This is a genomic window from Xanthomonas sp. NCPPB 3582, from assembly GCF_041475735.2.
Classification (GTDB): domain Bacteria; phylum Pseudomonadota; class Gammaproteobacteria; order Xanthomonadales; family Xanthomonadaceae; genus Xanthomonas; species Xanthomonas codiaei.
In genome coordinates, this window is the sequence record NZ_CM192968.1 from 547,501 (window position 1) to 1,000,490 (window position 452,990).

Here is a 452,990-nt window from a genome sequence, read left to right on the forward strand (position 1 = left end):
GTATTTAAAAGGGCCACTCCAGTGAAGACGAGTAGGGCGGGGCACGTGAAACCCTGTCTGAATATGGGGGGACCATCCTCCAAGGCTAAATACTCCTGACCGACCGATAGTGAACCAGTACCGTGAGGGAAAGGCGAAAAGAACCCCGGAGAGGGGAGTGAAATAGATCCTGAAACCGTGTGCGTACAAGCAGTAGGAGCTCGCAAGAGTGACTGCGTACCTTTTGTATAATGGGTCAGCGACTTACTGTTCGTGGCAAGCTTAACCGTATAGGGGAGGCGAAGGGAAACCGAGTCTGATAAGGGCGCATAGTCGCGGGCAGTAGACCCGAAACCGGGTGATCTAGTCATGGCCAGGGTGAAGGTGCCGTAACAGGTACTGGAGGCCCGAACCCACGTCTGTTGCAAAAGACGGGGATGAGCTGTGATTAGGAGTGAAAAGCTAATCGAACCCGGAGATAGCTGGTTCTCCTCGAAAGCTATTTAGGTAGCGCCTCATATGTATCCTCTCGGGGGTAGAGCACTGTTATGGCTAGGGGGTCATCGCGACTTACCAAACCATTGCAAACTCCGAATACCGAGACGGACTGTATGGGAGACACACGGCGGGTGCTAACGTCCGTCGTGAAAAGGGAAACAACCCAGACCCACAGCTAAGGTCCCAAATTCACTGCTAAGTGGAAAACGATGTGGAAAGGCATAGACAGCCAGGAGGTTGGCTTAGAAGCAGCCACCCTTTAAAGAAAGCGTAATAGCTCACTGGTCGAGTCGGTCTGCGCGGAAGATTTAACGGGGCTAAGCAGTGAACCGAAGCTTGGGGTGCATAAAACTTGTTTTATGCGCGGTAGAGGAGCGTTCCGTAAGCCTGCGAAGGTGGATTGAGAAGTCTGCTGGAGGTATCGGAAGTGCGAATGCTGACATGAGTAACGATAATGCGGGTGAAAAGCCCGCACGCCGAAAGCCCAAGGTTTCCTTGCGCAACGTTAATCGACGCAGGGTTAGTCGGTCCCTAAGGCGAGGGCGAAAGCCGTAGTCGATGGGAAGCAGGTTAATATTCCTGCACCTCGCGTGAGTGCGATGGAGGGACGGAGAAGGTTAGGTGTACCGGGCGTTGGTTGTCCCGGGGAAAGGCGGTAGGTTTGGATCTTTGGCAAATCCGGGATCCTTTAAGACCGAGCACCGAGACGAGCCTTTATGGCGAAGTCACTGATACCACGCTTCCAGGAAAAGCTCCTAAGCTTCAGCTCACGAAGACCGTACCGTAAACCGACACAGGTGGGTAGGATGAGAATTCTCAGGCGCTTGAGAGAACTCGGGTGAAGGAACTAGGCAACATGGCACCGTAACTTCGGGAGAAGGTGCACCCTTTTTGGTGGCTCGTGCGAGCTATAGCTGAAGAGGGTCGCAGAAACCAGGCCGCTGCGACTGTTTATCAAAAACACAGCACTCTGCAAACACGAAAGTGGACGTATAGGGTGTGACGCCTGCCCGGTGCTGGAAGGTTAATTGATGGGGTCAGCCGCAAGGCGAAGCTCTTGATCGAAGCCCCAGTAAACGGCGGCCGTAACTATAACGGTCCTAAGGTAGCGAAATTCCTTGTCGGGTAAGTTCCGACCTGCACGAATGGCGTAACGACAGCGGCGCTGTCTCCACCCGAGACTCAGTGAAATTGAAATCGCTGTGAAGATGCAGCGTTCCCGTGGCAAGACGGAAAGACCCCGTGAACCTTTACTATAGCTTTACACTGAACGTTGAGTTCGTCTGTGTAGGATAGGTGGGAGGCTATGAAACTGTGGCGCTAGCTGCAGTGGAGCCATCCTTGAAATACCACCCTGTCGTGCTTGACGTTCTAACCTAGATCCGTTATCCGGATCGGGGACCGTGTATGGTGGGTAGTTTGACTGGGGCGGTCTCCTCCTAAAGAGTAACGGAGGAGCACGAAGGTACGCTCAGCGCGGTCGGACATCGCGCACTGTGTGCAAAGGCATAAGCGTGCTTGACTGCAAGATCGACGGATCAAGCAGGTACGAAAGTAGGTCTTAGTGATCCGGTGGTTCTGTATGGAAGGGCCATCGCTCAACGGATAAAAGGTACTCCGGGGATAACAGGCTGATACCGCCCAAGAGTTCATATCGACGGCGGTGTTTGGCACCTCGATGTCGGCTCATCACATCCTGGGGCTGTAGTCGGTCCCAAGGGTATGGCTGTTCGCCATTTAAAGTGGTACGCGAGCTGGGTTCAGAACGTCGTGAGACAGTTCGGTCCCTATCTGCCATGGGCGTTGGAAGTTTGAGAGGGGCTGCTCCTAGTACGAGAGGACCGGAGTGGACGAACCTCTGGTGTTCCGGTTGTCACGCCAGTGGCATTGCCGGGTAGCTATGTTCGGAAGCGATAACCGCTGAAAGCATCTAAGCGGGAAGCGCGCCTCAAGATGAGACTTCCCGGGGCACAAGCCCCCTAAAGGAACCATGTAGACTACGTGGTTGATAGGTCAGGTGTGTAAGTACAGCAATGTATTGAGCTAACTGATACTAATGATCCGTGCGGCTTGACCATATAACCTCAAGTTGCCTTGGTCCCAACGAACGTTGGTAGATCATCAAATGCAAGCTACGTCATAAGTTACCTATGCGAGACTGGCGCTGTGAAGCGCTGCTCCAACCGTCTCCCTGGTGAAATTAGCGCTGTGGAACCACCCGATCCCATCCCGAACTCGGAAGTGAAACGCAGCTGCGCCGATGGTAGTGTGGCTCAAGCCATGCGAGAGTAGGTCATCGCCAGGGGCTTTACCCCAAACCCTCAGTCCCACTGGACTGGGGGTTTGTTTTTGCACGCGATTTGAGGGCCTCGACACGTCCAACCATCCTCGCCAAGGTGCTCTGCCCCTCGATCCTGCGGCAGCCCGGCCAGGCGGCCGGCTCATCGACTGACCACCTCCGCCAATGCGGCAGCGCGTAGGTTGCTTTTGCTACGCATACCTCCATGCTCTGCTTTGCTGTGTGGCGTGCGCTTGACAGGAGTGACTGGACGCGACGCGTGGGCTGCCGCTGCCAAGACAGGGCACGCACAGGTCCAATCCCTCCTAGGTTCTGAGGCGTTGCGAATCTTGCCGAGACGATTCCACAACATGCGGCCCTTAGTTCTTGTTCTTGAAGAACCACTCCGGCTGCGGGGAATTACGACCAGCCTTACACGGTTGTTTACCTGGGGAAAGTGACCCAGCGTGAGTCGTTACACCCACAAAAAAACCCCGCTTTTGCGGGGTTTTTTTGTGATGCGGCGAGGCCGATGCGCGTTCTCGGTGAACCGCCTTAGTCCCCCAGCGTCAGCAGCGAGGCATTGCCGCCTGCGGCAGTGGTGTTGACGGTGACGACCTTTTCGGTGGCAAAGCGCAGCAGGTAATGCGGGCCGCCGGCCTTGGGTCCGGTACCGGACAGTCCCTGGCCGCCGAACGGTTGAACCCCGACCACTGCGCCGATCTGATTGCGGTTGACGTAGACATTGCCCACCGCGACACGCGAGGTGATGCGCTCAATGGTCTCGTCGATGCGCGAATGCACGCCCAGCGTCAGACCATAGCCGGTGGCATTGATCTGCTCGATCACCGTATCGAGTTGGTCGGCCTTCCAGCGAATGACATGCAGCACGGGGCCGAACACCTCGCGCTGCAACTGCGCGAGCGAGGTCAATTCATAGGCACGTGGTGCGAAGAAGCTGCCGTGGGCGGTACCTTCATCCAGCCTGGTGGTCGCGATCAGCCGCGCTTCGCGGTCCATGCGCGCCGCGTGATCGTCCAGGATCTTGAGCGCATCGGAATCGATCACCGGACCAACGTCGGTCGACAACAGGCCCGGGTCGCCGATCTTCAACTCGCCCATGGCACCGGCCAGCATGGTCATGACCTTGTCGGCGATGTCGTCCTGGACGAACAGCACACGCGCCGCAGAGCAGCGCTGTCCGGCGGAGATGAAGGCGCTGGAGATCGCGTCCTTGACCACTGCCTCCGGCAGCGAGGACGAGTCGGCGATGAACGCGTTCTGGCCACCGGTCTCGGCGATCAAGACGCCAATGGCCGCATCGCGCGCCGCAAGGGTACGGTTGATGATGCGTGCGGTCTCGGTGGAGCCGGTGAAGGCGACACCGGCCACGCGCGGATCGTTGGTCAGTGCGGCACCGACGGTGGCGCCATCGCCCGGCAGGAACTGAACGGCCGCTTCCGGTACGCCGGATTCGTGCAGCAGCTTGACCGCTGAAAAGCCGATCAGATTGGTCTGCTCGGCTGGTTTGGCGATGACCGTGTTGCCCGCGGCCAGTGCTGCCGCGACCTGGCCGAGGAAGATCGCCAGAGGGAAGTTCCACGGACTGATGCAGACGAAGACGCCACGGCCATGCAGCTGCAGTTCGTTGGATTCGCCGGTCGGCCCGGGCAGGCGTTCGGGCGCGCCGAATTGCGCGCGTGCCTGGCCAGCGTAGTAACGCAGGAAATCGACCGCTTCGCGGACCTCGGCGACGGCATCGGGGAGGGTCTTGCCGGCTTCCTTGACGCAGATCGCCATGAACTCGGGCATGCGCGCTTCCAGCAGGTCGGCGGCGTGCTCGAGGATGGTGGCGCGGCTTGCCGCCGGCGTCCGATTCCAGGCTGGCTGCGCGGCCGCGGCGGCCGCAAGTGCCTTCTGCACGGTGGCCGGGTCGGCCGGCTGCCAATGCCCGACCGTCTCGCGACGATCTGCAGGGTTGAGCACAGGCGCGCGCGGCGTACTGACGACTGCGCCGGGCACCAGCGGCATGGCCGCCCACGGCTTGATCGCGGCGTTGAGTTGGTCGGCCAGCTGCCGCAGATCGTTGTCGTTGGCGAGATTGGCGCCCATGGAATTTTTCCTGTATTGGTTCTGGCTGCGCAACAGATCGGTCGGCAGCGGGATCTTGGGATGCGGGATAGAGGCAAACGACGACACCGCTTCGACCGGATCGCGGATCAGGTCCTCGATGGCGACATCCTCATCGGTGATGCGATTGACGAAGCTGGAATTGGCGCCGTTCTCGAGCAGCCGGCGCACAAGATAGGGCAGCAGATCCTCATGCGAGCCGACCGGCGCATACACCCGGCACGGCAAACCCAGGCGATATGCCGGAATCACTTCGGCATACAGGTCATCGCCCATGCCATGCAGCTTCTGGTGCTCGTAGACCTTGCCGCCGGAGATCGCACGCACCGCGGCAATGGTCTGCGCATTGTGGGTGGCGAACATCGGATACAGCGCATCGCTATGCGCGAATATCCGTCGTGCACAGGCCAGATACGACACGTCGGTGTTCTGCTTGCGGGTGAACACCGGGTAGCCGGGATGGCCTTCGATCTGGGCGCGCTTGATCTCCGCATCCCAGTACGCACCCTTGACCAGGCGCACCGGAATGCGGCGACCGACGCGACATGCCAGGTCGGCCAGGAAGTCGATCGTATAGGGCGTGCGCTTCTGATACGCCTGCACGGCCAGTCCATAGCCTTCCCAGCCATCCAGCGAGGGATCGGAGAACGTGGCTTCGATGATGTCCAGCGACAGTTCCAGGCGGTCGGCTTCCTCGGCGTCGACGGTGTAGCCGATGCCATAGGACTTGGCCAGCTGCGCCAACTCCAGCAAGCCCGGAACCAGCTCTGCCATCACGCGTGCGCGCTTGGCGTGCTCGTAACGCGGATACAGCGCCGACAGCTTGATCGAAATGCTGGGCGCGGCGAACACATCGGTGCCGACGAAGCTGCCGCTGCGGCCGATCGCATGGATGGCATCGCGATACGCCTGCAGGTAGCGTTGCGCGTCCTTCATGGTGAGCGCGCCTTCGCCGAGCATGTCGAACGAATAGCGGTAGTCGGCGTTGTCGCCCTTGCGCGAGCGCGACAGGGCCTCGCCGATGGTCCGGCCCATGACGAACTGGTGGCCCATGATCTTCATGGCCTGGCGCACGGCCAGGCGGATCACCGGCTCGCCGACGCGGCCGATCAGGCGCTTGAACGCACCAGGCACATCGGCGCGGGTGAGGTCGTTGAGCTGCACCAGCCTGCCGGTGAGCATCAGGCCCCACGTGGAGGCGTTGACCAGCACCGAGTCGCTGCCGCCCATGTGCTTTTTCCAATCCGCATCGCCCAGTTTGTCGCGGATCAGCTTGTCTGCAGTGTCCTGATCGGGAATGCGCAACAGCGCTTCGGCCACGCACATCAGCAACACGCCTTCCTCGCTGCCGAGGTCGTACTGGCGCATGAAGGCTTCGATTGCGCCCTGATTCTGCGCACGGGCGCGCACGCGGGTGACCAGGTCGGCGGCAAGCGCCTGCACCTTGGCCTGATCGGCAGCGGGCAGACGCGCCTGGTCGAGCAGCTCGTGCACGTGTTCGGCTTCGTCCTTGAGCCAGGCGGCGGTGATGGCGGCGCGCAATGCGCCGGGCGCTGCCGGTAATTCGGGCGCCAGCAGCATGTGGGCGGTACTGGAAGAGGCAGTTGGATCGAGCTGAGCGTTCATGCGAAAGGGGCCTTGATATCCGTGCTCATTCTAGTGAGCCACGGCGGTTGCACACTTGTGCGGATGCGGCAGCTTTCCCGCCGTTTTGTGCAGGTCGCCCGTGGTTGTGATGGCGACCCCACTCAGCGCTGCGTGCACCCCCAGGTTTTCGGGAAGTGATTGATTTGACGCGCACTTTTAGCTGCACTGCAGCAAATTGTCGATTGCCGGAAACGCTTGCCGCATGCGTCGGCGCAGGTCTACCATCGGGCTGTTCCCGCAGTGCGCTGCGTGTGGCCGATGATCGAAGTGCTGCCATTGATGTCCGAAGGGGCCGGGACGCAATTGCGGTTGCGGCCTCCGCGGGCACTGTCGTCCCGGCAGTTCGTCCTGTTGTTTGCGGTCCTGGCTGGAACGATGTGGTTGTTTGCGGGCCTGGGGTGGTGGACCGGCAATGCATTCGCGCCGGTGTTCGCCCTGTTGCACAGTGGTGTGGTGGCGCTGGCGCTGCGGCAGTTGTGGCGAAGCGGCGAGCGCGAAGAAGCGATCCGGGTTGGGGAAACCGCTGTCGAGGTATTTCCGTCCGGGCGTGCGCCACCAGCGTTTCAGGCACATCCGCATTGGGTGCGGCTGTGCATGGAACGGGATGACAGGGTGCTGTTGGTGAGCAGCGGCAGGCAGATCGAGATCGGAAGTTTTCTCGGGCCGGCCGAACGTGTGGAACTGGCAGATACGCTGAAACGCTTGCTCGCGGCCGCCAATGGCCGTCACCGATGACGTAAGGGTCTAGGCAATGACGCAACGCAGCAGCTGGAAATCGATCTATACCGGATGGGGACTGTCATTGGCGGCGCTGGCGAGCGCGCCAGCCGCCGTGGCGCAGTCTGCCGACCCCAAGGAATGGCAGCTCAACATGGGCCGCGGGGTCACCCAGACCGCGCGCATGGCCTACGAAGCGCATATGGTGGCGCTATGGGTCTGCGTGGTGATCGGCGCGCTGGTGTTCGGCGCGATGGGCTATGCCATCTTCAAGTTTCGCAAGTCCAAGGGCGCGGTGGCTGCGCAGTTCAGCCACAACACCAAGGCCGAAGTGCTGTGGACGGTGATCCCGGTGCTGGTGTTGATCGCCATGGCCTGGCCGGCGACTGCCAAGCTGATTGCGATGTACGACACCCGCGAATCGGAAATGACGGTCAAGGTCACCGGCTACCAGTGGATGTGGAAATACGAGTACCTGGGCCAGGGCGTGGAATTCACCAGTCGCCTGGCGCGCGAATCGGACCGGATCCGCCAGAGCGGCGAACGCCCGACTGCGGCGTCGCAGCCGCACTATCTGCTGGACGTCGATAACCGGCTGGTGTTGCCGGTCGACACCAAGATCCGCTTCGTGATCACCGCCGACGATGTCATCCACGCCTGGTGGGTGCCGGCGCTGGGCTGGAAGCAGGACGCGATCCCGGGCATCGTCAACGAAGCCTGGACCAATATCGAGCAACCGGGCGTGTACCGCGGGCAATGTGCCGAATTGTGCGGCAAGGACCACGGGTTCATGCCGATCGTGGTCGAAGCCTTGCCCAAGGCCGAATTCCAGCGCTGGCTGGCCTCGCGGCGCGGCGCGGCGCAAGCGGCGCCCGCAGGTGCGGCACCGGCTCCCGCGGCGCCCGCCCCTGCAACACCCACGCCGGCGCCCGCTGGCGACGCGGCGCCTGCACCCGCACCCGCGACGCCGGCTGCCGCACCGACCGCCGCTCTTTAACCGCACGCAACCGCACCGCTTCGCAGAGGTCGTTCCGTCATGGCGCATACCGCAGTCGATCACCACGGACACCACCAGCCCGGTTTCGTCGAGCGCTGGTTCTTTTCGACCAATCACAAGGACATCGGCACGCTGTATCTGCTGTTCTCCTTCGTGATGTTCATCATCGGCGCGGCGATGAGCGTGGTGATCCGCGCTGAACTGATGCAGCCCGGGCTGCAGTTCGTCAAGCCGGAATTCTTCAACCAGATGACCACCGTGCATGCGCTGGTGATGATCTTCGGCGGGGTGATGCCGGCCTTCGTCGGCCTGGCCAACTGGATGATTCCGCTGCAGATCGGCGCGCCGGACATGGCGTTGCCGCGCATGAACAACTGGTCGTTCTGGCTGCTGCCGGTGGCCTTCACTTTGCTGTTGCTGACGTTGTTCCTGCCCGGCGGTGCGCCGGCCGGTGGCTGGACGCTGTATCCGCCGCTGTCGCTGCAAGGCGGCTACAACGTGGCCTTCAGCGTGTTCGCGATCCATGTTGCCGGTGTCAGCTCGATCATGGGCGCGATCAACATCATCGCCACCGTGCTGAACATGCGCGCGCCGGGAATCGATCTGCTGAAAATGCCGATCTTCTGCTGGGCATGGCTGATCACCGCGTTCCTGCTGATCGCCGTGATGCCGGTGCTTGCCGGTGCGGTGACCATGCTGCTGACCGACAAGTTCTTCGGCACCAGCTTCTTCAATGCGGCCGGCGGCGGCGATCCGGTGATGTACCAGCACATCTTCTGGTTCTTCGGCCACCCGGAGGTGTACATCATGATCCTGCCGGCGTTCGGCGTGGTCAGTGAAATCATCCCCACCTTCAGCCGCAAGCCGCTGTTCGGATACCAGGCGATGGTGTACGCGATCGCGGCGATCGCATTCCTGAGCTTCATTGTGTGGGCGCACCACATGTTCACCGTGGGCATGCCGCTGGGTGGCGAGATCTACTTCATGTTCGCCACCATGCTGATCTCCATCCCGACCGGGGTGAAGGTGTTCAACTGGGTCAGCACGATGTGGAAGGGGTCGCTGACCTTCGAATCGCCGATGCTGTGGGCGGTGGCGTTCGTGATTCTCTTCAGCATCGGCGGATTCTCGGGCCTGATGCTGGCGATCGTGCCGGCCGACTTCCAATATCACGACACCTACTTCGTGGTGGCGCATTTCCACTACGTGCTGGTCACCGGCGCGGTGTTCGCGCTGATCGCAGCGGTGTACTACTGGTGGCCGAAGTGGACCGGGCGCATGTACAACGAGACCTGGGCCAAGTTCCATTTCTGGTGGACGATGATCTTCGTCAACCTGCTGTTCTTCCCGCAGCACTTCCTCGGCCTGGCCGGCATGCCGCGGCGTATTCCCGACTACAACGTGGTGTTCGCCGACTGGAACCTGGTCAGCTCGATCGGTGCGTTCGGCATGTTCGCCACCCCGTTCCTGATGGCCGGCATCCTGTTTGCCTCGCTGCGCGGCGGCGCCAAGGCCGATGCGCGTGCATGGGAAGGCGCCAAGGGGCTGGAGTGGACGGTGCCATCGCCGGCGCCGGCGCATACCTTCACCGTGCCGCCGGTGATCAAGCCTGGAGATCTTGCGCATGAAGACATCGGTCACTGAGTCCGCCCCGGAATCGGCAGTGACGCGCCTGTTGTCTGCGGCCGAGCGTCAGGCGCAGCAGCGTCGTGCGGTGCGACGCACGGCGATCACGGTCGGCATCATCGCGTTGCTGATCTACGCGGGATTCATCGCATCCGGAGTCATCGGGCGGTGAATGCACGTGCGCCCGCGCCTGCACCGACGGCTGGCTTGTTCAAGCTGCTTGCCGTGGTACTGGGTGTGTTCGTACTGACGTTTTCCTTGGTGCCGCTGTACCGCATCGCCTGCGAGAAGGTCTTCGGTATCCGCATGGAGCGCGCGCCCGGCAACGCGCGGGCGGGCGCGGGCACGCTCGCCGTGCCAGGCAAGCGCACGGTGCGGGTTGAGTTCGATGCCGGTGTCAATTCCAAGTTGCCGTGGACCTTCCATCCCGAGCAGATGACGATGGATGTGGTGCCGGGCGAGCTCAACGAAGCGCTGTACTTCGCGCGCAACGACAGTGCACGCGCAGTGGTTGGCAGCGCGGTACCGTCGGTCGCACCCGCGCGTGCATCGGGATATTTCAACAAGACCGAATGTTTCTGCTTCACCGCGCAGACCTTGCAGGCCGGCGAGACGCGCGACATGCCGCTGCGTTTCATCGTCGATCCGGCGCTGCCGCCGGAAGTCACCACCATCACCTTGTCCTATACGTTCTACCGCAACGATGCGCTGACCTCTGAATTGCAGGGCGCAGGCGCCTCCGGTGCGCCACGCGCCGCACCGTAAATCCATCCACCCTTACCACGACACGGAAGCAACGCCATGGCCGACCACAGTCCCAACGCCGATGCGTATTTCGTCCCGAGCCAGAGCAAATGGCCGTTCGTCGGCTCCATTGCGATGTTCGTGATGATGATCGGCGTGGCCAGCTGGCTCAATGATGCGGCCTGGGGGCGCTGGACGTTCTTCGCCGGCATGGCGATGTTGCTGGCGACCTTGTTCATGTGGTTTGGCGATGTCATTCGCGAGTCCAACGCCGGCAACTACAACCGCCAGGTGGACGGTTCGTTCCGCATGGGAATGGTGTGGTTCATTTTTTCCGAAGTGATGTTCTTCGGCGCCTTCTTCGGCGCGTTGTTCTACACGCGCGTGCTGACGCTGCCCTGGCTGGGCGGCGAAGGCGATGGCGTGATGACCAACGAACTGCTGTGGAATGGCTACTCGGCGGCCTGGCCGACCAATGGACCGGGTACGATCGGCGGGCAGTTCCAGACCATCCCGGCCTGGGGCCTGCCGCTGATCAATACCCTGATCCTGCTCAGCTCGGGCGTGACCCTGACCATTGCGCACCACGCGCTGAAGGGCGGGCGCCGCGGTGCGCTGCTGCTGTGGCTGGGGCTGACGGTGCTGCTGGGCTGCGTGTTCTTGTTCCTGCAGGCGGAGGAGTACATCCACGCCTACACCGAACTCAATCTCACCTTGGGTTCGGGCATCTACGGCTCCACCTTCTTCATGCTCACCGGTTTCCATGGCATGCACGTGCTGCTGGGCACGATCATGCTGGCGGTGATGTGGCTACGCGCGGCCAAGGGCCACTTCACCCGTGACAACCACTTCGCCTTCGAAGCGGCCGCGTGGTACTGGCACTTCGTCGACGTGGTGTGGCTTGCGCTGTTCCTGTTCGTGTATGTGCTTTGAGGGCGGGGATTCGGCAGTGGTGATTCGGGATTCGCCAGAGCAGGCGCCTGCGCGTTTGCGAATCCCCCATGTCGAATCCCCGATCCCGGCCCCTCAGCGGCCGACGCCATGTGGCTTGATCCAGCCGGTGTAGATGCCGATGATCACGATCGCGATCAAGGCGACCGATAAGCCGATGCGCCAGGTGAGTGCGTTGACGGTGCGTTTGGTCTGGCCGCGGTCGGTGAGCAGGTAGTAGAGGCCGGCGCCCAGGTTCCACAGAATCACGATCAGGAAGGCGACAATCAGCAGCGTCTTGAGCGAATCGTTCACAGCAGCCCCGGTGGTCGTCGGCGTGGTTGTCGCATTGCACGCCTTTTTGCGCCGCTTGTCATGACGCGCAAGCACACGGCGGTACTGGGCTGGACTTTGGCGGTGCTGGTGAGCGCGGGGTTTGCGTCGCTGGGGCAGTGGCAGCTGCAACGCATGCACAGCAAGGAAGCGCTGCTGGAACGCGCGGCGCATGTGCGGGAGAAGCCGTTGACCCTGGTGCAGGCCCTGGCCAGCCCGCAAGCGCTGAGCTGGGTCACCGGACGTGTGCGCTTCCTGCCGCAACAGGTCCTGCTGGATAACCAACTGCATGATGGGCGTGCCGGTGTGCGCGTGTATCAACTCGCCGCGGTGGAGGGGGCAGCGGGGACGTTGTTGGTCGATCTTGGCTGGCTGCCGTTGCCGGCGAACCGGCAGCTGCCGCACCTCGCGGCGCTCGACGGCGCGCGGGCGGTGCAGGGCCTGGTCAGTGCACCGCCGTCGGCCGGGCTGGCGATCGGCCCTGCACTGGCGCCCACCGCCACTGCGGGCACCTGGCTGGCTACGCGGCTGGACCCGCAGGCCGTGCGCGAGGCGCTGGGCAGGCGCGACATTTCGTCGCAGGTGCTGCGCCTGGATCCGGCCTTGCCGGTGGGTTACGTGCGCGATCTGGACATGCTGCCCAACACGCTGCCGCCCGCGCGGCACTTGGGTTACGCAGTGCAATGGTTCGGGCTGGCGCTTGCGGTGCTCAGTACTGCCGCGCTGCTGAGCTGGCGTGCGCGGCGGCGCATGCGCGGGCACTGACGCCTGCGGCATGAGAAAATCGCCGCTATGACCACCTCTCCATCGGCCACACCGCACGCGGTCAAACGCGGCCGCAGAATGCTGATTGCCCTGGCGGTGCTGTTCTTCGGCTCGATGTTGCTGGCCGGCGTGCTGCGCTTTGCCGGCTGGCAGCCGGCGTCGATGCGCAACAACGGCCAATTGCTCAATCCGCCTGCCGACCTGCGTGCGCTGACGCCGGTGCGCGCGGACGGGAAGCCGTATGCATGGGCACCTGGCGAGCGCGTGTGGCGGATCGCCCTGGCTCCGCCTGCAGGGTGTGCGCAGCAGTGCCTGGCATTGGCCGCGGAACTGGACAAGGTATGGCAATTGCTGGGACATCGCGCCGACAAGGTGGAGGTGCTGTGGATCGGTACACCGCCGGCCGGGCTGCCGCCGATGCCGGCCCTGCGCGTGCTGCGCGACGATGCGCAGCTGCGGGGCGCGCTGCCGCAGGTCGACGATGCAGCCGGTGTGCCGGTGTATGTGATCGATCCCAACGGCTTCGTGATCCTGCGCTATGCACCGGGCTTCGACCCGGCCGGCCTGCGCTCGGATCTGGTCAAGCTGCTGAAACTGATGTGAGCTCGTTTCGATGAATCTGTTTGCGCCACCGGCACTGTTCCGCCACTTCCACCGCATGGCCTGGCTGGCAGCGTTGTTCACTGCGAGCACGATCCTGTTCGGTTCGTTCGTGCGCCTGTCCGATGCCGGCATGAGCTGCCCGGACTGGCCGACCTGCTATGGCCGCGTGACCTGGCCGCAGACCACCGACGAAGCCAACACGCATGTGGCCAGCAAGATCCGGCCGCTGGAGTCGCACAAGGCCTGGCGTGAGCAGGTGCACCGCTTCCTGGCCGGGGCGCTGGGAGTGGAGGTGCTGGTGCTGACGCTACTGGCCGCGCGCCGCCGTCGCATGGGGATAGCCCAGGTCGTTTCGGCCGCGGTGCTGGTGGCGTTGTCGATCCCGCTGTACATGTCCGGCTGGCATGGGTTGGCGATGGGCGTGGCGCTGGCCGGCGAAGCCATCCTGCTGTTGGCGGCCTTGCGCTGGAGCAACATCGACCTGGCGCGCGCGGCGGTGCTGACGCTGGCGGTGGTGATCTTCCAGGCGCTGCTGGGCATGTGGACGGTGACGCTGCTGCTCAAGCCCATCGTGGTGATGGGCCATCTGCTCGGCGGCATGCTGATGTTCTCGCTGCTGGTGTGGATGGCCTGGCGCGCTACGCACCTGCCGATCACGCTGGCCGACGCCTCGCGGTTGAAATGGCTGCTGCGCCTGGGCGTGGCGGTGTTGGGCCTGCAGATCGCGCTCGGTGGCTGGGTCAGCGCCAACTACGCGGCGCTGGCGTGCGGCGGCGGCAGCTGGTCGGCGGACAATTTCCCGCGCTGCGTCAGCCAGTGGTGGCCGCCGCACGACTTCCGCGAAGGCTTCACGCTGTGGCGCGGTATCGGCGTGGATTACGAAGGCGGCGTGCTCGATGGTGCGGCGCGCATCGCCATCCAGATGGCGCACCGGCTATGGGCGATTGCCACTGCGCTATACCTGTGGTGGCTGGCGTGGCGGTTGTCGCGCTCGCCGGGCATGCGGGTGTGGGCAGGTGCGTTGGCATTGCTGGTGGCCGTGCAGGTGACACTGGGCATGCTCAACGTCAAGCTGGCGCTGCCGCTGGAAGTCTCGGTGCTGCATAACGGCGGCGCGGTGGCGCTGCTGTTCGTGCTGGTCTCCCTGTTGGCGCGGTTGCGCGCGCCGGAGTGAGCATGGCCGTCAGCGCACGCGATTACTGGGATCTGACCAAGCCCAAGGTGGTGGCACTGATCGTGTTCACCGCGCTGGTGGGCATGTTCCTGGCCATTCCCGGCATGCCGACCTGGGTGCAGGTGCGCACCGGCGCACTGGGCTTCCTGGGTATCTGGCTGGCCGCCTCGGCGGCGGCGGCGATCAATCAATTGCTCGATGCCAAGATCGACGCGCAGATGGCGCGTACCTCGTGGCGTCCGCTGGTGGTGGGCAAGGTGCGGCCGTGGCAGGTGCTGGTGTTCGCCGGCGCGCTGATCGTGATCTCCATGACCCTGCTGGTGGTGTGGGTGAATGTGATCACCGCAGTGCTGACCTTCGCCTCGCTGATCGGCTACGCGGTGATCTACACCGTCTACCTGAAACGCGCGACCTCGCAGAACATCGTGATCGGCGGTCTGGCCGGCGCCACGCCGCCGATGCTCGGCTGGGCTGCGGTGACCGGCTTGCCGACCACCGCGGACTGGATCAATGCCTCGTTGCTGGTGCTGATCATCTTCATCTGGACGCCGCCGCATTTCTGGGCGCTGGCGATCTTTCGCCGCGCCGATTACGCCAAGGCCGCGATCCCGATGCTGCCGGTGACCCATGGCGTGCCGCACACGCGCAAGCAGATCCTGGTGTACACGGTGCTGCTGGCGCTCGTGACGCTATTGCCGGTGGTGGTGGGCATGAGCGGAATGTTCTACCTGGGCGGTGCGCTGGTGCTCAACGTGGTGTTCCTCTGGTACGCCTGGCGCATGCTCGACCCGCCGGACGAATTGTTCTCGATGAAGATGTTCGGCTACTCCATCGTCTATCTGATGGCGCTGTTCGCGTTTTTGATGGTGGACCACCTGCTGTTGCCGTGGGTACGTTAGCGGCAGCGAATGCCCGCTGCTGCCATCACGGCGATCGATAGAGCTGCGACCCAGGCAGCCGTCAGGCGGATGCGGCCGGTGGTTGGAACCTGCCCCATCTCGCTCTTGCACACCCGTTGAGCGCGCCGTCGGGCATCCACCGCTCCATCGCCAGTGAGTCCATTTCAATTGGCGATGTAGCTGGCTGCTCGCTCCTGCCGGCTCAGCTCAGCCAGCTGGCGCAGTCGCTGGTGTTCTTGCTGTCGCAGCTGCTCTGCATCTTCTGCTGCAGTCGCGTCAGTACCGCATTGCCTTCCTGGCGATGCTGCTTGCTCCAGGTCTTCAGCGTGGCGCCCAGCGTGGCGAAGCGTTGCCGGGTGCGTTGGCGGTAGCCATCGGGTTGCCCGGCCAGCTCGCCGATCACCTGCGTGGCAGCGGCCTCGATGCCGGCGGTGTCGTCCGGGCTGAGCCGGATCAGGCCATCCACATACATCACGCCCCATTGCACGCGGGTGGCCGGTCCTTGCGCGCTTTCGTACGCCCTCCTGAGCCAGGACAGCGCGGTCTTCTTATCGCCGCGTCGTTCGGCCAGATCGGCCAGTTCGGGCATGTAGTAGTAAGGCGTCTTGCTGCGCGTCAACTCGGCCAGCAGCAGCTGTTCGGCGCCGCTGCGGTCGCCCACCTCGCCGAGCAATGCCGCAGCGGTACTGATGGTGGACTGGCGCTCCTCATCGGTCCTGGCGGTGTCGGTCGCCCATTGCACGCGTTGTTTCACGGTGTCGACCACGGTCTTGGGTAGCGGCGGTTGCGGGCCCTTTGCCTCGGTTTCAGTGGGCTGGCCTTGTGCCAGGCGTGCCAGCTGGATCCGGGCATACGCGGTGCCGAGCCGGTCGGCGATCGGCAGTGTGGTGTCGGCGTAGACCTTGTCCAGCGCCAGATTCAACGCATTGGACAAGGTGATGCGTTCGCCAGCATCGCTGCTGGCAGCGGCGACCAGCCGTGCGGGCATGTAGCTCAGCGTGCCGAGATTGGCGCGCACCTCTGCCGGATCGGCCAATACCGCTTCCAGCAATGTGCGTGACGCCGCGCTGGCGGCGGGCGGCTCCTTGGCTGCGGTAATCGCCGCCAGGGCGAAGCTGCGTTGCAGCGCCGGCTGTGGCGCCGACCTGGACAGGCGCGTGAGGACATCCACGGCCTGCTCTGGCTTGACCAGCCGATCGTCGGTGCCCCAGGCGTAGTTGCCGAGCACGGCCCAGTCGTCCGCGCTGAGTTGCTGAGGGGTCTGCAATGCAGTGTCGAGCAGTTGCCTGGCGGTGCTGGTGCTCTTGGCCGCGGCCCGCAGCACATCGGCCAGACGCGCGTTGTCGGCATCGCCGGCCAGGCGGGTGATCTCGCTGCGATCCGGGCGCAGCACGATGATGGTCGGGTAGCCCTTGATGCCGAAGCGTTCGCCCCAGGCCTGCGCGCCCTCCGAATCGCCGTCCAGATGCACTGCCACGAATTGCTGCGTGCGGGCGATGAAGGCCGGGTCCTTGAACAAGGTGGCCTTCAGCCGATTGCAGGGCGGGCACCAGGCCGCACCCCAGTACAGCAGGATCGGCTTGCCGCTTTCCCTGGCCTCGGCGAAGGCATCTTCCACATCGCCCTCGCGCCAGGCGATGCTGGACGCGGGCGCCGGCGTGGCGGCTGCCTTGGTCTGTGTCTGGGCTGGCGGCGTGGCGGGCTTGTTGCAGGCGGTGAGCGTGGCCAGCACCGCCAGCAGCGCGATCAGGGACGGGGCAGAGCGTCGGAACGATAGCGTCATGGCAATCACCGATGGGGGCGGCAGCAAGGTGGATCGAAGACTCTAGCGAGCGGCACTGTGCCAGCGTCGGAGTGCGTCATCACCGTTGTATATCTGCTTACAACCGGCACCGGCATGCAACGCGAACCGGTGTCGCGCCGGGCGTAGCGGCCTGGCGATGGCGACGCAGGCTCGTGCTGGCGGCAGCGCACGCAGTGTGGGCTGTGCCATGTGTCGTCGATCAGACCACCGCCATGCGATAGCGGTTACCTTCAATGGCCACCGGGATTGGTCTGCGGCTCGCCTGGAGCGCTGCGCGCATACCGCGCCGCCACGAATGCGCAGACGATCAGCTGCACCTGGTGATACAGCATGATCGGCAGGACGATCGCGCCCAGCCCGCCGCCGGCGAACATCACCTTGGCCATCGGCACACCGGTGGCCAGGCTTTTCTTCGAGCCGCAGAACACGATGGCGATCTCGTCGGCGCGGCTGAAGTGCAGGCGCCGCGCAAGGAAGGTGATCGAGACCATCGCCACCGCCAGCAACAGCGCCGCCACGCCGATCACCGAAAGCAGGGCAGGCAACGGGGTCTTCTGCCACAGGCCCTCGTTCACCGACGCGCTGAAGGCGGTGTAGACCACCAGCAGGATGGTGGCCTGGTCGGTGTAGCGCAGCACCGCGCGATGCCGTTCGACCCAGCCACCGATCCACGGGCGCAAGAAATGGCCGGCCAGGAACGGCACCAGCAATTGCAGCAGGATCTTGCCGATCGCCTCGGCCGGATGCGCCATCGCGCCCTGACTGCCGACCAGCGCGCCCATCAGCAGCGGAGTGAAGAACACCCCCAGCAGGCTGGAAAGCGAGGCTGCGCAGACCGCGGCCGGGACATTGCCGCGCGCCATCGAGGTGAACGCGATCGAGGACTGTACGGTGGACGGCAGCGCGCACAGGAACAGCACGCCGATGTACAGCTCCGGCGTCAACGCCACATGCGCCAGCGGCTTGAGCAGCAGCCCGAGCAGCGGAAACAGCACGAACGTGCAGGCCAGGATCACCAGATGCAGCCGCCAGTGCAGTGCACCGGCCTTGACCGCCTCGCGCGATAGCCGCGCGCCATGCAGGAAGAACAACGCAGCGATCGCCACGTCGGTGACATCGTCCATGACCGCAGCGGCGGTACCGGACACCGGCAGCAGCGAAGCGAGCGTGACCGTGCACAGCAGCGCGAGGGTGAAGGGATCGATGCGCAACCGCGCCAGCCAGTGTTTGATCATCGTATGTACTTGAGGGGAAGCGGCCCAGCGGACGGCCATTGTAGAGGTCAGTTCACTGCTGCGAGTGTGGCGCCCGCCGCGTCATTGCCGCCGGCTCCAGCATGGGCATGCCGTTGCGCCGGTCCGGAACCGGTCAGCCAGCACCGGGCGTGGCAGCATCCGGTTCGATCCGTGCGACAGATCGAAAGTGCGCTGTAACCGACATCCGCACGAATGAATCCTTGCTAGATTCTAGTGCGCATGCCGCCGCTGCGCTCGTGTTTGCTCGCGTTTTCACGCAACGCCAGGGAAAGGAGTCATTGCATGCGTTACGACCAATATCAGCAGACGTTCGCGCTCTCCACACTCGCCAACTGGGTTGGCGATCGCAGGGGCAGCCAGCCAGCGCTGCAAGCGGACTACCAGACCACGTTGTTGCAGACGCTGGCATCGGCCGACTGCCAGGCCAGGATCGGCGATTGGCAGCTGGTCTGGGGGCCTCAGGTCTGGCAAGCGCCCAATTCGTCGCTGTCGGGCAACGCGATGTATGTCGCCCATACCGACGCCATGCCCGGCATCGGCGAAGCGTATGTGGTTGCGCTGAGCGCCACCAATCCAGAGTCGCTCTACGACTGGTTTACCGAAGACTTCGACGTTTCCTCGGTGGTGGACTTTACGAGCTATGCGCCGCTGCTTGGCACCGCTCCGGTCGCCGCGAAAAAGCCAGTCAAGCCGGGGAGCGTGGTCATCTCGATGGGAGCGGCGACCGGCGTGTGGCATCTGCTCAACATGGTCAGTCCCCCCTCCGCGCTGGCGCCGAACACGGGATTGCTGGAATTCCTGCAATCGCTGGATGGCAGCAAGGCCACGGTGATCTTCGCCGGGCATAGCCTGGGTGGCGCGCTATCGCCGACCTTGGCGGCCTGGTTGAAGACCAATGGCAAGCTGGACAATTTCAACGCGGTGCACTGTTACCCCACGGCCGGCGCTACCCCCGGCAACGGTGCGTTCGCATCACTGTGCGCGCAGGCATTGCCTCCGCCAGCGGCGGGGGCCGCGCCGTATCAGAGATGGAACGTCGATCTGTGGAATACGCTCGATTGCGTGCCCCATGCCTGGGCCGTGCCGATGCTCGGCCAGATCAAGACGCTTTACCGCAACACGCCGATCAAGGAAATCGATGTGTTGGTCGATGTGGCGATCGCCAATGCGGTGGCGTCCACGGTGAGCTACCAGCAGATCAGCAACCAGCCGCTAGACGGCACCCTGACCGGCATCCCCACCACCATCGTGCAATTTCTCGAGCAGATGGCCCATCAGCACACTACCGCCTACCAGGCATTGATCGCCGAATGGCTGACGCCGGTGCCGGTGACGCCGCAGACGCAGAGTGTGGATGCCACCCAGGCACGCGATGACCTGATCGACCGGTTGGTTGCGCATGCCGGCCAGGCGGCGCTGGCCGATGCCGACAAGATCGAGGCCGTCGGCATGTCGGTCGAGTCGATGGCCAGGACCTTGTTCAAGGATGTGTGAGCGCGTCGCGGCCTTGATCGCCGCCGCCTGCGGCATGTATCGGTAACGTGATCGCGGGGCGCTGGCTGATCAGCGTGCTCCGGGACGCAGGCGGAGCAGTTCGCGCAATTCGTATTTATCCGTGTCGTCCAGGCCTTGCGCACGTTGCTTGGCCTGCAATTCTTCCAGGCGTTGCTGCAGCAGTTGCCGGTCGAGCTGGGCCATGGCGTCGTGCAACTCGATCGCCCAGCTCTGCTCGTCGCCTGGCAGCACCTGCGCGGCCAGCTTCTGCAGGGCGGCTTGTTCCTCGCGTTCGGCAAAATGCTCCAACAGCGCGCCGGTACTGATTTCGGGGCGTTGCCGCACCAGCGCCAGCAGTTCCATCAACAACTCGATTCCAGGCAGGCGCAGGCCAGCGAAGTTGTGTTGGCCCTCCAGGCTCATCGCCAGCGAGGGCTGCTGCAGCAGGATCGCGATGGAGGCGCGCACCAGGCTGCGCCGCTGCACCGGCGCACCCACGCGCGCGGGCACGCGTGCCTGCGGCGTGACGCTCTGGCCGGGCGAACTGGGCGAGGCGCCTACGCCGGTCATGCGCGCCAGTTCCTGCCGCATCAGATCGCCGAACGCGCCTTCGGGAATCTGCGCCAGCATCGGCTTGGCGCGTTCGGCCAGGCGCGCCTTGCCGTCCAGCGTGTGCAGGTTGATCTGTCGCGACATCTCGTCGAAGAAGAACTGCGACAGCGGCGTGGCCTGTTTCAGGCGGGCATCGAAGGCCTGCGCGCCTTCCTTGCGCACGATGGTGTCCGGGTCTTCGCCATCGGGCAGGAACAGGAAGAACGCCTGGCGGCCGTCCTTCATGCGTGGCAGCACCGATTCGAGCGCGCGCCAGCCGGCCTTGCGCCCGGCGTTGTCGCCGTCGAAACAGAAATAGACGTCCGGCGCGTTGCGGAACAGCAGCTCGGCATGTTCGGGCGTGGTGGCCGTGCCCAGCGTGGCCACCGCCTGGGTGACGCCGAACTGGAACAGCGAGACCACGTCCATGTAGCCTTCCACCACGATCAGCCGCTCGATCTTCTGGTTGGCCTGGCGCACCTGCCACAGGCCGTATAGCTCGCGGCCCTTGTGGAACAGCGCGGTCTCCGGCGAATTGAGGTACTTCGGTCCCGGGTCGCGGCCATCGGCCGGCGCGCCCAGGATGCGGCCGCCGAAGGCGATCACACGGCCGCGGCGGTCGAAGATCGGGAACATCACCCGGTCGCGGAACTTGTCGTACACATGGCCGCGGTCGTTCTTGGAAAACAGCCCGGCACGTTCGAGCACGCTCATGCGGCGCGCATCGGTGCCCAGGGTGTCCTTCAACGCGCTGTAGCCATCGGGCGCATAACCGATCTGGAATCGCGCACGGTTCTCCGCATCCACGCCACGCCCGTCCAGGTACTCGGTGGCGCGTGGGTTGCCTTCGAGCTGGCGCTGGAAGAACTTGGCCGCCGCCTCCAGCGCCGAATACAGCTCGCGGCTGTCGTCCTGCTGCTGCGGGGTACGTTGCTGGGTCTCGCGCGGGATCTCCATGCCGGCGCGCTTGGCCAGTTCGTCGACCGCATCGAGAAATTCCAGGCGGTCGTAATTCATCAGGAAGCTGATCGCGGTGCCATGCGCACCGCAGCCGAAGCAGTGGTAGAACTGCTTGGTCGGCGAAACCGTGAACGAGGCCGAACGTTCGTCGTGGAACGGGCAGCGCGCCGAATACTCCTTGCCCTGGCGCTTGAGCGGCACGCGGCCGCCCACGACCTCGACGATGTCGGTGCGTGCAAGCAGTTCGTCGATGAATGCGTCGGGGATGCGGGCCATCCCGCTAGGATATCCCAGCCGCTGGCGGCCGCCTTGTTTCAGGGGGGCGCCGGCCTGCGCGGCTGCAGCACCGTGCAGGCACGCCCAGCTCAGCTACGCGGTGGCGGCTCCGATGCCACAGGCGCCGCCACCGCATCGGTTGGCGGCACGATGACCGGCGGATGTTCCGGATCCACCCCGGCTTCGCGCAACTTGCGGTGCGAGCGCACCCGCTCGTCGATCACCGCGGTGATCAATGCGCCGACGAAGAACACCACCGAGGCGTAATACATCCACACCAGCAGAATCACCAAGGTGCCCATCGACCCGTAGGCGCTGCCGGGTGCTGCCGTGGCGATGTACACGCCGATGGCGTAGCGCCCCAGCGCAAACAGCAACGCGGTAATGACCCCGCCCAGAAACGCCTGCCGCCAGTCGACGGTGCGATCGGGCAGGTAGCGGTACAGAAAGGCGAACGCCAGCGAATACAGGGCCAATGTGGTGACGTAGCCCACCGCCGGCAGCACCGATGGCAGGCGCGCAAACACCACCTGCAGTGCCGTGGTGGCGATCATCGACACGATCAGCAAAAAGCCCAGGGCCAGGATCACGCCGAAGGAGAAGACGCGTTTCTTCAGCCACGCCATCAGCCCGTCCAGGCGCTGCTTGTCGGTGCGGAAAATCAGGTTCAGCGCGTTCTGCAACTGCGCAAACACCGCCGTGGCGCCGATGAACAGCAGCAGCGTGCTCCACAGGCCGGCCAGCGAGCCGACGCCGGGCTGATCGGTCGCATTGCGGATGATGGTCTGGGCAACTTCGGCAGCGCTATCGCCGGCCAGCTGCGCGATCTGCTGCACCAGCGCGTCCTGTGCGGGCGGATACAGCGAGGCGGTCAGCCACAGCAACAACACCAGCAACGGCGCCAGCGACAGCAACGCGTAGAAGGACAACGACGCGGCCTGCGTCATGACATCGATTTCGATAAAGCGGTTCAGCAGGGCCATCGGTACGCTGCGCTGCAGACGGCTCACATGCTTGTGCAGATAGGCGGTTGAAAGCGTCGTCACCGGCGGGGAATCCTGGGCGCATACCGTTGTGCGCGCAGGTGGGACAGAGCGAGGTCGGTATGCGGGAAGACCTTGCCCACGGCTGCGCTGACGCCGCTGTTCTAGCAGGGCCGCATCGAAGGACGGGTGAAAGCACGCATGCGGCGGGCAGCGTGGCGCCGCCATGGGCAGCGCGCGAGTGCAAGTGCGATACGGCTGCTGTGTCCCACCTTCGTGCATGGTGGCGCAGACGCGCAGTGCGTGGCGGTTCCGGCAGGTCGAGCAGTCGGCGCGTACCGATGCGACATTCCTGCAGGTCAACCTTCAACCGACGGCCGCCTGGTCAGCACCACGGCGGCTGTGCAGCGACGACGGTGCATCGTCCGTCGTCGTGCCACGGCCCCGGCGCAGGGTCCTGCGCCAGGGCATCGATCAACCTGCCAGGTGCTGCTTGACCAGGGTCGAGACCAGGCCCATGTCGGCCTGGCCGGCCAGCTTGGGCTTGAGCGCGCCCATCAGCTTGCCGATGTCGGCGGGGCCGCTGGCGCCGGTCTGCGCAATGGCGGCCTGGATGGCCGCCACGATCTCGGCTTCGCCCATCTTGGCCGGAAGGTAACGCTCGATCACCACGATTTCCTCGCGCTCGATCTGCGCCAGGTCCTCGCGCGCGGCCGTTTCGTACTGGGTGACCGAGTCCTTGCGCTGCTTGACCATCTTGTCGAGCACGGCGATGACGGCGGCATCGTCCATCTCGATGCGCTCGTCCACTTCCTTCTGCTTGATCGCGGCGTTGATCAGCCGGATCACGCCCAGGCTGTGCTTGTCGCCGGACTTCATCGCGGCCTTCATGTCATCGGTAAGCTGCTGCTTGAGGGGCATGGGGTAACTCCTGGGTTGCAGGTGAACGGGTGCCACGCGCCTCGGCAGGCGAAGGTGGCGGCAGGGATGTGAGGCGACACCGGATCCGGCGACGGTGTGGTGTCGCGTGGACTGCGCTGGCAGGATGGCCGCGAACCAATACAAAAAGCCGGCGACGCTCGCGCGTGCCGGCTCTTGGGTTCGATCCGGTCGGGTCGCGCCTACAGCGCAGACCCGGCGGCAAGGAACCGCGTTCGATCAGTACAAGCGCTGGCGCTTGGTGACGTCGCGCGAGGAACGACGCAGCTGACGCTTCACGGCAGCGGCAGCCTTGCGCTTACGCTCCTGGGTCGGCTTTTCATAGAACTCGCGCTTGCGGGTCTCGGCCAGCACGCCGGCTTTTTCGCAGGTGCGCTTGAAACGGCGGAGCGCAAATTCGAAGGGCTCGTTCTCGCGGACTTTAACGCTGGGCATGGGTTCTCCAGATAATGAGATTTCCGTCCGGGAGCCCCGGGCGGGTGCGAGCGGACTCGCGTGACGGAATTTCCGGGTCGCCCCGGCGAGCCGCGCATTATAACGACTTGCAGGCGGCCTGCAAGTCCCTGGCGAAAGTTGCCGGGAGCGGCCCGGCAGAGCGTGCGCCGGCGCGCATTTCCAGGCGGCGGGTACGCCAGCGCGGCCGCTGCAGGCGGGCCGATCTGCGCAGCGCAAAAGCTGCGAAAATGCCCGCACACGTTTACCAGCCGAGCTGCCGTGAAAGTCCTTGGGATCGAATCATCATGCGATGAGACCGGTGTGGCGGTCTACGACACCGCCCTGACCGGCGTGCCGGCGCTGCGCGCCCATGCGGTGTACAGCCAGATCGCGCTGCATGCCGAATACGGCGGCGTGGTGCCGGAGCTGGCCAGCCGCGACCACGTGCGCAAGCTGCTGCCGCTGATCCGCCAGACCCTGGCCGAGGCCGGCCTGCGCATCGACGAACTGGACGGAGTGGCCTACACCGCCGGTCCCGGCCTGGTGGGCGCGCTGCTGGTCGGCGCCGGGGTGGCGCGCTCGCTGGCGTGGGCGCTGGATGTGCCGGCGATTGGCGTGCACCACATGGAAGGACATCTGCTGGCGCCGCTGATGGAAGACGACCCGCCGCAGCCGCCGTTCGTGGCGCTGCTGGTGTCCGGCGGACATACCCAGCTGGTGTCGGTCAAGGCGCTGGGCAGCTACGAAGTGCTGGGCGAAACCCTGGACGATGCGGCCGGCGAAGCCTTCGACAAGACCGCCAAGATGATGGGCCTGCCGTATCCGGGCGGCCCGCAGCTGGCGGCGCTGGCCGAGACCGGCACGCCGGGGTGTTACACGTTCGCCCGGCCGATGACCGACCGGCCCGGCCTGGATTTCAGCTTCAGCGGGCTCAAGACCCAGGTGCTGCTGGCCTGGCGCGGCAGCGACCAGTCCGACACCACGCGCGCGGACATCGCGCGCGGGTTCGAGGATGCGGTGGTGGAGACGCTGGCGATCAAGTGCCTGCGCGCGCTGGACGCGGCCGGCTGCAACACGCTGGTGGTGGCCGGCGGGGTGGGTGCCAACAAGCGCCTGCGTGCGCAGCTGCAGGAGGCCGCGCGGCGCCGTGGTGGCCGGGTCTGCTTCCCGCGTCCGGCGCTGTGTACCGACAACGGCGCGATGATCGCCTTCGCCGGCGCACTGCGGCTGCAAGCCGGCGAGCACGTGGACGCTTCGGTGCATGTGACGCCGCGCTGGGATATGGCGAGCCTGCCGCCGTTGGCGGCGACGCGGGATTCGGGAGTGGGGATTGGGGATTGGTAGAAGCCGGTTCCGCAGTGCCGTTACGCTCTGACCAATCCCCAATCCCCAATCCCCAATCCCCAATCTCGGCTCCCCATGGATAAAGTGTTTATTGAAGGCCTGGAAATCGATGCGCTGATCGGCATCTACGACTGGGAGCGGCGGATTCGCCAGACGCTGCGGTTCGATCTGGAGATGGGCTTCGACAACCGCATTCCGGCGGCCAGCGACGACATTGCCGATACCCTGAACTACAAGGCGGTGAGCAAGCGGCTGATCGAGTTCGTGCAGGGCTCGGACTTCGGGCTGGTCGAGACCCTGGCCGAGCGTTGCGCGGCAATCGTGCTGGACGAATTCGGCGTGCAGTGGCTGCGGCTGAAGCTGAGCAAGCCTGGCGCGGTGCGCGGTGCGCAGGCGGTGGGCGTCATCATCGAACGGGAGCGGGCGGCCTGATTGTCGCCAACCGCCCTGGCAATTGGCTGCATGCGAGGATCTGGAGTCGCGGGCACCGAGCGCCGCTCTGGCGCACACCCTGCCTGCAACCGGCCTCTACAACTCCCGAATCCCGAATCCCGGCTTTCAAGACTTGCACCCCGGCGGGCGCAGCAGGCTAGAATTGCCGGCCATGTAAACGTTTTCTCAAGGATCTCATGGCAGCTGATCGCATCGAAACCCTGATTGCCCGGATGACCGTCGAAGAGAAGGTCGGACAGTTGGGTGTGTTCGCCGACATGGTGCGGCCGTTCGCGCCGGACGTGAATCCCGAAGCCAACGTCCGCAATGCCGACGAGGTGTTGCAGCAGGTGCGCGAGGGCCGGGTCGGCTCGCTGTTCAACGGCGTGGGCGCTGCGCTGGGCGTGCAGATCCAGAAGGTCGCGGTGGAAGAGAGTCGCCTCGGCATCCCGGTGATCCTGGCCGCCGACGTGATCCACGGCATGCGCACGGTGTTCCCGATCCCGCTGGGCGAGGCGGCCAGCTTCGAGCCGGAGCTGGCCGAGCGCACCGCGCGCGCCACCGCGATCGAGGCCACCGCCGCCGGCCTGCATTGGACCTACGCGCCGGCGGTGGACATCGCCCGCGACCAGCGTTGGGGCCGTGGCGCCGAAGGCGCCGGCGAAGACGTGGTGCTGGGCATGGCGTTCGCCGCCGCGCGCGTGCGCGGCTTCCAGGGCAGCGACCTGACCGCCGACGATTGCCTGCTGGCCACGCCCAAGCACTTCGCCGCCTATGGCGCGGTGGCTGCGGGCATGGAATACAACACCGTGGACATTGCACCGCAGACACTGCGCGATGTGCATCTGCCGCCGTTCAAGGCGGCATTCGATGCCGGTGCGCTGACGGTGATGTCCTCGTTCAACGACATCAACGGCGTGCCGGCCAGCGCCAACCACGAGTTGCTCACCGAAATCCTGCGTGGACAATGGCAGTTCCCGGGCGTGGTGATCTCCGACTACACCGCCGACATGGAGCTGATCGCGCACGGCTATGCCGCCGACGAGCGCGACGCGACCAAGAAGGCGTTCCTGGCCGGGCTGGACCTGAGCATGCAGAGCGGCTTCTATGCCGCGCACCTGCCGTCGCTGGTGGAAAGCGGCGAGGTGCCGATGGCCGCGCTGGATGCCAGCGTGCGGCGGATCCTGCAGCTGAAGGAGGCGATCGGCCTGTTCGACAACCCGTACCGTTCGCTGGACCCGGCGCGCGAAGCCGATACCGCCCATCTGCCGGCGCACGACGCGCTGTCGCGCGATGCGGCGCGGCGCTCGATCGTGTTGCTGAAGAACGACGAGGCGGTGCTGCCGTTGAAGAAGAGCGGGCAGCGCATCGCCTTGATCGGGCCGTTCGTGCAGGACCGCGACAACATCGAAGGCTGCTGGACGCTATTCGGCGACAAGGCGCGCTATGTGACCCTGGAGCAGGGCGTGCGCGCCGTGGTGGGTACCGACTATCTGAGCGTTGTGCCGGGCTGCGGCCTGGAAGAGGCATTGCCGGGTGGGATTTCCGCGGCCATCGACGCCGCACAGGCCGCCGATGTGGTGGTGCTGGCGCTGGGCGAGCCGCAGCGCTTCAGTGGCGAAGCGCAGTCGCGTACCGAGATCACCCTGCCGCCGGCGCAACAGGCGCTGGCCGAAGCCGTTGCCGCCACCGGCACGCCGGTGGTGGTGCTGCTGCGCAACGGGCGCGCGCTGGCGCTGAGCGGTGCGGTACGCGATGCGCAGGCGATTGCGGTGACCTGGTATCTGGGCACCCAGACCGGTACCGGCGTGGCCGATGTGCTGTTCGGCGACTACAACCCATCCGCACGCCTGCCGATCAGCTTTCCGCAGGTCACCGGGCAGCAGCCGTATTTCTACAATCATCTGCGTACCGGTCGTCCCGAATTGCCGACCCTGTCCGAGTACAAGGCGCGCTGGCGCGAGATGCCCAACGAGCCGCTGTATCCGTTCGGCCATGGGCTGAGCTACACCACGTTCGCGTATGCGCAGCCGCAGTTGAGCACCGCGCAGCTGGGCTGGGGCGACACACTGACCATCACCACGCGCGTGACCAATACTGGCCGGGTTGCCGGCGAAGAGGTCGTGCAGTTGTACGTGCACGATCGGGTGGCCAGCCGGGTGCGACCGGTGCGCGAACTCAAGGGGTTCCGCAAGGTGTTGCTGCAGCCCGGTGAGAGCACGGAGGTGGTGTTCACCCTCACCCGCGACGCGCTGGCATTCACCAATCCAAAGGGCGTCTCCGGCGCCGAGCCGGGTCTGTTCGATGTGTGGGTCTGCGCATCGGCCAAGAGTGGCGAGGCGGTGGCATTCGAACTGCTCAACGCCTGAGCGGCACCGCTTGACGCCTGGATGCGGCCTTGTGCGAGCGCAGGGCTCGCAGCAAGGCCGCACTTGCTCACTCACGCATGCTTACGCGTCGTTTTCGACTGCGGCCTTGCTCTTGGGTGTCAGCTTGAGCAGGCGCCCGGTGCTGCCGCTGGCTTCGTCTTCGAGCAACCACAGCGCACCATCGGGGCCTTGTTCCACCTCGCGAATGCGCGCGCCCATGTCGTAACGGGCCACTTCGCTCGGCTGATCGCCGAGCGAGACCTGCACCAGCGCCATCGACGACAGCCCGCCGATGAAGCCACTGCCGCGCCATGCCGGAAATTGCTTGCCGTTGTAGATCACAAAGCCAGCCGGCGAAATCACCGGCGTCCAGCTGATCTTGGGAGCAGCGAATTCGGGCCGGGTATTGTGGTCGGGAATCGGCCGGCCATCGTAGTGATCGCCGTTGGACACGATCGGGTAGCCATAATTGGCGCCGCGCTGGATCAGATTGAGTTCATCGCCGCCGGCCGGCCCCATCTCGTGTTCCCACAACTGGCCCTTGGCATCGAAGGCGATGCCGAGAAGGTTGCGATGGCCTAGCGACCAGACCTGCGCAGCCACGCCGCCTTGTGCGGCGAACGGGTTGTCTGCCGGGACGCTGCCGTCGTCGTTCAATCGGATCAGCTTGCCGAGGTTGGACTTCATGTCCTGGGCGGGATCGAATCGCTGGCGTTCGCTGGAGGTAATCCACAGTTTGCCGTCTTTACCGAACGCGATCCGGTGGCCGAAGTGACCATTGCCGCTCACATAGGGAACCTGCCGCCAGATGACCTGCAGGCCGGTCAACGCGCCGCCGCCGTTGGCATCGAGGGTGAGCTTGGCACGGGCGACGGCGCCGCCGCGCGTGTTGTTCTGGCCGGGTTCTGCGTAACTGATGTACACCAAGCCGTTCTCGCGGAACTTGGGATGGGGCACCACATCGCCAAAGCCACCCTGCCCGCCATAGGCGACAGTGGGCACGCCGGTGATGGCGCGTTTGCGCATGGTCTTGGTGTCCAGACGCATCAGTGCGCCGCGTTTTTCGCTGACCAGCAAGGTGCCGTCGGGCAGGAAGCTCATTGCCCAGGGTTGATCGAAGTCGGCGACAGTGGTGGCCTGGAACGGCCATTGCGCCTTGGGAATCGATGCCGCGGGGGCGGCTGCCGGTTCGGCCAGAGCGGCACCGGTGGCAAACAGAGTGGCCGAGCAGGCCAAGGCAAGCAGACGTCGGACAGACATGGGGTCCTCCAGGGGATGGGCACGGCCACGCTGCAGCCCTCCCGCAACGTGTTCCGCGTTGGGTTTTCAAGTACCTTACACGACGCGGCCGGGGCCACCCTTGTCGCAGATCACTCTCGGCAGGGCGGACGCGTCTCACATCGTCGTTCACACATCAAATATCACCATGAAAAGGAGTTTCCATGGCCATGCAAAAAACCTCGTCTGCGTTCGTCGCCGCATCCTGGGTCGCCTTGCTGCTGGGCAGCGCCGCATACCTGATCGGGCTGTGGAATGCGCAGATGTTGCTCAACGAAAAGGGCTACTACTTCACCTTGCTGTTGTTTGGCCTGTTCGCATCGGTGTCCTTGCAGAAGAGCGTGCGTGATCGCGTCGACGGCATCCCGGTCACTGGCTTGTATTACGCCATCTGCTGGTTTTCGCTGATCATTGCGCTGGTCCTGCTGACCATCGGTCTGTTCAACGCCACCTTGCTGCTGAGCGAAAAAGGCTTCTATGCGATGGCTTACGCGCTAAGCCTGTTCGGTGCGGTGGCAGTGCAGAAAAATACGCGCGATGCAATGGAAGTCTCGGCGAGCTCGCAAGCGACCCGTGCAGTGCCGCCGGCGCTGGACTGAACATCCGGGCGCGCTGCACCGACAGCAACGCCACCTCGACGGTGGCGTTGTTGTATCAGCGCTTGGGCGGGTGGTCGCCACCGACGAAATCGGCTGCGTTTTCCCAGGCGCGCTTGACCGCATGGCGCGCCTTGCTCCAACTCAATGACGATGTGCCGCGCTTGGCTTCCCAATCGCGATGCAACTCGGCCTCCACCTGGTCGTAAGCGCGTGCGTTGTCGCGGATGCGCGCCTCGTGGCCGGCCAGGTAGGCGCCTTCGTAATCCTCGTAGCGATCGCCTTCGGTGTAATACGGCTCTTCGGTAAAGCGCTCGCGCCAGTAAGTCGATACGTTCTGGCTGCGGTCTTCCTCCGGTGCGCGGCCCGGAATCTGGTACGGCACGTTCATGCGCGTCTCCGTCGTTCGAGTGTACGAATCAACTTAGGTGTCCAGGTGTTAACGGCATGGCACGCCAGGTGAGGATGTGATCAACGTCGGTGTGCGCACGCGCACGAATCGTGAAGTGTCGTACCGCCGACGAGTTACACTGACGAGGACGCGGCCTCGTAGGGCAATGGTTTGGCGCCGGCAGCCAGCAGCGCCGGTTCGGCCGATTGCAGGGCCTGTTCGTCGGCATCGATGACCACCAGCACACGACCGGCTTCGATTTCGTCTTCGAACTGGCGACGCACCGGATCGGGAACGGTGGCGCCAACCAGTGCCGAGGACCAGCTGCCGACCAACGCACCGGCCAGTGCCATCACGCCGACGCCGGCCAGGGTCAGGCCGATCGGCGGCACTGCCACGGCAACCAGACCTGCCACCAGGCCGGCGGCTCCACCGGTCGCCGCCCCGCGCGCCGCGGCAGGCACGAAATCGGTCTTGGCCTCCTTGCGTTCGTCCGGCACATCGTGCAGTTCGATATCCGAGCGTGCGATCAGCGACAACGCCTCGTTGTCGATGCCGGCGCTGCGCGCGCACTGCAATACGCGTTGTGCACTTTCGAGATTTGGTGTGCTGTAGACGCGGCGCAGTTTCATCGCAAGCTCCCGTGCAGGTGATGCACGCAGCGTTGGGCGTTCGCGGTTAGGCGTGCGTGAGCGCGACGCGAGCGCACTGCGAAACTTTCAGGCTGGCTTGCGCGGGAACAGATAGAACACGCAGCCCACCAGCAACGCCACACCGGCAGCTGCCAGGTTCTGCCAGCTGGCGCTGGCGAGCAGGCCCAGCGACAACAGCACGGCGGCAACCGGGATCACCGGGCCGCCGGGCAAGCGCAAGGTATCGGTGCGTTGCCGGTAGCGGCGTGCCAGCACGATCACCGCCGCGGCAGTGCCGATATAGGCGAACAGGCGCGTGACCATCGACAGCAATGCCAGCTGGGTAAACGAGCCCGACAACGCCAGCGCCAGCGACAACACGCCCTGGGTCAATACGGCCGCAGCGGGGGTGTGGAAGCGCGGATGCACGCGTGCCAGGAACGCCGGGCCATAGCCGTCCCTGGCCAGTGCGAACAGGAAGCGCGGCCCCAGCATCACCGTGTTGCTGGTGGTGCCCAGGATGGAGATGGTGGCACCCACGGTGAGGATCAGTGCCAGCGCTTCGCCACCGAAGCCGCTGGCGGCATCGGCCAGGGGCGTGGGCGATGCCGCCAGGTTGGGTAGCGTGCCCTGTGCCACCACCTGCACCGCGGCATAGATCAGGGTCACGGTGACGATCATGGTGATCAGTGCGAACGGCACATCGCGACGCGGGTTGCGGTATTCGCCGGCGGCGGCGGGAATGTTTTCGAAGCCCGCGTAGGCGAACAGCAGCAGCAAGGCCGCCTCCCCGAGATTGCCCAGGTCGCGCAGGTCCGGCGACGTGCCGGCAAAGGCCCACGACCAATCCACGTAGAACAGGCCGATCGCCACGAACAGCAGCAACGGCACCAGCTTGCCGATCACCAGGGCGATGCCGGTGCGCGCGGCCGACTTCACGCCGATCACGTTGATGGCGGTGAGCACACCCAGCGACCCAACCACCACCAGCAGGCGTGCCCAGGTGTCGGTGGACGCCGTTGGCCAGAAGCGTGCAACCGCATCGGCCAGACCGTTGCTCAGCGCCGCGGCCGAGCTGATGCGGGTGAGCCAGATCATCCAGCCGATCTGGAATCCGACGAACGGCCCGAACGCTTCGCGCGTGTAGAGATAGCTGCCGCCCGGCGTGTCGAAATAGCTGGCCGCCTGCGCGTAGCACACCACCAGCAGGGCCACGGCCAGGCCGGCCAGCATCACCGCCCACAGGCTCATCGGACCGAGCAGGGCGGCAGTGGCGGCGGGCAACAGATAGATGCCGCTGCCGATCACATCGTTGATCGACAGCCCGACGATCTGCCAGCGGCTGACGGCGCGGACCAGGCCGGTGGCATCGGCCGCCGGGGCGGGCGTGCTCATGGCGCGGCCTCGTCCAGGGCCGGCAGCTGCCATTGCGATTGCAGGCGCGCGTACTCGGCGCGCGGCAACAGCACGAACAAGGGATGGTCGGCGGGCTTCAACCACGCGAGCAGGCGTTGCATGTCGGCAGGATCCATCGCGGTGCAGCCGGCCGTGACCTGGCCCGGGCTGCGCCACAGATGCGCGAAGATGCAGCTGCCGCGCCCGGCGACGCCATCGGGGTTGTGCGCGATGACGAAGCCTTCGCGGTAACGTCCATCGCCCTGGGTGCGCAGGTCCAGCCGCATCGGCTCGGTGGAACCGGCCACCGCCGCTACTCCGACCTGCGCCGCATCGACGATGCGGTTGTACAGCGGCGAGGCAGGCACATCCATGCAGTAATGGGTGGCGGTCATCGCCTGGTACGGCATGGCGCTGTCGATGCGCGTGGCGTAGCCAAAGGCCGGGCCGATGGCGAACACTCCGGCCGGGCTGCGGCCGTCGCCTTCGCGCTTTTGCGGGCCTTGCGGCTGCGCCGGGTGCAGGCCGTCGCCCCAGGCACTGCCATGGCGTCCGAGTGCGACTGCAAATCCCGCTGCAGCCGGCTGCCAGCGGCCGTCCACACGGGTGAAGGTCTGCAGTCGGCCCTGCGTGCTGTTCCAGTCCGGGGTGGTCACCACGATGAGCGCGCGCGCCTGCTGCAGCGCCTGAACCGGCGCGCCTGCGACGACAGCGCCGCTGCACAGGGCCAGCGTCATCAACAGGGTGGATCGCAACAGGGTGGCCAGATGCATGCAGTCTCCGGGGCAACGATTGAGCTGAGAGGACGCCAGGCACCTTGCTGCTGTTGATAGCGCGGCTTTGGCGAGATCGTTGGCGGCGTGTAGCTCTCGCCGATGGCTACTGTACCCAGCAATGCGCGCCTGTGGCGCATTGCTGCTGCACCTGCGCAAGTCGCTGTGAAGCGAGGCGGGCCGCGAGGAGGTTCCAGGTGCGTGTGTCGACCTCCATCGGCACGCACTGCGGGGTGGGGCGGTGGCACGGTGCGCCAGGCAGCGGAATGTCGGGCGAACACTCGCCAGCTAGCACCGATGTGCTCCACACCTCACGGGCCTGAGCATCGTGCAGCGCGCCATCGCGACCAGATACCGCCATGTTCGAATGCCGGCTGCCGAGCGCCGGTGCCGGCTGCCGATTGACCGCACGGTTGAGTGATCGCTACGGCGACTGCGGCAACAGCTCCAGCCCGCGGATGCGACCGATGCCCAGGCCGGGCGCATCGTCGACGTGGATCTGCGCTTCATCGAACCGCACGCCGCCCTCGGTGGGATCGAACTGCCCCAACGCCGGCGCATCCAGATCGGCCAGGGTGATGCTGTCGGCCTTGGCCACCGCCAGATGCACGGCGGCGGCCACGCTGACGCTGGATTCGATCATGCAGCCGATCATGCATGGCACGCCGTACAGCGCGGCGATGTCGGCGATGCGGATCGCATTGGACAGCCCACCGGTCTTCATCAACTTGATGTTGACGATGTCGGCAGCGCGGCGCTGGAGCAGGTCGATCACCTGGGACGGGGAGAACACGCTTTCGTCGGCCATCACCGGGGTATCGATATGCGCGGTGACAAAGGCCAGCCCGTCGATATCGGCCGCCTTGACCGGCTGTTCGAGCAGCTCCAGCACGATGCCGGCATCTTCCAGACTGCGCATGTTGCGTACCGCCTGTTTCGGTGTCCAGCCCTGGTTGGCGTCCAGCCGTAGGGCTGCGCGCCCATCGACTGCCGCATGGATGGCCTTGACGCGTTCCACATCCGAGGCGCTGTCCTTGCCGACCTTGATCTTCAAGGCGGCATAGCCGCGTGCCAGTGCCGACTGCGCATGCGCGACCATGACCTCGATGCTGTCGGCACTGATGGTGATGTCGGTGGTGATACGCGGCGTACCGCCGCCGAGCACCCGGTAGAGCGGCGCACCGAAGGACTGGGCCCACAGGTCGTACAGCGCGATCTCCACGGCGGCCTTGGCGCTGGTGTTTCGCTCCAGCGCATGCTGGACCAGCCCGCAGAGGCGATTGAGATCGGCCACCTCCTGGCCGATCAGGCGCGGGCCGATGCAGTGGGTGATGGCGGCGATGATGCTGCCGTGCGTATCGCCGGTGATCGGCGCGGTGGCCGGCGCCGCGCCATAGCCGAGATGGCCGCCGTCGGTCTGCAGCACCACCACCACATCCTCGATCGCCTGTACGGTGCGTAGCGCAGTCTTGAATGGGGTGTTCAGCGGCACGCGCAGCATGCCCAGACGGAAGCCGGTGATCTTCATGGGGAACCGATCGGTGCGATGCGCTGGATGCGCGTGATATGGTCGATGAAGGGGCTGCCATCGGTGGCCAGCAAGGGCAGCAATGGCGTGACCGACACGCCGTTCAGTGCGGCGCGCTGCACGCGGCCATCGCTGCCGCGGTAGCTGGCACCGGACACATCGTGGATCACCCACGGGCTGCCGTGCTCCTGCCCGATCACCAGCATCACGTGACCGGGGATATGGATCAGGTCGCCGATGCGCAGCCGTGCCAGCTGCTGCAAACGCTGCGCACGCGCTGCGCGCGCGTCGAAGGCAACGGCGCGCAGCACCGGGCTGCGCGCCTGGTCGCCGGTGTTGCGCGGCAGCGCAATGCCCAGGCTGCGGTAGACATCCAGCACGAAGCCGCTGCAATCGCGCGCATCGTAATCGTTGCCCCAGCCATAGCGCTCGCCCAGGAACTTGAAGGCCTGCCGGAGCAGTACCGCAGGGGTGGCCGGCAACGCACCAAGGTGGACATCGGCGCCACGCGGCACCAGCGCCGGCACCAGTTGCAGGCGGCCATCGTCGCCGCGTATCGGAAGCTGCACCACATGCGCCGCAACCGGCAACTGTCCGTTGACCGGCTGCTGCGGCGCCCAGTCGTTGCGCAGCGGCAGGCTGCTGCCCATGTCCAGCGGCAGCGCCGAGACGGCAGGGAGCTCCGGCGTGTACGCGGTCTGCACGCGGGCACCAGTGACGACCAGGCGCGCATCGGCTTGTGCATAGTCCAGCACCTGGCTGCGGCTGCCCTCGGCAATGCGGTCGGCCGCAATCCAGGCGGCATAGTTGGATGCAAGCACGAACCGCCATGCGCCATCGGCGCTGGTATGCAACACGGCCACCGGCGTGCCGGGGTAGAGCGCCGATTCCTGGAAGCGATCGATATCGTGATCGTCCGGATCGGTGAACACGCGTTGCGTGGTGGGAAACGTACGTAATGCCGCGCGCCGGACCACCAGCGCAAAATGCGGGGCGACCTGCGGCGCAAGTGCATCCAGCGCCAATGTCTGCTGCAGCTCGGCCAGGCGGCTCGCCGCAAGGGGACGCCCCTGTACGTCGTACAGCACACGCGTTGGCGCCGCAGACAACGTCTGGATCCGCGCGCGCACCGCATCTGCCGACATGGCCGTGGGCAGCTGCGCCAGATCCTGCATCGAGGCATCCTCACGCAGCAGCTGCGCGTTGAAGGCCGCGACCTGCGCCGCGTCCAGCAGCGGCAACTGCGCCTGTGCGCTGCGCCGTATCCAGTGTTCCGGCGTCAACTGCGCATCGTCGACGGCGAAGGGCGCGTCCTGGGTAGCTGGCTCGCTGGCAGCCGAAGGCGCCGCACCGCAAGGCAGGGCAAGTGCGATCCACAGCAATGTCAGCAGGCGGCGCGGCGATGGCATCGAAAGCTCTAGCGAATGGAAAGACGACTGCGCACAGACGCGGGCGGAAGACACGGCAGCTGCCTGCGCGATGCGGTCCTGGCCACGACAGCCGCCGTTGCGATGAAGATCGTCAGTGTACGCGCAGTGCGCACGCAGGATGCCGCCGACGGCATGCAGCAAATGGCCTAGCCGCTGCGCCTTGGGCAGTGCCGGCGGTGAGGCGATCCGCAGACGTGACGAGCGTCGTGCACTTCAACGCCGCGCATCGTGCAACCCACCGCGCAGTCGACAACTCGGCGGATAATGGCCCAGCCATGGCAGTACCGTTGAAATTTAAGACAGTGCAGGCCTGGGTACCTATTGAAGGAGAGACCGGTGTCGCCAACCTTCCATCCGTCGTCATCGGCCTTGCTGCGTGCAGCGGTGTGTGCGCTCGCGCTGTCGCTCGGTGCCTGCGCGCACGCACCGCAGCGCAATCCCCTGGCGCAGTGGGTTCCCTCGCCCAACTACGATGCGCGGCGACCGATCCTGATCGTGCTGCACTTCACCGATCAGCACTCGGTGCAGCAGAGCCTGAGCACGCTGCGCGGGCGCAACGCCGGCGGGCGGGTGAGTGCGCACTACCTGATCGGTGAGGACGGGCGGCGCTATCAGCTGGTTGCCGACGGGCAGCGCGCCTGGCACGGCGGCGCCGGCCGCTGGGGCACCATCACCGACATCAATTCGGCCTCGATCGGCATCGAACTGGACAACGACGGCAGCGAGCCGTTCGCGCCCGCGCAGATCGACAGCCTGCTGATCCTGCTGGAGGACCTGTGCATGCGCCTGCGCATTCCGCGTACCCAGATCGTCGGTCACGAAGATGTCGCCCCGACCCGCAAGAACGACCCCGGCCCGCTGTTTCCGTGGAAACGGCTGGCCGATGCCGGCTTCGGCCGCTGGCCCGCCGCCGATGCACCGCCCGCGCCGCCAGGCTTCGACCCTTGGCAGGCACTGGCGCTGCTGGGCTACAGCATCGACGATCCTGCGGCCACGCTGCAGGCCTTTCATCATCACTATCGCGGCACTAGCGCTACCAGCGTGGATGCGGAAGATCTGCGCATTCTGTTTGCGTTGACCAGGCCACCCGCATCGCTGCGTCCGTCGCCGGCCGCAGATGCTGCCGTGGATTGGACCGATGCTGCTGGTTTGTAGTCAGCAAAGGCCAGGCAGCGTGCGGGCTGGCCTTGGCGAAGCAATACTCTGATGTGCAACGTGGACAGGCCCGGCTCGGGCGGAGGACAGGCAATGGGTACACCCATGCAAACCAGGATCGTGCGCGAGCTGAAGCGAGAGATCGCCTGGTGCGCGGGCATGTTGATCGCTGCGCTGTCCTGCGGCGTGCTGGCGGAAAACGTTCAATCGTCCCCGGCCACCACCACCGCACAAGCCGGGCTGGTCGATGTGCGGCAGCTTGCACCGGAGATTGCGGTGGACATGCGCTATGCGGGCACCAATAACTTCACCGGGCGCGTGGTGCCGGGATATCTGGCGCCAACCTGCTACCTGCTGCGTCCTGCCGCGCAGGCCCTGGCGCGGGTGGCGCGCACGCTCGAGGCCGATGGCTATCGTCTGCAGGTGTTCGACTGCTATCGGCCGGTGCGGGCGGTGCAGGCATTCGTGGCCTGGGCAGCGGACCTGCAGGATCAATCGACCAAGGCGCAGTACTACCCGCGCGTGGACAAGCGTGCGCTGCTGGGCGACTACATCGCCGAAACCTCCGGGCATAGCCGCGGGGCGACACTCGACCTGGGCTTGCTCGATTGCCGCCGTGGTGCGTGCCGGCCGGTGGATATGGGCACCGGCTTCGACTACTTCGATGCGCGTGCGCATACCCAGTCACCCGAGATCAGCGACACGCAGCGCCTGCATCGCCAACACCTGGTGCGCGCCATGGCCGCGGAGGGGTTTGCCAACTATCCGATGGAGTGGTGGCATTTCACCTACCGGCCCGAACCGACGCCGGAGACCGCGTACGATGTCCCGGTCGATTGAGCCCGCCGGGCAGGTGGGCGCCGAACCGACGCTGCCGGGGCTCGCATTCGGCAGGTCGTCCGTACACTGCATCGGTGCGCGGCCGTGATGTCCAGCCACCGGCTGCCCGCCACCGTTGGCCCGCCGCTTGAGGAAGTGTCATGTCCGACCCGGAACGCTTTATGGATATCGCCTGCCCGTACTGCGGGGAGTGGATCACGCTGACCCTGGACCTGAGCGGCGGCGACCAGCAGTACATCGAGGATTGCCAGGTCTGCTGCAAGCCGATCTCGGTTGCCGTGCAATGGGATGAAGAGGGCGATGCGCAAGTGACGGCGCGCGGGCAGGACGACTGAGGTTCTCCCATCCGCGTGCGCAGCTGCGACATCCTCAGGTCGGTGCGCATGCTCGGTGACCTGCGGCTCATTCGCGCGCTTGGCCACCGATTCGGCTCGCCCCAGGATCGGCCGCCCCTAGACGCTAGACTGGCAGGCCTGCTGCCTGGATCGTCGCAATGAATCTGCCCCTGCACTTTGGCCTGCTTGGTTCGCTGGAGGCCGGCCTGATCGCACTGGTGCTCGGCATCCTGATCTTCGCCGGGGTCGAATATCTCGGCCGGCGCCTGCAGTTCACGCACGGCCACACCTTGGGCATCGCCTGCCTGCTGGCAGTGGCGCTGGGTGCCGGCTACGACATCTGGCATCTCGTCTACACCAGCATCGTCCGCCTGGAGTCGCCGCTGTACGCCCGTCTGGCGTTGTCCAAGATCCACGATCCCAACGAATTGGGGTCGCGTGTGGTCCTGGAAGTGGCCGGCGCGCTGGCCGGCGTGGTGCTGGGTTGGAAACTGTTCAGTTCCGGAAGCTGGGACGATGACGCGCCGGCAGCGTGAAGCAACGCAGAAAAAAGCGGTGTGGTTCGCAGAAATTTCCGCATTGAATGCTCCGCTTCGGTTTGACTCACCGCTGCCTAACAGGCGGCTAGGCGTATCGCGCTGTGTTGTGGTTAAAAGGATGTTCTTCGGCAGATTGCAGCGGGTTGGACGTTCATTTGCGGTGGGTAGGGTGGTGCCATGTGCGGCGACACCGCGCATTCCCATGCACAAGGAGACCACCCAATGAAGCATCGCAACCGCACTTCGCTGCTCGCCGCTACTGCCGCTCTGGCCGCCGCTCTGGCGCTGCCGGCCATGGCGCAGAGCACTTCCCAGGATGCTGCGGCGCAGACCGGCAGCTCGGCCAATAGCGCGCAAGCGAGCGGCCCGAGTTCCGGCGGCGGCCAGACCTGGGCCAGCGTGGATACCGACAGCGACGGCGCAATCAGCAAGCAGGAAGCGCAGGTCAATGCGGGATTGGCGCAGATCTTTGACCAGGCCGACGGCGATACCGATGGCAAGCTGACCCCCGACGAATACAAGGCCTTCGTGGCCAAGCAACAGGGCGGCGGCAGCGCCACTGGTTCACAGGGCAACTAAGCCCACATCGTCAGCTTGATGAGCGTGCCGCACGCTATCCAGATGTCACGTGGCGCGACAGAGCACGATACCTAGCGTAGATCAGGATGGATGCACGGGAGCGACCTGCCAGGGTCGCTCCCGTTTTCTTTACGCTCCGCGCGCTACGGTCGGGTGATCCAATTGCGGTCTTGTGCCCATGTCGCTACGCATTCCCGTGTTCGCCGGCCTGTGGATTGCGTTGATCGCAGCCGCGGCGCCGCCGGAGTTGCCGCCGGTCACGCAGCAGTCGCCACCAGCCGCGCCACCTGGCGCGGTCAATCCGACGATGTCGCCCTTGCCGGTCGAGCCACCGCCGCCGGCGACTACGCCGTTGCTGCCCGCCGAACCAGCCGGCCGCTCGCGTGCCAAGGGCGGAACCGAGGCTGCGGTTGTGCCGACGGCAGGCACCCTGGCACCACGCAGCTTTCGCACCTTGGACACCGACGCCGACAGCTCGCTGACCCCGGCCGAGGCCAGTGCGGATCCGATCCTGCGCGAGAACTTCGCCAGTTTCGATGCCAATGGCGATGGACGGCTGTCGCGCGACGAGTTCGCCAGCTATCAGCCCGGGCCAGGCGACGCGACAGGCGACTGAGCGCGGTGCGCTGCTAGACTTGCGCGATGACCCCTCTTGCACAGCGCGACGGCCAGGCGATCCAACTGGTCGGCTTCGACGGCGACGATACCCTCTGGAAAAGCGAGGACTATTACCGCCGGGCCGAAGCGGATTTCGAAGCGATCCTGGCCCGCTATCTCGACCTGGGCGATAGCCGCATGCAGCAGCACCTGCTGGCGGTGGAGCGTCGCAACCTCAAGGTATTCGGCTACGGCGCCAAGGGCATGACGCTGTCGATGATCGAGACCGCCATCGAACTGACCGACATGCGCATCGATGCGCGCGATATCCAGCGCATCGTCGAGATCGGCCGTGCCACCCTGCAGCACCCCGTCGAGGTGATTGCAGGCGTGCGCGATGCGGTCAGCGCCATTGCGGCCGACTACGACGTGGTGCTGATCACCAAGGGCGACCTGTTCCATCAGGAGCAGAAGATCGAACAGTCTGGCTTGTCCGACCTGTTTGCGCGCGTCGAAGTGGTGTCGGAGAAGGATCCCAAGACCTATGCGCGCGTGCTCGCCGAATTCGACCTGCCGGCGCAGCGCTTTGTCATGATCGGCAACTCGCTGCGCTCGGACGTGGAGCCGGTACTGGCGATCGGTGGCTGGGGCATCTACACGCCCTATGCGGTGACCTGGGCGCACGAACAGGAACATGGCGTAGCCGCCGACGAGCCGCGCATGCGCGAAGTGCCCGATGCCGCAAGTTGGCCGGCCGCGGTGCAGGCGCTGGACGCATTGGCCCGGCAACACGCGCTAAGCTAGATGCTGCGGCCCGCTGCGGCGTGTGCCGGCTGGCGGACGCGACTTGCACCGGCGATCGAGAAGGACGCGGCGGACGAGGTGGTGCTAGCGATCGCCGCCACCGCCTGACACCGACGCAGGCATGCGGCATCATCGGCGGCATGCTTGTTCTGCGCCCCTTCCGATTGCGATTGCTGCCCGTGCTGACGGCCTTGCTGGTTCCGGCGCTGGCGGCTGCCCAGAGCACGCCGGCATCCGCTGCCGCGGCCGCCACGCAGGAAAGCGCGCCGGCGGTGATGCCTGGTACCGGCGATGCCTGGGTGGACCAGCATCTGGCCGACATGGGCAGCTATGCGCAGCGCTATCCGGACAGCTTCATCGACGAGGTGGCGCGCTATACCGACACCCCGCGCGGCTACGTGCGGGCGCTGCTGCAGGTGCATGGCTGGCACGCCGGCGATCTCTATTTCGCCTGTTTCTGGGCGCAGACCGTGCAGCTGTCGTGCCGCGAGAGCGTGCGCGCCTACAGCCGCGATCATCATGACGGCTGGCAGGGCGTGATCACGCGGCTGTCGGTGACGCCGGACAATGCGCACATGCGCGCGCTGCGGCATGCCATCGTTGCCAGCTACGACCGCTGGGAACGCCCGATCACCCTGGACGCGCTGCTGCGTCGCCAGCTCGGCGACCACGCGCAGCGCCTGGAGGCCGCACGCGACGCCAGCGAAGCGGCCGAGGCGGCGGCACAGGCGGGGCTGTAGCACCGCACGGTATGCAACGTGCGCGCGCCGGCTGTCTGCGCGCCAACACGCAGCGGCGATGCTGCCATGCAGCTGGTCGCCGCAGGGCGCGGTCGGCGAGAATGCAGGCAACGCCGGCATCAGCCGGCCCCTGCCAAGACCTGTCCATGCGCGATACCGTGTTTGTCTCTCCCGATCACATCCGCAGCCTGTTCGCACAGGCGATGTCGGACATGTACCGCGCCGAGGTGCCGCTGTACGGCAACCTGATGGCCCTGGTGGCGCAGGTCAATGCGCAGACGCTGGAGGCCGATCCGGCCTTGGCGGCGCGCTTGCAGCGCAACGACGAGCGCGCACGGCTGGACCTGGAGCGGCATGGCGCGATCCGGGTCGGCACCGCGCAAGAACTGGCGACCTTACGCCGCTTGTTCGCGGTGATGGGCATGCACCCGGTGGGCTATTACGACCTGTCGGTGGCCGGCGTGCCGGTGCACTCCACCGCATTCCGGCCGATCGACGAGGCCGCGCTGGCGGCCAATCCGTTCCGCGTGTTCACCTCGCTGCTGCGGCTGGAGCTGATCGAAGATGTCGCCCTGCGCGAGCAGGCCGCGCAGATCCTGCAGCAGCGGCAGATCTTCACCGCCGGCGCACTGCAGTTGATCGAGCAGTGCGAACGCGCAGGCGGGCTGGATGCGACCCAGGCGCAGCAGTTCGTGGCCCAGGCGCTGGAAACCTTCCGCTGGCACGGCGATGCGACGGTGTCGCTGCCGACCTACCGCGCGCTGAGCGATGCGCACAAGTTGATCGCCGATGTGGTCAGTTTCCACGGCCCGCACATCAACCACCTGACCCCGCGCACGCTGGATATCGATGCGGCGCAGGCGCAGATGCAGCAGGCCGGCATCGATGCCAAGGCGGTGATCGAGGGGCCGCCACGGCGGCGTGTCCCGATCCTGTTGCGCCAGACCAGTTTCAAGGCGCTGGAAGAACCGGTGCGGTTCGTCGGCGATGGCGGACAGCCCGAACACGGCACGCATACCGCGCGCTTTGGCGAGATCGAGCAGCGCGGGCTCGCGCTGACGCCCAAGGGCCGCGCGCTGTACGACGCATTGCTGGCGCAGGCACGCGAGACCGACGGTGCGGGCAGCACGGGCACCGATTACGCCACCCGCCTGCAGACCGCCTTCGTGGCCTTTCCCGATGACGAAGCGCTGCTGCGCCAGGAAGGGCTGGGCTATTTCCGTTATGCGCTGACCGAGGCCGGCCGCGCCGATCCGGCGCAGGTCGCCGCCATGCCGGCGGAAACCGCCATCGCGCTCGGCCTGGTCAGCGCCGACCCGATCGTCTACGAAGACTTCCTGCCGGTCAGTGCGGCGGGCATCTTCCAGTCCAACCTGGGCGGTGCCGAGCAGCGCGCCTATGCCGCGCACGCGAGCCAGCGCAGCTTCGAACAGGCATTGGGCGCGCCGGTGCATGACGAATTCGCGCTGTATGCGCAGCTGGAGCGCGATTCCCTGCAGGGCTTGCTGGGGTAGGCGCGGCACCTCGTTGGATGCAGCCGAGTCGCCGCGCGGCTTGGAGCGGCGACCAAAACATGGCGAGCGGTCGTCAGGTGGGTGCGGACGGCGCGCAGGAACCGGAGTGGCCGCGTGGTACATGCCGCACCGAGCAACGGCCGCGCCCGCCTGGCGGTGAGCGCAGGAGTCCTGTTGGCTGCTCTTAGCCCGGCGCGCCGCTGCTGTGGAAGACCTCCCACAGATGGCCATCCGGATCGGCAAAGCCGTGCTGGTACATGAAGCCGTAGTCCTTCGGCTCGCCGCTCACCTGACCACCGGCCGCGCGCGCCTTGCTCACCAGCGCATCCACCTCCTCGCGGCTGCCGACCGTTAGGGCGGTGATGGTTTCCGCGGCATGGGCCGTATCGCAGATGGCCTTGTGACTGAAGCCCTGGAAGAACGGTTTGACCAGCAACATCGCGAAGATGTTCTCGCCCAGGATCAGGCAGGTGGCGTTCTCGTCGGTGTAGGCAGGATTGAACGCAAAGCCCATGGCAGTGAAGAAGGCGACCGAACGCGGCAGCGATTCGACCGGCAGGTTGACGAAGATCTGGCTGATCATGCGGTGATGTCCTGTGGAGTGGAGCGGGGTGGGGATCAGACGCTGCGGTAACGGCCGTTGACCAGCCATTGGATGCCGAAGCGGTCGGTGCACATGCCAAAGCCTTCTGCCCAGAAGGTCTCGTCGAACGGCATCTGCACCTGACCGCCGTCCGCCAGTGCGGCATGCACGCGCTCGGCCTGGAGGGTGTCGTCGAAGCCGAGCGCGACCGACACCGCGCCGGTGCCCTGCACCTGTTTGCCCGGTGGCAGGTCCGAGCCCATCAGCAGCGGCGCATCAGGTCCGGCGAGGCTTACGTGCATGACCAGATCCGCGGCCGCCGCCGCATCCTCCATCGCTGCCTCGCCTTCGGCATGCGGCGGCATCTGTGCGTAGGTCATCAGCATCAGTTCGCCGCCCAGCACGTGCTGGTAGTGCGCGAAGGCCGCGCGGCAGGTGCCGGCGAAATACAGGTAGGGCGTGATGTGCATCGGACAGTCCTCGCAAGGCGGATTGACAGCATGGTCCGGTTGCTGCATCCGGAGTGTCAGGTCACGACGTCGACGACGTCGTCGGCCTTGATGACCGTGCGCAGTGTGTGATCGATGCGGTCATGGCCAGGATTGGGCATGCGCCGCACCCGTGGCAGCCTACTCGCTCGCTTGCCGACCTGCAGCAACCATCGGCCGTCATTGCCGTGCAGCCGACGAACGGACGACCGTTTGGCGGCTGAGCCCAGTATCCAGACGCGCCATGCGCGCGCTGGCGCTTGCTTGTGGAAACGCCAACGCGCCGGGCCACGCATCGCGCTGCGGATGAGGGCGTTTGCCTGGCCGACGCGAAGGCGTGCCGAAGGCCGGCATGTCCGGCGTTGCGGTCGGCTTTCGCGACGGCTCAGTGCGTCTGGGTCGCAGGGCGGCGTGCCGCAGCCCGTTCGGCCCGCTGCGCGCGCTTGCGGGCGCGCCGCGCCTTCCAGCGTTCGCTCAGGCACGAGAAGATCACATACAGCGCCGGAGTGCTGAGCAGGGTCAGGCTCTGCGAGAACACCAGCCCGCCGATCATCGCGATGCCCAGCGGGCGCCGCAGTTCCGAGCCTTCGCCCAGGCCCACTGCCAGCGGCACCGCCGCCAGGATCGCCACCATGGTGGTCATCATGATCGGACGGAAGCGCACGATCGAGGCCTCGCGCGCCGCTGCGCGCGCATCCATGCCGTGCACGCGCTGCGCCACCAGTGCGAAGTCGATCATCATGATGGCGTTCTTCTTGACGATGCCGATCAGCAGCACCAGCGCAATCATCGAGATCACCGACAGCTCGGTATTGGTGATGAACAACGCCAGCAGCGCGCCGACGCCGGCGGCCGGCAGCGTGGACAGGATGGTCACCGGGTGGATCAGGCTCTCGTAGAGCATGCCCAGCACGATGTAGACGGTGAGCACCGCCGCCAGCAACAGGATGCCCATCGAGTTGGGGCTGAGCTGCACGTTGAAGCTGTCGTCGCCGCTGAGGCGGATGCCGTCGGGCATGCGCAGCCCTTTGACCGCCGACTCGATGATCAGGTCTGCCTCGCCCGTGCTCACCCCGGGAGCCAGGTTGTAGCTCAGATCCATCGTGGTGTACTGGTTTTCGTGGATGATCTGCGGCGGCGCCAGACCGGGAGTCTGGGTGGCCACCGCAGTGATCGGCACCATCTGGCCGGCCCGGTTGGGCACGAAGATCTGGTCCAGGGCCTTGGGGGTGGCGGTCTGCGAGGGCAGCGCGTTGACCACCACACTGTACTGGTTGAGGTCGGAATAGATGGTGGAGATGGAGCGTTGGCCAAATGCGCCATACAGCGCGCCGTCGATCGCGCCGACCGAAATGCCCAGGCGCGCGGCCTTGGCGCGGTCGATCACGATGTTCTGGCGCAGGCCGGCGGTATCGACGTCGGTGCCCACATCGCGCAGGCGCGGGTTCTTCTTCAGCGCAGCCTGCAGCTTGGGCAGCCATTCCTGCAATTGCGCCAGGTCGTTGCCCTGCAGCGACACGCGGTATTGCGCGCCCTGGCTGGTGCCGCCGCCGCCATCGCTGGGCAGGTCCTGGATGGCGCGCAGGCGCAGGTCCAGGTCCGGGTAGCGGTCGGCCTTGGCGCTCAGGCGCGCGACCACCTGGGCGGTGGTATCGCGGCGTCCCTCATCGCGCGTCTTGAGCTCGATGTTGAACGAGGCGCTGGAGCCCTGGCGGCCTGAGCCCAGCCGCGCACCGACGGTCTTGACCGCCGGGTCGGCCATCAGCATGTCGGTGATGCGGCGCTGGCGGCTGACCATGTCGGCGAACGAGACCGTTGCGCTGGAATTGGCGCGGCCCCAGATCAGGCCGGTGTCCTGCGCGGGGAAGGAGCCCTTCTTGACTGCCCCGCCCAGGAACACGGTGGCGGCGATCAGCATCAGCGGTGTCAGCGACAACAGCAGCGCGTGGCGCAGCGAAAAATCCAGCGCTACCGTGTACACGCGCAGCATGCGCTCGTGCATGCGGTCCAGCCAGGCGCCGAAGCGGCCGGGTTTTTCCGGCTCGGTATGCGCAGACAGGAAGCGGCTGCACAGGGCCGGGGTCAAGGTCAGCGACACCAGCATCGACACCACGATCGCCGCCACCAGGGTCACGGTGAACTCGCGGAAGAACGCACCGATCATGCCGCTGGCGAACAGCATCGGGATGAACACCGCCACCAGCGAGGCGGTGATCGAGACGATGGTGAAGCCGATCTCGCGCGCGCCGGTCAGTGCGGCTTCCAGGCGCGGCATGCCTTCGTCCAGGTGCCGCATGATGTTCTCGATCACCACGATCGCGTCGTCGACCACGAATCCGATCGCAATGACCAACGCCAGCAGGCTGAGGTTGTTCAAGGTGAAGCCCAGCACGTACATCACCAGCGCCGAGCCAGCCAGCGACAGCGGCACGGTGACCGCGGCAATGAGCGTGGGCGCCAACCGGCGCAGGAACAACGCCATGGTCAGCACCACCATCGCCAGGCTGATCATCAGCGTGGCCTGCACCTCGTGCAGCGAGGCGCGGATGGTGGGCGTGCGGTCGAAGTAGGGCGTGAGCGTGGTGCCGGGCTGCAGATAGGCGCGCAGTTCGGGAATCTGCGCCTTCACCTGGTCCACGGTTTCGACGATGTTGGCGCCGGCGCGGGTGAAGGCATACATCACCACCGCCGGTTTGCCGTCGAACCAGGCGGCTTGATACGCGTCCTGTTGCCCGTCGTAGACGGTAGCCACATCGCCCAACCGCACGATGCGCCCGTTGGATTGGGTGGAGATCGCCAGTTGCGCGAAATCGGCGGCCTTGGCTACCGAATCGTTGGCGATCACGGCCATGGTGGTGTTGCCGTCGGACAGGAAGCCGGTCGGCGAGGTGACGTTGGCCGCGCGCACCGCGTTGCGCAGATCGTCCGGGGTCAGCCCCAGCGCGTTGAGCGCGCGCAGGTCCACGTCCACGCGCACCGCCGGGGTGGAGGCACCGGCGATGTCCACCGAGCTGATGCCGGTGATCTGGCGCAGCCGCTGCGCCAGCAGCGAGTCGGCCACGTTGTAGAGCTCATCGGCCGACTGGGTGTCCGAGGTCAACGCGATGGCGATGACCGGGTCGTCGTTCGGGTTGGCTTTCGAATAGATCGGCGTGCCGAGCCCGGAGGGCAGGTCCGATTGCGATGCGTTGATCGCGGTCTGGATGTCCTGCGCGGCCGAATCGATATTGCGATTGCTCTGGAACACCAGCACCACCAAGCTGCTGCTCTCCGAACTGGACGAGCGCATGCGGTCGATGCCGGGCAGCTGGCCCAGGTGGCGTTCCAGTGGCGCGGTGACGGTGGAGGCCATGGTGCTGGCATCGGCACCGGATTGGGTGGCGTGCACGAAGATCACCGGGATCTGGATGTTCGGCAATGCCGCCACGCCCAGCCGCAGATAGCACATCAATCCGATCACGAACAAACCGATCGCCAGCAGCGAGGTGCCGATCGGGCGCTTGATGAAGGGCGCGGAGATGTTCATCGGGGAAATTCCGGGACCGGGGACCGGGGACCGGGGACCCGGGAAAGCGGGTGCGGCTGCCATGGCGAGCGGAACGCGCGCCGCATGTCCGGGCCGATTGCCGTGCCGCTGGCGTTGCGTACTTTGCCGGCGCTCCTGGCTTCACCCCGGGTCCCCGGTCCCCGGTCCCCGGTCCCGATTTCTTCGAGCCTCATACCCGCCCCTCCACGTGCCGATGCGCCGCCGCCGCCGCCGCACGCCGCGCGCGCCAGGCGCGCAGGCGTTCGCCGGCGCGTTCCATGTACAGGTAGATCACCGGGGTGGTGTACAGCGTGACCAGCTGCGACAGCAGCAGGCCACCCACGATCGCGATGCCCAGCGGGCGGCGCAGCTCCGAGCCGATGCCGGTGCCCAGCGCCAGCGGCAAGGCGCCCAGCATGGCCGCGGCGGTCGTCATCATGATCGGACGGAAGCGCAGCAGGCAGGCGCGGCGGATCGCGTCGTGCGCGTTGGCACCTTCGCGGCGCGCTTCGATCGCGAAGTCGATCATCATGATCGCGTTCTTCTTGACGATGCCGATCAACAGCACGATACCGACGATGCCGTCCACCGACAGGCTCAGCCCGCATAGCATCAGCGCCAGCAGCGCGCCGACACCGGCCGGCGGCAGCGTGGAGATGATGGTCAGCGGGTGGATGTAGCTTTCGTACAGCACGCCCAGCACGATGTAGATCACCACGATCGAGGCCAGTAGCAGCCATACGATGTCGGTCTGGCTGCCGGTGAATTCGGCCGCCTTGCCGACGAATTGCGCATGCACCTGGGTGGGAATCTTCAGCGCTTCGCGCGCTTTCTCGATCGCCGCCACCGCCTGCGACAGCGAATGTCCCGGCGCCAGGTTGAACGAGATGGTCACCGCCGGCAGCTGTTGCTGGTGGCTCACCACCAGCGGTGTGTTGGTGACCTTGGCCTGCGCCAGCGAGGCCAGCGGAATGATGCTGCCGGCACCGACCACGATGCCGGTGTTCTGCGCGCCCACGCCGGTGGCGGTGGACGAGTTGGACGAGGTCACCTGGCCGAAGCTGGTGGCATTGGTGCCGGTCAGCGCGCCGCTGCCGTTGCTGGCCACCGCCAGCTGGTTCATCAGCGCGGTGCTGCTGCGGAACTCCGGCGCCACTTCCAGCACCACCCGGTACTGATTGAGCTCGGTGAAGATGGTGGAGATCTGGCGCTGGCCGAAGGCGTCGTACAGGGTGTCGTCGATGGTCTGCATCGGCACGCCCAGCATGCTGGCCTTGTCGCGGTCGATGGTCAGTTCCAGCGCCCGGCCCTGGTTGGCCAGGTTGTTGTCCACGTCCGCCAGTTCGGGCAGCTTGCGCATCGCCTCGGTCATGCGCCCGGCCCAGGTGGCCAGCTCGCTGCTGTCCACGTCCGACAACGAATACTGGTATTCGGTGGCGGCCACGCGGGTATCCAGGGTGACGTCCTGCACCGGCTTGAGGAACAGCGCCACCCCGGGGATGCCGGCCACCGCCTGTTGCAGGCGCGGCAGTACCTCGTCCAGGCCGTCGCGGTCGCCGCGCGTCTTCAGCACGATCGAGAGCTGGCCCTGGTTGAGCGTGGGGTTCATGGTGCCGGCGCCGATGAACGCGGCCACGCCGGTGACCGCCGGATCCTTGCGCAGCGCCGCGGCCACCGCCTGGGTGCGCTCTTCCATCTGCGGGAACGCCACGTTCTGGTCGGCCTGCACCACGCCGGTGATCAGGCCGGTGTCCTGCTCGGGCAGCAGGCCCTTGGGGATGGCCACGTACAGCAGCACCGTCAGTGCCACCGCGCCGATCGCCACCGCCAGGGTCAGCGGCTGGCGCGCCAGCACCCAGTCCAGGCTGCGCTCGTAGGCGCCCACCGTGCGCGTCCACAGATTGGTCTTGCCGGCGGCGGCCGCGCGCTCGTGCGCGTCCTCGCCCTCGGGCAGGGCATCGGGCTTGAGCAGGTAGGCGCACATCATCGGCGTCAGCGTCAGCGACACCAGCATCGAGATCACCACCGCGATCGACAGCACCCACGCAAACTCGTGGAACAACCGTCCGGTGACGCCGGGCATCAGCAGCAGCGGCAGGAACACCGCCACCAGCGACACGGTCAGCGACAGCACGGTGAAGCCGATCTGCCTGGCGCCGATCTCGGCCGCTTCCGGCCCGCTCTTGCCCTGTTCGATGTAGCGCACGATGTTTTCGATCATCACGATCGCATCGTCGACCACGAACCCGGTGGCCACCACCAGCGCCATCAGCGACAGGTTGTCCAGCGACATGCCGGCAAAGGCCATCACCCCGAAGGTACCGGCCAGCGACAACGGCACCGCCACCGAGGGAATGATGGTGGCCCACAGCCGGCGCAGGAACACGAAGATCACCGCCACCACCAGGCCGATGGTCAGCACCAGGGTGAACTTGACCTCGTGCACCGAGGCGCGGATGGTCTCGGTGCGGTCGGAGAACACCTCCAGGTGCACGTCGGCCGGCAACACCGCCTGCAGCTGCGGCAGGATGCCGCGGATCTGCTCCACCGTCTGCACGATGTTGGCGCCAGGCTGGCGGCGGATCTCCAGCAACACCGCCGGCTTGCCGTCGGCCCAGGCGGCCAGTTGGTCGTTTTCCACGCCATCGACCACCTTGGCCACATCGGCCAATCGCACCGGCCGGCCGTCGTTGAAGCTGATGATGGTCTCGCGGTACTGCGCCGCATCGGTGAGCTGATCGTTGGTGCCGATGCTGTAGGACTGGGTCTTGCCGTTGAGCGAGCCCTTGGGCGCGCTGACGTTGGTCTGGGTCAGCGCACTGCGCAGCGACTCCATGGTCAGGCCCATGTTCGACAGCTGCGCCGGGTTGACCTGGATGCGTACCGCCGGGCGCACGTTGCCGGCGATCGACACCAAGCCCACGCCCGGCACCTGCGACAGGCGCTGGGCCAGGATCGCATCGGCATAGCGGTTGACCTCGCGCAGCGGCAGCGAATCGGAGGTGAGCTTGAGGGTGAGGATGGCCGCATCGGCCGGATTGACCCGGTTGTAGACCGGCTGGTAGGGCAACGACGAGGGCAGGGTGGCCTGGCGGATCGCCGCCTGCACGTCCTGCGAGGCGATGTCGATATCGCGGTCCATCGAGAACTGCAGGATGATCGTGGACAGGCCTGCCGACGAATCGGAGGTCATCATCTGCAGCCCGGAGATCTGCCCGAACTGGCGCTCCAGCGGCGTGGTCACCAGCGAGGCCATGGTGGTGGCGTTGGCGCCGGGATATTGGGTGGTCACGACCAGGCTGGGCGCGTCGATTTCCGGCAGCGCCGACACCGGCAGTTGCCGGTAACCCAGGATGCCCAGCAGCAGGACGCCCGCCATCAACAGCGAGGTGGCGATGGGGCGGCGGATGAAGATGGTCGAAAAGCCCACGGGGGGAATCCTTGCTGGAGACGTCAATCGGTGCCGGCGCGCAGGGCGCCGACGCGCACTGGCGACGGAGTGGTCCGTCGCCAGTGGTCAGGCATTAGCGCGGACCGCCGCCACGACGGCCACCGCCGCCGCCACCCTTCTGCTTTTCCTGCGCCGCCTTGAGCTCGGCCTCGGTGGGCTCCGGCGGCGTCTCGCCCGGCTTGAGCGCGGTGACCTTGCTGCCCGGCTTGAGCCGGAACTGGCCTTCGGTCACCACGCGCTCGCCGGGCTTGAGGCCCTTGGTCACCTGCACGTGGCTGTCGTCCACCTCCACGCCCTGCACCACGGTGCGCATCTGCGCGGTGTTGTCGTTGCCCACCACGTAGACGTAATCGCCGTCCGGGCCGCGCTGCACGGCCTGGGTCGGCACTACGGTGCCGCCGGCGATGGTGCGCAACTGCAGCCGCACGTTGACGAACTGCCCCGGCCACAAGGCGTTGTCGGTGTTGTCGAAAATGGCACGCGCGCCGAAGGTGCCGCTGTCGGTGGCGATGCGGTTGTCGATCACATCCAGCTTGCCATCGCCGCTGATCACATGCGCATCGCCGCGATCCAGCGCGGCCACGGCCAGCGGTGCGGCCGCCTGGCCGCTGCGTACCGCCTGCAACTCGCGCTCGGGCAGGTTGAAGGACACGTAGATCGGGCGGATCTGGGTCAGGGTCACGATGGTGGAGGTGGTGCTGACGATGTTGCCCACGTCCACGCCGCGGATGCCGGCAATGCCGTCGATCGGTGCGGTCACCCGGGTGAACTGCAGTTGCACCTGCGCCGAGCGCATCTGCGCATCGTTGGCGGCCACCGCGGCCTCGTACTGCGCCACCTGGTTGCGCTGGGTGTCCAGATCGGTACGCGAGACGTACTGCTTGTAGGCGGGGTCGTTGGAGCGCTGGTAGTTCACCCGCGAGGTCGCCAGCAGCGCCTGGTTCTGGCGCTTGGCCGCCAGCGCCTGGTCGTAGCTGGCCTGCAGCGTGCGCGGGTCGATCTGCGCCAGCAGCTCGCCCTTCTTCACTTCCTGGCCTTCCTTGAAGTTCAGGCTCATCAGCTGGCCGCCGACCTGCGGGCTGACCGTCACCGTGTTGAGCGCGGTCACCGTGCCCAGCGCGCTGGCATACACCGGCACATCCTGGGTGGTGGCGGCCACGACCGTGACCGGCACCGGGGCGCTGTTTTCGGTGCCGTTGCCGTCCGGCGCGCCCGCCCGCTTGCCCTGACTGCCTCCACCCATCATCCGCATTGCAACGAACACCACGACGAGCACCGCTACGACCAGCAGTGTGATCTTCCAAAAACGCGACATGCGACAACTCCTGAGGACGGGCCGGGCGCTGGGAGGCGACCGTGGGGCGGCTTTGCGAAGCATATCGTTGCGAACAGGCAATTGAGCATTACTGAAGTAACGCCCCGCCTGGCGAAACGACCACACCGTTCACGGATGCGTGTAGCGGCAACGCGTCAACGCCGAAACGGTTGACCGCCGGGCTGAATCTGGTCGCACCACCGCAGCGTGCGCCTGCGGACAAGCCCGGCGACGGGTGGCCGTCGGCGGCCAGGCCAAATGTTCGCCGGCCATTCGACGCGGCCAGAGGGAGGGCGATGACGACGCCAGGCCGGCCGGCACTGCAACGCCATCGCCGCCCCTGTCCAGCGCGTGCCATGCGGTTCTGCATCGGCGCGCCAACGTCCGCTCTGCACGAAAGCACCACGATGGACGCGACCTGACCGCGCAGGTGGACTACAGTGCAGATCGTTCATTAGAGGATTGTTGATGCGCCACTCCTGCCTGCTGTCCGGCGCGCTGTTGCTCGCCCTGCCCATGCTCGCCGCCGCGCAGACCGCGCCGCGCCCCGAGGTCGCCACCGTCGCCGCCACGCTGCAGCCCAAGGTGGTGCAGTGGCGCCGCGACTTCCACCAGCATCCGGAACTGTCCAACCGCGAAGAGCGCACCGCCGCCACGGTGGCCGCGCAGCTGCGCAAGCTGGGCCTCAAGCCGCGTACCGGCATCGCCCATCACGGCGTTGTGGCCATCATCAAGGGCGGCAAGCCCGGCCCGAAGATCGCCCTGCGCGCGGACATGGACGCGCTGCCGGTGAAAGAGCAAACCGGGCTGCCGTTCGCCTCCAAGGCCACCGCCGAATACCGTGGCGAGCAGGTCGGGGTGATGCACGCCTGCGGCCACGACGCCCACACCGCCATCCTGCTCGGCGTGGCCGAAGCGCTGGTCGGTATGCGCGAGCAGCTGCCGGGCGAGGTGATGCTGATCTTCCAACCCTCCGAAGAAGGCGCGCCGGGCAACGAGGAAGGCGGTGCCTCGCTGATGCTGAAGGAAGGCCTGTTCGCCGACTTCAAGCCACAGGCGGTGTTCGGCCTGCATGTGTTCTCCAGCGTGCAGGCCGGCAAGATCGCGGTGCGCAGCGGCCCGCTGATGGCGGCCTCGGATCGGTTTGCGATCAAGATGATCGGCCGCCAGACCCATGGCTCGGCGCCGTGGAACGGCATCGACCCGATCGTGGCCAGCGCCGACATGATCTCCACCGCGCAGACGGTGATCAGCCGCCGCGCCAACCTGTCCAAGCAGCCGGCGGTGCTCAGCTTCGGTGCGATCAAGGGCGGCATCCGCTACAACATCATCCCCGACGACGTGGAAATGGTCGGCACCATCCGCACCTTCGACGAAGGCATGCGCCAGCAGATCTTTGCCGACCTGAAGAACGTGGCCGAGCACACCGCTGCCGCACATGGTGCCAAGGTGGATGCGAAGGTGCCCGACCAGGACGGCAATCCGGCCACCGTCAACGACCCGGCCCTGACCGCCAGGATGCTGCCCAGCCTGCAGGCGGTGGTGGGTGCCGACAATGTCTACGAGCCGCCGTTGCAGATGGGCGCGGAAGACTTCTCGTTCTATGCCCAGCAGGTGCCGTCGATGTTCTTCTTCGTCGGCTCCACTGCCAAGGGCATCGACCCGGCGACCGCGCCCAGCAACCACTCGCCGCAGTTCCTGCTGGACGAGTCCTCACTGGATGTGGGCTTGCGCGCGTTGTTGCAGGTGTCGCTGGATTATCTGCAGCAGGGGTGAGTTGGGAGTCGGGATTGGGGAGTGGGGATTCGCCTGCGGCTGGGCGGATCTCCTCTTCAATGGCAGGTGGGCAGGTCTGGCGTTGCAAAAAAAGCCGCGTTGCCGTTTCGTCCGTGTGTCCGCATCGCCATACACCTCACGGCCAGCCCGGGCGGCCTAAAATGGCAGCATGAATACCCCAGAAGATTCCACTCTCGGTCGTGAGGTCGCCTATCCCAGCGGCTACGACCCGTCGCTGCTGTTTCCGATTCCGCGTGCCGCCGGGCGCGAGGCGATCGGGTTGACCGGCGCGCTGCCCTTCATCGGGCGTGACCGTTGGCATGCCTACGAGCTGAGCTGGCTCGATGCGCAGGGCAAACCCTGCGTGGCCACCGCCACCTTGCACGTGCCCTGCGACTCGCCGTCGCTGATCGAATCCAAGTCGCTCAAGCTGTATCTGAATTCGCTCAATGCCACCCGCTTCAACAGCGCCGAGGCCGTGCGCACACGCATCGCCACCGACCTGTCCACGCGCGCCGGCGCGGATGTCATGGTGGAATTCGGTCTGCCGCCGATCGATGCGGTGGGCGAGGGCGACTCCATCGATGCGCTGGACGTCAGCATCGACGACTACGGCCCGCCCAACGCCGCATATCTGCACGCACTCGCCCAGCCGGCGGTGGAAGAAGTGCTGACCTCGGCATTGCTCAAATCCAACTGTCCGGTCACCGGCCAGCCGGATTGGGCCAGCGTGAGCGTGCGTTATCGCGGCGCGCCGATCGACCGCGAAGGTCTGCTGCGCTATCTGGTGAGTTTCCGCGACCATGCCGAATTCCACGAGCAGTGCGTGGAGCGCATCTTCAACGACGTCATGCAGCGATGTGCGCCCGAGTGGCTGTTGGTCGAGGCGCGCTACACCCGCCGCGGCGGGCTGGACATCAACCCGCTGCGCAGCTCGCCCGGCGTGCCCATGCCGCTGTCGATCTTCCGCGATCTGCGCCAGTAATCGCAGCTGCGTGATCGCGCCGGCTTCACGACGGCGCGATCCATGCTTAACGGCGTGCCGCGCACCCTGCCTGCACCATCTGCACAGGGCTGCCGCAATGAGTGCCGACAAGAAAGCCGATTTCTCCAACGTCACCGCCTCGGTCGACAGCACCGCCGATGTCGCGCCCGCGGCGGATTTTTCCAACGTGCGCTCCAGCGTGCAAAGCACCGCGCAACTGGTCGGTGAAACCGTCACCGTGCAGGCAGGCGACAGCCTGTCCAAGATCGCCAAGCGCCATCTCGGCGATGGCGCGCTGTGGCCGCGCATCTTCGAAGCCAACCGCGACACCTTGCAGAACCCGGACAAGATCTTTCCCGGCCAGGTGCTGCATTTGCCGCCGAAAGCGTAGGCGCACCTCACCGTAGACACGCGTACCGACATACGACACGCGTACCGACACATCGGCGCGATGCCTGAGACCTCACTCACCCGTTTGATCCATTCGCCATCCGGAGATCGATCCATGCGTACCAAAGCCGTTTCCAGCACCCTGGTTCTCGCCTTGGCGGGTGTCCTTGCCTTGTCGGGTTGCCGCAAGGAAGCCAACGACGACGCCAATGTCGCCAAGGATCCGACCTCTGGCGCGGCCACCGACGCCATGCCGGGCCCGGCGGCCACACCGCCGGCCAGCGATCAGGCTGCGCAGGGCACCGCCACTGGCGCTGCCAGCACCGATGCTGCGGCAATGGCCGGCACCAGCGTCACGGTGTCCAGCGTCGCGGTCGGCACGGTTGCCGCTGCGGACAAGACGGTGACGCCGTCGGCGAGCGTCGGCAGCAAGGACACCATCATCGTGTCGGTCAAGACCGAGGGCAGCGCAAGCAATGTGCCGATCTCGGCCAAGCTCACCTATCAAGATGGGCAGGTGGCCGGCGAGCAGAGCGCCACGCTGACCACCAGCGGCGCCGAAACCACCAACATGCGCTTCAGCAAGCCCGATGGCTGGCCGGCCGGCACCTACACCGCGCAGGTGATGGTGGACGGCAAGCCTGCAGGCACGCCGCAGACCATTACGGTCAAGTAAGCGACTGCATCGGCTGGTTATGACGTTTATCGACGCCGAAGGAAGGAAATTCGATCCATTTTCCGTCGGATCGCCAAGGTGAATCTGACACGCCGGGGTCTTCCTTATCACGCTCCTCGGCTGTTTAGATCCAAGCGCTGCGCTGCTGAGCAGCGCAGCGCCGTTCATGCGGCCCGCTGCCGTCCTGGCCGCTTGCACTCAACTAGCACTGACACTGATCCGGTTTCAGTCGGCGCATTCGTTAGGGCGCGACGTTAGGGGCCCAGACATGCGCTCTGGTCATAATTTTTCGATTCACGGCCGCGATGTCGCGACTTTTTGCAAGTGTCGGAACGGCGCCTGCAGCGAGTTTCAATCAACGGGCCCGCGAGGACGCAACTGGACCACACCCACCATGTCCGCTCGGTACGCAGAATTTCAATCCACGCGCCCGTGAGGGCGCGACTCAAACGGGTTTGCTTAGAGCAGCTAACAAAACGTAGCGAGCGGTCGTCAGGTGGGTGCGGACGGCGCGGAGGAACCGCAGTGGGAGGAACCGCAGTGTACGCGTGGTACATGCCGATTCCGAGCACCGACCGCGCCCGCCTGGCGGCCGCGCAGTAGTTTTGCTAGCTGCTCTTAGTCGTCCTTTCTTGCGAGGTTTCAATCCACGCGCCCGTGAGGGCGCGACGTGCGCTGGTTGCTCGCGTCCGAGTGCTCGGTGATGTTTCAATCCACGCGCCCGCGAGGGCGCGACGGATGCTGTCGGGCAGGTTGAAGGTGCCAAGCAAGTGTCAATCCACGCGCCCGTGAGGGCGCGACGCATCAGCCAGGACGCGTGCAAGGCGCGTTGCAGTGTTTCAATCCACGCGCCCGTGAGGGCGCGACTCGGCACCTGGTGAAACTGCTCGTAGACGAAGTTGTTTCAATCCACGCGCCCGTGAGGGCGCGACCAGTACGGGTCGCTTGCCTGCGACCAGATCTGTAACGTTTCAATCCACGCGCCCGTGAGGGCGCGACCCGCGCGCCGATGTAGGGGAACACGTCGTTCGTGTTTCAATCCACGCGCCCGTGAGGGCGCGACCAGCAAGATCGTGGCACGCCGCGTGTTGGCCAAGTTTCAATCCACGCGCCCGTGAGGGCGCGACTGACGAATGATGGTGCCTGGAGCGGATCAGTCGTGTTTCAATCCACGCGCCCGTGAGGGCGCGACCTGGCGGCACGTCGCGTCGGTACTCTTCTTGCCAGTTTCAATCCACGCGCCCGTGAGGGCGCGACGAGCAGACGAACCGCGACAAGCTGTTCGTGAACTTGTTTCAATCCACGCGCCCGTGAGGGCGCGACAAGTCGTCAACATCGACGAGGCGAACCGTTCCGTAGTTTCAATCCACGCGCCCGTGAGGGCGCGACGTGAACTGCCGGTTTGCGTCCAGGGTGATATCCAGTTTCAATCCACGCGCCCGTGAGGGCGCGACCCGGCTTTAGCTCATCTGGAACGATGCAGAACGAGTTTCAATCCACGCGCCCGTGAGGGCGCGACGCGTTTTGCCCAGCGCTAGAGCGAGGGTGTATCGGTTTCAATCCACGCGCCCGTGAGGGCGCGACCGTAGATCTCCTCCAGCAGCGGCTGCTCGTAGTCGTTTCAATCCACGCGCCCGTGAGGGCGCGACTATTTCTGGCCTTTCAATGAGGGTCAAATAACCATGTTTCAATCCACGCGCCCGTGAGGGCGCGACCATGTCTTACGGGATCGCTCCGCGCAGATTCATGGGTTTCAATCCACGCGCCCGTGAGGGCGCGACGCGATACCTGATCATGCACGCGGAGCCGGAAAAAGTTTCAATCCACGCGCCCGTGAGGGCGCGACAACTCGGCACCCACAACGCAGACCCGTTCAACGGGTTTCAATCCACGCGCCCGTGAGGGCGCGACGGTTGCGATGCTGACGCTGAATGGTTGCGTATCTGGTTTCAATCCACGCGCCCGTGAGGGCGCGACCACGCTGCCGCCGGCACGACGATGATCATGGTCGAGTTTCAATCCACGCGCCCGTGAGGGCGCGACACGTTGTGTAGAACTCAACGCTTTGCCTTCAGCTTGTTTCAATCCACGCGCCCGTGAGGGCGCGACCGCGAAGAAACGGTTGTCGGCGGTCTTGCGATTGTTTCAATCCACGCGCCCGTGAGGGCGCGACTGCTGCGCACGTGGCGCGCGAGAACTCCGAGTGCTTGTTTCAATCCACGCGCCCGTGAGGGCGCGACATTCGCGAGTGGCACAAGCCGGACAAGGCGCGAAATGTTTCAATCCACGCGCCCGTGAGGGCGCGACGAGACAGCCACCTGTTTCAGCATCGCCGCCAACGGCGTTTCAATCCACGCGCCCGTGAGGGCGCGACGGCCGGTGCGCTGCAGGTGGCCGCGTTCCTGGTGTTTCAATCCACGCGCCCGTGAGGGCGCGACACGTTGTGTAGAACTCAACGCTTTGCCTTCAGCTTGTTTCAATCCACGCGCCCGTGAGGGCGCGACCGCGAAGAAACGGTTGTCGGCGGTCTTGCGATTGTTTCAATCCACGCGCCCGTGAGGGCGCGACTGCTGCGCACGTGGCGCGCGAGAACTCCGAGTGCTTGTTTCAATCCACGCGCCCGTGAGGGCGCGACATTCGCGAGTGGCACAAGCCGGACAAGGCGCGAAATGTTTCAATCCACGCGCCCGTGAGGGCGCGACGAGACAGCCACCTGTTTCAGCATCGCCGCCAACGGCGTTTCAATCCACGCGCCCGTGAGGGCGCGACGGCCGGTGCGCTGCAGGTGGCCGCGTTCCTGGTGTTTCAATCCACGCGCCCGTGAGGGCGCGACTTCAAGGAAGTCGAGGCGGCCGAGGGCGAACTAAAGTTTCAATCCACGCGCCCGTGAGGGCGCGACTTGTTATTCGGCCGCGACTTGCGCCGCCGCCCTGGTGTTTCAATCCACGCGCCCGTGAGGGCGCGACATCCGATCGCTGCAATGCCAGCGTGTACGTCTTCGCGTTTCAATCCACGCGCCCGTGAGGGCGCGACCAGGTACAACTAAGACAAACGTAAGTAACCATGTGTTTCAATCCACGCGCCCGTGAGGGCGCGACGCAAGTCCGCCGTAAAACATCACGCCGGCAATGGGTTTCAATCCACGCGCCCGTGAGGGCGCGACGTGCGATCGCTTTGCGTGCCAGCTCGTGGGCGCGTTTCAATCCACGCGCCCGTGAGGGCGCGACGTGGGTGCGCCTTCGTGATCGGGATGGCATGCGTGTTTCAATCCACGCGCCCGTGAGGGCGCGACCAGCTGGTCACCCACGACCTCGGCGGTGACGGCCAGTTTCAATCCACGCGCCCGTGAGGGCGCGACAGCGCTCGGCCCGGAATTTATTGGGCTTGCTCCAGTTTCAATCCACGCGCCCGTGAGGGCGCGACTGCAGCATGGAGGAGATCGAGGCAGCAACCGGTTTGTTTCAATCCACGCGCCCGTGAGGGCGCGACGCCCTCGGCGTGACGGTGTAGACGGTGCTGGTGTTGTTTCAATCCACGCGCCCGTGAGGGCGCGACGTTGGCATCCAGCCCGTGCCGGCGCTGGTATTCACGTTTCAATCCACGCGCCCGTGAGGGCGCGACATCGGCCTGCTCCAACGCTCGGCCGGCAACAGCCTGTTTCAATCCACGCGCCCGTGAGGGCGCGACCCGTCGTCGTTTGCCTGGTCGGCAAGCGAGATCAGTTTCAATCCACGCGCCCGTGAGGGCGCGACCCACCCGCGACGCCGACTTCGCGGGCGATCCCGAGTTTCAATCCACGCGCCCGTGAGGGCGCGACGCCACCGAACCGCATAGCCACCGAGGATCACCATGTTTCAATCCACGCGCCCGTGAGGGCGCGACCATCCCGACCGTCAGCACGCGACGGATGATGTAGGTTTCAATCCACGCGCCCGTGAGGGCGCGACACGAACGAACCGCGACAACGGAACTCATGATCTGTTTCAATCCACGCGCCCGTGAGGGCGCGACTTGGCTAGCATAAGTGCTTGCCGACATTGCTGAAATGTCGGCAATCCCGCGAGCCTGTTGAAAAGACGCAAAAAAAGCGGCAGCGCAAACCTACAAGTCCGCTAGACATTCTTTTTTTGATTGATAATCAATGGCTTGCGCGTGGTGCGAACCTGCTGGGTGTCTGCAGGCAGCTTGGGGTTCGCGTCAGAAGATCAGTGGGCCTTTCAGGTCCAGACTGGGCTTTGCCCCAACGTGCTCGATGCGCGTTTCCCATTTCGCGCCAAGGTGGTAGAAGCGCAAGCTATCCAGCGCAGGATCGATCAGATCACACAGGCGCTGGCGCAATTGCGTCCACTGCGCTGGTTCCAGTTCTATTTCGAATACGGAAAACTGCACGCGTTGACCGAGGTCGCGGCAAGCCTTGGCGACCTTGCGCAGGCGCTTCTCGCCGCCGGGCGAGCTTGTACTGACGTCGTAACTGACCAAGATCATCATGGCGACAAAGTCGTCTCATTTCCAGAAGAATGCGGGGTAGCCATCCAGATCCCCACGCAGATACCTCGCCAGCAGCTGTGCCTGTACGAACGGCAACAGGCCGATGTCGACCTTCTCTCCCAGGAATGCATGCTGGATCTGTTCGCGTTTGCGCTCTTGGTAGGCGATCAGTACGACCTTGCGTGCATCGTCTTTAAGAAGAACCGCACCATTGTCGAAGACCTGGAAGTCGCGCTCGTTCAATTGTCGGCGATTGATCAGCGACAATGCCAGGCGCTCGCCGATTAGGGGCCTGAATTCCTCCGCCAAGTCCAGAGCCAGGCTTGGACGTCCTGGTCGGTCGCGATGAAGAAACCCGACTGCTGGGTCCAGACCAACCGTCTCAAGGGCAGAGCGGCAATCGTGGGTCAGTAAAGTGTAGAGAAACGAGAGCAGGGCGTTGAAGGCATCGCGCGGCGGGCGACGATTGCGTCCGCCAAAGCGTAGGAGGGGAGCTTCGCTGCGGACGAGCTGGCCGAACACGCCGAAATAGGACTGTGCGGCTTCACCCTCCAGGCCGCGCAACACCTCCACGCTGGTTTCGCTGAGCAACCGATGTGGAATGCGCTTGAGCCGTTTGAGGGCGTGCTGAAAAGCGGGAATGTCGGTGAGGCGGTCGCTGTGATCGCGCCAACCGCGCGCCAGTACCGCGCGCTGGTTGTAGATCTTGCCCGCCAGCAGGTGACGGACAATGGCCGCGCAACGCGGGGGATCGTCGCTGCACCTGTATTGCTCGCGACGTAACAGGACGTTGCCCGAGACCGGCCCCTCGACTCGCGCAAGAAAGCGTCCTTGCGAAGTCAGGTAGCACATGCTGATGCCTTGTTCGGCACAGAAACCCAGTAACTGAGGCGAGAGGGCGACGCGTCCGATGCAGACGATGCTCTCCAGCATATGAACGGGTAAACGGGTGCGTTCCTGCCGATCCACCTCGAGGACGATGTTGGCACCGTCCTTGCGTAACCAGCTGCCGTCGGTTGTGACATAAAGCGTGTTGAGCTGTCGGCGCATCGTCAGTCCTCCTCGACCTTGAGTTGCCGACGCAGCCAGTCCTCGACGTTGCTACGCCCGAGCAGTCGTGGCTGGCACAGGTCGATCAATGAGCACGCATCACAGCGTTTGGCGTCGTATCGCGCACTGGGAGTCATGCCACCGGACAGCAGTACGCGGGTGTCGGTGATGGTGCGATGGGTCAGCTCGCGAAGTGCCGCATCGAAGATGACATCCTTGCGGCGGCGTGTCTGCCCGTAGAACAGCGCGCCTGCCGGCACCGAGCGGCCGAGCATGTTTTCCAGGCACAATCCCTGTGCGCACAACTGCACTTCGTCTGCTCGGTGTGCCTTTGGTCGCCCCCGCTTGTACTCCACCGGAAACGCGAACTCTCCCGCGGAGTCGTGATGAAATTCGACCACATCGGCCTTGCCGGTGATACCCAGTTCCAACGCCAGGAGCGGCATCGCGGTGACCGTGCGGACTCCGTGTCTGCGCTGCGACTGCGGTGCATCCGCGCGCTCGTGCAGCAACCTGCCTTCTGCGGTCTGCCTGTTCTCTGCCCATTGCCGCTCCACATGGATCAGGGCGCATTGACGCGGGCAGTACAAGTAGTGCTGCAGGGCAGAGAGCGGGATCAGGTCTTCGTCGTCCATGGCCCCGCTCTCCTGATCGTCAGAATACTACTGTCACGCTGACGCCGGCAGGAAGCGTGCGGTCGATCACCACCCGGTAATCGGAAAAGCTGCGTGCCGGTCCCTGGTCCGCATCGTCAACGCGCTCGACCTTGACCTTGTCGAAGAGCACATGCGCCGGTGCGTTGCCCATGGGGTGTTCGTGTTCGAATACGATCAGTTTGCGTGCGGACATCTCGCCGCGTGCGGCGGAGCGGTCGTGCTCGAACAGATTGGTCAACGCGCGCCACAGCAGTTGCAGGTCTTCCTGGGAGAAACCGGTGCGCTCGGCCAGCTTGGCCGAGACGAAGCCGTGGGCGCGGTACAGGCCGTAGGGCAGGATGTGCTTGCGGCCCATGGTGCGCTCCTTCTCCAGGTCCTTCTCGTTGGTTACCGCCACGCGGGTAATCGACACTTCCAGTGGCAACACCGGTTCGACCGAGGTGGCGAAGGCCAGTTGCACCGGGCCACGTACCTGGCCGGTATTGACCTCGGTGGTCATCACCGCGCCGAAGGTGCGTACGTCGAAGAAGTTCTTACACATCCATGCGGTCAATTCGCGCGCCTTGTCGCCGTCCTTGGGCAGCTTTTTGGCTTCATGCTCGATGCCAAGCGCGGTGTAGGCCTGCTTGTGCTGGTTATTCAGTACCGATTTCTCCTGCATGTAGATCGTGTAACCCGGCGCGTTGTCTTTCTCCAGCGCTACGTAGTTGCGGATCTTGCGCTTGAGCGCCACGTCGGTGACCAGGCCGCGGTTGGTTTCCGGGTCCAGCCGCGGCAGGTTGCCGGCGTCGGGGTCGCCATTGGGGTTACCGTTGGTTACGTCGAAGAGATAGACGAATTCATAGCGGTGGGTGATGGCGCTCATGCGGGTTCTCCTTCGGAAGCGGTGTCGGGGGCGTCCTGGCCGTTGTTGCGGGCGAAGCGCGCCTGGGTCTGGTGGTAGTAGCCGATGGCGAAACGGCCTTGCTCATGGATGGGCAGGCTGCGCGGGAAACTGGCGGGAAGCGCGTCGATGATCTGGCCGACTTCTTTTTCCAGGTTCACCGCCAGGCCGGCCTTGTCCTTGCGCAGCTTGCCGAAGTGGTTCTGCGCACTGCGCAACAGCACCGGGAAGATGCTGGCCGGGGTCGCAGAGGCGGCGCCGTAGTAACGGTCGCGGATGGTGGCGTTGACATGCCCGCCCAATGCGGCGCGTTGCAGGTTTTCCAGCGATGAGAACAGCCGGCCCAGCAGGTAGCCGGGGTCGGTATTACCGGTATCGAGACTCACGGGGGGTTCTCCGTTGGTGGATGACAGTCCTTGTTGCGTGTCCAGACGTGCCTCGCGTGCCAGTACGGCCCGGCACAAGGCCACGCGCAGCGGGCTGACCTGTCCATCGGCGCGGAAGCGCATGACGATGCCGCCGAGCAGGCTGCGCGGATAGCGGGTGCCGGCGAGGATGGCGCGGGTGAGTTCGCCGGCCAGCAGCGGCGAGACGTCCTCGGCCTTGGGCTTACCGTGCTCGCCGTAGATCGGGGCGCTCTGCAGGGCGAGGAATGCCGGGGTGGGCGGGCGCTTCCAGGCCGATGGCTGCAGGGTGAGATCACGATAGTGGTCAGCCAGGCGCCGAGCGAAGCCGGCCAGCGTCTGGGTTTCCCAGAAGCGGATCGACAGGCGCGAGGCGTTGGGCGCCAGGCCCAGGACGAAGATGTGAGCGTCGTCATCCAGCGTGGCATCCATCTCTTGCAGTGGCCGCATCTGCCGCACCTGCTCCAGCGCCAGTTGCAGGCGCTGGGTGGCCTGGCCGTCGACAATGCCAGGGTCTTCTGTTTCACCACCGCGCAGGAAATCGGCGACCAGATCTTCCGCGCCCTCTGCCTGCGCGGTCGTCTTGGCCTGCGCCCAGAACACCACCGTGCTGTCGCCAATCTGCAGCCGCTGCCGGTTGCGCGGGTCGCGACGCAGCAAGTGGTTGAGCGCAGTGGTGTAGGCGAAGGTGGCTTGTTCGGAGATTGGCGCGTTGGCGCCGCTATTGTTTTCTTTCTTTGTGGATCTGATTCTTTGCAATGAACCACGATATGAAATATAGGCATCGTCGTTGAAGGAAACGATGGACATTCCTGCAGGCTGTCCACCGTTGATGCCCTTGATCGCCGGATGCAGTCGCGCCAGCGGTGCACGTTCGCCGCTGACCAGGCAGATGCCGGGCGCGCCGTCGGCGCCTTGGCCTTGCAGTCGCTCCCATGCCGCGCGCGCTGCGGCGCGGCGGTGCAGATAGTCGGTGTCGCCGTCTAGAGCGTGTTATGAACTTTGAAATAGAGACGCGGCATTTCCAAGCATGAGGATGGAGAAGACGACGAAGTGGAGTCCGGCCAGGGTTTCCGGTAGGCGTTCGTAATCACGGGCCAGGCGTCGGAACCGATTGACCCAACCGAAACTGCGCTCTACGACCCAGCGGCGCGGTAGCAATACAAAGCCTTTCTTGGCCTCCGGCAGTTTGACGACGTGCAGCTCGATGCCTTCCTCCAGCGCAGCTTCGGCCGGCCCTTCGCCGGTGTAGCCTTGATCGACGAACGCCAGTTTCACCGTCTCGCCGGTGACATACTGAACTTCCTGCGCCAGCGATCGCACCTGGGCGCGTTCCTGCTCGTTGGCTGGGGTGACCTGCACTGCCAGCAGGTGGCCGAGCGTGTCCACCGCCATGTGCACCTTGCTGCCCTTCTTGCGCTTGTAGCCGTCGTAGCCGGCACGTGGTCCGCTTTCGCATGTGGACTGCACCGTTCGGCCATCCAGGATCACAGCACTGGGCTGCCCCTGCTTGCCTTGCGCCACTCGCAAGATCGAACGCAAGTCGTTGACCATGGCCTCAAAGCAGCCGGCCTGCAACCACCGTTGGGTTTGCTGGTAGACCGCCTCCCACGGCGGAAACTCGTGGGGAATCAAGCGCCAGGGCGCTCCAGCACGCGCCATCCAGCGCAACGCGTTGAACATCAAGCGCAGGTCATACTTGCGCTGCGGTGCCTGTGGATCCATCAGCGTCAAGTAGGGTGCAGCGAAGGCCCATTCTTCATCGGAAACGTCGGTCGGATAAGGGCGTGGCGGCTTCATCCGCTTACGATAGCCGCGAAAGCCTCAAGTTCATAACACGCTCTAGGCGGAACACCAGGTTGGCATCCAGCAGTGCTTCGCTGTGCCGGGCGAACTGCGGGTGATCGGAAAATTGCGCGGGCGACCACGTGTCGAGGAACGCCAGAAGCGCCCGCAGGCCAGGGTCGTCGCTGCCTGCCAACGCGCTTCGGTGCAGTGCCTGGAACGCTGCATGTTCCTGCTCGCAGCGTTTGCTGCTGGCGCTGACGCCGAGCGCATAGCTCGTCTTGTCCCAAAGGAAATTGGACTTGACCGCGACGGTGCGCTTTTCCGGCTGCGGCACGCTCAGTATCTTGGCGATTCGCTTCTTGCCGTTATAGACATTCTCATCCTCCACGGCCACGACGCTGCCGTCGGTGGCCAGCACGATGACGTAGCCGATTTTCTCCTGGCTGTAGCCGGGTGCGGCGATGCCCGAGGCGGGATCGTCCAGCAGCCGCTGGTAGTAGTCGGCAAGTGCGGACAGGATCATGCGCGCCCCCCGCCGTTTTCCGGCGCTGGCACCTCGACCCGGCCATCGACCATATGTGCACGGAAAAAGCGCGGGGTCATGCCGTCCGCGAAGTCGATGTCGTGCAGCATCCAGCCCAGGTCGCGCTCGCCGACCAGCGCCGGGTCGGTGGATGGCATCTGAGCATCGCTTTCAATCAGCGCGAAGCTGGCCGGGAATTCGCGCGTCCCCAGGCACGGCGCCTGGAAGCACTGCCCGCGCCGCGCACGGCGGTTAAAGATATCCAGGTGCTTGCCGACGTTGTCGTCAGCGCCGGCCTTGTCGGTCAACTCGAAGTGTGCAGCGATCACGTAACCCACTTCGCGCAGGAGCGTGGCGGCGCGTTGTTGGCGGTCCTCTTCGACATAACTCACCAGCGTATCGGTGCGCCCGCCCTTGATCGCCTTGCTCACGCTGGCCGCAGACAGCTTGCCGCCCACTTCATTGCGGCGGATCGACTCGAAACGAATCGGCTTGAGCACCTGGATGCTGTCCACCACCCAGCGGATCGCCGGTTTCCAGTGGATCGCCTCCAGGATGCCGCGCGCCGCCGATGGCGTGATGATGTCGTAAGAGACGCGTTCCACCTTCATTTCCGGGCGCGTGAATAGCGCCCGCTCGCCCCAGACATGGAGCTTTACTCCGTAACTCATCCTTGCTTCCCCTATCTGGCGTTACACGGTCTAACCTGCCTGATTGATATCTCAAATGTTGAGATTTGAGTGAGGGTCGCCTAGCTCACTGGACCAGCGCCTCGGTCGCCAGGAACTGCGGGCTGTCGTCCCAGCGCAGCCCAAACCGCGGGTCGTACAGTCTTGGATTGATGAGCCTCACGAACTGTTCACCATAGCGCGCCTGTGCGACTGGGGTGATGGCATTGGCCTGCCACAGCGCGCGGTAGGCCTGCTCGGGCACCTGCACCAGCCACGGCTGCAGGCGACGGGCGGCGCCGGCCACGCCACCTTGTTCCGCGTTTTCGAGCTGGCGCAGGGTGTCGGCGACCTCAGGCACCTCTCTATCGCTGCCTGCGGCATAGGGTGCATACGGTACGATCAGCGGCCGCGTGGTGGTCTGGATCATTTTGAATTTGCGTGCCAGGGTGTCCAATGGCAAACCCCTGATGTCGGCATCGCGCAGCAGGCCGAGCACGTCCTCGCGGTCTAGCCTTCCGTCGCCCAGGCGACGATAGAGCGCAGCGAAATAGTCGGTCACCGCCGTCATCGCCAGCAAGTCGTCGCGGTGGGTGCGCTCGACGCCACGGAAGACCTCGGCAAACAGGTCCATTTCCTTCGGCGGCGCCCAGTCGGGATTGGCCGGCGCGAACACCTGTACTTCGCAGGCATCTACGTGCCGCCGGCCTTCGCGGTTGCAGCGGCCAGCAGCCTGGGCGATGGAATCCAGGCCGGCTTCGGCGCGCAGCACGGCCGGGAAGTCCACGTCCACCCCGGCCTCTATCAGACTGGTGGCGACCAGTCGGCATGGCCGGCCTGCTTTCAGGTCTTCGCGCAGTTCGGCCAGCACCGCGCCGCGGTGGCGCGCGTGCATCAGCGTGGTCAAGTGCCGTGCACCAGGTCGGTCGCCGATCGCATCGAACAGATGCCGGGCGTGGCGGCGATTGTTGACGATGCACAGCACCTGTTCGCGTTGCCGGAGGTGGTCGGTCAGTGCAGCGTCGTCGAGCGTGCCGACGTGGCGCACTTGGACGCGTCGTAGCTGTGCATACAGCGTCGCTGGGTCGTCCACCAGTTCTCGCACATTTTCCAGTCCCCCAGCGAAGCCCTGGTCCAGGCACAGGGTGGGTTGCGTGGCAGTGCACAATATCGGACTGACCCGGTAGTTACGCGCCAGTTCGTCCAGCAGCGCCACGCACGGGCGCAACAATGCGTGCGGCAGGGTCTGTGCTTCGTCCAGAATCACCACGCTGCCGGCGATGTTGTGCAGCTTGCGGCAGCGCGAAGGGCGGTCGGCGAACAGGCTCTCGAAGAACTGCACTGCGGTGGTGACGACGATCGGCGCGTCCCAGTTCTCCATGGCCAATTTACGCTTGTCGATGGACTGCGGCGCCTTGGTCGGATCGTCGAAGAAGGCGCTGTGGTGCTCCAGTACAACGTCGTCGCGCTCCTGTACGCCCAATGCTTGCCGGAATACCTGCACCGTCTGTTCGACGATGCTGGTGAAGGGGATCACATAGATCACCCGGCGCAACCCATGTGCGATGGCATGGTCCAGGGCGAATGCCAGTGAAGCCAGCGTCTTGCCGCCGCCGGTGGGTACGGTGAGCGAGAACAGGCCCGGGCGCATGCCTGCTTTGGCGCGGATATCGCGCAGGATCCGGGCGCGCAAGGGATTGATGCCGCCTTCGGTGGGCAGGTTTGCAAGATGCGCATCCAGACGCTGCCGCAACTGTGCCAGCGCTGGACGCGTACCCGCCGCCTCCGCACGTGAGGGGCGACCTTCGAGGCGACGGTAGAAGTCATCGGTGTCGGTGAAATCGGCATCGACCAGGCAGGAGAAGATCATTCGGGCCAGAACGGTGAGCTGGAACGGCCGGCGCTCCTGGCGTGGGTGGCCGCTGAAGCCTTCCGGCAACCCCAGCCTGTCCGGCAGGGCCAGTTCCCGCCCCCATTCCGACAGCAGCGGGGGTAGTTCCCGCTCGCGGTAGTCTTCGGATAGGCGCTCGTACAGCGAGGGGCGCGATTGCGCTGCGTAGCCAGACCTGCCGTCCGGTAGCCCCGTGTGATGGCCGGCGATTGCGTAGGCGATCAGGGTGCCGAGGGACCCGTAACGCTCGCGTGCAATACAGGCGCCCCAGGTTGCGTGGTCGACACGCGCAGGATCGCCAGCCAGCCGGCGCTGGAACCGATGCGTGTACTTACCCAGATCGTGCAACTGCCCTGCTGCATGGGCAAGTGCCTGGCCTCCAAACGGCGCCGCATATTCAGCGGCGCATTCGCCCACAGCGAGCAGATGCTCGGCCAGCGGTTGCCAGTCGCTGCGATCTGCCTGGCTGGCCGAATGTGCAAAGAACTCCATGACGTTTCTTTCCCTGCGGTTCTCGTGCACATAAGTAGCCTACCGCCAGCGGTTACGGACGCCGGCAAGGCAGCGCGTCCCCGATGTCATCGACATGTTCCGTTGGCGGAGCATGCAGTGCATATACCCATGTATCCAGTTTTTTTCCGCTGTGTTGCGTTTCACCCTTGCCAATCTAGCATTGCCGCCCGTCCCGACCCTAACCCCTCGGAAATGCCTCGTCCAACAACTCCATCAGCATGCGCTTGGGACGGTAGTCCTGGCGAAGGCGTGCAAGTTCGGCGTCGAATGCGGCCTGGCCGTCGCCGCCGAGCTGAAGGCGATACAGGCGCTTGAGCACCGTGAGCAGCTCGATTGCCTGCAGATAACCATGGCGCTTGGTCTGGCCGATGTGGGCATCGATCATGATCCGGCAGATCCGCACCGCGGCGTCCGGATCGCAGGTTTCGGCAAGCGGCAGCAAGTCTTCCCAGGTGCCCAGCGGAAGCGTGGCTGCCGGGTCTGCCGCCAGTGCCATTGCCAGCGCGCGCTGGTTCTGCTGCTCGGCGATCAGCAAGCGGACACGGATGTCGTGTGCCCGCGCATGCACGAAGCGCGGTACCGACGTGGTTTCCAGCGCCTGCAGTGCGCGTTCGCGCCACGGGTCCCATGCGCCCAGCAGCAGCGCGGCCTCTCGTAGTGCCAGGTAGGTGTCTTCCTGAGGGCTGAGCAGGTACGCCTTCCAGCGCAGGTCCAGTGCATCCTCGGGGAACCCTTCGCGCAAATAGGCCGCGGCCAATGCGGACAGCAGGCGATCGTCCTGCGGGGCGCGCTTGACGCCGCGCTCCAGCCAATCCAGTGCCTGGCGCTCGCGTCCGTGCTCGCTGCAGCGTCGCGCCATCTCCAGATGCTCCCAGCCGCTGGTGCAGGTGCGGGCAAACGCCTCCAGCATGGCATCCACGTTGCCGCCGCACCGTGCGGTGTCTTCGAGCAGTTGCGCGGCCAACAGGCGCTTTGTGTGGTCGCTGTCTTCGTGCTGCAGCACTTTCAGCGCCGCATGTTGAAGACGGCCGATGTCTGCCGGGCTCAGCAGAGGGGCGTAGTCCGACAATGGCCGCAGCAGGTCCCATTGGTCGAGCATCCGCAGTGCGAGCAGGCGCTCACACAGGGTGTCGGTGCCAGCCGCCTGTGCGGCCTGCAGATGCGCATGGCCCAGGGCACGCAGGCGCGCACCCAGATCGCCGCGTGAGTCGTCGACGTCTTCGTAAATCGTCAGCAGCCGCGTGAACGCGTACTCGTGCAGATCCAGCGCCGCCACCGGATCGCGCTGCCGCGCCTGTTCCAGCAGCGACGGCAATGCCGCCAGTTGCTTGCTGTAGGCGATGGTGGCGCTCCAGTCCATGAAGCGCTTGCGACCCAGCAGGGTGTAGATCGCCTTGCGCCATTGCTGCAGCGGTGCCACAGCCAATTGCGCCTGGCTCAGCAGGCGCTTGCGCAACTGGATGTCGTTGTCGGCAAGCTCCAGGATCAGCGCCTGCAAGGCTTGCTGTGTCTGTGTAGACAACCACTGCCGTAGCGTCTGCTCGGGCGAGGCGCTGTCCGGGGCGGCGGCAGCGGCAGCGCCGCGCTTACCGCGTTTGGGAGAAGGAGTCGGAGCGGTGGCGGTGGTGCGGGACCAGATGATTGCAACTGCAACCTGATGTTTGCAGAACTCCCCGCACTGACCGATGGGACAATCGCACCGTCCATGCAACGCACCATCGCGCCAGTCCAGCTCCACGGTGTACTCCTCGCTGCCGCTGACCTGCGCGCTGACGCGCATGGATTCCACTGTTTCCAGCGTCACCCGCTCCTGATCGGCGTAGGCCAAGCCGCGTGCGTAATAGGTGGGTGTGGTGATGCGCAGCAGGTAAGCCTGGTCGAGATGGGAGGCAGAGAATACGGTCGCCATGCCGCTAGTGTGCCGAAAATCGACGCGTGCCGAGAACCCGTGGGCGCTGGGGAAAACGGACTTTTGCCAGAACACGGCAGACACGCGACAATCTGCGGCCCGACGCATCGGGGTTATCCCGGTGCAGCCCGATGCCGCCTGCCACCTGTCCTGCCGGACCGTGGCTGGCTGTTTCCTTTCCCCCGAGGTCGCTCGCGCCCATGTCCAAGACACCCAAGATCCTCTACACGCTCACCGACGAAGCTCCCTTCCTGGCCACGCAGTCGCTGCTGCCGATCATCGATGCCTATACCGATACCGCCGGCATCGTGGTCGAAACGCGCGATATCTCGCTGGCAGGGCGCATTCTGGCGCTGTTTCCCGAGCATCTGAACGACACCCAGAAGATCGCCGACGACCTGGCCGAACTGGGCGAGCTGGCCACCACGCCGGAAGCCAACATCATCAAGCTGCCCAACATCAGCGCCTCGGTGCCGCAGCTCAAGGCGGCCATCAAGGAACTGCAGGGCCAGGGCTACGCGCTGCCGGCATATCCGGACGAACCCAAGGATGCAGCGGAAAAGGACATCAAGGCGCGCTACGACAAGGTCAAGGGCAGTGCAGTGAACCCGGTGCTGCGCGAAGGCAATTCCGATCGCCGCGCACCGCTGTCGGTCAAGAACTATGCCCGCAAGCACCCGCACCGCATGGGCAAGTGGAGCAGCGACTCCAAGTCGCATGTGGCGCACATGGACGCCGGCGATTTCTTCGGCAGCGAACAGTCCACCACCATCGCCGATGCCGGCGCGCTGAAGATCGAGTTCGTTGCTGCCGATGGCAGCAGCACGGTGTTGAAGGACAAGGTCGCGGTCAAGGCTGGCGAAATCGTCGATGCCGCCGTGCTGAGCAAGCGCGCGCTGGCCAGCTTCATCGATGCGCAGATCGCCGATGCCAAGGCCAAGGACGTACTGTTCTCGGTGCATCTGAAGGCCACCATGATGAAGGTGTCCGATCCGGTGCTGTTCGGCGTGGTGGTCGGTGAGTTCTACAAGGACACGCTGGGCAAGCATGCCGATGCGCTCAAGTCGGTCGGTTTCGATCCCAACAACGGCATCGGCGATCTGTACGCACGCATCGGCACGCTGCCGGACGATGTGCAGGCGCAGATCAAGGCCGATATCCAGGCCGAATACGCACAGCGCCCGGGCCTGGCGATGGTGAACTCCGACAAGGGCATCACCAATCTGCACGTGCCCAGCGACGTGATCGTCGATGCATCGATGCCGGCGATGATTCGCGACTCCGGCCAGATGTGGAATGCGCAAGGCAAACTGCAGGACACCAAGGCCGTGATCCCCGACCGTTGCTATGCCGGCGTGTACCAGGCGGTGATCGACGACTGCAAGGCGCATGGTGCGTTCGACCCGGCCACCATGGGTTCGGTGCCGAATGTGGGCCTGATGGCGCAGAAGGCCGAAGAATACGGCTCGCACGACAAGACCTTCCAGATGTCTGCCGCCGGTACCGTCAAGGTCACCGACGGCACCGGCAAGACGGTGTTCGAACATGCCGTGGAAGCCGGTGACCTGTGGCGCATGTGCCAGGTCAAGGACGCGCCGATCCAGGACTGGGTCAAGCTCGCCGTCGAGCGCGCACGCCTGAGCCAGACGCCGGCGGTGTTCTGGCTGGACAAGGCCCGCGCACACGATGTGCAGGTCATCGCCAAGGTCGAAACCTATCTGAAGGACCACGACACCAAGGGCCTGGACATCCGCATCCTGCCGCCGGTGGAGGCCACCACGTTCTCGCTGGAGCGCATCCGCAAGGGCCAGGACACCATCTCGGTCACCGGCAACGTGCTGCGCGACTACCTCACCGACCTGTTCCCGATCATGGAGCTGGGCACCAGCGCCAAGATGCTCTCCATCGTGCCGCTGATGGCCGGCGGCGGCCTGTTCGAAACCGGCGCCGGCGGCTCGGCGCCCAAGCACGTGCAGCAGTTCGTCGAAGAGAACTGCCTGCGCTGGGATTCGCTGGGCGAATTCCTGGCGCTGGCCGCCTCGCTAGAACACCTGGGCAACCGCTACGACAATCCGTCGGCCACGGTGCTGGCCAAGGCGCTGGACGTGGCCAACGGCCAGTTCCTGGACAACAACAAGTCGCCGGCGCGCAAGGTGGGCGAACTCGACAACCGCGGCAGCCATTTCTATCTGGCGATGTACTGGGCGCAGGCCCTGGCCGCCCAGACCGAAGACGCCGCGTTGCAGGCCAAGTTCGCACCGCTGGCCAAGGCGCTGACCGAGAACGAAGCCACCATCGTGGGCGAGCTCAACGGTGCGCAGGGCAAGCCGGTGGAGATCGGTGGCTACTACCACCCGGACCTGGCCAAGGTCAGCGAGGCGATGCGCCCGAGCAAGACCTTCAACGACATCCTGGCAACGTTGAAGGCCTGATCGGCGGCACCGCCTGTCGGTGCGTGAACCGTAGCGACACCCAGGGCCCGCCTCCTCCAGAGGCGGGCCTTGCCGTTTCAGCGGAAGGGCGACAGCGCCGTGATGGCGCGCAGCAGGCGGCGCGTGCGGCGCGCCACGCGTTGCTCGCGTCGGGCGCGTTGCGCCGCGTCGATGTGTCCTGCGTCGGGTGCGACGGCGGCCTCCGCGGCCTGCGGTACTGCCGGGTCCGCCACGGCCTCCGGCTCGGCCAGCTGCCGCGCAAGCGCCACGTCGGCAATGTGCCCGTGCTGGAACAGCAAGTCGGTAAAGATGCGCATGATCCTGCCTCCACTTGAGTGGAATCCACAGTGGGCGCAGGCTAGGGGCAGCAAAAGCGAGGCTTTTGCAAGGTCGGGTTGAATTTCATTCAAGGGTCTGCCCATGTCGCGTCCGCCGCTTCACGCTTTGCAAGGCTTCGTCAGCGCCGTGCGCCTGGGCAACCTGTCGCGCGCCGCCGCCGCGATGCATCTGACCGTCAGCGCGCTCAGCCACCAGATGCGTGCGCTCGAGCAGTGCCTGGGCTATCCGTTGTTGCAGCGGCATGCGCGCGGCGTCACCGCCACGCCGCAGGGTCAGCAGCTGCTGGAGCGCATCGCACCGCATCTGGATGCGATCGCCGAGGCGTTTCAGCCGTTCGGCCCGCGCCGCGAAGATATGCTCACCCTCAGCATCACTCCATCGATGGCCTCCACCTGGCTGGTGCCGCGGCTGGGCGGCTTTCTGGCCGACCACCCCACCATCGAGATCAATCTGTTTTCCAGCGAACGGCTGGTGGATTTCGAGCGCCAGCAGCAGGTCGATGGCGCCATGCGCATCGGCGCCGGGCAATGGCCGGGCGTCATCGCCGAGCCGCTGTTCGACGAATGGCTGGTCCCGATGGCAAGCCCGGCCCTGATCGCGCGCATGGGCGGCGCTGACGCACCGCCGCTGCAGCACTGGCCATTGCTGGGCGACCCGGACGACGCCTGGCTGCGCTGGTTTGCGGCATTCGGCGGGCAGGCGCCGCGGCGGTATGCCGCGGTGCTCGACGACTCCGAGGCGCATCACCGCGCTGCGCTGGATGGTGTCGGCGTCGCCCTGGGGCGGGTGACGCGCGCACGCCTGCTGCTGGCGTCCGGCCAGCTGGTGGCGTTGTCCGCGCAGCGGCTCAAGACCGGCTGGTCGCACTATCTGGTGTATCCGCCGCGCTCGGCTGCGCATGCCGGCTTTCTCGCGTTCCGCGCGTGGCTGCAGGTGCAGGCGCGCGAACATGTCGCTCACGCACAAAAGGCGACCGACGTGCCGCCGGCCGCACCTCCCGCCACACTCCGCCGCAAGCGCTCCAGGACACTGCCGGCATGAGCCAGTCACCCTTGCCGCCGCAATCCGAACGCCGCGCGTTGGCGATCGCCCACGCCGTATACGAAGCGTTCGAGGATTACCACGCGCGTTTCTCCGAAATCACTGCCCGAGCCAGGCAGCGCTTCGAAACGCGCGACTGGAGCGGCGCGCGCGAGGACGCGGTGGCGCGCATCGCGCTCTACGACCAGTACATCACCGAGTGCATGCTGCGCCTGCGTGCAGTGCTGATGGGGCAGGCGCACGATCGCGCGCTGTGGATGCGTGCGCGCAATCACTACGCTGCGCTGCTGGTCGGGTTGATCGATCAGGAGCTGTACAAGACCTTCTACAACACCCTGACCCGGCGCTACTTCGGTACCCACGGCGTGGATGCCGATATCGAATTCATTGCGCTGGATATCGAACCCACCGACGCCATCACCGTGCCGGTGGCGCGCCACACCTATGCGGTCTCGCCCGGCCGGTTGACCGACATGCTGGTGCGGGTGCTGGGCGACTACGCGTTCGCCGTGCCGTATGCGCACCGCACGCGGTGCGCGGCGGCCATTGCCGTGCGCCTGCTCGACGATCTTGCGCACTGGGGCGAGCACCCGGTGCGCAGCGTGGAATTGCTGGAGACGGTGTTCTACCGCGAACGCCGCGCCTATCTGGTCGGCCGCGTGTTCGGCGAACATCGCTTCTCGCCGTGCGTGATCGCGCTGGTCAACGACGCCGCTGGCTTGCGTGCCGAAGCGGTGTTGACCAAGCGCAGTGATGTCGCCCAACTGTTCAGCAACTCGCGCAGCTATTTTCAAGCCGACCTGTCGACTGTCGGCGATGCTGTGGTGTTCCTGCGCAGCCTGTTGACCCACAAGCCGGTGGACGAGTTGTACACCATGCTGGGCCGCGCCAAGCAGGGCAAGACCGAACGCTATCGCACGTTCTTCAGCCATTTCCAGGCCCAGCCGTCCGAGCAGTTGGTGCATGCCGATGGCACGCCCGGCATGGTCATGGTGGTGTTCACCCTGCCCAGTTACCCGCTGGTGTTCAAGCTCATCCGCGACCGCTTCGCCTATCCCAAGACCATGAGCCGTGCGCAGGTGGAGGGCAAATACGAGCTGGTCTTCCAGCTCGATCGCATCGGCCGCCTGCTCGACGCGCAGCCGTACCGCTACCTGCGCTTTCCCAAATCGCGCTTCTCGCCGGCGTTGCTGGAAGAGCTGCAGACCAGCTGCGCTACGAGCCTGAGCGAAGATGGCGAGGATGTGCTGATCGCGCTGTGCTATGTGCAACGGCGTCTGCGCCCGCTCAATCTCTACCTGCGCGAGCAGCTGCCCGAAGCCGCGCATGCGGCGGCGCTGGACTATGGCCAGGCGATCAAGGACATGGCGCGCAACAATATCTTTCCCGGCGACATGCTGCTGAAGAACTTCGGCATCACCCGGCACCAGCGTGCGGTGTTCTACGACTACGACGAGCTGTGCCTGATCACCGAATGCACCTTCCGCGACTGGCCCACACCCACCACCTACGAAGAACAGATGGCGGCCGAACCGTGGTTCCATGTCGGCCCGCGTGATGTCTTTCCCGAGCGCTTCGCCTTGTTCATGGGCCTGCCGCCCTCGCAACTGGAGGCGGTCAAGCATATCCACCCGGAACTGTTCGACCCGCAGTGGTGGCGCGACCTGCAGGCGCGCCTGCGCGAGGACGATTATCCCGATACGCCGCCATACGCAGAATCGCGGCGGCTGGCGTGAGCATGCTGGAAACAGCATGCAGCGCGGTCGCCATGCGGTGCAGCAGTCGCGGCCATAGCGTCACCCGTCGTTAGGGTCGATTTCAACCAGCCTCCAGGCAGCGATGCGGCTCGCCCATCGATAATGCGGCCAAGTGCAGCGACGATGTCTGCTCGCCTCGAACCACGCCCAAAAAAAACCCCCGCAGCACGAGGGTTTTTCGTTTCGGTGCCGCAGGCTGGGATCAGCGCTTCATCGAACTGAAGAACTCGTCGTTGGACTTGGTGGTCTTCATCTTGTCCAGCAGGAATTCCATTGCGGCGATTTCGTCCATCGGGTGCAGCAGCTTGCGCAGGATCCAGATCTTCTGCAGCAGCTCCGGCTCGATCAACAGATCTTCGCGGCGCGTGCCCGAACGGTTGATGTCGATCGCCGGATACACGCGCTTTTCGGTGATGCGACGGTTCAGATGCACTTCGCTGTTGCCGGTGCCCTTGAACTCTTCGTAGATCACCTCGTCCATCTTGCTGCCGGTTTCCACCAGCGCCGTGGCGATGATGGTCAGCGAGCCGCCTTCTTCCACGTTACGCGCCGCGCCGAAGAAGCGCTTCGGGCGGTGCAGGGCGTTGGCGTCCACACCACCGGTGAGCACCTTGCCGGAGCTGGGCACCACGTTGTTGTAGGCGCGCGCCAGTCGGGTGATCGAGTCCAGCAGGATCACCACGTCCTTCTTGTGCTCGACCAGGCGCTTGGCCCGCTCGATCACCATCTCGGCGACCTGTACGTGGCGCGCAGCCGGCTCGTCGAACGTGGAGGAGATGACCTCGCCGCGCACGGTGCGCTGCATTTCGGTCACTTCTTCCGGGCGCTCGTCGATCAGCAGCACGATCATGTGCACTTCGGGATGATTGGTGGTGATGGCGGTGGCCACCTGCTGCATCATCATCGTCTTGCCGGCCTTGGGCGGTGAGACGATCAGCGCACGCTGGCCCTTGCCCTGCGGCGCCATCAGATCCAGGATGCGGCCGGTGATGTCCTCGGTGGACCCATCGCCACGTTCCAGGCGGAAGCGGCGACGCGGGAACAGTGGGGTCAGGTTCTCGAACAGCACCTTGTTCTTGCTGGCTTCCAGCGGCTCACCGTTGATGGTGTCCACGATCGACAGCGCGAAATAGCGCTCGCCGTCCTTGGGGAAGCGGATGCGGCCGGACAGGTGATCGCCGGTACGCAGGTTGAAGCGGCGGATCTGGCTGGGCGAGATATAGGTATCGTCCGGGCCGGCCAGGTAGCTGGCTTCTGCAGCGCGCAGGAAACCGAAACCATCGGGCAGGATTTCCAGCACGCCGTCGGCGGCAACGCCTTCGCCATGGCGGGTCAGCACCTTCAGCAGGGCAAAGATCACGTCCTGCTTGCGCGCGCGCGCCACGCCTTCCTGGATGTTGAGCTGGTCGGCGATATCGAGCAGCTTCTGCGCCGGCATGCGCTTGAGGTCGCTCAGCGAATAGACCGGGAAGCCCTCCGGCACGGCCGGATGCGGACGCGCCACGAACGGCTCATTGCTGCCATCGGAGGACGGCATGCCGCCGCCGTCATTGCCGAAGCGGTCGCGCGGACCGCGGTCGCGGCGGTTGCGGAAACGGTCGCGGCGATTGCCCTGCTGGTTCTGCCCCTGGCCCTGCTGATGCTGGCCGCCGTTCTGGCCCTGACCCTGCTGCTGACCTTGACCTTGACCTTGACCTTGACCTTGGTTCTGGCCCTGGCTCTGCGCCTGATTCTGGTGCTGCTGTTGCTGCGCCTGATTGAAGCGCTGCTGCTGCGACTGGCCGCCCTCGCGCGGCTCGCCCTGGCTGTCGCCGCCCTGGGGGGCGCTGGGCGTGCTGTTGCCGGCAGCCGCGCCATCGCCGGACGTCTGCGCCGGTGCCGATTCGGCAGCGTGCGACGGTGCCTGCGGGGCGCGGGGGGCGTCGGGTGCGGGGCTGGCGGGCAAGGGCAGATTGGGTTGCTGCGTGCCGGCATCGTCATGGGCGACGGCGGTCTTGCTCGCGCGCGGCTTGCGCACGCGCTTCTCGACGGGAGCGTCGACGCTGCTCCCGGTATCGGAGGAAGGTTGATCGGACAAGTGCGTGATTCCTCGCTAAGGTGCGAGCGCCCAGCTAGGGGGCGAACTATTGGTAGATGGGAGTCTAGAAGAGTTTCTAGAGGGGTACGGCGGCGCACGAACGTGTGCCGGACCAACTGACACTATCACCGCGGTGCGTGACCGCGCAAGCGTCTGCCATGGCAGGATTTAACTGCTGGCGAACCGCGCAGGCGCCCATCGCTGGACGCCCACCCAACTCAGGCGGCCGCGCCGCCCAGGGTCTTGTCGATCATCTGGGTCAGCTGGCCCTTGCCAACCGCCCCGATCTGGCTGGCCTGGACCTCGCCGTCCTTGAACAGCAGCAGCATCGGGATCGAACGGACGTGATACTTGATGGCCAGGGCGCGGTTCTGGTCCACATTGACCTTGGCGACCTTGAGCCTGCCCTGGTAGGTATCGGCCAGATCGTCCAGCACCGGGGCGATCATCTTGCAGGGGCCGCACCATTCGGCCCAGAAATCCACCAGAACCGGTTCGCCCGATTGCAGTACGGCTGTCTCGAAATCGGCATCGCCGACATGTTGAACCTTGTCGCTCACGTTGGGTCTCCTGGAAACCAAACGGCCCACCCGATCGGGCAGGCCGCCACATTGCGTTAAACTGGGGCATTGCGCGACTGAATCAAGTGCCAGTCCTGAAGCCGCGCTGTCCGCCACAAGAGCCGCAGTTTGCGACGCTGTCGGCATCGATGCAAGCCGCGCCCGGGCTGCCCAGGGCGCCTCACGAAGACGGAATAATGAGCGACAAACCGCTGACCGATTTGACTTTTTCCTCGTTCGACCTGCATCCGGCGCTGATCGCCGGGCTGGAGAGCGCCGGGTTTACCCGGTGTACCCCGATCCAGGCGCTGACCCTGCCGGTCGCGCTGCCGGGCGGCGATGTCGCCGGCCAGGCCCAGACCGGCACCGGCAAGACCCTGGCGTTCCTGGTGGCGGTGATGAACCGCCTGCTGAGCCGCCCGGCGCTGGCCGACCGCAAGCCGGAAGACCCGCGCGCGCTGATCCTGGCCCCCACCCGCGAGCTGGCCATCCAGATCCACAAGGATGCGGTGAAGTTCGGCGCCGAGCTGGGCCTGCGCTTTGCGCTGGTCTACGGCGGGGTGGATTACGACAAGCAGCGCGAACTGTTGCAGCAGGGCGTGGACGTGATCATCGCCACCCCGGGCCGGCTGATCGACTACGTCAAGCAGCACAAGGTGGTCTCGCTGCACGCCTGCGAGATCTGCGTGCTGGACGAAGCCGACCGCATGTTCGACCTGGGCTTCATCAAGGACATCCGCTTCCTGCTGCGGCGCATGCCCGAGCGCGGTACCCGCCAGACCCTGCTGTTCTCGGCCACGCTCAGCCACCGCGTGCTGGAACTGGCCTACGAGCACATGAACGAGCCGGAAAAGCTGGTGGTCGAGACCGAGACCATCACCGCCGCACGGGTGCGCCAGCGCATCTACTTCCCCTCCGACGAAGAGAAGCAGACGCTGCTGCTGGGCCTGCTGTCGCGCAGCGAAGGCGCGCGCACCATGGTGTTCGTCAACACCAAGGCGTTCGTGGAGCGGGTGGCGCGCACCCTGGAGCGCAACGGCTACCGGGTCGGCGTGCTGTCGGGCGATGTGCCGCAGAAGAAGCGGGAGTCGCTGCTCAACCGCTTCCAGAAAGGCCAGCTCGAAATCCTGGTGGCCACCGACGTGGCCGCGCGCGGCCTGCATATCGACGGGGTCAAGTACGTCTACAACTACGACCTGCCGTTCGACGCCGAAGACTACGTGCACCGCATCGGCCGCACCGCGCGCCTGGGCGAAGAGGGCGATGCGATCAGCTTCGCCTGCGAGCGCTATGCGATGAGCCTGCCGGACATCGAGGCCTACATCGAGCAGAAGATCCCGGTCGAGCCGGTGACCTCCGAACTGCTGACCCCGCTGCCGCGCGCGCCGCGCACGCCGGTGGAAGGCGAAGACGCCGATAGCGACGGCGAAAGCGTGGGCACGATCTTCCGCGAGGCGCGCGAGCAGCGTGCCGCCGACGAGGCCCGCCGTGGTGGCGGCCGCAGCGGTCCGGGCGGTGGCGGTTCGCGCGGTGGTGGCGGTCGTCGTGAAGGCGGCAGCGGCGATGGCAAGCCGCGTCCGCGCCGCAAGCCGCGGGTGGAAGGCGAGGCGACCGCAACGCCGGCCGTGGCACCGGTGGTGCCGGCGGCGGCGGAACGGGCACCATCGACGGTCGTCGGCGACTCCGAGCGCGCACCGCGCAAGCGCCGTCGTCGTCGCAACGGCCGACCGGTCGAAGGTGGCGAGCCGGTCGTGGCATCCACGCCCGTGCCGGCACCCGCCGCACCGCGCAAGCCGACCCAGGTGATCGCCAAGCCCGTGCGCGCCGCAGCCCAGCCGGCTGGCAGCCCGTCGTTGCTGAGCCGGATCGGGCGCCGCCTGCGTTCGCTGGTGTCGGGCAGCTGACGTCCGGGCGAAGCAATCGCATCGCCGGTGTCCGGCGATGCGACGCAAGCGCTGGCGCTCCGGCATAATCGCTGAATGACCGTTCTGCGTTTCGACAACGTCAGCAAGCACTACGCCGGTGGCCACCAGGCGCTGACCGATGTCAGCTTCGAAGTGGCCGATGGCGAGATGCTGTTCGTGACCGGCCACTCCGGCGCCGGCAAAAGTACCTTGCTCAAGTTGATCCACCTCAGCGAGCGGCCAAGCCAGGGCACGGTGCTGCTGGGCGAACGCAACCTGCTCAAGGTGCGTGGCCGGCAGATTCCGCTGCATCGCCGGCAGGTGGGTGCGGTCTACCAGAACCACCGTCTGCTCAACGACCGCAGCATCGCCGAGAACGTGGCGTTGCCGTTGATCCTGCGCGGCACCCGTCGCGCCGAGATCGGCAAGCGCGTGCGCTCGGCGCTGGAACGCATCGGCCTGGCCAACCGCGAAAAGGCGCTGCCGTCGCAACTCTCCGCCGGCGAACAGCAACGCGTGGGCATCGCCCGCGCCATCGTCGGCGAACCGCGCCTGCTGGTGGCCGACGAGCCCACCGGCAACCTCGACCCGGCCCTGGCCGCGGAGATCATGCAGCTGTTCGCCGAGCTGCCTGCGCGCGGCACCAGCGTGCTGGTGGTCAGCCACGACCTGGCGCTGCTCAAGCAGATGCGCAAGCGCGTGCTGATCCTGGATCACGGCCGCCTGGTCGACGACATCTCGCCGCAGGATCTGGCCGAATGAGCAAGCTCGCCAACAGCGAAGCCGTGGCGCCCTCGCGCCTTGGCGTATGGGTCGACCACCACCTGCACAGCATCGCCTTCAGCCTGGGCCGCGCAATGCGCAAGCCATGGGCCACATTGCTGACCATCGTGGTGATGGCCTTGGCGCTGGCGCTGCCGCTGGGGCTGTCGATCGCGCTGGACAACGTCAAGCTGCTGGCCGGCAGCGTGCAGCAGTCGCGCGAGATCAATCTGTTCCTGAAGGTCGATGTCGCCGCCGATGCGGCGCAGGCGCTGGCCGAGCAGTTGCGTGGCCGCCCGGATGTGGCGCAGGTCACGCTGCGTACTCCCGAACAGGGCCTGGCCGATTTGCGCGAGAGCGCCAAGCTCGACGAGGCCGCCGATGCGCTGGGCGACAACCCGCTGCCCACGCTGCTGATCGTGACCCCGGCCGAGACCGGCGACGATGCACAGCTGGCCAGCGCGCTGCAGGCGCTGCCGCAGGCCGACCAGGTGCAGCACGACGCGCTGTGGCGCAAGCGTCTGGATGGCTGGCTGCACTTCGGCGAGCGGCTGGTGCAGGTACTGTCGACCCTGCTCGGCATCGGCGCGGTGCTGGTGGTCGGCAATACCGTACGGCTGGACATCCAGTCGCGGCGCGAGGAAATCGGTGTGCTGCAACTGCTGGGCGCCAGCGACGGCTTCATCCGTCGCCCGTTCCTGTATCTGGGCGCCTGGTACGGCCTGGGTGCCGGCGCGGTCGCGCTTGCCCTGATTGGCGCTTCCGGTTTGGCCTTGCGTACACCTTTGGCCACATTGGCCGATAGCTATGGCAGTTCCTTTACCCTGCACGGGCTGGATCTGCTGCATTCTGCAATGGTGCTTGTCGGTACCCTGGTCCTGGGTTGGCTGGGCGCCTGGCTGGTGACCGGCCACTTCCTCCGCCAGACCCGTCCCACCGAGACCTGAGACCTGCCATGCATCCACCAGATCTCAAACACCTGATCAGCGACGCGCCGCGCGTGATGGTCGTCGATGGCTCGAAGCTGGTGCGCAAGCTCATTGCCGACGTGCTCACGCGCGACCTGCCCAACGTGCAGGTGATCGGCTGCGCCAGCATCGCCGAAGCGCGCGACGCGCTGGAAGCCGGCGCCATGGATCTGGTCACCACCTCGCTGTCCTTGCCCGACGGCGATGGCCTGGCGCTGGCGCGCAGCGTGCGCGAGGCCGCCGGCCAGGCCTATGTGCCGGTGATCGTGGTCTCCGGCGACGCGCAGCAGCACCTGGTCGAACGCCGCTTCACCGAATACGTCACCGACTATTTCGACAAGGCGCTGGGCCACGAAGCCCTGGCCACCTTCATCCGCGGCTACGTGCAGCCCGAGCCGGTGGTCGGCGCCACCGTGCTGTACATCGAGGACAGCCGCGTGGTGGCCGAGGCGACCAAGCGCATGCTCGAGCGCCAGAGCCTGAAGGTGGTGCATGTGCTCACCGCCGAGGACGCGTTCGCGCTGCTCACCGCCGAATCGCTGGGCCGGACCGAGCGCCGCATCGACGTGGTGCTGACCGACGTCACCCTCAAGGGCGAGCTCAACGGGCGCGACGTGGTCGAACGCATCCGCATCGACTTCGCCTACGGCAAGCGCCGCCTGCCGGTGCTGGTGATGACCGGCGACACCAACCCGCGCAACCAGTCCGAGCTGCTGCGCGCCGGTGCCAACGATCTGGTGCAAAAGCCCATCGAAGAGCGCCTGCTGGTCACCAAGGTGCTGTTCCAGCTGCGCCTGGCACGCCTGGAAGACCAGGCCGTGATGCTATGACCGAAGGGGAAGCGCGCATCCAGCTGGAACCGTCGTGGAAGGCCAGGGTGGGCGACTGGCTGCTGCGTCCAGAGATGCAGGAGCTGTCGGCCTTCCTGCGCCAGCGCAAGGCCGCCGGTGCGCGGGTGTTCCCGCCCGGTCCGCAGATCTTCGCCGCCTTCGACGCCACTCCGTTCGAGCAGGTCAAGGTGGTCATCCTGGGCCAGGACCCGTATCACGGCGAGGGCCAGGCGCACGGGCTGTGCTTTTCGGTGTTGCCGGGTGTGCCGGTGCCGCCTTCGCTGCTCAATATCTACAAGGAAATCCAGGACGATCTGGGCATCCCGCGTCCCGATCATGGCTATCTGATGCCCTGGGCGCGCCAGGGCGTGCTGCTGCTCAACGCGGTGCTGACGGTGGAGCAGGGCCGGGCCGGCGCACACCAGAACAAGGGCTGGGAAGGCTTCACCGACCACGTGGTGGAGACCCTCAACCGCGAGCGCGAAGGGCTGGTGTTCCTGCTGTGGGGCAGCTACGCGCAGTCCAAGGGCAAGGTCATCGATCAGGCACGGCACCGGGTGTTCAAGGCTCCGCATCCCTCGCCGCTGTCGGCGCACCGCGGTTTTCTGGGGTGCAAGCATTTCTCCAGGGCCAACGAGCACCTGCAGCGCCGCGGGCTGGGCCCGATCGACTGGTCGCTGCCGCCCCGCAACGCGCTGGACACAACCTCGGCCGCCGGCTGAACAGCGCCCGCGCCAAGTCCATTGGCGGCAGTTTTGTCACGGTCTGCGCAGGGTGTCGGTGGTAGCGTAGCCACCGAGACCGGAGATCCCTGCGGTAGAACGCCGTCAGGGTCTCAATTGCGAATGTCCTATGAATGGAACGCTGGGAACTCTTCCTGTACCCGGCAGTCCAATAGTTCGACTGCTAAGATGGTGCCTATGAACCAGACGACTTCGACTGCCCTCGTGGCAAACAATCTCCCGATTCCCAGTGCGCTCGGTTCGCTGGACGCCTACATTGGTGCCGTGCACCAGATCCCGGTGCTGTCGGTCGATGAGGAGCAGGATCTGGCTCGCCGTTTCCGCGACGAGCTGGATCTGGACGCGGCGCGTGAATTGGTCCATTCCCACCTGCGCTTCGTGGTGCATGTGGCCCGCGGCTACAACGGCTACGGCCTGCCGCTGGGCGATTTGATCCAGGAAGGCAATATTGGCCTGATGAAGGCGGTCAAGCGCTTCGACCCGGATATGGGCGTGCGCCTGGTCAGCTTCGCGGTGCATTGGATCCGTGCGGAAATGCACGAGTTCATCCTGAAGAACTGGCGCATCGTCAAGGTCGCCACCACCAAGGCGCAACGCAAGCTGTTCTTCAATCTGCGCAAGTCCAAGACCCGCCTGGGCTGGCTCAACGCCTCCGAGGTGACCGCGGTGGCCAAGGACCTGAACGTCTCCGAGCGTGAAGTCATGGAGATGGAGTCGCGCCTGTCCGGTCGCGATATCGGCTTCGACGCCTCTTCGGACGAGGACGACGACCATGGTCCGCCGTCGCCGGTGAGTTACCTGGTGGCCAACGAGGAAGATCCCTCGCAGGCCTACGAGCGGCACGACAGCGAAGACAACCAGCTGCAGTTGCTGCGCGAAGGCATGGCCGGCCTAGACACCCGCTCGCGCGATATCGTCAAGCGTCGCTGGCTGGATTCGGAGTCCAAGGTGACGCTGCAGGAACTGGCCGATGAGTACGGCGTGTCGGCCGAGCGCATCCGCCAGATCGAGGCGAACGCGCTGAAGAAGATGAAGGCGTTGTTCGTCGCCTGATTCTTTCGATCAGGCGATAGCTGTTGCACGAACGGCCCGGTTTTCCGGGCCGTTTGCGTTGCAGGCCTGCAGCTTTTCCTGCTTCTCAGGGCGCTGACGCACTGCCCGGGCGATGCTGCCGGCGGCGTCGCTCTGGCCGACGACGACTATTCCGGCAGGCGCGCGACAGGCAAATGCCAGCCATAGCGGATGGCCATGAAACGCAGGCCGAAACAGACGCCGGCACCGGTCGCCAGCGACCAGGCCTGCGGCACCCCGAGCACATGCCCGATCGCCACCAGCCCACCGCCGGCGAGTGCGGCCACCGCATACAGTTCGGCCTGCAAGACCACCGGCGTGCGTGCGACCAGCAGGTCGCGCGCGATCCCGCCGCCGATACCGCTGAGCATGCCTAGCAAGGTCGCGCTGACCGGGCTGAGGTGGTAATCCAGCGCCTTGCTGGTGCCGTAGACCGCGAACAACGCCAGACCCGCCGCATCGAAGATCTGCACCGGGTTGCGCAGGCGCTCCACCGCCGCATGCCAGTAGAAGCCGGCAACCCCGGCCAGGCAGGCGGTGAGCAGGTACTGCGGCTGCACCAGCGCAGCCGGCGGGGTGGCGCCGATCAGCACATCGCGCACGATGCCGCCGGAGACCGCCGCCGCGCATGACAGCACCAGCACGCCGAACAGGTCCAGGCGATTGCGCACCGCCACCGTCGCGCCGCTCAGGGCGAACACGAAGGTGCCGAGCAGATCCAGCAGGAACAGGACAGTCGCCACGGTCAGGCCGTCGAATCGGGCCGCACAGCATCGCGTACCGCCCGCGCCGCTGTCATCCGTCCTTGCTGCTGGGGGGCGGGTCGTCGGTGGCGCCGCCGAAGATGATGCGCGCGGCGCGCTGGTAGCTCCAGTACGCCATCGCCCAGTTCACCAGCACCACGAAACGATTGCGGAAGCCGATCAGGAAATACACGTGCGCGGCCAGCCAGAACCACCAAGCCACGATGCCCGACAGCTTGAGCTTGCCCACGTGCACGATGGCCGCCATGCGGCCGATGGTGGCGAGGTTGCCATAGTCCTGGTAACGGAATGCAGGCACCGCCCGGCCGCGCTGGCGCGCACGGATCGCCTTGGCGATGTGCTTGCCCATCTGCTTGGCGGCCGGCGCCACGCCCGGGACCGGGCGGCCATCCTGCTGCAGCGCGGCCAGGTCGCCGCCGACGAAGATGTCCGGATGGCCGGGCACGCTCAGGTCCGGCTCCACCAGGACGCGGCCGGCGCGGTCCAGTGGCACGCCCAGGGTGCGCGCCAGCGGCGAGGCCGCCACGCCGGCGGCCCACACCACGGTGCGCGCGGGCACGAAGGTCTCGCCAAGCTGGTAGCCCTGCGCATCGATATGCGTCACCGGGGTGCCGGTGTGCACTTCCACGCCCAGCCGTTCCAGCTGCTTGCGCGCCTTGGCGGTGAGGTCGTCCGGGAACGAGGGCAACACGCGCGGGCCGGCTTCGACCAGGCGTACCCGCGCCTGGCGCGGGTCGATGTGGCGGAATTCGTTCTTGAGCGTGTGGCGGGCGATCTCGGCCAGGGTGCCGGCCAGTTCCACCCCGGTGGGTCCGCCACCGACCACCGCAAAGCTCAGCCATGCGGCGCGCGCGGCGGGATCGGTTTCGGCTTCGGCGCGCTCGAAGGCCAGCAGCAGCTTGCGGCGCAGCACCAGTGCGTCGTACAGGGTCTTCAAGCCGGGGGCGTGCTCGGCCCACTGGTCGTTGCCGAAGTAGGCGTGCGTGGCACCGGTGGCGAGCAGCAGCAGGTCGTAACCGACCGTCTTGCCATCGGCCAGCACCACCTGGCGGCGGCCGGGCGCGATTTCGACCACATCGCCGAGTTGCACTTCGACATTGCGCTGCTCGCGCAGGATGTGCCGCAACGGCGCGGCGATGTCCGGCGCCGAGAGGCCGGCGGTGGCCACCTGGTACAGCAGCGGCTGGAACAGGTGGTGGTTCTGACGGTCGATCAGGGTGATGCGGATGCCGGGATCGTCGAGCGCGCGGGTCGCCCACAAACCGGCGAAACCGCCACCCACCACGACCAGATGCAGCGGAGCGGGAGAGGGGGAAGAGGTCATCGTAGGAGTCCGATGGAGCGCGACGCGGGCTCGACAGCATGCCAAAGTGCCAATGAACATGATGCGTGGGCGCAGCGCGCCTGCGGCATCATGTCGCATCCATCTTCGACGGTCTTCGCATGTCTTCGTTCCCGCCGCCCTTGCCCCCGCTGCCGCCCGCACCAGCGCCCACCGCAGCACCGATCGTCCCTGCCGCCAGGAAGCCGCTCAGCGGCGTGGCCATCGGCCTGATCGGCATCCTGGCCTGCGCAAGTGCGTTCGGGGTGGTGGTGCTGGCCGCAGCCATGTGGCTGGTCAACACGGGCTGGTCGGTGTTTGCCGAGCAGGCGCGCAGCGCGCTGCAGGACGATGCGGTGGTGCAGGAACATATCGGCCAGATCCGCAGCATGCGGGTGGATCTGGTGCGCACCGGAATGGCACCGGGCGGCGAGGAGTTCGTGTTCGATGTGGAAGGCGACCGTGGCGCCGGTCGCGTCCAGGCGACCTGGATCAGCGCCGGTGCCGATCAGGAGATCCTGAGCGATGGGGTGCTGACCCTGCGCGATGGCACGCAGTACAGCTTGCCGGCTGCGCAGAGCGCAGAAGAGGCCGCGCTCGATGCAGATGCAGATGCGGATGCCGAGACAGAATCGGATCCGGAAATGGACACCGAGACCGCAACCGAAACCGTCACAGACGCTGCAGCGGAGCCTTGAGCATGACCGACCATCCCGATAAGCGGATCGCCTTGCTGATCGACGCCGACAACGCGCCCGCCGGCAAGATCGATGTGGTGCTGGCGGAAGTGGCGCGCTATGGCGTGGCCAATGTGCGCCGCGCCTATGGCAACTGGAAGAGCCCGCATCTGAAGGGCTGGGAAGCGGCGCTGCACGATTACGCGATCCGGCCGATCCAGCAGTTTGCCTACAGCTCCGGCAAGAATGCCTCGGACATGGCCATGGTGATCGATGCGATGGACCTGCTGTACGCGCGCAACCTCGACGGGTTTGCCATCGTCTCCAGCGATGCGGACTTCACCCCCTTGGTGATGCGCCTGCTCACCGATGGCATGAAGGTCTATGGTTTCGGCGAAAAGAAGACACCGGCACCGTTCGTCAATGCCTGCTCCAAATTCACCTACGTGGAAGCGCTGGGCGAGCAGGCCGCCGCAGCCAGCGACACTGCTGCCGGGCGCAAGGATGCAATCGCATTGCGCAGCGACACGCGGCTGGTGCAGATGCTGCGCAACGCCATCGTCAGCGCCTGCGAAGACGATGGCTGGGCGTTGCTGAGCGCGGTGGGCAAGCAGGTGGCCAACCAGGCCTCGTTCGATCCGCGCAACTATGGCTATCGCAAGCTCAGCGACCTGGTGCGCGCGATCGGCTTGTTCGAGATCAGGCAGGACGAGCAGGCCCTGTGGGTGCGCGACACGCCCAAGGGCAGCGGCCGCCGCGCGAAAACTGCAGCACCTGCCGCGGCGTCGACGTCACCGGCGACGTCACCGGGAAACAAGCGCGCCGCGCGCGCACCCGCCAAGCCTGCAGGGAAATGACGATGACGCATGTGGCCAGCGACCCCACTCCGCGGAGTATCACTGTGTGGGGGCGGCGCAACTCCAGCAATGTGCGCAAGGTGCTGTGGTGCGCCGAAGAAGCCGGTGTGGCCTATACCTCGATCGAGGTGGGGGGCGCATTCGGTGGCAACACTACGCCCGACTATCGCGCACTGAACCCGAACGGGCTGGTGCCGACGCTGCAGGATGGCGCACTGGTGCTGTGGGAATCCAATGCGATCGTGCGGTATCTGGCTGCGCAGTACGCACCGGCGCTGTATCCGGCATCGCCGGCCGAACGCGCGCTGGGCGAGCGCTGGATGGACTGGACCACCTCCACGTTTGCCGGTGTCTTCCGCGACCTGTTCTGGGGCGTGCTGCGCACCCCCGAGGCCGAACGCGATGGTGCGCGCATCGCCGCCGCGCTGGCACAGTCGGGCGAGCTGCTGGCACGCGTGGATGCGGCCCTGGCACAGCAGCCGTATCTGTCCGGCGAGCAGTTCGCGATGGGCGATATTCCGCTGGGAAGTTTCATCTACGCCTGGTTCGAAATGCCGATCGACCGGCCCGATCTGCCGAATTTGCACCAGTGGTATCAGCGCTTGTGCGCACGACCGGCGTACCAACGCGGCGTGATGACGGCGCTGACCTGAGGGACGTGCCTGCGCTGGGGCCTGCGCGGTTGATTGCGGGAACATGCGCGCCGCTATTGCAAATTGCCGCTACTGCAAATCGATGGACCAGCACAGCGCGCGGCCTGATAGCTCGTGTCTGCTGTAGGAGCGCACCCGGGCGCGACGGGCTTTATCGGTAACGCCCCATGGCGCCCGGGTGCGCTCCTTGTATCTGGACATGGCCGCATAACAGCGTTATGTCTTCCGACTGATCATCGGAGCAGATGCAAGAAGCCCATGCGCTCCTTAAGCCTCGAGCTTGTATCGTAGATCGGCTCTGCATCTGCAACTGCTGGCCCTCGGTGTCCGGACGGTATCAAGAGTCCGCCACAGGCGTGAACTCGCATCACAAGGCAGGACCTGGACCAGCGCTGATCGTCGTCCATCTGATTTCAGGAGGTTTCCATGTCCCCCATCGTGGGCATCGACGTCGCCAAACACAGCGTGGATCTGGCCATCGAGCTGGCCAATGGCAAGCACCGCACCAAGGCCAAGCTCGCCAACGATCCCAAGGGATTTGCTGCCCTGCACGCGTGGCTGCGCACCCACGCGCAGCCGGATAGCTGGGTGGTGATGGAGGCCACCGGCAGCTATCACGAAGCACTTGCCGAGTTCCTGCACGAGTGCGGCTATCGGGTGTGCGTGCTTAATCCGGCGCAGGTGGCGCTGTATGCGCGCAGCCAGTTGCGGCGGGTCAAGACCGACCGCAGCGATGCGAAGCTGATCGCCAGTTACGGGCTGCGCCATCGCGACCAGCTGCGCGCCTGGCAGCCCGATCCACCGGCCCTGAAGACGCTCAAGGCGCTGGTGCGTCGCCGCGATGACCTGCTGGAGATGCTGCTGATGGAGCGCAACCGGCTGGAGGTTGCCCCCGCAGACGTGCAACCCTCGATCCAGGGGCTGATCGCGCATCTACAAGCCCGGATCAACGAGATCCAGCAGGCCATCGACGATCACATCGACCAAGACCCGGACCTGCGTCAGCAGCGTCATCTGCTGACCAGTATCAACGGGATCGGCGACATCAGCGCTGCGCTGCTGTTGGCCGAGCTGGGCCCGGTAAGCCGCTTCGCCGACGCGGGCGCGGTGACGGCCTTCGCCGGCCTGAACCCGCGCCTGCACGAATCAGGCAGGTATCAGGGCAAGGTCTGCATCTCCCGCACCGGCTCGGCGCGGCTGCGCGCCGGACTGTACATGCCAGCCCTGGTCGCCATACGTCATAACCCGGTGATCACCGCGCTCAAACAGCGTCTGCATGCACGCGGCAAACACGGCAAGCAGATCGTCTGCGCCGCCATGCGCAAGCTGCTGCATCTGGTCTATGGCGTCCTCAAATCGGGCACCGCATTTGACCCACAGAAAGCCCTTGCCAGGTGAGGGGCAAGACGGTATCTACAACACCTGGGTACATCGCGCAGCGTTTGCCCGTGCGCGCTACGCACCGCATCAATACAGGTCGATCGGATCCACATCCAGCGACCAACGCACGCGCCGCGCCTGCGGCAGCGCGTGGATGGCCGGCAATTGCGCATCGAGCAGGCGGTGCAAGGCCGAGCGCTGCTGGGCCGACAACAGCAACTGGGTGCGCTGGAAGCCGGCGCGGCGCGGCATCGGTGCCGGCATCGGGCCATAACAGTCGACTGCTGCCACGGCGGGCGCGTCGTTGTCTGCGCCGGTCAGGCCGCGCACCGCCTGCAGGAACTGGTTGGCCGCCGCCACGTCCTTGGCCTCGGCGCGGAACAGTGCCAGGTGCGCGAACGGCGGGAAGCCGGCGGCCTGGCGTTGCTGCAGTTCGGCATCGGCGAACGCGTGGTACCCGCCGTTGACCAGGGTCTGCAGCAGCGGGTGCTCGGGATGGTGCGTCTGCAGCCACACCTCGCCAGGGCGATCGGCGCGCCCGGCGCGTCCTGCTACCTGGATCAGCTGCTGGGAGAGTTTTTCGGCCGCGCGGAAGTCCGCCGAGAACAGGCCCTCGTCGATGCCCACCACCACCACCATGGTCAGCCGTGGCAGGTCGTGGCCCTTGGCCAGGATCTGGGTGCCGACCAGGATGCCGGCCGCGTTGCCGAGCCGGGCGAGTTGGGTTTCCAGGGCATCGCGGCGCTGGGTGGTGCCGCGGTCGATGCGCACCACCGGCGCGTCCGGGAAGGCCTCGCTGAGGCGTTCTTCCAGCCGCTCGGTGCCGATGCCCTGCGGCTGCAGCGCCAGGCTGGCGCAGGCCGGACAGGCCAGCGGTGCGGGCTGGCGCGCGCCGCAGTGATGGCATTGCAGGCGGCGGCCGCCGGCATGCACGGTCATCGGGGTCTGGTGCAGTGGCGTGCTGCAGCGTTGGCAGGCGGCGGTCCAGCCGCAGTCGTGGCACAGCAGCACCGGCGCGTAGCCGCGGCGGTTCTTGAACACCAGCACCTGCTCGCCGCGCGCCAGGGTGGCGCCGATACCAGCCAGCACCTCCGGCGAGAGCCCGTCCTTGAGCGGGCGCTTGCGCACGTCCAGCACGCGCACGCGCGGTGGGCGCGCTTCGCCGGCACGACGCGACAGGCGCAGATGCTGGTAGCGGCCAGCGTAGGCGTTGTGCAGGCTTTCCAGCGAGGGCGTGGCGCTGCCCAGGATCACCGGCACGTCCAGCGCCTTGCCGCGGACCAGGGCGAAGTCGCGGGCGTGGTAGCGGATGCCGTCCTGCTGCTTGTAGCTGCCGTCGTGCTCCTCGTCGATCACGATCAGCCCGGCCTTGGGCAGCGGAGTGAACACCGCCGAGCGGGTGCCGACGATCAGCTGGGCTTGGCCGCGCCAGGCCGCGGCCCACACGCGGGCGCGTTCGCCATCGGACAGGCCGGAGTGCAGCGCATGCACCGGCACGCCCAGGCGCGCACGGAAGCGGCCCAGGGTCTGCGGGGTCAGGCCGATCTCCGGGACCAGCACCAGTGCCTGGCGGCCGGCGGCCAGGCAATCGGCGATCGCCTGCAGATAGACCTCGGTCTTGCCGCTGCCGGTGACGCCATCGAGCAGATAGGTGGCAAAGCCGCTGCGCGCGCGGATCGCGGCAGCGGCGGCCTGTTGTTCGTCGTTGAGCGCCGGGCCGCTGCCGGGGCGGGGCGGGAGGGCATCGGCAGCCACCGCCACGCGGTCGGCGTGGCCACGCTTGGCCAGGCTGCGCGCGGCCTGCCGCCACTGCGGCAGCAGCGGGTCCAGCTGCTCTTCGCTCAGTGCGCCGGCCTGTAGCAGGCCAGCCAGCAGGGCCGGGCGGCTGCCGGCGCGCAGGCTGCTCGCTCCGGTATGGCCGGCCTCGGTGAGCTGCCAGGCCCAGGCGTGGGTGTCGGCCAGCGGTTCGCCGCGGCGCAGCGGGCCGGGCAGGGCGCTGGCCTGGGCCTCGCCCAGCGGCGCATGCGTGTAGCGGGCCAGCCATTGCAGCGAGCGGGCCAGCTCATCCACCAGCAGCGGCGCCGCATCGCACCACGCCAGCGCCGGACGCAGCCCGTCGGCCGACGCCAGCTGGCCGATCTCTACCACCACCCCGACCAGCTCGCGCGGGCCGAACGGCACCCGCACCCGGCAACCCACCCGCCCCGGATCGGCCGGCGCGGCATCGGCGGGGGGCAGGTATTCGAACAATTGCGGCAGCGGCACCGGCAGGGCGACGCGCAGGGTGGTGACAGTCGAAGGCATCGGCCCAGTCTACCGACACTGTCCAGCGGGCCCGAGCAGGCCGGATTCTGCGCGTGAAAGCGGTGTGATCAGTTGCGGCGCCTTTCTGTGACCGAAGTGATAAATACGACGTAAACCTATGTGAGGACTGAGGAAACAGATTTATCCACACTGCCTGTGGATAAATCTGTGAATTACCGGCGTGCTCCACGCCGTGAAGGCGGATTCACTTGCCTTGGCAACCTGTTGGACATTTTTTCGCCATCCGTCTAAATTCATTTTTAATCAATAACTTAGGCGTGAAACACGAATGCAACAAAGAAAAAACAACAGTTGACAGACGGGGGCGTATCGGTATGTCTGCCGCTGTGCACAACGTGCGCGAACAGCGGTCGGGAGCGGATCGACAGCAGAACGATCTGTCAAGCGGTCGGCGCGGTCGATCTGCATGGGTATCATGCCGGCCGATGCTGGAGTTCACATGACCGTAGTCCCCGAGGCCCCCGTTACCCCCGCCGCGCTGTCGGCCTTCCTGCGGGGCGTCGAACGGCGGGGGATGGTGCTCGCACAGCTGCAGTGCGGCGATGGGGCGGCGGCCGAGCGGGCCCTGGCGGCGGCGCTGCGTGCCTTCAGCAGCCAGGCGGCCGGGCGGCCGATGGCCGGCTGGCCGATGCGCTTCTGGAGCCTGCTGGCGGCGGCTCCGCCCCTGCGGCGCGAACCCATGCCGGGCACCTGGTTGCCGCCCTTCACGTCGCTGGGCCGGATGCAGACTCCCGACCGGCTGGCCCTGCTGCTGCGCATCGTGGCCGGGCTGGAAGAGGACGTCGCCAGCGAGGTACAGGGCGTGGCCGTGGCGGACTATCGCCAGGCGCTGGCACGCGCTTGCCCGCGCGATGCGGCCGGCAACCCGGATGCCCAGGCGTGGCGGGTGCTGGCCGAGGCGGCGCAACAGGAATTACGCGACCTCAGCCCGTCCCAGCTCGGCCGGCTGGGTCAGTTGCGCGATGCGGCGCTGGCCGGCATGCCGCTGCAGCCCGCCGCCCCGGCAGCGCCGTCGCCGGCCCCGGTCCGCCAGCGTCCTGTACGCGTGCGCAGCGCCCGGCAATGGCAAGGGCCCCGGATCGATCGCCGCCAGGCCGGCATCGCGCTGGGTGTGCTGGCACTGGCACTGCTGCTGGCGGCGCTGGCCTGGTGGTGGACGCATCGCCGGCCGGCGTTGCCGCCGGAGCCGGTGTCGCAGGCCCCGGCCGGCGTGCTGCATGTGACCGATGCCGCCCCGGTCCTGGTGGAAGAACTGCCGGCCACCGATCTGCCGGATCAGCCTGCGGCCCCCGCGCTGGATGCGCGCGACCAGGCGATGCTGGCCGACCCGGACCTGGAACTGGCGCGCTCGGCCGATTTCTACGCCTGGTATGCGGCCGGGCACCCGGTGCCGGCCGACGAATCCGGTGCACACGCCACGGCGGCCGAACAGCCGTCGGCGCCACTGGAGACCGTCGATGACGAAAATTAACTGGGCAGCACTGTTGCTGTGCGCCGTCACCGTCAGCGCCGGTGCGCAGACCCTGCCGGCCGCGCTGGATGAAGGTGGCGCCCTGGCGCCCTCGTCCGCTGCGCCGCCGCCGGCCACGCCCAGCGCCGCCCAGCAACGCGCGCGCTGGGCCGCACTGACACCCGTACAGCAGGCCGACCTGCGCGCCCGCTACGCCGCCTGGAAGGCGTTGACCGCGACCGACCGGGTGGTGCTGCGCCAGGCACGCGAGCGCCTGCAGGGCCTGCCCGAGGACCAGCAGCGCGCCCTGCGCACCCAGTTCACCGCGCTGGACCGCCTGCACCGGCACGGCTGGCGCCTGGGCTCGCAGCTGGGCAACTTCTATCCGCAGCTGCAGCCGCTGGTCGGCTACGTGCCGGCGGCGCAGCGCGAGCAGTTGCTGGCCGTGCTGCGCAGCCTGGATGCCGCTCAGCTGGCGCAGCTGGCGGTACTGGCGCAACGCACGCCGCCGCAGGAGCGCGATGGTCTGCGTGAGGCACTGCTGGCACAGGCGCCGGCCACGCGCGGCAGCTGGTTGAGCCGTCAGCTGGCGCGGTGATCGCCCGCGCCGCGGCGGTGGGCAAGCGCGGACACGCCGCGCTGCGATGGCAGCTGCGCACAGTGCCCGCACGCGCGCATCCCGCATTGATGGCGCGATCCGGCCGGCAGGCCCATGCCCGGCCGGCGTGGCCGTCATGGGGGGCGCTGGCGCAGGCGGGTGGCGCTGGGCCAGCGTCTGCCGCAGCGCCGTGCGCGGCTGTCGATACGTGAAGGGCGCGAACACCGCCGCATCGCAGGCCTGTTCGCAGCCAGCGCTGCAGCAGCGCCCTGCCGGGCCTGCTCAAAGACGCGCCAGGCTGGCCACCATCAACAGCGCAGCGGCCATGGTGACGACGACCAGATAGATGCCGCCCAGGCCGAGGTACTTCAGCACCGTCAGCGGCCAGCCCTGCCCATACACGCGCCGTTGCATCCACAGCAGGTACAGCGGCATCCACAGCGCCAGCCCGAACTGGACCAGCCCGATACTCCAGGCGATCGGGCTGGCGATCTGCGCCAGCACATCGGCCAGCAGCGACAACAGCAGCATGGCCAGAAGGTTCAGGCACAGGAAGGCGTGGCTGTAGAGCGCCACCACCAGATGTTCCAGATACACCCGGCCGCCGCGCAGATAGAACACGCGCAACAGCAGCGCGAACAGCGGTACCAGCACCAGCAAGGTGGACGGCACCGCCGCGAAGAAGGCGTTGTAGAGCAACTGCGGGTTGCTGCGCAGGCGCGGCAAGTTGTCGCGGATGTGCAGGAGCTGCACGTTGAGCCAGCGATTGGCCCAGGCCGGCAATGGCGCGAAGGTCAGCGGATTGCCGACCGGATCCCAGGGCTTGCCAGCCACCGAGAAGAACGTGGCGTCATCGGCTGCGTCCACCGCCGGCGCGGCACTTTCCAGCCGCGCGCCCTGGTGCAGTTGCGCCATTCGCGTGCGCGCCTGGCTCTCGGTGCGGGCGATGCCAGCATCCACGCCGTCGCGGGCAATCCCTGCCGGCATCACCTTGCGGGTCTGCAGCAGCGCGCCGACCAGTTGCGCGCGGACCGCTTCCACCTGCGCCGGGGTGCGTGCCTGCGCAAAGTCCCTGGGTATCGACGTCTGGGTGATGTCTTCGGCACTGGCCGCGTGCGCGTCGTCTGACGCATGCACCGCCAGCCGGGCGATGAAGAAGGTCAGCAGGCTCAGCACCAGGAACAGCCGCATCGGCGCGACGTAGCGCACGCGATGGCCGCCCAGGAACCGCTGCGCCACGCGGCCTGGCACCAGCAGGTCGCGCAAGGTGCGGAAGATCCGTCCATCCAGGTGCCAGAACGATTCGAACACCTCTTCCACCGCATGCGCGACGCTGCGCACCGGGTTGTGCGCGCTCTGGCCGCAGGCGTGGCAGAACGCGCCGCGCAGTGCAGTGGCGCAGTTCTCGCAGTCCGAAGGATGCGCTGTGGGCGGGTGCAGGGACATGGCCGGATCCGGTTGGCGGTGAGGGCGCTGAGTGCCAGCAGGGCCGCCCCACGGCCGTGCTTGGCAGGCCATGCAGCGTATCGCGCGGTGCAGATCCACACCATTGGCGATGACGGCGTGTCTCCATCTCCATCTCCATCTCCATCTCCATCTCCATCGCGGTGCGATCCGGGCGCGTCAGACCCGTGTCGGGAAGTGCGCGTAAGATGGCGGCCCCGCGCGACCCGGTGCCAGCGCCTCCCGGCACGGCCGCAGTCCGCGCGGCGATCGGTTTGTCATGTCTGTCTCTGCCACACCTGCGTCCACGGCGCCGGGCTTCGCCTCGGAAGTGCGCACCACCGGCCTGCTGGCCCTGCCGCTGGTCCTCGGTCACGTCTCCACCGGCCTGATCGGCTTCGTCGACAACGTCATCGCCGGCCACCACGGCACTGCCACGCTGGCGGCGGTGACCATCGGCACCTCGCTGCTGTGGTTGCCGATGCTGGTGCCGATCGGCACCCTGATTTCGTTGACCGCCTCGGTGTCGCAACTGCTCGGCGCCGGGCGCGAGCGCGAGATCGGGCCGCTGTTCCGTCAGGCGCTGTGGTTGTCGCTGGGGCTGAGCGCGCTGATGTTCGCGTTCCTGAGCGTGGTGCCGCCGCTGCTGCCGACCTTCGGCATTGCGCCGGACATCGTGCCCGGCGCCACCGACTTTCTGCATGCGGTGCGCTGGGGCGTGCCGGCGCTGACGTTCTACTTCTGCATGCGCTATCTCAGCGAAGGCATGCACTGGACGCTGCCGACCATGCTGCTGGGCTTCGGCGGGCTGCTGGTGCTGGCGCCGCTGGGCTATGCGCTGACCTATGGCCGGTTCGGGTTCGCCGAGCACGGCGCGCAGGGGCTGGGCATGGCCTCGGCGATCACCATGTGGGTGCAGGCCAGCGTGTTTGCGCTGTACCTGTGGCGCGCGCGGCGGTTTGCGCATCTGGAGTTGTTCACCCACCTGGAAGGGCCACGCTGGGGGGCGATCGGCGATCTGCTGCGCACCGGATTGCCGATCGGCATCACCGTGCTGATGGAAGGCGGGTTGTTCATCGTCACCGCGCTGCTGATCGGCCGGCTGGGCGCGACCGAAGCGGCCGCCCACCAGATCGCCATCAATGTCGCGCAGCTGTGTTTCATGGTGCCGATGGGCGTGGCCGAGGCCACCACCGTGCGCGTGGGCCACGCGGTCGGCCGCGGCGACCCGCTGGCGATGCGTCGCGCCACTTGGGCCGGTTACGCCATCGTGCTGGGCACCCAGGCGCTGTCGGCCAGCGCGCTGTTGCTGGGGCACGACGCCATCGTGAGCGTGTATACCGACGATGTGGCGGTGGCCGCGCTGGCCTCGCTGCTGCTGCTGTTTGCCGCCACCTTCCAGTTTCCCGATGGCATCCAGGTGTTGTCGGCCGGCGCGCTGCGCGGGCTCAAGGACACGCGTGTGCCGATGTTCTTGGCCATGGTCTCGTACTGGGGCGTGGGCATGCCGATCGGCGCCGGGCTCGGGCTGGGCCTGGGCTGGGGGCCGCAAGGCATGTGGGTCGGCCTGATCCTGGGCCTGACCGTGGCGTCGGTCCTGATGGGCTTGCGCTTCCGCCACACCAGCCGGCGGCTGACCGCCACCGCGGCACCCTGACTTTCAGCGCATGCCGCCTGCACGGCGCAGCCGGTATGCTGGGCGCCACGATCTGTCCGCAACGTCTTTTCGACGGAGTTTTCCATGAACCACCCCGCGCCTCTCAGTCCCATCGCCAGCTTCTTCGTCGGCCTGTGGGATGTGATGAATTTCACCCGGCGCCTGATCTTCAACCTGGTGTTCTTCGGTTTCCTGTTCCTGCTGTTGCTGATCGTCGTGGTGGCGATGGCGCGCGGCGACGGGACCAAGCCGCTGGCCGAGCGCACCACGCTGGTGATCAATCCCGAAGGCACGCTGGTCGAGCAATTCAGTGCCGATCCGGTGAGCCGGTCGCTGGCCAAGGCGGTGGGCGACGAGAGCGCCGAGGAGGTGCAGTTGCGCGACCTGGTGCGGGTGATCGAGGCGGCCGGCAAGGACCGCAAGATCGAGCGGGTGGTGTTGAACCTGGACAAGCTGCAGCCGTCCGGCTTCGCCTCCCAGCGCGAAGTGGCCGCTGCACTGCAGAAGCTGCGCGCTTCCGGCAAGCAGATCGTGGCCTTCAGCGAGAGCATGAGCCAGGGCCAGTACCTGCTCGCCGCGCAGGCCAACGAGGTATACCTGGACCCGATGGGCAGCGTGCTGCTGGAGGGGCTTGGCCGTTATCGCCAGTACTTCCGCGAAGGCCTGCAGGACAAGCTCGGCGTGGACGTGCACCTGTTCCGCGTAGGCGAGTACAAGTCCGCCGCCGAGCCCTACATCCTGGACGCGGCGTCGGCCGACGCCAAGGAAGCGGACCTGTTCTGGATGAACGACGTGTGGCAGCGCTATCTGGCCGATGTGGGCAGCGCGCGCAAGCTCACCCCTGCGCAGCTGACCGCCGGCATCGATACCTTGCCCGAAGGCGTGGTGGCCGCCGGTGGCGACCTGGCCAAGTTCGCGCTGCAGCAGAAGCTGGTGGACGGGCTCAAGACCCGCGAGGAAGTCGATGCATTGCTGACCAAGCGCGGCGTGGCCGACAGCGATGCCGACAGCGGCTTTCGCAATATCGGCTTCAACGATTACCTGAGCCAGTTGCAGGCGCAGCGCTCGCCGATGGACAGCCGCCCGCAGGTGGCCGTGGTCGTGGCCGTCGGCGAGATCAGCGGTGGCGAGCAGCCGGCCGGCCGCATCGGTGGCGAGTCCACTGCCGCGCTGCTGCGCCAGGCGCGCGACGACGACGAGGTCAAGGCGGTGGTGCTGCGGGTCGATTCGCCCGGCGGCGAAGTGTTCGCCTCGGAGCTGATCCGGCGGGAAGTGGTCGCGCTCAAGCAGGCCGGCAAGCCGGTGGTGGTGTCGATGGGCGACCTGGCCGCGTCCGGTGGTTACTGGATCAGCATGAATGCCGACCGCATCTACGCCGACCCGTCCACGATCAGCGGCTCGATCGGCATCTTCGGCATGGTGCCGAACCTGACCCGCGCGCTGGACAAGATCGGCGTGCATACCGACGGCGTGGGCACCACGCGCTTTGCCGGTGCCTTCGACATCAGCCGTCCGCTGGACCCGGCTGCCGGCCAGGTGATCCAGTCGGTGATCAACAAGGGCTATGCCGACTTCACCGGCAAGGTGGCGCAGGCGCGGCACCAGTCGGTGGAGGCGATCGACAAGGTGGCGCGTGGCCGGGTGTGGAGCGGTGCGCAGGCCAAGCAGCACGGCCTGGTGGATGCCTTCGGCGGCATGCAGGAAGCGGTGGCCGATGCGGCCGACCGCGCCAAGCTGGGCCGCGGCAAATTCCGCGTGCGCTATGTGGAAAAGCCGGCCACCCCGTTCTCGCAGTTCATGAGCGGCTTTGCCGGCAGCCGCATGGGCGCCTGGATGCTGGGCGACTCGGGCATGGCCCGCGCCCTGCTGGCGCGCTCGCTGCCGGAAGTGGACACGCAGCTGCGCTTCGTCGAAGACGCCGTGCAGGACGGCAAGGCCGGCGGCACGCCGGTCAAGGCGCTCGCGTATTGCTTCTGCGGGTTCTGACCCGGCAGGTTCTGCCTGTGCCTATCGCGAAGACGCCGGCCGTGTGCCGGCGTCGTCGTTTCCGCGGATCGGATGGAGACTGCGCGCGCTGCGGGCAGCTGGCACGTGCCGGCTGCGCATCTGCATGATCGAGCGCACTCATGGCCTGTCGCGGTGCTACATGGGCAGAGTCGGATTACTGCGTGGCGGCATCGATGGCCTTGCGCTGATCGTCGGCCGCCTGGTCGCTGGCGGCCTGCACGGCGTGCGCCTGGTTCAGCGGCGCCTGGATGTGGTCGCGCAAGGCGGTCGCCTGCGGATCGGGCTTCTGATCGGTGGGCGCCGGTTGCGGGCGCTGGCAGGCCGCAACCGGTAACGCCAGAACGGCGGCAAGCATCCAGTGCAGTTTCATCGTCGTGACCTCGCTCGGTGTGGCGGTATCCTAACGCCGCTGCCGTGGCGCCGCGTCAACTGCGCTGCAGCGGCTGTTTCCCGCGTTTTGAAAGAGGATCACGCACGTGACAACGCACCGCTGGCGGCTGGACGGACAGACCGCGCTCATCACCGGCGCCAGCGCCGGCATCGGTCTGGCCATCGCCCGCGAGCTGCTGGGCTTCGGTGCGGATCTGCTGCTGGTGGCGCGCGATGCCGATGCCTTGGCGCAGGTGTGCGACGAACTGGCCGACGAGTTCCCGGAGCGCGAACTGCACGGCCTGGCCGCCGATGTCTCCGACGACGAGGAGCGCCGCGCGATCCTGGACTGGGTGGAAGACCACGCCGACGGCCTGCACCTGTTGATCAACAATGCCGGCGGCAACATCACCCGCGCGGCGATCGACTACACCGAAGACGAGTGGCGCGGCATCTTCGAAACCAACGTGTTTTCCGCCTTCGAACTGTCGCGTTACGCGCATCCGCTGCTGACCCGGCACGCGGCCTCGGCCATCGTCAATGTCGGCAGCGTCTCGGGCATCACCCATGTGCGCAGCGGCGCGCCCTACGGGATGACCAAGGCCGCGCTGCAGCAGATGACGCGCAACCTGGCGGTTGAATGGGCGCAGGACGGCATTCGCGTCAATGCGGTGGCGCCGTGGTACATCCGCACGCGACGCACCTCCGGGCCGTTGTCGGATCCGGACTACTACGAGCAGGTGATCGAACGCACGCCGATGCGCCGCATTGGCGAGCCCGAAGAGGTCGCTGCCGCGGTGGGTTTCCTGTGCCTGCCGGCTGCCAGCTACATCACCGGCGAATGCGTCGCGGTGGATGGCGGCTTCCTGCGTTACGGGTTCTAGAGTTGCTTGCACCGCGTAGCGGGCGGTTGCTCGCTCAAGCTTTGCACGGACGCAATATCCGTCAAGGCGTGGCCGCGGGATTGGCGCAGCGGCTTTCCTCCAGCACGCGCCGCATCTGCTCGTAGCGCTGTTTGCGCTCGGCCGATTGCGCTTCATCGGAGAAGCGCCAGCTCGATTCGGCCTGCTCGGCGCGTTTGCGCCAAGCCTCGCACAGGCTCTGGTCCGGTACCGGTGCGCAGCGGTCGGTGACCACTTCGCAGGCACTGCCGCCACCGGTTGCCGGGCCGCCGGCCAGGTTGGTGGTCTGTATCGGCAGGCAACGCGTGGCCGGTTCGCGGTCTTCGGTGAAATAGCGGCCGTTGTCGTGCGCGGTGCATTCGAACAGCGGTGGTGGAGGAAGTGTGGACGTAGATGTGATCGGTGCTGGTGCGGGGGCGGCAGGCGCGGCGGCCGGCGGCGCTGGCGCAACCGGTGCCGTCCGCACCGGCGCAGGCGCAGGCGCAGGCGGTGTGCCAGGTGCGAACGGCACGGCGACCGGTGCGGTCATCAGCTTCTTCTGTTGCTGCATGCCCTTCGGGCACGGCATGTTCTGCACCGTGAGCGCGCCGCTGGGATCGGTGCAGCGGTAGATGGCCACGTCCTGGGCATTGCCGCCCGATGACACCCAGGCCATCGCCAGCAGGGCAGCCAGGCGCATGCGGCTCATACGCCGCCGCAGTCGCGTTGCTGGCGCGCTTCGATGCCACGCTGTTCGCGGCTGAGTTCCACCCGCTCGCTCTGCAGGGCGCTGTTATAGCGACGGATCAGCTCCCAGCGGCGGTCGGCCAGGCGTGCGCACACTTCCTGCTCGGGCAGCGCATGGCATTCGTCGCGGACCTGCACATTGCCGTAGGGCACGATCACCGTGCCGCCATATCCGCCTTGATAGTTGCCCTGATAACGGCCCTGGTAAGCGTCGCTGCCGAAGCTGGCACTGCCGCGGATGCCGCCGCCGCCCCGTCCGGAGCTGCCCTGCACCGAGATCGCGGGGCGCGGGCTGACCGGAAGCGGCGGGCGCAGGGTGCCGGCAGGTGGCGGAGGCGGGGCGATGCCGTTGCCCACATAGGCCGGTCCCCAGGTCGGCACCCAGCGCGGATTGCCTTCCGGGCTGTCGCTGGTATAGCGGGTGCCGTCTTCGGTGGTGCATTCGTACATCGGCTGCGGCGGTTGCACGGTGACGATGCGGACCTCGCGCGCGGGCGGCGCGGCAACCGGTGCCGGGGCTTCCGGGCGTGGCGGGCGCGCTGGCGGATCCTGCGGGCGCTGCATGTCCAACACCTGCTGGCGCCCACTACTGCACGGCGCGTCCTGCAGGGCAACCGTGCCGGTGCTGCTGACGCAGCGATAGACCCGCACGTTCGGGTCAGGCTTGCTGGCCGTGTTCGCTGCCGACACAGGCAAGGCACAGGCCAGCAACAGAAAGATCGGGAAAGTGCGCATGGCTCTGAGTGTGCGCGCTCGGCGGCCGTGCCGCAAAGTGGGGCTGGCCGCCAGGGCGCGACGCGCGTGTGGTCTGGTAGAGAGGTGGTGCCGGGCCCGATGCGGCTTCATCCTGGCAGCGGGTACTGGTCGTCATCCGTGCACCGCAGCGTGATCCCTCATGTTGGCCAAGCCGGCGCGGCCTCAGTCGCGCAGGACCTGGCCGGTACGCGCATCGCGGATGTTGGTGGGCTGGGCTTGCCCGCCGACGTCGCCAGCCAGCACGCCGTCGATGCTGGTCAGCAGGGCCGGGTCCAGCGCGTCGCGGCTGCGCGCCGGCGGCTGCCCGGCCAGGTTGGCGCTGGTGGACACCAGCGGTGCACCCCAGGCCGCGCACAGCGCCGCCACCAGCGGATGCGCGCTGATGCGCACCGCCAACCCGTCATGCGTGCCGGTGACCCAGCGCGGCGCGCGGTCGGTGATCGGCAGGATCCAGGTGTTCGGGCCGGGCCAGCTGGCCAGCACGGCCTGCCTGCGGGCCGGTTCCAGCGCGTCCAGGTCGACCCAATCGCGCAACAGCGCCACATCCGAGGCCACCACGATCACGCCCTTGTCCACCGGACGCCGCTTGATCTCCAGCAGCCGCAACACGGCCGCTTCCCGGGCCGGGTCGCAGCCCAGCCCCCACACCGCCTCGGTGGGGTAGGCGATCACGCCGCCCTCGCGCAGCGCGGCGACGGCGCCATCCAGGCTGAGTACGCGATCCATGGCGTGGCTCAACCTGCCGCCTTGCTCGCGGTCTTCTTGACCACACGCTTGGTCGCCTTCTTGGCGGCGGCCTTCTTGGCCGGTGCCTTCTTGGCCGCCGTCTTGGTGGCAGCAGGCTTGGCCGCGGTCTTCTTGACGGCGGTCTTCTTCGGCGCCGAATCCTTCACCGCAGTCTTCTTGAGCGTGGCCTTCTTGGCGCCGAAGCCCTTGCGCACCGGCTTGCCGGTGTCGGCCAGCAGCTGCTGCACTTCCTCAAGGCTCAGCGAGGCCGGCTCGCGGTCCTTGGGGATCTTGCCATTGAGCTTGCCATCGCTGATGTACGGGCCGAAGCGGCCGTTGAGCACCTGGATGTCGCTGCCGTCGAATTCCTTGATGACGCGGTTGCGCGCGATCTCTTCCTTCTCTTCGATCAGGAACACCGCGCGTGCCAGGTCGATGGTGTACGGGTCGTCCTCCTTCTTCAGCGACGCATACACGCTGCCGCGACGCGCGAACGGGCCGAAGCGGCCGATCCCGACGCTGACGTCCTGGTCCTTGTCCTGGCCCAGGGCGCGCGGCATCTTGAACAGTTCCAGCGCATCCTCGATGGAAATCGAGTAGATGCTCTGGCCCGGGCGCAACGAGGCGAAGGTGGGCTTTTCCTCGTCTTCCACGGTGCCGATCTGCACCATCGGGCCGAAGCGGCCGATGCGCGCGCTCACTTCCTTGCCGCTGGCCGGATCGGTACCGAGTACGCGCACGCTGCCGGCATCGGTCTTGTCCAGCGAATCCTTCTTGTCCTCGACCAGTTCCTTGAACGGGCCCCAGAACTTCTCCATCAACGGGATCCACTCTTCCTCGCCACGCGAGACCGCATCCAGGTCGTCTTCGAGCTTGGCGGTGAAGTCGTAATCCACGTAGCGGGTGAAATGCCCGGACAGGAACTTGGACACGGCGCGGCCCACGTCGGTGGGACGGAAGCTGCGGCCTTCCATTTCCACGTACTTGCGGAACTGCAGGGTCTGGATGATCGAGGCGTAGGTGGACGGACGGCCGATGCCGTATTCCTCCAGCGCCTTGACCAGTGCCGCTTCGGTGTAGCGCGGCGGTGGCTGGGTGAAGTGCTGGTCGGTGACGATGCGGTCCAGCGGGATGTTGTCGCCGGCCTTCATCAACGGCAGCTTGCGGCCTTCGTCCTCGTCCTCGCTGCTCTTGGTGTCCTTGCCTTCTTCGTAGACGGCCAGAAAGCCCGGGACCACCACGGTGGTGCCGCTGGCGCGGAACACATGTTCGCTGCCGGCCGACAGATCCACGCTGACGGTGTTGAGGGTGGCCGGAATCATCTGACAGGCCACCGCGCGGCGCCAGATCAGCTCGTACAGGCGGCGCTCGTCCTCGGACAGGAAGCGCGCCACCTGTGCGGGGGTGCGCAGCGCCGAGGTCGGGCGCACGGCTTCGTGGGCTTCCTGCGCGTTCTTGGACTTGGTGGTATAGGCGTTGGGCTGGTCCGGCAACGAGGCGGTGCCGAAGTCGCGCGCGATCACGTCGCGGATTTCCGCCAGCGCGTCCTGCGACAGGTTCACCGAGTCGGTACGCATATAGCTGATCAGGCCGACCGAGCCTTCGTCGCCCAGCGCCACGCCTTCGTACAGTTTCTGCGCCACCTGCATGGTCTTGCGGGTGGTGAAGCCGAGCTTGCGCGAGGCCTCCTGCTGCAGCGTGGAGGTGGTGAACGGCGGGGCCGGGCGGCGCTTGCGCTCCTTGCTGGCCACGTCGGTGACGTGCAGCACGCCTTGCGCGGCCTGCTGGATGCGCAACCGCGCCGCCTCGGCGGTATCGCCGTCGGTGATGGTGAACTGTTCGAACTTCTGCCCGTCCAGCTTGATCAGCCGTGCATTGAAGGCCTGCGAGGGATGCCGGCACTGCGCATCGATGGACCAGTACTCGCGCGCGATGAAGGCTTCGATCTCTTCCTCGCGCTCGACGATCATGCGCAGCGCCGGCGATTGCACGCGCCCGGCCGACAGCCCGCGCTGCACCTTGCGCCACAACACCGGCGACAGGTTGAAGCCGACCAGGTAGTCGAGCGCGCGGCGCGCCTGCTGCGCATCCACCAGGTCGCCGGCGATCGCGCGCGGCTTGGCCATCGCTTCCTTGATCGCGCGCGGGGTGATCTCGGTGAATACCACCCGCTGCATCGGCTTGTCCTTGAGCAGGCCGCGCTCTTTCAGGATCTCGGCGATATGCCAGCTGATCGCCTCGCCCTCGCGGTCCGGGTCGGTCGCCAGGAAGATGTCGTCGGCGCCCTTGGCCGCGCGCGCGATGGCTTCGACGTGCTTCTCGTTCTTCTCGATCAGGTCGTAGCGCATCGCGAACCCATTGTCCGGATCGACCGCGCCCTCCTTGGGGACCAGGTCGCGCACGTGCCCATACGAGGCCAGGACGGTGAAGTCCTTACCGAGGTATTTATTGATCGTCTTGGCCTTGGCGGGCGATTCGACGATGAGCAGGTGCTTGGGCATGGTGGCGACTTCTTGGGGCAGAGCCCGGGGGGCGGGTAGCGTGGCCTAATTGGCCGGTCGAGGGAAGCAGAACGGCCGTTTCCCACACGTTAACGCCCGGGAAGTGCTCCCGGGCGTTCAGTTGTCTTTAGAAAGATCACGGCGGACGGCGCCGTGTCAAGCGGTCGGTGCCGCCAACCGCTAGCTCTGGCTCATCCCGATCGTCGCCAGCATGAGGCCGACCACCACGATGGAGACCACCAGCAGCAGCCCGTAGATGGCCAGGACCACGATCGAAACCGTGTCCAGACCCTTGGACTGCAGCTCCGGGTGGTCGGTGAAGGCCCAGCGGTCCACCACCAGGGTGTCGCAGACCTTGTCATGCGGGGCCTGCTTGCGCGCGCTCATGCCGGCCATGAAGGCCGCCACGACCACACCGATGCCCAGGGTGAGCACGCTGATCAGCATGTAGGCCAGGTAGCGCAGCAGGTTGCGCCAGAAGCCGACGCGTGCGCCATGGCTGTCGGCGCGGACCACCTTGATCCCGCAGGCGAGCTTGCCCAGGCTGGCCTGCAGCCGGCTGGACTGCATCCAGGCGAAATACAGCGTGGGGATGGCCAGCCCGATGCCGTAGGACAGCACCAGCAGCGCAATGCCGAGCGCGCTGCCATCGTCCAGCGCGGAGCCGGCATCGCTCAGCCCGGCGCCGAAGGCGAGCACGAACACCAGCGGGATCACGATCAGGTAGACCGCGAAGGTGGTGACCAGGCTGTCCAGGATGCTGGCCGCCACGCGGCGCCACAGGCCGGCGTAGACGACCGGCGCGTCGGGCGCCGCGCTGCCGGCGGCCGGTGCGGAGCTGGCTGGGGTATCCCAGGCGGTCGGCAATGGCGTGGCGGCCGGTGGCGCTTGGAGTGGGGATGCGGCCGCCGCCGAGGTGGACGGCTGCACGGTCGCGTCTGATGCACCAGGCGAACTGGACCACGCAGCATCGTTGTCCGGCGCGACCGGCCCGCTGACCGCGGTCTGGGACTGCGTCGTGGTCGGGGAAGAGGCGGTCTGCAACGGGTCTGGCGCGGACGCGCCGGGCAGCGGCGACGCGGTTGCCGGCGCTGCGGGGGTGCTGGCCGCGGCGGCAGCCGGCTCCGCCGGCGCCTGCGGCTCGGCCACGGCAGGGGCCCCCGGCCGCGACCACTCCTGCGCTGGGGCATCGGCAGCCGATGTGTCTGCTGCCGGGGAGGCCACCTTCGTCAACGCGACCGTTGGCGCATCGGCGGCCGGCGCTACTGGCGCCGGCATCGGCGCGTCCAGGCCCAGTTCGGTCGCGACGTCGCCCAGCGTCACCCACTGCGGCAGACCCTCGCGCCAGACCAGGCTGCTACGGTCGACAAGACCCTGCGACAGGCGCGCGACCAGCGTGTCCGTGTCCACCGGTCCCTGGCGTTGCCGCTGTGCGTCTGCGTAATACCACTGCGTCATTGATGTCCCCTTGGATGGTGCGATCTGCGTGCAGCGGCCACTCAGCCGCGGCACTGCTGCGGAAGTTGGTGGTCGTCGATCTCGGAACTGCAGTGCCAGCGACCGGCATCGGCATCGAAGTCCAGCCACAGCGCCTTGCCGTCGATCTTGGGCGAATCCGGCGACCGCAGCAGCGCTTCGATCCCGCAATCGGTGGTATCGAAGCGACCGATCTGCACGCTGGCCAGCACATCGGTCGCGTACTGCTCCGGCGCCTGGAAGCCGGTGTCGCCATTGACCGGGCAGCGGCCTTCGCGGGCGAGAAAGTCGGCGATCTGCGGCTTCAGGGGCGCCAGTGCGGACACCGCTTGAGTGACCTTGGCGCGGGTCAGGTAGTCCTTGTAGGCGGGCATGGCGATCGCGGCCAGAATGCCGATCACGGCCACCACGACAAGGCCGCCGATGACCGCGCCCAGCACGACCACCAGCGGCCAGCCCGGGCTCTTGGCCGGTGAGTAGGGCGGTGCAGCGACGGAGGAAGCCTGCGGAATGCCGGTTGCGGCGATCGGCAGTGGTGGCGGGAGCGGTGCCGCGTGCAGGTCGGTGGATAGCGGCGGGCCGAGTTCGTCGGCACAGGCGGAGAGCGGCCGCCATTGGGCCAGCCCTTCGCGCCAGACCAGGGTGTCCAGGGCGATCTGGCGATCGCGATACAGGCCGCGCAGGACCTCGTCGGTCACCGGGCCACGCCGCTGGCGGTTGCCTTCGGCGTAATACCAACTGCTCATCCCCGTCCCCTCGCACGCACGTCCGTGGCGGCTTCAGCCTTCAGTGTACGGGTTCAGGCTCGTCCAGGAACATCTGGGTTTCCATCCAGGCATAGGCCGCTTCTGCGCCCGGCTGGTTGAACAACACCATCAGCACCACCCACTTGAGGTCGTCCAGGTCCAGCTCGTCCTGGTCCAGCGCCATGGCGCGGTCCAGCACCAGCTCGCGCTGGTCGGCATCGAGGATGCGGTGTTGTTCGAGAAACAGCAGGAACCCACGGCAATCCACATCGAGCTTGTCCAGCTCCGGGCCATGGTAGATCCGCACCGGCCCATCGACGTGCGGACGCGCGACACTTGGCCGCTGCTCGGAGAGCGCGTCCAGCCAGTCGAAGGCCTTGCTGATTTCTGCGGGACTGAAGCCGGCCTGGATCAGGCCGTTCTGAAGCGAGTCACGGTCACGGACCAGGTCCGCGTCTTCGCTGAAATAATGTTCGAACAGGTACAGCAGTACATCGAGAATGCTCTCTTTCATTGCCCCTCGGCCTGCGTCGCGCGACGCTGTGGAGGTGAAGAAACTAGGGATTGCGGGTATAGCGACCGTGCTCGGTGACCACGTCTCCCTCCAGTTCCATGATGAGCAGCATGGAGGACAGCGCGGCGGCCGTCAATCCGGTGCGTTCAACCAGGCAATCCATAGGGGTTGGGTCGTGGCCCAGCGCCTGCCACAAGCGCTGGTAGTCGGGGTCCGAACGGGTGGGCGTGGCGCGACATGTCGTGCTGGACAGTTGAATGGGGGCGGCCAGGCGCTCGCGCAAGGCGGTGGCCAGTTCGCCCGACAGCAGTTGCAGGCCCTCGATGACCTGGGCGGGGTCCTGCGCCAGCGTGGCGCCCTGGCGGATCAGGTGATGACAGCCGCGCGCCAGCGGGTTGTGCAGCGAGCCGGGCAGGGCGAAGACCTCGCGTCCGGCCTCCGCGGCCAGGCGCGCGGTGATCAGCGCGCCCGAGCGCATCGCTGCCTCCACCACCACGGTGCCCAGGGCCAGCCCGGCGATGATGCGGTTGCGGGCCGGGAAGTGCGCCGCCACCGCGCCGGTGCCGGGCAGGTATTCGCTGACCACCGCGCCGCGTGCGGCGATGCGCTCGCGCAATGCCTGGTGATGCGCGGGGTAGGCCACGTCGGCGCCGGTGCCCACCACCGCCACCGTGATGCCGTCCGGCTGTGCGAGTGCGGCTTCGTGTGCGATCGCGTCCACGCCGGCGGCCATCCCGCTGACGATGCCCAGCCCTGCAGCCGCCAGGCTCGATGCGAAGGCACGGGTGTGATCGCGTCCGCCGGCGGTGGCGGAGCGGCTGCCGACCACGGCCACGCCCGGGTGCCACAGCGCATTGGGATCGCCGTCCACGAACAGCGCCAGCGGCGGGTTGACGATGTGGCGCAGCAGCGCCGGGTAGTCCGGCTCGTGCCAGCCGATCAGATGGTGGCCGGCGTGTTCGCACCAGCGCAGCGCTGCATCCAGCGTGTGCGGGTCGGGCGACTGCAACCGTTCCGATTGCAGCGCATCGCAGCCTGCCGCGCGCCAGGCGTCGGGCCCGGCCGCCAGGATGTCGGACGGGCTGGCGTGGGCGCTCATCAGTGCGCGGCGGGGCGGGCTGCGGCCGCCAGCCAGCAGCAGGATCAGCAATGCGCGGAGGTCGGAATCGGTCTGGGCCATGCGCACAGCCTGGTCCGCAAACGACGACGGCGCCCTCAGGCGCCGTCGCGTTACCGCATCGGAATTGACGCTTACTGCGCGTCGGGATGCTTGACGAAATACCCCAGGCCGGTCGGCTTGACGCTTTCCATCACCAGCGCATAGCTGACCTTGTCATAGGTGCGGAACACCATCGCGTGCGAGGCGTACTCGTCAGGCAGGCCGACGGTGGAGCCGGCCGGGCCGCTGAAGCCGTCGTCGGTGCGCGAGAAGCGCGAGTGCTTGACGCGGTCGCTGACCGTGCGGCCCTTGCGCCAGATCGAGAACACCGTGCCGTTGTTGATGCCTTCGCGGGCGCCGCCGGAAATGGCGATCACATCGCGGGTGCCGCCAACGATGAAGGCGTCGGAGATGGCCAGCACGCGCAGTTCGGTCTGCAGCGCCTGTTCGGAGGGCGGGTGCGGAATGAACTGCAGGTCGTAGGGCTGCGCTTCCACCGCCACGATCCGGTCGCCGGCGCGCACCTCGCGGCCGCTGTCCTGCAACAGCAGGGTCGCCGCCTTGGAGTTGCCGCCCGCCGCGCTGCGGGTGATGGTGCCCACGTTGACCTGCGCCAGTTCGTAGCCCAGCGATTCACGACGCGTGCTCGGCGCAATGAAGCTCTTCCAGATGTTGCCGGCGCCGGCGGTGGTGTTGCCGGCCGCATCCAGGTCTTCGTTGTGCTTGGGCAGGCTGAACTTCACGGTCGGGCGGACCACCGCAAAGCGCTGGCCCGGCTGTGCGTCTTCCAGGCCGACCACATAGGCCACCTGTCCGGTGGTGGCGCGCGAGCGACCGCCCTCCAGGCCGACCACGTAAGGCAGCTGATCGAAGTCCTCGACCACGCGCAGGTTCTTCAGGAACGGCTCGACGTCGGCCAGCGGAATGGCGTTGATCGGCGCTTCCTGGCGCGGGCCGGGCTGGATGGTGCCTTTGCCGACGCGGTCCAGGTAGGCCAGGCTGATCACGTCACCCGGGTAGATCAGGTGCGGATTCTGGATCTGCGGATTGGCCTGCCAGATTTCCGGCCACAGCCACGGTTTTTGCAGGAAACGCCCAGCGATGTCCCACAAGGTATCCCCCTTGCGGACCACATAGGTGTCTGGATGTTCGCCCACCGCTTGCGCGGCAGCGTAGGTCGCGACGGTCAGCATCGCCGCAGCGACGACCGTACGAAGTCGGTTCAACATGAGTGCCTTCTTGCCTGATTCCCCAACAGGTCCGCGCACTATAGTCCAGAAACCGGGGCGCCACGCAAGCATTGCGCTAGAATGACACCGTCTTGCCGGCGCCGCGCCGGTGTTCCCTGACGGGTAATCGCATGGCTCTGCTCCCTATTCTCGAATTTCCGGACCCGCGGCTGCGCACCAAGGCCGTGCCGGTCGACCCTGCCGAGGTCGTCAGCCCGGCGTTCCAGACGCTGCTCGATGACATGTTCCAGACCATGTACGAGGCGCCGGGCATCGGCCTGGCCGCCAGTCAGGTGGACGTGCACAAGCGCTTCATGGTGATCGACGTCAGCGAGGAAAAGAACGCCCCGCAGGTGTTCGTCAACCCCGAAATCGTCGCCAGGCAGGGCGAGCAGGTCTACCAGGAAGGCTGCCTGTCGGTGCCGGGCATCTTTGCCGACGTCAGCCGTGCCGACGCGATCACCGTGCGTTATCTCGACCGCCAGGGGCAGGCCCAGGAGCTGAACACCGACGGCCTGCTGGCGGTGTGCATCCAGCACGAGATGGATCACCTGGACGGCAAGCTGTTCGTGGATTACCTGTCGCCGCTCAAGCGCGAGATGGTGCGCAAGAAACTGGCCAAGATGCGCAAGCATGTGGCTTGAGGGCGGGGATTGGGGAGTCGGGACTGGGGATTGGCAGACGCGGCTCAGCTTGCGCTGTTGAATGTCTGAGCCTGGTTCCGAGCCTGTGCGGTGCGGCAGAGGCGGATGAGCGCGCAGTGGTGCTGCAGTGCTTTGCTGGTCGCAGGCCCGCGTGCAGCGGCGTTCGCCGGCGGGCACCCGGACGCGGCACTGGCCACCCCGCATGCGCCAGGACGGTTTCCCGCCGCACCGGTATCCAGGCCGCGCGTGCGCCCATGGCCGCACCGGTTTTCCGCCCTTGATCCCGACCTTCGTATCCAATCCGCACCGGCACCCCGGCCCGGCCTCCGTCCGCGACCCACGCTGTTGCCAATCCCCACTCCCGAATCCCGAATCCCCTTATGAGAATCGTCTTCGCCGGTACGCCGGAGTTCGCCGTCGCCTCGCTGCGCGCTGCCGCACAGCGGCATGAAGTGGTCGCGGTCTATACCCAGCCCGACCGTCCGGCCGGGCGCGGGCGCGGGCTGACGCCGTCGCCGGTCAAGCTGGAGGCGATCGCGCGCGGTATTCCGGTGCACCAGCCGCAGACCCTGCGTTCGCCCGAGGCGCTGGCCACGCTGCGCGGTCTCAACGCCGACCTGATGGTGGTGGTGGCCTACGGGCTGATCCTGCCCAAGGCGGTGCTGGCCGCGCCCACCCACGGCTGCTGGAACGTGCATGCTTCGCTGCTGCCGCGTTGGCGCGGCGCCGCGCCGATCCAGCGCGCGATCGAAGCCGGCGATACCGAGACCGGGGTATGCCTGATGCAGATGGAGGCCGGGCTGGACACCGGCCCGGTGCTGCTGTCGCAGCGCATCGAGATCGGCGAACAGGAAACCGGCGGCCAACTGCACGACCGCCTGGCCGCGCTGGGCGCGCAGGTGCTGTCCGACGGCCTGGGGCTGCTGCGTGCCGGCATCCGTCCGGTGGCGCAACCGCAGCCGGAACAAGGCGTGACCTACGCGCACAAGCTGGACAAGGCGCAGGCGCGGCTGGACTGGGCGCAGCCGGCGCAGGAACTGGCGCGGCGCGTGCGGGCGTTCAACCCCTGGCCGGTGGCCGAGGCGATCCTGGCCGGCGAGCGCGTGCGCCTGCATGGCGCGGTGGCACTGGAGCTGGCGCATCAACAGCCGCCGGGCACGCTGCTGGCCGCCAGCAAGCAGGGCATCGACATCGCCTGCGGGCAGGGCGCCTTGCGGGTGCGCGTCCTGCAGCGCGAGGGCGGCAAGGCGATCACCGCCGCCGACTACCTCAACGCGCGCCGCGACCTGCCGGCGCTGCGCTGATGGCGGCCGATACGGTGGCCGCCGGCGTCGCCTCGCGCCTGGTGGCGGCGCGGGTGCTGACGGCGGTGTTCGATCAGGGCCGTTCGCTGAAGGCCGAGCTGGCCACGGCGCTGCCCGGCCTGGCCGATCCGCGCGACCGCGCGTTGGTGGAGGCGATCTGTTTCGCGGTGCTGCGGCGCCGGCCGGCCTACGACGTGGCGCTGCGGCAATGGCTGGAGCGCCCGCTGCCGCCGCGCGACGCCGAACTCAAGGCCTTGCTGATGGCCGGCTTCGCCCAGCTCGATGTGCTGCAACTGCCCGCGCACGCGGCGCTGTCGGCGACCGTGGACGCCTGCCGCGCCCTGGGCCGGCCGCGCCAGGCCGGCATGGTCAACGCCATCCTGCGACGCGCGCAGCGCGAAGGGTTCCCCGCGGTGGCCGACGATGCCGGCTGGCCGTCGTGGTTGCGCAAGCAGCTGCGCGCGGACTGGGGCGAGCGCGCCGAGGCCATCTTCGTGGCGAGCGCGCAGATGGCGCCGATGTGGTTGCGCGTGCATCGCGGGCAGAGCGATCCGGCGGCCTATGCGGCGCGGCTGGCCGAGGCTGGCATCGCTGCGCACACCGACCCGGTGTTGCCGGATGCGCTGCGGCTGGAGGGCGCGGTGCCGGTGAGCCAGCTGCCGGGCTTCGCCGACGGCGTGGTCTCGGTGCAGGACGGCGCTGCGCAGCAGGTGGCCGATGCGCTGGCGCTGGACCCCTCGGCCCGCGTGCTCGATGCCTGCGCCGCGCCCGGCGGCAAGGCGGCGCATCTGCTGGAGCGGTACCCCGCGCTGCAGCTCACCGCGCTGGATGTGGATGCGCGCCGTCTGGAGCGCGTGCAGCAGACCCTGCAGCGCACCGTGCCGACGGCGCAGGTCGGCCTGCACGCGGCCGATGCCGCCGACCCGGCGGCGTGGTGGGACGGTGCGCCCTTCGACGCTGTGCTGCTGGATGCGCCGTGCTCGGCCACGGGCGTGGTGCGTCGGCAACCGGACGTGCTGCTGCATCGCCGGGCCGACGATATCGATGCGCTGTGTGCGCTGCAGACGCGCCTGCTGGATGCGACCTGGCGCACCCTGCGGCCCGGCGGGCAGCTGCTCTACACCACCTGCTCGCTGCTGGCGCGCGAAAACCAGGCGCAGATCGCCGCATTCCTGCAGCGCACGCCCGATGCCCGGGCGCAACCGCTGGGTGCGCAGTTCGGCCATGCGGCGGGCCCGGGGCGGCAACGCTTCCCCGGTGAGCAGCACTGCGACGGATTCTTCTACGCGCGTTTGCTAAAAGCCTCCTGACCGCGCTCAGCCCAGCGCTCCCACTCCTGCGTCCCGTGCCGCCCACCATGCTCAAGCCCCGCGCTTCCACCGATGTCTGGTTGCTGGCCATCACCGCGGTACTGGTGATCGGTGCCGGGCTGGGATTGCGCGACCCGTGGCCATCGGACGAGCCGCGTTTTGCGCTGGTCGCCAAGCAGATGGTGCTCAGTGGCGACTGGTTGTTCCCGCATCGCGGCAACGAGCTGTATTCGGACAAGCCGCCGATGCTGATGTGGCTGCAGGCGCTGTTCTACACGGTGTTGGGCAACTGGCGGGTGGCGTTCCTGCTGCCGTCGCTGCTGGCGGCACTGGGGACGCTGGCCTGCGTCTACGACCTGGGACGGCGGCTGTGGACCCGGCGCGTCGGCGCCTACGCGGCGTGGATGCTGCTGTTCACGCTGCACTTCACCTTCCAGGCCAAGAAGGCGCAGATCGACCCGCTGGTGGTGTTCTGGATCACCCTGGCCAACTACGGGCTGCTGCGGCATCTGTTGCTGGGCCCGGCCTGGCGCTGGTGGACGCTGGGCTGGTTCGCCGCCGGGCTGGGGGTGATCACCAAGGGCGTGGGCATCATCGCCTTGTTGATGCTGATCCCGGCCGGCATTGCCGCGGCGCGCGGCTGGCCGGGTGTGCGCGTGCATGTGCGCGACCGCCGGTTCTGGCTGGGGCCGCTGCTGTTTTTCGTCGCCATCGCGCTGTGGTTCGTGCCGATGATGGTGACGGCGCTGACCGCCGGCCAGCCCGAATACCGCGTCTACCTCAACGACATCCTGCTGCGCCAGACCGCCAAGCGCTACGCCAGCTCGTGGGATCACGCGCAGCCGGTGTGGTACCACCTGCAGAGCATGGCGACGATGTGGTTGCCGACCATCCTGCTGCTGCCGTGGGCGATTCCGGCGTGGCGCCGGCGGCTGCGACGGCGCGATGCGCGCTACCTGCTGCCGCTGGCCTGGTGGCTGCTGGTGCTGGTGTTCTTCACCATTCCCAGCGGCAAGCGCGATGTCTACATCCTGCCGGCGTTGCCGATGTTCTGCCTGGCCTTGGCGCCGCTGGCCGCAGGTCTGCTGCGCCGGGCCGGTGTGCAGCGGCTGCTGTTCGGCTTCGTGCTGCTGCTGACCGTGGCCTTCGTGGCCGGCGGGGCGGCGATGCTGATCGGGCATCCGGGCTTCGAGCAGAAGATCATGGACAGCCGCGGGGTTGGCAGCGAGGCGACCGACCCGCTCGGCTGGGTGCTGCTGGCGGTGGGCAGCTGGGGGGTGGCCAGCCTGTTGTGGCTGCGGGTGCGGCGCTCGCCGCTCGCCGTGGCCTGGCTGCTGGGCGCGTGGTGGGTGGCGTTCGGACTGATCTGCTATCCGATCTTCAACGATTCCAGCTCGGCCGGCGCGGTGATGCGCGAGGCCGGGCGCCGCATCGGCCCGGATGCCCAGCTCGGCCTGGTGGCCTGGAAGGAGCAGAACCTGCTGATGGCCGACCGGCCCGCGCAGACCTTCGGCTTCAAGGTGCCATGGGAAGAGCAACTGCGCCGTGGCGTGGCCTGGCAGGCCGCGCAGCCACAGCAGCGTTGGCTGATGGCGCAGGAGACGGCGTTGCTGGGCTGCGTGGATCGCAGCCGCAGCCAGTTGGTGGGCGTGGCCAACCGGCGGCGCTGGTGGCTGGTGCCGGCCGATGCCGTCCGGGGCGACTGCGTGGCCAGTTCCACCGAGAAGGCGGTGGAGGAAAAGGAGCAGGGCAATCTGGATGTCGAATGAGTCAGTGGCCCGCCGCCGCCGCCGCCGGTCACCGGCGCCTGCCACCAATGCATGCAGTGCCCCTCGTCTAACAAGGATTCATGCCCGGCATCGTTAGCTTGGCCGGCGTTTGAGTCCCGACCCGTTCGTTTGTCCACCCTTGACTGATGTCTCGATGAATTCCCTGCGCACCCAGCCCGCTTCGCTTCCTCACTCCGCCCCGGTGGCATCGCGGGCAGGCGTGAGCATTGCCGAACTGGGGGTGTTCTCGCTGACGGCGCTGGTGGTGAGCATGCCCAGCGGGCTGCTGCCGTTCGGCCTGTGCCTGCTGCTTGGTTCGCTGATCGGCTGGCGCAGCCTGCGCGCCGGCATCGCGCAGCGCAGCTGGTCGCTGCGCACGCTGGGCTGGCTGACGGTGGCGGTGATCGCCATGTCGCTGCTGTCGATCGCCCTGTTCGAGCACGGCCTGCGCGACGTGGACAACCGCTCGCGCTTTCTGGTGCTGCCGTGGGCGGCGTTGTGGGCCTACGCGCTGCAGCCACGCCAGGTCTGGTTATGGCGGGGCGCGCTGGTCGGCGTGTTTGCGGCGATGTTGATCGCGATGCTGCAGGTGATGAACGGTGCCGACCGCGCGGAGGGCTGGACCAATGCGATCGTGTTCGCCGATATCGCGCTGATGCTGCTGGTGGTGGTGGCGTTCTGCCGGCCGGTGGGCGCGGTGCGCTGGCTGGTGGGCGCGACGATCGCGGCGATCGTGGTGATCGTGCTCAGCGGCAGCCGCGGCGTCTGGCTGGCCCTGCTGGCTACCCTGGGCGTGCTGGTCTGGGGCGCACCCTGGCATAGCGCGCGCCTGCGCCTGCTGACCTTCGTCGGCGGCGCGGTGCTGGCGTTGGGCGTGATTGCCAGCGTACCCGCGTTGACCGACCAGATGCGCCTGGGCGAACTGCAGAGCGATCTGAAACGCTATGAGGTGGGCGACAGCGATTCGTCTGCCGGTGCCCGCATCGAGCGGCTACAGGTGGCCTGGGACACCTTGCAGGCGCATCCACTGACCGGCGTGGGCGTGGGCCGTTTCGACGATGCGATGCATGAACTGCCGGTGTGCGCGGGTGATACCTGGTTGCTGCGCTGTCACCTGGGCCACGCGCACAACGATCTGGCCGAGTGGGGCGCCACCCAGGGCGTTCCCGGGCTGTTCCTGCTGATTGCCGTGTACGGTGTGCCGCTATGGATCTTCGTGCGCCTGCACCGGCGCAGCGGGCAAGCGCAGTTTCGCGGTCCGGCCGCAGCCGGGGTGATGTTCGTGATCAGCTATGTCCTGTGCGGGCTGACCCAGTCGATGTTCGCGCACCAGGTGGCAGCCAGTTTCTATACCGCGATAGTGGGCGTGCTGGTGGGGCTGGCGGCGCGGCAGGCGCAGCAGGCGACGCCGGGGGCGGCCAGCAACCCGTAGCAGGCGCTATCGGGTTGCTGGTGCGTGGGAGCAGCGCAGGACAAACGGATCTGGTGCGTACGCGCGGGTGGCCGTCTTCGCGCCTGTGCATGCCCCGTCGAGACACCACGACGGCCACGCTTGCGAACATCGTCCATCGCTGATCGGCGGTTGCATCGCCGGCGTATCGGTTGCGCTCAGTCGCTTGGTCGATCCGGTGCGCGCGGTGGGTCCTGCACCGGCTGGTGATGCTGCAACAGCCACAGCATGATGGTCTTCTGGCGCACGTAGTTGGCGCGCACGTAGGCGTAGATCAGCCCGTGCCAGCCATCGCGAAACCCGCCACGCAGCAGATAGCCGCGCCAGAAGCGCCAGGCCGGCGCCAGCACCAGCTTGCTCCAGGTGGCGCGCTTGCCGCGTGCGTGATCGTGTTCGGCCATCATCTGCGCATAGCGCTGGGTCTTGGCCAGTTGCTGTGCCAGCGAGCGGTAGGGGTAGTGGATCAGATCGCCGGCCAGGGTGATCACCGTACCATCGACGCTGGCGGCCTCGTGGATCTCGCGCTTGCCGCGCCAGCCGCCACGGCGCCGGTCGAACAGGCGCAGTACGCGGTCCGGGTACGCATTGCCGTGGCGCAGGAAGCGACCGAAATAGTCCGACAGCCGCGCGAACCGGTAGCCGGCCGCACCGGCAAAACCGGCATCGCGTGCAGCGAGGATGGCATCGCGCAGGACGTCGCCGATGCGTTCGTCCGCATCCAGGCACAGCACCCAGTCGTGGCTGGCCTGCGCCACGCAATACGCCTTCTGGCTGCGGTAACCGTCGAAGGCGCGTTGCAGCACGCGCGCGCCATGCGCACCGGCGATGGCCGCGGTGGCGTCGGTGGAGCCGGAGTCCACCACCACGATCTCGTCGCAGAATGCCAGCGAGGTCAGGCAGTCGCGTAGGCGATCGGCCTCGTTGAACGCGATAATGCAGGCGCTGATGCGCGGCCGTTGGTCGGGTGCGGTCGAAGAGGACATGTGATGGCCGATTACCTGCTGTTCGCAACGGAACGTTACGCCTTGCCTATTCTGGCGCCATTGGCCCAGGCATTACAGGCCCGCGGCGATGCGGTGGCCGCCTGGTACGAAGGCGGCGCGCGCGGCCTGGTGCTGCCGGGCGTGCGCGAAGTCGGCCTGCGCGAGGCGCTGGCCTTGCGTCCGCGTGCGGTATTCAGCGCGGCCAACTGGGTGGCGCCGTTCGTGTCAGGCGCCAAGGTGCAGCTGTTCCACGGATTCAACGTGCAAAAGCGCGAAGACAACCGCGGCCATTTCCGCGTGCGTGGGCTGTTCGATCTGTATTGCACGCAAGGCCCGGCCACCACCGCGCCGTTCCGTGCGCTGGCCGCGCGCGAAGGGCATTTTGCGGTGGCCGAAACCGGCTGGCCCAAGCTCGACCCGGTGTTCCGCGACGATGGGGGGCACAGTGCCGCACTGCGCGCGCCAGCCAACGGACGCCCGGTGCTCCTGTTCGGTTCCACCTTCACCGAACGGTTGAGCGCAGCACCGGTGCTCTTTGACGAGATTGCCGCCGACATCGCGCGCGGCACGCATTACTGGCTGCTCACGCTGCACCCCAAGTGCGCGCCGGAATTGTTCGAGCGTTATCGCGCGCTGGCCGGTGCCAATGCGCACTTCGTCGAACCGGAACAGGTGATGGCCGCGCAGCGTGCGGCCGACGTGCTGGTGTCGGACACCTCGTCGATCGTGTCCGAGTTCGTGGTGCAGCACAAACCGGTGGTGACCTTCCGCAACCGCGTGCCGCAGCCGCATATGCTCGACTTCGAGCAGCCCGAGCAGCTGCCGCAACAGCTGGCGCGCGCGCTGGCGCCGGATGCCGAGTTGCGCAGCGCACTGGCCGCCTATGCCGATGCGATCCACCCGTATCGCGACGGGCATTCGTCGGAGCGGGTGATCGCCGCCACCGAGGACTTCATCGCCGGCAGGCTCGGTCCGCTACGGCGCAAACCGCTGGGCGCGCTGTGGCGAGGGCTACAGATCCGGCGCGAACTTGGCTACTGGGGTCCGGCGCAGCATTGAGGAGATAGCGCTGCCAACAGCTACGTCCGCACACTCCCCAATCCCCAATCCCCAATCCCCAATCCCGATTCCCGATTCCCGATTCCCGATCACCAACGCAGCTTGCGACGTGCCAGCGCAGCGCCGAGCTGCGCCTGCAGCACCTGCGCCTGCGCCAGCGGCACGAAGCGCAGCCGCAAGGCCGGGCCGGTGGCGCTGGCACCTGCGGTGTCCAGCCACAGCGTGGCGGTGCCGGTCAGCCGATCCAGCGGCGAGCGTTGTAGCTGCAGTGCCTGCAGCTTGTCCAGTTCGGCCAGCCGCCACCAGCGCCTCCACCAGCCACCGCGTACGGCCACGTAGCGCGCGTCCACGGCGTAACCCATGCGTTGTACCTGCCGATGCGCCTTGAACGCGCTCCACGGCAGCCAGAGCAGCAGCCACGCGGCTTGAGTTCCGAACTGCCACGCCAGCCCGGCCACCAGCGGCAGCAACAGCACGACCGTCGGCAGGCTCAGGCGCCACCAGCACCGCGTGGCAATGCCCTGCCATTGCGGCGGCGGCCAGGCGATACCCGGCAGCAGGCGTTGCAGCAGGGCGTCGCAGCGCTGCGGTTCGGCGATCGGCGCCAGCTCCTTCAGTGCGCTGCCGTGGGTGTCGCCGGTGCCGGCCACGGCGGTGTCCACGTGCAACTGGCGACGGCCGAACAGACGGTGCAGGCGGCTTTCGTACACCGTCCACGACTGGATGCGCCGCAACGCCACGCTGCTGCGGATGCGCGTCAGCAGGCCGCGCTCCACGGTGAGGCGGCGCTCCGATTCGCTGAGATGGAAGCGGTGATACTGCACCAGCGCCAGCGCCACCGAGAGCGCACGCATCGCCACCAGCACCGCCACGGTGGCCAGTACCGCCAGCGTGGCGGTCACTGCGGCGCCGGGATGGATCTGGCTGACGTAGCGGTACGCGATCTCGCCATTGGTCTCGATGAAGCTGGAGGCCACGCGGCGCGGAATCATCTGGTAGATCACGCCAAAGCTGGCGGCCACCACCACCATGCCGCGGTTGGAGATCAGGCCGAGCCGGATCACTTCGCCCATCGGCAGGCGCAGCAAGGTGTTGCCGTCGTCGGCCGGTGCCGGCGCGGCATCTGCAGGCTGCACGCGGCGCCGGATCAGGTCCTCCAGCGCCAGCGCCTGGTCCAGCCGCAGCACGCGCATTTCCGCCTCCGGCTTGTGCCCGCCGGCCGATTCCAGCCGCACTTCGGCCACGCCCGCCAGCCGATGCAGCAGCGATTGATGCACCACCACGTTATGGATACGGGCGAACGGAATATCGCGCCGGCTGCGTTCCAGCAGGCCGCTGCGGATCGCCACGCCATCGCTGCCGATGCGGTAGCGATAGGTGAAGTAGCGCAGCACCGAGATCGCCACCAGTACCGCCATCACCACGCCGGTGGCGATGTGGTCGGCAACGTCGCGGCTGCCATCGCGGCTGCCGAACACGATCAAGGCGACCAGCGGGACCAGGAACTGGCGGATCTGCTGCAGCAGCACGAACACCCACGACAGCGGATGCAGGCGCTGCTCGTCGTGGCCGGGCTGCTCGATCGCGCTCATAGCGCGTCGTCGTGGTGGTCGAGCTGGCGCGCGAGCCGGTCGCGCAGCTGCTCGGCATCGGTCCGATCCAGCCCGGACACCGCCACCGCATTGAGCCGGCTGCCGGCGGTATGCACTACCAGCGTGGTCAGGCCGGTGGCGCGTTCGATCGGCCCGCGGCGCAGGTCCACGTGCTGCACGCGCGAGATCGGCACCCGCGTATCGCTCTGCCACAGGTGGCCGCGTTGCAGTGCCAGACCGTGCTGGTCGAGTTTCCACAGCGTGAGCCGATGCCGTTTGACCGCCATCCACGCGCACAGCAGCGCGAGCAGCAGCGTCAGCCCCAGCACCACCGGCCAATAGCGCCAGGCGTGCAGCACGGTGACGGTCACCCCTGCGGCAATCAGACCGGCGCAGCCACCGCCGAGCGCGCCATTGATCGCCGCCACGTAGGCGCCGCGGCGAGGGAGCTGCTGCCACTGCGCATGGTCCACCGCAGGCGTCTGCGCAGCTGCAGCGGTGACCAGGATGTCGGGGTGCGGCGGTGGGGCGTCGTGCACGGTGCAGGCCTGCAGAAGCGGTTCGCAAGCATAGCCGGGCGCCCGGTCGACACGCACCCGCTGCTGCCTCGCATGGCCGGGCGTAGGGGGCCGATGAGAGCGGGTGATCGGGGGGGGGGCAGGCAGGCGCCGGGCGCGAAAGCAATGGCGATGGCAGCGCAGGTGCGTGCGCTACGACATTCGCACGTTTTTGGCAGGCCCCAATGGGGAGCCGGCGAAGGCGGGGCGATGCAGGGTAGGCCTGGTCACCAGGCACGCGCCGCCGGTGCGTGGGCCCCCTTGTCGACGCGACACGCAGGGGCCTTCCACGGCCGCGAAACGGCCTGGTCGGCTGGCTACTGCGCCGCCAGGATCAGCGCATCCACATCCAGCGCATGGCCGGCACGGCTGGCCTTGGTGCGCAGATACTGTTCGTTTTCCGCGGTGATGTCGCCGGTGACCGGAATGCGGTCTTCCACCACGATGCCGGCGGCGCGCAGGCGCTCGGCCTTGGCCGGATTGTTGGTCAGCAGGCGGATCCGGCCGATGCCCAGGCCGCGCAACATCGCCACCGCGCCGCCGTAGCGGCGCTCGTCCGGCCCGAAGCCCAGCTGCGCATCGGCATCGATGGTGTCCAGGCCGGCGTGTTGATACCCATAGGCGCGCATCTTGGCGGCGATACCGGTGCCGCGGCCCTCCTGGTCCAGATACAGCAGCACGCCGCCGCCCAGCTCCTTCAGCTTGGCCAGCCCATGCCGCAACTGGTCGCCGCAATCGCACTTGAGCGAGCCGAACAGGTCGCCGGTCAGGCACGAGGAATGCACACGCACCGGCACCGCCGCCGACAGGTCGGGCTGGCCGACCACGATCGCCACCTGGTCGCGCTGCGCCACGCCGCCGCGGAACACCACGAATTCGCTCATGCCCAGGCCGCGCAGCGGCACCGGGGTACGGGTGACCAGCTCGTAGCCGGCTGCGGCCGCCTTGGCGCAGCCGCTGCCCAGGTCGTCCAGCGCCAGCGACTGGCAGCCGGCGAAGGCGGCATGGTCGTGTACATCGCGCAGGTCCACCGCCAGCAGTGCCGGCAGCAGCAGTCCCAGCCGCGCGATCTCCACGCCGCCAGCATCCGTTGCGTCGCCCGCGGCCCACTGCGCCGGGACCGGGGTGTCGCGCAGATAGGCCAGCGCGGCCAGCTGGTCGTAGCTGTAGTCGGCCAGCGCGACGCGTGCGCCCTGCGGCGCGGTCAGCCCCAGCACCTGCGCGCGCGTGGGCGTGACGAACAGATAGTGGCGACCCTGCGCCGCACGCGCGAAGGCGGTGTACGACTGCGCGGTGCTGCTGTCCAGCGCCAGCACCGCACGCGACTGCCCGCCCGCAGCCGTCAGCAGCACCGGCCGGCCAGCACGCAACTCGGAGGCGGCGCGCTCGCAGCGGATTGCCGCCGGATCGCCGAAGGCCTGTGCGCTGGGGGAGGGAACGAGGCTGCTCATGCACGACTCCAGATGGGGATGGCCACGGCCGCTTCAAGGCGAACGCCGCCGCGCCGTTGCCGGACGCGTGACGCCATTGTCGCGTGCTTCGCAACCGACGGTTGCCACCGTCGGGTGGAACGCTGCATCCAGCGGCCGCGGATGAGTGACAGCACTGGCAGTAATTGGTTGCGCACCGGCCGCGTTGTTCAGCGCCCGGCAATGCTTTCTAATCGGCTGATCTTTCCGTTCAGCAGACCCCATGCGTCTCATCGACTGCAGCCAAGCGCGTCATGCCAGTGCGATCCTGGACATCTTCAACGAGGCGATCGCCCATTCGACTGCGCTGTACGACTACCGGCCGCGGCCGCCGGAAAGCATGGTCGGCTGGTTCGCCACCAAGCGCGCCGGCGGATTTCCGGTGATCGGCGTGGAAGATGCCGATGGCACGCTGATGGGCTTTGCCAGCTACGGCACCTTTCGCACCTGGCCGGCGTTCAAGTACAGCGTCGAGCATTCGATCTACGTGCACCGCGACCATCGCGGCAAAGGCCTGGGCCGCACCCTGCTGCAGGCCCTGATCGCCGCTGCCGAGGAGCGCGGCGTGCATGTGCTGGTCGGCGGGATCGATGCCAGCAACCAGGCCAGCATCGCCTTGCACGAGCAGTTCGGCTTCACCCATGCTGGCACCGTGCGCGAGGCCGGCTTCAAGTTCGGGCGCTGGCTGGACCTGGCATTCTATCAACGCATCCTGGCCACGCCTGCCGAGCCGCACGACGACTGAGCGTGGTGCGGCCGCGGACCGCCCGCGCTGCCAGGGCGGTGTGAAAGAAGGCCAGGAGCGGTATCGCGGTCTGCGCAGGAAAGGTGGAATGGCGCGACAGCCGCCGGCCCCAACGGCAGCGCATGGCAGTTTTGGCGGCCGTCTTGCATCTGTGGTGCAACGGTGCGATCACCGGCCCGCTGATTGCGCCTCGGCGCGGAAGGCCCAGGCCGTGCACGGCAACCTGGTGCGCGCATGCCGCGCATGCCGGCCAGGCCACGCGGGGCCTGGCTCCTTGCCTAGTGCGGGTGCCGCTCGGTGGCGTACGGGTTGGCCTCGCCGCTGCCCGGCGGGCGCAACGTGTAGCGCTTGTAGGTCCACTGGTACTGCGCCGGATCGCGCCGGGCGATCCGTTCGATGCCGGCATTGAGTGCGCTGGCCGCGCGCACCGGGTCGGGGTCGGCCACCGCCGGGTCGGCCGGCTGCACATGCAGTGCGAATTGCAGATCCTCGCCGGCACGCTCGCACCAGCCGTACAACACGGTGGCGCCGGTGCGCTCGGCCAGCCGGTTGACCAGGGTCATGGTCAGCGCCTGCCTGCCGAAGAACGGCGCGAACACGCCATCGCCCATCTTGGGCTGCTGGTCGGGCAGGATGCCGACCGCACCGCCGTCTTTGAGCACCTTGAACAACTGCCGCACTGCCGGGCCTTCGGCACGCACCTGGCGCACGTTGTCGCCGCCGCGCGCCAATTGCAGGAAACCGTCCACTGCCTCGGACTCTGGCGGCCGATAGACGATCGCGATCGGCCCGCGCTCGGACAGCCACTGATTGAGTAATTCCCAGTTGCCGAAATGCGGCGCCGCCACGATCACCCCGCGCCCGGACGCCAGCGCGGCGTCGTAGAGCTCCTGGCCGTTGCGTTGCAGGCGCGCCAGGTTTTCCGCCGGCGGGCGGGTCCAGGTGCGCAGCACTTCCAGGGTCTGGCGTGCGGTCGAGCGCAGGATCCGTGCATGCAGCTGCGCGCGTTGGGCATCGCTCAGCTCCGGATAGGCCAGTTCCAGATTGCGGCGTGCCACGCGCGCCTCGCGGGCATTGAGCTTGCGCCAGCTCCAGGCCAGCGCATCGGCCATGCGTTTGAGCAGCGGCCATGGCAGGCGGCCCATCATGGCGGCGGTGGCGTAGAGCAGGCGTGCGCGAACGTCGGATTTCATCGGCGCCATTCTAAACAGCGTAGCCGGCGACGATCCGTGGATGACAGCGCGGGCAGTGCTAGGCATGCTGCGCGGCACAGTTTGCTGCCCGAAAATGCTCATGCTTGCACTGATCCAGCGTGTCACCCGCGCCAGCGTCACGGTCGATGACCAGGTCGTCGGGCAGATCGGTCCCGGCCTGCTGGCCCTGGTCGGCGTGGAGCCCGACGACAGCGATGCGCAGATCCGGCGCCTGGCCGAGCGCCTGCTCAGCTACCGGGTATTCGGCGACGACGCCGGCAAGATGAACCGCTCACTCACCGATACCGGTGGCGGACTGCTGCTGGTCAGCCAGTTCACCCTGGCCGCGGACACCAGTTCCGGCAACCGGCCGGGCTTCAGCACCGCCGCGCCGCCCGAGCAGGCTGAACGTGCGTTCAATCAATTGGTGGCGATCTGCCGCGAAAAACACCGCGCCGGGGTGGAAACCGGGCGCTTCGGTGCCCATATGGTTGTCGACCTGGTCAACGACGGCCCGGTGACCTTCCTTCTCAGACCCTAGATACAGCACGTCCACCAGCGGTCCGGTCTTGATTCCGGCAGACCGGGCTTCACGCTGGTATAATGCTAGGTCCTCTTTCCAATCTCAAAGCCGGTGGCGCGAGCACTCATGGCCAACGAACGTCCTGCCCAGCAATCCGACATCAAGCTACTGATCAGCAAGGGCCTGGAACAGGGCTATCTGACCTACGCCGAAGTCAATGACCATCTGCCCGACGACCTTGTCGATCCGGAGCAGATCGAAGACATCATCAGCATGATCAACGGCATGGGCATCGATGTCCATGAAGTTGCACCCGATGCCGAAACCCTGTTGCTCAACGACGGCAACACCGGCAACCGCGAGGTTGACGACACTGCCGCCGAAGAAGCCGCCGCCGCGCTGACCGCGCTCGATACCGAAGGTGGCCGCACCACCGACCCGGTGCGCATGTACATGCGCGAAATGGGTACGGTGGAGCTGCTGACCCGCGAAGGCGAAATCGCCATCGCCAAGCGCATCGAAGAAGGCCTGAGCCAGGTCCAGGCCGCGCTGGGTGTGTTCCCGTTGTCCACCGAAATGCTGCTGGCCGATTACGAAGCGCACAAGGAAGGCAAGAAGCGTCTGGCCGAGATCGTGGTCGGCTTCAACGATCTGATCGAAGAGGCCGACGCCGCTGCCGCTGCGCTGGCTGCCGCCGGCCCGGTCGCCGTGTCCGACGATGAAGCGGTGGACGAAGACGACGACGAAGATGGCGATGACGACGCCGCCGAGGAAGAAGCCGGCCCGACCGGTCCGGACCCGGTGGAAGTGGCCACGCGCATGGAGAACCTGGCCAACGAATACGCCAAGTTCAAGAAGGCCTATGCCAAGAACGGCGCCGAGCACAAGCTGGTGGTCAAGGCGCGCGAAGACGTGGCGGCGATTTTCACCACCTTCAAGCTGCCGTTGCCCCTGACCGACGCGCTGGTCACCCAGCTGCGTGGCGTGGTCAACGGCATCAAGGATCACGAGCGCAAGGTGCTGCACTTGGCCACCACCGTGGCGCGCATGCCGCGCAAGGACTTCATTCGCTCCTGGGAAGGCAACCAGACCAACCTGGAATGGGTGGAAGACGCGCTCAAGCGCAAGCAGAAGTGGTCGTCGGCGCTGCGCGACGTCAAGGACCAGATCGTCTCCGAGCAGCAAGGCTCGATCGAGATGGAGAAGGCCAATTACCTGACCCTGGCCGAGATCAAGGAAATCAGCCGTGCGATGGCCTATGGCGAAGCCAAGGCGCGCAAGGCCAAGAAGGAAATGGTCGAGGCCAACCTGCGCCTGGTGATCTCCATCGCCAAGAAGTACACCAACCGCGGCCTGCAGTTCCTGGACCTGATCCAGGAAGGCAACATCGGCCTGATGAAGGCCGTGGACAAGTTCGAATACCGTCGCGGTTACAAGTTCTCCACGTATGCAACGTGGTGGATCCGCCAGGCCATTACCCGTTCGATCGCCGACCAGGCGCGCACCATCCGTATTCCGGTGCACATGATCGAGACGATCAACAAGTTGAACCGCATTTCCCGCCAGATGCTCCAGCAGTTCGGCCGCGAGGCTACGCCGGAAGAACTGGCCAAGGAAATGGACATGCCGGAAGACAAGATCCGCAAGGTGATGAAGATCGCCAAGGAGCCGATCTCGATGGAAACCCCGATCGGCGACGACGAGGATTCGCATCTGGGCGACTTCATCGAGGACACCAATGTGGAGTCCCCGATCGACAACACCACCAACATCAATCTTTCCGAGACGGTGCGTGATGTGTTGGCCGGCCTGACCCCGCGCGAAGCCAAGGTGCTGCGGATGCGTTTCGGCATCGACATGAACACCGATCACACCCTGGAAGAAGTGGGCAAGCAGTTCGACGTCACCCGCGAGCGCATTCGCCAGATAGAGGCCAAGGCGTTGCGCAAACTGCGTCACCCCAGCCGTTCGGAGCAGCTGCGCTCGTTCCTGGATATCGACTGATCCGTCAGTCGTAGCGGTCACTCGATCACACAACAGCCCCGCACATGCGGGGCTGTTGCGTTGTGGGGCTTGGTGGAGCGAGGCTTGCCGCGTGTGCTGATGGGCATAGCGCAGGCGCGGTGACGCAGCTTCACGTTGTGGCGATGAAACCGCACCGCAACGCACGATTAAGCGAATGTTTCCTTCGCTCTCACCTGACGTTCCAGCCGGATCTTCTACGTTGGTACGCGCATGGAAACGGGATCGTCCGATGACCAGGCAAAGCCGCTTCGAGACCACCACGTACCGCGCTCACGAGATCCGCGTGCATGCCGCACAGGCCTTGCCCACGGCCGGGTGGACGCTCTGGGTCGATGTCTACGCCGACAACGGCAGCATGCGGCTACCGCGCATCAGCAACCAGGACCAGAGTTGGGAGACCTACCAGGAGGCCATCGCGCAGGGCTTCCGTGCAGGCCGTCAACTCATCGACAGGCAGCAACAGAATGCCGTTGCTTGAGAACGGACCTACCCACCTGCCTGACCTGTTGCACCCAACCTGACATGCAGCAGACAAGCTCGCGGACAGACAGGTAAACTTGCCCCACTCCTGTGGGCCCGATCGCATAGATGCGGCAGCAGCGAGCGCTGTGCAGCAGGGCCTATAGCTCAACGGTTAGAGCAGAGGACTCATAATCCTTTGGTTCCAGGTTCGAATCCTGGTGGGCCCACCACGTGCATCCATGACGGATGTTGTGCACGCTTGAGGAAGAGCAGCTTCCAGAAGTGAACCTTACCCTGAGGTTTGGGAAAGAGAGACGCGAACACATGCGGAGCGCTTGAGAGCACCGGGTGTGCGCCATAGGTCCACAATCCGTGCGCGTGGGGCTGGCGCGTGGATAGGGAATCTAGGTAGTTGGCAGCGGAATCAGTGACATAGCGCAGTCTGTGCCGCACTAGGTGACGTGCGAAGCTGCGAAGGATGCCGATTGTGTGTTGTAGTGGTCGAGAGGCCCCCCAGAGGGGGGAATCGCGCGACGTTTCGGAGTCAGATACCCTCGCGGAAATCTCTAGCAAACATTTCGGAGGGACATATGGCGGACCATATGGGCGGCATGCGCCGCCAACAGCCAGAGGCCAAGGAAAAGTGATGAGCATGGGCACCTATCGCCTCAATCCGTGCGTCGTCTTTGCCGGACTGCTTTGCGTTTCTATTACAGGGTGCACATCGCCCGCACAGCCAGTTGCGTCACAGCACGAATATCGGGATCAGCGAAGTGAGCGTGCTTCGGTCGCTTGTCCCTCTACGGATTTCAGCACGTTTCTTCAGCGATACGCTGATGTTGCCAATGACGACGTACGTCGCCGTTTCACTGACGACCCGTTGGAGTACGAGGTCCCGACCCATACGGTTGAGGAAGAAACTGAGTCATCACCGATTACGCATATCTCAAAGCAAACCGGTCCTTCCCGCCTTGAATTGTTCTCTTACAGATACTTCAAGGATGCAGAAGTATTCGATCAAATGGCTGCAGGACGAAGCAAGCCTGAGCCAAAGAGCAAGGTCGGCTCTCCAGTCTCCATAGAGCTGACGGCGGGTGAAGGCCGTAGGGTAAGTTTCGGTATGGAGTATGAAGTAGATACTTACATATTCGAGAGGCGTCAGGGCTGTTGGTACCTGACGCGTGCGGTTAACCTTAGGGACTAACAAGGAGTTCGGATATGGCAACGCAGGATGTTAAACAGCAGGTCCCCTATCGCGTCATTCAACTTGAGTGGGATGTGGACAAAGGCTCGCACAACGAGGCTGTCGGGAGTTTCGATGAGCTTGTTACGCACCACCCCAAAAGCAACAGTGATGCTCATTTGGTCAACGGCAAAGTCGTTGGCGGTCAAGCGGGTCGTACACTCGGTATGATTGGCGGTGAAATCCAGGAGATTGAGGTCGCCAAGGCAGGTAAGGACTATGGTCTTCGTCCTGATCAGGTCTTGCTGAAGAAGGATTTCATGCTTGAGGACTCCAGGTTACCCTCGGGGCCGTCTTCAAGATCGCTCGATGTCCCTTCGCCGGTTGCTGGCGTTGTTGGTACGGTCAACACGTCGAGGGGGCTGGTTGATGTACTGGATCGGGAAGGCGGTGATGTCATCCTCCGCGTCCGACATATGTCGCCACTCCATGTAAAAGCTGGCGATCAGGTGGAATACGGTCAGGCATTGGGCGTATAGGGCAAGCAGGCCACAGAAGCAATTCACGTGCATATGGAAGTGGACAGTCGCTACTACCGGCACTACGAGAACTATGTCGGCGATTTAGTCAGCGGCCGCCTATCGATCGACGCAGACAGGCGGAATCGGGGCATTGAACCTAGACCATTCGTGGATGATGGAACAATCCGCATCGGCGAATCTTCAGATATGGTTCGTCGAGTGCAAAAAACGTTGAATGCCGAGGGCTACCGAGGTGCGGACAACCAACCTCTTCAGGAAGATGGTGTCTATCGCCTGTCGATGCAGGCAGCAGTGATCAACTACCAGGAAGCTCATGGCCTTTCTAAGACGGGTGACATTGATCCTGCTACGTTGCAGCAGATTGCTCCGCGCACCTTTCCGCCTGAGGTATATAGAGACGATCACGATGCAGAGCCAACGTATCGAAATATTCAGGGCGCCGCGCCGTCACAAGACCCGCTACATCGTCAAGCCGAAGATGCGGTGCGCCGCCTTGAACATGGTCTTGGCCGAGACTATGACGACAATAGCGCTCGGCTAGCCGCTAGTAGTGCGTGTCTAGCCAAGGAAAACGGACTGTCCCGGATCGATCATATTGTGTTGAGCAATCAAACAGCTTCCGTGGGGCAGGGCGAGAATGTATTCGTTGTCGAAGGAGCATTAGATAATCCTGCTCATATGAGGGCATATATGAAAACGAGCGACGCTATTGCACAGCCGGTAGATCAGTCCCTCGCACAATTGCAGGCGCTGAATGAAACGCAGCGGCAGCAACAAGCCCAGAAACAAGCCCAGCAACAGGATCAGCAGCTCGGTGGGCCTCAGCCTCCTCAAATGGTATGAGGCTGTTGAAGCCGTTGCTTCTACCGGCGTCCTACGCGCCTTCAGATGGCCCTACAGGTGCATTGTCACCGTCTTTGGGCTTGCACTCGACCCGACGTCTCCCATCCTGAGTAGCAGGCGGGTCTAGAGTCCGGGGTTGATGATATCGGTGTTGGCCAGCCGTTGGGCATACGCTGAGGGCGTCATGCCGCCGATTGCCTTCTTGGGGCGCTCCTCGTTGTATTCGCGTCGCCAGCGCTCGATATCGGTACGTGCATGCAGCAGTGTGGGGAACCAGTGCTCGTTGAGGCATTCATCGCGTAGCCGGCCGTTGAACGATTCCACGTAGGCGTTCTGGTTCGGCTTGCCGGGCTGGATGAGCCGAAGCTGCACGCCACGAGCATGCGCCCAGGCCACCATGGCCTGGCCGCAAAACTCCTTGCCGTTGTCGGTGCGGATCACCTTCGGCAGGCCGCGACTGTGTGCCAGTCGCTCCAGCACCCGCACCACGCCGTGGCCGGAGATCGCGCGTTCCACCTCGATGGCGAGCGCTTCGTGTGTCGCATCGTCCACGATCACCAGGCACTTGATCGCCCGGCCCTCGGCGGTGCGGTCGAACATGAAGTCCATCGACCACACCTGGTTGGCCTGCTCTGGTCGCAGCAGCGGCTGACGCTCGCCGATTGGCACCTTCTTGCGTTTGCGGCACCGCACTTGCAGCTGCTGCTCGCGGTACAGCCGCTCCACACGCTTGTAGTTCACGATGCGGCCTTCCTGCCGGAGTTTGAGATAGATCATCCCTACGCCATAGCGGCGATGGCGATGCGCCAATGCCAGGATGCGCTCGCGAAGTTCGACGTTGTGATCCTCGCGTGGGCAGTAGCGCAGCGCACTGGCGCTCATGCCGATCACGGCCAAGGCCCGGCGCTCGCTGGCGCCACGTCCCATCCACTCGCGCACCAGCGCACGACGTGCCGGTGCGCCGACTATTTTTTTCGCAGCGCATCCTTGATCAGGTCGTTCTCGAACACTTGCTCGGCCAGCAGCTTCTTCAGCCGCGCGTTCTCGGCCTCCAGGTCCTTGAGCCGCTTGGCGTCGGGCACGCTCATCCCGCCGAACTTGCTGCGCCACAGTTTGTACGAGGCCTCGCTGAAGCCATGTCGCCGGCACAGATCCTTGATCGCCACGCCGGCCTCGGCCTCGCGCAGAAAGCCGATGATCTGCTCGTCAGTAAAACGTTTCTTCACGTCCAATCTCCTTCGGGTAGGGAATTGGATTCCAAACTGGTGTGCTACTCAAAATCGGGGGGGCGTCGGATTTGTCACACTCGTCAAGATCGGCTTCCTGCAGTCGCGGTCTGTGAGAAAAGATCAGCTGACTATCAGCCTCTCACCTCCCCAGGCTTCCCACATTTTCGTTAGGCTCCACCGCATGGGCATCCCGCTACAACTGCAAGGATCATTCGGCGTAGGCATCTACTCCTTTGCCGAGCTCATTTGGAGAATCTCCGGCACTGCGTGTCGTGATGTGCTCGAAGTTTGTCGATGTCGCTTAAACGAGCATCGATTGCTGGGCGGAGATCGCCGCCGTTGCGCCTTGCCATGATGCAGTGGTGACCGAGGGCATTCCGGGATTGGCGAGGTCGCCTGCGGCGTAGATGCCGGGCATGTTGGTTTCGCGGCGCTCGTCGACCTTGAGGGCGATGCCGGTTGGCGTGTTGACCGTGGCCAGGCCCAGCGATTCATGCAGGCTTGCCGATGGCGTGGTGCGCGGATGCGCAAACAAGATATCGACCGCAACGTCGGAGCCGTCATTGATGCTGATGGTGGCACCGTGGTCCCCGTGACGGGCAATCCCGGTCATCCGACCATCGGCCACAGGCACGTTGCGGTTTGCCAGATCAGCCCGCAGCTCGGGTGCAATGGCATGGCCATCGGCAAGGACCGTCAGCCTGTCAGTCCAATCGTGGAACAGCCTGACCTGGTTCATCGACTGCGGGCCGGACCAGACCAGGCCCCAATGTTGCGAGGCGACTTCGAAACCATCGCAGTAAGGGCAGGGCACGATGGATGTCCCCCCAGTTTTCGGCATAGCCCGGCACCGCTGGCAATTGGTCGACGACGCCATAGCTCAGGATCAGGCGACGCGCCTTCAGGCGTTCGCGATCGTCGGTGACCACGCAGAACTCGTCGATAACGCCCGACACCCGCTCGGCCCGTGCATTGATCAGCCTGATCGTTGGGTAGCGCGCAAGCTGCTGCCGCGCCTCGGCCAGGATGTGCAGCGGTGGCTTGTGATCGTGGCCGAGCACGCCGTGCGAATGCCCGGCAAAGCGGTTACGCGGCCGACCGGTGTCCAGGACAGTCACCTTGCGGCGGGCACGGCAGAGCTTCAGGGCGGCGGCAAGACCTGCAAAGCTGCCGCCGATGATGATGACGTCATACATAGGATAGGTACCGAGTTGAAGGAGAGAGACACGTGCGTGGCGAGGCGCCGCAGCAAGGACCTGTTGAGCCCGCGGCTTGCGCTTTTTAGTACTCGTAAGTACCCTAAATACAGAATTAGGATACTGTAAAGGACTAAAATCCGAGTGACCCAGAACAGCCAAAGCCGGCGCGGCCGGCCAACCAATGCGGCGCTTGGTCAAACGATCATCGACGCTGCTTATGCGCTTTTTGTGGAACTGGGCTTCCAGGCGACCACACTGGACAAGGTCGCCCAGCGGGCGAAGATCTCCAAGCTCAGCATCTACCGGCACTTCGAGAGCAAGGAGGCACTGTTCAGCGCGACCATTGCGGACCGCTGCCATCAATTCGCCCCGCAGATGTTTTCTGAAAGCCTCGACGGGTCGGCTGAAGATCAACTGATGGCCGTTGGATCATCGCTGCTTCGCACCCTGTTGAGCCCGGATGTCCGCAGCGTCGAAGCCATGGTCATGGCCGACAAGACGAACCAGCAATCCTTGAGCAGGCTCCATTACGAAGGCGGCCCCGCCTATGTCATTGCCCACATCGAGGCGTTGCTACGTCAGCTGCATGAGCGGGCACTGCTGGATGTGCCCGATCCTCACGGGTCCGCACGCTTGTTTGCGGCGCTTTTCAAAGGAGCCGACCTGCTGATCATCGCGCGCTTCGATGCGCGGAAAGCAGAAGACAGCCATGAAATCGAGTCCTACTGCCGGTCGGCTGTCGGAATGTTCATCGCTGCCCATGGTGGCAGGAGCCACGCGGCTGGATAGTGTGGTGCTCTGCAGCGGGATGGTATCAATCCGTTTCACTCTTCCCGGGCGTACCAGCGACACGCCGCAACAGGTAATGCGCGCCTCGTTGCATCGCCTTCCTGCCGGTGATTTCGCATCCTCGCTCTGCCTTTCGCTACGGTCGGCAGTTCCGATGTCAGGTGTCGGCATACTCGACCACTGCGCCATCTCGATGACAGAGAGAGATTCATCGTGCTGCGAAAACTGCTTGGGAGTATTCCAAAGCACCATTCCGGTGCGGATCATGGCAACGTGCAGTGTACTCCGGCTCCAACGACGTCAGTGGTCCCGAGCGAACCGCCGGCACTGGGGCGAGCGCCTAGACGGCCTACGGGCACAGCAATGCGGCGCTCCGCAGCGAGCAGCGCGTCGCGCAGCCAACCAGTTGCCCCACGTCATCGGCCAGCGCCGTGCACGGTGGATAGCCTTCCGCCCACTCAACGGGGCGAGATTCACTTCCACTCATCCGATAGCCGCCCATTCATGCCGCCCGCGGTGCCGCAGCAACCGCTGGTTCCTCGCCAGACGCTGGGCGCGTTGTTGGAACAGGAGCGAAATCAGGAGGCGCGACTGCTCAGGCAGGCTCGGCGTGAGGCGCTGAAACAACTCGTGGACCTTGCGTTGCCCGACGGAGGAAAGACAATGAATCGGCTCACCGCGCGGGCGGCCAGGATGCAACCGATCACCGCGGCTGATCGATGGCAGGCGATCTGCAAAGGCGTTCCCCAGCCGATGCAAGGCAAGCGAAGGGCTGCGTTCGAGGCGCTGGTGCGCAGCGATTTGATGGCCATCGCTCGTGCCGGTCAGATCGATCCCTGGGCTGCGGTCGGCAAAATGGCCGAGGCGCTTGACGAGGGCATTCTAGGCAAAGGTGTGCTGGCCAGCGACCGGGAAATGCTTGATGAAGTATTGAATGGCTTGTCGATCGATCGCCTGTACACGCGGCTGAATCTCAAAATGACCGACGACACCATGCCCGCTTTCACCAGCGCGCAGGAACAGGCGCCGAGAGAGTTGGGAGCCGGCCGGTCCAACAGCGTGTACGAGGTCCAGGTCCGCAAGACCGATGGCGCGGCGATGAACGCGGTGTTCAAACCGCTCGACCCCGAACCACCTGATCCGGAGCACTGGAGCGTGGTTGCCAGGTTGACAGGTATTTCCAGGGAAGATCCGCAAACGGCGATGCGCAATCTCGCAACGGTGGCCTATGCAAGGAAGCTTGGGTTTGACGTGATCGTTGATACGCATGTGGCACCGATCAACCTGGGTCAAGACCCCTTCAACCCCGAGCTGGGCCTGATCATGGAGCGCGCGCCGGGAAAACCTGCCGAAGAGATCGATGCTTCCACGCTGGCCCAGGCGAAGGTCTGCGCTGAAGTGATGAAACTACAGCTGCTCGATCATTTGACGGGTGAGGCTGATCGCCACGATAAGAACTATTTCATCCATGTCGAGTCCGATGGTCGTGCCAAGGTCACGGGCATCGATAACGACAACTGCTTTGGCAAGGAGCTGACCGCCCCCGACGCGGCACAGCCGGACCTGGAAGATCCGCAACGAAGGGCGTTTCATGGCACCGCGCTGCCGCCGGTAGTGGACACCGAGATGGAGCGAGCCGTCCTTTCCCTCACCGAAGAGGATATTCGCTCACTGCTGGAAGATAAACTCGACGATGCAGAGATCGCCGCCGCAGTCCAGCGCTACCATGGCGTGCGGCGACATCTCATGGAGCTGCGAAATGCCGGCCGGATCATCGAGCCGCACGACTGGGGCCGGGCAGATGTACAGCAACTCCTGACCCCTGAGAACAGCTACCTGGGCCGCGAACGCGAATATGCATGACTCGCGGATGGACAGGCCGTGCCGTAAGGCTGCTGCTCCGCAAGAGATGGCGGGCAAGTCTTGTGTCACGCACGCAGGCGTTGCGGATCAGAATCTCCCGGTCACGGATTCGCGAACAGGCAGCTAATGACGAACGTGGCCCCATCGTGGAGCTTCGGGACATCAACGCTGGGGTGCTGTGCATTGACGGAGCAGCGTGGCGACGCCGCTCCGAGCAACGAGCGCCGAACACATCCCTGACCTCGCTCCGATAGTTCACAACGCTGCCGGGAAACGCAGCACGCTGTGGTGCGCCATCACATTCTCGACTAGCGTTGGTCATGCTGTTTCTGTACTGATGTCCGACAAACGACGTCGCACGCACACTCTGCTTTCTGCGTTTTTATCGCCAAAATAGTTCATAGGCGCACCCGGCCGATTTCGGCGGTGGCAACATTTGTGTTCGCCGCACGAGACATGCCCGTACGGCCGTATGAGCATCTACTCATATACAGACGCTTTGTCCTGCTTTGCCACTGCGAGGCCGCATACATGTCGCTCAACACGCTTTCGACTGGAAGCACCACGGCTCTGTCTCTCCTTTCACTGGATGACTCATCGTCCGCAGAGTCGACCGAATGCGATTCGTCGATGAACCAATCCGATCTGTTGCTCGCGATAGATACCCTGTTCCTGGAGCAGATCTATCGTTTGATGGCAGCCGCCTACGGCAACGCGCCGAGCACGTGTCCCAGCGGAGGCGTTTTGGGGCCGGCCACGTATTCAGACGATGATCTGCAAGCGAGCCAGCCGATCGAGAAACGTACCTCCTGGCCGTCGTTATCGACACCATTCGATGCCAAGGACATCAAGGGATCCAGGCTGCCGCCGGCGGTGGATGGTTCATCGGTGACCTGGGACGGCGGCGCGCTCACCGCATCGGAGCTTCAGATCGTTTCGACACTCAATCAGCACAAGGACAAGATGCCGCTCGAGTTCGCAAAACTCGACGACAGGATCAACGACCCGTCCACGCCTGCCGATCTGAAGAGCGCGCTGCAAGGCTTGCAGAAAGACCCGCGCCTGTTCTTTGCCATCGGCTCGCAGGGCGATGGCAAATGCGGCGGCAAGATCAAGGCCGAGGACTTGTGGGATTTTGCAGACCACCATCAACAGGTGACCGATCTGGGCGGGAAGAATGCCGAGTTCAATCCCAGGAACATCAAGGGAGCGACACCGCCGCCCGCCGCAGAAGGTTCATCGGTGACCTGGGATGGCGGCACGCTCACCCAGGACGAACTGGAGATCGTCACCACGCTCGATCGCCACAAGGACAAGCTGCCGCTCGCATGGGCCGATCTCGATGCGAAGATCAACGATCCGGCGACACCGCCGGATCTGAAGAAGGCCTTGACGGACCTGCAAAAAGACCCGCGGCTGTTCTTCGCCATCGGCTCGCAGGGCGATGGCAAATGCGGCGGAAAGATCAAGGCCGGCGATCTCGGCAAGTTCTCGGCCGGCCACGCGCAGGTAGCGGAGTACGCCACCAAGCAGGCCAAGGGCTACACGCAGAACTACGTGGCGTCCGACAGCCCGGACAAGACCGAGCCGACGGTCATGACCGAAAGCGACGCAATGCGTGAGTTCTATCGCTACTCGGACTATCTGCCGAAGGACCTGAACCAGGACGCGTTCAAGCATCTGGTCGAAGGCGACGACAAGACCCAAAAACGCCCGCCGCAGGTCATTGCCGCCGCCCAGTATTTCAGGGAGCATCCCGATCGGTGGAAGGCGCTGGCGGGAGACTCGGGTTCGATGAGTACACCGGATTTCCTGCAGACGTCCGCATCCCAGATGCACCTGACCGCGCCCGAACTGAAAACGCTGGACACCATCAACAGCCACCAGGACGCGTTCTTCGGCGACGGCAAGGAGGTGACCCGCGACAAGCTCGACACCATCGTCAAAGACGACAAGGCCGACCCCGCAGTTCGCGACGCTGCCAAGCAGCTGCTGGGCGACCCGCTGCTGTTCGGCTTGTTGAACAACTCCATCACCGGCTACAAGAAGCCCCACAGCTTCTTCGGCGGCGGCCATGTCGTCGACTCGGGCAAGATCAGCAAGAAGGACTTTCGGCAGTTCTACGATCATATGACTGCGGCCAACAAGACCGTCGACAAATCGCCGACGCATGCGGCCACGTCGCCCGACCAGAAGAAGGCTGTTTCCGACATGTTGATGGGCAAGGCCGATCAGCCCGACATCAAGAAGAAGAAAAAGGATATCGGTACCGTCGGCAAGGGATTGCACGAGTTCCTCAAGTGGGACGCCAAGATCCTGGATTGGGCCTCCGTCGGACTGAGTGCATTGAACGGCATCCCCATCATCGGCGAGTTTGCCGATGCAGCAGCGCTGGCACTGGAGAGCGAAGCGCAGGCGGCGCAGGTGCTCGACACAGCATTGCAAGGCGGCGACATGAAGCTCGCATGGGAACTGGCCGGCATCAACATGGCGGGTGCTGCGATTGGCGCTGTCGGCGGACCTACCGCCAGGCTCGCGGCCAAGGGGGCAGCCAAGGGGGTCGCCGAGGGCGCAGCCAAGACAGCAGGCGAGAGCGCGGCCAAGGGGGCGAGCAAAGGGGCAGGCGAGGGTGCAGCCAAGGAAGCGAGCAAGCGGGCGACCGAGGGTGCAGCCAAGGGCGCAGGCGAAGGCACGGCCAAGGGAACAGCGGAGGGCGCAGCCAAAGGAGGCAAGGGGACAGCCGGGCGGCAAAAGCCAACTGATGCGGTCAAAGGTTATTTAGTAGGTACCGGCATCAGCAGATCGACTGAGATGCTCAAAGTGCCCGTGTTGGCAGGTTTGCATTACGAAGAGATGCGATTGGACAAGGAGAAGAAGGAAGGCGAGATCCGCCAGAATCTGGAGAGCGCAGGTGGCGTGCCGATCGGAAAAATGAGCATTCCCAAGCCCATTGCAGACAATTTCGAGGCGGATACGAAGGAAAATCTCAGGAGCTTGAGGGCGCGCCGCAGGTAGCGAACTTTTTCGAGCGACGACTTTGTGCAATGGAGTTGCAACCAAAAGAATCGCTCGATTTGCTAGGCAAATGCGGAACGAGAATTTGCAACTTCAAAGCAACGCTCATCAATTCGCTATGTCCTGGTGCAAGATTTCGTTGGGACAGTTGCGCTGCGTTTTTAGCCTGATCAAAATAGTATCGGTTCGCTTGCGTTCGCTTTCGATATTATAGCGCTAGCAGCTTCCTCGATGCCGCCATTCGACAGCGCTGTAGATAGGTTCGCCAACCCCAGCGCCACTAGGCTGGGTTGGCGCTCTTCTCCAAACCTCGGTAACGCACTTTGGCAGGATCCGGTAACCTACTCACCGACACAAACATGTACTCCGCTCGTGCCCGCATCTTCAATGTGGTGCGGTCCCTGTTTCGTTCTACGTCCTCGACCTTGTCGCGCTTACGCCTCTACTTGTTCGTGAAGTCCCTGCGCATGCAGAGCGTATTTCCGAAGCGGGGCCCTCTAGTTGGCATAGTCGCTATTCCGGTTCGCCCGTCACTCGTCCCCGTGCAGCAGGTCATCCGGCACCTGCTTGTCGTGCGCGTTCGACGTCGTCATCGCGCCTCTATCCGCCAGCCCGGTCCGGCTAACCACGCCGAAGTGCCGCTGCTGACTCTTGCGGATCTGGTGGATCTGCGGATGGCAGGCCTTGCTCGCGCTCTTTGTCGGTCTCGGTGCTCCGACAATCGTTGCATCCACGATTATTCCATGCTCGCTTTGTACCTGACTAACGAAACCTTTGAAGCTAGACAGATCAAGGGCGCGCGCGAGCTCAAGCTTCGCCATGCGCTGGAGCACAGCAAGTCTATGGCTGGTAAAAGTTTGAATGAATACAGAGAATTTCAGTGAATTTTTTTATGGAATGATCAGGTGGTCAGTAGTGTAGATCGATTCTCACACGCCGCAAATTCGATGTGAAGTTAAAAGGGGGCGAGGTTCTCCAGCGTTATAGTAGTGAAAAGCGACTCGCTGTACCCATCTGCTGCGTGTATTCGGTCTCTATCCTTGCCCAACGACGCGTCAATGTTCTGCTTTGCAATGTATGCATTGATGAGCATCATATTTACTATATGTCGATACATTATTTGCAGTATGTGAAACGCTGCGAATTACGCTCTGATAGACGAACTGCACCAGCGCATCGCAAAAAAAATCAAGACTTCGCAGCGATCAGGCCGCTGGCAGGTAATTCGAAATAAATTGGCGGCATGAAAACCTCTAACCTCACTCAAAATGCATCCAGCACAAATTGGCCTCTCTCTCAAGAGGATCAGCCCAGGTCAGCCGGGGAGCAGGCTGCAACCAGCGCAAGCGCCAGTGACCAGCGGCTTGGAAGGCCGCCGGCCAAACGGCGAAGGGTAGAACAGGAAGAATCCGGAATGGCACCGCAACGCAGAGAACGGTTGTCGGTGAAATCGCAAAATGCTGCCGATAGCGGCGAATTGAGCAGGCGCTCCCAGCAACAGACGGCCGGTCATCTGCGTCGGCGCGATGATGCCGCCGATCGAGGCCCTAGGGTACCCGAGTCGCGCACGGATAGGGTGCCTGCCTCCGCCAGCACTTCGTCGCGTCGTATGCCACAGCAACCAACGTTTGGATTGGAACTGACGACAGAAGATATTGGCGTGGCCGAACCAGGTGCCAATCGAGGAAGCAAGCGGGCGCGAGATGGACAAGAGCCGTACCGGCCGCTACAGCGGCCAAGGAATGCGCACGGGCAAACTCTTGGTTTGGAATTGAATGTAGAAGTTCTTCAGCGGGCCGAACGAAACCTCAACCCGGCAGCGCAGCAGCGCCTGCGTCAAGAGCGGGAACTGCAACGGCAACAATTGGATGATCTCAGGCGGAGAGCTCGGTCGCATAGCGCTGACCTATGCCTGCCCATGGCACAGCGCAACGAACTGGCGCCTCGCATCGATTGCAAGCTGGCCCTGCCCTTCTTGGATGGGCGCGCCGAGGCGAACGACAATACGGGTTGGCTTAGTACGTATCTTCTGATGATTGCCAACGCAGGTCGGCTCCGAAGCGTGGCGCAAGGGGACCTGGATCGTTGTACCGCCCTGGCGGCGCAGTATCTTTACAAGACCGGGTGGTTCGATGGTGCCTCGCTAAGGGAGCTGGCTCATGTAGGTAACAAACTGAACAAGCACCTTAACCTTCCCGCGTGCATGGAGGCGATCGCGTGGATCGCAGGACAGCTGGAGCGGGCCAAGGCACCATTACGGCTAGATGGAAAATCTTATGCTCTGCTTCTGAATGCTTTTGCCAAAAACACTGACAGCCGTAGGTGTGAGCGTGCCGTGGCTCGCGTGGCTCGTCGTCTGCATGATAGCCAAGACCAGCATTACCTCACCCCTCTGGGCATCAGCCTGGCACTCAATGCGTTTAGCAAGTGGTTTGATAATCAGGACTGCCGGACCATGGCGTGGTCGCTCGCCGAGCGACTTGCCAGCAGCGATCAGTTACGCAATGCGCTAACTGAGACGCAGCTCGCGAGTACACTTAACGCACTGAGCAAATGGCCCAATGTGGCGGTCTGCGAGCAGGCTGTCAGCGTTCTGGCATTGCGGCTTGCCCAGGGTCCCGATTTACTCCAAAAGATGGATTCTCAAAGCATAGCTAACACGCTAAATGCACTGAGCAAATGGCCAGAAAAGAAGATCTGCGAGGAGATTGCTAGCGTTCTAGCCTCGCGACTATCCAAAGATCCCGTTTTGTGCAACGCGTTTGAGCCGCAAGGTACGTCCAACGTTTTGAATGCGTTGAGCAAATGGCCGAAAGCCAACTTCTGCGAAGTGGGGGCCGAAGCTCTAGCCGAGCGGCTGTCCGATGGTCACAATTTGGGCGACAGGTTTAATCCTCAGGAACTAATTCACGCGCTGAATGCCCTGAGCAAATGGTCCAAAGCGGCATTTTGCCAGCGGGGTGCCTCGATGCTGGCAAAGCGACTGGCCGGTGATGGTGGTTTGCGCAGCCAACTCAACTCTCAACACGTTGCCATTGCGCTGAATGCGTTGAGCAAGTGGCCCGACACCGAGGTCTGCGAGAAAGCCGCCCGCGCTTTGGCACGGTTGCTGGCCGACGAATCTAGGTTGCGCGACGGGCTCGACTCGCAGGCCATGTCCAACTCGCTAAACGCGCTGAGCAAGTGGCCCGACACCCCTGTCTGCGCGGAAGCCGCCAGCACTCTGGCTACACAGCTGGCCGAGGATCCTGATCTGTGTGCAGCCCTCGAACCGCAAGGCGTGGCCAACGCGTTGAACGCGCTAAGCAAATGGTCCAAAGCGCAATTCTGCTATGCAGCCGCCAGCGTTCTGGCCAAGCGGCTCGTGGATGATAGTGCTTTGCGCAATGCCCTTGACCCTCAGCATGTGGCCTTGTCGCTCAACGCGCTCAGCAAGATGCTTGGAGAGACGGTCTGTCGACAGGCGTTGTTGCTGCTCGCGAAGCGCCCAGGCTCGACCGAGCTGCCATGGCAGCAATTCGGCATGCGTGGGGTCGCCTTGGTGTCCAATGCAATGTCCCGCCTGTTGCAGGTTGAAGAAGAAGAGTTCGACGCGCTGGGGCACGCCAAGTTGCAGGCAGTGGCCGGGCATCTGGAGCTGCACCGAGAACGCTTCGAGTCTGCCTCGGCCTCGGAGATTGCACAGATATTCAAGGCCCTTTCGTCGGCGCAGCTGCACCGCCAGATGCGCCCCTTGGCGCTACCGGGACTCGAGCGGATCGCAGCGCTCATGCGCGATGATGGATTACGCGAGACGACTCTCGAGGGCCTAGGAAACCTGTGCCTGGGTCTGCTGCCACTGATCCGCAATCCGGAACTGGTGTCTCGTCATCGCAGTCGCGCTCTTGGGGTGTTCAACGCGTTGCAGCCGATCTTGGAGCGCAAGATCGACTTGTACCTCAGATCTGGCGGTTCACGTGCATCGGTGGAAACCGAACAGCACGCTACGCGATGCCCGGCGTTGACGTTCTTCCAAATGCTCAAGGCCTATGCTGTGGTGAGCCGGCAATGGAAGCCGCCGCACCTCAAAGGTACGCGAAAGGACCTGCAACGTCGCCGCGATCAGCTGGTTGAATGGGTTGGCCAGACACTCGAGCGTACACGCCATGCCATTGAGGCTGACCTTGGCGAGATGAGCTGGAACTTGATCGCGCAGATCGAGGCCGGTGATGACCTGTTCGACGCGCTTGACCGGCGCATGGCGAAGGAGGCGCCGAGGATTGCGCAGGCGCATCCACCAAGCGACTTCGATCTGGGTGCCGGGCGCCTGAGCATGCGCTCGGAGCCAGGGAAGCCCCGCGCGCCGGCGTCCGGCACCGGCAGCACGACCCACATCGTTGTCGATCTGCGTGGCAAGGAAGTTTCGACCAACGCAGCCGAGACGAACAAGCCGTATTCGCTGTTCGCACGCCTAACTGGACTGCCGTTGGTGGAAGTTGAGTTGCCGGGATCGATTTCAACGTTCATGCTGGCCCGCACATTGACATATCGGGGCGAGCCCTGGCGTTTCGACATGTTTGGCGGTAGCCGTGCTACGCGCGGCAACATGGCTCGGCCAAGACAGCTGCTTGCCGGCAAGTCCGGAAGTCCGTCGCTACTGCCGGCGATCCGTTATGCCGACACTGCTCCGGGCAGCAGGCTCATGAAGCTGGTCGCCAAGCTCGCGCCGCAGCGTGAGGACTGGTCGCGCATGCAGCGCTCACTGCTGGAGATGGTGCCAAGCGACCATGTGGTGGAGGGCACGCTGCGTTTGGGCTTCTTTGACGATGTCAGTGGTCCAGAACACCCCTTCAAACCCTTGGCACCGGACGGGCGACCTCTAGCACTTTGCCCAAACGATGGCTGCGGCTTTCTGAAGCTGGAGGTGGCCAAGCGCATTCCAGCCTTTCGTAAGTATTTCTCTGCCTGGAAAGCTGTGCAGGCTGGTCAGGCAACCCAAGAGCAGCGTGACCTCATTGCGCAGGACGAGCGCTCTGCGCGTCTGGCGCCGCAGGCTCTGCAGCACTTCCCGCGCGACGAGATGGCGTTACAGGAGGCGCACGAGGCGATGCAGCGCCGGCTTGAGGCGCTGCCGCCCGCGTTGAACAAACTCGCGCTGTTTGAGCTGGCCACCAGTGGCGGTTACCAGGGCAAGAGAGTCCGGGCGGTACCCTCCGCCGACGACAAGGTACATCTGGCGCGCGAGAGCAGCCAGGCCTTTGACACCGCAGGCGGCCCGTTGTTAATCGGCAAGCCACCCTATGACAAGGAGAATCTGCTTCCCGTGCCAGAGGAGCGGGTCGCGACGGTGGCGAAGGGTGACGCCACCGCCGAGTTCCTCTCGCGGTCTTTCGGTATCCAATACAGCTATACCGGGTTCGACGACGGGTCGGGTGACGATACCCATATGTTGCACAGCAAGGGCATGCTTATCGTGGTTCCTGAAGAGAACTGGCCGGCCGAATTCATGAACACCGACCTGGTGTGCTCCAAGGAGGATCTCAAGACGCTGTCAAGTTGGACCACCGGACGAAACCGTAGTGCGGTGCCGCGCAACATGCCCAGCACAGGCAGCCTGCGGCTCAAGGAGATCGTAGAGCCCGGACGCCTCGGCGCGCTGCCAATCGCGGAGTTGCGCAAGCGCAATATGGACACCGACGGAGATGACGCATTTGTGTACGCGGGCTACCCAAAGCTGGCGGCGTTGATTTCGCGTGAGGTGGCCAATCGTGAGGAACGGCGCGGCCAGCCGCAGTCCTTCAAGCCGCCGAAGACTGCTACGCCCAGTATCGATCCTGACAGTGGTCACTACCAGGCCGGTCGGCTGTCCGAGATCATGTCGCTGCAGCGTGGCGGCAAGATCACGGGCACCGCTAGCACCCTGGCGGCGCGCTTCATGGCGCAACCTGACGAACTGCGCGAGGCGATGGCCCGCAGCATGATGTTCGGCACCTACGATGGCATCGAGCGGGATTTGCGCAATGGCTTGCGCCAAGTGCTCGACGGCGAGCCCAGAGATCCTCGGATGTTGGAGGAGCTACGCGCCCAGGCGCATGAAGCCATCGAGCGCGCCCACATGCGCGAAGCGCGTGAAGCCGCCGAATTGCTATACGCGCAGCTGCTCGGGCTGGAGCCGGATTCGGTCGCCTCCACAGACGCGCCGCGCCTGCCCGATGCGCTTGCCGAAGCATTCCCGCGGCTTGCCGAGGCATACGCTGCCGCGCCTGATGCCGAATCACGTATCCACGCCATCCTCGACAACTATCCGGTGTGCCAGCTATCACACGCCCAATTCCCGCAAGGGCAACCGGGGCTTGTTCCCGGCGAACCGGAGCTAAGCATGCGTAACCTGTTCACCTTGGCAATCAAGGTTGGGACAGATGCGCTCAAATCCGATACCGGTACGGCGCTCTTCTCCAAAATCGTGGAGTCATGTGAACGATCGGAACGGTCGTTCGCCGACAGGGTGCGCATCGTGCCGTATAGCAAGGCGACCGCGCGAGCAATGCACGACGGGCGCTTCGACGCTGAGCAGACCAAGGTGCTCCTGCAGCGTATGCCGACGATGGCGGCAGGCGTCATGCAAGATGCGCTGAACTCGCTGCAGCAGGCACGCCTGATCAACCCGCCGCCGCCACCTGCTGAGCGTCTTCGTGCGCTACGACCTGAGGAAATCGCGCTGAAAGCCGAAGCCCTTCTGGCACGTGCCAGTGAGATGGAGCCCCGGATCACTAAGATGCTTGAGCGCCTGGCCCAAGATCATGATGGGCGACTGAGGGGAAGAAATCATCAACTGAAGTCGCTCGGCTCGCTGGTGGCAAAGCTTCAGCGGCAGATAGCTTTAAAGCAAAAGACTTTGGAAGAAGCGGTGGAAAGCGTGAACGATGCACTGCGTTATAGCGTAGTACTAGAGCCAACGCGCTTTACCGATGGCCTGCGTGGCGTGCTGGCCTCGCTGGATGATCAGGGTCATGCGCGCGTCAAGCTGACCAACCTATTCACCAAGCGCCGGCAGGCCTTCAAGGCAGTCAACGTCACGCTGCGCAGTCCTGAAGGCGCACTCTGGGAAGTCCAGTTCCACACGCCCCAAACCTTCGAGCTCAAGGAAGATTTCCACGATCAGTACAAGCGCCGCTATCAGAACGAGCTCCACGGCACTCTATCGAAAGATCAGCACGAACTGCAGGCACCCGCGCAGGAAGCCTTTAGTCGCGTGGATACGCCGCCGGGTTGTACTGAGCTTGATGACTGGGAAGAAGAAAGCGTGGCGACCTTGGCATTGACTGCCCCGATTGTGGATACCAAGCCCTAGGTATGCACCCCGAAGCCGCAAAATCCGGTGTAGGCGCACGCAGGCATCGGAATGCAAGGGTTCAAGTCACGCCAGCAGCCCCATGACAGAGAACGCCTTCCGTAGCAGGGTAAGTCGCGCTACAGTCAACCACGGTGGTGCTCTCATCAGAGGGCACCACCAAACCCGGGATCAAACATGCGTCATCCCGCCGCGAGATCTTCCTAGCCGAGATGCTTGCCCGACGAGACCAGGATTTTCGACTTTCGCCGCCTGCTGGAAACCCATGGCCTCGCCGCGCGGATGCTGGACACTGTCAACGCGCATCTGGCGCGCAAGAGTCAGAGCCTGCGGTCGGGCATGATTGTCATCGACCCATTGCAGCGACTCGGCAGCCGCCTGCCAGTGCAACTCGGCCTGTGATGGCAGATAGCCCTGCGGCCGGGCGGCGTGCAATGTGCCCAGGTAGCCGATCGAGGCAGCGCAGACGTGCTCCAGGGTCAGGTTGGCGTGTCGGCAATGCGGTGGCAGGTGCGACCTCCAGCCGCTCCGGCAAGGCATGCAGCGGATTGGGAGCACTCGCGTGTGCGCCTTCAGAATGGGGCGAGGTTGCCGTGCGCAACCTCCTCGCCAAATGCCTGCAGGTGGGCCTTTACGCGCGCGCACGGCGAGTCGGGAGCGCGCGACTCATAGCCGTTGCGCAGTGAATGGTAGGCCGCGCGTTCGTCGCTGCTGCAGGTCTGCAGCGTCTGCGCCGGGTCGGCCGCATGCAGGGCACTCTCGGCCGCGCGCCGTGCATTGCTCAGCCAGCACCGCGTGGTGGCATCGTCCACAGGCGTGGCGCGCAGCAGCGCATCGACCCGTAATGCGATGCGCGCGATGTCCTGGCGGCCAGGTTCGGCGGCACGCTAATGGCGTGCCTGGATCAACTGGCCGAGCACCTGGCGGCCGCGCGGCACGCGCGCCAGGGTCGCCAGCCAGCGCGTCTTCGCCGCCTTGATCGCTGCGCGAGGAATTCCGGTCTGCTCGCCCATCGTCGCATCCTCTCGGGCATCGTGCTGTTGCGGATCGACAGGGATCAGCGCTCTCCAGGTGCTGTTGTAGACATGGTCGAAGGTGGCAAGCAGCAGAGCGGCCGCGTCAGAGCGGTTGTCGCAGAGCACACTGGCCACTGCCGAGCGTAGCGCGCCTAGCGCGATGGCCACGATTCCCGCTGCAGGCACGGCCTGGTCTGCGAAACGCGTGGTGGACAGCCCGCTCGCCCAGGTCGACAGGCGGTTGCGCAAGGCAGTGGCAGTAGCGGCATCGGTTGCGCTGGATGCGGTCTGCGCAATCTGCGCGGCAATCAGCGCGTTCGAGGCGGCCTGCAGCGCCTGGCTGGCGCGCAGATCATCGGCCGCTGCACGGTCAACCTCCTCCCCGAGCGATTGGGTCAGATCTGCCAGCGCCGGCAGCAGTGCACGCAGATCGTCGGCGCGTGCAGCGGTCTCGAACAGGTCGTCGGCTACGATGAGTGCAGACTGCAGCGCCTGCGCCAGTGTGGTGTCGAGGCTGGCGGCGCGCACTTCCATGCGTTGCAGCATGGCCTGTTGTTTCTCGCGCAGGCTGGAGAGGTGCTGCGCGTGCTGGTGCTGCTTGCGGATGCGCTCCAGCTCGGCTTCGTGCGTGAGCAGGTCACGCAAGCGCGCTCGACGCCCGTTTGCAGCAGGCGCCGGCATGGCCGTGAGCTGGTCCAGTTGCTGCTGCAGCTGCTGCTCAGTGCGCGCCAGGCGCTCGCTGCAACCGGCAATGTGCGTGCGGAGCAATGCGCTCCAGGTGGCCAGCACCTGTTGGCGTTTGCGGGTGTCGTTGGCACGGTCGGCCAGGCGCGGTGCGCGTCTGGCATGCAGGCTGGTGTCCTGCTCCAGGCGATCGATATGCAGCAACACCAGGCGCTCCAGCGCTGCGGCCTTGCGCATGGCGATCCGGGCGTCGCTCAGCCGTTGCGAGGCGGAGAATGTCGCTGTCTGCAAAAGAGCGAGGGTATGCCAGTCGCTGTGTTCCGACCGAGCCGGCGGTGCAGGCTGCGCAGAGGTGCCCTGGTAGCGCAGCAGGCGCGTATGGTCGGGAGTGGACTGCCGCGCGATGCCCACCGCCGTACCGGCGAGTCGGGCGAGTTTCTGCAACGACTCCCGCACGCCGCGCAGCCTGGCTGTCTTGCGTGGTGCAGGCGTGCCCCGCTCGGCAGCGGCTGCGGCTGCGGTGTAGCGATGCACCCGTGCGGCCACATCCAGTTCTGCAGCGCGTGCCTCGGACTCGGCCGCTGGGCCATCCAGTTGATGCAGTCGGTGATGGGCCTGCTTGTGCGGCGACGGCGTACCCGCATGCGCTGCGCCGCGGCTGTTGCCAGGTAGCCCGAATGTCGTGGTGGAAGGGCGGATACGGGTCACGCTAGACACCTCGCGTGTGGATCTGCAGTCGTGCCCTGCCTTGCGATTGGCGAGACAGCGCGCGTACCCCAAATCCTCGCGCCATCATGCTTGAGTGCCAACCGCGCAAGACAAGAGGCCACGCCCGATGCGCCGGCGCGCGGCGATCTCGTCCCCAGCAGGCGCCGATACCCGGCAGGTGCATCAATGCAGTGCATCTGCCGGGAATCGGCGCACAGCGAACGTGCGGTGTGCACTCAGCCGCTGTAGGTCTTGTGGCCAATGCGTGTCGCCCCAACGGCCTGGGACGCGTTGGGTGCAATCACCTCTTCGGGCGCATCGGTCTTCGTGTCTCTCAGCAGCACGGTCGCGCCTGGCGAATCGGTGCGGAAGATCGCCTCCTTGACCTGATTGAAGTCGCAATTCTCAACCTGGAGGTGCGTGTCGATATCGGAATGCCCGCCATTGGTGCGGAACACCTTGCCGGCGCCGTTGACGGTGCAGCCCGACATCACCACGTCGGCGGTGCCATTGTCCTGCACGACCTTGTCTGCGGCGCCGTTGAAGGTGCAATTGATGATCTCGACCTTCGGCCGGCCGCTGACCTCCGGGCTGGAACCGGCAATGCGCGCATCATGATCGCGGTTGCCCTGGCCATCGATGGTGACCGCATCCTCGCTGACGTCTTCGTTGACGCAATTGACCATCTTGCCGCTGCCGATGAAATGCACCCCGTCGCCACCACCTTTCATATGGACATTGCACAGGCTGCCGCCGTCTTCGACGATGAAAAGAGGCTGCTGGTGCTCGTCCTGATCGCCCTTGCCCAGGCTGGGGCCGCCGATGTAGGTCTGACCCTTGCCGTCGAAGACCTCGCCTTTGTGCACCACGATGGGCTTGTTCTGCACGCCGGGGGGAGCGGTGACGACCTTGCCGGAAGGCAGCGGCGCTTGCGTGCCGCTGGGGTTGGACGTGACCGGCTGGCCATTGCCGGGCGGCGTTGTCGGTCGACCCGGGTTGCCGGGCGATGCGCCGTTGCCTGCTCCGTTTGCGCTGTTGCCACCGTTGCCCTTGTAGCCGCCGCCGTTGCCGCCGCTGCCATCGCCGTTTCCGCTGCCGTGCTGTCCGCCGGGGGTGGTCGAACAGGGCGGGCCCGAAGGCGGCATCGAGGGTGCCGGGTTAGGGTTAGGGTTGGACGGTGGCTGGCCGTCACTGGATGCTCGATCCTGTCGTTGCAGCATGTCGCTGAGCATGCGTTGCATGCAGTACGCCAGCATGCTCATGATCACAGCGGTGAGGGCTTGCTGCGACGACAGGGAGAACGAGGACGGTTGTAGACTCGCAGTGGTGTTGGAGGGGATGGCGAGATTCATTGGCGAGTGTCCTTGCGGAAGATGAATGGCGGAAGAAATCCTGCGAAGGGGATAACGGCAGGGCAGCGTGGTCATGTGACACGGCGCAGCGGATGCGCAAGCCGCAGCCGGCGTGCTGCCGAGTCATGCCGGTCTCGGTGCAAGCATCAGCACGCATGCGAGGTCTGGCATGTCATGCACGTAGCCACAGATAGTTTCCCGTCGCGATTCCTTCGAACATTTCGTCGTGTGCAATGAAGATATTGTTGTTCCAGTAACGGCCATGCTCGGCGTAGTGGGCGAGCAGATCGCAGATCCACGCGCCGTCGACGTCGTCGTCCAGCGGGACGCGCACGACCAAGACGATCACACCGGCATCGTTCAACCCGAGTTGCGCCTGGTCCTGCGCATAGACCGACAGGTTTGCTTCCAGCAACAGCCGAAACACCGTCAGGGTCCGTCCCGCAGGAGCAAGGCCGTAGGAGATGCGTAGGTAGAGCGCTTCTTCCTCCGGTGCTTGCTGTGCTTCGTCGTCGGCCTGGGCAGCGGGCATGTGCAGATAGACTTCAAACCCGTCCACCCACAGCACGCGTTTGCTGAGCACTGCCTGCACATCCGGCAGGTCCAGTGCTTCGCACATCTGCTGAACGATCGCTTCGAATCGGCCGTTGCTCATCTGTCGTACGACATGCGCAGGGCCATGCACCGGCCCTGCGTCATGTCAGGCCACTTATTGGCCAACCAGCTGCTTCGCGTTGTCGCCTGCTTTGCCGATGAACTTGTTGAGCGCCACGTTGAAATCGAGTTCGTTCTTCTTCTCGGTCAGGTAGTTGTTCATGCGCTCCTGTGCTGCGGCCGACTTGCCGATGCCGCCCATCAGACTAACCATCTGATTCTCCGAAGTCTGAGTGCTAGCGTGGTTGTCCCATCTGCTTGAAAAGTCTGATGTGATCAGGTCCCCGCCCTGGCCCAATCGCGACTTTAGTGACTGTAACTCTGACATGCGAATACTCCTTAGCTAAAGACAAGTGACGTGGAGCGCCTACCGGCGCGTTTTGCTTGACCAGTGCGGCCAAGGAACTCGATGGTCAAGGCATGCTGGCGATGTGCGCAACGATGTCGCGCGCGGCATTGAGGCCGTCATGCAAGACGGTGAAATCGTTGCGCTCGGCCTGATCGCTCGCTGCAGCCCAGTGCAAACGGAGTTGTTGGGCTGTCGTGTGCAGCGCTGCATCGATGTTGCGCAGTCGCTCGCCGGAGAGATCCTCCGCCTTGGTCTGCAAGATCTTGCTCATATCCTGGGTGACCGTGTCGGTCATGGCATCGAACATGGTGCGGTTCTCATGGCGCCGCCTGCTGCGGCAGGGAAGTCAGATGTTTGGTGCCGTCCGGGGTCTCGACGTAATGCAAGCCGTCGGCAAGCAGCGCGGCATCGTAGTTCGCTGGCGGTTTGACCGACGGGTCCTGCTGGGTGATGTCCACGTGCAGCTTGCGGATTTCCGGGCCAAGATCGCTGCGCAGGTCGGCGATCCGCCGGATCGCACGCTCCGCGTTGTCGCTGCTGCCGGCAATGGAAAAAACCCCATGGCCGTCGTAACGCACGCTCAGATCGCGGTCCGCCAAGGTATCGCGCAGGGTTGCCAATACCTCATCCACCACCACCACATCGACCGTCACCGCATGTTGATACCGATGCAGTTGCGCGCGCAGGCGTGCCGCATCCGCGCTGCTTGTCACCAGACCCTCGACCCGCACGCGCGCACCGACACGCTCCACGCGCGCTTCAGGCAAGCCCAGCTGTTTCAGCAGGAATCGAACCTGATTGAATTGATTGTCCGGGCTGTGCGGGGGAGCGGCATTGGAGAGAAATGCCGGCAGCAGGGAGGGCAACAGCGCTGCGGCGGCCAGCGCTAGCATCGCACCCACCACTGCGCGCATCGCAGTGCCCCTGGGGCTGCGTGGCGGGGGTGTTGCCGACGGCGCGGCTGGAGACAGCAAACGCTCCAGCAGCGCCACATCGTCCGGCCAATCGGCCGCAGCCTCGCCGATGCACAGCACCAACGGACCAAAGCGCACTGGATGCAGCGCAACAAACGGTGTCGGTGGCAACGCGTCGCTGCGATAACGAGCTTGACCATCTGCATCCACCTCGATAATGAGCGGGCGATCAGGCCAGTCTTCGATCCGGATCTCGGCCTGGGGATCGGCGGCTAATGTGTAGCTGCCTGGCTGCAAATCTAATCGCGCGCCGGCGTGTATTCCCGTCAGTATGCGAAGTTGCATGGTCATGCACGAATCCCCCGAGAGGTCCCGTTTCGGTGTTCCATCAGTAGCGCGTTCAGGCGCGTGATGCCGCGCGCACAATCAGCGGATTTGCGCGGCTTTCGCGCGCTGATCAGTATCAGTGGAAGCAGCAAGTTGTAGCTGCGCAACGCTGGTGTGGGCTCCGGCTGCGCGTGCACCATCTCCGCCAGGCGTTTGCGCAAGGTGTCCATGGGTTCGGACAAGGTGCTCGCTTGGCCCGATTGCAGGTGCTCGCGCATCAACATCCACACCATGGCGGTCAGCGATACGGCGCCCGGATGGGCAATGCCGATGTCACGCAACTCAACGAACGCAGCGATGAGGGCGTGTCGTCTGACCGTCTGGTCGGAAGCCTGCGTTGCCGCATAGCGGTCGATGACTGCCTGGACGCCCGCTCGCACATCCTCGTCCCCATGTACCGGCGCGGCGCTCGGCCACGTCTCTGCCTGCGGGTCGCTGGCCTGTGCGCGACCACCCGCGCTTTGCTGGTCGTCCTGGCTTTGTCCCTGCTCCTGGGGTTCAGCGGCAGTGACGCTGACGCGGCCGCGTAGCGCCGATACGCGCGCCGCTTCGGCGTCTTCCTGTTCGGTGGCGTCGAGCTCGTCGTCCATGCCATCCAGCGAGCGCATGCCGCGTCGCCGCTTGCGGGGCGGAGCAGAGCGCAGACGGGGGGCATGATGGGGCGTGTCCGCCAGTGGCTGCGCGCCAGTGGCCGGCGCATCGGCATGGTGGTGCGAGGCGCCGGGCGCAGTCGGCGAGTGCGGCAGAGACCCTGGGAAAATGCGCCGGATCATGGAAAGGCCGCCTGCATCAGCGCCTGGCCGAACTGCATGATCGCCGAGGCCCCCCAGGGTGCGGTGACCGCGATGGCGGCCACCACCACCACCAGCTTGAGCGCGAACGAAATCGACGCATCCTGCAGCGACATCACTGCCTGTATGAAGGCGATCAGCAAGCCTGCCAGCGCGGCGACGCCGACCACGGGCAACGACACCTTGAGGCATAGCAACAGGGCTTCGGAGGTCAAGCGCACCAGATCGTCATGCTCCATGGCATCACCGATAACTCAAAACCAGGCCGTGGATCAGCATCGACCAGCCATCCAGCGCCACGAACAACAGCAGCTTGAACGGGATGGCCACGTTGGTTGGCGTCACCTGCGAAAGACCCATCGCCATCAGCGCATTGGCCACCACCAGATCGATCACGATGAAGACCAGATACAGCAGAAATCCGATGCGGAACGCTTCGGTCAGCTCACTGAGCGTGAACGCCGGCGCCAGCACGAGCAGATCGTCCGGCTTTAGCGTGTCGGCCTTGTCCTTGGGCCAGATCTGCTGCGCCGATCGCATGAAAAAGGCCTTCTCGCGCTCGCGCGTGTGCTTGAGCAGGAACTGCCGAAATGGTTCGCGACAGGCGTCGAGCAGCACCACCACGCGGCTGTTGTCGGCACCGGCACTGTAGTTCTGCGCCGCCTTGAACGCCTCCATGCCCACCGGCGCCATCACAAAGCACGACACCAGCAGCGCGACGCCATTGAGCACCATGTTGGGCGGCACCTGCTGCACGCCGATGGCATTGCGCAGCAAGCCGAGCACGACCACGATCTTGGTGTAGGAGGTGACCACCATCGCTGCGAAGGGCAGCAAGCCCAGCATGATGACCACCAGCAGCAGCGAGCCGACATCAGGCATCTGCATGTGCGGTCTCCGACATACTGAGGATCTGCACGCCAAGATGTTCGCCCACCGCCAGCAGCCTGCCGATACCGATGGTCTGGCCATAGACCACCAGACGGATGTCGGCCTGATCCACCGGCACCGGCAGTTCGAGGATCTGGCCGGGCTGCAGGCCAGATAGAACCGACAGCGACAGCGCAAGTTGGTCCACTTCCAGTTGCACAGGCAGTTCCAGTGCCGCCATGTCGGTGGTGGAGGGCGAGGGATCGGGCGCGGGCGTATCGTGCTGCATGACAGGTGCGGTCTCCAGGCTCATCTGTTGCGGGTTCAGGCGTACCGAAGCGCGCAATACCGCACCTCCGGGGATGCCCCAGAGCAATTGGCCGCTGCGCAGAGGAGCCGGGCCAATCGCGTGCATCAGCACATCGCCCGGGCGCAGCGATTGCAGCAGTGTCGTCGGTGCCGTGCGCTGGCCGATGCGCAGGCGTGTGCGCAAACGCAGTTCGCTCAGCCAGGAAGGCAATGGCGACGACGTCGCCAGCGCAGCGGTTGCGCTTTGCAGGGCGGCAAGCAGCAGTGGGCTGGCGGTCTCTGCGATCGCATCGATGCCGCCCAACGTGATGCCGATATCGAGGCAATCGGCTGTGTCTGCAAAGCGCTCGAACGCAACGACCTCGGCAGCACCCAATCCCAGCGGCTCGAAGGCGTGCAGCGGATCGCTCAACAGCACACCGGCGATCGCCGTGCGCAAGGTGGCATCGCCTTCGTTCAACAGCAACGCCAGGCTGTCACGTGCAGCAATCCGCAACTCCAGGCTGCCGCTATCGAACTGCAGCTGCAGGCGCGCCGCTTCCGCTGCCCGGATGCCGCGACGGTACGGGGTGAAGCTGCAACATCGCGCGGTACGCCGGTCGCACAGCATCCTGCCGAGCTGCGCACGCGCAGCAGGGACGCGGGTCAGCGCGTGCGACAAGTCGCGTACCGGTGACGTTGGGCTTTGCTCGGTTAACAAAGCGGGGTCCCTCGATATGGCTGTTCTGCATGTGCGGCGCTAGACGACCTCGATGCTGATCGGAAGCGTGTCGCTGAGCGCAGCCTTCAATGCGGTATGCAGGCGCTTTCTTCCATTGCAAAGTACCTCGCGCGTCTCGGGCGAGCCGCTGTCGAAGCGAAGCAGTAGCTGGTCTGGCGAAAGCCTCAAGAACAGCCTGGTCTGCGGCAGGATGTCGTGGTTGATCTCCAGCCAGGCTTCCCAGATTCCTGCACCGCGCACCGGCGTGGCATTGCAGAACTCCGCCACCCGCAACGCGATGTGGTGGATGGCCATCTGCGCGCGTTGGGTGCGGATCCATTCGGCGGCGATCTGCCGCCCCAAGGTGTCGCTGTCCTTGCTTCGGGCGATCCGTCCACGATTGCCGTCGTCCAGGCAAGGGGACGCGCCTGGCGGCGCAAGGCCCTGGCTGCCGCTGGCAGCGTCGGCCGCATCGGGCAGCGGCTGAGCATCGTCCTCCTCCCCCTCTTCGTCCTCCGGCAATACCACGTCCGGCAATCCGGGAAGCACGTTGCCCAGGCGTCGGCGCAGTTGCATGAAGCCGAGACGCTGGGTCGCCTGCACCGGCGTGGGCGCTGCGTGCGGCGTCGGCAATGGCCCGGCGACTGGCAGGATACGCACGTGGCGGACCGGTGGCCTGCGCATCAGGCCACCACTCTGCCGATCGGCTGCAGCTGCACGTCTGCGCCCAGTTCCTGGAACGAATACACCTCCAGCCAGTCCAGGCGCGCCTCGATCATGCGGCGCACATAACGACGCACATCCATCGATGCGACCACTGCCAGTGGATGCCGGGCCTGGTCTGCGACGATGCGTTCCACCTGCTCGACCAGCTGACCGGCCTGCTCCGGCGGCAGGGCCAGGAAATTGCCTGCCGGTGTGGCGCGAATCGACTGCCGGATCAACTGTTCCACTGCGTGGTCGAGCATGACCGCCGGCAACTGCCCGGTGCCTGCGGTCGCCGTGTGCGCAAGATAGCGGCCGAGATCGCAGCGCACATACTCGGTCAGCATCAGCAGGTCCTTTTCCTTCGGTCCCCACACCACCAGGCTTTCCAGGATGCTCTTGATGTTGCGCACCGGGATGCGTTCTTCCAGTAGCCGCCGCAGCACGTCGGCGATGCGCTGGGCGGGCATGGCCTTGTTGACCTCTGCCACCAGCCCGGGATAGTCCGCGCTTACCTGTTCCAGCATCCACTGCGTTTCCTGGATGCCGACGAACAGATGCGCGCGTGCACGCAGCGGCGCGATCGCCTGCTGGGCCAGCGCCTTCTGCAGGTCCGCGGTATCGCTCAACGCGCTGCGGGTTTCCGGAACGTCGTGAATCAGCACTTCGTACTGCAGCTCCTGCAGGCTATCGCTTTGCCAGATCGCAATGCCCGGAAACGGCAGGCCCAGCACCTCCACCAACTGCCGGCGCTCGTTCTCGATCGCCTGATCCAGCAGCGCCGGGTCCAGCCGCGCAGCCAGTTGCGGCGACAGGCGCATCGACAGGGGCGAGGCGAAATCCGGCGCGCTCTTGCGGATGTGCGGCGCATCGCCCTTGGCGCCCTTGCGGCTGGTCGATGGCAGCGTGGGTCGATCGCTGCCGCTGACATCGCGTTGCCTGCGCCAGATCGTATAGCCGCCCGCGCCCACTGCCGCCGCCAGCAGCAGAAACAGCACCGCAGGAAATCCCGGAACGAACGCAAAGCAGGCAAGCAGCACGCTGGCGGCCATCAGGGCGCGCGCATTGCCGGTGAGCTGGCGGCCGATCTCGAGCCCGAGCGAGCTGGTCTTGGCCTCGTTCTCGTTGGCGACGCGGGTGATCATGACGCCGGCCGCCACCGAGATCAGCAGCGAGGCGATCTGCGACACCATGGCATCGCCGACCGATAGGATCGCAAAGCGGTTGGCCGCCTCGCCTGCGCTCATGCCGTGGTAGGTCACGCCCACCACGATGCCGGCCAGGATATTCACCATGGTGATCACCAGGCCGGCGATGGCATCGCCCTTGACGAATTTCATGGCGCCATCCATGCCGCCGTGCAGTTGACTCTCGATGGCCAGTCGCGCGCGTTTGCTGCGTGCTTCGTCTGCGCTCAGATTGCCGCCGCGCAGGTCGGCATCGATGCTCATCTGCTTGCCGGGCATCGCGTCCAAGGTGAAGCGTGCACCCACTTCCGCAACGCGCTCGGAGCCTTTGGCGATCACGATGAACTGCACCGTGGTGATGATCAGGAACACCACCAGGCCCACCACCAGGTTGCCGCCGACCACCAGCTCGCCAAAGCTCTCGATGATGTGGCCGGCCTCGGCATGCAGCAGGATCGATTTGGTCGAGGCGATATTCAACGACAGCCGCAGCAGCGTGGTGAACAGCAGCAACGAGGGAAACGACGACAGCGAGAGCGAGTCGGGCACATACATCGAGACCATCAGCAGCACCACACTCAAGGTGATGTTGATGCCCAGCAGGGTATCGATGAGCGGAGTGGGCAGCGGCAGGATCATCAGGCCGATGACCGCCACCACCAAAGCGGCAATCGCCACTTCACCGGTGTATGCAAAGTACCGTGTCACGCGCATACGATCTCCCTAGCAGGGCAGCGGACCGCTGCCATCATCGTTGCCGCGGCCGAGCTCATCGACCCAGCGCAGCACCACTGCCACCGTTTCGAACAGCGATTCGGGAATCGCCTCGCCCAGTTCGACCTGATGCAGCGCACGCGCCAGGGGCGGGTTCGCCACGATCGGAATGCCGTGATCGTTTGCATAGGCACGCAGTTCCAGCGCGGCATCGTCCACGCCCTTGGCAACCACTTGCGGCAGACCGAAGCCGTCCGGTTCATAGGCCAGCGCAACGGCGTAATGGGTCGGGTTGACCACCATCACCTTGGCCTTGGCGACGCGCTCGCGCGGGTCGCCGAAGACCAGTTCCTTGGCCAGTTCCTTGCGCTTTCCCTTGAGTTCCGGGTCGCCTTCGCTGTCTTTGTGTTCGCGTTTCTGCTCGTCCTTGCTCATGCGTTTGTCGCGGATGAACAGCCAGCGCTGTACGCTCCAGTCCGCCGCGCCGACCACCACGAACACCAGTACCGCCAAGGCACACAGAATGCCCAGCGCACGCCAGCCGATCTGGGCGATGTCAGGCGTTGGTTGATAGGCTAGCCCGAGGATCGTGGGCATCAGTGCGCGCAGGCCGTACCACAGCACCACACCGATCACCGCGGCCTTGATGCCCAGCTTCAGCAGATTGATGAGACTTCTCAACGAGAAGAGCTTTTTGACGCCGTTCACGGGATTGAGCGAATCGAACTTGGGCGTCACCGGTTTGAGCGATGCATTGAGCCCGGTCTGCAGAAAGCTGCCGATCAAGCCGGCAGCCAGGCACGAGACAACGAAAGGCAGGGTCAGCCACGCTGCCTGGATGCCGATGCGACCGAGCGCCCGATTCAATCCGGTGGCATCGCGCGTATTGGCGCTGAAATCCAGCCCGATCGACATCAAGGCGTGCAGATGTTCGACGAAATAGCTGCCTGCCAGCTTCATCACCAACAACGCGGCCAACAGTACGGCTGCAGCGGTGACGTCCGGACTGACCGGGACCTCCCCATCCCTGCGCGCATCCTGCAGCTTCTTTTCGGTCGGCTTTTCGGTCTTCTCATCCGACATGGCGATCTCCGGACGCGGGTGCTGCCTGGCGATTCTGGTTGATCCAGTGCCACGCGATCCACTTTCAGGGCGAATGCGTGCGTGGCTGTACGAAGCACGCTGTGTTTGTTCGCGATGGTATTCGGATATTCGCTTCTGAAAGGTCATGGCTGGCGCCGATGCGTACGTTACGCACGCATGCTGTCCACAGCCATTGAATGACGAGGTGCGGTATGGAAAAGACCAAATGTCCCGGTTCGGTCGTGACTGGGCTGATCGAACTGATCACGGTGGGGCTGACGCACGAGAAAATCGAAGAGGCCGCAGCGGTGCTGGCCGCCGTGCGGGTGCTGCGGCCGGAGCTGAAGGCGCTGGATACCTTCGATGCCTGGATCGCAATCAAGCGCGGCAGCTATCTCGAGGGTGCGCGCCTGCTGCGCGAGCTGGAGGCCGATGCCGGCTCCAGGCCGTTGTGCAAGGCCTTGTATGCGTGCTGCCTGTTTGCAGTGGGCGACCCCTCGTGGCATGGCATTGCAGACAGCCTGATCGAAGAGGACGCCGATGCCGATGCAGTTGGCCTGGTCAAGGCGCTGTCAGGACGCTACACGCCGGCGCCCATGCAGCCGGCATCGGTGAACGAATCCACCGCGCCGATGGAAGTTCCCAGCGCGCAGTATCTGCGCGCCTGATCCGAACCTCCCCCAGCCTGCGGAACATGCCATGACGCTCATCCCTCCTGTTGCACCGATCCCTGCCAGTTCCGGCGTGTCCACGTCCGTGATATCGCCGACGGCAGCGCCTAGCCAGGCGCTCGTCAACCGCTTCCAGGCGCTGATGCAGTCCTCCAGCCCGATGCCGCCTGCCGTGCAGCGCGTGGGAGAGCCCAGCATGGTGAGCCGGATGGTCGACGTGCAGAACGATGGCGTGCGCACCATCGCCGAGCATATCGATGCCTTCAGCACACAGGCGCCAACCATGGGCCTGCAGGAAATGGTCTCGCAACAAATGAAGCTGATGCATGAGCTGACCATGGTCGGCTTCAATCTCAATGTCAGCGTCGGCGTAGCGCAGTCGGGCAAGAACGCCGTGCAGACGCTGTTCAAGAACCAGTAGCATGCGAAAGCTCGGATATCTGCTGGTGTTGCTCTTCGCACTGCTGCTGTCTGGCTGCAGTCAGCAGCTCTATGCCGGGCTGACCGAGAACGACGCCAACGACATGCTTGCCGTGCTGCTGACCGCCGGTGTGGATGCGGAAAAGCTCACGCCTGACGACGGCAAGACCTGGGCGATCAACGCGCCGCACGACCAGGTGGCCTACGCGTTGCAGGTGCTGCGCGCGCATGGCATGCCGCGGGAGCGACATGCAAATCTCGGCGAGATGTTCAAGAAGGACGGCCTGATCTCCACGCCCACCGAAGAACGCGTGCGCTTCATCTACGGGGTGTCTCAGCAGCTGTCGCAGACCTTGTCCAATATCGATGGCGTGATCACGGCCGATGTGCAGATCGTGCTTCCCAACAACGACCCGCTGTCTACCTCGGTCAAACCCTCCAGCGCTGCTGTGTTCATCAAGTTTCGCGTCGGTAGCGATCTGACCAGCCTGGTGCCCAGCATCAAGACGCTGGTGATGCACAGCGTGGAAGGGCTGACATACGAAAATGTCAGCGTGACTTTGGTGCCGGGCGGGGCCGAAAGCGATGCGCAGTTCTCTGCGTCCGCGCCTCAGCGCACTTGGCCGTGGCCGTGGCTGGCCGGATGCGCGCTGTGCGTGGCGATGGGCGCGGCAGCGCTGTATTGGTGGCCGAGCGCCGATGCAAGCCGTTGGGGCGGTTGGCAGCGCCTGCGCGCGTTGTCCAGGAAACACCCTGGGTGAGGCTGGCCGATGGACGAGGCACGGATCGACAACGCGGCACTGTGGCTGCAGCAATGGACGGCGACCCTGTCCGCCCTGGCGCAATCGCTGGATGCAGACAGGGTGGCCTACTGGCTGGGCCCGGTCAGTGCGGTGAGCTGGGAACGCGCGCCTGCGCAGCACCGTGCACGTGTGATCCAGGCCTGGTCGGGATGCTCGAGCATGCAGGTCTCTGCGCTGCAGCCACTGGCCAACCGACTGGTCATGCTGGCGCCCGACCTGCTCGCCAAGGTGTTGATGAGCCGCGCGTTGTTTTCGCGCGTACTGGCGCTGCGCCGCTGCATCGAGCGCGAGCGCCTGAGCTGGTTCGAGCAGCGCCTGGGGCCGGCGGTGCTTGAGCATGTGCGCCATCGCGCGGCCACCGGCACGACAGTGCCGCTGTTGCCGCGCGACGCCGACCAGGCGGCATGGGTCGGCGATGGCTGGCGTCGGTTGGCGGCCGATGGCGCCTGGCCCGACCCCTGCATCGCCAAGGTGATAGCGCTGTCCTTGCCGTTGGGCGCCGCCCAGATGGCGCCCGTCGCTGCAGATGGCGAGAGCGATGCATTCCTGCAGGCGCTGCCCACCCTGTTGCCGGAGCTGCCATGCATCTGTGGCTGAGGTCCATCCCGGAGGCGATCGGCCTGGACTGCGATGTCATCCCGCGCGAGGCCTTGGCCTGTGTGCTGGACCTGGACGCAGCGACCGCGCAAGTGCATGCGCGTTGCGCGCAGACGCTGGCCGACGCCCAGGCACGCGCGCAGGCGCTGATCGACGATGCCCAGCAGCAGGCCGAGGCGATCCTCGACGATGCCCGGAACAAGGCCGAGCGCAGCGCACGGCTGGGCTATGCCGCCGGATTGCGCCGTCAGCTCGATGAGTGGAACGAGCGTGGTGTGCGGCATGCCTTCGAGGCGGTGGACGCCGCACGGCGCGCACGCGAGCGCCTGGCCGGGGTCGTCGCGCATGCCTGCGCACAGGTTCTCCACGGGCACGACCCCGCTGCGCTGTACGCACGCGCCGCCCACGCGCTGGACGGTGCCCTGGACGAGGCCAAGGCCCTGCGGGTAAGCGTGCATCCGGATGCACTGGACGATGCGCGGCGCGCCTTCGACGCGGCCGCGGCGGCCGCGGGCTGGCCCATGCCGGTGGAGGTGTGCGGCGACGCGCGTGTGGCCCTGGGCGCATGCGTGTGCGAATGGGATACCGGCGTGTTCGAAGCGGATCTGCGCGATCAGCTCCGCAGTATCCAGCGTGTGATTCACCGCGTCCTGGCCGCGCCACTGGGGAGGCTGGATGACTGCTGAGTTGCCGGTGCTGGAGGCAACGCTCGAGCGTGAACTGGCTGCGCTGGTCTTCGGTCGTCGCTACGGCAAGGTGGTCGAGGTGATCGGCACCATGCTCAAGGTTGCCGGGGTGCAGGTCAGCCTGGGCGAGGTGTGCGAGTTGCGCCAGCGCGATGGCATGCTGTTGCAACGCGCCGAGGTGGTGGGCTTCAGCCGCGATCTCGCGCTGCTGGCGCCATTTGGCGAACTGGTGGGCTTGTCGCGCGAGACGCGCGTGACCGGATTGGGGCGTCCGTTGGCGGTGCCGGTCGGATCGGCGTTGCTGGGACGTGTGCTCGACGGCCTGGGCGAGCCGGCGGATGGCCAGGGGCCGGTCGCTGGCGACGGTTGGGTCCAGATCCAGGCGCAGGCGCCCGACCCGATGCGTCGGCGCCTGATCGAACACCCGATGCCGACCGGGGTGCGCATCGTCGATGGCCTGATGACGCTGGGCGAAGGCCAGCGCATGGGCATTTTCGCCGCCGCCGGCGTCGGCAAGAGCACCCTGATGGGGATGTTCGCGCGCGGCACGCAGTGCGATGTCAACGTGATCGTGCTGATCGGCGAGCGCGGGCGCGAAGTGCGCGAGTTTATCGAGATGATTCTTGGCCAGGACGGTCTGGCGCGCAGCGTGGTGGTGTGCGCCACCTCCGACCGCTCCTCCATCGAGCGCGCCAAGGCCGCCTATGTCGGCACTGCCATCGCCGAATATTTTCGCGATCAGGGCCTGCGTGTTCTGCTGATGATGGACTCGCTGACGCGCTTTGCCCGTGCCCAACGCGAGATCGGCCTGGCCGCCGGCGAGCCCCCCACACGTCGCGGCTTTCCGCCGTCGGTGTTTGCCGAGCTGCCACGCCTGCTCGAACGTGCCGGCATGGGCGAGACGGGCTCGATCACCGCGTTCTACACCGTGCTGGCCGAGGACGACACCGGCAGCGATCCGATCGCCGAAGAAGTGCGCGGCATCCTGGATGGCCATCTGATCCTGTCGCGCGAGATCGCCGCCAAAAACCAATACCCGGCCATCGATGTGCTTGGGAGCCTGAGCCGGGTGATGAGCCAGATCGTGTCTGCCGAGCAACGCCAGTACGCCGGCCAGCTGCGGCGTCTGCTGGCCAAGTACAACGAAGTGGAGACCCTGCTGCAGGTGGGCGAATACCGCCAGGGCAGCGACGTGGTCGCCGACGAGGCGGTCGCCAGGATCGATGCGATTCGCGACTTCCTCAGCCAGCCCACCGACCAGCTCAGCGACTACGACACCACCCTGGAGCAGCTTGCCGGCGTGATCGACGATGCGTGAGCGTGCCAGCACCTGGGCGAGGTTGCAGCAGTTGAAGACGCGCCGTCATGAGCGGATGCAGGAGCGTCTGAGCGACTGCAGGCGTGCACTGGCGCAGTGCGAGCGCGAGCGCGCCGGTTGCAGTCAGGAGGCCAGCGCCTGCAGCACGCGTCTGGCCGCGTTCGATGCCACGCTGGCCGATCGAGCCGGCGCCGGTGAGCCGATCGGCATCGAGGCGATCCTGCAGCACCAGCGCTTTCGTGCCGTGCTGGAAGAGCGCTGCCGCACCGCAGAGCAGGCGCTGGTGGCAGCGACGCAGGCGCTGCAGAGCGAACGCGAAAAGGTCGCAGAGGTGCAGCAGGCACTGAGCAGGCTGCAGGCGCAGGCGCAGGTGTATGCGGAGAAAGCCGCCAGCGCGCAGCGTGCCTGGCACGCCCAACGCGAGGCGGCCGAGGAGGAAGACGCGATCGAAGCGTTGGTCGGCCTGCGTCTGCATCGCGCCGCGCGTGGAGCGGGGCGATGAACGACACCGCCAACGCGCTGCTGGCGCTGTCATCCCAGGGCGTGTCGCTGCTGACCCTGCTGGCACTGTGCGGGGTGCGCGTGTTCGTGATGTTCTTCGTGCTGCCAGCCACGGCACAGGACAGCCTTCCCGGAATCGCGCGCAATGGCGTGATCTATGTGCTCAGTTCGTTCATTGCCTACGGGCAACCGGCCGATGCACTGGCAAGGATCGCAGCGACCGGCCTGGTGGGGCTGGTGTTCAAGGAAGCCTTCATCGGCCTGCTGATCGGCTTTGCCGCATCCACGGTGTTCTGGGTTGCCGAGAGCGTGGGCCTGCTCATCGACGATGTGTCCGGCTACAACAACGTGCAGATGACCAACCCGTTGAGCGGTGAGCAGAGCACGCCGGTGTCCACGGTGTTGATGCAGCTGGCGATCGTGTCCTTCTACGCGCTGGGCGGTATGCTGATGCTGCTCGGTGCGCTGTTCGAATCGTTTCGCTGGTGGCCGCTGAGCCAGCTCACGCCGGATATGGGCGCGGTCGCCGAGTCCTTCGTCATCCAGCAGACAGACGGCATGATGGCCGCCATCGTCAAACTGGCCGCACCTTTGATGTTGGTGCTGGTACTGGTGGATCTGGCCATCGGCTTTGTAGCCCGCGCTGCCGACAAGCTGGAGCCATCGAACCTGAGTCAGCCGATCCGTGGAGTGCTGGCATTGCTGCTGCTCGCATTGCTGACCAGCGTGTTCATTGCGCAGTCCGGCGATGCACTCGGCTTCCTCCACTTCCAGCAACAATTGCACGATGCCGCCAACATCGGCGGAAAAGGGGGTGCAGCGAATTGATGATTGTTGAGACATCCACTGCCGTGCGCTGCCTACACTGACCGCACGCGCCAGCGATGCGTTGCCCGACGCCGTGTCTGCAGGCCGGCTGCACGCGGCACGCAACTCCTGGCTGGCGCCTGTCTGCCGGGCGCCACTCCGTTGACTTCTTTCATTTGCTTTGCAGAGGGAACGCCATGGCATCTGCCTGTCCTCCAGTTCACCGCCATCGACGCGCGCCATTGGCCGCCGCGTTGTTGCTCAGCCTGCTGCCGTTGCTGCCGCCGCATGCCAATGCCGCGCAGGTGCCGTGGCATTCGCGCAGCTTCAAATACGTCGCCGACCACAAGGATCTCAAGGAAGTGCTGCGCGACCTGTCCGCCAGCCAATCCATCACCACCTGGATTTCACCGGAAGTGACCGGCACGCTCAGTGGCAAGTTCGAGGCCAGCCCACAGAAGTTCCTCGACGATTTGTCTGCGACGTTCGGCTTCGTCTGGTATTACGACGGCGCCGTGCTGAGGATCTGGGGTGCCAACGAAACCAAGAGTGCGACCCTGAATCTGGGTGCCGCCTCGACGAGTGCACTGCGCGATGCGCTCGCGCGCATGCGGCTGGACGATCCGCGCTTCCCCGTCCGCTATGACGAGGCCGCGCACGTGGCGGTGGTGTCCGGCCCGCCGGGTTACGTGGATACCGTCACCGCGATCGCAAAGCAGGTCGAGCAGGGCGCACGCCAACGCGACGCCACCGAAGTGCAGGTGTTCCAGCTGCATTATGCGCAGGCCGCCGATCACAGCACCCGCATCGCTGGCCAGGACGTCCAGGTGCCGGGCATGGCCAGTCTGTTGCGCAGCATCTACGGCGTGCGTGGCGCATCAACCGCAGCGCTGCCCGGGCCGGGCGCCAATTTCGGGCGGGTACAACCGATCGGCGGTAGCTCGTCCAATACTTTCGGTAACAGTGCTCAGGGCCAGGCCGGCGGAGGCAACGGTAACAGCGGCATCCTCGGCTTGCCGGCGTCGTGGTTCGGCGGTGGCTCGCCGTCCGATCGGGTGCCGGTCAGCCCGCCGCTGCCGGGCACCGGCGCCAATGCGCCGGCCAGTGTGTGGCCAGAGCTGAGTCAGGCCAGACGCGACACGCCCTTGGCTGTGGATGCAGGCAGCAACGGCGAGTTGGCGTCCGATGCGCCGGTGATCGAAGCCGACCCGCGCAGCAACGCGATTCTGATTCGCGACCGCCCGGAGCGGATGGCCGCCTATGGCGCGTTGATCCAGCAGCTCGACAACCGTCCCAAGCTGCTGCAGATCGACGCCACTATCATCGAAATCCGCGATGGCGCCATGCAGGATCTCGGCGTGGACTGGCGTTTCCACAGTCGACGTGTCGATGTGCAGACCGGCGACGGGCGGGGCGGTCAGCTTGGCTATGATGGCAGCTTGAGCAGTGCGGCCGCGGCAGGCGCCACGGCTCCGTTGGGCGGCACCCTGACGGCGGTCCTGGGAGATGCGGGACGTTATCTGATGACGCGTGTGTCGGCGCTGGAGCAGACCAACAAGGCCAAGATCGTCTCCACCCCGCAGGTGGCGACGCTGGACAACGTGGAAGCGGTGATGGATCACAAGCAGCAGGCATTCGTGCGTGTCAGCGGCTATGCATCCGCCGACCTCTACAACCTGTCCGCCGGTGTGTCGCTACGCGTTCTGCCGAGCGTGGTGCCGGGCTCGACCAACGGACAGATGCGCCTGGATGTGCGGATCGAAGACGGACAGTTGGGCGCCAATACCGTCGATGGCATTCCCGTCATTACTTCCAGCGAGATCACCACGCAGGCGTTCGTCAACGAGGGGCAGAGCCTGCTGATCGCCGGTTATGCTTCCGATAGCGACCAGACCGATCTGAACAAGGTGCCCGGGCTGTCCAAGATTCCACTGGTCGGCAATCTATTCAAGCATCGCCAGCAGAGCGGGTCGCGGCTGCAGCGGTTGTTCCTGCTGACCCCGCATATCGTCTCGCCCTGAGCAGCGTCTCAAGGGGCTGCCAATGCTGTTGGAACGTGCAGGCTGCCGCGCGGGTCGGCAGCCTGCACGCAGTGCCCATCAGGCCTGGCCAGAAATGCCTGACAGGTTGGGATTGAAACCGCCACCCAGATCGTTTCCGCCCAGGCTGCTGCCAAACGAACCGCCACCGCCCATGCCGCCGGCGCCCTGGTTCTGCATCAGCTGCATCACGATCTGCATCAGCATCAGCGTCAACGGACTCAGGCCCTGCTGACCATCCTGTGGCTGGTCGTCTCCGCACTCCTGATTCGCATCGCTGCCCTGGCTCTGCTGGAGCATCATCATGATGAACATGGCAAGCAATTGATCCAGCTGCTGCTCGGAGCCAGCCGAGGATGCATGCTGACCGGAGTCCTGAGTTCGCTGGGGCCCGATGCCCATCGTATGAAGATTGCTGAAGTTCGAAAAGTTGGTTCCGATAGATGAGTCCATGGTGATTCCCGTCTCATGTGGTTGACTGGGTGCATTGCGATTGCCGGATAACTGCAACGGCAAGCTAACCTCGGGGGACGCTACGCTGCCCCGCCCGCAAGGTAGAAGAGGCAACGGCGATGCATCCGCCAGGACGCGAAAGCACGCATTTGCTTGCGAACGTGAGGGCATGTGAATCTAGGGAAATGCCAGGAAAAATCTGCATTGCAACGCAGCACGCGGTGATTTCGCTTATTTCATGGACGCTTCGTACACAACGTATCGGAGTGCGAACAGCAACGTTATGTTTGCGCGATGAAGCGGGGAAGTTGGATCGAACGAGGATGCGTGTCCACTCCGTCGCGTTGCTGGAATCAACGAAGACCAGGTGACAGAAATGGCAGAGACCAATACGCCGACCACGTGCGCATCTGCACACGGCACACAGATGTGGCATCCACGGCATTGGGCCAGGCTCTCCAGGGACATTCGCGTTGACGAGCGATGGTGCGCACTCCAGTCCCGCCATCCCGACGCGCCTCGGCGACGCGTGTGGCTTGCGGTGGCGTTGTTATGCGCCGCACCGCTCGCACGCGCAGACTGTTTTGAAGAAGCCGCCGGTTATCAACACGTCAATCCCTGGGTGTTACGCGCCATTGCGTGGCAGGAATCCCGTGGGCGTGCCGACGCGATCCACCGCAACAACAACGGCACGATCGATTATGGAAAAATGCAGATCAATTCGATCCATCTGCGGCGCCTTTCCAGCTACGGCATCTCCAGGGATGCGTTGATGCAGCCGTGCGTCAGCGTGTATGTCGCCGCGTGGCGTCTGCGCGAGATGACGAACAAATACGGCAATACCTGGGCTGCCGTAGGCGCCTATCATTCCGAGACGCCCGCGGAGCGCGATAAATATGCGCATGCGATCCACTCGATCCTGATCAAGCGCGGGGTAGTCGTCGAATGATGCTGTTCAGACGGTAAATCCCCAACCCCTAGCGGTCGCCAAAAGTATGGGATTACACCCACACTGACTTGCACATATGCATAGACATCGGTCTGTGCGCCCACCGAGGCACCCACACCGACTTTGAAGCCGGCATGCTGCCCTTGCGCTACTCGGTGCTGCTGGAGTTGCAGGCTTCCAGCACCAGATCGCGAGCCGAATCCAGGCGCAGCGTGTCGCCGGCCTTGAGGTTGCCTTGCACGATGTGCAGGTCGCCTTCGGTGGTCTTCAGACTCACATTGCCACCGCCGGTGATAGTGGAGCCCTGCGAGAGTTGGCTGGCGCTGTTGAAGCTGCTCTCGCTGGTCGCAAAGCCGACGCCGGCCTCGATACTCAGGAGCGTTCCACTCTTGGCCGCCTTGACACCTTGGTAGGCATTGGCCGCTGCCGCCATCCCCTGCATCGCACCCAAGCGTCCATCGGACTTGCGCGCATCGTCCACGTTGTTGATCAGGTCGATCAGCGGGGACTTGATGCGCGCGAAGGCGCCGATCTTGAGGTCGTCGTCCTGCTGCGAGGCGGAGCTGCTGGTGTTGGCGGTCAGCAACTGGATCGAGGCAGCGGTGATGTCGACATCTTTCGCTGCGACCACATTGCTGGCCGACTGCGTGTACGCACCACCGGCCGTCAGGCTGACATTGCCACCCAGGCTGCCGACGTTGCTGGCCACCTGCGTGACCTGGGCGTTGTCGTCGGTGTGGTTCTTCTTGTTGTAGCCGGCAAAGCGCTCGGTGTCGGAGATGACCACCGTACCGATGCCCTTGCTGGTGGACTGGTTGGCATTGCCGAGAATGTCCTGCCCGCTCTGGATGGTCAGGTCGCCGGCCGCACGCAGGCTGACATTGCCCTGGGCCGCGATGTTGCTCGCCGTCAGGCTGATATCGCCCTGCGTGGTGGTCAGGCTGGCGTTGCCGCCCACCGACAACTGGGTACCGGTGATGGTGTCCGTCTGCCCGTTACCGGTGCCTTGCTGGTTGTAGTTGCCATACGGCAGGCCGGCGGCATTGTTGAAGCCCCAGCCCTTGCCGGTGCTGGCATTGCCGCTGGACTGGGCGTTGTGCGCGACATCGAACACGATGTCCTTGCTGGCGAGCAGCAGCGCATTGCCCTCAGCGGACATCTGCGTGCCCTGGCTGGTGATCGAGCCATCGCTGGCGAGCAGTGTGAGATTGCCGCCGGCCGCAAGTTGGCTGACGCGCGCATCGCTGGTGCTTTCGGTCTGCGACGCGTTGGAGCGATGGCTGCTGGCCTGGATGACCACCGGGGTGATCGCGGCCATGGTACCGGCTGCGGCGCCTTCGGCATCGCGGCTGATCTTGCTCATGGTCGAACCGGTATCGACCATGTTCTTGGTGGTCGAGTCGCGGGCGCTGCGGTACGAGGCGCCCGGGTCGTAGGTCACGCCCACCGAGAAGCCGCTGGACTTGCTCGATTGGCTGGCCTGGTGATCGACCGTGTCCTGCCGCGCAAGCAGGGCGATGTCCTTGGCCGCCAGGGTCAGGTCCTTGCCCGCCCCAATATCCGATGCCGCAATGGTCAACTGGTTGCCCGCGCTGACGACCAGATTGCCTTCGGTCGAGCCCACCGACGAGGCGACCTGGGTGACGGTACGTGTGGACTGCTGGTTGTCGCTACTGGACTTGGAATAGCCAACGCTCGCCACACCGCCGCCACTTGCACCGGTCAGGCCGGACTTCTTCTGGCGAACACTGTGCGCTTCGCTGCTGGTGTCCTGTGCGGATTCGATGGTGACATTGTTGCCTGCGGCAAGACGGACATTGTCCTCAGCAAGCACTGTTGAGCCGACGACAGCCAACGCACATCAGCCTTGTCTCGTACTACGGTGTCCTCGCAAAGTAACAATAAAATAAATCTGATTTAAGTGCTTAAGTATTAATTTTGCCAAAATTAGAAATAAATCCGCTTGCAATGTTCAAAGCCTCGTCCTTGGATAAATAGACTTCATGAATAGTTGTGGGAATTACTTCCTCCCACTGCAGCACACCTTCTGCATCAGGCTTTTGACGGCTCACTTGCGCACCTAGTACTCTGACTCGATCTCCCCAGCAAACAACAAAAACATAAGACCCGCCATCTTCTAAATTATAAGTCGATGCCTTATATCGTTCGTCCGGAGGTGGGTAATTGCCATGCGGGTCAAGTTCCTGTGGAAGTATTAGCTCCATTATATTTTTAAACGCAATTGCTGGAGGTTCGTTGAATAGAACTTCATTCTCTGGGAAAGATATGAGTGGGTGATTATCATCGAAACAAAATGCATCGCCACTTAAAGTGGCGACCCTCGTTTTCTCTGGCAAAAAATTGCCATCAATGATGAAATGAAAAATACCATTCACGTAGCTCTCTGGATCAGTCCACTTATCTACAGGGGCAGCAAGAATAGCGAATTTATGGGGGTCTCCAAAAACCATTTCGTTACCATCCTTTACCAGGTATGCCAAGGGATTTTCTTACATCATTAGGTATTCTGGATTTCGCAAGCGGTGATGACTTGTCGCCAGTGCTCCCCGCCCAGTGCCACGAGCCATCATTAGCGTTAGTGAATTGGTGTACGTTACCCTGATCATCTTTAGCGTATCTCTTTTTCCCTGAAATTACAGAATTTCCAAAAAGATCAAGCGAATTCTTTGGCTCAGTTCCTGCTGAGTAGTTATAGCCTGGCTGTCCCGGTGTGTGTTTTCCATTTGATCTGTAAATGAGCTGATTGGCCGCGGTCGTATTGACTGCAACTGGTAAAGGACTGCTCCGTCCCAGACTGTTTCCCGAAAGAGCCGCTTGCGATATCGAGTTGGAATTCTCATCTCCGTTAGAGCGCGGCGCAACACGAAATCCCTCATTCGTATTTGCCGTATTTAAAATTGCGCGTATCTTTGCGGAGGCTATTTCGGCAAGCCCAAACCCTATCGTGAGCGCAGTTTCTTTAGACCAGAGGCCATTTCTCTCAACTGAATTATAAGTGGATTCAGCCCGCTCACCAGTTGTTGCTACAAATCCCTCGATAGGCGTAAGGTAAATGGGCTCAAGGCCGTTTCCTTCAAAAACGTACCGCCTGAAAGGTGCTCCCTGCACTGTATTTACATAAGAATTTAGCGATTGTGCGCTCCTGAGCCAATCTTTCTGGAGTCCAAGCGATTCTGCTGTGTAATAGTCCTCCTTGTAGCCGATCGCCTGTGTCATTTGCCATGTGCATGCCTCGCTGGACGGTGCAAGCGTACAGGCGAACTGCATCTGCGCATCTTGAAGCTGTGACTTGGCGCTGGCACGGGCGATCACTCCTTCTCTACATTTGGCGTCGCCCTTGCAACTATCTAGTAAGCCTTCAATGATAGAAAGTTGCTCGTGGCTCAGATAGTTGTTGGCGACTTCATTCATTGCTGTCGTACCGCCAGCCGTACCACCGACGGTTGCACCGACCGTCGTCGATGCCAGCGCAGTCAATGAATCTATCAGTACGTCACCTACACCTGCGTTCTTCAAGGCGTTTGCAACTGCAGGCGCGGTGAGTGTACCCGCAGCAGAGCCTGCAGCGCCTTGTATGCCGCCTGTCAGTCCGCCAATTGCTGCGTGGGCAAGCACTCGCAACGTACCATTGGCACCCCATTGACCTTCGAGTTGCTCTGCCTGACCTAATAGCGCGGCACGCTGTTCCGGGTCGGTGGTTGTTTCTGCCTGAAGGCGTAGCAGCGACGCTTCCTTGGTCTTCTTTTCAGCATAGTCACCGATTTCCTTACTCGCCTGCTGCCCAAACGTCGCCGTAATCTCCGCTCCGGCGCGCACTTGCTGCTGCAGCTTCTGCCCGTCCCAGCCCTTCACCAGGCCGTTGGCACCGTCACCGGTGAGCACGTCGCGATTCAAGGCCGCCAGCACGTCGCTGACGCTTTGGCCGGTCTTTGCTTGTTGTCCGGCCTGGTCGGTGATGACCAGCGTGCCGCCGCTGATGCCGCTGGTAGTCAGCGAGGTCTCGCTGCCGCTCTTGCTGGAGTAACCGGCTGCCGCACCTTGTGCACCGCTGCCCTGGTTTTGCCAGGACCAGTTGCTGCCGTTGTTGGTCGTCGGCGGCGTCTGGGTCTCGGTCTTGGCCCCCTCCTTGCCGTTGCTGCCGCCGGCGGCGTAACCGCCCGAGAGGCTGATGCCCTTGGCTTCATAGCTGCTGGTGTTGGTGATGTCGCTCACTGTCAGCGTGCCGGTCTGCAGGCGATTGGCGCCGGCATCCACCGCCGCCTGGGTGCTGGCGATCACGCCGCCCTTCAGGTCGGTGTTGCCGCCCACGCGGATATTGAAGCCGCCATCGCCGGCCTGGATACCGCTCTGCTCAGTGACGCTGGCGAAGTCGCCGTTGACCTTGTTACTGCTGTAGCTGGCGCTGGCACTGAAGCCCACCCCGAAGGTCACGCTGCCGCCCACCGCCTTGTCCTTGCTGGCGTAGGTGCTGGTGTCCTGCAGGCTCTCGATGGTGAGGTCGCCGCCAATGTCGGCCAGCACGGTGTTGGCCGAGAGCACTGCGCCCTTCAGCGTAGTGTCGTTGCCGCTGATGATCGTGGCGGTGTTGCCGGCCGACAGGTGGCTATTGCGCTGGGTGACGTCCTTGCCATCGGCCTTGCCACGCGAGCCGCTGGCACTGGCGGTCACACCGGCGGCGAAGCCGTCTGCGCCATAGGTGACTGCCACGCCGATCGCTGCACTCTTGCTCTTGCTGGTGCTGTGCTGTTCGAACGTGTCCTGTGCGGACTCCAACGTGATGTTGTTGTCGGCCGCCAATAGCAGATTGTTGCCGGCTTTGATGTCGCTGCCGCGCACCAGGATGTTGCTGTCTTCGCGGCCGCCGGTAGCGATCAGGTTGACGTTGCCGCCGGCCTGCAACGTGGAGCCCTTGGAGGTGGAGCTGCGCTGCTTGGTCTCGCTCTCGCTCTGGCTGCCGCCCACGGTGACCGAGATGCTCACATTGGCCGCCTGCGCCGCACCCTTGGCGGTGTCTGCGTTCATGACGCTACTGGCGGCTTGGCCTGCACCGTAGGCGCTGTAAGCGGCAGACGCACCGGCCAGGGCCTGCATGCGCGTGTCGCCCTCAGCCTTCTTGCCGGCCTCGCCACTGTTCACCGCCGCCTGGGCAAGGTTGAGGGCGGCTGCGCTCAACGTCACCGACAAGCCGCCTTGCTTGAACTCGGTCCGCTGCTCGCCGCTTGAGGTGTCATGCACTTCGGTAATGGCGATGTCCTTGGCCTTGGCGGTGATGTCGCCCTGCAAAGCCATCACGTCGCTGCCGGTGATCGCCAGCTTATTGCCGGCGACCAGGGTGACGTTGCCCTCCAGGCTACCGAGCGTGGTGCCGGTGTGGCTGACATCGGCGATATCGGCCTCGGTCTTGACCGTCTGCTTGCCAATGGTGAAACCGATGCCGCCGCTGCCGAACAGCCCGGTTTTGACCGTCTTCTTGTCGTGCGCCTCGCTGTGCGTGCTCTGTGCTGTCTCCAGGGTCAGGTTGTTGCCCGCTGCCAGCACGACATCACCGGTGCCGACAATCTGCGTGCCTTGGGAGAGCAGGTCGTTGCCAGCGGCGATACGCACGCTCTCGCCACTGAGCGAACTGGTGATCGCCAGGCTGTCGTGGGTTTCGTCGTGGGTGGTGACGGTCTTGCCGGACAGTGCTTCCTTCTTGCGGATTTCCTTATCCACCACCGCATCATGCTGCTCCTGGGTGGCCAGCAACTTGATGTCGTTGCCGGCCGCAAGTGCGATACCGCCCTTTTCGCTGGCGACTGCGGTCGAGGCCAGGGTGAGGTCGCGGCCGGCCTGCATGACGATGGTGTCGCCGGCACCGAGCTGGGTGCCGCGTACGCTCTCGTCGTAGTTCGATGTCGCCAGCGAATTGCTCTTGGTGACGGTGCTGCGCTCCTGCGAGCTGCTGTCCACGGCGGCGACGCTGTTGATGTCGCGCCCGGCCTGCAAGGCCATGGCCTTGCCTGCGCCCACCTGCGCGGCGGTTAGATTCAGATCGTTGCCCGCTGCCAGCACCACGTCGCCGGCGCCCTGGATGGTCGTGCCGGCGTGGGTGGTCTCGCTGCTGCGCTGGAAATTGCGGTCGTTGGCGGTGGTATCGGTGCTGCGCGAGAGCGTCTGGGTGCCGACGTTGAGATTGTTGCCGGCCACCAGCTGGGTGAGGCCATCGGTGCCGGCGTTGCGTATCTGCGCAGCCTGCAGGTTGACGTCGCGGCCAGCTACCACCGACAGCACACCGTTTCCATGGGCGCCGGTGACGTACAGGCCGGCCACGCGCTCGAGCTGGGTGGTGCTGTACTGGTGGAAGCCGCCGCCTTGCAGGGTTTCCACGGTGGAGGCCAGCGTGACATCGCCGACCGCCTGCACGCTCAGCGCATCCACGGCAGTGACGCTGGCGCCTTCGATGCGGATGTCGCTGGCCGAGCGCAGCCCCACCTGGTTGCCGCTGATGCTGCCGCCCAGGTGCGCGATGCGCCCGGCGTCGATGGACACCAGCTGGCGGCCGGCGATGCTGCCGGTGTTCTTCAGGCCGCCGGTCAGCGCGATGTCGACATTGGCGCCGGCCAGCAGTGCGCCGCCGGATTCCAGATCGCCGGGGCGTAGGCGCAGATAGACCTGCGGCACCAAGGCGGTGGTGGTGCTGCCGTCGGGCAGGGTGACGGTCTGCTCCACCAGCCAGACGATGTCGCTGGTGAGCTGGGCCATCTGCGCATCGGTCAGCGCAACCCCCGGACGCAGGTTCCAGGCCTTGCCCACGGTGGCGCCGGCATCCAGCAATGCCTGGTATTGCGCTTCGTCGCTCTTGTAGCCGTCTAGGAAGCGGCGGCCGGTGAGCTGGCCGATCTGCTCGCGCACCAGCTTCTGCTCGTAGTAGCCATCGCCCAGGCGCTTTTGCAGGCTGTCGGCGGAGTAGCCCATCTGGTTGAGCAGATAGTCCGAGCCCAACCAGCTGCGGTAGTCGGAGAACTGCGGGTCGGTCTCGACCAGGTAGGTGCTGCTGGCGGGCCGCAGCGTGAACAGGCTGCCGGTGGGGGCGCGTGTATCGGGCGTGCCCATGGCGATGCGGTCCGGCGAACCGCCGGCCGCATCGACCACCCGCGAGCCGCCGACCGGGCCGGTGTTGGCCACGGTGTTCACGCTGCCACCGGCGTTGCCGCTGGCGGCCTGCGTCACGGTTGCGATGACGCGGCCGGCCGCATCGATGGACACACTGGCCGGGCCACCGACGCTGCCATGGCCAGGTCCGGTGGGGGCCGCCTGCGACCCACGGATGTTGAGGTTGGCCACCGCCGCACCATCGCGCACGTTGGGTGCATCGCGGCCCTGATTGAGGTTGCTCAGGTCGCCGACATCGATGCTCAGCGTGCCGCCGCTGGTGATGGCACTGCCGATCTGGCCGATCTGCTCGGAGATCGCCGGATTGCTCCAGCTGCGCGTGGTGCCGTTGTAGGCCGTGGTGACGTTGTTGAAGCTGTGGGTGCGGAACAGCGTGTAGGCCAGGTTGGTCACGTCGGCGTTCTGAGTGAGCCCGGCGATGGACAGGTCGCCGCCTGCAGCGATGCGGGCGTATTCATTACGCAAGGTATCGGTACCGACGCGCATCGTGCCGCCGGCATGGATGACCGCTTCTGGTCCCGCGCCGGGTTGCAGCACGTCTTCGACCACCGTGCGCGTCGCCATGCGATAGCGCTCGTTGTCGCCGAGCCTGCCGCCGCCGGTACCCTGGGGGTTCATCAGGATGTGGTCGGGATCGGTGTAGGCGAACTGCGCCCACAGCTGCACGCAATCGGTGGTACAGGTGCCGTAGGCGTTGGAGTAGCGCAGCGTGTCGCTGGCATAACGGAATGCCGGCGAGCCGGGCTGGATCTGCGACAGCTCGCGGAATGGATCGTCCGCGCCCGCCGACACCTGGTCCGGATTGACCTGGTTGTCCTGCCGGCCGGTGTAGTAGATGGTCAGCGTGCCCGATTGGGGATCCATGCGCGATCGCTCGCCGGTGGCCTGATACATGCCGCCGCGCGCGAAGAAGTAGGCGCTGGTCTGCGGCGTGACGCGGATGACCGCACGCCGCACCTGATAGCCATCCGGGGTGATGTAGGGGGTGTCTTCCAGGATGTCTTGCGGGTTGAGGTAGTAGATCTCCAGCGCAGCGTAGTTGCTGGTGGAGCGGATGTTGGAGGTGTCGTTTTCGCCATTGTTGCGCCAGGTCGGCTGATCCAGACGCACCGGGGCCAAGGTGGTGGTGGTCTGGGTCACCACCACGTTCTGGCGGATGTTGTTGATGGTGGTGGCCTGCAGATCGAGATCGCCGGCCACCTCGATGGTGGAGCCGAGATTGTCGACCTGACGTGCGGCGCCGATGGCGAGGCGATTGCCATCCAGCGCGCCGCCGATGGCGGCATCGCCATCGCTGTAGATCAGGCCGCGATCGGTATTGGTCAGTTGGCCGACACCCAGGTCCAGGCGCTCACGCGCGGCAATCGTGGCCACCCGGGTGACGCCGGCAACGGTCTCGGCGTGGTTCTGCACGACACCGGCGGAAATGGCGAGGTGATCGCCATACAGACGCCCGGTGCCCAGGTTGTCCAGCGCGCCGGCTTCCAGGTGCGTGAGCGCGCCATCGATCAGGCCGCGGTTGATCAGCTGGCCACCGGTCTTGACATGGGTTGTGCCCTGGCTGGTGATCTGCCCATTGGCAGCGTTGTCGACGTTGCGCGCAGCCAGCTCGATGTTACCGGCGCGCAGAACGCCCTGGTTGGAGAGGTCGCCATCGGTTTGAACGGTCAGGGTGCCGTTGGCGATCATCTCGCCGGTATTGGTCAGGCCTTCGCGCAGGCTGAGGGTGAGATTGCTCTGCGATTGCAGCTGACCGTCGCCGCTGAGATTGCGCGCGGTCACGCTCTGGCTGCCGTCCGAACGCAGCATGCCCGCGCTGTTGGTCACTGCATCGGCACGCATGTCCAGGCTGCCACCTGCAGAGATCTGGCCGCCGGCGTTGTCGAGTGCCGAGGTCAGCTGCAGGTTGCCTGCGGCATTGGTGATGATCTGGCCCTGCCGGTTGTCCAGCGATTGGGCCTGCATGTGCAGCTGCCCTGCCTGCAGGCCGAGGGTGCCGCCCGCATCGCGGGTATTGCGGTTGTCCACCGAGGAGGCATTCAAGGTGAGCAAGCCATTCGCGGCGACCAGACCGGCCTGGTTGTTCAGGCCAGCTGTTGCGGTGAGGTCGAGGTTCTGACCGCCTTGGACCCGGCCGCCAGCATTGTTCATCGTGGTCGTGGCAAGCGTGAAGTTGCCGGCCGCGCTCAATGCGCCGGCGGCGCTATTGTCGACACTGGCCACAGTCAGCCGGGTATCGCCTTGCGAGAACACCGCGCCGGCGCGGTTGTCCAGGGCGCCGCCATCCACCTGCAAACGCCCGGCGGCGAGAATGCCACCATTGGCGCCGGAGCCGGTGTTGGTGATGGATTGACCATTGGTCTGCAGCAGCAGCGCTGCCTGCGATTGCAGGCGCCCGCCGGCGTTGTCCAGCGCGCCGCTGCGGATGTCCAGCGTGCCGACCTGGCTGCCGATGGTGCCGCCGGCATTGTCCAGCCGCTGAGCGCGCGTATCGATCACGGCGCTGCCGCCGATGACCGTGCCGGCACGGTTGGAAAGACCCGCGCCTTCAAGGCGCAGTGCGGTCGTGGCCTGGATGGCTCCGCCGGTGTTGACCACGGCGTTGTCGGTGACAACCGCAAGGTCGGTACCGGCAACGAGCGTGCCTGCCGTGTTGTCGAGCGTGCCCGCATCCAGATTGAGTTGCCCCGCGCTGGACGCCAGGCCCTGGGAGCGGTTGTCGAGCAGACCGTCGATATCCAGGTGCAGTGCGTTGCCGGCCGCGTGCACGGTGCCGGCCTGGTTATCGAGGCTGGCAGCGGTCACCCGCCCATCGCCGGCCAGCAGGATCCTGCCCTGCTGGTTCTGCAGTGCCTGGCCGATGCTCAGGACCGATTGCCCAGCGCCCGCGGCCTGCAGCGTTCCCTGGCGATTGATGAGCGTCTGCGCGCCAAGCGCCAATACGCCGTTGCCGCCGATGGTACCCGCGGTGTTGTCCAGCGTCGCGGCAACGGCGAGTCTCAGTTGCTGGCTGCCGCTTGCCGACAGCTGGCCGCCTGCGGTCGTCAGGTTGTCGGTGTCCACGGCGATGGTGTGCGCGGACGTGGTGGCGTTGCGCAGATCGGTGGTCCGACCGGTGATGTGCAGGGTGCCGTTGCTGACCAGCTTGCCCGCGTTTCCGCTCAAGGTCAGCGCGTTGATCTGCAACTGGCCGCTGCCGGCATGCTGGATCGTGCCTTGCGTGTTGGTCAGCACATCGCTGTCCACGGTCAGGTCGCCATTGCTGGCGAGGGTGCCGCTGGTGTTGTTCAAGACCTGTGCGTGGATGGTGCTCGCAGCGCTGCCGCTGGCGACGATACGCCCACCCTGGTTGTCCAGCGCCTGCGCGCGCAGATCCACCCGATCGGCGCCGATGGTTGCCTCGCGGTGATCGACGTCGGTTGCCGTGATCGACAGGGCGCCGCTGCTCACGATCGTGCCCTTGTTGCCGTCCACGCGCGTTGCCGCGATCTCAAGCCCGACCGTGCCGGAGTGGCTGAGCGTGCCTTCTGCATTGACCAGGTGCGCCGTATGTACCTGTAGCGCGTTGCCGTTGCTGGCGATGCGGCCTTGCGTGTTGTCCAGCTGCCCGGCGAGGTCCAGCCGGCTGTCGGCGCTGCCGGCGGCCATCAGGGTGCCGGAGCGGTTGGACAGGGCGGCAGCCTGCAATGCGAGCGCCCCATTGCTGGCAATGCTGCCTCCTGCATTGTCGAGCGTGCCGGACAGGGTCAGGCGCAGCGCGTCGGTGCCGGTGGCGCTCAGGTGGCCGCCGGCCGTGCCGAGGTTGGCGGCGTCTACCGCGATCCGCTCTGCCTGGGTGGTGCTGCCGGTGCCCAGGTCGATGTCGCCACCATCCAGCTGCAGCGTTCCCAGGCTGAGCAATTTGCCGCCTTCGCCCTGGAGTGCATTGGCATCAACGTTCAAGGTGCCGGTACCGGCGTGTTCGATCGCGCCGGCACGGTTATCCAACGTGGACGCGCGCGCAGCGATATCGCCGCTGGCCGCAAGACGGCCACCCTGGCTGTTGTCCAGCAGGTTGGTCGCGTTGACCTGCAATGCAGCGCCATTGGCCGCAACCACAGTGCCGCCGCGGTTGACGATGCTGCCGGCCTGCAGTGCGACATCGCCATTGCCCGAGATCGTGCCGGCGCTGTTATCCAGCGTGCCGCTCACCGTCAGCGAGGCATCGTCGCGGCCTGCGGCCAGGATGGCGCCGCCCTGGTTATCGATGGCACCGGCAGCGATACCGATACCGGCGTTGCTGGCCAAGGTGCCGTCGCGATTGTCCAGGCCATCGCGTACCGTCACTTGCAGCGCCTGATCGCCAAGCGAGGCAATGCGCCCACCGGCGTTACTGAGCGAGGTTGCAGCAAGGTGGATCTGCTGTGCGGACGTGGTGCCTTGGGCAAGATCGATGCGCCCGCCATCGATGGTCAGCCCGCCATTGCTGATCAGGCGACCGCCGCGACCGTCCAGCGCCGTTGTCTCGATCGTCAGCAGTCCGGTACCGGCCTGTTGGATCTGGCCGCCCGCATTGCCCAGTGTGCCGGCACGTATGCCCACGGTGCCATTGCCGGCGATGGTGCCGCCATCGCCGTTGTCCAGGCGGTCGCGTACCTGCAGGGTGGCCGGTTGCGCACTGGTGGAAACCAGGCTGCCGCCGCGGTTGTCGAGGCTGGCCGCCTGCAGCGTGAGCTGCGTGGCGCTGAGGCTTGCATTGCGGTGGTCCACGCTGGCGGCGCGCCAACTGAGTACGCCCGGCGTGACGATACTGCCGCCGGCACCGGACCAGTCCTGCGCAGACAACGTCAGCCCTTGCGTGCCTGCGTGTTCGAGTCTGCCCTGCGCATTGACGACGTTCTGGGCGTCGAGCTGCCACGCAGATGCATTGCTGGACAGAATGCCGCCTTGGTTGTCCAGCAGTCCGCGAATCTGCCAGGAGGCAGCGCCACTGCCGGCATGGCGCACTTCGCCGCCGCGGTTGCTCAGCGATTGCGTCTGCAGGCCCAGCGTATCGGCCACCGTCAGGCGCCCTTGGTCATTGACCAGTGCCCCCAGCTGCAAATCGGCGTCGCCGTAGACGGCGAGCGTGCCGGCGCGATTGCTCAGATCGCCGTGCACGCGCAGCGCCGACACGCCGAGCTGGCCGGCGCTGTTATCCAGCCCGTCTGCCACCGACACTGTGGTCGCGCCGCCGGCGTTGATCTGGCCGCCGTCGTTGTCGAGCAGGCCGGTGACGGTTACCGCGCCGGCAGCCATTGGCGCAAGGCCGGGTGTCGGGCCGCTGACAGGAGGCAGGGTGCCTCCGCTGCCGCCATCGCTGCTGCCGGTATTCGGGTTGCCAGTGTTGCCGTCGCCGCCGGTTCCGGGCGTTGCCCCATTGCTGGGCGGCACAGCGGCAATCGCGCCAATGCTGCCTGCAGCGCGATTGTGCAGGCCGCCGGCCTCCAGCACGAGGGCCTGCAGACCGGTTTGTTCGATCGTGCCGGCCTGATTGCGTAACGTGGCCGCATCGAGTTGCAGTCGCTGCGCGTTGAGGGTGCCGCCGCGGTTATCGAGATCTGCGGCCGTGGAGGCCTGCAACTGGCGGGCAGCGCTGATGGTGCCGGCGTTGGTCAGGCCGCCGGTGGCCGCGACGCGGGTGTCCTGGCGCGACTGCAGCGTGCCGGTGTTCTCCAGGCGGCCGTCTACCGTGACGACCAGTTCGCCCGCCTGTGCGCCGATGTTGCCGGCGTTGCGCACGCCCACGCCTTGTTCGTTGCCGACCAGCCAGATCTTGTTGGCGAACATGCCGCCCAGCGCGCCCACGTCGAGTGCGAAGCTCGGTGCCTGGCCGCTGGCGGCCTGCGGCGCGACGCTGGCATGGTCGGCGCTGACCACGTTGGTGCCAAGGCTGGCCTGCAGCTGGTTGGCCCAGATGCCGGCATTGACCTGCAACGAACGGGTGATCAGGTCGGTGTAGTCGGCACCGCTGGTATCCAGCCCTGCGCCGCCCACGCCGATGGCACCGCCGGTGACCCGATAGCCGTCCAGGGCGCCGTTGGACAGGATCGGCGCGCCGGTGGTCAGCGTCACCCGGCTGGCGTTGAGAAATCCGCCGCCATCGATCTGGATGCCGGCCGGGTTCGCGATCACCACCTCCGCGCGCGGCCCGGCCACTTCCACATATCCGCTGAGTCGGCTGGCAGGCCCATTGACCTCGTTGAGGATGACCTTGGCGCTGCCGGTGGCCAGCCAGGGATTGCCCTGCACCCAGCCGCCCAACTGGGTCTGGGTCTGGCCACGGGCATTGTTGAGAATTGCACCCTCACGGCCCACATCGAATTGCGAATAACGGTTGCGCGAGACGCCTGCCGCCGAAGGCGTGGTGATGTTGACCAGCGGTACGCCGTTGGGCGCGGTCAGCACGGTGGGCCGCTCGCTGCCGGGTGCGGCGGGTTCGCCCACGATACGGCCGGCGGACTGTGCGGTTGCGACGCCGACGCCAGCGACAAGACCCAGGGCGCACAGCAGCGCAAACTGCAGCGGTGCGACGGTGAGCTGGCCTGTGCGTGCTGCACCGACGCAGCTGCCTGCACCAGGTGCCCGCACCAGCTCCGAAGCGACCTGCCACACACGCAAGGTACGGTTGAACACCAGACGGTAGACGCGATTCATATCACTGATCCTTGTGGAAGGTTTTAGTAGCGCCAGGACAGGCTGAAACCGAAGGTGGTGTAGTCGGTCGGGAAATTCGCGGGCTTCTCCACTGCAGAGCCGACGAAGCCATCCAGCGACACGTGCTGCCAACCGCCGCGCAGGCCCAGGCTCATGCCGGCCAGATGGTCGCCGGGCTGGAAGCGAGCCGACTGGCCGCCGATGCGGCCGTAATCGGCACCCAGATACGCTTCCAGTCCACCGCCCAGCGCCAGCCCCAGGTCGTTGCGGAGCGACCAGCCGCGATCGCCGCTGAGCGTCAGCTCGCCATCGAAGCCGCGCACGGTAAAGCGTCCGCCGATCGCAAAACGGTCCTGCGGCGCCAGCGGGGTGCGGTTCCACTGCGCGCGCCAGGACGCGCTGTAGCGCAAACGTTGCGCGCCGAACTGGAAGGGCACCACCACCTGTGCATCGGCCACGATGAGTTTCAGGCGCGATGTGCCTTCCAGCGGAATGGAGGGATCGAATGCGTAGGCCAGCTCCTCCGGGGCACGCAAGGCATCGAAGGCACCAGTGCCGCGGCGATAGGCGACGCTGGCGTCCAGGGTGACCTTGCCGAGGAACTGGCGATGATTCAGGCCCAACTCCCAGCCGGCGGTGCGTCGCCGCTGCACCTCGATCTCGGTATCGTCGATGGCGCTGGTGGCCTGTCGCCACCAACCGCGTCCATAGGCGCCGAACTTGATCGACGCGTTGCGGAACAGCAAGCGATCCACGCGCGCTTCGGCGTTGCGACTGCGCCCGCTGTACTCGTAGGTTTCGATCGCGCCGGCCACGGTCTGGCTGTAGTCGTAGGCGCTTGCGGTCACCCCGAATAGCCAATAGTCCAGTGGCACGTCGTAGTGCACGGTCCAGCTATCGGTCTGCTTGCCGGCGCCATTGAACACGCCCTTGCCCAGGCTGACATAGAACAACTCGTTGAGACCAAGCGGGTTGTCCAACGACAGCGTGCCATTGGCCTGCAGCTTGCCGGTGGCCTCGCTGCCTGCATCGTCCAGGCTCAGATTTGCGCGAACGCGCGAGCGTTGCTGCCAGGCGACGACCAGATCGCTATCGCCAGGTCCCGCGCCCTGGCCTTGTGCCGGCGAAATCTGGATATCGGCGGTGACGGTAGGCACGCGCTGGAAATTTTCCAGGCCTTGTTCGATGTCCCGCAGATTGAGCAGGTCACCACTGCGTGCGGGCACGGCATTGGCGATGGCCGCGTGCGCAGAGGCGGGTTCGCTGAAGCGGGCAGCGTTCACACGGCCGGGAACCAGCGACAGGGTCAAGGTGCCGCTGGTGAGATCCTGCGGGGCGGCCAGCACGCGTGTGGTCACATAGCCACGCGCGATCACCGCGTTCTGCATCCGTTTCATCACCAGGTTGATGCCGTCGGTTCCCAGGCAACGACCGGTTGCCGGGTCCTGGGCGGGATCGGCGGCCTTGATGGCCCAGCGAAACCTTTCCGCGGCCGGGCCATCGAGTACGATGCGCTCGATCCTGAAACAGGGCGATTCAGTGGCGGGCAGGCGCACAATCCCGTCTTCAGGCGTGCGCTCCAGACGCACATCCGGCCGCGCTTCCTGTTGTTCGCGCAGTGCACGCTCGCGTTCCTGTTGCCGCAACAGCTCCTGCGCGGCAGGATCGACCGCCTGCTGTGCGGACACCTGGACCGCCATGCCCGCAAAACACGCAATACACCATGAGGCGCGCATGCGCACCTGTCCTTTCCTGCCTGAATCCATGTCCGGATGACCGCCCTACGCAATGCAATTCGCTCGACGCGCCCGCGCCGCCCCTAACGATATTTTAATGCATGCGGCAGAGCTTGCCTGTAGGAAAAATCCTGACCTGCTATTGCGTTGGGTGATACGGGCGCTAGGGAAATACCAAAGCCGGGGCTGAGCGATGGATAAGATGATTGGCGATCAACAGGACAGTATTGAATTATTTTGTAAAACGATTCTATCGAGCTGGGTGCGGCTATAAGAAGCCCCCATTTCGAATAACACGCCAGCTTGGAATCCAATTCCCAAAGGAGATTGGACGCGAAACAATATCTTTCTGGCGAGCAGGTCATCGGTTTTCTGGGCGACGCTAAGAGCAGCTAGCAAAACGACTGCGCGGCCGCCAAGCGGGCGCGGTCGGTGCTCGGTGCGGCATGTACCACGCGTACACTGCGGTTCCTCCACGCCGTCCGCACTCACCTGACGACCGCTCGCTACGTTTTGTTGGCCGCTCTGAGCGCGGCGTGCTTGGGCGTTTGTGCGTGATGCGACATCTCCGCCGATGGGGAATGACCTAGCTGCGAGGCGTGAGATCTGTTCGCTCTTCGACTTCAATATCTGGGCCGCACACTCCCGTTGACAGATACGCATCCCTTGAATCAAAGCGGACGCACCAGCAGCGCAACGCCAAGGGCGGCCATGAACAGGGCGATCAGTGCATCGAGCACGCGCCAGGCGGTGGGGTTGCGGAAGATGGGTTGCAGCAGGCGGGCGCCGAATCCGAGCGTGGTGAACCAGGTGACGCTGGCCAGGCAGGCGCCGAGGGCGAATATCCAGCGCAGCTGGCCGGGGTAGCGGGTGGAGAGGCTGCCCAGCAGCACCATGGTGTCCAGGTAGACATGCGGATTCAAGAACGTAAAGGCGGCGCAGGTCAGCATGACGCGCGCCAGCCCCGTCTGATCGCGACCGCTCTCCGACAGCCCCGGCGTTCCCTGCCAGGCGCGTCGGGCAGCCAGCAGACTGTAGAACAGCAGGAAGCCGGCGCCACCGAAGCGCAGGACATCGAGCAAGCCGCTGTAGCGTTGCACCAGGACACCGATGCCGGCCACGCCGAGCAGGATCAGCGTGATGTCGCCCAGGGCGCACAGGGCGACGACCTGCGCGACATGGCGACGCTTGACACCCTGGCGCAGGACGAAGGCATTCTGCGCGCCAACGGCCACGATCAGGCCGGCACCCGAGAGAAACCCGGAGATCAGGGGCGCGATGGACATCGTTCGGTTCCATTCCACTTGGCTGCGGACAGAATGGGTTGGATCATGCCATTAGACAAACGCGTAATCTTGCTTGACCATTAGAAAAACTGATTCGAGGGCGCGTGATGATCCTGATGCATCCGCAGCTGGCGGCGTTCCTGGCGGTGCTGGATGAGGGCACCTTCGAGTCTGCCGCGCGGCGGCTGTCGATCACGCAGTCAGCCGTGTCCCAGCGCATCAAGGCGCTGGAGGACCGCCTGGGTCAGCTGCTGATCGTCCGACGCGCGCCCTGCAGCCCTACCGCGGCCGGCCAACAGCTGTTGCGGCGCGTGCGCCCCCTGCAGGCGCTGGAGTCGGAAGTGGCCGATGAATTCATGCCGGCAGGACGGCAGGGCCAGGCGCATGCGGTGGCGATCGCCGTCAACGACGACTCGCTTGCGACCTGGGTGATCGCGGCGCTGGCCAGCCTGCACAGCGAGCATGGCTATGTGCTCGACGTGCGCGTGGATGACCAGGATCACACGCTGGAGTTGTTGCGCAATGGCAGTGTGCTTGGCGCGGTGACATCCGAACCCCGGCCGTTGCAGGGCTGCAATGTGCATCGGCTGGGTGCGATGCGTTACGTCGCCATCGCAGCGCCAGGATTCGTACAGCAGTACTTCGGCGATGGGGTGTCCGCTGCATCGCTGGCGGCCGCGCCGATGCTGGCCTTCAACCGCAAGGACGATCTGCAGGCACGCTACATGCGGAAGATCACCCGGGCGAAGCTGTCGCCCCGGGTGCATTACCTGCCCACCTCGATGGGCTTTGTCAGTGCAGCTGCGATGGGGATGGGCTGGTGCCTGGCGCCCGATACGCTGGCGGCGTCTGCGGTGGAGCGCGGTGCGGTGGTGTTGATGGACCCGGCACGGCACGTGGATGTGCCGCTGTACTGGCAGTACTCGGCGGTGAGATCCAGCACGCTGCAGCACATCACCCAGGCGATCAGGGCGGCCTCTGCTGCGGCGATGCACGGATGATGGGGCGCTGCACTGCGTAGATCGGCTAAGAGCAGCTAGCAAAACGACTGCGCGGCCGCCAGGCGGGCGCGGTCGGTGCTCGGTGCGGCATGTACCACGCGTACACTGCGGTTCCTCCACGCCGTCCGCACCCACCTGACGACCGCTCGCTACGTTTTTTTGGCCGCTCTAACAGTCTGATGGTGTTGCGGCCAAGCGTGCGTGGCCACCACTTTCGGTCAACACTGGCATTCGTCTTGCCGAAAACATTCGGTCAGCCGCTATTGGCGCTTTCCATCCGTCGCACTGAGGAGAATCCGGCTATCGATCCGGCTGCAATGTCTGTCGTCGTCATCGCAAGGACGCGCCATCACCATCAGGCGTGCGCATCTTCGTCAGAACTGATTCTTGCCCGGATCCACCGCACTGCAATGGCCTTCAAATTTTTCGATTCCCGTCAGGGTCAAGCGACCACTGCGTCGATCGATATCCACCGTGGGGGAGTTCATTCCATTGAGCTTGTACGAGGCCTGGATACGATCGGCGCCCACGCGCAAATCATGTAATGGCCACCAGCCGTCGTGTCCGCCGGATTTGAGTGGCGGCAGCAGGCGCTTGGGCGGATGGATGCGCCCCTGGCCGTCGTGGATCTCGATCTGAACCGATCCTTCCATCTGCGTCTGACTGTAATCCACGCCGGTCCGCTCGACATACTTGTGCCGCTTCGGGTCCCACTGGTAACCGGCATTGTCATGCGCCTGCACCCGCTCGCCGATACCGATGCAAACCAGGTCAAGATCGGTCTTGCCCGAGGACTGGGCGAATGCCGGCATGCAATGGAGCAGTCCCAGGCAAAGACTGGTCGCGGCAGCAATGGCGACCGGGCGTGGTGCATGACGCATATAGACCTCCGTAGCGATCAAGGGCGGCGGCGTGCGCGACGCACATGCCGGTGACGATCATGCACCACGCGCCCTCGATCACAAATGCTCGTGGCTGCTTGTCGCCATGGCGGCGCGACCCGGTGGCACTGTGCTGGCAGGAATTATATGATTCGCATATGAATTATATATTCGTTATCCGGAGTGCCCATGGGTATCGTCAACATCGATGACGAGCTGCACGACCAGCTGCGGCGCGCCTGCACGGTGACCAGCCGGTCGATCAACGCGCAGGCCAATTTCTGGATCAAGGTCGGCATGTTGTGCGAGCTGCGTCCGGAGTCGTCGTTTCAGGACATCGTGGCGCAGGAACTGCGCGCAGCCGGTGTCAGGGCCCCGGCATTGAAGCCGGGGCGGGCGTGATCAAACGGCCCGAAGAGATCGCCTTGATGGCCACGTCCGGCCAGCTGCTGGCGCAGGTGTTCCATGCGCTGGACCAGCTGCCGCTGGAAGGCCGCAGTACGCTGGAGCTCAATGACTTCGTCGAGCACATGATTGTCGATGAGCTCGCCGCACGGCCCGCGAGCAAGGGCCAGTACGGATTCGCCTTCGTGCTCAACGCCTCGATCGACGATGTGGTCTGCCACGGTGTGCCCTCGGCCGACGACGTGTTGCGCAGCGGGCAGATCGTCAATCTGGACATCACCCTGGAAAAGAACGGGTTTATCGCCGATTCCAGTACGACGTATCTGGTGGGCGAGGTTGCCTATCCGGCGTGCCGGCTGGTGCACACCGCGTATCAGGCAATGTGGAAAGGCATTGCCGCAGTACGGCCGGGCGCGCGGCTGGGCGATATCGGACATGCGATTGCGCGGCATGCGCGCGACCATGGCTACAGCGTGGTCAAGGAATACTGCGGCCACGGTATCGGCCGTGAGATGCACGAAGATCCGCAGATCCTGCACTACGGCCATGCAGGCACCGGCCTGGCGCTGCAGGAAGGCATGGTGTTCACCATCGAGCCGATGATCAACCAGGGGCGCGCGGCGATCCGCTCGGATCCGGAGCAGTGGCCGGTCCATACCCGCGATGGCAAGTTGTCGGCGCAGTTCGAACACACGGTGGCGGTGACGCGCAGCGGTGTGCGGGTGCTGACGCTGCGGCCGGGCGAGACGCCGTTGTGTCCGGTGGAGTGAGCCAGGCCGCATTGCGCTGCGCACAGGCGCTGCAGCACTACGGGCGCGCTCGCCCGGCTCCGGCAGGCGGGCGCGGGACCAGCGGGACGGTGTTGGTCTGCAGCAGCCTCCGCACCGTGGTTTCGACGTTGCCGAATCGCCGGCGCTGTACGGCGTAGGCCAGCCCGAGGCCGGCGAGAAACATCGCCGCCATCGCCGGCTTGATGGTAGCCGCCGGGAGCAGGATGGCGGCCACCACGTACACCACCGTCCAATTGCACAAGTCGGTGATCACGATGCTGCGTTGCCTGCGATCGATCTCGATGCGCCCGCGCATGATCATCGGGTAGACGGGGCCGACAAAGACCAGGAACGTCTCGCGAAATCCGTAGACATGCTCGGACAACCGATGCAAGCGCAGGTCCGGCAAGCGCGACTGATCCAATGCAGGCTCGATCTGTGCCAGCGAAAAACAGGCCAGCGCATCGCGGCTGAGCGGAATGTGCCGCATGAAAAGTGGCAGTCCCCAGCCGAAATACGGGCGGTTCCAGCTGATCAGCAAGATGCCTTCGATCACAATCACTATCAGCAGCAGATAGACCATCGCGCCGCCCTGGTCGAGCGAGCGAACTATCGCATGCGCGCTGCCTGCCGACGGCATGCGGCGGCACGGCGTCGCAGCCGATTCTGATCTGTGCGCCCAGGTGAGGCCTGCCGTGCGGCTGCCACGTCATCACCACGCCGGATTGGCCCAGGTCAGCAGCGCTCATGCACACTGGGCACCCCAGCAGATGCCGGCTCCGCCGGCGTGCTGATCCAGCGATCACTGGTGCCATGCAGCCACTTTCCCTCAACACGCCGGCCTTGCACGCCACGGCTGCGCAGCTGCGCCGGCCGCTGGACTGGCTGCGCCGGCAGCTGCGCGCCAACGACCTGTGGTTCATCGGCCTTGCTGCGGTGGTCGGCCTGATCGCCGCAGCGTTGATGGTGGTGCAGGCGGGAATCGCACACGCGCTACAGGCCTGGTTGTATGGGCTTGGCCCGGAGGCGCGGCTCAGTACGGCCAGCACGATCACCCCCACGCAGCTGCTGGTCCTGCCGCTGGGCGGCTTGCTGGTTGGGCTGGTGGCGTTGATGGCGCGGCGGCGCAAGCGCGCGCTGGTGGATGCGGTGGAAGCCAACGCACTGCATGGCGGGCGCATGTCGATGCGCGACAACCTGATCGTTGCGGTGCAGACCTTGTTGTCTAACGGCTTCGGCGCCTCGGTGGGGCTGGAGGCGACGTACACGCAGATGGGGTCCGGAGCGGGCTCGCAGCTTGGCCGGATCTTGCGGGTGCGTCGCGCCGACATGCGCACCCTGATGGGTGCCGGTGCGGCGGGCGCGATCGCCGGGGCTTTTGGCGCGCCGCTGGCCGGAGCATTCTATGCGTTCGAGATCGTGATCGGCGCCTACACGCCGTCGGCGCTGGCACCGGTGGCGGCGGCGGCATTGGCCGGCGCGTTCATGGCCGATGCGCTCGGCGCGGCGCCGTACTCGTTGCCGGCGGCGGTGGCGTACCAGTTGCAGCCGCGCGACTACGCGATCTATATCGCGCTCGGTCTGGTGTGCGCGTTGATCGGCATCGCGGTGATGCGCCTGGTGGCCGGGATCGAGCGCGGCGTAGGACGGATCAACTTGCCGATGTGGGGCCGGCCGGTCATCGGCGGCCTGTTGCTGATTCCGCTGGCGCTGTATTCGCCACAGGTGCTGTCGTCGGGCCACGGCGCGCTGCATCTGGATCTGACCAGCAGCAGTAGCCTGCAGGTACTGGCCACGCTCTTGGTGCTCAAGTGCATTGCGTCGGGTATCTCGCTGGGGTTCGGGTTCCGCGGCGGGCTGTTCTTCGCCTCCTTGTTCATGGGCTCGCTGGTGGGCAGCCTGTTCGCGGTGGCGTTGAACCTGTTGCTGGGTGGCGCAGCCGTGGATGCAACCAGCGCATCGCTGGTGGGCATGGCGGCGCTGGCGGCGGCGATCGTCGGGGCGCCGATGACCATGGCGATGCTGATCCTGGAGGGTACCCACGACTTCGTGCTGGCCAGCGCGGTGATGGCGGCGGTCTTGGTGGCCAACACCGTGGTGCGCCAGGTGTTTGGGTATTCGTTCTCCACCTGGCGGCTGCATCTGCGCGGCGAAAACATCCGCAGCGCCCGCGACGTGGGCTGGGTGCGCAATCTGTCGGCCGGCAAGATGATGCGCAAGGATGCCAACCACACCGCGCACGACATCAGCGTTGCCGAGTTCCGGCGCCGCTTCCCGCTGGGGTCGACCCAGCGCGTGGTGCTGGAGGATGCCAACGGCCAGTACGCTGGCGTGGTGCCGCTGGCGGTGCTGTATGCCGACAACGTGCAGCTGGACGCGCCGGTCAGCGACTACGCCCGGCATCGCGATGCGGCGCTGCTGGCGCAGACCGATATCGTGGCGATCATGAAGGTGTTCGATGCCACCCAGGCCGACGAACTGGCGGTGATCGATGCTGACCGCCACGTGCTGGGCGTGCTGTCGGAAAGCTTTGTCCGCAAACGCTATGCCGAGGAACTGGAACGGCGCGAACGCGAGTTGATGGGCGAGCGGACCAGCGGCGACGACTGAGTCCCGGATGCGGTGGGGACAGGATGAGGCGCAGGTCGGGTGCTACGGGATCTACCGGGCCATGTGTGCACCCATGCGGCCGGCGCAATGCCGTCAGGAGCCACTATCAGCATGCGCAGCCGCCAGGCAGGCGCGTCCGGTAATCGAAGGTGGCGCGTGGCACTCGTACGTTTCGGTTTTCGAGCGCGCCGTCCACGACCACCCGACGATCGCGCGCGACGTTCTGTTCGCAGCTGCAGAGCCTGCTCGTGCTTGGTAGGCGGCCGTGTTTGGTCACGGCACTCGCACATGGCTACAGCGTGATCGCGGAGGTGCCGTGCGTGCCGGCGACGGGTTGGCTGCAGTCAGCCGGCGTTTGCACGGTATGCGCACTCAGCAGCTCTGACAGGCGACGGTGACAGGTTCGCAGGGCAAGCGCCGAGGCCGGCATGTCGCAGGCATCGAAGGTGCGGGCTTCCGCGCTCCACGCGGCGAGGAGGTCTTCCAGATCACAGTGCAAGCTCGGCATGGTGGCGTCTCCCCAGGGCATGCGTTTGTGTACGGTGACAGCTGGCGGCCGGATGCAGGCCATCCAAGCGCCGGCGCCCGTGTTCGCGCCACCCGGTACGTGGGTCGGTCCGCTGGGCAAGGCGCTGACTGCGACGGCGGCATGGCGAACCCGTGCCAGGCCCTCCATGCCGATGCCGGCCGAGGCAGTCGCATCTGCGGCCGGCCTGGTGATGGGCAGTAGGATGGCGGCGCTGCTGTCGCGCACGCTGGCGACGCATGCATCACACGGCCGGGAGGAGGGTAGGCAGGCGGCCTTCTGCCGCAGGAGCTGAGCATGCGCACCCACCACACCGGCGCCCCACGCATCGAGGAGCCGGGCCAGGCGAACGGAGTCCGGGCACCCGGCAAGCAGGAAGAGCCGCTGCCGGACGGCCCGGACGAGAATACCGAAATCGACGACGATGGTGACGACCCCGAGATCGAGGAGGATGCGTAAGCAGATCGATCGGGTGTGGCGATGGGGCTGCAGGAGGGGGTGGACAGCCGGCGCCGCGACATCCTCTGCCGCACTGCGCATGCGGGGCCCGGGCTTGCCACTGTCCGCTGACAGAGCCGACGTTCTGATCGATGCGCGCGGGCTTGCCGGCCTGCCGGCGTGCGGTCGGTCAAGCTGCTGGAACCCAGCTGGTCGACACCGCCGCAGCGTGGGTCATGAAGTCGCGCGTGAGCCGCCAGCCGCGTGCTTGGTCCACCGGCCATCGTCCGTGCGTGTCTTCTACAAAGCTGTGGCCCCCGATCTGCCCGTCATCGTCCCGCCCAGACAGACATGCTTGCCGCTTCGACTGCCGCTTGCTGCTTCGTTGAAGCGCCTGGCGTTGGATGTTGCCAGGGCAGCGTTTCACTCAAGCTCCCTGTCGCCGAGCCGCTCGCACCGCGACGGCTCGCGAGCCATTGCTGCGCAAGCACCTACACTACAGGGCCTGCCCGATCGGACCCATTGCCATGGACACGCTGCCGCCACTGCCGACGCTTGCACTGGGCCACTATCGGCACTTCAAGGGTGGCCGCTACGAAGTGCTCGGCCTGGTGCGCAGCAGCGAGACCCTGGAACCGCTGGTGCTGTATCGGCCGCTCGATAGCGAGATCGGGCTATGGGTGCGGCCATATGCGATGTTCGTCGAGCAGGTGGATGTGGACGGTGTCCTGCAGCCACGCTTTGCACGCGAGGGGTGAGCGCGGCTGTGGCGATCCTCCCATGCGCGGTGCGCAGATCTTGATCCACGGCAGCACAGCGCGATGACTGCATCGCCTGCTGCCCTCACCACGCCGGACGGCCGCTACCTGGTCGTGCGGGGCCGGCTATGGCGTACCGCCAATCCGCACCTGAGCGTGCAGGTGCGTGCCCGCCTGGTCGCCGAACTGATGGAGGCGCGACGTGCGGTCAAGGCGGCACTGGCTGCGAAGAACGCCGCCCAGCTGGCGACCGCGCGTGGCGCAGTGAACGCCGCCAAGGTGGCGTTGGGAGAGCGCGGCCCGGTGTGGTGGACCGATGGCGCGAAGGACCTCAATCGGCACCTGGTCAAGAACACGCCCTATGCCGCGTGGTTTGCCGCATATGCGCCCACGCCCTGATCGGGAGCAATGCCACCGTGGAGTCGCCCCGGCGCTGGCTACATGCATGACCTGCATCCGGCCCTTGCGGGGTGCGTGAGTGGCCTGATCGCTGCGTGCTGCGTGCCGGCCCATCACGGCGTCGTCGATGACCACGCCCGGTCCATGCAATCGGCTGCAGACAGAATCGCGTCGGGATCGAGCGACCTGGCGCGATCATCGCTGACGCTTTTCCTGGCATCGGCAACGCGCGCACGTTGCGCAGCATTGCGTCGGCGGGAAGCAACATCGCCCGCCTGATCCAGGCGGGCGATGGACTGCGATGGGTAGAACCACTCAGCCCAGGTCGCAATTGCTCGGCTGCGGCCAGGTGGTGGCAGGCAGCATCGCCTTGACCGCCGCCGGTGCGGTGATGCCGATGGTGCTGGCGCCGTACAGGTCTTCGAGTTCGTCGATGCTGACGATGTAGCTGTCGAGCGAACCCAGGTTGGCGCTATTGGGAATCAACCAGCTGATGGCGCGGGTGCCGCCGCCCGGGTTGGCAGTGATGATGGTCTTCCAGAAGAAGTCCGGTGTGCGGATCCTGTGGCTGGTCAGGAAATAGTCGTTGCTGGTATCGCTGTAGATCACGCCGCCGTAGACCTGCACGCTGGCGATGTCGCGATAGCACTCGGCCACGTTCTCGGCACGCACCCAGATGCCCTGATTGAAGCTGGACACCTGCGGCACGATGTTGGACATCAGGTTGGCGCGGCGGATATAGGTCGCGTTGTAGTCCATGTGGTTGGAGGTCACCAGATGGCCGCGGTCGTAGCCGGAGCGCACGCTGGCATACGAGGCGGTGGAGGTCTGCCCGGCGCAGCCGCTTGGCAATTCGGTATCGAGGTTGAAGCTGGACGGACGGGCGGCCGAGCCGGTGTCGGCCTGCAGCACGTACTCATAACGCAGCGCGGTGCGATTGGTGCAGTCGTAGCGCAAGGTGTAACCCCCCTTGTTGAGGGTGACGACCTGGGCATTTGCAGTGGCACTGACAGCGGCAAGTAGCAGAACGACAAACAGGGTCCGTAAGCGCATGGGAGTGAATCTCCTTGGAATCAATCGGACGCACGAAGCCACCGCCGACTGCGGGTGGGCAGATCGACGCTCAGCGGACGCGCGCTGGAAGGGGACGACAGTGGGCTCGCTGTCTAGCGAGCACGACAGCTATCGCATGCGGATATTGCTTGTTGGTGACGTATGCGTGAAGAATGTGCGGTCGCACCAGTTTCTTCGATAAAAATGTGATTTGAGTCGCTTATTTTCCCGCCGTGGCAGGTGCGCAATAAGCGTCTGGTAATGCCTTGCGCGCGCTGACGCGGCTGCCGATCACGCTGTGCGGTGTTGCGTTGCCGCGCCCGCGGGCAATGCGCCCGTCGCTGCGCCCGGGTTTCCACGCCCGGGTCTCCACGCCGCTCGCGGCCAGAGACATGCCGGCATCCGAATGACGACGGACCATGCCAGGGCGAGGCGGACACGCCATAGAAATGGGTGTCCATGCCGCACGCACGCACGCCCGACGCAGCAGATATCGCTGCGGATCGGCCGTGTGGTCGATGCCAGTGGATAGATGAGCCCTCCATCCGCAACCGTGCGCAAGGAGGGCAGCGACGCATCCGACGATGGTCGGTTTCAACGACTAGGCGACGTCTCTTTCCAGGTGCTGCGCGCTTGCAGCTTCCAGCTGGAACAACGAGACCAGCTGGGTCAGGGTGCTGGACTGCTTTTCCATCGCGCGTGCGGCGGCCATGGCTTCTTCCACCAAGGCGGCGTTCTGCTGGGTGGTCTCGTCCATCTGGATGACGGTCTGGTTGACCTGCTCGATGCCGGCCGACTGCTCGCTGGATGCCGCGGTGATCTGCCCCATGATGTCGGTGACACTGTTCACGCTGGCCACGATCTCGGTCATGGTGGCACCGGCGGTATGCACCAGCGCCGAGCCTTCGGCCACCTTGCCCACCGAGGCGTCGATCAATTCCTTGATTTCCTTGGCGGCACCGGACGAGCGTTGTGCCAGGCTACGTACCTCGCTTGCCACCACCGCGAAGCCGCGGCCCTGCTCGCCGGCTCGTGCGGCTTCCACCGCGGCATTCAAGGCCAGGATATTGGTCTGGAAGGCGATGCCGTCGATGACGCTGATGATCTCGGCGATCTTCTTCGACGAGGCCTCGATGCCGGTCATGGTGCCCACCACCTGATTGACCACCTCGCCACCCTTGGCGGCCACGCCGGCGGCGTTGCGTGCCAGTTCGTTGGCTTGATGCGCGTGTTCGGCGTTCTGCCTGACGGTGGAGGTGAGTTCTTCCATCGAGGCAGCGGTTTCTTCCAGGTTGGCGGCCTGTTGCTCGGTACGCCGCGACAGGTCCTGGTTGCCCGCCGCGATCTCGCCGGCCGCCGTGTCGATCTCCGCCGACGAATGCTGGATGCGCCCGACGATATCGGTCAGGCGCTCCACCGTGGTGTTGGCATCGTCGCGCATGCGCGCGAACACGCCGGCGAAGCTGCCCTGCATGCGCGTGGTCAGGTCGCCGCCGGCAATGGCCTGCAGCACCCGCGACAACTCGCCCAGGCTCTTGTCCGAGGTGCTCATCAGGTGATTGAGGTCGATCACGATCTGGCGGAAATCGTGCTCGAAGGCGGTTTCGTCGCCGCGCGCGCTGAAGTCGCCGGCGGCCGCGGCGGCGGCCAGCCGCTTGATCTCGCCGTTGATCGACAGCAGGCTGGCGCGCACGTCGTTGATCGATTGGCTGATCACCGCCTTCTCGCCAGGCAATGCCTCCAGCTGCTGCGACAGGTCTCCGGCGGCATAGCGCTCGGTCAGTGCCACGATCTGCATGGTGACCGCGATATGGCTGGACACCAGCAGGTTGCTGGCGCGCACCATGCTGCCGAATTCGCCGGGAAATTCCTGCTCGGCGATGCGGTGGCTGACGATGCCGGCCTCGTGCTTGTGGCCCATTTCCGTCTGCGCCTGAATCACCCGGCGCAGCTGGCGCTGCATGCTGTCCATGGCCTGCAGTAGCTGGCCGACTTCATCGTTGCGGTCGATCGAGATGGTGTTGTCCAACTTGCCCGAGGACACCGCATGCGCAATGCCCACCGCGCGGTTGAGCGGCTGGGTGATGGCGCGGGCGACGATCCAGCCAAACCCAATGCACACCAAGGCGCCGACCAGGCCCAGCACCAGACCGCCGATACTGGCCGTCACCGAGCTGTCCACGGCCTCCTGCACCGTTCCGCGAAAGCGCGCATCGGCGCGCTTCTGCATGGCGGTGAGGGTGGTGCGGTAGGTCTCCAGCGCCGGGGCCATGGCGCTCATCTGCTGCGCATCGGGCTCGCGTTGTTCCACGAATGCGGCAGCCACGCCATGGGCCAGGCTGTAGTAGTCGTCGAACTGCTTGCCCAGCTGGGCAAGCTCCTTGGCGTTGGCCGGATCGGCCTTCTGCAGTTTCAGGTAGGACGCGTGGATATCGTCGGCCACCGGCTTGGTGGCCGCCAACATGTCCGCATCGCCTGCGGCAGCCGCACCGTTGAGCCCGTTGATGAGCTTGTCCAGCGCGGCCACGTTGCGGGTCATCGCGTCGAGCATCGGGAAATGCACGTCGCGCACCGCCTCCAGGCGGACGTTGTTGCGTTGAAACACCAGCGTGCTGAAAGCCACATAGCCCGACAGGCAAACGATTGCCACCGCTGCCGGCATCAGGATTTTCCAGAACAACGGTAACGACAGAATGCGGCGCATGATGTGGCTCTCGAGCAGGTGGCGGATCACGGCTTCAGGACGACCTTGACGCTGGCGTCGACAGCACTGGCGCTGATGTAACCGATCGCCCCCGGCGTGGCGGCGACCGCCTTCTTGACCGCATCGTCGCCGCTGACGCGCTTGGGACGCTGGGCCTTGCCGGTGAACATCAGCTGCGACCAGTACGACTTCAGCTGCGCCGCATCGCGCGAGGCGACCTTCTTGTAGAACTCATCGCGCGTGGCGGCGCCTTCTTCCTGGTCGATCGGCACCGCCGCACCGCCGCCGGGCAGGCTGTTGGACTTGGCCAGGAAGATCTGCGAGACCTGCGCGGCGCTCAGGCTGTCCGGCCCACCCTTGGCCGCCATCACCACCACCACATCGGCGCTGGCCGAGAACGCCACACTCGACAACACGGCAAGCACGCAACCTGCCAGGGATTTGGAAAGATTCATGGGCGCTCTCTTAGAACACGAAGTCGACGGACGCCGACAGCAGGTTGTAGCTGCCGCCCGGACGGAAGCCCGGCTGGATGTTGTTCAACGACCCGAACGAGCCGGCGTTGTTGTTGATGTGGCTGGCCTGCAGCTTGACCGCCATGCTTTCGCGCACGTCCCAGCGCAACGAGGCGGTGAAGCTGTGGCGGCCGCTTTCGGCCTGTGCCACGGCGCGACGCATCACGCCGACCGGGTCCTGGCCCGCAGTGACGGTGGGGCCCTTGCGGTCGACGTTGGCGTAGGTGATCGACGGAGTCAGCGTGCCGAAGCGGCCACCGACGCTCAGATATCCGGCAGTGGTCTTGCCGTTGAGCGAAGGCGAGTAATCGGCCTGGATCACTTCGCTGCGCAGGAACCAGCTGCCCGGGTCATACGCATAGCCCACGCTGGCGAAGCTGCCGTCCACGCCATAGGTGGAGATGCGGTCGGCCAGGGCCGGGTTGATGCGCTGGTACACCGAGAACAGCCGTTCCAGCTGTGGCGTATCGAAATCGGTGGTGCCCACGATGTAGGCGGCGCGGAAGGTGGACGCGCCCGACTCCAGCCCCAGGGCAAGCCCGCGCATGGCGTACACGTCGGCCTTCTTGGAATTGATGCGGCCGTAGAAACCCTGCACGCTGACCACGCTTTCGCCGGCGTTGACGGTGTACACGCCTTCGACGCCGTCCATCGGCAGCAGGTAGTTGTAGACCTCGTACGGCGGACGTACCCATGGGGTGGCATAGCCCACGCGCTGGTATTCGGACAGCATGTACAGCGGTGCGGTGATGCGGCCCAGGCGGGCAGCGAACTGCGGGCCGAACTGGTACTTGACGTGTGCCAGGGTCACCTTCGGATCGTAATCGCCGCGCTCGGCGTATTCGCTGGTCACCTGCAACACGCCGGTGAACTTGTCGGTGAAGTTGGCATTGACCTGGCCGGCGATGCGCGAGTCCGGGCGGGCCGAGGTGGAGTGGCTGGCGCCGGCGCCTTCCACCGTCTGGATATCCGGCGTGAAGTCGGCCTGATCTTCCGTCGAATGCACCACGCCCAGCGTGCCGAAGCCGCTGAAGGTAAACATGGAATCCTCCTGCGCATGGGCGCAGGTCGACGCGGCCAGGGCAATCGCACCGCTGAGCAGTTTGACGGTCAATTTCATTGCAATCTCGGCTGAAGAGTGACGGACGCGGCGTCGTAAACGCACGCGGCATGACGGTGATGAGCGTCTCAACGCTCGTGTCACCGGTAGCGGCCGTCTGCCGTCTTGCTTTAGCGGGTTTTTTACAACTCCGCCCAACAGTTAAGACTGATGAAAAATCCAGGAATGAACGATAGTCGGCTGCTATCGACGCGATACATTCGGTCTTGTCTGGTGCCTGGTGCCTGGTGTCCCGGCCGGTGGCTCGGACGTGATCGTCCACGTGTCGATTCAGCCGCATGCGCTGCCAGCGCGGCAAAGGCATGCCAGCGTCGCCGCGTCGGTGGCATCGCCGCCGGGCGGCAGACGTGTACCGTGTTCGGTAGGGTGCAACGGCAACCGCTGCAGTGCCGTGCCACGCGCTGGCGCTGCGCGCGTGGCGATCATGGCGCAGCAACCGGCAAGCGCAATAGCGGTCTTCCACTGGCAGCGGCGAGCAGGGCCATGCAATGGCCCGGCTCGCTGCCCCGCGCAGTTACCGATCGGCCTTCGGCAATTTGACGATCACCTTGATCTCGAAGCGGAAGCCGGCCAGCCAGGTCACGCCCACCGCCGTCACGGTGGGGTAGGGCGCCGGACCCCAATAATCGGCCCAGCGCCCCCAGGCAGCCTCGAAGACCACCTCGGGGTTGACCATGAACAAGGTGACATCCACCACGTCCTGCGAGGTGCAGCCGGCGGCACGGAGTACGGCATCGAGATTGTCGAACGCCCGTGCGATCTCCGCATCCAGGTCCGGCTCGGGCGAGCCGTCTTCGCGGCTACCGACCTGGCCGGCAACGAACATCAAGCCATCGGCACGCACCGCCGGCGAATACCGGTGGCGTTCGTACAGTGCATGGCGGCCCTGCGGAAAAACAACGTCACGTGTTGCCATGGAACTCTCCCTGGACGACATCAAGAATGGAAGTCCACCCTAAACGCCTGGAGGCGCGCGATAAATGCGCGGTCTCGACCAACACTGTTTGTAGAATCCAAACAATCTTGGTGCAGGAGCGTTGATGGACCGGTTCGATGCGATGCAGGCGTTTGCGCGTGTGGTTGAGACCGGCAGCTTCACCAAGGCCGCCGACACCCTGCAGATGAGCCGCGCCAGCGTCACCCAACTGGTGCAGCAACTGGAGGCGCGCCTGCGGGTGACCTTGCTCAACCGCACGACACGTCGGGTGGCGGTCACTGCCGACGGCGCGGCCTACTACGAGCGGGTGGTGCGCTTGTTGGCCGACATGGACGATGCAGAAACCAGTTTGTCCGATGCCTCGCGCGTGCCACGCGGGCGGCTGCGGGTGGATGTGCCCAGTCCGCTGGCCCGGCTGATCCTGATGCCGGCGCTGCCCGCCTTCCATGCGCGCTATCCCGACATCCAGTTGCACATGGGAGCCAGCGACCGGCAGATCGATCTGATCGGCGAACGTGTCGACTGCGTGGTGCGCGGTGGTACCGGCATCGACCCGTCGCTGGTGGCGCGCCATGTGGGCGACCTGCAGGCCGGCGTCTACGCGGCGCCGAGCTATCTGGCACGCCTGGGCACACCGACGCATCCACGCGAGCTGGAAACCACCGCGCACCGCACGGTGGGTTTCATGCGCTGGGACGATGGTGTGCCGTGGCCGCTGGTCATGCAGCGCGATGGCGAGCAGGTAAAGGTGCAAGGCCGCTATGCGGTGGCCTGCGACGACGGCAATGCCTATCTCGCCGCCGGGTTGGCCGGCATGGGCGTGCTGTGGTTGCCGCAGTACATGGCGCTTGCGCCGCTGAGCCGTGGCGAGCTCGTGCCGGTATTCACCGACTGGTCTTTGGAGCCGATGCCGTTGTCGATCGTGTTTCCACCCAACCGGCACGTGAGTACGAAGGTGCGTGCCTTCATCGACTGGGTGATTGCGCTGATGCAGGAGCATGCGCCGGTGATTACACCGGCGATGCGATGACAGTAGAGTCGCACCCTCGACGTCCTGCGTGCGCCCATGTGCCCGCTGCAGGCGGGAGTGGGCAGCGTATCGGCCCAGCTGCGCAAACCGGGCGTGCGACGACCGCTTGAGGCGAAGTGCTTGCAGCGACGCGCGCGGCCCCGCGCAGATCCGGGTGCTTGCCACTGATGCGGCGCCGTCTTGCCACCTGCCAGGCATGCAGTGGGTGATTGCGACTGTTCCTGCAACGGCGTCACGGACACTGCCGCCGCAGGGCAATGCCGCCCTCAGCTGCGCCGCTTCGCAGCGCCGCTGCGGCTGCGCTTTCTTGCCGGCGTGCCGACCGGCGCCGCGGTTTCGTCGGCCAGCACCCCGCCGGTATGCATCTGTTCGAGCCAGGACAAGGCGTCCACATAGCCGAGGAAATGCTGCAGATATCCCGGCGAGCGTTCGCGCATCAGGCTGATGCAGCGATGCACCAGCACGCTGGAATTGAGCGGGCCGGCGTCCTTGGGCGCGTCCTGCAGCGATTGCCGCACCTGGCTGGCGGTGCGTACGGTGGTCCAGGTGCGACGGAAATCGTCCAGTGCCGGCAGCTCGGGAAACTGCAGTGCATCGGCGGCGGCGGTCTTGCGGCTGTCCACTTCCATCAGCGCCGCGTGGCCGGCGAGCTGGTCGCTCAGTGCAGCCAACCGGCTGCGTTGGGGCGCGGGCGAAACGGCGCGCGACTTTGCGCGTGCAGCATCTGCCTGCTTGATCACTGCGGCGTACCGATCCACCAGCACGGCCAGCCTGTCTTCCAGCACCGCACGCACCGCCGCGTCGTCCTGCGCCTCGGCGCGCGCTGCCAGGGTCTGCAGCAGGTGGAAGCGCACCGGATCCACCTGGCCGGCACCTTCGGCGTGCCAGCGTTGCAGGCGCGCGCGCGCGGTTGCTGCCTGCCTGCTCATCGTGACGATGCGGCCGGCGCCGGCACCGGCGCGTCGTGGCGCCTGGTGGCTGGACGCGCGATCGGTGCGATCTCCACCCGGCGGTTCTTTGCCCGGCGCGCTTCGTCGGCGTTGGAATCCACCGGTTGCTGCGAGCCGAAGGCGGCGGCGAACACCGAGGCGGCGGGCACGCCTTCGGCGATCAAGGCGCGGGTCACGGTGAGCGCGCGTTGCGCCGACAGCTCCCAGTTGTCGGCGTAGCGACGATTGCCGCCCAGCACCGGGCGGTCGTCGGTGAATCCGCTCACCATCAGGATCTCCTGGCGCGCGGCCAGGTACTGCGCCAACGGTGCGGCCAGCGACTTCAACACCTCGCGGCCTTCCGGCTGCAGTTCGTCGGAGTTGAAGGCGAACAGCACATTGCCGCGGATGCCGATGCGGCCATCGACCAGGGTCACGCGGCCGGCCGCCAGCGGCGCGGCCAGCGCCTGCTCCAGCGTCTTGCGGCGCTGCGCCTCGGCCTGCTGCTGCTTGACCGCCTCGTCCAGGCGGCTGGACAGCTGCAGCTGCACGCCGATCACGCCGACCAGGATCAGCACGAAGGCGCCCAGCAGCACCGACATCAGGTCGCCGAACGCGGCCCAGATTGGGGTGCCCGATTCGCCGTCGATTTCGATCTCGTCGCTCATGCCGGCTCCGCGGCGCCGTCATCGCCGCGGCCACGATCGAGCTGGCGCAGTTCCTCGATGATCTGCTTTTGCGACAGCATGCTCAGGTCCACCACCTCGCGCGCCTGCGCCACGTAATAGGCCAGCTGGTCGTCGCTGCGTGTCAGCGAGGCATCCAGCGCAGTGGCGACGTGCTGCAGGCGCTCGTTGAGTTCGCCAGTGGCGCTGCTGAACAGCTGCACCGCCATGCCGAAGGCTTCGCCCAGGCTGGCCACCTCCACTGCGCTGCCGCTGACATGCGCAGCCACCGCGCCGAGCTTGCCGGTTTCGCTGCCGATCTGCTCGGTGAGCTGGTTGCCCACGCGCTGCAGCAGATCGGCCGAGGTGGTGACCAGCGCGTCCACCGCCTCGCGTTGTTCGGTGGAGGCGTGATTGACCGCGTTGAGCAAGGTATCCAGCGTGGCCAGCAGGCGGCTGCGTTCTTCCAGCATGGCGGTGTCGCGCACCATGCTCTCGGACAGGCTCTGGCGCAGTTCGGCCACCACGTCGGCGGCGGCCTTGGGCGCTTCGGAGGCGATCTGCATCAGGCGCGAGACTTCGCCGATGGTGGCGCTGGCCTGCGCCTGCGCCTGCGTGGACAACTCGCTCGCCGTGCTGGCCAGGGTGTCGCAGATGGCCTGCTGCTGCTGCGCCACGCGCGCGCCAGTCTGTTCCCACTGGCTGCTCAGCGCCGCGCTCATGCTGGTGAAGCGCTCGCTCCACAGCGCCAGGCGCTGGGTGTCGCGTGCTTCCAAGGCGGCCTGCAACTCGCCATGCGACTGCTGCAGGCTGCCGACCAGGGCGGCGGCCTGCGCCTGGAAACTGGCACTTGCCGCGGCCAGTGCGCGCTGATGCTCGTTGGCCAATGCCGCGCCGGCCTGCTGCTGCTGCGCCAGTGCCTGGGTCCAGGCAGTGGTCGCCTCGTTGCTGGACTGGTCCAGGCGCGCGGACACCGCATCGACCAATGCGCTGGAGCGTGTATCGAAGGTGCTGGCGAATGCGCTCAGGCTGCGCTGCAGGTCCTGGGTGAGTGCGTGGTTGGCACGCTGCTGTTCGGCAACCGCCGAGGTCCAGCCTGCCGCGGCGGCGGCGGTGCTTGCCTCGAAGCCGGTGGTCAGGCCTTCCAGCTGCTGCTGCACGGCCTGCCGGACGCCGTCCTGCAATGCGGTGGATTGCAGGGCCAGTTGTTCCAGCGTGGCCTGCACCTGCGTGCCGATCGATTGGGTGGCGCTGCGTTGTTCGGCCAGCAGTGCCGTCCAGTGCTCGGCGGTGGTGGCGTTGCTGCGTGCAATGCCGGCATCGAGCGCATGCAACTGCTGTTGCACGGCCACGCCAACGCTGTCCTGCAGCGCGGCGCTGCGCTGGTCGGCCCGGGCCAGGGCCGTTTGCAGATGCTCGCCGAGCGCATGCTGCGTGCGCTCCTGCGCAGCCAGTGCGGCCTGCCAGTGCTCGGCCGCGGTGCGCGCGCTGTCTTCGAAGCCGGCACTGAGCCCGAGCAATTGCTGTTGCACGGCCGTGGCCACACCCTCCTGCAATGCGGTGGCCTGCAGGGTGACCTGCTCCAGCGCGGCCTGCACCTGTGCGTTGAGGGCGGCTTGCGCCTGCTCCTGTGCGGCCAGCGCGCTGGCCCAGTGCGTGGCGGTACTGCCGGCACTGCGTTCGAAGCCGCTGCTGATGCCGTCCAGTTGCTGCTGCACCGCCTGGGCCAGCCGCTCGTGCAAGCTGGCGGTGTCGCGCGCGATGCTGGCCATGGTCGTATCCATCGCCGGCTGCAGGGCCGCGCCGACCGCACGTGCGCTGGCGGCGACGCCCGCCTGCAACGACTGCTCCATCGAGGTCGCCAGCCGCGCATACGCCGCTTCGGTCCTGGCATGGAACTCGGCCTGCTGCGCGGCCAGGCGCTGATCTGCGGCGATGCTTTGCTGCTCGATGCTGCCCATCAACGCCTGCAGCCGATCGATCAGCGCGGGCATCAGGGCGCTCTGTTGCTGCTGCAGCTTGAACGCCTCGCCACGCTGATGCGCTTCGGAATGCGGATGCAATTCGGCTGCGATCTTCAGGTCCAGCCGCTGCACCGCCTGCAGGCGCTCGCGCCGGCACAGCGCCGACAGCAGTCCGAGCATGGCCGAGCTGGCAACGCCGGCGATGGAGGTCCCGAAGGCGAAGGCCAGGCCCTCCACCGGGGCGGCCAGCGAGCCGCGAATGGCCTGCAGGTCGGTGGCGCTCTGCAGCGCAAAACCGGTGCCCTTGAGCGTGGCCATCATGCCGAGCAGGGTGCCGAGCATGCCCAGCAGCACCAGCAGGCCCACCAGGTAGGGCGTGAGCACCGGCGCCGGCAAGGCCACGCGTGCGCCCTGGATGCGCAGGCGCACCGCGTTGCGCAGGCTGGGGTGCAGTTGCTGCAGCCACGCATCCAGCGCGGTGGGGGCCGTGGTCACCCCGGCAAGCGCGGTGTCCAGCGTGCTCGTGGCCTGGCGATAGCGATACAGCTCCAACGCGCCGGCCACATAGCAGGCGCCGATCACCGCCGCGACGCAGGCACCCAGCGGATTGGAGCCCAGATAGCCGATACCGACCCAGCAAACCGCCAGCAGGCCGACGAGAAACACACACACGTGTACGAGAGTTCTGAACATGACGTCCCAGTTAGCGGGTACGAAGCGCTGCAAGCAGGCCTTCGATCGGGTGAAAACGAACATCCAGTTCGGCGAGCAACACGCTCTGCATGTCCTTGCGGAAGATATCCAGCCAGCCATCGGACACCGCGCGCGGCGCGGCCTCGCTATCGGCTGGCGAGCCAGGCGCAAGCGCGGCGTCGCGCAGGCGTTCGAAATGCGTCCCGAGCAGGCCCGGCACGGTATTCAACAAGGTCTGTTCGCGGGGACTCAAGGTCAGTTCCATCACCGCGTCCACTTCGGCCAGCCGTGCCATCTCGCTGGAGACCAGCGCCAGCAGGTCGCGTAGCCGTCCACGCAGGTCGCCGGTGGCGGTGCGCATGCCGCGTTGCATGGCCAGATAGTGCTGCCGGAACGGGGCGTAGTCGGGCGGGGGGGGCGTTTCCTGCGAGTCGGCAGCATTGCGCGCGCTGGCCCGCAGCCGAGCGACCAGTGCCTCCAGATCGGCCACGCTGCTGGTGGCCAGCTCCGCCCGCACGCGCGCGCAGGCGTCGGCATCCAGCGGGCGTGGCTCAGGCAGGTCGTCGGTGTCGGGCAGCCTGCCGTCCAGCGCCCTGGACACGGCCACCGCGCGCGTCCAGTCGATCCACTGGCTCAGCCGGTCGGCCAGCGCATGGTTGGACTGGGCGATGCGGACATCGCTCAGGCGTGCCAGCAGGCGAATGAATGCCGGGCCCGAGAGGGGCGCCGGTGGAGCAGCTTTCGCCATTGTTCCGGTCAAAGACCGCGCATTTTACACGGGAATGTGCGCCGTTCGGCGCTTTGCACCGCCGTTGCGGACAGGTCGCGCCGGCGCAGGTGGGCTGACGCCTCCGAAGCCGCCGATGGGAGGCGCCTGCCTCTTGACGCCGGCTCGTCTGCGCGCTGTTTAACCAATTCAGGTTTGCCGGAGCTGTCGCACGACTGCCGCGGTTTTGTAAGCTGAACAGGTATAAGCTGCGGGCCGGGGAATGCCCCATCGAGGTAACACAATGGACCACTCCGACATGCAAGTGTCCGATCTGCTGGTCTTGGAGCTGCAAGGATTCCACGAGGCCTATGGCCGTGGACCGGACTTCTGGGACGCGTATCAACGCATCATGGGCATCGCGGCGCAGGCCGGCGGCAACATGATCCAACTGGCCAATGAAATGGCCTCACTGGCGCAACGGCTCGGCGCGATCGATCGCGCACAACTGCTGTAACTGGCGTTGCGCACTTCCCCCTGGCGTGTCGCTGCTGGCGGCGGCCAGCTGCAGCGCGCAGGCAAGCCGCACGCTCGCCAACGCATGGCTACCACGTCGCTGCAGCGCAGATGTGGGTGGCTGGCGTCTTACTCGGTGCCGGCGGCGGGTTTTGCAGCCACCGCGGTGGCAACGCCTTCGCTGGCGCCGCGCTTCTTGTCGCGGCGCAACGGCGTATCGCCCAGGCGTTCGATCGCACCGCCGGATTGCTGAAACGCTTCGAGGTCGGCGGCCAGGCGCTGTTCGGACAGGCGCGGCTTGCCTGGCTGGTTGCTTACGGTCATCGACTGGCGGCGGGAGTTATTCATCGCGAATCCTCATGCGTTGTACAGCGTCAAGGGAATGCCCCGCCGGCGTTGATCGTCGTAGGTGGCACGCACGTCGCGGCAATAGGGGCCGGACATGACGAAACGCCGGCAGATTGCCGGGCGCGTGTCGTAGATCGAACAACACATGCGTGCCGCATCGATGGCCACGCACCAGCCTTCCTCGTCGCGCGCCATCACGTGCCAGCCCTCCGGCGTCACGCTGGTCAGATGGTGTGGGATGCGGTCGGAGGGATCGACCATGACGGTGAGCCGGCAACAGACGGCATCGCAGCGTTCGCAGAGAGTCTTGATGGGAAGGCCAGGTAGAGGGAGGGCACGCCGGGGCCGGGGTGCCTTTGCACCATACACCCCGGATGCGTCGCGATGTGAAGCGGCGCTGGCGCCAAGGCGTGCAGTTGCGTCGCATTTGCCCTTGCGTCAGCACGATGCGCAGGTTCGTCGATGGTGATCGCCGTCGCGCGTGTGGGGCGGATCATCAAGAGCTGACCGGCGCGCAATCAGCAAAAAGTGCGGCACGCGGTGAACCGGCGATCGGCAGGCAACCGTTGAAGTGCCTGCCTGTATGCGTTGGCTTTGTCGTATCGATGCGAAGGCAGGATTCACCTCTGCCGTCGTTTCTGCGCCGTAGCGTGTGATGCATCGGCACCATCCAGGAGATCGCCATGACCACGTATCGCACCGACACCCGTGTACCCCACGGCGCGCAGGAGCAAACCCAGGACGACCACGCCAAGCAGGATGCATTGCAGGACGAGGCGGTGGAAGAAACGTTTCCGGCCAGCGATCCTGTCTCACCGTTCGTGCCCGCCAAACCGCTGGACTGACGATGGGAATGCGTACAGCGAGATCGTGCGTGCGCCGATGACTGTTGCGGGGCAGCGGGCGGCGACAATGCCCGCCTGCATCTCGCCGCCGCAGCGGGAGGACTTCTTACGGTCGGCAACTGCGTAAGACTGGAGGCCAACAGGCCAGGACACCTCATGGCCGCTACTGCACCGACGCCAGCTTCCGCGCGCGATGCAGTAGCGCAGGGCCTTACGGCGTCAGCACCACCTTGCGGCAATCGTCCTGCTTCTTGTCGAAAATGTCGTAGCCGCGCGCTGCGTCGGACAACGACATGCGGTGCGAAATGATGGCACTGGGTTTGAGTTCTCCATTGCCGATACGCTCCAGCAGATACGGCATGTGCTTCTGCACGTGGGTCTGACCCATCTTGAAGCTCAGGCCCTTGTCGAACGCATCGCCGAACATGAAGGCATGGATGAAGCCTGCATAGACGCCCGGCACGCTGACCACGCCACAGCGGCGGGTGGCCGCGATGCACTGGCGAATGGCCACGCCGCTGCTGCCTTCCAGCTTCAGGTTGGTTAGCGCAGTTTCGATCGTGCTGCCCTCGGCTTCGAATCCGACCGCCTCGATACTGACATCCACTCCGCGGCCATCGGTCTGCGAACCGATCACGTCGGCCGGATCGTCGATCTCGTCGAAGTTGATGGGGATGACGCCGTATGCCTTGGACGCGAAGTCCAGCCGATACGCGTGGCGATCAACCATGAAGATGCGCTCGGCACCCAGCATCCTGCAGCACGCCGCGGCCATCAGGCCAACCGGTCCCGCGCCAAAGATAGCCACCGTCGACCCCTGCTTGACGCCGCCATCGATCACCGCCTGATATCCGGTCGGCAAAATGTCCGACAGGAACAGCACCTGCTCATCGTGTAGCGCGTCGGGCACCACCAATGGCCCGACATTGGCCTTGGGAACGCGGACGTACTCTGCCTGGCCGCCGGAGAGGCCGCCGTACAGGTGACTGAAGCCGAACAGGGCTGCGGGCGGGCGGATGTCCTTGTGGTTCAACGCGGCGCCCTTGCCGGTGTTGGTGGTTTCGCAGGCAGAGAACTCCTGCAGCATGCAATGGAAGCATTGTCCGCACGCCACCACGAACGGAATCACCACACGGTCGCCACGCCTGACCGCGGTGACATCCGGGCCGACGTCTTCGACGATGCCCATGAACTCGTGGCCGAGAATATCGCCTTGCCGTAGATCCGGAATCTTGCCGCGATACAGATGCAGGTCCGAGCCACAGATGGCGGTGGCAGTCACGCGCAGGATCACATCGTCACGTTCGACCAGCACGGGGTCGGGGACGGTCTCGACCCGTACGTCGCGTGAGCCGTGGTAGTTGAGGGCAAGCATGGCGAACTCCGAGAAGCCGTTGCAGTCACGGCGATGTCGGGCAGTGTTCGCAGCTATGCGTTAAGCCGAGCGATGGGCGGCGTGCGTGCGATGTGCACGCGGTGGCCGTAGCGACGCAGCGTTGATGTCCAGGTCACGTCTGGATAACTCCTGCACTCGCACCCTCGCAAGGCGCGTCGCTGTTGCCGGCAACGCACTTCCAACCACTCACATTCGACGCCTCGGGGCGATCAGACAGGAGACAACGATGGGACTTCTCAGAATGGTGACTGCAGGTGCCGTGGGCTACGTGGCCTATAAAGCGTGGCAGCGTCGTCAGGACCAGACCAGCCAGGTGCCGAACACCCAGGCTGTCCTGCAGGATCATCAGGCCGTCACTGCCCGTGGCACCACGCCGCCGCATGGCGACCCGCTGCGTACCACCGGTGGTGCAGGCAGCGACCGTCAGCAGGCACTCGGTGTGCTGTCGATCTTCAACGAGCAGGAACGCACCCTGGCCCAATTGGCGGTAGGCAAGGGCGTGGATGGGCCGCTGCTGGAATTCGCCCGCAAAATGGATGAGGCGCACAGTGCGGCATTGACCGACCTCAGCCGATTCGCACCCGATCGCGCTGGCACACAGGCCCAGGCTGCGGCAGCACGTTCGGAAGGCACGCGCAAACAGCTCGAACAGCTGCATGGCCAGGCCTTCCAGACCCAGTATCTGCAGACCAGCGTCGCCAGTCACGAGCGCGCGCTGTCCCTGCTGGATACGCAGCTTAGCAGCGAACCCGGCTCCAGCGATCTCGGCAAGGAACTGCAGCGTATGCGCACCACCATTGCCGAGCATCTGGAGCACGCCAAGGCACTGCGCGCGAAGCAAACCCAGCCGCATTGATCAGCTGCAGCATCCAGGTCGTCGAGAGAGCTCGGGTGGGGAGGGGCGATCGTACCGATGACCCCTCCCGCAGCGTTGGCGATTCACTTTCACCAATTCACTTTCACCAATCGCCGTCCATCTTGCACTGTTTGTCCAGGTGACCCGGTCCAGGCGATGCGTGAGTGAAACGCGTCGCGTTGGAAGATGCAAAGGCCCGCTGCGCCTGAAGGCGAAGCGGGCCTCGTCGAGGCGATGCGCGTTGGACGCGACCTACAACGTCACTGCGCCGCCGGCAATGGTCAACAAGGTTCCGGAGGTATAGCTGGCGGTATCGGCTGCCAACATGACGTAGGCCGACGCCAGTTCCACCGGCTGGCCCGGACGTCCCATCGGGGTCTGCTCACCGAAGTTCTGTACCGACTCTTCGTCCATGCCCGCCGGAATGAAGGGCGTCCAGATCGGGCCGGGCAGCACCGCGTTGACCCGGATGTGCTTGTCGGCCAGCACACCGGCCAGGCCGATGGTCAGGTTGGCCAGTGCCCCCTTGGTGGCCGCATAAGGCAGGATATTCGGCGTCGGTTTCTTGGACTGCACCGACGCGGTGTTGATGATGGAGCCGCCATCGGTCATCAGCGGCACCGATAACCGCACCAGGTTGAAGGCTGCGTGGACATTGGTGTCGAAGGTCTTGCGCCACTCGTCCAGCGTGATGTCCTCAAAGCTCTGGTAATAAGCCTGGTACGCAGCGTTGTTGACCAGGATGTCGAGGCCGCCAAAGGCAGCTTGCACCTGATCGATCAGCGACTGGGCCTGATGCTCGTCGCTGATGTCGCAGCCCACCAGCAGCGCCTTGACGCCAGCCTTCTCGATCAGTGCGCCAATCTTGGCGGCGTCCTCCTGCTCGGCAGGAAGGTAGGCGATGGCCACGTCCGCGCCCTCGCGCGCGTACGCGATCGCCACAGCCGCACCGATGCCGCTGTCGCCGCCGGTGATCAATGCACGCTTGCCCTTCAACTGGCCATGCCCGACATAGCTGTCCTCGCCATGGTCCGGGCGCGGGTCCATGCGTTCGGTCTTGCCGGGGAAGCTTTGCTGTTGCGGCTTGAAGGGTGGGCGCGGGTAGTTGGGTACGGGCATGGTCGTCTCCTGGGGTGTGAAGCGCGGGAATGGGCTCGAGTGTGCGCATGCATACGTCAACGTCCGGGCTAGGTCGTGTCGCCGGCATGTGTGCTGCGCGCCAGATGGCCAACTCTCTCCGCACGCAGGCACGAGGCGCATGCGGTCGATACCTGCGAATTTCATGCGGCCGCCGCCGGCGACGTTCGATACTGCCCTTCCTGTCCGGAGAGGGCCTGCCATGTTCCTGCGTCGCAATGGGCTGTCGTTGTGCCTGCTCGCGCTGACCCTGCTGTTGATCGGGGCGCAGATCTACGCCGGGCTGCATGCCTATAACCAGGAGCTCGCCGAGCAGGGGCTGCCTGCGCTGCACCTGGCAGCGTATCTGCATAGCCCGCATTTCATGTCCGCTCTGTTCGAGAACTGGGAGAGCGAATTCCTGCAGATGGGGATGTATGTACTGCTGACGGTCAAGCTGCGTCAGGCCGGTTCGGCAGAGTCGCGCCCGCTCGATGCCGGGGAAGAGCAAGAGCGGATTCGTCCGGGCGCGGTCCCTTGGCCGGTGCGCGCCGGCGGCTGGTGGTTGCGCCTCTACGAGCACTCGCTGGCGATCGCCTTCGGCGCGCTGTTCCTGATGAGCTTTGTGCTGCACCTGATCGGAAGCTGGCGCCTGGAGCTGCTGGAGCGCATGCACAAAGGGCTGCCCCCGATCAGCGTGCTCGACCACGTCACCGATGCCGGCTTCTGGTTCGAATCGATGCAGAACTGGCAGAGCGAGTTTCTGGCGGTGTTGTCGCTGGTCGTGCTGACCATCTGGCTGCGGCAGAAGGGCTCGCCGCAGTCCAAGCCGGTGCAGGCTCCGCATACGCAGACCGGCAGTTGAGCGATCGCGGTGCGTGCGGCATTCACGCCATCGCACGGCATCGTTCACCGCCGTGCAATGCGCGCCGGCCTAGCGTGGGGCATCGACAGCACAGGAGAACGCAATGGGAAGCGAACCGAAGAAGCCATGGGGTCCCGAATCCGATCAGGACAAGCCGTTCATTCCGCAGGAGCAGCGCAACGAACGCGCCGACTGGAAGGTGCACGACATGCCCGACGAGGACCGCGGCGTCAACAAGGCCGATCCAGAGAACGACTACGAACGGCCGGATGGCTCCGAGAAGCGCTGAGGCGATCGGCCAACTTGCAGGGGAAGCCTACGAACGCGGGCGCTCCCCCAGCTGCAGAGGTCGAGACAAGGTCATGCACAGAGCTTGGGCATGCGATGGATGCGATTGAGCGATCGGCGTTAGTTCGGCCAGTGCCGTGTGTCTGTCTGCAGGCAGGCCGTCCACGCCGCCGCCCGCAGCATTGCCGGCCATTGCCGTCATCGCAGGTTGCATTCAATGATGATGGTGGTACCCGACGTCGGCGGCGATCTTGCCGCGGAACACGCGGTATGACCAGACGGTGTAACCAAGCACCAGCGGCAATAACACGATCAGCCCCACCATCGGGAAGACCTGCGATGAAGGCGGCGAAGCGGCCTGCCAGATCGTGAAGCTCGGTGGCACCAGATACGGCCACATGCCCAGGACCAGGCCGATGAAGCCCAGCACGAAGATCGCCAACGTCAACAAGAACGGCGAGGCGTCGCTGCGCGAGCGATCGCTGCTGCGCCACAATGCAAGGGCCACCGCGGCGGTGATCAGCGGTATCGGCGACAGCCACCAGAAGTTGCCGCGCTCGAACCAGCGTGCCATCACGTGCGAGCTCAGAAACGGCAACCAGGCGCTGACCAGGACAAGGAAGGTCACCACCACGCCAACCAGCGGCTTGGTCAGCTGCCGCGCCAGCGCATGGGTGCGGCCGTCGGTCTTGAGGATCAACCAGGTGCTGCCAAGCAACGCATAGCCGAATACCAGCGCCGCACCGGTGAGAATGGTGAACGGGCTGAACCAGCCGAACACGCCGCCGGTATAGCGGCCATTTTCCAGCGGCATTCCTTCCACCAGGGCGCCCAGGATGATGCCTTGCGCGAATGCGGTCAGGATCGACCCGCCGATGAAGGAAAGCGTCCACAGCCGCCGCGACCGATGCGCCTTGAAGCGGAATTCGAACGCCACGCCGCGAAACACCAGCGCCATCACCATCAGCAACACCGGCAAGTACAGCCCCGACAGGATCACCGCATAGGCGGCCGGGAAGGCGGCGAACAGGCCTGCGCCGCCAAGGACCAGCCAGGTCTCGTTACCGTCCCAGATCGGCGCGGCCGTGTTCATCATCAGGTCCACTTCCTGCTCGTCGCGGGCAAACGGCGCCAGCATGCCCAGCCCGAGCACGAAGCCATCCAGCACCACGTACATCAGCACGCCGAAGCCGATCACCCCGAACCACACCACCGGCAACCAGTAGCTCAGTTCCATGGTGGATTCTCCTGTTCCAGGGAAGTATCGGCGGCCGACAACGGACGTGCCGGCGTATGTTCGCCGCCGGCCACGTCCGGCCCCTCGCGGCTGGCCTGCGGGCCGGTGCGGACCAGTTTGGTCAGATACCAGATGCCGAAACCGAACACGAAGGCATAGCCCAGCACATACACCAGCAGGGACACCGCAACGGTCACCGTCGATTGCGGGCCCACCGCATCGGCCGTGCGCAGCAAGCCGTAGATCACCCACGGCTGGCGGCCGATCTCGGTGACGAACCAGCCGGCCACCAGCGCAATAAAGCCGGCCGGCAGCATGGCATTCCAGGCCAGAACCAGCATTCGCGCATGCAATCGGCCCCGCCACCACGCCAGGGCAGACAGCCAGGCCAGCAGCAACATCGCCATGCCCAGGCCGACCATGATGCGGAATGCAAAGAACACTGGCGCCACCGGAGGCCGCCGATCGCGCGGCACCGAGGTCAACGGGGTGATGTCGCCGTCGATGCTGTGGGTCAGGATCAGGCTGCCCAGGCGCGGGATGGCCACCTCGTAGTCGTTGCGCTCGGCCTCGGCATTGGGCAGCGCAAAGACCACCAGCGGCACGCCGGTACCGGCAGCGGCGCCATGCCAATGCGCTTCCATCGCCGCCACCTTGAGCGGCTGATGTTGGAGCGTGTTCAAACCGTGCTGGTCGCCCGCCAGGATCTGGATCGGCAGCACGATGGCTGCAAAGGCCACCGCCAGCCGCAACATGCGCCCGGCCGCATCCACATGCACGCCCTTGCGCAGGTAGTAGGCACCGACGCCACCGATCACAAAGCAGGTGGTGATGAACGAGCCCAGCGCCATATGCACCAGGCGATACGGAAACGAGGGATTGAAGACGATCTGTGCCCAGCTCACCGGCTGCACGATCCCCTCGACCATGGTGTAGCCCTGCGGCGTATGCAGCCAGCTGTTGGACGACAGGATCCAGAAGGTGGACACCAGGGTGCCGATCGCCACCATGCAGGTGGCGAAGAAGTGCAGCCGTTCCGAGACCCGGCCCCAGCCGAACAGCATCACGCCCAGGAAGCTGGCTTCCAGGAAGAACGCGGTGAGCACTTCGTAGCTCAGCAGCGGCCCGATCACGCTGCCGGCGATGCGGCTGAGCTCCGGCCAGTTCGCGCCGAACTGGAACGCCATCACGATGCCGCTGACCACGCCCATGCCGAATGACACGGCGAAGATCCGCAGCCAGAAGAAGTACAGCCGCTTCCAGGCCTCATCGTGTGTGCGCAGCCACCGCCATTCCAGAAAGCCCAGGAAGTTCGCCAGCCCGATGGTGAAGGCCGGGAACAGCACATGAAACGAGATGACGAAGGCGAACTGGATGCGGGACAGCAGCAGCGCTTCCACGTGGATCTCCCGGGGAGTGAGTGCGCGTACGGTGGCGAAGGCTGCGTCGGTGCCGCAGCGACCAAGCGGTACTGGCAACCCCAATGGTCAGGTCGCCTGCGCCCAGGCGCGCAGGACAGGCGGCCCTCGCTCGCCCTGGCGGCTTCAAGCGTGCGCGCAGACCGCGCACAAAAGCGTGACCCGATACACCGTCCCAGCTGCAGACCCATGCATTTCGGCTCGCATGCCTGCCAGGCACTGGCATGCGCCGCATCGGCGCCATGCCAAGCTAGACCGCACGCAGATGCCGCAGGCAACGCGGGGCCAGCCAGTCGGCAAGCTGCGCGTGCATCGTGCCAGGGGTCAGGCACAGCGACCGGCGCACCCGTTGGATGGCGTCCTGCTCGCTGAGTTGCGGGTGCGCGTTGAAGGCCTCGCATGCGGCGCGCACCGTTTGCTCCGGAATCCCCTCGAATTTGTGATAGCCCAGCTGGCCGCGTCGATGCTCCTGACGCCAGTAGTCCAGCTCGTCCTGTACATCGGCCTGACGATAAACGGTCACTGCTTGCATGGGGCACCGCGCTCGGTCGCTTTTTCGCGAGTGTCGGCCCACCGGAAGAACGACGCCGTGAGCGCGATGTGCACGCGCTCTGCACATTCGGCACGTAGGCTGTTGGCACCGCTCCGATATCGGGTTGCCCTGCGATATCGCGCCGCTGGCCCGACGCCTGGCCAACGACATCGTGGTTGCAACGCAGCAGTACAGCGAGCTGGTCCGTTGGTGCCGGTACAACCGGGTTCACCGAAAAAAACCGGACCGAAAACACGCAAAACCTTGCGCTGTTTGGCGTTTCGACAGTCCCGATACGGTTGCCGAGCCCGACCATGACGCTTGGCACTGGCAAATTGCAGGCCGGCCGTGCGTACTGCGAGCACCGTCCACACGGCGAGCTCGACTAGGGGGTAGAGCGCCGTCCCAATCCTCGGCACGATGCGTGCGCATCCATACTTGTGGTGACATGTCAGCGCGCTTTCGCGCGGCCGTCACAATTCTCAACTGAACATGTACTAGTCATTGCGGACAGAAGCGCTCATGGACCGTCTTTCCTGCGCCATCATCGACGACGACGTGGAGTTCTGCGATCAGGTGGTGGAACTGGCCACCGATAGCGGCTTCCGCGCCAAGGGCATCCACACCCTGGGCGAAGCCAGCCGTTGGCTGGACAGCAACTTCCCGGATTTGCTGGTGGTGGATGTCGGTCTGCCCGATGGCAGCGGCTTCGACCTGATCGAACGGCTGGACCCGGATCACACCCCGCAGATCGTGGTGGTGTCGGGCGACTATGCCTATGAAACCCAGGGGCGCGCGCAGCAGTTCGGCGTCAGCGAGTTCCTGACCAAGCCCTTCGCACCGGAGCGCCTGGAGCGTGTGCTCGGCGGCCTGCGCGAAGCGCAGCAGGGCAACCTGGGCATCATCGGCAATAGCGACAGCATCGCGCTCCTGCGCAAGGACATCGTCCGCGTGGCGCCAACCGACCTGAATGTGCTGGTGACCGGCGAAACCGGGACCGGCAAGGACCTGGTCGCGCGTGCCATCCATCGGGTGTCCGGCCGTCGCGGCCGTTTCGTGCCGGTCAATTGCGGTGCGATTCCGGAAGAATTGCTGGCCAGCCAGCTGTTCGGCCATGAGCGTGGCAGCTTCACCGGCGCCGATCGCCGGCATGCCGGATTTCTGGAACAGGCAGCCGGCGGCACGCTGTTCCTGGACGAAATCGGCGAGATGCCCAAGCGCCTGCAGGTCTACCTGCTGCGTGCGATCGAGTCGCGCAGCTTCATGCGGGTTGGTGGCAACGAAGAAATCCCGCTGGACGCGCGCGTGGTCGCCGCCACCCATCAGCATGTGCAACGCGAGCAGGCCGTACTGCGCGAGGATCTGTTCTACCGCCTCAACGAGTACCCGATCCAGGTGCCGCCGCTGCGCGAACGCCGCGGCGATGCACGCGTGCTGGGCCTGCGCGCCATCGACGAACTCAACGTCAAGTACGGCAAGCGCAAGCTGCCGACCAAATCGCTGCTGCGCTACCTGGCCTATCACGCATGGCCGGGCAACGTGCGCGAGCTGCGCTCGTTCATCCATTATCTGTATCTGCGTTCGGATGGCGATCTGCTGAGCGCACCGGATGTGGAGCAGACCGTGCCTCAGGCCGCCGAAGACGGCTTGCTGATTCCTGCCGGCTGGACCATGCGCCAGGCCGAGGACGCCATGATCGAATCGGCATTGGCACGGACGCGCTTCAACAAGAAGGCGGCCGCGCGCGAGTTGGGCATCAGCGTGCGTACGCTGCACAACCGGCTCAGCGACAAGGATGCGTAGTGGCTGACGCACCGACCGAGCGGCACGAACTGCTGCATCAGCTGCGCAACCGGCTCAATGTGATGGGCTTTGCGCTGTATGCCCTGCGCGGCGACAGCTCCAAACCCATGGAAACGCTGCGCAATGCGCATCAATCGGCAACGGCTCTGCTCAACCAGCTGGGTGAGCAAGAGCGCGCCTTGGAGCAAGCCATGCACACGCCCGCAGACACCGCGCCAAAGGACGCCATCGGCAGCTGAGGCCAGGTGCCGACGCCGGCGTGGTTCGACCACGCCCGGGCGGCTGAGAAGTGGTACCGGTGCCTGCGCAAGGTGGACGCCGAGGCGTCCAACTCGAGTCAGCGCTGGATATCGCCGGTGGTGGAACCGGCGCCCGGTCCTGCGCCCAGATCCGCGCCAGTGACACGGTCCAGCTCCGGGTTGGACAGCAGCCGCTGCGACATGGCCGCGACGGCCTTGGCCTGCGATGCATCGAGCTTGACCGATGCCGTTCCATCCCCGCCATCCACGGCTGCCTGTGCATCGCGATCGGCCACCATCTCCCACTGCTCGCCGGTATTCCAGGGGCCGACCGCATCGCCTTCCCCTTGCGACATGTTGTAGTACGTATCGGTGAAGCGCGGGTCGCCCGGCAACTTGCCCGGCGGGAAGTTCGGCTCGATCGCGTACAACGCCTTTTCGAAGGATTTTTGATGCGCCACTTCGCGTGTCATCAAGAAACGCAGCGCATCGACGATGCCGGGATCGTTGGTCACCGTGATCAGGCGCTCGTACACGAGCTTGGCGCGCGCTTCGGCGGCGATGTTGGAGCGCATGTCGGCAGTCGGGCAGCCAATCGAATCCACATACGCGGCCGTCCACGGCGCTCCGGAAGAGTTCACCAACGCCGGGCCACCGCCGTGGAGAATCTGCTGGGTGTGGCTGGTGCTGTTCTGGGTCATGCGACGCATGTCCATCGCTTCTTCCATGCCTTCGGACAGCACCGCCTTGGGACCCTGATTGAGCATGGCGATGATGGAACCGATGATCTCCAGGTGGCTGAGTTCCTCGGTGGCGATATCGAACAACAGGTCCTTGCGGCCTGGATCGCTTTCGCCCAGCGCCTGGGTGAAATAGCGCATGGCGGCGGCGAGTTCGCCCTGTGGCCCACCGAACTGCTCCAGCATCAACGTGGCCAGCTCCGGATTGGGCTCGGCAACACGCACGGTGTACATCAAACGCTTGTTATGCATGAACATGAAGATGTTCCTTGGCTGGCGCCCGGCAACTACGACGACTCGGTGAGCGTGCAGACACATGGGGGCATTGGCTGAGAGACCCGCACGGAGTGCGGGCCAGTGCAGGGCGTTGCGCCCTGCGGGATGCATCAGGCCGCCTTGCGGGCCTTGGCGGCTTTCTGGTTGCCGCCCTGTTCGGCGAGCAGGGTCAGCTTTTCGTCGGTGGCTTTTTCTTCTTCCAGCGTGGCCAGCAACAGCGGCAGCGCATCGGCATAGCCCAGCTGCTTGGCCATGGCGGCGATGGTGCCGTAGGAGGCGATCTCGTAGTGCTCCACCTTTTGTGCGCCGCCGATCAGCGCCGCATCGCGTACCGGGCCGGCCTCGATTTCATCGATGACTTCGCGGCTTTCTTCCACCAGGCCTTCCATCGCCGCACACTTGATGCGTTTGAGCTTGATGCCGAGCAGCTCCACCACCTGGTCGATGCGTTCGATCTGGCCCTGGGTCTCTTCCAGATGGGTTTCGAATGCGTCCTTCAACTTCGGCTCGGTGGCGGCGCGGGCCAGGCGCGGCAGCGACTTGGTGAGCTGTTTCTCGGCGCTGTAGATATCCGACAGCTCGTGAATGAATAATTCTTCGACGGTCTTGATCGCCATGGGTGGCTCCTGGAATGGGCAGAGAGGTTGGTGGTAATGGCGTCCCCACAGGCGCGGGGGCACCGTTTTGCCGATCGCGTTGCAACCAACGCGTACGTAATTGCCGGCGGCACTGCGATGTGGACGCAACTGTCGCGGTCTGCTGCGACGGAGCGGCGCGCCTGCAAGGCGGTGCTGCGTGATCGCCAAGCTAGCGTCGCAGGTGTTAGCGGGATCGGTGCATCGGGTGATCCCGACGCGACAACGGCCTGTGCCGTAGCGCAGCCGCACTCGCGTGTCGTCCAACGAACGCAAGCGGTGACGATTCGATATGCCGCCAGGTAACGCGCATGCCAACGGCCGCGCAGCTGCATTGCAACGAGTGGCTGCATGCCAACGCGCGGATGCGTTACAACACCGCATCACCGGCAGACGCGAGACACTGCATGACACCCTTGGATAAACCGTTACGCCGCGCACTTCATCTCGGCGAGCAGGTCTACACGCTGGTCATCGATCCGCATGGCCTGAAACTCGTGGAAAAAGGCAGACGCAAGGGCGTGAGCCTGCGCTGGGACGAGCTGGTCAGCGGCGATGCGGCAGTGGCCCGCGCGCTGCAGGCCTCGCTGGAAGACCGCTAGGGGCGCGGCGACTCAGCTGGCCGGGAACAGACGCGCCAGTTCGCGCACGGCCGCTTCGCTGGCGGCGCGGTCGGGCATGGCATCGGCATTGTCGAAATCGTGGGCACCTTGCGATTGCACCAGCAATCCATCGCGACGCGGCACCACGTTGAGGTTGTGGCCGCGCCAGACCAGCCCATAGGTGACCTCCGGTTGCGGGATCAGGCGTGCGGTCTGCCCGCGCACCGGGATCACGCTCGTATCGCCGAGCAGGGCGCGCGCGCCGTAGCCGGTGGCATTGACCAGGATCTTTTCGTGCAACTGACCGAACTGGCGCGGGTGTTCGAAACTGCGCGTGTACAGTTCGCCGCCGGCCTGCAGGAAGTCCTGCAGCAGCAGGCGCGCGTAGGCGCTGATGTTGAAGGTCAGCTGGCCATAGCGGCGCACGAACGGCACCGGGAATGGATGGCTGCCGGCTGCCAGTGGCTGCGAACGGGGGCCAAGATCGCGCAGCAGCGTGCGTTCCAGCGGTGGGTAGTCCGGTTCGTGCGCTTCGGCCGATGCGATCGGTTGATCGAACGGCAGGTCCGACAACACGTAGCCATCGCGCCATTCGATCGGCTCGCCGGGCAGGCCGAGCAGGGTCTGGTAGCGGCGAAAGGAGATCCGCGCCATCTCTTCCCAGCGTGTCTTGAAATCGGCGTCGGCGTACGCGCTGGTGCACACGCGCGAATCCGGCGACCACACCCCGGTGGCGTAGAACGAGCGCACGTCCGGCAGGCGCTCGCGCGCATAGATACGCACGCGCAGGCCGGCGCGTTGCGCCACCACCGCCGTGGTCAGGCCGATCGCGCCGCAGCCGATCACCGCCAGCTCGCGGGCGTCGGCATCGGCGGCGCGCACCAGCCGCAGTGCATGTTCTGCGGCGCCCCACGACAGCGACCAGCCGCTGCCGCCGTGCCCGTAGTTGTGCACCACCGTCTTGCGGCCGATGCGTTCGGCCTCGATGCGCGGGCCTTGCGCGTGGAACGGCCGGGTGCAGCCGTCGATGGCGATGATGCGATCGACCGACGCACGCATCGGCACCAGCGGCGGCGCTGCGGCGAAGCGAGCGGACAACGCATCCGGCGGCGAAGACGCGGGCAAGGCTGTGGACGCTGCGGTGCCGGTCTTGCCGGCGGCGGCCCAGCTGGCGGTCGAAGCAGCCGCGAGCGCAAGCCCGGCGCTGTGCAGGAAATGACGTCGGTGCATGCGATTCCCGGGATGGTGGATGGATGGCCAGGCTGTCGTCGGGTGACTGCGCGCTCATGGCGGACGCCGATGGTACTGCCATCACTGGCGACATGGTCGCGCTGGCCAGGGACGATGGCCAGCGCGACGCCGCAACCGCAACTGCTGCCAGGTCTGGCCGGGTTCGTCCGTCGAATCCGGCATTTGGGGTCGTGTCGGCGGCCATTCGTCGCCTGGGGCTGTCGTCGCCACGCGCGGCGGCTATGCTCGCTCCCGTCCACTCAACGAGCGCCTTGTCCGTGTCTGCCAGCGTCTTTCTGATCGTGCGTCTCGTGTTCGCCTGGGCTGGCGCATTGGTGGTGGCGGCGATCATGTGGGCGCAGCTGTTCGGCTCGACCGGTGCGTTCTTCGGGCTGGTGTGCATCGTGCTGCTGACGCTGGCCCTGATGAGCGCGATCACCCATGTGCGGCGCGTGCGCCTGATCGCCGGGCGGTTGGATCACGACACCTTGTCTACCCGCCAGCGGCGTCAGATCGAAGTGCCGCTGGAAGCGCGGGCCAGTTTCGCGGTGGTGGAAGAGGCGGTGCGTGCGCTGCCGCGCGTGCAGGACATCGAGTGCGCGCCGGGCAGCCTGCTGATCCGCGCACGGGTGCGTCGCATCGACCCATACGAAGGCCGCAAGCCCTCGCGCTGGAATCTGTTCGCGCGCTTTGCCATCACCCACAACCAGGTGCTGGCGACGATCACCCCGGGGCAGGGCACCAGCAGCGTCACCGTGTTGTGCGAGCCCGATGCCGGTGCGTGGGTGGATCTGTTTGCGGTCGACGAAGGCAGCAACTACGAGAACGCCGAGGCGATCAACCGCGCAGTGGTACGCCGGGTTGGCGAACAACGCCGCGACGAGCAGGCGGCGGTGGAGCAATCGGTGATGGAGAAGGAGCTGGCGGTGGCGCGGCTGAACCTTCTGCATGCCCAGGTGGAGCCGCATTTCCTCTACAACACGCTGGCCAGCGCGCAGGTGCTGGCGCGGACCGATCCGCCGCGTGCCGACATCATGATCGGGCACTTGATCCAGTACCTGCGCCGCTCGCTGCCCAGCGCCGACGATGCCACCTCCACCCTGGGCGAGGAACTCGAACGCACCCAGGCCTACCTGGAGATCCTGCGCATCCGCATGGGCGCGCGGTTGGCGCTGCAGGTGGAAGTGCCCTACGAACTGCGCGGCCTGACCCTGCCGTCGATGATGCTGCAGACCCTGGTGGAAAACGCCATCAAGCACGGACTGGAACCCAAACCCGGCGGCGGCACCGTGTGGATCCTGGCTCGCCGTCTCGACGACCAGGCCACGCTCACCGTGGCCGATGACGGCCAGGGCTTCAACACGCACAGCCATGGTACCGGCATCGGCCTGAAGAATCTGCGCGAGCGCCTGCAGCTGATCTACGCCGGCCAGGCGAGCTTTGCCATCGTCTCCAATTTCCCCAGCGGCGTGGCGGCCACCATCACCCTGCCGCTGCCGGCGCCGCTTGCCAACCCGCTGCGGCAACCGCCGCCGTTGCCCGAGGCTGCGGTTTCCATCGCAAAGGGGCAGGCATGAGCGCGCTGCGTGCGGTGATCGCCGAAGACGAGGCGCTGCTGCGGCAGTCGTTGCTGGCACTGCTGGCCGAGGTCTGCCCGCAGCTGCAGGTGGTGGGCGAGTGCGAAGACGGCGCCGCCGCGCTGGAGGCCATCGCCAGCCAGCAACCGGATGTGGTGTTCCTGGATATCCGCATGCCCGGGCTGACCGGCATCGAGGTGGCGCGTGCGATGCGCGAGGTCAGTCCGCGCACCCAGGTGGTGTTCGTCACCGCCTACGACCAGTACGCCATCGATGCCTTCGAACACGGCGCGGTGGACTATCTGCTCAAACCGATCAGCCGGCAGCGGCTGCAGGCCACCTGGCAGCGCGTGCAGCAACGCGCCGCCGCCGGCCAGGCCGATGGCGGCCTGCTGGAGGCCTTGCTACAGCGCCTGTCCGCACGCCCGGCCGCCGCCAATGCGCCGGCGCCGCTGGCCTGGCTGACCGCCAGCAGCGGCCGCGAGACGCGCCTGATCGCCCTGGACGAGGTGGCGTATTTCCAGGCCGATCAGAAATACACCACGGTGATGACCGCCGCCGGCGAAGCGGTGCTGCGCACCCCGCTGCGCGAGTTGCTCGACGCGCTCGACCCCCAGGTGTTCAAGCAGATCCACCGCTCGACCATCGTCAACATGAAGGCGGTGGCCTCGGTGGTCCGCGACGACACCGGCAAGGGCCGGCTGCACCTGCGTGGCCGCAGCGAGACGCTCACCGTCAGCCAGCCCTTCATGAGCCTGTTCCGCGGCATGTAATCCCCCGTTCGCATCGACTGAAAGGACTGCCCTCATGCGCCTGCTCGCCTCCCTGATCTATTGCCTGCTGGCCCTGGCCGGCTGCCACGAACGCACCGGCACCACCTCGATCACCCGCGCCATCAGCGATGGGCGCGATGTGATCTTCAGCAAGACCCTGGTCACCGACACCGAGACCAACGTGCATTGCCTGGCCAGCAGCAGCGGCCAGTGCCACTACCTGGTGTACGAAGAGCAATGCCCCGCTGCTGCTGTCGGCAGCAGGGCGCCGGCTGCGGGCTGCGCACGCCGCACGCTGGACCAGTTCGCGCTGCTGCCGGGCCAGATCCGTGCCTTGCGCGGCATGACCAAGGCCGCGCACACCTGCGTGGATGCCACCGCGCCTGGCGCCGACTGCCACGGCTAGGACGTGTCCATCGTGCGGCGACAGGCGACAGGCAACAGTGCTTGCACCTGCACTGCCGCGATCGTGGGAAGCTGCCACGTCCGGCTGGTGCTGTCCGCCTGCGCGCAAGCCTGGGCTGCCGAGGCGATCGACGTCCCCGCTGCGCAGATATGGGCCTGAATACGCACTGACGGCAAGCGGCCGCTTCTGCGATGATTGCCGGCTTGTGCCGATTCACGGCGCCATCACTGTCAGGCTTCTTCATGTCCGAACATTCGTTGCGCCGCGACGTCGGCCCCTTTGCGCTCATGCTCACCGGCCTGGGCTCGATCATCGGTTCTGGCTGGCTGTTCGGCGCCTGGCGCGCGGCCGGGCTGGCCGGTCCGGGTGCGATCTGGGCCTGGGTGCTGGGCGCGGCGATCATCACCACCATCGCGCTGTCCTATGCCGAACTTGGCGCCATGTTTCCCGAGTCCGGCGGCATGGTGCGCTACAGCCATTACTCGCACGGCTCGCTGGTGGGCTTCATCGCCGGCTGGGCCAACTGGATCGCCATCGTCTCGGTCATCCCGGTCGAAGCCGAGGCCTCGGTGCAGTACATGGCCTCCTGGCCCTGGGCCTGGGCGCAAGGGCTGTACGTGCAGGCGCCTGGCGGGGCCGGCGAACTGTCGGTGCCGGGCCTGCTGATTTCGGCGGTGCTGGTGTTGGTTTACTTCTTCCTGAACTTCTGGAGCGTCAAGCTGTTCGCGCGCTCCAATACCTTGATCACCGTGTTCAAGCTGGTGGTGCCGGCCGCCACCGGCGTGGCCTTGATCGCCAGCGGCTTCCATAGCGAAAACTTCAGCGTCGGCATCCACGGCGATGCGCACGTGATCGACCTGGCCGCGGTGCTGACCGCGGTGGCCACCGCCGGCATCGTCTTCAGCTTCAATGGCTTCCAGAGCCCGGTGAACCTGGCCGGCGAGGCGCGCAATCCCGGGCGCAGCATCCCGTTCGCGGTGCTGGGCTCGATCGCGCTGGCCACGCTGGTCTACGTGATCCTGCAGGTGGCCTACATCGGCGCGGTGCCGCCGGACCTGCTGGCCAAGGCCGGCTGGCACGGCATCGACTTCCGCTCGCCGTTCGCCGAGCTGGCCATCATCGTCAACCTGCACTGGCTGGCGATGCTGCTGTACATCGATGCGTTCGTCAGCCCCAGCGGCACCGGCATCACCTATACCGCGACCACCGCGCGTATGGTCTACGGCATGGAGAAGAACGGCACCATGCCGGCCGTGCTGGGCAAGCTGCACCCGGTCTGGGGCGTGCCGCGCATGGCGATGTTCTTCAACCTGGCGGTGTCGTTCGTGTTCCTGTTCTTCTTCCGCGGCTGGGGCACGCTGGCGGCGGTGATCTCGGTGGCGACCATCATTTCCTACCTTACCGGCCCGATCAGCGCGATGGCGCTGCGTCGCCACGCACCGGAACTGCATCGCCCGTTGCGCATCGCCGCGTTGCCGGTGCTGGCCGGCGTGGCCTTCGTGATGGCCACCGAGCTGCTGTACTGGGCGCGCTGGCCGCTGACCGGCGAGATCATCCTGCTGATGGTGGTGGCGCTGCCGGTGTACTGCTACTACCAGGCCAAGCAGGGCTGGCCGGACCTGCGCCGCAACCTCAAGGGCGCGGCCTGGATGATCTGCTACCTGCCCACCATCGCATTGGTGTCGTGGGCCGGCAGCACCGACTTCGGCGGCCATGGCTACCTGAGCTACGGTACCGACCTGGCGGTGGTCGCGGCAGTCGGCGCGGTGTTCTACATCTGGGGCGTGCGCAGCGGCTGGCGTACCCCGTCGGTGGAACAGGCGGTGGCGCGGGCCTGAGTGGCTTGGGCGTCCCTGTCTGCGGGCGTGCAGTTGTGCCGTGCGCGCCTGATGCGACGCTGCATCCACTGGCCTGGGGAGTTCGGATGTAGCGACAGCGGCCTCTCCAGGCTCTGATCAAGACGCGAACACGAACGGCCGGTGCGTGTGCACCGGCCGTTCGTGTATCTGACCCGCTGTTCAACGCACATCCCGCCTGACTGCAGACCTTGGGGGTGGTGCGTCGTCTACCCCGCGTTGGCCACCAGCCGTGGCGCGCCATCGAAGCGGTCCAGGTCGCGCAGTAATTCCGTATAGCGACGCAGCCGGCCCATCTCGCGCATGTTGACGATGTCCTCGTGGCGCAGTTCGCGCTTGGAAGTCACTTCCTGCTTGTAGCGCAGGACCTCGGGGTAGCGACGGGCCATGTCCAGGGCGTCGGCAACGCACTCGACCGAGTCGGCATCCGGCGCGACGCGTGCGCGGCTGTTGAAGGCGCGCAGCCAGCGCTCGAAGCCTGCGCTGTGATCGAACAGGTCGGCGATGTACCACATGATGAACAGGATCGAGACCCAGGAGGTGAAGATGATCACCACGCGACTGAAGGTCAGGTGGTAATCGTTCTGCCATAGCTGATGGGTGATGACACCCAGCAGGACCAGCGAGATCGCCTGCCAGCCGATGATCGAGGCGATGACCCACTGCTTCTTGGCCACCTTGAGCAGATCGAGCTCTGCATCGAGCTGCTCATCGGTCTTGTCGCGCCAGAAGGCGACCTGCTCGTCGAAGGAGCGCCGATGGAGTGCGTTGTCCTGCAATAGCAGGCCCAAACCCTGGAACAAAGCGATCATGACAAGCTCCTGACGGATGGCTGGTACGAGCGGCTTGCTGCACCGGTGGTGGCTGGTGCCCTGGAGCGACCGACGCGCCGTCGTACGATGCGGGGCGGATGTCGGACGACCCTAGTTCTAGCACTTTCGCTGTGCATGGCAATGCCTGGAGCGAACCGATGGCCGCGCAATCCTGCGCAGCCGCGCACAAAACGCTGAATTCAGGCGGTTTGGCGGCCATGGTGCACAACCGGGCCAGCCGTGCGCGGGCGATCTTGTTGCACTGCACACCGAGCCACGCGGCAGGCGCGCCATCTCGGCCGCGCCTGCCAGGGGCGATCGGCCGCCACATCCATGGGGTTGGATCATCGGCGGGCCGGTATGATCGCCGCATGTCTTCGGTTTTACGCACGCTCACCGCCCCCGCCGCCGAACAGATCCGCCGCTGGGTGCTGGGCGCGTTTCCGCGTGGCCAGAGCAGCATCGAATACGACCAGCCGCTGGGCGACCCCGGCCTCTTCGGGCCCGACAGCGTCACCTGGCGCGTGCATTCGGAGTTTCCGGGCATGTTGTCCGGTGGGCTATGTGCCTTGATGTTGCAACTGCTGCACCCGCGCGCGCTGGCCGGTGTCTACGACCACTCCAACTTCCGCTCCGACCTGATCGGGCGGCTGCGCCGTACCACCAACTTCGTGGCCGGCACCACCTACGCGCCGCAGGCCGAGGCCGAACAGCTCATCGCGCGCGTGCGGCGCATCCATGCGCAGATCCGCGGCCACACCGCCGACGGCGTGCCTTACCAGGCCAACGATCCTGCGTTGCTGACCTGGGTGCATGTGACCGAGGCCTACGGGTTCCTGCAGGGCTGCCGTCGCTATTGCCGCGACGTGCCGGTGGCCATTGCCGACCGCTACTACGATGAGGCACGGCGCGTGGCCGAAGCGCTGGGCGCCAGCGAGGTGCCTGCCAGCGAGGCTCAGGTGGAGGCCTACTTCGCCTCGGTGCGCGGCGAACTGCGCATGGACGCGCGTTCGCGCGAGGTACTCGACATCCTGACCAGCATCCAGTTGCCGGTGCCGGCGGCCGGATTGTCGCGCGGCGTCTTCCTCGGCGCCGGCACCGCATTGCTACCGGCCTGGGCCAGCGACATGCTCGGCCGCACCACGACCCAGCGCGCACGGGCGCGCGCGTCGGCGCGCGTGTTGCGCAGCCTGTCGCCGCTGTTTCGCACGGCCTTGCGCGATGGCCTGTCGGCGCGCGCCTGCCGCCGCATGCAGCTGCCTCCGGCTATGTTGCTGGAGTGGCCCGCACCTGCGCGAGTGTGACCGGTCGCGAACGGCCTGCGTGGTCAGCCCCGCAGACCGCGACGCATCGCTACCAGATCCTGACCCGTTGCTCGGGTGCCAGATAGAGCTGCTGGCCTTGCTTCACATCGAAGGCCGGATACCAGGCGTCCAGGTTGCGCACGGTCTGCGCGCGGAAGCGGCCGGGTGCGTGCACGTCGGTGAGCACGGCGTTGCGCAGCGCCGCATCGCGGTACTTGCCGCGCCAAGCCTGGGCGAATCCCAGGAAAAAGCGCTGATCCGGGCTGAAGCCGTCGATGGTCCGTGGCTGCTTGCCCTGCAGCGACAGCTGGTAGGCGTCGTAGGCGGTGGCCAGGCCGGCGACATCGGCGATGTTTTCGCCCAGGGTCAGCTTGCCGTTGACCGAGAGATCGTCGAATGGCTTGTAGGCGCCGAACTGCGCGGCAAGCGCGTTGCCGGCGGTTTCGAACTTCTTCAGATCCTGTGGCGTCCACCAGTTGTGGAGTTCGCCGTGCTCGTCGAACAGGGCGCCCATGTTGTCGAAGCTGTGGCTGATCTCGTGGCCGATCACCGCGCCGATGGCGCCGTAGTTCACGGCATCGTCGGCGGCCGGGTCGAAGAACGGCGGTTGCAGGATCGCGGCGGGGAAGATCAGGCGATTTTCCAGCGGCACGTTCAGCGCGTTGACCTCCTGCGGCAGCATGTACCACTCGCGGTGATCGACGGCCTTGCCGAGCTTGGCCAGATTGCGGCGGTACTCGAACAGGCCGGCGCGTTCCACGTTGCCCAGCGCATCGTCGCGCCGCACCTCGAGGGCGCTGTAGTCGCGCCAGCTGTCCGGGTAGCCCACCGCCACCGTCAATCCGGCGATCTTGGCCTTGGCGTGCTGCTTGGTCTGCGGTGTCATCCACGCCAGCGCATCGATGCGCTTGTCGAACGCGGCGATCAGGTTCTTGACCATCTCTTCGGCGCGCGCCTTGGTCTGCGCGCTGACGTATTTCTGCACATAGCGCTTGCCCACCGCTTCGCCCAAGGCGGCGTTGGTGGCGTCGATGCCGCGCTTCCAGCGCTGGCGCTGCTGCGGCGTGCCTTCCAGGGTGCTGCCGTAGAACGCGAAGCGCTCATCGGCGAACGCCTTGGACAGATACGGCGAGGCGCGATCGAGCGCGCGAAAACTCAGGTAATCCTTCCAGGTCTGCAGCGGTTCGGAGTGCACCAGCGCCGACAGCCCGCTGATCGCCTGTGGCTGCCAGACGATGAAATCCTGCTGTGCCTTGAGACCTGCGGCATCGAAGAACACGCCCCAGTCCAGGCCCGGTGCGCGATGGACAAAATCGGCCTGTTTCCAGGCGTTCGCACCGGCCTGGACGTTGTTGGTCTGCTCGGGGCTGGCATGCACGCGCGCCATCGCCGTTTCAAGCGCCAGGATGCGCTCGGCCCTGGCCTGTGCATCGTCGATGCCGGCCAGCTCCAGCAACTTGACGATATGCGCGCGGTAGGCCTCGCGCAGCTGCGCCATGCGCCCGCCGTCCAGGTAGAAGCTGCGCTCGGGCATGCCCAGGCCGCCCTGCACCAGATACGGCACGTAGCGGCCGGGGTGGTGCAGATCCTGCGAGACCCACAGGCCGAACAGACGGTCGGTATGGAAATTGGTCGCGTTGAGCAGATCCACGTCAGCGCGCAATTGCCCGCCCAGGGTCCGCGCCAGCGCCTGCTTGTCGTCCAGTTGCGCAATCGCCTCCAGCTCCGGTTGTACCGGATGCACGCCCTTGGCCTCGATGCTGGCCTCGTCCATGTAGGCGGCGTAGTAATCACCGATCTGCTTGTCTTCGCCGGTGACGCGGTCGTTGGCGGCGGCGCCTTCGATGATGTCGCGGCTGTGGCGTTCGGTGTCGATGGCGATGCCGACGAAGCTGTTGAAACTTGCGCGGTCCTCGGGAATCTGCGTGTGCCTGACCCAGCTCCCATTGGCATGGCCGAAGAAGTCGTCGCCAGCGGCCACGCTGCGGTCCATGCCTGCGGTATCGAACCCGAACTGGCCCAGCTTGGGGGCGCTGGGCGGCGGGGTGGCATGCGTATCGCCGGCGGGCGCGGCGCCCTCGCGGTGGCAGGCTGCAGTGGTCAGGGACGCGGCAGCCATGGCAGCGATCAGGACAGGGCGATGCAAAGAAGCCATGCGGTGCAACTCGAAACCGGAACAAGAACGGCAGTGTAAGTGGCCTGCGCTGCCACGTCCCGATTCGAGGGCAGGTGCCGGTGCGTGATCGCCGGCCATGGACACGCCCGGTTCAGCGCCGCCGCTGGTACCAGAAGCCCAGCGCGTCGCGGGTCTGCAGCATGCGCCGCCCGCGCCACAGAAAGCGCAGCAGCAGGCCCAGGTGTTCGCGCTTGGAAAAACTGCGCAATTTGCGGTCGGAGGTATGCACGGTCTGGCGCAGGATCACGAAGCGTCCGCGGCGCGCCAGCGCGCGACTCAGGGCGACATCCTCGCCAGCGTAATACCGCGTATCGAAGCCGCCCGCGCTGATGAAGGCCACGCGCGTGCAGAACAGAAAACACCCTGGCGCGATGCCGGCAATGCGGAACAGCCAGCCGAAGATGGCCTGGGCAGTGCGTTCGACCCATACCCGCTTGCCATGCAGATGCACCTGCGCGCCTCCGCCCACCGCGCCGGCATCCAGTGCCTGCAGCGCTGCGCCAACCACCTGCGGGTTGACCTGGGTGTCGGCATCCAGAAACAGCAGGCGCTCGCCATGTGTGGCCTGCGCGCCTGCGTTGCGGGTGGCGGCGATGTGCTGCAGCTGCACTTCCAGTACCCGTGCACCGTTGGCGCGTGCGATGGCGGCGGTATCGTCGTCGCAGGCATCGGCCACCACGACCACTTCGTAGTCCAGCTGCATTGCCTGCGCGCAGGCATGCAGGCAGTGCAAGGTTTCGCCGATCAGTGCGGCCTCGTTGTGGGCGGGGATCACGAAGGACAGCATGGGTGCGGCCCGTGCAAAGACGGCGGTCAGTGTGCGGGCAGCGGCGATGCGGTGGTGTGAGCGCGCGTCCACCGCGCCGATCCGCTACCGCGAAGCAGGCGGGATCCGGATGCAGAGTCCGGGTGGAGCTTGCAACGCCTGCCCTGTGTAGACCGGTTGCAAGGCCTGGCGTTTGGGTTCTGGCAAATCACTGCCTGCAAATCATCGCATGAGCCCGGCTGCAAGGCCGCCGCGACGAGACGGCCATGCGGCAGTGCTCAGCGATGCACCGAGCCCATGGTCGCTTCCGGATACCGGGTGCCGGCCGCGGCCTGGGGCGGAAAGATCGCATCGATGCGCGCCAGTTCGTCCGGCATCAACGCCACATCGAGCGCGGCGAGGTTTTCCTCCAGGTAGGCCAGGCGCTTGGTGCCGGGGATGGGGATCAGGTCCTGGCCCTGTGCCAGCACCCAGGCCAGGGCCAGTTGCCCGGGGGTGATGCCCTTGTCGGCGGCAATCGCCTTGACCTGCTCCACCAGCTGCAGGTTGCGGGTGAAGTTCTCGCCCTGGAAACGCGGCGAATGGCGGCGGTAATCGTCGGCATCGAAGTCGTCGGGCGAGGAGAACGCACCGGTGAGGAAGCCGCGCCCCAGCGGCGAGTACGGCACGAAGCCGATGCCCAGTTCACGCACGGTGGCGAACACGCCGTTGTGTTCCGGCTCGCGCGACCACAGCGAATATTCGGTCTGCACCGCAGTGATGGGATGCACCGCATGCGCACGGCGGATGGTGGTGTCGGCCGCCTCGGACAATCCGAGGAAGCGCACCTTGCCCTGTTCGACCAGGCGCGACATCGCCCCGACGGTGTCTTCGATCGGCACGTTGGGGTCCACGCGATGCTGGTAGTACAGGTCGATGTGCTCCACGCCCAGGCGACGCAGGCTGGCCTCGCAGGCCGATTGCACATACGCCGGGCTGCCATCGACGCCGCGCGCCTGCGGATTGTCCGGATCGAGCTTGATGCCGAACTTGCTGGCCAGGAAGACTTCGTGCCGGCGCGTGGCAATCGCCTTGCCGACCAGCACTTCGTTGGTGTGCGGGCCGTACATGTCGGCGGTATCGAGCAGGCTGACGCCACGGTCGAGCGCGCGATGGATCACCGCGATCGATGCCGCTTCATCGCTGCGATCGCCATAGAACGCGCTCATGCCCATGCAACCCAGGCCAAGTGCGGAAACGGTGGGGCCGGAACGGCCAAGCGTACGGGTTTGCATGTGGGGGAGGCTCCGTGCAGCGGGGTAGGCGGGCAGGGTGGTGTGGTGGGCGTTAGCGCGATGTGGGTCGAGCGCGAAGGTCTGGATGCCCAGGGCCGGTGGTCATCGGCCGCAGCAGGCGTCCAGACCGATCGCCACATCAACCGCGACAACACGTGCGCCCGACCGCAGGCGCCGTCGATCATCGATCATCAGCACATCGCCTGCGGCCCGCAGGCTGCCAAGGCGGCAAGGCCATCGATGCAGCGGCACTGGCGCGGCCGTCCCACGCACGCATCCGGCATGCGTTGCCACCGGCGCGCATCCACCTGCGCCAGGCAGGCAGACGCGCGCCGATGCCGGTGGCTCAGCCGCTGAGCTTGTTGGCGAAGTCGGCAACGCGCTTGCCGAACAGCCGGGCGGTCTCCAGGTCGCCAGCGCGCGGCGCCTCGTCCGGCGAGGCGTCCGATGGCGAGATGGCCAGCGCGCCGCCCCAGCCGCCGGTCCAGTTCACGTCCTGCGGCCCGTGCGCCTTGGTGTTGGACGGCGGCAGGCCGGTGCCGACCCAGACCTGCCCGTGCTGCTGCGACAGGGTCCACAGGTACTGGATGGTGGCGTACTTGTCGCCATTGGCCGAGGCGGAGTTGGTGAAGCCGGCCGCGATCTTGTCCTTCCATGCCTGCGCAAACCACGGCTTGGAACTGTCGTCGGCAAATTTCTTGAACTGCCACGCCGGGCCGCCCATGTAGGTGGGGCTGCCATAGATGATGGCATCGGCGGCGGCGATCGCGTCCCAGGCACCGTCGGGCAGGTTGCCGTCCTGGCCGATCCGGTACAGCGTGGCTTCGGCCACGCTGGCGGCTCCTGCATGCACGGCTTCGGCCTGTTTTGCGGTATGACCGTAGCCGCTGAAGTACACGATGGCGATCTTGCTCATGGACGCTCCTGCCGGATGAAGGGGCCCGATTGTGCGCACACCAGGCGCGACAGGAACATGACCACGCACGGGACGAACTGTTGTCGTGGCCGTTCAGCCGGGCGCCGGCTCGGCCAGGCACTGGACCAGGTAATCGATGAAGCTGCGCACCTTCGGCGCCAGGTGGCTGCGGCTGGTGTAGACGGCGAAGATGCCGATGTCGCCGAGTTCGTACTCGGGAAGGATGCGTACCAGGCGGCCGCTGGCCAGATGTGCGGCGGCCAGGAAATCCGGTTGCATCACGATGCCCTGGCCGGCCAGCGCCGCCGCATTGAGGACATGGCCGTTGTTGGCGCGCAGCCCGCCGTGGACGCGCACGGCGACATCGCCGTCCGGCCCGTGAAAGCGCACCTCATCGCCGCTCGGCGAGTAGTGGTAGAGCAGGCATTCGTGGCCGGCCAGATCGGACGGATGCGTGGGGGTACCGGCGCGTGCCAGATACTCCGGCGCCGCACAGGGCAGCAGCCGAACCGTGCCCAGTTGTCGCGCGATCAGCATCGGGGCCGGCTGGCGGGTGATGCGGATGGCGACATCGAAGCCCTCTTCGACCATGTCCACCAGCCGATCGGACAGCGACAGGTCCAGGTCCACCTGCGGATAACGCGCCCGAAACCCCGGCAGCAGCGCGCCCAGGCGCTCGATCCCGTAGCTTACCGGCGCATTGACCCGCAGCACGCCGGCCGGCTCCAGCGCCTGCGCGCCAATGGTGGCCTCCAGGTCGTCCAGGTCGGCCAGCAGCTGCAGGCAGCGCTGGTAGTAGGCGGTGCCGGCGCTGGTCAGGCTGACCCGGCGCGTGGTGCGATTGAGCAGGCGGGTGCCCAGGCGTTGTTCCAGCGCGGCGACCTGCCGGGTGACGCTGGCCGTGGAGCGGTCCAGCGCCTCGGCGGCGGCGCTGAAGCCGCTGCGCTCGGCGACGGCGGTAAACACGCGCATCGCATCCAGGGTGTCCATGAGCGTTCGATTATTGCTGTGGTCGCAATAAATTATCCGAATTTGATGCGTTTATCAGAAATTTGCAGGTAATACCCTGTCGAGGTTCTTGAGCGAGCGCCTGTCCTGCCCGCCAACTCGGCGGTGGTTGGAAATACCTGGCGCTGTGGGCGTGCCGATCGTGCAGCCGCCGCCGGGCGATGGCACGTTGCGCCGAGCCGGCGCGTCGAACCCTGTTGTCTTTTCGAGGAGTCACTCATGCATCGCATGCCATCGCTGTATATCTCGCACGGATCGCCGATGACCGCCCTGCGGCCGGGCCAGGTGGGGCAACGGCTGCAGGAACTGCGGCAGCGGCTGCCGCGGCCGCGCGCCATCGTCGTGGCCAGTGCGCACTGGCTGGGGCGCCGCCCGCTGGTCAGCGATGCGGCGCGGCCAGCCACCATCCATGATTTCGGCGGCTTCCCTGCGCCGCTGTACGAGTTGAGCTATCCGGCGCCTGGCGAGCCAGCGCTGGCGCAACAGGTTGCGCGGCGGCTGGAGCAGGCCGGGCTGCATCCGCAACTGGACCCGCAGCGTGGTTTCGACCACGGCGTGTGGGTGCCGCTGCGGCTGCTGTACCCGGCGGCGGATATCCCGGTGGTGTCGGTGTCGATCCAGCCGGAACTTGGCCCGGCGCACCAGTTCGCGCTGGGGCGCGCGCTGGCGCCGCTGCGCGAGGAGGGGGTGCTGGTGATCGGTTCCGGCAGCATCACCCACAACCTGCACGATTTCCGCCAGGGCTATAGCGCCGAGCGCGAAGCGCCGTACGTGCGGCCCTTCATCGACTGGACCGAGCGCAAGCTGCTGGACAACGATATCCCGGCCTTGCTCGATTACCGCCGCCAGGCACCGTATGCCGAGCGTGCGCATCCCAGCGACGAGCACCTGTTGCCGCTGTACGTGGCGATGGGCGCGGCCGGGAGCGACCAACTCGGCGCACAGCGCATCGATGCCGGTATCGACCAGGGTTTCCTGGCCATGGACCTGTATCGCTTCGACGGCCACACCGCGCTTGCCGCCTGAGCAGGCACGCATCGAGTGCAGCCATGGCAGTGGCTGCATCCGCATGCTCTGAAGCATTCACGATGAACCGGGCCGCAGTCTCATAGGCTGAGACGCCCAGGTTGCATGCTGCCCGCGTGAAAATCCTCGACAAGCTTGCCGTCCTCGCCGACGCCGCCAAATACGACGCGTCCTGCGCCTCCAGTGGCGCCAACAAGCGCAACTCGCTGGGCACCGGCGGCATCGGCAGTACCGAGGGCATGGGCATCTGCCATTCGTACACGCCCGATGGCCGCTGCGTGTCGCTGTTGAAGATCCTGCTGACCAATTTCTGCGTGTTCGATTGCGCATACTGCGTCAATCGCGTGTCCAGCAACGTGCGCCGCGCGCGCTTCACGCCGGAAGAAGTGGTCACGCTGACGCTGGATTTCTACAAGCGCAACTACATCGAAGGCCTGTTCCTGTCCAGCGGCATCATCCGCAACTCCGACTACACGATGGAGCAGCTGGTGGAAGTGGCGCGGCAGCTGCGCGAAGAGCATCATTTCGCCGGCTACATCCATCTCAAGACCATTCCCGATGCCGCGCCCGACCTGTTGGCTGCGGCCGGGCGCTATGCGGACCGGCTGAGCATCAATGTGGAGCTGCCCACCGAGCAGGGCCTGACGCAACTGGCGCCGGAAAAAAGCGTCGGCGGCATCCGCTCGGCAATGGGCGAGCTGCGCTGGCGCATCGAGGAAAATCAGCTCGAACGCAAGGCCGAAACCGCGCGGCGCGCCAAGCCGCCGCGGTTTGCGCCGGCCGGGCAGAGCACGCAGATGATCATCGGCGCCGACGATGCCAACGACCGCAGCATCCTGGACACCAGCCACAATCTCTATGGCAATTACCGCATGCGCCGGGTGTATTACTCGGCCTTCAGTCCGATTCCGGACGCTTCGTCCAAGCTGCCGCTGCAGGCGCCGCCGCTGCAGCGCGAGCATCGGCTCTACCAGGCCGACTGGTTGCTGCGGTTCTACGAATTCAGTGTGGAGGAGATCGCGCCGGCGCAGTCCAGCGGCATGCTGGATCTGGACGTGGATCCGAAGCTGGCCTGGGCATTGCGCAATCCCGAGCGGTTTCCGGTGGATCTGAATGCGGCACCACGCGAAATGCTGCTGCGGGTGCCGGGTCTGGGCACGCGCAATGTGGAACGGCTGCTGTTGTCGCGCCGGCATGCGCGCCTGCGCGTGTGCGATCTGGCGCGGTTGCGGGTGCCGATGAAGAAGCTGCTGCCGTTCGTGAGCGTGCTGGATCATCATCCGCGCCAGCGCCTGGACGATCCGGTGCGGTTACGGGCGCAATTGGCGCCTGCGCCTCGGCAGGCGAGTCTGTTCGATTGATGCCTGTCCCTTCTCCCGTCGGGAGAAGGTGCCTAAAGGGCGGATGAGGGTACGGCCGCATGCAGCAGCGGAAAGTCCTGGGTGCCGCCCGTAAAGCGAAGGCGATGGCGAGAATCGAGAGGCCAGGTGTAGACGATGTTCAGCGCTGAGGTGGAACCTGCGTGGAGTTTCGAGGCGTGGCGTGCGTTGGCGCGGGCGGGCTGGTGTGCGCAGGTGGAGCCTGACCATGTGGCGTGGAATGGGGGCGCGCAGGGTGGGTTGCTGATGGGCCAGGGGCTGTTGGAATTGCCGGTGCTGGCCGCACCGCCGCGGGTGTCGGCGGATTTCATGCAGCTGGCCGCATCGGTGCTGTGCCATCGCGATCCGCAGCGGCATGCGGTGTTGTATCGGTTGTTGTGGCGGATTGCCTCGGGCGAGAAGGCGCTGCTGGAGCGCGCCACCGATGTGGACGTGCATCGCTTGCGGCAATGGCAGAAGGCGGTGCAGCGCGATACCCACAAGATGAAGGCGTTCGTGCGCTTCCGCCGGCTGCCGGGCGAAGAAGAAGACTTCGTGGCCTGGTTCGAGCCGGAACATCACATCGTGGACCGCGTTGCCCCGTTCTTTGCACGGCGCTTCGCCGGCATGCGCTGGGCGATCCTGACCCCGTATCGCAGCGTGCGCTGGGATGGCCATGCCCTGGCATTCGGCGAGGGGGCCGTGCGTACACAGGTGCCGGCCGACGACGCGCAGGAGACCCTATGGCGCACCTACTATGCGCATATCTTCAATCCGGCGCGGCTCAATCCCACCATGATGCGGCAGGAAATGCCGCAGAAATACTGGAAGAACCTGCCCGAGGCGGCGCTGCTGCCGGAGCTGATCCGCGAGGCCGGTGTGCGCGTGCGCGAGATGGCCGAGCGCGCACCCGAGCCGGTACGCCGCCGGGTGCCGGCGGCGCCGGTACCCGCTGCCGTCGAGGCGACGCAGAGCATCGCCCAGCTGCGCGCGGCCGCGCGCGATTGCCGACGCTGCGAGTTGTGGCGGCCGGCCACCCAGACCGTCTTCGGCGAAGGGCCGGAGGATGCGGCCGTCATGGTGATCGGCGAGCAGCCCGGCGATGAAGAGGATCTGAGCGGGCGTCCCTTCGTCGGGCCTGCCGGGCGCCTGTTCAACATGGCCTTGGGCGAGTTGGGCGTGGATCGCAGTGGGTTCTACGTGACCAACGCGGTCAAGCACTTCCGCTTCGAGCAACGCGGCAAGCGCCGCCTGCATCGCAACCCCGAGCGCACGCATGTGCAGGCCTGCAGCGGCTGGTTGCAGGCCGAGCGTGCCCAATTGCGTCCCGCGCAGATCGTCTGCCTGGGCGCTACCGCGGCACAGGCGGTGCTGGGCAGCAGGTTTCGGCTGATGCAGGAGCGCGGGCAGTGGCTGCGCCTGGACGATGGCACGCCGGTACTGACGACCGTGCATCCGTCCTGGGTGCTGCGGCAGGGATCGGAGGCGGCGCGGGAGGAGGGCTATCGCGGCTTCGTGGAGGATCTGCGCCAATTGCTTTCGGCGCCCGGCGCAGCGCCAGCGCGTGGCGCCCACACCGCTTAGACGAGGACCAACGGCGCGTGGAGGCGCTCCGAGGACGCCTGGCGACACAAGAACGCCTGGTCAAAAAGATGCGCGTGCATGCGCACGCGCACGGTGTCGCTGCTCGATTGACACCAAGGGGACGCGCGGCACGCCGCGTGTTCCGTCACCGCCGCGTTGCGGTGATGTGCAGCCTGCGCTGGCGGGGCCTTGCGCAAGGCAAGCAACCGCATGAGGCAGGTGCCGCTGAGGTGCAGGGGCGTCCAGGCACGCGAGAAGGCATCCCAATGACGCTTTGCGCGGGCCCGGGCGCCCCTGCATGACACGTTGCTCGATTGCCGCCAAGGGCGATCGCCCGGTCGCACTGACCGGGCGACTGCATGCGGGGTTTACGGCATCAAGACCTTGTCGATCACGTGGATCACGCCATTGCTCTGCATGACGTCGGCAGTGGTGACGGTGGCGGTATTGCCCTTGGCATCGGTCAGGGTGACCTTCTTGCCGTTGAGCTTTGCGGTAAGCGATTCGCCCTGCACGGTGGTGAGCATGGCGCTGCCGCCGCCGGCCTTGATCTTGGCGATCAGCGAGGCCGCATCCACCTTGCCCGGCACCACGTGGTAGGTGAGTACCTTGGTCAGGGTGGGCTTGGATTCGGGCTTCAACAGCGTATCGACAGTGCCGGCCGGCAATGCGGCAAAGGCGGCATTGGTGGGAGCGAAGACGGTGAACGGGCCTGGGCCTTTCAGGGTCTCGACCAGGCCGGCGGCCTTGACCGCGGCGACCAGGGTGGTGTGATCCTTGGAGTTGGCCGCGTTGTCGACGATGTCCTTGGTGGCCAGCATCGGCGCACCGCCCACCATCGGGTTGGAGGCGGCGTACACCGGTGCCGTTGCGCTGGTGAGGGCAATGGCGGCGGCAATGGCAAGCGACTTCAATGAGGTCTTCATGAGGCAGCGATCCTTTGGGTAGGCGGGCGCCGGCTGGCGACCGTAGACCCTGATACGCCGCAAGATGCGCGCCGGATGCATCACGCGATCTTTACTTTATCGAGTTTCTGTCTGGGCTCGCTGCCGGCCATGGCATGGCGTCAGGTCGGCCTTGGGCCACGTGCGTTCGGGGGGATGCAGCGTCACGGCTGTTCACATGGGCCTTATGTTGCACTGCACCTGGCGCGCTGCTCTGCACGTGCATATGGCAAACCGCTGCGCTGTGGCCCGTTCGACCAGATGCCACGTGCAATGCGGTGGATCTTCTCAAGCAATGCGCTGGCGTCTGGTTGCAGGCATGCCGGCGGACCCCGGAAGTCGTACCGATGTTCGCTTCCATGCAAATGCGGTCATCACGTCGAACGTAATCTCGTTCACCCCACATGTCTCATCGAACGAGGCTCGTCTGAAATGACCTCGACACCACCGCATCGCACCACACCCGTTCTCGCCGCCTGTCTGGCCGCAGCTTGCCTGGTGCTGTCAGGTGCTGCGCGGGCCGCGATGGGATCGCAGGAGCCAACCGCTGCTGCACAGGCGCCCGCCGCTGCTAGCTATCGGCCGCACCAGCAATGGCGCGTTCCGGGGGAATGGGAATTCACTGTCGATTCGGTGCGCGTTGCCAACGTCAGGCTGCGCGACGATGGTGGCGGCGCCTGGATGCCCAGGCAGGTGGTGATATTGACGTACCGCTACAGGAATCTGGGCTTCGACGACAGCGCCAACTTCACCAATGGCGAGCCGTCGACGCTGGCGTTTTCAAAGGCCCATCTCGGCATGGTCGATGCGAACGATTCGGAGAATGTCGGCTCAGGCAGCTATCCGGTGCGCAGCGCGCTGGTGGAGGACGTCGATGGCCGCAAGGTCGGGCAGGAGATGATCAAGGCGCGGTGGCCGTTCGCCTTTGCGAAGAAGGTCAGGACGGTCAAGGTCACGGTGGAGCATTACGATTCCAGGCTGGTCCTGCATGAGGCCAGCTTTGTGGTCCCGGTACAGGCTGCGCTGCCTGCGAAGCAGAGCAGGCACACGCCTGCCCGGCACACCTGATCCCGCCATGCACATGCCTTGCGAAGGCGGTGCTGGTGCCGGTCGGCGCTGGCGTGCGTGAGTCCCATGTTGGTGGTGTGGTCCTGTCTGCAACGGCGGCTGGTCACGCGCGCGCTCGGCGTACCGGGTTCTGCAGCGAGCGCGTGCCCCTCGAGCAGGTGCTGCCCTGAAGCAGGTCCATCGCGCAGTGATCGGTCAATCACGGTGAGCCGCGCGCAGCCGTGCGAACCGGCGAGACCACGCGGCGCGATAGCGCCGGGTGAACGCAGACATGGCGGCTTGCGCTGCACGGCGATCCGATCGCTTGATCGGACCTTGCAACTGCGCTGGTTGCTCACGCCAGCGTCGCCGACGCTGGCGGCGAAGACGACGCGTGCATGGCACCGCACGACCCGGGGCGCGCGCGCAATCAGGCCAGTGTCCAGTGGCGCCCACTCAAAGCCATGGGATCCGATGCCAGCCACGGCATGCAGGTGACGCCCGGTGCCCGCTTGCAACGCAGCCCCAGGCGCAGCGCGTGCGGCAGCGGCGGTTTCATCACCGGTTGCAAACCGGTATGTTCCCGTAGGTGCGTTGCCTGGCGTCGCCATGGACGGTGCGACGCGCGGCCATCTTTATCTTCCGGGTTTTGCATGCATTCGATCGATGTCGTCCTCGCCATGTTGCTGGCGGTCGCGGCCAGCGGTTATCTGATCCGCATCCTGCCGTTCTCGCTGCCGTTGCCCTTGGTGCAGATCGCGCTGGGCGCGGTGGTCTCCGGCGTGTTCGATGCAGGGCACGAGCTGGAACCGGAACTGTTCTTCCTGCTGTTCCTGCCGCCGCTGCTGTTTCTCGATGGCTGGCGCATTCCCAAGCAGGGCCTGTTTCGCGACAAGGGCGCGATCCTGGAGTTGGCGCTGGGGCTGGTGATCTTCACCGTCATCGGTGCCGGCTTCCTGATTCACTGGCTGATCCCGGCCATGCCGCTGGCGGTGGCCTTCGCGCTGGCGGCGATCATTTCGCCGACCGATCCCGTTGCGGTGTCGTCGATCGCCTCCAAGGTGCCGATTCCCAAGCGGCTGATGCACATCCTGGAGGGCGAGTCGCTGCTCAACGACGCCTCCGGCCTGGTGTGTTTCCAGTTCGCCGTGGCCGCGGTGCTCACCGGCACCTTCTCGGTGGCGACCGCTTCGCTGACCTTCCTTTGGGTAGCGCTGGCCGGGCTGGGACTGGGTGTGGCGACGACGTTCGGCCTGAGCCGGGTGCAGGGCTGGATCTGGCGGCATTTCGGCGAAGAGCCCGGCTCGGCGATCCTGGTCAACCTGCTCACGCCCTTCGCCGCCTACCTGCTGGCCGAAGCCTTTCATGCCTCCGGCATCCTGGCCGCGGTGGCCGCCGGCATCACCATGAGCTACGTGGAAATGGCCGGCAACGCGCCGGGCAACATGCGCCTGCAGCGCTCGGCGGTGTGGGACACGGTGCAGTTCACCTTCAACGGCATCATCTTCGTGCTGCTGGGCGAGCAGCTGCCGGGCATCCTGGATGGTGCGGTGCGCAGCGTGCAGGAGGCCGGTCATCTCAATCCGTGGTGGCTGGCGGTGTACGTGGCCACCATCAGCACCAGCCTGATGGCATTGCGCTTCGTCTGGGTGTGGCTGTCGCTGCGCTGGAACATCTTCAAGGCGCAACGCCGCGGCGAGCAGCATGTGAGCCCGCCGTGGCGGATCGTGGTGGCGGTGTCGCTGGCCGGCGTGCGCGGCGCCATCACCCTGGCCGGCGTGCTGACCCTGCCGCTGGTCCTGCAGGACGGTTCGCCGTTTCCGGCCCGCCAGCTGGCGATCTTCCTGGCGGCCTCGGTGATCCTGGTGTCGTTGTTGGTGGCCAGTGTCGCGCTGCCGCGCCTGCTGCGCGGGCTGGAATTGCCGGAAGAAGAAGACGAGCAACAGAAGGAAGACCTGGCGATCAAGGCGGCCTCGCAAGCGGCGCTGGAGGCGGTGGAAAAGCTGCGCCAGCGGCTGGTGGAAGACAGTGCGCATGCCGAGCGCTACAACGCCGCCGCCAACCAGGTCAGCCAGCGCTACCAGCGCAAGCTGGGCGCGGTGGACATGGCCGAGACCGATCCGGAAGAGGCCGGTGCCTTCGATCAGGCCTTGCGTCAGTTCCGCCACACCGCGCTGGTGGCCGAGCGCAACGAACTGTTCAAGCTGGCCCGGCGGCGCGAGATTTCCGACGACCTGTCGCGGCGGCTGGTGCGGAACCTGGATCTGATCGAGTCGCGCAAGCGCGCTTGAGCGCGCTGACGCGCGGGATTCGGGATTCGGGAATCGGGATTCGTAAAAGCAAAAGCAAAAGCCCGGGCAATGACCTTATTGCCGTAGGAGCGCACCCGGGCGCGACAGGGCTGTCCCGATACACCTCTGGACGTGCCGGCTAGAGAAATCGGAAATCGCAGCGGCCATGGCGATGACCACGGCTGCGGTAGGAGGCGAGACGCATTCTCTGGACAGCCCGTCGCGCCCGGGTGCGCTTCTACGACAGCGTGCGCCACCAGGAGTTGAGCATCGTAGCCCTCGAGCGGACGCGACGCGCAGCCTGTGGGTCTTGTTGTCCACCAGACACAAAGCACCAGGCAACAGGCAAATCCCGGCGCGGGAGACACCATCCCACCAGACCCCCTCCCATCGTCACGGCACGCGGCCTACCCTGTGGCGCTCATCGTTGCCGTGCACAGCCCATGACGCCCATCGTGTCCATCCAGGGAGTGAGCAAGACCTACGCCGGGGGGTTCCAGGCGCTCAAGCAGGTGGATCTGCAGATCCAGCGCGGGGAGATCTTCGCGCTGCTCGGCCCCAACGGTGCCGGCAAGACCACCTTGATCAGCATCGTCTGCGGGCTGATCAACCCCAGCACCGGTACCGTGCTGGCCGACGGCCACGACATCGTGCGCGACTACCGCGCCGCGCGCGCCAGCATCGGGCTGGTGCCGCAGGAGCTGGCCACCGATGCGTTCGAAACGGTGTGGGCCACGGTACGTTTCAGCCGCGGGCTGTTCGGCAAGCCGGCCAACCCGCAGTACCTGGAAACCATCCTGCGCGAGCTGTCGCTGTGGGAAAAACGCAACAGCAAGATCTCCACGCTCTCCGGCGGCATGAAGCGGCGCGTGCTGATCGCCAAGGCGCTGGCGCACGAGCCGCGCATCCTGTTCCTGGATGAGCCCACCGCCGGGGTGGACGTGGAACTGCGCCACGACATGTGGCAGATGGTGCGCCGCCTGCGCGAGCAGGGCACCACCATCATCCTGACCACCCATTACATCGAAGAGGCCGAAGACATGGCCGACCGCGTCGGGGTGATCAATCGCGGCGAGCTGGTGCTGGTGGAAGACAAGCACACCCTGATGCGCAAGCTCGGCAAGAAACAGCTGACCTTGAGCCTGCAATCGCCGCTGCAGGCAGTGCCCGCCACGCTGGCGGACCTGCCGCTGGAACTGACGGCCGATGGCAACAGCCTGATCTACACCTTCGATACGCAGGCCGAGCAGACCGGCATCGGCGCGTTGCTGCGACGGCTCAACGAGCACGGAATCGATTTCAAGGACCTGCATTCCAGCGAGAGTTCACTGGAAGAGATCTTCGTCAATCTCGTGCATGGCGCACGCAATGCGCAGGTGCGCGCATGAACCTGCATGCGATCGCTGCGATCTATCGTTTCGAAATGGCGCGCGCGTTCCGCACGCTCACCCAGTCGATCGCCTCGCCGGTGTTGTCGACCTCGTTGTACTTCGTGGTGTTCGGTGCGGCGATCGGCTCGCGCATGGGCGATATCGACGGCATCAGCTACGGTGCCTACATCATCCCCGGCCTGGTGATGCTGTCGCTGCTCAACGAAAGCATCTCCAACGCCTCGTTCGGCATCTACATGCCGCGCTGGGCCGGCACGATCTACGAGGTGCTGTCCGCGCCGGTGGCATGGTGGGAGATCGTGATCGGCTACGTGGGTGCGGCGGCGACCAAGTCGGTGATGCTGGGGTTGTTGATCCTGCTCACCGCGCGGCTGTTCGTGCCCTACGAGATCGCCCACCCGGTGTGGATGCTGGGCTTTCTGGTGCTCACCGCGCTGACCTTCAGCCTGTTCGGTTTCATCATCGGCATCTGGGCCGATGGCTTCGAGAAGCTGCAGGTGATTCCGCTGATGGTGGTGACGCCGCTGACCTTCCTGGGTGGCAGCTTCTATTCGATCAACATGCTGCCGCCGCTGTGGCAGAAGGTCACCCTGTTCAATCCGGTGGTGTACCTGATCAGCGGGTTCCGCTGGAGTTTCTACGGCAAGGCCGACGTGCATATCGCGGTGAGTACCGGCATGACGTTCCTGTTCCTGCTGGTGTGCCTGGGCGTGGTGGCGGCGATCTTTCGCAGCGGCTATCGGCTCAAGGCTTGAGTGGTGAAGGCAGTGTTTTTTGTCGGCCGCAGTTTGATGGATGCGGCCAGAGGTCCAGGTTGAACGTTGAGCGGGTCGACGGCGCCGCGCTGGAAAGTTGGTCGATTGCTTTGCCTGAGCCCTGCGGACCGACACTCTCGACAGGTGCTTGCCCGCCTACCGTCGCGGGACCTTACGCGGCATGGATACCGCGTAAGAGCTTGCAAGGACGTACTCGCAGCGTGGCCCGCGATGGTGGGCGGGCAAGTACCCTGCAGCAAACTCGCCGCTCAGCAGCTCTGCAATGGAACAGTGTGAAGTCGTTTGGTCAGCCGCTCTTACGCGTCAGCAGGCTTGGCGTCGTGCTTGGTGTCCAGGAAGTAGGCCACCACCTCGCCCTTGACCTTCATCGTCATCGGGTTGCCCCGGCGGTCGCGGGCCTTGCCGACCTGCACCTTGATCCAGCCTTCGCTGACCGAGTATTCCTCCACGTTGTCGCGTTCGACACCGTTGAAGCGCACGCCGACGCCGCGGTTGAGGGCATCGGCATCGTGGAACGGGCTGCGGGCATCGATGGCCAGGTGATCGGGAGGGGTATCGCTCATGGGAAAGGCGTCATGACCGGCCGGGATGGCGGTCTTCGGCCGCACAGGATACGGGCCTGCGCCGGGAAGACCAGCCCTGCGCGCGCGAGGGAGGGCGGCGGCCGGTTTGCTTGCGCCGCGTCAGGCCTCACACTGCGCATCTGCAATTCTCGATCGAGACCGTGATGCCCGACAACAGTGCCGACTACGAAGACGACGAAGGCCTGCCGCCGGAAGGCGACGAAGACGATGTCGACGACCATCCGGCGCGGATCTGGAACCTGCTGGTACTGATCAACCCCGGCGACGAAGACACCGCCTTGGGTCAGTTCGATGCCTGGCGCGAAGCGCAGGCCGAGGCAGACGACGACGGCGACGACGCCTGGCTGTGGACGCTGAAGGACGTCATCGACTGGCGCTCGGGCTTCTACGTCGACTGGAAGGATGCCGATTCGTTCGTCGCCGCCATCGACGAACTGGGCGCGCGCTGGAACCTGCGCATCGACTGGGGCGGCGACCTGGACGACGAAGACTTCGCCAGCAATCTCGACGTGCCCGACCTGATGGCGGTAGCCTTCGATCGCCTGCGCGAACACGGGTACTCGCTGTGGAACTGGAACACCGGCGGCGACGCGTATGCCGGCTGGATCGCACTCAGCCGCGACGACGATGCGATGCTGGCACTGACCTCGTTGCTCGGGGTCGAAGTACGGCTGGGCAACGAGGCGTTCTGACGAACGACCGGCCGACGGCATCGCCTGCCGCCGGCCGGCCTGTTGCCGTTATTGACGCGCCATCAACGAGATGTTGTTGAAGCCACCCGCGCCGCCGATCAGGGTGATGTAGTAGGTGCCCGCCTGCGGCGCCGCCAATCGGATCGTCTGCGCACTGCCGGTGCGCACCGACCGCAGGTCGTAACTGGCGGCGGTGGGTTGCTCGCCGAACTTCACGTACATGGCGACATTGCCGCCGCCGCCGAAGCTGAGCAGGTTCAACGCGCTGCCGGCGGTGGCGGTGTAGCTGTAGACCAACTGGTCGCCTTCGCCCACGCTTTGCGCGGTCAGGGGCTGGCGGTTGCTCAGCGGCTGGGTGACGGGCGGGCAGCCCGTGCCGATGCAGTTGTTCTGCACATAGTCCAGCGCCGCGGCGGCATCCACGATGCCGCTGCCGATCGGTGTGCTGATCGGCGGGGCGACCGGGAAGCGGCGGGCGGTCTGCCGCAGCAGGGTTTCCAGTTGCGCCGGGGTCAAGGGCGCCTTGCCGGCGCCGGCCAGATAGCTCTGCACCAGGGCCGCGACGGCGGCCACATGCGGCGTGGCCATCGAGGTGCCGGCCTGGCCGACATAGGTGTAGTCGCCGGACGTCGGCGTGGTCTTGCCGCTGTAGCCGGCTGACAGCACGAAGCCGTCCCACTGATTGTTGCCCGGGTCTTCGGGTCCGCCGCCGCCCGGGCCGGCCAGATCCACGCTGGTGCCGAAATTGGAGTAGAAGGCGATCCCGCCGGTGATGCGGGTGGCGCCCACGTTGATGACATTGCGGCAGCTCGCCGGACTGAATTGCGCGGCATTGCTGGTGTCGTTGCCGGCTGCGACCACCACCACGCTGCCGTTGGCCACGGCGCCGTCGATCGCCCGTTGGGTATTGGGATCGCAACTGCCTGGGCCGCCCAGGCTCAGGCTGATCACTTCGGCGGGGTGGGTATTGTCGGGCACGCCGTCGATATGCCCGCCGGACGCCCACAGGATGGCATCGGCGATGTCCGAGCCCGAGCCGCCGCAATGCCCCAGGACACGGATCGGCAGGATCTGCGCGTCATGGGCGACACCGGCGCCGCCGATGCCGTTGTTGGTCAGTTCGCCGATGGTGCCGGCGGTGTGGGTGCCGTGCCAGGAGCTGTCTCTGGGTGGCTGGAAGCAGGCGTTGTTCTCTTCCAGCCAGTCGCCCATGTCCAGTGCGCCGGGGACGCGTTCGTCGGTCGGGCGGCGCGAGATGAAGGCGCTGCTGATGAAGTCGTAGCCGGGCAGGATGTGATCGTCGTGCTTGAGATCCGGATGATCGGGCAGGATACCGGTATCCAGCACCGCCACCACCGTGCCTGCCCCGGTGGAGGCCGGCCACGCCTGCGGTGCGCGGATGCCGCCAGGACCGTCCTGCAGATGCCACTGGAAGTTGGCATAGCGGGGATCGTTGGGCGGGGTGGTTGCCGCAGGGGCGGCGGCGACAGGGCCGGCCAGGTTGTCCACCGCGTACATCATCCGATCGAACTGCGCGTAGTCCACTGCCGGATCGGCACGCAGCTCGCGCAACAGGTTGTCCTGTTCGGCTGGACTCAAGGTGTCGGCGATCCGCAGCAGGCTCGCGCCGGTACCGGTACGCCGCAGCACGCGTGCGTTGACCGGAGCAGCGCGGCTGGCGCCGGCGGCGGTGCGCAGCACATTGGCGCGCCGCGCGGCCGTGGACACGATCGCCAGCCGCGCGTTGTCGGAGCCGACCGTGTCGCGGTATCTGACGATCAGGCGGCCGGTGAAACGTGTGGCGGTGGGGACATCCGCGCCGGACACACCGCGTAGTTGCAGATCGTTGTTGGCGGCGTGCGATTGAAAGGGCGCGGTGGCGAGTACGGCGCTCAGGAGCAGGGTCCGGAGCGGCAGCGAAGCATCGTTCATGAGGAAATCTCGAGAAGGGAATCGATCGAAGGAGGGAGCGCAGCGAGCGGCGGGCCTACAGGTCCACGCCGAAGCCCAGGCCTGCGGAGGCGTCGCTGCCGCTGAAGGCGCCGCCGAGGCTGAACGAGCCGCGCTCGCCGACCTTGCGGGCATAGCCGATCGACAACGCACGCTCGCTGCTCTGGAAGCCGGCGCCCACCGCGATGCGTCCGCGTGCGCTCTGCGTGCCGGCCGCGTTGACGGCCATGTTGAGCATGGCCGAGCTCATCGCCCCCATCCGATCGATGCGCCGGTCCATGCTCTGGAAGCGGCGCAGGTTGTCGTCGTGCAGTTGGGTGAAGCTGTCGCTCAACGCAGAGACGCGGCTGTCGGTATAGCTGTTGGCCGAACTCAGGGTACGCGCGTCGCCGGCAGAGACCTGGGCCACATTGGCGGCGTCGGTATCGGCGCGGCCGGCAGCGAGGTTGCTGATCTGCCGCTCCGCGCCGGCGCTGCCCACCGAGACCGTGTTGGCACGGTCGGCGACGGCACCACGGCCGATCGCCACGGCATTGTCGGCCGCGACCTGCGCGCCCTGACCCAGCGCTGTGCCGGAGGCGGCCTGCACACTGGCACTCTCGCCCACCGCGACCGCGTTGGTGGCAGCCGTCGCGATGTTGCTGTTGGCGCCCACCGCCGTGCTGCCGTCCGCATTGACCTTGGCATTGGCCCCCAGTGCGGTGTCCTGCGGACCATAAGCCAGTGCCGCAGCGCCTACGGCCAGGCCGTTTTCGCCATTGGCAACGGCTGCCGACCCGATCGCCACCGCATTGGTGCCGCTACCCACCACCGGGGCCTGACGGTCGCCGCCGACCGCCACGTTGCCGGCGGTGCCTGCCTGCTGGCCGCTGAGGCGTCCGTCGAAGGCGCTCAGGGCGGTATCGACGGCGCCCATCGCACCGCCGATGTCGGTGTAGCTGCGGCCCTGGATCAGATAGCTGCCGCTCAACAGGTTGCCGTTGCCATCGAACACGCCATCGCTGCCCAGTGCGGACGCCACGCTGCGCAACTGCGCCAGCGTGACCGCGTCGTTGTCCTCGGTGCCGGCCGCAACGCTGGTGATCTGGCGGGTCAGCCCGGCGGCGACATCGCCAACCGAAACGGTATTGCTGCGCGTGGCGTGCGAGTAGGCACCGAGCGCGACCGCGCTGCTGGGTGCGCGGTTCCATGCGTCGTCGACCCAGTCGCCGACCTTGGCGCCGTAGCCGATGGCGGTGGCGTCCACGCCATCGGTACGCGTATCGGCGCCGAGGGCGGTGCTGTTGGGATTGAACCAGGAGCTCTCGGCGCGCGCGCCCAGCACGACACTGTTGACGGTATGGCTCACCGCGCTGTGACCCAGCGCGATCGCGTCCACCTCCGCGCTCAGGGCAAAGGCGCCCAGGGCAACGGTATTGGCCGCGAAGGTCCCGGCACTGTGGCCGATTGCCACCGCATTGGTGTTGCCGGGCTGGTTGGGGAACACGTTGGCGTTGTAGCCGATCGCCACCGCGTAGTCGGACTGGGTCTGGGCACCGGCGCCCAGCGCGATCGCGCCAGTGCCGGTGGCGGCGGCGATGCCGCTGCTGTTGCCGGCTTCGGCCGCCGCCGTGCTGACTCCGCCGATCGCCACGCTGTCGGTGCCGCTGGCGAGCGCGTTGATGCCGATCGCCACCGTGCTGTCGCCGGTCGCGCGCGCAAAGTAGCCCAGCGAGGTGCTCAGCATGCCTGAGGCCACCGACAAGCCGCCGACGGCGGTGCCGCCTTCGGCAAATGCGCGTGCGCGGTAGCCCAGCGCGGTGCTCTGCACCGCCCGCGCCTCGCTGCCGCTTCCCAGCGCAGTCGACAGCGCCTCGCTCGCCTTGGCGCCGCCACCGAGCGCGATGGCGCCAAAGCCGTTCGCCTCGGTGGACTCGTCGTGGCTGCCGATGATCTCGCCCGCCTCGTTGTAGTCGAAGACCTGGGTGGTACCGCCGATGGCGACCGCGGACTGGCCGGTCGCCGTGGCCGCATAGCCGGCGGCCAATGCGAACTGCCCGGTCACCGTGGCGCCGGCACCCAGGGCCACGCCGCCTTCGGCCAGGGCATTGCTGGCTTCGCCGATCGCCACGGCATACGGGTCGCTGGCAAATGCCCCGACATCCTCGGCCGGGTCGCTGCCGCCGACGATGTGCACCTGCTTGCCGCTGTCGGCGTCGACGGTCTCGGCGGCGGCCTCGTCGCTGGGCACCTCCTGGAGCGAGACGACGGCGGTAGGCTGCGTCGCCGTGGCCGGCGCCTGGGCGGTTGCAATGGCCTGTGCCTGGGCGGCGGAAACGCCACCGGACAGCAGCATGGCGGTCAGCAGGGCGCGGTGCAGCATGCATTGGGGCCCGGTACCACGAACGCTGGCGCCGGGAAGGGAAGACTGGGCCGGACGCAGGCCCGGACGATTGTCCATCAGGTAGCTCATCGATATCCCCTGAAACGGTTGGGAGGAAAGACGGTTGCAACCCGAGTCCGATGCATCCCCGTGTTGTGCCGGGTCTCTGGAAGCTGCCTGTCGCGTGCGTCAAAAAGTTGTCACGTGCGATCCGACGTGTCACCAAACGACGATTGCATCCACTCACCGCGAATGTGAGGATGGGCAGCCGTAGAGGCCGCCTTTTCCGGATCCCGTGAAGTTCCTCACCGCAACGCAGTGGCTGACCGCACCGGCGGGGGACGATCCGGGCGATCGCCGCCACGCGGCGTTCCTGCAGGTGCTGCTGGCGGCCACGGTGGTCTACGTCGCCGGCGATATCGGGCTGTTCTTCTACGTGGCCGGGGTGGAGCGGCTGTTGAGCCGGACCGACCTGTTGCTGGCGGTCGTGGGCGCCTTGTCCAGCGCCGCTGGCGCGCTGGTGGGCATGTGGCGAATCCGGCGTGGCGACACGGCGATGGCGGTGCGGATCTATGTGGCGGCCACCCTGGCCGGCGTGCTGGTTACTTACGTCCGTGCCGACCTGTACGACCTGTTGACCAACCCGATGCCGTTGCTGGCGCTGGTGCTGACCGGCATGGTGCTCGGGCGGCGCGACCTATGGCGCGTATTCCTGTTGCTGGCAGCGGTGTGCACGCTGGGCGGGCTGGCACAGGCGATCTGGCCGGTGCCCTGGCGCTCGGTGCGCGGCAACATCGCACTGGCCGCCATCACCCTCGGCGCGTATCTGCTGATCACCCTGATCCTGGACCGCACCATCGCCGCCTTGCGCGAGAGCCTGCGCGAATCGGAACAGCGGCGGCGCAAGCTGGAGCAGCTCAACCGCCGGCTGCTGGAAGAGATGGCCGAACGCGAGCGCGTGCAGGAGCAGCTGATCCATACCCAGAAGATGGAAGCGCTCGGGCGACTGGCGGCCGGCGTCGCCCACGACTTCGACAACCTGATCAACGTGATCATCGGCTATGCGCAGCAGCGCGAGGCCCTGGAGGGTTATGGCGAAGCGCCCTTGCTCAAGACCTTGGAGAGTATCGAGGCCGCCTCGCGGCGTGCGCTGACGGTCAGCCGCCGGATCCTCAATTTCGGGCGTGCCGAACCCGGCGTGCCGACGCTGTTCGACGCGCGCGCGGCCTTGCGCGAGTCCGAGCCGACCCTGCGCCAACTGTTCGGCCACGAGATCCGCCTGCTCGGCATCGACGACGGGCCGCCGCTCTGGGTGCGCATGGATCGCGACGATCTGGAACTGGTCCTGCTCAACATCGCCGCCAACGCACGCGATGCCATGGACGGGCAGGGCGTGTTCCGCATCGAGGGCGAACAACGTCAGCAGATGGTGTGGCTGCGCCTGTGCGACTCCGGCCCGGGGATCGCCGCGCACCTGCTGGAACGCGTACTCGAACCGTTCTACACCACCAAGCCGTTGGGCAAGGGCACCGGTCTGGGCCTGTCGGTGGTCCAGGGCATTCTGGCGGCTGCCGGCGGGCAGGTGACGGCGGGCAACGCGGCGCAGGGCGGTGCCTGCCTGTGCCTGCAGTTGCCGCTGGCACAGCCGCCGCAGGCGCTTCAATCGGCCAGCAGGTAGCCCATTCCACGCGAGGACAACAACGGCAGTGCCGGCCCCTGCTCGGCGGTGATGCGCGTGGCCTTGCGCCGCAGGCGGTGGATCAGCATCTCCAGACGGTGCAGATCGAACTCGCCGGTGTCCGCTTCCAGTGCCGACACCAGGGCCTCGCGCTCCACCGCCTGGCCGCGCTGTGCATCCAGGCAACGCATCAGGCGGCGCTCCAGCGCGGTGAGCACCATGATGCGCCCGTCCGGCGCCAGCAGGCACCAGCCGTCCGACTCCAGTCGCCAGGCCGGTCTGGGCGGCGAGACGCTGGCAACCGGCTGCAGACGCCTGGCCAGGTTGCGCAGGGTCAGCGCGAGGATTTCCGGATCGGCCGGCTTGCGCAGGAAGGCATCGGCACCGCCATGCAGGGCGCGCACGTGGTCGCCGCGGCCACGGTTGCCGGTCAGCACCACGATCCCCAGGCCGGCGAACAACGCGCGCAGATGCGTGATCACGCTCAATCCGCTTTCGTCAGGAAGACCCAGGTCGAGCACGACCAGATCGAAGGCCTGCTCCAGCATCAGTCGATACAGCTCGCCGGCGGTACCGGCGCCGCTGACCCGGAAGCCGAACGCGCGTAGTCCAGGCATGAGGATGTCCTCACGCAACAAAGCATCGTCTTCCAGCACGGCGACGGACACCAACGGCAACGTTTCGGGGGCAGGGGCACGAACAGGCACGACGACTCTCCACAGCTGCATCGCAATAGTGACAGGCCCAGGTATCGGCAGGAACCGTCTACCTGGTTCTTTCGCAGTGCTAGCGATGCGACAGCGTCTCAAACGACGGTATCGGTGGGCTGGCGATGTCTTTGGGCGCGCTTTGTGACGGACACGGGATCCGGCCACATCGCGCGCTCAGGGGCGCTCGCCACGGGCCTGCGCGCGAGCGTTGGCGATCAATGCCTTGAGCCGTGCGCGGTCGGTGTGGCGGGAAATGGCGATGGCGCCCAGGGCGATCGCCTTGGCGCGCAGCGGGGCGGGCACGTCGTAGTGCGCGCCGCTGAGCTTGTTCTGGAAGGCGCGGCGGGGAATGCCCAACCGCGCCGCCATGGCATGCAGCTCGTCCAGGGTGTCGCCGAGCAGGTGCGCCCAGCGCTGCTCGCGCCACAGGTGCACCGCATCGTCGACGTAGACGGCCATCGGCCGGGTCAGGCCTTCTTCTTGGAGGTCTTGGGCTTCTTGCCGGCGCTGTCGTCGCTGGCCTCGTCCGTCGCTTCGTCGGCGGCGTTGTCGCCGGCGTCTTCGGCGTCGCTGCCTGCGTGCTCGCCAGCGGTGGCGTCGGCCACGGCCTCGCTGCCGTCGTCGCCTGCCTCGCCTTCGGCGTCTTCGTCGCCGTCCTCATCGGCCTCGGCGTTCTGGAACTCGGACACCAGCTTGCTCAGGTATTCCTCGGCGGTCTGGCCTTCGTCGGCGGCCAGGTCGTCGATCATCTGCTGCAGCTGGGTCGAATAGTCCAGCGAGATGGTCTTGCCTTCGGCTTCCTGCAGGTTGGCCAGGTGCTTGAGCATGGCCAGCATCGGCACCGGGTTGTCGGCGCTGCCCATGGTCTGGCTGCCGATCGACAGCATCCACTCGCTGCCGCCCTGCAGGCCGATGGCGGCCACGACGCGCCCTTCGGCGTCCTGCAGCACGGCATGGTTGACGACCTGGGGCGCCTGGCCCAGACGGACGAAGGGGCGCTTGGGCTGCTGCTTCTTGCGCTTGTCGCGCTTGGCCTTGGAATTGCGGGACACGGTGTTCTCGACGCTGGGAATGGCCGGCCATTCTAGAGCGTGCGCCGCACGATGCGATGAGGGGGTGCGTGCGCGCGCAGCAGCGCCCGGATCGAGGCAGCACCGGCGCGGCCGATCATCGCGACCGCGGCACCGGTTCGGTCTGGATCCGATGTGGTCGCCAACCGGGTGTGCCCGGCTGGCATCTGCCGCCAGCCACGGCCGACGGGCGATGCAGGCGACTCAATAGCTGCACCAGCCGCCGCGCCGAAGGCTTACTGTGCCGACGGTGAGCCTTCCACCGCCACCCGCGGCGCGGCCACGGCCGCTTCGGCGGCCCTGGCAAGCGCGGCGGCCGAGGCCACCTGGGCGCTGGTGGATACCTGCGGGGCGGCAGGACGCGGCGTGGCGGCGGCCGTCGCCGCCGGGGCCGGGGCGGTTGCGGTCGGCACGGCGTCGTCTGCGGGCTTGCCCACGGTTGCGGTGCCGGTGGCCGCCGCGCCGCTGAGGTCGGGCACATGGGTGTCCGCATCCGGAATCGGCTTGCCCAGCGCCACGCCCTGGCCGGCGCCGGCCAGCGCGGCCTGCTCGGCGTCCTGGGTCATCACCACGATGCTGATGCGGCGGTTCACCGGATTCTGCGGGTTGCTCTTGTCGAACAGGACCGACGAGGACAGGCCCACCACGCGGGTGACCTTGGCATCGGACATGCCGCCGCCCACCAGCGCGCGCCGTGCGGAATTGGCGCGGTCGGCGCTGAGTTCCCAGTTGGTGTAGCCGGCATCGCTGCTGTAGGCGGTGGTGTCGGTATGGCCGGTGATGCTGATGTGGTTGGGCACCTGGTTGATGAAGCTGGCCAGCTCACGCAGGATGTCCACCGTGTACGGCTTGAGCTGATCGCGGCCGATATCGAACATCGGGCGGTTCTGCTTGTCTACGATCTGGATGCGCAGGCCGTCGGGGGTGAGGTCCAGCAGCAACTGGTCCTTGAACGGCTCCAGCGCCTGGCTCTTGTCGATGGCTTCCTTCAGGTCCTGCATCAGCGCTTCCAGGCGCTTCTTGTCCTTGGCGCGGCTGTCCACGTCGGTGTCGGCCGCGTTGTCGCGCTTGCGGCCCATCTCGTCCTTCTGCCCCTTGGCCATGTCGGCAGTGCCGCCGAGCTTGATCATCGAGGTGCTGGCGCCGCCGGGCCCGTTCATGCCGGGCGAGGGCGCCGGCGATTTGCCGGACAAGGGGCTGGGGTTGCGGAAGTATTCGGAGATCGCCGCACGCTGTTCCTTGGTGGTGGCCGCCATCAGCCATAGCACCAGGAAGAAGGCCATCATCGCGGTCACGAAGTCGGCAAAGGCCACCTTCCAGGCGCCGCCGTGATGGCCGCCGCCCTGCACCTTCTTGACCCGTCGGATGATGACGGTGGATTTGCCCTCGGCCATGACCGCGGTCCTACTTGATCGTCTTCAGGTGCGTTTCGAAATCGCCGAAGCTCGGACGCACATTGGAGGGCAGGGTCTTGCGGGCGAATTCCAGCGCGATCTTCGGGTTGTAGCCACGCAGGCAGGCCAGCAGCGCGGTCTTGACCGCCTCGTAGATGCGCCCGTCCTGCTCGGCACGCGCTTCCATCGCCGCCGACAACGGCGACACGAAGCCATACGCCAGCAGGATGCCGAGGAAGGTGCCGACCAGCGCGGCGCCGACGTGGTGGCCGATCTCCTCGATCGGGCCGCCGATCGAGCCCATGGTGATCACGATGCCGAGCACCGCAGCCACGATGCCGAAGCCGGGCAGGCCGTCGGACACCTTGCTCAGCGCATGCGACGGCGCCAGGGCTTCGTGGTGGTGTTTTTCCAGTTCCAGTTCGAGCAGCGGCTCCAGCTCGTGCGGCTCGATGTTGCTGCCGATCATCAGGCGCAGGCAGTCGGTGATGAAGTCCAGCAGGTGATGGTCGGCCACGACCTTGGGATAGTTGCCGAAGATGGTGCTGTCCTGCGGCTTTTCGACATGGTCTTCCAGTGCCATGAAGCCGTCGCGGCGGGCCTTGTTCAACAGCTCGTAGATCAGGCTCAGGGTGTCCTTGTAGTCCTCGGACTTGTACTGCGGGCCCTTGAACACGCCCATGATGCCGCTGAGCGTTTCCTTGACGATCTTGCCCGGCGTGCTGACCAGGAACGCGCCCAGCGCCGCGCCACCGATGATCATCAGCTCGTAGGGCTGCCACAACGCGCCCAGCTTTCCATGCGACAGCACGTAGCCGCCGAGGACGCTGACGATGACAACAATGAAGCCAACGATGATGAGCATGGCGCAGCCGGGAGCAAACTTGGGTTGCTAGTGGTTTCGGCTTGCGCGGCCGATTCTTGAAGCGCACGGCGTGAAGATGTGCGCTGTAGCTGAACACTCAGCCGATTGTCGTGGCGGCCTCATGCACGCACTTGACCGCCTCGCCGCCGGCCAGCGACAGCGTCGCTTCGCCGGCATGTTCCCAGAACTGGTTGCCCTGGGCATCGGCAAACCGCGCGCCGGAGGCCGCCTGCGCACTGAGCAGTATCAGCGTGCGGTCTTCCAGGGTCAGCTGGATGGCATCGGTGGCCGGATCGAAACGGGTGGTGACCGTGCGCTGGTCGCAGCGCCAGGCCACCGCCTGGGCGGGAAGGGACGGGCCTGCGGACGCGGCCGGTGCCGGCGTCTGGCCGGGGTGCGGCAGCGGGCCGGTCACGCTGGCGTCGGTGCCGGCCGGAGGCAGGCGGGTGGAGCCGCTGTCGGAGGCGGCGGACGGCGCGTCCGCGGGGCCGGGCGTCTGCGCCGCAGGCGGCGGGCCGCCTGCGCTGCAACCGGCGAGGGCAGCGGCCAGCAGGCCGGCGAGCATCAGGGGTGAGGACGTGTGCATCTGCGTACTCCTGCCTGGATGTGACCGCCGCCAGGGTGGCGGCGATCGGAACGGGACATGGCATCCGACGGGCCGGCGTGCCGGCCTGATACTGCCTGCGCCAGCGACCATCCTGCCGGCGCTGCGCCACCCGGGCCAGCCCGTGCACTGCGCCTGGACGCCTTCGCGCCCGGCTCCGCGCCGTCCCAGGCCGGGCAGCCGCGCCGATGTCAGGCCGGTTGCGCCTCGGCACCGTTGCGCTGCAGCGGGTTGGGCAGCGGCTGGCCGTGTTCGGTGAAGCCCAGCGACACCGAGTTGAGGCAATGGCGCTCGCCGGTCGGCGGCGGGCCATCCTGGAACACATGGCCCAGATGGCTGTCGCAGCGCGCGCAGACGATCTCGGTGCGGATCATGCCGTAGCTGGTATCGCGGATCTCGCGCACGTGCGCGGCAGCGTAGGGCGCGAAGAAGCTCGGCCAGCCGGTGCCGGAGTCGAACTTGGCGCTGGAGCGGAACAGCGGCAACCCGCACAGGCGGCAGGTGTAGACGCCCTCCAGCTTGTTGTCCAGGAACACCCCGCAAAACGGCGCCTCGGTGCCATGCTGCAGCAGCACGCGTCGTTCCTCGGCGCTGAGCCCGGCAATCAGGGCCTCGCGCTGGGCGGGGGAGGGCGGAGTGAGGTCGAACTGGCTCATAGGGCTCTCGCATACGCGCGCTGGCGGCGTGCCGGCGTCTGCCCCAGTGATGTGGGCGCGGGGTGGGTGGTTCAACCGCTTCGACGTGTTCAGGACCTCACGCCTGCGACCGGAGAGCCAGAGGCTTCGCACGCACCCTCATCGGGCGCTGCGCGCCCCCTTCTCCCCTATGAAGGGGCACTGTCCCAAGGGAAGAAGGAGGGACCGGTTCATTCGTGCAACGACGGCACCCGGACTGCAGCCTCGTCCATCGCAGCACGCAACAGAGCTTCTCTCCTCGCGAGGCGAGAAGGCACAGCTTGCGCGCCACTGGCGCGCGTGCCTTGCAGCGCCCGCGCCGCAAGCGCGGGCCGGGGCGCGGAGCGGGGTTTGGGGTGAGGGCACGGGGCGAAACCACCATGCCTAACGAAAGCGTTCATCCGTCGGTGGGTCGCCTGCATTGCCGCCGCCTGGCTGCGCCCCCATCCATCAACCACACACGATCACTCACGGTGCCTGTCATGGCGATCCATTCCTCGATACGCGGCGTGTTGCTGTGCGGCCTGCTCGGCGTGGCTGGCGCGGCGCCGGCGCAGTCGGCCACCAGCACGCGCTCGTCCAATACCTTGCAGCCCATCGCCACCCCGGCACCGTCGCAACCCAAGGTGGCGCCCCCGCGTGCGCTGCAGCCGTCCAATGCCTTGAGCCCGGTGCCTTCCCAACTGAGCCAGCGCCCGGCCGCACCCAGCATTCCCGCACGCGGCCCGGCGGCAACGCCGCTTGCCCCGGCCGGCAGCCAGGTGCCCACGGCCACGCCGATGGTCTACGACCGCAATGGCCGGCTGCTGCAGGGCATGCAGCCAGCCGGTCCCAACCGGGTGCTGGATACCAAGACCGGGCGCTACTACGACGCAGTGCCGGCCGGCGATGGCATGCGCGTGGTGCGCTGACCGCTGCGCTGCCAGCCACACGCAACCGTCCGCCACGCTACCGCGCGTCGGTGCAGCGTCCAGGGCATTCAGTGGGCGACTTGCCCGCGCGGCGCAATGGTGACTGCCGGTCTCCCGACAACGATCAGGCGTCGCCAAACGCTGCTGGTTCCAGCCACCCCCTGCCTCCAGCGCTCTCCCAGCAGGCATCGCAACCGCTGCGACCTGCAACGCACCATCCGCCAATCCCCAATCTCCAATCCCGAATCTCAGCCCTCGATCGGCAACGCCAACGTCTCCTTGACCTCTTCCATCACGATGTAGCTCTTGGATTCGCGCACATGCGGCAAGGTCAGCAAGGTGCTGCCGAGCAGCTTGCGGTAGGAGGCCATCTCGCTGATGCGCGCCTTGAGCAGGTAGTCGAAATCGCCGGAGACAAGGTGGCACTCCAGCACGTTGGGCAGCTTCAGGGCGGCGCGGCGGAATTCCTCGAAGATGTCGCCGGACTTGTAGGCCAGGCTGATCTCCACGAACACCAGCAGGCTGGCCTTGAGATAGTGCGGGTCCAGTCGCGCGTAGTAGCCGGTGATGGCGCCATCGCGCTCCAGCCGGCGTACGCGTTCGGTGCACGGCGTGGTCGAAAGACCGACGCGTTCGCCGAGTTCGGTGAAGGAAATTCGCCCTTCCTGCTGCAGGATGCGCAGGATCTTGCGGTCGATCTTGTCCAGTTCGCGCGCGCGGGTGGCCATGGGCTTCGTCTCCACAAGGTTTGGCAGGAAGTTTCACTGCAACGGCGGCCCGATTCCAGAAATCGCACTGCCTGGATCGCAATATACTGCGGCTAACTGTCTCCCACCGCGTCTGGTTGTGGGGGAATACCCTTTCAGGAGAGCGACATGCGGGTGCTCATTCTCGGTAGTGGCGTCATCGGCACCACCAGCGCCTGGTATCTGGCCCAGGCCGGCTGCGAGGTCACCGTCATCGACCGCCAACCGGCGGCGGCGCTGGAGACCAGCTACGCCAACGCCGGCCAGCTGTCGTTCGGCTACACCTCGCCGTGGGCCGCGCCCGGCGTGCCCGGCAAGGCGGTGAAGTGGCTGTTCGAACAGCACGCGCCGTTGTCGATCCGCCCCACCCGCGACCTGCGCCAGCTGGCGTGGCTGAGCCAGATGCTGCGCAACTGCACCGCCGAACGGTATGCGGTGAACAAGGCGCGCATGGTGCGCATGTCCGACTACAGCCGCGACTGCCTCAATGCATTGCGTGCCGAAACCGGCATCGAATTCGAAGGCCGCCAGCTTGGCACCACCCAGCTGTTCCGCACCCAGCAGCAGCTGGACGCCGCCGCACAGGACATCGAGGTGCTGGCGCAATACGGGGTGCCGTACGAGCTGCTGAGCCCGGCGCAGATCGCCCAGTACGAACCCGGCCTGGCCGGTGGCGGTGCGCAGATGGCCGGCGCGCTGCGCCTGCCCGAGGACCAGACCGGCGACTGCCGGCTGTTCACCCAGCGCCTGGCCGGGCTGGCCGCGCAGGCCGGGGTGCAGTTCCGCTATGGGCAGCAGATCGAGCGGTTGCAGCATGCCGGCGGTGAGATCACCGGTGTGCAGATCGATGGCCGCATCGAGACCGCCGACCGCTACGTGCTGGCGCTGGGCAGCTATTCGGCCGACATGCTGCTCTCGCTCGGCCTGCACCTGCCGGTCTACCCGCTGAAGGGCTATTCGCTGACGATTCCGATCCGCGATGCGCAGCGCGCACCGACCTCCACGGTGCTGGACGAGAGCTACAAGATCGCGCTGACCCGCTTCGACGACCGCATCCGCGTGGGCGGCATGGCCGAGGTAGCCGGGTTCGACCTGTCGCTGAATCCGCGCCGGCGCGCCACCCTGGAAATGGTCGTCAACGACCTGTATCCGGGCGGCGGCGACCTGGCCAATGCCGAATTCTGGACCGGCCTGCGCCCGGCCACGCCGGACGGCACCCCGGTGGTGGGGGCCACCCCGTTCGCCAACCTGTTCCTCAATACCGGCCACGGCACGCTGGGCTGGACCATGGCCTGCGGCTCCGGACGTTACCTGGCTGACCTGATGCAGGGCCGCACGCCGGAGATCGATACCGAGGGGCTGGACGTGTTCCGCTACCTGTCCCCGCGCAGCGCGCGCCCGCAGCGGGAGGCCGCGTAGTGCGTCCTGCGCAAGCGTTGATCGACCTGGACGCGTTGCGTCACAACTATCGACTGGCCAAACGGCTGGGTGGCAGCAAGGCGCTGGCGGTGGTCAAGGCCGATGCCTATGGCCACGGTGCGGTGCGCTGCGCGCAGGCGCTGGAGCCGGAAGCCGACGGCTTTGCGGTGGCCTGCATCGAAGAAGCACTGGAACTGCGCCAAGCCGGCATCCGTGCGCCGATCCTGCTGCTGGAAGGTTTCTTCGAGCAGGACGAGCTGGCCCTGATCGCCGAGCACGATCTTTGGACGGTGGTGTCCACCCCGCAGCAGGTGCGCGCGCTGGCCGACTTCCAGAGCCCGCGGCCGCTGCGCATCTGGCTGAAGCTGGACAGCGGCATGCACCGGCTCGGCCTGTCGCCGGAGGATTTCCGCGCCGCCTGGCTGCGCCTGTACGGACTGCCGCAGATCGCCTCGGTGGTGTTGATGACCCACCTGGCGCGCGCCGACGAACTGGAGTGCAGCCGCACCGACGAACAGGCGGTGGCCTTCGCGCTCACCGCCGGCGGCATGCGCGCGGAAACCAGCATCCGCAATTCGCCCGGCCTGCTCGGCTGGCCGGCGCTGCGCAACGACTGGTCGCGCCCGGGACTGATGCTGTACGGCGCCAACCCATTCCCGCACGACACCGAGCTGACGGCGCAGCTGCGCCCGGTGATGACGCTGCGCTCGCGGATCATCTCGGTGCGCGACCTGCCGGCCGGCGAACCGGTGGGCTACGGGGCCCGCTTCGTGGCGCAGCGGCCAACCCGCGTGGGCGTGGTGGCGATGGGCTATGCCGACGGCTATCCGCAGTTCGCGCCCAATGGCACGCCAGTGCTGGTGGACGGCCAGGTCTGCCCGCTGATCGGGCGGGTTTCCATGGACATGCTCACGGTGGACCTGACCGATCATCCGCAAGCGGATATCGGGACGCCGGTGCAGCTGTGGGGCGACGCCCCACGGCCTGGCACCCTGGCCGCGCACTGCAACGTCAGCGCGTATCAGCTGCTGTGTGGCCTGAAGCGGGTGCCGCGCGTCTATGTGGACGGAGCGGCGCCGGATGAGGGTGCGTGCGCAGCCTCATGCGGTTGGACGTAGCGAGGGCTTCGCCCCGTGCCCTCACCCCAACCCCTCTCCCGCAGGAGAGGGGCGTTGTCCTTTCCCGCCTCGCGCTTGCGGCCCGGTAGCTCAAAGGAACGCACGCCCGCGGCGCGCAGGAGCTGGGCGTTGTCCTTCTCCCGCGTGCGGGAGAAGGTGGCGCGCAGCGCCGGATGAGGGTGCGTGCGTAGCCTCATGCGGTTGGACGTAGCGAGGGCTTCGCCCCGCACCCTCACCCCAACCCCGCTCCGCGCCCCGGCCCGCGCTTGCGGCGCGGGCGCTCCAAGGCACGCGCGCCAGTGGCGCGCAAGCTGTGCCTTCTCGCCCCGCGGGGAGAGGGGCTTTAGCGCCACTTACAACCCCGCGGTACTGCGGTCGCCACGGAACTGCTTGCGCACCCAGTCGTCGATCATCGCCTTTTCATAGCGCAACGGATCGGTATCGGTCAGGCGTGGGCCGTTCATCAGGAACGCCGCGTCCACCAGCCTGCGTTCGCCCTGGTCGATCACCCGGCCATCGGCCGCGGTGAGCGTATAGGTGAAACTCAGGCGCGGTGGGTAGATGTCCTTGACCACGCGCACGTCCTGCAGGCGCGGGCCATGCCAGGGCTCGTACTGGCCGGCGCGGCGGATATCGGTGATGGTCACGCTCAGATGCTGGCCTTCGGGCAGCTGACGCGCGGCGCTTTGCTGGAAGTGGGTAGCCAACTGAGCGACCCAATCGCCACGCTGGGCTTCCCATCGATTGCCGCTGAAGCGGAGATCGGAAAACGCGGCCGGGTCGGTCCAGCGCACATCCACCTTGCCATCGCTGGCCAGCGCGCGTGGCGCCTGCGGGTCGGTGACGTTGCGTACGCGGGCCTGGACGCCGGTGGCGGCAAGCAACCCTGCCAGCAACAGGCCGGCGCCGGAAACACTGGAACGTTTCATGGAAAGCCTCCAGGCGTGAGGTACGTCGCGTACCGTGTGTCACTGCAGTGTGGGGGCGCGTCGGCATGCCCGCAACGCGGGTGGCGACCAGGCCGGCACAGCGTTGCCGCCCGGTTAATTCGCGCCGGTGGACGCCGTGACGGCGGGTTCACTGCGCCTGCGCCTGCGCTTCACGGGATAGCCCGGAAGATCAACGACATGGACACCCACTCTTACCGCACAAAGTCAGCTTCTTCGGCGCCGGCGCACATGCCGGCGGACGTGCGCCTGCAGTTCATCGACTGGGCAAAGCAGCATGGCCACAATCCCGTGACCGGAGCCGCCGCCTTTGTCGCCCTGCAGAGCGAGGTGGACCTGGATCTGGCCACCCGCACGCTGCGGCTGGACCCGAGCAGCGACCCGCGGGACGCCTTGCGCGACCATCTGGCGGCACTGGCACGCCAGGTCGATGTGGCGGTGCAATTCCCGCCAGTCTATGCCTACACCGCCGCCACCGGCCTGGACTATCGCTATTCGCTGATGCTGGTCATCGCCGAGGACTGCGTCGAATGGACCGGGCGGGTCTGGCAGGACCTGGACTACCAGGGGATGCTCACCGGCCGCGGGCAGGGACCGCGTGCCAATTACACCCAACTGGCGCGCATGGCGCTGGAACACGAGCTTGATCAGGAGCGCCCCCGTTATGTCCAGGCATGAACTCGAGCTGGAGTTGCCCCTCGCTGCCCAGGTCGCCACCACCGCGGATGGTTTCAGCCAGCGGTGCCGTAGCGAATGCGCCGAACTGGGCTTGTCGCGGGTTCGCCTGCTGTTGCTGGATGCCGACTACGCGCGTTCCACCGCCTGGCGCGAGGAGGCCCAGCGCTGGATGGACGAGCAGCTGCGCCGCGAAGGGGAGTGGGTGTTTCGCGGGGTGGTCGCCGGCATCGTGGTGCTGGGGAGCTGCATCGCCCTGGCCGCCGCGACCTTGTGGTGATGCTTCGGACACAGGGCGGTTCCAGGCCGCAAGTGACCGATCCGTGATCGCTGTCGTCTGCCCGTGCACCCGCTGACGACATCGGGCATGGTTTCATCTGCCCGTCATCCGCTCCGGCAGTATCCGTGGTAACCGATTTGAGCACTCCCAGCCCCAGTCCCGATCTGGCTGCCGCATTGCCGGCCGCCATCGCCGAGCCCTTCCTCGACCCGGGGATGTACCACGAGATCTTTCACAATATCGATGCCGGTTTCTGCGTCATCGATCTGGTGTTCGACGGCGACCATGCGGTCGACTACATCATCCGGACGACCAACGGCGCCTTCGAGCGCTACACCGGGCTGTCGAACGCACTGAATGTGTCCATCCGCGACATGCTGCCCGAGCATGAGCAGGAATGGTTCGACCGCTACGGGCAGGTGGCCCGCACCGGCAACCGCATCCATTTCGAAATGCAGGCCAAGGCGCTGCGCCGCTGGTATTCGGTGGATGCGTTTCGGGTCGGGCAGCCGGAACAGGCGCGGGTGGCGGTGCTGTTCATGGACATCACCGAGCGCAAGCGGGTGGAGCGCGAGCTGGCCGAAAGCGAAGCGCGCTTCAGCGCGCTGGCCGACGGCCTGCCGATGCCGGTGTGGGTGCTGGATGCGCAGGGCGTGGTGCGCTTCGTCAACAGCGCCTACGGCGAATTCTTCGGCCTGGATATCTCCAGCGGCACGGTGTCGGCGTGGAGCGAGCTATTGCATCCGGACGACCTGCCGATCTTCCAGTTCGAGCTGTCCGCCGCGCTGGAAGAGCAGCGCGGGCTGCGTGCGCTGGTGCGGGCGCGTCGCCACGATGGCCAGTGGCGCTGGATCGAGATGACCGCCACGCCGCGCTATTCGGCCGACGGGCGCTTCATCGGCCTGGCCGGCAGCAGCCCGGACGTGACCGAGCAGCGCGAGATCGAACTGGCGCGCGAGCAGCTGCTCGAATCCGAGCGCAGCGCGCGCAACGAAGCCGAGAGCATGGCGCGGCTGAAGGACGAGTTCCTGGCCACCTTGTCGCACGAGTTGCGCACCCCGCTGACCACGATCCTGGGCTGGAGCGAGTTGTTGCTGCAGCGGGTCGAGGAAGGGCATGCCAACTACAAGGGCCTGTCGGTGATCGCCAGCAGCGCACGCGCGCAGAAGCGGCTGATCTCGGACATGCTCGATCTGAGCAGCATGTTGCTGGGCAAGGTGCAGCTGGAAGTCGAATCGCTGGATCTGGCCGAGCAGGTGCGCGAAGCGCTCAATACCCAGGAACTGGCCGCCGAAGGCAAGGACCAGATCCTGCAGCTGCACGCGCCGTCCACGCCGTGCCTGGTGCTGGGCGATGCCACGCGACTGCAGCAGGTGTTGTGGAATCTGCTCTCCAACGCGATCAAGTTCACCCCGGCGCATGGCCGCATCGACGTCAGCATCGAGCGCGACGACGGCCATCTGCTGGTGGCCGTGCGCGATTCCGGCGATGGCATCGCTGCCGAATTCCTGCCGCACCTGTTCGGTCGCTTCCGCCAGGCCGACGGCACCACCACGCGCCAGCATGGCGGGCTGGGCCTGGGCCTGGCGATCGTGCAGCAGCTGGTGGAGATGCATGGCGGCCAGGTCGGCGCCACCAGCGGCGGCCGCGGCAAGGGCGCCACCTTCACCGTGCGCCTGCCCGAGCACATGCCCGACCAGGGCAAGCGTCCGCGGCGCGAGCTGCGCCGCCGCCTGATGTCCGAGCAGATCGTCGAAGCGCGTGCGCTCATGGGCCTGCGCCTGCTGGCGGTGGAAGATCAGCCGGACATGCTCGATTACCTGCGCCGTCTGCTCGAAGAACAGGGCGCTGAGGTGGTGACTGCCGGCAGTGCTACCGATGCGCTGGCCTTGATCGATCATCGTGGTCATGCACGTTTCGACGTGATGCTGACCGACATCGGCATGCCCGGCATGGATGGCTACGGTTTGATCCGCACCGTGCGCGACAACCTGGGCCTGGATGCGCGTGTACTACCGGCCGTGGCAGTCACCGCACTGGCGCGCGATGACGACCGCAAGCGCGCGCTGGATTCCGGTTTCCAGGAACATCTGGCCAAGCCGTACAGCGTGGCGCAGCTGGTCACCGCCGTGCGCGCGGCACGCGAAGCCGCCGAGTAAGCAAGCTCATGGCAGGGCATGAGGTGGGCGCGACAGCGCTGCCGTCACGCGTCGGCCCTGTGGCGGTGGCAATGCATGGCCCCAGGATGGCCGGGCGCGTACGGCATGACGCCTTGCGCTGAAGCGATGGCAGGTGGTTCCGGTATCGGCCAGGTTTGCTGTGTCGTTCACGCTCGCTGGCCTAGCGTGAGGCACCGCGCCGATGGAGTCCTCCGATGCCCAAGTATGCCCCCCACGTGTATACCGAGCGGGTGCAGATCGCCACCCTGGAGCATTGGGTGTCCCTGCTCGGCGGTCAGGAGCGGGTGCGGGTGGAGCTCGACGACGGCAGCCTGCTGAGCGGCACCGTCGCGGTGCGCCCCAGCATCCAGACCTATCTCGACGATAGCGACAACGAAGGCCTCAATGGCCAGCTGCGGCTGGATCAACTGGATGCTTCGCAAGAGCCGCATTGGATCTGGATGGACCGCATCGTGGCCGTGCATCCGCTGCCACCGGGCGCAGATCCGCACCCGGTTGCCTGACCCAAGCGTCTTGACGACACGTTTACTTCTTCCCAATCCGTTGTCGGCATGATGACCGACTGTCGAAACGGTTCAGGAACTTTCCGCAATGAATGCACCCGTGTCCACGTTCGCTCGCTGGCCGTTGTCGCTGATGGTCATCGCTTTGCTGGGCGGTTGCGGCGATACCGCCACCTTGGCCATCGAACAGGGAACCGGACCGAATCCGCAGCTGCCCGAGCCGGTGAAGCGCTTGATCCCTACGGTCAAGATCGCGCCGGTCAAGCGCTGGGCGGACAACGCAAAGCCGATGGCCGCCGACGATCTGCAGGTCGGCGCATTCGCGCGCGACCTGGACCACCCGCGCTGGCTGTACGTGCTGCCCAATGGCGATGTGCTGGTGGCCGAAACCGCCGAGCCGCCCAAGCCTGAAAATGCCGACAGCGGCGGTGGTTTGCGCAAGAAAGTACAGGGCGCGGTGATGAAGAAGGCCGGCGCGGCGGTGCCCAGCGCCAATCGCATCACCTTGCTGCGCGATGCCGATGGCGACGGCGTGGCCGAAGTGCGCACGCAATTCGTCACTGGGCTGTATTCGCCGTTCGGCATGGCCTTGGTGGGCGACCGGTTCTACGTGGCCAATGCCGATGCGCTGGTGAGCTTCCCGTACACGCCTGGCGATACCCACATCACCGCCAAGCCCACCTTCGTGGCCAATCTGCCCGGCGGCTTGAACCATCACTGGACCAAGTCGCTGCTGGCCAGCGCCGATGGCAGCAAGCTGTATGTCGGCGTGGGGTCCAACAGCAACGTGGCCGAAAACGGCATGGAAGCCGAGCTCAATCGCGCCGCCATCCTGGAGATCGACCCGGCCACCGGCAGCAGCCGTGTCTTCGCCAGCGGCCTGCGCAACCCGGTGGGCACCGCATGGGAGCCGCAGAGCAAGTCGTTGTGGGTGGTGGTCAACGAACGCGACGAGATCGGCAGCGATCTGGTACCGGACTACCTGACCTCGGTACGCGATGGCGGCTTCTATGGCTGGCCCTACAGCTATTACGGGCAGCACGTGGACGAGCGGGTCCAGCCGCAGAATGCCGAGCTGGTGGCCAAGGCCATCAAGCCGGACTATGCGCTGGGCCCGCATACCGCCTCGCTGGGGCTGAGCTTTGCCAGCGGTACGCTGCTGCCGGAGCGCTTCCGCCAGGGCGCCTTCATCGGCCAGCACGGCTCGTGGAATCGCGACCCGCCCAGCGGCTACAAGGTGCTGTTCGTGCCGTTCGCCGGCGGCAAGCCCAATGGAACGCCGATCACCGTGCTGGATGGGTTTCTGGATGCCGAAGGCAATGCGCAGGGGCGTCCGGTGGGCGTGACCTTCGACAACATCGGCGCCTTGCTGGTGGCCGACGATGTGGGCAATGTGATCTGGCGGGTGACGCCGAAGACGCGCTGAACCTGCGGGCAGTTGGCCGTACAGGCAGCAGTCGCAGTCGCCATGGAGCAAATCCTTCTCCCACCAGGACACTGTCCTCCTTCATGGGGAGCAGGTGCGCTGCATGGGCGGATGAGGGGCCGCGCGCAGGCTGGAAACCTTCAGCAGGATGAGCCTTGCTGGACCTGACCCCTCATGCAGCACGCGCGATCTCCAGCAACACAGGCGTGCATTGGGCGTATCCGCCCATCGTCCTGATGGTGCATCTGACGGAATCGTCCGTGCCAAGAGAGCCTGCGTGACGCCCACGAAAAACCGGGCCTATGCCCGGTCTTCGTTGACGTCGGCATGCCGGCGATCGCTCAGACACACGCTGGCGAGTTTCTAGGCTGCCGTTACATCGACACCCTTGATGTCAGACGCTTCAAGGCTTGCGTCCAACAGCGCATCTGCTCAGCGCAGTGCCTCCGGTGACGCGCTGAACCGGCGCGCATAGCCACGTTCTTCGGTGATGCGGCTGATGTCGTCGTCGGCCATCTCCGGCGCACCGTAGACCGCATAGGCCACGCTGCTATCTTCGCGTTCGCCAACCTGGTGCAGGCGATAGCGAGGTCGACCGGCGCCGGTGTTTTCGGGGTAATGCAGCGGGGGCGGGGTGTCGTCCAGATCCATCTCGCTGTTGTCGACGACTCCACCTACGAACAGGGCTCGCATCGCGTATCTCCGGTGTGGGCGTGATTCCAGCCTAGGCGGGCAGATGTTGCGTGGGCATCAATAGTCCGTATACGCCTTGGAAGGGCTGCCGCGGGCGGCCGGCAGCGGTCCCTTACAATGGCGGCCCGTTTCCGACCCGACGATCCGATGGCTGGCCCGCACGATGCCCCGCTTCAAGCCCTGTTCCTGCCGTTCGCCCGAGGCGCGCTGCCATGGCCGCAAGGTCCGGTGCTGTTCCTGCGTGCCCGCGACGGCGTTGCGCTGCGCGAACATGCCGCCGCCGACACGCTGATCTGCGAACAGAGCTTTCGCCCGTTTGCGCAGGCGCTGGAGCACAGCGGCTGGCAGGTGCGCGAAGAGCGCGAGATCGAGGCCGACAGTACCCGCTACGCGCTGGTACTGGTATTGCCGCCGCGGCAGCGCGACGAGGCGCGCGCGCTGTTTGCGCGCGCAGTGGCATTGACCGCGCCGGGCGGACGCGTGGTGGCCTGCCAGTCAAACAACGAGGGCGCGCGCTCCGGCGAGACCGATCTGCGCCAGCTCAGCGGTCTGGCCGGCAGCCTGACCAAGTACCACTGCCGTACCTACTGGACCGCACCGCTGCCGGCCGCCACCGATGCCGCGCTGCAGGCGCGCTGGGCGGCGCTGGATGCGCCGCGCAAGATCCTCGATGGCCGCTTCCTGAGCCGCCCCGGTGTGTTCGCCTGGGATCGCATCGATCCGGCATCGGCGCTGCTGGTCGAGCACCTGCCGCCCACGCTGGCAGGGCATGGCGCCGACCTGGGGGCGGGCTTCGGTTATTTGTCGGCCGAAGTGCTGGCGCGTTGCCCCAAGGTCACCGCATTGGACCTGTACGAAGCGGAGGCGCGCGCGCTGGAGTTGGCGCGGCGCAACCTGCAGGACACTCCGCACCCGGCGCAGCTGCACTACCACTGGCGCGACGTCACCGCCGGGCTGGCGGCGCAGTACGATTTCATCGTCAGCAACCCGCCCTTCCACACGCCGTCGCGTGCCGATCGCCCCGACATCGGGCAGCGCTTCATCGCCGTGGCCGCGCAGGCGCTGCGTGCGGGTGGGCAGCTGTTGCTGGTGGCCAACCGGCATCTGCCCTACGAGCAGATCCTCAACGAGAGTTTCGGCCAGGTGCGCGTGGCCGCCGAGCGCGACGGCTTCAAGCTGATCGCCGCCACCCGTGGCCGTGGAGCGCGCGCATGAAGCTGGTCAAGCACATCGCCAACCTGGGCTACGGCAGCCGCAAGCAGGTGACCCAGCTGTTCCGCCAGGGCGCCATCACCGATGCGCAGGGCGAGGTGCTGTATGCCGACGATCAGGTGGAGCACGACGCCATCCGCATCGATGGCGAACCGCTCGATCCGCCGCCGGGCTTCAGCCTGTTGCTGCATAAACCCGGCGGCTACACCTGTTCGACCAAGGACACCGGCCGGCTGATCTACGAGCTGCTGCCGCCGCGCTTCCGCCTGCGCGCACCGGTGCTGGCGCCGGTGGGCCGGCTGGACCGCGAGACCAGCGGCATGTTGCTGATGACCGACGATGGCGCACTGCTGCACCGGATCATTTCGCCCAAGTCCGCGCTGGACAAGGTCTACGAGGTCACGCTGGCCGAGGACCTGCGCGGCGACGAGGCGGCGCTGTTTTCCAGCGGCACGCTGTTGCTGGAAGGCGAGACCAAGCCGCTGTTGCCTGCCGAACTGGAGGTGCTTGGTCCACGCCAGGCGCGGCTGACCCTGCACGAAGGCCGCTACCATCAGGTGCGTCGCATGTTCGCTGCCGCCGGCAATCACGTGGTCGCCCTGCATCGCAGCCGCGTCGGCGGGTTGGCGCTGGACGCGCTGCCGTGCGGGCACTGGCGCGCGCTGGAGGCGGCCGATCTGGAGGCGCTGTTCGGCCGCGGAACTGCCGCATGACGCAGATCCCGCCGTTGCCGTTCCGCCCGCAGGCGGTGATCTTCGACATGGATGGCCTGATGCTCGACAGCGAGCGCGCCATCACCACCTGCCTGGCGCAGGCCGCCGACGACCAGGGCCTGCAGATCGAGCCGGCGTTCTGGCTACGCATGGTCGGTACCGGCGATGCGGCCTGCCGCCGGTTGCTGGGCGAGCGGGTCGGCGATACGGCTGCCGACAGCATGCTGGCGCATGCGCAAGCGCTTTACGCCGCTGTGGTCGAACGCGGTATCCCGCACCGGCCCGGCATCATCGCTTTGCTGGACTACCTGGCCGCGCAGGGCATGCCACGTGCGGTGGCCACCTCCACCCAGCGCCCGCTGGCACTGCGCAAGCTGGAGGCGGCCGATCTGCTGTGGCGCTTCGCGGCAGTGTGCACGGCCAGCGACGTGCAGCATCCCAAGCCCGCACCGGACATCTACCTGCTGGCTGCGCGCACGCTGGCGGTGGACCCTGCGCACTGCCTGGTGCTGGAGGACTCGCCCACCGGCGTGCGCGCCGCACTGGCGGCCGGCATGACGCCGATCCAGATCCCGGACCTGCTCGAGCCCGATGCCGCAGTGCGCGCGCTCGGCCATCGCATCCTGCCTTCGCTGGGCGATGTGCAGCGCCTGCTGGAAGCGCAATTGGCTGGCTGATGTGAAAGCGTGAGTCCGCGTAAAGCGCAATCGTGAAAAGCGGCGCTCGGACCAACCCACTTGACCTGCCAAGCGCAGCAACCCGCACTGGCGACCGGAGCACGACCAAAAAGCCCCTCTCCCCTCGGGGCGAGAAGGCACAGCTTGCGCGCCACTGGCGCGCGTGCCTTTGAGCGCCCTCGCCGCAAGCGCGGGCCGGGGCGCGGGGGTTGGGGTGAGGGTACGAGCAAACCGACGCAACCAACGCCTGCACAACGCAGTACGAGCAACCGACGCCTGCACAACGCGGAAAGCGTAGCGATACCGACATGGCTGCAGCACACGCCGCCAACATCCCGGCTTCCGCCTCACCGATGCAGTGCATGGCAAGCACCACAGATCGCCAAGAGTGCGTGTCTCTGCCGCGCATCAGCACGCTGCGCGGCGCATCACACCAACACCAACACCACCCGCATCAACAGCATGCCCTCACGCGTACTGCATCCTGCGCGACATGCCACCATCGACAATGAAGTCCTGCCCGGTGACGAAGCCGGACAGCTGTGGTGCCAGCAGATAGACCGCCAACTGCGCGATGTCTTCCGGGGTGCCCACCCGCCCGGCCGGATGCTGCGCATGATCGCGCCGCGAGAGTCTGGGTGCACGCCGACGTTGCGGGGCGCGCCAGGCATCGGTGCTGATCCAGCCCGGACTGATGCTGTTGACGCGGATCTGCGGGCCTTCGCTCACCGCCAGCGCATGGGTGAAGGCGACCAGGCCGCCTTTGGCGGCCGCATAGGCTTCGCTGTGCGGCTCCGATTGCCAGGCGCGGGTGGAGGCGATGTTGATGATCGCGCCACCACCGGGCGCCTGCGTCAGCGCAGGCAGCGCGTGTTTGCTGCATAGGAAGGCGCCGTGCAGGCTGGACAGCCGGCGGTTCCAGTTGTCCCAATCCAGCTGCGGCAGCGCGGCGATATGCGGATCGGGCACGCCGGCATTGTTGACCAGGCCATCGATGCGGCCGAAGCGTTTGAGCGCGGTGGCGATCAGACGCGCGGCGTGGGCTTCGCGCGCCGCATCGCAACGCACGAAGGCGCTGCGACGCGGCAGCGCCCATTCCTGCAGGCAGGCCTTACCGGCGGCCGCGTCCAGATCGCCGATCACCGCGTTGCCGCCGGCCCCCAGCACCGCCTGCGCAATGCCGCGGCCGATGCCTTGTGCGCCGCCGGTGATGATCACCACGCGGTCCTGCAGCGGTGACGGGTTCCATGCGGGAACAGCGGGAATCAGCGACATTTGGGCATTACCGGCAATGAAGTCGCCAGCACTGTAACGCGCTGTCTGTCGTTGTCGCAGCAAGGCGCGTGCGCTAGCGGCTGTTATCGCGCTGCGCGGATGTCATCAACATTTCATACGAATTTCCTTTCATGTCGCGCGCCGACACGACAGCAGCTGCGCAGTCCGGCTCCCCCACTACCCGGAAACCTCATGACCTCTTTTCCCGTGCATCCCGCGCGTCGCCCTCGCCATGCCGCGCTGATGCTCGCCGTCACTGCCGCGCTCATTTCCGTCGCCGCGCAGGCACAGCAGGTACCTGCCGCCGCCACGCAACCTACCGAGTTGGACAGCGTGCAGGTGCTCGGCAGCTACGCCTCCAGCCTGGAACGCGCGCTCAACGACAAGCGCTATGCGCCGAGCGTGATCGATTCGATCGAAGCCGAGGACATCGGCAAGCTGCCTGCGCAGAACGTGGCCGAAGCCTTGCAGCGCCTGCCGGGCGTGACCATCGAGCGCGATCGCGGCGAAGGCGTGTATGTGCGCGTGCGCGGGCTGGGGCCGAGTTTCCAGGTCACCACGCTCAATGGCCAGACCATGGCGGTCAACGAGAACGTGCGCAATTCCGGCCAGACCGGCCGTCAATTCCGCTTCGATACGCTGCCCGCCGAACTGGTATCCGGGCTGGAGGTGATCAAGAGCCCCACCGCTGTGCTGGATGAAGGCGCCATTGGCGGCGTGGTCAACGTCAAGACGTTTCGCCCGCTGCAGTTGGGCAATGCCGAGACGCATCTGTCGGCCGAGCTCAGCCACCCGCAACTGGCCGATGAAAACGACCCGCGCGTTTCGGGCCTGTACAACTGGGTCAACGCCGACAAGACCCTGGGCGTGTTGTTCGCCGCCGCCTATGCCGAGCGCAGCCTGCGCCAGGACCGCGTCAACGAGACCTATTGGGAGCGCTACGCCGAGGGCATCGACAGCAACGGCGACGGCCGCGCCGATACCGGTGCGATCTGGGCGCCTTCGGCGATCCGTCCGACACTGGAACTGGAGCATCGCAAGCGCATCGGCGTGGCCAGCTCGGTGCAGTTCACACCCAGCGACGCGCTGGAGTTCAACCTGGATCTGTTCTACGCACGCCAGCAGGTGGACTACGACGAATTTGCAATCGGCACCGGCTGGGAGCCGGGCAACATGCGCAACCTCACCATCGCAGGCGATACGCTCACCGCGTTCGACTACCGCAACGGCCAGGTGCAGCTCTCGCGCGAAACCTCGGGCATGACCGACGAGAACCGCAGCCTGCGGCTCAGCGGCGCCTGGCAGGGCGATGCATGGAAGGTGCAGGGCACCGGCTTCCTCTCGCGTGCGCATAGCTGGAACGACGACCCGATTCGCCGCACCCGCCTGCGCACCGGCGCCACGGTCGACCAGCGTGTCTCGTTTCCGCGCGCCTCCGGCGACAACGTGCCGAACTGGGCCTTCACCGACGGCTACGACCCCACCGATCCGGCGCAGACGCCCGGCCGCCGCCTGGAGTGGCGCATCATCGATGCGGTGGACCGCGAACGTGCCCTGCAATTCGACGCAGACCGCATGCTGGACGGCAGCTTCTTCAGTGCGCTCAAGCTGGGCGCCAAGTACCGCAGCCGCGAGCGCCGCTACGACCGTACCGACCTGATCAACAACAGCATCGCCGGCAGGCGCTTCGATGCCAGCTATTTCTCTCCCTCGCTGCCGGTGAGCGACATGCTGGCAGGCGGCAATGGCCAGCTGCCGCGGCAATGGCTGGCACCACGCGAAGCGCCGTTCTGGGGCGACTGGCCCACCAGCGCGGATCTGGCCAACAGCCCCAGCAGCGATGACCTGCAAAATTCCTACCGCGTGCTCGAGGACATCAGCTCGGCGTACGTGATGGGCGAATTCGCCACGCCGCTTGCCGGCCACGAGCTGCGCGGCAATCTCGGCGTGCGCGGCGTGCACACCCAGCAGCGCACCGAAGGCCACGCCAACCTGGATGGCAGCGCGCAGCCGGTGGTGTTCGAACGCAGCTACAACGACGTGCTGCCGTCGCTGAACGTGGCGCTGGACCTGAGCCAGAGCATGGTGCTGCGTGGTGCGGCCGCCAAGGTGATCACGCGCCCGGACCTCACCGATCTGTCGTCCAAGCTCACCTTCAATTCCAGCGGCGAAACGCTCACCGCCAGCGGCGGCAATCCGAATCTGGAGCCATTCGAAGCGCTGCAGTACGACCTCACCTTCGAGTGGTACACCTCGCCCTCCTCGGCCCTGGTGGCCGGGGTGTTCTACAAGGACATCAGCCGGTTCGTGCAGACCCAGTTCTCCAACCTGGACTACCAGGGGCGCAGCTATCTGCTCTCGTCCAAGGTCAATGGCGGCAAGGCCAGGGTGCAGGGCGTGGAGCTGGCCTGGCAGCAGGTGTTCAGCGGCCTGCCGGCGCCGTTCGACGGGCTGGGCATGCAGGCCAACTACACCTGGACCGATAGCCAGGCCAACTACGTCGATGGCACGCAGCACTTCCAGGATGCGCTGGAAGGTGTGGCCAAGAACAGCTACAACCTGGTCGGCTTCTACGAGAAGGGGCCGTTGTCGATGCGGTTGAGCTACAGCTGGCGCGACGACATCGTCAACTCGGTGGGCACCGCCGATGTGGCGACCAACAACACGCGCGCCTTCGGCACCCTGGATGGCAACCTCTCCTGGCAGATCAATCCCACCGTGGCGGTGTTCGTCAACGCCATCAACCTCACCGGGCAGGTCCAGCACATGTATGTGGGCGAGCATCTGTTTTCCGGCTACACCGACTACGGGCGCACCTATTCGCTGGGCCTGCGGGCGAGCTTCTGATGCGCGCGCCTGGCAAACCGATGGCGGCGCTGGCGATTGCGTTCGCCTGCGCCGGCGGCGCACATGCAGCGCAACCGCCCGGCAGCGACGATCAACCGCACTGGCTGGCAGGCGATCACCACGTGCACAGCGAATGGAGCGTGATCTGGGACCGCTCCACCACGCCGCCCACGCCGATCCGTGGCGGCGATTCGCCGTATACGCGTGAGCGCAATGCGCAGCAGGCGCTGGCCAATGGCCTGAGCTGGATCGTGCACACCGATCATGGCGGGCCGGGCCATTCGGTGGTGACGCGCGAGCAGGCCTGGCCGGCGCTGCAGCGTGCCCGGCGTGCGGTGCCGCAGTTGATCCAGTTCCATGGCATGGAATTCGATGTGCCGGCGGCCGAACACGCCTCGTTGATCATCGCGCCCGGGCCGCACGAACAGGCGCAACTGCAAGGCCTGGAACGCGACTACAACCGTGCCGAGCTGCTCGATGGCAGCACGCGCGACACCGAGCAGGCGATGCTGGACGCAGTGCGTGCGATGCAGGCGCTGCGCCCGCAGCCGGTGCTGATCGTCAACCACCCCTCGCGCACCGCCACCGCGCTGGGGAGCTGGGGCAAGGTGAGTCCCGTCGAACTGCGTGCCTGGCAGGATGCCGCGCCGCAGGTGGTGATCGGCATGGAAGGCGCACCCGGCCACCAGGCCGACACCCAGCACCGCGGCCTGTATCGCAACGCGGCCGCGCCAACGCTGGGCGGCTTCGACCAGATGACCGCGCAGGTGGGTGGCGTGTGGGACGGCATGCTGGCCGAGGGCCGGCATTTCTGGATCACCGCCACCTCCGATTCGCACCGCAACTGGCGCGATGGCGGTGCCGAGTTCGATCCGGGCGAATACAGCAAGACCTATGTCCTGGCCCGGCGCGATCCGGCCGATATCCTGCGTGCGCTGCGCGCCGGCAAGAGCTTTGCGGTGACCGGCGATCTGATCGATGCGATGGACCTGCAACTGCAGTCCACCGCCGCCGATGGCCGCATCGGCGGCACCGCCGGCCTGGGCGAGACCTTGCGCATGGCAACCGGTGCATCGGCGCAGATTGTCCTGCGTCTGCACGAGCCGCCGCAGGCCAACCGCCACGGGCAACGCCCGCAACTGCAGCATGTCGATGTCATCGTCGGCACCACCGGTGATGACGGCGCGCTGCAGATGCAGGTGCAACGCATCGAGCGCAACGCGTTGCAGCGACGCGATGGCTGGCTGGTCGCATCGCTGCCCTTGCCGGATCTGTCGCGCGGCGGCTTCGTGCGCGTGCGCGGCAGCAACACCGATCAGCAGGCGCCACTAGCGGATACCGCCGGCGAAGATCCGTGGCAGGACCTGTGGTTCTATTCCAACCCGGTGTTCGTGGCGCCGGCGCGTTGACAGGCGGCTGGCTCACAACGCGCAACGCGTGGTGCCACGTGCTGCCGGTGTGCCGGTTCTGGCGTGGAGCAGATGCCAACGGCGACAGCAGGTGCTGCGCTGCGTGCGCCGCCCTCAGTGCTCGGCCCCGTTCAACGCCCGCTCCCAGCCGGCCTGGCCCAGCCGTTGCAGCGTGGCGATATTGCGTTCGACGATCACATCCGGATCCGGGAACGCGGCCACCGCACGCTCCACGCTGTCTTCGCGCAGCAGGTGCAGGGTAGGGAAGGGCGAGCGGTTGGTGAAGTTGGCCACATCCTCCGGCGCGGCGCCGGCGAACTGGTAATCGGGATGGAAGCTGGCCACCTGCAGCACGCCCTGCAGATCCAGCGCTTCCACCGCGGCATCGGCGTTGTCGAGAAAGTCGTTGTAGTCCAGGAAATCGGTCAGCACGTCCGGGTGCACGATCAGCGTGGTATCGATCTGCTCGGCCGGGGTGTCGCGCAACAGGACGAGTTCTTCGGCCAGTTGCTCCAGCAGCGCCTCCGGCGTGCTGGCATCGCTGAGCACCAGGCGCACCTGGTCCTTGACGTACACCGCCTTGGCGAACGGGCACAGGTTCAGCCCGATCACCGCGCGCTCGATCCAGGTGCGGGTGGCGGCCAGGGGATCGGGCAGGGTGGGCGTGGTGGTCATCGTGGCGGCGGCGTGATGGCGCGCCAGTGTATGCGATCGCTGTCGGCAGGGTGGCCGATGCCACTGGCAACGCGCATCGCCGCAACCACGCCTGCGCGGTGGCGCAGGCGCATGGTGCCAGATCAGTCGCGGCTATCGGCACTGCCAGCCAGGTCGGCGTAGCCGTCACTGCCAAGCTGTTGACGCAGGAACTGCACCGACGTTTGCGCCACCTGCTCGGCGATCGGGGACTTGTGCGGCGAGCCGATGGCATGCGCGCCGCTGGCAAAGGCGATCGCCTGCCTGCGCGCTGGCGCCGTGCCCAGCGCCTGGAACATGGCCAGCATCGCCGGCACCGAGGAGATCGGGTCCTGCTCGCCATTGGGCGCGCGGTAGTAGCCCAACATGACCGGGCAGCGCACCTGCGGCCACGGCGGGGAGGCCGCAAACAGCTCGAACAGGCCACGCAGGGTGCGAAAGCCATCGGGATGGATGGTGTCCGACCAGTAGGCCCGGACTGCCTCGGTGCGCGGGTACGGGTCGGTGACCGGCAGCTGCGCCTGGCAGAGCCGATCCAGCAGGCCGGCATTGACGGGCCGGATGCCGGGCGACCACGCCACCACCGCGGCGACCTGCTCGGGGCGCTGTGCGGCCAGCCATAGCGCCAAGGTGCCGCCCAGCGAGGAACCGACAATGGCCACGCGCTCGCCCATGCGCTGCGCCTGGTCCAGCGCCTGAAGTGCCGAGGCCTGCATCGCGGCCGGGGTGAGCCCGGCCATGGCATCGGCTGCGCGCTGTCCATGGCCCGGCCATCGGTGTACGTAGCCATTGGCGTCCAGCGCATCGGCCATCTGTTCGGGCAGCGCGCCGGCCTCGCCCGGGCTTGCGGAGAACCCATGCAGGTACAGCAACGCCAGCTCGCGGCGTGCCGGCGTTGCGGTACGCCAGTGCCAGCGCGCCGCGTTGCCCGGTTTCAGGTCGGGGCTATCGCTGTGCGGCATGCTGGGCAAGCAGCGCAAGCAGTTCGTGCGCGTTGATCGGCTTGGACAGATAGCCGGCCACGCCGGCAGCGGCGGCCTCGCGCATCGAATCGGTGCGCGTGTCGGCGGTCAGCACGATGATCGGCGGCAACCGGTCGATCGCATCGCGCGCCTGTCCCAGCGCGTCCCAGCCGGAGGTGCCGGGCATGTGCAGATCGAGAAAGACGATATCCGGGCCGGCCTGGGCGATGCGCTGCACCGCGTCGGTGCCGTCGGCATGGAAGCTCACCCGGTGCCCGGCACGGGTCAGCAGGTTGCCGATCACCAGGCGATTGGTATCCATGTCCTCGAACACCAGGCAGTGCAGCGGCGGCACCGTCCGTGCGTGCTCGGCCAGCGCATCGCGCACATCGCGCGTGCGGCTGCTGTTGGCGGCGGCGGCCGGCAACTCGAAGATCCAGCGGAAGATGCTGCCGCCGGCAGGGTTGTCGCTCACCGTCAGGCTGCCGCCCATCGCATCGGAGACCGACAAGGCGATGTACAGGCCCAGGCCGACACCGCCTTCGGCACGGCCGAAGCCGGTGCTGAGCTGGGTGAACGGGGTGAAGATGTAGGCCTTGCTGTCGTCGGGCACGCCGATGCCGGTATCGGTGACGGTCGCCTCCAGCGTCCAGCGCCCATCGGCCTGGGTGGCCTCGATCAACAAATCCACTGCGCCGCCGGCCGGGGTGAACTTGATCGCATTGATGACCAGGTTGGTGATCACCTGCTCGATGCGGCCTTCGTCGCCAAGCAGGTAGGGCGTCTGTGCCGCTTCCATGCGCACGCCCAGCGACACGCCCTTGGTGGATGCGGCGGTCGCGCACACCGCTTTGACGGTGGTCAGCACGTCCAGCATGCTCAAGGGCTTGCTGTGCAATTGCAGGCGCCCGCCGTCGATGCTGGCCACGTCCAGTACCTCGTTGACGCGGTGGCGCAGGGCGGTGGCGTTGACCGTCACCGCCTGGATCAGGTCGCGCTGTTGCGCCGGCATGGCGTCGGTATCGATCAGCTGCGCGCAGTTGATGACGGCATTCAACGGCGTGCGCAATTCGTGGTTCATGGTGCTGATGAAGCGGCTTTGTGCATCGCGCGAGGCAAGCGCCTGCAGCGCCACTTCCTGCATCGCGATCACGATGCGCGACACCAGCAGTGGCAATACCACGCTCAACGCCACCGCGTAGACGAAATACGCCGGCCGCGACAGCCAGTAGCCGGCCGGTGCGGTCACCAGCATCAGCACGAAGGTGCTGAACAGCACCGGCACGGTGGCGCGTTGCCCATAGCGCGCCACCGCGGCGATGGTGATGAACGGCAGGAACGCGTTCAACGACATCAGCAGGATGAAGGCCAGGGAGGTCTGGATACCGATGAACAGCAGGCTCATCGCAAAGCCCACCGCATCTAGCCATTCCCTCTGCGCGATGGTCTTGCGCCGCACCAGCACCATCCAGACCACCGAGACGACCCACAAGGTCACCGCAGTCGGAAACACCGCATGCGCATCCTTGACCAGCACCGGTTGCGGCCCGTACAGCCAGCCAAGGCACCACAGCATCACGATGGTCTGCACCACCACGCGGCCGACGCAGGCGCGGTATTCCAAAAACGACTCGAGCAGCCGCACCAGTCTGTCGTTGCGCAACTGCCTGGCCGCCGGAATCAGGCCGGGCGTTGCGCGTTGGGAAGGGCTAGGCATGAGGCTCCGCGTTATCCTGATGAAGGGTGCGCCGGTACTGCCTGACCAGTAGACCAGCGGCGGTGGCTACCGCGGTGAAGCGGTGCGCAAGCGTGTCGCTGACGGCGTTGCGCTCCACCTCGCTGCGCAGCTGGTCGCAGGCCCTGAGCAACTCCTGCGATCCGGTCAGCGAGACGGTGTTCTTCAGCGAATGGATCTGTTCCAGCGCCTGCGCCTGGCTGCTGTCAGCATCGCCCAGTGTGCATTGCGCAATGGCGCGGTCGATTTCCGCGGCAAAGGCATCGGCGAAGGCGGCCGCCTCGATCGGGTCCAGGCACGCCATGGTGTGCAGCGTCGATCCGGCTTCGATCCGCGGCTGTGCATACGCCCGCGCGGCAGGCATGGCGCCCGCAGCACGCGTGCCTGCCCGCCGGAACGCATGCAGGCGATGCAACAGGCTGGCGAACAGCGCACGCATCGCGGCCCGCTACACCCGCTGCCCGGTACGACGATCGGCGCTGGCGGCTGCATACCGCCAGCGCAAGCCGCTGCAGTGCGCATCCCCACGGCATGCGGCTGAGTGCTGCATCGCCGGATCGATCACCGCCCACACCGCCATCGTTGGGTTGCGCTCAATCGCGGAAGTTGTCGAACTGCAGCGGCAACTCGAAGTCGGCCTTTTTCAGCAGCGCGATCGCATCCTGCAGGTCGTCGCGCTTCTTGCCGGTCACGCGCAGCTTGTCGCCGTTGATCTGCGCTTCCACCTTGAGCTTGGCTTCCTTGAGCTTGGCCACCAGCTGCTTGGCCTGCTTCTGCTCGATGCCCTGCTTGACGGTGACCTTCTGCCGCGCGCCGGCCAGGTTGGTGTCCACCTCGCCGAACTCCAGGCAGCGCACATCGATGCCGCGCGCCAGCAGCCGCGCGCGCAGGATGTCGGTCATCTGCTTGAGCTGGAAGTCGCTGGGAGCGGACTGGTGGATCACCTTGCCGTCTTCCAGCTCGAACTTCGCCTCCACACCCTTGAAGTCGAAACGCGTGTCCAGTTCACGGTTGGCCTGGTCCACCGCATTGGTCAATTCGTGCTTGTCGACTTCGGACACCACGTCGAAGGAAGGCATGCAAGGCTCCTGCTGTCTGAATACAGCCGTCATTCTATGGCATCGCGCCGGGCTACCCATCACCGGCGCGTGGCGATCGATGGGGCGCGGCAGCGATAATGCGCCATGCCCGGCACCCGCTCTCCGTTGCCCGCCATCGCCTGGATGATGGCCGCCGTGGCCTGCTTCTCGCTGATGGATGCGGGAATGAAGCTGCTGTCGGCGCATTACCCGCCGCTGCAGGTGACCTTGCTGCGCGGTGCGGCATCGCTGCCGTTCGTGCTGGTGTGGGTGCTGGCCACGGCCGGGCCGCGCTCCATCGTGCCGGTGCGCTGGGGCCTGCATCTGCTGCGCGGGGCGTTGGGCATGGCGATGATCGGGTGCTTCGTCTACGGCCTGAAGCGGATGCCGCTATCGACCGCCTACACGCTGTACTTCGTGGCGCCGTTGCTGGTGGCGGCCCTGTCGGTGCCGCTGCTGGGCGAGCACGTCGGGCCGCGCCGCTGGACCGCGATAGGCATTGGCCTGGTCGGGGTCATCTTGGTGCTGCGCCCCGGCGTGGACGGGCTGATCTCGCTGCCCGGCCTGATGGTGCTGCTGGCGGCCACGGCCTATGCGGTGGCCGCGGTCACGGTGAGCCTGTTGACCCGCACCGACACCCCGCAGGCGATGGTGGTGTGGTTCCTGCTGTTCATGGCGATCGGCGCCGGCGTGCTGGCCATCCCCGGCTGGGTGCCGCTGCAGGGTCGCCACGCCTGGCTGATCGCCGGCATGGGCCTGGCCGGCGCGCTGGGCCAGATCGCGCTGACCCAGGCCTTCCTGCGCGGCGAGGCCTCGATGATCGCCCCGCTGGAATACAGCGGCCTGGTCTGGGTGATCGGCTGGGACTGGCTGCTGTGGCAGACCCTGCCCGATAGCTGGACCTGGACCGGCGCCGGCATCATCGTCGCCAGCGGCCTGTATTTGTTGCGCCGGGAGCGGATACGGCGGGCTGACAGGCTGCCGCCGTTGGACAGGCCGTGATTGGGGATTCGGCATTCGGGATTCGGGATTGGCAACAGCGGGGCGCCGGTTGCTTTTGCGAATCCCCAATCCCCAGCGGCCGTGATTGGGGATTCGGCATTTGGGATTGGCAACAGCGGGGGGCAGCCGTGGCCTTTGCGAATCCCGGGCGGCCATGATTCGGGATTCGCGATTCGGGATTGGCAACAGCAGAGTCGCCGTGGCCTTTGCCAATCCCGAATCCCGAATCCCGACTCCCGGTGGTAGGCTTCACGACCCCCCAACCGGCCACGCGCGGTGATCCAGTTTCAGCGCCTGCACAAGTCCTACTCCGTTGACGGTCGTCAGATCGTGGCGCTGCACCCGCTTGATCTGCGGATCGGCCCCGGCGAGGTGTTCGGCATCATTGGCCATTCCGGGGCCGGCAAGTCCACGCTGATCCGGCTGATCAACCGGCTGGAAGAGCCCAGTGGCGGGCGCCTGCTGATCGGCGAGGAAGACGTGACCGCGCTGGACAGCCAGGGCCTGCGCGCCCTGCGCCGGCGCATCGGCATGATCTTCCAGCACTTCAACCTGCTGTCTTCGCGCACCGTGGCCGGCAATGTGGCCTTCCCGCTGGAACTGGCCGGCACCGCGCGCGCCGAAATCGATGCGCGGGTGGCCGAGCTGCTGGCCCGGGTCGGGCTGCAGGAGCACGCCAACAAGTATCCGGCGCAACTGTCCGGTGGGCAGAAGCAGCGCGTGGGCATTGCGCGCGCGCTGGCCACCCGGCCGCAGATCCTGCTGTGCGACGAGGCCACCAGCGCGCTGGATCCGCAGACCACCGCCTCGGTGCTGCAGCTGCTGGCGCAGATCAACCGCGAGCTGGGCCTGACCATCGTGCTGATCACCCACGAGATGGACGTGATCCGCCGCGTCTGCGACCGCGTGGCGGTGCTGGATGCCGGCAAGCTGGTGGAAACCGGCCCGGTCACCGAGGTCTTCCTGCATCCCAAGCACGCCACCACGCGGCGCTTCGTCTCCGAAGCCGAGCACGTGGACGAAGCCGAACTGCACCGTGATTTCGCCGCCGTCGGCGGGCGCATCGTGCGGCTGACCTTTCTGGGCAACGGCACCTACGAGCCGGTGCTGGGCCGCATCGCCCGCGAGACCGGCGTGGACTACAACATCCTGTCCGGGCGCGTGGACCGCATCAAGGACACTCCGTACGGCCAGCTGATCGTCGCCCTGACCGGCGGCGACCAGAACGCCTCGCTTGCCGGCTTCGTGGCGGCCGGCGTGCAGGTGGAGGATCTGCGCGTATGACTCCGATCACTGCCGCCGCCGGCGGCTTCTTCCGCAATCTCGATGCCGCCAAATGGGGCGATATCGGCCAGGCCACCCTGGATACCTTGCTGATGCTGGCCGGGGCGCTGCCGCTGACCCTGCTGATCGGCCTGCCGCTGGGCGTGGCGCTGTTCCTGTGCGGCACGCCGCAGCTGCGTCGCCGTCCGCTGCTGTATGGCGCGCTGGCGCTGGTGATCAACCTGCTGCGTTCGGTGCCCTTCATCATCCTGATGATCGCGATGATTCCGCTCACGCTGATGCTGATGGGCACCTCGCTCGGCGTGCGCGGGGCGATCCTGCCGTTGGTGGTGGGGGCCGCACCGTTCTACGCGCGCCTGGTGGAAACCGCGTTGCGCGAAGTCGATCGCGGCATCATCGAAGCCAGCCAGGCGATGGGCGCCACCACCCGGCAGCTGGTGCTGCGGGTGCTGCTGCCCGAAGCGCGGCCGGGCCTGATCGCCGGCGCCACCGTCACCACCATCGCGCTGATCGGCTTCACCGCGATGGGCGGGGCGATCGGTTCCGGCGGGCTGGGCGATGTGGCCTACCGCGAGGGTTACATGCGCTCGCATGCCGATGTCGCGCTGATCACCGTCATCGCCCTGCTGGTACTGGTGCAGCTGCTGCAGATGCTGGGCGACCGGCTGGTGGCGCACTACAGCCGGCGTTGAGCCGGCGCAGGGCAGGGGCGCGCCGGCGGACGCGGAGCGTGCGCCCTGGCACCAGCCGTGCTGGCCGTGCTGGCGCATCCCGCACGCCTGTCCGCACGGCGCCGCGCGCCGTGGGTTGCCGCGGCGCTGCATCGCCGCCGCCGCCGCGGTCTGCTAGGTTTGACGTCTGCGGCCTTCCCGCACTCCTCCTCCCACGGATCCCCACATGAGCACTTTTGCGTTTCGTTCCCTTCTGGCTGCCGCCACGCTGGCGCTGGCGTCCTGCGGCGGCAGCGCTGGCGGCAGTGGTGGCGACACCCTCACCGTCGCCGCCACGGCGGTGCCGCATGCCGAGATCCTGGAAGTGGTCGAACCGCTGCTGGCCAAGCAGGGCGTGAAGCTGGACGTGCGCGTGTTCAACGACTACGTGCAGCCCAACGACCAGGTCGTGCAGAAGCAGATCGACGTCAATTATTTCCAGACCGAGCCCTACCTGGACGCGTACAACCGCGACCGCAAGAGCCAGCTGGTGACCGTGGTCGGCGTACATATCGAGCCGTTCGGTGCGTATTCGCGCCGCTTCAAGGCGCTGGCCGACCTGCCTACGGGCGCCGATGTGGTCATTCCCAACGATCCGAGCAACAACAGCCGCGCGCTGATCCTGCTCGACAAGGCCGGAGTCATCAAGCTCAAGGACCCCGGCAATGCGCTGTCCACCCAACGCGATATCGTCGACAACCCAAAGCAGCTGAAATTCCGCGAGCTCGACTCGGCGATGCTGCCGCGCGTGCTGGACCAGGTCGACCTGGCCTTGATCAACACCAACTATGCGCTCGATGCCGGGCTCAATCCCACCCGCGACGCACTGGCGATCGAAAGCAAGGACTCGCCGTACGTGAACTTCCTGGTGGCCCGTGCGGACAACAAGGACGATGCGCGCGTGCAGAAGCTCGCCAAGGCATTGACCAGCCCGGAAGTGAAGGCCTTTATCGAGCAGAAGTACAAGGGCGCGGTGTTGCCGGCGTTCTGAGTGCGGCAACACCGCGCCCGGCCGCTGGGCCGAACCGGCAGATAGCCCCTGCCGCATGTGGCATCGACGGGCTGCACATGCCACAGCGTCGGCAGTGCGCTGCAGACCCTGCGCCTGCCTATCGGACGGCACAGCCGCAGGCCAGAACGCTGCGCGGCATGACGGACACGCCCCGCTGACGCGCACGTAGTAGCGTTGGCGGTCATCCATTCCGGCGACCTGCGTCCCATGCCTCTGCTGCTTGCCATCCCGCTGGCCGTGATCATTGCCCTGGCGGTGTTCGCGGTGCTGTTTCCGTTGTCGTTGCTGCAGCGCTTTCGGGTCGGCACCGCGCGTCGCCAGGCGCGTGGCTGGTTGCTGATGATCAACCTGGCGTCGGCGGTGGTGTCCAGCGTGTTGTTTGTCGTCTTCACCCTGATTGCCGCGGCGTTCTGGCCAGGTGCGATCAGCCATGCCGCCTTCGGCTGGGCCTGCGGGCTGGTGCTGGGGGTCGTCGCTGTGCGCCTGACTCGCTTCGAGCGCACCGCGCAGGGCCTGTTCTACCGCCCCAACCTGTGGCTGGTGCTGGCACTGACGGTGCTGGTGGTGGTGCGGGTGATCGCCGGCATGGTGCAGGGCTGGCGCAGTACATGGCAGGGCGTGGCGTGGCCTGTCGAGGGCTGGCTGAGCCATGCCAGCCTGTTGGGCGCGGCGGGCGTGTTGCTCGGTTATGCACTCGCCTATGCCACCTTGCTGTGGTGGCGCTGGCGCAACGCACGCCTGCGCGGCAGCGTCTACTGGCGTTGAGTCATCGAGCCATCGAACCGCAGCGCATGCAGGCAAAAGTGCCCGCAATATCAGTTCGTCAGCGCGCCTGGCGTACAAAAAAAACGGGCCTTGCGGCCCGTTTTTCCATCACACACCGGTTGCTGGACGACGATCGCTTAGAAGCGGGCGCCGATACCGAAGCCGACGGTCCACGGATCCAGTTCCAGCTCGCTGCCGGTGCCCTGGCCGCCGACGCGCAGCTCCGGACGCGAACGCATGTAGCGGGCGTCGGCGCGTGCGAACCAGGTGGAGTTGATGTTCATGTCCACGCCAACGGTGCCGATCACGCCCTTGGCTGTATCCAGGCCAACGTGCTGGCCGTTCGGCGAGGCCGCGTCGATCTTCTCGTTGCTGAAGTTCGATTCGTAGTAACCCACGCCCACGAACGGACGGAACACGTTGTCGGCCTGGCCGAAGTGGTACTGGCCGCTGATGGCGATCGGCTGCTGCTCGACGGTCCCCACCTTGCCCACGCCATCGGCGTTGACGCGGTGATTGAACTTGTCGGCTGCGCCCCACACTTCGACGGCCCAGTTGTCATTGATGTAGTAGCTGGCGCTCAACGTCGGTGCCGGGCCGCCATCGACGTCCAGGCCCGGAGCGGGATCGTTCTTGGGATCCAGCAGTGCCACGCCACCGACCACGGCCCAATGCTTGCCGGACGCGGTGTCGCCGCTGCTGGAAGAAGTCGAGGAGGTATCACCGGTATAGGTGGTGTCCTGCGCGAACGCGGACGGTGCAATCGCAAGTGCGGATACAGCAGCCAGGCTCAGGATGGAAATGGAACGCATGAGGGTCTCCTCGTCTTGTTGTTGGGCCCGTGGAGTGGGCCGCGCCAAAACTATTCCCAAAAATCTGAATCCACGCCTACCTGCGGCCCGCTAAAATTCCGTTTGTTCAGGAACGCTCCGAAGAAGGCCGTGGTTGCGCGATGCAGGCTGAAAAACACATTCACGCAGATGCGATCGCCGTGACGAAAAACGACGCATGCGAAGGCTTGCCAGCGCATATTCGCCGCGATTGCCGTGTGCTCGTAGTGGGTTCGATGCCAGGCGTCGCCTCGCTGCATGCAGGCCAGTACTACGCGCATCCACGCAATCGTTTCTGGCCCTTGATGCATGCCCTGTTGGGCATTGATACAGCAACAAGCTATCCGGCCCGCCTGCAGGAATTGAATGCGTGCGGTGTTGGCGTGTGGGACGTGATCGGCCAGTGCGAACGACGCGGCAGCCTGGATGCGTCCATCGTCGCGGACAGCATCGTGGTCAATCCATTGCCCGCCGTGCTGGCCACGCTGCCGCGGCTGCGCCTTGTGGCCTGCAATGGCGCTGCGGCCGCGCAGGCCTGGCGCCGGCATGTGCACCCGCTACTGTCGGCCGACGCGCGCGCGGTGGCGATGATGGCCTTGCCGTCCACCAGCCCGGCCAATGCCGCCTGGTCCCTGCCTCGCCTGTCCCAGGCGTGGCAGCCGCTACGCGATGCCGTACAGGACTGATGCGGCGCGCGCCTGCGGGCACATCATCGGCCATGCAGGGCCTGCAGCCGCGCCTATCGCCATGTCATCGGCGATGCTCCGGCCGCCAGAAGTCATGCCAGCCTCCGGCACATGGTGATGTGCGGCGCCCGCGCCCATGCTGCACCCGGCATCCAAGGGAGTGGCGACATGACGATCGGGCGTACGCTGGCGGGAGCAACGGCCGTGTTGCTGGGCATGGCCGGTGCGATGCCGGTGGCAATGGCCGACGAGTTGCACTGCAATGTCAGCAGCGACTACGACCTCACCCTGTCTGCGCGCAGCGTCATTTTCATCCGCGACGCGGATGCGCCGCGGCGGCTGGTGCTGCGCCAGGGCGCTTTGTTCGTCGACGATGCCTGGGTGGCGCTGAGCGCGGACGATCGCGATCGGCTGATCCGTTTCGAACGGCAGACCCGCGAGGTGGTGCCGTTGGCGCAGCAGGTCGGGCGCGAGGCTGCCGATATCGCGATCACCGCACTGGGCGAGGTGGCCGCCGGCTTCAGTCGTGATCCGGAGGCGACGCGCACGCAGCTGACCGGCGTGCGCGAGAAGATCGATCTGCGTTTGCAGCAGAGTTTTGCCAACAGTCAGCTCACTGCCATCGACGTCGATGACGACATCGGTGCACTGGTCGCCGAACTCTTGCCGCAGCTGATCGGCGATGTGGTTGCCGGCGCAGTGCAATCGGCGCTGACCGGAAACGCGGAGCGGCTGCGCTCGCTCGATGGCCTGGAACAGCGCATCGAGCGCCTGGTCGAGCCGCAGGCACGCGCATTGCGGCCGCGCGCGCAGCAGCTGTGCACCCAGGTCGAGGCGCTGGATGCGCTGGACAATGCGCTGGCGTATCGTCTGCCATCGGGTGCGCCATTGCAGCTGTTGCAGGTGGATCGACGCGCGTCGAAATGATCCTGCAACCGCGTATGCAGACACTGCATTCCGCCCGGCAAGCGATCTTTTCATCGGCAATGGTTGGCGCTGCGGCCCGTGGCCGGCCACAATAGGGGTTTCCCCATCTGTTGCCGGAGTTCCCCGTATGGCCGAAATCAAGGAAGCACTTGTCCCCGATATCGGTGACTACAGCGACGTCCCGGTAATCGAGGTGCTGGTGTCGGTCGGCGATACGGTCAGCAAGGACCAGAGCCTGGTCACGCTGGAATCGGACAAGGCCACCATGGAAGTGCCGTCGTCGGTGGCCGGCGTGGTCAAGGAACTCAAGGTCAAGGTCGGCGATTCGCTGTCGCAGGGCGCCCTGGTGGCATTGATCGAAGTGGCCGATGCTGGCGCCGACACTGCCGCCAAGCCAGCGCCTGCCGCTGCGCCGGCCAAGGCCGCCCCTGCTGCCGCCCCGGCGCCGGCCGCCAAGGCCGAACCGGCCGCCGCCAAGCCCGCCGCATCCGACGGTGGCCTGGTCGAGGCGCGCGTGCCCGATATCGGCGACTACACCGACATCCCGGTGATCGAAGTGCTGGTGGCCGTGGGCGATACCGTTGCCAAGGACCAGAGCCTGGTCACGCTGGAATCGGACAAGGCCACGATGGAAGTGCCGTCCTCGGCCGCCGGCGTGGTCAAGGAACTCAAGGTCAAGGTCGGCGACACCCTCTCGCAGGGCAACGTGGTGGCGATCATCGCCGCCAGCGATGGCGGCGCCGGCGCAGCGCAAGCGCCGGCCAAGGCCAGCACCGAAACCGCCGAAACCGCCGACAAGGTGGAACCGGTCGCCGTGCCGGCCGAGCCGGACAAGCTGGCCCAGCGCGAGATCGCGCAGGTGCAGGGCGGCCGCTCCGGCGCCGTGACGCAAGGTGGCCAGCCGTCGGCCGGCAGCCCGTCCAGCCCGCCGGTGACCTTCGATGCCGACAGCGTGCTGCCGTCCAAGGTGGCCTATGCCAGCCCGGTGGTGCGCGTGTTCGCGCGCGAGCTGGGCGTGGACCTGAACCAGCTCAAGGGCAGCGAAAAGGGCGGCCGCATCACCCGCGAAGACGTGCAGCGCTACGTCAAGGCCGCCCTGACTGGCGGCGCACCGGCCGCAGCCGGCGGTGCAGCAGCCGGCGGTGGCAATGGCCTGAACCTGCTGGCCTGGCCGAAGGTGGACTTCAGCAAGTTCGGCGAGACCGAAACCCAGCCGCTGTCGCGCATCAAGAAGATTTCCGGCGCCAACCTGGCGCGCAACTGGGCGATGATTCCGCACGTCACCCAGTTCGAACAGGCCGACATCACCGACCTAGAAGCGCTGCGCGTGGCGCTGAACAAGGAGAACGAGAAGGCGGGCATCAAGCTCACCATGCTCGCCTTCCTGGTCAAGGCCAGCGCCGCGGCGCTGAAGAAGTTCCCCGAGTTCAATGCCTCGCTCGATGCGGCCGGTGAAAACCTCACCCTGAAGAAGTACTTCCACATCGGCTTCGCCGCCGACACCCCGAACGGCCTGGTCGTGCCGGTGATCCGCGACGTCGACAAGAAGGGCGTGTTGCAGATCGCCCAGGAAAGCGGTGAGCTGGCCAAGAAGGCGCGCGACGGCAAGCTGGGCCCGGCCGACATGAGCGGTGGCTGCTTCTCGATCAGCTCGCTGGGCGGCATCGGCGGCACTGCGTTCACCCCGATCATCAATGCGCCGGAAGTGGCGATCCTGGGCGTGTCCAAGTCGGCGATCCAGCCGGTGTGGAACGGCAAGGAATTCGCGCCCAAGCTGATGCTGCCGCTGTCGCTGAGCTACGACCACCGCGTCATCGACGGCGCGCTGGCGGCCCGCTTCACCACCTACCTCAGCCAGGTGCTGGCCGACATGCGTCGCGTCCTGCTGTGAGGCGCACATTGCTGACGATCGCCGTGCTCGGCGTGCTGCCATGGGCCGGCGCGGTCGCACGCGAGTGCGACAGCACCCTGGGGCGCGGCTGGCCGCCGGCGGTGGGCAATTACGGCACCGCCGTCACCACCCTGCTCGATGGCGGCAGCAAGCCGGCGCTTGCGCTGTTGACGCTGCCCGTGCGCGGCGTGGAAAGCGGCGTGTCGCTGGTACCGGGCAAGGAAGGCGCCGACTGGACCCTGCGGCATAGCCGCGCCGACGAGCGCGTCTACAGCTGGCTCAGCGAGGCTGGCCGCGGCAGCGTGCAGTTCCGCACCGAACAGACGCCGGAAACGGTCGAGATCCCCATTCCGGCCGCCCTGGCCAGGCGCCTGGTCAGCAACTGGACCACTGCCTTGACCCAGCTGGCTCCCACTGGCCGCACCGCACCGGTCACCGAAGGCGAGGTGATCTCGTTCCAGGTCGAAGGCGTGCGCTACAGCGGCGCCCGCCCGAGCTGCGGTGCCGGCGAGCTGCTATTGCAGCAGGCCGCGCTGCTGATCGAGGCCAGCGAAGGCAAGGAAAAGAAGCGCGACAAGCGCTGGACCCAAATCGAATCGTCGCTGGATGAACTCCAGCAGGCGCTTGCCGGCACGGCCGGTTGAGCTACAGGAGAAGCAAATGGCGGTCATTGAAATCAAGGTTCCCGACATCGGCGATTACAGCGATGTCCCCGTCATCGAAGTGCTGGTCGCCGTCGGCGACAGCGTGGCCAAGGACCAGGGCCTGGTGACGCTGGAGTCGGACAAGGCCACGCTGGAAGTGCCGTCCTCGGCTGCCGGCGTGGTCAAGGAACTCAAGGTCAAGATTGGCGACACCCTGTCCGAAGGGGCGGTGGTGCTGCTGCTGGAAACCGAAGGCGAGGCCGCTGCGCCGGCCAAGGCCGAGACCAAGGCCGCTGCGCCTGCTGCGGCCCCCGCGACCGCCGCACCCGGCAGCAAGCCGCCAGTGACCCCATCGCACCGCGCTCCGGCCGAACCGGCCGCGCCCAAGCCGGCGCTGGCCAGCGGCAAGGCCGCCGATATCGAATGCAAGATGGTGGTGCTCGGCGCCGGCCCCGGTGGCTACACCGCTGCCTTCCGCGCCGCCGACCTGGGCCTGGACACGGTGCTGATCGAGCGCTACGCCAGCCTGGGCGGGGTCTGCCTCAACGTCGGCTGCATTCCGTCCAAGGCGCTGCTGCATGCCGCTGCGGTGATCGATGAAGTGGCCCATGCCGGCGACTTCGGCGTGGACTTCGGCCAGCCCAAGATCACCCTGGACAAGCTGCGCGAGTACAAGGAAAAAGTGGTCGGCAAGCTGACCGGCGGGCTGGCCAGCATGGCCAAGCAGCGCAAGGTGCGCACCGTCACCGGCGTGGCAACGTTCGTCTCGCCCAACGAACTGGAGATCGTCGGCGACGACGGCAAGACCCAGTTGCTGCGCTTCGAGCACTGCATCATCGCCGCCGGCTCGCAGGCGGTGAAGCTGCCCAACTTCCCGTGGGACGACAAGCGCGTGATGGATTCCACCGACGCGCTGGAACTGCAAGACATCCCCAAGAGCCTGCTGGTGGTCGGCGGCGGCATCATCGGCCTGGAAATGGCCACGGTGTACAGCGCGCTGGGCAGCAAGGTCACCGTGGTCGAGTTCATGGATCAACTGATGCCGGGCGCCGACAAGGACCTGGTCAAGCCGTTGGCCGATCGTTTGAAGAAGCAGGGCGTCGAGGTCCATCTCAAGACCAAGGCCACCGACGTCAAGGCCGACAAGAAGGGCATCACCGTTGGTTTCGAAGCAGCCGCCGAGGGCGAGAAGCCGGCGTTGGATGCGACCACCTATGATCGCGTGCTGGTCGCCGTGGGCCGCTCGCCCAACGGCAAGAAGATCGGTGCGGACAAGGCCGGTGTCACCGTCACCGAACGTGGCTTCATTCCGGTGGATCGGCAGATGCGCACCAATGTGCCGCACATCTTCGCCATCGGCGACATCGTCGGTAACCCGATGCTGGCGCACAAGGCCACCCACGAAGGCAAGCTGGCCGCCGAAGTGGCTGCCGGCGAGAAGAAGGAATGGGTGGCGCGGGTGATCCCGTCGGTGGCGTACACCAACCCGGAAATCGCCTGGGTCGGCGTCACCGAGACCGAAGCCAAGTCCAAGGGCCTGAAGGTCGGCGTGGCCAAGTTCCCGTGGGCCGCCAGCGGCCGCGCGATCGGCATCGGCCGCACCGAAGGCTTCACCAAGCTGATCTTCGACGAGGACACCCATCGCGTCATCGGTGGTGCGATCGTCGGCGTGCATGCCGGTGACCTGCTGGCCGAGATTGGTCTTGCCATCGAGATGGGCGCCGAGGCCGAAGACATCGGCCACACCATCCATGCGCACCCGACCCTGAGCGAGTCGGTCGGTATGGCGGCCGAGGTCTACGACGGCACCATCACCGACCTGTACATTCCGAAGAAGAAGTAGGCACCGCACACGCGGCGCTGCCAACCACGCCCCGCCTCGCGCGGGGCGTCGTCGTTATGGGCGCAGGGGCGCGTTATCGCCGCGGCCATGGACAGTGTCGTGCGGTTCGCGCCGTGGGCGACGCCTGGGCGCACGCGGTGTGTCTGCGTGCGCGGATTTTTTCCGGTACTCGTGCGCGGTACGCAGTGCCATGTGGCCACGTGGACTGGCGGCTGCGCTTGATGGCATGCGTCGACAGGGCGATCCGCGGCAGGCCGATTCCGCAGCGCATCTGGCAGGCGGGGCAGACTGGTGCGTGGCGACATCGCATCGCTCGCGCGTTCGACAGGGGCGCCGCCACCGCGCAAGGCGACGCCCTCGTGCGAGATCGCGCATCTGGCGCTTGCGCAGCCCGCAGCGCGCTTGCACCATCGGTGCGCGGACACCCCGTTCGCACCTCAGGGACGACCCAGATGTCGAAGATGCGTTTGCCGGCGTTGCTCGCCGTTGCCAGCTGCCTGTGTGCGTCGTGGGCTGCGCAGGCACAGACCACCGTGATCACCGCCGCGCGCCTGCTGGACGTGCAGGCCGGCCGCTATGTGCAGGCGCCGCAGATCGAAGTGGTCGCCGGCCGCATCACCCGCGTCGGTCGGCAGGGCGATCCGCTGCCGGCGCAGGCGCAGCGCATCGATCTGGGCACGTGCACGCTGTTGCCGGGCCTGATCGACATGCATGTGCATCTCACCGTGGATCCCACCCTGGGCGGCTACAAGGGCCTGGAATTCACCGACAACTTCTGGACCGTGGTCGGCGTGGCCAATGCGGCAAAGACGCTGCGCGCCGGCTTCACCACCGTGCGCAACGTCGGCTCGCTCCACTATGATGATGTCGCGCTCAAGCAGGCGATCGAACGCGGCACCGTGCCCGGCCCGCGCATCGTGCCGGCCACCTACGGCATCGGCGCGACCGGTGGGCATTGCGACGCCACCGAGTTTCCGCCGTCGGTCACCGTCACCGGCCCCGGCGTTGCCGACGGGCCGGACGCGATCCGCGCCGCGGTGCGCACGCTGCGCAAGTACGGCGCCGAAGTGATCAAGTTCTGCGGCACCGGTGGCGTGTTGTCCAAGACCGACAGCGTGGGCGGGCAGCAATACAGCCTGGAGGAAATGCGTGCGCTGGTGGACGAGGCGCACCGGCTGGGCCTGAAGGTCGCCGTGCATGCGCACGGCAGGTCTGGCATCAACGATGCGATCCGTGCCGGTGCCGACACCATCGAACACGCCAGCCTGGCCGACGCCGAGTCGTTCAAGCTCGCCAAGGCGCATGGTACCTGGTTCTCGATGGACATCTACAAAGACGACTACATCCTGGCCGAAGGCGAGAAGAACGGATTGTTCGCCGAGTCACTGGAGAAGGAACGGCAGGTCGGCCGCAAGCAACGCGAGACCTTTCGCGCCGCGCATGCGGCCGGCGTCAAGCTGGTGTTCGGCAGCGATGGCGGGGTGTACCCCAATGGCGACAACGCACGCCAGTTCGCCAAGATGGTGGAGTGGGGCATGACCCCGCTGGAGGCGATTCGCGCCGCCACGGTGGACGCTGCCGACGCGCTGGGACGCAGCGCCGATGTCGGCGCCGTGGTGCCGGGACGCTACGCAGACCTGATCGCGGTCGATGGCGATCCATTGCAGGATGTGAGCGTGTTGACGCGCGTGCAGGACGTGATCAAGGGTGGCCAGCGCGTGGCGGAGTGAGCCCGCTGCCTCCCACGCTGCAGGCGACGCTACCGCCGTTGGCACCCGCGCAGCGACACATTCGGCGGGAAATGCTGCGGCCATTGCCGAAGCGGCGCCTGCCTCGGCGTCCCGGCATGCAACGGCTGCTGGCGTCAGTCGCTGCACCTGCCCCTGACGTGATGCCTGCAGCGCTCAAACGACAACGCCCCGCGCGAGGCGGGGCGTCGTTGGTACAACGTGGATGCGTGGATCAGAACGCGAAGGTCACGCCTGCCACCGGGCCCTTGAATTCCTGCTTCAGGCCGATCAGGCCGTCGCTGCCGCGCTGGTCGACGTCGAGCTTGAACCAGTCGTAGCCGGCGAAGATGCCGAAGTTCTTGGTGAAGCGGTATTCGGCCATCGCGTTGGCACGGCTCAGATCGCCTTCGTAATCGCCGAAATCGCCCCAGCTGGTGTTGAGGTACTGGCCCTGCACATTGAACAGCCAGTGCTCGCTCGGACGCGCGGTGAAGCGGATGCCCACCACCGGCGCAGCGCCGTCTTCGCTTTCGTCCACCACGTCGCCGCTGAACACGCTGCCCAGGTCGGCGTAGGCATTGGCCTCGACCTTGGCGTATTCGGCGCCGATCTGCAGGCCCAGGCTGAATTCCGGCGAATCGATCACCGAGTAGTCGTACACCAGAGTGGCCACCTGATACTTCAGCTCGCCCTTGATGAAGCTACCGGACGGCACGGTGACGCCACCGGCGCTCAGGTCCTGGGTCAGGGTCTCGCGGCGATCCTTGTCGTACTTGAAGTAGTCGAAGATCAGGCGCTGACGGGTGCTGATGCGGAACACGCCATCCACGCGCGGCTCCCATTCCTTGCCGCCCAGCTTGAAGTCTTCGTTGACCGAAACGTTGTTGCCGGCCAGCAGCGTGTTGCCGCGGATGGTGTTGTCGTTGTCGACATTCATTGCACCGAGGCGGAGCTGGAAGCGGTCATCGGTGTCTTCGGCGTGTACGGGCGCGACATAGGCGACGGCCAGCACGCACGGGATCGCCAGTGCGAGGAGGTGTTTCATGGGAGCTCCGAATTCTTGGAATGGTCAGGCCGTTGAGCCAGTGGCGCGCACTATCGATAAGCCGGCGTCTTCCAAAAGTGAAGGCCTCGTCGCACACCCGTGAAGGCAGACATAGCAATCGGACAAAACGGTCCGCATCGTCAACAGGCATGGGCATCGCACACCGATGACCCTGTTTCTGACGCGCCGTCTGGCACCTGCAAAGTGTGCGTCAGCGCATACCGCGCAGTACGGTCAATCATGCAGATTGCGCAACCTGGTCGGCTGAATGCGCGCGGCCAGAACGGGTGCACGGCACCTGCGGAGCGCAAACGATCATGCGCTGCAGCGGATTGGCCCGTCGGTGGGAAGGTCGCGGCGCGCGACATTGCGTAAAAAGCAGGAGCCCCGGTCTCCCAGGGCTCCCAGACGCGGCCTGCGGTGCCACCTTTCGACGAGGATGTGCAGGCCTCGCGGGTTACGACCGCCGGTTTGTGGCAAAGTTCCCGCCGGTTGCTGCGACGTCCACTTGGTGCGCCGCAGCAAGTTATGACTTCCCCCGGTTGTCTCGCAATTTGTCCCATTGCTATACTTTCGCGGCTCGACGAGGCGCAACTGCGCTTCCCACTCATTCACACCTAAGGTAACCGTAGTGCTGAACTCCGTTGACGCGGGTCGGCGGTTGATGCTGCGCGCTGCGGTATATCCGCTTGCCGCCGTAGCTATAACCAGTCTGGGGTTGCTGCTGGTCGGTCCCGGTTACTCTGCCGGTCTGGCACTGACCGGGTTTGCGACGGTACTGGGTGGTTGGGTTGCGGCACGTACCGCGCTCGGGGGCGGTATCCAGGCGGCCGGCATTGCCATGGTCCGGCTGATCCTGGCGATGGTGTTGAAGTGGGTGTTGGTTTTCGTGGCGCTGGCGCTTGGCTTCGGCCTGTGGCGGCTGCCCCCTCTGGCTCTGTTGGCAGGTATCGCCATCGGGCTGATTTTTCAGGTTCTGGCTCTGGCCAGGCGTTGATCCGAACTAAAAGGGCTACGTACACATGGCGGGCGAGGCAGCAACACCTACCTCCTATATCCAGCACCACCTGCAGAACCTGATCTATCCGGTTCGCGAGGGTGGCGGTACGTTCTGGACCATCCACCTCGATACGCTGATCATGGCCGTGCTGATGGGCCTGGTCATGGTGCTGGCGTTCTGGACCGCGACCCGCAAGGCCACCGCCGGTGTTCCGGGCAAGTGGCAGGCCTTCGTGGAGATCTGCCTGGAGTTCGTCGACCGGCAGGCCAAGGACACCTATCACGGCACCAGCAAGCTGGTGACCCCCATCGCGATCACCATCTTCTTCTGGATCCTGTTGATGAACCTCATCAAGATGATCCCGGCCGACTTCATCGCCATCCCGCTGGGCTGGGCAGGCATCCACGCCTGGAAGCCGGTGCCGACCGCCGACGTCAATGCCACCTTGGGCATGTCGATCAGCGTGTTCTTCCTGATGATCTTCTTCTCGCTGCGCTCCAAGGGCGTGGGCGGCATGACCAAGGAATTCCTGACGGCGCCGTTCGGCAAGTGGATGATGCCGTTCAACCTGCTCCTGAACATCGTCGAATGGCTGAGCAAGCCGATTTCGTTGGCGATGCGACTGTTCGGCAACATGTTCGGCGGCGAGATCGTCTTCCTGCTGATCTGGGTGCTGGGCGGTGCGGGCATCGCCGGCATGGTCGCTGGCGGCGTATTCGGCCTTGGCTGGATGCTGTTCCACCTGTTGGTGATTCCGTTGCAGGCCTTCATTTTCATGATGCTGTCGATCGTGTACCTGAGCCTGTCGGAAGACAGTCACTGAGTTTCGTTGCACCCTTCATACGCTTCATCCCGGTTCATCCATCACCCTTAGAAACTTTCGTTCGGAGATCACCATGTACCTCGCCGTCCTGACCAACCTCGCTCAAGTCCAGAGCTCCACCGTCCTCGCCGTCGGCATCATGATCGGCCTGGCCGCGCTGGGTGCCGGCCTCGGTCTGGCCATCATGGCTGGCAAGTTCCTGGAATCGGCTGCACGCCAGCCGGAACTGATCCCGGTGCTGCAGGTGCGCATGTTCATCACCGCCGGCCTGATCGACGCCGCGTTCATCATCAGCGTCGCTGTCGGCCTGCTGTTCGCCTTCGCCAACCCGCTGGCCCAGGTGTTCATCGAGCGTCTGTCGCAGGCCGCCGGCTGATCCAGCGGTTGCAGGATGTGGAGGCAGCCGTTGCGGTTGCCTCCGCGGATGAAGGTCGGAAAGCGTTGCCCGTGCGGCGGCGCTTTCACCCCTAAACAGCGATTGAGCGACCCATGGATATCACCCTTACCATCTTTGCCCAGGCGCTGGCCTTCGCCGGTCTGATCTGGATCGTCGCGACCAAGATCTGGCCGCCGCTGCTGCAGGCGATCGAAGAGCGTCAGCAAAAGATCGCCGAAGGTCTGGCTGCTGCCGATCGTAGTCAGAAGGATCTGGCGCAGGCGCAGGAAAAGGTCAACGAAGCATTGAAGGACGCACGCACCAAGGCCAACGAGATCATCGATCAGGCCCACGCGCGCGCCAACCAGATCATCGAAGCGGCCAAGCTGGAGGCAATTGCCGAAGCCAACCGTCAGAAGGAGCTGGCCCAGACCGAAATCGACGCCTCTGCCACCCGTGCCCGCGAAGAACTGCGCAAGCAGGTCTCGGTGCTGGCGGTGAGCGGCGCCGAGAAGCTGCTCAAGCGCGAAATCGACGCCAACGCCCACAAGGCGCTGCTCGACGAGCTGGCGGCGGAGATTTGATCGATGAGTCAGGCCCTCACACTTGCCCGTCCCTACGGCCGTGCCGCGTTTGCGATCGCGCGTGAGGGCGGCAGCTTCGCGCCCTGGTCCGATGCGCTGGCGTTCTCGGCGCAGGTGGCCGGCGACCCGCGCGTGGCCGCGCTGCTGCTCAACCCGGCGCTGCGCCCGGACCAGGCGGTGACGTTGCTGGCGCCGCCGCAGGCCGGCGAAGACTATCTGCGTTTCCTCGGCCTGCTGGCCGATGCGCAGCGGCTGTCGCTGCTGCCGGAAGTGGCTGGGCTGTACGAACAGCTGCGCGCCGAAGCCGAACACGTGGTCAAGGCCACGGTGACCTCGGCCAGCGAGATGAGCCCGGCCGAGCTGGACACGATTGCGGTAGCACTGAAGAAACGCTTTGGCCGCGAGGTGGACATCACCACCGCGGTGGATGCTTCGCTGATCGGCGGCGCGGTGATCGACACCGGCGACGTGGTCATCGACGGCTCGCTGAAGGGCAAGCTTGCGCGTCTGCAAAGCTCGCTCGCCCACTGAATTCACATAAACGCACGGCCCTCGCGGCCGGCACCTAGGACTGAACGATGGCAACCACGCTCAACCCCTCCGAAATCAGCGACCTGATCAAGACCCGCATCGAGACGGTGAAGCTGTCCGCGGAGTCGCGCAACGAAGGCTCCGTGACCAGCGTGTCCGACGGCATCGTGCGCATCTTCGGCCTGGCCGACGTGATGCAGGGCGAAATGATCGAACTGCCCAACAACACCTTCGCCCTGGCGTTGAACCTGGAGCGCGATTCGGTTGGCGCGGTGGTGCTGGGCGACTACGAGAACCTGCGCGAAGGCGACGTGGCCAAGACCACCGGTCGCATCCTGGAAGTGCCGGTGGGTCCAGAGCTGCTGGGTCGCGTGGTCAACGCACTGGGCGAGCCGATCGACGGCAAGGGCCCGCTGGGCGCGACCCAGACCGCACCGGTGGAGCGTGTTGCGCCGGGCGTGATCTGGCGCAAGTCGGTCGACCAGCCGGTGCAGACCGGCTACAAGTCGGTCGATGCGATGATCCCGATCGGCCGTGGCCAGCGCGAGCTGGTCATCGGCGACCGCCAGACCGGCAAGACCGCGCTGGCGATCGATGCGGTGATCAACCAGAAGGGCACCGGCATCAAGTGCGTGTACGTGGCGATCGGGCAGAAGGCCTCGACCGTTGCCAACATCGTGCGCAAGCTCGAAGAGAACGGCGCGCTGGCGCACACCGTGGTGGTGGCCGCGACCGCGTCCGAGTCGGCTGCGATGCAGTACATCAGCCCGTACGCCGGCTGCACCATGGGCGAATACTTCATGGACCGCGGCGAAGACGCGCTGATCGTGTACGACGATCTGTCCAAGCAGGCCGTGGCCTACCGCCAGATCTCGCTGCTGCTCAAGCGTCCGCCGGGCCGCGAAGCCTATCCGGGCGACGTGTTCTACCTGCACTCCCGCCTGCTGGAGCGCGCCGCGCGCGTGTCCGAGGAGTACGTGGAGAAGTTCACCAACGGTGCGGTGACCGGCAAGACCGGCTCGCTGACCGCGCTGCCGATCATCGAAACGCAGGCCGGCGACGTGTCCGCGTTCGTGCCGACCAACGTGATCTCGATCACCGACGGCCAGATCTTCCTGGAAACCGACCTGTTCAACGCCGGTATCCGTCCGGCCGTCAACGCCGGTATCTCGGTCTCGCGCGTCGGTGGTGCGGCCCAGACCAAGATCATCAAGAAGCTGTCCGGCGGCATCCGTATCTCGCTGGCGCAGTACCGCGAGCTGGCGGCATTCGCGCAGTTCGCCTCGGACCTGGACGAAGCCACCCGCAAGCAGCTCGAGCGCGGTCAGCGCGTCACCGAGCTGATGAAGCAGAAGCAGTACGCGCCGATGTCCATCGCCAACCAGGCGCTGTCGATCTATGCCGTCAACGAGGGCTACCTCGACGACGTGCCGGTCAACAAGCTGCTGGCGTTCGAAGAAGGCCTGCACGCCCACTTCGCCAACACCCAGGGCGAGTTGGTCAACAAGATCAACAGCACCGGCGGTTGGGACAACGACATCGAGGCCGCGTTCAAGAAGGGCATCGCAGAGTTCAAGACCACGGGCAGCTGGTAAGGGCGCCGGGATTTGGGATTGGGCATTCGGGATTCGTAGGAGCGGTGGTTCGGGGCGTTGGCTGATACCGAGTCCTCGCCTTTCATTCCCAGAAGTTAGGCATCCGGGGTTCTCGGAAGCGGTGAGGTAGGGAGGCGTTAGCCAATCCCGAATCCCGATTCCCGAATCCCACTAAGCGAGCGAAGCGAGCGAGTATGGCAGGCGGACGCGAAATCAAAACCAAGATCAAGAGCGTGCAGAACACCCGCAAGGTGACGCGCGCGCTCGAAATGGTCTCGGCCTCCAAGATCCGCAAGGCGCAGGACCGCATGAAGACCTCGCGTCCCTATGCGCAGGCGATGAAGCAGGTGATCGGACATCTGGCGCAGGCCAGCACCGATTTCCAGCACCCGTTCCTGGTCGAGCGCGAGCAGGTCAAGCGGGTCGGCTACATCGTGATCTCGTCCGACCGCGGCCTGGCCGGCGGTCTGAACAACAACCTGTTCCGCAGGATGCTGGGCGAAGTGCGTCCGTGGCAGGAAAAGGGCGCCGAGATCGACGTGGTGACCATCGGGCAGAAGGCCTCGGCGTTCTTCCGTCGCGTCAAGGTCAACATGGTCGGCAGCGTGACCCACCTGGGCGACAGCCCGCAGGTCGAGCAGCTGATCGGCGTGATCAAGGTGATGATCGATGCCTACATCGAGGGCAAGGTGGACCGCGTGTATCTGGTCTACAACCGCTTCGTGAACACCATGACCCAGAAGGCCAGCTTCGACCAGCTGCTGCCGCTGCCGGCCGCCGAGCACAAGGTGGCGCACCACGATTGGGACTACCTGTACGAACCCGATGCCGCGACCGTGCTGGAGCACGTGATGACGCGCTACATCGAGTCGCTGGTGTACCAGGCGGTGCTGGAAAACGTGGCCTCCGAACACGCTGCACGCATGGTGGCGATGAAGGCCGCCAGCGACAATGCCAACAAGATGATCGGCACCTTGCAACTGGTCTACAACAAGGCGCGCCAGGCGGCGATCACCCAGGAAATTTCGGAAATCGTCAGCGGCGCGGCCGCGGTGTAAGCACGGCCGGGATTGGGGATTCGGGATTGGTTGGAGCGCAGCGAGTTGCGCCTTGGCGAATCCCCAATCACGAATCCCAAATCACAAAATTCAACGAGATGGCATCGGCCACTCGGACAGAACAAAGCTAACCGGAGCAGCAAAATGAGTCAGGGCAAGATCGTTCAGATCATCGGCGCGGTCGTCGACGTCGAATTCCCGCGCAATGAAGTGCCGAAGGTGTATCACGCGCTCAAGGTCGATGGCACCGAAATCACCCTGGAAGTGCAGCAGCAGCTGGGCGACGGCGTCGTGCGCACGATCGCGCTGGGCTCCACCGACGGCCTGAAGCGCAACCTGGTCGCCACCAACACCGAACGCGCCATCTCGGTGCCGGTCGGCGCCGGCACGCTGGGCCGCATCATGGACGTATTGGGCCGCCCGATCGACGAGGCCGGCGACGTGCAGGCATCAGATCATTGGGAAATCCACCGCGGCGCGCCGTCGTATGAAGACCAGTCTTCCAGCACCGAGCTGCTGGAAACCGGCATCAAGGTGATCGACCTGATGTGCCCGTTCGCCAAGGGGGGCAAGGTCGGCCTGTTCGGCGGCGCCGGCGTCGGCAAGACCGTCAACATGATGGAATTGATCAACAACATCGCCAAGGCGCACTCGGGTCTGTCCGTGTTCGCCGGCGTGGGCGAGCGTACCCGCGAGGGCAACGACTTCTACCACGAGATGAAGGACTCCAACGTCCTGGACAAGGTCGCGATGGTGTACGGCCAGATGAACGAGCCGCCGGGCAACCGTCTGCGCGTGGCGCTGACCGGCCTGACCATGGCCGAGTACTTCCGCGACGAGAAGGACGCCAGCGGCAAGGGCAAGGACGTGCTGCTGTTCGTGGACAACATCTACCGCTACACGCTGGCCGGTACCGAAGTGTCCGCGCTGCTTGGCCGTATGCCCTCGGCAGTGGGCTACCAGCCGACCCTGGCCGAAGAAATGGGCGTGCTGCAGGAACGCATCACCTCGACCAAGAGCGGCTCGATCACCTCGATCCAGGCGGTGTACGTGCCTGCGGACGACCTGACCGACCCGTCGCCGGCGACTACCTTCGCCCACCTGGACTCGACGGTGACGCTGAGCCGTAACATCGCCTCGCTGGGTATCTACCCGGCGGTGGATCCGCTGGACTCCACCAGCCGCCAGATGGACCCGCTGGTGATCGGCCACGAGCATTACGACACCGCCCAGCGCGTCCAGCAGACCTTGCAGAAGTACAAGGAACTGAAGGACATCATCGCGATCCTGGGCATGGACGAGCTGAGCGAAGAAGACAAGCAGTCGGTGTCGCGCGCCCGCAAGATCGAGCGCTTCTTCAGCCAGCCCTTCCACGTGGCCGAAGTGTTCACCGGCTCGCCGGGCAAGTACGTCTCGCTGAAGGACACCATCCGCGGCTTCAAGGCGATCTGCGATGGCGAGTACGACCACTTGCCGGAGCAGGCGTTCTACATGGTCGGCAGCATCGAAGAAGCCGTCGAGAAAGCCAACAAGATGAGCGCCAAGGCGTAACAGCCGGGATTTGGCATTCGGGATTCGGGATTAGGTAAGGCGGTGAGCGGGTGCGGAAACGAGATGAGTGACCATGGTGAAAACCGCGGTTGCCAATCCCGAATCCCCAATCCCCAATCCCCGCCTCACAACGTGAGGCATCCACCATGAGCACTATCCGTTGCGACATCGTCAGCGCCGAGAAGGAAATCTTCCACGGTGAGGCGACGCTGGTCGTGGCCACCGGCGAGTTGGGCGAGCTGGGCATTGCGCCCAAGCACGCGCCGCTGATCACCCGCCTGAAGCCGGGCAAGGTGGTGGTGACCACCGCCAACGGCGAACAGCTGGACTTCGCCATCTCCGGCGGCATTCTCGAAGTGCAGCCGCAGGTGGTGACCGTGCTGGTCGACACCGCGGTGCGCGCGCAGGACATCGACGAAGCCGCCGTGCGCAAGGTCAAGGAAGAGGCCGAGCGCCTGCTGGCCAACCGTGGCGAGACCGTGGACGTGGCCCAGGCGCAGCGTCAGCTGGCCGAGGCGACGGTGCAGCTGCAGGCGCTGGAGCGCCTGCGCCGCACGCTCAAGCACTGATCGAGCGCATGCCCGCTGCCGGGCATGCGATGCGATTGAGCGGTACTGCCACACCCAGGTGTGGATCCAAAACGTCGGCCTTCGTGCCGACGTTTTCGTTTTTGGGGAGTCCGTTGCGCGGCCGGCCGCATCGGGCGGACGGGAGCGCGCACACTGCCTGCCACCGCGCCGTGCCGCGCATCGGGCGCGCCATGGCAAACAACATCTGTGAGTCGAGGAGCACTGCATGACCCGGTTGACCGAAGGCCTTCGCGGTTACGCAATCACCGCCACGCTTGCCGTGACGCTGCTGGGCTGCGCGTTGCCGGCACGCAGCCAGCCGTCATTGGATCCGCTGCTGGACCGCATCGTGCAGCGCAATGCCATCGGCGATGCGGTGGCATTGAGCAAATGGGATAGCGGCAAGCCGGTACTGGATCAGACGCGCGAGGCGGCGGTATTGCTGAGCGTGCGCGATCAGGCCTCCGCGCATGGGCTGGAACCCGATGACGCGGTGCGCTTCTTTGCCGCGCAGATCGAGGCCAACAAGGCGGTGCAATACGCACTGCTGAATCATTGGCACGAGCGCGGCCGCGCTCCGGAGACCGCGCGGCCGGATCTGGCTACCTTGCGCACGCGGCTGGATCAACTGCAAGGCGAGCTGCTCGATGCACTGGCCGCCGCAGGTCCTGCACGGGCGGCGCCCGAGTGCCCGACCAGCACCGCACGTGCGGCTGCGCGCTACGCCGCGCAATGGCAACTGGACGCGCTGCATCGCGCAGCACTGGTGCGCAGCCTGGGCGACTTCTGCCAGCAGGCGGGTAACCAGATCTAACCGGCGGCGATCGACCGGCTGTGGGCGATGTGCCCGGGCCGGCGATGCAGCGACGCGTACCGGTCTGCGTGCGGCCGGCTGGCCTGGGTTGGTAGACCAGTCTCCGGTCACGGCCGCCTGGCCCTTCCGTTCGTGGTGCCATCTCCTTCCCGCACCGCCGACACGGCAAACCCCGCTTCGTGCAGGGGCGTCGGACCGGACGTCGGCAGGCGCGCAGCTGCAAGGCCGCCGGCGACCGGGCGTTGGACATGGCCTGAGGACATTGCCCGCGCCTAGCGTCCTCTTAGGCTGCGTTCCATGTCGAAAGCGGGGGCACGCGGCAGGCTAAGAGGTCAGTGCGCGCCGGGTGTGCCCTGCGGCCGGTCGCCGCGATCGCTGGCCTGGCCTCAGCGATACACCACATGCCGGCCCAGAAAGAACGACACAATCGCCAGCCCGCCCTCCACCAGCGGTTTGGCCAGCCAGGCCTGACGCAGGCCGAGCAGATCGACCGTGGCCGACAGCAACCAGGTGCTGATGATGGTCAAGGTCAGCCACATCACCGCAAAGCGGCGGAAGCGCTGCCAGCCAAGACGTGCGCCATCCTGATGGGCAAAGGTGTAGCGGCCGTTGAGCCAGAATCCGAGCACTGCACCGCTGACACGTCCGAGCAGGTTGGCAGGCACCGCAGGCATGCCGGCGGCAGTGGCGGCAATGAAAATGCCGCAATCCACGGCCAGCTGCAGCGCGCCGATCAGGGTGAACTGGCTGCCTTGGCGGAACAGGCTCATGCGTGCCGGACAAGATGAAAGGGCGCCCATCCTAGCGGGCGCGACGCTTAAAAACGTGTCGTGGCGTGTTGATGGCATGCAGCGACCACGCCGCGTTGCGGCACTGCGACTAGAATTCGGGTCTTTCTTGCAATCGGAACGTAGTGATGACTTTGCCCCTGCACGTTGTGATCCTGGCCGCGGGCGAGGGCAAGCGCATGCGCTCGGCGCTGCCCAAGGTGCTGCAGCCGCTGGCGGGCCAGCCGATGCTGGCGCACGTGATCGCCACTGCACGGCAATTGCAGCCGGCGGCCATCCATATCGTGTACGGGCACGGCGGCGATCAGGTACGTGCGGCCTTCGCCGCGCAGGAGGATCTGCGCTGGGCCGAGCAGCGGCAGCAACTGGGCACCGGCCACGCGGTCCAGCAGGCGATGGATGCGGTACCCGACGCGGCCACGGTGCTGGTGTTGTACGGCGACGTGCCACTGATTCGCAGCGAAAGCCTGTTGCAGTTGCTGCATGCGCCTGGCCGCATGGCGGTGTTGGTCGCCGAACTGGCCAACCCCACCGGCTACGGACGCATCCTGCGCGATGCCGAAGGCAAGGTGGCCGCGATCGTCGAGCAGAAGGATGCCAACGACGAGCAGCGGCGCATCCGCACCATCAATACCGGCATCGTGACCGCCGAATCCACCGCGCTGCGCCGCTGGTTGAGCGGCCTGTCCAACGACAATGCGCAGGGCGAGTTCTATCTGACCGACATCTTCGCCAGCGCCGCTATCGATTTCACCCCGGCCGAGATGGTGCATGTGGCCGATCCGCAGGAGGTCGAAGGCGCCAACGACCCGTGGCAGCTTGCCCAGCTCGAGCGCGCCTGGCAGCTACGCGCGGCGCGCGCGCTGTGCCTGGAGGGCGTGCGCATGGCCGACCCGGCGCGCGTGGAGCAGCGCGGCAGCGTCAAGGTGGGCCGGGATGTGCAGCTGGATATCGATGTGATCCTGGAAGGCGATGTGACGCTGGGCGACGGCGTGGTGATCGGCCCGTTCGTGCGCCTGCGCGACGTCAACCTCGGCCCCGGCACGCAGGTGCGTGCGCATTGCGATCTGGAGGGCGTGGTTACCGAAGGCGCGGCGCTGGTCGGGCCGTTCGCACGCCTGCGCCCGGGCACGGTGCTGGCCGACGGCGTGCATATCGGTAATTTCGTCGAGACCAAGAAGGTCACCATGGGCGTGGGCAGCAAGGCCAACCATCTGACCTACCTGGGCGATGCGGTCATCGGCAGCAAGGTCAACATCGGTGCCGGCACCATCACCTGCAACTACGATGGCGTGAACAAGTCGCAGACCACCATCGGCGATGGCGCCTTTGTCGGCTCCAACAGCGCGTTGGTGGCGCCGGTCGAGATCGGCGCCATGTCCACCATCGGCGCCGGCTCGGTCATCACCCGCGATGCACCCGCAGGCCAGCTCAGCGTGACACGCGCGCGCCAGACCGTCATCGAAGGCTGGGAGCGGCCCACCAAGAAGTAGGCTGCGCTGGCGGTGGACGATGCAGTGCGCTGCAGCCCCATCGATGGCGAAGGCGTGCATTCGCGCGTCACTGTCGTTGTCGGGAAAGCCCGCCGCGCCCGCGGCGCGTCCCCTACCGGATACATGGCGGCGTTTGCTGTGCAAGGTCTGCTGCGACCAATGACGCGTGTCGATCCCACCCGCTCTGCAGGCGCGTGTGGGGTGCTGCTTTCATGCGGCCGATGGCAACAGCAAGGTCACGCACAGGCCGCCGTGCTCGCGGTTGTGGAGCGAAATGCGTCCGCCGTGCGCTTCGGCGATTTCGCGTGTCAGTGCCAGCCCTAAGCCGGTGCCGTTGCGCTTGGTCGAGTAGAACGGCATCAGCGCGTTGTGCAGCACCGCCTCGTTCATGCCATTGCCGCGGTCGAGCACTTCGATGCGCAGCCACTGCGGCACGCGCGTGACCCGCACCGCGACGTCGCTGTTGGGCGGCTGGGCCTCGCTGCAGGCTTCGTGCGCATTCTTGAGAAGATTGAGCAGCGCCTGTTCGATCTGCGCGGCATCGATGCGGCTGGCGACATCGCTCAGCTCGCCCTGCAACTGGAACGGGATCTGCTGCCGCAGGCGCTCCAGGAAGGGCGCCCACGCGATGGTCTGCAATTGCGGCTGCGGCAACTTGGCAAATCGCGCATAGCCGCGGATGAAGCCTTCCAGGTGGCGCGCGCGTTCTTCGATGGTTTCGAAGACCGTGCCCAGGCGATCGGTGCGTTCGCGCCGCAACAACTCCGCGCCCGAATGCGCCAGCGAGGCGATCGGCGCCAGCGAATTGTTCAACTCGTGGCTGATCACGCGGATGACCTTCTTCCAGGTCTGCACTTCCTGGCGGCGCAACTCGGTGGTGAGGGTGCGGATCAGCAGCAACTCGTGGCCGCGGCCGTTGAGGTGAAAGCTGCGCCGTGACAGGTGGTAGATCTGCTCGTCGTCTTCGTCATCGCCGTCTTCGCGCACCGCGAACAGGCAATCGCCGCCGCGCGCCAGGGCATCGCGCAGTTCGCCGGGCATGCGTTGGAGCACATCGTCCAGATGCTGGCCTTCGAGCTTGCGCCCGTCGTGCAGCAGCTTGCGCGCGGCGTTGTTGGAAAAGCCGATCCGGCGCAGGCCGTCGCCGCCGGCAATGACGAGCAGCATCGCCACCGGCGTGTTCTGCAGCATGGTGTCCAGCATCAATTCGCGCTGCACCAGGTCGCGCCGTTGCGCCCGTAGGACCTCGCCCAGCTCCGCATGCGCCTGGACCAGTTGCGCCAGTTCATCGTTGCCGCGCCAATACACGCCGAAGTTGTACTCGCCGTCGCGATAACTGCTGGTGGTGCCGGCCAGGGCGCGGAACAGCGAGCGCATCGGCGCGGTGGCGCGGGTGAGACTGAACCACATCGCGGCCAGCAGCACGACGACCGAAATGGCAGCTACCTGCCAGCCGTGATCCAGCCAGTACGCCATGAACCAGGGCAGGGCGGCAGCCAGTGCCAGCACCGGCAATAGCCGTAAAAATAGCGCGAGCGTGAAGGAGCGATGCCACATATGCACACTCATTCCGACTTGATGCCGTAGCGGTCCATGCGCCGGTACAGCGCCTGTCGGCTCAGTCCCAGGTCGGCAGCGGCCTGTGCGATGACACCTTGCGCGCGCGCCAGTGCCTGCTCGATGCGTGCACGATCCGGCTCGCCCGCCGCAGGCGCCAACGGCCGCGGCGCTGCGGTGCGTGGCAGGTTCAGGTCCGCAGCTTCGATGCGTGCGCCCTGCGCCAGCAGCGCTGCGCGTTGCAGCACATTGCGCAGCTCGCGCACGTTGCCAGGCCACGCGTGCCGCTCCAGCGCATCGCGCGCCTGCGCCGACAGCGGTTTGCCGCCGGCCAGGAAATGCTCGGCCAGGGGAACGATGTCGCCCGGGCGCTCGGCCAGTGCAGGCAGGGCGATTTCCACGGTGTTGAGGCGGTAGTACAGATCCTCGCGAAAGCTGCCGTCGCGAATCATCGCTGGCAGATCGGCGTTGGTGGCGCTGATGACGCGCACCTTGGCATGGCGCTCGCGGTTGGAACCCAGCCGCTCGTAGCGGCCGGTTTCCAGCACGCGCAGCAGTTTCATCTGGCCCGCCAGCGGCAGGTTGCCGATCTCGTCCAGGAACAGCGTGCCGCCATCGGCGGCTTCGAACTTGCCTTCGCGCGCCTTGTTGGCACCGGTATAGGCACCGGCCTCGGCGCCGAACAGTTCCGCCTCGATCAACTCCCCGGGCAGCGCGCCGCAGTTGAGCGCGATGAACGGACCGTGCCTGACAGCGGAATTGGCCTGGATGATTTCGGCGATCTTCTCCTTGCCGCTGCCGTTGGGGCCGGTGATCAGCACCGGCAAGTCCGAGCGCGCCACCTGGCAGGCCAGCGCAATCGCGCGCTCGCTGGCAGGATCGGCGAACACCGCGCCGCGCAGGTCGTAGCGCTGGGTGAGTTGCTCGCGGCCGCGATGCTCGCGCTCGCGGCGACGCTGCAGCTCGCGCCGCGCCTCGGACAGTTCCAGCAGGTTGTTGACCGTGGTCAGCAGTTTGGTGTCGTCCCAGGGCTTGGCGATGTAATCGGCCGCACCGGCCTTGACCAGGCCGACGGCGCTGCCCAGATGCGTCCAGGCCGTGAGCAGGATGACCGGCAGGTCCGGGTGGCGCTGGCGGATCTGGGTGAACAAGGCTTCGCCTTCTTCGCCGGAGGTGGTGTCGGCGGTGAAGTTCATGTCCTGGATCACCAGATCGAAGGCCTGCGCATCCAGTAGCGACAATCCGGCCTGCGGCGATGACGCATGCATCGATTCGATGTCATGCAGCGAGAACAGCACGTCCAGCGCGGTAGCGACCGCTGTGTTGTCGTCGATGATCAGGATCTGCGGCATCGCGTTGCTCAAGAAGGCGCGGAAGGGGGATCGGCACAGAATACTGTGCAGAGCGGAGCTGCAATGCGTCGCCGGCCAGCGCGGCGGTACGTTGCCAGCCGATATCGCGGGCGGACTCCAGGCGCCGCGGCAGCGGCCCCTGGACCAGGCTAGCGTGGCGCGGGCGGCAGTGGCACGGTGGGCGGCAGCAAGGGCGCGTAGCTTGCCGCTGTCCATGTCAGGCGCAGCTGGACACCATCGCGCAGGACCTCCACGGTGATGGGGTTGCCGGCAGCGGCACGCAGCGCGTCCAGCAAGTGCGCCAACGCGGTGATCTGGGTCCGCCCTGCCGTGCGCACGCGGTCACCGCGCTGCAACTGCAGGTCCAGCGCGGCGCTGGCCTGGGTGACCAGCAAGCCATCGCCGGTGGTGACGAGCTCCAGGAACTGATCGTTGTGGCGCCAGTTGAGCCTGGTGTCCTCGACGACGAGGGCGTCATGGGTCGAGCCGCCAGGCGTGGAGGTTGCCGCTTGCGCCTGTGTTGCGGCCTTGGCGTGGCTGGCCGGGATCACACACAGGGCTGCCAGGACGATCAGTGCCGGTGTCGCAAACAAGGTGACCATGTGGATATCCGGTCCGTAACGGTGGCTGCAAGATGCCGATAGTGGCAAACCCCGCCCCTTCCCGGCCACCAGGGCACGGGAAGGGGCGCAGCCCCTCATGCACTGCGCGTGGCAACGGCCGGTGGCACCGCGGCCGCGCGGCGGGCCGGCCAGAACACCGCCAGCTGGCCGAGCATCCATAGCAGCAGCGCACCGATCGGCAGGTAGATCGCCGGCAGTCGCGGCAATTCATAGCGTGCCATCAGCCAGACGTTGATCGAGTAGGCCATCAGCATGCCGAGCACGATGCCGACCGAGGCGAGCAGGAAATTCTCGATCTGGAAATAGCGCAGGATCTGGCTGCGCGTTGCACCCAGTGCACGGCGGATGCCGATCTGCTTGGTGCGTTGCTGCACCCAGAAACTCGCCAGGCCGACGATACCCAGGGCGGTCACGATCAGCAGGGCGATGCACACCGCTCCAAGCAGCCAGATCATGGCGCGATCATTGCGGAAGTACTTGTCGCGGATTTCGGTATAGGTCTCTTGCTTGAGCACCAGCCGGCTGTTGTCCACTTTCATCAAGGCCGCTACTGCCGCCTTCAGCACTTCCGCCCGACGCAAAGGATCGGTGACACGTACCATGTATTGCCCACCGGTATACGGTGGACGGATAGGCAGCAGCATCGCATAGTCCTTTGCTGCCAGCCCATTGATATTGTTCGGCCGCGCCAGGGTGCGCACGATTCCGACGATACGCAACGGGACATCGCCGGAGTAGATGGTCTTGCCGAGCGCACTGTGGTCGGGGAACATCTTGTCCGCCGCCCCCTGCGTCAGAATGACCGCCGCGCCCTTCTTGCGGACTTCATCGTCGTTATCGGCTTTTTCCTGGCTGATGTATTCCTCGGGGCTGAAGTCGCGACCGGCATTCAACTGCACTCCGAGTGTATCCAGGCTGCCTTCGCTGACCAGATACTGCGCGGCATTGAGCGTGGGGCGTTCCTGCTCTGGCGTTAGTGTCAATGAGGTATTGGAAGAGTAATTGACGAAGGGAATCTGATTGGTGATGACCGCATTGCGCACGCCGGGCACCGCGCGCAGCGCCGCCAGATCCTCCCGGGTACGGGCATCGGCATTGGCCTGCGGACCGATGCCGTCCAGCTGGATGCTGAGCAGCTCCGCTTCGGCGATGCCACTGGGAGTCTGCAGCGTCTCCAGGCGATTGCCGATCAGGAACAGCGAATTGCAGATGATGGCGCAAGCCAGTGCGATCTCCAGCACGATCAATGCGGCCGCAGTCTTGTGGCGGCGCAAGGTGGAGATGATGGGGCGGATGTCCATGGGCTGACCTTGAATTTGGGGAGCGTGGCCCGCCGCGGCGCGGCGGGCAGGAGAGTCAGGACGACTTCAACTGCAGCGCCGGTGCGACCTGGATGGCGCGCCAGGACGGCAGAATGCCGGCGAGCAGGCTCGCGGCGATCGCAATGGCGAACGTCAGCAGCAGCATCGTGATATCCAGGTGCGCCAGCGCGGCATAATCCACCGGTTGCTGACGCACGGCCCACAGCCCCAGCCACGCCAGCACAAGTCCGCCGATGCCGCCGGCCAGGCCGATGGTTCCTGCCTCCACCAGACACTGCGCAAAGATTGCGCCGCGCGATGCTCCAAGCGCACGCCGCACGCCGATCTCCCCGCTGCGGCGCAGGAATTTCGCCAGCAACAGGCCTACCGTGTTGAGCAGGCACACCAGCAGAAAGCCCATGGCCAGCCACAGCTGCAGGCGGACGTCGCTGGGAACCACCTTGTTATGGTCCAGCCACTGCATCACGTTGCGCAGGCGCACATTGTTGGGTCGGGTAAAGCGCCCGGCGGCACGTTGCTGATCGGAATAGTTCTCGAGGTAGGCCTTGTAGTCGCTCGCCTGCTTGGCGTTCTCCAGCTCCACCCAATACTGCACCCAGCTGCAGGGTGCATTGAGCGCGCTGAAGTCGCCAGCTTCGACCTTGCCGTAGCAGTTGGTCCCACCGGAGTGGCTCAACTTCAGATCCATCGCCGTACTGAACGGCACGTACAGCTGTTCGTTCGAGCCGTAGGTTTCGGTGATGTCGTAGAAGCGTGGGTCGATCTTCCAGGTATCCAGGACGCCGACGATACGGAAGGTGTTCTTGTCGACGCGCACCTCGCGCCCGACGCTGTTGCCACCGTCGAACAGTTTTTCGTTCAGCGACTTGCTGATCACCGCGACACGTTCGTGCCGCTCGTCGCTTGTGCTGGACCACGCTTGGCCGTAGAGCAAGGGCACGTCGAACATCGCAAAGAAATCGGCCGAAGTGAAACGAGCGTTCAACTTGAAAGGACTCAATCCACTGCGCTGCGGCTCGATCGCGACACTTCCGCCTGACATCATCGCCTGACGCATGGCGCGCTTCTCACGCAGCAGCGCTTCGGCGTCGAAGCGTGTGGACTGGTAATCGGGCTCGTCTCCCGGCTGATAGCCGGACTTCGGTTCTGCATCGACCTGCACGTAGAACAACCGGTCGCTCTTGTGCGGGATCGGATCGCCCGACAACACATAGAACACCGTCAACGTCGTCATGCTGGCGCCGATGCCCAGCGCGATGGCCAGCACCATCAATGCGGTGAGGACCTTGTTGCGGCGGAAACTGCGCAGCGCGAGAGTGAAGTAGTAGCCGAACATGGGCAGGTTCCTCAGTCGGCCAGGCTTGCAGCGGCGCTAGGCGCGCGCATCAGGCTGGGATTGCGTTCCAGATCGGTGGCCTGGCCATCGACGATATGCACGTTGCGCTGCGCGCGTGCGGCCAGTTCCGGGTCGTGGGTGACCATGACGATGGTGGTGCCCTGGCTGTTGATCTCCTCCAGCAACTCCATGACCCCGCGCGCCATCTGCGAGTCGAGGTTGCCGGTGGGTTCGTCGGCCAGCAGCAGGCGCGGGCTGCCGGCCAATGCGCGTGCGATGGCCGCGCGCTGCTGCTGGCCGCCGGACAGTTCCGTGGGGTAATGGCGCAGGCGCGACCCCAGCCCCACCTTGGTCAGCGCCTCTTCGATGCGCTGCTTGCGCTCGGCGGCCGGCATGCCGCGATAGCGCAGCGGCACATCGACGTTGTCGAACAGGTTGAGGTCGGGGATCAGGTTGAAGCCCTGGAAGATGAAGCCGATCTTCTGGTTGCGCAGCCGCGAACGTGCATCGTCGGACAGATGGCTGACGTCTTCGCCATCGAGCAGGTATTGCCCGCTGGTGAAGGTTTCCAGCAGTCCGGCGATGTTGAGGAAGGTGGTCTTGCCCGAGCCGGACGGCCCGGTCACCGCGACGAACTCGCCTTCGCGCACATGCAGGTCCAGCGACCGCAGCGCGTGGGTTTCCACCTGTTCGGTGCGGAACACCTTGGAGACCGCTTGCATCTTGAGCATTGCCGATTCCTTTGCGAAAAATGGGATGTGAACAGGATTAGTGGACGGTGACGCGCGGTGCGTCGCCAAAGTTGTCTGCGCCGGACACCACCACGCGGTCGCCTGCCTGCAGGCCGGACAGCACCTGCACTTCGCCGAGGCTGCTGACACCGAGCTTGACCGGGCGGCGCGCGGCGGTGTTGCCGTCCATCACGTAGGCATAGCTGCCGCCAGACTGCTCGACGAAGGGCCCGCGCTCGACCTTGAGCACGTTGCGGCGGGTGTCCATCAGCACGCGCGCGCTCATGCGCTGGCTCTGGCGCAGGCCGGGCGGTTGTTTGTCGGTGAAGCGGATGCGTGCGGTGACTTCGCCGTTGACCACCTCCGGCGATACCGCCGAGATGGCGCCGGGGAAGGGTTCGCCGTTGCCGCTGGTGAGCTGGGCCGGCATGCCGATCGCCAGATCGCGCGCGAAGCTTTCCGGCACCTTGATCTCGACCTCGAACTTGGACAGATCCACCACGCCCAGGATCGGGGCATTGGCGGCCACCTGGGTGTGCTGCACCGCCTGCACCTGGCCGACCTGGCCATCGAAGGGCGCCAGCAGCGTGAGCGCGTCCACCTGGCGCTGCACTTCGGCCACCACCGCGCGCTGGCGATCGGCCAGCAGGCGCTTGTTGCGCGAATCCAGATCCGCGCCCTGGCTCTTCAACGCCGCATCGCGCTGGGCGTGCTGCAGGTCGATATCGGTCTTCTTCAAGGTGTCCTGGGCCTTGGCCAGTTCCACCTGCGGCACCGCGCCACCATCGAAGCCACGCTGGTAACGCTCCAGGTCGCGCGCGGCGGCCTGCCGGTCGATCTTGGCCTGGTCGGTGAGCTTGTTGGCGTTGGCGCGCGCCAGGGTGGCATCCAGGGCAGCGCGGCTGGATTCGGCTTCCAGGCCGGCCAGGGTGGCCTGCTCCTGTGCCAGCTTGCTGCGCAGTTCCGGGCTGTCGACGCGCGCCAACTCCTGGCCCTGCTTGACCACGTCGCCGGCCACCACGCTCAGCGTCACCGTGCCGGCGGAGATGGCGTACAGCACCGGGCTGTTGGCGGCGATCACCCGGCCATCGGCGGCGATGTCGCGGACCAGGTCACCCTGGGTGACGGTGGCAATGCGCACCCGGCTGGCATCGAACGAGCGGCTGCCGGCGCTCCACGCAGTGATCGCCCAGCCGATGCCGGCCAGCACGGCCACCGCACCGACGCCGGGCCACAGCCAGCGACGCCATGGTGCGGTGTGAGCGGGCGTGCGGATGAGCTGGTCCTGGGCGGAGGTGTCACGAATCATGGCGGGCGTGCTCGGTGGCGTCACGGTGACAAAGCAGGCGCCGTGCCAACTTGCAAGCAACTGAAATGAATGGGATTTATGGCGAAGCTGGGAGTGTCCGCAGTGTCCGCGGACACCCGGGCGGACACGCTGTCCGGTCGCAGTCATGCAGTGGACAAGAGCGGACACGCTAAAATGCCGCTCTTCTTTCCCAATGAGCTGTCCCTATGTGCGGCATTGTCGGCGCGATCGCCGGGCGCGACGTGGTCCCGGTCCTGATCGAAGGACTCAAGCGGCTGGAATATCGCGGCTACGACTCTTCCGGCATTGCGGTGCTCGATGGCGACCAGGTGCGCCGGGTGCGTCGTACCGGGCGGGTGGCTGAAATGGCCCAGGCCGCACAGGCCGAACGCTTCGGCGCCACGCTGGGCATCGGCCATACCCGCTGGGCCACGCATGGCGGCGTGACCGAAGCCAATGCGCACCCGCACATCAGTGCCGGCATCGCACTGGTGCACAACGGCATCATCGAAAACCACGAAGAACAGCGCGAGAAACTGCGCGCGCTCGGCTATGCCTTCGAGTCGCAGACCGATACCGAAGTCATCGCGCATCTGATCCATCACCATCTGGCCGACGCCGGCGATCTGCTCGGCGCGCTGCAGCGCACGGTCAAGGAACTGACCGGCGCCTACGCGCTGGCGGTGATGAGCCAGGCCGAGCCGGAACGCTTCGTCTGCGCGCGCATGGGCTGCCCATTGCTGATCGGCGTGGGCGAGGGCGAGACCTTCGTCGCCTCCGATGTCTCGGCCATCGTGCAGGCCACCCGCCAGGTGATCTTCCTGGAAGAGGGCGATACCGCCGAGCTGCGCCGCGATGGCGTGCGCATCTTCGATGGCGACAATGCAGTGGTCGAGCGCCCGCTGCATCTGTCGGACGTGTCGCTGGCCTCGCTGGAACTGGGCCCGTTCCGCCACTTCATGCAGAAGGAAATCCACGAACAGCCGCGCGCGCTGGCCGATACCATCGAGGCGGCGATCGATGCCAAGGGCTTCCCGGCCTCGCTGTTCGGTGCCAATGCAGAAGCGGTGTTGCGCGACATCGAAGGCGTGCAGATCCTGGCCTGCGGCACCAGTTACTACGCCGGCATGACCGCGCGCTACTGGATCGAAGCCATCGCCGGGCTGCCGTGCAGCGTGGAGATCGCCAGCGAATACCGTTACCGCGCCGCCCATGCCAATCCCAAGCACCTGATCGTGACGATCTCCCAGTCCGGCGAAACGCTGGACACGATGGAAGCGCTGAAGTACGCCAAATCGCTGGGGCATCTGCACACGCTATCGATCTGCAACGTGCCCGAGAGCGCCATCCCGCGCGCTAGCGAGCTGGTGTGCTACACGCGTGCCGGTGCCGAGATCGGCGTGGCCTCGACCAAGGCCTTCACCACGCAGCTGGCGGTGCTGTTCCAGCTGACCGTGGTGCTGGGCAAGTTGCACGGGCGGGTCAGCGACGCAGAAGAAGCCGACTATCTGGAACAGCTGCGCTTTTTGCCCGGCAGCGTGCAGCACGCCTTGAATTTGGAGCCGCAGATCATGGCCTGGGCCGAGCGGTTCTCGCCGAAGGAGAACGCCTTGTTCCTGGGGCGTGGCCTGCATTACCCGATCGCCCTGGAAGGCGCGCTCAAGCTCAAGGAAATCTCCTACATCCACGCCGAGGCGTATCCAGCCGGCGAGTTGAAGCACGGCCCGCTGGCGCTGGTGGATGCGGCCATGCCGGTAGTGGTGATCGCACCGAACGACCGCTTGCTGGAGAAGGTCAAATCCAACATGCAGGAAGTGCGCGCGCGCGGCGGCGAATTGTTCGTCTTCGCCGACCAGGACAGCCACTTCAGCGAGTCCGAAGGCGTGCACGTGATCCGTACGCCACGCCATGCCGGCGTGCTGTCGCCGGTGATCCACACCATCCCGGTGCAGCTGCTGGCCTACCACACCGCCCTGGCACGCGGCACCGACGTGGACAAGCCGCGTAACCTGGCCAAGTCGGTGACGGTGGAGTAGCAAGGTGCCCCGAGAGCGCAGCCGGGGAGCGATCGCACACATGGCGAAGCATGCGGCGGTCGGGCGCCGAACCGTCGTGCGGCGGTGGAGCCAGGGGGCATTGCCCGATATGCCAGCGGATCGGGCAGCGGGAGCATCCCGCCGGCCAATGCCTATGAGCGCGCGCGTGTCGTAGCCAGCGAACAAGGCGTGGCGAGTGTCTTGCCTGGCTTGGGGCATCGTCGAGGTCCAGGCTCAACGGCGCCGCACCGCGCCAAGGGTGCCGCGCAAGTGCACCGGATTTTCGTCGCGCAGTGCATGGGTCTTGGCGAAAGACCGCTACCCGCCTGGCAGCGAACTGCGTCGCATTGGCAGACCGGCCCACAGGCTGCCAGCAGTTTGGCCCAGCTTATGCATACGCTTTCTGCGAGGGTCACCACCACGCAGGAGGACGTATGCACGAGTCTTTCAAACAGGGGGCGCCGGCCGAGCTGTGGCAGGCGTTGGTGCGCGAGGCAGGCGAGCGGACTGCACGTCCGCTGGACGAATCGCGCGAACACTATCTGGTCTTCGTGTTGCTGCGCTTCCAGCGCGATGCGCATCTGCTCTCGCGCACCCAGGCGCTGGCCTGGCTGCATGCGCAGGAGCAGGTGGGCAGCCTGCGTGCAGACCTGCTGCGCGATGTCGGTGACGGGTGTCTGCTGATCGCCGGCCTGTTTCCCGGTGTCGCGCAGCGCCGTCGCCTCAGCGTGGACTACTTCATCGATCTGGGACGCGGTGCGTATTCCGAGGTGGCCGACACACGCTGCAGCGACGCCGGTCTGTTTGCCCAGCTGGCCGACAGTTATCGCGAACTGGTCCGCATCCTGGCTGCGTTGCGCACGCCGCGCTGCTGGCAGCCCGGTGCCGGAGGGATCCTGCATGCCTGATTCTTGAGGTCAGGCAAGGGAGGTCCCCACATACGCGTCGGGTCCGTCCCGACTGCGATCGCCGATGTCCTCGCGCACACTATCCCGGCAGGCCGATCTGCCGGGTGGTGTGCCATTACCCGGCAGATGACGGCACTGCGCAGTTGATGACCATCGCGTCGATGCGCTGCATGGGGGACATGCAGCGCATCGCCATCATCCATATGGACGGGAACACATGAAGACGTATATCGCGGCGGTGCTGTTGGCACTGCCCGGGCTTGTTGTTGCACAGGACGTGCCACCGGGCTATGCCGGCCAGGGTGGAATGACGCTGCAGGAGATCGATCCTGCCATCTATGCGTATCACTACGACCACGGCTTCGTGGGCGAGGATGCGATGGGTTGGGACCCCGCACTGCAATTTGCCTGGTCGCGCATCGCTGCCGCCAAGGTCTGTGCGCAGCAGTCGCCTTTCGATGCACTGATCGCCAAGCTGGTGGAGCAGTACGGCAAGGATGCGGTGGTGCATCAGATCAACGGTATCGGCTTCCATGAAGCGCAGATGCGCGCCGCCAGCACGTTCTGCACGCCGACGCGTAGCGCAGAGGCCACTGCGGTGGTGCCTGCGTTTGCGGGCGGAGATTTTTCCACGGCAACCGCCTATGCGGCGGCGGCCGAGGCGGGGACGGTTTCGCTTGCTGCAGCAGAAGGGCAGCCATCCTCACAGGCGCACGCCGATGCAGGCGCCGTCATTGCACCGTCGGCAGATTGGGCGTTACGGTTGCCGTTGCATACCGTCATGCGTGTGGGTTCCAACGGTCAGCCCAATGGCGATGAAATGCTGCGCGTGGTACGTCGCGGGCATACCGGAGCGGTCGTGGGATTGCAGATCGCGACCAGCTTGTTCGCTCGCGGCATCGCTGTGTCGACCTTCAACAAGGGGCAGTTGAAAGGCGAGAAGATGGAAGGCGTGGGCAATCCTGGTTATCAATTGCAGCGCGATGCAGTCAACGCACACCTGAAAACCTACTTTACCGGGCATCCAACAGCGCTTCCGGTGGATCCGTTTCCGCTGCATGTGCTGATTTCAGATTGGCTGCTGGTGTACCAGAGCCTGGCCGACGCCAAGTCGCCTTACGAACTGCGCTATGCAACGACGATCGGCGGCGAGCGCAGTGGCTTTCTGAAGCGCAAGGCAAACCCGGTCTCGCTGGATTGCGTGCCGACACCGCGCACTGCCTCGCTGGAAGAGTGGGAAGCGAACGACTACGCGCTGGTCAAAGAAGCCGCACAAGCCTATAGCGACGAGTGTGCAGCGAAATTCGCCGAGCGCTTGCCGCAATGGTTCCCGGACAGGGAGGCTGTTGCGGCCTCCAATTGAGCGCCGGAACGGTCAACGACGGACATCCGATCCCTGTGGCGAACTGAAAACTCTCGCTCCTCGCGCATGCTTGGAGCGGCTACCAAAACGTAGCGAGCGCTCGTCAGGTGGGTGCGGACGGCGCGGAGGAACCGCAGTGTACGCGTGGTACATGTCGCACCGAGCACCGACCGCGCCCGCCTGGCGGCCGCGCAGTCGTTTTGCTAGCTGCTCTTGAACCAAAACGGGCACCGATCGATCCATCGATCGGTGCCCGTCTGTTCTGGTCTGCAGATGTATCAGGCGATGCTGCGTGCCTGGCTGCGTTGCTGCTCTTGCTGATCCTGGACCTGTGTGTGCGTTTGCGACTGCGCATCCTGCCGGACGGCATTGCTGCTTTGCTCCAACGGGCGTTCTGCAGCCGATGCCTTGTCCGTATAGATCCGCTGGTGCGCGGGGTCGCTTGGCTGACCCTGTACCGCGAACAATCCGGTGCCGTCCTTGCTCTGCATCACCGCATCGATGCGCTGCAGACCGCCGACCTTGGCTTCGAACGCCAATGAACCCGCTGCATTCTCAAGTGCACGACGGTTGGCGAATGCAGTCGGACCCAGCTGTTCCAGCTTGCTCACGGCCTGGTTGTACAACGGATTGTCGGGATTGGTCTTTTCCGACAGCAGGGGCGTCTTCTCGGCCTGCTTCAAGGCCTTGAGCGTATCGCTGCCCACTACGCCGTCATCCTGCAGTCCGTGCGCGCGCTGGAATGCCTTGACCGCTTCACCTGTCCGCTGACCATAGGCACTGTCGGCCTTGAGTTCGTTGCCATTGGCGTCTTTGTAGCCCAGCTGCTGCAAGGTCTGCTGCAGTTTCTGCACCTCTGCGCCATGCGCTTTTTCGCGCAGCACCCCGGGGGTCTCCGCCGTCGCCTGCGCATGCACGGGCTTGTGCGCGTTGCCGTCGTGAGACTGCTGCCTGCTCTGGCTGCGGTCCTGCAGCAACTCGCGCGCCTCGGAAAGCGGGTCGCTGGCATAGAGCTTCACGCCCCTGGCATGCTTGCGCTCAAGGTAGGCATCCAGCGAGCTGAGCTCGACCCCCTCACCGCCGCGCGACTGGCTGATCTTGAGCTCGCCATTCTTGGGATCGCGTACCACCATGGTGATATGGTCGATACCCTTGTAGCGTCCTTTGTCCCAACTCTGCGGGCCATTGTCCTCGCCGATGATCATGCCTTCTTTGAGGTTCTGGGCAGTGACATCTTTGCCTTCGATCAGCACGCCCGAGCGCTGTTCGGCCTTGCGCAGCAGTTCGGAGGCACTGTCGAAACCAGGGCTGAACTTTTCGTTCTTGCTGAAAATGGCTTTGCCGGCGCCCTTGTTGATCTCGTCCATGGTCGCGTTCTGCATCTCGACCACCCAGCCAGAACAATCGACTCTGCCTTGGTCAGGATCTTTTGCGCCCAGACCGTATTTGACGTGATCGTACTGATGGGTCAAGTCGTAGGCGGCGTGGAGCGCGATGCCGTGTGCTGCGGCTTTTTCCGGCTGGGCAGGTGCGGACTGCGTTGGCGCAGGTTGCGACCCTGACTGCTGTCTGTCCGAGACGGGCTCGATTCCTTTTTCAGGAATACGGATACGGTCCATCTTCGTATCCCAGTACTGCACGAACGTCTGCGCCATGTCCTTGTCGGACATGCGCCGGAACGTTGCCGAATCGACACCCGTCAGGGACTTCAATTCTTTTTCGCCCACATTGTTGAGGATGTTGGCGCGCGTGCTTTCGAGGCCAAAAGATCCCGTGGCGATTGCGGTCTGGAGAGAGCGGTAACCACCGGCGCCCTGCTGATGCGCCAGATACATGTCCAGGCCATCAGGCGCAGGTTTGCCCGACAGGTAGGGCCGGCCATCGCGTGCGTGCCGGTCAACCAGGCTCGTCCGGTTATCCAGATACAGCCGCGCGGCTGCATCGGTGTTGGCCACCGCATCCAACTCGCGTCCGGCGATACCGTATTGTGCGGCGGTCGGAGGCGTGAACTGAAACAGCCCTTTTGCACCACCGGCTCCGCGGCTGGCCAACTCGTCGAAGGCGCCGCCAGTCTCTACGTGGGCAAAACGCAGGAAGTCGTCACGCGGGATATTCCGCTCGGCCGCTTCGCGTTCGATGATGTCGAGCACTTGGGCTCGTGAGTAATTCGTCGGCATCGCTCAAGGTCCTTGATTGAGTGCTGCAGCCACGTGGCTGCAGCGGTACGCCGCCCGAACCAATTCCTTTGGCTCTGTATTAAGGGGTCGGCAAATACGATTTCTGGGCCGCATCGTAACGGTATACAACGGTTTCGTCACCCCCGTTCGTCGGCGGGTTGGCCGAAACCGTTACCCGCAACGCGGGCAGGCCGGCCTGCGGAACAAACTCAAGCGTGCTGGTGTTCTTGATGCAGGGGATCTTGCCGGGCGCGTCCTCGCCACAACTGGCGCCATTGTCTTCACCGGCCGGGATATTGCCGATGTAGGTCCAATGCGTGTCGTTGACGTCCTCGGTTTCCTTCGGGTTGAACACGAGTGCGTCGTAGGAAAGGATCCGTACGCCCGACTGCAGGCTCCAGGTCGGCACGGCCAGCACCAACCGACTATCGTCGGTGACGAAGGTCTGTGGTTTACGCGTCGTGTCGACCGTGTTGGCCTGTTCCATACCGCCGAACTCGCCAATGTAGGGTTCTGCCCCAAGCAGCTTCCAGGGCGTTTTGCTTCCCGGTTCGCTGGTCACGAAGGTGGCGTGGGCCAAGGTCACCTTGGTGCCTGGCGCGGGGTAGTGATTCTCGCGCTCGGCGCCATAAAGCTCGGGCGTTTCCCAGGCGAAGCCGGTGTAATAACGCGTACCGCCGAGTTCGAATTGAAAGCCGTACCAGTAATTGATCCAGCTGCCATTGGCGACTTCGTAGGAGGTTGCGCCGTCGCCATCGACGTTGCTGATGAAGTACAGCACGCTGTCCGGGCGGGGCGGCTGCAGCTGTTGGGTTGAACCCTGGGTCGCGTCCTGCATGGGGGAGGCATCCTTGTCTGAAGGTCGTGCGGCAGTACTGGCCGCGGGGGGAGTCACCTTTGAAGCCGCGGCATCCGGTGGCGCCGGCTTGCACGCGGCGATCGTTGCTAGCGCAAGGATCAGTGGAATCTTCCTGACGAGCATTCGGGTGCATCCATTGCGGAGGGCGGCGAAAGTCTACTCCAGCGCGGCGTTGTGTCCAGTCGTCGCGCCAGGCATCGCGCAACCGGGGCGCCAGTCGGGCGGGTGGCATCCTGGCAGGGCCGCGCGAGGTTTTCAGCGCGGCGCTGCGGCGGTTGAATTGCCTGCCCGTTGCACGGTGAGGGTTGGCGGGTGTGGCTTGCGTGATTACGCCAACGGGGTATTGGAAATGATCTCCACCCAATAGCCGTCCGGGTCCTTGATAAAGGCCAGGTGCTTCATGCGGCCATCTTCCAGGCGCTTCTGATAGGGCACCTCCAGGCGGTCGAAGCGTGCGCAGGCGGCGTGGATGTCCGGCACCGAGACGCAGATATGACCGAAGCCGCGCGGGTCGCTGTTGCCGTCGTGATAGACCGGCCCGTCCTGGGTTTCGGTGCCGTGGTTGTGGGTGAGCTCCAGCACGCCGGGGATGCCGGCCATCCACAGCCGCCGCTGGTCGTCCTGATCGGGAATGGCGGTGGTGTCGGGCACCAGGGCCAGAAAATACAGGCTGAATTTTGCATCGGCGAAGTGGCGGGCATCGAGTAGGCGGAAGCCGAGCACGCGGGTGTAGAAATCCAGCGAACGCTGGGCGTCCTTGACGCGCAGCATGGTGTGGTTGAACACGAAGCCACGCGTGTCGGCGGGGGCGGCGCTGGCGCCGGGTACCTGTTGCAGGTCGCTCAAAGGCATGGTGGTCTCCTCAGGTGGAACGGGTGCGCGGGCCATGCGCGCAGGACGGGCAGTTTAGCGGGGTGCGGGTGGGCGCCATGTCTGCGGTGCGCCATGGCGTGTTGGGCCATGGCGTGTGTGGATGTGCGGCGTGCCGGACATGCGGTTGCACGGCAGATTGCCAGTTCGCTGGAACGATTGCGGCTCACGCCTGCCTGCACAAACGAGCGTGAGGCAGCGTGGTGCCGCCGCGATGACGCAGCCGTGCATCGCGGGTCAGAACCAGAGACGGATGCCGGCAACGAACTGGCCTTCGCGTGGGCGCTCGCCTTCCAGCGCGGCGCGTCTGGCGGCATCGCCGAAGCTGCGGGTATGCACCCAGCCGATGTAAGGCGCGAAGCGGCGGGTAAACTCGTACCTCAGTCGCAGGCCGGCTTCCACCTGTTCCAGACCGCTGGAGATGCCACGGCGATCATCGTCGGTGAGGGCGATGTCCGCTTCCACGCGCGGCTGCAGGATCAACCGATTGGTGAGCAGAATGTCGTACTCGCCTTCCAGGCGCAGCGCGGCGCGGCCGGCGCTGCCCAGGTACAGCGTGGCTTCGGTTTCGAACTTGTAGGGCGCCAGGCCCTGCAGGCCGACGGCGGCCCAGCTGCGGCGATCACCCGGGGCAAGGTCCTGGCGTGCGCCGACCAGCAGGTCCCACCACGGCGAGATGGCGTGGCCGTAGAAGGCCTCCAGCGACGCGGATCGGGTGCGGCCGCTGTCCCGCTCGCCCTCGCTGCGCAGCCACAGGCGGTCGATGTCGCCGCCGATCCAGGCACGCGCCTCCCAGTCCTGGCCGGTGCCGCGATCTGTATCGACCGCTTCCAGGCGATCGAGCAGGACGTAGTGGTTGATGCCTGCGCCGTGCATCGTGTGTGCCTGCAGTGGCGCAAAGGCCGCGGCGATCTCTTCGGCGGTCGGTGCTGGAATCGGTTCGCGTGGCAGCACCATGCCAACCGGCGATGCAGGCGTGGGTGCGGCGTGTGCATGATGGTCCATCGAATGATGCTGCATGCCGTCATGCGCGCTCGAGCCGTGCTGCATCATGTGGTGGGTCATCGGAGCAGGCTGCGTTGCGCGGTGATCCGTCACCTCGTGATGCACCTCGCTCTTCATCGACCCCTGTGTCGCCGCGCCGTGCTCCAGCGCCTGCGGATTCGCAGCAGCCTGGTCGGCGGAATCGTGGCCCATCGCCTCCATCGCACCGTGGTCCATCCCGGCGTGATGCATGGCGCCATGGTCCATGCCGGCATGCGACATCTGCGAATGATCCATCGGCGCTACAGCGTTCTGGCCTATCGGCTGACTGTGCTGATGCCGGGGGTGTGCAGGCCCCGTCGCTGGCGGCGCCGCCGACGGCGCAGCAGCATCGTTCGCGGGAATGCCCGAGGTCTCCGGTACCGCCTGCGTTCCACCAGGATGCTGGCCATGCACAGGCGTCATCGCAGGCATGGTTGCCTGTGGGGAGGCCGGCGCAGCAGCCGTCGCTGCCTGCGAGTCTTGTGCGGCCGGCGCGCCTGCCGTGCCGTCGGTCTGCAGCGCTGCTGCAGGCTCGCCATGCGCAGCGGCGTTCATCGCATGATGCGTGTGGTCCTGCGCGGCCAGCGTTGCGCTGAACAACCAGGTGCCCACCACCAGCGGGCGTAGCGCGCGCATGTTCATGCCTCCACCCGCACTTCGCGCATCATGCCCGCTTCCATGTGGTACAGCAGATGGCAGTGATAGGCCCAGCGGCCCAGCGCGTCGGCGCGGACGCGATAGCTGCGGCGCGTGCCCGGCGGCATGTCGATGGTGTGCTTGCGCACCTGGAAATTGCCATCGGCATCTTCCAGGTCGCTCCACATGCCGTGCAGGTGGATGGGGTGCTGCATCATGGTGTCGTTGACCAGCACGATGCGTAGCCGCTCACCGTAGCGCAGCCGCAAGGGCTCGGCCGAGGCGAACGCCACGCCGTCGAACGACCAGGCGAATTTTTCCATATGCCCGGTCAGATGCAGTTCGATCTCGCGCCCGGGGTCGCGGCCATCCGGGTCCTCGAACAGGCTATGCAGGTCGCCGTAGCGCAGCACGCGGCGACCGTTGTCGCGCAGGCCGATACCCGGGTCGTCCAGACGCGGTGCGATGGCATTGCTGCGCATGTCGATCAGCGGGTTGCCGTCTTCGCTGGCGGCGTGGTGCGGTGCGGTGTCGTGCGCCTGGGCGTGATCATGCGAGTGCATGGTGTGCATCCCGTGCGCGGCCTGCATGCCGGGTGCGCCATGCATTGCCGGAAGCGCGTGCTGCATGCCATCGCCATGACCCATGTCCTGCATGGTCAGGATCGCGCGTGGGTCCAGCGCCGGGATCGGTGCCTGCAGGCCGTGGCGTACCGCCAGCGTGCCGCAGGCGAAGCCGGTGCGACCCATGTCCTGCGCGAACAGGGTGAAGGCATCCTGGCCGGTGGGCTCGACGAGCACGTCGAAGGTTTCGGCCGCAGCAATGCGCAGCTCGTCCACACTGACCGGGTGCACGTATTGGCCATCGGCGGCCACCACGGTCATGCGCAGGCCGGGGATGCGGAGGTCGAAGTAGGTCATCGACGAGCCGTTGATGAAACGCAGCAACACCTTTTCGCCCGGCGCGAACAGGCCGGTCCAGTTGCCGGCCGGCGCCACGCCGTTGAGCAGGTAGGTATAGGTGTTGGCGTTGACGTCGGACAGGTCGGTCGGGGTCATGCGCATGCGCCCCCACATGCCGCGGTCGGCCAGCGTTGCCCGCAGACCGTCCTCGCGCGCATCGCGCAGGAAATCGCCCACCGTGCGCTGGGCGTAGTTGTCGTGGCTGGGCATCTGCTTGAGCCGGCGGAACAGCGCGGCCGGGTCCAGGTCGGTCCAGTCCGAGAGCAGCACCACGTGCTCGCGATCGTAGCGATACGGCGGCGGTACCAGCGGGTCGATCACGATGGCGCCATACAGGCCCGCCTGTTCCTGGAACATGGAATGGCTGTGGTACCAGTAGGTGCCGGATTGACGCAGCGCGAAGCGGTAGTGGTACTCCTGGCCCGGCGCGATGCCGTCGAAGCTCATGCCCGGCACGCCGTCCATGTTGGCCGGCAGCAGCAGCCCGTGCCAATGCACCGAGGTGGGCTGATCGGGCAGGGCGTTGCGTACGCGCACGCTGACCGTGTCGCCCTCGCGCCAGCGCAGGATCGGTGCCGGCAGGCTCTGGTTGACGGTGATGGCCGGGCGCGTGCGCCCGGTGAAATTGACCGGCTGTTGGCCGATCTGCAGCGACTGGTTGCCGCCGCGCAGCACCGGCGTGGCCATCGCGCCGGCAGCGCGGGCATCGCCGCGCCACAGGCCGCTGGCGGCAACGCCGCCCAGGGCCAGGCCCTGTACGAAACGGCGCCGGCTGATTCCGTGATTGGCGGTTGGGGTGAAGACAGGAGTTTCGGACGACATGACACCTCCGGTGCGTCCACCGGACCGGCAGACGCAACGCATCGCTGAGAAATCCCGCATCCATCGATGCAGGGCCAAGCGCGATCAGGACAGCCAACACATCCGCGCGGAACAGCAGGAGGCATCGACGAGGTGGGGAGCGGGCGTGAGCACGCCGGGGCGCGAAATCACCGCGACCGTTGCACATACCCGACGCCGAGCGTCGCCGTGGTGTCGGCTGCGCTCAGCCGATGGGAGGTCGAACCGGCTGTTCGGGCAGCGGGCTGCCGCGCCCGTCGGCTGGAATCGCAGGCAGCGCAGGACGCCCCGGCAGGCCGGCAGGTACCGCGGGCAGGGTCAGCAATGCCAGGCTGCAGTGTTGCAGGCAGTCGCAGCTGCCGAGCTTGCAGCAGTCGGCTGCGTGCGCGTGGCTGGAGGTATCGTCCGGCTGGGTCGGTGCCGGCGGCGCCATGTCCTCATGACAGGGCATGGCCTCGGTGCCTGTCGCGTGCCCCGCCGCATGCGCGGCCATCCCCGCAGTCGGCTGCGGCATGGCCATTTCCGGCATGGCCATGCCCACCGACGCCCACGCGCCGGTGGCCGTGTTGGCGACCAGGCACAGGCACAGCAGCAGGCGGAGCAGGCAATGCAGCACGGGCGCTCTTGGCGGAAACAGGTGCAGCCAGCATACCATCGGCTCCCGACTGTTCGCCCGATGACCGCCCGCCGCGGGTATGCGCCCGGCGGCGGTAGAATTGGCGCCTCCTTCGTCGCACAGTCCTGCCATGTCGCAGCGCCAGTGGGTGGCCGCCGCCATCCAGAAGATCGAGGCCGATTTCAATCGTTCGGCCGATACCCATCTGATTCCCATGGACCTGCCGGGCTATCCGGGCATCGACCTGTACTTCAAGGACGAGTCCAGCCACCCCACCGGCAGCCTCAAGCACCGGCTGGCGCGCTCGCTGTTCCTGTACGCGCTGACCAATGGCTGGCTACGCGAAGGCCGCCCGGTGATCGAAGCCTCCAGTGGCTCCACGGCGGTGTCGGAGGCGTATTTCGCGCGCCTGCTGGGGCTGCCCTTCATCGCGGTGATGCCGGCCTCCACCTCGCCGGAAAAGATCGCCGCGATCGAGTTCCAGGGCGGGCGCTGCCACCTGGTGGAGCGCGCCTGCGACCTGGACAGCGCCTCGCACCAGCTCGCACGCGAGACCGGCGGGCACTTCATGGACCAGTTCACCTACGCCGAGCGCGCCACCGACTGGCGCGCCAACAACAACATCGCCGAATCGATCTTCAAGCAGTTGGCCGAAGAGCCGCACCCGATTCCCGAATGGATCGTCTGCAGCCCGGGCACCGGCGGTACCAGCGCCACCCTGGGGCGCTATGTGCGCTACCGGCGCCACGCCACCCGCATCCTGTGCGCCGACCCGGAAGTGTCGGTGTTCTTCGACGGCTACTGCCGCGCGGTGGACGGGCAGTGCCCCAAGGAGCTGGCCATCACCGGTGGCTCGCGCATCGAAGGCATTGGCCGGCCGCGAGTGGAGTCCAGCTTCATCGCCACCTGCGTGGACGCGATGGTGAAAGTACCCGACGCGCTGAGCCTGGCGGCGATGCGCCACGTCAGCGCCACGCTGGGCCGCCGCGTGGGCGGTTCCACCGGTACCAACTTCGTCGGCGTGCTGCAGGCCGCCCAGCGCATGCGCGAGGAAGGCCGCCAGGGCTCCATCGTCACCATTCTGTGCGATGCCGGCGAGCGCTACGCGCACAGCTACTACGACCCGGCCTGGTATGTGGCGCGCGCCATCGACACCGCCGACAGCGACGCGGCCATTGCCAGCGCAGTCAACGGCGGCGCGTTGCCGCCGCTGCCTTGTGCTGCGCTGGAATGACCGCCATATCGTGGCATTAGAGGGCGCCCGCGCCCGCGTGCCGCTCGTCCACTCCCCCTGATCCAGTCCACCGCCGGAGCGCTCCATGACCAACCCCTTGCTCGACCTGTCCGGACTGCCGTCCTTCGATGCGATCGGCCCCGAGCATGTGAGCCCGGCGATCGACCAGCTGCTGGCGCAGGCCGAGGCGGCAGTGAAGGCTGCCGAACAGGTCAGCCCGGTCAGCTGGGACAGCTTCGTGGTGCCGCTGGACGATGCCACCGAGCGGCTCTGGCGCGCCTGGGGGCAGGTGGGCCATCTGCAGGCAGTGATGAACACCCCCGAGCTGCGCGAGGCCTACAACAGCAACCTGCCCAAGGTGAGCCGCTTCGGCAGCGCGCTGGGCCAGAATCTGGCGCTGTACGCGCAGTACAAGGCGCTGGCGCAGTCTCCGGAAGCTGCGCACTACGATGAAGCCCGGCGCAAGGTGCTGGACAACGCGCTGCGCGATTTCCGGCTCGGCGGTGCCGAACTGGACGACGCCGCCAAGGCGCGCTTTGCGCAGATCCAGGAAGAATTGTCGGCACTGGCGGCGAAGTTTTCGCAGAACGTGCTCGATGCCACCGATGCCTGGTCGTACGTGACCGAAGACGACACCCAGCTGTCGGGTCTGCCGGCCGAAGTGATCGCCGCCGCGCGCGCCGCTGCAGAAAAGGATGGCGTACCAGGCTGGAAATTCACCCTGCAGATGCCGTGCTACCTGCCGGTGCAGACCGATGCCGACAACCGCGAACTGCGCGCAATGCTCTATCGCGCCAACGCTGAGCGCGCGTCCGAATTCGGCGATGCGGCGCTGGACAACAGCGCCAACATCGATCGCATTCTTGCGCTGCGCGCAGAGCTGGCGCAGCTGCTCGGTTTTGCCAGCTACGCGGACTATTCCATCGCCACCAAGATGGCGCAGAGCCCGGATGAAGTGATGGGATTCCTGCGCGATCTGGCGGTGCGTGCCAAGCCATACGCGCAACGCGACCGCGCCGAACTGGAAGCCTTCGCCCGCGACGAGCTGGGCCTGGACGAACTGCAGGCCTGGGATCTGGCCTACGCCAGCGAAAAGCTCAAGCAGGCGCGCTACAGCTTCTCCGAACAGGAAGTGAAGCAATACTTCACCGAGCCCAAGGTGCTGGCCGGCCTGTTCGAGGTGATCCACAGCCTGTACGGGCTCACGGTCAAGCCGGACAGCGCGCCGGTGTGGCATCCGGATGTGCGCTTCTATCGGCTGGAAGATGCGCAAGGCACGCTGGTGGGCCAGTTCTATCTCGATTTGTACGCGCGCGAAGGCAAGCGCGGCGGTGCCTGGATGGACGACTGCCGCAATCGCCGCGACACCGCCAACGGCGTGCAGACGCCGCTGGTGTATCTGGTGTGCAATTTCGGCCGCGGCAACGGCGATGCACCGGCCACATTCCGGCATGGCGAAGTCACCACGCTGTTCCATGAAATGGGCCACGGCCTGCACCAGTTGCTCACCCGTATCGGCGAGCTGGGCGTGGCCGGCATCAACGGCGTGGAGTGGGACGCGGTGGAGCTGCCCAGCCAGTTCATGGAGAACTTCTGCTGGGAATGGGAGCGCGTGCAGGCGATGACCGCGCATGTGCAGACCGGCGAGCCGTTGCCGCGCAACCTGTTCGACCGTCTGCTGGCTGCGCGCAATTTCCAGAGCGGCATGTTCACCGTGCGTCAGTTGGAATTTGCGTTGTTCGACATGCAGCTGCATAGCCGCTTCGACCCGGTGCAGGACAGCGTGCTGCAGCTGATCGAGCGCGTGCGCGACGAGGTGGCGGTCAATCGCCCGCCGGCATGGAATCGCTTCCCGCATCAGTTCAGCCACATCTTCGCCGGCGGCTACGCGGCCGGTTACTACAGCTACAAATGGGCCGAAGTGCTCAGTGCCGATGCCTACGCCGCGTTCGAAGAGGCGCCCGACCAAGTGGCCGACACCGGTGCCCGTTTCCGCGCCGAGGTGCTGTCGCGGGGCGGCAGCCGTAGCGCCGCAGACAACTTCCGCGCCTTCCGCGGCCGCGCGCCGACCATCGATGCGCTGTTGCGGCATAACGGCATGGCGGGCTGAGTCCGTCTACCGCGCAGCTGCCGTCGCTGGCAGGCGCTGCATTCCCATCGCATGTGTGCGCAGTGCGGTGAGGTGAGTTGCCGTGCAAGCGCAGCGGCATGGTCACGCCGGTGGCCGATGCGCGAATGGGTAAGCACATCAAGGAGAGTGCAATGCAGCGACGCTTGTCCTGGAGTTTGGGGCTGTTGATTGCAGCGGCGGTACCGGCCGCTGCGCAGCACACCGGTCACGCCAGTCGCCTGGCCGGCCTGCGCGCAGGCCCCGGCGAGGAATACCGGCGCGTGGGCGAAGTCAGCGCCGGCAACACGCTCAGCGTTTACGGGTGCCTGAAGAACGGCAGATGGTGCGATGTGCGTGCGCCCGATGCGCGCGGCTGGATGCCTGCGCAAGCGATCACGCTGGAGCGCGGCGATCTCGCGCGCGTGGTCCCTAAGATCGCGTTTTCGCTGGATCGCTATTGGGACGCGCATTATCGCGGCCGCGAATGGACCGTGGAGAGCGAACGCGCGCTGTGGCGTGACCATGCACCGGAGAGAGCGCCGGACCTGGAAGTGCTTGCGCCCGGGGAGGGCGTGCCGCCAACCGGCGCCTCTTCCATCGCAAGACGCATCAAGCAGGAGACACGCGCAAACACCGAACGGACCAACCGCGAGCGGGCCGAGATCGATGCGGCCATGACCGCGCAGCGCAAGCGGGAGCGAGCGCGGATGGAGTGTCGCAGCAGGCAGCGCGCTGCCGAGCAGCAGGCGGCCAGGGAGTCGAAGGGCCAACTCAGCATCGGGGCCTCGAGGGAGGATTGCGATCGGCTGCAGGAGTAGAGCGGAAACAGAATGTTGCGAGCAGTCGTGAGGTGTGGGTGGGCAGCGCACTCGGAACCGGAATGTACGAGTGGTCCATACGATTGCGAGTACCGCCTTCGCCGCCGCTTGTCGGCTGCGCAGTCGTGTGGTTGGCCGCCCCTCGGCAGCACGCTCAGGCGATGCCGCGCGGCGGCATCCGCTCACCTGTCCGTCTATCGCGACTGCAGACGGAATTCGGCGCAGATGGCGCCAGCGCAGGATGGTGCACGTGCACACCGGGCCGGTGTTGGCGCGTGCTCACGGTCGGCCGACTCAGGTGGCCTGCGCGTCGAATGGGTTCGGTATGTTGCTTTGTCGGACCTGGCGTTCTCCCACCTGTGACAGCTCGCCGGGAAATCCACAGGCGTACCCGTCTACGTCGAGCCACAGCGGATTCAATGCATCAACCAGCCTCCGTTGCCACGCATGCGTCCAACGGCGGATCTCATTCGCGCGTGCTCGCGCAGTTGCGGGGGCGTTATGCACTTCGAACCACACCAGCAGCAGCGGCATCACCTGGGGCCGGGGCAGGGTCGCTTCCTGTTGTTCGACGAGATGCCGGCACTGCTTGGCGACAGCGTTCAAGTCGCTGGCCACATCGATGTAGAAGGCGTCTCGCCGGGCATGTGCCAGCAGGTACACCACGGAAGGGCCATGCAGCAGTCCATGCCAGTCGGCATGTCCGAAAGCAGCAAATGCCGCGTTGGCCAGAGCGATCGTGTCCGTCATTTCCACCGCCTATCTCGCGCCGGCATGCGGGTCGATACTGGCGCCAAAATGTGGCGCATTACCCTCATATGATCGGCCCCGACGGGGATGGCTGATCTCGGCTGGCGTGCGCAATCGCCTCCTGCTGCCGCGCGGCTTCGAGTGTATGCGCCTGCACCTGCTGCATCGATTCCTGCACCGAGGGTGCCGTACCGGTCAGTGACATATTCACGCGCTTGGTGATGTCGTCGTAGTTCTGTGCAAAGAAGTTTCCGTTGACCACATCCACCCGTCCGCTCCAGCCGGGTCGGAAGCCGTCGATGTAGACAGCTGCGGTGACCTGGGTCAGGCGGTCCTCCGATAGCGGCGTGCCCTTGGTATCCAACCGATTCTTGACGTCTGCGTATAACGCATGGCCTGGATGCGCAGGGTCGCTGAAGGGAATCAGCCCCGGCGCTTGTCGTGCGTGGTCGCTTCCCACGGTGGCCTGCTCGTGCTGCGTGTCGGCCTTTTCCTGCCCTGCCAGCCGCTCGCGCTCCTGCTGCAGCGTCTGCTCCATGTGCAGTTGCCAATGGCGTTGCTGTTCCAGCGCCTGTTGCGGCTGCGCGGCGAGGTCCGGCTGCGTGCGCTCGGCGGCGCTTGCAACCGATGCGGCCACAGGTAGCGCCTGCACCGCGGTGCCGCGGTCGCCCGGTCCGGGCGCAGCGCCTTGCGCCTGAGCCTGATCCGGCGCGGCCTGCGCGCGCGCCTTGCGTTCGACATCCTGGATGAGCGCGTCCATGCTGGGCACCACCGTCTCGGTCATCAGATGCCTTTCTTTGGCCTCGTCCAGGCTCTGCCCCAGGTTGCCGGCGAACTCGCCCGTCTTGACCAGATTGAACAGGCCTTGCGGAGTGGTCGGGTTGTGCGTGGCGTAGGTGGCAACCGCAGCGGTGGCCACACCGGCCTGCTTGGCGTAGATCTCGGGCGCCAACGCCGATGCCGCCCCGGCATACCGCCCCGTTGTGTCCAGCAGCGCGTTCGCCTGGGCGCCTGCCGCAGTCCAGCTGGCATGCTCGGCCTGCCCAACCTGGCTGGCGGCGGTGCCGAGTGCCTGGCCTGTGTCCTGGCCACGCTGCCGGATCTGCCGGGCGTCATCGGCCGCGTCATTCAAACGCTGTGTGGCCTCGTTCTGCCCGCGTTGTTCCGCGGCCGCACCGGCCTGCGCCAGGCGCTCGGCTTGCGCATTGAGCTGCGCGTACAACGCCTGCGGCAGTATCCCGCCCAGCTCACGCAGCGCCGCCGCGCCCAGCGAGGCCGCTTCGCCCTGCACCTGCCCCTGCAGCCGCTCTGCGCCGGCCTGCACCTGGCCCAGGGCCTGACGCCCTTGCGCGGCGAATGCACCGGCCTGCTCCACGCCTTCTCCCGCGGCGGCCCCCAGCCGCTGGGCGGTACCCTGCCGGACCTGCGCTGCGGCCTGCGCCGCGTGCTGGGCCAGGTCGCCCGCGGCATCCAGCGCCTGGCCTGCCACCTGGCCCGACTCCGCGACCACCCCGCCCAGGCCGCGCCCCACCCGCACACCTTGCGAGGTGGCATGCAGCGCATCCAGCGCGGGGCCGGCGAAGTTGGAGACATCGCGCAGCGACAGCCGCGCAGGGCGATCGACGATGCCGTGGCCATCGGTGGCATGCTGCTTGGCCGCCAGCAGCGGTTGCATCTGGCCAGCGGCCAGCGGCAGCTCCTGCAAGAGCTGCGCGGTGTTGCCGTGTTGCAGCCGGTCCAGGAACGCGTGGGCGGCCGGTTGCGCATGCGCCGGCAACGTCGCATCGAGCTGACTGGCCAGCAAGGCCTTGGCTTGCGGCAACTCATCGAGCACGGTGCAGGTTTCCTTCAGCACCGCGCCGAGTTCTGCGCGCCGGAACGCATCCAGGCGATGGATATTCTGCTGGATGCCGTCGTTGAGGACCTCGCCGGTGACCTGGTAAGCGATGACGCTTTGTTTGGGGTCGTAGACCGGCAGCCCGTTTTCCTGGGCAAACCGCTGGGGGGTGAGCGGATGCAGGCCGGCGGCATTGAAGGTGGTGGTGCGCATACCTGTCACCGCCGCCGCCGCCGAGGCCATGCCGCCACCGAGGGAGTGGCCGGTGATTTCGAAGTCGAGCTGATCGCGCTTCAGAATGGATGCAAGACGCATCGCACGATCGTAGTAATCAGTCCTCAAGCCCACCGACTGCGGGAAGTTGTTGGCGACAAAATCTTCGCTGCCGGTGGGGCGTAGCCCATCCGGCGTCAGAACCTCGCCGGCCGAACCCTTGTATGCCACGGTGGGTTTGTAGCCGGGGCCAAGGACGGCAGGGTCGGGGAGGTAGATTTCGGCGCGGAAGCCTGAACGGTCAGGCTTCAGCAAGTCCCTTATCTGATCATCGGTTATGTTCAGCTCTGGCGCGAACTCGCGCAGCTTGTCCAGATGCTCGCTGGCGCGCATCCATCCGGGACCCGGCTGTCCTTCGCCTCTGGCCGAGTCGTAGACGTCGTCGGCAAGCCCGGCCATCTCACGGTCGTGATAAAGCGTTTGCAGTTTTTCGGCTTGCTGCCGGGCCTGCGGATCGCTGCTGGCCCGTAGTTGCTCGAGTGCGGCACGCTGCTGCTGGTGATCTGCGAGAGTTGGCATCTGAAAACTCCTTCTTCAGTGATCGATCAAAGTAACGGAATGTCTTTTTCTTCGGATGGGAAGCCGAAAGCTTTGCGCATGCTGCGGTAGTTCTCTGGCAACGGCGGTCGTCGAATGCCACGCTGCAGCAAAAATTGCTGGCACTTGCGTTGCCAGGTTGGGTCAGTTGGATTGCCGGGGTGCCAGAAGATCGCTGAAATTACACGTTCGTCGCTGAAACTAGCTCCGTGGTTGATGAGCCAATATGACTGTTCAAAGCCACCTCTGGCTGCATAGTCAAGCAGAATGGAACTCCCCTGGCTTTCCGCATTCACATCTGCTCCACGTTCCACCAAGAGCTTCACGTTCTCCCACTTATTTTGGGTAAGGAATGCCTGCAAAAGAAGGGTTTCGCCGTTAGAGTTACGGGCGTTAGGGTCGCCGCCATGATCGAGCAGTAATTTCAGATAGACCGGATCTTCCTGTTTGGCGGCCCAGACCATCGCATTGTCTTCGTAGCGGCCTTTGAATCGCGTCGTATCCTGCTGCGGGTGTAGCTTACGTGCATTCGGGTCTGCCCCATTCTCCAGCATCGCCCGTAACCCCTCGGGGTTCTGCGTGAGGATCGGCCACATCAGCAGCGGGTAGCCATCCTTGGAAAAGATCACATCAGGATCGACGTGCTCCTCTTTCATCAACCGTCGCACTTCCTTGACGTTGCCATGTTCTGCGGCCAGTGCCAGCGCCTGTGCCTTGGGATCGGGGAAATACGAGCGCAGTGGATACGCCGATTGCTGCGCAGGCGCAGGCAACGACACGCCGCCGCAGCCGGCACAGACCAATAACAACGACAGTACGACGATTCGTAGCAATCTGGACACAGCGCATCCTCATGAAGCGGTAGAAGCGACCAGCGCTCTGTGCCGGCCATGTATGGCCTTAGCCTAGACCTTGCACGCGGCGTGGGCAAAGCGTCTCGCGGTCGTCATAAGGCGTTTGCAGCTTGCCGGCTTGCTGCCGGGTCTGGGATTACTGCTGGTCCGCAGTTGCTCGAGTAAGGCGCGTTGGTGCTGGTGATCTGCGAGAGTCGGCATCTGAAAACTCCTTCTTCAGTGGTCGATCAGAGTAATGGAATATCTTTTTCTTCTGACGGGAGGCCGAAGGCTTTGCGCATGCTTCGGAAACTTTCAGGTAAAGGGGGGCGTTGGTAGCCGCGCTGCAACAACCATTGCTGGCACTTGCGCTGCCAGGTTGGATCATTTGGATTGCCAGGGTGCCAAAAAATACTTTCTACAATGGAAAGGTTTTTTGGGAGCGGAGGCGGGCTTCCTTCCCCCGGATCTGCGCCGTGTTCAAGTAGCCAGTAGGCCTGCTCAAAACCACCACGAGCAGCATAATTGAACAGGATAGGAACACCTTGACTCGTGGCATTCAAATCAGCCCCGCGTTCCACCAGCAGCTTCACGTTCTCCCATTTGTTTTGCGAAAGGAATGCTTGCAAAAGCAGCGTTTCATTGTTTGCATTTCTCGTGTTCGGATCGCCGCCATGGTCCAGAAGCAACTTCAGGTAGATCGGATCATTTTGCTTGGCAGCCCACACCATGGCATTGGCATGATTCGTTGGAGTGCTGCTACTCCCGGGCTCGGGTGGATACGGCTTTGCAACGTTGGGGTCTGCCCCATTCTCCAGCATCGCCCGCAACCCCTCGGGGTTCTGCGTGAGGATCGGCCACATCAGCAACGGGTAGCCATCCTTGGAAAAGATCACATCAGGATCGACGTGCTCCTCTTTCATCAACCGTCGCACTTCCTTGACGTTGCCATGTTCGGCGGCCAGCGCCAGCGCCTGTGCCTTGGGATCGGGGAAGTACGAGCGCAGCGGATACGCCGACTGCTGCGCAGGCGCAGGCAACGACACGCCGCCGCAGCTGGCACAGACCAATAACAACGACAGCACGACGATTCTTAGCAGGGTAGACACAGCACATCCTTATGAACGGCAAGAGCGACTGGCGCGTCCTCGCTGGACGAGCGTTGGTTAGATAAGCTAACACAGCGCGGCCGAGAGGCAGCTGTGTTAGAGGATCTAATCCTGGGCTTTGCGGGTCGCCCATGCAAAGGCGGCGCCTAGACCGCCTGCTCATCCTGCAAGGTGGGATGGCAAATATCCGCCTCAAGGTTTATGAGAGTGGAGATTCCGCGCAACGACGGCTACGCGAGCTTTGCGACGATCTTATCGGCCTTGTCAGCGTGGCCGCTGGCAACGGCTGCCTCTTGCCAGACGCCAGCGTCGGCTCACGCGGGCGACTGGTCGGGGCAACAGGATCCATATCAAGGATCGACAGTAAAAGGTCTCGACCACCGACCAGCGCGGCCGTCGAAGTGCTTACTCGACTGATGGGCAGATATCGAACAGGCAACCATATGCCTGCCCGACATCCACGTCTGCCATCACACCCGCCCGAACACCAATGTGCCGTTGGTGCCGCCGAAGCCGAAGCTGTTGGACATCACTGTGTTCAAGCTCGCCTGCTGCGTCTGCCGCAGGATGGGGAAGCCTTCGGCGCGCGGGTCGAGTTCGTCGATATGCGCCGAGCCGGCCATGAAGCCGTCGCGCAGCATCAGCAGGCAGAAGATCGCCTCGTGCACGCTGGCCGATCCCAGCGAATGGCCCGACAGCGCCTTGGTCGAGGACAGCGGTGGCACGGTGTCGCCGAACACCTCGCGCACTGCGCCCAGTTCGGTGACATCGCCCAGTGGCGTGGAGGTGCCGTGGGTGTTGAGGTAATCGATCGGGCGATCCAGCCCCTGCAAGGCCATGCGCATGCAGCGCACCGCGCCTTCGCCACTGGGCGCGACCATGTCCGCGCCATCGGAGGTCACGCCGTAACCGAGCAACTCGGCATGGATGCGCGCGCCGCGCGCGATGGCGTGGTCATAGTCCTCCAGCACCAGCATGCCGCCGCCGCTGCCGATCACGAATCCGTCGCGCTGCGCGTCATACGGGCGCGAGGCCACCGTGGGGCGATCGTTGAAGCCGGTGGACAGCGCACCCATCGCATCGAACATCACGCTCATGGTCCAGTGCAGTTCTTCGCCGGCACCGGCGAACATCACGTCCTGCGCGCCGTGGCGGATCAGGTCGGCGGCCGCGCCGATGCAATGCGCCGAGGTCGCGCACGCGGCCGACAACGAGTAGCTCAGGCCACGGATCTTGAATGCAGTGGCCAGCGAGGCAGACACCGCAGAGCACATCGTGCGCGGCACCATATACGGGCCGACCTTGCGCACGCCGCGCGCGCGCAGCAGATCTGCCGTTTCCACCTGCCATTGGCTGGACCCGCCGCCGGAACCTGCGATCACGCCGGTGCGCAGGTCGCTGACCTGTTCAGCGCTCAGGCCGGCATCGGCGATCGCATCGCGCATGGCCAGATACGCATACGCAGAGGCGTCGCCCATGAAGCGTTTGAGCTTGCGGTCGATCAATGCCTCCAGATCCAGCGCCACCGCGCCGCCAACCTGGCTGCGCAGACCCGCCTCGGCATGATCGGGCAGGGCGGTGATGCCGGAGCGGCTCTCGCGCAGTGCGGTGGAAACGGTGTCCAGGTCATTGCCCAGGCACGAATTGATGCCCATTCCGGTGACGACAACGCGGCGCATCAGAAGCTCTCCGTCGAAGTGAACATGCCTACGCGCAGATCCTTGGCGGTGTAGATCTCGCGCCCATCCACCAGCATGCGTGCATCGGTCTGCGCCATCACCAGCTTGCGGTTGATCACGCGGCTGACATCGATCTCGTAGCTCACCAGTTTGGCGCTGGGCAGCACCTGGCCGGTGAACTTGACCTCTCCGCAGCCCAGGGCGCGGCCACGGCCGGGCGCACCGATCCAGGTCAGGAAGAAGCCGGTCAGCTGCCACATCGCATCCAGCCCCAGGCAGCCGGGCATCACCGGGTCGCCGATGAAGTGGCAGCCGAAGAACCACAGGTCCGGGCGTACGTCGAGTTCTGCGCGGATCACGCCCTTGCCATGCGCGCCGCCGGTGTCGCTGATCTCGGTGATGCGGTCGAACATCAGCATCGGGTCGTTCGGCAACCGGCCGCTGTCGGGTCCAAACAATTCCCCACGCGCGCTGGCCAACAATTGGTCGCGCGAGTACGCACTTTGACGAGTCATGACGAACGTTTCCTGCAAGAAGCGAAAGGCAAGGGCGGCAAGGGTGCATGAGGCCATACGGTTCAATCAAACGTTTTATCCGTACGCATGCGTGCTGTTTTCAGGCGATTGCGCCGCGCCGCACGCGGCTGCGGCGGTGCGTGGCCGCAGCCGCGCACCGCCGCAAAGGACTGACCGGAAAGTCGCGATCGGCCAGCGTCGCAAGGGACTCGCGCGGCCCAAACCTGCCCGATCGTTGGCGGTAGCGCTCGTTTTGCAAGCGCAGCCGCAGCCTGCGCATGCGCAAGGCGTGAGACGCAGCTGATCTATCATGGGCCACTACCTGTGGAGAGACGCCAGCTTGATGCGCAAGATCGTGCACGTGGACATGGATGCGTTCTACGCGTCCGTGGAGCAGCGTGACGATCCGGGCCTGCGTGGCAAGCCGGTGGTGGTGGCCTGGCGCGGGGCGCGTTCGGTGGTGTGCGCAGCGTCCTACGAAGCGCGCATCTTCGGCATCCGCTCGGCCATGCCGGCCCTGCGCGCCGAGCGTCTCTGCCCGGATGCGGTGTTCGTGCCGCCGGATTTCGCGCGCTACAAGGCGGTGTCGCGACAGGTGCGCGAGATCTTCCATCGGCATACCGATCTGGTCGAACCACTGTCATTGGACGAGGCGTATCTGGACGTCACCGAAGCCAAGACCGGCATGCAGCTGGCCACCGAGATCGCGCAGCTGATCCGCAGCCAGATCCGCGAGGAAACCCAGCTCACCGCGTCGGCTGGCATCGCGCCCAACAAGTTCCTGGCCAAGATCGCGTCGGACTGGCGCAAGCCCGATGGCCAGTTCGTCATCGCGCCCAGCCGGGTGGATGCCTTCCTGCTGCCGCTCAAGGTCAACCGCATTCCCGGCGTGGGCAAGGTGATGGATGCCAAGCTGGCGGCACTGGGCATCGTGACCGTCGCCGATCTGCGCCTGCGTCCGCTGGAGGAATTGCAGGCGCATTTCGGCAGCTTCGGGCACAGCCTGTATCGCCGCGCGCGCGGCATCGACGAACGTCCGGTAGAGCCGGACCAGGAAGTGCAGTCGGTGTCTTCGGAAGACACCTTCAGCGAAGACCTGGCGTTGGAGGCGCTGGATCCGCACATCCTGCGCCTGGCCGAGAAAACCTGGCTGGCGACGCGTCGCACCGAACGCATCGGCCGCACGGTGGTGTTGAAGTTGAAGACTTCGAACTTTCGCATCCTCACGCGCTCGCACACACCGGAGCAACCACCTGCTTCACTCGATGCGTTGGCGCAGATCGCCTTGGCGCTGACGCGGCGCGTGGAACTGCCGGCCGAGACGCGTTTCCGCCTGGTCGGCGTGGGATTGAGCGGTTTCAGCGATGTCCAGGAAGGCGCGGTACAGGGCCAGTTGTTTGGCGAGGTGCCGCAGGCATAGGCCGATGGAACGTGTGGACGTTGCATCAGGCTCATGCTTTTTGTTCGACCAGCACAGCCCCCCTGCGCTGACGTGCTCTAAATCCCGCACTGCGTACACTGGCACGCTCCCCCGTACGAGGCCTTCTGCATGTTTGCGTACCCGCTGGTGATTTTCGATCTGGACGGCACCCTGGTGGACAGCGCGCCCAACATCGCCGAGGCGCTCAACGCCACCTTGCAGGAACTGGGATTGCAACAGTTCAGTGAATCCACCATTCGCAGCTGGATCGGCGAGGGCGTGCAGGTGCTGCTCGCCACCGCACTGCGCGAAGCCGGCGGCACCCACGATGCCGAGACGGAAATGCCGGTGATGATGCGGCACTACGCCGCCAGCCTGCTGCACGATCCGCAGCTGTATCCCGGTGTTGCCGAGGCATTGCATGGCCTGCGCGATGCCGGTGCAACATTGGCGCTGTGCACCAACAAGCCCTCGCGCTTCATCGCGCCCCTGCTGGAGCACCTGGACATCGCCACGCTGTTCGGTGCCGTGCTCGGCGGCGATTCCTTGCCGCAGCGCAAGCCCGATCCGGCACCCTTGCTGCATCTGGCCAGGCAGTTCCAGCTCACCCCGCAGCACTGCCTGATGGTCGGCGATTCTGGCACCGACGCGGCAGCGGCAAACGCCGCCGGCATGCCGCTGGCGATGGTGCGTTACGGCTACCTGCGCGGCTTCGATCCGCAGACGTCCGGTGCGGTTGTCCTGATCGACGATATGCGCGAACTGCTTGCATTGCGCAGTGCGGGCTGACGTCTCTACGCAATCCCGTGCCGCAGGAGGCGGGCGCTCTTGGGCAAGTACTGACTGCTCTAACGCGCTGTCGCCGTGCCGTGCCGGCATCAGTACCTGTGCATCGAATCCTTAGCTGTGTAAACCCACCACGTTGTTCAGCGGGATGTAGATCCGGGAGATGGGAGGTCGGTGTCCGATGCTGGCATGGGGCCGATGCCAGTTGTAGTGATGGAGCCAGTGCCCCAGAGAGGCGCCACATGCCGGCAACTCACTCCTCGTGCGTTGCGTCCATGCGCGCATCGTCATCGGGCGTGTCGTCGGCATCGGCGTGCGACGCGCCGTTGTCGGCGCGCGTGTAGTGCACGGTTTCCACCGGCCCACCGACGGCGCGTCCGCGCACCGGCAACAGCGCGCTGGCCGCTTCGTATTCGGCCAGCAAGGCATGCCGGCGCGCTTCCGGCACCTCTTGCCAATGACAATCCGCCAAGGCGCCCTCCAGCGAATACAGCAGGTTGAGGCTGGGCTTGAAGCCGGCGCGGCGCACCTTGACGAAGGCAGCCACCGCACCGACCGCCTGCAGATCCTGCTGCGTGCGCAAACCGACCTGGCGCAGCCAGGCGGCGCTTTTGGGGCCGATATTGCGAAGTCGCTCGGTGGTCACCTCAATGCGCCGACGAAGACCTGCGCAATCGCTTCCAGGCCGCGCTGGTCGTCCGCATCGAAGCGGTCCAGCTCCGGGCTGTCCAGGTCCAGCACGCCGATCAGCGCATCGCCCTTGACCAGCGGAATCACCAGCTCCGAACGCGAGGCCGAATCGCAGGCGATATGCCCGGGGAATGCATCGACGTCGGCAATGCGCTGGGTCTGCCGGGTGCTGGCGGCCGCGCCGCACACGCCCTTGTCCAGCGGGATGCGCACGCATGCCGGCAAACCCTGGAACGGCCCCACCACCAGCTCGCGTCCGTCGTAGAAATAGAAGCCGGCCCAGTTCAGCGACGGCAGCGCGTGGAAGATCAGCGCTGCCAGGTTGGCGGCATTGGCGATCCGGTCCGGCTCGCCGTGCACCAGGGCCTGGGCCTGGGCAGTGAGCTGGGCATATTGTTCCGGCTTGCTGCCGGTCAGCGATGAGGTGGCGAACATGCGCGAAGTTTAGCAGCGGCGGTCTGCCGCGGCATTGCGACAGGTACGGCGGCTCTGCGCGGCAGCGGCGGACACTGTTTTCCAGCAACATCGCCACCCGAACATGCATGTCGCAGGCCGAATCCCCAATCCCCAATCCCCAATCCCCAATCCCCAATTTCCAATTTCCAATTTCCAATTTCCAATTTCCAATTTCCAACCAGCCGCCCGCGCTATCCTGCGCGCCCTCACGGCAACGCGGCGCGGCCGCAGGACCAGGCACATGCAGTACCCGGCGTTCTACGTCACCGGCACCGATACCGGCATCGGCAAGACCATGGGCAGCACCGCCCTGCTGCATGCCCTGCGCACACGCGGCCACACCGCAGTGGGAATGAAGCCGGTCGCCAGCGGCTGCGAGAACACGCCGCAGGGCTGGCGCAACGAAGACGCGCTGGCATTGCAGGCCGCCAGCGATCCGCAGCCGGACTACGCCACGCTCAATCCCTATGCCTTGCCCGCGCCACTGGCGCCGGAACTGGCCGCCGCCGAGGTGGGCGTGACCTTGTCGCTGGAGCCGATCGTTCGCGCATTCGCGCAGTTGCGCGCGCAGGCGCAGGCGGTGGTGGTCGAAGGCGTAGGCGGCTGGGCAGCGCCGCTGAGCGCCGAGCTGGATCAGGCCGATCTGGTGCGCGCGCTGCAGCTGCCGGTGGTGCTGGTGGTGGGGGTGCGGCTGGGATGCATCAATCATGCGCGCCTGACCGCGGCAGCCATCGCGGCCGATGGGCTGGCGTGCGTGGGCTGGATCGCCAACGAGGTAGATCCGCAGATGGAGCGGGTCGAAGAGAACATCGCCATGCTGGGCCAGCGGCTGGCGATGCCGTGCTGGGGGCGAATCCCCTGGCGGCCGGGCGCCGCTGCCGCCAGCCAGGCGCACGGGCTGCAGCTGCCGGGCTAGGGCAGCTCACAAGACTGCCGCGCAGCCACCAGACGGGCGCGGCCGGGCACGTCCCCCTCTCACACTGCGGCTGCTCTGCGCCGTCCACAGTCGCCAGGTTGTGTCGACCGCGCCGGGTCAGGGCCGGGATGGCGTGCAGCCCGCTGCTCCCAGGGGGCGGTTCTCTCCGGGTCGTCTGCGGTCGGCATGCTGGCATCGCGGCCAACGTCACGTCGCCGCTGCACTACGCATGCAGCGAGCGTGTGCGCCGCCGCTTCTGTGCGCCAGGCTGGGGTCATCGTCTCGGCGGCCCACGTGGGCAGGAGGTGCATCGCCGTGGCGTTGGCCACGCCGAGAAACGCTTGGCAACGCAGCAATAAAAAAGCCCGACAGAGGGAGGGATCTGTCGGGCCGGATTGCACGGGGGGAGGGACCCATGCAAAGACGCTGAATTTTTGGTGGCCGTTACTTGCGCCGGGTCTTGCCTGTTGCGCCGGCCGTCTCGCTGCCGGTGTCGAATTGCTGCTTGGCAAACTGCCCAAGCTCGCTGGACATCTTCAATCCCATCCCGACCACTTCCTGGTTGACCGATGCCAGCCGTTCCAGGTTGTCGCGGGCCAGCTGCAGGCCCTTGGGCCAGAGCGTCTGGTAGGCACCCAGGTCGCGGGCCTTCGCGCACTCACCGAAGAAGCTGGTGGTCGCGTTGACGTTCTGTTCCAGCGTGTCCAACGCCAACTGGTTGGCACGTGCTGCGGCAGAGGCGAACTGGCTGGTGAAGCTGTTTTCGAACTGCGCCGACATTGCGAACCCCTTGGGGAAGGCCGTGACCGTTTGTTGCGTTGCAGCATACGCCGATGTTGCTGCGATGCAACACGTTTCCTGAAGTTTTTCCAAACGCCTGTCGGAATCCTTCTGATTCAATGAGTTGGAGAGAGTCCAGAAACGCCGAAGCCGCCTGGAAGGCGGCTTCAGGTCTTACCAGTGCGCAGGGATCAACCGCGGTAGCGGCAGCCGGAGGTGCAGGTCTCGTGCACCACGATCTCGCTCAGCTGCGGCAGGGCCGGCTTGAGCTGGTTCCAGATCCAGATCGCCAGCTGCTCGCTGGTCGGGTTCTCCAGCCCCTCGATGTCGTTGAGGTAGTGATGGTCCAGGCGGTCGTAGATCGGCTGGAAGGCGGCCTTGATATCGCCGAAGTCCATGATCCAGCCGGTCTCGGCGCCCGGTTCGCCGCTGACATGCAGCTCGACCCGGAACGAATGTCCATGCAATCGGGCGCATTTGTGGCCGGGCGGCACGTTGGGAAGCCGGTGCGCGGCTTCCAGGGTGAAGACCTTGAAGATGTCCATGATGATTCGGCAAGCAGTGGGAAGGAAGGGCGCGTGCCGGCGCGAGGCCGATCACGCAAAGGCGCGGGCGGGCCGTGGCGGACAGCACAAGGGCCGCGTCGCGGCCCCTGTGCTCAACCAAGGCTCGCCGCTCAGGCGCCGCGATTGGCCGGGCGACCGTTGCCGCCACGTCCACCATCGCGCCGGCCGGCGCCCGCACCGGCATTGGCCTGACGCGGCCCGTTGCTGCGCTGGCCACCCGGCTTCTTCGGGCCGGCATGTGCGTGTGCCTGGCGCGGTGCATCGCCGTGCGGACGCCGTGCGTGGCTCTTGCGCGGCGCGCGATCGCCACCCGGCTGCTCGGCACGACCCGGGGCGCTGTTGCCCCAGCGGATCGGGGTCTGCGGCTCGTAGCCCGGCACGTCGCGGATTTCCACGTCGCGGCCCAGCATGCGCACGATCTGGCGCAGCAGCTTGGCTTCGTCCTGCGCCACCAGCGAGATCGCCTCGCCGGTGGAACCGTTACGGCCGGTGCGGCCGATGCGGTGCACGTAGTCCTCGGCCACCATCGGCAGGTCGTAGTTGATGACCTTGGGCAGCTGGTCGATATCGATACCGCGCGCGGCGATGTCGGTGGCCACCAGCACGGTCACGCGGCCGGCCTTGAAGTCGCTCAGGGCGCGCATGCGCTGGCCCTGGCTCTTGTTGCCGTGGATCGCGGCGGTCTTGATGCCGGACTTCTCCAGGAACAGCGCCAGCTTGTCGCTGCCGTGCTTGGTGCGCGCAAACACCAGGGTCTGCTCGCGGCTGTCCTGCGCCAGCAGGTGCAGCAGCAGGTCGCGCTTGCGCGCGCCATCGACCGGGTGCACGCGGTGGGTGATGCTCTCGGCCACGGTGTTGCTCGGGGTGACCTGGATCTGCATCGGGTTGCGCATGAACTCCAGCGCCAGCTGCTTGATGTTCTCTTCGAAGGTCGCCGAGAACAGCAGGGTCTGGCGGTTCTGGCGCGGCAGCTTGGTCAGGATGCGCTTGATCGACGGCAGAAAGCCCATGTCGAGCATGCGGTCGGCTTCGTCCAGGACCAGCACCTCGATACCGGACAGGTCCACGCTGCGGCGCTCGATATGGTCGATCAGCCGGCCCGGGCAGGCGATCAGCAGGTCCACGCCACGGCGCAGCGCATCGAGCTGGTTGCCCATGCCCACGCCGCCGTAGATCACTGCGCTGGGGATGCGCAGGTACTTGCTGTAGCCGCGCAGGCTGTCGTGGACCTGGGTAGCCAGTTCCCGGGTGGGGGTCAGGATCAGCGCGCGCGGCTTGCGCGGGCCATTGACCGGCTGCGGCGAGGTGCCCAGGTGCTGCAGCAGCGGCAGGCCGAACGCGGCGGTCTTGCCGGTGCCGGTCTGTGCGCCGGCCAGCAGGTCGTGGCCTTCCAGCACCAGCGGGATCGCCTGCTGCTGGATCGGAGTGGGGGTTTCATAGCCCTGCTCGGCCAACGCGCGCAGCAGGAAGGGCGCCAGGCCCAGGGATTCGAAAGACATCAGGAAGCTCCAAGTAAAGCGCCGCCACCAGGCTGGGCCCGGAGCGCAAACGCATTGCAGATGCAAAAGGTGAGGCTCGGAGCGTTCCCGTGAACCGCGCTGCGAGATGGTGGATCAACCCAATCAAGACGCGATGGGTTTGTCGGCACCACGAAAGGCGTCGGGTGGGGCGGGCGAGCGGATCGATCGATCCTGGCCTCGCCGGCGGTCCCAAAGGGAAACGGACGGCCGCATGCAGACCGGGTAAGTGTACGCGCGATTGGCGCGCTGCACAAAAAATCTTGACCGCGGTTGGGGTGCGGGTCAGTTGTTGCAGGTGTAACTGATGGCGCGGCAGGTCGTACAATCGGCCGATCCGTCACTGCGCAGGAAGGTCATGAAGCTAGGTTCCCTGAAGGAAGGCGGCCGCGACGGCAGCCTGATCGTGGTCTCCCGCGACTTGGGCAAGGCCGTCCGTGCCACCGGCATCGCGCCTACCCTGCAGCGCGCGCTGGAGGACTGGAGCAATAGCGCGCCGCGTCTGAACGCGCTGGCCGACGCGCTGGAAGATGGCAGTGCCGATGGCGTATTCGATCTCGACATGCAGGCGCTGGCCGCACCGCTGCCGCGCGCCTACGAATTCGTCGACGGCAGCGCCTACCTGCCGCATGTGGAGCGCGTGCGCCGCGCCCGCAATGCCGAGGTGCCGGAAAGCTTCTACACCGACCCACTGATGTACCAGGCCACCAGTGCCGGGTTCTACGGCCCGCGCGATGCCATCAAGGTCATCAGCGAAGACCACGGCATCGACCTGGAGGCCGAACTGGTCGTCATCACCGACGACGTGCCGATGGGCGCCTCGGCCGAGCAGGCGGCCGCGCACATCCAGCTGATCGGCCTGGTCAACGATGTTTCGTTGCGCAATCTGATCCCTGCCGAGCTCGCCAAGGGCTTCGGCTTCGTGCAGTCCAAGCCGCGCTCGGCGTTGTCGCCGGTGTTCGTCACCCCCGACGAGCTGGGCGATGCCTGGCGCGGCAACAAGGTGCACCTGCCGCTGGTGACGCACGTCAACGGCGCCTGGTTCGGTGCGCCGGAAGCCGGCAACGACATGCAGTTCGACTTCGCCCAGCTGGTGGCGCATGCGGCCAAGACCCGGCCGCTGTCGGCCGGCACCATCGTGGGCTCGGGCACCATCGCCAACCAGGACACCACGCTGGGCGCTTCGTGTTTCGCCGAGCAGCGCGTGGTGGAGACCTTGCGCGACGGCGCGCCGAGCACGCCGTTCATGTCCTTCGGTGACGAGGTGCGCATCGAGATGTTCGCCGCCGACGGCAGCAGCATCTTCGGCGCGATCGAACAGCGCGTCGAACGGCAGCCGCTGCCGTGATGAGAGGCACCGCCCTCCCGGGCTGCACTGGCGGCGGTGCCGCATGAGCGCCGGCCTGGAGCTGTTTTCGTACTGGCGCTCCAGCGCGGCCTACCGCGTGCGCATCGGCCTGCAGCTGAAGGCGCTGGATCATGTCATCCATCCGGTGCATCTGGTGCGCGATGGCGGCGAGCAGCATGCGCCGGCCTACGCGCAGCTCAATCCGCAGGAGCTGGTGCCCACGTTGCGCCATGGCAGCGTGGTGATCGCGCAATCGCTGGCGATTCTGGAGTATCTGGAAGAGGCGTTCGCAGACACTGCTGCCCTGCTGCCATCTGCGCCCGCCGAGCGGGCTCGCGTGCGCGCGCTGGCCCAGCTCATCGCCTGCGATGTGCATCCGCTCAACAACCTGCGTGTCACCCAGCTGCTGGAGCGCGAGTTCGCGCTGGACGCTGCGCAACGCCTGCAGTGGACCCGGCACTGGATGCAGCGCGGGTTTGCTGCATTGGAGACTCAGCTGGCGCGCGACGCGCATACCGGGCGTTTCTGCCATGGCGATACACCGGGCCTGGCCGATTGCGTGTTGATTCCGCAGCTCTACAACGCGCACCGGTTCGACGTCGACCTGGCGCCGTATCCCACCTTGCGACGCATCGAGCAGGCTTGTCTGGCACTGCCGGCCTTCGATGCTGCCCGGCCCGAAATGCAGGTGGATGCGGTGGTGTGAGGACGGTGCTGTGGCCCTCATCCGCCCTTCGGGCACCTTCTCCCGTAGCACGGGAGAAGGGTAAGCCAGGCATCTGACCCTATCCGGGTCGTTGCGGTGCTGGCCGATGCCGCGATGCAACGCCGGACGGTTCGAAGGCACCATCCCCAATCCACTGCCCGCACACCGCCGTCCCTTCTCCCGCAAGCGGGAGAAGGTGGCGCGCAGCGCCGGATGAGGGGGCTTGCCGCAATGACGTCGCGATGAAAGTCTTTCCGCAGAGGCCCGCGCCGCCAAAGTGCTCAGGAGTCAGCAGCCCTGAGCACCACAAGATGGCCGCTCGTCGCCATCCAGACCGCTCAGATAAACCCGTGGCTGATCTTCGGTGCCGATGCCGCCTCATAGTCGGCATAGGGGTCGTGCTCCCCGGAACCGCCTTCGGACAGGCGGAACTTCAGCGCCAGCCCGTCGCGCGAATCGGCAGCACGCAGCGCTTCCTCCTGCTCGATCTCGCCGCTCTTGACCATGCGGAACAGGCACTGGTCGAAGGTCTGCATGCCCTCTTCCAGCGACTCTTCCATCGCCGCCTTGACCTCGTGCACCTGGCCGCGGCGCAGCAGGTCGCGGATCATCGGCGTGTTGAGCAGTACTTCGGTCGCCGGCCGACGGCGCCCGTCCATTCCCTTGACCAGGCGCTGGGAGATCACCGCGCGTAGGTTGAGCGCCAGGTTCATCAGTACGTTCTTGTGCGCGCTTTCCGGGAAGAAGTTGAGGATGCGCTCGATGGTCTGGTCGGCGTTGTTGGAGTGCAGCGTCGCCAGGCACAGATGGCCGGTCTCGGCGAAGGCGATGGCGGCCTCCATGGTCTCGGCATCCAGGATCTCGCCGATCAGGATCACGTCCGGCGCCTCGCGCATCGCGTTCTTCAGCGCGCTCTGGAAGGCATGCGTGTCCAGGCCCACCTCGCGCTGGTTCACGATCGACATCTTGTGCTTGTGCAGGTATTCGATCGGGTCCTCGATGGTGAGGATGTGCCCGGTGGTGGTGCTGTTGCGGTGGTCGATCATCGAGGCCAGCGAGGTCGACTTGCCCGAGCCGGTCGAGCCCACCACCAGCACCAGCCCGCGTGGGGTCATGATGACGTCCTTGAGCACCTGCGGCAGGTTCAGCTCCTCGATGCTTGGGATCCGGCTACGAATGGCACGGATCACCATGCCCACCTCGCCGCGCTGTTTGAACACGTTCACGCGGAAGCGGCCGGCGTCGGGCAGGGCGATGGCCATGTTGAGCTCGAGCTCGCGCTCGAACTGCGGCACCTGGCCTTCGTCCATCAATGAATAAGCGATTTTCTTGACCATTCCCGGCGGCAACCCCGTATTGCCGAGCGGGTAGAGCTTGCCTTCGATCTTGATGTACACCGGCGCGCCGGTGGTCAAGAACATGTCCGAGGCATTCTTTTCGGTCATCAGCTTCAGGAAGTAGCCGATATCCATGCGCAATGGTTCCCCAACAAACAGCAGCGTCTCGTTGCAAGTCCGCCGCAGGCTTCCGACAATGGCCGTGCTCGAGACTTCTCGCTACGGCTCCCCTAATGACGGCTAGCTTCGCATACTTGCGGCGATCCCTGTATGGCATCGCCTGTTTCATGGTTCTTTCCTCTCCGGCCGCTGCCCAGGTGGCACCGGAGCTCACCGCCGCCGAACAGGCCGTGCAACGCGCCACCCAGGCCGATGCCGACCAGTACGCCCCGGACCTGGTCAACCTGGCCCGCCAGGAGCTGATGCAGGCCCAGCAGGCGCAACTGGACAAGCGCCAGCGCAAGCAGGTGCCGCAGCTGGCCCTGCGCGCCGCCGCCGATGCCGATCTGGCCAAGGCCCGCAGCGAGGAGGCCGTGGTCAGCGCCCAGCTGGAGCAACGCCGCAAGGAAGTGGCGCAGCTGCAGGCCACCCTCAACACCGGGGAGGGTGCCCGATGAACCTGCGCCCCTTGCTGTATCTGGGTGTGTTGAGCCTGGCGACGCTGCCGCCGCTGGCCTTCGCGGCCAAGGACGACCCGCAGGCCGATGCGCTGAACCGGCGCCTGGCCGTGCTGCAGAGCGATCCGCAGACCAGCGACCTGGCCCGCTACGAGCGCCTGCAGGCGCAGCAGACCGTGGCCGCGCTGGCCGAGGCCAAGCGCCGCGACCGCGACGAATTGCTGTTCCTGGCCGACCGCCGGGTCGAGATCGCCGAACTCACTGCGCGCACCGCGCTGGCCCGGCGCGAGCTGGACCGGCTGGAAGGCACCCGCAACGACCTGCTGATCGAAGCCAGCCGCCGCGACGCCTCGCGTGCGCGGCAGGAGGCCGAGCGCCTGCGCGTGCAGGCGCAGATCCAGGCCGAGGCCGCCGAGCAGGCCCGCCTGGCGGCGGAACAGGAAGCGCTGGCGCGCCAGGACGCCGAACTGGCCTTGAGCAGCGTGGCCGGCAAGCAGACCGCCAAGCTCAACGCCGCGCAACAGAAAGCCGTGCAGCTGGCGCACGAGGAGGCCGAACTGGTGGCCGGGGCCAAGCTGCCGCCCGCCAAGTTCGACGCCCGGGGCGAGGTCTTCTCGCTGGGCAGTGCTGCCTTCGGTGGCAAGGCGGCGTTGTCCGGCGATGCGGCCGGGCAGGCCAAGGCGCTGGCCGAGTACCTGAACATCGGCAAGAAGGGCCGGGTCAGCATCGTCGGCTTCGACAGCGATGCGGCCACCGCCAAGAAGCGTGCCGAAGCGCTGCGCGACGCCCTGGTGGCAGGCGGCGTGGCGGCCTCGCGGCTGCAGGTCACCGGCACCAAGGGCGCTGCCAGCAAGACACGGGCGGCTGAGGTCGTTGTCGCGCCCTGATGGCAAGTGGTTGGAAGTTAAGGTCTTTTAACCCGGGCATGACGCCCGGTTGAACCGCGGTCACTGATTGATGCGGGGAACGCCCAAAGCGGTCGTTTCGGCCTTGAACCCCCTCCGCGACCGGCGTAGGGTCGTACCTCCGGGCAGCAACTCCGCCGCCCGGGAAGTACGGAGGGCCGGGCCAGTGACGCAGAGGCACGCAACGACGCAAATGGGTGGAAGGGTTGGTGGTGGTTTCGCCCATGTGTTGGCCTGTGCAACGCGTTGGTCTTCCATCCCCAAGCTGCGCCCCGTGCCGTTGCTGGCCGGGGCGTTCTTGTTTTAAGTGAAGGAGGTAACGCCATGTTCGAAGGGCAACCGCAGACCGAAATCGACGCATTGATGAAGTCCGATCCCGAGTTCAAGCAGCTCTACCAACGCCACAAGCTATTGAACAAGAAATGCATGGATGCCGAACTCGGGGTGCTCCCGATCGACGACGTGACCTTGGGCCAGATGAAGCGCGAGAAGTTGCAGGCCAAAGAAAAGCTCACCCGGATGTACGACCAGCTGACGCACTGATCCTTCCCCATCGTTAGAACAAGTTCACCGTCGCGGGCGGTGGCGGCCTCCTCGTCGGCTTGCCACCGTCCGCGTCTTTCGTTGTAGCGGCGGCTACCTGGCGGGCGCGCGGCTCCAGTCAGGGCGGTTGAGCACGCTTGTTCATCGGCGCACCACACCGCTTCACGCCTGAATGAGCATTCTCCGGCCGTTCGTCGGATAATGCCCGGTCTAGCCCGCGTGGCGCAGCGACGATATCCCGATGGCGATCCATTCCTCCGTACTCGAACTGATTGGCAACACGCCGATCGTCAAGGCCCAGCGCCTGGACACCGGCGTCTGCGAGCTGTTCCTCAAGCTGGAGGCGAACAATCCCGGCGGATCGATCAAGGACCGCATCGGCCTGTCGATGATCGAAGCGGCCGAGCAGCGCGGCGACCTGAAGCCCGGTGCCACCCTGGTGGAGGGCACCGCCGGCAATACCGGCCTGGGCCTGGCCCTGGTGGCGCAGCAGAAGGGCTACCAGCTGATCCTGGTGGTGCCGGACAAGATGAGTCGCGAGAAGATCTTCAATCTCAAGGCCATGGGCGCCAACGTGGTGCTGACCCGCTCGGACGTGGCCAAGGGCCACCCGGAGTACTACCAGGACCTGGCCGCCAGGATCGCTGCGGAAACGCCCGGGGCCTACTTCATCAACCAGTTCGGCAACCCGGACAACCCGGCCGCGCACGAATTCGGCACCGGTCCGGAGATCCTGGCCCAGATGGACGGCCAGCTGGACGCCATCGTGTTCGGCTGCGGCAGCTCCGGCACCATGACCGGCCTGTCGCGCGCCTTCGCCAGCGCTTCGCCGCACACCGAACTGGTGCTGGCCGACCCGGTCGGCTCGATCCTCACTCAGTACATCGAGGAGGGCACGGTCAGCGAAAAGTCCGGCAGCTGGCTGGTCGAAGGCATCGGCGAGGATTTCCTGCCGGATATCTCCGACTTCACCCGCGTCAAGAAGGCGTATTCGATCAGCGACGCGGAGAGCTTCCACACCGCGCGCGAGCTGCTGGCCAAGGAGGGCATCCTCGGCGGCTCGTCCACCGGTACCTTGCTGGCCGCGGCGCTGAAGTACTGCCGCGAGCAGACCACGCCCAAGCGCGTGCTGGTGTTCGTCTGCGATACCGGCAACAAGTACCTGTCCAAGATGTACAACGACTACTGGATGCTAGACAACGGCTTCCTGGAGCGCCCGCAGCACGGCGACCTGCGCGACCTGATCCTGCGCCCGTACAACAAGCGCGACACCGTCGTGGTCGGCCCCAAGGACCTGCTGACCACCGCCTACCAGCGCATGAAGCTGTACGACGTCTCGCAGCTGCCGGTCATCGATGACGGCGAGCTGGTCGGCATCGTCGACGAGAGCGACGTGCTGCTGCATGTGTATGGCGACGAGGCGCGCTTTCGCGACCCGATCTCCACCGCCATGGTCAGCAAGCTCGATCGCCTGGATGTGGCCTCGCCGATCGAAGCGCTGCTGCCGGTATTCGACCGTGGCCAGGTCGCTATCGTCATGGACGGCAAGCAGTTCCTGGGCCTGATCACCCGTATCGACCTGCTCAATTACCTGCGCCGCCGCGTGCAGTGACCCCGTGACGCCGCGCGTTTCGATGAGACGTGCGGCACGGGCCATTCAGACCCGCTTGTTACAATCGCCCACTTTTTCCGGGAACCTCCATGTCCAACCGCACCACTCATAGCCAAGACGGCGAGCGCGCGCTGTCGCTTGCAACGCTGGCGATCCATGGAGGGCAGTCGCCGGATCCTAGCACCGGCGCGGTGATGCCGCCGATCTACGCCACGTCCACGTATGCGCAATCCAGCCCCGGCGAACACCAGGGCTTTGAGTATTCGCGCACGCACAACCCGACGCGTTTCGCCTACGAACGCTGCGTGGCCGCGCTGGAAGGCGGCACGCGCGCGTTCGCGTTCGCCTCCGGCATGGCCGCCACCTCCACCGTGATGGAACTGCTGGATGCCGGCAGCCACGTGGTGGCGATGGACGACCTGTACGGCGGCACCTTCCGCCTGTTCGAACGCGTGCGCCGCCGCACCGCCGGCCTGGATTTCAGCTTCGTCGACCTGACCGACCCGGCCGCCTTCGAAGCGGCGATCCGCCCCGACACCAAGATGGTGTGGATCGAAACCCCGACCAACCCGATGCTCAAGCTGGTCGATATCGCCGCCATTGCGACGATCGCACGCAAGCATGAACTGCTGATCGTGGTCGACAACACCTTTGCCTCGCCGATGCTGCAGCGCCCGCTGAGCCTAGGCGCAGACATCGTCGTGCATTCGGCCACCAAGTACCTCAACGGCCACTCGGACATGGTGGGCGGCATCGCTGTGGTTGGCGACAACGCCGAACTTGCCGAGCAGATGGCCTTCCTGCAGAACTCCATCGGTGGCGTGCAGGGCCCGTTCGACAGTTTCCTCGCGTTACGTGGATTGAAGACCTTGCCGCTGCGCATGCGCGCCCATTGCGAGAACGCCCTGGCGCTGGCGCAGTGGCTGGAAACCCACCCCGCGATCGAAAAGGTGATCTACCCCGGCCTGGCCTCGCACCCGCAACACGCACTGGCCCAGCGGCAGATGTCCGGCTTCGGCGGCATCGTCTCGATCGTCCTCAAGGGCGGCTTCGAGGCAGCGAAGCGCTTTTGCGAGAAGACCGAACTGTTCACCCTGGCCGAATCGCTCGGCGGCGTGGAGAGCCTGGTCAACCATCCCGCCGTCATGACCCACGCCTCCATCCCGGTGGCCCGCCGCGACCAGCTGGGCATCAGCGATGCGCTGGTGCGGTTGAGTGTGGGAGTGGAGGATGTGGGGGATTTGCGCGGAGATCTGGAGCGGGCGCTTGCACGCTAAACAATGCATCGACGTGTCGAAAACCTGTCGCCTATCGCGCGAATCGGCAGTGGTTAAATGAAGGCGTACATGTCGCGACTTTTGCCGAGCCCTGGGTTTCTACGCGCGGTCTTGGCTGGAGCAATCCGCTACGTCCTTGTGCGACCGTCGCTGAAACGCCTGTTGATGCGTGCATTGTCGGCGACACCGGGCTCACTTATGGCGATCAAACGCCTCGGGGTACGTTTCGGGTTGGGCGGCCTGATGGGGCACGGTCACCTAGCGATCAACGGGAGGGCAAACGGTCTGGCGCCCCAAGAACGCATGACTGCGCGTGCCGCCCGGATCTACGAAGATTTGCGTCGGGCGATGGCCGCCAGGGATCATTGAGTCGTGCGCATCGCCATCGATCTACAGGCAGCCCAGACCGCCAGCAGGCATAGGGGAATCGGGCGATATTCGCTCGCGCTGGCTGAGGCGATGCTGCGTGAGCCGCGCGCGCATGAGTTCTGGTTGGTTATCAATGGCGACATTGCTAGCGACGCGATCGATTCGCTTGCCGCTCTGTTGCCACGCGAGCGCGTAGTGGCGTTCCGCACCGCCCAGCCCGTGCATTGGCGCGATCCGGCAAACGCGTGGCGGCGAACCGCCTCCGAGCATATGCGTGAGTCATTCCTGCAGGCCTTGCAGCCGGATATCGTCCACGTCACCAGCGTGATCGAGGGTGCCAGCGATGGAGCGGTGACCTCCATCGGTCGCAGGGCGGGGGGGGCGTGCACTGCTGCAACCTTGTACGACCTCATCCCGCTACACGATCCGCGATACATCGCCAGCCCATGGGCTGCAGAATGGTACGCAGACAAGGTTGCCTCGCTGCAGCGTGCCGACGTATTGCTCTCGATCTCCGATTACGTGCGGAACGATGCGATCGAACGGTTGTCGGTTGCGCCGGAGCGTGTCGTCAATATCTCATCTGCGGCCTCGCAGATCTTTAGGCCGATTCATGTAGATGACACGCTGCGCGGAAGATTTGCGCACGAGCATGGGATTGTCGGCAGGTACTTGATGTACAGCGGGGCAATGGATCCTCGCAAGAATCTGGAGGCCCTGATCGCAGCCTATGCGCTGCTGGGTCAACAGAAGCAGGAACATTATCAACTGGTGGTCACCGGTCACCTGGACGAGTTGGAGCGCGCGCGGCTTGCGCTAGTTGCGCGTCGATTGAAGTTGTCGGCGGACCGGATCGTCTGTACGGGACACGTGACTGATCAGTCGCTGGTCGAACTGTATTGCGGTGCTGAGCTGTTTGTCCTGCCTTCTTTGCAGGAAGGATTCGGCCTGCCGATGCTTGAGGCGATGGCCTGTGGAACTGCCGTGATTGGTGCACGGGCCAGTAGCATTCCGGAGGTGATCGGGCGCGACGATGCCTTGTTCGATCCGACCGATCCTGCGGCTATCGCTGAAGCGATGCGGCGCGTTCTGGAAGACACAGACTTTGCGCGCAGCCTCCGCCACCATGGGCCACAACGCGCCCGTGCATTCTCATGGGCAGGCAGTGCGTCGCGCGCGCTAGATGCGTTCGAGGCCTGCGGCCAGTTACATCCGGCCGCCAAGTGGGGCTGGCGAGAGACGAGCGAGGCGTTGCAGAAAACGCGTGCTGCGCTCGTCACGGACTTGGCGCACGCATGCGGCGGCCGCGTGCCAGTTGCGGATACGGACCTGGTGCAAGTGGCCGTCGCCATGGATGCAAACGAAGATCTGGTGCGCGACGTGTTGCGAAGGCAACATCCACTCCCCCAGCTCCCCTCGTGGCGTGTCGAAGGGCCGTTCGACAGCAGTTATAGCCTCGCCCTGGTGAACCGTGAACTGGCGCGTGCGCTTGATGCGCAGGGGCTGGATGTGCTCCTGCATTCGACCGATGGCTCGGGAGACTTCGACGCCGACCCAGAATTCCTCGCTTCCGATCAGCAGATTGCGCGGCTTCATTCGCGCGCTTCTGGAAGCGTGCCGGTTGCGGCCGATGTATGCAGCAGGCTGCTGTATCCGCCTCGCATTGCCGACATGGAATCCCGCTTCAACCTGCTGCATGCCTATGCCTGGGAAGAATCGGCCGTTCCTGAGGCTTGGGTTGCCGATTTCAACGAGTTCGTCCAAGGCATCTCCGCGCTGTCCACACATGTGGTCAAGACGTTGGTGGACAGTGGGGTCGCGATCCCGCTCGGCGTCTGTGGCGCCGGGGTGGATCACTGGGAATCAATTGCTGCTGCAGAGGGTCATTCGTTGCAGCGGCGTGGTTTCAGTTTTCTCCATGTGTCTTCCTGCCTTCCTCGCAAGGGTGTGGACGTCCTGTTGCACTCCTACGGCGATGCCTTCAGCGATCGTGACGACGTGTCGCTGATCATCAAGACCTTCGCCAACCCTCAGAACGAGGTTCGTCGCTTGCTGCATGAAGCACGTCGCGCCCGGGCCGACTTTCCTCATGTGGTTCTGATCGAGGAAGATATCGACAGTGCCAGCTTGAAACGTCTTTACTCGCAGTGCGACGTGATGGTTGCTCCCAGCCGGGCCGAGGGCTTCGGGCTGCCGTTGGCAGAGGCTATGTTGTCTGGTCTGGCTGTCATCACCACTGCGTGGGGTGGTCAATGCGATTTTTGCAACGACCAGACCGCCTGGTTAATTGATTACACGTTCGCGCCTGCCGAAACGGTATTTGGTCTCCCCCACTCGGTCTGGGCTGAACCCTCCCGGTCGGGGCTAAGCCGGCTCTTGCGCGAAGTGCATCGCCTCCCCGCCGAGCAGCGCCACGAGCGAACCCGTCGTGGTCAACAGCTCCTGCAGCGCCACTTCCGATGGGCGGATGTGGCGCACCGGCTCTTGGCGTTTGTTCGCGATCTGTGGGCTCGGCCTATTCGCACTGCCACGCCTCTCATCGCCTGGGTTGCGCCCTCCTCGCCGGACCACAGCTCGGGTGGCGTTTTCGCTGAGCTCAGTCGGGGCCTAGCTGGCGATTTAGCGCTATTTGAGATCGACGCATCGATCGTATCTTCAGACTCGACGATGCCCGCAGGCTTGGAATCTCCGTCTGAGCCGCGCCCTTGCGCAATCCGATCCCTTCCTGACATCGGCCATCAGCTGACCAATGCGGTGGTAATCGATTATCCTGACATCCTGCATCGTCAGCATTGGTTCGCTGGCCTGTTGGAGGATCAGCTCGATCAAGGCCGGATTGTCGTTGTGCTGTTGCGTAAGGTTGCCGTATCGGATCCTTGGGAGCCAGTGCTGATTCGTGCGCTCAGGCGATGCGATCGCGTCCTGGTTGCGGGGGTTGCCGACCTCAATCTGCTCAAGAGCCAGGGAGTCAGTGCGAACACGGCGATCCTGCCGACCCTGGGGGGCGATGTGGAGATTCAGCAATCTGCGCTGCGCTTATTGAGTATCGTCCGTGCACTGTTGTGGCAGCGGCAGGCTGATCCATCGATTTTCTCGCCACGGCCAGGAGAGGTGGTTTGCCCGTGACGGTCATCCTTTTCGGCCTCCCTCTTGCGGTTTTTGTGATCGTGGCAATCCTGACCCCGCTCTCTTCGGTAAGCTTAATTTCATGAAAGACCTGCTGCGACCCCTATGGGTATACCGATACTTCATCTTCTCTTCCATCAAGAACGAGTTGAGGATGCGCTTTATTCAAAGCAAGCTTGGTGCGATGTGGATGATTATTCATCCACTGATGCAGGTGCTGATCTTCGCTACGATCCTCTCAGAGGTACTGTCAGCCAAACTGCCTGGAATCGACAATAAATATGCTTATGCGTTGTACCTGATGTCTGGAACGCTATGCTGGAGCATGTTTAACGAGACCATAAATAAATGCGTCTCGCTGTTCGTGGAGAATGGGAATCTGATGAAAAAAATGGCTTTCCCAAGGATATGTCTTCCTTTCATCGCCGCAGGAGCAATGCTGGTGAATAACCTTTTGCTGCTGCTCGCAATCTTCATCGTGTTTGCGATACTTGGGCATTATCCGGGGCAGCAGGTCCTTTGGTTGCCGTTCCTGTTGGTGCTGACATTGACCTTTGCAATGTCGGTGGGTTTGTTGCTGGGGGTGTTCAATGTATTCATGCGCGACATCGCCCAGGTCGTGCCAGTGGTGCTGCAAGCGCTTTTCTGGCTGACCCCTATCGTCTACAACATCAGCATTCTTCCCGAGGATGTCGCCAAGGTCTTCAAACTCAATCCTCTGTTTCCGCTAGTGACTGCGTATCAGCAGGTACTGCTTTACGGCACAACTCCGGATTGGCGCTCGTTGATGCCGCTGTGTGCGGCCACTGCGATATTGGGACTGATGTCGCTGGTGGTGTTCCGACGTGCCAGTCAGGAAATGGTGGATGCGCTATGAGCGATGTCGTGATGCGTGTCGAGGGCGTCGGCAAGGCCTATAGGGTCTGGAGCAGTCAATGGTTGCGAGCTGCCAGTTGGTTCGGTGCTCCAGTGCATGCGCGTGAAGAGCATTGGATCCTGCGCAATGTGTCGTTTTCGATCAAGGCGGGAGAATCCGTTGGCGTGGTGGGGCGCAATGGTGCGGGGAAAAGTACGCTACTGAAGCTGATCACGGGAACCGTGCAGCCTACTGAAGGAGTCATTGACCGGGCGGGGCGAATCGCGGCGATCCTGGAGCTGGGTATGGGATTTAATCCGGACCTGACAGGCAGGCAGAATGCCTACCATTCAGCAGGTTTGATGGGGTACTCCCAACAGCAAATCGATGTGGCCATGCCCGGCATCGAGGGGTTTGCCGAGGTTGGCGAGTACTTCGATGCGCCAGTGCGGACCTACTCTAGCGGAATGCAGGTTCGGGTCGCGTTCGCCGTGGCGACGGCGTTCCGTCCCGACGTGCTGATCGTCGATGAGGCGCTCTCTGTGGGAGACGCCTATTTTCAGGCGAAGTGCTTCAAGCGCGTGCAGGAATTCAAGGAGCAGGGGACCACGTTGATCCTGGTGAGCCACGCAGTAGGTGACATCGTCAAGCACTGCGAGCGCGTGCTATTCATCAAGGATGGCGGCGTCTATGCCGACGGCCCGGCGCGTGAAGTTTCCAATCTGTATCTGGACGAGCTTTTTGGTCGAAAGAGCAGTTCGGATCCTGCGCGTGCGGACGTTCCGATCGAAGCGATCCCAGGCGAAAGCATCGATGACGTATTCCACACTCGCCCTGGGTACAACCGAAACGAGCACCGCTGGGGGCAGGGCGGAGCGAAGATCGTCGATTATGCGGTGACGAGTAGTGGTGAGCGTTTTCCCGCGCGTATCGACAGCGGTGCGATCACGAAATTCCACATGAAGATTGTTTTCGAGCGTGACTTCGACAACGTGGTCCCAGGTCTGCTGTTGAAGACGCTCGAAGGGCTGTTCCTCTATGGGACCAACTCATTTTTGGCGAGCGACGGGCGGAAGACGCTTTCTCCACGGGCAGGCGATGTGGTTACCTGCCATTTCGCATTGCCGCTGAGCGTCAATGAGGGGCACTACATGGTGTCATTGGGGATATCGAGCGGCGATCCGCTCGGCGAGTTGGTGCCCCTGGATAGGCGCTATGATGCCATCTTGCTGGATGTCAGTCGTCCCATGCAGTTCTGGGGCATCGTTGATTTGAAGGCCGAATTTTCCGCCGACGTTGCTTGACGGCCGCCTCTGTCCGCACCATCGGCGCTCCGCTAATCTTAGGTCCCATTGATGACGCATTCCGTTTCCCCGGGCAACAGTTCTATCACCGATCTTGTTGCTGCTTTACCCGAAAAGTATCAGCCGATCTTTGGCCATCCAGAAATCTCCGACGGCAGCTCCCGTGGTTGCGAGGACCGCTTGGAGGTCATCCTAGATGTGGTCAACCATCTGCGGACGGCATTGGGACGTCCGATTCGGGTGCTCGATCTTGGATGCGCACAAGGCTATTTCTCCCTAAACCTGGCGGCGCAGGGGGCCATTGTCCATGGTGCGGATTTTCTCGACCGCAACGTGGCGGTATGTCGAGCGTTGGCGGAAGAGCAGGGCTTTGTGGCCGCTACCTTCGAGTGTGCCCGGATCGAGGACATCGTAAGGGGGCTTGAGATTGGTAGATATGATCTCGTCCTTGGGCTGAGCGTCTTTCATCACCTCATCCATGAGCATGGCCTGGAGCCTGTTGTCGAATTGATTGGGCAGATCGACGCTTGCATTGCGGCTGGTGTATACGAGCTTGCTGTGCGGGAAGAGCCGCTGTATTGGGGGGCGTCGCAGCCCGGAGACCCAGCAGAATTGCTGCAGCGCTATGCGTATCTCCGAGTGTTGTCCCATCAGGGAACGCATCTGTCAGGTATCGTCAGGCCGTTGTATTTCGCAAGCAGTCGTTACTGGCTGATTGGCGATGATTTCCGTGAATTTCTATCGTGGCGCACGGAATCACACGCTCATGCGATGAATAGTCACGCAGGGACGCGACGCTACTACTTTGCCGATGGCGTGATTCTCAAGCAGATGTCCTTGGTTGAGGCGTCGAGGAGGAAGATCAACCTCGCAGAATATGAAAACGAAGTGAGCTTCTTGCGTGATCCGCCTCCTGGGGTGGTTGTTCCGGCTCTGATGCATAACCTGCAGGACAGTCGCGACGTATGGATTCTGCGAGAACAGCTGCCAGGGCGCCTGCTTTCGGAGATGATCCAAGACAAGGCGCCGTATTCTTACGAGGAGATAGCCGATTCCATCATTGCGCAACTTGTTGCGCTGGAGGCGGCTGGGCTTTACCACAACGATCTGCGCTGTTGGAACCTGCTTGTCAATGACAACGGGACTGCCACGTTTATCGATTATGGTGCCGTCTCGACTAGTTCAGTTGATTGCGTCTGGCCAGACGACCTACTTCTTTCGCTCTTGATAACGCTGCGGGAATTGGTGCAGGGACAGATCGCGCCGCCATTGCCCGTTCGCCGCCCGCTCCTCGATATCTCCATGCTACCGACTCGCTATCGGGTCGCGTTCTATACGATATTCAATCGCCCACGTGGGGAATGGACGTTTCGCGCTTTGAGGGAGGCGATCGGCCAGAAGGATGATGAGGCAGAGCGAGCCGGCTGGATATGGCCGCTGCGAAAGCAGGAGCACGCACTGCTCATCTATGAGCGCTACATCCGGGCGGTCGAAGCACGCTCGGCCGAATTTGAGACCAAGCTCGGTGAGTCGCTGAGTAACGCCCATCATTGGTATCTGCGCGCAAATGATCGCGAAGAAGCCATCGACAAGCTCAACAGGGAGATCGATGGGCTGAAAGATACTATCGGCGAGTTGCATCATCTGCAGCTGTCGGGCACCTCGAACATGCATGATCTCCGCCGGAGATTGGAGACTTCCGGTGCCAGCTTCACGGTCGTCCGTGAGCAGTTGGATGAACTCCGCATGCAGCTCGATTCTTCACTTCAAAATGCCCATCATTGGTACCTGCGTGCCAGCACTGCCGAGCAAAATCTGCACGATATCCAGGTTAGTGCGTCATGGCGCCTGACGCGTCCTTTACGAGGGATGGCGCGTTTGGTGAGGTGGCCTCGCGCATCGCTGAAGCGGATCCTGCTTGCTCTGGTTCGTCGTGTTCTCAAGCGCCCGGCGCTTGCCCGTGTGCTGAATAACTGGTTGCGTATGGCGCCTTCCGTCCATGGCAGGATCAGGGGCGCCGTCGCGGCGGATATGGGGATTGATAGCGTGATTCAGCCAGTGGTGGAGGATCGGCCGCGTCCCGGCCAGGTCGTGGATGTCACCGTGGTTGCCGAGCCGGTCGCGGCAGCGAAGCTGTCTGCCCGTGGTCATAAGATCTATGAGCGCATGTTGGCCATACGCAATGGGGAGTCTGCTTGATGCGCATCGTAATGGATCTGCAGGGAGCGCAGTCGGAGAGTCGTTTCCGGGGTATCGGGCGCTATAGCCTGGCATTGGCGCTTGCAGTAGCCCGCGACGCACGGGGGCACGATATCCATGTTGCATTGAACGGTGCTTTTCCGGAGGCCGTGAAGGATATTCGGGCTGCGTTCAAGGGGCTCATTCCGCAGAGCAGTATCCACGTATGGTATGTGCCTCTTCCCGTGCATGCCTGCGATACTGGAAATAGCACGCGGTGCAGTCATGCCGAGATCGTGAGGGAGGCAGCGCTGGCTTCATTGAAGCCGGATATCGTGCATGTATCCAGTCTGTTTGAGGGCTACGGCGACAACGCATTGACCAGCATCGGTCGTCTCTTCCAGATCCCGACCGTGGTGACGATGTATGACTTGATTCCGATGATGAACCCAGAGGTTTATCTCAATCACGACCCGGTCTATGCCAAAGCTTACGCGGAGAAGTTTTCTTTCTTACAGCGGGCGGATGCGGTCTTAGCGATATCGGGAAGTTCAGCTGACGAGGCGCGTCGGGTTGGAAAATTTGGCAGCGATAAGGTCTTCAACATCTCTGCAGGATGCGATGCTGTGTTCTCACAGTTGGAAATCCAGCATCCGGCGCGTCGTTTGGTCCGCGCGAAATTCGGGATCGAAGGTGAGTTTTTTCTCTATACCGGTGGAGCGGATCGGCGTAAGAATTTGAACCGCTTGATCGATGCATATGCGGCACTGCCCGTTGCAACGCGCAAGATTGCCCGCCTGGTCATGGCCGGACGCATGCCTTCGCCGTTGGTGGACGATCTCAAGCGCGTCGCGTTGGAACGAGGGCTGCAAGCGGACGAGGTCATCTTTACCGGTTATGTTTCAGACGAAGAGCTGGTTGCGCTGTATAACGAATGCCGCTTCTTCGTGTTTCCGTCCTGGCACGAGGGATTTGGTTTGCCGGTATTGGAAGCAATGGCATGTGGTGCAGCGGTCATTGCAGCCAACGCTTCAAGTGTTCCGGAGATTGCCACGGAGCCGGCCATGCTGTTTGATCCTTATGACACTGCCGAGATGTCCGAGCGGATTCGCTGGATGCTTGAGGATGATGCAGCCGTAGCGAAAGCTCGCGCTTTTTCGGAGCATCGGGCTACTGCGTTCTCTTGGGAAAGAAGCGCAACAGCGTTTCTCGACGCTTGCGAGAGCGTGCATATGCGATCCCTGCCGCGCACCGATGCTGGTCAGGCACTCAATATAGCCATGGCCGCACTTGGCCGGAAAAGTACGCAAACGCTCGCACTGGTTGCAGCAGCAGATGCGTTGGACCGCAGCATAGCGCCAGAGGAGCGCATGCTCATGCTCGACGTTACCGAGCTGGCCGTGCACGATCGTGGGACGGGTATCCAGCGCGTGACGCGCGCCATCTCGAATGAATGGCTGCGCCGGCCGCCGCATGGCTACCGCATCCAGCTCGTCAGGTTGGATCGCGAGTCACGTCGCTATGTGTGCGCCAATGCCTACGCCGGCCACCTTTTAGGTCAGGATCTCGGTGAGGATACGGCACTGGTGTGTCACGCGGGCGACGTCTTCGTCGGCCTGGATCTGGTGGGGCACGCTGTTGACCTGGCCTCCGATTGGTTCGATTACTTTCATGTTGCGGGAGTAGTGATCAATTTCGTGGTCTATGACATCCTGCCTGTGCGGAATCCACAATGGTGGCCCGGGCCCGGCGGGCAGCACCATGAGCGCTGGCTGCGAGGTATCGTTTCCGTATCGGACCGGTTGATCTGTATTTCGCAGGCCGTTGCAGATGATGTGACTGCATGGATGCTGGAGAATGGAATCGGCAAGCAGCCGGACGTCGCGTGGTTCCACCTTGGCGCTGATCTTGAAGGAAGTGCTCCCAGTCGGGGCATGCCGGATCATGCCGACGCGCTTCTCTCTCGCCTGCAGCAGGTGAGGAGTTTCTTGATGGTGGGTACGCTCGAACCTCGCAAGGGGTATGCCGGCGTGTTGGCCGCATTTGAGCATCTATGGTCTGCAGGGCAGGAGATTGCCTTGGTGATCGTCGGCAAGAAGGGCTGGATGGTGGACGAGCTTTGCGAAAAGTTGGAAACGCATCCGCAGCTTCATCGCAATCTTTTTTGGCTCAGCTCCGCCAGCGACGAACTCTTGGAAAAGCTCTACCAGGCCTGCACCTGCCTCATCGCCGCCTCTGAGGGCGAAGGTTTTGGCTTGCCACTGATCGAGGCGGGGCAGCGACGACTGCCAATTCTGGCCCGCGATATCCCGGTGTTCCGCGAGGTTGCTGGCGAGCACGCCGCATACTTCGCAGGAAACACGTCGGCGGATATAGCGAGCGCCATCGAAAAATGGCTAGAGCTGCATACACAGAACGTGCATCCGCGGACTGACGAGCTGCCTTGGTTGACCTGGGCGCAGAGCGCCGACCAGCTTGCCGCCGCACTTCTGAAGCCGGCCGCCAGTCTGGTATCCGATCCAGGAGGCTGATTGAGGTCAGGCAAGCTATGATGGCGCCGTTGCTTTCCTGCACGGCGATGCTCCGGACGCGTATGGGCGTGATCCAGAGCGGGGCTGTTTTCACCAATTTCCGAAGAGAATGTAGATGACTAACAAGATTGCAATCATTACCGGCGTCACCGGGCAGGATGGTGCCTACCTGACCGAGCTGTTGCTTGGCAAGGGTTACAAGGTGTATGGCACATACCGACGGACCAGTTCAGTTAACTTCTGGCGCCTTGAGGAGGTTGGCGTCGCGAAGCATCCGAATTTGGAATTGGTGGAGTACGACCTCACGGATCTGGGGACGACGATCGCGATGGTCCAGAAGATCCAGCCCGACGAGATCTACAATCTCGCTGCCCAGAGCTTCGTCGGAGTCAGTTTCGATCAGCCGACCACGACGGCGCAAATCACCGGTATCGGCGCGCTGCACCTGCTTGAGGCGATTCGTCTGGTGAACCCGAAGATCCGGTTCTACCAGGCATCGACTTCGGAGATGTTCGGTAAGGTCCAGGCGGTTCCTCAAAAGGAAGACACGCCGTTTTGGCCACGTAGCCCATACGGCGTTGCCAAGCTTTACGCCCACTGGATTACGGTAAATTACCGGGAGAGTTACGATATCTTCGGATCCAGCGGAATTCTGTTCAACCATGAAAGTCCATTGCGCGGACGTGAATTCGTGACGCGCAAGATCACCGACTCGGTGGCCAAGATAAAGCTCGGGCTGCTGGACTGCATGGAGTTGGGCAATCTGGACGCCAAGCGTGACTGGGGCTTCGCGCGCGAGTATGTGGAAGGTATGTGGCGGATGCTGCAGGCCGAGGAGCCGGATACTTTCGTGCTCGCGACCAATCGCACCGAGACCGTGCGCGATTTCGTGAGCATGGCGTTCAAGGGAGCGGGCATCGACGTCGAGTTCCGCGGAAAGGACGCTGAAGAGACTGCGGTGGACACTGCCACCGGCAAGGCGGTCATGCGCATCAATCCGAAGTTCCACCGCCCTGCAGAAGTGGAGCTACTGATCGGCGACCCCGAAAAGGCGGCCCGTATCCTCGGCTGGAAGCCTGAGACCACGCTGGAGCAGCTGTGCCAGATGATGGTCGAGGCCGATCTGAAGAGGAACGAGCGTGGCTTCTCATTCTGACCTGACGGGCAAGCGGGTTCTGATCAGCGGAGCGTCCGGATTCACCGGGCGCTACATGACTCGGCAGCTCAAGGAACAGGGCTGCACGGTCATTGGCGTCGGGACGCGTTCGGACGCTTCCGGCACGGGCAGCACCGACGAGTTCTGGCCGATGGATCTGCGCGACGCTGCCGATGTCGCTCGCGCCGTTGCGCAGGCCCAAGCTGACTACGTTGTGCATCTGGCGGCAGTGGCCTTTGTCGGTCATGGGGATGCCGACGATTTTTACCGCGTCAATCTGCTAGGCACGCGTAACCTGCTGCAGGCGTTGGCTGCAACCCAACACCGCCCGGAGAGGGTGTTGATCGCGAGCAGTGCCAATGTCTACGGCAATGCCACCGAGGGCGTGATCGACGAGTCGGTCACGCCCTCGCCCGCGAACGACTACGCGGTGAGCAAGCTCGCCATGGAATATGTCGCCGGCTTGTGGCACGAGCGCCTGCCCCTGGTGATTGCCCGCCCCTTCAACTATACCGGGGTTGGTCAGGCGACCAACTTCCTGATCCCCAAGATCGTTTCCCATTTCGCATCGCGTGCCTCTTCCATTGAGTTGGGCAACACCGAAGTGTGGCGCGATTTTGGCGATGTCAGGTCGGTCGTGCTGGCTTATCGCAAGCTTCTGCAGGCGTCAGCGGCCGAAGGGCAGATCGTTAATGTGTGCTCGGGTGTCGCCAGTTCGCTAGGGGACATCATCAGGATCTGCTCGAGAATCACCGGCCATGACATCGACGTCCAGGTAAACCCCGCGTTCGTTCGGGAGAATGAAGTTAAGAAGTTGCTTGGCAGCAATGCCAGGTTGCAGGAGCTGATCGGCGATTGGCAGAGTCTCGCGCTGGAGGAGACGCTGCGCTGGATGCTTGAAGCTGCCAGCGCCGAACTGTGAGCCCAATCGAAGGGCGGCGAGATAAATCGAACTTTGGTCTGAGAATTCGGCCGAGGTCCCGCCTTGCGAATGCCTGGTATTTGGACTCGGCGTCATCGTAAACGCTGATGCACCTGCGGCCCGTTAAAGGTGCGCCAGTTGGAAACGACCGGGGTGGCACTGGCGATCGTTCAGCCCCGGAAGCAGCTTATCTGTTGCAATCGGTCTTGCAGATTTCAAGACTTGTCAGCCCGAAGGCAAGCAGCCGCTGGTCTGCAGATATGCCGATCTGGGCGGGAGAGACCGGTGTTTCGTAGTTCAAGACGATATCTACCACCTCACCCGGCTGGTGGGTCGTGACGGGAATCCGCAGTGCTATCGGCATGGCTTGTGCTGCGGTGACGCGGGTGTCGAGCGCTTGAACGCCGTTGACCGTGGCATGGATACGCAGCACTTGCTGGGGGCCGGCTAGAAATGGGTTGCCACGCAGGATTACTGTTGTCCTGCCGACCGTTATTGGGGTGACACGATAGCTCAGCGATGAGCTTGTACCTGCGGACCACACGCCCCATGCCTCGTCGGATGACCAGCCTTGTGTGAGCAGGCTGCGCAGCGAGGGGAGGGTGATGCTGGTATCTGCCGCAGGCTCGGTGACTGCTGCGTCCCTGGCGGCCCTGATGTTTGCAGGCTTTGCACCCCCTGGTAGGCGAAAGAGCACAACCGCGCCGTCTTCGCGCGTCATTGCCGGCGGTGCGCCAATGGCATGTGTCCATTCAGCAATGACCTGCGCTCCTTGGTCGGCATAGCCGCGCTTGTCGATGTAGACAGCGTCGAAGCCGAAACGACCGATCGCCTGGAGCTGTGCTGCGGCGGGTTGGGTTTCCAGCTTCCGGTAGAACAGGTCGCCTTCACGGCCCTTCATTCCCGCATAGCTCCACTTCAGGTGCTGCGAGTGTACGAATCCCACCGCAAGGTCATATGTGTGCAAGGCGTTCTTAGGTGGCACTTCCGGAAACGGCATGTAGGGCAACTGGTAAACCGCTGCACCGACAGGGAGGGCAGCCTCAATGCCGCGGATGAAACGCTTGTCCTGCTCGTACGCATTGCGCGCGCTGGACTGACACCGGCCGCACGCAACCGAGGTCTGATCCCAGGTGCCGAAGACCAGCATGCCGGCGGCAGCGAAAGAGGCGATGGTCATGTGGTGTCGACGCCCCACCTTGTCTGACAGTATCTGCACTGCGATGGCCACCGCAGCCAGCGTGCTGAACATGATGAAGATGCTGGCCCGGTTCCAGCCGCGGATGGAGGGAGATACGACGTGTGCGAAGAGTGAGCCAAGCCCGCCGATGGTCATGAATGTCAGAAGGACGCCGGACAGAATCGCCAACAGGACAATGCGTTCTTCAACGCGCCGATCGGCAAGGCGTGCGAACGTGACCAGCGCCAGGATGGCAAGACCGATGGAACCGATCAGGCCCAGGGAGGCGGTCGTGTTCTCGTTGATCAACGGTGTGTTGGCCATGTACTGGGCCGTGGCATTAGCCAGCTTGGGTAGCCTGTGGTCGGGGCGCGGTAGAATCAACTGCATCAACTTCACGCCGTAGATCTCGGACTCTGCTGGCGCGCGGGCAGCCACTTCCGGATTGTGGCCGTTGATCTGCTCGTTGATCACGTTGGGTGCAACATTTGCCAGCGTGCCGAGCGTGACGAAGAAAATGACGGGTGCTGCGATGCGGGTGATGGAAGTCCAGTTCTTCTGGAACAGCGCCATGAGGCAAGCCGTTCCAATCAGGATCAGGCCGAATGCCGTGTAGTAAACGCCGAAACAGCTCAGGACTAGGTACAGCGCAGCAAGCGCCATCTTGCGTGCGGGCCGGGCGCTCCAGAAATCCAGAGATACGTCGGCGCGCGCAATTCGGATCGCAAGCATGAAGTAGATCGGGATGCCGAAATACCAGGTGTAGAAGATGTGCTGCAACCGCAGGAAATGGAACGGTGCCAGGGTAAAAAGCATGGCAGTGGTAAAGGACAGCGAACGACCGACGCGTAGCCAGCGCATGACCCAATATGCCGTCAGAAAGTTCGCGGCAAAACCCAGCAGGAAGAATAGATTGATTGCCGCGGCACTACTGCCGGTCAGCATGCCGGCAAGCTTCAGGAACAGGAAGCTGCCGGAATCTGCTCCAGGGTAATCCAGGAAGGAGGAGCCAAATGGGAAGCCACTACGGGCGTTCTCGAAGATCCATCCTTCCATCGCTCGCTGCGTCAGCCAGAGGCTGCTCAAGGCGTCGCCTCTATACGAGAAAGGATAGTCCAGCACGGGCAGTAGGCTCGCTCGCCAGCCGACGAGCAGGACGCTACCCGCCACGACTGACAGAGCGGCGCCTAACAGGAGGGGCAGCCATTCGGCCTTGATCGTGGGGCGGGCCGGCGTGGTAAGAGGAAGTAGGGTGCTCATGTAATCCACAGTTCAAGAATGGACGCGCTGCGCCATTTAGAGCTGCAGGCAGGCGTGAGGTGGGGTGACGTTTTGCGCCTCTATTGGCTCAGCCCCGGGGGGAGCCGGGCATGGGAGCCTGCAACAACAACTTGCTCAGGATGAACGACACTGGCAGCGTGACAACGATAGAGATCAGCGGGCCGACCGTCGCCGGCACGCCTAGATGCCCTACGCTGAGTTCCAGCGCCAGGGACCCAAGTGCATAGGTCACCAGATAGATGAGCGGAAACGCCGCAAACTTCAGCCAGCTGTGTTGTGCGCGAAAAACGTAACGAGTGTTGATCAGGTAACTGCACAATATGCCTGCACAGAAACTCGCAAAATAAGCCCACTGATAGTGCATAAAGCGGAGGAGCGCCCAGTACAGCACCAGGGTAAGGCCCGTGTTGAGTGCCCCGCCCAGCAGGAAGCGCAGCGCCACGGAGACCAATGGCCGATGCCGCCCAAACAGGGCATCGGCTTGTGGGGACTCATCCGGCTGCATTCGCCAGACTCTTGAAGTCAGCGTAGTCGCGAATGTATTCGTCTGAGTCGTAGGGCTCGGAAGCAAATACCAGAAGAACAGCGTCCTTCGAGTACTTGTATTGGGTTCCCCAGATCATCGGCGGCAGATGGATGCCCTGGTTCGGCGAGTTGAGTTCGACGTCAATGCGGCGGGTGCCGTCATCCGCAAGGACTCTGACCGAGCCGGAGACACAGATCAGAAACTGATGGCAGCGCTTGTGCGCGTGTTCGCCACGGGTCTCCTGGGTGGGGACGCCATAAACCAGGAAATACCGTCTTGCATTGAAAGGCAGGAAACTATCGAAATCTCCCACGGAGAGCGAGCCACGCATGTCGGCGAAACTGGGCATCCGGTACAGCTTGACGCCCGGAACGGCAGTGTCAGTGATTCCCTGATCAACTGGCGATGCGGCAGGCTGGTTTGCGCCCTTGTCGGAAACGTAGCCGACAATGCGTGCGGGATTACCAACCACAATGGCATTGGGCGGTACAGAACGCGTAACGACTGCACCAGCGCCGATCATGGCACCACTGCCGATGGTAGTGCCGGCCAGGATGGTTGCATTGGCGCCAATCGAGGCGCCCGACTCGACCACGGTGCCGAGGAATTTCTCGGGATACACCCTGCTGCGCGGGAACAGGTCGTTGGTGAATGTTGCATTCGGCCCAACGAAAACGTCGTCGCCCAAACGTACGCCGTCCCACAGTTGCACGCCGCATTTGACGGTCACTCGATCCCCGACGACAACATCAGATTCGATGAATACGCCGTCGCAGATATTGCAGTCGCGACCAAGGCGGGCGCCGGGCAGCACGTGGGCAAATGCCCAGACGCGGGTGCCGTCGCCGATGGTGTCGCTCTCGCAAAGAGCATTAGGGTGCACGAAATGACTCACAGGTTATCCTTTTCGAAGTTTTCGACCGACTGCATGATCGACAGCGGACGTGCCTTGGTATTTTCGAACGCATGCCAGGCGTACGTGCCCACGATACCCAGGCCCAATGAATTGAGTGCGCCGAAGAAGAGAATGGTCAAGATGGTTAGCGTGTAGCCCGGCACTGCGACGAGTCCGGAAAACTTCGCGGCTAGCACCAATGCCCCGAGCAACGTGGTGAATGCCAGCGCGATAAGGCCAAGCGCCGTCAGCATGCGGACCGGAAGGTCAGTGAAAGCAAAAACGCTATCGGACAGATACCGCAATTTCTTGCTCAAGGTCCAGGCGCTCTTGCCGTGCTGCCGCTCGCGCCGCTGATAACTGACAAATTCGCGCTTGCCGCCCAGCCAGAACAGTTGCGCAAGCAGGCTGGAATGGGCTTCGTTCAACAGCAACAGCCGTTCGAGAAAACCACGGCTGACAGCGAAGATATCCACGCCCCCCTTGGGAATATCCTTGATGACCATGCGCCGATAGATCGCCCAGAACAAGGTTGACGCCAGCTTCGAGGCGGCCGGGTCGCTCCGCGCTTCGCGCACGCCGAAGGCGACGTCGTACCGCTCGCTGGCGTAGTGCTGCCAGAAGTCGATGACCAACTGGGGCGGTTCCTGCAGGTCGGCCGCCATTACCGCGGTCAATTCGCCGCGGCTGAGCTGCAAGCCGGTGCGGATTGCCGGGAACGCGCCGAAATTTCTGGTCAAGGTCGCCAGCTGCGAACTAAAGGCGCAACTAGGCAACTTATCGCGCAGCAAGGCATAGCTGCGATCGGGACTGCCATCCACCACGAAAACGGCTTCAAATGTCCCCCCGACGCTACGAGCGATCAAATCGACAGCCTGCAAGAGATCATCGATCGAGCCTTCATTGCCGTAGATCGGAACAACCAAGCTGAGGGAAGGCGACTGCACCTCGCTCAGAACCGGTTGCATGCTTCGATAACCCGGTCGACTTCTTCATCGGTCAGCTCCGGGAAGCATGGCAGCGTGGTTACGCGCGCCGCATCGGCTTCCGTGTTCGGTAGTACCACGGAATCAAATGCACCCTCATGGCATGGCTGGCGGTGGTCGCACAACGGGTAATGGACCTCGGTCTGCACGCCGGCGGCCTGGAGGTGCGCACGCAATTGCTCACGGTCATCTGAACGCACGACGTACAAATGCGCCACATTTTCGGCGCCCACCACGCCGCCCACTTCGATCTTCGGGTTGGACAAGCCCTGAGCGTAGCGGTTGGCGATATCCCGGCGACGCTGGTTCCAGCCGTCCAGCAGGGGAAGCATGTGGCGCAGCATGGCGGCCTGTAATTCGTCGAGGCGGCTGTTGCGGCCTCCGCGCAGAGTATTGGTGTACTTGGCCGTCCATCCGTACTGGCGGAGTTGCGCGGCACGGGCGGCCAACTGGTCATCGTTTGTCACGATCGCGCCGCCATCGCCCAAGGCGCCCAGATTCTTGGTGGGATAAAAACTGAAGGAAGCAATATCGCCGAAACTACCGGCGCGGTGGCCATTCCGTTCCGCGCCGTGTGCCTGTGCGCAGTCTTCCACGACCTTGATGCCACGTGGTTGACACAGCGCTACGATCGCTTCGATGTCAGCCAGTTGGCCATAGAGATGGGTCACGATCACGGCTGCCGGTGCGCTGTCGCCGGCGAGCACCGCTTCCAGCGCAGGTACGGACATTAGCCCCGTCCCCGCGCCTGTATCGACAAAAACCGGTGAAGCGCCGCAGGCCAGGACCGCGCTGGTGCCGTACATTGCCGCATTGGCAACAACGGCCACAGTATCCCCCGAGCCGACGCCCAGTGCCTTCAGGGAGAGCTCAAGAGCGTCGGTCCCATTGGCAACGCTGACGCAGTGACAGCTTCCACAGTAGCTAGCGAACTCCTGCTCAAAAGCCTTCATGTTCGGACCGAGCACATAGTAACCGCTTGCGACGATCGTGCTTGCAATCTGAGACAGTGCATCCTGCACGGGCGCAATGTGGCGGGACAACGAGTTGACGGGAATCAGGGCGTCCATGGAATCCGAGGTACCAAGTGATGTGCGGGTGGATTTGAATGCTGCAGCATTTGTGCGCCGTCGTAGAGATCTTTGACCGGAAGGATATCGCGTTCGGCCGGTGGTCAGTGGGCGGGTCTGACTTGGACCTGCGAGTGGAAGCGCCGACTCGACCTGCCTGGTATCGCGCCAGCCATACAGCGCGGGGAAGCTCAAGCGAGCATAAGCGGCAGCCCTGGGATGACTGAAGCAGTGCATAGGCTGTGCTGGCCGGCAGATACTGCCTCCTCGCAAAGCGGGCCATTGCATAGCCGTCTTGATCCACAGTCTCCGGCTCTGCCGAATCATCTGTTCCGGGCACAAGAGCGGCGACACAGCCATGAGGGACGTTCAACCGCCATACGCCCGGGACCTCGAAGCTCTGCGACGGCATCTACTACGGTATCCCGCGAAGTGATTGCGAATTATAAACGCACGTGCGGACGTGGCGGACAGATTGTCCACCACCCCAAGCAATCCTGACGTGCGCAGCGTGACCGATGGCCTGCGGCATATATCTCTGCGCTCAGCCCAGCGCCGTTTCCAGTTCCGGCAACAAAGTGAACAAATCCCCCACCAACCCAATATCGGCAATCTCGAAGATCGGTGACTCCGGATCCTTGTTGATCGCCACGATGGTGCCGGCATCCTTGATGCCGGTCAGATGCTGGATCGCGCCGCTGATGCCGATCGCCACATACAGTTCCGGGGCGATGATCTTGCCGGTCTGGCCGACCTGCAGCTCGTTGGGCACATAGCCGGCATCGACGGCAGCGCGCGAGGCGCCCACGGCGGCGCCGAGTTTGTCGGCCAGGCTATAGATGTGCTTGAAGTTCTCTGCCGAGCCGACACCGCGGCCGCCGGAGACCACGCGCTTGGCGCTCTGCAGGTCTGGGCGATCGGAGCTGCCGGCCGCCAGGCCGATGAAGCGGCTATGCGTCGGCAGGACGGCATCGACTGTAACGGGCTCGACCGCCGCGCTGCCGCCTTTGGCCGCCTCCGGCCAGGAGGCGCTGCGCACGGTGGCGACCACGATCTGGTCGGCCGGCGCCTGCACGGTGATGATCGCGTTGCCGGCGTAGATCGGGCGCTTGAAGGTATGGGCGTCCTCCACTGCCATCAGGTCGGAGATCTGGTTGACGCCAAGCAGCGCCGCAACCACCGGCATCAGGTCCTTGCCGAAGGTGGTGGAGGGGCCGAATACATGGGTATAACCCTGGCCGGCGAGCTGGGCGATCTGCGGCCCCAGCACCTGGGCAATGGCATGTTCGTTGGCGGCGTTGGCCACGGTCAGCACGCGGGCGACGCCGGCCAACTGTGCGGCCTGCGCTGCAACGGCGGCCGGGTCCGCTGCCAGCACAACCACGTCGATGGACTCAGCAGAGATCGCCTGCGCAGCGCTCAGCGTCTTGGCGGTGGCCGCATTGAGCTGGCCGTTGAGATGTTCGGCAACAACGAGAATCTTGGCCATTACAGCAACCCCTTCTGCTTGAGTGCGGCTACCAGTTCGGCAGCGTCCTTGACCATGACGCCACGGCTGCGCTTGGACGGCGCGGCATAGTGGGTGGTAGTCAGGCTGTCATGCGCATCGACACCGAGATCGGCAAATGCCAGCGTTTCCAGCGGCTTGCTCTTGGCCTTCATGATGTCCGGCAGTTTGATGAAGCGCGGCTCGTTCAGGCGCAGATCGGTGGTGATCACCGCCGGGAGGTCGACTTCCAGGGTTTCCAGGCCGGCATCGACTTCGCGGGTGACCGTGGCCTTGCCGTCGGCCACCACCAGCTTGCCGGCGAAGGTCGCCTGCGGGCGACCCCACAGCGTGGCCAGCATCTGGCCGGTCTGGTTGGCGTCGTCGTCGATGGCCTGCTTGCCCAGAATCACCAGATCCGGCTGTTCCTTCTCGACCAGCTTGAGCAGGGTGCGGGCAGCGGTCAGCGGCTGAATGGCGGCATCGGTGACCACATGGATGGCGCGGTTGGCGCCCATGGCCAGGCCATTGCGCAGGTGCGCGGCCGCGTCGGCCGGGGCAAGCGTGGCGACCACCACCTCGGTCGCAGTGCCGGCATCGCGCAGGCGCAGCGCCTCTTCCAGGGCGATTTCATCGAACGGGTTGGGCGAGAGCTTGACGCCCTCGGTGACCACGCCGGAGCCATCCGGCTTGACCTGAATGCGGACGTTGTAGTCCACCACGCGCTTGTAGGCGACGAGGATTTTCATCGTGTACGAGATCCTTCAGCTATTGCGGGAAGGCCCGGCCGCGGCGGCAGGCTCGGGAGTGCGGCCATTCTAACCGGGCAGGGCGCACCATGCGATGGCGTATGGATGGTGCAGTGCGGGATTGGATCCTGCGAGAGACGACTACGGCCGATGTGGCGTGCAACGTATATCCTGTCGGGCTTGGAATTGAGCGCGGCGTACGCGCGACAGGAGATGGGTAGTGGCAACTTGGTTAGTGACCGGCGGAGCGGGCTTCATTGGCGGTAATTTTGTCTTGGAGGCAGTTGCGCGTGGCGTGCGCGTCATCAATCTGGATGCGCTTACTTACGCAGGCAACCTGAAGACCTTGGCCTCATTGGAGGGCAATCCAAATCACGTCTTCATCAAGGGAAATATCGGCGATGGAGCCCTGGTGGCGCGTCTGCTGGCAGAGCACCAACCTGACGCAGTTCTGAACTTTGCCGCCGAGAGCCACGTAGACCGCTCGATCGATGGCCCGGGTGCGTTCATCCAGACCAATGTCGTCGGCACCCTGGCCCTGCTTGAATCCGTGCGGGATTACTGGAAGGTGTTGCCGCAAGGCACCAGGGAGGCGTTCCGCTTTCTGCACGTATCGACCGACGAGGTATACGGCACCCTGGGAGAAACCGGCAAGTTCACCGAAACGACGCCTTACGCCCCGAATTCCCCTTATTCCGCATCCAAGGCTGCATCGGACCATCTTGTGCGTGCTTTTCATCACACGTACGGCCTGCCAGTGCTAACGACCAATTGCTCGAACAACTACGGTCCCTACCACTTCCCTGAGAAGTTGATCCCATTGGTCATCGCAAAGGCTTTGGCGGGAGAGCCGCTGCCTGTGTACGGGGATGGAAAGCAAGTGCGCGACTGGCTGTTCGTCAGCGACCACTGCGACGCCATTCGCACCGTGCTTGCGAAGGGACGTGTGGGTGAAACCTACAACGTAGGCGGTAATGCCGAACGGCAGAATATCGAGGTTGTGCGTACCATTTGCGCGCTGCTGGATCAGCAGCTTCCGCGAGCCGATGGTCAAATGCGCGCCATTCAGATCACTCACGTGGCGGACCGCCCTGGTCACGATCGCCGCTACGCCATCGATGCCAGCAAACTGCGAACGGAATTAGGTTGGCAGCCGGCATACACCTTCGAGCAAGGGATCGCCTTGACAGTGCAGTGGTATCTGGACAACCAACCCTGGGTGCAAGGGGTGTTGGACGGCAGCTATCGGCTGGAACGTATCGGGGTCGCGGCATAACGCGGTCATCGTCAGAGTCCGCATATGTGGCGGTCGCCAAGGGACATACCATGACACAACGCAAAGGCATCATTCTTGCTGGCGGATCGGGAACACGCCTATATCCGATTACCAAGGGCGTCAGCAAGCAGCTGCTGCCCGTCTATGACAAGCCGATGATCTATTACCCGCTCAGCGTGCTGATGCTGGGAGGTATCCGTGAAGTACTGATCATCAATACGCCACATGAACAGCCATTGTTTCAGGCGTTGCTAGGCGACGGTGAACAGTGGGGGATGCATATCCGCTACGCCGTGCAGCCCAGCCCTGATGGGCTGGCTCAAGCCTACTTGATCGGGCGCGACTTCATTGAGGGCAAGCCCAGCTGCCTGGTGTTGGGGGACAACATTTTTCACGGGCATGGCCTGACGGACACGCTGCGACGTGCCGATGCGCGTCAACAAGGGGCTACCGTATTCGGCTACTGGGTCAACGATCCTGAGCGCTATGGGGTAGCCGAGTTCGATGCTCAGGGCAAGGTGATCGATATCGAGGAAAAGCCCCAGCAGCCACGCTCGAACTATGCAGTCACCGGGCTCTATTTCTACGATGGCAGGGCTTGCGATTACGCCGCGCAGTTAAAGCCCTCCAGCCGGGGAGAGCTGGAGATTACCGACCTAAATCGGCGCTACCTGGAGGCAGGAGACCTGCACCTGGAGCCGCTGGGACGTGGGTACGCCTGGCTGGATACGGGAACGCATCAATCTCTGCACGAGGCATCCAACTTCATCGAGACGATCCAGATGCGGCAAGGGCTGCAGGTGTGTTGCCCGGAAGAGATCGCCTTCGCGAAAGGATGGATCGATGCTTCCCAGTTGGAGCAACTGGCCGCCCCCTTGCGCAAGAATGCTTATGGTCAATATCTGCATTCTCTCGCACAACGTGGAGTGGTTCCTTGAAAGTCATCGAGACGTCCTTGCCTGGTTGCTTCGTCATCGAGCCAAGAGTCCTGGGCGACGAGCGGGGTCAATTCTTCGAAGCCTGGAATGCCGAACGCTTCGACCAGCACGGCTTTCCCGCGCGGTTCCTGCAGAGCAACATCTCCACCTCCATCAAGGGCGTGCTGCGCGGTCTGCACTACCAATGGCCGCGCCCACAGGGGAAGCTGGTCAGCGTGCTGGAGGGCGAGGTCTACGATGTGGCGGTGGATATCCGGCGCGGATCACCGTACTTCGGTCAGTGGACTGCCGCCATCCTGAGCGCCGAGAACAATCGGCAGTTCTGGATTCCGCAAGGCTTTGCGCATGGGTTCGCGGTCCTGTCCGAACGTGCGGTCTTCAGTTACCTGTGCACCGACATCTACGTCCATGACGCCGACGCAAGTGTTCGCTGGGACGACGCCACCATCGGCGTCGATTGGCCGATCAGCTCGCCGATCCTGTCTGCGAAGGATCGGGTTGCGCCGTTTCTGGAAGACATCGACGACGCGCGTCTGCCTGTCTATCAACCATGAAGTTGTTGGTGATCGGCGCCAATGGGCAGGTCGGCACCGAGCTGCTGCGTGCCTTCGTACAGGAAGGTGAAGTGCTGGCAAGCACGCGCTCCGGGCAGTTGGCTGACGGGCGTGCCTGCGAGCGGCTCGATCTGGACGCGCCGATGTTGCTCGAACGCACGCTGGACCGCCTGCGGCCCACGACCGTCGTCAACGCAGCCGCCTATACCGCCGTCGATCGTGCCGAGCAGGAGCGCGATGCGGCTTTCCGCGCAAACGCCGAGGCGCCGGCGGTCATTGCGCAATGGTGCGCGCGCGCCGGTGTGCCCTTGGTCCATTATTCGACCGACTATGTCTTCGATGGGCAGGGCGCTCGCCCCTATCGCCCCGACGACGCCACTGCGCCGCTCGGCGTGTACGGGCAGAGCAAGCTGGCCGGCGAACAGGCGGTGCAGGCGGCCGGCGGCCGTCATCTGATCTTCCGCACCGCCTGGGTCTATGCGGCGCACGGGCACAATTTCCTGCGCACGATGCTGCGCGTGGGAGCCGAGCGCGACGTGCTGCGCGTGGTCGCCGACCAGATCGGCACGCCGACGCCGGCCGCGCTGATCGCCGATATCACCGCGCACGCGCTACGCCAGCCCGGTGAACCCTCCGGCCTGTGGCATCTGACCGCTGCGGGGCAGACCACCTGGCACGGATTCGCCGAAGCTATCTTTGCCCAGGCGCATGCACGCGGTCTGCTCGCCCGCGCCCCGCACGTGGAAGCGATCAGTACCGCCGACTATCCAACGCCGGCCATGCGGCCTGCCTATTCGCGGCTGGATACCCACAGCCTGCAGGACACCTTCGGTGTGCACCTGCCCGCCTGGCAGGACGGACTGAGCCGGGTGCTGGACACGCTCGCCAACGATTGAGCCTCTTCAGTGCGTGATTGGCCGGTGCGGCTTCAGCACTGACTCATAGCTTGCACCTCGCTTCGGCTACCATCTGGGACTGGTTCGCGCCATGCCGACGAGCTGCTCCGTGCAGGTCGCGGCTGGCGTGGATGTGCCGCTGGAGCGGGTGCGACGTGCGATGCACGGGCTTGACGCGCGCGCGCTGCATCGCATCGGTCGGCACCGTGCAGGTTTTCGCGTGTCCCCCAGCGGGCGCGCCGGCCCAAGGCGGGCGCGGCCGCACCGTCATCACGCCATGGCCTGCGTGCAGCGCGCTGCATCCTCCCCCATCCAAAATCGCAAGGAATTCCAATGAAGATCGCTGTCGCGGGTACCGGCTATGTCGGTCTGTCCAATGGCGTGTTGCTCGCCAAGCGCCATGAAGTGGTGGCGCTGGACATCGTCGAGGCCAAGGTCAAGCTGATCAACGAAGGCCGCTCGCCGATCGTCGACAAGGAACTCGAGGCCGCGTTGGCCGAGGGTGGCCTGAACTTCAAGGCCACGCTGGACGCCAACGAGGCGTTTGCCGGCGCCGAGTTCGTGATCATCGCCACGCCCACCGACTACGATCCGGACACCAATTACTTCAACACCAGCTCGATCGAGGTGGTGATCGCCAAGGTGCTGGAGATCAATCCGCAGGCGACGATGGTGATCAAGTCGACCATTCCGGTCGGCTATGTGGCCAAGCTGCGCGCGCAGTTCGGCACCGACAACATCATCTTCTCGCCCGAGTTCCTGCGCGAAGGCCGGGCGTTGTACGACAACCTGTACCCATCCCGCATCATCGTCGGCGAACGCTCGGCGCGCGCGGAAACCTTCGCGCGGCTGCTGCAGGAAGGCGCGCTCAAGCCCGACGTGCCGGTGTTGTTCACCGAGCCTACCGAGGCCGAGGCGATCAAGCTGTTCGCCAACACCTACCTGGCGATGCGGGTGTCCTACTTCAACGAACTGGACACCTACGCGCTCACCCATGGGCTGGACAGTCGTCAGATCATCGAGGGCATCTGCCTGGATCCGCGCATCGGCAGCCACTACAACAATCCATCCTTCGGCTATGGCGGGTATTGCCTGCCCAAGGATACCAAGCAGTTGCTGGCCAACTACCAGAGCGTTCCGCAGAACATCATCCGGGCGATCGTCGATTCCAACACCACCCGCAAGGACTTCATTGCCGCCGACGTGCTGCGGCGCAATCCCAAGGTGGTCGGGATCTATCGCCTGATCATGAAAGCCGGCTCGGACAACTTCCGTTCGTCCAGCATCCAGGGAGTGATGAAGCGCCTCAAGGCCAAGGGCGTGGAGATCATCGTGTACGAACCGACGCTGAGCGATCCGGAATTCTTCCGCTCGCGCGTGGTCAACGATCTGGAGACCTTCAAGCGCGAGGCCGACGTCATCATCAGCAACCGCATGGCCGACGCGCTGCATGACGTGCAGGACAAGGTCTACACGCGCGATCTGTTCGGCGACAATTGAGCAGGGCAGGCGACGCTTGGCTGTCCTGACGGTACCCAAGTGCGGGCGATGCAGCCGCGTCGCCCGCACGCACGGGTGTGCAATGCAGCCTGCGACCTTTGATCTGCCACGCGTAGCGCGTTGCAATCGAAAGTGAGTCGCGGATAACGCAAGACGGCGGCCATGGGCCGCCGTCGATCTTGCCGTCTACGTCGAGCGCGTGATCAGGCCCGGCCGTAGGTATCCTCGAAGCGCACGATGTCGTCCTCGCCCAGATAGCTGCCGGACTGTACTTCGATCAGTTCCAGAGGCAGCTTGCCCGGATTGCGCAGGCGGTGGGTCACGCCGAGCGGGATGTAGGTGCTCTGGTTTTCGGTCAGCAGCAGCACTTCTTCGCCACGCGTCACTTCTGCAGTGCCACTGACCACGATCCAGTGTTCGGCGCGGTGGTGATGCATCTGCAGGCTGAGCACGGCACCGGGCTTGACGGTGATGCGCTTGACCTGGTGACGCTGGCCCATGTCGATCGAGTCGTACGCGCCCCACGGGCGGTACACCTTGCGATGCCAGGTCGCCTCCGAACGGCCGTCGGTCTTGATCCGGCCGACCACCTCCTTTACTTCCTGGATGCGATCGCGGTGTCCGACCAGCACGGCATCCGGCGTCTCGACGACCACCACGTCTTCCAGGCCGACCATGGCGATCAGGCGCGAGCCGTAGGCATAGGTATTGCGACAATCCAGCTGGATCACGTCGCCATGATGCGCGTTGCCCTGGCCATCCTGCTCGGACACATCCAGCAGCGACGACCACGATCCGACATCGTTCCAGCCGGCATCCAGCGGCACGACGACCGCATCGGCGGTCTTTTCCATCACCGCGTAGTCGATCGAATCCGACGGGCTGGCCGCGAACGCGTCCTTGTCCAGGCGGGTGAAGTCCGCATCGCGCTTGCCGTTCTGCCACGCGGTCTGGCACGCATCGGCGATGGCGGGATGGAACTTGCGCAGTTCTTCCAGGTAACGCGAGGCGCGGAACAGGAACATGCCGCTGTTCCAGTAGTACTCGCCGCTGGCGAGATAGCTCTGTGCAGTGGCGAGGTCGGGTTTTTCGACGAAGCGCTCCACCGCGCTGACCCCATTGCCCGCGCCGGCCTTGATGTAGCCGTAGCCGGTTTCAGGTGCGGTTGGCTTGATGCCGAAGGTGACCAGCTTGCCCTGAGATGCCGCTTCAGCTGCAACTTTCACCCCAGCCTGGAACGCGGCCTCGTCACCGATCACATGGTCCGACGGCAGCACCAGCAGCAGCGGGTCGGCGCCATCGCGCGTGGCCTCCAGCGCAGCAACTGCAATCGCCGGCGCGGTATTACGGCCCTTGGGCTCCAGCAGGATGGCAGAGGGCTTGACGCCCAACTGCTGCAGCTGCTCGGCGGCCATGAAGCGATGCTCCTCGTTAGCCACGACGATGGGTGCGTGCCCTGCGACGGGCGCCGCACGCAGCCAGGTGGCCTGCAGCATGCTCTTGTCGCCGACCAGCGGCAGGAACTGCTTGGGGTAGGACTCGCGGGACAGCGGCCACAGGCGCGTGCCGGAGCCGCCGGACAAGATAATCGGAAGGACGTCGCTCATGAGCGGGGGAAACTCCAGTGCGTCAAAGGTGGGGGAGAATGGTAGATCAGTCGCGCAGCAAGTCGGAAATCTCTTGCGTGCGGCTTTCCAGCAATGCGGCATCGCCGCGCGTTTCCACGTTCAGACGCAGCAGCGGCTCGGTGTTGGAGCTGCGCAGGTTGAAACGCCATTGACCGAAATCGGCACTGATGCCGTCGGTGTAGTCCAGCTCCGGCGACAGGTCGGCGTAATGCGCCATCACGCGGGCAACAGAGGCCTTGGCATCGGCGACCTTGAAGTTGATCTCGCCGCTGCAGGGGAATTTCTGCATGCGCGCTTCGACCAGATCGGCCAGCGAGCGGCCGGATTGCGATACCAGCTCGGCAATCAGCAACCACGGGATCATGCCGGAGTCGGCGTAGGCGAACTCGCGGAAATAGTGGTGCGCGCTCATCTCGCCGCCATACACGGCGTTCTCGCTGCGCATCTTTTCCTTGATGAAGGCGTGGCCGCTCTTGCACAGCACCGGGATGCCGCCGGCCTCTTCGACCTGCTCGACCGTGTTCCAGGTCAGGCGCGGGTCGTGCACGACCTTGCCGCCCGGCTGCTTGGCCAGGATCGCCTGCGCCAGCAGGCCGACCAGGTAATAGCCCTCGATGAAGCGGCCGTTATGGTCGAAGAAGAAGCAGCGATCGAAGTCGCCATCCCAGGCAATGCCGAAGTCCGCACCGTGATCCTTGACCGCCTTGGCGGTGGCATCGCGGTTCTCCGGCAGCAGCGGGTTGGGGATGCCGTTGGGGAAGTTGCCATCGGGCTCGTGGAAAACGCGCACGAACTCGAACGGCAGGTGCGGGGCGAGCAGGTCCACGATCAGGCCGGCGCCACCGTTGCCGGCGTTCACCACCAGCTTGAGCGGCTTGAGCGTGCTGCGGTCCACATAGCTGAGCAGGTGCTCCAGGTACGCGGTCTTGTCGGTGCGGCTGTGCTCGTTTGCGGTGGGCTCGCCGGGTGCGGCGGTATCGGACGCGACCGTGTCGCGGATCGCGAACAGGCCGGTGTCCGAACTGATCGGACGCGCCTGCTCGCGCACCAGCTTCATGCCGTTGTAGTCCATCGGGTTGTGGCTGGCGGTCACCATCACGCCGCCGGCAGCCTTGAGGTAATCGGTCTGGAAATACACCTCTTCAGTGCCGCACAGGCCGATGTCGATGACCTCGCGGCCGCTGGCACGCAGGCCGGCTGAAAGCGCTTCCTGCAACGCCGGGCTCGCCAGGCGCACGTCGTGGCCCAGGACCACAGGCCCCTGATCCAGCTGCGCCGCCAGCGCCACGCCGATGCGGCGGGCCAAGTCCTCGTTCAGTTCATCCGGCACGCGGCCGCGAATATCGTAGGCCTTGAAGGCGGGTAGCGTCATGGGCAAATCCTGGTGTGGGGGACACCCGAGTTTAGCGGGTGCGCCGTGTCTTGGGTGTGGCGGAATTGCGACCGGGGACAGGGAACAGTCAGCGGCTAGAATGGCCGCTTCACATCAGCGAGGTGAGGGCGGTGATGCGCGACGATGGACGTGGTGCGGCAGGCGGCAAACGCCATGCCGATGCCAAGGCGGCGCTGGACGGGGTGTTGGCCGATGGCCAGACCCTGGCGGTGGGCGGCTTTGGATTGTGCGGAATCCCCGAGGCGCTGATTGCGGCCGTACGCGATAGCGGGGTGAGCGGGTTGACGGTGATCTCCAACAACGCCGGCGTGGATGGATTCGGGCTGGGCCAGCTATTGGCCACCCGCCAGATCCGCAAGATGATTTCGTCCTATGTCGGCGAGAACAAGGAATTCGAGCGCCAGTATCTGGCGGGCGAACTGGAGCTGGAATTCAACCCGCAAGGCACCCTGGCCGAGCGCCTGCGCGCCGGCGGTGCGGGAATTCCCGCGTTCTACACGGCCACCGGCTACGGCACCATCGTGGCGCAGGGCAAGGAAACCCGCGAGTTCGCCGGCAAGCACTACGTGCTGGAGACCGCATTGCAGGCCGACGTCGCCCTGGTCAAGGCGTGGCGCGCCGACACCGCCGGCAACCTGGTGTTCCGCAAGACCGCGCGCAATTTCAACCCGGCCTGCGCGATGGCCGGGCGCATCTGCATTGCCGAGGTCGAGCAGATCGTGGAGCTGGGCGCAATCGATCCGGATCAGGTGCATCTGCCAGGCATCTATGTCGATCGGCTGGTGCTCAACCCCGCGCCGGAAAAACGCATCGAACAGCGCACCGTGCGCAAGGGAGACAACTGATGGCCTGGACCCGCGATCAGATGGCCGCGCGTGCCGCACGCGAGCTTACCGACGGCGCCTACGTCAACCTGGGGATCGGTCTTCCCACGCTGGTAGCCAATCACATCCCCGAAGGTGTGGATGTGTGGCTGCAATCGGAAAATGGCCTGCTCGGCATCGGCCCGTTTCCGACTGAAGACGAAGTCGATGCGGACCTGATCAATGCCGGCAAGCAGACAGTGACCGCGCGCGACGGTGCCAGTTACTTCGGCAGCCATGATTCGTTCGCGATGATCCGGGGTGGCCATATCGACCTGGCGATCCTGGGTGCGATGCAGGTCACCGACCGCGGCGATCTGGCCAACTGGATGGTGCCCGGCAAGATGGTCAAGGGCATGGGCGGGGCGATGGACCTGGTGGCCGGGGTCAAGCGCGTGGTGGTGCTGATGGAGCACGTCGCCAAGGACGGCAGCCACAAGATCCTGCGCGAATGCGACCTGCCGCTGACCGGCGTCGGTGTGGTGGATCGCATCATCACCGACCTGGCGGTGTTCGATGTCACTGCCGACGGCTTGGTGCTGGTGGAGGCTGCAGACGGAGTGGAGATTTCAGAATTGCGCAGCAAGACCGGCGTGTCGTTCAAACTTGCATAAACGATCAGGGGCCTTGCGGCCCTGATTTCTAGAGATTCTGGTAGTTCGGTCCCGAACCACCCTCCGGTGTGACCCAGGTGATGATCTCGTAGGGGTCCTTGATGTCGCAGGTCTTGCAGTGCACGCAGTTGGCAGCATTGATCTGCAGGCGCTTGCCAGAGGGGCTGGTGGTATCTGCGACCATTTCATAGACATTGGCGGGGCAGAAGCGGGTGCAGGGGTTGTCGTACTCCTCCACGCAGCGGGTGGCGCAGACGTCGGTGTCCAGCACCTGCAGATGCACAGGTTGGTCTTCGTCGTGCTCGGTGGCGGCGAAGTACACCGCCTGCAGGCGGTCGCGTGGCGCGAGTTCGCGGCTGACGTAGTCGCGCTTGGGTTGTTCGTACTCGCCGATCTTGCGCAGTGCCGACCAGTCCGGCTTGTTCTTCAACGTCCACGGCGAGGCGCCCTTGAGCGCGGTTTCCCAGGCGGCATTGAGCAGGCCGAACCACAGGCCCTTCTTGAAGCCGGGCTTGATGTTGCGCACCTGCTTCAGCTCGGCCATCGCATCGGAGGCGCGTAGCTTGGCGTCGAAGCCCTGCGGGACCAGCTGCGACTGCGCCAGGTGTTCGGCGGCCAGCATGCCGCTGCGGATCGCCTGGTGGGTCCCCTTGATCTTGGGCACGTTGAGCAGGCCGGCGGTATCGCCGATCAGCAGGGCGCCGGGCATTTCCGTCTTCGGCAGCGACTGCCATCCGCCGGTGACGATGGCGCGCGCGCCGGCCGACAGGATGCTGCCGCCTTCCAGCAGCGGCTTGATCAGGGAGTGGTTCTTCCATTGCTGGAAGGCTTCCCACGGCTGGTAGCCCGGATCGCTGTAATCCAGTCCGCTGACATAGCCGAGTGCGATCTGGTTGTTGTCCAGGTGATACAGGAAGCTGCCGCCGTAGGTGCGGTTGTCGGCTGGCCAGCCCAGCGTATGCACGATCTTGCCGGGGCTGACGCGCCCTTCGGGCACCTGCCACAGTTCCTTGATGCCGATCGAATACCCCTGCGGGTCGCTGTCGGCGGTGAGGTCGAAGCGCTTGAGCAACTGTTTGGTCAGATGGCCACGCGCGCCTTCGGCGAGCACGGTGACCTTGGCACGGATGTCGATGCCGGCGGTGTAACCAGGCTTGTGCGTGCCGTCCTTGGCCACACCCATGTCGCCGATGCGCACGCCGATCACCTGGCCACTGTCGTCGTGCAGGGTTTGAGCAGCGGCAAAGCCGGGGTAGATCTCCACGCCCAGCGCTTCGGCCTGCGGCGCCAGCCAGGCGCACATCGCGCCCAGGCTGACGATGAAATTGCCGTGGTTGCGCATGCCCGGCGGCACCACCGGGAACTTGCGCGCGCTGTCCTTGCCAAGGAACCAGAATTCGTCGTCGGTGGCGGCCACGCAGATCGGCGGCGGGTTGTCGCGCCAGCCCGGCAGCAGTGCGTCCAGCGGGCCGGGTTCGATCACCGCGCCGGAGAGGATGTGCGCGCCGATGGTGCTGGATTTTTCGATCACGCACACGCTCAACTCGGGGTTGAGCTGCTTGAGCCGGATCGCGAACGACAGCCCGGCCGGGCCGGCACCGACGGTGACGACGTCGTATTCCATGACGTCACGTTCGACCGCCTCTGGCGCCTGTGCGCCGACTCCCGTTACCGACATTGCTCCGCTCCCGTTGGCTCGATGGCTGGAGCGCATTTTCCGGGATTGCATGTGACGGCGGCAAATCGGCGCGATTCATCCGCTGCCGACGGCGCGGTGCGGGCATGCGTGCTAGCGTCTGGGCGATGAAGATCGAGGTGGCATTGCCGGGGGCGCAGATCAGCTGGCAGCGCGGATGGCTGGACGCGACGCAAGCCGACGCGCTGCTGCAGGCCCTGTTGGCGCAGGTGCGGTGGGAGGTGCACCGCATCCGCCTGTTCGGGCGGGTGGTGGATTCGCCGCGCCTGAGCAGCTGGATCGGCGATGCGGATGCCAGTTATCGCTATTCCGGTACGCAGTTCGCGCCGCAGCCGTGGCTGGAGGTGTTGCAGCCGCTGCGTGCGCGGCTGCAGGCCGAGACCGGGCACCCATTCAACAGCGTGCTGGTCAACCGTTACCGCAGCGGGGCCGATGCGATGGGCTGGCATAGCGACGACGAGCCGGAGCTGGGCGCGCAGCCGTTGATCGCGTCGGTGAGCCTGGGCGCGACGCGGCGCTTTGCATTCAAGCATCGCGACGATGCGGCGCTGAAGCAGACGCTGGCGCTGGGGCATGGCGATCTGCTGCTGATGGGCGGGCAGACGCAGCGTCACTACAGGCATGCCTTGCCTCGCACGGCACGGCCGGTGGGGGAGCGGATCAATCTGACCTTTCGGCAGATTGCGTCGTCTGCGGCAGGATGAGGCCGGCGCCGGGTGGCCGGCTGGCGTGTGCGACGGCCAGCTTGCCGAGGGACGGTGTGTGCCCTCATCCGGCGCTGCGCGCCAGCTTCTCCCGCGCGCGGGAGAAGGCAGACAGGCTGGAGACGTGTGCCGGTGTCGGTGCCGGGTGGGATGCGTTCCGGTTACGGGGCGATGCGTCGGGTTATGGCGTACGTGGCAGACGGTGTGTGCCCTCATCCGGCGCTGCGCGCCACCTTCTCCCGCGCGCGGGAGAAGGGAGAACAGGCTACGCACCTGCGGGCCTGTGCCGGGTAGGATGCGTTCCGGCTGCAAGGCGATGCGTCGGGTTATGGCGTGCGTGGCAGACTGTGTGTGCCCTCATCCGGCGCTGCGCGCCACCTTCTCCCGCGCGCGGGAGAAGGCAAACAGGCTGGCGATGTGTGCCGGTGTCGGTGCCGGATGGATGTGTTCCGGCTGCAGGGCGACGCGTCGGCTTACGGCGTGCGCGGCAGCGCGGCGCTGTCCTGCTGCCCGGTGGTCAGCGTCCAGCCCACCAGCTCGGTGGTCACCTGGGTCAGGGCTTGCTCGAAAGCAACCGCGACGGCGGCGGTATCGGTGCCGCTGGAAGGCCGTGCAACCAGGAAGGTGCGCGAGGCGACCACGCGTTGGTCGGCCGAGTGCAGCAGCTTGGCGTTGAGCTCGATCGTGGCCGACGGCAGCGATTGGCCGGCGTAATCGGATTCGAACCGGCGCACATCGATCGCCAGTTTGTAATCGGAACGGATGCCGGTGCCGACATGGGCCACCGCGGCGATCTTGCCGGAGTCCTCGAAGCCGCGCACCACGCTGTCTTCCAGCATGTCCGTGGCCGGTTGTGCCCAGCCGGCGCCGTGATAGACCTGCAGCTCGCCGGGGGTCGGGCGCACATTGATGCGCGGGCTGTCGATGACGCGTGCGGCGCTGGGTTTGGCCACCACCAGCTGCCAGGTCACCTGCGGCCACGCCGGATTGGGCGTCACCCGCACGCTGGGGGCATAGATGGTGGCCGGCTTCTTGTCGCCGCCGGTCAGCACCGAGCAGCCGCCCAGCGCCAGCAACGACATGCACAACAGGGGACGCAACAGGCGCATGGCAGTCATTTCGGTTCGAACTCCTTGGGTGCGTCGCGGCCGAGCAGGTAGCGCGCAGGGTTGTTGTCCAGTTTGTCGCTGACCCGGCGCAGGTCGCGGATCAGGCCGCGCAACTCGGTCAGTGTCGGGCCGAGCTGGCCCAGGCCGTCGTTGGCGAAGCTGTTGATGGCCGCGCGGTTCTCGCCAAGGATGGTGTCGGCGTTGCCGGCAGCAGAATCCAGCTTGGCCAGGGTGGCATCGAGTTTTTCCAGGATGCCCGGCAGCTGCTGCACCAGGTTCTGGTCCAGCCGCTTGATGGTGCCGTTGGTGGTGGTCAGGGTGGTGTCGAGATTGCGCGCGGCATCGCGCGCGCTGACGATCAGCGCCTGCATGCCTTCGTCGCGATCGGCGATGCCGCCGCTGATCTTCTCCAGGTTCTGCAACGTGGCCGAGATGCTGGCCACGTTCTTGTCCGACAGCATCTGGTCCATGCGTTCGACGATGCGGTTGGCGGTGTCGGTGATGTTCTGCAGCGCCGAGGGCGTGGTCTGGATGATCGGCGCATCGCTCTTGTCGATGGTGGTCAGCGACGGTGCCTCGGGCGTGCCGCCGGAGAGCTGGATGATGGACGGGCCGGTGAGGCTGGTGATGGCCAGCTTGGCGCGGGTGTCGCTCTTGATCGGCGTGGTGGAGTTGACGCGGACGTGCGCGACCACCTGGCGCGGGTCGTTCGGCGCCAGGGTCAGCTCGGTGATCGAGCCCACCGCGATGCCGTTGTATTGCACCGGGCTGCCGACCGACAGGCCGGTCACCGCCTCGCGGAACACCACCCGGTATTGCTGCCAGGTGCGGTCGGAGGAGTACTTGGCAGCCCACAGGCCGAACAGCAGCAAGGCCAGGCCGGCCACGATGGTGAAGGCGCCGATCAGGACGTAATTGGCTTTGGTTTCCATGCTCAGGCGGTCTCGGTGGAGTCGGTCTTGGCCGCGCGCGCGGCGCGGGCGCGCGGACCGTGGAAATAGTCCTGGATCCAGGGGTGGTCGATCTGCTCGACCTCGGCCAGCGGTGCGTTGGCGATCACCTTGCGATCGGCCAGCACCGCGATGCGGTCGCAGATGGCGTACAGCGTATCCAGGTCATGGGTGATCAGGAACACGGTCAAGCCCAATGCCTGCTGCAGGGTGCGGATCAGGCGGTCGAAGGCGGCCGCGCCGATCGGGTCCAGCCCGGCGGTGGGTTCGTCCAGGAATAACAAGGGCGGGTCCAGCGCCAGTGCACGCGCCAGGCCGGCGCGCTTGCGCATGCCGCCGGACAACTGCGAGGGCAGCTTGTCCAGCGCATCGGCCGGCAGGCCGGCCAGCTTGATCTTCAGCAGCGCCAGCTCGAAATACCAGCGTTCCGGAAACTCGCCGTGGTGTTCCTTCAGCGGCACCTGCACGTTCTCGCCCACGGTCATCGACGAGAACAGCGCGCCATCCTGGAACAGCACGCCGGTGTTGCGGGTGATGAGCTGGCGGTCGGCGTAGCGGCCCGAGCGCGCGTCCGCGCCCAGTACCTGGATGCTGCCGGCATCGGGTTCGCGCAGGCCCAGGATGCTGCGCATCAGCACCGATTTGCCGGTGCCCGAGCCGCCGACCACGCCCAGGATCTCGCCGCGGCGCACGTCCAGGTCCAGGTCCTCGTGCACGGTCTGGCTACCGAAACGGTTGGTCAGCCCGCGCACGGAAATCGCCAGCTCATCGTCGTCGCCGTCGGCCTCTGGGCCGGGGGGGGGGAGTGGGGATTGGGGATTGGTCACAGCACGGCTCTCCCGCTCGTCACGCCAGCCACGCTTCTGCTCTGCACCAATCCCGAATCCCGAATGTCCAATCCCATCCTCATCACCACCCCATCTTCATGAACCACAACGCCGCGACGGCGTCGAGGATGATCACCAGGGAAATCGTCTGCACCACCGAGGACGTCGTGCGCTCGCCGACCGACTGCGCGGTACCGCTGACCTTCAGGCCTTCCAGGCAGCCGATCAGGCCGATCACCAACGCGAACAACGGGGCTTTCGACAGGCCCACCAGGAAATGCCGCAGCTGGATCGTTTCGTGCATGCGCGCCAGATACATCTGCGGCGGGATGTCCAGATCGAACGCGCCCACGGTGACGCCACCGGCCAGGCCGGCGAGCATGGCGATGAAGGTCAGCAGCGGCAGGGTGAACAGCAGCGCCAGCAGACGCGGGATCACCAGCAGGTCGATCGGATCCAGGCCCAGGGTGCGGATGGCATCGACTTCTTCGCGCGACTTCATCGCCCCGATCTGCGCGGTGAACGCGCTGGCGGTGCGGCCGGCCAGCACGATGGCGGTCAGCAGCACGGCGAACTCGCGCAGGAAGGCGATGCTGACCAGCTCCACCACGTAAATTTCCGCGCCGAAGTCGCGCAGGATGGTCGAGCCCAGGAACGCGATGACCGCGCCCACCAGATACGACAACAGCACCACCAGCGGCACCGCATCCAGGCCCACCTGCTCCATGTGGTGCACGGTGGAGGTCAGGCGGAAGCGGCGCGGCTCGTGGATCAGCCGCATGATCTTGACCAGGTTCTCGCCCAGGAAGCTGTTCAACTCCAGGATGCCCTGGCCGACGCCATGGGTGGTGCGGCCCAGGCGATCGAGCGCGGCCACGAAGCCGTAGTCGCGCTTGGGCTTGGGGCGTTCGTCGTTGAGGTCCTCGATGGTGCACACCAGCGCCTGGTGCTCGTCGCGAAAATCGATCGCGTCTTCCTTCAACCCCATGCGGCCGGCGAAGCGCAGCAACTGCAGCACGCCGGCCGAATCCAGTTGCCCGATGCCGCGCGCGTCGATGCGGCGCACCCCGTCGGGCACGGCTTGCAGCAATTCTGCCTGGGGCAGGGCGGTTGCCAGCACCCAACTGCCGGCGAGGCGGACCTGGGTCTGATCCTGCGGGTCTTGGTCGATGCGGGGAGGTTGCGGTTTGATCATGAGTGGCCTGTCCGTGGCGCCAGCATACAGGGCCGGCGTGAGCGAAAGATGGGGATGCGCCAGGTGCCATGGCGTGCGGCTGGCGATGAGGCCGCCGGCCGGCCGCGCTGCGGCATACACTGGCCGCCTCGCCGCACGGCGTTTCTCCGATCCGACCCGCCACGCATGTCCGCTGCCACCGTCGTCCTACCGTCCGCCAGCGCCACCTACGCCCAGCGCGTCGCCTTCGTATCGGAAATCGCTGGGCGCCTGCATTCTTATGGCACCACCGCGCAGCGGCTGGAGGCGGCGGTGGTGGGGCTGTCGCAGAAACTGGGCCTGGACTGCGAACCCTGGTCCAATCCCACCGGCATCATCCTGAGCTTCAGCGATCCCACCAAGGCGATCGGCTCCAGCGACATCACCCGGGTGATCCGCCTGGCCCCGGGCGAAAACGACCTCTACAAGCTCAGCGTGGCCGATTACGTGGCCGACAGCGTCGCCAACGGGCGCATGAGCATCGCGCAAGGCCATACCGCGCTGCGCCGGCTGGACCGCGAGGTGGACCGGCGTGGCAAGACCTTGCAGGTGCTGGCGTTCGGGCTGGCCGCCGCCGGCGTGGCCGGGCTGTGGAAGCTGCCGTGGCTGGATATCGCCACCGCCGGCGCCATCGGCATGTCGATCGGCCTGCTCACCCAGTACACCGACAGGCGGCCGGCCACCAAGGAAGCCGGAGAAGCCCTGGCCGGGCTGCTGGCTGGCGTGGTGGCTGCCGTGGTGGCTTCGGTGATCGGGCCGTTGAACCTCAACACGGTGATCATCGCGTCGCTGGTGGTGCTGCTGCCCGGCATGTCGCTGACCAATGCCTTCAACGAGCTGGCCAGCCAGCACTGGGTCTCCGGCACGACGCGGCTGGCGGGCGCGGTGACCACGGTGCTCAAGCTCACCGTCGGTGCGGTGATTGCAGTGACCCTGACCCAGTTGATGGGCCTGCATCCGCAGGTGGCCGCATTGCGCCCGCAGGCCGGTTGGGTGGAATGGGCCTCGCTGCTGGTGGCCGCTTATGCGTTTGCGGTGTTGTTCAAGGCCAATCGACGCGATTATTTATGGATCATGGCCGCTGCGATGTCCGGTTATGTCATTGCGCGTTATGCCGGCCATGCCTGGGGCGGACCGGCCGGTGTATTTGCCTCGGCCATGGCATTGACCGCTGCCGGAAACCTGTTCGGGCGGGTGGTCCAGAAACCCGGCGCGTTGATCCGCTTGCCCGGCATCATCATGCTGGTTCCCGGCAGCGTCAGCTTGCGGGGTTTCCTGACCCTGGTACAGCAACAGGACGTCAGCGTCGGACAAGCCGCGCTATTGGCGGTCACCAATATCGTGATGGCCTTGATGGCCGGATTGCTATTCGGGAATCTGCTGATTCCGGCCCGCAAGAACTTATGAGCGGGTGGAAATGCGCACAATAAAAACGCCGGCAATGCCGGCGGTTTTATTGGTCTAGATCACGCGGCCTTCGACTTCTTGGCAGCGCGCTTGGTTGCCGTTTTACGCGGCGAGGCCTTCTTGGCCGATGCCTTCTTGACGCCACCACCCACCTTGCTGATCAGAAAGTCTTCCACTTTCTTGCCAGCGGCGGTCAATTCGGCCAGCCAGCGCGGCTGCTTGCCACGGCCGGTCCAGGTGTCCTGCGGGTTGGCCGGATTGCGATACTTCGGCGGAACCTTGCCCAGCTTGCGGCCGGCACGCGGACCCGGCTTGCCGGCAGCGGCCGGGCGACCCGGGCCGGCGGCGGCGCCGAACAATTCTTCGATGGAATACCCCTGTGCCTTGGCAGCGCGGGTCAGCTGCGTGCGGACCTTGGCGATCGGGGCGCGCTTGGCAACCACGGTCTGCTGCTTCTTTGCGTTTTTGATCAGTGCGCTCAGCTGCTTGGCCGACAGGCCGGTGAGATCGATCGACATCACTACTCCGGAAGATGAGAGAGAAAAGAATGCCGGTCCGTGGCAGCGGCGGCCATCATAATGTCAGAAAACCGGTATGACAAATGCGCCGAAATAATTCGGCGCCTTGTGTTCATCTGATTGCGGGGTGCTGGCGTTGTTTGATCAATGGCCCAGTCGGGAGAATAATCCGGCCTTATCCAGGTTTTCTGCCGATTCGGCGGTGCGGGCGCGATATTCAAAAGTGCCGGCGGCCAATCCACGTTCCGAGACCACCACCCGATGCGGAATGCCCAATAGTTCCATATCGGCAAACATCGCACCCGGACGTAAACCGCGGTCATCCAAAGCCGCATCGATACCAGCTGCAATCAATTCGTCCAGCAAGGCCTGGGCGGCGGCGAGCACGCTGGCGTCCTGCTTGGGATTGATCACGCAGACCACCACCTGCCAGGGCGCCATCGGTGCCGGCCAGATGATGCCGGCCTGGTCATGGTTCTGTTCGATCGCCGCGGCCACGATGCGCGAAATACCGATGCCGTAGCAGCCCATCTTCATCACCGCGACCTTGCCGCCTTCGTCGATGACGGTGGCCTGCAAGGCCTGGGCGTACTGGCTGCCGAGCTGGAACACGTGGCCCACTTCGATGCCGCGGGCCAGGCGCAGTTCGCCGCCATCGGCCGCGCGCTCGCCTTCGACCACATTGCGCACGTCGGCCACGGTCTGCGGTTCGGGCAGGTCACGGCCCCAGTTGACGCCGGCCAGATGGGCGCCGGCCACATTGGCACCGACCACGAAGTCGGCCATGGCCGCGACGTCGCGGTCGGCCACCACGCGGATCGGGCGGGCGGTGTTGACCGGGCCCAGGAAGCCCGGCTCGCAACCGAGGTGGTCGCGAATCTCGGTGTCGTTGGCCATGCGGTAGTCGGCCAGGCCGGCCACCTTGGCCAGCTTGATCTCGTTGACGGCATGGTCGCCGCGCACCAGCACCAGCACGAAGCCGGCCTGGGTCATCACCGCCACCGACTTGACCGTGCGCTGCAGTGGGATGCCCAGCAACTGGGCCACGTCCTCGCAGGTCTTCTGGGTGGGCGTTGCGACCTGATGCATGGCCTGCCCGGCCTCCGGGCGCGGGCCGGGCAGGGCCGCGCTGGCGGTTTCCACATTGGCCGCGTAATCGGACCCGGTGGAAAACGCCAGCGAGTCTTCGCCGGAGGCGGCGATGACGTGGAATTCCTGCGAGGCATCGCCGCCGATGGCGCCGGAATCGGCCTGCACCGCGCGGAACTCCAGTCCCAGGCGGGTGAAGATGCGGGTGTAGGCCGCCTTCATGTTGTCGTACTCGCGCGCCATGTCCTCATCGGTGAGATGGAAGGAATAGGCGTCCTTCATCAGGAATTCGCGCGCGCGCATCACGCCGAAGCGCGGGCGGATCTCGTCGCGGAACTTGGTCTGGATCTGGTAGAAGTTCAGCGGCAGCTGCTTGTAGCTGTTGATCTCCTGGCGCGCGAATTCGGCGGCGGCCTCTTCGGCGGTGGGGCTGTAGCAGAACTCCTGCTCCTTGCGGTCCTTGATCTTGAGCAGCTGCCCGCCGAACTTTTCCCAGCGCCCGGTGGCATCCCACAGCTCGCGCGGCTGGATGGTGGGGAACAGCACTTCCACCGCGCCGGCGCGGTTCATTTCCTCGCGCACGATCGCCTCGACCTTGCGCAGCACGCGCAGGCCCAGCGGCGACCAGGTGTACAGCCCGGAGGCCAGCTTGCGGATCATGCCCGCGCGCAGCATCAGCCGGTGGCTGACCAGCTCGGCGTCGGCCGGGGTTTCCTTGGTGGTGTGCAGGTGGAACTGGGAAAGACGCATCGGGCTTCGCTTGGGCGGAAAACCCGTAGTTTGCCAGTGTGCGCCCTGGCGGTCATTGTCGGGCGCGCCTGGCGCGGTCACCGGACCGGTGGGTGGCAGCCCTGGAGTGGCGGCCCGCTGCGGCGTGGATGTCGTCAGGGGCGGGGGGCGCACGCCGGGGCAGGGACGGCCGGGCACCGCGATGGCGGGGCGGGCAGCATGCCTGCGCGCCCGACGGCACTGCGATGCAGCCAGTCTCGTGCGACTGGCGTCATACCGTCTGTCCTGGCGGGCGACGTTGCAGCCGCCTGCTCGATCCGGCACCCGGTCGGGCGCTGCGCGCGCGGCGGCGACGTGCTGGATGGCATCGCGACGACACCCATCCGGTCCCGGGGACGTTATCCGGGAGCCGGGACGAGGCCCATCGCCAAGCGATACGCAGTGGCCGGGCTCAGGAGGCTGGAACTGCGCTGGCGGCCGGCTTGCAATACGCCTTGACGGCGGCGTCGGCCAGGTTGCGCTGGGCAGCGCGGGCGTCCGGGTCGAGGACGGCGCCAGGCTTGCCATCGGTGCCGGCGGCCATGGAGACCTCGCCCTTGCCGCTGAGCAGTTCCAGGTTGCGGCGCGCGGTCAGGCAGTCGGCCGACTCGGGCGTGGCGGTCTCCGGCGCAGCGATGGCGGCGGTGCCGCTGCGCGCATCGATCCGGCGCGCTTCGTAGCGCTGGCCGGTCGGTGGCGGGGTTTCGGTGTAGTGGGTCACGCCCTTGGCGTCCTTCCACTTGTATAGATCGGCGGCGCCGGCGGTGGCGCTGACCAGCATCAACAGGGCGCAAAGCCCCAACGGCAGGTGCATGTGGCTTCCCCTGGATGATTCCCGCCGCGATTGCAGCATCCATGGCCCGCGCTGGCAAGCGATCGCGCGATGGGCGTGGGCGCGCTACCGTCGGACGGACCTCAGGCCCTACACTTGGCGCATGGATGAAATGAGACCGCCTCCGCGCTCGCGCACGATCTACCTGCTGCCGAACCTGTTCACCACCGCCGGACTGTTTTCCGGCTTCTACGCCATCATCGCCGCCGCCAACGGGCAGTTCGTCCAGGCTGCCATGGCGGTGTTCGTGGCCGCGGTGATGGACGGGCTGGACGGCCGGGTGGCGCGCCTGACCAATACCAGCAGCGAATTCGGCGTGCAGTACGACTCGCTGGCCGACCTGGTCAGCTTCGGCATGGCCCCGGCGCTGGTGATGTACCACTGGTCGTTGTCGGCGCTGAAATACGACAGCAGCGTGATGGGCCGGGTCGGCTGGTCGGCGGCGTTTCTGTATGCGGCCTGCGCGGCGCTGCGGCTGGCCCGCTTCAACACCCAGGTCGGGGTGGTGGACAAGCGCTGGTTCATCGGCCTGGCCAGCCCCGCGGCGGCCGGGCTGATGATGTCGTTCGTGTGGGCCTTCGCCGACGACAGCCTGGGCTTCGATGGCGAACAGCTGCGCTATGTGGCGCTCGCGGTCACCGTGGTGTCGGCGCTGTTGATGGTCAGCCGGATCCGCTTCTGGAGCTTCAAGGGCGGGGCGCGCGGTGCGCGTGCCGACCGCGTGCCGTTCCTGGCCCTGGCGATCGCCACGGTGGTGATCGCCCTGCTGGTGATCGACCTGGCGCGCTCGCTGCTGGTGATCGGCGTGCTGTATGCCTTGTCCGGCCCGGCGATGTGGCTATGGCGACGCTGGCGCCGCACGCCCGAGCTTCCGTGAGCCGCCGTCGATGAACGTGTTGGCGAACGAGCCGGTGTGGTCGGACCTGCAGGTGTCGTGCCTGCAGGCGATGGGGCACATCGTCTATCTGGACCGTGCAACGGCCGATCCGCTGCCCGCGCCGGTCGACGTGCCCGACACTGCGCCGGTGTCGGCCCCGCTGCGCGAGCAGCGCGTCCCGGTCGAGGCGGCGGCTGCATCTGCACCGCGTCGGACGGCACCCGCTGCGCCGGCCGAGCCGCCGCGCGCGCCCGGCACCGCGCCCGCGTCCGCGCCGCAACGGCGCAGCCGGGTCGGGTTGCCGGACCGGTTGCAGATGGCCTTGCTGCGTGCCTCCGGCTGCAACCCCGGCGATCCCAGCACCCAGGCCTTGATGGCGTCCTGGCCGCTGGCCGAACTGCGAGGCAATCCCGCTGCCAAGCGCGCCCTGTGGCCGCAGTTGCGCGCGCTGCGGCGTCGTCGGGACCCGGCGTGAGCGCAATGAATGCGCCGTTGCCCGCCACGCTGCGTGCCATGCGCGAGAGCGATCTGGATGTGGTGATGGAGATCGAACTGCGCGCCTATCCATTCCCATGGACGCGCAGCATCTTTCGCGATTGCCTGCAGGCAGGGTATCCGGGCTGGGTGATGGAACGGGCAGGGCAGGTGATTGGTTATGGCGTCATCAGCATTGCTGCCGACGAGGCGCATGTACTCAACGTCTGCATCGCGCCGGAAGCGCAATCGCAAGGGTACGGGCGCGTGCTGTTGCGCGCGTTGATCAAGGGCGCCTGCGATCGCGGCGCGCGACGCGCGTTCCTGGAAGTGCGCCCATCCAATCCGTCGGCGATTGCGCTCTATCACTCCGAAGGCTTCAACGAGATCGGGCGGCGTCCGCGCTACTACCCCTCCCACACCGGCCGCGAGGATGCGCTGGTGATGGCGATCGAACTGTTCTTCGAAGGCTTTTCCTGAGCTGCGCTGCGCGCCTGACCGGGCTGCATCGTCGACTGACGAGTTGATTGCACATCACCGCTGCGCATCCAGGCCGATGCGCGCTCGTGTACGCGCACGTCTTGCACAAGAGGGAGCGCTGCCGAAGGCGCACGCCACCGTCGTTGCGGCCGGATGCAGCGTCTTGCGCCTGGCGCGCGTGTGCTCGGCCAGCGCTTGGCTTGCACGCCAAGAGCGTCAAACGCTAAGAGCAGCTGGCAAAACGACTGCGCGGCCTCCAGGCGGGCGCGCGGTCGGTGCTCGGTGCGGCATGTACCAATCGCACACTGCGGTTCCTCCGCGCCGTCTGCACCCACCTGACGATCGCTCGCTACGTTCTGTTAGCCGCTCTTAGCCATCGACGATGGCGTGGGTCGATCGCCGTAGCTGCCCCGTACCTGCTCGCGATGCCGCAGCAAGACCGTACGTCCCTGAGCTCATGCATCGACGCGTCTGTGGCGGGCGTATTGCCACGCTCTTTCGGCGATGCGGCGGTTGCGCTGCGCGTGGCTGCGTTTGCCAGTCGTCGTGATGCATCTGCGAGCGCCGCATTGCAGGGCGCCGATCACTGCAATCCTTAGTGCTGTGCGTGTACGACTCGGATGCTGCATTTCGTAGGACATATCACGTCGAAATCAGTCGCGTGTGACCGCCTCAACATCGCATGGTCGATGCGTGTCCAGCTGCTGTGCGACCTCCGTCATGCTGCGCTGCAGTGTCCTTGGCGCTGTCTCCGCGTGTCTTGATCGCAGCCTTTTGTCTTCTCGCAACTGTCTCGCAACCGTTTGCGTGACTGTGCGTGCACAACGGCAATTTGCCTAGATACAAGCGATTGCGATGCTCTTAGTATCCCCTCTCGCGGAACTGAACATTACATAGATGAAAAGTACGTTCCGTAGTCGATAGACGAGGGGTGTACCGCTGCGCGGTGCATCGAATTCATTCGAGGGAGACATCCAGATGAAGCCGAAATTCTCAACGGCGGCCGCCGCGTCGCTGTTTGTCGGATCGTTGCTGCTTACCGGCGTTGCCAGCGCCGATCCTGCGCTGGAAGTGGCGACCACCGGTTGGGCGACGCAGAACGGTGGCACCAAAGGCGGATCGAAGGCTGCTGCAGCCAATATCTACACGGTCAAGAATGCCGCCGAATTGAAGAATGCGTTGAAGGCCAGCGTGGGCAGCAACGGACGCATCATCAAGATCAGCGGCATCATCGATATCAGCGAAGGCAAGCCCTACACCAAGACGTCGGACATGAAGTCGCGTGCGCGCCTGGATATCCCGACCAAGACCACCTTGATCGGCATCACCAGCAACGCCGAGATCCGCGAAGGCTACCTGTACGTCAAGGCCAACGACGTCATCATCCGCAACCTCACCATCGAAAATCCGTGGGATCCGGAGCCGGTCTGGGATCCGGACGACGGTAGTGCCGGCAACTGGAACGCGGAGTACGACGGGTTGACCGTGGAAGGCGCCACCAACGTGTGGGTGGACCATGTCACCTTCACCGATGGTCGCCGCACCGACGACCAGAACGGCACCGCCAACGGCCGCCCCAAGCAACACCACGACGGCGCGCTGGACATCAAGCGAGGCGCCAATTTCGTCACCGTTTCCTACTCGGCGTTCAAATCGCACGAGAAGAACGGCCTGATCGGCTCCAGCGACAGTCACTCGAGCCTGGATAGCGGCAAGCTCAAGGTCACCATCCACAACACCTTGTTCGAAAACATCTCCGCGCGCGCGCCGCGGGTGCGCTTCGGCCAGGTGCATCTGTACAACAACTACCATGTGGGTAGCACCAGCAACAAGGTGTACACGTTCTCGCACGCACATGGCGTGGGCAAGGAATCGAAGATCTTCTCCGAGCGCAACGTGTTCGATATCAGCGGCGTGAGCAGCTGCGACAAGATCGCCGCCGACTACGGTGGCAGCGTGTACCGCGATCAGGGCTCGTTGCTCAACGGCAAGGCCCTGTCGTGCTCCTGGAACAGCAACATCGGCTGGACCCCGCCGTATAGCTACAACCTGCTCTCGGCCGACAAGGTCGCTGCAGACGTCAAGGCCAAGGCCGGCGCCGGGAAGCTGTAAGCAGCAGCGCGTAACTGGAAGCGTTACCACGGGCAGCGCGCCACACCGTGCGCTGCCCGTGACGCGCCGGCATTCCAAAAACGCAGGTGCAACATGTTGAAAATGTACTTTTCAACTATGTACAGAAAGATTAGGATCGGTCGGGTCTGCTAGGGGACTGGCCTGTTGGCCTGGGCGGACGCAAAGGGGAGCACGTCGCGCAGCGGCGTGTCACGCATCACTCATCACAAGAGACTTCATCGACCATGTCGAAGACATCGACAGTTGTGGGACGTACCGTTGTGGGCGTTGTACTGGGCGCCGCATTGTTGTCGGGCGCTGCATACGCAGCCGACCCCGCATTGGAAGTGGCAAGCACGGGCTGGGCCACCCAGAACGGCGGCACGAAGGGCGGTTCCAAGGCGGCAGCGGCAGACATCTACACCGTCAGCACGGCAGCGCAACTGAAGGCTGCGCTGAAGGCCAAAGCGGGTAGCAACGGCCGCATCATCAAGGTCAAGGGCATCATCGACATCAGCGAAGGCAAGGCCTACACCAAGACGTCGGACATGAAGTCGCGTGCGCGCCTGGATATCCCGACCAAGACCACCTTGATCGGTATCACCAGCAATGCCGAGATCCGCGAAGGCTACATGTACGTCAAGGCCAACGACGTCATCATTCGCAACCTCGTCATCGAAAATCCCTGGGATCCGGAACCGGTGTGGGATGCCGATGACGGCGACAAGGGCAACTGGAATTCCGAGTACGACGGCCTGACCGTGGAAGGCGCCACCAATGTGTGGGTGGACCATGTCACCTTCACCGACGGTCGCCGCACCGACGACCAGAACGGCACCGCCAACGGCCGCCCCAAGCAGCACCATGACGGCGCGATGGATGTCAAGAAGGGCGCCAACTACGTGACCATCTCGTATTCGGCGTTCAAGTCGCACGAGAAGAACGACCTGATCGGCTCCAGCGACAGCGCGTCCGGCACCGATAGCGGCAAGCTCAAGGTCACCATCCACAACACCTTGTTCGAAAACATCTCCGCGCGCGCGCCGCGGGTGCGCTTCGGCCAGGTGCACCTGTACAACAACTACCACGTGGGCAGCACCAGCCATAAGGTCTACCCGTTCTCGCATGCGCATGGCGTGGGCAAGGAGTCGAAGATCTTCTCCGAGAACAACGCCTTCGACATCAGCGGCGTGAGCAGTTGCGACAAGATCGCCGCCAACTACAAGGGCAGCGTGTATCGCGACCAGGGTTCGCTGCTCAACGGCAAGGCGCTGAGCTGCTCGTGGAACAGCAACATCGGTTGGAAGCCGCCGTACACCTACAACCTGCTGCCGGCCAACAAGGTGGCTGCAGACGTCAAGGCCAAGTCCGGCGCCGGCAAGCTGTAATCGCCGCCCTGCGGTGCGTGGCAATGGCTGCGGCGCTACCGACACATCACACGACGCCCGCAGCGATGCGGGCGTCGTGCGTTCTTGGTGCCACTGTCGCGTGCTTGTGGCGCGCCGTCGCCATGCAAGGGTCCGTGCTTCGGATCGGCTGTGTTTCGCGCACGCACGCTCGTCTGATCATCAGGGGACGGGCGGTTCGTACCGATGCCGAACACTTCCTGCACCGCTCGCGACGCAGTGCGTGGAGTCGCACCCTTGCAAAGCGGCCGAGCCGATCGGCCGCTTTCTGCTCAGTCCTGCGCCGCGCTGCCGGTGCTCTGGCCCGGCGTGCACACCGGCTTCTGGCGCTTGTCCACCAGTTTGCCCATCAACCGGTCGCTCAGCGGCAACATGTCGCCGTTGAGGCGCCAGTCGTAGATCACGCTGAAGGCCAGTACGCGCGCGACGTAGTCGCGGGTTTCCTTGTAGCTGATGGTTTCGATCCAGAAATCCGGTTCGAAGTTCGGCCGCTGCGATTGCCAGCGGCCGGTCGGGCCAGGGCCGGCATTGTAGGCGGCGATGGTGAGATACGGCAGCCCGTAGGTGTTGAGCAACTGGCGCAGGTAGGCCGTGCCGATGGCGATATTGATGTCTGGCTCATACAGGCTGGCGGCGCCGGCGTAGCCGGGCAGGGCAATGCCCTTGGCCACGGCCGCGCCGGTGCCGGGCAGCACCTGCATCAGCCCCATGGCGTTGGCGGGCGAACGCGCGCGCGGGTTGAAGATGCTTTCGGCGCGGATCTCCGCGGCCACCCAGGCTGGGTCGATCGCATTCCTGGCGGCTTCGCGGCGGATGCTGTCGTCGTGATGCAGCGGGAAGCGCAGTGCATACAGGCGCTGTTCGTCCGGTTGCTTGCCGAGCGCGAACACCGCGCGGTCGAACCAGCCATTGTCGCTGGCGACCTCCACGGCAAGGCGGCGCTGGGTATCGTCGAAGCGACTGGCGGCATCGTTCCATTCGGCCACGGCCCAGCCGGGGCGATCGATCTGGAACAGCGCAATGGCGCGCCCCAATGCCGGATCGCGCGCCACCGCGGCCTTGGCCTGCGGGCCGTCCTTGGGTTCCCACGGACAGATCCGGTACGGCTGCTGCAGACGGTCGGCGGCAAGGAAACCGTGGAAGGTGGGCGACTGCGCAGCGGCGCGATACAGCGATTGTGCCGCTGCCGCCGAGCCGGTCTTTTCGGTCAGGCGCGCCTCGAAATACTGCCAGCGCGAATCGGCCCGCTGGCTTGCCGGCATCTTGCGGATCGCCACCAGGGCCGCCGGCCAATCGCCGCGCGACATCGCTTCACGTGCGCGCCATTCGTGCAGGCGTTCGTCGTATGAGGCATCAGGCACCGCGTTGAGCCGGCGCGCCGACTCCGGCAGATACGAGGCCACCGTCCACAGCGCGATCTGATACAGCACCTGTCCACGCTGCGCATCGCTCAAGCCCAGTGTGCTGGCCAGCTGCGGCAACTGTTGTTCGGCCGCGTCCGGGTCGCTCTTGGCAAGCTTGGCCAGGCCATCGACGGCAATGCGACGGCTGCGTTCGGTCTTGGGCCACCCCGACGCACGCGGGTGGACCTTGTCGAGAAAGGCAGCGTAATCGGTTGCCAGTGCCAGATCGGCTGCCGGCAAGCCGCGTGCCGCGGTACGCATCACCGCAGGCTGCTGCGCATCGGCAGCCGCCTCCACCCGCTCCCAGCGCAGCGCAGGCGTCAGCTCGCCGCGCGATTCGAGCGTGGCGACCACCGGATCGCAGGCATCGGGCAGTGCCTTGCCGCTGCGCCACAGGCTGAGTGCATCGCGGCTCCACTGCGCATCCAGCTTGCCGGTGGCCTGGCGTGCGGTGAGCTGCGCGCAGCGCAGGCCGAGGTTGTCGGTGCTCTTCCAGTTGGCCAGCAGGGTGGCCCAGTCCTGCCGACGCGCCAGCGCCGGCAGCCAGGTGTTGCGGAAGCTCTCGGCCACCGGCTGGCCGGCATAGCGTTGCAAAAAGCCCTGTGCCTGCGCGTTGGACACGTTGTCGATACTGCGCTTGAGCGTGGCAAATTCCAGCCAGCCGTACAGCGGGTGACGGCTCAAGGCGGCCAGTTGCGCGGGGTCGGATTGGCCACGCTCGGCAGCGGCGATCGCATCGCGCATGGCCGTCAGCTGCGGGTCGAGGCTTTGCGCATGCAGGGCGGTGCCTGTAAGGCAAAGTATGCTAATAAAAGTTGAAGCAAGAAGGCGAGGATGAGTCATCGAACGATGATACCCAAATCGGTGACATGCTGGGATGCGGTATCTAAATTCGTGTCAATTGATGCTGAAACATTAGAACTAATTTAATTAATTCATTTTATGACTCGATCACGCTACATTTCGATGTGACGGTTTGCTATCAAAAATTTGTATATGAGGGGTGCGGGTTCAATTAAACTGGCCTTGCGAGAATTTGTGTTGAAATTTCTTGGTTACTGCTCCCGGTTATCTGTTGCGGCTGCTTTAGGTGGCTGCATAGTGCGCGTGGCGACGGAAACCTCTGGATCGAAATTTTCGACCCAGAGGTTGTTCTTATCGAATAAGTGGCCTTTTACAAAGTGGTTTGTGGAAAAGGTTCGCTTTATTTTGCCTTGCAGGTTAAGTTCGCTCCGTCCCAACCACATGACATGCCTGTAGTAGATGAGGAGCCGTTTGATACAGGCACTCCATAAATTCCTGCGCTTCCTTGCCAACTACTAAATGTGCCTCCGCTCGAAAATCTATACTCGCCTGCATACCCTCCTGCTGTATCGGGGTTGGCAATATTTGCATCGGGGATCGGATTGCCAACATCATCTCTGCTTTCCCCATTTACATACTTCGCTTCGGTGACTGTGTCGGCGTCAATGGTGTAAACACTTTTGGTGCCATTGGACCAAATAATGACTAATCTGTAAGAGCCGATGCCAATTGTTGAGTCTGCAATGCTCAATAAAATAGACTGTACTTGAAAGGCCAGACTGTCCCAAGTATCACTTCCTGTAGTAGCTCCTGCTAGTTCGCGAGCCAGGGCCTGCCCTAAAAGCGATCGGACTGAAGCGGAGTTTACAACCTCGTAAGCGTTCGAGTTTCTAAAGGCATCAGGAAACCTGATGGGATTTGGGTAATTCGGGTCGCCTGCACGTAGAGTATAACTGGAACTGCCGGAGCTTTTTGCCCCTGCGTCCTCAGGTTTAACTTTGACATCTTTTGCAGTTATTGACGACGGTCCTGCAATGCTTAGGCCTCTCTGGAAGGCCTGCACGATAGAACCGGGGACTTGGTTAGTTACTGCTCTATATCGCCTCAACTCTCTGTCGTATTCGACTTCATAAGCATAGAGCTTCTGACCGTCATAATCCATTACAATGGTATATCCGACGCCTGAGTTGATGGCTGCATCCTTAGGTGAAAAGCAGTTGTTGCAGACTACAACACCTGCAGCCTCTGCATTGCTAATGAAGCAAGACGTGACTAGCATCGCAGCTATAGCTATGGCTTTCATAAAAAATCCTTTTATTGATACCCCTGCAGCCCTCATTAATGCAAATATAACGCAATATTTTTTGACGCAATTCACATATCTTGAAAGAGCGGTTTGGATTTCAGTCTTGCTATGTCATTTAGATAATCTAAGGCCTGATCTAAGGCCTGAACGAAACGTCCTGCGTCATGGACCGGCAATCCGCTGGCCGACAACATCCGGATTTCGGCGCTCAATCCTTTCAATCCGTTCGGCTTCGATCTCGACTCGGCCACCAACCTGATCCAGATCGGCCGGCGTCCGGTGGAGGGCGGGCCACGCCGCTACGAGCAGCAGGTGGACACGCAGTATGTCGGTACCGGGCTGGTGGGCACCTTCGAGGGCGGTGCGCGTACCTGGTACTGGGACGTCAACGGCATGTACAGCAAGAACAAGGCCGAACAGACCAACTACGGCAGCTACAACATCTACAACATCAATCTGGCGCTGGGCGATCCGGCCGCCTGCGCGGCGGTGGCCGGCTGCGTGCCATTGGATATCTTCAGCGGCGCCGGCAGCATCACGCCGGAGATGCTGCGCTGGATCCAGCCGGTGGTGCGCGACCGCAGCCAGAACGAACTGAGCCTGTTCACCGCCAACCTCAGCAGCGAGCTGTTCCAGCTGCCCGGCGGCGCCGTATCGTTCGCCACCGGCTACGAATACCGCAAATACGAAGGCTCCTATCAGCCCGATCCGCTCACCGTGGCCGGGCGCTACAACGGTGTGCCATCGTTGCCGACCTCCGGCAGCTACGACGTCAACGAGGCCTATCTCGAACTCAATATTCCGATCTTCGCCAACTCCTCGCTGGGCGACAAACTCGATCTGAACATCGCTGGCCGCTATTCGGATTACTCCACCTTCGGCGGCGAGTTCACGCCCAAGTACGGCTTGCGCTGGCAGGTCACCGACGAGCTGGTGTTGCGCACCAGCTACGCCGAGGGCTTCCGCGCACCGACCATCGGCGAGCTGTTCGGTTCGGCCGCGCGCGCCGACCTGCAATTGTCCGATCCCTGTTCGATCGGCCTGGGCGGCACCGCACCGCGCGGCAGTGCGACCAATTGCGCGGCACTGGGCGTGCCGGCCGGCTACCAGCAGGCCAACCAGCAGATCTCGGTCACCACCGGCGGCAACGAGCAACTGGATCCGGAACGTTCGCGCAGCTTCAGTGCCGGCCTGGTGTTCAGCCCGGGCTTTGCCAGTAATGCGAGTTGGTCGGATCGGCTCGACATGGAAGTGACCTTCTACCGTCACCATGTGGATGGCGCGATCCAGGCGATCAATGCGCAGACCCAGCTGGATCTGTGCGTGGACACGCTGGATGCGCTGTACTGCGATGGCATCGGGCGTGCGTCCACCGGCGGCATCAATGCGTTCAACAATCGGCTGACCAATCTGGGGTCGATCAAGACCGATGGCTGGGACGTGGACCTGTTCTGGACCTTGCCGGAAAGCGCGCTAGGCCGCTTCAAATTGTCGTGGCAGAACACGTTCGTTGGCCGTTACGAGGCGCTGGGCGCGGCCGGGCAACGGCAGCCGCAGGGGCCGGGCATCGAAGTGGTCGACAGTGCCATTCCCGAGTGGACCAGCAATGCGGTGCTGGATTGGTCGCTGGGCAACTGGACCGCATCGTGGACGGCACGCCACATCTCCGAGCTCACCGAGCAGTGCGGCGATGCGGTGGAGTTTGCGGTGTGCTCCAATCCGAGCGAGGGCACCAACCGACTGGATGCGATCACCTACCACGATGCACAGGTGGGCTACCGCTTCGATTGGCTCAAAGGCCTGCAGCTCACCGCGGGGTTGAACAACGTGTTCGACAAGGACCCGCCGATCTGCCTGTCGTGCTCGCTCAATGGCTATGACGCCTCCACCTACGACATTCCCGGTGGGCGCTTCTGGTATGTGCGTGCGGACCTGAAGTTCTAGGGCATCCGGACGCTGCGTGGTTCTTCAGTGAGAACCACGCAGGCTGACTGGGTAACCGCGGTGCTGCGCAGGTGTGGTTGTCGCATCGGGCATGGCCGTGGCAAGGGATGCGCCGCCGCCGGTTGCCTGCGTATCGCACTGGTGCGCTGTAGCGCGGGCGCATTGTCGTCCAGTCGTTGTCGTCGATCGGCGACAACGACGGTGTCAGCGCGGTACCACCGGCCGATAGTCCGGCAAGGCGATGGTGTTGGAATCGCGCGCAAAGCCGTTGTTGATGACGCGCCGGACAAGCGGCGTACCTGCCAGGCGCATCGCGCCGCGCAGCAGCCTCAGCCCGACAGCGGAGTGCGGCCAGAGCAGCCGAGGGACGATCTTGGGCACGTTCTGCCCCTCTTTGACGAACGGACGCATGATCCGTTCGTAGTGCGTAAACGCCTGCGCCGGTGTGCTGGCCTGCGCAAGTTCGCCTGCCAGTACGTAGCTGCCAACCATGGCCAGGGTCGTGCCGATGCCCGACAGCGATGTGGGGCACCATGCGGCGTCGCCGGTCAACACCACTCGGCCGGCGGACCATCGAGGCATGCGCACCTGCCGCAGCACCTCGAAGTAAAAATCCTCGACATCCTTCATCGCCTCGAGAATGCGTGGGAATTCCCAGCCGTCGTTGGCAAATTGCGCTTGCATATAGCGCCGTTGCCGCTCCAGGCTCCATGCGTTCTCGCCCTCGGGCCGCTTCTGCAGGCCCAGATAAGCGCCCAACTTGCCGTCCAGCGCTGGCTTCAACGTCGCGCCACGCCCACCCACCGTGTTGTATTGCCGGGCATAGGCACTGTCGTGCGGGAGTTTGGGGATGCTGAAGTACGCGATGGTCATGTCCATCCAGTACGGCACGTTCTCGCCGGGGAACACCAGCTCACGTGTGTATGCACCCACGCCTTCGGCGATCACGACAGCGTCGTAGCGTGCGGACCGGCCGCTGTGAAAGGTGACGTCGACGCCGTCCTGGTCCTGGGCAACCTCGCAGATGCTGTCGCCGAAGCGATAGGGCACGCGTTCGCGGGTGGCGTCGTACAGGATGCGCGCGAGGTCGCCGCGACGGATTTCCAGGTCGGCGGTGGGCCCACTGTCGGTGTCGGAGTCGTCTGCCTTGAAGCGCGCAATGACGCGATTGTCTTCGCCCACCCAATCGGTGCCGAGCTCCCTGGTGCTGCGTTCGAATGCGCGTGCTTCCAATCCCATGCGGCGCAGCACCTCGCGGGCATTGCCGCGCACGTCGACGTTCTGGCCGCCATCGCGAAACGCCGGCGCGCGTTCGACGACCTCGACGTCGACCCCATAGGCGTCGAGCCACCATGCTGCAGTGGTCCCGGCAACGCTTGCGCCACTGATGAGAATCCGCGGGGACATGATGCCGCTCCTCTAGCGATTTATATCACGCATGATACATAAATATCACGCGTGATGCTATTCGCCTGCGGCGGATTCCAGGTTGGCGATCAGTCGGCCAAGCAGAACCGTCAGCAGCCTGGCTTCTTCGCTGGAAAATCCCGAGACGCCGACTGCATTGAAGTGGAGCAGCGCACTGCGCCCGGCGGCGGCGGCGTCCTTGCCAGCGTCGGTCAGCCGCACAGTGGCGGCGCGTTTGTCGTTGGACATCGCCTCGCGCGCAATCAGCGCCATCGCTTCGAGCTTGTCCAGCAGCGCGGCCATCGCAGGCTGTTTCACTGCGGAGTGGCGCACCAGGTCCCGCTGCAGCATCGGGCCTTTCCACGACAGCAGCAGCAACGGCGCAATCAGCGCAAGCGTCAGCCCGTGTTCGCGCAGGCGGGCGTCGACACTGCGATTGAACACGCGCGCGGCATGGTTGGCCAGATAACCGGGCGCGATGGCGGCTTCCGGGTGGATGTCTGAGTTCATGCTCAAAGCATATCCCACGCGTATGGGCGCTGGCGCCGCGCGACTGGGCTATCGAGCGGCGGAGCAGTTTGGTTGGCGCGTAACGGCAAGGCGCATCTTTCTCATACGGCACAGCGCCCTGCGATGGGCTGCGACGGATGCGCGACGGGTCAGTGCGTCGCGCATCCGCAGGCCTGCCGCGTTACCGGCGCACCGGCGCATCGCCGGCGATGTAGTAATCGGCGCTGCTGCGCGGCAGCGGTGTGCGCCCACGCATGCGGTCGGCGATCTTCTCGGCGATCATGATGGTGGTGGCATTGAGGTTGCCGGTGATGATGCGCGGCATGATCGAGGCATCGATGACACGCAGGCCTTCCATGCCGTGCACGCGGCCTTGCCCGTCCACCACCGCCATGTCGTCGGTGCCCATCGCACAGGAACACGAGGGGTGGTAGGCGGTTTCCGCGCGCGAGCGTACGAACGCGTCCAGCTCGGCGTCGGTCTTGCAGTCGGCGCTGGGGCTGATCTCGCGCCCGCGGTATTGGTCGAGTGCGGGCTGGGCGATGATTTCGCGGGTGATGCGGATCGCGTCGCGGAATTCCTGCCAGTCCTGGTCGGTGGACTGGTAGTTGAACAGGATCGACGGATGCTGGCGCGGGTCGCGCGACTTGGCGTGCACGCGGCCGCGGCTGGGCGTGCGCATCGAGCCCACATGCGCCTGAAAGCCATGCTCCTTCACCGCATTGCTGCCGTTGTAATTGATCGCCACCGGCAGGAAGTGGTACTGGATGTTGGGCCAGTCGAACTCCTCGCGCGTGCGGATGAAACCGCCGGCTTCGAACTGATTGCTGGCGCCGATGCCGGTGCCGGCAAACAGCCACTGCGCGCCGATGGCCGGCTGGTTCCACCACTGCAGGGCCGGATACAGCGACACCGGTTTGGTGCAGGCGTACTGGATATAGACCTCGAGATGATCCTGCAGGTTCTGGCCAACGCCGGGCAGGTCGTGCACCAGTTGCACATCCAGCGCACGCAGCAGATCCGGCGCGCCAACACCGGAGCGTTGCAACAGTTGCGGCGAGGCGATCGCACCGGCGCACACCAGCACTTCGCGACGTGCGTGCGCGTCGATGCCTTCGCTACTGTTGCCGACCAGATAATGCACACCAATGGCGCGCTTGCCGGAGAACAGGATGCGGTCGGTGGTGGCATGGGTGACGATATGCAGGCCATCGCGCGGCCTGGCCATGTCCAGGTAGCCGCGCGCGGTGCTGGCGCGGCGCCCGCGCGGCGTGACCGTGCGGTCCATCGGCCCGAAGCCTTCCTGCTGGTAGCCATTGAGATCGTCGGTGCGCGGGTAGCCGGCCTGCACTCCGGCTTCGACCATGGCATGGAACAGCACGTTGTTGTCGTTCTTCGGCGTGGCCACGCTCACCGGGCCGTCGCCGCCGTGGTAGTCGTTGGCGCCGATGTCGCGCGTCTCGGCCTTGCGGAAGTACGGCAGGACGTCGCGGTAGCTCCAGTCCTCCAGGCCCGGCCGCTTGGCCCAGTGGTCGAAATCGAGCGCGTTCCCGCGGATGTAGCACATGCCATTGATCAGCGACGAGCCACCCAGGCCCTTGCCGCGCCCGCACTCCATGCGGCGATTATCCATGTAGGGCTCCGGCTCGGTTTCGTAGGCCCAGTTGTAGCGGCGCCCTTGCAGCGGGTAGGCCAGCGCGGCCGGCATCTGGGTGCGGAAATCCAGCCGGTAATCCGGCCCGCCCGCTTCCAGCAAGAGCACGGTCACGCCTGGGTCTTCGGTCAGGCGCGCGGCCAGTACGTTACCTGCCGAGCCGGCGCCGATGATGATGTAGTCGTATTCGCGTTGCATGCTGTTCTCCTGATACGGTGACGTTGCGGTGGCCAGCAAGGCACGTGGCGGGTGCAAGAGTGGATGCCCGGTGAGGTGGCGGCGCGTATCGTCTCGCCACTGTCGTCTTGCCCGGGTTTGTCCATCCGGCGGCTGCCTGCGCCGACGAGCCGCCGTCAGAACACCGACGCGTAGCGTTCCAGTTCGACCTGGATCGATTTGGTCCGCGTATAGGCCTGCAGGGTGGCCAGCCCGTTCTCACGACCCACGCCCGATTGCTTGTAGCCACCCACCGGCATCGGCGCGGGCGACTCGCCCCAGGTGTTGATCCAGCAGATGCCCGCTTCCAGGCGATGGATCAGCCGGTGCGCGCGCGCCAGATCCGGCGTGACCACGCCGGCGGCCAATCCGTAGGTGGTCGCGTTGGCCCGCGTCACCGCCTCGTCCTCGTCGTCGTAGGTGAGCAGGCTCAGCACCGGCCCGAAGATTTCTTCGCGCACGATGGTCATCACATCGGTGCAATCGCTGAAGATCGTCGGCGCCACGTAATAACCCTGTGCGAGCGCGCCATCGCGCAGCCGCTGCCCGCCACACAACAGGCGCGCGCCCTCGGCCTTGCCCTGTTCGATATGCTCCAGCACGCGCTGCATGTGCGTAGCGCTGACCAGCGGGCCGAAGCTGGTGCGCTCATCCAGCGGGTCGCCGATATGGATGCGCTGCACGCGCGCCAGCAGGCGCGCTTCGAAGGCGGTACGCAGTGCGCGCGGCACGAACACACGGGTACCGTTGGTGCACACCTGACCGGAGCTGTAGAAGTTGGCCATCATCGCGATGTCCGCGGCCAGGTCCAGATCCGCATCGGCGCAGACGATCAACGGCGACTTGCCGCCCAGCTCCATGGTGACGTCCTTCAGCGACGAGCTCGATGCGCTGGCCATCACCTTGCGCCCGGTGGCGGTGCCGCCGGTGAAGCTGATCTTCTCGATCTGCGGGTGTTCGGTGAGCGCAGTGCCCACGCTGGCGCCGTCGCCGGGCAGCACGTTGAACACCCCATCGGGCAGGCCGGCTTCGGTGAACAGTTCGGCCAGTTTGAGCGCGGTGAGCGGCGTCACCTCGCTGGGCTTGAAGATCCTCGCATTGCCGGCAGCCAAGGCAGGCGCCGCCTTCCACAAGGCGATCTGGATCGGGTAGTTCCATGCCCCGATCGCGCCCACCACACCCAGCGGCTCGTGCCGGGTGTAGAAGAAGCTGCTTTCGCGCAGCGGGACCTGCACGCCCTGCAATGCCTGCGCGACGCCTGCGTAGTACTCCAGCACGTCGGCACCGGTCACCACGTCCACGCTGCGGGTTTCGCTCAGCGGCTTGCCGGTGTTGAGCGTTTCCAGCTCGGCCAGCGCATCGTTGCGTTCGCGCAGCAGCGCCACCGCACGCAGCAGGATGCGCGAGCGCTCCACCGTGGTCAGTGCCGCCCATTGCCGTTGGCCGGCCTTGGCGCTGTCGACCGCCGCCTCCAGATCGTCGGCGCCAGCGTTGTGCACATTGGCCAGCACCTCGCCGGTGGCCGGGTTGGTCACTTCGAAGGTGTGGCCGCCGCGGGCGGGAACGTAACGGCCGCCGATGTACAGCAGCTGGTCGGGAAAACGTGGCATGACAAACCTCCTGTGGAATGCTCGCCGCAGATGCACCTTCAACGGGTGAGGTGCAGGAACTGCAGGTGACGCTCGTATTGATCGATGATGTCGTTGATGATCTGTTCGCGGCTATAGCCGACCAGGTCGTAGTCCTGGCTGCCTTCGTACAGATAGACTTCGGCGCGGTAGTAGCGCTGGTTGCGGAAGCGCTGCGCGGCGAAGGACGGGGTGAGATAGCCGCGCATCACTACCTGGTAACGGAAGCCTTGCTGCTCGCCGTGGTCGACGCTGATCTCCATGTCGCCATCGTCGATCCGGCTGCTGACCTTCCAGCCTTCTTCCTGCAGCTGGGCGGCGACCGCTTCGATGGCCGGGCGCACCTGGTCGTGCATGAAGCGATACACCTCGTCGCGCGCCGGGAAGTGCATCGCCTGGCCCAGGCGCTGACGCCAGCCACCGTGATGACGCGATTGCCCGATCAACGGGCTGGGGCTGTACAGCTGCGCGCGTTTGCGTTGCGATTCCTCGCTGAGCGCACGCGACAAGCCCCAGGCCATCAGCAGCAGCACGGCAGAAAACGGCAGCGAGGCCAGCACCACGGCCGATTTCAATGCGTCCATGCTGCCGGCCAGCAGCAGACCGGCGGTGACCACGGCGGTGAGCACGCCCCAGAACACGCGCAGCCAGCGCGGGCCGTCGTCGTGCGGTTCGCCGCCATGCGAGGATAGCGTGGACAGCACGACGGTACCGGAGTCGGCCGAGGTCACGAAGAACACGAAGCTGATCGCCACTGTCACGGTGATCACCGTGCGGCTCCACGGGTAGCTCTGCAACAGCGAATACAACACGGTTTGTGGCGTATCGATGGCCTGTTGCGCCCAGGCGCCGTGGCCGTAGTGCAGCACCTGGTCCAGCGCGCTGTTGCCGAAGATCGACAGCCAGGCCAGGGTAAATCCCAGCGGGATCAGCAACACGCCCAGCACGAATTCGCGGATGGTGCGCCCGCGCGAGATGCGCGCGATGAACAGGCCCACGAACGGGGCCCAGCCGATCCACCACGCCCAATAGAACACGGTCCAGTTGCCCAGCCAGTCGGCGCGTCCGCCATAGGCATAGACATCGAAGCTCTTGCCGACCACGCTGCCCAGGTAGTCGCCCAGGTTCTGCATCAAGGCGTTGAGCAGGTATTGGGTTGGGCCGGCGAACAGCATGAACAACAGCAGCGCGATCGCCAGCAGCATGTTGATGTCCGACATCCAGCGCACGCCTTTTTCCACGCCGGACACCGCCACCACGATCGCCGCGCCCATCATCGCCACGATCAGTGCGACCTGCACCCAGTGCGTATGCGGCACCTCGAACAAGGTGCTCAGCCCGGCGTTGAGATGCAGCACGCCAAAGCCCATGTCCGCACCGATGCCGAACACGGTCGCCACGATGCCCAGCGCGTCCACGGTGTAACCGATCGGCCCGTTGATGCGCTTGCCGATCAGCGGGTACAGCGCCGAGCGCAGGGCCAGCGGCAGGTTGTGCCGGAACGCGAAGTACGCCAGCGCCATCGCCGCCAGCGCGAACACGCCCCAGCCATGCAGGCCCCAATGCAGGAACAGCAGCTGCATCGCCTGGCGTGCGGACGCCTCGCCGTTGCCGGTGCCGCCCTGCGGCGGCTGCAGATAATGGGTCAGCGGTTCGGAGACGCAGAAGAAGAACAGCGTGATGCTGATGCCGGCGGCGAACAGCATGCCGGCCCAGGAGAGGTAGCTGAATTCCGGCTCGTCGTGGTCGGCGCCGAGCTTGATGTTGCCGTAGCTGGACAGCGCGGTGCCCAGTACGAACAGCAGATACAGCGTCATCGCCAGCAGGTAGTACCAGCCCACGTTGCGTGAGGCCCAGGTCTGCGCATCCAGCAGCACGCTGCCTGCCTGCAGCGGGAACAGCGACACCAGCAACGCAAACGTGCAGACGACGGCTGCCGCCAGCAAGAACACCGGTCGCAGCGTGCGTACCGGCGACGACGTCGGTTCGACCGCACTCATGCCGACGCACTCATACGCTGCGTGTCACGTGCTGTGCTCCCACCAAAAACCGCCTGCGTTATCGCATGGGCGGTGTCGAGGGGGTGTCATCGGTCGAGTTCGCCGGTGCGACCCGGTCGGCAGTTTGCGTGCGTCAGCGCAGCAACTGCAGTGGAACGCGCACATCCATGCCGACCGCCAGGTGGTCGGAAAAGGCGGCAGGAATGGCCTCGGTATGTTCGATCACCAGACTGTCGCTGACCAGGATGTGGTCGATGGCGCGATCCGGTCGCCAGCTGGGAAAGGTGTGCACCACGCAACCGGGAGGCTGCAATCGGGTGTGGCGATACAGGGCCTGCATTTCCGGGCGGTCGGCCACGCAGTTGAAGTCGCCCATCAACATCACGTTGGGATGCTCGGACAACAGTTCGGCGATGAAGGCCAGCTGCGCCATGCGCGAGTTGGCGCCGAGCGACAGATGCGCCACCGCTACCGCCAGCCCGTCGCGGCCCTGCCCGAACTTGGCCAGCAGGATGCCGCGCCCGCCGATGCGGCCGGGCAGGGCATGGTCCTGCACTTCCAGCGGTTCCAGCTTGCTGAGCAAGCCGTTCGCGCTGGAGGCCACCCCGCCCATGCGGCGGTTGGGCTGGTGGCTCCAGTAATGGAAGCCGGCGCGCTCGGCCAGATAGTGGGTCTGGTTGGTGAAGCCCGAGCGCAGGCTCCCCGGGTCGGCTTCCTGCAGGCCGACGATGTCGCGGTCGCCGGCCAGCTTGGCGATGCTGTCCAGGCTGCTGCGCTTGCGGCCCAGCGGCAGGGCATGCGACCAGCTGCGGGTCACGTAATCGCTGTAACGGCGGGTGCTGGAGCCGGCCTGGATATTGGCGGTCAGCACCCGCAGGGTGCGCGAATCCGGTGCGTTCACGGGATGGCGAACGCCCGGCTCACTTGGCCAGCGTGGCGCGTTCGCGCGCGATCAGGTGATCGGCGATGCGCAGCATGTCCGGGAAGCTCTGGCCCTTGACCAGATACTTGCCGTTGACGATCAGCGACGGCGTGCCGGTGATCTTGCTGCGGGTGGCGAACTGCTTGGCGCGATTGGTCTTGGCCGACACACCGAAGCTGGCCATGGTGTCGATGAATGTCTTGGCGTCCACGCCGTACTTGGCGTAGAACGCGGCGATGTCCTGCACCGAATCCTTGCCGCGCTCGCCTTTGAGGGTCTGTTCGACGTGGATGGCCTTGTACAGCGCCTCGTGGGTCTTTTCCTGCACGCCCAGGGTTTCGGCGGCATAGAAGGCGCGGCCATAGTCATCCCACGGGCCGCCGAACATGGCCGGTACGTAGACGAAATGCACGTCCGACGGCAGGCCGGCCTTCCACGGCCCGATCAGCGGCTGGAACGCATTGCAGGCAGGGCAGACATAGCCAAACACTTCGGCCACTTCGATCTTGCCGGCGGCCTGCTGGTAAGGCTGGCCATTTTCGATATCCACATAGTCGGTGCCGGCGACCGGCTCCGGGCCATTGGGTGCGCGCGGGGCGGCGGCGGCCGCGGCCGGGGTGGTGGCGCTGTCGCCAGCCGCGGGCGTGGCCGCCGGCTCGGCCGCCGGCGTCGCAGCGGCTGGAGCGGGCGCCGGCTCGGCCGCAGGCGTGGTGGCGGCAGGTGCGGTGTCGGACGAGCCGTCCTGGGCCTTGCAGGCGACCAGGATCGGGAGCAGCGCCATCAGCGTCAGGGCGAAGCGGGTCTTCATCGGATGGAATCTCCAGCGTGGGGCGAGGAAAGGGCCGGGCGGCCGCGGGGCGCATGATGCCACGGGCGGCCGTCGGTGACGGTTACGTGGTTCAGCGCTTGGCCGGCGCGGCGTGTTCGCGGGCGATCAGATAGTCGGCAATCTTCAGCATGTCCGGGTAATTGCGCGCGCCGATCAGGTAGCGGCCGTTGACGATCAGCGCCGGGGTGCCGGACAGCTTGCTGCGCAGCGCGAACTCGCGGGCGGCCTTGAGCCTGGCATCCACCGCCTCGCTCTTGAAAGTGTCCACGAAGCGCTGCTGCGGCACGCCGTAGTCGGCATAGAACACCGCCAGTTCGTCCGGGGAGACGTTCTGGGTCGGCACGCTCTGTTTTTCGTGGATGGCGTCGAACATGGCGCGATGGCTGCGCTTGGCCACGCCAAGGATGTCGGCGGTGAAGTAGGCGCGCGCGAACGCATCCCAGAAGCCGCCGAACGCCGCCGGCACCGGAGTGAAGCGCACGTAGGACGGCTGCCTGGCCGCCCAGGCTTCCAGCACCGGTTCGAAATGCGCGCAGTGCGGGCAGGTGTAGCCGAAGACTTCCACCACTTCGACCTTGCCGGCCAGTGGCGCATACGGCTGGCCGCCGTCGATCAGGGTGTAGTCCTCGCCTTCGACCGGCGCCGCCTTCTTGTCGGCGGCACAGGCCGCCAGCGGCACCAGGATCAACAACAGCAGGGACAAACGGGAAAACAGGTTCATGCAGGCTCCGTGGGGATGCGAGGGAAGGCGGGAAACGACGACGCCGGTCGCGGGACCGGCGTCGTGACACGGTAAGGCAGTGGCGCAGCCTAGCTCACGAGCATGCCGGCCTCATGAGCGCGCCGGCGCCGCGGCAGGCAGCTGTGCGGCCGCCGCATCGTCGGCGCGGTCGTGCAGGCCTTGCAGGTAGCTGGACAGCGCCTGGATCTCCTGCTCGGTGAGCGGGCGCGCCACCTGCGCCATGATATTGAACAGCGCCGGATCGCGCTGCTGGGTGGTGCCAGCCTGGTATTCCTTCAGGCGCCGCGCCACGTAGTCGGCATGCTGGCCGCCCAGGCGCGGGTAGGCCGGGCCCGGATTGCCGCCGCCGGACGGACCATGGCAGGCCATGCAGGCCGGCACGCCACGCGCAATGTCGCCGCTCCGGTAGAGCTTTTCGCCGACCTCGTAGAACTTCATGCCCTGGTACGGGCCCTCGGCGATCATCGCGTCGTCGGCCACGCCGGCGGCGGACTTCTGGGTGGCGAAGTAGGCGCCCAGGTCGCGCATGTCCTGCGCGGTGAGGTCCTTGACGAAGGGCACCATCACCGCCGACATCCCGGTATTGCGCTCGCCGCTGGCGATCAGCGCCACCTGATGCGCCACGTAGCGCTCGGTCTGCCCGGCGATGCGCGGATACATGGCCACCGCCGGATTGCCGTCCGGCCCATGGCAGGCCGCACACGCGGCGGCCTTGGTCTGGCCAGCCTTGGCGTCGCCCCAGGTGGTCTTGGCCAGGTCCACCTCCAGCGGCGCAACGCGCACGGGTGGCGGATCGGGGATCGGCGTGACCGCCGATTGCGCGAACGCCACGGCCGCAATGACCGGCACGGCGAGGGCGGCGAGGACTAGCACACGAGCATGGCGCATCAGCTAAAGCTCCGTATGGACCCGGCCCGCGCGCATTGGGTACTGGCAGTGGCAGGCGTGCCCGGATTATCGACACGCCTTTGCGCCAGGGTCAACGAACAGTGCAGCAAAACCGGCGGACGCCGAACGTGCGATCCTAGGGGGATGTCGCTCCTTATCGAACAAGCCCGCTACCACCTGTCCGCCCACAACGCCCGGCAACTGCCTGACGATGGCGGCCACGAGGTGGCCTTCGCCGGCCGCTCCAATGCCGGAAAATCCAGCGCGCTCAATGCGCTGACCCGCCAGAACTCGCTGGCGCGCGTGTCCAAGACCCCCGGCCGCACCCAGCAGCTGGTGTTCTTCCAGATCCAGCCCGAGCGCTATCTGGTGGATCTGCCCGGTTACGGCTATGCCAAGGTGCCGCAGGACCTGCAGGCGCACTGGCAGGCCTTCATCGACCGCTATTTCCGCACCCGCGAGGCGCTGCGCGGGCTGGTGGTGGTGATGGACATCCGCCACCCGCTCAAGGACTACGACCTGCAGATGCTCGGTTACGCCGCCGAACGCGGCCTGCCTGCGCACGGCCTGCTGACCAAGGCCGACAAGCTCGGCCGTGGCCAGCAGATGCAGACCCTGCAGAAGGTCAAGAAGGAAGTGGCCTCGCGCTTTGGCGACAGCGTGACCGTGCAGACCTATTCGGGCGAATCGCGCCAGGGCGTGGACGAACTGCGCGGCATCGTCGGCGGCTGGCTGGGCCTGGACGTGGAAACGCCCGCCACCGAATGATGCCGGCGGCGGTCCTGGCCGCGGCGCTTTGGTGCAATGCACGACGGCGAACGGGTGTTCGCCGGTTGTTCTCACCGTTTGTATCCACCTCATCCGGGCATGGACGCATGGCCTGAGCCCCGTTTGCTGGCGGTGACCGCTGTGCGCCGGTGCGGTCGGCGGCGCGTTCCCACTGCGGCCGTTGCGATGGGTCCGCGCGGGCCATGGGCGGAGCGCACCATGCGCATGGATGGAAATCTCAGACCCGGCCGGTAGCGGCAATTGTTCCAGGCCCTGCGGGTATAGTGCGGGCCTTGCGGTGGCTGGGGAGTATCCCCACATCGTCCCACCCCTTTCGTTTGCGAGCCTGCCCTTGTCGAGTCCCAGCCACGTTGCCGAAACGCCGATCACCGAACGCGCGGAACTGGTCCAGGTGCTGGCCTCCGGCGAGAAGCCCCGCACGGACTGGCGCATCGGTACCGAGCACGAAAAGTTCGGCTTCCAGCTGGACGACCTGCGTGCGCCAGCGTTCGATGGCCCGCGTGGCATCGAGGCCTTGCTGACCGGGCTGACCCGCTTCGGCTGGGAGCCGGTGCAGGAAAACGGCCGCACCATCGCGTTGCTGCGCGACGGGGCCTCGGTGACCCTGGAGCCGGCCGGCCAGCTGGAACTCTCCGGCGCGGCGGTGGAAACGCTGCACCACACCTGCGTGGAAACCGGCACCCATCTGGACGAAGTGGCGCAGGTCGCCGGCGAGTTGCAGCTCGGCTTCCTGGGCATGGGCTTCCAGCCGAAGTGGCGCCGCGACCAGATGCCGTGGATGCCCAAGGGCCGCTACCAGATCATGAAGAACTACATGCCCAAGGTCGGCTCGCTCGGCCTGGACATGATGACGCGCACCTGCACGGTGCAGGTCAACCTGGACTACGCCACCGAAGCGGACATGGCCAAGAAGTTCCGCGTCTCGCTGGCGCTGCAGCCGATCGCCACCGCGCTGTTCGCCGACTCGCCGTTCACCGAGGGCAAGCCCAACGGTTACCTGAGCTACCGCTCGCATATCTGGACCGACACCGACGCCGACCGCACCGGCATGCTGGATTTCGTGTTCGAAGACGGCTTCGGCTACGAGCGTTACGTCGACTATCTGCTGGATGTGCCGATGTATTTTTCGTACCGCAATGGCGTCTATCACGATGCCAGCGGGCAGAGCTTCCGCGACTTCATGCAAGGCAAGCTGCCGGCCCTACCGGGCGCGTTGCCGACGCTGCGCGACTGGTCCGACCACATGACCACCGCCTTCCCGGAAGTGCGCCTGAAGAAATATCTGGAAATGCGCGGCGCAGACGCCGGCCCATGGAATCGCCTGTGCGCGCTGTCGGCGTTCTGGGTGGGCCTGCTCTACGACGACACCGCGCTGGATGCGGCCTGGGACCTGGTCAAGGAGTTCAGCACCGCCGAACGCCACGCGCTGCGCGACGGCGTGCCCCGGCATGCCCTGGGGCTGCCGTTCCGTAATGGCACCGTGCGCGACCTGGCGGTGGAGGCGGTCAACATCGCCCGCGAGGGGCTGCGCCGACGCGCGCGCCTGAACCGCGATGGCCAGGACGAGACCGGCTTTCTGGATGTGATCGCCGAGATCGCCGAGAGCGGCGTCACTGCCGCCGAGCGCAAGCTGGCGCTGTATCACGGCGCATGGAAGGGCGATATCGATCGCGTGTTCCGCGAGTTCGCGTACTGAGCATCCAGGCAGGCAGTGCCGGACGTGCTGGCATTGCCGCGCCTCTGGCCGGGTCTTGACGTGGAACACGCCGGGGGCGGCGCAGCGCGCTTGCAACTGTTTCCACTGAAGACAGCGAACAGAACGGCTGCACAGCCGCCAGGCGGGCGCGGGCGTTGTCCGGAATCGGCATGGGCTCTTCGTCAGTCCCGGTTTCGAGCGCGCCGTCCCCCGCATCTGACGACTGCTCGCCACGTGGTGTCAGCTGTCTGAGTCGTCATCGCAAGGGCTGCCGACTCGCGGGCAGGGCTGAAGCCGGGTGCTGATCCTCACGGTCCACCCGAGGTGATCGGTCTGAGCCCCCAGTGAGCGACCGGCTTTGGCGAGGTCAGCGCCGCTCCGGCATGCACGGCAGGCGCACGGTCACGCGCAGGCCGCCGCGGGCGCGATTGTCCAGGCGCAGGTCGCCGCCATGGGCCAGCACGATGCTGTGCGCCACCGACAGTCCCAGGCCGATGCCGCCGGTGCCGCGGTTGCGCGAGGATTCCCCGCGCACGAACGGCAGCAGCAGTTGTTCGCGCTGGGTGGGATCGATGCCAGGGCCGTCATCGTCGATCCAGAGCACCCCATCCTCGCCGTCGCGCTGCAACTGCAGGCGTGCGCTCCTGCCGTATTTCAAGGCGTTTTCGAGCAGATTCATCACCGCCCGGCGCAACGCCAGCGGATCGCCTTCCAGGGTGATCGCCGGGCCGGGCAGCAGTGCGGCGTCGGCGCCGATATCGGCGGCGTTGTCGACCACGCTTTCCACCAGCAGGCGCAGATCCAGCGGTGCGCGTTCGCCGCGATGGCGATCGTTCTGGATGAAATCCAGCGCCGCGGAAATCATCGCCTTCATCTCGTCGATATCGGCCAGCGCCTTGTCGCGCAGCGGCGGTTGCAGGTCGTCCAGGCGAAACGACAACCGTGCCAGCGGCGTGCGCAGGTCGTGCGCGATCGCCGCGACCATGTGGGTGCGCTCGTTGATCAGGCGATTCAGGCGGCCCTGCATCGCGTTGAACGAATCGGCCGCACGCACGATCTCCGGCGGACCGCTGCGCTGCAGGGCGGCAGCGTGGGGATTGCGGCCCAGCCGGTCGGCGGCTTCGGCAAAGCGCTTGATCGGCGCCGACAACGCGCGCGAGAACCACCAGGCCAGCGGCACATTGGCGAGCAGGCCGGCAAGGAACAGCAGCACGATATGGGTCTTGAACTCGGCCGACAGCTGCCGGCGCGGCGATTCCACCGTGCGCCAGCGGCCATCGGGCTGCTGCAGGGCGGCGGTGAAGCCATCGAGCAGCGGTACGCCGGGGGTCAGTCGTTCGCTTTCCCAGTCCTCGGGCGCCTGGTCCGGGTGCGGCGCGTTGCCGACGGGGGCTGCGTCGGCCGCGCGGTCGGGGGGCCATCGGGGCGCCATCGACGGCGCGCTCTCGCGGCTTTCGGCCTCGGTGCCGCGGTGCGGCGCCGGCATACGCGGAAGCTGGCCACCGTCGGCGAACGGGCCGTCGCGATCCTCTGCGCTGCGGTAGAACCGCACGTGACGTTTGTCGACATCCAGCCAATGGGCAAGCAGCATTTCCGCGAACGGGTCGCGGACCTGGTCCGCAGGCGGTGTCGGCGCCTGCGCGCCATCGCGGACCTTCAGGGTCTGGGTGCCGGCCGGCATGCGCGTGGACAGCAGCGCCACCACCTCCGGCGGATGCACCGGAGGCTCGTACACCGGGGTCCGCATCACCAGCAGGGCGATACCGATGATCTGGGCGGTAAGCAGGGCCACCGCCAGCAGCACGAAGGTACGGGCAAAGATCGACAGCCCGCGCCGTGCCGGCTTGCTCACAGGCGCGAGACGCTCGGCAGCAGCATATAGCCCTCGTTACGTACGGTGCGGATCAACTCGGTATGGACGCGCTCATTGATCTTGCGGCGCAGACGGCTGATCTGGCTGTCGATGGCGCGGTCGTAGACGTCGGTGTCGCGGCCACGGGCATAGTCCAGCAGCTGGTCGCGGCTGAGTACCCGCTGCGGGTGCTCGACGAAGGTGCGCAGCAGGGCGAATTCGCCGTCGGACAGATTGATGAAGATGCCGGTGGGGTCGCGCAGGTCGCGCCGCACCACGTCCAGCCGCCAGCCGGCGAATTCGTAGACGTTGCCGCATTGATCGGACTGTTCGCTGCTGGCCTGGCTGCGGCGCAGCAGCGCACGCACGCGGGCCAGCAATTCGCGCGGATTGCAGGGTTTGGCGAGGTAGTCGTCGGCGCCCACTTCCAGGCCGATGATGCGGTCGGTATCGTTGCCCAGCGCGCTGAGCATGATGACCGCCGGTGAACCGCGCTCGCTGGCCAGGGCGCGGGCCGCGCTCAGCCCATCTTCTCCAGGCATCATCACGTCGAGTACGATGAGATCCGGGCGCTGCCGCACCATGCTGGTGCGCATGTCCGCCACGTTCTCGGCCACGTCCACCTGGTAGCCATGGGCGCTCAGAAACTCGCCGATCAGCTTGCGCAGGTCGGGGTCGTCGTCGACCACGAGAACACGGGGTTGTTGCGGGTCCATGGAAGTCGTCATCGGTGGCAGGGACGCTGGCCCGCGCAGGGTGGAGGCTGAGGCTGCCGGATACATGATGCTCGCAGGAACATGGCTGGAACAGCCATCATAATGATCGAATTTGTCAACCATTGGCACACGTGCAAAGCGACATGACGGGACGAGACATCACGCAGGACATCATCGCTTCGGCACTGTGCCATCCCGGTGATGAGCGTGCGCATGACAAGGCATTTCCGATGATGCGGGTGATCAGCCGCGACAATGGCGTGGGCCTGACCCGCGACATGGTGCTGATGGCACAGACTCTGCGCGCCGGCGGCGTGCCGGTGCAGGAGGTCGGGTTCACCAGCCAGCGGCTGCAGGACACCGGACGCGAGGCGCGGTTGTGGGCCAGCCGCGCCCTGTTCGGTCGGGTGCCGCTGCAGATCTTTTCCGAGCGCGTCTATGCGCGCTGCCTGCCGTTGGGGCAGCGCAACCTGCTGGTGCCCAACCCGGAATGGCTGCTGCCCAAGTGGTTGCCGTTGTTGCCGAAGTTCGATGCGGTGCTGTGCAAGACCCACCACGCCGAGCGGATCTTCCAGACCCTGGGCTGCGCCACGCGCTACATCGGCTTCACCAGCCCGGACCGCTTCGATGCGCAAGTGCCGCGCCAGCGCGCGTTTTTCCATCTGGCCGGGCGCAGTACCGCCAAGGGCACCCGGGTATTGCTGGAGACCTGGAAGCAGCATCCGGAGTGGCCGTTGCTGACCGTGGTGCAGAACCCGCGCACCGCCGGCAAACCGGTGGTCGCGCCCAATATCGATCACCGGGTCCGTTACCTGGACGACGCCGAACTGCGCCGGTTGCAGAACGCCCATCTGTTCCATATCTGCCCCTCGGAAGCGGAAGGCTTCGGGCATTACCTGATGGAAGCGTTGAGCGTGGGGGCAGTCACCCTGGCCACCGATGGCGAGCCGATGAACGAGCTGGTCAGGCCCGGGCATGGCGTGCTGATCCCGGTCGCCGAGGTGCGCCAGCGGCGCCTGGCGTCGTATTACTACGTCGATGGGGCCGGCATTGCGCACGCCGTGGAAGCTGCGCTGGCCCTGTCCCAGACAGCGCTCGATCAGCTGTCGGCCAATGCCCGCGCGTTCTACCAGGCCAATGACGGCGCCTTTCCGGCGCGATTCCGCGCTGCGGTTCTGGCCTCGCTACCCGAGCACGCCGCCGAGGCGGCGGCCGGTGCGGCACCGGTGGTCGTCGAACGTTGATGGACCGCGGCAGTCGGCTGGGTGAGCGTCTGCCATCGCAGTTGTACGCGTCGGGCAGCGGCTGGCGAATCGCCTGCCACTGGCAACGACATGGCGCACGGCGCAGCGGTATCTCGCTGCGCATCGGCTGGACAAGGCGAGGTGAACCGGTCGCCGCGAGACGCGCCCGGCGCTGTCCTGTTCGCCGCAACCGCCCATAGCGCCGCCATCGCCACGGCCAGCACCGTGCCGAGGGAGTCGGGGAACGCCAGCTAGCGGGCGGTGCCGGGTATCAGGCCGGCTGCCGCGTGCACGCCCGAAAGCCCGACCAGCCGAGATTGAACGGCACCTCGGCGCGGAAACAACGGGTCGTGATCACTACCGCCAGCCACCACCACCACGCGCTCGCGCCCCAGAACGGCAGCGCGCCGATCCCGCCGAGACCACCGGCGGTGGCTCCGATGTCGGCCTGGCCCTGCGCAGCGAAGATGGCGGGGGCATGCCGGCCGATCGACGGCATGCCCAAGGCAGCAGTGCCCAGCGTCCAGGGCGACAGCCAGATCGAAGCCTCAATGTTGGCCGGAGGACGCCCCTGCAGTGCGGGCTGCCGCGGCTGGACCGGCGTTTGCTCCTGCTGTGGTAGCGCGCCAACTTGTTTGCCTTACCTGCAGCGCTTGCGCGATGTCTGCAGGCCGTTCAAGCGGGGCGCGAGGTGTTCCTCAGTGGCTAGAGTTCGCTGCATGACGCGCTGCGCAGGCGCGTGCGGCAATGCAGTAGCGGGGTGCCTCGACAGGGAGGGTCAATGCAAGGTGGCGCTGCAGGGAACGCCATCGCCGTTCATCGCTCGATCTCTGCAGACGGAAACATTGCACGCATCCACATCGCTTTTTCTCCGGATTTCTCTATACTGCCCCCCAGTATCCTGGATCGAGGGCCGGCATGCCGCATTCGCCGCTGGAAAAGAAACGCGCACTGGCGCGGGTACGGCGCTTGCGTGGACAGTGCGACGCGCTTGAGCGCGCGCTGCAGTCGGGCGCAGACTGCGCTCCGGTGCTACAGCAGATCGCCGCGATCCGGGGGGCCGTCAATGGGCTGATGTCGCAGGTGCTCGAAGCGCATATCCGTGAAGACTTCGGGCATGCCGCCGCGTCCGATGCGCAACGTGCCGAGCGGGTGCAGGACCTGCTCGGTCTGGTCCGGTCCTACCTCAAGTGAACTCCCACCGGGCCGGCATCGCCGCGCCCGTCCCGAACATCCCTGTCAGGAGCGTTAATCCATGAAATCCCGTGCAGCAGTCGCATTCGGGCCCGGCAAGCCGCTGGAAATCGTCGAGATCGACGTCGCACCGCCGAAGGCCGGCGAAGTGCTGGTCCGCATCACCCATACCGGCGTGTGCCACACCGATGCCTTCACCCTGTCCGGTGACGACCCGGAAGGCATCTTTCCCTCCGTGCTGGGCCACGAAGGCGGCGGCATCGTCGAGCAGGTGGGCGAAGGCGTCACCAGCGTCAAGGTCGGCGACCACGTCATTCCGCTCTACACGGCCGAATGCCGCAAGTGCAAGTTCTGCCTGTCCGGCAAGACCAACCTGTGTCAGGCGGTGCGCGCCACCCAGGGCAAGGGCCTGATGCCGGACGGCACCACCCGTTTCTCCTATAACGGCGAGCCGATCTACCACTACATGGGCTGCAGCACCTTCAGCGAATACACCGTGGTACCGGAGATCTCGCTGGCGGTGGTCAACCCGGACGCGCCGCTGGAAAAGGTGTGCCTGCTCGGTTGCGGTGTCACCACCGGCATCGGTGCGGTGCACAACACCGCCAAGGTCAAGCCGGGCGAAAGCGTGGCGGTATTCGGTTTGGGCGGCATCGGGCTGGCGGTGATCCAGGGCGCGGTGCAGGCCAAGGCCGGGCGCATCCTGGCCATCGATACCAATCCGGGCAAGTTCGAGCTGGCGCGCAGCATGGGCGCCACCGACTGCATCAACCCGAAGGATTACGACAAGCCGATCCAGGAGGTGATCGTCGAGCTGACCGATGGCGGGGTGGATTTCAGCTTCGAGTGCATCGGCAACGTCAACGTGATGCGTTCGGCGCTGGAGTGCTGCCACAAGGGGTGGGGCGAGAGCGTGATCATCGGCGTGGCCGGTGCCGGCCAGGAAATCAGCACCCGTCCGTTCCAGCTGGTGACCGGGCGCGTATGGCGCGGCTCCGCATTCGGTGGGGTCAAGGGCCGCACGCAATTGCCGGGCATGGTGGAGCAGTCGATGAAGGGCGAGATCGACCTGGATCCGTTCATCACCCACACCCTGCCGCTGGACGAGATCAACCACGCCTTCGACCTGATGCATGAAGGCAAGTCGATCCGCACCGTGATTCATTTCTGACCGAATGGCCAGGAGCGGCGCGCGGCCGCTTCCGCGCACGTGGTACCCGAGACTCCGGGAGGGGCGTAATGACGACTGTGTCGATTCATCCTTCGGTAGATGGTGGTGTTGCGCGAGGCGGTGCAGAGAACTTTCAGGGGGGAACCCTGGAGTGCCACTGCGCCACGGACAAGGTGACGGTGGAAGTGGGTGCGCAGACTGCGCACAACCATGCATGCGGCTGCAGTAAATGCTGGAAACCCGAGGGCGCGACCTTTTCGGTGATCGCGGTGGCGCCGCGGGACAAGGTCAAGGTGACCGCGCACGAAGAAAAGCTGAAGATCGTCGACGAAAGCGCGGCGATCCAGCGCCATGCCTGCACCGGTTGCGGTGTGCACCTGTTCGGCCGCATCGAGAACAAGGAGCATGCGTTCTACGGGCTGGATTTCGTGCACACCGAGTTGTCCAGGCAGCAGGGGTGGTCGGCGCCGGGCTTTGCGGCCTTCGTCTCGTCCATCATCGAAACCGGCACGCCGCCGGAGCAGATGGATGGGGTGCGCGCACGTTTGACCGAGTTGGGCTTGCCGCCCTACGACTGCCTGTCGCCGGCGTTGATGGATGCCTTGTCGGCCCACGTGGCACGCAGGAAGGGTTTGCTGCATTGATGGTCCAACCCTGCGGCCGGCGATCCGGCTGCAGGGTCTTCTCTTCGTAAGGAATCTTCATGGAACGTATCGAACATCGCGCCTGTTTCGGCGGCTGGCAGGATGTATATCGGCATCAGTCGCAGAGCCTGGCGTGCAGCATGCAGGTTGGTGTCTACCTGCCGCCGCAGGCGGCCGATGGCCCATTGCCGGTGCTGTACTGGCTCAGCGGTTTGACCTGCACCGAACAGAATTTCATCAGCAAGGCTGGCGCGCAGCGCTATGCCGCCGAGCACGGCGTGATCCTGGTGGCGCCGGACACCAGTCCGCGCGGCGACGATGTGGCCGATGCGGAAGGCTACGACATCGGCAAGGGCGCCGGCTTCTACGTCGATGCCACGCAGCAGCCGTGGGTGGCGCACTACCGCATGTACGACTATGTGGTGAATGAATTGCCGGCGCTGATCGAGGCCCATTTCGCCACCACCGGTGCGCGCGCCATCAGCGGCCACTCGATGGGCGGGCATGGCGCGCTGGCCATTGCATTGAAGAACCCGGGGCGCTATCGCAGCGTGTCGGCGTTTTCGCCGATCGTGGCGCCGAGCCAGGTGCCCTGGGGCGAAAAAGCGTTTGCGCAGTATCTGGGCGAGGATCGCGACAGTTGGAAGGCGTATGACGCCACCGCATTGATCGCACAGGCGCAGGAGCGCTTGCCACTGTTGATCGATCAGGGTGACGCAGATGAGTTTCTTGAGACTCAGCTGAAAACCGCGCTATTTGAAGAAGCGGCCAAGGCTGCGGGTTATCCGGTGACAGTGCGGCTGCAGCCTGGTTACGACCACAGCTATTACTTCATCTCGAGCTTTATCGGCGAGCATATTGCGCATCATGCTGCGGTGTTGCGTGGTTGATTGTTTCATTGCGTGCCTAGCTGCTGGTTGAGTGAGTGGTGAGCATGTGCGATGGAGCGGCGCACGATAGTGTGTGTGGCGTTGCTGCGTGGTGTGGTCTGCTGCCACGAATAAAGCGGCGACCTGGTTTTTCTTCTTCCCTCTGGGGAAGATGCCCGACAGGGGCGGACGAGCTGCTGGCGGAGCCTCGTGCAGTCTGAAAGTGACGATGGTTTCGCCTCGTATCCTCACCCAAGCCCCTCTCTCAGCGGAAGAGGGGCAGCGTTCTTGCGCTCGAGCGTTCGCATTGAACGCCGTCATGCGCGATGGCACTGGCCTGCATTGCAGCGTGCGTGTACCGCACGCATGCTGCGTGTCCATGCCACTACCTGGCTCGCACGGCAACGTGATGCAGCGCCTTGCGCGCGTGTCCTGGAGCAGCTAACAAAACGACTGCTCCCACCGCCAGGCGGGCGCGGCCGGTGCTCGGTGCGGCATGTACCACACCTACACTGCGGTTCCTCCGCGCCGCCCGCACCCACCTGACGACCGCTCGCAACGTGTTGTCAGCCACAGTTGGTCGAGCAACTATCGCGTCCAGACGACGCCGGCCGCCTGTCTGATACCGCCAGCCAGGCTCCGTCGCTGAAGCAGCGCGATCCTGCAAGAAGTCGTCTGCAATGCTTGACATGGCTGCACCTGTCAGATATTTCTTACGCATGAAAAGTGGGGAGGCAACAGCAGGAGATCGACTGCTGGAGATTCTTTCGGCGCTGGATAATCCGCATCGGCTGAGGATCATCGCGGCGCTGGAAACCGGTGGGCGTAACTACATCAGCAGCCTGGCGCGCGTAGTGGGGATCAGCCGTCCGCTATTGCATCTGCATCTGAACAAGCTCGAGGCCGCAGGTCTGGTGACCAGCCAACTCGAGGTATCGCACGACGGGAAGGCGCTCAACTACTTCGAGGTCAGCGCTTTCCGATTGGAACTTTCACCTTCGGTCATTGCGGACGCAGCGATCTCGCTGACCGACAAGACGGAAAAATAGGAGACGGCCTTGTCGGAGCACTTGTATCTTTTGACGATCTGCCTGCCACTGGGTACGGTCTTGTTGATCTTCGGCATGCGGTATCTTGCGGTGATCCGCCAGGCCAAGGCGCAACTCGATCACGACCAGGCCTACCGCGAGCTGGCCGAAAAAACGCAGGCCGCATTGAACGACATGCGTATTCGCCTCGACGGCATCGAGAAAATACTCAAGGATGTCGAATGATGGCGCCCGAGATCGCTGCCAGTGGCGCTGCAGGGTCCAGCGCACTGGGGAACACTGCGGGCGAGGTGCCGCTCTGGCGGCTCTATGGCCTGCGCGCCGGCTATCTGCTGCTCGTGGTCGGCCTGGGTGTGCAGGTCTGGCCGGGCATCGTGCTGCGGCACGACAGCTGGGAACTGATGGAGGGCGTGGTGCAGTGCATGCTGGGAGCGATGGGCGTGCTGGCCCTGCTCGGGCTTGCCCATCCGTTGAAAATGCTGCCGTTGCTGCTGTTCGAGATCGCATGGAAGCTGATCTGGCTCGGGATGGTCGCCGCACCTCGGTTACTGCACGATAGGATGGACGCCGGCACTTGGTCCACGCTGTCCGCCTGCCTGCTGGTCGTGGTGTTTCCGATCGTGATTCCATGGCGCTACGTCGTTTCGATGTTCATCAGCGTGCCCGGCGACCGCTGGCGGTGACTGCGCGCTGGCCTGGCTCACAACTTGGAAAGACGGATCACTCCATGGCGTACGACATTCAAGCTCGCCCGCAGTTCTATGCGCGCCTCGCTGGCGCGCTGTATCTGGCCGTCATCGTTCTGGGCGGTCTGGCAGAGGGCTATGTGGCGAACGCCTTGACTGTGCCCGGCGATGCTCACGCCACGATCCACGCCATCGTCCAGCATGCGCAGTTGTGGACGTTGGGGCTGGCTGCAAATCTGCTGGTGCCGCTGATCGCGCTGGTGCAATTATGGATCGAATACATGCTGCTGCGGCCTGCGGGAAAAGGCTTGGCGCTGCTGTTTGTCCTTTTGAATCTCGCATCGCTTGCGGTGGAAGCCGTGAGCAAGGTGTTCCAGCTGATGGTGCTGCCACTGGCTTCCGGCGGCGTGTCTGCGGCCGAAGCGAAGCATGCTTCTTCGCTCGCTGCACTGGCGTTGCTCGGCCATGACATCGGCTTCAATATCGCGCTGCTCTTCTTCGGCGCTGCCTGCCTGGTCAGCGGCACGCTGATCTGGCGATCGCGCTATTTGCCCAGGTTCGTCGGCGGATTGATGCTGCTGGCTGCACTCAGCTATCTGGTGGCCTCGTTCAGCGCGCTGCTGGCGCCTGCCTTCGCCAAGCTGATCAATCCCGGCATCTTGTTGCCGGTGCTGGTGGGCGAGACGACGTTTTGCCTGTGGCTGTTGATTCGCGCTGTCGATCGGCAGCAGTGGGACGTCAGGGCCGCCGCGATGTAGAGGTATCGACCAGTGATGACGTCATTGCCAATTTTAAAGTGGATGCCGATAACAAGCTAACGCACCACCTGTACGGCAAGCTTGGCCAATCGACGCAACGCGCGTTCCAGCATGTCGCTCCACGGCTGGCCACAGGTCAGGCGGAGATGATCAACGTAGTCGCCACGGCTGGAATACAGATGGCCTGGGGAGGTGCCGATACCTTCGGCCAGTGCGGCTTCGAACAAGGCTTGTCCACTGCCACCATCGGGCAATTGCAGCCACAGCGAGAGTCCGCCGGCTGGGTCGCCCAGCCGCGTGCCCTCGGGCCAATGGCGCATGATCGCATCGCGCAGGCGTTGGCCGTTGTCGGCCAGGGTACGGCGTAGCTTGCGCAGATGCCGTTCCAAATCGTGTCGCGCCAGATAATCGGCCAGGGCCAATTGCGGCAGGCTGGCGCTGCCGACGGTGGAGAAGTATTTGGCGCGCACCAGGGCGTCGGTCCAGTCGCCGCCGAGCAACCAGCCCACGCGCAGGCCGGGCGACAGTACCTTGGAGAACGAGCCGCAGGTGATCACGTTGGCATGCGTGTCGAAGTGACGCAGTGGGCGTGGTCGCTGGCCCGACCAATCCAGTTCGCCGTAGATATCGTCTTCGATCACCACGGTGCCGTGACGCGCGCAGCTATCCAGTAGCGCGCGTTTGGCACTGTCGGGCGTGAGGCTGCCATTGGGATTGTTGAAGTTGGGCACCAGCACGGCGGCTCGCACCGGCGTGCGTTGCAGCAGCGCGTCCAGGCGCGCCACATCGATGCCACGGCCGGCGCGGTTGGGAACTTCCAGCACCTTGAGTCGTAACGCGGCCACCGCCTGCAGGATGCCGTGGTAGGTGGGCGTTTCCACCAGCACCACATCGCCCGGTGCGGTAAGCGTGCGCAGTGCCAGGCTGATGGCTTCCATCGCCCCGGCGGTGATCACAACTTCTTCCGATGGCACGGTGGTTGCGCAGTGTGCGTAACGTTGTGCGATCTGCCGGCGCAGGGCGAGGTGACCTTGTGGCGGTGCGTAGTCCAGTGCGGCGGTGCGTTGGCGGCGCAACTGACGCGACAGGGCGGCAGCCACCTGTGCAGCCGGCAATAGCGCCGGCGCGGGAGTGGCGGTGTGCAACGGCACCAGGTCGTTGCGCGCCAGGGTGTCGAGTACACGCTGCAAGGCCGGGCTGTCGACCATGCCGGGTTTGCGCCGACGCGCGGCGGGAGCCGATACAGGCGGTGCAGAGGCGGTGGCGCGCACGAAGTATCCGGAGCGCGACCGCGCCTGCACGCGTCCTTCGCGCTCCAGCTGCAGGCAGGCCTGCACTGCCGTCGCGGTGCTGATGCCGTGATTGGCGGCCAGTTGCCGGATCGAGGGCAGGCGCTCGCCCGCACGCAGGGTGCCCGCTTCGATCTGCTGTCGCAGCTGCATGGCCAGCGATTCGTACAGAAGCATGTGGCGGTGCATTCCATCTGTATTGGTCGATTTGCAGCGTATCTGAATCTGTCATGGTCGTGTGGCGCATTGCAGACTGGCTGTGCCCGGCGGGTGCGCCAGGGGTGTTCTTTTCTGCGAGGTTGGCCGTGCTGCTTTCAGTGTTCATCGTCGATGCGTTCACCACGGTGCGCTTCAAGGGCAATCCTGCGGCTGTCGTGCCGCTGCAGGAATGGTTGCCGGAATCGCTGATGCAGGCGATTGCCAGCGAGCACAATCTGTCGGAGACCGCATTTTTCGTACGCGACGAAAGCGGGGTCTTCGACATTCGCTGGTTTTCTCCGCGCAAGGAAGTCGGCTTCTGTGGGCATGCGACCCTGGCCAGCGCGTTGGTGATTGCGACGCATCAGGAGGTTGCATTCCCGTTGCGACTGCGTGCGCCGGCCGTTGGCGAGATCGCGGTGACGCGGGTGGCCGAGCAGACCTTCGAGCTGCGCTTCCCTAGAGCGTGTTATGAACTTGAGGCTTTCGCGGCTATCGTAAGCGGATGAAGCCACCACGCCCTTATCCGACCGACGTTTCCGATGAAGAATGGGCCTTCGCTGCACCCTACTTGACGCTGATGGATCCACAGGCACCGCAGCGCAAGTATGACCTGCGCTTGATGTTCAACGCGTTGCGCTGGATGGCGCGTGCTGGAGCGCCCTGGCGCTTGATTCCCCACGAGTTTCCGCCGTGGGAGGCGGTCTACCAGCAAACCCAACGGTGGTTGCAGGCCGGCTGCTTTGAGGCCATGGTCAACGACTTGCGTTCGATCTTGCGAGTGGCGCAAGGCAAGCAGGGGCAGCCCAGTGCTGTGATCCTGGATGGCCGAACGGTGCAGTCCACATGCGAAAGCGGACCACGTGCCGGCTACGACGGCTACAAGCGCAAGAAGGGCAGCAAGGTGCACATGGCGGTGGACACGCTCGGCCACTTGCTGGCAGTGCAGGTCACCCCAGCCAACGAGCAGGAACGCGCCCAGGTGCGATCGCTGGCGCAGGAAGTTCAGTATGTCACCGGCGAGACGGTGAAACTGGCGTTCGTCGATCAAGGCTACACCGGCGAAGGGCCGGCCGAAGCTGCGCTGGAGGAAGGCATCGAGCTGCACGTCGTAAAACTGCCGGAGGCCAAGAAGGGCTTTGTATTGCTACCGCGCCGCTGGGTCGTAGAGCGTAGTTTCGGTTGGGTCAATCGGTTCCGACGCCTGGCCCGTGATTACGAACGCCTACCGGAAACCCTGGCCGGACTCCACTTCGTCGTCTTCTCCATCCTCATGCTTGGAAATGCCGCGTCTCTATTTCAAAGTTCATAACACGCTCTAATCAGATGCCGGTATTGCTGCCGGTGATGCCGCAAGCCTTGTTGGCGTCGTTGTCGATCGCGCCACAGGCTGTCTATGCAAACGCGCAGGCGTATATCGCCGTCTATGCCGATGAAAATCAGGTGCGGGAGGTGGTGCCGGACCTGAGCCGGATGCTGGCGCTGGCGCCGCGCGATGTGGCAGTCACCGCGCCAGGGACCGGGCATGACTTTGTCTCGCGCTACTTCTGGCCAGCCAATGGCGGTAGCGAGGACCCGGTGACCGGGTCGATCCATGCCGCGCTGGCGCCGCTATGGGCGGGCAGGCTGGGCAAGACGCAGTTGACCGCGCTGCAGGCATCTGCGCGCGGTGGCGAGCTGGCATGCCGCATCGAGCCGCAGCATGTGCATGTGCGCGGCAGCGCTGTGCAGTATCTGCAGGGAACGATTGCGCTATGAGCATCGCCTTGTCTGTTCGGGCGACAGCGGCCGGCACTGCGCGAGGTGCGATCTGGCAGTTGCTGATTGCAGAGGTGTTGATCGGCTCGGTCGGCGTGTTCGTCCACGAGAGCGGGCAGGATCCGGTGACGGCGGTGTTCTATCGCTGCCTGTTTGGTGCGTTGTTTCTCACCGTCTGCGGCCTGATCGGCGGGCAGTTGCGCGGGCTGTGGCGTGAAGGTGTGCTGCTGCGCAACGCAGTCGTCAGCGGCGTCTTGCTGGTGCTGAACTGGGTGGCCTTGTTCGCGGGCATGGCGCGCTCGTCGATCGGCGTGGCGACCATGGTCTATCACGTGTTTCCGTTCGTGATGCTGCTGCTGGCGGCGCTGCTGCAGGGCGAGCGCACCCGCCGTGCCGACCTGGGCTGGACGGTGCTGGCGTTCGTCGGGGTGGCGTGTTCGGCCGATCCGGGGCGGCTCTGGCAGGCCGCCGATCGCGGCTACCTGCTGGGCATCGCCCTGACCCTGCTGGCAGCGTTGCTTTGCGGTGCCTCGCTGTTGATGTCGCGCCGCATCAGCCGTGAGCGGCCGTTGGCGGTGGTGACGGTGCAATGCTGGGTCGGTGCGTTGTTGCTGGCCGGGTTTTCCAGCCGCGCCGCGCTGCACCCGGGCCTGCACTGGGTCTGGCTAGCGGGCTTGGGCGTGATACACAGCGGTGTGGTGTACGTGCTGTTCTATTCGGCGTACCGGCATCTGCAGGTGGCCACGATCGCCGTGCTGGCGTTCGTGTATCCGCTGGTGACGCTGCTGCTGGACTATCTGCTGTACGGCCACGCCCTGGTGCCGGTGCAGTGGCTGGGCCTGGCGCTGATCGTGGTCGGCACGCTGGCGGTCAACCTGAAATGGCGCTGGCGGCGCCATGCACTGGTTCAAGAGTGAGCGCGTCGCCACGCAGGCAGCGTGGCGGCATCGCCCTGATGGTCGTGCGTCAACGCACGTCGCGCATTTCCCAGTGACCGCCGGCCAGCGCCTGCATGCGCTGCTTGAACAGATCGCCGGGGATGCTGGTGGTGGCCACCAGGTCCACGCGTAGATCGTGCTGTTTGCCGGTGACCGTGGCGGCCGGGTCGGTGATGCCCAGCGCCGGGTCCACCTCGTCCGGGTCGGCCTGCAGCTGGCGCCAGCGATCGAACCAGGCCGGGTCGCGCAAGGCCGCCTGCAACTGCTCGGCGAACGCCTCCGCGCCATTGGCGGTGAAGCTCACCGACGGTGCGCTGCCGCGGGCGAGCTTGGGGTCGGGCAGGCTGATCGAGTAGCTGACAGGCATGGGCGGGCTTCCGTTGAATGACGGCGGCACGTTAGCCAAGACCGGGTGAGAACGCCGTCGAGGACGCAGGCGCCCGCGCGCCGTTGCGTCAGGCGGAGAAGCTGTGCGGCTCGGCGGCGAATGCCACTGCCAGCGCGCCCTTGCCCACGTTGACCATGCCGGTCAGGCTCATCACGCTTTCGAACATTTCCACGCCATGGGTCTGGCAGGCAGCCTGCAGCGCGGTGTAGCCGGGCAGCGCATGCAGCTCGGACAGCTCGCCGCCGTAACCCACGCACACCGTGGGCGTCATCAGGCCTTCGCGGATCTTGCGCACGGTGAAGCCGAACAACTTCTCGGCCGACGGCTCGAAGCCCTTGAGCTTGGCCACCGGCTCGGTGACGCCGCGGTAGGCGCGCAGCACCGGCTTGATGTCCAGCGCACTGCCCAGCGCGGCGCCGATCAGGCCCACGCTGCGATCGCCCTTGGTGCGGGCGCGCGCGCGCAGGTAGTACAGATCGCGCGGAATCATGTACCCATAAGTGTGTTCGGCCAGCTGTTCCAGGCGGGTGCGGATCGCCGCCACGCCCTGGCCCTGCTCGCGCAGGCGTACCGCTTCCACCGCGGTGATGCCTTGCCCGGCGAACAGGTTGAGCGTGTCGATCACACGCAGCGCGAACGGCGAGCTATGGCCGGCAGCCTGGCGGATCGGCTTGTAGTCGTTGAGGATCGCGAAGCTGGCCTGCATCGCGTTGTCGTGGATCTGACTGCGCAGCTTGGAGATGGTCAGGCAGAACACATGGTCGTAGTCGATCACCAACTGCTGCAGGAACAGGTCGCGGATCTGGTTGACCGAAAACGGCGTGGTCTCGGCCTCGTGCCCGCGCTCGGCGACATGCGCCTGCAGAAAGCTCAGCGTGGCTTCCTCGTCGCGGTGATCGGCCAGCACGGCTTCGCCGATCCGTACGCTGATCGGCAGCACGATCACGTTGTTGCGTTGGATGAAGTCCTGCGGCAGGTCGCACGCACTGTCCACCACGATTCCGATGCGCATCGTCGCCCCCTCCGGCTATTGCGTCGTCTCCAAGTGCGAACGCTATCGCAAAACCGGTCCCAGGCGTAGACCCATGCACTGAATGCCTGGGCCGGCGGGCCTGCAATCGCGGACCTGGCGCGCCGTCGCCGCCCTGCCGTCGCGGCAGGGGCGGCGCCAGCTTCCGCGCCGGCTGCATCCCTGTCCCCCGACCGTCCCGGCCCTCCCCAATCGGACGACGGGTGCATGTGGCTGTGCAGCATTGGTGCACCCGGCAGGGCTGGGCAGCTGAGCGGAACATGACGCCCTGCCTGCGCAAGGGGCGGGAATTGAGGACCAGGGCACGCTCGAGGTGGCAGGTGGCGCCCGCTATCGCGCTTGGCGCGCCCGCCTTGCCGGAATCGGTATAGCTCCTCCCGCGCAGGCGCTGCTAGGGTCGGTCGCGACCGCTACAGGGCAGGTCTCGGTGACGCCGTACCGGTGTCGCCGCGCCGAACACAATGGAGAGTCCAATGCACACCACCCCATCCAACTCCCTCGCTCAGACCGGCGCGCTGACGCCCAGCCCCCGGCGGCGCGCCTCGCGCTGGTGGAAGGCGGCGCTGGCCATCGGCCTGGTGGCCCTGGCACCGGCGGCGCTGGCCGGGCCGTACAAGATCTTTGGCAACCACTATGCCTGGGTCAATAACTTCAACGATCCCAACAACATCATCCAGGGCACCTTCGGGACCGGCAGCACCCCCGAGCTGACCGTCACCTTCAACTTCGCCGACTACAACCTCTACGGCTACCCGGCGATCGTGCGCGGCTGGCACTACGACTGGAATCCGACCAGCGACAAGCTGTTTCCCAAGCAGGTCTCCTCGATCACTTCGTTACCCTTCAAGTTCAAGTACAGCGCCGGCGGCAGCAACCTGGCGGGCGATTTCGCCTACGACATCTTCTTCCGCTGGGATACCAGCAAAGGCAACCCGCAGCTGGAAGTGATGATCTGGGGCGACCACAATTCCTGGCCGATCGGCACCGTGACCGCGACCAACGTGATCACCGCCGGCGGGCGCACCTTCGATCTGTGGGAAGGCTTCAACTCCGGCGCCGGTTATTACGTCTACACCTTCATCCCGAGCGGTACCGCCGGCCAGCCCACGCTCAAGACCAGCGGCAGTCTCAATATCGATGCCAAGCCGTTCCTGACCTGGCTGCAGAACAACCGCTCCAAGGATGGCCGCTACAACAACAGCATGTATCTGCATGCGGCCGAAGCGGGTTTCGAAGTGGTGCGCGGCAACGGCTGGGCCAAGGTCAGCGCCACGCTGGATGCGAAGTAACACCCGACACGGATGACAGTTCCTGGACCGCCGCCGAGGCGGTTCAGGTCCGCTGGACGCGATGAACAGCAGACCGCATCGATGGTTGGCGCAGGCTGTGGCTGCCGCGAACGTCAGCGGCGTGGAAGCAATGACATGGTCGTGTGCGCGACGCCTGCAGCGCAGGCGCCGTACTTCGGACGAGACCATGGTGACCGGTTTGCATGGAGACGCCATCCGCGCCCCGGGAGTGCGTGGAGTTCGGTGCACGACGAACCGTTGTCGCACTGGATGAAGCAACCCTTGTTCGCCCACTGCGCGGCGTGTTGCCGGGGACGTGAGCGCGTTCTTCCCATGCATCATTGGAGTCCACCCCCTCCAATGCGATCACCTCCGGTGGCATCAGCTACGACCTGCGGGAGGGCAACGCCGCCGCCGCGGGCTACTACGTGTCCACCTTCATTCCGCATGGCACGGCCGGCAACAGCAATCCGCTTTCGGCCAAGGGCAACCTCAATGCGGACGTCAAGGAGTTCCTGACCAAACTGCAGGCCTTGCGTGGCAGCGATGGTCGCTACAGCAGCGACCTGTACCTGCAGGTGGTGGAGGCTGGCTTCGAGGTCACCGGCGGGATGGGCACGGTGTCGTTGAGCGGCTCGATCGCTGCGACGTGATCCGGTGCTTGCTGCATCGTGGGTTACCGCGGCGCATGGTCAGCGAGGTTTTCGAACCATGGGCCAGGCATCGCGGTGAGCCGCAGCTGCCCGGCAGCATGGCCGATAGCTGCCTGCTCGCGCGCAGGGCTGTTGCTGAATCCATGTCCTCCACCGCGGCGGCTGCGCGCGGTGGAGGACATGCCGGTCGCGCTACAGCACCACCAGCTGCACGCTGTCCAGCACAAAGGCTGGGCTCAGGTAGCCGTTGTCCGGCGATCCCGAGGCAATGCCGATCTCGATGCGGTTGGTGCCCGTCTGCAGTGCGGATGCCGGAATGTCCACCTCGTACAGCGTGTTGTTGCCGCGCGTGGTGCCGCGGGTGATGCCACGCGTCCTGGGCTGCGTAGGCGCGGCAGGCACCGGCCCGTTCCAGCGTGCATTCACGCTGACCTGCGGGCGCCCACCGGCCTGTGCCAGCGGAACGAAGATGCGCAGGCGATAAGCGCGCACCGCGTTGGCTGCCAGCGTGAAGTCGATACGGGTGGGCGTGTTGATGCCGCGCCACTGCACTGCCGGAAAACTGCCCGCATTGCTGGAACCTACGGTATAGGTGAGCGGGGCCCAGCGCATGCGCGTGTCGGAAGGATGCGCGCGTGGCAGCAGGTCGGCATGCCGGAATCCACCCGGCGTGCCATCGGCAACGCCGATCTGCCACTTCACCGCGCCCGGCAGGACCGTCGCCTGCAAGGCGGCCTGTGCGGTGGCATTGGCGAAGACTTCGACATCGCGTTGCGCCACCTCCAGCTCGTGTTGATACAGCGTCATGCGGTAGCGGCCCGGGCGTACCCCGGCAATCTGGTAATCGCCGCTGCCATTGGCGGTAGCCCAGTACTGCGCCTGCGCGTTGCGCAGTCCGATCACCGCCGGTTGGCCGGCCGGCACGCCGCTCACCCGCCCGCTGACGCCGCCGCGCCCGCTACCGGCCAGGTAGCCGCTGAGCCCCAGGGTGGCATCGATGAAATCGGTGCTGCGTTGTGCGCTGGATGGCGCACCGCCATCGGTGAACAGCAGGCCATAGACGCCATGCAGGCCACCGCGAAACGCCTCGGTCTGGGTATGGTCGGAGTACATGTAGTTGTAGAGCTCATGCGTCACGCGGGTTTTCTGCGTGGCGATGTCCTTGAAGAACGGTCCGCCCGAGCTGTGCTCGCGATTGCCCATCAGCATGAACACCGCAACGCCGGAGCCGCTGACGCCATGCTCCTGGTCGTCCATCATCCGTCGTGCGGAGTAGAACTTGGAGCTGGTGCGCCCATCCGGCAGCAGGAACACGTCTTCGCCTTCGATGACCGTACCGACGCTGGAATCCGGTTCCTGCTGCGCAGCGGGCAGCTTGCCGACATTCAGCCGCGCAATGAAGCGTAGTTCGCCCACCGGTAGCAGGGTTGGCGCATAGGTGGCCATGTAGATCGCATTGCGGCCCTTGCGGACGATGTAGTACTGGATCAGATCGCCGGCCTTGGCCGACACCACGATCGCCCCACCCACCACGCGTGCGTCCACGCTGGCGCTGCCTAGTCCGGAAGCGATATGCGAGCCCTTGGATTCGGTGGTCTGCAGCTCGTTGCCGCGATAACGCATCGAGACGATATCGCCATTGCTGGCGTTGACCGAAAACACCAACTCCGCGCCGGTGTCCACCACCACGCGCTCGCCGCTGCGGGTGAAGCCGAATGCGGCCATCGCCGGTGCGCTGACGCCGGCGGACAACAACAGTGCGCAGGCGAGGGTGTACAAACGATGGCGGGCCATGCTGGTCTCCGTTCGGAAGCAGGGCATCGTTGCGATGCATGCATGCGATCCTAGGCGGGCGCGACAGCGGCGGCGAGCGCCGGAGGCACAGAACGTGCGCACTGTTCGATATTCCAGTAATGAAGTTTGGAGTGGTTGGCAGAGTGCAGGCGTCGCCGATCGATCGGCACGCTGGGCGAGCGCAACAGGCAGCAGCAGCGCGCGCCGCCGCAGCGGCTAGGATGCGCAGCGGGGCGCTGCCAGACCGAGCAGCGTCGCGCATGGCGATGGGGTAGTCGAATTGGTTCGCTGCCCTTACGACACGCCGACGTCATTCACGGCTCAGCGCAATGCTTCGCGCACCGAGGCGATCGTGGCCATCCATTGCTCGCGCTTGCCGATCACGAAGCGGTAGGCGTTTCCATCACTCACGTGCACCGCCAACGCTGTGGGCGCGATCGGCACCAGGCCGAGCAGGCGCGTCCAGCAGGGCTGCATCGCCACGATCTGCCGCAACGGTATGCTCAGCGACCGTGTCCGCACATCGAAGGCCTGTGGTTGAAACAGCAGCGCGTCGGCGGTGAGGATCAGGCGCCCGCCTACCGCCTCCATCCCGCACTGCAGATTGGCTGGGGCTTGGCGCAACACGTTGCGCTCGATCGAACGCAATCCGCCGCCCTGAAACAGCGAACTCACGGTCGTGCAGCGGCAATGCGGGAACACGGCATCTGCCAGGGCGGGACGCCACGGCTGTCGAGCGGTGCCAGGAGTAAAACCGAAAACATGCGATAGGCCTGCTGGGCTGCGTCACTGCAGTGGAGGCTGCCGGCCGGAGGCGGCAGCACGCCATGACAGCACATCGCCCATGTACGCCAGACCACCGCCGATCAGGTACATGAGCAGATCGTGCGCGGTGGCGGTATTGCCGAGCGCGATATAGGCGACGCTGCCAGGGCGCAGCCCCAGGCGGTCGGCCAGGTGGATCGCCTGCAGGCTTTCGATCAGGCACCCGCTGGCCACTGCCAGCACGCAGGCCCAGCGTGGTGCGGGCGCCAGCACGCCGCGTAGTCCGCAGTAGATCAGGATCACCGCCAGCACGTCGCCCAGGCTGCCGCGCACCCACGGCCCGCCGAGCCTGCCGGCGCCAATCGCGACTTCGATGGCAAACACGGCGCCGGCGAGCAGCAGGTAGAGGGCGCGTACGCGCAGCGACAGGCGGCTCATCGTGTCGTCGCGCGCCTGCGTTGGCGGCCCTGCGTATAGGTGGTGCCGAGCGGGATGCTGATGCCACGCTGGCGGTCGGTGAGGGTGACCTGCAGCTGCCACCGGCCCGGCAGGTCGCCGGCCTCGGCGCGGATGGTCAGGCCGAGGTTTGCGAGAAAGACGTTGCGCGGATCGCCGCTTATCTTTCCCTGCAGGCATGGCGCATCGATCACTTTCTGTTCGGCATGTCCGGCCGGGTCGATCACCCGGATGCTGCACACCACATCGGCGCGATGCTGCGCATCCAGGCCCGGGTTGGAGAGAAAGATCAGCAGGAACAGCGAATCGCCGGTGCCGACATGGTCCACTTCGTTGAAGTGCGGCGTGGTGTCGCTGGGCGTGTTCCATTTCGCCGCCCAGTCCGTATCGGCGGTCAGCAACAGGCTGGCGCCGAGGCCCTGGACCGTTTTCCGACTGGGCGATTCGGGAAGCGCCTCGCCCTGCCGATTGATCCATCCCGATTGGGCCAGCGCCGGCAGCGGCAGCAACGGCAGCGATAACGCGAACAGCGACGACAGCAGGGCAGGTGGCAGGCGCATGAGCAATCCTTGGCGAGCGCATCGCGCTGAAATGGCAGCGGAGCCGTGAAGCAGTGCGCCGGTACGCACTGCGCCAGCACAACGGGAATCGGCGCGATGCGTGCGCGGCGCGCACAGGGCACGCCGCAGGCCACAGGCAATCACTTCAGATAGGCACGCGGCAACGGGCCGGCCTGCGGCATGTAGCGGTCGCGCAGCTCGGTCTGGCGCGAGCGCATCGGCATTTCGCGCCCGCCCAGCCACACCTGCTCGGCGTAGTGCGCCACGTCCAGCGGGTCGCCTTCCCACAACACCAGGTCGGCCTGCCTGCCCACCGCGATGCTGCCGATGCGATCGGCCACGCCGAAGATCTCCGCCGGTACGCGGGTCAGCCCGGCCAGGCCCGATTCCCACGGCAGGCCGTTGGCCACCGCATTGCCGGCCAGCTGGCGCAGCTTGCGCGCGTTGTGCGAGGCATCGCCGCTCTGGCTGAAGCTGACCTCCACCCCGGCCGCACGCAGGCGTGCGGCGTTCTCCAGCGTGGCGCCGATCTGGTCGAAGGTGGCCGGCAGATCCGCCAGGGCATTCACCAGCACCGGCACCCTGGCCTGGGCCAGTTGCGGCGCCAGCTTCCAGGCTTCGGCGCCACCGGCGATGGCGATGCGCACCTTCTCGCGCTGCGCCCAGCGCAACAACTGGCGGATATCGGCGGCGCGTTCCACCTGCACCACGATGCGGCCTTGCCCGGCCAGATACTTGGCCAGCACGCTGCGCCCGACCGGGGTCAGCAAGGCATGCGGCGAATCGGCCGGCACGCGGCCGCGCGCTTCGGCCACCAGTTGATCGAGCAGCATCCACTGCGCGGCGCGCGAGCTGCCGGTCAGGTCGGAGGCGGCCGCGCCGATGCGCAGAAACAAGGCATGCGGGCCCACCGGATCCGGGCTGCCATCCAGCCGCACGATGCCGCCCTGGCCGGCGATGAAGGCGCCACTGGTGGTCGCCCCCAGTGCGGTGAAGCCGATGCCTTCCACGCGCGCCACCGGCACCAGCACCGACTCGGGGTTGTAGGCCAGGGTGACGTCGAACTCCGGGCGCATCGGTTGATCGGCCAGCTTGACGCCGCTGTCCACGGTGCTGTCCTCGCCGGAGATCTCCTCGATGCCGATCTCGGTGATGCCGCCGAACAAGGCAGGGGTCAGCGGCCGGCCACGGGCATCGATCACGCGGCCATCGGCCGGCGCTGCGAGGTTGCTGCCGATGGCGCGGATCACGCCGCCCTGCACCAGCACGTCGGTGTTCTGCAGCGTGCCCTGCGCGGTGGCGGTGTGCACGGTGGCGCCGCGGATCAGTAACTGCTGGGCGGCGGCGGGCAGCGCCAGGGCCGCAAGCAGCAGGGCCGACAATGCGCGCAAACGCGGGCGATCAATGCGGGTGCGGCTCATCGTGCCACCTCCTGGCCGAGCATGAAGTCCGAGACCGGCTGCAATGCGCGGTTATGGCGGTCGTAGACCTGCGCGCCGTCGATGTACACCTGTTCGGCCAGCGCGTAGGAGCTGAAGGGGTTGCCGTTCCACACCACCAGATCGCCCATCTTGCCCGGCTCCAAGGTACCGGTCTGCTGCTCGATGCCCAGCGCCTTGGCGGCATTGCTGGTGAGCCAGCGGATCGCACGTTCGGGCGCAATCTCCATGCCGCTGCGGCGCGCGTTGGCAATCACCTTGGCGGCCTCCTGGTTGAGCCGCTGGATGCCTTCTTCCGAATCCGAATGCACGATGGCGCAGCTGTTGGCCGGGCGGTCGACCAGCGCGATGTTCTCCTGGATGCCATCGAAGGCTTCCATCTTGAAGCCCCACCAATCGGCCCACAGCGCGCCGCAGACGTTGTCCTGGGCCAGGCGGTCGGCCAGCTTGTAGGCCTCCACGCCATGGTGAAAGGCGGCGATGTGGAAGCCGAATTCTTTCGAGAGATCCAGCATGGTGGCCATTTCGTCGGCGCGGTAGCAGTGGATGTGCACGCGGATGTCGCCGTTGATGGCGCCGGCCAGGGTGTCGAGCTTGAGGTCACGCTTGCCGCCGGCATCGCCGCTGCTGTCGTTGTCGCCGCCGCGGCTCCACCAACGGCGCTTCTTTTCGGAATTCTTCTTCGGTGCGTTCTTCTGTAGGTATTCGGCCGCATCGATGAAGGCGGCGCGGTAGCCGGCCACGTTGCCCATGCGGGTGCCGGGGCCGCCCTTCTCGCCGTACACGCGCTTGGGGTTCTCGCCGCAGGCCATCTTCAGGCCCCACGGCGCGCCCGGGAATTTCATGCCCTGGTAGGTGGTGGAGGCCACGTTCTTGAGCGTGACGCCGCGTCCGCCGATCAGGTTGGCCGAGCCGGGCAGGATCTGCAGCGAGGTGATGCCGCCGGCCAGCGCCGTGCCGAAGCCCGGGTCCTGCGGCCAGATCGAATGTTCGGCCCACACGTTGGGCGTGACCGGCGCGGTCATCTCGTTGCCGTCGCTGTGCGCGCTGACGCCGGGGCTGGGATATACGCCCAGATGCGAGTGCACGTCGATGATGCCGGGCGTCACCCACTTGCCGGTGCCATCGATGCGACGCGCATCGGCCGGCGCCTCGAGCGCGCGGCCGACGGCGGCCACCTTGCCGTCGCGCAGCAGCACGTCGGCATCGTCCAGCCGCTCGCCGGTGCCGGTCAGGACCGTGGCGTGCTGGATCAGCACCGGACCGGACGCCAGCGCGCGGTAGGTGCTGGGGTAGGGGTCTTGCACGAAACGCGATGCCGCAGACGCGGGCCCGCACAGCAGCGCCGCGCCAAGGGCGGCGAACAGGATGGAACGCATGGATTTCCCCGGTGACACGAAAGCACAGGCCGCAAACCTAGCCGTCGGCGCGGTACTTGCCAAGTGCTGAAGGTTGCGGTCGCGGCTGCCTCGTCACGTGCAAGAGCGCATGCTGTGCCGTATTCCTCAGGGGGAGCGTCGATGATTGCCAAAACAGAACGCAACAAACAGGCCGATGTGGTGCTGGCTTTTTGGGAGCTGGCCGGGGCGGCGCGTTGGTTCACGCACAACGATGCGTTCGATGCCAACTTCCGCCAGCATTTCAGCGAGCAGCATTTCGCTGCCTCGCGCGGGGAGTATGCGCACTGGATGGAGCGTGCCGAAGACGCGCTGGCCTTGCTGATCCTGCTGGACCAGTTTCCGCGCAATGCCTTTCGTGGCAGCGCGCATGCCTACGCTACCGACGGACTGGCACTGCAGTGCGCCCGGCAGTCGCTGGAACGCGGTTTCGATCAACAGGTGTCGGCGCAATTGCGGCTGTTCTTCTATCTGCCGTTCGAGCATGCCGAGGATCTGCAGGAACAGGCGCGCGCAGTGCAGCTGATCGGCGCATTGGACGATGCGGAAACCACGCGATGGGCGCTGGAGCACCAGCAGATCATCCAGCGCTTTGGCCGCTTTCCGCATCGCAATGCGGTGCTGGGGCGTGCGACCACGGCCGAGGAGCGGCAGTTTCTGGATGATGGCGGGTTTGCTGGCTGACGCTGGCATCGGCATCGGCATCGGCATCGGCAGATCCGGGCCGCCTCCCGGTGCGCGGCTGCATCGTTCACGCCATGCGGCGGCCGCAGTCACGCGACGGGCGAGCCGGTCGCCTGCAGTTGGCGCAGGTGATCGCTGACTGACATCGGTCCATACCAAAACGGGCGCCCCGTGGGGCGCCCGTTTGGGTCAGCGGTGCCTGGCCAGGCTCAGTACTTGGCCACGCCGTTGTCCACCTCGTCCGACCACGCGTCGATACCGCCGGTGACGTTGTAGACATTGGTGAAGCCCAGGCCGCGGAAATGCTCGGCCGCCTGCAGGCTGCGCCCGCCGCGGTGGCACAGGAACGCCAGCGGGGTGTCCTTGGGCAACTGTTCGATCGCCTGGCGCTCGTGCGCATCCAGGGTGCGGAACGGTGCGGCCACCGTGGCCAGTGCACGTTCGTCGGCCGGGCGCACGTCCACCAGGGTCAGGCTGCCGGCCTTGAGGCGGTCGTCGGCATCGCGCACCGACAGCTCCTGCACCGGCTTGGGCGCATTCGGATTGTCGATGGCCAGGCCGCGGCCGCGGATGTCGTCGACCCAGTCGATGGTGATGCCGTCGGCGCGGCGCGCGCTGGCCAGGTCGAACTGCACGCGCAGCCCGTTGGATTCGGCCGCGATGGCGTTCGGGTTGGTCGGCGCTAGCTGGAAGTTGGGCTGGAAGTTGGCGTCGATGGCCAGCGTCAGCGAAGCATCCGGCGCGTCGGCCAGCGCGCCCTTGAGCATGTCCACCGCCGCCGGGGTGATGGTGATCTTGGGCGGGCTGCGGTCCGGCGCCTGCAGGCCGAGCATGCTGCTCAACTCGCCGCTGTCGGCCATCTGCACGATGATGTCGCTGCCGCCGACCAGCTCGCCGTCCACGTACAGCTGCGGAATGGTCGGCCAGTCGCCATAGGCCTTGATGCCCTCGCGGATCTCTTGGTCGGCCAGCACGTTGACGTGGGCATAGTCGATGCCCAGGCCGTCCAGCACGCCCACCGCCTTGGCCGAAAAACCGCACTGCGGCATGCCGGGCTGGCCTTTCATGAAGAGCACCACGCGGCTGGATTGCAGCAGCGTATCGATACGGGAACGCAGGGCGGGATCGAGGGACATGGCAGCACTTCGGTCGGGTCGTGGAGACCGTCCATTCTACGCCGCATGGCATCATGCGGCATGACCACGCCGGAAACGCTGTATCGCACCCCCTCGCGCCCCTACCGCTGGGTGGGCCTGTTCGCCCTCTCGCAGGCGGCGGTGGCGCTGCTGTGGTGGCACCTGGGCTGGGCCTGGGGCCTGCCTGCGCTGTTGCTGTCGCATGCGCTGTTCGTGGTGCCGGTGTTCCTGCCGCGTGCACGGCTGTACGCGCCGGTGCTGGCGCGGCTGCCCGGGCGGGCGCCGCAGGTGTGGCTGACCATCGACGACGGCCCCTCCGACGACACCCCGGCCATTCTCGATCTGCTCGACGCCTATGACGCCCAGGCGACATTCTTCGTGGTCGGTGCACGCGCCGAGCAGCGGCCGGAGCTGGTGCGCGAGATCGTGCGGCGCGGGCACGGCATCGGCAATCACAGCCATACCCATCCGCAGGCCTGGTTCTGGGCGCTGGGACCGCGCCGCATGGCGCAGGAGATCGGCCGGGCGCAGCGCACGCTGGCGGCCATCACCGGGCAGGCGCCGCGGCTGTACCGCTCGGTGGTGGGCATGACCAATCCCTTCGTCGCCTCGCCGCTGCGCGCGCACGGGCTGACCCGGGTGGCCTGGAGCGCGCGAGGCTTCGACGGCGTGCGTTGCGAGCCGGACGCCACCGTGGCGCGCATCGTGCGCGACCTGCAGCCCGGCGCGATCGTGTTGCTGCACGAGGGCGCCGCGCACGGCCACAACCTCACCATCCTGCGCGGCGTGCTGGAGGCGATGCAGGCGCGCGGACTGGCGGGGCGGCGGCCGGATTGAGATCGGCGCGGGCGGTGGGCGCTGCCAGCGCACGCGGCGCCGTGGCTCAGCGCGTCGGCGCCTGCGGCTGACGCAGTGGGTGCGCCGCGTTGCATCGGGAGTGCGGCGATACGCCAGCGTGCACGGTCAGGCCGCTGCTGCCGGTAGCGCCTGTGGTCGCCGCCGATCGGTGCGCGCGCTGCCTGTTGCCTTGGCTGGGCTGGCGCGGCAGCCAGGTGCCGGGGCAGGGAGCCAGACGCGGCAATACAACGAACGCAGAGGTGGCAGTGCGTATGGATGTGTAACGCGGAAGTTTCCATCGCGTCGCATGCGAGTGGTGTGCCGTCAGGTCACACCGGTGCGTGCCGCAGGGTCAGTTCCGCGCGGCTGGGTTCTATTGACAGCAGTTTCAAGCAGATCGAACATGCGCGCCCCAGCCAGCTTTCGGATCGTGCTGTATCGCGCTGCGATCCGCGCCAGCCTCCATGGCCGTCGTCGACGGCAGTTTTCGATCATGAGGCTGACCCCATGTTTCATCGCAGTGTCTCCGCGCGCGCCGCCGTGTGTGCGGATTTGCGTTTCTCGCGCGTCGGTTTGACGCAGTGCCTGCTGGCCGTGGCCTGTGCGTGGCCGTGGATGGTTGCCGCGCAGTCGGGCACGCGCGATCCGGTCGATCTGGATGGCCTGCAGGTCCAGGCGCATCGCGGTGCCGCCACCGAGGGGCGCGATTCCTACACTGCCGATATCGCCCGCAGTTCGACCAAGCTGGAGCTGTCGCCGCGCGATACGCCGCAGTCGGTGGTGGTGGTGACGCGCCAGCAGATCGTCGATCGCAACCTGCAATCGCTGCAGGACGTCACCGACACCGTGGCCGGCTTCAATTCGCCGACCTGGGATACCGAGCGCACCTACATCACCGCGCGCGGCTTCGAGGTGGATTACTACCGCATCGACGGCATTCCCACCGACTACAGCGGCGATGTGCAGCAGAACATGGCGATCTACGATCGGGTGGAAATCGTCCGCGGCGCCAACGGCCTGACCTCCGGTGCGGGCAGCCCGGCCGCCTCCATCGACCTGTTGCGCAAGCACGCCGACAGCGGTGTGGCCACCGGCCGCGTGGATCTGTCGGCCGGTCGCTGGGATCGCTATCGCGGCACTGCCGATCTGCAGTCGCCCCTAAATGCCGCCGGCAGCGTGCGCGGCCGCGTGGTGGCCAGCTACGAAGACAAGCAGTCGTTCCGCGATTACTACAGCAAGCAATCCATGTTGTTCTACGGCATTGTCGACGCCGATTTCAGCGCGTCCACCAGCGGCTATATCGGCGTCAACAAGCAGCGCAACGACGGGCGCGGCACCACCTGGGGCGGGGTGCCGGCGTATTTCAGCGATGGCAGCCGCACCGACTTCGCTCGCTCGGATGCGTTCACGCCGCGCTGGGCGCGTGGCGTGGCCGATACCACCAACGCCTTCGCCGGGCTGACCCATCGCTTCGACAACGGCGCGCAGCTGCACATGGAGTATTCGCATCAGCGTTTTGAAACCGACTGGAAGTCGGTGCTGTTCGGCTATCTGGATTATCCGGACAAGGACACCGGCCTGGGCCTGGCCAGCACCTTCGGCGGCAGCTACCCCACGCTCAGCGCGCAAAACAGTCTGGATGCCTATGTCAGCCTGCCGCTGGGGCTGTGGGGCCGCGAGCACGAGATCGTGGCCGGCGCCACCTGGATGAACCGCACCATCCGCAGCTGGTCCAACTTGCCATTGCAACCGCTGGTGGCCGAAAGCGTCTACGCCTGGACCGGCAGCATGGCGCAGCCGGCGTGGTCGCCGCTGAGCAAGGGCGAAGAGCGCCAGGTGCGCCAGGTGGCCGCCTATGCGGCCGGGCGCTTCCAGCTGAGCGATGCGCTGAAGGCGATCGTGGGCGCGCGCGTCACCGACTGGAAAAGCACAGATCAGCTGCAGCCGGCCAATTCCTACGCGCGCCGAGGCCGCACCACGCCGTATGCCGGCCTGATCTTCGATGTGGACGAGCATCATTCGCTGTATGCCAGCTACACCGGCATCTTCAAGCCGCAGAACAATCGCGACCGCGGCGGGCGCTATCTGGATCCGCTGGAAGGCAACAGCTACGAGGTCGGCGCCAAGGGCGCCTATTTCGGTGGCCAGCTCAACGCTGCACTGGCGCTGTTCCGTATCGAGCAGGACAACCTGGCCGTCAACGACCCGGGGCAGCTGGTGCCGGGCACCACCACCCAGGCCTATCTGGCCGCCAAGGGCACGGTCAGCCAGGGCGTGGAGTTTCAGCTCGATGGGCAGCTGTCCGAGCAATGGCGCATCGCGTTCGGGTTTGCCCAGTTCGATGCCAACGACGCCAGCGGCGTGGACGTCAACCCGGCCAGCCCGCGTCGCGAAGCGACGTTGTTTACCAGGTGGCAGACCGGGCCATGGCGGCTCGGTGGCGGGCTGAGCTGGCAATCGCCGATCCACGAATTGATGGCCGGTCCGCTGGGCACCACGCAGCGGCTCAGCCAGGGCAGCGTGGTGCTGGCCAATGCGATGGCGCGTTACGACATCACCCAGGCATGGTCGGCGCAACTCAATGTGCGCAATCTGTTCGATCGCCGCTACTACGCCAACATCGTCTACCAGAGCCAGCTGATCTACGGCGACCCGCGCGATGTGGAGCTGACGTTATCCTGGAAGTTCTAAGAGCGCTGACAAACCGCAGCGAGCGATCGTCAGGCAGCTGCGGACGGCGCGGAGGAACCGGAGTGTACGAGCGGTACATACCGATTCCGAGCGCCGGCCGCACCCGCCTGGCGGCCGCGCAGGAATTGTGTGAGTTGCTTTAAGGGGTAGCGCGGCGCGCGTCGGCTGCGCAGGTCAGCAATGGAGACGGTGCATGCAGCCACCGGGTCTGCTTGCACTGGTCTTGCCAAGACCGCCGCGCTCAGCGCGGCTCGGCCACGATCAGCCAGTTGTTGAACGGCGTATTGCCGTACAGCGGCGCAAACGTGGCGCGCAGGCCTGCGGCATCCAGCTGCGCCTGCAGGCTGTCGCGGGTTGGGTAGCTGCGCGGCATGCGTTGCATCCAGCCGCTCAGGTGCGCCAGCACGTCGGTGACGCGGCTGGTGCGGCCGCGCCGGCTGTCGTCGCCCAGGGCGCTGCGGATCACCAGCTTGGCACCGGGGGTCAGCATCTGCGCCACGCTGCGCAGCAAGCCAGCCTGCATGTCCGTCTGCAGGTACTGCAGCACATCCAGGATGGTCACACTGCCCTGGTGCTGCGGCCATGCCAGGCTCAGGTCGACCACTTCGAATCGGGTGTCGCCCAGCGCCGAGCGCTGCGCGATGTGCTGCGCGCGGCGGATCTTGGAGGCATCCACATCCACGCCGTAGTACGCCAGCACCTGGCCATCGGCGCGCAGGGCATGGGCAAGCAGGCCCAGCCCGCAGCCCAGGTCCAGCACCGGCGCGGTGGTGCTGCGCAGTTGCGCCAGCACGCCCGGATACAGCGGGTCGGTGCGCAGCTTGGCCTGGGTGTAGTAGTAGTCGTAGCGGTTGCCGAGCGGATGCGGGGGCAGGAAGGCGCGTGCAATGGCCAGCGCCTGTGCGCGGCTCATCGGTTGGGTAGCGGGGCTATGCAATGTCGTTCCTTGGCAATCAGGCGTGCTGCGCGGGTAGCTTAGGGCCTGGCGCCGCGATTGGGCTAGGCCGGGTTTGGCGTTTCTGCCACTCGCCTGGACAGGCCAGGACGTGCTGGCAGCAGCGCTGGAGAGCATCGGCAGACACAAGTCTCGCGCTGCGTACGAGAGCGGCAGAGCCGTGGCCGAATGAGTCTTCCGCCTCGCGCGCGAGCGCCGGGTGCGGCGGCTGGCTAGACCGGCAGAGAGCCGATGGAGTCCACCGAACCGACTGCGCCCAGTGCATCGCGCGCCGCAGGCAAGGCCAACGCGGCCCAGCGCGCATACATTGCAGCCGAGGGGTGCAGGCCATCTCCGACCAGCATCTCCACCGCATCGCCGCCGTCGCGGCTGGTCGGTGTGATATCGACGAAGCGGACTGCGCGCTCGGCACAGCGCTCCGCCGCCACAGCGTTGAACGCATCGATCTGCGCCGCAATCAGGCCGGCATCGCGGCCTTGCGCACGTGCGAACGGCGTCAGCCCCCAATCGGGAATGGACAGCACCAGCACGCGTGCGGCGTGGCCGCCGGCAAGTTCGATCGCGCGCTGCAACAGTGCATCGAACTGGCTGCGGTACTCGTACAGTGACCGCTCGCGGTACTGGTTGTTGACCCCGATCAACAGGCTTGCCAGATCGAACGGACCCTGCGGCGCGGCCGCATCGAGACAGGCCTGCAGCTCGTCGGTGGTCCAGCCGGTGGTGGCGATGATCTGCGGCGGCGCCACGTTCCAACCGTAGGCACGCAACCCATCGACCAGCTGTACCGGCCACCGCTGCGCTGGGGCAACGCCTTCGCCGATGGTGTAGGAATCGCCGAGCGCCAGATAGCGTAGCGGCGCAGCAGACGCCGCCATCAGGCGACGCTGCGCGACTTGAGTGGCACGACCTTGGTCACGGCTTCCGCACGGCGTGTCAATGCCCGGTCGATGCGTGCGAACACGTCGCGCATCACGCTGGCTTCCGGCATCAGGGTCACGCGGAAGTGATGGCGATACGGCACGTTGAAGCTGGAACCGGGCACCACCAGCACGCCTTCCTCGTTCATCAGATCGAGTGCGAACGCGTGATCGTCGAAGTTGCGCGCGGCCGCGCCCACCACCGCCGGGAATGCATACAACGCACCGGCCGGTGCCACCAGCTGCAGATGCGCGCTGGCCGCACAGGCCTCGATCACCGCACGGCGGGTTTCATACAGGCGGCCGCCCGGCGCGCACAGCGCCGAAATGGTGTCCGGCCCGTTGACGGCCGCATCGATGGCGTACTGGCCCGGCACGTTGGCGCACAGGCGCAAGGCGCCGAGCAGGTCCATTGCGTTGCGCAGGTCGTTGATGCGCGATTGCTCGCCGGACAGCAGCGCCCAGCCCACCCGCCAGCCGCAGGCGCGGTGCACCTTGCTCAGGCCGCTGAAGGTGATGCACGGATGCGCACCGGCCAGCGGTGCCACCGGCACGAATGCCGCACCGTCGTAAAGCACCTGGTCGTAGATCTCATCGACCATCAGCAGCAGGTTGTGCTTGGTCGCGATCGCCACGATGCGCTCCAGCAACTCACGCGAGTAGCTGGCGCCGCTGGGGTTGTTCGGGTTGATCAGCACGATGGCGCGGGTGCGCGAGGACACCAGCGTCTCGATCTCCACCGGATCCGGCTGGAAGCCGTTCTCCGGCGCGCAGCGGTAGTACACCGGGCGGCCGTCGTTGAGGATGGTGGCCGCCGACCACAGCGGGTAGTCGGGCGAGGGCACCAGCACTTCGTCGCCGGGGTTTAGCAGGGCGCGCAGCGAAAGGTCGATCAGCTCGCTGACGCCGTTGCCGACGAAGATCCGGTCGGGGTGCGCATCGGGGTGCTGGCGGCGCGAATACGCGGTGGCGATGGCTTCGCGCGCTTCCGGCAGGCCCTGCTGATGGGTGTAGGGATCGGTGCGACCCATGTCGTCGGCGATCGCGCGCTGCAGATGCTCCGGCGCACGGAACCCGAATGCGCCCGGATTACCGATATTGAGCTTGATCAGCTTGCGGCCCTGGGCCTCCAGCTCCCGCGCTCGCCGCGCCAGTTCGCCCCGGATTTCGTAGCGGACTTCGGACAGACGCTCGCGGATGGCGAGCGGCTTTTGCGGGGCAGTGGACATACGGCGGGCCGGTTGTAGGCGTGAGGCTTGGCATGGTAGCGGAAATATGACAGGCGGACATGCTTGCATCGGCAACGATGTCAAGGGGCGCCGCAGACCCGCTTGCGTGCTCAGTGCACAGGCTGCCTCGGCCAGCCAGCTAGAATCCCCCCATGAGCACGCCTTCCCCCGACTACCCCACCCTCCAATCCATCGGCTGGCCCTGGCCCGGGCCGCCGGAGGAGGCGGCCTGGCAGGCGGTGTTCGCTGCGCATCCGCAGGCGCTGCCAGCGCGGGTGGTGGAGCAGCACCGCACCGGTTATGTGGTGGCCGATACGCCCGAAGCCAGCCTGAAGGCCGAGTCGTTGCCGGAGTGGCAGCGGCCGCGCTTTCCCAGCCATGAGCGGGCGGCGGTGGGCGATTGGGTGCTGATGGAGGGCAAGCGCATCGTGGCGCTGCTGCCGCGGCGCACGTCGATCAAGCGCGGGGCGGCCGGTGAGCATTACCACCAGCAGGTGATCGCGGCCAATATCGATACGGTGTTCATCGTGTGCGGGCTGGATGCGGACTTCAATCCGCGGCGCATCGAGCGCTACCTGCTGCTGGTGGGGGGCGGCGGTGCGCAGCCGGTGGTGGTGCTGACCAAGGCCGACCAGACCGAGTACGCCGAGGATGCCTTGGCGGTACTGGAGGAGTTGGAGGCGCAGAACATCCCGCTGCGTGCGGTCAACGCCAAGGACCCGGAGAGCGTGGCCGCACTGCGGCCCTGGCTAGGCGATGGGCGCACCGCGGTGCTGGTGGGCTCGTCCGGTGCGGGCAAGTCCACCTTGACCAACACCTTGCTGGGCACCGAGAAAATGAAGACCAACGCGGTGCGCGAAAACGATTCGCGTGGCCGGCATACCACCACGCATCGTGCGCTGATTCCGTTGCCCACCGGTGCGTGCCTGATCGATACGCCCGGCATGCGCGAGCTCAAGCCCACCGGTGAGGAAGATCTGGCCGAAGGCGGTTTCTCCGATGTGGAGGCGCTGGCGGCGCAGTGCCGTTTCAACGACTGCGCGCATATTGCCGAGCCGGGATGCGCGGTGCAGGCGGCGATCGCAGCCGGCGACCTGGATCCGGAGCGTGTTGCCAACTACATGAAGCTGCGTGTGGAAGTGGCCAGCGCGGCCGAAAAACTCGCCACCCGCGTGGCGCAGAACACGCGCGGCAAGGGCTCGGGCAAGCGGCCGGCCAGCGTCGACCGTCCCGGGCGGCGCTGATGCCATCGCGCAAGGGCCCGCCGGACATCGTCCATCACGCGGCGCTGGATGCGCGTCTGGTCAAGGCCGTTCGCGGTGTGCGCCTGCTCGCCCTGGCGAGCTGGCCACGCGCATTGCAGGAGCCGTTTCTGCAGAGCGTGGCGCGCGGGCAACCGGCGCTGCCGCAGGTGGCGTATCCGGTACTGGATTTTGGCGATACCCGGCGCGAGCTCTCGGCGATTGCGAAGGCGGCCGATCCGCATCATCCGATCGGCGCCTACCTGATCGATTCGACCCATAGCTGGGATCTGGCCGCCGGCCTGCTGGAGTCGCTGGGCACCGCGGCGGTCAGCGATTATTCGGCGCAGCTGTTCGGCGTGCCCGACGACCCGATGCCGGGCAATGGCCCGAGCACGCG

General features: G+C 65.5%; 390 protein-coding genes, 1 tRNA gene, 2 rRNA genes, 10 other RNA genes, 10 pseudogenes and 1 CRISPR repeat array (2 of these 414 only partly in view). Of the genes and pseudogenes, 208 read left to right on the forward strand and 205 right to left on the reverse strand.

Features of this window, described 5'->3' with window-relative positions; translation table 11 throughout:
* Positions 1 to 2,555: ribosomal RNA gene (locus tag ACCQ05_RS02275) — 23S ribosomal RNA — on the forward strand (it extends 326 nt beyond the left edge of the window).
* Between the two features lie 112 nt (positions 2,556 to 2,667).
* Positions 2,668 to 2,782, forward strand: a 5S ribosomal RNA gene (gene rrf, locus ACCQ05_RS02280).
* Between the two features lie 528 nt (positions 2,783 to 3,310).
* Here rrf and putA read toward each other — a convergent pair.
* Positions 3,311 to 6,511, reverse strand: coding sequence for a bifunctional proline dehydrogenase/L-glutamate gamma-semialdehyde dehydrogenase PutA (gene putA, locus ACCQ05_RS02285; RefSeq protein WP_372392807.1), 3,201 nt, complete (start codon positions 6,509 to 6,511; stop codon positions 3,311 to 3,313).
* A 279-nt stretch (positions 6,512 to 6,790) separates the two neighbouring features.
* Between putA and ACCQ05_RS02290 the strand changes: the two genes are divergently transcribed.
* From ACCQ05_RS02290 to ACCQ05_RS02315, 6 genes are read left to right on the forward strand one after another with little or no spacing between them, the layout of a single operon-like run.
* Positions 6,791 to 7,267 (forward strand): DUF2244 domain-containing protein, encoded by a 477-nt coding sequence (locus tag ACCQ05_RS02290; RefSeq protein ID WP_228964389.1) that lies wholly within the window; start codon positions 6,791 to 6,793, stop codon positions 7,265 to 7,267.
* Between the two features lie 16 nt (positions 7,268 to 7,283).
* Complete coding sequence (gene coxB, locus ACCQ05_RS02295) at positions 7,284 to 8,246, forward strand: cytochrome c oxidase subunit II (RefSeq protein WP_372392808.1); 963 nt, start codon at positions 7,284 to 7,286, stop codon at positions 8,244 to 8,246.
* 39 nt (positions 8,247 to 8,285) lie between these two features.
* Positions 8,286 to 9,890, forward strand: coding sequence for a cytochrome c oxidase subunit I (gene ctaD, locus ACCQ05_RS02300; protein WP_372392809.1), 1,605 nt, complete (start codon positions 8,286 to 8,288; stop codon positions 9,888 to 9,890).
* Between the two features lie 19 nt (positions 9,891 to 9,909).
* Positions 9,910 to 10,044 (forward strand): hypothetical protein, encoded by a 135-nt coding sequence (locus ACCQ05_RS02305; protein WP_008577456.1) that lies wholly within the window; start codon positions 9,910 to 9,912, stop codon positions 10,042 to 10,044.
* Positions 10,041 to 10,637, forward strand: a complete 597-nt coding sequence (locus tag ACCQ05_RS02310; protein ID WP_228964391.1) for a cytochrome c oxidase assembly protein — start codon at positions 10,041 to 10,043, stop codon at positions 10,635 to 10,637. Before ACCQ05_RS02305 ends, ACCQ05_RS02310 begins: the two co-directional genes overlap by 4 nt.
* A 36-nt stretch (positions 10,638 to 10,673) precedes the next feature.
* Positions 10,674 to 11,549: a cytochrome c oxidase subunit 3 gene (locus tag ACCQ05_RS02315; RefSeq protein WP_029221429.1), complete on the forward strand. Its 876-nt coding sequence runs from the start codon at positions 10,674 to 10,676 to the stop codon at positions 11,547 to 11,549.
* Between the two features lie 93 nt (positions 11,550 to 11,642).
* On the opposite strand, the gene ACCQ05_RS02320 is transcribed toward ACCQ05_RS02315, so the two are convergent.
* Complete coding sequence (locus ACCQ05_RS02320; RefSeq protein ID WP_104543860.1) at positions 11,643 to 11,861, reverse strand: twin transmembrane helix small protein; 219 nt, start codon at positions 11,859 to 11,861, stop codon at positions 11,643 to 11,645.
* Positions 11,862 to 11,921: 60 nt separating this feature from the next.
* On the opposite strand from ACCQ05_RS02320, the gene ACCQ05_RS02325 reads away from it, so the two are divergent.
* Genes ACCQ05_RS02325 through cyoE form a run of 4 tightly spaced genes read left to right on the forward strand, consistent with a single transcriptional unit; the run spans position 11,922 to position 15,320 of the window.
* Positions 11,922 to 12,644: an SURF1 family protein gene (locus ACCQ05_RS02325; protein ID WP_228964392.1), complete on the forward strand. Its 723-nt coding sequence runs from the start codon at positions 11,922 to 11,924 to the stop codon at positions 12,642 to 12,644.
* A gap of 27 nt (positions 12,645 to 12,671) precedes the next feature.
* Complete coding sequence (locus ACCQ05_RS02330; RefSeq protein WP_104543864.1) at positions 12,672 to 13,247, forward strand: redox-active disulfide-containing membrane protein; 576 nt, start codon at positions 12,672 to 12,674, stop codon at positions 13,245 to 13,247.
* A 10-nt stretch (positions 13,248 to 13,257) separates the two neighbouring features.
* Positions 13,258 to 14,421 (forward strand): COX15/CtaA family protein, encoded by a 1,164-nt coding sequence (locus ACCQ05_RS02335; RefSeq protein WP_064508200.1) that lies wholly within the window; start codon positions 13,258 to 13,260, stop codon positions 14,419 to 14,421.
* Positions 14,422 to 14,423: 2 nt separating this feature from the next.
* The gene (gene cyoE / locus ACCQ05_RS02340) at positions 14,424 to 15,320 is read left to right on the forward strand and encodes a heme o synthase (protein ID WP_104543866.1); all 897 of its coding nucleotides are present in this window, start codon (positions 14,424 to 14,426) and stop codon (positions 15,318 to 15,320) included.
* Between the two features lie 202 nt (positions 15,321 to 15,522).
* On the opposite strand, the gene ACCQ05_RS02345 is transcribed toward cyoE, so the two are convergent.
* On the reverse strand, positions 15,523 to 17,103 hold the full coding sequence (locus tag ACCQ05_RS02345) for a thioredoxin family protein (protein ID WP_372392810.1): 1,581 nt from the start codon (positions 17,101 to 17,103) through the stop codon (positions 15,523 to 15,525).
* 251 nt (positions 17,104 to 17,354) lie between these two features.
* The gene (locus tag ACCQ05_RS02350; protein WP_372392811.1) at positions 17,355 to 18,359 is read right to left on the reverse strand and encodes a bile acid:sodium symporter family protein; all 1,005 of its coding nucleotides are present in this window, start codon (positions 18,357 to 18,359) and stop codon (positions 17,355 to 17,357) included.
* 303 nt (positions 18,360 to 18,662) lie between these two features.
* Between ACCQ05_RS02350 and ACCQ05_RS02355 the strand changes: the two genes are divergently transcribed.
* Entirely contained in the window at positions 18,663 to 19,874 is a 1,212-nt protein-coding gene (locus ACCQ05_RS02355; RefSeq protein ID WP_228964395.1) for a lipase family protein, read from the forward strand.
* A 69-nt stretch (positions 19,875 to 19,943) separates the two neighbouring features.
* On the opposite strand, the gene dnaG is transcribed toward ACCQ05_RS02355, so the two are convergent.
* The 4 genes from dnaG to rpsU form a co-directional block, all read right to left on the reverse strand.
* On the reverse strand, positions 19,944 to 21,701 hold the full coding sequence (gene dnaG, locus ACCQ05_RS02360) for a DNA primase (protein WP_228964396.1): 1,758 nt from the start codon (positions 21,699 to 21,701) through the stop codon (positions 19,944 to 19,946).
* A gap of 89 nt (positions 21,702 to 21,790) precedes the next feature.
* Positions 21,791 to 22,747 carry a YihY/virulence factor BrkB family protein gene (locus tag ACCQ05_RS02365; protein ID WP_104543874.1) on the reverse strand — a complete coding sequence of 319 codons (957 nt, stop codon included), beginning with the start codon at positions 22,745 to 22,747 and terminating at the stop codon, positions 21,791 to 21,793.
* Positions 22,748 to 23,158: 411 nt separating this feature from the next.
* A complete protein-coding gene (locus ACCQ05_RS02370; RefSeq protein WP_104543876.1) occupies positions 23,159 to 23,605 on the reverse strand; it encodes a GatB/YqeY domain-containing protein in 447 nt (148 codons plus the stop codon).
* 237 nt (positions 23,606 to 23,842) lie between these two features.
* A complete protein-coding gene (gene rpsU / locus ACCQ05_RS02375; protein ID WP_002808376.1) occupies positions 23,843 to 24,058 on the reverse strand; it encodes a 30S ribosomal protein S21 in 216 nt (71 codons plus the stop codon).
* 279 nt (positions 24,059 to 24,337) lie between these two features.
* On the opposite strand from rpsU, the gene tsaD reads away from it, so the two are divergent.
* From tsaD to ACCQ05_RS02390, 3 genes are all read left to right on the forward strand, one after another.
* Positions 24,338 to 25,402, forward strand: a complete 1,065-nt coding sequence (gene tsaD / locus ACCQ05_RS02380; RefSeq protein WP_228964397.1) for a tRNA (adenosine(37)-N6)-threonylcarbamoyltransferase complex transferase subunit TsaD — start codon at positions 24,338 to 24,340, stop codon at positions 25,400 to 25,402.
* A 75-nt stretch (positions 25,403 to 25,477) separates the two neighbouring features.
* Positions 25,478 to 25,834: a dihydroneopterin aldolase gene (folB, locus tag ACCQ05_RS02385; RefSeq protein ID WP_228964398.1), complete on the forward strand. Its 357-nt coding sequence runs from the start codon at positions 25,478 to 25,480 to the stop codon at positions 25,832 to 25,834.
* A 197-nt stretch (positions 25,835 to 26,031) separates the two neighbouring features.
* Complete coding sequence (locus ACCQ05_RS02390; protein ID WP_372392812.1) at positions 26,032 to 28,203, forward strand: glycoside hydrolase family 3 N-terminal domain-containing protein; 2,172 nt, start codon at positions 26,032 to 26,034, stop codon at positions 28,201 to 28,203.
* A gap of 81 nt (positions 28,204 to 28,284) precedes the next feature.
* Here ACCQ05_RS02390 and ACCQ05_RS02395 read toward each other — a convergent pair whose 3' ends face one another.
* On the reverse strand, positions 28,285 to 29,463 hold the full coding sequence (locus ACCQ05_RS02395; RefSeq protein ID WP_372392813.1) for a PQQ-dependent sugar dehydrogenase: 1,179 nt from the start codon (positions 29,461 to 29,463) through the stop codon (positions 28,285 to 28,287).
* 182 nt (positions 29,464 to 29,645) lie between these two features.
* On the opposite strand from ACCQ05_RS02395, the gene yiaA reads away from it, so the two are divergent.
* The gene (yiaA, locus tag ACCQ05_RS02400) at positions 29,646 to 30,080 is read left to right on the forward strand and encodes an inner membrane protein YiaA (protein WP_228964400.1); all 435 of its coding nucleotides are present in this window, start codon (positions 29,646 to 29,648) and stop codon (positions 30,078 to 30,080) included.
* 55 nt (positions 30,081 to 30,135) lie between these two features.
* On the opposite strand, the gene ACCQ05_RS02405 is transcribed toward yiaA, so the two are convergent.
* The 6 genes from ACCQ05_RS02405 to ACCQ05_RS02430 form a co-directional block, all read right to left on the reverse strand.
* Entirely contained in the window at positions 30,136 to 30,468 is a 333-nt protein-coding gene (locus tag ACCQ05_RS02405) for a hypothetical protein (RefSeq protein WP_104543886.1), read from the reverse strand.
* 134 nt (positions 30,469 to 30,602) lie between these two features.
* Positions 30,603 to 31,100 carry a hypothetical protein gene (locus ACCQ05_RS02410; RefSeq protein WP_228964402.1) on the reverse strand — a complete coding sequence of 166 codons (498 nt, stop codon included), beginning with the start codon at positions 31,098 to 31,100 and terminating at the stop codon, positions 30,603 to 30,605.
* An 87-nt stretch (positions 31,101 to 31,187) separates the two neighbouring features.
* Positions 31,188 to 32,495 (reverse strand): APC family permease, encoded by a 1,308-nt coding sequence (locus ACCQ05_RS02415; RefSeq protein WP_228964403.1) that lies wholly within the window; start codon positions 32,493 to 32,495, stop codon positions 31,188 to 31,190.
* Positions 32,492 to 33,268: a L,D-transpeptidase family protein gene (locus ACCQ05_RS02420; protein WP_372392814.1), complete on the reverse strand. Its 777-nt coding sequence runs from the start codon at positions 33,266 to 33,268 to the stop codon at positions 32,492 to 32,494. The genes ACCQ05_RS02415 and ACCQ05_RS02420 overlap by 4 nt, the downstream gene beginning before the upstream one ends.
* A gap of 424 nt (positions 33,269 to 33,692) precedes the next feature.
* Complete coding sequence (locus ACCQ05_RS02425) at positions 33,693 to 34,796, reverse strand: dipeptide epimerase (protein WP_372392815.1); 1,104 nt, start codon at positions 34,794 to 34,796, stop codon at positions 33,693 to 33,695.
* A complete protein-coding gene (locus ACCQ05_RS02430) occupies positions 34,793 to 36,205 on the reverse strand; it encodes a C40 family peptidase (RefSeq protein ID WP_372392816.1) in 1,413 nt (470 codons plus the stop codon). The genes ACCQ05_RS02425 and ACCQ05_RS02430 overlap by 4 nt, the downstream gene beginning before the upstream one ends.
* A gap of 357 nt (positions 36,206 to 36,562) precedes the next feature.
* Between ACCQ05_RS02430 and ACCQ05_RS02435 the strand changes: the two genes are divergently transcribed.
* The 9 genes from ACCQ05_RS02435 to hglS all read left to right on the forward strand — a co-directional run bounded on the left by ACCQ05_RS02435 (position 36,563) and on the right by hglS (position 43,329).
* On the forward strand, positions 36,563 to 37,381 hold the full coding sequence (locus ACCQ05_RS02435; RefSeq protein ID WP_372392817.1) for an N-acetylmuramoyl-L-alanine amidase: 819 nt from the start codon (positions 36,563 to 36,565) through the stop codon (positions 37,379 to 37,381).
* 159 nt (positions 37,382 to 37,540) lie between these two features.
* The gene (locus ACCQ05_RS02440; RefSeq protein ID WP_372393887.1) at positions 37,541 to 38,221 is read left to right on the forward strand and encodes a M15 family metallopeptidase; all 681 of its coding nucleotides are present in this window, start codon (positions 37,541 to 37,543) and stop codon (positions 38,219 to 38,221) included.
* A gap of 140 nt (positions 38,222 to 38,361) precedes the next feature.
* A complete protein-coding gene (locus ACCQ05_RS02445) occupies positions 38,362 to 38,556 on the forward strand; it encodes a CPXCG motif-containing cysteine-rich protein (protein WP_104543902.1) in 195 nt (64 codons plus the stop codon).
* A 158-nt stretch (positions 38,557 to 38,714) separates the two neighbouring features.
* A complete protein-coding gene (locus ACCQ05_RS02450; RefSeq protein ID WP_228964409.1) occupies positions 38,715 to 39,092 on the forward strand; it encodes a hypothetical protein in 378 nt (125 codons plus the stop codon).
* Positions 39,093 to 39,317: 225 nt separating this feature from the next.
* Complete coding sequence (locus ACCQ05_RS02455; RefSeq protein ID WP_228964410.1) at positions 39,318 to 39,674, forward strand: EF-hand domain-containing protein; 357 nt, start codon at positions 39,318 to 39,320, stop codon at positions 39,672 to 39,674.
* Between the two features lie 178 nt (positions 39,675 to 39,852).
* The gene (locus tag ACCQ05_RS02460) at positions 39,853 to 40,290 is read left to right on the forward strand and encodes an EF-hand domain-containing protein (protein ID WP_372392818.1); all 438 of its coding nucleotides are present in this window, start codon (positions 39,853 to 39,855) and stop codon (positions 40,288 to 40,290) included.
* Between the two features lie 26 nt (positions 40,291 to 40,316).
* Positions 40,317 to 41,075: an HAD family hydrolase gene (locus ACCQ05_RS02465; RefSeq protein WP_372392819.1), complete on the forward strand. Its 759-nt coding sequence runs from the start codon at positions 40,317 to 40,319 to the stop codon at positions 41,073 to 41,075.
* A 140-nt stretch (positions 41,076 to 41,215) separates the two neighbouring features.
* On the forward strand, positions 41,216 to 41,815 hold the full coding sequence (locus ACCQ05_RS02470; RefSeq protein WP_372392820.1) for a hypothetical protein: 600 nt from the start codon (positions 41,216 to 41,218) through the stop codon (positions 41,813 to 41,815).
* Positions 41,816 to 41,961: 146 nt separating this feature from the next.
* Positions 41,962 to 43,329, forward strand: a complete 1,368-nt coding sequence (gene hglS, locus ACCQ05_RS02475; RefSeq protein WP_372392821.1) for a 2-oxoadipate dioxygenase/decarboxylase HglS — start codon at positions 41,962 to 41,964, stop codon at positions 43,327 to 43,329.
* Positions 43,330 to 43,376: 47 nt separating this feature from the next.
* Here the strand turns inward: hglS and ACCQ05_RS02480 are convergent.
* From ACCQ05_RS02480 to ACCQ05_RS02505, 6 genes are all read right to left on the reverse strand, one after another.
* A non-coding RNA gene (locus tag ACCQ05_RS02480) (sX9 sRNA) lies at positions 43,377 to 43,452 on the reverse strand.
* A gap of 61 nt (positions 43,453 to 43,513) precedes the next feature.
* Positions 43,514 to 43,912 (reverse strand): VOC family protein, encoded by a 399-nt coding sequence (locus tag ACCQ05_RS02485; protein ID WP_372392822.1) that lies wholly within the window; start codon positions 43,910 to 43,912, stop codon positions 43,514 to 43,516.
* Positions 43,913 to 43,947: 35 nt separating this feature from the next.
* The gene (locus ACCQ05_RS02490) at positions 43,948 to 44,382 is read right to left on the reverse strand and encodes a VOC family protein (RefSeq protein ID WP_372392823.1); all 435 of its coding nucleotides are present in this window, start codon (positions 44,380 to 44,382) and stop codon (positions 43,948 to 43,950) included.
* A 403-nt stretch (positions 44,383 to 44,785) separates the two neighbouring features.
* Positions 44,786 to 47,926 (reverse strand): efflux RND transporter permease subunit, encoded by a 3,141-nt coding sequence (locus tag ACCQ05_RS02495; protein WP_372392824.1) that lies wholly within the window; start codon positions 47,924 to 47,926, stop codon positions 44,786 to 44,788.
* Positions 47,927 to 48,116: 190 nt separating this feature from the next.
* Complete coding sequence (locus tag ACCQ05_RS02500) at positions 48,117 to 51,356, reverse strand: efflux RND transporter permease subunit (RefSeq protein ID WP_372392825.1); 3,240 nt, start codon at positions 51,354 to 51,356, stop codon at positions 48,117 to 48,119.
* Positions 51,357 to 51,450: 94 nt separating this feature from the next.
* Positions 51,451 to 52,692, reverse strand: coding sequence for an efflux RND transporter periplasmic adaptor subunit (locus ACCQ05_RS02505; RefSeq protein WP_228964416.1), 1,242 nt, complete (start codon positions 52,690 to 52,692; stop codon positions 51,451 to 51,453).
* 468 nt (positions 52,693 to 53,160) lie between these two features.
* Between ACCQ05_RS02505 and ACCQ05_RS02510 the strand changes: the two genes are divergently transcribed.
* The 4 genes from ACCQ05_RS02510 to ACCQ05_RS02525 all read left to right on the forward strand — a co-directional run bounded on the left by ACCQ05_RS02510 (position 53,161) and on the right by ACCQ05_RS02525 (position 56,519).
* Positions 53,161 to 54,468, forward strand: a complete 1,308-nt coding sequence (locus ACCQ05_RS02510) for a M20 family metallopeptidase (protein ID WP_372392826.1) — start codon at positions 53,161 to 53,163, stop codon at positions 54,466 to 54,468.
* A gap of 169 nt (positions 54,469 to 54,637) precedes the next feature.
* Entirely contained in the window at positions 54,638 to 55,453 is an 816-nt protein-coding gene (gene queF, locus ACCQ05_RS02515; protein ID WP_228964418.1) for an NADPH-dependent 7-cyano-7-deazaguanine reductase QueF, read from the forward strand.
* A 97-nt stretch (positions 55,454 to 55,550) separates the two neighbouring features.
* Positions 55,551 to 55,844 carry a LysM peptidoglycan-binding domain-containing protein gene (locus ACCQ05_RS02520; protein ID WP_372392827.1) on the forward strand — a complete coding sequence of 98 codons (294 nt, stop codon included), beginning with the start codon at positions 55,551 to 55,553 and terminating at the stop codon, positions 55,842 to 55,844.
* A gap of 114 nt (positions 55,845 to 55,958) precedes the next feature.
* Positions 55,959 to 56,519, forward strand: coding sequence for a hypothetical protein (locus ACCQ05_RS02525; RefSeq protein ID WP_372392828.1), 561 nt, complete (start codon positions 55,959 to 55,961; stop codon positions 56,517 to 56,519).
* 466 nt (positions 56,520 to 56,985) lie between these two features.
* Here ACCQ05_RS02525 and ACCQ05_RS02530 read toward each other — a convergent pair.
* From ACCQ05_RS02530 to ACCQ05_RS02580, 11 genes and pseudogenes are all read right to left on the reverse strand, one after another.
* Positions 56,986 to 57,076, reverse strand: a non-coding RNA gene (locus tag ACCQ05_RS02530) — sX9 sRNA.
* 82 nt (positions 57,077 to 57,158) lie between these two features.
* Positions 57,159 to 60,530: direct repeats of the CRISPR family, unit length 31 nt; unit sequence GTTTCAATCCACGCGCCCGTGAGGGCGCGAC.
* A gap of 186 nt (positions 60,531 to 60,716) precedes the next feature.
* Positions 60,717 to 61,007: a CRISPR-associated endonuclease Cas2 gene (gene cas2, locus ACCQ05_RS02535; protein ID WP_228964421.1), complete on the reverse strand. Its 291-nt coding sequence runs from the start codon at positions 61,005 to 61,007 to the stop codon at positions 60,717 to 60,719.
* 15 nt (positions 61,008 to 61,022) lie between these two features.
* A complete protein-coding gene (gene cas1c, locus ACCQ05_RS02540) occupies positions 61,023 to 62,057 on the reverse strand; it encodes a type I-C CRISPR-associated endonuclease Cas1c (RefSeq protein WP_228964422.1) in 1,035 nt (344 codons plus the stop codon).
* A 2-nt stretch (positions 62,058 to 62,059) separates the two neighbouring features.
* Complete coding sequence (gene cas4, locus ACCQ05_RS02545; RefSeq protein ID WP_228964423.1) at positions 62,060 to 62,692, reverse strand: CRISPR-associated protein Cas4; 633 nt, start codon at positions 62,690 to 62,692, stop codon at positions 62,060 to 62,062.
* Positions 62,693 to 62,711: 19 nt separating this feature from the next.
* Positions 62,712 to 63,578 carry a type I-C CRISPR-associated protein Cas7/Csd2 gene (gene cas7c / locus ACCQ05_RS02550; protein WP_228964424.1) on the reverse strand — a complete coding sequence of 289 codons (867 nt, stop codon included), beginning with the start codon at positions 63,576 to 63,578 and terminating at the stop codon, positions 62,712 to 62,714.
* Positions 63,575 to 64,987 (reverse strand): annotated as a pseudogene (gene cas8c / locus ACCQ05_RS02555) (type I-C CRISPR-associated protein Cas8c/Csd1); the annotation flags it as partial. The gene cas7c and the pseudogene cas8c, both read right to left, overlap by 4 nt.
* 6 nt (positions 64,988 to 64,993) lie before the next feature.
* Positions 64,994 to 65,800, reverse strand: coding sequence for an IS5 family transposase (locus tag ACCQ05_RS02560; protein ID WP_372360436.1), 807 nt, complete (start codon positions 65,798 to 65,800; stop codon positions 64,994 to 64,996).
* 43 nt (positions 65,801 to 65,843) lie between these two features.
* Positions 65,844 to 66,311: pseudogene (locus ACCQ05_RS02565) on the reverse strand (type I-C CRISPR-associated protein Cas8c/Csd1); the annotation flags it as partial.
* Positions 66,308 to 66,982, reverse strand: coding sequence for a type I-C CRISPR-associated protein Cas5c (gene cas5c, locus ACCQ05_RS02570; protein ID WP_267475873.1), 675 nt, complete (start codon positions 66,980 to 66,982; stop codon positions 66,308 to 66,310). The gene cas5c and the pseudogene ACCQ05_RS02565, both read right to left, overlap by 4 nt.
* Before the next feature lie 85 nt (positions 66,983 to 67,067).
* The gene (locus ACCQ05_RS02575) at positions 67,068 to 69,362 is read right to left on the reverse strand and encodes a CRISPR-associated endonuclease Cas3'' (protein ID WP_372392829.1); all 2,295 of its coding nucleotides are present in this window, start codon (positions 69,360 to 69,362) and stop codon (positions 67,068 to 67,070) included.
* Between the two features lie 199 nt (positions 69,363 to 69,561).
* Positions 69,562 to 71,292: an SWIM zinc finger family protein gene (locus ACCQ05_RS02580; RefSeq protein ID WP_228964426.1), complete on the reverse strand. Its 1,731-nt coding sequence runs from the start codon at positions 71,290 to 71,292 to the stop codon at positions 69,562 to 69,564.
* 200 nt (positions 71,293 to 71,492) lie between these two features.
* Here ACCQ05_RS02580 and ACCQ05_RS02585 point away from each other — a divergent pair, with 200 nt between their 5' ends.
* Complete coding sequence (locus ACCQ05_RS02585) at positions 71,493 to 73,724, forward strand: NADP-dependent isocitrate dehydrogenase (RefSeq protein ID WP_372392830.1); 2,232 nt, start codon at positions 71,493 to 71,495, stop codon at positions 73,722 to 73,724.
* Positions 73,725 to 73,801: 77 nt separating this feature from the next.
* On the opposite strand, the gene ACCQ05_RS02590 is transcribed toward ACCQ05_RS02585, so the two are convergent.
* Entirely contained in the window at positions 73,802 to 74,041 is a 240-nt protein-coding gene (locus tag ACCQ05_RS02590) for a hypothetical protein (protein WP_372392831.1), read from the reverse strand.
* Between the two features lie 103 nt (positions 74,042 to 74,144).
* On the opposite strand from ACCQ05_RS02590, the gene ACCQ05_RS02595 reads away from it, so the two are divergent.
* Entirely contained in the window at positions 74,145 to 75,104 is a 960-nt protein-coding gene (locus ACCQ05_RS02595) for a LysR substrate-binding domain-containing protein (RefSeq protein WP_372392832.1), read from the forward strand.
* The gene (aceK, locus tag ACCQ05_RS02600; RefSeq protein ID WP_372392833.1) at positions 75,101 to 76,840 is read left to right on the forward strand and encodes a bifunctional isocitrate dehydrogenase kinase/phosphatase; all 1,740 of its coding nucleotides are present in this window, start codon (positions 75,101 to 75,103) and stop codon (positions 76,838 to 76,840) included. The genes ACCQ05_RS02595 and aceK overlap by 4 nt, the downstream gene beginning before the upstream one ends.
* A 223-nt stretch (positions 76,841 to 77,063) precedes the next feature.
* Here aceK and rho read toward each other — a convergent pair whose 3' ends face one another.
* The gene (gene rho, locus ACCQ05_RS02605; RefSeq protein WP_372392834.1) at positions 77,064 to 78,938 is read right to left on the reverse strand and encodes a transcription termination factor Rho; all 1,875 of its coding nucleotides are present in this window, start codon (positions 78,936 to 78,938) and stop codon (positions 77,064 to 77,066) included.
* Positions 78,939 to 79,156: 218 nt separating this feature from the next.
* Complete coding sequence (gene trxA / locus ACCQ05_RS02610; protein ID WP_039405310.1) at positions 79,157 to 79,498, reverse strand: thioredoxin TrxA; 342 nt, start codon at positions 79,496 to 79,498, stop codon at positions 79,157 to 79,159.
* Positions 79,499 to 79,695: 197 nt separating this feature from the next.
* Here trxA and rhlB point away from each other — a divergent pair, with 197 nt between their 5' ends.
* The 6 genes from rhlB (at position 79,696) to rpoH (ending at position 85,758) form a co-directional block, all read left to right on the forward strand.
* Entirely contained in the window at positions 79,696 to 81,402 is a 1,707-nt protein-coding gene (gene rhlB / locus ACCQ05_RS02615; RefSeq protein WP_228964432.1) for an ATP-dependent RNA helicase RhlB, read from the forward strand.
* A gap of 75 nt (positions 81,403 to 81,477) precedes the next feature.
* Positions 81,478 to 82,164 carry a cell division ATP-binding protein FtsE gene (ftsE, locus tag ACCQ05_RS02620; RefSeq protein WP_372392836.1) on the forward strand — a complete coding sequence of 229 codons (687 nt, stop codon included), beginning with the start codon at positions 81,478 to 81,480 and terminating at the stop codon, positions 82,162 to 82,164.
* Positions 82,161 to 83,111 carry a permease-like cell division protein FtsX gene (gene ftsX / locus ACCQ05_RS02625; protein WP_104542319.1) on the forward strand — a complete coding sequence of 317 codons (951 nt, stop codon included), beginning with the start codon at positions 82,161 to 82,163 and terminating at the stop codon, positions 83,109 to 83,111. The genes ftsE and ftsX overlap by 4 nt, the downstream gene beginning before the upstream one ends.
* An 8-nt stretch (positions 83,112 to 83,119) precedes the next feature.
* Positions 83,120 to 83,962 carry a response regulator gene (locus ACCQ05_RS02630; RefSeq protein ID WP_167394663.1) on the forward strand — a complete coding sequence of 281 codons (843 nt, stop codon included), beginning with the start codon at positions 83,120 to 83,122 and terminating at the stop codon, positions 83,960 to 83,962.
* On the forward strand, positions 83,959 to 84,684 hold the full coding sequence (ung, locus tag ACCQ05_RS02635) for a uracil-DNA glycosylase (RefSeq protein WP_228964435.1): 726 nt from the start codon (positions 83,959 to 83,961) through the stop codon (positions 84,682 to 84,684). Before ACCQ05_RS02630 ends, ung begins: the two co-directional genes overlap by 4 nt.
* Positions 84,685 to 84,882: 198 nt before the next feature.
* Positions 84,883 to 85,758, forward strand: coding sequence for an RNA polymerase sigma factor RpoH (gene rpoH / locus ACCQ05_RS02640; protein WP_104542315.1), 876 nt, complete (start codon positions 84,883 to 84,885; stop codon positions 85,756 to 85,758).
* A gap of 146 nt (positions 85,759 to 85,904) precedes the next feature.
* Here rpoH and ACCQ05_RS02645 read toward each other — a convergent pair whose 3' ends face one another.
* Together ACCQ05_RS02645 and ACCQ05_RS02650 are read right to left on the reverse strand one after the other, a co-directional pair.
* Positions 85,905 to 86,519 carry a trimeric intracellular cation channel family protein gene (locus ACCQ05_RS02645; protein WP_372392837.1) on the reverse strand — a complete coding sequence of 205 codons (615 nt, stop codon included), beginning with the start codon at positions 86,517 to 86,519 and terminating at the stop codon, positions 85,905 to 85,907.
* A 52-nt stretch (positions 86,520 to 86,571) separates the two neighbouring features.
* Entirely contained in the window at positions 86,572 to 87,864 is a 1,293-nt protein-coding gene (locus ACCQ05_RS02650; protein WP_372392839.1) for an NAD(P)/FAD-dependent oxidoreductase, read from the reverse strand.
* 119 nt (positions 87,865 to 87,983) lie between these two features.
* On the opposite strand from ACCQ05_RS02650, the gene ACCQ05_RS02655 reads away from it, so the two are divergent.
* The 4 genes from ACCQ05_RS02655 (at position 87,984) to ACCQ05_RS02670 (ending at position 91,446) form a co-directional block, all read left to right on the forward strand.
* Positions 87,984 to 88,559: a hypothetical protein gene (locus ACCQ05_RS02655; RefSeq protein WP_228964438.1), complete on the forward strand. Its 576-nt coding sequence runs from the start codon at positions 87,984 to 87,986 to the stop codon at positions 88,557 to 88,559.
* Entirely contained in the window at positions 88,556 to 89,395 is an 840-nt protein-coding gene (locus ACCQ05_RS02660; RefSeq protein WP_228964439.1) for an NYN domain-containing protein, read from the forward strand. Before ACCQ05_RS02655 ends, ACCQ05_RS02660 begins: the two co-directional genes overlap by 4 nt.
* Entirely contained in the window at positions 89,392 to 90,048 is a 657-nt protein-coding gene (locus tag ACCQ05_RS02665; protein WP_228964440.1) for a glutathione S-transferase family protein, read from the forward strand. Before ACCQ05_RS02660 ends, ACCQ05_RS02665 begins: the two co-directional genes overlap by 4 nt.
* A 426-nt stretch (positions 90,049 to 90,474) precedes the next feature.
* Positions 90,475 to 91,446: an IS110 family RNA-guided transposase gene (locus ACCQ05_RS02670; RefSeq protein ID WP_104544391.1), complete on the forward strand. Its 972-nt coding sequence runs from the start codon at positions 90,475 to 90,477 to the stop codon at positions 91,444 to 91,446.
* Between the two features lie 69 nt (positions 91,447 to 91,515).
* Here the strand turns inward: ACCQ05_RS02670 and ACCQ05_RS02675 are convergent, their stop codons facing one another.
* On the reverse strand, positions 91,516 to 93,732 hold the full coding sequence (locus ACCQ05_RS02675; protein WP_228964441.1) for a primosomal protein N': 2,217 nt from the start codon (positions 93,730 to 93,732) through the stop codon (positions 91,516 to 91,518).
* Between the two features lie 460 nt (positions 93,733 to 94,192).
* On the opposite strand from ACCQ05_RS02675, the gene ACCQ05_RS02680 reads away from it, so the two are divergent.
* Together ACCQ05_RS02680 and ACCQ05_RS02685 are read left to right on the forward strand one after the other, a co-directional pair.
* Positions 94,193 to 95,224, forward strand: coding sequence for a hypothetical protein (locus ACCQ05_RS02680; protein ID WP_372392840.1), 1,032 nt, complete (start codon positions 94,193 to 94,195; stop codon positions 95,222 to 95,224).
* Positions 95,211 to 95,801, forward strand: a complete 591-nt coding sequence (locus tag ACCQ05_RS02685) for a DUF3106 domain-containing protein (protein WP_372392841.1) — start codon at positions 95,211 to 95,213, stop codon at positions 95,799 to 95,801. Before ACCQ05_RS02680 ends, ACCQ05_RS02685 begins: the two co-directional genes overlap by 14 nt.
* A gap of 282 nt (positions 95,802 to 96,083) precedes the next feature.
* Here ACCQ05_RS02685 and ACCQ05_RS02690 read toward each other — a convergent pair whose 3' ends face one another.
* Positions 96,084 to 97,247 (reverse strand): DUF3667 domain-containing protein, encoded by a 1,164-nt coding sequence (locus ACCQ05_RS02690; RefSeq protein WP_372392842.1) that lies wholly within the window; start codon positions 97,245 to 97,247, stop codon positions 96,084 to 96,086.
* Positions 97,248 to 97,524: 277 nt separating this feature from the next.
* Here ACCQ05_RS02690 and ACCQ05_RS02695 point away from each other — a divergent pair, with 277 nt between their 5' ends.
* On the forward strand, positions 97,525 to 98,901 hold the full coding sequence (locus ACCQ05_RS02695; protein ID WP_372392843.1) for an MATE family efflux transporter: 1,377 nt from the start codon (positions 97,525 to 97,527) through the stop codon (positions 98,899 to 98,901).
* Positions 98,902 to 98,985: 84 nt separating this feature from the next.
* Positions 98,986 to 100,887: a signal peptide peptidase SppA gene (sppA, locus tag ACCQ05_RS02700; protein ID WP_372392844.1), complete on the forward strand. Its 1,902-nt coding sequence runs from the start codon at positions 98,986 to 98,988 to the stop codon at positions 100,885 to 100,887.
* Positions 100,888 to 101,062: 175 nt separating this feature from the next.
* On the opposite strand, the gene ACCQ05_RS02705 is transcribed toward sppA, so the two are convergent.
* Entirely contained in the window at positions 101,063 to 101,278 is a 216-nt protein-coding gene (locus tag ACCQ05_RS02705) for a hypothetical protein (RefSeq protein WP_104542295.1), read from the reverse strand.
* Positions 101,279 to 101,384: 106 nt separating this feature from the next.
* Here ACCQ05_RS02705 and ACCQ05_RS02710 point away from each other — a divergent pair, with 106 nt between their 5' ends.
* The gene (locus ACCQ05_RS02710; protein WP_372392845.1) at positions 101,385 to 102,161 is read left to right on the forward strand and encodes an SDR family oxidoreductase; all 777 of its coding nucleotides are present in this window, start codon (positions 101,385 to 101,387) and stop codon (positions 102,159 to 102,161) included.
* A 61-nt stretch (positions 102,162 to 102,222) separates the two neighbouring features.
* Here the strand turns inward: ACCQ05_RS02710 and ACCQ05_RS02715 are convergent, their stop codons facing one another.
* The 9 genes from ACCQ05_RS02715 to ACCQ05_RS02755 all read right to left on the reverse strand — a co-directional run bounded on the left by ACCQ05_RS02715 (position 102,223) and on the right by ACCQ05_RS02755 (position 112,012).
* Positions 102,223 to 102,867, reverse strand: coding sequence for a DUF4124 domain-containing protein (locus ACCQ05_RS02715; RefSeq protein ID WP_372392847.1), 645 nt, complete (start codon positions 102,865 to 102,867; stop codon positions 102,223 to 102,225).
* Complete coding sequence (locus ACCQ05_RS02720) at positions 102,864 to 103,640, reverse strand: DUF4124 domain-containing protein (protein WP_228964450.1); 777 nt, start codon at positions 103,638 to 103,640, stop codon at positions 102,864 to 102,866. Before ACCQ05_RS02720 ends, ACCQ05_RS02715 begins: the two co-directional genes overlap by 4 nt.
* Before the next feature lie 183 nt (positions 103,641 to 103,823).
* Positions 103,824 to 104,387: an L-threonylcarbamoyladenylate synthase type 1 TsaC gene (tsaC, locus tag ACCQ05_RS02725; RefSeq protein WP_228964451.1), complete on the reverse strand. Its 564-nt coding sequence runs from the start codon at positions 104,385 to 104,387 to the stop codon at positions 103,824 to 103,826.
* Between the two features lie 8 nt (positions 104,388 to 104,395).
* The gene (locus tag ACCQ05_RS02730) at positions 104,396 to 106,888 is read right to left on the reverse strand and encodes a DNA topoisomerase I (protein WP_228964452.1); all 2,493 of its coding nucleotides are present in this window, start codon (positions 106,886 to 106,888) and stop codon (positions 104,396 to 104,398) included.
* A gap of 180 nt (positions 106,889 to 107,068) precedes the next feature.
* The gene (locus ACCQ05_RS02735) at positions 107,069 to 108,346 is read right to left on the reverse strand and encodes an RDD family protein (RefSeq protein WP_372392848.1); all 1,278 of its coding nucleotides are present in this window, start codon (positions 108,344 to 108,346) and stop codon (positions 107,069 to 107,071) included.
* A gap of 41 nt (positions 108,347 to 108,387) precedes the next feature.
* Positions 108,388 to 109,110 (reverse strand): pilin, encoded by a 723-nt coding sequence (locus ACCQ05_RS02740; protein WP_372392849.1) that lies wholly within the window; start codon positions 109,108 to 109,110, stop codon positions 108,388 to 108,390.
* A gap of 40 nt (positions 109,111 to 109,150) precedes the next feature.
* Positions 109,151 to 109,624, reverse strand: coding sequence for a DUF494 family protein (locus ACCQ05_RS02745; protein WP_003484452.1), 474 nt, complete (start codon positions 109,622 to 109,624; stop codon positions 109,151 to 109,153).
* A gap of 43 nt (positions 109,625 to 109,667) precedes the next feature.
* Complete coding sequence (gene dprA, locus ACCQ05_RS02750; RefSeq protein WP_228964455.1) at positions 109,668 to 110,804, reverse strand: DNA-processing protein DprA; 1,137 nt, start codon at positions 110,802 to 110,804, stop codon at positions 109,668 to 109,670.
* A gap of 71 nt (positions 110,805 to 110,875) precedes the next feature.
* The gene (locus ACCQ05_RS02755) at positions 110,876 to 112,012 is read right to left on the reverse strand and encodes a LysM peptidoglycan-binding domain-containing protein (protein ID WP_228964456.1); all 1,137 of its coding nucleotides are present in this window, start codon (positions 112,010 to 112,012) and stop codon (positions 110,876 to 110,878) included.
* A gap of 131 nt (positions 112,013 to 112,143) precedes the next feature.
* Here ACCQ05_RS02755 and def point away from each other — a divergent pair, with 131 nt between their 5' ends.
* The 5 genes from def (at position 112,144) to ACCQ05_RS02780 (ending at position 118,471) form a co-directional block, all read left to right on the forward strand.
* Complete coding sequence (gene def / locus ACCQ05_RS02760) at positions 112,144 to 112,656, forward strand: peptide deformylase (protein ID WP_228964457.1); 513 nt, start codon at positions 112,144 to 112,146, stop codon at positions 112,654 to 112,656.
* A 380-nt stretch (positions 112,657 to 113,036) separates the two neighbouring features.
* Positions 113,037 to 113,960: a methionyl-tRNA formyltransferase gene (gene fmt / locus ACCQ05_RS02765; RefSeq protein WP_104542274.1), complete on the forward strand. Its 924-nt coding sequence runs from the start codon at positions 113,037 to 113,039 to the stop codon at positions 113,958 to 113,960.
* The gene (gene rsmB, locus ACCQ05_RS02770; protein ID WP_228964458.1) at positions 113,960 to 115,270 is read left to right on the forward strand and encodes a 16S rRNA (cytosine(967)-C(5))-methyltransferase RsmB; all 1,311 of its coding nucleotides are present in this window, start codon (positions 113,960 to 113,962) and stop codon (positions 115,268 to 115,270) included. Before fmt ends, rsmB begins: the two co-directional genes overlap by 1 nt.
* Before the next feature lie 47 nt (positions 115,271 to 115,317).
* Positions 115,318 to 117,039, forward strand: a complete 1,722-nt coding sequence (locus tag ACCQ05_RS02775; protein ID WP_372392850.1) for an ArnT family glycosyltransferase — start codon at positions 115,318 to 115,320, stop codon at positions 117,037 to 117,039.
* Positions 117,040 to 117,193: 154 nt separating this feature from the next.
* Positions 117,194 to 118,471, forward strand: coding sequence for an O-antigen ligase family protein (locus tag ACCQ05_RS02780; protein ID WP_372392851.1), 1,278 nt, complete (start codon positions 117,194 to 117,196; stop codon positions 118,469 to 118,471).
* 176 nt (positions 118,472 to 118,647) lie between these two features.
* Here ACCQ05_RS02780 and ACCQ05_RS02785 read toward each other — a convergent pair whose 3' ends face one another.
* Positions 118,648 to 119,472 (reverse strand): glycosyltransferase family 2 protein, encoded by an 825-nt coding sequence (locus ACCQ05_RS02785; protein WP_228964461.1) that lies wholly within the window; start codon positions 119,470 to 119,472, stop codon positions 118,648 to 118,650.
* On the opposite strand from ACCQ05_RS02785, the gene ACCQ05_RS02790 reads away from it, so the two are divergent.
* On the forward strand, positions 119,473 to 120,531 hold the full coding sequence (locus ACCQ05_RS02790) for a CDP-glycerol glycerophosphotransferase family protein (protein WP_228964462.1): 1,059 nt from the start codon (positions 119,473 to 119,475) through the stop codon (positions 120,529 to 120,531).
* A gap of 89 nt (positions 120,532 to 120,620) precedes the next feature.
* Here the strand turns inward: ACCQ05_RS02790 and ACCQ05_RS02795 are convergent, their stop codons facing one another.
* The 3 genes from ACCQ05_RS02795 to ribA form a co-directional block, all read right to left on the reverse strand.
* A complete protein-coding gene (locus ACCQ05_RS02795; RefSeq protein WP_372392852.1) occupies positions 120,621 to 122,123 on the reverse strand; it encodes a PH domain-containing protein in 1,503 nt (500 codons plus the stop codon).
* Complete coding sequence (locus ACCQ05_RS02800) at positions 122,120 to 122,596, reverse strand: PH domain-containing protein (protein ID WP_104542369.1); 477 nt, start codon at positions 122,594 to 122,596, stop codon at positions 122,120 to 122,122. Before ACCQ05_RS02800 ends, ACCQ05_RS02795 begins: the two co-directional genes overlap by 4 nt.
* A gap of 401 nt (positions 122,597 to 122,997) precedes the next feature.
* Positions 122,998 to 124,131, reverse strand: coding sequence for a GTP cyclohydrolase II RibA (gene ribA / locus ACCQ05_RS02805; RefSeq protein WP_372392853.1), 1,134 nt, complete (start codon positions 124,129 to 124,131; stop codon positions 122,998 to 123,000).
* Positions 124,132 to 124,372: 241 nt separating this feature from the next.
* Here ribA and ACCQ05_RS02810 point away from each other — a divergent pair, with 241 nt between their 5' ends.
* Complete coding sequence (locus ACCQ05_RS02810) at positions 124,373 to 124,894, forward strand: GNAT family N-acetyltransferase (protein ID WP_372392854.1); 522 nt, start codon at positions 124,373 to 124,375, stop codon at positions 124,892 to 124,894.
* A 278-nt stretch (positions 124,895 to 125,172) separates the two neighbouring features.
* Here the strand turns inward: ACCQ05_RS02810 and ACCQ05_RS02815 are convergent, their stop codons facing one another.
* Entirely contained in the window at positions 125,173 to 126,189 is a 1,017-nt protein-coding gene (locus ACCQ05_RS02815) for a lauroyl acyltransferase (protein ID WP_372392855.1), read from the reverse strand.
* Here ACCQ05_RS02815 and dtd point away from each other — a divergent pair.
* The 7 genes from dtd to ACCQ05_RS02850 all read left to right on the forward strand — a co-directional run bounded on the left by dtd (position 126,188) and on the right by ACCQ05_RS02850 (position 131,665).
* The gene (gene dtd, locus ACCQ05_RS02820; RefSeq protein WP_372392856.1) at positions 126,188 to 126,628 is read left to right on the forward strand and encodes a D-aminoacyl-tRNA deacylase; all 441 of its coding nucleotides are present in this window, start codon (positions 126,188 to 126,190) and stop codon (positions 126,626 to 126,628) included. The two genes, ACCQ05_RS02815 and dtd, sit on opposite strands and share 2 nt — an antisense overlap.
* A 108-nt stretch (positions 126,629 to 126,736) precedes the next feature.
* Positions 126,737 to 128,614, forward strand: a complete 1,878-nt coding sequence (rpoD, locus tag ACCQ05_RS02825; RefSeq protein ID WP_104542252.1) for an RNA polymerase sigma factor RpoD — start codon at positions 126,737 to 126,739, stop codon at positions 128,612 to 128,614.
* Positions 128,615 to 128,789: 175 nt separating this feature from the next.
* Positions 128,790 to 129,113: a DUF6566 family protein gene (locus ACCQ05_RS02830; RefSeq protein ID WP_228964466.1), complete on the forward strand. Its 324-nt coding sequence runs from the start codon at positions 128,790 to 128,792 to the stop codon at positions 129,111 to 129,113.
* Positions 129,114 to 129,251: 138 nt separating this feature from the next.
* A tRNA-Ile gene (locus ACCQ05_RS02835) sits at positions 129,252 to 129,327 on the forward strand.
* Between the two features lie 416 nt (positions 129,328 to 129,743).
* Positions 129,744 to 130,301 (forward strand): hypothetical protein, encoded by a 558-nt coding sequence (locus ACCQ05_RS02840; protein WP_372392857.1) that lies wholly within the window; start codon positions 129,744 to 129,746, stop codon positions 130,299 to 130,301.
* 14 nt (positions 130,302 to 130,315) lie between these two features.
* Positions 130,316 to 130,819, forward strand: a complete 504-nt coding sequence (locus ACCQ05_RS02845; protein ID WP_372392858.1) for a hypothetical protein — start codon at positions 130,316 to 130,318, stop codon at positions 130,817 to 130,819.
* A 33-nt stretch (positions 130,820 to 130,852) separates the two neighbouring features.
* Positions 130,853 to 131,665 carry an XVIPCD domain-containing protein gene (locus ACCQ05_RS02850; RefSeq protein WP_372393892.1) on the forward strand — a complete coding sequence of 271 codons (813 nt, stop codon included), beginning with the start codon at positions 130,853 to 130,855 and terminating at the stop codon, positions 131,663 to 131,665.
* Positions 131,666 to 131,788: 123 nt separating this feature from the next.
* On the opposite strand, the gene ACCQ05_RS02855 is transcribed toward ACCQ05_RS02850, so the two are convergent.
* From ACCQ05_RS02855 to ACCQ05_RS02865, 3 genes are all read right to left on the reverse strand, one after another.
* Positions 131,789 to 132,891 (reverse strand): IS3 family transposase gene (locus ACCQ05_RS02855; protein WP_372392859.1). Its coding sequence is split into 2 segments (ribosomal slippage): positions 131,789 to 132,633 and positions 132,633 to 132,891, totalling 1,104 coding nucleotides; the frame shifts between segments, so codons are not numbered across the junction.
* 304 nt (positions 132,892 to 133,195) lie between these two features.
* On the reverse strand, positions 133,196 to 133,633 hold the full coding sequence (locus ACCQ05_RS02860; RefSeq protein WP_372392860.1) for an FAD-dependent oxidoreductase: 438 nt from the start codon (positions 133,631 to 133,633) through the stop codon (positions 133,196 to 133,198).
* Entirely contained in the window at positions 133,599 to 134,090 is a 492-nt protein-coding gene (locus ACCQ05_RS02865; RefSeq protein ID WP_372392861.1) for an FAD-dependent oxidoreductase, read from the reverse strand. The genes ACCQ05_RS02860 and ACCQ05_RS02865 overlap by 35 nt, the downstream gene beginning before the upstream one ends.
* 144 nt (positions 134,091 to 134,234) lie before the next feature.
* On the opposite strand from ACCQ05_RS02865, the gene ACCQ05_RS02870 reads away from it, so the two are divergent.
* From ACCQ05_RS02870 to ACCQ05_RS02880, 3 genes are all read left to right on the forward strand, one after another.
* Complete coding sequence (locus ACCQ05_RS02870; protein WP_372392862.1) at positions 134,235 to 134,882, forward strand: TetR/AcrR family transcriptional regulator; 648 nt, start codon at positions 134,235 to 134,237, stop codon at positions 134,880 to 134,882.
* A 504-nt stretch (positions 134,883 to 135,386) separates the two neighbouring features.
* Entirely contained in the window at positions 135,387 to 136,745 is a 1,359-nt protein-coding gene (locus ACCQ05_RS02875; protein WP_372392863.1) for a hypothetical protein, read from the forward strand.
* A gap of 531 nt (positions 136,746 to 137,276) precedes the next feature.
* Complete coding sequence (locus ACCQ05_RS02880) at positions 137,277 to 139,760, forward strand: HrpF/NolX family T3SS translocon protein (protein ID WP_372392864.1); 2,484 nt, start codon at positions 137,277 to 137,279, stop codon at positions 139,758 to 139,760.
* A 530-nt stretch (positions 139,761 to 140,290) separates the two neighbouring features.
* Here the strand turns inward: ACCQ05_RS02880 and ACCQ05_RS02885 are convergent.
* Positions 140,291 to 140,494 carry a hypothetical protein gene (locus ACCQ05_RS02885; RefSeq protein ID WP_372392865.1) on the reverse strand — a complete coding sequence of 68 codons (204 nt, stop codon included), beginning with the start codon at positions 140,492 to 140,494 and terminating at the stop codon, positions 140,291 to 140,293.
* A 9-nt stretch (positions 140,495 to 140,503) separates the two neighbouring features.
* On the opposite strand from ACCQ05_RS02885, the gene ACCQ05_RS02890 reads away from it, so the two are divergent.
* From ACCQ05_RS02890 to ACCQ05_RS02900, 3 genes and pseudogenes are all read left to right on the forward strand, one after another.
* On the forward strand, positions 140,504 to 140,644 hold the full coding sequence (locus ACCQ05_RS02890) for a hypothetical protein (RefSeq protein ID WP_372392866.1): 141 nt from the start codon (positions 140,504 to 140,506) through the stop codon (positions 140,642 to 140,644).
* 359 nt (positions 140,645 to 141,003) lie between these two features.
* A complete protein-coding gene (xopAD, locus tag ACCQ05_RS02895; RefSeq protein ID WP_506191535.1) occupies positions 141,004 to 147,090 on the forward strand; it encodes a XopAD/skwp family type III secretion system effector in 6,087 nt (2,028 codons plus the stop codon).
* Between the two features lie 216 nt (positions 147,091 to 147,306).
* A pseudogene (locus tag ACCQ05_RS02900) lies at positions 147,307 to 147,438 on the forward strand (IS5/IS1182 family transposase); the annotation flags it as partial.
* A 224-nt stretch (positions 147,439 to 147,662) separates the two neighbouring features.
* Here ACCQ05_RS02900 and ACCQ05_RS02905 read toward each other — a convergent pair.
* The 14 genes from ACCQ05_RS02905 to sctU form a co-directional block, all read right to left on the reverse strand.
* Complete coding sequence (locus ACCQ05_RS02905) at positions 147,663 to 147,902, reverse strand: hypothetical protein (protein WP_372392867.1); 240 nt, start codon at positions 147,900 to 147,902, stop codon at positions 147,663 to 147,665.
* Between the two features lie 75 nt (positions 147,903 to 147,977).
* Entirely contained in the window at positions 147,978 to 149,498 is a 1,521-nt protein-coding gene (locus ACCQ05_RS02910; protein ID WP_372392868.1) for a hypothetical protein, read from the reverse strand.
* Between the two features lie 236 nt (positions 149,499 to 149,734).
* A complete protein-coding gene (locus tag ACCQ05_RS02915; RefSeq protein ID WP_228963162.1) occupies positions 149,735 to 150,850 on the reverse strand; it encodes a pectate lyase in 1,116 nt (371 codons plus the stop codon).
* Between the two features lie 172 nt (positions 150,851 to 151,022).
* Complete coding sequence (locus ACCQ05_RS02920) at positions 151,023 to 151,505, reverse strand: CesT family type III secretion system chaperone (RefSeq protein ID WP_104542078.1); 483 nt, start codon at positions 151,503 to 151,505, stop codon at positions 151,023 to 151,025.
* 54 nt (positions 151,506 to 151,559) lie between these two features.
* Complete coding sequence (gene hrpE, locus ACCQ05_RS02925; protein WP_228963163.1) at positions 151,560 to 151,832, reverse strand: HrpE family protein; 273 nt, start codon at positions 151,830 to 151,832, stop codon at positions 151,560 to 151,562.
* Positions 151,833 to 151,917: 85 nt separating this feature from the next.
* Positions 151,918 to 152,160 carry an Hrp regulator HrpD6 gene (hrpD6, locus tag ACCQ05_RS02930; RefSeq protein ID WP_104542074.1) on the reverse strand — a complete coding sequence of 81 codons (243 nt, stop codon included), beginning with the start codon at positions 152,158 to 152,160 and terminating at the stop codon, positions 151,918 to 151,920.
* Between the two features lie 10 nt (positions 152,161 to 152,170).
* The gene (gene hrpD5, locus ACCQ05_RS02935; protein WP_372393896.1) at positions 152,171 to 153,118 is read right to left on the reverse strand and encodes an HrpD5 family protein; all 948 of its coding nucleotides are present in this window, start codon (positions 153,116 to 153,118) and stop codon (positions 152,171 to 152,173) included.
* Positions 153,115 to 153,927: a 4-hydroxyphenylacetate catabolism regulator HpaA gene (locus tag ACCQ05_RS02940; protein ID WP_372392869.1), complete on the reverse strand. Its 813-nt coding sequence runs from the start codon at positions 153,925 to 153,927 to the stop codon at positions 153,115 to 153,117. The genes hrpD5 and ACCQ05_RS02940 overlap by 4 nt, the downstream gene beginning before the upstream one ends.
* Complete coding sequence (gene sctS, locus ACCQ05_RS02945; protein WP_228963165.1) at positions 153,924 to 154,184, reverse strand: type III secretion system export apparatus subunit SctS; 261 nt, start codon at positions 154,182 to 154,184, stop codon at positions 153,924 to 153,926. Before sctS ends, ACCQ05_RS02940 begins: the two co-directional genes overlap by 4 nt.
* A gap of 4 nt (positions 154,185 to 154,188) precedes the next feature.
* Positions 154,189 to 154,833 carry a type III secretion system export apparatus subunit SctR gene (gene sctR, locus ACCQ05_RS02950; RefSeq protein ID WP_104542066.1) on the reverse strand — a complete coding sequence of 215 codons (645 nt, stop codon included), beginning with the start codon at positions 154,831 to 154,833 and terminating at the stop codon, positions 154,189 to 154,191.
* On the reverse strand, positions 154,820 to 155,773 hold the full coding sequence (gene sctQ, locus ACCQ05_RS02955; protein ID WP_372393898.1) for a type III secretion system cytoplasmic ring protein SctQ: 954 nt from the start codon (positions 155,771 to 155,773) through the stop codon (positions 154,820 to 154,822). The genes sctR and sctQ overlap by 14 nt, the downstream gene beginning before the upstream one ends.
* 90 nt (positions 155,774 to 155,863) lie before the next feature.
* A complete protein-coding gene (sctP, locus tag ACCQ05_RS02960) occupies positions 155,864 to 156,508 on the reverse strand; it encodes a type III secretion system protein SctP (RefSeq protein ID WP_372392870.1) in 645 nt (214 codons plus the stop codon).
* Complete coding sequence (locus ACCQ05_RS02965; RefSeq protein ID WP_372392871.1) at positions 156,508 to 158,430, reverse strand: FHIPEP family type III secretion protein; 1,923 nt, start codon at positions 158,428 to 158,430, stop codon at positions 156,508 to 156,510. The genes sctP and ACCQ05_RS02965 overlap by 1 nt, the downstream gene beginning before the upstream one ends.
* A 9-nt stretch (positions 158,431 to 158,439) precedes the next feature.
* Positions 158,440 to 159,513, reverse strand: coding sequence for a type III secretion system export apparatus subunit SctU (gene sctU, locus ACCQ05_RS02970; RefSeq protein WP_372393900.1), 1,074 nt, complete (start codon positions 159,511 to 159,513; stop codon positions 158,440 to 158,442).
* A gap of 212 nt (positions 159,514 to 159,725) precedes the next feature.
* On the opposite strand from sctU, the gene ACCQ05_RS02975 reads away from it, so the two are divergent.
* The 9 genes from ACCQ05_RS02975 (at position 159,726) to sctC (ending at position 167,337) form a co-directional block, all read left to right on the forward strand.
* Complete coding sequence (locus ACCQ05_RS02975) at positions 159,726 to 160,181, forward strand: HrpB1 family type III secretion system apparatus protein (protein ID WP_372392872.1); 456 nt, start codon at positions 159,726 to 159,728, stop codon at positions 160,179 to 160,181.
* Positions 160,182 to 160,212: 31 nt separating this feature from the next.
* A complete protein-coding gene (locus tag ACCQ05_RS02980; protein ID WP_372392873.1) occupies positions 160,213 to 160,605 on the forward strand; it encodes a type III secretion protein HrpB2 in 393 nt (130 codons plus the stop codon).
* Position 160,606: 1 nt separating this feature from the next.
* The gene (gene sctJ, locus ACCQ05_RS02985; RefSeq protein ID WP_372392874.1) at positions 160,607 to 161,365 is read left to right on the forward strand and encodes a type III secretion system inner membrane ring lipoprotein SctJ; all 759 of its coding nucleotides are present in this window, start codon (positions 160,607 to 160,609) and stop codon (positions 161,363 to 161,365) included.
* A 9-nt stretch (positions 161,366 to 161,374) separates the two neighbouring features.
* Positions 161,375 to 162,004: a type III secretion protein HrpB4 gene (locus ACCQ05_RS02990; RefSeq protein ID WP_372392875.1), complete on the forward strand. Its 630-nt coding sequence runs from the start codon at positions 161,375 to 161,377 to the stop codon at positions 162,002 to 162,004.
* Positions 161,989 to 162,690 carry a type III secretion system stator protein SctL gene (gene sctL, locus ACCQ05_RS02995; protein ID WP_372392876.1) on the forward strand — a complete coding sequence of 234 codons (702 nt, stop codon included), beginning with the start codon at positions 161,989 to 161,991 and terminating at the stop codon, positions 162,688 to 162,690. Before ACCQ05_RS02990 ends, sctL begins: the two co-directional genes overlap by 16 nt.
* On the forward strand, positions 162,680 to 164,008 hold the full coding sequence (sctN, locus tag ACCQ05_RS03000) for a type III secretion system ATPase SctN (RefSeq protein WP_372392877.1): 1,329 nt from the start codon (positions 162,680 to 162,682) through the stop codon (positions 164,006 to 164,008). The genes sctL and sctN overlap by 11 nt, the downstream gene beginning before the upstream one ends.
* The gene (locus ACCQ05_RS03005) at positions 164,001 to 164,510 is read left to right on the forward strand and encodes a type III secretion protein HrpB7 (RefSeq protein ID WP_372392878.1); all 510 of its coding nucleotides are present in this window, start codon (positions 164,001 to 164,003) and stop codon (positions 164,508 to 164,510) included. The genes sctN and ACCQ05_RS03005 overlap by 8 nt, the downstream gene beginning before the upstream one ends.
* Complete coding sequence (sctT, locus tag ACCQ05_RS03010; protein ID WP_228963174.1) at positions 164,507 to 165,337, forward strand: type III secretion system export apparatus subunit SctT; 831 nt, start codon at positions 164,507 to 164,509, stop codon at positions 165,335 to 165,337. Before ACCQ05_RS03005 ends, sctT begins: the two co-directional genes overlap by 4 nt.
* 176 nt (positions 165,338 to 165,513) lie before the next feature.
* Positions 165,514 to 167,337 carry a type III secretion system outer membrane ring subunit SctC gene (gene sctC, locus ACCQ05_RS03015; RefSeq protein ID WP_372392879.1) on the forward strand — a complete coding sequence of 608 codons (1,824 nt, stop codon included), beginning with the start codon at positions 165,514 to 165,516 and terminating at the stop codon, positions 167,335 to 167,337.
* Between the two features lie 78 nt (positions 167,338 to 167,415).
* Here sctC and xopA read toward each other — a convergent pair whose 3' ends face one another.
* Positions 167,416 to 167,808, reverse strand: a complete 393-nt coding sequence (gene xopA, locus ACCQ05_RS03020; protein ID WP_104542040.1) for a XopA/Hpa1 family type III secretion system protein — start codon at positions 167,806 to 167,808, stop codon at positions 167,416 to 167,418.
* Between the two features lie 427 nt (positions 167,809 to 168,235).
* Here xopA and ACCQ05_RS03025 point away from each other — a divergent pair, with 427 nt between their 5' ends.
* Positions 168,236 to 168,757: a lytic transglycosylase domain-containing protein gene (locus tag ACCQ05_RS03025; protein ID WP_372360531.1), complete on the forward strand. Its 522-nt coding sequence runs from the start codon at positions 168,236 to 168,238 to the stop codon at positions 168,755 to 168,757.
* A gap of 148 nt (positions 168,758 to 168,905) precedes the next feature.
* Here the strand turns inward: ACCQ05_RS03025 and ACCQ05_RS03030 are convergent, their stop codons facing one another.
* The 4 genes from ACCQ05_RS03030 to ACCQ05_RS03045 all read right to left on the reverse strand — a co-directional run bounded on the left by ACCQ05_RS03030 (position 168,906) and on the right by ACCQ05_RS03045 (position 184,371).
* Complete coding sequence (locus ACCQ05_RS03030; protein ID WP_372392880.1) at positions 168,906 to 170,591, reverse strand: hemagglutinin repeat-containing protein; 1,686 nt, start codon at positions 170,589 to 170,591, stop codon at positions 168,906 to 168,908.
* 91 nt (positions 170,592 to 170,682) lie between these two features.
* On the reverse strand, positions 170,683 to 171,258 hold the full coding sequence (locus tag ACCQ05_RS03035) for an Imm42 family immunity protein (protein WP_372392882.1): 576 nt from the start codon (positions 171,256 to 171,258) through the stop codon (positions 170,683 to 170,685).
* Entirely contained in the window at positions 171,233 to 182,605 is an 11,373-nt protein-coding gene (locus ACCQ05_RS03040) for a hemagglutinin repeat-containing protein (RefSeq protein WP_372392883.1), read from the reverse strand. Before ACCQ05_RS03040 ends, ACCQ05_RS03035 begins: the two co-directional genes overlap by 26 nt.
* A gap of 23 nt (positions 182,606 to 182,628) precedes the next feature.
* Positions 182,629 to 184,371 (reverse strand): ShlB/FhaC/HecB family hemolysin secretion/activation protein, encoded by a 1,743-nt coding sequence (locus tag ACCQ05_RS03045; RefSeq protein WP_372392884.1) that lies wholly within the window; start codon positions 184,369 to 184,371, stop codon positions 182,629 to 182,631.
* Positions 184,372 to 184,787: 416 nt separating this feature from the next.
* Between ACCQ05_RS03045 and ACCQ05_RS03050 the strand changes: the two genes are divergently transcribed.
* A non-coding RNA gene (locus tag ACCQ05_RS03050) (sX9 sRNA) lies at positions 184,788 to 184,863 on the forward strand.
* Between the two features lie 149 nt (positions 184,864 to 185,012).
* Here the strand turns inward: ACCQ05_RS03050 and ACCQ05_RS03055 are convergent.
* Positions 185,013 to 185,627: a LysE/ArgO family amino acid transporter gene (locus tag ACCQ05_RS03055; protein ID WP_372392885.1), complete on the reverse strand. Its 615-nt coding sequence runs from the start codon at positions 185,625 to 185,627 to the stop codon at positions 185,013 to 185,015.
* A gap of 107 nt (positions 185,628 to 185,734) precedes the next feature.
* Here ACCQ05_RS03055 and ACCQ05_RS03060 point away from each other — a divergent pair, with 107 nt between their 5' ends.
* Positions 185,735 to 186,628, forward strand: coding sequence for a LysR family transcriptional regulator ArgP (locus ACCQ05_RS03060; protein ID WP_372393903.1), 894 nt, complete (start codon positions 185,735 to 185,737; stop codon positions 186,626 to 186,628).
* Positions 186,629 to 186,717: 89 nt separating this feature from the next.
* Positions 186,718 to 186,793: non-coding RNA, sX9 sRNA (locus ACCQ05_RS03065), on the forward strand.
* A gap of 209 nt (positions 186,794 to 187,002) precedes the next feature.
* On the opposite strand, the gene ACCQ05_RS03070 is transcribed toward ACCQ05_RS03065, so the two are convergent.
* Positions 187,003 to 187,509, reverse strand: a complete 507-nt coding sequence (locus ACCQ05_RS03070) for a hypothetical protein (protein WP_372392886.1) — start codon at positions 187,507 to 187,509, stop codon at positions 187,003 to 187,005.
* Between the two features lie 189 nt (positions 187,510 to 187,698).
* Between ACCQ05_RS03070 and ACCQ05_RS03075 the strand changes: the two genes are divergently transcribed.
* Positions 187,699 to 187,911 (forward strand): ParD-like family protein, encoded by a 213-nt coding sequence (locus tag ACCQ05_RS03075; protein WP_372392887.1) that lies wholly within the window; start codon positions 187,699 to 187,701, stop codon positions 187,909 to 187,911.
* A complete protein-coding gene (map, locus tag ACCQ05_RS03080) occupies positions 187,908 to 188,684 on the forward strand; it encodes a type I methionyl aminopeptidase (RefSeq protein WP_372392888.1) in 777 nt (258 codons plus the stop codon). The genes ACCQ05_RS03075 and map overlap by 4 nt, the downstream gene beginning before the upstream one ends.
* Before the next feature lie 37 nt (positions 188,685 to 188,721).
* Here map and ACCQ05_RS03085 read toward each other — a convergent pair whose 3' ends face one another.
* On the reverse strand, positions 188,722 to 189,267 hold the full coding sequence (locus ACCQ05_RS03085) for a hypothetical protein (RefSeq protein ID WP_372393905.1): 546 nt from the start codon (positions 189,265 to 189,267) through the stop codon (positions 188,722 to 188,724).
* Positions 189,268 to 189,497: 230 nt separating this feature from the next.
* Here ACCQ05_RS03085 and ACCQ05_RS03090 point away from each other — a divergent pair, with 230 nt between their 5' ends.
* On the forward strand, positions 189,498 to 191,294 hold the full coding sequence (locus tag ACCQ05_RS03090; protein WP_372392889.1) for a chloride channel protein: 1,797 nt from the start codon (positions 189,498 to 189,500) through the stop codon (positions 191,292 to 191,294).
* A 292-nt stretch (positions 191,295 to 191,586) separates the two neighbouring features.
* Here the strand turns inward: ACCQ05_RS03090 and ACCQ05_RS03095 are convergent, their stop codons facing one another.
* The gene (locus ACCQ05_RS03095; protein WP_372393907.1) at positions 191,587 to 191,802 is read right to left on the reverse strand and encodes a hypothetical protein; all 216 of its coding nucleotides are present in this window, start codon (positions 191,800 to 191,802) and stop codon (positions 191,587 to 191,589) included.
* 315 nt (positions 191,803 to 192,117) lie between these two features.
* Between ACCQ05_RS03095 and ACCQ05_RS03100 the strand changes: the two genes are divergently transcribed.
* The 3 genes from ACCQ05_RS03100 to ACCQ05_RS03110 all read left to right on the forward strand — a co-directional run bounded on the left by ACCQ05_RS03100 (position 192,118) and on the right by ACCQ05_RS03110 (position 193,415).
* Positions 192,118 to 192,279, forward strand: a complete 162-nt coding sequence (locus ACCQ05_RS03100; RefSeq protein ID WP_372392890.1) for a hypothetical protein — start codon at positions 192,118 to 192,120, stop codon at positions 192,277 to 192,279.
* Positions 192,280 to 192,785: 506 nt separating this feature from the next.
* Positions 192,786 to 193,016, forward strand: coding sequence for a DUF1653 domain-containing protein (locus ACCQ05_RS03105; RefSeq protein ID WP_104542024.1), 231 nt, complete (start codon positions 192,786 to 192,788; stop codon positions 193,014 to 193,016).
* A 63-nt stretch (positions 193,017 to 193,079) separates the two neighbouring features.
* Positions 193,080 to 193,415, forward strand: coding sequence for a hypothetical protein (locus ACCQ05_RS03110; protein ID WP_372392891.1), 336 nt, complete (start codon positions 193,080 to 193,082; stop codon positions 193,413 to 193,415).
* 315 nt (positions 193,416 to 193,730) lie between these two features.
* Here ACCQ05_RS03110 and ACCQ05_RS03115 read toward each other — a convergent pair whose 3' ends face one another.
* The 5 genes from ACCQ05_RS03115 to ACCQ05_RS03135 all read right to left on the reverse strand — a co-directional run bounded on the left by ACCQ05_RS03115 (position 193,731) and on the right by ACCQ05_RS03135 (position 199,723).
* Positions 193,731 to 194,468 carry a DNA/RNA non-specific endonuclease gene (locus tag ACCQ05_RS03115; protein ID WP_372392892.1) on the reverse strand — a complete coding sequence of 246 codons (738 nt, stop codon included), beginning with the start codon at positions 194,466 to 194,468 and terminating at the stop codon, positions 193,731 to 193,733.
* Between the two features lie 601 nt (positions 194,469 to 195,069).
* Positions 195,070 to 197,202: a methyl-accepting chemotaxis protein gene (locus ACCQ05_RS03120; RefSeq protein WP_372392893.1), complete on the reverse strand. Its 2,133-nt coding sequence runs from the start codon at positions 197,200 to 197,202 to the stop codon at positions 195,070 to 195,072.
* Positions 197,199 to 197,627, reverse strand: coding sequence for a type 2 periplasmic-binding domain-containing protein (locus ACCQ05_RS03125; RefSeq protein ID WP_372392895.1), 429 nt, complete (start codon positions 197,625 to 197,627; stop codon positions 197,199 to 197,201). The genes ACCQ05_RS03120 and ACCQ05_RS03125 overlap by 4 nt, the downstream gene beginning before the upstream one ends.
* Before the next feature lie 10 nt (positions 197,628 to 197,637).
* A complete protein-coding gene (locus tag ACCQ05_RS03130; RefSeq protein ID WP_104542016.1) occupies positions 197,638 to 198,807 on the reverse strand; it encodes a hypothetical protein in 1,170 nt (389 codons plus the stop codon).
* A gap of 514 nt (positions 198,808 to 199,321) precedes the next feature.
* The gene (locus ACCQ05_RS03135) at positions 199,322 to 199,723 is read right to left on the reverse strand and encodes a Rid family hydrolase (RefSeq protein ID WP_104542014.1); all 402 of its coding nucleotides are present in this window, start codon (positions 199,721 to 199,723) and stop codon (positions 199,322 to 199,324) included.
* A gap of 124 nt (positions 199,724 to 199,847) precedes the next feature.
* Here ACCQ05_RS03135 and ACCQ05_RS03140 point away from each other — a divergent pair, with 124 nt between their 5' ends.
* A complete protein-coding gene (locus ACCQ05_RS03140) occupies positions 199,848 to 200,774 on the forward strand; it encodes a LysR family transcriptional regulator (RefSeq protein WP_104542012.1) in 927 nt (308 codons plus the stop codon).
* A 266-nt stretch (positions 200,775 to 201,040) separates the two neighbouring features.
* Here ACCQ05_RS03140 and ACCQ05_RS03145 read toward each other — a convergent pair whose 3' ends face one another.
* The 4 genes from ACCQ05_RS03145 to ACCQ05_RS03160 are packed head-to-tail and all read right to left on the reverse strand — an operon-like array spanning position 201,041 to position 205,773.
* A complete protein-coding gene (locus tag ACCQ05_RS03145; protein ID WP_372392896.1) occupies positions 201,041 to 201,703 on the reverse strand; it encodes a DUF2894 domain-containing protein in 663 nt (220 codons plus the stop codon).
* A complete protein-coding gene (locus ACCQ05_RS03150; protein ID WP_372392897.1) occupies positions 201,700 to 202,371 on the reverse strand; it encodes an OmpA family protein in 672 nt (223 codons plus the stop codon). The genes ACCQ05_RS03145 and ACCQ05_RS03150 overlap by 4 nt, the downstream gene beginning before the upstream one ends.
* A complete protein-coding gene (locus tag ACCQ05_RS03155) occupies positions 202,368 to 205,025 on the reverse strand; it encodes a DUF802 domain-containing protein (RefSeq protein WP_372392898.1) in 2,658 nt (885 codons plus the stop codon). Before ACCQ05_RS03155 ends, ACCQ05_RS03150 begins: the two co-directional genes overlap by 4 nt.
* 10 nt (positions 205,026 to 205,035) lie before the next feature.
* Positions 205,036 to 205,773 (reverse strand): DUF3348 domain-containing protein, encoded by a 738-nt coding sequence (locus tag ACCQ05_RS03160; protein WP_372392899.1) that lies wholly within the window; start codon positions 205,771 to 205,773, stop codon positions 205,036 to 205,038.
* 262 nt (positions 205,774 to 206,035) lie between these two features.
* Between ACCQ05_RS03160 and ACCQ05_RS03165 the strand changes: the two genes are divergently transcribed.
* Complete coding sequence (locus ACCQ05_RS03165) at positions 206,036 to 206,248, forward strand: hypothetical protein (protein ID WP_372392901.1); 213 nt, start codon at positions 206,036 to 206,038, stop codon at positions 206,246 to 206,248.
* A gap of 128 nt (positions 206,249 to 206,376) precedes the next feature.
* On the opposite strand, the gene ACCQ05_RS03170 is transcribed toward ACCQ05_RS03165, so the two are convergent.
* Positions 206,377 to 206,595 (reverse strand): hypothetical protein, encoded by a 219-nt coding sequence (locus ACCQ05_RS03170; protein ID WP_228962709.1) that lies wholly within the window; start codon positions 206,593 to 206,595, stop codon positions 206,377 to 206,379.
* Between the two features lie 9 nt (positions 206,596 to 206,604).
* Positions 206,605 to 206,964 (reverse strand): YkgJ family cysteine cluster protein, encoded by a 360-nt coding sequence (locus tag ACCQ05_RS03175; RefSeq protein ID WP_372392902.1) that lies wholly within the window; start codon positions 206,962 to 206,964, stop codon positions 206,605 to 206,607.
* A gap of 314 nt (positions 206,965 to 207,278) precedes the next feature.
* Here ACCQ05_RS03175 and ACCQ05_RS03180 point away from each other — a divergent pair, with 314 nt between their 5' ends.
* Entirely contained in the window at positions 207,279 to 207,440 is a 162-nt protein-coding gene (locus ACCQ05_RS03180) for a hypothetical protein (protein ID WP_372392903.1), read from the forward strand.
* Positions 207,441 to 207,651: 211 nt separating this feature from the next.
* On the opposite strand, the gene ACCQ05_RS03185 is transcribed toward ACCQ05_RS03180, so the two are convergent.
* Positions 207,652 to 208,815, reverse strand: coding sequence for a zinc-dependent alcohol dehydrogenase (locus ACCQ05_RS03185; protein ID WP_372392904.1), 1,164 nt, complete (start codon positions 208,813 to 208,815; stop codon positions 207,652 to 207,654).
* Positions 208,816 to 209,062: 247 nt separating this feature from the next.
* Between ACCQ05_RS03185 and ACCQ05_RS03190 the strand changes: the two genes are divergently transcribed.
* Positions 209,063 to 209,692, forward strand: a complete 630-nt coding sequence (locus ACCQ05_RS03190) for a DUF4142 domain-containing protein (RefSeq protein WP_372392905.1) — start codon at positions 209,063 to 209,065, stop codon at positions 209,690 to 209,692.
* Positions 209,693 to 209,944: 252 nt separating this feature from the next.
* Here the strand turns inward: ACCQ05_RS03190 and ACCQ05_RS03195 are convergent, their stop codons facing one another.
* Positions 209,945 to 210,811: an SDR family oxidoreductase gene (locus ACCQ05_RS03195; protein WP_372392906.1), complete on the reverse strand. Its 867-nt coding sequence runs from the start codon at positions 210,809 to 210,811 to the stop codon at positions 209,945 to 209,947.
* Positions 210,812 to 211,031: 220 nt separating this feature from the next.
* On the opposite strand from ACCQ05_RS03195, the gene ACCQ05_RS03200 reads away from it, so the two are divergent.
* Positions 211,032 to 211,673, forward strand: a complete 642-nt coding sequence (locus ACCQ05_RS03200) for a DUF6766 family protein (RefSeq protein WP_372392907.1) — start codon at positions 211,032 to 211,034, stop codon at positions 211,671 to 211,673.
* Between the two features lie 103 nt (positions 211,674 to 211,776).
* Entirely contained in the window at positions 211,777 to 211,962 is a 186-nt protein-coding gene (locus tag ACCQ05_RS03205; protein ID WP_372392908.1) for a hypothetical protein, read from the forward strand.
* 213 nt (positions 211,963 to 212,175) lie between these two features.
* Here the strand turns inward: ACCQ05_RS03205 and cydB are convergent, their stop codons facing one another.
* The 3 genes from cydB to ACCQ05_RS03220 all read right to left on the reverse strand — a co-directional run bounded on the left by cydB (position 212,176) and on the right by ACCQ05_RS03220 (position 215,148).
* On the reverse strand, positions 212,176 to 213,198 hold the full coding sequence (cydB, locus tag ACCQ05_RS03210; RefSeq protein ID WP_372392909.1) for a cytochrome d ubiquinol oxidase subunit II: 1,023 nt from the start codon (positions 213,196 to 213,198) through the stop codon (positions 212,176 to 212,178).
* Positions 213,189 to 214,598 (reverse strand): cytochrome ubiquinol oxidase subunit I, encoded by a 1,410-nt coding sequence (locus ACCQ05_RS03215; protein ID WP_372392910.1) that lies wholly within the window; start codon positions 214,596 to 214,598, stop codon positions 213,189 to 213,191. Before ACCQ05_RS03215 ends, cydB begins: the two co-directional genes overlap by 10 nt.
* A 268-nt stretch (positions 214,599 to 214,866) precedes the next feature.
* A complete protein-coding gene (locus ACCQ05_RS03220) occupies positions 214,867 to 215,148 on the reverse strand; it encodes a hypothetical protein (RefSeq protein WP_372392911.1) in 282 nt (93 codons plus the stop codon).
* 522 nt (positions 215,149 to 215,670) lie between these two features.
* Between ACCQ05_RS03220 and ACCQ05_RS03225 the strand changes: the two genes are divergently transcribed.
* Together ACCQ05_RS03225 and ACCQ05_RS03230 are read left to right on the forward strand one after the other, a co-directional pair.
* Positions 215,671 to 216,951: a sigma-54-dependent transcriptional regulator gene (locus tag ACCQ05_RS03225; protein WP_372392912.1), complete on the forward strand. Its 1,281-nt coding sequence runs from the start codon at positions 215,671 to 215,673 to the stop codon at positions 216,949 to 216,951.
* Positions 216,951 to 217,190: a hypothetical protein gene (locus tag ACCQ05_RS03230; protein ID WP_372392913.1), complete on the forward strand. Its 240-nt coding sequence runs from the start codon at positions 216,951 to 216,953 to the stop codon at positions 217,188 to 217,190. Before ACCQ05_RS03225 ends, ACCQ05_RS03230 begins: the two co-directional genes overlap by 1 nt.
* Before the next feature lie 98 nt (positions 217,191 to 217,288).
* Here the strand turns inward: ACCQ05_RS03230 and ACCQ05_RS03235 are convergent, their stop codons facing one another.
* Together ACCQ05_RS03235 and ACCQ05_RS03240 are read right to left on the reverse strand one after the other, a co-directional pair.
* On the reverse strand, positions 217,289 to 218,188 hold the full coding sequence (locus ACCQ05_RS03235; protein WP_372392914.1) for a manganese catalase family protein: 900 nt from the start codon (positions 218,186 to 218,188) through the stop codon (positions 217,289 to 217,291).
* A 128-nt stretch (positions 218,189 to 218,316) separates the two neighbouring features.
* Complete coding sequence (locus ACCQ05_RS03240; protein ID WP_104541974.1) at positions 218,317 to 218,823, reverse strand: YciE/YciF ferroxidase family protein; 507 nt, start codon at positions 218,821 to 218,823, stop codon at positions 218,317 to 218,319.
* A gap of 425 nt (positions 218,824 to 219,248) precedes the next feature.
* Between ACCQ05_RS03240 and ACCQ05_RS03245 the strand changes: the two genes are divergently transcribed.
* The gene (locus ACCQ05_RS03245) at positions 219,249 to 219,443 is read left to right on the forward strand and encodes a hypothetical protein (protein ID WP_372392915.1); all 195 of its coding nucleotides are present in this window, start codon (positions 219,249 to 219,251) and stop codon (positions 219,441 to 219,443) included.
* A 12-nt stretch (positions 219,444 to 219,455) separates the two neighbouring features.
* Here the strand turns inward: ACCQ05_RS03245 and ACCQ05_RS03250 are convergent, their stop codons facing one another.
* Positions 219,456 to 220,673, reverse strand: a complete 1,218-nt coding sequence (locus ACCQ05_RS03250; protein ID WP_372392916.1) for an FAD-dependent oxidoreductase — start codon at positions 220,671 to 220,673, stop codon at positions 219,456 to 219,458.
* A gap of 278 nt (positions 220,674 to 220,951) precedes the next feature.
* Between ACCQ05_RS03250 and ACCQ05_RS03255 the strand changes: the two genes are divergently transcribed.
* The 4 genes from ACCQ05_RS03255 (at position 220,952) to ACCQ05_RS03270 (ending at position 225,267) form a co-directional block, all read left to right on the forward strand.
* Positions 220,952 to 222,250 (forward strand): sensor histidine kinase, encoded by a 1,299-nt coding sequence (locus tag ACCQ05_RS03255; RefSeq protein ID WP_372392917.1) that lies wholly within the window; start codon positions 220,952 to 220,954, stop codon positions 222,248 to 222,250.
* Positions 222,247 to 223,023, forward strand: coding sequence for a LytR/AlgR family response regulator transcription factor (locus ACCQ05_RS03260; protein ID WP_372392918.1), 777 nt, complete (start codon positions 222,247 to 222,249; stop codon positions 223,021 to 223,023). The genes ACCQ05_RS03255 and ACCQ05_RS03260 overlap by 4 nt, the downstream gene beginning before the upstream one ends.
* Positions 223,024 to 223,057: 34 nt before the next feature.
* Positions 223,058 to 223,429, forward strand: a complete 372-nt coding sequence (locus tag ACCQ05_RS03265; protein ID WP_228964656.1) for a hypothetical protein — start codon at positions 223,058 to 223,060, stop codon at positions 223,427 to 223,429.
* 242 nt (positions 223,430 to 223,671) lie between these two features.
* Positions 223,672 to 225,267: an APC family permease gene (locus ACCQ05_RS03270; RefSeq protein WP_372392920.1), complete on the forward strand. Its 1,596-nt coding sequence runs from the start codon at positions 223,672 to 223,674 to the stop codon at positions 225,265 to 225,267.
* 227 nt (positions 225,268 to 225,494) lie between these two features.
* On the opposite strand, the gene ACCQ05_RS03275 is transcribed toward ACCQ05_RS03270, so the two are convergent.
* Positions 225,495 to 226,097 carry a hypothetical protein gene (locus tag ACCQ05_RS03275; protein WP_372392921.1) on the reverse strand — a complete coding sequence of 201 codons (603 nt, stop codon included), beginning with the start codon at positions 226,095 to 226,097 and terminating at the stop codon, positions 225,495 to 225,497.
* 371 nt (positions 226,098 to 226,468) lie between these two features.
* Here ACCQ05_RS03275 and ACCQ05_RS03280 point away from each other — a divergent pair, with 371 nt between their 5' ends.
* The gene (locus tag ACCQ05_RS03280; RefSeq protein WP_372392922.1) at positions 226,469 to 227,401 is read left to right on the forward strand and encodes an oxygenase MpaB family protein; all 933 of its coding nucleotides are present in this window, start codon (positions 226,469 to 226,471) and stop codon (positions 227,399 to 227,401) included.
* A 49-nt stretch (positions 227,402 to 227,450) separates the two neighbouring features.
* On the opposite strand, the gene ACCQ05_RS03285 is transcribed toward ACCQ05_RS03280, so the two are convergent.
* The 5 genes from ACCQ05_RS03285 to ACCQ05_RS03305 form a co-directional block, all read right to left on the reverse strand.
* Positions 227,451 to 229,520 carry a M13 family metallopeptidase gene (locus tag ACCQ05_RS03285; RefSeq protein ID WP_372392924.1) on the reverse strand — a complete coding sequence of 690 codons (2,070 nt, stop codon included), beginning with the start codon at positions 229,518 to 229,520 and terminating at the stop codon, positions 227,451 to 227,453.
* Between the two features lie 148 nt (positions 229,521 to 229,668).
* Positions 229,669 to 230,364, reverse strand: coding sequence for a glycosyltransferase (locus tag ACCQ05_RS03290; RefSeq protein WP_372392925.1), 696 nt, complete (start codon positions 230,362 to 230,364; stop codon positions 229,669 to 229,671).
* Between the two features lie 257 nt (positions 230,365 to 230,621).
* Positions 230,622 to 231,617 (reverse strand): aldo/keto reductase, encoded by a 996-nt coding sequence (locus tag ACCQ05_RS03295; protein ID WP_372392926.1) that lies wholly within the window; start codon positions 231,615 to 231,617, stop codon positions 230,622 to 230,624.
* Positions 231,618 to 231,963: 346 nt separating this feature from the next.
* Complete coding sequence (locus tag ACCQ05_RS03300; RefSeq protein WP_372392927.1) at positions 231,964 to 232,533, reverse strand: flavodoxin family protein; 570 nt, start codon at positions 232,531 to 232,533, stop codon at positions 231,964 to 231,966.
* Positions 232,534 to 232,626: 93 nt separating this feature from the next.
* Positions 232,627 to 233,523, reverse strand: coding sequence for a LysR family transcriptional regulator (locus ACCQ05_RS03305; RefSeq protein WP_228964648.1), 897 nt, complete (start codon positions 233,521 to 233,523; stop codon positions 232,627 to 232,629).
* 237 nt (positions 233,524 to 233,760) lie between these two features.
* Here ACCQ05_RS03305 and ACCQ05_RS03310 point away from each other — a divergent pair, with 237 nt between their 5' ends.
* The 3 genes from ACCQ05_RS03310 (at position 233,761) to ACCQ05_RS03320 (ending at position 237,509) form a co-directional block, all read left to right on the forward strand.
* Entirely contained in the window at positions 233,761 to 234,567 is an 807-nt protein-coding gene (locus tag ACCQ05_RS03310; protein WP_372392929.1) for a dioxygenase family protein, read from the forward strand.
* A 116-nt stretch (positions 234,568 to 234,683) separates the two neighbouring features.
* Complete coding sequence (locus ACCQ05_RS03315) at positions 234,684 to 235,928, forward strand: putative DNA modification/repair radical SAM protein (protein ID WP_372392931.1); 1,245 nt, start codon at positions 234,684 to 234,686, stop codon at positions 235,926 to 235,928.
* Positions 235,929 to 236,063: 135 nt separating this feature from the next.
* Positions 236,064 to 237,509 carry a UdgX family uracil-DNA binding protein gene (locus ACCQ05_RS03320; RefSeq protein WP_372392932.1) on the forward strand — a complete coding sequence of 482 codons (1,446 nt, stop codon included), beginning with the start codon at positions 236,064 to 236,066 and terminating at the stop codon, positions 237,507 to 237,509.
* A 368-nt stretch (positions 237,510 to 237,877) separates the two neighbouring features.
* On the opposite strand, the gene ACCQ05_RS03325 is transcribed toward ACCQ05_RS03320, so the two are convergent.
* Entirely contained in the window at positions 237,878 to 238,435 is a 558-nt protein-coding gene (locus tag ACCQ05_RS03325; RefSeq protein ID WP_167394637.1) for a fasciclin domain-containing protein, read from the reverse strand.
* Between the two features lie 75 nt (positions 238,436 to 238,510).
* Here ACCQ05_RS03325 and ACCQ05_RS03330 point away from each other — a divergent pair, with 75 nt between their 5' ends.
* The 4 genes from ACCQ05_RS03330 to ACCQ05_RS03345 all read left to right on the forward strand — a co-directional run bounded on the left by ACCQ05_RS03330 (position 238,511) and on the right by ACCQ05_RS03345 (position 243,937).
* Positions 238,511 to 239,521, forward strand: coding sequence for a hypothetical protein (locus ACCQ05_RS03330; protein ID WP_506191536.1), 1,011 nt, complete (start codon positions 238,511 to 238,513; stop codon positions 239,519 to 239,521).
* A gap of 632 nt (positions 239,522 to 240,153) precedes the next feature.
* Entirely contained in the window at positions 240,154 to 241,791 is a 1,638-nt protein-coding gene (locus ACCQ05_RS03335) for a Na+/H+ antiporter (protein ID WP_104541942.1), read from the forward strand.
* 443 nt (positions 241,792 to 242,234) lie between these two features.
* On the forward strand, positions 242,235 to 243,179 hold the full coding sequence (locus tag ACCQ05_RS03340) for an ABC transporter ATP-binding protein (RefSeq protein WP_372392934.1): 945 nt from the start codon (positions 242,235 to 242,237) through the stop codon (positions 243,177 to 243,179).
* Positions 243,176 to 243,937: an ABC transporter permease gene (locus tag ACCQ05_RS03345; RefSeq protein ID WP_372392935.1), complete on the forward strand. Its 762-nt coding sequence runs from the start codon at positions 243,176 to 243,178 to the stop codon at positions 243,935 to 243,937. Before ACCQ05_RS03340 ends, ACCQ05_RS03345 begins: the two co-directional genes overlap by 4 nt.
* 317 nt (positions 243,938 to 244,254) lie before the next feature.
* Here the strand turns inward: ACCQ05_RS03345 and ACCQ05_RS03350 are convergent, their stop codons facing one another.
* Positions 244,255 to 244,521: a DUF3297 family protein gene (locus ACCQ05_RS03350; RefSeq protein WP_228964640.1), complete on the reverse strand. Its 267-nt coding sequence runs from the start codon at positions 244,519 to 244,521 to the stop codon at positions 244,255 to 244,257.
* A 164-nt stretch (positions 244,522 to 244,685) separates the two neighbouring features.
* Between ACCQ05_RS03350 and ACCQ05_RS03355 the strand changes: the two genes are divergently transcribed.
* A complete protein-coding gene (locus ACCQ05_RS03355; protein ID WP_372392936.1) occupies positions 244,686 to 245,234 on the forward strand; it encodes a DUF6630 family protein in 549 nt (182 codons plus the stop codon).
* 48 nt (positions 245,235 to 245,282) lie between these two features.
* On the opposite strand, the gene ACCQ05_RS03360 is transcribed toward ACCQ05_RS03355, so the two are convergent.
* Together ACCQ05_RS03360 and ACCQ05_RS03365 are read right to left on the reverse strand one after the other, a co-directional pair.
* A complete protein-coding gene (locus ACCQ05_RS03360) occupies positions 245,283 to 247,166 on the reverse strand; it encodes a S8 family peptidase (RefSeq protein WP_372392937.1) in 1,884 nt (627 codons plus the stop codon).
* A 55-nt stretch (positions 247,167 to 247,221) separates the two neighbouring features.
* Entirely contained in the window at positions 247,222 to 249,546 is a 2,325-nt protein-coding gene (locus ACCQ05_RS03365) for a YadA family autotransporter adhesin (RefSeq protein WP_506191550.1), read from the reverse strand.
* A 295-nt stretch (positions 249,547 to 249,841) separates the two neighbouring features.
* Between ACCQ05_RS03365 and ACCQ05_RS03370 the strand changes: the two genes are divergently transcribed.
* Positions 249,842 to 251,224 carry a sensor histidine kinase gene (locus ACCQ05_RS03370; RefSeq protein WP_372392939.1) on the forward strand — a complete coding sequence of 461 codons (1,383 nt, stop codon included), beginning with the start codon at positions 249,842 to 249,844 and terminating at the stop codon, positions 251,222 to 251,224.
* Here the strand turns inward: ACCQ05_RS03370 and ACCQ05_RS03375 are convergent.
* From ACCQ05_RS03375 to msrB, 7 genes are all read right to left on the reverse strand, one after another.
* Positions 251,206 to 251,892, reverse strand: a complete 687-nt coding sequence (locus ACCQ05_RS03375; protein ID WP_372393909.1) for a response regulator transcription factor — start codon at positions 251,890 to 251,892, stop codon at positions 251,206 to 251,208. The two genes, ACCQ05_RS03370 and ACCQ05_RS03375, sit on opposite strands and share 19 nt — an antisense overlap.
* A gap of 216 nt (positions 251,893 to 252,108) precedes the next feature.
* Positions 252,109 to 252,393, reverse strand: a complete 285-nt coding sequence (locus tag ACCQ05_RS03380; RefSeq protein WP_372392940.1) for a DUF4031 domain-containing protein — start codon at positions 252,391 to 252,393, stop codon at positions 252,109 to 252,111.
* A gap of 8 nt (positions 252,394 to 252,401) precedes the next feature.
* Positions 252,402 to 252,986, reverse strand: a complete 585-nt coding sequence (locus ACCQ05_RS03385) for a hypothetical protein (RefSeq protein WP_372392941.1) — start codon at positions 252,984 to 252,986, stop codon at positions 252,402 to 252,404.
* Positions 252,987 to 253,240: 254 nt separating this feature from the next.
* Positions 253,241 to 254,398: a flagellar motor protein MotB gene (gene motB, locus ACCQ05_RS03390; RefSeq protein ID WP_372392942.1), complete on the reverse strand. Its 1,158-nt coding sequence runs from the start codon at positions 254,396 to 254,398 to the stop codon at positions 253,241 to 253,243.
* A 10-nt stretch (positions 254,399 to 254,408) separates the two neighbouring features.
* On the reverse strand, positions 254,409 to 255,263 hold the full coding sequence (motA, locus tag ACCQ05_RS03395) for a flagellar motor stator protein MotA (protein ID WP_008573335.1): 855 nt from the start codon (positions 255,261 to 255,263) through the stop codon (positions 254,409 to 254,411).
* Between the two features lie 97 nt (positions 255,264 to 255,360).
* Positions 255,361 to 255,828, reverse strand: coding sequence for an MliC family protein (locus ACCQ05_RS03400; protein WP_372393911.1), 468 nt, complete (start codon positions 255,826 to 255,828; stop codon positions 255,361 to 255,363).
* A 230-nt stretch (positions 255,829 to 256,058) separates the two neighbouring features.
* On the reverse strand, positions 256,059 to 256,523 hold the full coding sequence (gene msrB / locus ACCQ05_RS03405; protein ID WP_372392943.1) for a peptide-methionine (R)-S-oxide reductase MsrB: 465 nt from the start codon (positions 256,521 to 256,523) through the stop codon (positions 256,059 to 256,061).
* A gap of 500 nt (positions 256,524 to 257,023) precedes the next feature.
* Here msrB and ACCQ05_RS03410 point away from each other — a divergent pair, with 500 nt between their 5' ends.
* Positions 257,024 to 257,452, forward strand: a complete 429-nt coding sequence (locus tag ACCQ05_RS03410; protein ID WP_372392944.1) for a hypothetical protein — start codon at positions 257,024 to 257,026, stop codon at positions 257,450 to 257,452.
* Positions 257,453 to 257,700: 248 nt separating this feature from the next.
* Here ACCQ05_RS03410 and ACCQ05_RS03415 read toward each other — a convergent pair whose 3' ends face one another.
* Positions 257,701 to 258,180 (reverse strand): Lrp/AsnC ligand binding domain-containing protein, encoded by a 480-nt coding sequence (locus ACCQ05_RS03415; protein ID WP_005992148.1) that lies wholly within the window; start codon positions 258,178 to 258,180, stop codon positions 257,701 to 257,703.
* Positions 258,181 to 258,327: 147 nt separating this feature from the next.
* Here ACCQ05_RS03415 and ACCQ05_RS03420 point away from each other — a divergent pair, with 147 nt between their 5' ends.
* A complete protein-coding gene (locus ACCQ05_RS03420) occupies positions 258,328 to 259,617 on the forward strand; it encodes a D-amino acid dehydrogenase (RefSeq protein ID WP_104544148.1) in 1,290 nt (429 codons plus the stop codon).
* Entirely contained in the window at positions 259,617 to 260,735 is a 1,119-nt protein-coding gene (gene alr / locus ACCQ05_RS03425; RefSeq protein WP_372392945.1) for an alanine racemase, read from the forward strand. The genes ACCQ05_RS03420 and alr overlap by 1 nt, the downstream gene beginning before the upstream one ends.
* A gap of 353 nt (positions 260,736 to 261,088) precedes the next feature.
* Here alr and ACCQ05_RS03430 read toward each other — a convergent pair whose 3' ends face one another.
* The gene (locus tag ACCQ05_RS03430; RefSeq protein ID WP_372392946.1) at positions 261,089 to 261,664 is read right to left on the reverse strand and encodes a DUF3016 domain-containing protein; all 576 of its coding nucleotides are present in this window, start codon (positions 261,662 to 261,664) and stop codon (positions 261,089 to 261,091) included.
* A gap of 249 nt (positions 261,665 to 261,913) precedes the next feature.
* On the opposite strand from ACCQ05_RS03430, the gene ACCQ05_RS03435 reads away from it, so the two are divergent.
* From ACCQ05_RS03435 to ACCQ05_RS03455, 5 genes are all read left to right on the forward strand, one after another.
* On the forward strand, positions 261,914 to 262,360 hold the full coding sequence (locus tag ACCQ05_RS03435; protein WP_372393913.1) for a hypothetical protein: 447 nt from the start codon (positions 261,914 to 261,916) through the stop codon (positions 262,358 to 262,360).
* Positions 262,347 to 262,637 (forward strand): hypothetical protein, encoded by a 291-nt coding sequence (locus tag ACCQ05_RS03440; protein ID WP_104544156.1) that lies wholly within the window; start codon positions 262,347 to 262,349, stop codon positions 262,635 to 262,637. The genes ACCQ05_RS03435 and ACCQ05_RS03440 overlap by 14 nt, the downstream gene beginning before the upstream one ends.
* Positions 262,638 to 262,762: 125 nt before the next feature.
* On the forward strand, positions 262,763 to 264,796 hold the full coding sequence (locus ACCQ05_RS03445) for a hybrid sensor histidine kinase/response regulator (RefSeq protein WP_372392947.1): 2,034 nt from the start codon (positions 262,763 to 262,765) through the stop codon (positions 264,794 to 264,796).
* A gap of 215 nt (positions 264,797 to 265,011) precedes the next feature.
* Positions 265,012 to 265,320 (forward strand): DUF3247 family protein, encoded by a 309-nt coding sequence (locus ACCQ05_RS03450; protein WP_228964631.1) that lies wholly within the window; start codon positions 265,012 to 265,014, stop codon positions 265,318 to 265,320.
* Positions 265,321 to 265,408: 88 nt separating this feature from the next.
* Positions 265,409 to 266,746 (forward strand): PQQ-dependent sugar dehydrogenase, encoded by a 1,338-nt coding sequence (locus tag ACCQ05_RS03455; protein ID WP_228964630.1) that lies wholly within the window; start codon positions 265,409 to 265,411, stop codon positions 266,744 to 266,746.
* A 432-nt stretch (positions 266,747 to 267,178) separates the two neighbouring features.
* Here the strand turns inward: ACCQ05_RS03455 and ACCQ05_RS03460 are convergent, their stop codons facing one another.
* Positions 267,179 to 267,439: a hypothetical protein gene (locus ACCQ05_RS03460; RefSeq protein WP_372392948.1), complete on the reverse strand. Its 261-nt coding sequence runs from the start codon at positions 267,437 to 267,439 to the stop codon at positions 267,179 to 267,181.
* Between the two features lie 147 nt (positions 267,440 to 267,586).
* Between ACCQ05_RS03460 and ACCQ05_RS03465 the strand changes: the two genes are divergently transcribed.
* Genes ACCQ05_RS03465 through ACCQ05_RS03475 form a run of 3 tightly spaced genes read left to right on the forward strand, consistent with a single transcriptional unit; the run spans position 267,587 to position 270,041 of the window.
* Entirely contained in the window at positions 267,587 to 268,654 is a 1,068-nt protein-coding gene (locus ACCQ05_RS03465; RefSeq protein WP_228964629.1) for a methyltransferase, read from the forward strand.
* The gene (locus tag ACCQ05_RS03470) at positions 268,651 to 269,364 is read left to right on the forward strand and encodes a pseudouridine synthase (RefSeq protein ID WP_372392949.1); all 714 of its coding nucleotides are present in this window, start codon (positions 268,651 to 268,653) and stop codon (positions 269,362 to 269,364) included. Before ACCQ05_RS03465 ends, ACCQ05_RS03470 begins: the two co-directional genes overlap by 4 nt.
* Positions 269,361 to 270,041, forward strand: a complete 681-nt coding sequence (locus ACCQ05_RS03475) for an HAD family hydrolase (RefSeq protein ID WP_228964627.1) — start codon at positions 269,361 to 269,363, stop codon at positions 270,039 to 270,041. Before ACCQ05_RS03470 ends, ACCQ05_RS03475 begins: the two co-directional genes overlap by 4 nt.
* 468 nt (positions 270,042 to 270,509) lie before the next feature.
* Here ACCQ05_RS03475 and ACCQ05_RS03480 read toward each other — a convergent pair whose 3' ends face one another.
* Positions 270,510 to 271,316: an SDR family oxidoreductase gene (locus tag ACCQ05_RS03480; RefSeq protein WP_228964626.1), complete on the reverse strand. Its 807-nt coding sequence runs from the start codon at positions 271,314 to 271,316 to the stop codon at positions 270,510 to 270,512.
* 243 nt (positions 271,317 to 271,559) lie between these two features.
* Between ACCQ05_RS03480 and ACCQ05_RS03485 the strand changes: the two genes are divergently transcribed.
* Together ACCQ05_RS03485 and ACCQ05_RS03490 are read left to right on the forward strand one after the other, a co-directional pair.
* A complete protein-coding gene (locus ACCQ05_RS03485) occupies positions 271,560 to 274,163 on the forward strand; it encodes a TonB-dependent receptor (protein ID WP_228964658.1) in 2,604 nt (867 codons plus the stop codon).
* Entirely contained in the window at positions 274,163 to 275,572 is a 1,410-nt protein-coding gene (locus ACCQ05_RS03490; protein WP_372392950.1) for a CehA/McbA family metallohydrolase domain-containing protein, read from the forward strand. Before ACCQ05_RS03485 ends, ACCQ05_RS03490 begins: the two co-directional genes overlap by 1 nt.
* Before the next feature lie 114 nt (positions 275,573 to 275,686).
* On the opposite strand, the gene ACCQ05_RS03495 is transcribed toward ACCQ05_RS03490, so the two are convergent.
* From ACCQ05_RS03495 to ACCQ05_RS03515, 5 genes are all read right to left on the reverse strand, one after another.
* Entirely contained in the window at positions 275,687 to 276,247 is a 561-nt protein-coding gene (locus ACCQ05_RS03495) for a DUF1415 domain-containing protein (protein ID WP_372392951.1), read from the reverse strand.
* Between the two features lie 122 nt (positions 276,248 to 276,369).
* Complete coding sequence (locus ACCQ05_RS03500) at positions 276,370 to 277,227, reverse strand: alpha/beta hydrolase (RefSeq protein ID WP_228964623.1); 858 nt, start codon at positions 277,225 to 277,227, stop codon at positions 276,370 to 276,372.
* Positions 277,211 to 278,944, reverse strand: a complete 1,734-nt coding sequence (locus ACCQ05_RS03505) for an ATP-binding response regulator (protein ID WP_228964622.1) — start codon at positions 278,942 to 278,944, stop codon at positions 277,211 to 277,213. The genes ACCQ05_RS03500 and ACCQ05_RS03505 overlap by 17 nt, the downstream gene beginning before the upstream one ends.
* Positions 278,937 to 279,401: a hypothetical protein gene (locus ACCQ05_RS03510; protein ID WP_228964621.1), complete on the reverse strand. Its 465-nt coding sequence runs from the start codon at positions 279,399 to 279,401 to the stop codon at positions 278,937 to 278,939. Before ACCQ05_RS03510 ends, ACCQ05_RS03505 begins: the two co-directional genes overlap by 8 nt.
* Before the next feature lie 154 nt (positions 279,402 to 279,555).
* Complete coding sequence (locus ACCQ05_RS03515) at positions 279,556 to 280,041, reverse strand: YajQ family cyclic di-GMP-binding protein (RefSeq protein ID WP_228964620.1); 486 nt, start codon at positions 280,039 to 280,041, stop codon at positions 279,556 to 279,558.
* Positions 280,042 to 280,146: 105 nt separating this feature from the next.
* On the opposite strand from ACCQ05_RS03515, the gene ACCQ05_RS03520 reads away from it, so the two are divergent.
* The 5 genes from ACCQ05_RS03520 (at position 280,147) to ACCQ05_RS03540 (ending at position 284,814) form a co-directional block, all read left to right on the forward strand.
* Positions 280,147 to 281,043, forward strand: a complete 897-nt coding sequence (locus ACCQ05_RS03520; protein WP_372392952.1) for a DMT family transporter — start codon at positions 280,147 to 280,149, stop codon at positions 281,041 to 281,043.
* 276 nt (positions 281,044 to 281,319) lie between these two features.
* Entirely contained in the window at positions 281,320 to 282,327 is a 1,008-nt protein-coding gene (locus tag ACCQ05_RS03525; RefSeq protein WP_372392953.1) for a methionine ABC transporter ATP-binding protein, read from the forward strand.
* Positions 282,324 to 283,019, forward strand: a complete 696-nt coding sequence (locus ACCQ05_RS03530; RefSeq protein ID WP_104540762.1) for a methionine ABC transporter permease — start codon at positions 282,324 to 282,326, stop codon at positions 283,017 to 283,019. The genes ACCQ05_RS03525 and ACCQ05_RS03530 overlap by 4 nt, the downstream gene beginning before the upstream one ends.
* Positions 283,020 to 283,224: 205 nt before the next feature.
* Complete coding sequence (locus tag ACCQ05_RS03535; RefSeq protein ID WP_228330927.1) at positions 283,225 to 284,028, forward strand: MetQ/NlpA family ABC transporter substrate-binding protein; 804 nt, start codon at positions 283,225 to 283,227, stop codon at positions 284,026 to 284,028.
* 228 nt (positions 284,029 to 284,256) lie between these two features.
* Complete coding sequence (locus ACCQ05_RS03540) at positions 284,257 to 284,814, forward strand: CcdC protein domain-containing protein (protein ID WP_228963015.1); 558 nt, start codon at positions 284,257 to 284,259, stop codon at positions 284,812 to 284,814.
* A gap of 137 nt (positions 284,815 to 284,951) precedes the next feature.
* Here ACCQ05_RS03540 and ACCQ05_RS03545 read toward each other — a convergent pair whose 3' ends face one another.
* Complete coding sequence (locus ACCQ05_RS03545) at positions 284,952 to 285,626, reverse strand: OmpW/AlkL family protein (protein ID WP_228963016.1); 675 nt, start codon at positions 285,624 to 285,626, stop codon at positions 284,952 to 284,954.
* A gap of 50 nt (positions 285,627 to 285,676) precedes the next feature.
* Positions 285,677 to 285,925 (reverse strand): hypothetical protein, encoded by a 249-nt coding sequence (locus ACCQ05_RS03550; RefSeq protein ID WP_228963036.1) that lies wholly within the window; start codon positions 285,923 to 285,925, stop codon positions 285,677 to 285,679.
* Between ACCQ05_RS03550 and ACCQ05_RS03555 the strand changes: the two genes are divergently transcribed.
* The 6 genes from ACCQ05_RS03555 to ACCQ05_RS03580 all read left to right on the forward strand — a co-directional run bounded on the left by ACCQ05_RS03555 (position 285,863) and on the right by ACCQ05_RS03580 (position 293,365).
* The gene (locus ACCQ05_RS03555) at positions 285,863 to 286,330 is read left to right on the forward strand and encodes a DNA-deoxyinosine glycosylase (RefSeq protein ID WP_228963017.1); all 468 of its coding nucleotides are present in this window, start codon (positions 285,863 to 285,865) and stop codon (positions 286,328 to 286,330) included. The two genes, ACCQ05_RS03550 and ACCQ05_RS03555, sit on opposite strands and share 63 nt — an antisense overlap.
* Before the next feature lie 168 nt (positions 286,331 to 286,498).
* On the forward strand, positions 286,499 to 287,257 hold the full coding sequence (locus ACCQ05_RS03560) for a DUF2884 family protein (RefSeq protein WP_372360310.1): 759 nt from the start codon (positions 286,499 to 286,501) through the stop codon (positions 287,255 to 287,257).
* Positions 287,258 to 287,384: 127 nt separating this feature from the next.
* Complete coding sequence (locus ACCQ05_RS03565) at positions 287,385 to 289,148, forward strand: dihydrolipoyllysine-residue acetyltransferase (protein WP_228963018.1); 1,764 nt, start codon at positions 287,385 to 287,387, stop codon at positions 289,146 to 289,148.
* Entirely contained in the window at positions 289,145 to 289,792 is a 648-nt protein-coding gene (locus tag ACCQ05_RS03570) for a hypothetical protein (protein WP_372392954.1), read from the forward strand. Before ACCQ05_RS03565 ends, ACCQ05_RS03570 begins: the two co-directional genes overlap by 4 nt.
* Positions 289,793 to 289,808: 16 nt before the next feature.
* Positions 289,809 to 291,635, forward strand: coding sequence for a dihydrolipoyl dehydrogenase (lpdA, locus tag ACCQ05_RS03575; protein WP_372392955.1), 1,827 nt, complete (start codon positions 289,809 to 289,811; stop codon positions 291,633 to 291,635).
* 452 nt (positions 291,636 to 292,087) lie between these two features.
* The gene (locus ACCQ05_RS03580; protein WP_372392956.1) at positions 292,088 to 293,365 is read left to right on the forward strand and encodes a Xaa-Pro dipeptidase; all 1,278 of its coding nucleotides are present in this window, start codon (positions 292,088 to 292,090) and stop codon (positions 293,363 to 293,365) included.
* A gap of 232 nt (positions 293,366 to 293,597) precedes the next feature.
* Here ACCQ05_RS03580 and ACCQ05_RS03585 read toward each other — a convergent pair whose 3' ends face one another.
* The gene (locus ACCQ05_RS03585) at positions 293,598 to 294,410 is read right to left on the reverse strand and encodes a hypothetical protein (protein ID WP_228963022.1); all 813 of its coding nucleotides are present in this window, start codon (positions 294,408 to 294,410) and stop codon (positions 293,598 to 293,600) included.
* 631 nt (positions 294,411 to 295,041) lie between these two features.
* On the opposite strand from ACCQ05_RS03585, the gene ACCQ05_RS03590 reads away from it, so the two are divergent.
* The 10 genes from ACCQ05_RS03590 to ACCQ05_RS03635 all read left to right on the forward strand — a co-directional run bounded on the left by ACCQ05_RS03590 (position 295,042) and on the right by ACCQ05_RS03635 (position 303,311).
* Complete coding sequence (locus ACCQ05_RS03590; RefSeq protein ID WP_104535274.1) at positions 295,042 to 295,407, forward strand: hypothetical protein; 366 nt, start codon at positions 295,042 to 295,044, stop codon at positions 295,405 to 295,407.
* 25 nt (positions 295,408 to 295,432) lie between these two features.
* A complete protein-coding gene (atpB, locus tag ACCQ05_RS03595; protein ID WP_104540770.1) occupies positions 295,433 to 296,233 on the forward strand; it encodes a F0F1 ATP synthase subunit A in 801 nt (266 codons plus the stop codon).
* 73 nt (positions 296,234 to 296,306) lie between these two features.
* Positions 296,307 to 296,609, forward strand: coding sequence for a F0F1 ATP synthase subunit C (atpE, locus tag ACCQ05_RS03600; protein WP_002814105.1), 303 nt, complete (start codon positions 296,307 to 296,309; stop codon positions 296,607 to 296,609).
* 113 nt (positions 296,610 to 296,722) lie between these two features.
* On the forward strand, positions 296,723 to 297,193 hold the full coding sequence (locus tag ACCQ05_RS03605; RefSeq protein ID WP_053502091.1) for a F0F1 ATP synthase subunit B: 471 nt from the start codon (positions 296,723 to 296,725) through the stop codon (positions 297,191 to 297,193).
* 3 nt (positions 297,194 to 297,196) lie between these two features.
* Complete coding sequence (locus ACCQ05_RS03610) at positions 297,197 to 297,724, forward strand: F0F1 ATP synthase subunit delta (protein WP_228330935.1); 528 nt, start codon at positions 297,197 to 297,199, stop codon at positions 297,722 to 297,724.
* 47 nt (positions 297,725 to 297,771) lie between these two features.
* The gene (atpA, locus tag ACCQ05_RS03615) at positions 297,772 to 299,319 is read left to right on the forward strand and encodes a F0F1 ATP synthase subunit alpha (RefSeq protein ID WP_228330936.1); all 1,548 of its coding nucleotides are present in this window, start codon (positions 297,772 to 297,774) and stop codon (positions 299,317 to 299,319) included.
* A gap of 194 nt (positions 299,320 to 299,513) precedes the next feature.
* Positions 299,514 to 300,377 (forward strand): F0F1 ATP synthase subunit gamma, encoded by an 864-nt coding sequence (gene atpG, locus ACCQ05_RS03620; protein ID WP_228963026.1) that lies wholly within the window; start codon positions 299,514 to 299,516, stop codon positions 300,375 to 300,377.
* 144 nt (positions 300,378 to 300,521) lie between these two features.
* Positions 300,522 to 301,928, forward strand: coding sequence for a F0F1 ATP synthase subunit beta (atpD, locus tag ACCQ05_RS03625; RefSeq protein ID WP_003484008.1), 1,407 nt, complete (start codon positions 300,522 to 300,524; stop codon positions 301,926 to 301,928).
* Positions 301,929 to 302,074: 146 nt separating this feature from the next.
* Positions 302,075 to 302,497, forward strand: coding sequence for a F0F1 ATP synthase subunit epsilon (locus ACCQ05_RS03630; RefSeq protein WP_372392957.1), 423 nt, complete (start codon positions 302,075 to 302,077; stop codon positions 302,495 to 302,497).
* A 226-nt stretch (positions 302,498 to 302,723) separates the two neighbouring features.
* Positions 302,724 to 303,311, forward strand: a complete 588-nt coding sequence (locus ACCQ05_RS03635; RefSeq protein ID WP_372392958.1) for a chorismate mutase — start codon at positions 302,724 to 302,726, stop codon at positions 303,309 to 303,311.
* Positions 303,312 to 303,697: 386 nt separating this feature from the next.
* Here ACCQ05_RS03635 and ACCQ05_RS03640 read toward each other — a convergent pair whose 3' ends face one another.
* A complete protein-coding gene (locus ACCQ05_RS03640; RefSeq protein ID WP_104540777.1) occupies positions 303,698 to 304,081 on the reverse strand; it encodes a GtrA family protein in 384 nt (127 codons plus the stop codon).
* 146 nt (positions 304,082 to 304,227) lie between these two features.
* On the opposite strand from ACCQ05_RS03640, the gene glmU reads away from it, so the two are divergent.
* Complete coding sequence (gene glmU, locus ACCQ05_RS03645) at positions 304,228 to 305,592, forward strand: bifunctional UDP-N-acetylglucosamine diphosphorylase/glucosamine-1-phosphate N-acetyltransferase GlmU (RefSeq protein ID WP_228963029.1); 1,365 nt, start codon at positions 304,228 to 304,230, stop codon at positions 305,590 to 305,592.
* A gap of 210 nt (positions 305,593 to 305,802) precedes the next feature.
* On the opposite strand, the gene ACCQ05_RS03650 is transcribed toward glmU, so the two are convergent.
* From ACCQ05_RS03650 to ACCQ05_RS03680, 7 genes are all read right to left on the reverse strand, one after another.
* Positions 305,803 to 307,149, reverse strand: a complete 1,347-nt coding sequence (locus ACCQ05_RS03650) for a sensor histidine kinase (RefSeq protein ID WP_228963030.1) — start codon at positions 307,147 to 307,149, stop codon at positions 305,803 to 305,805.
* Positions 307,150 to 307,157: 8 nt separating this feature from the next.
* The gene (locus ACCQ05_RS03655; RefSeq protein ID WP_228963031.1) at positions 307,158 to 308,501 is read right to left on the reverse strand and encodes a sigma-54-dependent transcriptional regulator; all 1,344 of its coding nucleotides are present in this window, start codon (positions 308,499 to 308,501) and stop codon (positions 307,158 to 307,160) included.
* Between the two features lie 149 nt (positions 308,502 to 308,650).
* Positions 308,651 to 308,923 carry a hypothetical protein gene (locus ACCQ05_RS03660; protein WP_372393915.1) on the reverse strand — a complete coding sequence of 91 codons (273 nt, stop codon included), beginning with the start codon at positions 308,921 to 308,923 and terminating at the stop codon, positions 308,651 to 308,653.
* A gap of 275 nt (positions 308,924 to 309,198) precedes the next feature.
* Positions 309,199 to 310,425, reverse strand: a complete 1,227-nt coding sequence (locus tag ACCQ05_RS03665) for an ABC transporter permease (protein ID WP_372392959.1) — start codon at positions 310,423 to 310,425, stop codon at positions 309,199 to 309,201.
* A gap of 55 nt (positions 310,426 to 310,480) precedes the next feature.
* Complete coding sequence (locus ACCQ05_RS03670; RefSeq protein ID WP_372392960.1) at positions 310,481 to 311,782, reverse strand: ABC transporter permease; 1,302 nt, start codon at positions 311,780 to 311,782, stop codon at positions 310,481 to 310,483.
* Between the two features lie 11 nt (positions 311,783 to 311,793).
* Positions 311,794 to 312,513, reverse strand: coding sequence for an ABC transporter ATP-binding protein (locus ACCQ05_RS03675; RefSeq protein WP_372360311.1), 720 nt, complete (start codon positions 312,511 to 312,513; stop codon positions 311,794 to 311,796).
* 37 nt (positions 312,514 to 312,550) lie between these two features.
* Complete coding sequence (locus ACCQ05_RS03680; protein WP_372392961.1) at positions 312,551 to 313,822, reverse strand: efflux RND transporter periplasmic adaptor subunit; 1,272 nt, start codon at positions 313,820 to 313,822, stop codon at positions 312,551 to 312,553.
* 206 nt (positions 313,823 to 314,028) lie between these two features.
* Between ACCQ05_RS03680 and glmS the strand changes: the two genes are divergently transcribed.
* The 3 genes from glmS (at position 314,029) to ACCQ05_RS03695 (ending at position 318,129) form a co-directional block, all read left to right on the forward strand.
* Positions 314,029 to 315,858, forward strand: coding sequence for a glutamine--fructose-6-phosphate transaminase (isomerizing) (gene glmS / locus ACCQ05_RS03685; protein ID WP_372392962.1), 1,830 nt, complete (start codon positions 314,029 to 314,031; stop codon positions 315,856 to 315,858).
* Between the two features lie 434 nt (positions 315,859 to 316,292).
* A complete protein-coding gene (locus tag ACCQ05_RS03690) occupies positions 316,293 to 316,766 on the forward strand; it encodes a hypothetical protein (RefSeq protein WP_228964661.1) in 474 nt (157 codons plus the stop codon).
* A 217-nt stretch (positions 316,767 to 316,983) separates the two neighbouring features.
* Positions 316,984 to 318,129, forward strand: a complete 1,146-nt coding sequence (locus tag ACCQ05_RS03695; protein WP_372392963.1) for a hypothetical protein — start codon at positions 316,984 to 316,986, stop codon at positions 318,127 to 318,129.
* A 77-nt stretch (positions 318,130 to 318,206) separates the two neighbouring features.
* Here the strand turns inward: ACCQ05_RS03695 and ACCQ05_RS03700 are convergent.
* The 7 genes from ACCQ05_RS03700 to ACCQ05_RS03730 all read right to left on the reverse strand — a co-directional run bounded on the left by ACCQ05_RS03700 (position 318,207) and on the right by ACCQ05_RS03730 (position 326,154).
* Positions 318,207 to 318,282: non-coding RNA, sX9 sRNA (locus ACCQ05_RS03700), on the reverse strand.
* Positions 318,283 to 318,407: 125 nt separating this feature from the next.
* On the reverse strand, positions 318,408 to 320,279 hold the full coding sequence (locus ACCQ05_RS03705) for an XVIPCD domain-containing protein (protein WP_372392964.1): 1,872 nt from the start codon (positions 320,277 to 320,279) through the stop codon (positions 318,408 to 318,410).
* 106 nt (positions 320,280 to 320,385) lie between these two features.
* Entirely contained in the window at positions 320,386 to 321,144 is a 759-nt protein-coding gene (locus ACCQ05_RS03710; protein WP_372392965.1) for a hypothetical protein, read from the reverse strand.
* Positions 321,145 to 321,492: 348 nt separating this feature from the next.
* The gene (gene gloA, locus ACCQ05_RS03715) at positions 321,493 to 322,017 is read right to left on the reverse strand and encodes a lactoylglutathione lyase (RefSeq protein WP_372392966.1); all 525 of its coding nucleotides are present in this window, start codon (positions 322,015 to 322,017) and stop codon (positions 321,493 to 321,495) included.
* A gap of 255 nt (positions 322,018 to 322,272) precedes the next feature.
* Positions 322,273 to 323,697: a copper resistance protein B gene (locus tag ACCQ05_RS03720; RefSeq protein ID WP_372392967.1), complete on the reverse strand. Its 1,425-nt coding sequence runs from the start codon at positions 323,695 to 323,697 to the stop codon at positions 322,273 to 322,275.
* A gap of 2 nt (positions 323,698 to 323,699) precedes the next feature.
* The gene (locus ACCQ05_RS03725) at positions 323,700 to 325,481 is read right to left on the reverse strand and encodes a copper resistance system multicopper oxidase (RefSeq protein ID WP_372392968.1); all 1,782 of its coding nucleotides are present in this window, start codon (positions 325,479 to 325,481) and stop codon (positions 323,700 to 323,702) included.
* Between the two features lie 223 nt (positions 325,482 to 325,704).
* Positions 325,705 to 326,154, reverse strand: coding sequence for a CopL family metal-binding regulatory protein (locus ACCQ05_RS03730; protein WP_372393917.1), 450 nt, complete (start codon positions 326,152 to 326,154; stop codon positions 325,705 to 325,707).
* A 91-nt stretch (positions 326,155 to 326,245) separates the two neighbouring features.
* Between ACCQ05_RS03730 and ACCQ05_RS03735 the strand changes: the two genes are divergently transcribed.
* From ACCQ05_RS03735 to ACCQ05_RS03745, 3 genes are all read left to right on the forward strand, one after another.
* Positions 326,246 to 327,349, forward strand: coding sequence for a PLP-dependent cysteine synthase family protein (locus ACCQ05_RS03735; protein WP_372392969.1), 1,104 nt, complete (start codon positions 326,246 to 326,248; stop codon positions 327,347 to 327,349).
* Positions 327,350 to 327,434: 85 nt separating this feature from the next.
* Positions 327,435 to 329,459 carry a M3 family metallopeptidase gene (locus tag ACCQ05_RS03740; RefSeq protein WP_372392970.1) on the forward strand — a complete coding sequence of 675 codons (2,025 nt, stop codon included), beginning with the start codon at positions 327,435 to 327,437 and terminating at the stop codon, positions 329,457 to 329,459.
* 281 nt (positions 329,460 to 329,740) lie between these two features.
* Positions 329,741 to 330,277: an SH3 domain-containing protein gene (locus ACCQ05_RS03745; protein WP_372392971.1), complete on the forward strand. Its 537-nt coding sequence runs from the start codon at positions 329,741 to 329,743 to the stop codon at positions 330,275 to 330,277.
* A gap of 3 nt (positions 330,278 to 330,280) precedes the next feature.
* Here ACCQ05_RS03745 and ACCQ05_RS03750 read toward each other — a convergent pair.
* The 7 genes from ACCQ05_RS03750 to fabA all read right to left on the reverse strand — a co-directional run bounded on the left by ACCQ05_RS03750 (position 330,281) and on the right by fabA (position 337,810).
* Positions 330,281 to 330,356: non-coding RNA, sX9 sRNA (locus ACCQ05_RS03750), on the reverse strand.
* A 215-nt stretch (positions 330,357 to 330,571) separates the two neighbouring features.
* The gene (locus ACCQ05_RS03755) at positions 330,572 to 331,027 is read right to left on the reverse strand and encodes a GIY-YIG nuclease family protein (protein WP_372392972.1); all 456 of its coding nucleotides are present in this window, start codon (positions 331,025 to 331,027) and stop codon (positions 330,572 to 330,574) included.
* Between the two features lie 64 nt (positions 331,028 to 331,091).
* A complete protein-coding gene (locus ACCQ05_RS03760) occupies positions 331,092 to 333,656 on the reverse strand; it encodes a Tle-like phospholipase domain-containing protein (protein ID WP_372392973.1) in 2,565 nt (854 codons plus the stop codon).
* A gap of 26 nt (positions 333,657 to 333,682) precedes the next feature.
* A complete protein-coding gene (locus ACCQ05_RS03765; RefSeq protein WP_372392974.1) occupies positions 333,683 to 334,516 on the reverse strand; it encodes an ankyrin repeat domain-containing protein in 834 nt (277 codons plus the stop codon).
* 239 nt (positions 334,517 to 334,755) lie between these two features.
* Positions 334,756 to 335,616, reverse strand: coding sequence for an ankyrin repeat domain-containing protein (locus ACCQ05_RS03770; RefSeq protein ID WP_372392975.1), 861 nt, complete (start codon positions 335,614 to 335,616; stop codon positions 334,756 to 334,758).
* A 470-nt stretch (positions 335,617 to 336,086) separates the two neighbouring features.
* A complete protein-coding gene (gene fabB / locus ACCQ05_RS03775) occupies positions 336,087 to 337,295 on the reverse strand; it encodes a beta-ketoacyl-ACP synthase I (RefSeq protein WP_372392976.1) in 1,209 nt (402 codons plus the stop codon).
* Positions 337,295 to 337,810 (reverse strand): 3-hydroxyacyl-[acyl-carrier-protein] dehydratase FabA, encoded by a 516-nt coding sequence (gene fabA / locus ACCQ05_RS03780; RefSeq protein ID WP_104540796.1) that lies wholly within the window; start codon positions 337,808 to 337,810, stop codon positions 337,295 to 337,297. The genes fabB and fabA overlap by 1 nt, the downstream gene beginning before the upstream one ends.
* Before the next feature lie 343 nt (positions 337,811 to 338,153).
* On the opposite strand from fabA, the gene dinB reads away from it, so the two are divergent.
* On the forward strand, positions 338,154 to 339,230 hold the full coding sequence (gene dinB, locus ACCQ05_RS03785; protein WP_104540797.1) for a DNA polymerase IV: 1,077 nt from the start codon (positions 338,154 to 338,156) through the stop codon (positions 339,228 to 339,230).
* Between the two features lie 129 nt (positions 339,231 to 339,359).
* Entirely contained in the window at positions 339,360 to 340,019 is a 660-nt protein-coding gene (gene gph / locus ACCQ05_RS03790) for a phosphoglycolate phosphatase (protein ID WP_104540798.1), read from the forward strand.
* A gap of 111 nt (positions 340,020 to 340,130) precedes the next feature.
* On the opposite strand, the pseudogene ACCQ05_RS03795 reads toward gph, so the two are convergent.
* The 3 genes and pseudogenes from ACCQ05_RS03795 to msrC all read right to left on the reverse strand — a co-directional run.
* A pseudogene (locus ACCQ05_RS03795) lies at positions 340,131 to 340,247 on the reverse strand (IS481 family transposase); the annotation flags it as partial.
* A 22-nt stretch (positions 340,248 to 340,269) separates the two neighbouring features.
* On the reverse strand, positions 340,270 to 340,662 hold the full coding sequence (locus ACCQ05_RS03800; protein ID WP_104540799.1) for a TfoX/Sxy family protein: 393 nt from the start codon (positions 340,660 to 340,662) through the stop codon (positions 340,270 to 340,272).
* Positions 340,659 to 341,141 carry a free L-methionine (R)-S-oxide reductase MsrC gene (gene msrC / locus ACCQ05_RS03805; protein WP_104540800.1) on the reverse strand — a complete coding sequence of 161 codons (483 nt, stop codon included), beginning with the start codon at positions 341,139 to 341,141 and terminating at the stop codon, positions 340,659 to 340,661. Before msrC ends, ACCQ05_RS03800 begins: the two co-directional genes overlap by 4 nt.
* Positions 341,142 to 341,403: 262 nt before the next feature.
* On the opposite strand from msrC, the gene bioD reads away from it, so the two are divergent.
* On the forward strand, positions 341,404 to 342,078 hold the full coding sequence (gene bioD, locus ACCQ05_RS03810; protein WP_372392977.1) for a dethiobiotin synthase: 675 nt from the start codon (positions 341,404 to 341,406) through the stop codon (positions 342,076 to 342,078).
* Positions 342,079 to 342,522: 444 nt separating this feature from the next.
* Here the strand turns inward: bioD and ACCQ05_RS03815 are convergent, their stop codons facing one another.
* The 3 genes from ACCQ05_RS03815 to ACCQ05_RS03825 form a co-directional block, all read right to left on the reverse strand.
* A complete protein-coding gene (locus ACCQ05_RS03815) occupies positions 342,523 to 342,858 on the reverse strand; it encodes a phasin family protein (RefSeq protein WP_372392978.1) in 336 nt (111 codons plus the stop codon).
* A 191-nt stretch (positions 342,859 to 343,049) separates the two neighbouring features.
* On the reverse strand, positions 343,050 to 343,403 hold the full coding sequence (queD, locus tag ACCQ05_RS03820; protein ID WP_245103354.1) for a 6-carboxytetrahydropterin synthase QueD: 354 nt from the start codon (positions 343,401 to 343,403) through the stop codon (positions 343,050 to 343,052).
* Between the two features lie 131 nt (positions 343,404 to 343,534).
* Positions 343,535 to 344,923: a DEAD/DEAH box helicase gene (locus ACCQ05_RS03825; protein ID WP_104540804.1), complete on the reverse strand. Its 1,389-nt coding sequence runs from the start codon at positions 344,921 to 344,923 to the stop codon at positions 343,535 to 343,537.
* A gap of 376 nt (positions 344,924 to 345,299) precedes the next feature.
* Between ACCQ05_RS03825 and ACCQ05_RS03830 the strand changes: the two genes are divergently transcribed.
* Entirely contained in the window at positions 345,300 to 346,289 is a 990-nt protein-coding gene (locus tag ACCQ05_RS03830; RefSeq protein WP_324250799.1) for a fumarylacetoacetate hydrolase family protein, read from the forward strand.
* A gap of 43 nt (positions 346,290 to 346,332) precedes the next feature.
* Positions 346,333 to 346,995, forward strand: coding sequence for a maleylacetoacetate isomerase (maiA, locus tag ACCQ05_RS03835; RefSeq protein WP_372392979.1), 663 nt, complete (start codon positions 346,333 to 346,335; stop codon positions 346,993 to 346,995).
* Between the two features lie 338 nt (positions 346,996 to 347,333).
* On the opposite strand, the gene ACCQ05_RS03840 is transcribed toward maiA, so the two are convergent.
* On the reverse strand, positions 347,334 to 348,467 hold the full coding sequence (locus tag ACCQ05_RS03840; RefSeq protein ID WP_372392980.1) for a PilT/PilU family type 4a pilus ATPase: 1,134 nt from the start codon (positions 348,465 to 348,467) through the stop codon (positions 347,334 to 347,336).
* A 98-nt stretch (positions 348,468 to 348,565) separates the two neighbouring features.
* Between ACCQ05_RS03840 and ACCQ05_RS03845 the strand changes: the two genes are divergently transcribed.
* The 12 genes from ACCQ05_RS03845 to ACCQ05_RS03900 all read left to right on the forward strand — a co-directional run bounded on the left by ACCQ05_RS03845 (position 348,566) and on the right by ACCQ05_RS03900 (position 365,728).
* Positions 348,566 to 348,949, forward strand: coding sequence for a DUF4398 domain-containing protein (locus ACCQ05_RS03845; RefSeq protein ID WP_372392981.1), 384 nt, complete (start codon positions 348,566 to 348,568; stop codon positions 348,947 to 348,949).
* Positions 348,946 to 349,836 (forward strand): coiled-coil domain-containing protein, encoded by an 891-nt coding sequence (locus tag ACCQ05_RS03850; RefSeq protein WP_372392982.1) that lies wholly within the window; start codon positions 348,946 to 348,948, stop codon positions 349,834 to 349,836. The genes ACCQ05_RS03845 and ACCQ05_RS03850 overlap by 4 nt, the downstream gene beginning before the upstream one ends.
* A gap of 342 nt (positions 349,837 to 350,178) precedes the next feature.
* Entirely contained in the window at positions 350,179 to 350,397 is a 219-nt protein-coding gene (locus ACCQ05_RS03855; RefSeq protein WP_019237985.1) for an HP1242/YdcH family protein, read from the forward strand.
* 241 nt (positions 350,398 to 350,638) lie between these two features.
* On the forward strand, positions 350,639 to 352,009 hold the full coding sequence (locus ACCQ05_RS03860) for a pyridoxal-phosphate dependent enzyme (RefSeq protein ID WP_104540811.1): 1,371 nt from the start codon (positions 350,639 to 350,641) through the stop codon (positions 352,007 to 352,009).
* A gap of 89 nt (positions 352,010 to 352,098) precedes the next feature.
* Entirely contained in the window at positions 352,099 to 353,286 is a 1,188-nt protein-coding gene (locus ACCQ05_RS03865; protein ID WP_372392983.1) for a cystathionine gamma-synthase, read from the forward strand.
* Positions 353,287 to 353,658: 372 nt separating this feature from the next.
* Entirely contained in the window at positions 353,659 to 356,781 is a 3,123-nt protein-coding gene (locus ACCQ05_RS03870; RefSeq protein WP_372392984.1) for a glycosyltransferase, read from the forward strand.
* Positions 356,782 to 356,863: 82 nt separating this feature from the next.
* Positions 356,864 to 357,658, forward strand: a complete 795-nt coding sequence (locus ACCQ05_RS03875; RefSeq protein WP_228961790.1) for an ABC transporter permease — start codon at positions 356,864 to 356,866, stop codon at positions 357,656 to 357,658.
* Positions 357,655 to 358,941, forward strand: a complete 1,287-nt coding sequence (locus ACCQ05_RS03880; protein ID WP_372392985.1) for an ABC transporter ATP-binding protein — start codon at positions 357,655 to 357,657, stop codon at positions 358,939 to 358,941. The genes ACCQ05_RS03875 and ACCQ05_RS03880 overlap by 4 nt, the downstream gene beginning before the upstream one ends.
* A gap of 51 nt (positions 358,942 to 358,992) precedes the next feature.
* Positions 358,993 to 361,140: a methyltransferase domain-containing protein gene (locus ACCQ05_RS03885; RefSeq protein WP_228961792.1), complete on the forward strand. Its 2,148-nt coding sequence runs from the start codon at positions 358,993 to 358,995 to the stop codon at positions 361,138 to 361,140.
* The gene (locus tag ACCQ05_RS03890) at positions 361,140 to 363,650 is read left to right on the forward strand and encodes a glycosyltransferase family 4 protein (protein ID WP_228961793.1); all 2,511 of its coding nucleotides are present in this window, start codon (positions 361,140 to 361,142) and stop codon (positions 363,648 to 363,650) included. The genes ACCQ05_RS03885 and ACCQ05_RS03890 overlap by 1 nt, the downstream gene beginning before the upstream one ends.
* Before the next feature lie 115 nt (positions 363,651 to 363,765).
* Entirely contained in the window at positions 363,766 to 364,806 is a 1,041-nt protein-coding gene (gmd, locus tag ACCQ05_RS03895) for a GDP-mannose 4,6-dehydratase (RefSeq protein WP_228961794.1), read from the forward strand.
* A complete protein-coding gene (locus tag ACCQ05_RS03900) occupies positions 364,790 to 365,728 on the forward strand; it encodes an NAD-dependent epimerase/dehydratase family protein (protein ID WP_228961795.1) in 939 nt (312 codons plus the stop codon). The genes gmd and ACCQ05_RS03900 overlap by 17 nt, the downstream gene beginning before the upstream one ends.
* A gap of 187 nt (positions 365,729 to 365,915) precedes the next feature.
* Here ACCQ05_RS03900 and ACCQ05_RS03905 read toward each other — a convergent pair whose 3' ends face one another.
* The 9 genes and pseudogenes from ACCQ05_RS03905 to ACCQ05_RS03945 form a co-directional block, all read right to left on the reverse strand.
* Positions 365,916 to 368,168: a sugar translocase gene (locus ACCQ05_RS03905; RefSeq protein ID WP_228961796.1), complete on the reverse strand. Its 2,253-nt coding sequence runs from the start codon at positions 368,166 to 368,168 to the stop codon at positions 365,916 to 365,918.
* 88 nt (positions 368,169 to 368,256) lie between these two features.
* Complete coding sequence (locus ACCQ05_RS03910; RefSeq protein WP_228961797.1) at positions 368,257 to 368,694, reverse strand: GtrA family protein; 438 nt, start codon at positions 368,692 to 368,694, stop codon at positions 368,257 to 368,259.
* Positions 368,681 to 369,064, reverse strand: coding sequence for a sugar 3,4-ketoisomerase (locus ACCQ05_RS03915; RefSeq protein ID WP_372393919.1), 384 nt, complete (start codon positions 369,062 to 369,064; stop codon positions 368,681 to 368,683). The genes ACCQ05_RS03910 and ACCQ05_RS03915 overlap by 14 nt, the downstream gene beginning before the upstream one ends.
* Before the next feature lie 90 nt (positions 369,065 to 369,154).
* Positions 369,155 to 369,295: pseudogene (locus ACCQ05_RS03920) on the reverse strand (DapH/DapD/GlmU-related protein); the annotation flags it as partial.
* Positions 369,296 to 369,409: 114 nt separating this feature from the next.
* Positions 369,410 to 369,610 (reverse strand): annotated as a pseudogene (locus ACCQ05_RS03925) (WxcM-like domain-containing protein); the annotation flags it as partial.
* Complete coding sequence (locus tag ACCQ05_RS03930; protein WP_372392986.1) at positions 369,607 to 370,578, reverse strand: glycosyltransferase family 2 protein; 972 nt, start codon at positions 370,576 to 370,578, stop codon at positions 369,607 to 369,609. The gene ACCQ05_RS03930 and the pseudogene ACCQ05_RS03925, both read right to left, overlap by 4 nt.
* The gene (locus ACCQ05_RS03935; protein ID WP_228961800.1) at positions 370,563 to 371,666 is read right to left on the reverse strand and encodes a DegT/DnrJ/EryC1/StrS family aminotransferase; all 1,104 of its coding nucleotides are present in this window, start codon (positions 371,664 to 371,666) and stop codon (positions 370,563 to 370,565) included. Before ACCQ05_RS03935 ends, ACCQ05_RS03930 begins: the two co-directional genes overlap by 16 nt.
* A 544-nt stretch (positions 371,667 to 372,210) precedes the next feature.
* The gene (locus ACCQ05_RS03940) at positions 372,211 to 373,155 is read right to left on the reverse strand and encodes an electron transfer flavoprotein subunit alpha/FixB family protein (RefSeq protein WP_372392987.1); all 945 of its coding nucleotides are present in this window, start codon (positions 373,153 to 373,155) and stop codon (positions 372,211 to 372,213) included.
* On the reverse strand, positions 373,155 to 373,901 hold the full coding sequence (locus ACCQ05_RS03945; protein ID WP_228961802.1) for an electron transfer flavoprotein subunit beta/FixA family protein: 747 nt from the start codon (positions 373,899 to 373,901) through the stop codon (positions 373,155 to 373,157). The genes ACCQ05_RS03940 and ACCQ05_RS03945 overlap by 1 nt, the downstream gene beginning before the upstream one ends.
* Positions 373,902 to 374,121: 220 nt before the next feature.
* On the opposite strand from ACCQ05_RS03945, the gene rfbB reads away from it, so the two are divergent.
* The 5 genes from rfbB (at position 374,122) to ACCQ05_RS03970 (ending at position 379,065) form a co-directional block, all read left to right on the forward strand.
* Complete coding sequence (gene rfbB / locus ACCQ05_RS03950) at positions 374,122 to 375,177, forward strand: dTDP-glucose 4,6-dehydratase (protein WP_372392988.1); 1,056 nt, start codon at positions 374,122 to 374,124, stop codon at positions 375,175 to 375,177.
* Positions 375,178 to 375,227: 50 nt separating this feature from the next.
* Positions 375,228 to 376,115: a glucose-1-phosphate thymidylyltransferase RfbA gene (gene rfbA, locus ACCQ05_RS03955; RefSeq protein ID WP_228961804.1), complete on the forward strand. Its 888-nt coding sequence runs from the start codon at positions 375,228 to 375,230 to the stop codon at positions 376,113 to 376,115.
* Positions 376,112 to 376,669 carry a dTDP-4-dehydrorhamnose 3,5-epimerase gene (gene rfbC, locus ACCQ05_RS03960; RefSeq protein WP_372392989.1) on the forward strand — a complete coding sequence of 186 codons (558 nt, stop codon included), beginning with the start codon at positions 376,112 to 376,114 and terminating at the stop codon, positions 376,667 to 376,669. Before rfbA ends, rfbC begins: the two co-directional genes overlap by 4 nt.
* On the forward strand, positions 376,666 to 377,565 hold the full coding sequence (rfbD, locus tag ACCQ05_RS03965; RefSeq protein ID WP_372392990.1) for a dTDP-4-dehydrorhamnose reductase: 900 nt from the start codon (positions 376,666 to 376,668) through the stop codon (positions 377,563 to 377,565). The genes rfbC and rfbD overlap by 4 nt, the downstream gene beginning before the upstream one ends.
* A 333-nt stretch (positions 377,566 to 377,898) precedes the next feature.
* Entirely contained in the window at positions 377,899 to 379,065 is a 1,167-nt protein-coding gene (locus ACCQ05_RS03970) for a nucleotide sugar dehydrogenase (protein WP_228961807.1), read from the forward strand.
* Between the two features lie 203 nt (positions 379,066 to 379,268).
* Here ACCQ05_RS03970 and ACCQ05_RS03975 read toward each other — a convergent pair whose 3' ends face one another.
* On the reverse strand, positions 379,269 to 380,672 hold the full coding sequence (locus ACCQ05_RS03975) for a mannose-1-phosphate guanylyltransferase/mannose-6-phosphate isomerase (protein WP_228961808.1): 1,404 nt from the start codon (positions 380,670 to 380,672) through the stop codon (positions 379,269 to 379,271).
* Between the two features lie 46 nt (positions 380,673 to 380,718).
* Positions 380,719 to 382,065 carry a phosphohexomutase domain-containing protein gene (locus ACCQ05_RS03980; protein ID WP_372392991.1) on the reverse strand — a complete coding sequence of 449 codons (1,347 nt, stop codon included), beginning with the start codon at positions 382,063 to 382,065 and terminating at the stop codon, positions 380,719 to 380,721.
* A gap of 134 nt (positions 382,066 to 382,199) precedes the next feature.
* Here ACCQ05_RS03980 and ACCQ05_RS03985 point away from each other — a divergent pair, with 134 nt between their 5' ends.
* Positions 382,200 to 382,931 (forward strand): CoA transferase subunit A, encoded by a 732-nt coding sequence (locus tag ACCQ05_RS03985; RefSeq protein ID WP_104540840.1) that lies wholly within the window; start codon positions 382,200 to 382,202, stop codon positions 382,929 to 382,931.
* Positions 382,931 to 383,563, forward strand: coding sequence for a CoA transferase subunit B (locus ACCQ05_RS03990; protein ID WP_228961810.1), 633 nt, complete (start codon positions 382,931 to 382,933; stop codon positions 383,561 to 383,563). The genes ACCQ05_RS03985 and ACCQ05_RS03990 overlap by 1 nt, the downstream gene beginning before the upstream one ends.
* 28 nt (positions 383,564 to 383,591) lie before the next feature.
* Here the strand turns inward: ACCQ05_RS03990 and ACCQ05_RS03995 are convergent, their stop codons facing one another.
* On the reverse strand, positions 383,592 to 385,241 hold the full coding sequence (locus ACCQ05_RS03995) for an electron transfer flavoprotein-ubiquinone oxidoreductase (RefSeq protein ID WP_372392992.1): 1,650 nt from the start codon (positions 385,239 to 385,241) through the stop codon (positions 383,592 to 383,594).
* Between the two features lie 125 nt (positions 385,242 to 385,366).
* Between ACCQ05_RS03995 and ACCQ05_RS04000 the strand changes: the two genes are divergently transcribed.
* Positions 385,367 to 385,963 carry an alpha-ketoglutarate-dependent dioxygenase AlkB family protein gene (locus tag ACCQ05_RS04000; protein ID WP_104540844.1) on the forward strand — a complete coding sequence of 199 codons (597 nt, stop codon included), beginning with the start codon at positions 385,367 to 385,369 and terminating at the stop codon, positions 385,961 to 385,963.
* A 473-nt stretch (positions 385,964 to 386,436) separates the two neighbouring features.
* On the opposite strand, the gene ACCQ05_RS04005 is transcribed toward ACCQ05_RS04000, so the two are convergent.
* From ACCQ05_RS04005 to ACCQ05_RS04020, 4 genes are all read right to left on the reverse strand, one after another.
* Positions 386,437 to 387,081 (reverse strand): ABC-type transport auxiliary lipoprotein family protein, encoded by a 645-nt coding sequence (locus ACCQ05_RS04005; protein WP_372392993.1) that lies wholly within the window; start codon positions 387,079 to 387,081, stop codon positions 386,437 to 386,439.
* On the reverse strand, positions 387,078 to 388,004 hold the full coding sequence (locus ACCQ05_RS04010; protein WP_228964298.1) for an MlaD family protein: 927 nt from the start codon (positions 388,002 to 388,004) through the stop codon (positions 387,078 to 387,080). Before ACCQ05_RS04010 ends, ACCQ05_RS04005 begins: the two co-directional genes overlap by 4 nt.
* Positions 388,005 to 388,006: 2 nt before the next feature.
* A complete protein-coding gene (locus tag ACCQ05_RS04015) occupies positions 388,007 to 388,849 on the reverse strand; it encodes an ABC transporter ATP-binding protein (RefSeq protein WP_228964297.1) in 843 nt (280 codons plus the stop codon).
* An 82-nt stretch (positions 388,850 to 388,931) separates the two neighbouring features.
* On the reverse strand, positions 388,932 to 390,044 hold the full coding sequence (locus ACCQ05_RS04020; RefSeq protein ID WP_228964296.1) for an MlaE family ABC transporter permease: 1,113 nt from the start codon (positions 390,042 to 390,044) through the stop codon (positions 388,932 to 388,934).
* A 165-nt stretch (positions 390,045 to 390,209) separates the two neighbouring features.
* On the opposite strand from ACCQ05_RS04020, the gene ACCQ05_RS04025 reads away from it, so the two are divergent.
* Positions 390,210 to 391,469, forward strand: a complete 1,260-nt coding sequence (locus ACCQ05_RS04025; RefSeq protein ID WP_372392994.1) for a threonine/serine exporter family protein — start codon at positions 390,210 to 390,212, stop codon at positions 391,467 to 391,469.
* Between the two features lie 59 nt (positions 391,470 to 391,528).
* Here the strand turns inward: ACCQ05_RS04025 and ACCQ05_RS04030 are convergent, their stop codons facing one another.
* The 3 genes from ACCQ05_RS04030 to ACCQ05_RS04040 form a co-directional block, all read right to left on the reverse strand.
* Positions 391,529 to 391,987: an H-NS histone family protein gene (locus tag ACCQ05_RS04030; protein ID WP_228964294.1), complete on the reverse strand. Its 459-nt coding sequence runs from the start codon at positions 391,985 to 391,987 to the stop codon at positions 391,529 to 391,531.
* Positions 391,988 to 392,131: 144 nt separating this feature from the next.
* On the reverse strand, positions 392,132 to 393,826 hold the full coding sequence (locus ACCQ05_RS04035) for a proline--tRNA ligase (RefSeq protein WP_104540850.1): 1,695 nt from the start codon (positions 393,824 to 393,826) through the stop codon (positions 392,132 to 392,134).
* A 430-nt stretch (positions 393,827 to 394,256) separates the two neighbouring features.
* A complete protein-coding gene (locus ACCQ05_RS04040; RefSeq protein ID WP_228964292.1) occupies positions 394,257 to 394,658 on the reverse strand; it encodes a DUF4124 domain-containing protein in 402 nt (133 codons plus the stop codon).
* A 121-nt stretch (positions 394,659 to 394,779) separates the two neighbouring features.
* On the opposite strand from ACCQ05_RS04040, the gene pssA reads away from it, so the two are divergent.
* The 6 genes from pssA (at position 394,780) to ACCQ05_RS04070 (ending at position 400,007) form a co-directional block, all read left to right on the forward strand.
* A complete protein-coding gene (gene pssA, locus ACCQ05_RS04045; RefSeq protein ID WP_104540851.1) occupies positions 394,780 to 395,553 on the forward strand; it encodes a CDP-diacylglycerol--serine O-phosphatidyltransferase in 774 nt (257 codons plus the stop codon).
* Between the two features lie 10 nt (positions 395,554 to 395,563).
* Positions 395,564 to 396,028 carry an alanine acetyltransferase gene (locus ACCQ05_RS04050; RefSeq protein WP_372392995.1) on the forward strand — a complete coding sequence of 155 codons (465 nt, stop codon included), beginning with the start codon at positions 395,564 to 395,566 and terminating at the stop codon, positions 396,026 to 396,028.
* Positions 396,025 to 396,507 carry a ribosomal protein S18-alanine N-acetyltransferase gene (gene rimI / locus ACCQ05_RS04055; protein ID WP_167394556.1) on the forward strand — a complete coding sequence of 161 codons (483 nt, stop codon included), beginning with the start codon at positions 396,025 to 396,027 and terminating at the stop codon, positions 396,505 to 396,507. The genes ACCQ05_RS04050 and rimI overlap by 4 nt, the downstream gene beginning before the upstream one ends.
* Positions 396,508 to 396,796: 289 nt before the next feature.
* Positions 396,797 to 396,872, forward strand: a non-coding RNA gene (locus ACCQ05_RS04060) — sX9 sRNA.
* A gap of 613 nt (positions 396,873 to 397,485) precedes the next feature.
* Positions 397,486 to 398,619, forward strand: a complete 1,134-nt coding sequence (locus ACCQ05_RS04065) for a pectate lyase family protein (protein WP_104540854.1) — start codon at positions 397,486 to 397,488, stop codon at positions 398,617 to 398,619.
* Between the two features lie 245 nt (positions 398,620 to 398,864).
* Positions 398,865 to 400,007 carry a pectate lyase family protein gene (locus ACCQ05_RS04070; protein WP_372392996.1) on the forward strand — a complete coding sequence of 381 codons (1,143 nt, stop codon included), beginning with the start codon at positions 398,865 to 398,867 and terminating at the stop codon, positions 400,005 to 400,007.
* Between the two features lie 290 nt (positions 400,008 to 400,297).
* Here the strand turns inward: ACCQ05_RS04070 and ACCQ05_RS04075 are convergent, their stop codons facing one another.
* Both ACCQ05_RS04075 and ACCQ05_RS04080 read right to left on the reverse strand, forming a co-directional pair.
* Complete coding sequence (locus ACCQ05_RS04075) at positions 400,298 to 402,271, reverse strand: transglycosylase SLT domain-containing protein (protein ID WP_372392997.1); 1,974 nt, start codon at positions 402,269 to 402,271, stop codon at positions 400,298 to 400,300.
* Positions 402,272 to 402,632: 361 nt separating this feature from the next.
* Positions 402,633 to 403,535, reverse strand: a complete 903-nt coding sequence (locus tag ACCQ05_RS04080; RefSeq protein ID WP_372392998.1) for a hypothetical protein — start codon at positions 403,533 to 403,535, stop codon at positions 402,633 to 402,635.
* Between the two features lie 159 nt (positions 403,536 to 403,694).
* On the opposite strand from ACCQ05_RS04080, the pseudogene ACCQ05_RS04085 reads away from it, so the two are divergent.
* Positions 403,695 to 405,482 (forward strand): annotated as a pseudogene (locus ACCQ05_RS04085) (TonB-dependent receptor domain-containing protein); the annotation flags it as partial.
* Between the two features lie 204 nt (positions 405,483 to 405,686).
* Here the strand turns inward: ACCQ05_RS04085 and ACCQ05_RS04090 are convergent.
* The 9 genes from ACCQ05_RS04090 to ACCQ05_RS04130 form a co-directional block, all read right to left on the reverse strand.
* Positions 405,687 to 406,889 (reverse strand): FAD-dependent monooxygenase, encoded by a 1,203-nt coding sequence (locus tag ACCQ05_RS04090; RefSeq protein ID WP_372392999.1) that lies wholly within the window; start codon positions 406,887 to 406,889, stop codon positions 405,687 to 405,689.
* A gap of 57 nt (positions 406,890 to 406,946) precedes the next feature.
* Entirely contained in the window at positions 406,947 to 407,399 is a 453-nt protein-coding gene (locus ACCQ05_RS04095; RefSeq protein ID WP_104543327.1) for a MarR family winged helix-turn-helix transcriptional regulator, read from the reverse strand.
* A 181-nt stretch (positions 407,400 to 407,580) separates the two neighbouring features.
* On the reverse strand, positions 407,581 to 409,251 hold the full coding sequence (gene betA / locus ACCQ05_RS04100) for a choline dehydrogenase (protein ID WP_372393000.1): 1,671 nt from the start codon (positions 409,249 to 409,251) through the stop codon (positions 407,581 to 407,583).
* A 155-nt stretch (positions 409,252 to 409,406) separates the two neighbouring features.
* A complete protein-coding gene (gene betB / locus ACCQ05_RS04105; RefSeq protein WP_372393001.1) occupies positions 409,407 to 410,879 on the reverse strand; it encodes a betaine-aldehyde dehydrogenase in 1,473 nt (490 codons plus the stop codon).
* 38 nt (positions 410,880 to 410,917) lie between these two features.
* Complete coding sequence (gene betT, locus ACCQ05_RS04110; protein ID WP_372393002.1) at positions 410,918 to 412,897, reverse strand: choline BCCT transporter BetT; 1,980 nt, start codon at positions 412,895 to 412,897, stop codon at positions 410,918 to 410,920.
* A gap of 133 nt (positions 412,898 to 413,030) precedes the next feature.
* Positions 413,031 to 413,768: an endonuclease/exonuclease/phosphatase family protein gene (locus ACCQ05_RS04115; RefSeq protein ID WP_104543401.1), complete on the reverse strand. Its 738-nt coding sequence runs from the start codon at positions 413,766 to 413,768 to the stop codon at positions 413,031 to 413,033.
* 49 nt (positions 413,769 to 413,817) lie between these two features.
* Positions 413,818 to 414,627, reverse strand: coding sequence for a thiol:disulfide interchange protein DsbA/DsbL (locus ACCQ05_RS04120; protein ID WP_372393003.1), 810 nt, complete (start codon positions 414,625 to 414,627; stop codon positions 413,818 to 413,820).
* 91 nt (positions 414,628 to 414,718) lie between these two features.
* Entirely contained in the window at positions 414,719 to 415,369 is a 651-nt protein-coding gene (locus tag ACCQ05_RS04125; protein ID WP_372393004.1) for a thiol:disulfide interchange protein DsbA/DsbL, read from the reverse strand.
* Between the two features lie 111 nt (positions 415,370 to 415,480).
* Complete coding sequence (locus ACCQ05_RS04130) at positions 415,481 to 416,278, reverse strand: c-type cytochrome (protein ID WP_167394702.1); 798 nt, start codon at positions 416,276 to 416,278, stop codon at positions 415,481 to 415,483.
* 144 nt (positions 416,279 to 416,422) lie between these two features.
* Between ACCQ05_RS04130 and yihA the strand changes: the two genes are divergently transcribed.
* The 3 genes from yihA to ACCQ05_RS04145 all read left to right on the forward strand — a co-directional run bounded on the left by yihA (position 416,423) and on the right by ACCQ05_RS04145 (position 419,009).
* Positions 416,423 to 417,046, forward strand: a complete 624-nt coding sequence (yihA, locus tag ACCQ05_RS04135; RefSeq protein ID WP_228961230.1) for a ribosome biogenesis GTP-binding protein YihA/YsxC — start codon at positions 416,423 to 416,425, stop codon at positions 417,044 to 417,046.
* A 352-nt stretch (positions 417,047 to 417,398) separates the two neighbouring features.
* A complete protein-coding gene (locus ACCQ05_RS04140) occupies positions 417,399 to 418,763 on the forward strand; it encodes a glutamate--cysteine ligase (RefSeq protein ID WP_104543339.1) in 1,365 nt (454 codons plus the stop codon).
* Positions 418,764 to 418,933: 170 nt separating this feature from the next.
* A non-coding RNA gene (locus ACCQ05_RS04145) (sX9 sRNA) lies at positions 418,934 to 419,009 on the forward strand.
* A gap of 121 nt (positions 419,010 to 419,130) precedes the next feature.
* Here ACCQ05_RS04145 and ACCQ05_RS04150 read toward each other — a convergent pair.
* Together ACCQ05_RS04150 and ACCQ05_RS04155 are read right to left on the reverse strand one after the other, a co-directional pair.
* Positions 419,131 to 420,615, reverse strand: a complete 1,485-nt coding sequence (locus tag ACCQ05_RS04150) for an ATP-binding protein (RefSeq protein WP_372393005.1) — start codon at positions 420,613 to 420,615, stop codon at positions 419,131 to 419,133.
* Positions 420,612 to 421,331: a response regulator gene (locus tag ACCQ05_RS04155; protein ID WP_372393921.1), complete on the reverse strand. Its 720-nt coding sequence runs from the start codon at positions 421,329 to 421,331 to the stop codon at positions 420,612 to 420,614. Before ACCQ05_RS04155 ends, ACCQ05_RS04150 begins: the two co-directional genes overlap by 4 nt.
* A 143-nt stretch (positions 421,332 to 421,474) precedes the next feature.
* Between ACCQ05_RS04155 and ACCQ05_RS04160 the strand changes: the two genes are divergently transcribed.
* The gene (locus ACCQ05_RS04160; protein WP_372393006.1) at positions 421,475 to 422,575 is read left to right on the forward strand and encodes a glycosyltransferase; all 1,101 of its coding nucleotides are present in this window, start codon (positions 421,475 to 421,477) and stop codon (positions 422,573 to 422,575) included.
* A gap of 271 nt (positions 422,576 to 422,846) precedes the next feature.
* On the opposite strand, the gene ACCQ05_RS04165 is transcribed toward ACCQ05_RS04160, so the two are convergent.
* Entirely contained in the window at positions 422,847 to 423,152 is a 306-nt protein-coding gene (locus ACCQ05_RS04165) for an SLAC1 family transporter (protein ID WP_324250789.1), read from the reverse strand.
* Between the two features lie 341 nt (positions 423,153 to 423,493).
* Between ACCQ05_RS04165 and ACCQ05_RS04170 the strand changes: the two genes are divergently transcribed.
* The 9 genes from ACCQ05_RS04170 (at position 423,494) to ACCQ05_RS04210 (ending at position 428,946) form a co-directional block, all read left to right on the forward strand.
* Positions 423,494 to 423,769, forward strand: a complete 276-nt coding sequence (locus ACCQ05_RS04170) for a metal/formaldehyde-sensitive transcriptional repressor (RefSeq protein ID WP_046963271.1) — start codon at positions 423,494 to 423,496, stop codon at positions 423,767 to 423,769.
* A gap of 61 nt (positions 423,770 to 423,830) precedes the next feature.
* The gene (locus ACCQ05_RS04175) at positions 423,831 to 424,940 is read left to right on the forward strand and encodes an S-(hydroxymethyl)glutathione dehydrogenase/class III alcohol dehydrogenase (protein WP_372393007.1); all 1,110 of its coding nucleotides are present in this window, start codon (positions 423,831 to 423,833) and stop codon (positions 424,938 to 424,940) included.
* Between the two features lie 68 nt (positions 424,941 to 425,008).
* Entirely contained in the window at positions 425,009 to 425,584 is a 576-nt protein-coding gene (gene gfa, locus ACCQ05_RS04180; protein WP_228961224.1) for an S-(hydroxymethyl)glutathione synthase, read from the forward strand.
* A gap of 59 nt (positions 425,585 to 425,643) precedes the next feature.
* Entirely contained in the window at positions 425,644 to 426,474 is an 831-nt protein-coding gene (fghA, locus tag ACCQ05_RS04185; RefSeq protein WP_372393008.1) for an S-formylglutathione hydrolase, read from the forward strand.
* 475 nt (positions 426,475 to 426,949) lie between these two features.
* Positions 426,950 to 427,025, forward strand: a non-coding RNA gene (locus ACCQ05_RS04190) — sX9 sRNA.
* Between the two features lie 108 nt (positions 427,026 to 427,133).
* Entirely contained in the window at positions 427,134 to 427,502 is a 369-nt protein-coding gene (locus ACCQ05_RS04195) for an ArsR/SmtB family transcription factor (protein ID WP_372393009.1), read from the forward strand.
* A 9-nt stretch (positions 427,503 to 427,511) separates the two neighbouring features.
* A complete protein-coding gene (locus ACCQ05_RS04200; protein ID WP_372393010.1) occupies positions 427,512 to 427,727 on the forward strand; it encodes a hypothetical protein in 216 nt (71 codons plus the stop codon).
* A complete protein-coding gene (locus tag ACCQ05_RS04205; RefSeq protein ID WP_372393011.1) occupies positions 427,727 to 428,185 on the forward strand; it encodes a hypothetical protein in 459 nt (152 codons plus the stop codon). The genes ACCQ05_RS04200 and ACCQ05_RS04205 overlap by 1 nt, the downstream gene beginning before the upstream one ends.
* A gap of 44 nt (positions 428,186 to 428,229) precedes the next feature.
* Positions 428,230 to 428,946, forward strand: coding sequence for a DUF4386 domain-containing protein (locus ACCQ05_RS04210; RefSeq protein ID WP_372393012.1), 717 nt, complete (start codon positions 428,230 to 428,232; stop codon positions 428,944 to 428,946).
* Positions 428,947 to 429,002: 56 nt separating this feature from the next.
* Here ACCQ05_RS04210 and ACCQ05_RS04215 read toward each other — a convergent pair whose 3' ends face one another.
* On the reverse strand, positions 429,003 to 430,412 hold the full coding sequence (locus ACCQ05_RS04215) for an aminotransferase-like domain-containing protein (protein ID WP_372393013.1): 1,410 nt from the start codon (positions 430,410 to 430,412) through the stop codon (positions 429,003 to 429,005).
* A 128-nt stretch (positions 430,413 to 430,540) separates the two neighbouring features.
* On the opposite strand from ACCQ05_RS04215, the pseudogene ACCQ05_RS04220 reads away from it, so the two are divergent.
* The 4 genes and pseudogenes from ACCQ05_RS04220 to ACCQ05_RS04235 form a co-directional block, all read left to right on the forward strand.
* Positions 430,541 to 430,894: pseudogene (locus ACCQ05_RS04220) on the forward strand (PhzF family phenazine biosynthesis protein); the annotation flags it as partial.
* A gap of 44 nt (positions 430,895 to 430,938) precedes the next feature.
* Positions 430,939 to 431,745, forward strand: a complete 807-nt coding sequence (locus ACCQ05_RS04225; RefSeq protein ID WP_372360436.1) for an IS5 family transposase — start codon at positions 430,939 to 430,941, stop codon at positions 431,743 to 431,745.
* A gap of 8 nt (positions 431,746 to 431,753) precedes the next feature.
* A pseudogene (locus tag ACCQ05_RS04230) lies at positions 431,754 to 432,191 on the forward strand (PhzF family phenazine biosynthesis protein); the annotation flags it as partial.
* Complete coding sequence (locus ACCQ05_RS04235) at positions 432,188 to 433,108, forward strand: DMT family transporter (protein ID WP_372393014.1); 921 nt, start codon at positions 432,188 to 432,190, stop codon at positions 433,106 to 433,108. The pseudogene ACCQ05_RS04230 and the gene ACCQ05_RS04235, both read left to right, overlap by 4 nt.
* A gap of 49 nt (positions 433,109 to 433,157) precedes the next feature.
* Here the strand turns inward: ACCQ05_RS04235 and ACCQ05_RS04240 are convergent, their stop codons facing one another.
* Together ACCQ05_RS04240 and ACCQ05_RS04245 are read right to left on the reverse strand one after the other, a co-directional pair.
* Positions 433,158 to 433,496 carry a hypothetical protein gene (locus tag ACCQ05_RS04240; RefSeq protein ID WP_104543363.1) on the reverse strand — a complete coding sequence of 113 codons (339 nt, stop codon included), beginning with the start codon at positions 433,494 to 433,496 and terminating at the stop codon, positions 433,158 to 433,160.
* A gap of 88 nt (positions 433,497 to 433,584) precedes the next feature.
* A complete protein-coding gene (locus tag ACCQ05_RS04245; protein WP_372393015.1) occupies positions 433,585 to 434,529 on the reverse strand; it encodes a DegV family protein in 945 nt (314 codons plus the stop codon).
* A 491-nt stretch (positions 434,530 to 435,020) separates the two neighbouring features.
* Between ACCQ05_RS04245 and ACCQ05_RS04250 the strand changes: the two genes are divergently transcribed.
* Both ACCQ05_RS04250 and ACCQ05_RS04255 read left to right on the forward strand, forming a co-directional pair.
* Entirely contained in the window at positions 435,021 to 435,836 is an 816-nt protein-coding gene (locus ACCQ05_RS04250) for a GH12 family glycosyl hydrolase domain-containing protein (protein WP_228962450.1), read from the forward strand.
* Positions 435,837 to 436,186: 350 nt separating this feature from the next.
* Positions 436,187 to 436,489: pseudogene (locus ACCQ05_RS04255) on the forward strand (cellulase); the annotation flags it as partial.
* 192 nt (positions 436,490 to 436,681) lie between these two features.
* On the opposite strand, the gene ACCQ05_RS04260 reads toward ACCQ05_RS04255, so the two are convergent.
* From ACCQ05_RS04260 to ACCQ05_RS04285, 6 genes are all read right to left on the reverse strand, one after another.
* Positions 436,682 to 438,283: a rhamnogalacturonan lyase B N-terminal domain-containing protein gene (locus ACCQ05_RS04260; protein WP_372393016.1), complete on the reverse strand. Its 1,602-nt coding sequence runs from the start codon at positions 438,281 to 438,283 to the stop codon at positions 436,682 to 436,684.
* A 321-nt stretch (positions 438,284 to 438,604) separates the two neighbouring features.
* On the reverse strand, positions 438,605 to 438,931 hold the full coding sequence (locus ACCQ05_RS04265) for a hypothetical protein (RefSeq protein WP_372393923.1): 327 nt from the start codon (positions 438,929 to 438,931) through the stop codon (positions 438,605 to 438,607).
* 138 nt (positions 438,932 to 439,069) lie between these two features.
* The gene (locus ACCQ05_RS04270; protein ID WP_372393017.1) at positions 439,070 to 439,486 is read right to left on the reverse strand and encodes a ribosomal maturation YjgA family protein; all 417 of its coding nucleotides are present in this window, start codon (positions 439,484 to 439,486) and stop codon (positions 439,070 to 439,072) included.
* The gene (locus ACCQ05_RS04275; RefSeq protein WP_372393018.1) at positions 439,483 to 440,064 is read right to left on the reverse strand and encodes a hypothetical protein; all 582 of its coding nucleotides are present in this window, start codon (positions 440,062 to 440,064) and stop codon (positions 439,483 to 439,485) included. Before ACCQ05_RS04275 ends, ACCQ05_RS04270 begins: the two co-directional genes overlap by 4 nt.
* Positions 440,065 to 440,204: 140 nt before the next feature.
* Entirely contained in the window at positions 440,205 to 441,485 is a 1,281-nt protein-coding gene (locus ACCQ05_RS04280) for an amidohydrolase family protein (RefSeq protein WP_372393019.1), read from the reverse strand.
* Entirely contained in the window at positions 441,482 to 442,882 is a 1,401-nt protein-coding gene (locus tag ACCQ05_RS04285) for an amidohydrolase (RefSeq protein WP_372393020.1), read from the reverse strand. Before ACCQ05_RS04285 ends, ACCQ05_RS04280 begins: the two co-directional genes overlap by 4 nt.
* Positions 442,883 to 443,023: 141 nt before the next feature.
* Between ACCQ05_RS04285 and ACCQ05_RS04290 the strand changes: the two genes are divergently transcribed.
* A complete protein-coding gene (locus tag ACCQ05_RS04290) occupies positions 443,024 to 443,584 on the forward strand; it encodes a DUF924 family protein (RefSeq protein WP_372393021.1) in 561 nt (186 codons plus the stop codon).
* A gap of 209 nt (positions 443,585 to 443,793) precedes the next feature.
* Here the strand turns inward: ACCQ05_RS04290 and grxD are convergent, their stop codons facing one another.
* Complete coding sequence (gene grxD / locus ACCQ05_RS04295) at positions 443,794 to 444,720, reverse strand: Grx4 family monothiol glutaredoxin (protein WP_228962462.1); 927 nt, start codon at positions 444,718 to 444,720, stop codon at positions 443,794 to 443,796.
* 45 nt (positions 444,721 to 444,765) lie between these two features.
* On the opposite strand from grxD, the gene ACCQ05_RS04300 reads away from it, so the two are divergent.
* A complete protein-coding gene (locus tag ACCQ05_RS04300; RefSeq protein ID WP_228962463.1) occupies positions 444,766 to 445,557 on the forward strand; it encodes a polysaccharide deacetylase family protein in 792 nt (263 codons plus the stop codon).
* Positions 445,558 to 446,064: 507 nt separating this feature from the next.
* Positions 446,065 to 448,248 carry a TonB-dependent siderophore receptor gene (locus ACCQ05_RS04305; protein WP_372393022.1) on the forward strand — a complete coding sequence of 728 codons (2,184 nt, stop codon included), beginning with the start codon at positions 446,065 to 446,067 and terminating at the stop codon, positions 448,246 to 448,248.
* A 3-nt stretch (positions 448,249 to 448,251) separates the two neighbouring features.
* On the opposite strand, the gene ACCQ05_RS04310 is transcribed toward ACCQ05_RS04305, so the two are convergent.
* The 4 genes from ACCQ05_RS04310 to ACCQ05_RS04325 form a co-directional block, all read right to left on the reverse strand.
* Positions 448,252 to 448,327: non-coding RNA, sX9 sRNA (locus ACCQ05_RS04310), on the reverse strand.
* A gap of 162 nt (positions 448,328 to 448,489) precedes the next feature.
* Positions 448,490 to 449,161 carry a methyltransferase domain-containing protein gene (locus tag ACCQ05_RS04315; protein ID WP_372393925.1) on the reverse strand — a complete coding sequence of 224 codons (672 nt, stop codon included), beginning with the start codon at positions 449,159 to 449,161 and terminating at the stop codon, positions 448,490 to 448,492.
* Positions 449,162 to 449,415: 254 nt separating this feature from the next.
* A complete protein-coding gene (locus tag ACCQ05_RS04320; protein WP_372393023.1) occupies positions 449,416 to 450,078 on the reverse strand; it encodes an SGNH/GDSL hydrolase family protein in 663 nt (220 codons plus the stop codon).
* Positions 450,078 to 451,349 carry a pyridoxal phosphate-dependent aminotransferase gene (locus tag ACCQ05_RS04325; protein WP_372393024.1) on the reverse strand — a complete coding sequence of 424 codons (1,272 nt, stop codon included), beginning with the start codon at positions 451,347 to 451,349 and terminating at the stop codon, positions 450,078 to 450,080. Before ACCQ05_RS04325 ends, ACCQ05_RS04320 begins: the two co-directional genes overlap by 1 nt.
* A gap of 152 nt (positions 451,350 to 451,501) precedes the next feature.
* Between ACCQ05_RS04325 and rsgA the strand changes: the two genes are divergently transcribed.
* Positions 451,502 to 452,593, forward strand: a complete 1,092-nt coding sequence (gene rsgA, locus ACCQ05_RS04330) for a ribosome small subunit-dependent GTPase A (protein WP_372393025.1) — start codon at positions 451,502 to 451,504, stop codon at positions 452,591 to 452,593.
* Positions 452,593 to 452,990, forward strand: the start of a protein-coding gene (locus ACCQ05_RS04335; protein WP_228962470.1) for a flavohemoglobin expression-modulating QEGLA motif protein. It continues 865 nt past the right edge of the window; 398 of the gene's 1,263 nt are visible here — the first part of the coding sequence; the start codon lies at positions 452,593 to 452,595; the stop codon falls past the right edge of the window. Before rsgA ends, ACCQ05_RS04335 begins: the two co-directional genes overlap by 1 nt.

Excerpts from the sequence above, each read along its gene's own strand:
- putA (WP_372392807.1), bottom strand. The coding sequence starts at position 6,511 with ATGAACGCTCAGCTCGATCCAACTGCCTCTTCCAGTACCGCCCACATG.
- ACCQ05_RS02290 (WP_228964389.1), top strand. The coding sequence starts at position 6,791 with ATGATCGAAGTGCTGCCATTGATGTCCGAAGGGGCCGGGACGCAATTG.
- coxB (WP_372392808.1), top strand. The coding sequence starts at position 7,284 with ATGACGCAACGCAGCAGCTGGAAATCGATCTATACCGGATGGGGACTG.
- ctaD (WP_372392809.1), top strand. The coding sequence starts at position 8,286 with ATGGCGCATACCGCAGTCGATCACCACGGACACCACCAGCCCGGTTTC.
- ACCQ05_RS02315 (WP_029221429.1), top strand. The coding sequence starts at position 10,674 with ATGGCCGACCACAGTCCCAACGCCGATGCGTATTTCGTCCCGAGCCAG.
- ACCQ05_RS02325 (WP_228964392.1), top strand. The coding sequence starts at position 11,922 with ATGACGCGCAAGCACACGGCGGTACTGGGCTGGACTTTGGCGGTGCTG.
- ACCQ05_RS02330 (WP_104543864.1), top strand. The coding sequence starts at position 12,672 with ATGACCACCTCTCCATCGGCCACACCGCACGCGGTCAAACGCGGCCGC.
- ACCQ05_RS02335 (WP_064508200.1), top strand. The coding sequence starts at position 13,258 with ATGAATCTGTTTGCGCCACCGGCACTGTTCCGCCACTTCCACCGCATG.
- cyoE (WP_104543866.1), top strand. The coding sequence starts at position 14,424 with ATGGCCGTCAGCGCACGCGATTACTGGGATCTGACCAAGCCCAAGGTG.
- ACCQ05_RS02345 (WP_372392810.1), bottom strand. The coding sequence starts at position 17,103 with ATGACGCTATCGTTCCGACGCTCTGCCCCGTCCCTGATCGCGCTGCTG.
- ACCQ05_RS02350 (WP_372392811.1), bottom strand. The coding sequence starts at position 18,359 with ATGATCAAACACTGGCTGGCGCGGTTGCGCATCGATCCCTTCACCCTC.
- ACCQ05_RS02355 (WP_228964395.1), top strand. The coding sequence starts at position 18,663 with ATGCGTTACGACCAATATCAGCAGACGTTCGCGCTCTCCACACTCGCC.
- dnaG (WP_228964396.1), bottom strand. The coding sequence starts at position 21,701 with ATGGCCCGCATCCCCGACGCATTCATCGACGAACTGCTTGCACGCACC.
- ACCQ05_RS02370 (WP_104543876.1), bottom strand. The coding sequence starts at position 23,605 with ATGCCCCTCAAGCAGCAGCTTACCGATGACATGAAGGCCGCGATGAAG.
- rpsU (WP_002808376.1), bottom strand. The coding sequence starts at position 24,058 with ATGCCCAGCGTTAAAGTCCGCGAGAACGAGCCCTTCGAATTTGCGCTC.
- folB (WP_228964398.1), top strand. The coding sequence starts at position 25,478 with ATGGATAAAGTGTTTATTGAAGGCCTGGAAATCGATGCGCTGATCGGC.
- ACCQ05_RS02390 (WP_372392812.1), top strand. The coding sequence starts at position 26,032 with ATGGCAGCTGATCGCATCGAAACCCTGATTGCCCGGATGACCGTCGAA.
- ACCQ05_RS02395 (WP_372392813.1), bottom strand. The coding sequence starts at position 29,463 with ATGTCTGTCCGACGTCTGCTTGCCTTGGCCTGCTCGGCCACTCTGTTT.
- yiaA (WP_228964400.1), top strand. The coding sequence starts at position 29,646 with ATGGCCATGCAAAAAACCTCGTCTGCGTTCGTCGCCGCATCCTGGGTC.
- ACCQ05_RS02405 (WP_104543886.1), bottom strand. The coding sequence starts at position 30,468 with ATGAACGTGCCGTACCAGATTCCGGGCCGCGCACCGGAGGAAGACCGC.
- ACCQ05_RS02410 (WP_228964402.1), bottom strand. The coding sequence starts at position 31,100 with ATGAAACTGCGCCGCGTCTACAGCACACCAAATCTCGAAAGTGCACAA.
- ACCQ05_RS02415 (WP_228964403.1), bottom strand. The coding sequence starts at position 32,495 with ATGAGCACGCCCGCCCCGGCGGCCGATGCCACCGGCCTGGTCCGCGCC.
- ACCQ05_RS02420 (WP_372392814.1), bottom strand. The coding sequence starts at position 33,268 with ATGCATCTGGCCACCCTGTTGCGATCCACCCTGTTGATGACGCTGGCC.
- ACCQ05_RS02425 (WP_372392815.1), bottom strand. The coding sequence starts at position 34,796 with ATGAAGATCACCGGCTTCCGTCTGGGCATGCTGCGCGTGCCGCTGAAC.
- ACCQ05_RS02430 (WP_372392816.1), bottom strand. The coding sequence starts at position 36,205 with ATGCCATCGCCGCGCCGCCTGCTGACATTGCTGTGGATCGCACTTGCC.
- ACCQ05_RS02440 (WP_372393887.1), top strand. The coding sequence starts at position 37,541 with ATGTTGATCGCTGCGCTGTCCTGCGGCGTGCTGGCGGAAAACGTTCAA.
- ACCQ05_RS02445 (WP_104543902.1), top strand. The coding sequence starts at position 38,362 with ATGTCCGACCCGGAACGCTTTATGGATATCGCCTGCCCGTACTGCGGG.
- ACCQ05_RS02450 (WP_228964409.1), top strand. The coding sequence starts at position 38,715 with ATGAATCTGCCCCTGCACTTTGGCCTGCTTGGTTCGCTGGAGGCCGGC.
- ACCQ05_RS02455 (WP_228964410.1), top strand. The coding sequence starts at position 39,318 with ATGAAGCATCGCAACCGCACTTCGCTGCTCGCCGCTACTGCCGCTCTG.
- ACCQ05_RS02460 (WP_372392818.1), top strand. The coding sequence starts at position 39,853 with ATGTCGCTACGCATTCCCGTGTTCGCCGGCCTGTGGATTGCGTTGATC.
- ACCQ05_RS02465 (WP_372392819.1), top strand. The coding sequence starts at position 40,317 with ATGACCCCTCTTGCACAGCGCGACGGCCAGGCGATCCAACTGGTCGGC.
- ACCQ05_RS02470 (WP_372392820.1), top strand. The coding sequence starts at position 41,216 with ATGCTTGTTCTGCGCCCCTTCCGATTGCGATTGCTGCCCGTGCTGACG.
- hglS (WP_372392821.1), top strand. The coding sequence starts at position 41,962 with ATGCGCGATACCGTGTTTGTCTCTCCCGATCACATCCGCAGCCTGTTC.
- ACCQ05_RS02485 (WP_372392822.1), bottom strand. The coding sequence starts at position 43,912 with ATGATCAGCCAGATCTTCGTCAACCTGCCGGTCGAATCGCTGCCGCGT.
- ACCQ05_RS02490 (WP_372392823.1), bottom strand. The coding sequence starts at position 44,382 with ATGCACATCACGCCCTACCTGTATTTCGCCGGCACCTGCCGCGCGGCC.
- ACCQ05_RS02495 (WP_372392824.1), bottom strand. The coding sequence starts at position 47,926 with ATGAACATCTCCGCGCCCTTCATCAAGCGCCCGATCGGCACCTCGCTG.
- ACCQ05_RS02505 (WP_228964416.1), bottom strand. The coding sequence starts at position 52,692 with ATGTCGCGTTTTTGGAAGATCACACTGCTGGTCGTAGCGGTGCTCGTC.
- ACCQ05_RS02510 (WP_372392826.1), top strand. The coding sequence starts at position 53,161 with ATGCGCCACTCCTGCCTGCTGTCCGGCGCGCTGTTGCTCGCCCTGCCC.
- queF (WP_228964418.1), top strand. The coding sequence starts at position 54,638 with ATGAATACCCCAGAAGATTCCACTCTCGGTCGTGAGGTCGCCTATCCC.
- ACCQ05_RS02520 (WP_372392827.1), top strand. The coding sequence starts at position 55,551 with ATGAGTGCCGACAAGAAAGCCGATTTCTCCAACGTCACCGCCTCGGTC.
- ACCQ05_RS02525 (WP_372392828.1), top strand. The coding sequence starts at position 55,959 with ATGCGTACCAAAGCCGTTTCCAGCACCCTGGTTCTCGCCTTGGCGGGT.
- cas2 (WP_228964421.1), bottom strand. The coding sequence starts at position 61,007 with ATGATGATCTTGGTCAGTTACGACGTCAGTACAAGCTCGCCCGGCGGC.
- cas1c (WP_228964422.1), bottom strand. The coding sequence starts at position 62,057 with ATGCGCCGACAGCTCAACACGCTTTATGTCACAACCGACGGCAGCTGG.
- cas4 (WP_228964423.1), bottom strand. The coding sequence starts at position 62,692 with ATGGACGACGAAGACCTGATCCCGCTCTCTGCCCTGCAGCACTACTTG.
- cas7c (WP_228964424.1), bottom strand. The coding sequence starts at position 63,578 with ATGAGCGCCATCACCCACCGCTATGAATTCGTCTATCTCTTCGACGTA.
- ACCQ05_RS02560 (WP_372360436.1), bottom strand. The coding sequence starts at position 65,800 with ATGAAGCCGCCACGCCCTTATCCGACCGACGTTTCCGATGAAGAATGG.
- cas5c (WP_267475873.1), bottom strand. The coding sequence starts at position 66,982 with ATGAGTTACGGAGTAAAGCTCCATGTCTGGGGCGAGCGGGCGCTATTC.
- ACCQ05_RS02575 (WP_372392829.1), bottom strand. The coding sequence starts at position 69,362 with ATGGAGTTCTTTGCACATTCGGCCAGCCAGGCAGATCGCAGCGACTGG.
- ACCQ05_RS02580 (WP_228964426.1), bottom strand. The coding sequence starts at position 71,292 with ATGGCGACCGTATTCTCTGCCTCCCATCTCGACCAGGCTTACCTGCTG.
- ACCQ05_RS02585 (WP_372392830.1), top strand. The coding sequence starts at position 71,493 with ATGTCCAAGACACCCAAGATCCTCTACACGCTCACCGACGAAGCTCCC.
- ACCQ05_RS02590 (WP_372392831.1), bottom strand. The coding sequence starts at position 74,041 with ATGCGCATCTTTACCGACTTGCTGTTCCAGCACGGGCACATTGCCGAC.
- ACCQ05_RS02595 (WP_372392832.1), top strand. The coding sequence starts at position 74,145 with ATGTCGCGTCCGCCGCTTCACGCTTTGCAAGGCTTCGTCAGCGCCGTG.
- aceK (WP_372392833.1), top strand. The coding sequence starts at position 75,101 with ATGAGCCAGTCACCCTTGCCGCCGCAATCCGAACGCCGCGCGTTGGCG.
- rhlB (WP_228964432.1), top strand. The coding sequence starts at position 79,696 with ATGAGCGACAAACCGCTGACCGATTTGACTTTTTCCTCGTTCGACCTG.
- ftsE (WP_372392836.1), top strand. The coding sequence starts at position 81,478 with ATGACCGTTCTGCGTTTCGACAACGTCAGCAAGCACTACGCCGGTGGC.
- ftsX (WP_104542319.1), top strand. The coding sequence starts at position 82,161 with ATGAGCAAGCTCGCCAACAGCGAAGCCGTGGCGCCCTCGCGCCTTGGC.
- ACCQ05_RS02630 (WP_167394663.1), top strand. The coding sequence starts at position 83,120 with ATGCATCCACCAGATCTCAAACACCTGATCAGCGACGCGCCGCGCGTG.
- ung (WP_228964435.1), top strand. The coding sequence starts at position 83,959 with ATGACCGAAGGGGAAGCGCGCATCCAGCTGGAACCGTCGTGGAAGGCC.
- rpoH (WP_104542315.1), top strand. The coding sequence starts at position 84,883 with ATGAACCAGACGACTTCGACTGCCCTCGTGGCAAACAATCTCCCGATT.
- ACCQ05_RS02650 (WP_372392839.1), bottom strand. The coding sequence starts at position 87,864 with ATGACCTCTTCCCCCTCTCCCGCTCCGCTGCATCTGGTCGTGGTGGGT.
- ACCQ05_RS02655 (WP_228964438.1), top strand. The coding sequence starts at position 87,984 with ATGTCTTCGTTCCCGCCGCCCTTGCCCCCGCTGCCGCCCGCACCAGCG.
- ACCQ05_RS02665 (WP_228964440.1), top strand. The coding sequence starts at position 89,392 with ATGACGATGACGCATGTGGCCAGCGACCCCACTCCGCGGAGTATCACT.
- ACCQ05_RS02670 (WP_104544391.1), top strand. The coding sequence starts at position 90,475 with ATGTCCCCCATCGTGGGCATCGACGTCGCCAAACACAGCGTGGATCTG.
- ACCQ05_RS02675 (WP_228964441.1), bottom strand. The coding sequence starts at position 93,732 with ATGCCTTCGACTGTCACCACCCTGCGCGTCGCCCTGCCGGTGCCGCTG.
- ACCQ05_RS02680 (WP_372392840.1), top strand. The coding sequence starts at position 94,193 with ATGACCGTAGTCCCCGAGGCCCCCGTTACCCCCGCCGCGCTGTCGGCC.
- ACCQ05_RS02685 (WP_372392841.1), top strand. The coding sequence starts at position 95,211 with ATGACGAAAATTAACTGGGCAGCACTGTTGCTGTGCGCCGTCACCGTC.
- ACCQ05_RS02690 (WP_372392842.1), bottom strand. The coding sequence starts at position 97,247 with ATGTCCCTGCACCCGCCCACAGCGCATCCTTCGGACTGCGAGAACTGC.
- ACCQ05_RS02695 (WP_372392843.1), top strand. The coding sequence starts at position 97,525 with ATGTCTGTCTCTGCCACACCTGCGTCCACGGCGCCGGGCTTCGCCTCG.
- sppA (WP_372392844.1), top strand. The coding sequence starts at position 98,986 with ATGAACCACCCCGCGCCTCTCAGTCCCATCGCCAGCTTCTTCGTCGGC.
- ACCQ05_RS02705 (WP_104542295.1), bottom strand. The coding sequence starts at position 101,278 with ATGAAACTGCACTGGATGCTTGCCGCCGTTCTGGCGTTACCGGTTGCG.
- ACCQ05_RS02715 (WP_372392847.1), bottom strand. The coding sequence starts at position 102,867 with ATGAGCCGCATGCGCCTGGCTGCCCTGCTGGCGATGGCCTGGGTGTCA.
- ACCQ05_RS02720 (WP_228964450.1), bottom strand. The coding sequence starts at position 103,640 with ATGCGCACTTTCCCGATCTTTCTGTTGCTGGCCTGTGCCTTGCCTGTG.
- tsaC (WP_228964451.1), bottom strand. The coding sequence starts at position 104,387 with ATGGATCGCGTACTCAGCCTGGATGGCGCCGTCGCCGCGCTGCGCGAG.
- ACCQ05_RS02730 (WP_228964452.1), bottom strand. The coding sequence starts at position 106,888 with ATGCCCAAGCACCTGCTCATCGTCGAATCGCCCGCCAAGGCCAAGACG.
- ACCQ05_RS02735 (WP_372392848.1), bottom strand. The coding sequence starts at position 108,346 with ATGACGCAGTGGTATTACGCAGACGCACAGCGGCAACGCCAGGGACCG.
- ACCQ05_RS02740 (WP_372392849.1), bottom strand. The coding sequence starts at position 109,110 with ATGAGCAGTTGGTATTACGCCGAAGGCAACCGCCAGCGGCGTGGCCCG.
- ACCQ05_RS02745 (WP_003484452.1), bottom strand. The coding sequence starts at position 109,624 with ATGAAAGAGAGCATTCTCGATGTACTGCTGTACCTGTTCGAACATTAT.
- dprA (WP_228964455.1), bottom strand. The coding sequence starts at position 110,804 with ATGGCCCAGACCGATTCCGACCTCCGCGCATTGCTGATCCTGCTGCTG.
- ACCQ05_RS02755 (WP_228964456.1), bottom strand. The coding sequence starts at position 112,012 with ATGTTGAACCGACTTCGTACGGTCGTCGCTGCGGCGATGCTGACCGTC.
- def (WP_228964457.1), top strand. The coding sequence starts at position 112,144 with ATGGCTCTGCTCCCTATTCTCGAATTTCCGGACCCGCGGCTGCGCACC.
- fmt (WP_104542274.1), top strand. The coding sequence starts at position 113,037 with ATGAGAATCGTCTTCGCCGGTACGCCGGAGTTCGCCGTCGCCTCGCTG.
- rsmB (WP_228964458.1), top strand. The coding sequence starts at position 113,960 with ATGGCGGCCGATACGGTGGCCGCCGGCGTCGCCTCGCGCCTGGTGGCG.
- ACCQ05_RS02775 (WP_372392850.1), top strand. The coding sequence starts at position 115,318 with ATGCTCAAGCCCCGCGCTTCCACCGATGTCTGGTTGCTGGCCATCACC.
- ACCQ05_RS02780 (WP_372392851.1), top strand. The coding sequence starts at position 117,194 with ATGAATTCCCTGCGCACCCAGCCCGCTTCGCTTCCTCACTCCGCCCCG.
- ACCQ05_RS02785 (WP_228964461.1), bottom strand. The coding sequence starts at position 119,472 with ATGTCCTCTTCGACCGCACCCGACCAACGGCCGCGCATCAGCGCCTGC.
- ACCQ05_RS02795 (WP_372392852.1), bottom strand. The coding sequence starts at position 122,123 with ATGAGCGCGATCGAGCAGCCCGGCCACGACGAGCAGCGCCTGCATCCG.
- ribA (WP_372392853.1), bottom strand. The coding sequence starts at position 124,131 with ATGAGCAGCCTCGTTCCCTCCCCCAGCGCACAGGCCTTCGGCGATCCG.
- ACCQ05_RS02810 (WP_372392854.1), top strand. The coding sequence starts at position 124,373 with ATGCGTCTCATCGACTGCAGCCAAGCGCGTCATGCCAGTGCGATCCTG.
- dtd (WP_372392856.1), top strand. The coding sequence starts at position 126,188 with ATGCTTGCACTGATCCAGCGTGTCACCCGCGCCAGCGTCACGGTCGAT.
- ACCQ05_RS02815 (WP_372392855.1), bottom strand. The coding sequence starts at position 126,189 with ATGAGCATTTTCGGGCAGCAAACTGTGCCGCGCAGCATGCCTAGCACT.
- rpoD (WP_104542252.1), top strand. The coding sequence starts at position 126,737 with ATGGCCAACGAACGTCCTGCCCAGCAATCCGACATCAAGCTACTGATC.
- ACCQ05_RS02830 (WP_228964466.1), top strand. The coding sequence starts at position 128,790 with ATGTTTCCTTCGCTCTCACCTGACGTTCCAGCCGGATCTTCTACGTTG.
- ACCQ05_RS02840 (WP_372392857.1), top strand. The coding sequence starts at position 129,744 with ATGAGCATGGGCACCTATCGCCTCAATCCGTGCGTCGTCTTTGCCGGA.
- ACCQ05_RS02845 (WP_372392858.1), top strand. The coding sequence starts at position 130,316 with ATGGCAACGCAGGATGTTAAACAGCAGGTCCCCTATCGCGTCATTCAA.
- ACCQ05_RS02850 (WP_372393892.1), top strand. The coding sequence starts at position 130,853 with ATGGAAGTGGACAGTCGCTACTACCGGCACTACGAGAACTATGTCGGC.
- ACCQ05_RS02860 (WP_372392860.1), bottom strand. The coding sequence starts at position 133,633 with ATGAACCAGGTCAGGCTGTTCCACGATTGGACTGACAGGCTGACGGTC.
- ACCQ05_RS02865 (WP_372392861.1), bottom strand. The coding sequence starts at position 134,090 with ATGTATGACGTCATCATCATCGGCGGCAGCTTTGCAGGTCTTGCCGCC.
- ACCQ05_RS02875 (WP_372392863.1), top strand. The coding sequence starts at position 135,387 with ATGCCGCCCGCGGTGCCGCAGCAACCGCTGGTTCCTCGCCAGACGCTG.
- ACCQ05_RS02880 (WP_372392864.1), top strand. The coding sequence starts at position 137,277 with ATGTCGCTCAACACGCTTTCGACTGGAAGCACCACGGCTCTGTCTCTC.
- ACCQ05_RS02890 (WP_372392866.1), top strand. The coding sequence starts at position 140,504 with ATGCTCGCTTTGTACCTGACTAACGAAACCTTTGAAGCTAGACAGATC.
- xopAD (WP_506191535.1), top strand. The coding sequence starts at position 141,004 with ATGAAAACCTCTAACCTCACTCAAAATGCATCCAGCACAAATTGGCCT.
- ACCQ05_RS02915 (WP_228963162.1), bottom strand. The coding sequence starts at position 150,850 with ATGAATCTCGCCATCCCCTCCAACACCACTGCGAGTCTACAACCGTCC.
- ACCQ05_RS02920 (WP_104542078.1), bottom strand. The coding sequence starts at position 151,505 with ATGAGCAACGGCCGATTCGAAGCGATCGTTCAGCAGATGTGCGAAGCA.
- hrpE (WP_228963163.1), bottom strand. The coding sequence starts at position 151,832 with ATGTCAGAGTTACAGTCACTAAAGTCGCGATTGGGCCAGGGCGGGGAC.
- hrpD6 (WP_104542074.1), bottom strand. The coding sequence starts at position 152,160 with ATGTTCGATGCCATGACCGACACGGTCACCCAGGATATGAGCAAGATC.
- hrpD5 (WP_372393896.1), bottom strand. The coding sequence starts at position 153,118 with ATGACCATGCAACTTCGCATACTGACGGGAATACACGCCGGCGCGCGA.
- ACCQ05_RS02940 (WP_372392869.1), bottom strand. The coding sequence starts at position 153,927 with ATGATCCGGCGCATTTTCCCAGGGTCTCTGCCGCACTCGCCGACTGCG.
- sctS (WP_228963165.1), bottom strand. The coding sequence starts at position 154,184 with ATGGAGCATGACGATCTGGTGCGCTTGACCTCCGAAGCCCTGTTGCTA.
- sctR (WP_104542066.1), bottom strand. The coding sequence starts at position 154,833 with ATGCAGATGCCTGATGTCGGCTCGCTGCTGCTGGTGGTCATCATGCTG.
- sctP (WP_372392870.1), bottom strand. The coding sequence starts at position 156,508 with ATGCGCAGGCCACCGGTCCGCCACGTGCGTATCCTGCCAGTCGCCGGG.
- ACCQ05_RS02965 (WP_372392871.1), bottom strand. The coding sequence starts at position 158,430 with ATGCGCGTGACACGGTACTTTGCATACACCGGTGAAGTGGCGATTGCC.
- sctU (WP_372393900.1), bottom strand. The coding sequence starts at position 159,513 with ATGTCGGATGAGAAGACCGAAAAGCCGACCGAAAAGAAGCTGCAGGAT.
- ACCQ05_RS02975 (WP_372392872.1), top strand. The coding sequence starts at position 159,726 with ATGGAAAAGACCAAATGTCCCGGTTCGGTCGTGACTGGGCTGATCGAA.
- ACCQ05_RS02980 (WP_372392873.1), top strand. The coding sequence starts at position 160,213 with ATGACGCTCATCCCTCCTGTTGCACCGATCCCTGCCAGTTCCGGCGTG.
- sctJ (WP_372392874.1), top strand. The coding sequence starts at position 160,607 with ATGCGAAAGCTCGGATATCTGCTGGTGTTGCTCTTCGCACTGCTGCTG.
- ACCQ05_RS02990 (WP_372392875.1), top strand. The coding sequence starts at position 161,375 with ATGGACGAGGCACGGATCGACAACGCGGCACTGTGGCTGCAGCAATGG.
- sctL (WP_372392876.1), top strand. The coding sequence starts at position 161,989 with ATGCATCTGTGGCTGAGGTCCATCCCGGAGGCGATCGGCCTGGACTGC.
- sctN (WP_372392877.1), top strand. The coding sequence starts at position 162,680 with ATGACTGCTGAGTTGCCGGTGCTGGAGGCAACGCTCGAGCGTGAACTG.
- ACCQ05_RS03005 (WP_372392878.1), top strand. The coding sequence starts at position 164,001 with ATGCGTGAGCGTGCCAGCACCTGGGCGAGGTTGCAGCAGTTGAAGACG.
- sctT (WP_228963174.1), top strand. The coding sequence starts at position 164,507 with ATGAACGACACCGCCAACGCGCTGCTGGCGCTGTCATCCCAGGGCGTG.
- sctC (WP_372392879.1), top strand. The coding sequence starts at position 165,514 with ATGGCATCTGCCTGTCCTCCAGTTCACCGCCATCGACGCGCGCCATTG.
- xopA (WP_104542040.1), bottom strand. The coding sequence starts at position 167,808 with ATGGACTCATCTATCGGAACCAACTTTTCGAACTTCAGCAATCTTCAT.
- ACCQ05_RS03025 (WP_372360531.1), top strand. The coding sequence starts at position 168,236 with ATGTGGCATCCACGGCATTGGGCCAGGCTCTCCAGGGACATTCGCGTT.
- ACCQ05_RS03040 (WP_372392883.1), bottom strand. The coding sequence starts at position 182,605 with ATGAATCGCGTCTACCGTCTGGTGTTCAACCGTACCTTGCGTGTGTGG.
- ACCQ05_RS03045 (WP_372392884.1), bottom strand. The coding sequence starts at position 184,371 with ATGGATTCAGGCAGGAAAGGACAGGTGCGCATGCGCGCCTCATGGTGT.
- ACCQ05_RS03055 (WP_372392885.1), bottom strand. The coding sequence starts at position 185,627 with ATGTCCATCGCGCCCCTGATCTCCGGGTTTCTCTCGGGTGCCGGCCTG.
- ACCQ05_RS03060 (WP_372393903.1), top strand. The coding sequence starts at position 185,735 with ATGATCCTGATGCATCCGCAGCTGGCGGCGTTCCTGGCGGTGCTGGAT.
- ACCQ05_RS03070 (WP_372392886.1), bottom strand. The coding sequence starts at position 187,509 with ATGCGTCATGCACCACGCCCGGTCGCCATTGCTGCCGCGACCAGTCTT.
- ACCQ05_RS03075 (WP_372392887.1), top strand. The coding sequence starts at position 187,699 with ATGGGTATCGTCAACATCGATGACGAGCTGCACGACCAGCTGCGGCGC.
- ACCQ05_RS03085 (WP_372393905.1), bottom strand. The coding sequence starts at position 189,267 with ATGGTCTATCTGCTGCTGATAGTGATTGTGATCGAAGGCATCTTGCTG.
- ACCQ05_RS03090 (WP_372392889.1), top strand. The coding sequence starts at position 189,498 with ATGCAGCCACTTTCCCTCAACACGCCGGCCTTGCACGCCACGGCTGCG.
- ACCQ05_RS03095 (WP_372393907.1), bottom strand. The coding sequence starts at position 191,802 with ATGCCGAGCTTGCACTGTGATCTGGAAGACCTCCTCGCCGCGTGGAGC.
- ACCQ05_RS03100 (WP_372392890.1), top strand. The coding sequence starts at position 192,118 with ATGCGCACCCACCACACCGGCGCCCCACGCATCGAGGAGCCGGGCCAG.
- ACCQ05_RS03105 (WP_104542024.1), top strand. The coding sequence starts at position 192,786 with ATGGACACGCTGCCGCCACTGCCGACGCTTGCACTGGGCCACTATCGG.
- ACCQ05_RS03110 (WP_372392891.1), top strand. The coding sequence starts at position 193,080 with ATGACTGCATCGCCTGCTGCCCTCACCACGCCGGACGGCCGCTACCTG.
- ACCQ05_RS03115 (WP_372392892.1), bottom strand. The coding sequence starts at position 194,468 with ATGCGCTTACGGACCCTGTTTGTCGTTCTGCTACTTGCCGCTGTCAGT.
- ACCQ05_RS03125 (WP_372392895.1), bottom strand. The coding sequence starts at position 197,627 with ATGAATCTTTCCAAATCCCTGGCAGGTTGCGTGCTTGCCGTGTTGTCG.
- ACCQ05_RS03130 (WP_104542016.1), bottom strand. The coding sequence starts at position 198,807 with ATGAAATTGACCGTCAAACTGCTCAGCGGTGCGATTGCCCTGGCCGCG.
- ACCQ05_RS03135 (WP_104542014.1), bottom strand. The coding sequence starts at position 199,723 with ATGGCAACACGTGACGTTGTTTTTCCGCAGGGCCGCCATGCACTGTAC.
- ACCQ05_RS03140 (WP_104542012.1), top strand. The coding sequence starts at position 199,848 with ATGGACCGGTTCGATGCGATGCAGGCGTTTGCGCGTGTGGTTGAGACC.
- ACCQ05_RS03145 (WP_372392896.1), bottom strand. The coding sequence starts at position 201,703 with ATGAGCAGGCAGGCAGCAACCGCGCGCGCGCGCCTGCAACGCTGGCAC.
- ACCQ05_RS03150 (WP_372392897.1), bottom strand. The coding sequence starts at position 202,371 with ATGAGCGACGAGATCGAAATCGACGGCGAATCGGGCACCCCAATCTGG.
- ACCQ05_RS03155 (WP_372392898.1), bottom strand. The coding sequence starts at position 205,025 with ATGTTCAGAACTCTCGTACACGTGTGTGTGTTTCTCGTCGGCCTGCTG.
- ACCQ05_RS03160 (WP_372392899.1), bottom strand. The coding sequence starts at position 205,773 with ATGGCGAAAGCTGCTCCACCGGCGCCCCTCTCGGGCCCGGCATTCATT.
- ACCQ05_RS03165 (WP_372392901.1), top strand. The coding sequence starts at position 206,036 with ATGGACCACTCCGACATGCAAGTGTCCGATCTGCTGGTCTTGGAGCTG.
- ACCQ05_RS03170 (WP_228962709.1), bottom strand. The coding sequence starts at position 206,595 with ATGAATAACTCCCGCCGCCAGTCGATGACCGTAAGCAACCAGCCAGGC.
- ACCQ05_RS03180 (WP_372392903.1), top strand. The coding sequence starts at position 207,279 with ATGACCACGTATCGCACCGACACCCGTGTACCCCACGGCGCGCAGGAG.
- ACCQ05_RS03185 (WP_372392904.1), bottom strand. The coding sequence starts at position 208,815 with ATGCTTGCCCTCAACTACCACGGCTCACGCGACGTACGGGTCGAGACC.
- ACCQ05_RS03190 (WP_372392905.1), top strand. The coding sequence starts at position 209,063 with ATGGGACTTCTCAGAATGGTGACTGCAGGTGCCGTGGGCTACGTGGCC.
- ACCQ05_RS03195 (WP_372392906.1), bottom strand. The coding sequence starts at position 210,811 with ATGCCCGTACCCAACTACCCGCGCCCACCCTTCAAGCCGCAACAGCAA.
- ACCQ05_RS03200 (WP_372392907.1), top strand. The coding sequence starts at position 211,032 with ATGTTCCTGCGTCGCAATGGGCTGTCGTTGTGCCTGCTCGCGCTGACC.
- ACCQ05_RS03205 (WP_372392908.1), top strand. The coding sequence starts at position 211,777 with ATGGGAAGCGAACCGAAGAAGCCATGGGGTCCCGAATCCGATCAGGAC.
- cydB (WP_372392909.1), bottom strand. The coding sequence starts at position 213,198 with ATGGAACTGAGCTACTGGTTGCCGGTGGTGTGGTTCGGGGTGATCGGC.
- ACCQ05_RS03220 (WP_372392911.1), bottom strand. The coding sequence starts at position 215,148 with ATGCAAGCAGTGACCGTTTATCGTCAGGCCGATGTACAGGACGAGCTG.
- ACCQ05_RS03225 (WP_372392912.1), top strand. The coding sequence starts at position 215,671 with ATGGACCGTCTTTCCTGCGCCATCATCGACGACGACGTGGAGTTCTGC.
- ACCQ05_RS03235 (WP_372392914.1), bottom strand. The coding sequence starts at position 218,188 with ATGTTCATGCATAACAAGCGTTTGATGTACACCGTGCGTGTTGCCGAG.
- ACCQ05_RS03240 (WP_104541974.1), bottom strand. The coding sequence starts at position 218,823 with ATGGCGATCAAGACCGTCGAAGAATTATTCATTCACGAGCTGTCGGAT.
- ACCQ05_RS03245 (WP_372392915.1), top strand. The coding sequence starts at position 219,249 with ATGACACCCTTGGATAAACCGTTACGCCGCGCACTTCATCTCGGCGAG.
- ACCQ05_RS03250 (WP_372392916.1), bottom strand. The coding sequence starts at position 220,673 with ATGCACCGACGTCATTTCCTGCACAGCGCCGGGCTTGCGCTCGCGGCT.
- ACCQ05_RS03260 (WP_372392918.1), top strand. The coding sequence starts at position 222,247 with ATGAGCGCGCTGCGTGCGGTGATCGCCGAAGACGAGGCGCTGCTGCGG.
- ACCQ05_RS03265 (WP_228964656.1), top strand. The coding sequence starts at position 223,058 with ATGCGCCTGCTCGCCTCCCTGATCTATTGCCTGCTGGCCCTGGCCGGC.
- ACCQ05_RS03270 (WP_372392920.1), top strand. The coding sequence starts at position 223,672 with ATGTCCGAACATTCGTTGCGCCGCGACGTCGGCCCCTTTGCGCTCATG.
- ACCQ05_RS03275 (WP_372392921.1), bottom strand. The coding sequence starts at position 226,097 with ATGATCGCTTTGTTCCAGGGTTTGGGCCTGCTATTGCAGGACAACGCA.
- ACCQ05_RS03280 (WP_372392922.1), top strand. The coding sequence starts at position 226,469 with ATGTCTTCGGTTTTACGCACGCTCACCGCCCCCGCCGCCGAACAGATC.
- ACCQ05_RS03285 (WP_372392924.1), bottom strand. The coding sequence starts at position 229,520 with ATGGCTGCCGCGTCCCTGACCACTGCAGCCTGCCACCGCGAGGGCGCC.
- ACCQ05_RS03290 (WP_372392925.1), bottom strand. The coding sequence starts at position 230,364 with ATGCTGTCCTTCGTGATCCCCGCCCACAACGAGGCCGCACTGATCGGC.
- ACCQ05_RS03295 (WP_372392926.1), bottom strand. The coding sequence starts at position 231,617 with ATGCAAACCCGTACGCTTGGCCGTTCCGGCCCCACCGTTTCCGCACTT.
- ACCQ05_RS03300 (WP_372392927.1), bottom strand. The coding sequence starts at position 232,533 with ATGAGCAAGATCGCCATCGTGTACTTCAGCGGCTACGGTCATACCGCA.
- ACCQ05_RS03305 (WP_228964648.1), bottom strand. The coding sequence starts at position 233,523 with ATGGACACCCTGGATGCGATGCGCGTGTTTACCGCCGTCGCCGAGCGC.
- ACCQ05_RS03310 (WP_372392929.1), top strand. The coding sequence starts at position 233,761 with ATGCATCGCATGCCATCGCTGTATATCTCGCACGGATCGCCGATGACC.
- ACCQ05_RS03320 (WP_372392932.1), top strand. The coding sequence starts at position 236,064 with ATGTTCAGCGCTGAGGTGGAACCTGCGTGGAGTTTCGAGGCGTGGCGT.
- ACCQ05_RS03325 (WP_167394637.1), bottom strand. The coding sequence starts at position 238,435 with ATGAAGACCTCATTGAAGTCGCTTGCCATTGCCGCCGCCATTGCCCTC.
- ACCQ05_RS03330 (WP_506191536.1), top strand. The coding sequence starts at position 238,511 with ATGCATCACGCGATCTTTACTTTATCGAGTTTCTGTCTGGGCTCGCTG.
- ACCQ05_RS03335 (WP_104541942.1), top strand. The coding sequence starts at position 240,154 with ATGCATTCGATCGATGTCGTCCTCGCCATGTTGCTGGCGGTCGCGGCC.
- ACCQ05_RS03340 (WP_372392934.1), top strand. The coding sequence starts at position 242,235 with ATGACGCCCATCGTGTCCATCCAGGGAGTGAGCAAGACCTACGCCGGG.
- ACCQ05_RS03345 (WP_372392935.1), top strand. The coding sequence starts at position 243,176 with ATGAACCTGCATGCGATCGCTGCGATCTATCGTTTCGAAATGGCGCGC.
- ACCQ05_RS03350 (WP_228964640.1), bottom strand. The coding sequence starts at position 244,521 with ATGAGCGATACCCCTCCCGATCACCTGGCCATCGATGCCCGCAGCCCG.
- ACCQ05_RS03355 (WP_372392936.1), top strand. The coding sequence starts at position 244,686 with ATGCCCGACAACAGTGCCGACTACGAAGACGACGAAGGCCTGCCGCCG.
- ACCQ05_RS03360 (WP_372392937.1), bottom strand. The coding sequence starts at position 247,166 with ATGAACGATGCTTCGCTGCCGCTCCGGACCCTGCTCCTGAGCGCCGTA.
- ACCQ05_RS03365 (WP_506191550.1), bottom strand. The coding sequence starts at position 249,546 with ATGCTGCACCGCGCCCTGCTGACCGCCATGCTGCTGTCCGGTGGCGTT.
- ACCQ05_RS03380 (WP_372392940.1), bottom strand. The coding sequence starts at position 252,393 with ATGGCCGTCTACGTCGACGATGCGGTGCACCTGTGGCGCGAGCAGCGC.
- motB (WP_372392942.1), bottom strand. The coding sequence starts at position 254,398 with ATGGCCGAGGGCAAATCCACCGTCATCATCCGACGGGTCAAGAAGGTG.
- motA (WP_008573335.1), bottom strand. The coding sequence starts at position 255,263 with ATGCTCATCATCGTTGGCTTCATTGTTGTCATCGTCAGCGTCCTCGGC.
- ACCQ05_RS03400 (WP_372393911.1), bottom strand. The coding sequence starts at position 255,828 with ATGCTCGCCGGCCTGCTGGCCGCTGCCCTCGCCGGTTGCAGCGCAGGC.
- msrB (WP_372392943.1), bottom strand. The coding sequence starts at position 256,523 with ATGAGCCAGTTCGACCTCACTCCGCCCTCCCCCGCCCAGCGCGAGGCC.
- ACCQ05_RS03410 (WP_372392944.1), top strand. The coding sequence starts at position 257,024 with ATGGCGATCCATTCCTCGATACGCGGCGTGTTGCTGTGCGGCCTGCTC.
- ACCQ05_RS03415 (WP_005992148.1), bottom strand. The coding sequence starts at position 258,180 with ATGGCCACCCGCGCGCGCGAACTGGACAAGATCGACCGCAAGATCCTG.
- ACCQ05_RS03420 (WP_104544148.1), top strand. The coding sequence starts at position 258,328 with ATGCGGGTGCTCATTCTCGGTAGTGGCGTCATCGGCACCACCAGCGCC.
- ACCQ05_RS03430 (WP_372392946.1), bottom strand. The coding sequence starts at position 261,664 with ATGAAACGTTCCAGTGTTTCCGGCGCCGGCCTGTTGCTGGCAGGGTTG.
- ACCQ05_RS03435 (WP_372393913.1), top strand. The coding sequence starts at position 261,914 with ATGCCGGCGGACGTGCGCCTGCAGTTCATCGACTGGGCAAAGCAGCAT.
- ACCQ05_RS03440 (WP_104544156.1), top strand. The coding sequence starts at position 262,347 with ATGTCCAGGCATGAACTCGAGCTGGAGTTGCCCCTCGCTGCCCAGGTC.
- ACCQ05_RS03450 (WP_228964631.1), top strand. The coding sequence starts at position 265,012 with ATGCCCAAGTATGCCCCCCACGTGTATACCGAGCGGGTGCAGATCGCC.
- ACCQ05_RS03455 (WP_228964630.1), top strand. The coding sequence starts at position 265,409 with ATGAATGCACCCGTGTCCACGTTCGCTCGCTGGCCGTTGTCGCTGATG.
- ACCQ05_RS03460 (WP_372392948.1), bottom strand. The coding sequence starts at position 267,439 with ATGCGAGCCCTGTTCGTAGGTGGAGTCGTCGACAACAGCGAGATGGAT.
- ACCQ05_RS03465 (WP_228964629.1), top strand. The coding sequence starts at position 267,587 with ATGGCTGGCCCGCACGATGCCCCGCTTCAAGCCCTGTTCCTGCCGTTC.
- ACCQ05_RS03470 (WP_372392949.1), top strand. The coding sequence starts at position 268,651 with ATGAAGCTGGTCAAGCACATCGCCAACCTGGGCTACGGCAGCCGCAAG.
- ACCQ05_RS03475 (WP_228964627.1), top strand. The coding sequence starts at position 269,361 with ATGACGCAGATCCCGCCGTTGCCGTTCCGCCCGCAGGCGGTGATCTTC.
- ACCQ05_RS03480 (WP_228964626.1), bottom strand. The coding sequence starts at position 271,316 with ATGTCGCTGATTCCCGCTGTTCCCGCATGGAACCCGTCACCGCTGCAG.
- ACCQ05_RS03485 (WP_228964658.1), top strand. The coding sequence starts at position 271,560 with ATGCTCGCCGTCACTGCCGCGCTCATTTCCGTCGCCGCGCAGGCACAG.
- ACCQ05_RS03490 (WP_372392950.1), top strand. The coding sequence starts at position 274,163 with ATGCGCGCGCCTGGCAAACCGATGGCGGCGCTGGCGATTGCGTTCGCC.
- ACCQ05_RS03495 (WP_372392951.1), bottom strand. The coding sequence starts at position 276,247 with ATGACCACCACGCCCACCCTGCCCGATCCCCTGGCCGCCACCCGCACC.
- ACCQ05_RS03500 (WP_228964623.1), bottom strand. The coding sequence starts at position 277,227 with ATGCCGCACAGCGATAGCCCCGACCTGAAACCGGGCAACGCGGCGCGC.
- ACCQ05_RS03505 (WP_228964622.1), bottom strand. The coding sequence starts at position 278,944 with ATGCCTAGCCCTTCCCAACGCGCAACGCCCGGCCTGATTCCGGCGGCC.
- ACCQ05_RS03510 (WP_228964621.1), bottom strand. The coding sequence starts at position 279,401 with ATGCGTGCGCTGTTCGCCAGCCTGTTGCATCGCCTGCATGCGTTCCGG.
- ACCQ05_RS03515 (WP_228964620.1), bottom strand. The coding sequence starts at position 280,041 with ATGCCTTCCTTCGACGTGGTGTCCGAAGTCGACAAGCACGAATTGACC.
- ACCQ05_RS03520 (WP_372392952.1), top strand. The coding sequence starts at position 280,147 with ATGCCCGGCACCCGCTCTCCGTTGCCCGCCATCGCCTGGATGATGGCC.
- ACCQ05_RS03530 (WP_104540762.1), top strand. The coding sequence starts at position 282,324 with ATGACTCCGATCACTGCCGCCGCCGGCGGCTTCTTCCGCAATCTCGAT.
- ACCQ05_RS03535 (WP_228330927.1), top strand. The coding sequence starts at position 283,225 with ATGAGCACTTTTGCGTTTCGTTCCCTTCTGGCTGCCGCCACGCTGGCG.
- ACCQ05_RS03540 (WP_228963015.1), top strand. The coding sequence starts at position 284,257 with ATGCCTCTGCTGCTTGCCATCCCGCTGGCCGTGATCATTGCCCTGGCG.
- ACCQ05_RS03545 (WP_228963016.1), bottom strand. The coding sequence starts at position 285,626 with ATGCGTTCCATTTCCATCCTGAGCCTGGCTGCTGTATCCGCACTTGCG.
- ACCQ05_RS03550 (WP_228963036.1), bottom strand. The coding sequence starts at position 285,925 with ATGCGCGTAGTACTGGCCTGCATGCAGCGAGGCGACGCCTGGCATCGA.
- ACCQ05_RS03560 (WP_372360310.1), top strand. The coding sequence starts at position 286,499 with ATGACGATCGGGCGTACGCTGGCGGGAGCAACGGCCGTGTTGCTGGGC.
- ACCQ05_RS03565 (WP_228963018.1), top strand. The coding sequence starts at position 287,385 with ATGGCCGAAATCAAGGAAGCACTTGTCCCCGATATCGGTGACTACAGC.
- lpdA (WP_372392955.1), top strand. The coding sequence starts at position 289,809 with ATGGCGGTCATTGAAATCAAGGTTCCCGACATCGGCGATTACAGCGAT.
- ACCQ05_RS03580 (WP_372392956.1), top strand. The coding sequence starts at position 292,088 with ATGTCGAAGATGCGTTTGCCGGCGTTGCTCGCCGTTGCCAGCTGCCTG.
- ACCQ05_RS03585 (WP_228963022.1), bottom strand. The coding sequence starts at position 294,410 with ATGAAACACCTCCTCGCACTGGCGATCCCGTGCGTGCTGGCCGTCGCC.
- atpB (WP_104540770.1), top strand. The coding sequence starts at position 295,433 with ATGGCGGGCGAGGCAGCAACACCTACCTCCTATATCCAGCACCACCTG.
- atpE (WP_002814105.1), top strand. The coding sequence starts at position 296,307 with ATGTACCTCGCCGTCCTGACCAACCTCGCTCAAGTCCAGAGCTCCACC.
- ACCQ05_RS03605 (WP_053502091.1), top strand. The coding sequence starts at position 296,723 with ATGGATATCACCCTTACCATCTTTGCCCAGGCGCTGGCCTTCGCCGGT.
- ACCQ05_RS03610 (WP_228330935.1), top strand. The coding sequence starts at position 297,197 with ATGAGTCAGGCCCTCACACTTGCCCGTCCCTACGGCCGTGCCGCGTTT.
- atpA (WP_228330936.1), top strand. The coding sequence starts at position 297,772 with ATGGCAACCACGCTCAACCCCTCCGAAATCAGCGACCTGATCAAGACC.
- atpG (WP_228963026.1), top strand. The coding sequence starts at position 299,514 with ATGGCAGGCGGACGCGAAATCAAAACCAAGATCAAGAGCGTGCAGAAC.
- atpD (WP_003484008.1), top strand. The coding sequence starts at position 300,522 with ATGAGTCAGGGCAAGATCGTTCAGATCATCGGCGCGGTCGTCGACGTC.
- ACCQ05_RS03630 (WP_372392957.1), top strand. The coding sequence starts at position 302,075 with ATGAGCACTATCCGTTGCGACATCGTCAGCGCCGAGAAGGAAATCTTC.
- ACCQ05_RS03635 (WP_372392958.1), top strand. The coding sequence starts at position 302,724 with ATGACCCGGTTGACCGAAGGCCTTCGCGGTTACGCAATCACCGCCACG.
- ACCQ05_RS03640 (WP_104540777.1), bottom strand. The coding sequence starts at position 304,081 with ATGAGCCTGTTCCGCCAAGGCAGCCAGTTCACCCTGATCGGCGCGCTG.
- glmU (WP_228963029.1), top strand. The coding sequence starts at position 304,228 with ATGACTTTGCCCCTGCACGTTGTGATCCTGGCCGCGGGCGAGGGCAAG.
- ACCQ05_RS03650 (WP_228963030.1), bottom strand. The coding sequence starts at position 307,149 with ATGTGGCATCGCTCCTTCACGCTCGCGCTATTTTTACGGCTATTGCCG.
- ACCQ05_RS03655 (WP_228963031.1), bottom strand. The coding sequence starts at position 308,501 with ATGCCGCAGATCCTGATCATCGACGACAACACAGCGGTCGCTACCGCG.
- ACCQ05_RS03665 (WP_372392959.1), bottom strand. The coding sequence starts at position 310,425 with ATGGACATCCGCCCCATCATCTCCACCTTGCGCCGCCACAAGACTGCG.
- ACCQ05_RS03670 (WP_372392960.1), bottom strand. The coding sequence starts at position 311,782 with ATGTTCGGCTACTACTTCACTCTCGCGCTGCGCAGTTTCCGCCGCAAC.
- ACCQ05_RS03675 (WP_372360311.1), bottom strand. The coding sequence starts at position 312,513 with ATGCTCAAGATGCAAGCGGTCTCCAAGGTGTTCCGCACCGAACAGGTG.
- ACCQ05_RS03680 (WP_372392961.1), bottom strand. The coding sequence starts at position 313,822 with ATGATTCGTGACACCTCCGCCCAGGACCAGCTCATCCGCACGCCCGCT.
- glmS (WP_372392962.1), top strand. The coding sequence starts at position 314,029 with ATGTGCGGCATTGTCGGCGCGATCGCCGGGCGCGACGTGGTCCCGGTC.
- ACCQ05_RS03690 (WP_228964661.1), top strand. The coding sequence starts at position 316,293 with ATGCACGAGTCTTTCAAACAGGGGGCGCCGGCCGAGCTGTGGCAGGCG.
- ACCQ05_RS03695 (WP_372392963.1), top strand. The coding sequence starts at position 316,984 with ATGAAGACGTATATCGCGGCGGTGCTGTTGGCACTGCCCGGGCTTGTT.
- ACCQ05_RS03710 (WP_372392965.1), bottom strand. The coding sequence starts at position 321,144 with ATGCAGGACGCGACCCAGGGTTCAACCCAACAGCTGCAGCCGCCCCGC.
- gloA (WP_372392966.1), bottom strand. The coding sequence starts at position 322,017 with ATGCCTTTGAGCGACCTGCAACAGGTACCCGGCGCCAGCGCCGCCCCC.
- ACCQ05_RS03720 (WP_372392967.1), bottom strand. The coding sequence starts at position 323,697 with ATGCGCGCGCTACGCCCGCTGGTGGTGGGCACCTGGTTGTTCAGCGCA.
- ACCQ05_RS03725 (WP_372392968.1), bottom strand. The coding sequence starts at position 325,481 with ATGTCGTCCGAAACTCCTGTCTTCACCCCAACCGCCAATCACGGAATC.
- ACCQ05_RS03730 (WP_372393917.1), bottom strand. The coding sequence starts at position 326,154 with ATGGTATGCTGGCTGCACCTGTTTCCGCCAAGAGCGCCCGTGCTGCAT.
- ACCQ05_RS03735 (WP_372392969.1), top strand. The coding sequence starts at position 326,246 with ATGTCGCAGCGCCAGTGGGTGGCCGCCGCCATCCAGAAGATCGAGGCC.
- ACCQ05_RS03740 (WP_372392970.1), top strand. The coding sequence starts at position 327,435 with ATGACCAACCCCTTGCTCGACCTGTCCGGACTGCCGTCCTTCGATGCG.
- ACCQ05_RS03755 (WP_372392972.1), bottom strand. The coding sequence starts at position 331,027 with ATGACGGACACGATCGCTCTGGCCAACGCGGCATTTGCTGCTTTCGGA.
- ACCQ05_RS03760 (WP_372392973.1), bottom strand. The coding sequence starts at position 333,656 with ATGCCAACTCTCGCAGATCACCAGCAGCAGCGTGCCGCACTCGAGCAA.
- fabB (WP_372392976.1), bottom strand. The coding sequence starts at position 337,295 with ATGCGCCGCGTTGTCGTCACCGGAATGGGCATCAATTCGTGCCTGGGC.
- fabA (WP_104540796.1), bottom strand. The coding sequence starts at position 337,810 with ATGACTCGTCAAAGTGCGTACTCGCGCGACCAATTGTTGGCCAGCGCG.
- dinB (WP_104540797.1), top strand. The coding sequence starts at position 338,154 with ATGCGCAAGATCGTGCACGTGGACATGGATGCGTTCTACGCGTCCGTG.
- gph (WP_104540798.1), top strand. The coding sequence starts at position 339,360 with ATGTTTGCGTACCCGCTGGTGATTTTCGATCTGGACGGCACCCTGGTG.
- msrC (WP_104540800.1), bottom strand. The coding sequence starts at position 341,141 with ATGTTCGCCACCTCATCGCTGACCGGCAGCAAGCCGGAACAATATGCC.
- bioD (WP_372392977.1), top strand. The coding sequence starts at position 341,404 with ATGCAGTACCCGGCGTTCTACGTCACCGGCACCGATACCGGCATCGGC.
- ACCQ05_RS03815 (WP_372392978.1), bottom strand. The coding sequence starts at position 342,858 with ATGTCGGCGCAGTTCGAAAACAGCTTCACCAGCCAGTTCGCCTCTGCC.
- queD (WP_245103354.1), bottom strand. The coding sequence starts at position 343,403 with ATGGACATCTTCAAGGTCTTCACCCTGGAAGCCGCGCACCGGCTTCCC.
- ACCQ05_RS03825 (WP_104540804.1), bottom strand. The coding sequence starts at position 344,923 with ATGTCTTTCGAATCCCTGGGCCTGGCGCCCTTCCTGCTGCGCGCGTTG.
- ACCQ05_RS03830 (WP_324250799.1), top strand. The coding sequence starts at position 345,300 with ATGAAGCTAGGTTCCCTGAAGGAAGGCGGCCGCGACGGCAGCCTGATC.
- maiA (WP_372392979.1), top strand. The coding sequence starts at position 346,333 with ATGAGCGCCGGCCTGGAGCTGTTTTCGTACTGGCGCTCCAGCGCGGCC.
- ACCQ05_RS03840 (WP_372392980.1), bottom strand. The coding sequence starts at position 348,467 with ATGGATATCGGCTACTTCCTGAAGCTGATGACCGAAAAGAATGCCTCG.
- ACCQ05_RS03845 (WP_372392981.1), top strand. The coding sequence starts at position 348,566 with ATGACGGCTAGCTTCGCATACTTGCGGCGATCCCTGTATGGCATCGCC.
- ACCQ05_RS03850 (WP_372392982.1), top strand. The coding sequence starts at position 348,946 with ATGAACCTGCGCCCCTTGCTGTATCTGGGTGTGTTGAGCCTGGCGACG.
- ACCQ05_RS03855 (WP_019237985.1), top strand. The coding sequence starts at position 350,179 with ATGTTCGAAGGGCAACCGCAGACCGAAATCGACGCATTGATGAAGTCC.
- ACCQ05_RS03860 (WP_104540811.1), top strand. The coding sequence starts at position 350,639 with ATGGCGATCCATTCCTCCGTACTCGAACTGATTGGCAACACGCCGATC.
- ACCQ05_RS03865 (WP_372392983.1), top strand. The coding sequence starts at position 352,099 with ATGTCCAACCGCACCACTCATAGCCAAGACGGCGAGCGCGCGCTGTCG.
- ACCQ05_RS03875 (WP_228961790.1), top strand. The coding sequence starts at position 356,864 with ATGAAAGACCTGCTGCGACCCCTATGGGTATACCGATACTTCATCTTC.
- ACCQ05_RS03880 (WP_372392985.1), top strand. The coding sequence starts at position 357,655 with ATGAGCGATGTCGTGATGCGTGTCGAGGGCGTCGGCAAGGCCTATAGG.
- ACCQ05_RS03885 (WP_228961792.1), top strand. The coding sequence starts at position 358,993 with ATGACGCATTCCGTTTCCCCGGGCAACAGTTCTATCACCGATCTTGTT.
- ACCQ05_RS03890 (WP_228961793.1), top strand. The coding sequence starts at position 361,140 with ATGCGCATCGTAATGGATCTGCAGGGAGCGCAGTCGGAGAGTCGTTTC.
- gmd (WP_228961794.1), top strand. The coding sequence starts at position 363,766 with ATGACTAACAAGATTGCAATCATTACCGGCGTCACCGGGCAGGATGGT.
- ACCQ05_RS03905 (WP_228961796.1), bottom strand. The coding sequence starts at position 368,168 with ATGAGCACCCTACTTCCTCTTACCACGCCGGCCCGCCCCACGATCAAG.
- ACCQ05_RS03910 (WP_228961797.1), bottom strand. The coding sequence starts at position 368,694 with ATGCAGCCGGATGAGTCCCCACAAGCCGATGCCCTGTTTGGGCGGCAT.
- ACCQ05_RS03915 (WP_372393919.1), bottom strand. The coding sequence starts at position 369,064 with ATGCCCAGTTTCGCCGACATGCGTGGCTCGCTCTCCGTGGGAGATTTC.
- ACCQ05_RS03930 (WP_372392986.1), bottom strand. The coding sequence starts at position 370,578 with ATGCAACCGGTTCTGAGCGAGGTGCAGTCGCCTTCCCTCAGCTTGGTT.
- ACCQ05_RS03935 (WP_228961800.1), bottom strand. The coding sequence starts at position 371,666 with ATGGACGCCCTGATTCCCGTCAACTCGTTGTCCCGCCACATTGCGCCC.
- ACCQ05_RS03940 (WP_372392987.1), bottom strand. The coding sequence starts at position 373,155 with ATGGCCAAGATTCTCGTTGTTGCCGAACATCTCAACGGCCAGCTCAAT.
- ACCQ05_RS03945 (WP_228961802.1), bottom strand. The coding sequence starts at position 373,901 with ATGAAAATCCTCGTCGCCTACAAGCGCGTGGTGGACTACAACGTCCGC.
- rfbA (WP_228961804.1), top strand. The coding sequence starts at position 375,228 with ATGACACAACGCAAAGGCATCATTCTTGCTGGCGGATCGGGAACACGC.
- rfbD (WP_372392990.1), top strand. The coding sequence starts at position 376,666 with ATGAAGTTGTTGGTGATCGGCGCCAATGGGCAGGTCGGCACCGAGCTG.
- ACCQ05_RS03970 (WP_228961807.1), top strand. The coding sequence starts at position 377,899 with ATGAAGATCGCTGTCGCGGGTACCGGCTATGTCGGTCTGTCCAATGGC.
- ACCQ05_RS03975 (WP_228961808.1), bottom strand. The coding sequence starts at position 380,672 with ATGAGCGACGTCCTTCCGATTATCTTGTCCGGCGGCTCCGGCACGCGC.
- ACCQ05_RS03980 (WP_372392991.1), bottom strand. The coding sequence starts at position 382,065 with ATGACGCTACCCGCCTTCAAGGCCTACGATATTCGCGGCCGCGTGCCG.
- ACCQ05_RS03985 (WP_104540840.1), top strand. The coding sequence starts at position 382,200 with ATGCGCGACGATGGACGTGGTGCGGCAGGCGGCAAACGCCATGCCGAT.
- ACCQ05_RS03990 (WP_228961810.1), top strand. The coding sequence starts at position 382,931 with ATGGCCTGGACCCGCGATCAGATGGCCGCGCGTGCCGCACGCGAGCTT.
- ACCQ05_RS03995 (WP_372392992.1), bottom strand. The coding sequence starts at position 385,241 with ATGTCGGTAACGGGAGTCGGCGCACAGGCGCCAGAGGCGGTCGAACGT.
- ACCQ05_RS04000 (WP_104540844.1), top strand. The coding sequence starts at position 385,367 with ATGAAGATCGAGGTGGCATTGCCGGGGGCGCAGATCAGCTGGCAGCGC.
- ACCQ05_RS04005 (WP_372392993.1), bottom strand. The coding sequence starts at position 387,081 with ATGACTGCCATGCGCCTGTTGCGTCCCCTGTTGTGCATGTCGTTGCTG.
- ACCQ05_RS04010 (WP_228964298.1), bottom strand. The coding sequence starts at position 388,004 with ATGGAAACCAAAGCCAATTACGTCCTGATCGGCGCCTTCACCATCGTG.
- ACCQ05_RS04020 (WP_228964296.1), bottom strand. The coding sequence starts at position 390,044 with ATGATCAAACCGCAACCTCCCCGCATCGACCAAGACCCGCAGGATCAG.
- ACCQ05_RS04025 (WP_372392994.1), top strand. The coding sequence starts at position 390,210 with ATGTCCGCTGCCACCGTCGTCCTACCGTCCGCCAGCGCCACCTACGCC.
- ACCQ05_RS04030 (WP_228964294.1), bottom strand. The coding sequence starts at position 391,987 with ATGTCGATCGATCTCACCGGCCTGTCGGCCAAGCAGCTGAGCGCACTG.
- ACCQ05_RS04035 (WP_104540850.1), bottom strand. The coding sequence starts at position 393,826 with ATGCGTCTTTCCCAGTTCCACCTGCACACCACCAAGGAAACCCCGGCC.
- ACCQ05_RS04040 (WP_228964292.1), bottom strand. The coding sequence starts at position 394,658 with ATGCACCTGCCGTTGGGGCTTTGCGCCCTGTTGATGCTGGTCAGCGCC.
- pssA (WP_104540851.1), top strand. The coding sequence starts at position 394,780 with ATGGATGAAATGAGACCGCCTCCGCGCTCGCGCACGATCTACCTGCTG.
- ACCQ05_RS04050 (WP_372392995.1), top strand. The coding sequence starts at position 395,564 with ATGAACGTGTTGGCGAACGAGCCGGTGTGGTCGGACCTGCAGGTGTCG.
- ACCQ05_RS04065 (WP_104540854.1), top strand. The coding sequence starts at position 397,486 with ATGAAGCCGAAATTCTCAACGGCGGCCGCCGCGTCGCTGTTTGTCGGA.
- ACCQ05_RS04070 (WP_372392996.1), top strand. The coding sequence starts at position 398,865 with ATGTCGAAGACATCGACAGTTGTGGGACGTACCGTTGTGGGCGTTGTA.
- ACCQ05_RS04075 (WP_372392997.1), bottom strand. The coding sequence starts at position 402,271 with ATGACTCATCCTCGCCTTCTTGCTTCAACTTTTATTAGCATACTTTGC.
- ACCQ05_RS04080 (WP_372392998.1), bottom strand. The coding sequence starts at position 403,535 with ATGAAAGCCATAGCTATAGCTGCGATGCTAGTCACGTCTTGCTTCATT.
- ACCQ05_RS04090 (WP_372392999.1), bottom strand. The coding sequence starts at position 406,889 with ATGTCCCCGCGGATTCTCATCAGTGGCGCAAGCGTTGCCGGGACCACT.
- ACCQ05_RS04095 (WP_104543327.1), bottom strand. The coding sequence starts at position 407,399 with ATGAACTCAGACATCCACCCGGAAGCCGCCATCGCGCCCGGTTATCTG.
- betA (WP_372393000.1), bottom strand. The coding sequence starts at position 409,251 with ATGCAACGCGAATACGACTACATCATCATCGGCGCCGGCTCGGCAGGT.
- betB (WP_372393001.1), bottom strand. The coding sequence starts at position 410,879 with ATGCCACGTTTTCCCGACCAGCTGCTGTACATCGGCGGCCGTTACGTT.
- betT (WP_372393002.1), bottom strand. The coding sequence starts at position 412,897 with ATGAGTGCGGTCGAACCGACGTCGTCGCCGGTACGCACGCTGCGACCG.
- ACCQ05_RS04120 (WP_372393003.1), bottom strand. The coding sequence starts at position 414,627 with ATGAAGACCCGCTTCGCCCTGACGCTGATGGCGCTGCTCCCGATCCTG.
- ACCQ05_RS04125 (WP_372393004.1), bottom strand. The coding sequence starts at position 415,369 with ATGAACCTGTTTTCCCGTTTGTCCCTGCTGTTGTTGATCCTGGTGCCG.
- ACCQ05_RS04130 (WP_167394702.1), bottom strand. The coding sequence starts at position 416,278 with ATGCGCCATGCTCGTGTGCTAGTCCTCGCCGCCCTCGCCGTGCCGGTC.
- yihA (WP_228961230.1), top strand. The coding sequence starts at position 416,423 with ATGTCGCTCCTTATCGAACAAGCCCGCTACCACCTGTCCGCCCACAAC.
- ACCQ05_RS04155 (WP_372393921.1), bottom strand. The coding sequence starts at position 421,331 with ATGGACCCGCAACAACCCCGTGTTCTCGTGGTCGACGACGACCCCGAC.
- ACCQ05_RS04160 (WP_372393006.1), top strand. The coding sequence starts at position 421,475 with ATGACGGGACGAGACATCACGCAGGACATCATCGCTTCGGCACTGTGC.
- ACCQ05_RS04170 (WP_046963271.1), top strand. The coding sequence starts at position 423,494 with ATGCCGCATTCGCCGCTGGAAAAGAAACGCGCACTGGCGCGGGTACGG.
- ACCQ05_RS04175 (WP_372393007.1), top strand. The coding sequence starts at position 423,831 with ATGAAATCCCGTGCAGCAGTCGCATTCGGGCCCGGCAAGCCGCTGGAA.
- gfa (WP_228961224.1), top strand. The coding sequence starts at position 425,009 with ATGACGACTGTGTCGATTCATCCTTCGGTAGATGGTGGTGTTGCGCGA.
- fghA (WP_372393008.1), top strand. The coding sequence starts at position 425,644 with ATGGAACGTATCGAACATCGCGCCTGTTTCGGCGGCTGGCAGGATGTA.
- ACCQ05_RS04195 (WP_372393009.1), top strand. The coding sequence starts at position 427,134 with ATGCTTGACATGGCTGCACCTGTCAGATATTTCTTACGCATGAAAAGT.
- ACCQ05_RS04205 (WP_372393011.1), top strand. The coding sequence starts at position 427,727 with ATGGCGCCCGAGATCGCTGCCAGTGGCGCTGCAGGGTCCAGCGCACTG.
- ACCQ05_RS04210 (WP_372393012.1), top strand. The coding sequence starts at position 428,230 with ATGGCGTACGACATTCAAGCTCGCCCGCAGTTCTATGCGCGCCTCGCT.
- ACCQ05_RS04215 (WP_372393013.1), bottom strand. The coding sequence starts at position 430,412 with ATGCTTCTGTACGAATCGCTGGCCATGCAGCTGCGACAGCAGATCGAA.
- ACCQ05_RS04225 (WP_372360436.1), top strand. The coding sequence starts at position 430,939 with ATGAAGCCACCACGCCCTTATCCGACCGACGTTTCCGATGAAGAATGG.
- ACCQ05_RS04235 (WP_372393014.1), top strand. The coding sequence starts at position 432,188 with ATGAGCATCGCCTTGTCTGTTCGGGCGACAGCGGCCGGCACTGCGCGA.
- ACCQ05_RS04240 (WP_104543363.1), bottom strand. The coding sequence starts at position 433,496 with ATGCCTGTCAGCTACTCGATCAGCCTGCCCGACCCCAAGCTCGCCCGC.
- ACCQ05_RS04245 (WP_372393015.1), bottom strand. The coding sequence starts at position 434,529 with ATGCGCATCGGAATCGTGGTGGACAGTGCGTGCGACCTGCCGCAGGAC.
- ACCQ05_RS04250 (WP_228962450.1), top strand. The coding sequence starts at position 435,021 with ATGCACACCACCCCATCCAACTCCCTCGCTCAGACCGGCGCGCTGACG.
- ACCQ05_RS04260 (WP_372393016.1), bottom strand. The coding sequence starts at position 438,283 with ATGGCCCGCCATCGTTTGTACACCCTCGCCTGCGCACTGTTGTTGTCC.
- ACCQ05_RS04270 (WP_372393017.1), bottom strand. The coding sequence starts at position 439,486 with ATGAGCCGCCTGTCGCTGCGCGTACGCGCCCTCTACCTGCTGCTCGCC.
- ACCQ05_RS04275 (WP_372393018.1), bottom strand. The coding sequence starts at position 440,064 with ATGCGCCTGCCACCTGCCCTGCTGTCGTCGCTGTTCGCGTTATCGCTG.
- ACCQ05_RS04280 (WP_372393019.1), bottom strand. The coding sequence starts at position 441,485 with ATGAGCCGCACCCGCATTGATCGCCCGCGTTTGCGCGCATTGTCGGCC.
- ACCQ05_RS04285 (WP_372393020.1), bottom strand. The coding sequence starts at position 442,882 with ATGCGTTCCATCCTGTTCGCCGCCCTTGGCGCGGCGCTGCTGTGCGGG.
- ACCQ05_RS04290 (WP_372393021.1), top strand. The coding sequence starts at position 443,024 with ATGATTGCCAAAACAGAACGCAACAAACAGGCCGATGTGGTGCTGGCT.
- grxD (WP_228962462.1), bottom strand. The coding sequence starts at position 444,720 with ATGTCCCTCGATCCCGCCCTGCGTTCCCGTATCGATACGCTGCTGCAA.
- ACCQ05_RS04300 (WP_228962463.1), top strand. The coding sequence starts at position 444,766 with ATGGCATCATGCGGCATGACCACGCCGGAAACGCTGTATCGCACCCCC.
- ACCQ05_RS04305 (WP_372393022.1), top strand. The coding sequence starts at position 446,065 with ATGTTTCATCGCAGTGTCTCCGCGCGCGCCGCCGTGTGTGCGGATTTG.
- ACCQ05_RS04315 (WP_372393925.1), bottom strand. The coding sequence starts at position 449,161 with ATGAGCCGCGCACAGGCGCTGGCCATTGCACGCGCCTTCCTGCCCCCG.
- ACCQ05_RS04320 (WP_372393023.1), bottom strand. The coding sequence starts at position 450,078 with ATGGCGGCGTCTGCTGCGCCGCTACGCTATCTGGCGCTCGGCGATTCC.
- ACCQ05_RS04325 (WP_372393024.1), bottom strand. The coding sequence starts at position 451,349 with ATGTCCACTGCCCCGCAAAAGCCGCTCGCCATCCGCGAGCGTCTGTCC.
- rsgA (WP_372393025.1), top strand. The coding sequence starts at position 451,502 with ATGAGCACGCCTTCCCCCGACTACCCCACCCTCCAATCCATCGGCTGG.